Annotated in this window: 422 protein-coding genes, 17 pseudogenes and 1 riboswitch (2 of these 440 running past the window's edge); of the genes and pseudogenes, 220 read left to right on the top strand and 219 right to left on the bottom strand. The window is 63.3% G+C overall.

Annotated features, from left to right (window positions below; genetic code table 11):
• On the bottom strand, window positions 1–776 hold the 5' portion of the coding sequence (locus tag AB688_RS14705; RefSeq protein ID WP_027915658.1) for a LysR family transcriptional regulator. 133 nt of this gene lie to the left of the window's left edge; 776 of the gene's 909 nt are visible here — the first part of the coding sequence; it begins with the start codon at window positions 774–776; its stop codon lies beyond the left edge, outside the window.
• A gap of 140 nt (window positions 777–916) precedes the next feature.
• Between AB688_RS14705 and AB688_RS14700 the strand changes: the two genes are divergently transcribed.
• The gene (locus AB688_RS14700; RefSeq protein ID WP_027915657.1) at window positions 917–2,317 is read left to right on the top strand and encodes an amidohydrolase family protein; all 1,401 of its coding nucleotides are present in this window, start codon (window positions 917–919) and stop codon (window positions 2,315–2,317) included.
• 11 nt (window positions 2,318–2,328) lie between these two features.
• The gene (locus tag AB688_RS14695; RefSeq protein ID WP_027915656.1) at window positions 2,329–2,802 is read left to right on the top strand and encodes a DMT family transporter; all 474 of its coding nucleotides are present in this window, start codon (window positions 2,329–2,331) and stop codon (window positions 2,800–2,802) included.
• 366 nt (window positions 2,803–3,168) lie between these two features.
• On the opposite strand, the pseudogene AB688_RS27200 reads toward AB688_RS14695, so the two are convergent.
• Window positions 3,169–3,508 (bottom strand): annotated as a pseudogene (locus AB688_RS27200) (IS5/IS1182 family transposase); the annotation flags it as partial.
• A gap of 14 nt (window positions 3,509–3,522) precedes the next feature.
• Here AB688_RS27200 and AB688_RS26815 point away from each other — a divergent pair.
• A complete protein-coding gene (locus AB688_RS26815; protein WP_155738207.1) occupies window positions 3,523–3,672 on the top strand; it encodes a hypothetical protein in 150 nt (49 codons plus the stop codon).
• 152 nt (window positions 3,673–3,824) lie between these two features.
• On the opposite strand, the pseudogene AB688_RS27195 reads toward AB688_RS26815, so the two are convergent.
• From AB688_RS27195 to AB688_RS14680, 4 genes and pseudogenes are all read right to left on the bottom strand, one after another.
• Window positions 3,825–4,167: pseudogene (locus tag AB688_RS27195) on the bottom strand (hypothetical protein).
• Window positions 4,168–4,394: 227 nt separating this feature from the next.
• A complete protein-coding gene (locus AB688_RS14690; protein WP_027609205.1) occupies window positions 4,395–4,895 on the bottom strand; it encodes a ferritin-like domain-containing protein in 501 nt (166 codons plus the stop codon).
• Between the two features lie 30 nt (window positions 4,896–4,925).
• Entirely contained in the window at window positions 4,926–5,156 is a 231-nt protein-coding gene (locus tag AB688_RS14685; protein WP_033695117.1) for a hypothetical protein, read from the bottom strand.
• A 16-nt stretch (window positions 5,157–5,172) separates the two neighbouring features.
• Window positions 5,173–5,895: pseudogene (locus tag AB688_RS14680) on the bottom strand (manganese catalase family protein); the annotation flags it as partial.
• Window positions 5,896–6,033: 138 nt separating this feature from the next.
• Between AB688_RS14680 and AB688_RS27545 the strand changes: the two are divergent.
• Entirely contained in the window at window positions 6,034–6,363 is a 330-nt protein-coding gene (locus AB688_RS27545) for a sensor histidine kinase (protein WP_081255333.1), read from the top strand.
• On the opposite strand, the gene AB688_RS14675 is transcribed toward AB688_RS27545, so the two are convergent.
• On the bottom strand, window positions 6,341–6,796 hold the full coding sequence (locus AB688_RS14675) for a DNA methylase (RefSeq protein WP_027915655.1): 456 nt from the start codon (window positions 6,794–6,796) through the stop codon (window positions 6,341–6,343). The two genes, AB688_RS27545 and AB688_RS14675, sit on opposite strands and share 23 nt — an antisense overlap.
• Entirely contained in the window at window positions 6,793–7,017 is a 225-nt protein-coding gene (locus tag AB688_RS14670) for a DUF2188 domain-containing protein (RefSeq protein WP_027915654.1), read from the bottom strand. The genes AB688_RS14675 and AB688_RS14670 overlap by 4 nt, the downstream gene beginning before the upstream one ends.
• 576 nt (window positions 7,018–7,593) lie before the next feature.
• On the opposite strand from AB688_RS14670, the pseudogene AB688_RS26305 reads away from it, so the two are divergent.
• The 5 genes and pseudogenes from AB688_RS26305 (at window position 7,594) to AB688_RS26290 (ending at window position 13,834) form a co-directional block, all read left to right on the top strand.
• Window positions 7,594–8,672: pseudogene (locus tag AB688_RS26305) on the top strand (tyrosine-type recombinase/integrase).
• A gap of 441 nt (window positions 8,673–9,113) precedes the next feature.
• A complete protein-coding gene (locus tag AB688_RS26300; RefSeq protein WP_081255239.1) occupies window positions 9,114–10,916 on the top strand; it encodes a Mu transposase C-terminal domain-containing protein in 1,803 nt (600 codons plus the stop codon).
• Between the two features lie 5 nt (window positions 10,917–10,921).
• On the top strand, window positions 10,922–11,800 hold the full coding sequence (locus tag AB688_RS26295) for a TniB family NTP-binding protein (RefSeq protein WP_081255238.1): 879 nt from the start codon (window positions 10,922–10,924) through the stop codon (window positions 11,798–11,800).
• Window positions 11,793–12,842 (top strand): TniQ family protein, encoded by a 1,050-nt coding sequence (locus tag AB688_RS27540; RefSeq protein ID WP_371259683.1) that lies wholly within the window; start codon window positions 11,793–11,795, stop codon window positions 12,840–12,842. The genes AB688_RS26295 and AB688_RS27540 overlap by 8 nt, the downstream gene beginning before the upstream one ends.
• A 50-nt stretch (window positions 12,843–12,892) precedes the next feature.
• On the top strand, window positions 12,893–13,834 hold the full coding sequence (locus AB688_RS26290) for a tyrosine-type recombinase/integrase (protein WP_081255237.1): 942 nt from the start codon (window positions 12,893–12,895) through the stop codon (window positions 13,832–13,834).
• Window positions 13,835–14,504: 670 nt separating this feature from the next.
• Here AB688_RS26290 and AB688_RS14650 read toward each other — a convergent pair.
• From AB688_RS14650 to AB688_RS14625, 7 genes and pseudogenes are all read right to left on the bottom strand, one after another.
• Window positions 14,505–15,200 (bottom strand): IclR family transcriptional regulator, encoded by a 696-nt coding sequence (locus tag AB688_RS14650; protein WP_081255236.1) that lies wholly within the window; start codon window positions 15,198–15,200, stop codon window positions 14,505–14,507.
• 190 nt (window positions 15,201–15,390) lie between these two features.
• Window positions 15,391–15,537: pseudogene (locus AB688_RS27340) on the bottom strand (hypothetical protein); the annotation flags it as partial.
• 51 nt (window positions 15,538–15,588) lie between these two features.
• Window positions 15,589–16,620 (bottom strand): amidohydrolase family protein, encoded by a 1,032-nt coding sequence (locus AB688_RS14645; RefSeq protein ID WP_063544930.1) that lies wholly within the window; start codon window positions 16,618–16,620, stop codon window positions 15,589–15,591.
• Between the two features lie 20 nt (window positions 16,621–16,640).
• Window positions 16,641–17,957 carry an OprD family porin gene (locus tag AB688_RS14640; protein ID WP_063544929.1) on the bottom strand — a complete coding sequence of 439 codons (1,317 nt, stop codon included), beginning with the start codon at window positions 17,955–17,957 and terminating at the stop codon, window positions 16,641–16,643.
• A 64-nt stretch (window positions 17,958–18,021) separates the two neighbouring features.
• The gene (locus tag AB688_RS14635) at window positions 18,022–18,894 is read right to left on the bottom strand and encodes an ABC transporter permease (RefSeq protein WP_063544928.1); all 873 of its coding nucleotides are present in this window, start codon (window positions 18,892–18,894) and stop codon (window positions 18,022–18,024) included.
• Window positions 18,887–19,702, bottom strand: a complete 816-nt coding sequence (locus AB688_RS14630; protein WP_063544927.1) for an ABC transporter ATP-binding protein — start codon at window positions 19,700–19,702, stop codon at window positions 18,887–18,889. The genes AB688_RS14635 and AB688_RS14630 overlap by 8 nt, the downstream gene beginning before the upstream one ends.
• Window positions 19,702–20,733: an ABC transporter substrate-binding protein gene (locus AB688_RS14625; RefSeq protein WP_063544926.1), complete on the bottom strand. Its 1,032-nt coding sequence runs from the start codon at window positions 20,731–20,733 to the stop codon at window positions 19,702–19,704. The genes AB688_RS14630 and AB688_RS14625 overlap by 1 nt, the downstream gene beginning before the upstream one ends.
• A gap of 203 nt (window positions 20,734–20,936) precedes the next feature.
• On the opposite strand from AB688_RS14625, the gene AB688_RS14620 reads away from it, so the two are divergent.
• Together AB688_RS14620 and AB688_RS14615 are read left to right on the top strand one after the other, a co-directional pair.
• A complete protein-coding gene (locus AB688_RS14620) occupies window positions 20,937–21,857 on the top strand; it encodes an SMP-30/gluconolactonase/LRE family protein (protein WP_063544925.1) in 921 nt (306 codons plus the stop codon).
• A 45-nt stretch (window positions 21,858–21,902) separates the two neighbouring features.
• A complete protein-coding gene (locus AB688_RS14615; RefSeq protein WP_063544924.1) occupies window positions 21,903–23,234 on the top strand; it encodes an MFS transporter in 1,332 nt (443 codons plus the stop codon).
• A 4-nt stretch (window positions 23,235–23,238) separates the two neighbouring features.
• Here AB688_RS14615 and AB688_RS14610 read toward each other — a convergent pair whose 3' ends face one another.
• Together AB688_RS14610 and AB688_RS14605 are read right to left on the bottom strand one after the other, a co-directional pair.
• Window positions 23,239–24,465, bottom strand: coding sequence for an MFS transporter (locus AB688_RS14610; protein WP_063544923.1), 1,227 nt, complete (start codon window positions 24,463–24,465; stop codon window positions 23,239–23,241).
• 82 nt (window positions 24,466–24,547) lie between these two features.
• Entirely contained in the window at window positions 24,548–25,225 is a 678-nt protein-coding gene (locus AB688_RS14605) for an RraA family protein (RefSeq protein WP_063544922.1), read from the bottom strand.
• A gap of 222 nt (window positions 25,226–25,447) precedes the next feature.
• On the opposite strand from AB688_RS14605, the gene AB688_RS14600 reads away from it, so the two are divergent.
• From AB688_RS14600 to AB688_RS14590, 3 genes are all read left to right on the top strand, one after another.
• Complete coding sequence (locus AB688_RS14600; protein ID WP_063544921.1) at window positions 25,448–26,425, top strand: hydroxyacid dehydrogenase; 978 nt, start codon at window positions 25,448–25,450, stop codon at window positions 26,423–26,425.
• A gap of 81 nt (window positions 26,426–26,506) precedes the next feature.
• Complete coding sequence (locus AB688_RS14595; RefSeq protein WP_063544920.1) at window positions 26,507–27,835, top strand: MFS transporter; 1,329 nt, start codon at window positions 26,507–26,509, stop codon at window positions 27,833–27,835.
• 85 nt (window positions 27,836–27,920) lie between these two features.
• Complete coding sequence (locus AB688_RS14590) at window positions 27,921–28,838, top strand: amidohydrolase family protein (protein ID WP_063544919.1); 918 nt, start codon at window positions 27,921–27,923, stop codon at window positions 28,836–28,838.
• Window positions 28,839–29,177: 339 nt separating this feature from the next.
• Here AB688_RS14590 and AB688_RS14585 read toward each other — a convergent pair whose 3' ends face one another.
• The 4 genes from AB688_RS14585 to AB688_RS14570 form a co-directional block, all read right to left on the bottom strand.
• Window positions 29,178–30,197 (bottom strand): transketolase family protein, encoded by a 1,020-nt coding sequence (locus tag AB688_RS14585; protein WP_063544918.1) that lies wholly within the window; start codon window positions 30,195–30,197, stop codon window positions 29,178–29,180.
• Window positions 30,197–31,042 (bottom strand): transketolase, encoded by an 846-nt coding sequence (locus tag AB688_RS14580; protein ID WP_063544917.1) that lies wholly within the window; start codon window positions 31,040–31,042, stop codon window positions 30,197–30,199. The genes AB688_RS14585 and AB688_RS14580 overlap by 1 nt, the downstream gene beginning before the upstream one ends.
• Window positions 31,043–31,059: 17 nt before the next feature.
• Window positions 31,060–32,358 carry an MFS transporter gene (locus AB688_RS14575; protein WP_063544916.1) on the bottom strand — a complete coding sequence of 433 codons (1,299 nt, stop codon included), beginning with the start codon at window positions 32,356–32,358 and terminating at the stop codon, window positions 31,060–31,062.
• A gap of 99 nt (window positions 32,359–32,457) precedes the next feature.
• Window positions 32,458–33,207, bottom strand: a complete 750-nt coding sequence (locus AB688_RS14570) for an SDR family NAD(P)-dependent oxidoreductase (RefSeq protein ID WP_063544915.1) — start codon at window positions 33,205–33,207, stop codon at window positions 32,458–32,460.
• Window positions 33,208–33,380: 173 nt separating this feature from the next.
• Here AB688_RS14570 and AB688_RS14565 point away from each other — a divergent pair, with 173 nt between their 5' ends.
• The 4 genes from AB688_RS14565 (at window position 33,381) to AB688_RS14550 (ending at window position 38,356) form a co-directional block, all read left to right on the top strand.
• Window positions 33,381–34,298, top strand: coding sequence for a LysR substrate-binding domain-containing protein (locus AB688_RS14565; RefSeq protein WP_063544914.1), 918 nt, complete (start codon window positions 33,381–33,383; stop codon window positions 34,296–34,298).
• 337 nt (window positions 34,299–34,635) lie between these two features.
• A complete protein-coding gene (locus tag AB688_RS14560; protein ID WP_063544913.1) occupies window positions 34,636–35,163 on the top strand; it encodes a (2Fe-2S)-binding protein in 528 nt (175 codons plus the stop codon).
• Window positions 35,160–36,161, top strand: a complete 1,002-nt coding sequence (locus tag AB688_RS14555; RefSeq protein ID WP_063544912.1) for an FAD binding domain-containing protein — start codon at window positions 35,160–35,162, stop codon at window positions 36,159–36,161. The genes AB688_RS14560 and AB688_RS14555 overlap by 4 nt, the downstream gene beginning before the upstream one ends.
• On the top strand, window positions 36,158–38,356 hold the full coding sequence (locus AB688_RS14550) for a xanthine dehydrogenase family protein molybdopterin-binding subunit (protein WP_063544911.1): 2,199 nt from the start codon (window positions 36,158–36,160) through the stop codon (window positions 38,354–38,356). Before AB688_RS14555 ends, AB688_RS14550 begins: the two co-directional genes overlap by 4 nt.
• Before the next feature lie 359 nt (window positions 38,357–38,715).
• On the opposite strand, the gene AB688_RS14545 is transcribed toward AB688_RS14550, so the two are convergent.
• Window positions 38,716–39,975, bottom strand: coding sequence for an MFS transporter (locus AB688_RS14545; protein WP_155738206.1), 1,260 nt, complete (start codon window positions 39,973–39,975; stop codon window positions 38,716–38,718).
• Window positions 39,976–40,067: 92 nt separating this feature from the next.
• Between AB688_RS14545 and AB688_RS14540 the strand changes: the two genes are divergently transcribed.
• Window positions 40,068–40,481, top strand: a complete 414-nt coding sequence (locus tag AB688_RS14540) for a helix-turn-helix domain-containing protein (protein ID WP_054893463.1) — start codon at window positions 40,068–40,070, stop codon at window positions 40,479–40,481.
• Between the two features lie 13 nt (window positions 40,482–40,494).
• On the opposite strand, the gene AB688_RS14535 is transcribed toward AB688_RS14540, so the two are convergent.
• Window positions 40,495–41,001, bottom strand: a complete 507-nt coding sequence (locus AB688_RS14535) for a peroxiredoxin (protein WP_063544909.1) — start codon at window positions 40,999–41,001, stop codon at window positions 40,495–40,497.
• Between the two features lie 206 nt (window positions 41,002–41,207).
• On the opposite strand from AB688_RS14535, the gene AB688_RS14530 reads away from it, so the two are divergent.
• Window positions 41,208–42,578, top strand: a complete 1,371-nt coding sequence (locus tag AB688_RS14530) for a gluconate:H+ symporter (RefSeq protein ID WP_063544908.1) — start codon at window positions 41,208–41,210, stop codon at window positions 42,576–42,578.
• A 48-nt stretch (window positions 42,579–42,626) separates the two neighbouring features.
• Here AB688_RS14530 and AB688_RS14525 read toward each other — a convergent pair whose 3' ends face one another.
• The 3 genes from AB688_RS14525 to AB688_RS14515 form a co-directional block, all read right to left on the bottom strand.
• Window positions 42,627–43,130: a hypothetical protein gene (locus AB688_RS14525; protein ID WP_063544907.1), complete on the bottom strand. Its 504-nt coding sequence runs from the start codon at window positions 43,128–43,130 to the stop codon at window positions 42,627–42,629.
• A gap of 106 nt (window positions 43,131–43,236) precedes the next feature.
• A complete protein-coding gene (locus tag AB688_RS14520; RefSeq protein ID WP_196759859.1) occupies window positions 43,237–43,692 on the bottom strand; it encodes an HD domain-containing protein in 456 nt (151 codons plus the stop codon).
• 138 nt (window positions 43,693–43,830) lie between these two features.
• Window positions 43,831–44,430, bottom strand: coding sequence for a TetR/AcrR family transcriptional regulator (locus AB688_RS14515; RefSeq protein ID WP_063546719.1), 600 nt, complete (start codon window positions 44,428–44,430; stop codon window positions 43,831–43,833).
• Between the two features lie 243 nt (window positions 44,431–44,673).
• Here AB688_RS14515 and efeU point away from each other — a divergent pair, with 243 nt between their 5' ends.
• The 5 genes from efeU (at window position 44,674) to cprA (ending at window position 50,495) form a co-directional block, all read left to right on the top strand.
• Window positions 44,674–45,516, top strand: coding sequence for an iron uptake transporter permease EfeU (efeU, locus tag AB688_RS14510; RefSeq protein WP_063544906.1), 843 nt, complete (start codon window positions 44,674–44,676; stop codon window positions 45,514–45,516).
• A gap of 2 nt (window positions 45,517–45,518) precedes the next feature.
• Window positions 45,519–46,727: an iron uptake system protein EfeO gene (gene efeO / locus AB688_RS14505; RefSeq protein ID WP_063544905.1), complete on the top strand. Its 1,209-nt coding sequence runs from the start codon at window positions 45,519–45,521 to the stop codon at window positions 46,725–46,727.
• Window positions 46,728–46,744: 17 nt separating this feature from the next.
• The gene (gene efeB / locus AB688_RS14500; protein WP_063544904.1) at window positions 46,745–48,043 is read left to right on the top strand and encodes an iron uptake transporter deferrochelatase/peroxidase subunit; all 1,299 of its coding nucleotides are present in this window, start codon (window positions 46,745–46,747) and stop codon (window positions 48,041–48,043) included.
• A gap of 30 nt (window positions 48,044–48,073) precedes the next feature.
• Window positions 48,074–48,886, top strand: a complete 813-nt coding sequence (gene efeO, locus AB688_RS14495; RefSeq protein ID WP_063544903.1) for an iron uptake system protein EfeO — start codon at window positions 48,074–48,076, stop codon at window positions 48,884–48,886.
• 460 nt (window positions 48,887–49,346) lie between these two features.
• The gene (gene cprA / locus AB688_RS14490) at window positions 49,347–50,495 is read left to right on the top strand and encodes a cationic peptide resistance protein CprA (RefSeq protein ID WP_063544902.1); all 1,149 of its coding nucleotides are present in this window, start codon (window positions 49,347–49,349) and stop codon (window positions 50,493–50,495) included.
• Window positions 50,496–50,550: 55 nt separating this feature from the next.
• Here cprA and AB688_RS14485 read toward each other — a convergent pair whose 3' ends face one another.
• The 4 genes from AB688_RS14485 to AB688_RS14470 all read right to left on the bottom strand — a co-directional run bounded on the left by AB688_RS14485 (window position 50,551) and on the right by AB688_RS14470 (window position 54,914).
• Window positions 50,551–51,183 carry a response regulator gene (locus AB688_RS14485; protein ID WP_063544901.1) on the bottom strand — a complete coding sequence of 211 codons (633 nt, stop codon included), beginning with the start codon at window positions 51,181–51,183 and terminating at the stop codon, window positions 50,551–50,553.
• Window positions 51,180–52,535, bottom strand: coding sequence for a cache domain-containing protein (locus tag AB688_RS14480; protein WP_063544900.1), 1,356 nt, complete (start codon window positions 52,533–52,535; stop codon window positions 51,180–51,182). The genes AB688_RS14485 and AB688_RS14480 overlap by 4 nt, the downstream gene beginning before the upstream one ends.
• Window positions 52,536–52,641: 106 nt before the next feature.
• The gene (locus AB688_RS14475) at window positions 52,642–52,845 is read right to left on the bottom strand and encodes a YbdD/YjiX family protein (protein WP_063544899.1); all 204 of its coding nucleotides are present in this window, start codon (window positions 52,843–52,845) and stop codon (window positions 52,642–52,644) included.
• Between the two features lie 11 nt (window positions 52,846–52,856).
• On the bottom strand, window positions 52,857–54,914 hold the full coding sequence (locus tag AB688_RS14470; protein ID WP_063544898.1) for a carbon starvation CstA family protein: 2,058 nt from the start codon (window positions 54,912–54,914) through the stop codon (window positions 52,857–52,859).
• Between the two features lie 396 nt (window positions 54,915–55,310).
• On the opposite strand from AB688_RS14470, the pseudogene AB688_RS26280 reads away from it, so the two are divergent.
• The 4 genes and pseudogenes from AB688_RS26280 to AB688_RS14450 form a co-directional block, all read left to right on the top strand.
• Window positions 55,311–56,009, top strand: a pseudogene (locus AB688_RS26280) (ABC transporter substrate-binding protein); the annotation flags it as partial.
• A gap of 142 nt (window positions 56,010–56,151) precedes the next feature.
• Window positions 56,152–57,657 carry an amino acid ABC transporter permease/ATP-binding protein gene (locus tag AB688_RS27335; protein WP_063544896.1) on the top strand — a complete coding sequence of 502 codons (1,506 nt, stop codon included), beginning with the start codon at window positions 56,152–56,154 and terminating at the stop codon, window positions 57,655–57,657.
• Window positions 57,654–58,331: a GntR family transcriptional regulator gene (locus AB688_RS14455; RefSeq protein ID WP_063544895.1), complete on the top strand. Its 678-nt coding sequence runs from the start codon at window positions 57,654–57,656 to the stop codon at window positions 58,329–58,331. Before AB688_RS27335 ends, AB688_RS14455 begins: the two co-directional genes overlap by 4 nt.
• Before the next feature lie 16 nt (window positions 58,332–58,347).
• Window positions 58,348–59,196 (top strand): urea carboxylase-associated family protein, encoded by an 849-nt coding sequence (locus AB688_RS14450; protein ID WP_063544894.1) that lies wholly within the window; start codon window positions 58,348–58,350, stop codon window positions 59,194–59,196.
• Between the two features lie 169 nt (window positions 59,197–59,365).
• Here AB688_RS14450 and AB688_RS14445 read toward each other — a convergent pair whose 3' ends face one another.
• The 5 genes from AB688_RS14445 to AB688_RS14425 form a co-directional block, all read right to left on the bottom strand.
• Window positions 59,366–59,683 (bottom strand): putative quinol monooxygenase, encoded by a 318-nt coding sequence (locus AB688_RS14445; RefSeq protein WP_372822779.1) that lies wholly within the window; start codon window positions 59,681–59,683, stop codon window positions 59,366–59,368.
• Window positions 59,684–59,788: 105 nt separating this feature from the next.
• Window positions 59,789–60,559, bottom strand: a complete 771-nt coding sequence (locus AB688_RS14440; protein WP_063544892.1) for an IclR family transcriptional regulator — start codon at window positions 60,557–60,559, stop codon at window positions 59,789–59,791.
• Between the two features lie 68 nt (window positions 60,560–60,627).
• Window positions 60,628–62,085: an amidase gene (locus tag AB688_RS14435; RefSeq protein ID WP_063544891.1), complete on the bottom strand. Its 1,458-nt coding sequence runs from the start codon at window positions 62,083–62,085 to the stop codon at window positions 60,628–60,630.
• Window positions 62,082–63,392 (bottom strand): citrate-proton symporter, encoded by a 1,311-nt coding sequence (locus AB688_RS14430; RefSeq protein WP_063544890.1) that lies wholly within the window; start codon window positions 63,390–63,392, stop codon window positions 62,082–62,084. Before AB688_RS14430 ends, AB688_RS14435 begins: the two co-directional genes overlap by 4 nt.
• A 76-nt stretch (window positions 63,393–63,468) precedes the next feature.
• Window positions 63,469–64,650, bottom strand: coding sequence for a M20 aminoacylase family protein (locus AB688_RS14425; RefSeq protein WP_063544889.1), 1,182 nt, complete (start codon window positions 64,648–64,650; stop codon window positions 63,469–63,471).
• Window positions 64,651–64,962: 312 nt separating this feature from the next.
• Between AB688_RS14425 and ahr the strand changes: the two genes are divergently transcribed.
• The 9 genes from ahr (at window position 64,963) to AB688_RS14380 (ending at window position 73,924) form a co-directional block, all read left to right on the top strand.
• The gene (gene ahr / locus AB688_RS14420) at window positions 64,963–65,991 is read left to right on the top strand and encodes an NADPH-dependent aldehyde reductase Ahr (RefSeq protein ID WP_063544888.1); all 1,029 of its coding nucleotides are present in this window, start codon (window positions 64,963–64,965) and stop codon (window positions 65,989–65,991) included.
• Window positions 65,992–66,088: 97 nt separating this feature from the next.
• On the top strand, window positions 66,089–66,871 hold the full coding sequence (locus AB688_RS14415; RefSeq protein WP_063544887.1) for a hypothetical protein: 783 nt from the start codon (window positions 66,089–66,091) through the stop codon (window positions 66,869–66,871).
• Window positions 66,872–66,883: 12 nt separating this feature from the next.
• Complete coding sequence (locus tag AB688_RS14410; RefSeq protein WP_054891411.1) at window positions 66,884–67,801, top strand: LysR family transcriptional regulator; 918 nt, start codon at window positions 66,884–66,886, stop codon at window positions 67,799–67,801.
• 118 nt (window positions 67,802–67,919) lie between these two features.
• The gene (locus AB688_RS14405; RefSeq protein WP_063544886.1) at window positions 67,920–69,113 is read left to right on the top strand and encodes a CaiB/BaiF CoA transferase family protein; all 1,194 of its coding nucleotides are present in this window, start codon (window positions 67,920–67,922) and stop codon (window positions 69,111–69,113) included.
• Window positions 69,110–70,048, top strand: a complete 939-nt coding sequence (locus AB688_RS14400; RefSeq protein ID WP_063544885.1) for a hydroxymethylglutaryl-CoA lyase — start codon at window positions 69,110–69,112, stop codon at window positions 70,046–70,048. The genes AB688_RS14405 and AB688_RS14400 overlap by 4 nt, the downstream gene beginning before the upstream one ends.
• Window positions 70,049–70,135: 87 nt before the next feature.
• Window positions 70,136–71,467 carry an MFS transporter gene (locus AB688_RS14395; RefSeq protein WP_063544884.1) on the top strand — a complete coding sequence of 444 codons (1,332 nt, stop codon included), beginning with the start codon at window positions 70,136–70,138 and terminating at the stop codon, window positions 71,465–71,467.
• 187 nt (window positions 71,468–71,654) lie between these two features.
• On the top strand, window positions 71,655–71,882 hold the full coding sequence (locus AB688_RS14390) for a hypothetical protein (protein ID WP_054891407.1): 228 nt from the start codon (window positions 71,655–71,657) through the stop codon (window positions 71,880–71,882).
• A gap of 322 nt (window positions 71,883–72,204) precedes the next feature.
• Window positions 72,205–73,509, top strand: a complete 1,305-nt coding sequence (locus tag AB688_RS14385; RefSeq protein WP_063544883.1) for an MFS transporter — start codon at window positions 72,205–72,207, stop codon at window positions 73,507–73,509.
• Between the two features lie 115 nt (window positions 73,510–73,624).
• Complete coding sequence (locus tag AB688_RS14380; RefSeq protein ID WP_063544882.1) at window positions 73,625–73,924, top strand: hypothetical protein; 300 nt, start codon at window positions 73,625–73,627, stop codon at window positions 73,922–73,924.
• A 3-nt stretch (window positions 73,925–73,927) separates the two neighbouring features.
• Here the strand turns inward: AB688_RS14380 and AB688_RS14375 are convergent, their stop codons facing one another.
• Window positions 73,928–74,860, bottom strand: a complete 933-nt coding sequence (locus tag AB688_RS14375; RefSeq protein ID WP_063544881.1) for a LysR family transcriptional regulator — start codon at window positions 74,858–74,860, stop codon at window positions 73,928–73,930.
• Between the two features lie 116 nt (window positions 74,861–74,976).
• Between AB688_RS14375 and AB688_RS14370 the strand changes: the two genes are divergently transcribed.
• The gene (locus AB688_RS14370; protein ID WP_063544880.1) at window positions 74,977–75,240 is read left to right on the top strand and encodes a DUF2790 domain-containing protein; all 264 of its coding nucleotides are present in this window, start codon (window positions 74,977–74,979) and stop codon (window positions 75,238–75,240) included.
• A gap of 3 nt (window positions 75,241–75,243) precedes the next feature.
• On the opposite strand, the gene AB688_RS14365 is transcribed toward AB688_RS14370, so the two are convergent.
• Window positions 75,244–75,936 carry a tRNA (adenine(22)-N(1))-methyltransferase gene (locus AB688_RS14365; protein ID WP_063544879.1) on the bottom strand — a complete coding sequence of 231 codons (693 nt, stop codon included), beginning with the start codon at window positions 75,934–75,936 and terminating at the stop codon, window positions 75,244–75,246.
• A gap of 128 nt (window positions 75,937–76,064) precedes the next feature.
• On the opposite strand from AB688_RS14365, the gene AB688_RS14360 reads away from it, so the two are divergent.
• A complete protein-coding gene (locus tag AB688_RS14360; protein ID WP_054891401.1) occupies window positions 76,065–76,445 on the top strand; it encodes a RidA family protein in 381 nt (126 codons plus the stop codon).
• Between the two features lie 8 nt (window positions 76,446–76,453).
• Here the strand turns inward: AB688_RS14360 and AB688_RS14355 are convergent, their stop codons facing one another.
• The 3 genes from AB688_RS14355 to AB688_RS14345 are packed head-to-tail and all read right to left on the bottom strand — an operon-like array spanning window position 76,454 to window position 79,406.
• The gene (locus tag AB688_RS14355; RefSeq protein ID WP_054891400.1) at window positions 76,454–76,768 is read right to left on the bottom strand and encodes a hypothetical protein; all 315 of its coding nucleotides are present in this window, start codon (window positions 76,766–76,768) and stop codon (window positions 76,454–76,456) included.
• A complete protein-coding gene (locus tag AB688_RS14350) occupies window positions 76,765–78,111 on the bottom strand; it encodes an acyclic terpene utilization AtuA family protein (RefSeq protein WP_063544878.1) in 1,347 nt (448 codons plus the stop codon). Before AB688_RS14350 ends, AB688_RS14355 begins: the two co-directional genes overlap by 4 nt.
• Before the next feature lie 2 nt (window positions 78,112–78,113).
• Window positions 78,114–79,406 (bottom strand): CitMHS family transporter, encoded by a 1,293-nt coding sequence (locus tag AB688_RS14345; RefSeq protein ID WP_063544877.1) that lies wholly within the window; start codon window positions 79,404–79,406, stop codon window positions 78,114–78,116.
• 100 nt (window positions 79,407–79,506) lie between these two features.
• On the opposite strand from AB688_RS14345, the gene AB688_RS14340 reads away from it, so the two are divergent.
• The 4 genes from AB688_RS14340 (at window position 79,507) to AB688_RS14325 (ending at window position 85,978) form a co-directional block, all read left to right on the top strand.
• Window positions 79,507–80,394 (top strand): LysR family transcriptional regulator, encoded by an 888-nt coding sequence (locus AB688_RS14340; RefSeq protein WP_063546717.1) that lies wholly within the window; start codon window positions 79,507–79,509, stop codon window positions 80,392–80,394.
• A 124-nt stretch (window positions 80,395–80,518) separates the two neighbouring features.
• Window positions 80,519–82,417: a Hint domain-containing protein gene (locus AB688_RS14335; RefSeq protein ID WP_081255235.1), complete on the top strand. Its 1,899-nt coding sequence runs from the start codon at window positions 80,519–80,521 to the stop codon at window positions 82,415–82,417.
• The gene (locus AB688_RS14330; protein ID WP_063544875.1) at window positions 82,404–83,834 is read left to right on the top strand and encodes a hypothetical protein; all 1,431 of its coding nucleotides are present in this window, start codon (window positions 82,404–82,406) and stop codon (window positions 83,832–83,834) included. Before AB688_RS14335 ends, AB688_RS14330 begins: the two co-directional genes overlap by 14 nt.
• 143 nt (window positions 83,835–83,977) lie before the next feature.
• The gene (locus AB688_RS14325) at window positions 83,978–85,978 is read left to right on the top strand and encodes a peptidase U32 family protein (protein ID WP_063544874.1); all 2,001 of its coding nucleotides are present in this window, start codon (window positions 83,978–83,980) and stop codon (window positions 85,976–85,978) included.
• Window positions 85,979–86,159: 181 nt separating this feature from the next.
• Here AB688_RS14325 and AB688_RS14320 read toward each other — a convergent pair whose 3' ends face one another.
• The 4 genes from AB688_RS14320 to AB688_RS14305 form a co-directional block, all read right to left on the bottom strand.
• Window positions 86,160–86,324, bottom strand: a complete 165-nt coding sequence (locus tag AB688_RS14320) for a general stress protein (RefSeq protein WP_054891392.1) — start codon at window positions 86,322–86,324, stop codon at window positions 86,160–86,162.
• 155 nt (window positions 86,325–86,479) lie between these two features.
• A complete protein-coding gene (locus AB688_RS14315) occupies window positions 86,480–87,757 on the bottom strand; it encodes an NTP/NDP exchange transporter (RefSeq protein WP_063544873.1) in 1,278 nt (425 codons plus the stop codon).
• A gap of 4 nt (window positions 87,758–87,761) precedes the next feature.
• Window positions 87,762–88,670 (bottom strand): aldo/keto reductase, encoded by a 909-nt coding sequence (locus AB688_RS14310; RefSeq protein ID WP_063544872.1) that lies wholly within the window; start codon window positions 88,668–88,670, stop codon window positions 87,762–87,764.
• Between the two features lie 82 nt (window positions 88,671–88,752).
• Entirely contained in the window at window positions 88,753–89,631 is an 879-nt protein-coding gene (locus AB688_RS14305) for a Dyp-type peroxidase (protein ID WP_063544871.1), read from the bottom strand.
• 185 nt (window positions 89,632–89,816) lie between these two features.
• On the opposite strand from AB688_RS14305, the gene AB688_RS14300 reads away from it, so the two are divergent.
• The gene (locus tag AB688_RS14300; protein ID WP_063544870.1) at window positions 89,817–90,710 is read left to right on the top strand and encodes a bile acid:sodium symporter family protein; all 894 of its coding nucleotides are present in this window, start codon (window positions 89,817–89,819) and stop codon (window positions 90,708–90,710) included.
• Window positions 90,711–90,722: 12 nt separating this feature from the next.
• Here the strand turns inward: AB688_RS14300 and AB688_RS14295 are convergent, their stop codons facing one another.
• A complete protein-coding gene (locus tag AB688_RS14295; RefSeq protein WP_063544869.1) occupies window positions 90,723–91,187 on the bottom strand; it encodes a sterol desaturase family protein in 465 nt (154 codons plus the stop codon).
• 425 nt (window positions 91,188–91,612) lie between these two features.
• Between AB688_RS14295 and AB688_RS14290 the strand changes: the two genes are divergently transcribed.
• Window positions 91,613–92,326 (top strand): MgtC/SapB family protein, encoded by a 714-nt coding sequence (locus tag AB688_RS14290; RefSeq protein WP_063544868.1) that lies wholly within the window; start codon window positions 91,613–91,615, stop codon window positions 92,324–92,326.
• Here AB688_RS14290 and dksA read toward each other — a convergent pair.
• From dksA to AB688_RS14275, 3 genes are read right to left on the bottom strand one after another with little or no spacing between them, the layout of a single operon-like run.
• Window positions 92,323–92,730, bottom strand: coding sequence for an RNA polymerase-binding protein DksA (dksA, locus tag AB688_RS14285; RefSeq protein WP_054891385.1), 408 nt, complete (start codon window positions 92,728–92,730; stop codon window positions 92,323–92,325). The two genes, AB688_RS14290 and dksA, sit on opposite strands and share 4 nt — an antisense overlap.
• Before the next feature lie 24 nt (window positions 92,731–92,754).
• The gene (locus tag AB688_RS14280) at window positions 92,755–94,092 is read right to left on the bottom strand and encodes a dihydroorotase (protein WP_063544867.1); all 1,338 of its coding nucleotides are present in this window, start codon (window positions 94,090–94,092) and stop codon (window positions 92,755–92,757) included.
• Between the two features lie 2 nt (window positions 94,093–94,094).
• Complete coding sequence (locus AB688_RS14275) at window positions 94,095–94,655, bottom strand: carbonate dehydratase (protein WP_063544866.1); 561 nt, start codon at window positions 94,653–94,655, stop codon at window positions 94,095–94,097.
• A 175-nt stretch (window positions 94,656–94,830) separates the two neighbouring features.
• On the opposite strand from AB688_RS14275, the gene AB688_RS14270 reads away from it, so the two are divergent.
• A complete protein-coding gene (locus AB688_RS14270) occupies window positions 94,831–95,331 on the top strand; it encodes a DUF4142 domain-containing protein (RefSeq protein WP_063544865.1) in 501 nt (166 codons plus the stop codon).
• 26 nt (window positions 95,332–95,357) lie between these two features.
• On the top strand, window positions 95,358–95,609 hold the full coding sequence (locus tag AB688_RS14265) for a hypothetical protein (RefSeq protein WP_054891381.1): 252 nt from the start codon (window positions 95,358–95,360) through the stop codon (window positions 95,607–95,609).
• Window positions 95,610–95,673: 64 nt separating this feature from the next.
• Here the strand turns inward: AB688_RS14265 and AB688_RS27035 are convergent, their stop codons facing one another.
• The 6 genes from AB688_RS27035 to AB688_RS14240 all read right to left on the bottom strand — a co-directional run bounded on the left by AB688_RS27035 (window position 95,674) and on the right by AB688_RS14240 (window position 101,152).
• Complete coding sequence (locus AB688_RS27035; protein ID WP_177339335.1) at window positions 95,674–95,844, bottom strand: DUF6021 family protein; 171 nt, start codon at window positions 95,842–95,844, stop codon at window positions 95,674–95,676.
• A gap of 61 nt (window positions 95,845–95,905) precedes the next feature.
• Window positions 95,906–96,781, bottom strand: coding sequence for a DNA-binding protein (locus tag AB688_RS14260; protein WP_063544864.1), 876 nt, complete (start codon window positions 96,779–96,781; stop codon window positions 95,906–95,908).
• A 139-nt stretch (window positions 96,782–96,920) separates the two neighbouring features.
• The gene (locus AB688_RS14255; RefSeq protein WP_063544863.1) at window positions 96,921–97,799 is read right to left on the bottom strand and encodes a helix-turn-helix domain-containing protein; all 879 of its coding nucleotides are present in this window, start codon (window positions 97,797–97,799) and stop codon (window positions 96,921–96,923) included.
• The gene (locus AB688_RS14250; RefSeq protein WP_063544862.1) at window positions 97,796–99,208 is read right to left on the bottom strand and encodes an aminotransferase; all 1,413 of its coding nucleotides are present in this window, start codon (window positions 99,206–99,208) and stop codon (window positions 97,796–97,798) included. The genes AB688_RS14255 and AB688_RS14250 overlap by 4 nt, the downstream gene beginning before the upstream one ends.
• Before the next feature lie 34 nt (window positions 99,209–99,242).
• Entirely contained in the window at window positions 99,243–100,349 is a 1,107-nt protein-coding gene (locus AB688_RS14245; RefSeq protein ID WP_063544861.1) for a polyamine ABC transporter substrate-binding protein, read from the bottom strand.
• 119 nt (window positions 100,350–100,468) lie between these two features.
• Window positions 100,469–101,152: a metallophosphoesterase gene (locus tag AB688_RS14240; protein ID WP_063544860.1), complete on the bottom strand. Its 684-nt coding sequence runs from the start codon at window positions 101,150–101,152 to the stop codon at window positions 100,469–100,471.
• A 78-nt stretch (window positions 101,153–101,230) separates the two neighbouring features.
• On the opposite strand from AB688_RS14240, the gene AB688_RS14235 reads away from it, so the two are divergent.
• A complete protein-coding gene (locus tag AB688_RS14235) occupies window positions 101,231–101,743 on the top strand; it encodes a DUF3016 domain-containing protein (protein ID WP_063544859.1) in 513 nt (170 codons plus the stop codon).
• Window positions 101,744–101,811: 68 nt separating this feature from the next.
• Window positions 101,812–102,054, top strand: coding sequence for a hypothetical protein (locus AB688_RS14230; protein ID WP_063544858.1), 243 nt, complete (start codon window positions 101,812–101,814; stop codon window positions 102,052–102,054).
• A 4-nt stretch (window positions 102,055–102,058) separates the two neighbouring features.
• Here the strand turns inward: AB688_RS14230 and AB688_RS14225 are convergent, their stop codons facing one another.
• Window positions 102,059–102,556 carry a methylated-DNA--[protein]-cysteine S-methyltransferase gene (locus AB688_RS14225; protein WP_063544857.1) on the bottom strand — a complete coding sequence of 166 codons (498 nt, stop codon included), beginning with the start codon at window positions 102,554–102,556 and terminating at the stop codon, window positions 102,059–102,061.
• Window positions 102,557–102,640: 84 nt separating this feature from the next.
• On the bottom strand, window positions 102,641–103,447 hold the full coding sequence (locus AB688_RS14220; RefSeq protein ID WP_063544856.1) for a hypothetical protein: 807 nt from the start codon (window positions 103,445–103,447) through the stop codon (window positions 102,641–102,643).
• A gap of 314 nt (window positions 103,448–103,761) precedes the next feature.
• On the opposite strand from AB688_RS14220, the gene AB688_RS14215 reads away from it, so the two are divergent.
• From AB688_RS14215 to AB688_RS14190, 6 genes are all read left to right on the top strand, one after another.
• Entirely contained in the window at window positions 103,762–104,985 is a 1,224-nt protein-coding gene (locus AB688_RS14215) for an SfnB family sulfur acquisition oxidoreductase (RefSeq protein ID WP_063544855.1), read from the top strand.
• A gap of 9 nt (window positions 104,986–104,994) precedes the next feature.
• Window positions 104,995–106,368, top strand: coding sequence for an LLM class flavin-dependent oxidoreductase (locus AB688_RS14210; RefSeq protein WP_063544854.1), 1,374 nt, complete (start codon window positions 104,995–104,997; stop codon window positions 106,366–106,368).
• On the top strand, window positions 106,365–107,030 hold the full coding sequence (locus AB688_RS14205; protein WP_054891369.1) for a methionine ABC transporter permease: 666 nt from the start codon (window positions 106,365–106,367) through the stop codon (window positions 107,028–107,030). Before AB688_RS14210 ends, AB688_RS14205 begins: the two co-directional genes overlap by 4 nt.
• Before the next feature lie 26 nt (window positions 107,031–107,056).
• A complete protein-coding gene (locus AB688_RS14200) occupies window positions 107,057–107,827 on the top strand; it encodes a MetQ/NlpA family ABC transporter substrate-binding protein (protein WP_063544853.1) in 771 nt (256 codons plus the stop codon).
• 253 nt (window positions 107,828–108,080) lie between these two features.
• Entirely contained in the window at window positions 108,081–108,914 is an 834-nt protein-coding gene (locus AB688_RS14195; protein ID WP_063544852.1) for an oxidoreductase, read from the top strand.
• Window positions 108,915–108,966: 52 nt separating this feature from the next.
• Window positions 108,967–109,875 (top strand): AraC family transcriptional regulator, encoded by a 909-nt coding sequence (locus AB688_RS14190; RefSeq protein ID WP_196759903.1) that lies wholly within the window; start codon window positions 108,967–108,969, stop codon window positions 109,873–109,875.
• 163 nt (window positions 109,876–110,038) lie between these two features.
• Here the strand turns inward: AB688_RS14190 and AB688_RS14185 are convergent, their stop codons facing one another.
• The 8 genes from AB688_RS14185 to AB688_RS14150 all read right to left on the bottom strand — a co-directional run bounded on the left by AB688_RS14185 (window position 110,039) and on the right by AB688_RS14150 (window position 119,400).
• Window positions 110,039–111,424: an aspartate aminotransferase family protein gene (locus AB688_RS14185; RefSeq protein WP_063544851.1), complete on the bottom strand. Its 1,386-nt coding sequence runs from the start codon at window positions 111,422–111,424 to the stop codon at window positions 110,039–110,041.
• A 22-nt stretch (window positions 111,425–111,446) separates the two neighbouring features.
• Window positions 111,447–112,919: an NAD-dependent succinate-semialdehyde dehydrogenase gene (locus tag AB688_RS14180; RefSeq protein ID WP_063544850.1), complete on the bottom strand. Its 1,473-nt coding sequence runs from the start codon at window positions 112,917–112,919 to the stop codon at window positions 111,447–111,449.
• A gap of 189 nt (window positions 112,920–113,108) precedes the next feature.
• A complete protein-coding gene (locus tag AB688_RS14175; RefSeq protein WP_063544849.1) occupies window positions 113,109–113,588 on the bottom strand; it encodes an Lrp/AsnC family transcriptional regulator in 480 nt (159 codons plus the stop codon).
• A 60-nt stretch (window positions 113,589–113,648) separates the two neighbouring features.
• Window positions 113,649–114,650, bottom strand: a complete 1,002-nt coding sequence (doeB, locus tag AB688_RS14170; protein WP_063544848.1) for a N(2)-acetyl-L-2,4-diaminobutanoate deacetylase DoeB — start codon at window positions 114,648–114,650, stop codon at window positions 113,649–113,651.
• Window positions 114,651–114,654: 4 nt separating this feature from the next.
• Window positions 114,655–115,845 (bottom strand): ectoine hydrolase DoeA, encoded by a 1,191-nt coding sequence (gene doeA / locus AB688_RS14165; protein ID WP_063544847.1) that lies wholly within the window; start codon window positions 115,843–115,845, stop codon window positions 114,655–114,657.
• Window positions 115,846–115,898: 53 nt separating this feature from the next.
• Entirely contained in the window at window positions 115,899–116,891 is a 993-nt protein-coding gene (gene eutC / locus AB688_RS14160) for an ectoine utilization protein EutC (protein WP_063544846.1), read from the bottom strand.
• 36 nt (window positions 116,892–116,927) lie between these two features.
• Window positions 116,928–117,899, bottom strand: a complete 972-nt coding sequence (gene eutB / locus AB688_RS14155) for a hydroxyectoine utilization dehydratase EutB (protein ID WP_063544845.1) — start codon at window positions 117,897–117,899, stop codon at window positions 116,928–116,930.
• A 106-nt stretch (window positions 117,900–118,005) separates the two neighbouring features.
• Window positions 118,006–119,400 (bottom strand): PLP-dependent aminotransferase family protein, encoded by a 1,395-nt coding sequence (locus AB688_RS14150; RefSeq protein WP_063544844.1) that lies wholly within the window; start codon window positions 119,398–119,400, stop codon window positions 118,006–118,008.
• Between the two features lie 280 nt (window positions 119,401–119,680).
• Between AB688_RS14150 and ehuB the strand changes: the two genes are divergently transcribed.
• From ehuB to AB688_RS14125, 5 genes are all read left to right on the top strand, one after another.
• Window positions 119,681–120,538: an ectoine/hydroxyectoine ABC transporter substrate-binding protein EhuB gene (gene ehuB, locus AB688_RS14145; RefSeq protein WP_054891354.1), complete on the top strand. Its 858-nt coding sequence runs from the start codon at window positions 119,681–119,683 to the stop codon at window positions 120,536–120,538.
• Window positions 120,539–120,603: 65 nt separating this feature from the next.
• A complete protein-coding gene (ehuC, locus tag AB688_RS14140) occupies window positions 120,604–121,263 on the top strand; it encodes an ectoine/hydroxyectoine ABC transporter permease subunit EhuC (RefSeq protein WP_063544843.1) in 660 nt (219 codons plus the stop codon).
• Window positions 121,260–121,916 (top strand): ectoine/hydroxyectoine ABC transporter permease subunit EhuD, encoded by a 657-nt coding sequence (gene ehuD / locus AB688_RS14135; protein ID WP_063544842.1) that lies wholly within the window; start codon window positions 121,260–121,262, stop codon window positions 121,914–121,916. Before ehuC ends, ehuD begins: the two co-directional genes overlap by 4 nt.
• Before the next feature lie 80 nt (window positions 121,917–121,996).
• Window positions 121,997–122,791, top strand: a complete 795-nt coding sequence (gene ehuA, locus AB688_RS14130) for an ectoine/hydroxyectoine ABC transporter ATP-binding protein EhuA (RefSeq protein ID WP_063544841.1) — start codon at window positions 121,997–121,999, stop codon at window positions 122,789–122,791.
• A 509-nt stretch (window positions 122,792–123,300) separates the two neighbouring features.
• Entirely contained in the window at window positions 123,301–124,887 is a 1,587-nt protein-coding gene (locus AB688_RS14125; RefSeq protein ID WP_054891347.1) for an ABC-F family ATPase, read from the top strand.
• Between the two features lie 116 nt (window positions 124,888–125,003).
• Here AB688_RS14125 and AB688_RS14120 read toward each other — a convergent pair whose 3' ends face one another.
• Both AB688_RS14120 and AB688_RS14115 read right to left on the bottom strand, forming a co-directional pair.
• Entirely contained in the window at window positions 125,004–126,302 is a 1,299-nt protein-coding gene (locus AB688_RS14120) for an ATP-binding protein (protein WP_063544840.1), read from the bottom strand.
• Window positions 126,303–126,308: 6 nt separating this feature from the next.
• On the bottom strand, window positions 126,309–127,010 hold the full coding sequence (locus tag AB688_RS14115; protein WP_063544839.1) for a response regulator transcription factor: 702 nt from the start codon (window positions 127,008–127,010) through the stop codon (window positions 126,309–126,311).
• A gap of 260 nt (window positions 127,011–127,270) precedes the next feature.
• On the opposite strand from AB688_RS14115, the gene AB688_RS14110 reads away from it, so the two are divergent.
• The 4 genes from AB688_RS14110 to alkB all read left to right on the top strand — a co-directional run bounded on the left by AB688_RS14110 (window position 127,271) and on the right by alkB (window position 133,210).
• On the top strand, window positions 127,271–128,440 hold the full coding sequence (locus AB688_RS14110) for an efflux RND transporter periplasmic adaptor subunit (protein ID WP_063544838.1): 1,170 nt from the start codon (window positions 127,271–127,273) through the stop codon (window positions 128,438–128,440).
• 11 nt (window positions 128,441–128,451) lie between these two features.
• On the top strand, window positions 128,452–131,574 hold the full coding sequence (locus AB688_RS14105) for an efflux RND transporter permease subunit (RefSeq protein WP_063544837.1): 3,123 nt from the start codon (window positions 128,452–128,454) through the stop codon (window positions 131,572–131,574).
• A gap of 61 nt (window positions 131,575–131,635) precedes the next feature.
• Window positions 131,636–132,208, top strand: a complete 573-nt coding sequence (gene mobA / locus AB688_RS14100; RefSeq protein WP_063544836.1) for a molybdenum cofactor guanylyltransferase MobA — start codon at window positions 131,636–131,638, stop codon at window positions 132,206–132,208.
• A 357-nt stretch (window positions 132,209–132,565) separates the two neighbouring features.
• Window positions 132,566–133,210, top strand: a complete 645-nt coding sequence (alkB, locus tag AB688_RS14095; protein ID WP_054891331.1) for a DNA oxidative demethylase AlkB — start codon at window positions 132,566–132,568, stop codon at window positions 133,208–133,210.
• Between the two features lie 216 nt (window positions 133,211–133,426).
• Here alkB and AB688_RS14090 read toward each other — a convergent pair whose 3' ends face one another.
• Both AB688_RS14090 and AB688_RS14085 read right to left on the bottom strand, forming a co-directional pair.
• Complete coding sequence (locus AB688_RS14090) at window positions 133,427–134,362, bottom strand: peptidylprolyl isomerase (RefSeq protein ID WP_063544835.1); 936 nt, start codon at window positions 134,360–134,362, stop codon at window positions 133,427–133,429.
• The gene (locus tag AB688_RS14085) at window positions 134,359–134,829 is read right to left on the bottom strand and encodes a YbjN domain-containing protein (protein WP_063544834.1); all 471 of its coding nucleotides are present in this window, start codon (window positions 134,827–134,829) and stop codon (window positions 134,359–134,361) included. Before AB688_RS14085 ends, AB688_RS14090 begins: the two co-directional genes overlap by 4 nt.
• A gap of 295 nt (window positions 134,830–135,124) precedes the next feature.
• Between AB688_RS14085 and AB688_RS14080 the strand changes: the two genes are divergently transcribed.
• Entirely contained in the window at window positions 135,125–136,132 is a 1,008-nt protein-coding gene (locus AB688_RS14080; RefSeq protein WP_054891328.1) for an aldo/keto reductase, read from the top strand.
• Between the two features lie 237 nt (window positions 136,133–136,369).
• Window positions 136,370–137,476: an alkene reductase gene (locus AB688_RS14075; protein ID WP_063544833.1), complete on the top strand. Its 1,107-nt coding sequence runs from the start codon at window positions 136,370–136,372 to the stop codon at window positions 137,474–137,476.
• Window positions 137,477–137,554: 78 nt separating this feature from the next.
• On the opposite strand, the gene AB688_RS14070 is transcribed toward AB688_RS14075, so the two are convergent.
• From AB688_RS14070 to AB688_RS14060, 3 genes and pseudogenes are all read right to left on the bottom strand, one after another.
• Window positions 137,555–137,833 (bottom strand): DUF6555 family protein, encoded by a 279-nt coding sequence (locus AB688_RS14070; RefSeq protein WP_054891326.1) that lies wholly within the window; start codon window positions 137,831–137,833, stop codon window positions 137,555–137,557.
• 128 nt (window positions 137,834–137,961) lie between these two features.
• Window positions 137,962–138,117 (bottom strand): annotated as a pseudogene (locus AB688_RS14065) (general stress protein); the annotation flags it as partial.
• Between the two features lie 231 nt (window positions 138,118–138,348).
• A complete protein-coding gene (locus AB688_RS14060; protein WP_063544831.1) occupies window positions 138,349–138,900 on the bottom strand; it encodes an ATP-dependent Clp protease proteolytic subunit in 552 nt (183 codons plus the stop codon).
• A gap of 250 nt (window positions 138,901–139,150) precedes the next feature.
• On the opposite strand from AB688_RS14060, the gene AB688_RS14055 reads away from it, so the two are divergent.
• Window positions 139,151–140,062 carry a LysR substrate-binding domain-containing protein gene (locus tag AB688_RS14055; protein WP_054891430.1) on the top strand — a complete coding sequence of 304 codons (912 nt, stop codon included), beginning with the start codon at window positions 139,151–139,153 and terminating at the stop codon, window positions 140,060–140,062.
• 22 nt (window positions 140,063–140,084) lie between these two features.
• Here the strand turns inward: AB688_RS14055 and madM are convergent, their stop codons facing one another.
• From madM to AB688_RS14005, 10 genes are all read right to left on the bottom strand, one after another.
• Window positions 140,085–140,849, bottom strand: a complete 765-nt coding sequence (gene madM, locus AB688_RS14050; protein ID WP_063544830.1) for a malonate transporter subunit MadM — start codon at window positions 140,847–140,849, stop codon at window positions 140,085–140,087.
• Window position 140,850: 1 nt separating this feature from the next.
• Window positions 140,851–141,273, bottom strand: coding sequence for a malonate transporter subunit MadL (madL, locus tag AB688_RS14045; RefSeq protein WP_063544829.1), 423 nt, complete (start codon window positions 141,271–141,273; stop codon window positions 140,851–140,853).
• Window positions 141,274–141,333: 60 nt separating this feature from the next.
• The gene (gene mdcH, locus AB688_RS14040; protein ID WP_063544828.1) at window positions 141,334–142,254 is read right to left on the bottom strand and encodes a malonate decarboxylase subunit epsilon; all 921 of its coding nucleotides are present in this window, start codon (window positions 142,252–142,254) and stop codon (window positions 141,334–141,336) included.
• Window positions 142,251–142,865 (bottom strand): malonate decarboxylase holo-ACP synthase, encoded by a 615-nt coding sequence (locus AB688_RS14035; RefSeq protein WP_063544827.1) that lies wholly within the window; start codon window positions 142,863–142,865, stop codon window positions 142,251–142,253. Before AB688_RS14035 ends, mdcH begins: the two co-directional genes overlap by 4 nt.
• Before the next feature lies 1 nt (window position 142,866).
• Window positions 142,867–143,658, bottom strand: a complete 792-nt coding sequence (gene mdcE / locus AB688_RS14030) for a biotin-independent malonate decarboxylase subunit gamma (RefSeq protein WP_063544826.1) — start codon at window positions 143,656–143,658, stop codon at window positions 142,867–142,869.
• Window positions 143,658–144,503 (bottom strand): biotin-independent malonate decarboxylase subunit beta, encoded by an 846-nt coding sequence (locus tag AB688_RS14025; protein WP_063544825.1) that lies wholly within the window; start codon window positions 144,501–144,503, stop codon window positions 143,658–143,660. The genes mdcE and AB688_RS14025 overlap by 1 nt, the downstream gene beginning before the upstream one ends.
• On the bottom strand, window positions 144,496–144,795 hold the full coding sequence (locus AB688_RS14020; RefSeq protein ID WP_054891317.1) for a malonate decarboxylase subunit delta: 300 nt from the start codon (window positions 144,793–144,795) through the stop codon (window positions 144,496–144,498). Before AB688_RS14020 ends, AB688_RS14025 begins: the two co-directional genes overlap by 8 nt.
• A 1-nt stretch (window position 144,796) precedes the next feature.
• Window positions 144,797–145,642, bottom strand: coding sequence for a triphosphoribosyl-dephospho-CoA synthase (locus AB688_RS14015; protein WP_063544824.1), 846 nt, complete (start codon window positions 145,640–145,642; stop codon window positions 144,797–144,799).
• On the bottom strand, window positions 145,642–147,303 hold the full coding sequence (gene mdcA, locus AB688_RS14010; RefSeq protein WP_063544823.1) for a malonate decarboxylase subunit alpha: 1,662 nt from the start codon (window positions 147,301–147,303) through the stop codon (window positions 145,642–145,644). The genes AB688_RS14015 and mdcA overlap by 1 nt, the downstream gene beginning before the upstream one ends.
• A gap of 124 nt (window positions 147,304–147,427) precedes the next feature.
• Window positions 147,428–150,322, bottom strand: a complete 2,895-nt coding sequence (locus AB688_RS14005) for a P-loop NTPase fold protein (protein ID WP_063544822.1) — start codon at window positions 150,320–150,322, stop codon at window positions 147,428–147,430.
• 286 nt (window positions 150,323–150,608) lie between these two features.
• Here AB688_RS14005 and AB688_RS14000 point away from each other — a divergent pair, with 286 nt between their 5' ends.
• Window positions 150,609–151,364 carry a PIG-L deacetylase family protein gene (locus AB688_RS14000; RefSeq protein WP_054891314.1) on the top strand — a complete coding sequence of 252 codons (756 nt, stop codon included), beginning with the start codon at window positions 150,609–150,611 and terminating at the stop codon, window positions 151,362–151,364.
• 25 nt (window positions 151,365–151,389) lie between these two features.
• Here AB688_RS14000 and AB688_RS13995 read toward each other — a convergent pair whose 3' ends face one another.
• Window positions 151,390–152,289: a helix-turn-helix domain-containing protein gene (locus AB688_RS13995; RefSeq protein WP_063544821.1), complete on the bottom strand. Its 900-nt coding sequence runs from the start codon at window positions 152,287–152,289 to the stop codon at window positions 151,390–151,392.
• 199 nt (window positions 152,290–152,488) lie between these two features.
• Between AB688_RS13995 and AB688_RS13990 the strand changes: the two genes are divergently transcribed.
• The 4 genes from AB688_RS13990 (at window position 152,489) to AB688_RS13975 (ending at window position 157,174) form a co-directional block, all read left to right on the top strand.
• A complete protein-coding gene (locus tag AB688_RS13990) occupies window positions 152,489–153,847 on the top strand; it encodes a glutamine synthetase family protein (protein WP_054891312.1) in 1,359 nt (452 codons plus the stop codon).
• Between the two features lie 105 nt (window positions 153,848–153,952).
• Entirely contained in the window at window positions 153,953–155,041 is a 1,089-nt protein-coding gene (locus AB688_RS13985) for a polyamine ABC transporter substrate-binding protein (protein WP_063544820.1), read from the top strand.
• Between the two features lie 14 nt (window positions 155,042–155,055).
• On the top strand, window positions 155,056–156,351 hold the full coding sequence (locus tag AB688_RS13980; RefSeq protein WP_063544819.1) for an NAD(P)/FAD-dependent oxidoreductase: 1,296 nt from the start codon (window positions 155,056–155,058) through the stop codon (window positions 156,349–156,351).
• 145 nt (window positions 156,352–156,496) lie between these two features.
• On the top strand, window positions 156,497–157,174 hold the full coding sequence (locus AB688_RS13975) for a DUF3313 domain-containing protein (RefSeq protein ID WP_063544818.1): 678 nt from the start codon (window positions 156,497–156,499) through the stop codon (window positions 157,172–157,174).
• A gap of 11 nt (window positions 157,175–157,185) precedes the next feature.
• On the opposite strand, the pseudogene AB688_RS13970 reads toward AB688_RS13975, so the two are convergent.
• The 4 genes and pseudogenes from AB688_RS13970 to AB688_RS13955 all read right to left on the bottom strand — a co-directional run.
• Window positions 157,186–157,461: pseudogene (locus AB688_RS13970) on the bottom strand (C4-dicarboxylate transporter DctA); the annotation flags it as partial.
• A gap of 8 nt (window positions 157,462–157,469) precedes the next feature.
• Entirely contained in the window at window positions 157,470–158,351 is an 882-nt protein-coding gene (locus AB688_RS13965) for an alpha/beta fold hydrolase (protein ID WP_063544816.1), read from the bottom strand.
• A 127-nt stretch (window positions 158,352–158,478) separates the two neighbouring features.
• Window positions 158,479–159,786: a serine/threonine transporter gene (locus AB688_RS13960; RefSeq protein ID WP_063544815.1), complete on the bottom strand. Its 1,308-nt coding sequence runs from the start codon at window positions 159,784–159,786 to the stop codon at window positions 158,479–158,481.
• Window positions 159,787–159,893: 107 nt separating this feature from the next.
• Window positions 159,894–161,270, bottom strand: coding sequence for an L-serine ammonia-lyase (locus tag AB688_RS13955; protein ID WP_063544814.1), 1,377 nt, complete (start codon window positions 161,268–161,270; stop codon window positions 159,894–159,896).
• Between the two features lie 146 nt (window positions 161,271–161,416).
• Between AB688_RS13955 and AB688_RS13950 the strand changes: the two genes are divergently transcribed.
• Window positions 161,417–162,352 (top strand): LysR substrate-binding domain-containing protein, encoded by a 936-nt coding sequence (locus AB688_RS13950; protein WP_054891304.1) that lies wholly within the window; start codon window positions 161,417–161,419, stop codon window positions 162,350–162,352.
• 64 nt (window positions 162,353–162,416) lie between these two features.
• Here the strand turns inward: AB688_RS13950 and AB688_RS13945 are convergent, their stop codons facing one another.
• The 6 genes from AB688_RS13945 to AB688_RS27180 form a co-directional block, all read right to left on the bottom strand.
• Window positions 162,417–163,751: an LLM class flavin-dependent oxidoreductase gene (locus tag AB688_RS13945; RefSeq protein ID WP_063544813.1), complete on the bottom strand. Its 1,335-nt coding sequence runs from the start codon at window positions 163,749–163,751 to the stop codon at window positions 162,417–162,419.
• Between the two features lie 16 nt (window positions 163,752–163,767).
• Complete coding sequence (locus AB688_RS13940; protein WP_063544812.1) at window positions 163,768–165,876, bottom strand: TonB-dependent receptor family protein; 2,109 nt, start codon at window positions 165,874–165,876, stop codon at window positions 163,768–163,770.
• Window positions 165,877–166,273: 397 nt separating this feature from the next.
• Entirely contained in the window at window positions 166,274–167,689 is a 1,416-nt protein-coding gene (locus tag AB688_RS13935) for an aspartate ammonia-lyase (protein WP_063544811.1), read from the bottom strand.
• Window positions 167,676–168,665, bottom strand: coding sequence for a LysR family transcriptional regulator (locus tag AB688_RS13930; protein ID WP_063544810.1), 990 nt, complete (start codon window positions 168,663–168,665; stop codon window positions 167,676–167,678). The genes AB688_RS13935 and AB688_RS13930 overlap by 14 nt, the downstream gene beginning before the upstream one ends.
• A gap of 22 nt (window positions 168,666–168,687) precedes the next feature.
• Window positions 168,688–169,815, bottom strand: coding sequence for an MFS transporter (locus AB688_RS13925; protein WP_231100232.1), 1,128 nt, complete (start codon window positions 169,813–169,815; stop codon window positions 168,688–168,690).
• A 39-nt stretch (window positions 169,816–169,854) separates the two neighbouring features.
• Window positions 169,855–170,040 carry a hypothetical protein gene (locus tag AB688_RS27180; protein ID WP_231100231.1) on the bottom strand — a complete coding sequence of 62 codons (186 nt, stop codon included), beginning with the start codon at window positions 170,038–170,040 and terminating at the stop codon, window positions 169,855–169,857.
• A 268-nt stretch (window positions 170,041–170,308) separates the two neighbouring features.
• Here AB688_RS27180 and AB688_RS13920 point away from each other — a divergent pair, with 268 nt between their 5' ends.
• A complete protein-coding gene (locus AB688_RS13920) occupies window positions 170,309–170,626 on the top strand; it encodes a DUF2388 domain-containing protein (RefSeq protein ID WP_054891299.1) in 318 nt (105 codons plus the stop codon).
• An 81-nt stretch (window positions 170,627–170,707) separates the two neighbouring features.
• On the opposite strand, the gene AB688_RS13915 is transcribed toward AB688_RS13920, so the two are convergent.
• Complete coding sequence (locus tag AB688_RS13915) at window positions 170,708–171,526, bottom strand: AraC family transcriptional regulator (RefSeq protein ID WP_063544809.1); 819 nt, start codon at window positions 171,524–171,526, stop codon at window positions 170,708–170,710.
• Between the two features lie 124 nt (window positions 171,527–171,650).
• Between AB688_RS13915 and AB688_RS13910 the strand changes: the two genes are divergently transcribed.
• The 5 genes from AB688_RS13910 to AB688_RS13890 all read left to right on the top strand — a co-directional run bounded on the left by AB688_RS13910 (window position 171,651) and on the right by AB688_RS13890 (window position 179,386).
• Window positions 171,651–172,169: a carboxymuconolactone decarboxylase family protein gene (locus AB688_RS13910; protein WP_063544808.1), complete on the top strand. Its 519-nt coding sequence runs from the start codon at window positions 171,651–171,653 to the stop codon at window positions 172,167–172,169.
• A 166-nt stretch (window positions 172,170–172,335) separates the two neighbouring features.
• Window positions 172,336–173,349, top strand: a complete 1,014-nt coding sequence (locus AB688_RS13905; RefSeq protein WP_063544807.1) for a zinc-binding alcohol dehydrogenase family protein — start codon at window positions 172,336–172,338, stop codon at window positions 173,347–173,349.
• A gap of 191 nt (window positions 173,350–173,540) precedes the next feature.
• Window positions 173,541–174,782, top strand: coding sequence for a multidrug efflux RND transporter periplasmic adaptor subunit MexE (gene mexE / locus AB688_RS13900; protein WP_063544806.1), 1,242 nt, complete (start codon window positions 173,541–173,543; stop codon window positions 174,780–174,782).
• Window positions 174,783–174,794: 12 nt separating this feature from the next.
• Window positions 174,795–177,974, top strand: a complete 3,180-nt coding sequence (locus tag AB688_RS13895; protein WP_054891294.1) for an efflux RND transporter permease subunit — start codon at window positions 174,795–174,797, stop codon at window positions 177,972–177,974.
• The gene (locus tag AB688_RS13890; RefSeq protein ID WP_054891293.1) at window positions 177,971–179,386 is read left to right on the top strand and encodes an efflux transporter outer membrane subunit; all 1,416 of its coding nucleotides are present in this window, start codon (window positions 177,971–177,973) and stop codon (window positions 179,384–179,386) included. Before AB688_RS13895 ends, AB688_RS13890 begins: the two co-directional genes overlap by 4 nt.
• A gap of 120 nt (window positions 179,387–179,506) precedes the next feature.
• Here the strand turns inward: AB688_RS13890 and AB688_RS13885 are convergent, their stop codons facing one another.
• Window positions 179,507–180,055: a TetR/AcrR family transcriptional regulator gene (locus AB688_RS13885; protein WP_063544805.1), complete on the bottom strand. Its 549-nt coding sequence runs from the start codon at window positions 180,053–180,055 to the stop codon at window positions 179,507–179,509.
• Window positions 180,056–180,240: 185 nt separating this feature from the next.
• Between AB688_RS13885 and leuC the strand changes: the two genes are divergently transcribed.
• The 3 genes from leuC to AB688_RS13870 all read left to right on the top strand — a co-directional run bounded on the left by leuC (window position 180,241) and on the right by AB688_RS13870 (window position 183,688).
• A complete protein-coding gene (gene leuC / locus AB688_RS13880) occupies window positions 180,241–181,665 on the top strand; it encodes a 3-isopropylmalate dehydratase large subunit (protein ID WP_063544804.1) in 1,425 nt (474 codons plus the stop codon).
• Between the two features lie 3 nt (window positions 181,666–181,668).
• Window positions 181,669–182,277: a 3-isopropylmalate dehydratase small subunit gene (gene leuD / locus AB688_RS13875; RefSeq protein ID WP_063544803.1), complete on the top strand. Its 609-nt coding sequence runs from the start codon at window positions 181,669–181,671 to the stop codon at window positions 182,275–182,277.
• 82 nt (window positions 182,278–182,359) lie between these two features.
• Window positions 182,360–183,688 carry a 2-hydroxycarboxylate transporter family protein gene (locus AB688_RS13870; RefSeq protein ID WP_063544802.1) on the top strand — a complete coding sequence of 443 codons (1,329 nt, stop codon included), beginning with the start codon at window positions 182,360–182,362 and terminating at the stop codon, window positions 183,686–183,688.
• 32 nt (window positions 183,689–183,720) lie between these two features.
• On the opposite strand, the gene AB688_RS13865 is transcribed toward AB688_RS13870, so the two are convergent.
• Both AB688_RS13865 and AB688_RS13860 read right to left on the bottom strand, forming a co-directional pair.
• Complete coding sequence (locus tag AB688_RS13865; protein ID WP_063544801.1) at window positions 183,721–184,635, bottom strand: LysR substrate-binding domain-containing protein; 915 nt, start codon at window positions 184,633–184,635, stop codon at window positions 183,721–183,723.
• Window positions 184,636–184,717: 82 nt separating this feature from the next.
• On the bottom strand, window positions 184,718–186,037 hold the full coding sequence (locus tag AB688_RS13860) for a Na+/H+ antiporter family protein (RefSeq protein WP_054891287.1): 1,320 nt from the start codon (window positions 186,035–186,037) through the stop codon (window positions 184,718–184,720).
• 243 nt (window positions 186,038–186,280) lie between these two features.
• Here AB688_RS13860 and AB688_RS27535 point away from each other — a divergent pair.
• The 4 genes and pseudogenes from AB688_RS27535 to AB688_RS13845 form a co-directional block, all read left to right on the top strand.
• Window positions 186,281–187,528, top strand: a pseudogene (locus AB688_RS27535) (chemotaxis protein); the annotation flags it as partial.
• A 150-nt stretch (window positions 187,529–187,678) separates the two neighbouring features.
• Window positions 187,679–188,434 (top strand): methyl-accepting chemotaxis protein, encoded by a 756-nt coding sequence (locus AB688_RS27530; RefSeq protein WP_371105596.1) that lies wholly within the window; start codon window positions 187,679–187,681, stop codon window positions 188,432–188,434.
• A gap of 122 nt (window positions 188,435–188,556) precedes the next feature.
• Window positions 188,557–189,582, top strand: coding sequence for an ABC transporter substrate-binding protein (locus AB688_RS13850; protein WP_063544799.1), 1,026 nt, complete (start codon window positions 188,557–188,559; stop codon window positions 189,580–189,582).
• 150 nt (window positions 189,583–189,732) lie between these two features.
• Window positions 189,733–190,818: a TerC family protein gene (locus AB688_RS13845; protein WP_063544798.1), complete on the top strand. Its 1,086-nt coding sequence runs from the start codon at window positions 189,733–189,735 to the stop codon at window positions 190,816–190,818.
• A 23-nt stretch (window positions 190,819–190,841) separates the two neighbouring features.
• Here AB688_RS13845 and AB688_RS13840 read toward each other — a convergent pair whose 3' ends face one another.
• Window positions 190,842–192,071: an acyl-CoA dehydrogenase gene (locus tag AB688_RS13840; RefSeq protein WP_063544797.1), complete on the bottom strand. Its 1,230-nt coding sequence runs from the start codon at window positions 192,069–192,071 to the stop codon at window positions 190,842–190,844.
• A gap of 142 nt (window positions 192,072–192,213) precedes the next feature.
• Between AB688_RS13840 and AB688_RS13835 the strand changes: the two genes are divergently transcribed.
• From AB688_RS13835 to AB688_RS13820, 4 genes are all read left to right on the top strand, one after another.
• Window positions 192,214–193,152: a LysR family transcriptional regulator gene (locus AB688_RS13835; protein WP_054891282.1), complete on the top strand. Its 939-nt coding sequence runs from the start codon at window positions 192,214–192,216 to the stop codon at window positions 193,150–193,152.
• A 93-nt stretch (window positions 193,153–193,245) separates the two neighbouring features.
• Complete coding sequence (locus AB688_RS13830) at window positions 193,246–194,289, top strand: hypothetical protein (RefSeq protein ID WP_063544796.1); 1,044 nt, start codon at window positions 193,246–193,248, stop codon at window positions 194,287–194,289.
• Window positions 194,290–194,448: 159 nt separating this feature from the next.
• Complete coding sequence (locus tag AB688_RS13825) at window positions 194,449–195,603, top strand: cysteine desulfurase family protein (protein ID WP_063544795.1); 1,155 nt, start codon at window positions 194,449–194,451, stop codon at window positions 195,601–195,603.
• Between the two features lie 105 nt (window positions 195,604–195,708).
• A complete protein-coding gene (locus AB688_RS13820; RefSeq protein ID WP_054891279.1) occupies window positions 195,709–196,341 on the top strand; it encodes a LysE family translocator in 633 nt (210 codons plus the stop codon).
• Window positions 196,342–196,347: 6 nt separating this feature from the next.
• Here AB688_RS13820 and AB688_RS13815 read toward each other — a convergent pair whose 3' ends face one another.
• From AB688_RS13815 to AB688_RS13795, 5 genes are read right to left on the bottom strand one after another with little or no spacing between them, the layout of a single operon-like run.
• A complete protein-coding gene (locus AB688_RS13815) occupies window positions 196,348–196,725 on the bottom strand; it encodes a response regulator (RefSeq protein WP_054891278.1) in 378 nt (125 codons plus the stop codon).
• A 44-nt stretch (window positions 196,726–196,769) separates the two neighbouring features.
• Window positions 196,770–197,996, bottom strand: a complete 1,227-nt coding sequence (locus tag AB688_RS13810; RefSeq protein ID WP_063544794.1) for a hybrid sensor histidine kinase/response regulator — start codon at window positions 197,994–197,996, stop codon at window positions 196,770–196,772.
• Window positions 197,990–198,565 carry a chemotaxis protein CheB gene (locus tag AB688_RS13805; protein WP_063544793.1) on the bottom strand — a complete coding sequence of 192 codons (576 nt, stop codon included), beginning with the start codon at window positions 198,563–198,565 and terminating at the stop codon, window positions 197,990–197,992. The genes AB688_RS13810 and AB688_RS13805 overlap by 7 nt, the downstream gene beginning before the upstream one ends.
• Window positions 198,562–199,383: a CheR family methyltransferase gene (locus AB688_RS13800; protein ID WP_063544792.1), complete on the bottom strand. Its 822-nt coding sequence runs from the start codon at window positions 199,381–199,383 to the stop codon at window positions 198,562–198,564. The genes AB688_RS13805 and AB688_RS13800 overlap by 4 nt, the downstream gene beginning before the upstream one ends.
• Window positions 199,380–202,847, bottom strand: a complete 3,468-nt coding sequence (locus AB688_RS13795) for a response regulator (RefSeq protein WP_063544791.1) — start codon at window positions 202,845–202,847, stop codon at window positions 199,380–199,382. Before AB688_RS13795 ends, AB688_RS13800 begins: the two co-directional genes overlap by 4 nt.
• Window positions 202,848–203,107: 260 nt before the next feature.
• Between AB688_RS13795 and AB688_RS13790 the strand changes: the two genes are divergently transcribed.
• Window positions 203,108–203,458 carry a response regulator gene (locus tag AB688_RS13790; RefSeq protein ID WP_063544790.1) on the top strand — a complete coding sequence of 117 codons (351 nt, stop codon included), beginning with the start codon at window positions 203,108–203,110 and terminating at the stop codon, window positions 203,456–203,458.
• A gap of 8 nt (window positions 203,459–203,466) precedes the next feature.
• Here the strand turns inward: AB688_RS13790 and cobF are convergent, their stop codons facing one another.
• Both cobF and AB688_RS13780 read right to left on the bottom strand, forming a co-directional pair.
• The gene (gene cobF, locus AB688_RS13785) at window positions 203,467–204,216 is read right to left on the bottom strand and encodes a precorrin-6A synthase (deacetylating) (RefSeq protein ID WP_063544789.1); all 750 of its coding nucleotides are present in this window, start codon (window positions 204,214–204,216) and stop codon (window positions 203,467–203,469) included.
• Between the two features lie 65 nt (window positions 204,217–204,281).
• A complete protein-coding gene (locus tag AB688_RS13780; protein WP_063544788.1) occupies window positions 204,282–205,571 on the bottom strand; it encodes an OprD family porin in 1,290 nt (429 codons plus the stop codon).
• Between the two features lie 353 nt (window positions 205,572–205,924).
• Between AB688_RS13780 and AB688_RS13775 the strand changes: the two genes are divergently transcribed.
• The 3 genes from AB688_RS13775 (at window position 205,925) to AB688_RS13765 (ending at window position 207,389) form a co-directional block, all read left to right on the top strand.
• A complete protein-coding gene (locus AB688_RS13775; RefSeq protein WP_054891428.1) occupies window positions 205,925–206,293 on the top strand; it encodes a histone-like nucleoid-structuring protein, MvaT/MvaU family in 369 nt (122 codons plus the stop codon).
• A 227-nt stretch (window positions 206,294–206,520) separates the two neighbouring features.
• The gene (gene gloA, locus AB688_RS13770) at window positions 206,521–207,048 is read left to right on the top strand and encodes a lactoylglutathione lyase (protein WP_054891270.1); all 528 of its coding nucleotides are present in this window, start codon (window positions 206,521–206,523) and stop codon (window positions 207,046–207,048) included.
• A gap of 98 nt (window positions 207,049–207,146) precedes the next feature.
• A complete protein-coding gene (locus AB688_RS13765; protein ID WP_063544787.1) occupies window positions 207,147–207,389 on the top strand; it encodes a hypothetical protein in 243 nt (80 codons plus the stop codon).
• A 42-nt stretch (window positions 207,390–207,431) separates the two neighbouring features.
• On the opposite strand, the gene AB688_RS13760 is transcribed toward AB688_RS13765, so the two are convergent.
• On the bottom strand, window positions 207,432–208,253 hold the full coding sequence (locus AB688_RS13760; protein WP_063544786.1) for a shikimate 5-dehydrogenase: 822 nt from the start codon (window positions 208,251–208,253) through the stop codon (window positions 207,432–207,434).
• A 161-nt stretch (window positions 208,254–208,414) separates the two neighbouring features.
• On the opposite strand from AB688_RS13760, the gene AB688_RS13755 reads away from it, so the two are divergent.
• The 3 genes from AB688_RS13755 to pbpG all read left to right on the top strand — a co-directional run bounded on the left by AB688_RS13755 (window position 208,415) and on the right by pbpG (window position 210,240).
• Window positions 208,415–208,753, top strand: a complete 339-nt coding sequence (locus AB688_RS13755; protein ID WP_054891267.1) for a hypothetical protein — start codon at window positions 208,415–208,417, stop codon at window positions 208,751–208,753.
• Between the two features lie 105 nt (window positions 208,754–208,858).
• Window positions 208,859–209,041, top strand: a complete 183-nt coding sequence (locus AB688_RS13750) for a hypothetical protein (RefSeq protein WP_054891266.1) — start codon at window positions 208,859–208,861, stop codon at window positions 209,039–209,041.
• Between the two features lie 272 nt (window positions 209,042–209,313).
• Window positions 209,314–210,240 carry a D-alanyl-D-alanine endopeptidase gene (gene pbpG / locus AB688_RS13745; RefSeq protein WP_231100230.1) on the top strand — a complete coding sequence of 309 codons (927 nt, stop codon included), beginning with the start codon at window positions 209,314–209,316 and terminating at the stop codon, window positions 210,238–210,240.
• Window positions 210,241–210,288: 48 nt separating this feature from the next.
• Here the strand turns inward: pbpG and AB688_RS13740 are convergent, their stop codons facing one another.
• Window positions 210,289–210,720, bottom strand: coding sequence for a hypothetical protein (locus AB688_RS13740; RefSeq protein WP_063544784.1), 432 nt, complete (start codon window positions 210,718–210,720; stop codon window positions 210,289–210,291).
• A 65-nt stretch (window positions 210,721–210,785) separates the two neighbouring features.
• Window positions 210,786–211,487, bottom strand: a complete 702-nt coding sequence (locus AB688_RS13735; RefSeq protein ID WP_063544783.1) for an NrtR DNA-binding winged helix domain-containing protein — start codon at window positions 211,485–211,487, stop codon at window positions 210,786–210,788.
• Between the two features lie 135 nt (window positions 211,488–211,622).
• Between AB688_RS13735 and AB688_RS13730 the strand changes: the two genes are divergently transcribed.
• The 4 genes from AB688_RS13730 to AB688_RS13715 all read left to right on the top strand — a co-directional run bounded on the left by AB688_RS13730 (window position 211,623) and on the right by AB688_RS13715 (window position 215,838).
• On the top strand, window positions 211,623–212,273 hold the full coding sequence (locus AB688_RS13730) for a nicotinamidase (RefSeq protein ID WP_063544782.1): 651 nt from the start codon (window positions 211,623–211,625) through the stop codon (window positions 212,271–212,273).
• The gene (gene pncB, locus AB688_RS13725; RefSeq protein ID WP_063544781.1) at window positions 212,270–213,472 is read left to right on the top strand and encodes a nicotinate phosphoribosyltransferase; all 1,203 of its coding nucleotides are present in this window, start codon (window positions 212,270–212,272) and stop codon (window positions 213,470–213,472) included. Before AB688_RS13730 ends, pncB begins: the two co-directional genes overlap by 4 nt.
• Window positions 213,473–213,593: 121 nt before the next feature.
• Window positions 213,594–214,967 carry a nucleotide 5'-monophosphate nucleosidase PpnN gene (gene ppnN / locus AB688_RS13720; protein WP_054925383.1) on the top strand — a complete coding sequence of 458 codons (1,374 nt, stop codon included), beginning with the start codon at window positions 213,594–213,596 and terminating at the stop codon, window positions 214,965–214,967.
• A gap of 244 nt (window positions 214,968–215,211) precedes the next feature.
• A complete protein-coding gene (locus AB688_RS13715) occupies window positions 215,212–215,838 on the top strand; it encodes a TIGR04211 family SH3 domain-containing protein (RefSeq protein ID WP_054895397.1) in 627 nt (208 codons plus the stop codon).
• 5 nt (window positions 215,839–215,843) lie between these two features.
• On the opposite strand, the gene AB688_RS13710 is transcribed toward AB688_RS13715, so the two are convergent.
• Window positions 215,844–216,764 (bottom strand): LysR family transcriptional regulator, encoded by a 921-nt coding sequence (locus tag AB688_RS13710; protein WP_063544780.1) that lies wholly within the window; start codon window positions 216,762–216,764, stop codon window positions 215,844–215,846.
• A 124-nt stretch (window positions 216,765–216,888) separates the two neighbouring features.
• Here AB688_RS13710 and AB688_RS13705 point away from each other — a divergent pair, with 124 nt between their 5' ends.
• Entirely contained in the window at window positions 216,889–217,623 is a 735-nt protein-coding gene (locus AB688_RS13705) for an SDR family NAD(P)-dependent oxidoreductase (RefSeq protein ID WP_063544779.1), read from the top strand.
• A gap of 18 nt (window positions 217,624–217,641) precedes the next feature.
• Complete coding sequence (locus AB688_RS13700) at window positions 217,642–217,848, top strand: tautomerase family protein (RefSeq protein WP_063544778.1); 207 nt, start codon at window positions 217,642–217,644, stop codon at window positions 217,846–217,848.
• A gap of 87 nt (window positions 217,849–217,935) precedes the next feature.
• Here AB688_RS13700 and AB688_RS13695 read toward each other — a convergent pair whose 3' ends face one another.
• Window positions 217,936–218,817 (bottom strand): LysR family transcriptional regulator, encoded by an 882-nt coding sequence (locus AB688_RS13695; protein WP_063544776.1) that lies wholly within the window; start codon window positions 218,815–218,817, stop codon window positions 217,936–217,938.
• 130 nt (window positions 218,818–218,947) lie between these two features.
• Here AB688_RS13695 and argC point away from each other — a divergent pair, with 130 nt between their 5' ends.
• Both argC and AB688_RS13685 read left to right on the top strand, forming a co-directional pair.
• On the top strand, window positions 218,948–219,883 hold the full coding sequence (argC, locus tag AB688_RS13690; protein ID WP_063544774.1) for an N-acetyl-gamma-glutamyl-phosphate reductase: 936 nt from the start codon (window positions 218,948–218,950) through the stop codon (window positions 219,881–219,883).
• A gap of 84 nt (window positions 219,884–219,967) precedes the next feature.
• Entirely contained in the window at window positions 219,968–220,654 is a 687-nt protein-coding gene (locus AB688_RS13685; RefSeq protein WP_063544772.1) for a GNAT family N-acetyltransferase, read from the top strand.
• Between the two features lie 60 nt (window positions 220,655–220,714).
• On the opposite strand, the gene AB688_RS13680 is transcribed toward AB688_RS13685, so the two are convergent.
• From AB688_RS13680 to AB688_RS13670, 3 genes are all read right to left on the bottom strand, one after another.
• Entirely contained in the window at window positions 220,715–222,034 is a 1,320-nt protein-coding gene (locus AB688_RS13680) for an LLM class flavin-dependent oxidoreductase (protein ID WP_063544770.1), read from the bottom strand.
• Between the two features lie 9 nt (window positions 222,035–222,043).
• Window positions 222,044–222,997, bottom strand: coding sequence for an ABC transporter substrate-binding protein (locus AB688_RS13675; RefSeq protein ID WP_054895389.1), 954 nt, complete (start codon window positions 222,995–222,997; stop codon window positions 222,044–222,046).
• Between the two features lie 75 nt (window positions 222,998–223,072).
• Window positions 223,073–224,143: an LLM class flavin-dependent oxidoreductase gene (locus tag AB688_RS13670; protein WP_063544768.1), complete on the bottom strand. Its 1,071-nt coding sequence runs from the start codon at window positions 224,141–224,143 to the stop codon at window positions 223,073–223,075.
• A 259-nt stretch (window positions 224,144–224,402) separates the two neighbouring features.
• Between AB688_RS13670 and AB688_RS13665 the strand changes: the two genes are divergently transcribed.
• Together AB688_RS13665 and AB688_RS13660 are read left to right on the top strand one after the other, a co-directional pair.
• The gene (locus AB688_RS13665) at window positions 224,403–225,011 is read left to right on the top strand and encodes a cysteine dioxygenase (RefSeq protein WP_063544766.1); all 609 of its coding nucleotides are present in this window, start codon (window positions 224,403–224,405) and stop codon (window positions 225,009–225,011) included.
• Window positions 225,008–226,591, top strand: a complete 1,584-nt coding sequence (locus AB688_RS13660; protein ID WP_063544764.1) for a rhodanese-related sulfurtransferase — start codon at window positions 225,008–225,010, stop codon at window positions 226,589–226,591. Before AB688_RS13665 ends, AB688_RS13660 begins: the two co-directional genes overlap by 4 nt.
• 31 nt (window positions 226,592–226,622) lie before the next feature.
• On the opposite strand, the gene AB688_RS13655 is transcribed toward AB688_RS13660, so the two are convergent.
• Entirely contained in the window at window positions 226,623–227,531 is a 909-nt protein-coding gene (locus AB688_RS13655; RefSeq protein WP_063544762.1) for a LysR family transcriptional regulator, read from the bottom strand.
• Window positions 227,528–228,493, bottom strand: a complete 966-nt coding sequence (locus AB688_RS13650; RefSeq protein WP_063544760.1) for a GlxA family transcriptional regulator — start codon at window positions 228,491–228,493, stop codon at window positions 227,528–227,530. The genes AB688_RS13655 and AB688_RS13650 overlap by 4 nt, the downstream gene beginning before the upstream one ends.
• Before the next feature lie 102 nt (window positions 228,494–228,595).
• Here AB688_RS13650 and AB688_RS13645 point away from each other — a divergent pair, with 102 nt between their 5' ends.
• Window positions 228,596–229,381: an SDR family NAD(P)-dependent oxidoreductase gene (locus AB688_RS13645; protein WP_063544758.1), complete on the top strand. Its 786-nt coding sequence runs from the start codon at window positions 228,596–228,598 to the stop codon at window positions 229,379–229,381.
• A 345-nt stretch (window positions 229,382–229,726) separates the two neighbouring features.
• A complete protein-coding gene (locus tag AB688_RS13640; protein WP_063544756.1) occupies window positions 229,727–231,160 on the top strand; it encodes a PLP-dependent aminotransferase family protein in 1,434 nt (477 codons plus the stop codon).
• Here AB688_RS13640 and AB688_RS13635 read toward each other — a convergent pair.
• Together AB688_RS13635 and AB688_RS13630 are read right to left on the bottom strand one after the other, a co-directional pair.
• Window positions 231,153–232,349 (bottom strand): cyanate transporter, encoded by a 1,197-nt coding sequence (locus AB688_RS13635; RefSeq protein WP_063544754.1) that lies wholly within the window; start codon window positions 232,347–232,349, stop codon window positions 231,153–231,155. The genes AB688_RS13640 and AB688_RS13635 overlap by 8 nt on opposite strands.
• Window positions 232,346–232,804, bottom strand: a complete 459-nt coding sequence (locus AB688_RS13630; protein WP_063544752.1) for a nucleoside deaminase — start codon at window positions 232,802–232,804, stop codon at window positions 232,346–232,348. The genes AB688_RS13635 and AB688_RS13630 overlap by 4 nt, the downstream gene beginning before the upstream one ends.
• A 207-nt stretch (window positions 232,805–233,011) precedes the next feature.
• Between AB688_RS13630 and AB688_RS13625 the strand changes: the two genes are divergently transcribed.
• Window positions 233,012–233,449: a carboxymuconolactone decarboxylase family protein gene (locus tag AB688_RS13625; protein WP_054895379.1), complete on the top strand. Its 438-nt coding sequence runs from the start codon at window positions 233,012–233,014 to the stop codon at window positions 233,447–233,449.
• Between the two features lie 36 nt (window positions 233,450–233,485).
• On the opposite strand, the gene AB688_RS13620 is transcribed toward AB688_RS13625, so the two are convergent.
• Window positions 233,486–234,499 carry an AraC family transcriptional regulator gene (locus tag AB688_RS13620; protein WP_063544750.1) on the bottom strand — a complete coding sequence of 338 codons (1,014 nt, stop codon included), beginning with the start codon at window positions 234,497–234,499 and terminating at the stop codon, window positions 233,486–233,488.
• 169 nt (window positions 234,500–234,668) lie between these two features.
• On the opposite strand from AB688_RS13620, the gene AB688_RS13615 reads away from it, so the two are divergent.
• The 3 genes from AB688_RS13615 to AB688_RS13605 are packed head-to-tail and all read left to right on the top strand — an operon-like array spanning window position 234,669 to window position 237,312.
• Window positions 234,669–235,853 carry an acetyl-CoA C-acyltransferase family protein gene (locus tag AB688_RS13615; protein ID WP_063544748.1) on the top strand — a complete coding sequence of 395 codons (1,185 nt, stop codon included), beginning with the start codon at window positions 234,669–234,671 and terminating at the stop codon, window positions 235,851–235,853.
• 13 nt (window positions 235,854–235,866) lie between these two features.
• Window positions 235,867–236,715, top strand: coding sequence for a 3-hydroxybutyryl-CoA dehydrogenase (locus tag AB688_RS13610; RefSeq protein ID WP_063544746.1), 849 nt, complete (start codon window positions 235,867–235,869; stop codon window positions 236,713–236,715).
• Window positions 236,716–236,727: 12 nt separating this feature from the next.
• On the top strand, window positions 236,728–237,312 hold the full coding sequence (locus AB688_RS13605) for a TetR/AcrR family transcriptional regulator (RefSeq protein WP_063544744.1): 585 nt from the start codon (window positions 236,728–236,730) through the stop codon (window positions 237,310–237,312).
• Window positions 237,313–237,352: 40 nt separating this feature from the next.
• On the opposite strand, the gene AB688_RS13600 is transcribed toward AB688_RS13605, so the two are convergent.
• Entirely contained in the window at window positions 237,353–238,345 is a 993-nt protein-coding gene (locus tag AB688_RS13600; protein ID WP_063544742.1) for a bile acid:sodium symporter family protein, read from the bottom strand.
• A 127-nt stretch (window positions 238,346–238,472) separates the two neighbouring features.
• Here AB688_RS13600 and ampC point away from each other — a divergent pair, with 127 nt between their 5' ends.
• Together ampC and AB688_RS13590 are read left to right on the top strand one after the other, a co-directional pair.
• The gene (gene ampC, locus AB688_RS13595; protein ID WP_063544740.1) at window positions 238,473–239,612 is read left to right on the top strand and encodes a class C beta-lactamase; all 1,140 of its coding nucleotides are present in this window, start codon (window positions 238,473–238,475) and stop codon (window positions 239,610–239,612) included.
• Between the two features lie 698 nt (window positions 239,613–240,310).
• Complete coding sequence (locus AB688_RS13590; RefSeq protein WP_054893774.1) at window positions 240,311–240,646, top strand: hypothetical protein; 336 nt, start codon at window positions 240,311–240,313, stop codon at window positions 240,644–240,646.
• A gap of 85 nt (window positions 240,647–240,731) precedes the next feature.
• Here AB688_RS13590 and AB688_RS13585 read toward each other — a convergent pair whose 3' ends face one another.
• From AB688_RS13585 to AB688_RS13570, 4 genes are all read right to left on the bottom strand, one after another.
• Entirely contained in the window at window positions 240,732–240,926 is a 195-nt protein-coding gene (locus AB688_RS13585; RefSeq protein ID WP_054893773.1) for a hypothetical protein, read from the bottom strand.
• 140 nt (window positions 240,927–241,066) lie between these two features.
• The gene (locus tag AB688_RS13580) at window positions 241,067–241,387 is read right to left on the bottom strand and encodes a YbjQ family protein (protein WP_063544738.1); all 321 of its coding nucleotides are present in this window, start codon (window positions 241,385–241,387) and stop codon (window positions 241,067–241,069) included.
• A 61-nt stretch (window positions 241,388–241,448) separates the two neighbouring features.
• Window positions 241,449–242,336, bottom strand: coding sequence for an EamA family transporter (locus AB688_RS13575; RefSeq protein WP_054893771.1), 888 nt, complete (start codon window positions 242,334–242,336; stop codon window positions 241,449–241,451).
• A gap of 312 nt (window positions 242,337–242,648) precedes the next feature.
• Complete coding sequence (locus AB688_RS13570; protein ID WP_063544736.1) at window positions 242,649–243,560, bottom strand: LysR substrate-binding domain-containing protein; 912 nt, start codon at window positions 243,558–243,560, stop codon at window positions 242,649–242,651.
• Between the two features lie 96 nt (window positions 243,561–243,656).
• On the opposite strand from AB688_RS13570, the gene AB688_RS13565 reads away from it, so the two are divergent.
• From AB688_RS13565 to yghU, 7 genes are all read left to right on the top strand, one after another.
• Window positions 243,657–244,748 (top strand): tartrate dehydrogenase, encoded by a 1,092-nt coding sequence (locus tag AB688_RS13565; protein WP_063544734.1) that lies wholly within the window; start codon window positions 243,657–243,659, stop codon window positions 244,746–244,748.
• A 286-nt stretch (window positions 244,749–245,034) separates the two neighbouring features.
• Window positions 245,035–246,633, top strand: coding sequence for a BCCT family transporter (locus AB688_RS13560; RefSeq protein WP_063544732.1), 1,599 nt, complete (start codon window positions 245,035–245,037; stop codon window positions 246,631–246,633).
• Window positions 246,634–246,778: 145 nt separating this feature from the next.
• Entirely contained in the window at window positions 246,779–247,900 is a 1,122-nt protein-coding gene (locus tag AB688_RS13555; protein WP_063544730.1) for an aromatic ring-hydroxylating oxygenase subunit alpha, read from the top strand.
• Between the two features lie 60 nt (window positions 247,901–247,960).
• Window positions 247,961–248,935 carry a PDR/VanB family oxidoreductase gene (locus tag AB688_RS13550; protein ID WP_063544728.1) on the top strand — a complete coding sequence of 325 codons (975 nt, stop codon included), beginning with the start codon at window positions 247,961–247,963 and terminating at the stop codon, window positions 248,933–248,935.
• An 82-nt stretch (window positions 248,936–249,017) separates the two neighbouring features.
• On the top strand, window positions 249,018–250,073 hold the full coding sequence (locus tag AB688_RS13545; RefSeq protein WP_063544726.1) for a GlxA family transcriptional regulator: 1,056 nt from the start codon (window positions 249,018–249,020) through the stop codon (window positions 250,071–250,073).
• Between the two features lie 232 nt (window positions 250,074–250,305).
• Window positions 250,306–251,508 (top strand): NAD(P)/FAD-dependent oxidoreductase, encoded by a 1,203-nt coding sequence (locus tag AB688_RS13540; protein ID WP_063544724.1) that lies wholly within the window; start codon window positions 250,306–250,308, stop codon window positions 251,506–251,508.
• A gap of 169 nt (window positions 251,509–251,677) precedes the next feature.
• Window positions 251,678–252,517, top strand: a complete 840-nt coding sequence (gene yghU, locus AB688_RS13535; RefSeq protein ID WP_063544722.1) for a glutathione-dependent disulfide-bond oxidoreductase — start codon at window positions 251,678–251,680, stop codon at window positions 252,515–252,517.
• Between the two features lie 69 nt (window positions 252,518–252,586).
• Here yghU and AB688_RS13530 read toward each other — a convergent pair whose 3' ends face one another.
• Window positions 252,587–254,557 (bottom strand): BCCT family transporter, encoded by a 1,971-nt coding sequence (locus tag AB688_RS13530; RefSeq protein WP_063544720.1) that lies wholly within the window; start codon window positions 254,555–254,557, stop codon window positions 252,587–252,589.
• Between the two features lie 252 nt (window positions 254,558–254,809).
• Between AB688_RS13530 and AB688_RS13525 the strand changes: the two genes are divergently transcribed.
• From AB688_RS13525 to AB688_RS13515, 3 genes are all read left to right on the top strand, one after another.
• Window positions 254,810–256,513 carry an amidase gene (locus AB688_RS13525; protein ID WP_063544718.1) on the top strand — a complete coding sequence of 568 codons (1,704 nt, stop codon included), beginning with the start codon at window positions 254,810–254,812 and terminating at the stop codon, window positions 256,511–256,513.
• Between the two features lie 78 nt (window positions 256,514–256,591).
• On the top strand, window positions 256,592–257,296 hold the full coding sequence (locus tag AB688_RS13520; RefSeq protein ID WP_063544716.1) for a helix-turn-helix transcriptional regulator: 705 nt from the start codon (window positions 256,592–256,594) through the stop codon (window positions 257,294–257,296).
• Window positions 257,297–257,310: 14 nt separating this feature from the next.
• The gene (locus tag AB688_RS13515; protein WP_063544714.1) at window positions 257,311–258,222 is read left to right on the top strand and encodes a pyridoxal-phosphate dependent enzyme; all 912 of its coding nucleotides are present in this window, start codon (window positions 257,311–257,313) and stop codon (window positions 258,220–258,222) included.
• Between the two features lie 58 nt (window positions 258,223–258,280).
• Here the strand turns inward: AB688_RS13515 and AB688_RS13510 are convergent, their stop codons facing one another.
• The 3 genes from AB688_RS13510 to AB688_RS13500 form a co-directional block, all read right to left on the bottom strand.
• Window positions 258,281–259,957 carry an MFS transporter gene (locus AB688_RS13510; protein WP_063544712.1) on the bottom strand — a complete coding sequence of 559 codons (1,677 nt, stop codon included), beginning with the start codon at window positions 259,955–259,957 and terminating at the stop codon, window positions 258,281–258,283.
• 185 nt (window positions 259,958–260,142) lie between these two features.
• Window positions 260,143–260,571 (bottom strand): VOC family protein, encoded by a 429-nt coding sequence (locus tag AB688_RS13505; RefSeq protein WP_054893758.1) that lies wholly within the window; start codon window positions 260,569–260,571, stop codon window positions 260,143–260,145.
• A 264-nt stretch (window positions 260,572–260,835) separates the two neighbouring features.
• Window positions 260,836–263,307 carry a UvrD-helicase domain-containing protein gene (locus tag AB688_RS13500; RefSeq protein WP_063544710.1) on the bottom strand — a complete coding sequence of 824 codons (2,472 nt, stop codon included), beginning with the start codon at window positions 263,305–263,307 and terminating at the stop codon, window positions 260,836–260,838.
• Window positions 263,308–263,527: 220 nt separating this feature from the next.
• Here AB688_RS13500 and AB688_RS13495 point away from each other — a divergent pair, with 220 nt between their 5' ends.
• Complete coding sequence (locus AB688_RS13495) at window positions 263,528–264,226, top strand: pirin family protein (RefSeq protein ID WP_063544708.1); 699 nt, start codon at window positions 263,528–263,530, stop codon at window positions 264,224–264,226.
• Between the two features lie 70 nt (window positions 264,227–264,296).
• Here the strand turns inward: AB688_RS13495 and pgm are convergent, their stop codons facing one another.
• The 6 genes from pgm to AB688_RS13465 all read right to left on the bottom strand — a co-directional run bounded on the left by pgm (window position 264,297) and on the right by AB688_RS13465 (window position 274,211).
• Window positions 264,297–265,934: a phosphoglucomutase (alpha-D-glucose-1,6-bisphosphate-dependent) gene (gene pgm / locus AB688_RS13490; protein ID WP_063544706.1), complete on the bottom strand. Its 1,638-nt coding sequence runs from the start codon at window positions 265,932–265,934 to the stop codon at window positions 264,297–264,299.
• Between the two features lie 80 nt (window positions 265,935–266,014).
• Window positions 266,015–268,276 carry an ATP-dependent DNA helicase gene (locus AB688_RS13485; RefSeq protein ID WP_063544704.1) on the bottom strand — a complete coding sequence of 754 codons (2,262 nt, stop codon included), beginning with the start codon at window positions 268,274–268,276 and terminating at the stop codon, window positions 266,015–266,017.
• Window positions 268,273–269,925, bottom strand: coding sequence for a VRR-NUC domain-containing protein (locus AB688_RS13480; RefSeq protein WP_063544702.1), 1,653 nt, complete (start codon window positions 269,923–269,925; stop codon window positions 268,273–268,275). Before AB688_RS13480 ends, AB688_RS13485 begins: the two co-directional genes overlap by 4 nt.
• 78 nt (window positions 269,926–270,003) lie before the next feature.
• Entirely contained in the window at window positions 270,004–271,374 is a 1,371-nt protein-coding gene (locus tag AB688_RS13475; RefSeq protein WP_063544700.1) for an aminotransferase class I/II-fold pyridoxal phosphate-dependent enzyme, read from the bottom strand.
• The gene (locus AB688_RS13470; RefSeq protein ID WP_063544698.1) at window positions 271,374–272,714 is read right to left on the bottom strand and encodes a hypothetical protein; all 1,341 of its coding nucleotides are present in this window, start codon (window positions 272,712–272,714) and stop codon (window positions 271,374–271,376) included. The genes AB688_RS13475 and AB688_RS13470 overlap by 1 nt, the downstream gene beginning before the upstream one ends.
• A 474-nt stretch (window positions 272,715–273,188) precedes the next feature.
• Window positions 273,189–274,211, bottom strand: coding sequence for a zinc-dependent alcohol dehydrogenase family protein (locus tag AB688_RS13465; protein ID WP_063544696.1), 1,023 nt, complete (start codon window positions 274,209–274,211; stop codon window positions 273,189–273,191).
• 209 nt (window positions 274,212–274,420) lie between these two features.
• On the opposite strand from AB688_RS13465, the gene AB688_RS13460 reads away from it, so the two are divergent.
• A complete protein-coding gene (locus tag AB688_RS13460; protein WP_054893748.1) occupies window positions 274,421–275,335 on the top strand; it encodes a LysR family transcriptional regulator in 915 nt (304 codons plus the stop codon).
• 548 nt (window positions 275,336–275,883) lie between these two features.
• On the opposite strand, the gene AB688_RS13455 is transcribed toward AB688_RS13460, so the two are convergent.
• From AB688_RS13455 to AB688_RS27175, 4 genes and pseudogenes are all read right to left on the bottom strand, one after another.
• A complete protein-coding gene (locus AB688_RS13455; RefSeq protein ID WP_063544694.1) occupies window positions 275,884–276,636 on the bottom strand; it encodes a gamma-glutamyl-gamma-aminobutyrate hydrolase family protein in 753 nt (250 codons plus the stop codon).
• 54 nt (window positions 276,637–276,690) lie between these two features.
• Window positions 276,691–276,933 (bottom strand): hypothetical protein, encoded by a 243-nt coding sequence (locus tag AB688_RS13450; protein WP_063544692.1) that lies wholly within the window; start codon window positions 276,931–276,933, stop codon window positions 276,691–276,693.
• A gap of 21 nt (window positions 276,934–276,954) precedes the next feature.
• The gene (locus tag AB688_RS13445) at window positions 276,955–277,164 is read right to left on the bottom strand and encodes a hypothetical protein (protein ID WP_063544690.1); all 210 of its coding nucleotides are present in this window, start codon (window positions 277,162–277,164) and stop codon (window positions 276,955–276,957) included.
• 160 nt (window positions 277,165–277,324) lie between these two features.
• Window positions 277,325–277,506 (bottom strand): annotated as a pseudogene (locus tag AB688_RS27175) (manganese catalase family protein); the annotation flags it as partial.
• Window positions 277,507–277,696: 190 nt separating this feature from the next.
• On the opposite strand from AB688_RS27175, the gene AB688_RS13440 reads away from it, so the two are divergent.
• From AB688_RS13440 to AB688_RS27390, 4 genes and pseudogenes are all read left to right on the top strand, one after another.
• Window positions 277,697–278,206, top strand: coding sequence for a ferritin-like domain-containing protein (locus AB688_RS13440; protein ID WP_063544688.1), 510 nt, complete (start codon window positions 277,697–277,699; stop codon window positions 278,204–278,206).
• A gap of 559 nt (window positions 278,207–278,765) precedes the next feature.
• Window positions 278,766–280,100, top strand: a complete 1,335-nt coding sequence (locus AB688_RS13435) for an acetamidase/formamidase family protein (RefSeq protein ID WP_063544686.1) — start codon at window positions 278,766–278,768, stop codon at window positions 280,098–280,100.
• A gap of 282 nt (window positions 280,101–280,382) precedes the next feature.
• Entirely contained in the window at window positions 280,383–280,814 is a 432-nt protein-coding gene (locus AB688_RS13430; RefSeq protein ID WP_231100328.1) for a RidA family protein, read from the top strand.
• Window positions 280,815–280,866: 52 nt separating this feature from the next.
• A pseudogene (locus AB688_RS27390) lies at window positions 280,867–280,965 on the top strand (transposase); the annotation flags it as partial.
• 97 nt (window positions 280,966–281,062) lie between these two features.
• Here the strand turns inward: AB688_RS27390 and AB688_RS26275 are convergent.
• Window positions 281,063–281,287: pseudogene (locus AB688_RS26275) on the bottom strand (creatininase family protein); the annotation flags it as partial.
• A gap of 2 nt (window positions 281,288–281,289) precedes the next feature.
• Between AB688_RS26275 and AB688_RS27170 the strand changes: the two are divergent.
• The 3 genes and pseudogenes from AB688_RS27170 to AB688_RS13420 form a co-directional block, all read left to right on the top strand.
• Window positions 281,290–281,379: pseudogene (locus tag AB688_RS27170) on the top strand (DNA-binding response regulator); the annotation flags it as partial.
• 254 nt (window positions 281,380–281,633) lie between these two features.
• Window positions 281,634–281,951 carry a type II toxin-antitoxin system PrlF family antitoxin gene (locus tag AB688_RS13425; protein ID WP_063544684.1) on the top strand — a complete coding sequence of 106 codons (318 nt, stop codon included), beginning with the start codon at window positions 281,634–281,636 and terminating at the stop codon, window positions 281,949–281,951.
• Complete coding sequence (locus AB688_RS13420) at window positions 281,951–282,412, top strand: type II toxin-antitoxin system YhaV family toxin (protein ID WP_063544682.1); 462 nt, start codon at window positions 281,951–281,953, stop codon at window positions 282,410–282,412. The genes AB688_RS13425 and AB688_RS13420 overlap by 1 nt, the downstream gene beginning before the upstream one ends.
• A gap of 195 nt (window positions 282,413–282,607) precedes the next feature.
• On the opposite strand, the gene AB688_RS13415 is transcribed toward AB688_RS13420, so the two are convergent.
• The 3 genes from AB688_RS13415 to AB688_RS13405 form a co-directional block, all read right to left on the bottom strand.
• Window positions 282,608–282,832, bottom strand: coding sequence for a hypothetical protein (locus tag AB688_RS13415; RefSeq protein WP_063544680.1), 225 nt, complete (start codon window positions 282,830–282,832; stop codon window positions 282,608–282,610).
• A gap of 72 nt (window positions 282,833–282,904) precedes the next feature.
• Window positions 282,905–283,612, bottom strand: coding sequence for a DUF72 domain-containing protein (locus AB688_RS13410; protein ID WP_063544678.1), 708 nt, complete (start codon window positions 283,610–283,612; stop codon window positions 282,905–282,907).
• A gap of 149 nt (window positions 283,613–283,761) precedes the next feature.
• Window positions 283,762–283,980, bottom strand: a complete 219-nt coding sequence (locus AB688_RS13405) for a hypothetical protein (RefSeq protein WP_054893733.1) — start codon at window positions 283,978–283,980, stop codon at window positions 283,762–283,764.
• 303 nt (window positions 283,981–284,283) lie between these two features.
• Between AB688_RS13405 and AB688_RS13400 the strand changes: the two genes are divergently transcribed.
• Window positions 284,284–285,612, top strand: coding sequence for an SDR family oxidoreductase (locus tag AB688_RS13400; RefSeq protein WP_063544676.1), 1,329 nt, complete (start codon window positions 284,284–284,286; stop codon window positions 285,610–285,612).
• A 98-nt stretch (window positions 285,613–285,710) separates the two neighbouring features.
• Here AB688_RS13400 and AB688_RS13395 read toward each other — a convergent pair whose 3' ends face one another.
• Window positions 285,711–286,235, bottom strand: coding sequence for a cupin domain-containing protein (locus AB688_RS13395; protein ID WP_063544674.1), 525 nt, complete (start codon window positions 286,233–286,235; stop codon window positions 285,711–285,713).
• Window positions 286,236–286,379: 144 nt separating this feature from the next.
• Between AB688_RS13395 and AB688_RS13390 the strand changes: the two genes are divergently transcribed.
• Window positions 286,380–288,167, top strand: coding sequence for a thiamine pyrophosphate-requiring protein (locus tag AB688_RS13390; RefSeq protein ID WP_063544672.1), 1,788 nt, complete (start codon window positions 286,380–286,382; stop codon window positions 288,165–288,167).
• A 58-nt stretch (window positions 288,168–288,225) separates the two neighbouring features.
• Here AB688_RS13390 and AB688_RS13385 read toward each other — a convergent pair whose 3' ends face one another.
• On the bottom strand, window positions 288,226–289,308 hold the full coding sequence (locus AB688_RS13385; protein ID WP_063544670.1) for a M28 family peptidase: 1,083 nt from the start codon (window positions 289,306–289,308) through the stop codon (window positions 288,226–288,228).
• A 301-nt stretch (window positions 289,309–289,609) separates the two neighbouring features.
• Between AB688_RS13385 and AB688_RS13380 the strand changes: the two genes are divergently transcribed.
• Complete coding sequence (locus AB688_RS13380; protein WP_051096970.1) at window positions 289,610–289,819, top strand: general stress protein; 210 nt, start codon at window positions 289,610–289,612, stop codon at window positions 289,817–289,819.
• A gap of 52 nt (window positions 289,820–289,871) precedes the next feature.
• On the opposite strand, the gene AB688_RS27030 is transcribed toward AB688_RS13380, so the two are convergent.
• The gene (locus AB688_RS27030; RefSeq protein ID WP_172964773.1) at window positions 289,872–290,030 is read right to left on the bottom strand and encodes a hypothetical protein; all 159 of its coding nucleotides are present in this window, start codon (window positions 290,028–290,030) and stop codon (window positions 289,872–289,874) included.
• Between the two features lie 59 nt (window positions 290,031–290,089).
• Window positions 290,090–290,242 carry a hypothetical protein gene (locus tag AB688_RS26805; RefSeq protein ID WP_155738204.1) on the bottom strand — a complete coding sequence of 51 codons (153 nt, stop codon included), beginning with the start codon at window positions 290,240–290,242 and terminating at the stop codon, window positions 290,090–290,092.
• Window positions 290,243–290,261: 19 nt separating this feature from the next.
• Here AB688_RS26805 and AB688_RS13375 point away from each other — a divergent pair, with 19 nt between their 5' ends.
• From AB688_RS13375 to AB688_RS13355, 5 genes are all read left to right on the top strand, one after another.
• Window positions 290,262–290,801, top strand: a complete 540-nt coding sequence (locus tag AB688_RS13375) for a type 1 glutamine amidotransferase domain-containing protein (RefSeq protein ID WP_063544668.1) — start codon at window positions 290,262–290,264, stop codon at window positions 290,799–290,801.
• Window positions 290,802–290,888: 87 nt separating this feature from the next.
• Complete coding sequence (locus tag AB688_RS13370) at window positions 290,889–291,746, top strand: SDR family oxidoreductase (RefSeq protein ID WP_063544666.1); 858 nt, start codon at window positions 290,889–290,891, stop codon at window positions 291,744–291,746.
• 167 nt (window positions 291,747–291,913) lie between these two features.
• Entirely contained in the window at window positions 291,914–292,417 is a 504-nt protein-coding gene (locus AB688_RS13365; RefSeq protein ID WP_054893726.1) for a CinA family protein, read from the top strand.
• A gap of 66 nt (window positions 292,418–292,483) precedes the next feature.
• Window positions 292,484–292,936: a hypothetical protein gene (locus AB688_RS13360; protein ID WP_081255233.1), complete on the top strand. Its 453-nt coding sequence runs from the start codon at window positions 292,484–292,486 to the stop codon at window positions 292,934–292,936.
• A gap of 9 nt (window positions 292,937–292,945) precedes the next feature.
• On the top strand, window positions 292,946–293,389 hold the full coding sequence (locus AB688_RS13355) for a DUF421 domain-containing protein (RefSeq protein ID WP_063544662.1): 444 nt from the start codon (window positions 292,946–292,948) through the stop codon (window positions 293,387–293,389).
• Here AB688_RS13355 and AB688_RS27025 read toward each other — a convergent pair.
• Complete coding sequence (locus AB688_RS27025; protein ID WP_176717975.1) at window positions 293,386–293,526, bottom strand: hypothetical protein; 141 nt, start codon at window positions 293,524–293,526, stop codon at window positions 293,386–293,388. The two genes, AB688_RS13355 and AB688_RS27025, sit on opposite strands and share 4 nt — an antisense overlap.
• A gap of 376 nt (window positions 293,527–293,902) precedes the next feature.
• Here AB688_RS27025 and AB688_RS13350 point away from each other — a divergent pair, with 376 nt between their 5' ends.
• The gene (locus AB688_RS13350) at window positions 293,903–294,367 is read left to right on the top strand and encodes a hemerythrin domain-containing protein (protein ID WP_054893723.1); all 465 of its coding nucleotides are present in this window, start codon (window positions 293,903–293,905) and stop codon (window positions 294,365–294,367) included.
• A 117-nt stretch (window positions 294,368–294,484) separates the two neighbouring features.
• On the opposite strand, the gene AB688_RS13345 is transcribed toward AB688_RS13350, so the two are convergent.
• Window positions 294,485–294,880, bottom strand: coding sequence for a hypothetical protein (locus AB688_RS13345; RefSeq protein WP_063544660.1), 396 nt, complete (start codon window positions 294,878–294,880; stop codon window positions 294,485–294,487).
• Window positions 294,877–295,467, bottom strand: coding sequence for a hypothetical protein (locus AB688_RS13340; RefSeq protein WP_063544658.1), 591 nt, complete (start codon window positions 295,465–295,467; stop codon window positions 294,877–294,879). Before AB688_RS13340 ends, AB688_RS13345 begins: the two co-directional genes overlap by 4 nt.
• A 241-nt stretch (window positions 295,468–295,708) precedes the next feature.
• On the opposite strand from AB688_RS13340, the gene AB688_RS13335 reads away from it, so the two are divergent.
• A complete protein-coding gene (locus AB688_RS13335; protein ID WP_063544656.1) occupies window positions 295,709–296,200 on the top strand; it encodes a DUF1543 domain-containing protein in 492 nt (163 codons plus the stop codon).
• A 29-nt stretch (window positions 296,201–296,229) separates the two neighbouring features.
• Here AB688_RS13335 and xth read toward each other — a convergent pair whose 3' ends face one another.
• Together xth and AB688_RS13325 are read right to left on the bottom strand one after the other, a co-directional pair.
• Entirely contained in the window at window positions 296,230–297,027 is a 798-nt protein-coding gene (gene xth / locus AB688_RS13330) for an exodeoxyribonuclease III (RefSeq protein ID WP_063544654.1), read from the bottom strand.
• Window positions 297,024–297,266: a hypothetical protein gene (locus AB688_RS13325; RefSeq protein WP_063544652.1), complete on the bottom strand. Its 243-nt coding sequence runs from the start codon at window positions 297,264–297,266 to the stop codon at window positions 297,024–297,026. Before AB688_RS13325 ends, xth begins: the two co-directional genes overlap by 4 nt.
• Window positions 297,267–297,513: 247 nt before the next feature.
• Between AB688_RS13325 and AB688_RS13320 the strand changes: the two genes are divergently transcribed.
• Complete coding sequence (locus AB688_RS13320) at window positions 297,514–298,716, top strand: zinc-dependent alcohol dehydrogenase (RefSeq protein ID WP_063544650.1); 1,203 nt, start codon at window positions 297,514–297,516, stop codon at window positions 298,714–298,716.
• A gap of 13 nt (window positions 298,717–298,729) precedes the next feature.
• The gene (locus AB688_RS13315; RefSeq protein WP_054894652.1) at window positions 298,730–298,963 is read left to right on the top strand and encodes a PLDc N-terminal domain-containing protein; all 234 of its coding nucleotides are present in this window, start codon (window positions 298,730–298,732) and stop codon (window positions 298,961–298,963) included.
• Between the two features lie 90 nt (window positions 298,964–299,053).
• On the opposite strand, the gene AB688_RS13310 is transcribed toward AB688_RS13315, so the two are convergent.
• From AB688_RS13310 to AB688_RS13305, 3 genes are all read right to left on the bottom strand, one after another.
• The gene (locus AB688_RS13310) at window positions 299,054–299,578 is read right to left on the bottom strand and encodes a hypothetical protein (RefSeq protein WP_054894651.1); all 525 of its coding nucleotides are present in this window, start codon (window positions 299,576–299,578) and stop codon (window positions 299,054–299,056) included.
• A gap of 171 nt (window positions 299,579–299,749) precedes the next feature.
• Window positions 299,750–299,911 carry a hypothetical protein gene (locus AB688_RS27020; RefSeq protein ID WP_196759858.1) on the bottom strand — a complete coding sequence of 54 codons (162 nt, stop codon included), beginning with the start codon at window positions 299,909–299,911 and terminating at the stop codon, window positions 299,750–299,752.
• Window positions 299,912–299,989: 78 nt separating this feature from the next.
• Window positions 299,990–300,877 (bottom strand): MerR family transcriptional regulator, encoded by an 888-nt coding sequence (locus AB688_RS13305; RefSeq protein WP_063544648.1) that lies wholly within the window; start codon window positions 300,875–300,877, stop codon window positions 299,990–299,992.
• Between the two features lie 153 nt (window positions 300,878–301,030).
• Here AB688_RS13305 and AB688_RS13300 point away from each other — a divergent pair, with 153 nt between their 5' ends.
• From AB688_RS13300 to AB688_RS13270, 7 genes are all read left to right on the top strand, one after another.
• Window positions 301,031–301,477, top strand: coding sequence for a PAS domain S-box protein (locus tag AB688_RS13300; RefSeq protein WP_063544646.1), 447 nt, complete (start codon window positions 301,031–301,033; stop codon window positions 301,475–301,477).
• A gap of 101 nt (window positions 301,478–301,578) precedes the next feature.
• Window positions 301,579–302,001 carry a nuclear transport factor 2 family protein gene (locus AB688_RS13295; RefSeq protein ID WP_054894648.1) on the top strand — a complete coding sequence of 141 codons (423 nt, stop codon included), beginning with the start codon at window positions 301,579–301,581 and terminating at the stop codon, window positions 301,999–302,001.
• Complete coding sequence (locus AB688_RS13290; protein ID WP_063544644.1) at window positions 301,998–302,753, top strand: SDR family NAD(P)-dependent oxidoreductase; 756 nt, start codon at window positions 301,998–302,000, stop codon at window positions 302,751–302,753. The genes AB688_RS13295 and AB688_RS13290 overlap by 4 nt, the downstream gene beginning before the upstream one ends.
• A gap of 3 nt (window positions 302,754–302,756) precedes the next feature.
• Window positions 302,757–304,004, top strand: coding sequence for an NAD(P)/FAD-dependent oxidoreductase (locus AB688_RS13285; RefSeq protein WP_063544642.1), 1,248 nt, complete (start codon window positions 302,757–302,759; stop codon window positions 304,002–304,004).
• Window positions 304,001–304,810 (top strand): DUF1365 domain-containing protein, encoded by an 810-nt coding sequence (locus AB688_RS13280; protein WP_063544640.1) that lies wholly within the window; start codon window positions 304,001–304,003, stop codon window positions 304,808–304,810. Before AB688_RS13285 ends, AB688_RS13280 begins: the two co-directional genes overlap by 4 nt.
• Entirely contained in the window at window positions 304,785–306,047 is a 1,263-nt protein-coding gene (locus tag AB688_RS13275; protein WP_063544638.1) for an SAM-dependent methyltransferase, read from the top strand. The genes AB688_RS13280 and AB688_RS13275 overlap by 26 nt, the downstream gene beginning before the upstream one ends.
• Window positions 306,047–306,535 (top strand): DUF2878 domain-containing protein, encoded by a 489-nt coding sequence (locus AB688_RS13270; protein WP_063544636.1) that lies wholly within the window; start codon window positions 306,047–306,049, stop codon window positions 306,533–306,535. The genes AB688_RS13275 and AB688_RS13270 overlap by 1 nt, the downstream gene beginning before the upstream one ends.
• Here AB688_RS13270 and AB688_RS26270 read toward each other — a convergent pair.
• Genes AB688_RS26270 through AB688_RS13250 form a run of 5 tightly spaced genes read right to left on the bottom strand, consistent with a single transcriptional unit; the run spans window position 306,473 to window position 309,564 of the window.
• Complete coding sequence (locus AB688_RS26270) at window positions 306,473–306,655, bottom strand: DUF2256 domain-containing protein (RefSeq protein WP_081255232.1); 183 nt, start codon at window positions 306,653–306,655, stop codon at window positions 306,473–306,475. The two genes, AB688_RS13270 and AB688_RS26270, sit on opposite strands and share 63 nt — an antisense overlap.
• Window positions 306,652–308,178, bottom strand: coding sequence for a cryptochrome/photolyase family protein (locus AB688_RS13265; RefSeq protein ID WP_063544634.1), 1,527 nt, complete (start codon window positions 308,176–308,178; stop codon window positions 306,652–306,654). The genes AB688_RS26270 and AB688_RS13265 overlap by 4 nt, the downstream gene beginning before the upstream one ends.
• 8 nt (window positions 308,179–308,186) lie before the next feature.
• Window positions 308,187–308,492 carry a DUF6482 family protein gene (locus tag AB688_RS13260; protein ID WP_063544632.1) on the bottom strand — a complete coding sequence of 102 codons (306 nt, stop codon included), beginning with the start codon at window positions 308,490–308,492 and terminating at the stop codon, window positions 308,187–308,189.
• Entirely contained in the window at window positions 308,489–309,025 is a 537-nt protein-coding gene (locus AB688_RS13255) for a DUF3833 domain-containing protein (protein ID WP_063544630.1), read from the bottom strand. The genes AB688_RS13260 and AB688_RS13255 overlap by 4 nt, the downstream gene beginning before the upstream one ends.
• Before the next feature lie 2 nt (window positions 309,026–309,027).
• Window positions 309,028–309,564, bottom strand: a complete 537-nt coding sequence (locus AB688_RS13250) for a chalcone isomerase family protein (protein WP_063544628.1) — start codon at window positions 309,562–309,564, stop codon at window positions 309,028–309,030.
• A 213-nt stretch (window positions 309,565–309,777) separates the two neighbouring features.
• On the opposite strand from AB688_RS13250, the gene AB688_RS13245 reads away from it, so the two are divergent.
• Window positions 309,778–310,005, top strand: coding sequence for a hypothetical protein (locus tag AB688_RS13245; RefSeq protein ID WP_063544626.1), 228 nt, complete (start codon window positions 309,778–309,780; stop codon window positions 310,003–310,005).
• A gap of 76 nt (window positions 310,006–310,081) precedes the next feature.
• Window positions 310,082–314,209: a CheR family methyltransferase gene (locus AB688_RS13240; protein ID WP_063544624.1), complete on the top strand. Its 4,128-nt coding sequence runs from the start codon at window positions 310,082–310,084 to the stop codon at window positions 314,207–314,209.
• A 176-nt stretch (window positions 314,210–314,385) separates the two neighbouring features.
• On the opposite strand, the gene AB688_RS13235 is transcribed toward AB688_RS13240, so the two are convergent.
• A complete protein-coding gene (locus tag AB688_RS13235) occupies window positions 314,386–314,781 on the bottom strand; it encodes a low affinity iron permease family protein (RefSeq protein WP_063544622.1) in 396 nt (131 codons plus the stop codon).
• A 301-nt stretch (window positions 314,782–315,082) separates the two neighbouring features.
• On the opposite strand from AB688_RS13235, the gene AB688_RS26800 reads away from it, so the two are divergent.
• The 8 genes and pseudogenes from AB688_RS26800 to AB688_RS26795 form a co-directional block, all read left to right on the top strand.
• Window positions 315,083–315,226: a hypothetical protein gene (locus AB688_RS26800; protein ID WP_153774704.1), complete on the top strand. Its 144-nt coding sequence runs from the start codon at window positions 315,083–315,085 to the stop codon at window positions 315,224–315,226.
• A gap of 100 nt (window positions 315,227–315,326) precedes the next feature.
• Entirely contained in the window at window positions 315,327–316,244 is a 918-nt protein-coding gene (locus AB688_RS13225; protein ID WP_063544620.1) for a DUF72 domain-containing protein, read from the top strand.
• The gene (locus tag AB688_RS13220; protein ID WP_063544619.1) at window positions 316,241–317,014 is read left to right on the top strand and encodes an endonuclease/exonuclease/phosphatase family protein; all 774 of its coding nucleotides are present in this window, start codon (window positions 316,241–316,243) and stop codon (window positions 317,012–317,014) included. Before AB688_RS13225 ends, AB688_RS13220 begins: the two co-directional genes overlap by 4 nt.
• Entirely contained in the window at window positions 317,011–318,213 is a 1,203-nt protein-coding gene (clsB, locus tag AB688_RS13215) for a cardiolipin synthase ClsB (protein WP_063544617.1), read from the top strand. The genes AB688_RS13220 and clsB overlap by 4 nt, the downstream gene beginning before the upstream one ends.
• Window positions 318,213–319,172, top strand: coding sequence for a lysylphosphatidylglycerol synthase domain-containing protein (locus AB688_RS13210; RefSeq protein ID WP_063544615.1), 960 nt, complete (start codon window positions 318,213–318,215; stop codon window positions 319,170–319,172). Before clsB ends, AB688_RS13210 begins: the two co-directional genes overlap by 1 nt.
• 27 nt (window positions 319,173–319,199) lie before the next feature.
• Window positions 319,200–319,628 carry a hypothetical protein gene (locus AB688_RS13205; protein ID WP_063544613.1) on the top strand — a complete coding sequence of 143 codons (429 nt, stop codon included), beginning with the start codon at window positions 319,200–319,202 and terminating at the stop codon, window positions 319,626–319,628.
• 17 nt (window positions 319,629–319,645) lie between these two features.
• The gene (locus AB688_RS13200) at window positions 319,646–320,023 is read left to right on the top strand and encodes a Rho termination factor N-terminal domain-containing protein (protein WP_063544611.1); all 378 of its coding nucleotides are present in this window, start codon (window positions 319,646–319,648) and stop codon (window positions 320,021–320,023) included.
• A gap of 762 nt (window positions 320,024–320,785) precedes the next feature.
• Window positions 320,786–320,915: pseudogene (locus AB688_RS26795) on the top strand (transposase domain-containing protein); the annotation flags it as partial.
• Here AB688_RS26795 and AB688_RS13195 read toward each other — a convergent pair.
• The 3 genes from AB688_RS13195 to AB688_RS13190 all read right to left on the bottom strand — a co-directional run bounded on the left by AB688_RS13195 (window position 320,905) and on the right by AB688_RS13190 (window position 324,092).
• Window positions 320,905–321,471 carry an isochorismatase family protein gene (locus AB688_RS13195; RefSeq protein WP_063544609.1) on the bottom strand — a complete coding sequence of 189 codons (567 nt, stop codon included), beginning with the start codon at window positions 321,469–321,471 and terminating at the stop codon, window positions 320,905–320,907. The pseudogene AB688_RS26795 and the gene AB688_RS13195 overlap by 11 nt on opposite strands.
• A 1,929-nt stretch (window positions 321,472–323,400) precedes the next feature.
• A complete protein-coding gene (locus AB688_RS26265; RefSeq protein WP_081255230.1) occupies window positions 323,401–323,631 on the bottom strand; it encodes a metallothionein in 231 nt (76 codons plus the stop codon).
• Window positions 323,631–324,092: a hypothetical protein gene (locus tag AB688_RS13190; RefSeq protein ID WP_054894177.1), complete on the bottom strand. Its 462-nt coding sequence runs from the start codon at window positions 324,090–324,092 to the stop codon at window positions 323,631–323,633. The genes AB688_RS26265 and AB688_RS13190 overlap by 1 nt, the downstream gene beginning before the upstream one ends.
• Before the next feature lie 155 nt (window positions 324,093–324,247).
• On the opposite strand from AB688_RS13190, the gene ligD reads away from it, so the two are divergent.
• The 5 genes from ligD to AB688_RS13165 all read left to right on the top strand — a co-directional run bounded on the left by ligD (window position 324,248) and on the right by AB688_RS13165 (window position 329,331).
• Window positions 324,248–326,719, top strand: coding sequence for a DNA ligase D (gene ligD, locus AB688_RS13185; RefSeq protein ID WP_063544607.1), 2,472 nt, complete (start codon window positions 324,248–324,250; stop codon window positions 326,717–326,719).
• On the top strand, window positions 326,719–326,967 hold the full coding sequence (locus AB688_RS13180; protein WP_063544604.1) for a hypothetical protein: 249 nt from the start codon (window positions 326,719–326,721) through the stop codon (window positions 326,965–326,967). The genes ligD and AB688_RS13180 overlap by 1 nt, the downstream gene beginning before the upstream one ends.
• Window positions 326,964–328,004, top strand: coding sequence for an acyl-CoA/acyl-ACP dehydrogenase (locus AB688_RS13175; protein ID WP_063544602.1), 1,041 nt, complete (start codon window positions 326,964–326,966; stop codon window positions 328,002–328,004). Before AB688_RS13180 ends, AB688_RS13175 begins: the two co-directional genes overlap by 4 nt.
• 68 nt (window positions 328,005–328,072) lie before the next feature.
• Entirely contained in the window at window positions 328,073–328,672 is a 600-nt protein-coding gene (locus tag AB688_RS13170; RefSeq protein ID WP_063544600.1) for a class I SAM-dependent methyltransferase, read from the top strand.
• Window positions 328,669–329,331 (top strand): glycosyltransferase, encoded by a 663-nt coding sequence (locus AB688_RS13165; RefSeq protein WP_063544598.1) that lies wholly within the window; start codon window positions 328,669–328,671, stop codon window positions 329,329–329,331. Before AB688_RS13170 ends, AB688_RS13165 begins: the two co-directional genes overlap by 4 nt.
• Window positions 329,332–329,345: 14 nt before the next feature.
• Here AB688_RS13165 and AB688_RS13160 read toward each other — a convergent pair whose 3' ends face one another.
• The 10 genes from AB688_RS13160 to AB688_RS13125 all read right to left on the bottom strand — a co-directional run bounded on the left by AB688_RS13160 (window position 329,346) and on the right by AB688_RS13125 (window position 337,766).
• The gene (locus AB688_RS13160) at window positions 329,346–330,182 is read right to left on the bottom strand and encodes a Ku protein (protein WP_063544596.1); all 837 of its coding nucleotides are present in this window, start codon (window positions 330,180–330,182) and stop codon (window positions 329,346–329,348) included.
• Between the two features lie 9 nt (window positions 330,183–330,191).
• The gene (locus tag AB688_RS27015) at window positions 330,192–330,329 is read right to left on the bottom strand and encodes a PSPA7_2676 family Cys-rich small protein (RefSeq protein ID WP_172964775.1); all 138 of its coding nucleotides are present in this window, start codon (window positions 330,327–330,329) and stop codon (window positions 330,192–330,194) included.
• Between the two features lie 80 nt (window positions 330,330–330,409).
• Window positions 330,410–331,315 (bottom strand): SDR family oxidoreductase, encoded by a 906-nt coding sequence (locus tag AB688_RS13155; protein WP_054894170.1) that lies wholly within the window; start codon window positions 331,313–331,315, stop codon window positions 330,410–330,412.
• A gap of 83 nt (window positions 331,316–331,398) precedes the next feature.
• Entirely contained in the window at window positions 331,399–332,523 is a 1,125-nt protein-coding gene (locus AB688_RS13150; RefSeq protein WP_063544594.1) for a carboxylate-amine ligase, read from the bottom strand.
• A 5-nt stretch (window positions 332,524–332,528) separates the two neighbouring features.
• Entirely contained in the window at window positions 332,529–333,482 is a 954-nt protein-coding gene (locus AB688_RS13145; protein WP_063544592.1) for a methyltransferase, read from the bottom strand.
• On the bottom strand, window positions 333,482–334,807 hold the full coding sequence (locus tag AB688_RS13140; protein WP_063544590.1) for an iron-containing redox enzyme family protein: 1,326 nt from the start codon (window positions 334,805–334,807) through the stop codon (window positions 333,482–333,484). The genes AB688_RS13145 and AB688_RS13140 overlap by 1 nt, the downstream gene beginning before the upstream one ends.
• 14 nt (window positions 334,808–334,821) lie before the next feature.
• Entirely contained in the window at window positions 334,822–335,007 is a 186-nt protein-coding gene (locus tag AB688_RS26260; RefSeq protein ID WP_081255229.1) for a hypothetical protein, read from the bottom strand.
• 126 nt (window positions 335,008–335,133) lie between these two features.
• Complete coding sequence (locus tag AB688_RS13135) at window positions 335,134–335,643, bottom strand: flavin reductase family protein (RefSeq protein ID WP_063544588.1); 510 nt, start codon at window positions 335,641–335,643, stop codon at window positions 335,134–335,136.
• A 78-nt stretch (window positions 335,644–335,721) separates the two neighbouring features.
• A complete protein-coding gene (locus AB688_RS13130) occupies window positions 335,722–336,753 on the bottom strand; it encodes a methionine synthase (RefSeq protein ID WP_063544586.1) in 1,032 nt (343 codons plus the stop codon).
• A gap of 29 nt (window positions 336,754–336,782) precedes the next feature.
• Entirely contained in the window at window positions 336,783–337,766 is a 984-nt protein-coding gene (locus tag AB688_RS13125) for a DUF1852 domain-containing protein (RefSeq protein ID WP_063544584.1), read from the bottom strand.
• 289 nt (window positions 337,767–338,055) lie between these two features.
• Between AB688_RS13125 and AB688_RS13120 the strand changes: the two genes are divergently transcribed.
• Entirely contained in the window at window positions 338,056–339,192 is a 1,137-nt protein-coding gene (locus tag AB688_RS13120) for an MFS transporter (protein ID WP_063544582.1), read from the top strand.
• Window positions 339,193–339,207: 15 nt separating this feature from the next.
• On the opposite strand, the gene AB688_RS13115 is transcribed toward AB688_RS13120, so the two are convergent.
• On the bottom strand, window positions 339,208–340,638 hold the full coding sequence (locus tag AB688_RS13115; protein ID WP_419555268.1) for an aldehyde dehydrogenase: 1,431 nt from the start codon (window positions 340,636–340,638) through the stop codon (window positions 339,208–339,210).
• A 104-nt stretch (window positions 340,639–340,742) separates the two neighbouring features.
• Entirely contained in the window at window positions 340,743–342,125 is a 1,383-nt protein-coding gene (locus AB688_RS13110) for an aspartate aminotransferase family protein (protein WP_063544578.1), read from the bottom strand.
• A gap of 364 nt (window positions 342,126–342,489) precedes the next feature.
• Here AB688_RS13110 and AB688_RS13105 point away from each other — a divergent pair, with 364 nt between their 5' ends.
• Window positions 342,490–343,860: an APC family permease gene (locus AB688_RS13105; protein WP_063544576.1), complete on the top strand. Its 1,371-nt coding sequence runs from the start codon at window positions 342,490–342,492 to the stop codon at window positions 343,858–343,860.
• 58 nt (window positions 343,861–343,918) lie between these two features.
• Here the strand turns inward: AB688_RS13105 and AB688_RS13100 are convergent, their stop codons facing one another.
• A complete protein-coding gene (locus tag AB688_RS13100) occupies window positions 343,919–344,722 on the bottom strand; it encodes a helix-turn-helix domain-containing protein (protein WP_063544574.1) in 804 nt (267 codons plus the stop codon).
• A 187-nt stretch (window positions 344,723–344,909) separates the two neighbouring features.
• Here AB688_RS13100 and AB688_RS13095 point away from each other — a divergent pair, with 187 nt between their 5' ends.
• Window positions 344,910–345,392: a GNAT family N-acetyltransferase gene (locus tag AB688_RS13095; protein WP_063544572.1), complete on the top strand. Its 483-nt coding sequence runs from the start codon at window positions 344,910–344,912 to the stop codon at window positions 345,390–345,392.
• Here the strand turns inward: AB688_RS13095 and AB688_RS13090 are convergent.
• The 10 genes from AB688_RS13090 to AB688_RS13045 all read right to left on the bottom strand — a co-directional run bounded on the left by AB688_RS13090 (window position 345,366) and on the right by AB688_RS13045 (window position 354,594).
• On the bottom strand, window positions 345,366–345,986 hold the full coding sequence (locus AB688_RS13090) for a hypothetical protein (protein ID WP_063544570.1): 621 nt from the start codon (window positions 345,984–345,986) through the stop codon (window positions 345,366–345,368). The two genes, AB688_RS13095 and AB688_RS13090, sit on opposite strands and share 27 nt — an antisense overlap.
• Complete coding sequence (locus AB688_RS13085) at window positions 345,986–346,684, bottom strand: hypothetical protein (RefSeq protein WP_054894156.1); 699 nt, start codon at window positions 346,682–346,684, stop codon at window positions 345,986–345,988. The genes AB688_RS13090 and AB688_RS13085 overlap by 1 nt, the downstream gene beginning before the upstream one ends.
• 97 nt (window positions 346,685–346,781) lie before the next feature.
• Window positions 346,782–347,543, bottom strand: a complete 762-nt coding sequence (gene pstB / locus AB688_RS13080) for a phosphate ABC transporter ATP-binding protein PstB (RefSeq protein WP_054894178.1) — start codon at window positions 347,541–347,543, stop codon at window positions 346,782–346,784.
• 74 nt (window positions 347,544–347,617) lie between these two features.
• Window positions 347,618–348,511 carry a phosphate ABC transporter permease PstA gene (gene pstA, locus AB688_RS13075; RefSeq protein ID WP_054894155.1) on the bottom strand — a complete coding sequence of 298 codons (894 nt, stop codon included), beginning with the start codon at window positions 348,509–348,511 and terminating at the stop codon, window positions 347,618–347,620.
• Window positions 348,511–349,476 (bottom strand): phosphate ABC transporter permease subunit PstC, encoded by a 966-nt coding sequence (pstC, locus tag AB688_RS13070; protein WP_054894154.1) that lies wholly within the window; start codon window positions 349,474–349,476, stop codon window positions 348,511–348,513. Before pstC ends, pstA begins: the two co-directional genes overlap by 1 nt.
• Before the next feature lie 71 nt (window positions 349,477–349,547).
• Complete coding sequence (gene pstS / locus AB688_RS13065; RefSeq protein ID WP_063544568.1) at window positions 349,548–350,576, bottom strand: phosphate ABC transporter substrate-binding protein PstS; 1,029 nt, start codon at window positions 350,574–350,576, stop codon at window positions 349,548–349,550.
• A 179-nt stretch (window positions 350,577–350,755) separates the two neighbouring features.
• Window positions 350,756–351,463: an anti-sigma factor gene (locus AB688_RS13060; protein ID WP_063544566.1), complete on the bottom strand. Its 708-nt coding sequence runs from the start codon at window positions 351,461–351,463 to the stop codon at window positions 350,756–350,758.
• Complete coding sequence (locus tag AB688_RS13055; RefSeq protein ID WP_063544564.1) at window positions 351,460–351,999, bottom strand: sigma-70 family RNA polymerase sigma factor; 540 nt, start codon at window positions 351,997–351,999, stop codon at window positions 351,460–351,462. Before AB688_RS13055 ends, AB688_RS13060 begins: the two co-directional genes overlap by 4 nt.
• 100 nt (window positions 352,000–352,099) lie before the next feature.
• Window positions 352,100–352,621, bottom strand: a complete 522-nt coding sequence (locus AB688_RS13050) for a DUF3455 domain-containing protein (RefSeq protein WP_063544562.1) — start codon at window positions 352,619–352,621, stop codon at window positions 352,100–352,102.
• A gap of 119 nt (window positions 352,622–352,740) precedes the next feature.
• Window positions 352,741–354,594: an ABC transporter ATP-binding protein gene (locus AB688_RS13045; RefSeq protein ID WP_063544560.1), complete on the bottom strand. Its 1,854-nt coding sequence runs from the start codon at window positions 354,592–354,594 to the stop codon at window positions 352,741–352,743.
• Between the two features lie 298 nt (window positions 354,595–354,892).
• Between AB688_RS13045 and mrdA the strand changes: the two genes are divergently transcribed.
• Complete coding sequence (gene mrdA, locus AB688_RS13040; RefSeq protein WP_054894148.1) at window positions 354,893–356,788, top strand: penicillin-binding protein 2; 1,896 nt, start codon at window positions 354,893–354,895, stop codon at window positions 356,786–356,788.
• A gap of 39 nt (window positions 356,789–356,827) precedes the next feature.
• Here the strand turns inward: mrdA and AB688_RS13035 are convergent, their stop codons facing one another.
• Genes AB688_RS13035 through AB688_RS13015 form a run of 5 tightly spaced genes read right to left on the bottom strand, consistent with a single transcriptional unit; the run spans window position 356,828 to window position 362,591 of the window.
• Window positions 356,828–357,529, bottom strand: a complete 702-nt coding sequence (locus tag AB688_RS13035) for an NAD(P)H-dependent oxidoreductase (RefSeq protein ID WP_063544558.1) — start codon at window positions 357,527–357,529, stop codon at window positions 356,828–356,830.
• Window positions 357,526–359,169, bottom strand: coding sequence for an ABC transporter ATP-binding protein (locus tag AB688_RS13030; protein ID WP_063544556.1), 1,644 nt, complete (start codon window positions 359,167–359,169; stop codon window positions 357,526–357,528). Before AB688_RS13030 ends, AB688_RS13035 begins: the two co-directional genes overlap by 4 nt.
• A gap of 2 nt (window positions 359,170–359,171) precedes the next feature.
• Window positions 359,172–359,999, bottom strand: coding sequence for an ABC transporter permease (locus AB688_RS13025; RefSeq protein ID WP_054894145.1), 828 nt, complete (start codon window positions 359,997–359,999; stop codon window positions 359,172–359,174).
• A gap of 3 nt (window positions 360,000–360,002) precedes the next feature.
• Complete coding sequence (locus AB688_RS13020) at window positions 360,003–360,962, bottom strand: ABC transporter permease (RefSeq protein WP_063544554.1); 960 nt, start codon at window positions 360,960–360,962, stop codon at window positions 360,003–360,005.
• 27 nt (window positions 360,963–360,989) lie between these two features.
• Window positions 360,990–362,591, bottom strand: a complete 1,602-nt coding sequence (locus AB688_RS13015; RefSeq protein ID WP_054894143.1) for an ABC transporter substrate-binding protein — start codon at window positions 362,589–362,591, stop codon at window positions 360,990–360,992.
• A 162-nt stretch (window positions 362,592–362,753) separates the two neighbouring features.
• Between AB688_RS13015 and AB688_RS13010 the strand changes: the two genes are divergently transcribed.
• On the top strand, window positions 362,754–363,194 hold the full coding sequence (locus AB688_RS13010; protein ID WP_063544552.1) for an RrF2 family transcriptional regulator: 441 nt from the start codon (window positions 362,754–362,756) through the stop codon (window positions 363,192–363,194).
• Window positions 363,195–363,245: 51 nt separating this feature from the next.
• Here the strand turns inward: AB688_RS13010 and AB688_RS13005 are convergent, their stop codons facing one another.
• The 10 genes from AB688_RS13005 to AB688_RS12960 all read right to left on the bottom strand — a co-directional run bounded on the left by AB688_RS13005 (window position 363,246) and on the right by AB688_RS12960 (window position 376,426).
• Window positions 363,246–364,439 carry a pyridoxal phosphate-dependent aminotransferase gene (locus AB688_RS13005; RefSeq protein ID WP_063544550.1) on the bottom strand — a complete coding sequence of 398 codons (1,194 nt, stop codon included), beginning with the start codon at window positions 364,437–364,439 and terminating at the stop codon, window positions 363,246–363,248.
• 12 nt (window positions 364,440–364,451) lie between these two features.
• Window positions 364,452–366,059, bottom strand: a complete 1,608-nt coding sequence (locus AB688_RS13000) for a 5-guanidino-2-oxopentanoate decarboxylase (protein ID WP_063544548.1) — start codon at window positions 366,057–366,059, stop codon at window positions 364,452–364,454.
• A gap of 10 nt (window positions 366,060–366,069) precedes the next feature.
• A complete protein-coding gene (locus AB688_RS12995; RefSeq protein WP_063544546.1) occupies window positions 366,070–368,169 on the bottom strand; it encodes an acetate--CoA ligase family protein in 2,100 nt (699 codons plus the stop codon).
• 18 nt (window positions 368,170–368,187) lie between these two features.
• A complete protein-coding gene (locus AB688_RS12990) occupies window positions 368,188–369,348 on the bottom strand; it encodes an acyl-CoA dehydrogenase family protein (RefSeq protein WP_054894138.1) in 1,161 nt (386 codons plus the stop codon).
• Window positions 369,349–369,391: 43 nt separating this feature from the next.
• Window positions 369,392–370,174 carry an enoyl-CoA hydratase/isomerase family protein gene (locus tag AB688_RS12985; protein ID WP_063544544.1) on the bottom strand — a complete coding sequence of 261 codons (783 nt, stop codon included), beginning with the start codon at window positions 370,172–370,174 and terminating at the stop codon, window positions 369,392–369,394.
• Between the two features lie 217 nt (window positions 370,175–370,391).
• Complete coding sequence (locus AB688_RS12980; protein ID WP_063544542.1) at window positions 370,392–371,804, bottom strand: amino acid permease; 1,413 nt, start codon at window positions 371,802–371,804, stop codon at window positions 370,392–370,394.
• Between the two features lie 163 nt (window positions 371,805–371,967).
• A complete protein-coding gene (locus tag AB688_RS12975; protein WP_063544540.1) occupies window positions 371,968–374,220 on the bottom strand; it encodes a hybrid sensor histidine kinase/response regulator in 2,253 nt (750 codons plus the stop codon).
• Window positions 374,217–374,990 carry a substrate-binding periplasmic protein gene (locus tag AB688_RS12970; RefSeq protein ID WP_063544538.1) on the bottom strand — a complete coding sequence of 258 codons (774 nt, stop codon included), beginning with the start codon at window positions 374,988–374,990 and terminating at the stop codon, window positions 374,217–374,219. The genes AB688_RS12975 and AB688_RS12970 overlap by 4 nt, the downstream gene beginning before the upstream one ends.
• Window positions 374,991–374,994: 4 nt before the next feature.
• Window positions 374,995–375,711, bottom strand: coding sequence for a response regulator (locus tag AB688_RS12965; protein ID WP_054894133.1), 717 nt, complete (start codon window positions 375,709–375,711; stop codon window positions 374,995–374,997).
• A gap of 70 nt (window positions 375,712–375,781) precedes the next feature.
• The gene (locus AB688_RS12960) at window positions 375,782–376,426 is read right to left on the bottom strand and encodes a TetR family transcriptional regulator C-terminal domain-containing protein (protein ID WP_063544536.1); all 645 of its coding nucleotides are present in this window, start codon (window positions 376,424–376,426) and stop codon (window positions 375,782–375,784) included.
• Window positions 376,427–376,523: 97 nt separating this feature from the next.
• Here AB688_RS12960 and AB688_RS12955 point away from each other — a divergent pair, with 97 nt between their 5' ends.
• The 4 genes from AB688_RS12955 to AB688_RS12940 all read left to right on the top strand — a co-directional run bounded on the left by AB688_RS12955 (window position 376,524) and on the right by AB688_RS12940 (window position 381,379).
• Window positions 376,524–377,270 (top strand): enoyl-CoA hydratase, encoded by a 747-nt coding sequence (locus tag AB688_RS12955; protein WP_063544534.1) that lies wholly within the window; start codon window positions 376,524–376,526, stop codon window positions 377,268–377,270.
• Between the two features lie 306 nt (window positions 377,271–377,576).
• Window positions 377,577–379,904, top strand: a complete 2,328-nt coding sequence (locus AB688_RS12950) for a putative bifunctional diguanylate cyclase/phosphodiesterase (RefSeq protein WP_063544532.1) — start codon at window positions 377,577–377,579, stop codon at window positions 379,902–379,904.
• Window positions 379,892–380,764 carry a phosphate/phosphite/phosphonate ABC transporter substrate-binding protein gene (locus AB688_RS12945; protein ID WP_063544530.1) on the top strand — a complete coding sequence of 291 codons (873 nt, stop codon included), beginning with the start codon at window positions 379,892–379,894 and terminating at the stop codon, window positions 380,762–380,764. Before AB688_RS12950 ends, AB688_RS12945 begins: the two co-directional genes overlap by 13 nt.
• A gap of 66 nt (window positions 380,765–380,830) precedes the next feature.
• Window positions 380,831–381,379, top strand: a complete 549-nt coding sequence (locus AB688_RS12940; RefSeq protein ID WP_054894128.1) for a lipocalin family protein — start codon at window positions 380,831–380,833, stop codon at window positions 381,377–381,379.
• A 10-nt stretch (window positions 381,380–381,389) separates the two neighbouring features.
• Here AB688_RS12940 and AB688_RS27525 read toward each other — a convergent pair.
• The 4 genes and pseudogenes from AB688_RS27525 to AB688_RS12925 form a co-directional block, all read right to left on the bottom strand.
• Window positions 381,390–381,824: pseudogene (locus AB688_RS27525) on the bottom strand (methyl-accepting chemotaxis protein); the annotation flags it as partial.
• Window positions 381,825–381,980: 156 nt separating this feature from the next.
• Window positions 381,981–382,625: pseudogene (locus AB688_RS27520) on the bottom strand (PAS domain-containing protein); the annotation flags it as partial.
• Window positions 382,626–383,004: 379 nt separating this feature from the next.
• Complete coding sequence (locus AB688_RS12930; protein ID WP_063544526.1) at window positions 383,005–384,144, bottom strand: glycerate kinase; 1,140 nt, start codon at window positions 384,142–384,144, stop codon at window positions 383,005–383,007.
• Between the two features lie 119 nt (window positions 384,145–384,263).
• Entirely contained in the window at window positions 384,264–385,361 is a 1,098-nt protein-coding gene (locus AB688_RS12925; RefSeq protein WP_063544524.1) for a sugar diacid recognition domain-containing protein, read from the bottom strand.
• 161 nt (window positions 385,362–385,522) lie between these two features.
• Between AB688_RS12925 and AB688_RS12920 the strand changes: the two genes are divergently transcribed.
• A complete protein-coding gene (locus AB688_RS12920; protein WP_054893963.1) occupies window positions 385,523–386,851 on the top strand; it encodes an MFS transporter in 1,329 nt (442 codons plus the stop codon).
• A 49-nt stretch (window positions 386,852–386,900) separates the two neighbouring features.
• Here AB688_RS12920 and AB688_RS12915 read toward each other — a convergent pair whose 3' ends face one another.
• Entirely contained in the window at window positions 386,901–388,601 is a 1,701-nt protein-coding gene (locus AB688_RS12915) for a sulfatase-like hydrolase/transferase (RefSeq protein WP_063544522.1), read from the bottom strand.
• Window positions 388,602–388,986: 385 nt separating this feature from the next.
• Between AB688_RS12915 and AB688_RS12910 the strand changes: the two genes are divergently transcribed.
• The 20 genes from AB688_RS12910 (at window position 388,987) to AB688_RS12810 (ending at window position 414,756) form a co-directional block, all read left to right on the top strand.
• The gene (locus AB688_RS12910) at window positions 388,987–390,351 is read left to right on the top strand and encodes a UDP-glucose dehydrogenase family protein (RefSeq protein WP_063544520.1); all 1,365 of its coding nucleotides are present in this window, start codon (window positions 388,987–388,989) and stop codon (window positions 390,349–390,351) included.
• Window positions 390,348–391,412 (top strand): NAD-dependent epimerase, encoded by a 1,065-nt coding sequence (locus tag AB688_RS12905; RefSeq protein WP_063544518.1) that lies wholly within the window; start codon window positions 390,348–390,350, stop codon window positions 391,410–391,412. The genes AB688_RS12910 and AB688_RS12905 overlap by 4 nt, the downstream gene beginning before the upstream one ends.
• Window positions 391,409–392,155 (top strand): sugar transferase, encoded by a 747-nt coding sequence (locus tag AB688_RS12900; RefSeq protein WP_054893959.1) that lies wholly within the window; start codon window positions 391,409–391,411, stop codon window positions 392,153–392,155. The genes AB688_RS12905 and AB688_RS12900 overlap by 4 nt, the downstream gene beginning before the upstream one ends.
• A gap of 1 nt (window position 392,156) precedes the next feature.
• Complete coding sequence (locus AB688_RS12895; protein ID WP_063544516.1) at window positions 392,157–392,804, top strand: CpsD/CapB family tyrosine-protein kinase; 648 nt, start codon at window positions 392,157–392,159, stop codon at window positions 392,802–392,804.
• A gap of 22 nt (window positions 392,805–392,826) precedes the next feature.
• Complete coding sequence (locus AB688_RS12890) at window positions 392,827–393,846, top strand: polysaccharide biosynthesis/export family protein (RefSeq protein WP_054893969.1); 1,020 nt, start codon at window positions 392,827–392,829, stop codon at window positions 393,844–393,846.
• Between the two features lie 14 nt (window positions 393,847–393,860).
• Complete coding sequence (locus AB688_RS12885; RefSeq protein WP_063544514.1) at window positions 393,861–395,435, top strand: GumC family protein; 1,575 nt, start codon at window positions 393,861–393,863, stop codon at window positions 395,433–395,435.
• A complete protein-coding gene (locus tag AB688_RS27165) occupies window positions 395,396–396,853 on the top strand; it encodes a glycosyltransferase family 4 protein (protein WP_231100229.1) in 1,458 nt (485 codons plus the stop codon). Before AB688_RS12885 ends, AB688_RS27165 begins: the two co-directional genes overlap by 40 nt.
• Window positions 396,850–398,220, top strand: a complete 1,371-nt coding sequence (locus AB688_RS12870; RefSeq protein WP_063544512.1) for an O-antigen ligase family protein — start codon at window positions 396,850–396,852, stop codon at window positions 398,218–398,220. The genes AB688_RS27165 and AB688_RS12870 overlap by 4 nt, the downstream gene beginning before the upstream one ends.
• The gene (locus AB688_RS12865) at window positions 398,217–399,182 is read left to right on the top strand and encodes a glycosyltransferase (RefSeq protein ID WP_063544510.1); all 966 of its coding nucleotides are present in this window, start codon (window positions 398,217–398,219) and stop codon (window positions 399,180–399,182) included. The genes AB688_RS12870 and AB688_RS12865 overlap by 4 nt, the downstream gene beginning before the upstream one ends.
• Window positions 399,175–400,311, top strand: coding sequence for a glycosyltransferase (locus AB688_RS12860; RefSeq protein WP_063544508.1), 1,137 nt, complete (start codon window positions 399,175–399,177; stop codon window positions 400,309–400,311). The genes AB688_RS12865 and AB688_RS12860 overlap by 8 nt, the downstream gene beginning before the upstream one ends.
• Before the next feature lie 9 nt (window positions 400,312–400,320).
• Complete coding sequence (locus tag AB688_RS12855; protein WP_063546711.1) at window positions 400,321–401,331, top strand: polysaccharide deacetylase family protein; 1,011 nt, start codon at window positions 400,321–400,323, stop codon at window positions 401,329–401,331.
• On the top strand, window positions 401,328–402,632 hold the full coding sequence (locus AB688_RS12850) for an oligosaccharide flippase family protein (RefSeq protein WP_063544506.1): 1,305 nt from the start codon (window positions 401,328–401,330) through the stop codon (window positions 402,630–402,632). The genes AB688_RS12855 and AB688_RS12850 overlap by 4 nt, the downstream gene beginning before the upstream one ends.
• Complete coding sequence (locus AB688_RS12845; RefSeq protein WP_063544504.1) at window positions 402,629–404,539, top strand: hypothetical protein; 1,911 nt, start codon at window positions 402,629–402,631, stop codon at window positions 404,537–404,539. Before AB688_RS12850 ends, AB688_RS12845 begins: the two co-directional genes overlap by 4 nt.
• A gap of 34 nt (window positions 404,540–404,573) precedes the next feature.
• Entirely contained in the window at window positions 404,574–405,263 is a 690-nt protein-coding gene (locus tag AB688_RS12840) for a GNAT family N-acetyltransferase (RefSeq protein ID WP_063544502.1), read from the top strand.
• Window positions 405,264–405,267: 4 nt separating this feature from the next.
• Window positions 405,268–406,428: a GNAT family N-acetyltransferase gene (locus AB688_RS12835; protein ID WP_063544500.1), complete on the top strand. Its 1,161-nt coding sequence runs from the start codon at window positions 405,268–405,270 to the stop codon at window positions 406,426–406,428.
• Window positions 406,400–407,167, top strand: coding sequence for a ChbG/HpnK family deacetylase (locus AB688_RS12830; protein WP_063544498.1), 768 nt, complete (start codon window positions 406,400–406,402; stop codon window positions 407,165–407,167). The genes AB688_RS12835 and AB688_RS12830 overlap by 29 nt, the downstream gene beginning before the upstream one ends.
• 233 nt (window positions 407,168–407,400) lie before the next feature.
• The gene (locus tag AB688_RS12825; protein ID WP_063544496.1) at window positions 407,401–411,138 is read left to right on the top strand and encodes a leucine-rich repeat domain-containing protein; all 3,738 of its coding nucleotides are present in this window, start codon (window positions 407,401–407,403) and stop codon (window positions 411,136–411,138) included.
• 151 nt (window positions 411,139–411,289) lie between these two features.
• Window positions 411,290–412,909, top strand: coding sequence for an NADP-dependent glyceraldehyde-3-phosphate dehydrogenase (locus AB688_RS12820; protein WP_063544494.1), 1,620 nt, complete (start codon window positions 411,290–411,292; stop codon window positions 412,907–412,909).
• A 100-nt stretch (window positions 412,910–413,009) separates the two neighbouring features.
• Entirely contained in the window at window positions 413,010–413,477 is a 468-nt protein-coding gene (locus AB688_RS12815; RefSeq protein ID WP_063544492.1) for a VOC family protein, read from the top strand.
• Between the two features lie 91 nt (window positions 413,478–413,568).
• Entirely contained in the window at window positions 413,569–414,756 is a 1,188-nt protein-coding gene (locus AB688_RS12810) for a hypothetical protein (protein ID WP_063544490.1), read from the top strand.
• Window positions 414,757–414,803: 47 nt separating this feature from the next.
• Here the strand turns inward: AB688_RS12810 and yiaY are convergent, their stop codons facing one another.
• The 3 genes from yiaY to AB688_RS12795 all read right to left on the bottom strand — a co-directional run bounded on the left by yiaY (window position 414,804) and on the right by AB688_RS12795 (window position 418,280).
• Window positions 414,804–415,952: an L-threonine dehydrogenase gene (yiaY, locus tag AB688_RS12805; protein WP_063544488.1), complete on the bottom strand. Its 1,149-nt coding sequence runs from the start codon at window positions 415,950–415,952 to the stop codon at window positions 414,804–414,806.
• Between the two features lie 135 nt (window positions 415,953–416,087).
• Window positions 416,088–417,650 carry a threonine ammonia-lyase, biosynthetic gene (gene ilvA, locus AB688_RS12800; protein ID WP_063544486.1) on the bottom strand — a complete coding sequence of 521 codons (1,563 nt, stop codon included), beginning with the start codon at window positions 417,648–417,650 and terminating at the stop codon, window positions 416,088–416,090.
• Between the two features lie 195 nt (window positions 417,651–417,845).
• Window positions 417,846–418,280, bottom strand: coding sequence for a PACE efflux transporter (locus AB688_RS12795; protein WP_054893942.1), 435 nt, complete (start codon window positions 418,278–418,280; stop codon window positions 417,846–417,848).
• A gap of 150 nt (window positions 418,281–418,430) precedes the next feature.
• Here AB688_RS12795 and AB688_RS12790 point away from each other — a divergent pair, with 150 nt between their 5' ends.
• The gene (locus tag AB688_RS12790; RefSeq protein ID WP_063544484.1) at window positions 418,431–419,621 is read left to right on the top strand and encodes an MFS transporter; all 1,191 of its coding nucleotides are present in this window, start codon (window positions 418,431–418,433) and stop codon (window positions 419,619–419,621) included.
• On the opposite strand, the gene AB688_RS12785 is transcribed toward AB688_RS12790, so the two are convergent.
• On the bottom strand, window positions 419,571–420,626 hold the full coding sequence (locus AB688_RS12785; protein WP_063544482.1) for an alpha/beta hydrolase family protein: 1,056 nt from the start codon (window positions 420,624–420,626) through the stop codon (window positions 419,571–419,573). The two genes, AB688_RS12790 and AB688_RS12785, sit on opposite strands and share 51 nt — an antisense overlap.
• 130 nt (window positions 420,627–420,756) lie before the next feature.
• Window positions 420,757–421,368 (bottom strand): FMN-dependent NADH-azoreductase, encoded by a 612-nt coding sequence (locus tag AB688_RS12780; RefSeq protein WP_054893939.1) that lies wholly within the window; start codon window positions 421,366–421,368, stop codon window positions 420,757–420,759.
• A 133-nt stretch (window positions 421,369–421,501) separates the two neighbouring features.
• Between AB688_RS12780 and AB688_RS12775 the strand changes: the two genes are divergently transcribed.
• Together AB688_RS12775 and AB688_RS12770 are read left to right on the top strand one after the other, a co-directional pair.
• Entirely contained in the window at window positions 421,502–422,404 is a 903-nt protein-coding gene (locus AB688_RS12775; RefSeq protein ID WP_063544480.1) for a LysR substrate-binding domain-containing protein, read from the top strand.
• Window positions 422,397–422,759: an MmcQ/YjbR family DNA-binding protein gene (locus AB688_RS12770; RefSeq protein WP_063544478.1), complete on the top strand. Its 363-nt coding sequence runs from the start codon at window positions 422,397–422,399 to the stop codon at window positions 422,757–422,759. The genes AB688_RS12775 and AB688_RS12770 overlap by 8 nt, the downstream gene beginning before the upstream one ends.
• An 18-nt stretch (window positions 422,760–422,777) precedes the next feature.
• Here the strand turns inward: AB688_RS12770 and AB688_RS12765 are convergent, their stop codons facing one another.
• Together AB688_RS12765 and AB688_RS12760 are read right to left on the bottom strand one after the other, a co-directional pair.
• Window positions 422,778–423,212 (bottom strand): DUF1294 domain-containing protein, encoded by a 435-nt coding sequence (locus AB688_RS12765; protein ID WP_054893936.1) that lies wholly within the window; start codon window positions 423,210–423,212, stop codon window positions 422,778–422,780.
• Window positions 423,212–424,042, bottom strand: coding sequence for an undecaprenyl-diphosphate phosphatase (locus AB688_RS12760; protein ID WP_054893935.1), 831 nt, complete (start codon window positions 424,040–424,042; stop codon window positions 423,212–423,214). The genes AB688_RS12765 and AB688_RS12760 overlap by 1 nt, the downstream gene beginning before the upstream one ends.
• Window positions 424,043–424,243: 201 nt before the next feature.
• On the opposite strand from AB688_RS12760, the pseudogene AB688_RS27515 reads away from it, so the two are divergent.
• The 11 genes and pseudogenes from AB688_RS27515 to AB688_RS12710 form a co-directional block, all read left to right on the top strand.
• Window positions 424,244–425,065, top strand: a pseudogene (locus AB688_RS27515) (cache domain-containing protein); the annotation flags it as partial.
• 186 nt (window positions 425,066–425,251) lie between these two features.
• Window positions 425,252–425,986 carry a methyl-accepting chemotaxis protein gene (locus AB688_RS27510; protein ID WP_370671098.1) on the top strand — a complete coding sequence of 245 codons (735 nt, stop codon included), beginning with the start codon at window positions 425,252–425,254 and terminating at the stop codon, window positions 425,984–425,986.
• Window positions 425,987–426,081: 95 nt separating this feature from the next.
• Window positions 426,082–426,648 (top strand): nicotinamide riboside transporter PnuC, encoded by a 567-nt coding sequence (pnuC, locus tag AB688_RS12750; RefSeq protein ID WP_054893933.1) that lies wholly within the window; start codon window positions 426,082–426,084, stop codon window positions 426,646–426,648.
• Window positions 426,645–427,166: an AAA family ATPase gene (locus tag AB688_RS12745; RefSeq protein ID WP_063544476.1), complete on the top strand. Its 522-nt coding sequence runs from the start codon at window positions 426,645–426,647 to the stop codon at window positions 427,164–427,166. The genes pnuC and AB688_RS12745 overlap by 4 nt, the downstream gene beginning before the upstream one ends.
• Before the next feature lie 331 nt (window positions 427,167–427,497).
• Window positions 427,498–427,950 (top strand): hypothetical protein, encoded by a 453-nt coding sequence (locus tag AB688_RS12740; RefSeq protein WP_063544474.1) that lies wholly within the window; start codon window positions 427,498–427,500, stop codon window positions 427,948–427,950.
• 2 nt (window positions 427,951–427,952) lie between these two features.
• On the top strand, window positions 427,953–428,534 hold the full coding sequence (locus AB688_RS12735; protein WP_063546709.1) for a hypothetical protein: 582 nt from the start codon (window positions 427,953–427,955) through the stop codon (window positions 428,532–428,534).
• Between the two features lie 51 nt (window positions 428,535–428,585).
• Window positions 428,586–429,551, top strand: a complete 966-nt coding sequence (locus tag AB688_RS12730; RefSeq protein WP_054893930.1) for a hypothetical protein — start codon at window positions 428,586–428,588, stop codon at window positions 429,549–429,551.
• A 60-nt stretch (window positions 429,552–429,611) separates the two neighbouring features.
• Window positions 429,612–430,292, top strand: a complete 681-nt coding sequence (locus AB688_RS12725) for a C39 family peptidase (RefSeq protein ID WP_054893929.1) — start codon at window positions 429,612–429,614, stop codon at window positions 430,290–430,292.
• 35 nt (window positions 430,293–430,327) lie between these two features.
• The gene (locus AB688_RS12720; protein WP_054893928.1) at window positions 430,328–431,074 is read left to right on the top strand and encodes a hypothetical protein; all 747 of its coding nucleotides are present in this window, start codon (window positions 430,328–430,330) and stop codon (window positions 431,072–431,074) included.
• Between the two features lie 46 nt (window positions 431,075–431,120).
• Window positions 431,121–432,401: a transporter gene (locus tag AB688_RS12715; RefSeq protein WP_054893927.1), complete on the top strand. Its 1,281-nt coding sequence runs from the start codon at window positions 431,121–431,123 to the stop codon at window positions 432,399–432,401.
• A gap of 145 nt (window positions 432,402–432,546) precedes the next feature.
• Entirely contained in the window at window positions 432,547–434,742 is a 2,196-nt protein-coding gene (locus AB688_RS12710; RefSeq protein ID WP_414155797.1) for an LTA synthase family protein, read from the top strand.
• A gap of 86 nt (window positions 434,743–434,828) precedes the next feature.
• On the opposite strand, the gene AB688_RS12705 is transcribed toward AB688_RS12710, so the two are convergent.
• Window positions 434,829–436,154, bottom strand: a complete 1,326-nt coding sequence (locus tag AB688_RS12705; protein ID WP_054893925.1) for a sigma-54 dependent transcriptional regulator — start codon at window positions 436,152–436,154, stop codon at window positions 434,829–434,831.
• 332 nt (window positions 436,155–436,486) lie between these two features.
• On the opposite strand from AB688_RS12705, the gene AB688_RS12700 reads away from it, so the two are divergent.
• A complete protein-coding gene (locus AB688_RS12700) occupies window positions 436,487–436,756 on the top strand; it encodes a hypothetical protein (protein WP_054893924.1) in 270 nt (89 codons plus the stop codon).
• Window positions 436,757–436,858: 102 nt separating this feature from the next.
• Here the strand turns inward: AB688_RS12700 and AB688_RS12695 are convergent, their stop codons facing one another.
• The 5 genes from AB688_RS12695 to AB688_RS12675 all read right to left on the bottom strand — a co-directional run bounded on the left by AB688_RS12695 (window position 436,859) and on the right by AB688_RS12675 (window position 444,571).
• Window positions 436,859–437,473, bottom strand: coding sequence for a vWA domain-containing protein (locus AB688_RS12695; protein WP_054893923.1), 615 nt, complete (start codon window positions 437,471–437,473; stop codon window positions 436,859–436,861).
• Between the two features lie 53 nt (window positions 437,474–437,526).
• Complete coding sequence (locus tag AB688_RS12690; RefSeq protein ID WP_063544470.1) at window positions 437,527–438,525, bottom strand: ATP-binding protein; 999 nt, start codon at window positions 438,523–438,525, stop codon at window positions 437,527–437,529.
• Window position 438,526: 1 nt separating this feature from the next.
• Complete coding sequence (cobN, locus tag AB688_RS12685) at window positions 438,527–442,276, bottom strand: cobaltochelatase subunit CobN (RefSeq protein ID WP_063544468.1); 3,750 nt, start codon at window positions 442,274–442,276, stop codon at window positions 438,527–438,529.
• Window positions 442,277–442,279: 3 nt separating this feature from the next.
• The gene (gene cobW, locus AB688_RS12680; protein ID WP_054893920.1) at window positions 442,280–443,347 is read right to left on the bottom strand and encodes a cobalamin biosynthesis protein CobW; all 1,068 of its coding nucleotides are present in this window, start codon (window positions 443,345–443,347) and stop codon (window positions 442,280–442,282) included.
• Window positions 443,348–443,445: 98 nt separating this feature from the next.
• A riboswitch (cobalamin riboswitch) is annotated at window positions 443,446–443,644 on the bottom strand.
• 45 nt (window positions 443,645–443,689) lie between these two features.
• A complete protein-coding gene (locus AB688_RS12675; protein ID WP_063544466.1) occupies window positions 443,690–444,571 on the bottom strand; it encodes a LysR substrate-binding domain-containing protein in 882 nt (293 codons plus the stop codon).
• A 163-nt stretch (window positions 444,572–444,734) separates the two neighbouring features.
• On the opposite strand from AB688_RS12675, the gene AB688_RS12670 reads away from it, so the two are divergent.
• Window positions 444,735–445,382 carry an ankyrin repeat domain-containing protein gene (locus AB688_RS12670; protein ID WP_063544464.1) on the top strand — a complete coding sequence of 216 codons (648 nt, stop codon included), beginning with the start codon at window positions 444,735–444,737 and terminating at the stop codon, window positions 445,380–445,382.
• Between the two features lie 114 nt (window positions 445,383–445,496).
• Here the strand turns inward: AB688_RS12670 and pobA are convergent, their stop codons facing one another.
• Window positions 445,497–446,684, bottom strand: coding sequence for a 4-hydroxybenzoate 3-monooxygenase (pobA, locus tag AB688_RS12665; RefSeq protein ID WP_063544462.1), 1,188 nt, complete (start codon window positions 446,682–446,684; stop codon window positions 445,497–445,499).
• 165 nt (window positions 446,685–446,849) lie between these two features.
• On the opposite strand from pobA, the gene AB688_RS12660 reads away from it, so the two are divergent.
• The 5 genes from AB688_RS12660 to AB688_RS12640 all read left to right on the top strand — a co-directional run bounded on the left by AB688_RS12660 (window position 446,850) and on the right by AB688_RS12640 (window position 451,059).
• The gene (locus tag AB688_RS12660) at window positions 446,850–447,734 is read left to right on the top strand and encodes a helix-turn-helix domain-containing protein (RefSeq protein ID WP_063544460.1); all 885 of its coding nucleotides are present in this window, start codon (window positions 446,850–446,852) and stop codon (window positions 447,732–447,734) included.
• Window positions 447,735–447,787: 53 nt separating this feature from the next.
• On the top strand, window positions 447,788–448,180 hold the full coding sequence (locus tag AB688_RS12655; protein ID WP_054893249.1) for a MerR family transcriptional regulator: 393 nt from the start codon (window positions 447,788–447,790) through the stop codon (window positions 448,178–448,180).
• Between the two features lie 20 nt (window positions 448,181–448,200).
• Window positions 448,201–449,100 (top strand): hydroxymethylglutaryl-CoA lyase, encoded by a 900-nt coding sequence (locus AB688_RS12650; RefSeq protein ID WP_063544458.1) that lies wholly within the window; start codon window positions 448,201–448,203, stop codon window positions 449,098–449,100.
• Between the two features lie 120 nt (window positions 449,101–449,220).
• Complete coding sequence (locus AB688_RS12645; RefSeq protein ID WP_063544456.1) at window positions 449,221–450,129, top strand: LysR family transcriptional regulator; 909 nt, start codon at window positions 449,221–449,223, stop codon at window positions 450,127–450,129.
• A 135-nt stretch (window positions 450,130–450,264) separates the two neighbouring features.
• Complete coding sequence (locus AB688_RS12640) at window positions 450,265–451,059, top strand: class II aldolase/adducin family protein (protein WP_063544454.1); 795 nt, start codon at window positions 450,265–450,267, stop codon at window positions 451,057–451,059.
• Between the two features lie 39 nt (window positions 451,060–451,098).
• Here AB688_RS12640 and AB688_RS12635 read toward each other — a convergent pair whose 3' ends face one another.
• Window positions 451,099–452,200: the 3' portion of an aspartate/glutamate racemase family protein gene (locus tag AB688_RS12635; RefSeq protein WP_063544452.1), read on the bottom strand. The gene runs 359 nt beyond the window's last position; the window shows 1,102 of its 1,461 coding nt (coding positions 360–1,461); its start codon lies off the right edge, out of view; the stop codon is at window positions 451,099–451,101.

Below are 452,200 nucleotides of genomic sequence, written 5' to 3'. Positions count from 1 at the left end.
AGCACTTCGACCAGCCGCCCCCATCGTAGATGTTCGGAAACAACATTCTCGGCGAGTTGCACGAGCCCAAAGCCTTCAAGGCACATTTTGATGTAGAGCCCAGTCTCGTTGACGGCTGCTGTGCCCTTGACCGGTACTGAGATTTTCTCGTCGCCCCGGGCGAAGCGCATCTCACCTGCTTGCCTTGCACGGCCCGAGAAGTAATGGATGGCCCGGTGACGAGACAAATCTCGCGGAGTCTGCGGAGTACCGTTCTCTTCGAGATAGGCAGCAGATGCACAGGTCACCCAGCGAAAACGGCCTAGTGGTCGCGCAACGAGCGTTGAGTCATCAAGCTCGCCTGTACGAATGACGCAGTCGACTCCCTCCTGAAGCAGGTCAACCTGCCGATCGTTGACGCCTATCATCAGGTAAATATCCGGGTAGCGCCGGTAAAAGTCTTGCAGGTTTGGAATGACGATGAAGTGGGCAATGCCGCCCGGCATATCGACGCGCAAACGTCCCTGCGGCCGTTTCACGGAATCCGTCAGGCTGGTCTCCGTGCGTTCGATCAGTCCCAATATTTCCCTGCATTGCCCCAGATATTGGGCGCCTTCAGGCGTCAGGCTAACCCGCCGCGTTGTTCTGTTCAGCAGGCGCACCTGCAGGTACTTCTCAAGGTTTTTAACGCTGCTGGTCACCGTTGAGGCCGGTAGAGAGAGCGTCTGCGCCGCCTGGCTAAAGCTTCCTGCCTCAGCCACACGGACGAAAACCTGCATTGCTTGAATACGGTCCATGACGGGTAACAGCCTTGGAGCAATGAAAGGAGGCATTATTATTCGCATAAATTGAATAATAAAAACAGTTCTACCATCTTTTTCCCGCAGTATCGCATTGCGTACATTGCTTCCAACGAAATTCGAAGAGGGGTACTGAAATGGGTGAATACAACCGCAGCATAGTGCAGGCTCCAGCCGCTCCGGCCGGACGCACACTTATCCGCGGCGCAACTGTGCTGAGCATGGACGGCGACATCGGCAATCTGGCGCGTGGCGATATCCTCATAGAAGGCAGCACCATCTCGGCCATCGATGAAAATCTCGAAGCCGGCGACGCTGTTGTGATTGAGGCATCCGGCATGATCGCCATGCCGGGCATGGTCGATACCCACCGTCACTCCTGGGAGGGGCAACTACGGCGAATTAATCCGAACGCCGCAACCCTGGAGGATTACTGCAACGCCACCCACTTTTCGTTCGCCAAATATTACCGTCCGGCGGACATGTATATCGGCAATCTGCTGAGTGCATTGGGCTGTATCGATGCTGGTATCACGACCCTTGTCGACAACTCGCATAACAGCCGCACCGGTGCGCACTCCGATGCCGCAGTAGAGGCGCTGCTCGATGCAGGCATACGCGCCGTACATGCTTCGGGAGCGCCGGTGGCGGGTGAGTGGGACAAAGCCCACTGGCCGGGCAACCTCGAGCGTCTGCAGGACAAATACATCAAGAACGGTGACAACCCGCTGCTCTCACTGGCAGTGATGGCGCAGCTGGAACCTGAGCTGTGGGCTGAGGCCAGGCGCCTGGGATTACCGATCATCACCGAGTTTTTTGGTGGGGACATGGCAGCTGAATTGGAAGGCTTGCATCGCGAGGGGCTGCTGCGCTCTGACAACATCTTCAACCACTGCACCGCGCTGCCGGACGCCGGGTGGAAGATCCTTCGCGAGGCTGGCGTGCGGGTCAACGTATGCCCGCGTTCAGATGCCCACTACGGCATTGAAGATGGAATGTTCGCCATGCAGGCGGCTCAGCGTCATGGCATCAGCCCTGGGCTGAGCGTTGATAACGAAACGTCCTACAGCGGCGACATGTTCATGGAGATGCGGGTAGCGTTTTATCTGCAGCGCGTCCTGGGCATGCATCAGCAGCGCTGCTGCAGCGAAGACCATCATCCGGTGGTGACCCTGCCCGCCCATGTTCTGCTCAAAGCCGCGACTGTCGACGGCGCCACCTGCGCTGGCTTGCATGACAAAATCGGCAGCCTGGTTCCCGGCAAACAGGCTGACATGATCCTTATCAATGCGCAGGACATCAACCTTTATCCGTCAGGTAATGCCTTCGGCACCGTGGTACATGCGGCAGAGCGCAGCAATGTCGACACTGTCATGATCGGCGGGCGTATCGTCAAGCAGGGCGGCAAGGTTCTGGGTGTGAATAGCGAAAAGCTGCGCGCGGCGATCGACGAGTCCCGTGAACATCTGTTTGCTGCTGCTGGCTATCAGCCGGATATGTTTGCCGAGGCATTCTTGCCGCTTGAGTCAGCCAAGTAAGGAGGCGTTAAATGAATGCAGCCTACTACCTACTGGCTATCTGCGCGGGGCTTGGTATCACCCTGCAGACCACGCTGAATGGCCAACTCGCTAAAGGTGTGGGTGGAGATTCCGTAGCGGCGGCACTGTTTTCTTTTACTGCCGGTGCGCTATGCCTGGGCATCTTTTCGTTGATGCGTGGCGGGATAGTGGCTTCAATCGCGGCTATCCCTGCCCAGCCTTTGTGGAGCCTTCTAGGTGGTCTGCTAGGTGCCGGCGCGTTGCTCAGCTACGTCGTACTCGCGCCAAAAATAGGCCTTTCAGCGCTGCTTGGCCTCGCCATCGCCGGGCAGATCATTTCGTCCCTAGTTATCGATCACTTGGGACTGCTCGGGGCAGTCGAGAGGCCGGTATCTGGTTTCAAGTTGGCCGGGGTAATCGTGATGCTCGGAGGCTTGGCAATCGCCCTGTTTGGTGACCGGTGGTCAGGGCTTGTATCCAGCTGACTCCCGTGGTTAACCCCTCTCGCTTGAAAGCCACTGATACCGATGGAGTGCAGCTTGAAGCCGAAGCGGTTGCCGCAGGAGAACTGACAGAAGAGCGATTACGAGGGTTAACTGAGTACGGGAAGCTCGGTAGAGGACTCAGTGTGATCATTTCTGGCTGCTGGCAGCCCTTAACGACTGACCGCTATCGATCCAGGCTGTGGAAAAACGCAGGAATCGCATCGATAATTGAGAACCGAGCAGATTACCTGCGGAATCATCAGGCGAGAGCGTAAATACACTCACCCAGAAAAATAGACATTTTTAGTGCTACACGGGCCGCGTCAGCGGCCCATGTAGCTGTTTACGGGCCAGCAAACGGCGGGGTTACGCCCTGATCGCCTCAAGTAGCTCTGCGATGCCGAAAATGCTCACCATGCGTTTGTGGAGGCGAGCACGTGAAGGCTCATTTCGGTGCTTAACCTCGGCAGGGTTTTGGTCACGAACTGGTTGCTTCCCTTCCAGAATCTGTTCGTTCCAAAGGTGTGCTCCACCAGGCGAACCTTCATCATCTCCGGATCTTGCTCCAATCGGATTTGCCCCTCTCGCCTACTGCTTCATGCTCGCAGCGCTTGAGTCGCCGCTCTTTATCGGTCTTACACTGCTTCTGCATGGAGCAACTCCGGCATCCTGAAAACCAGTATGCAGTAACAGGCGGTCCTCCATCGAGGAACAGGCGCGATGAGTGCCTGTCGTAATGCCGCGTCGTGGCTACTCAGCACTAAAGTCGAAAAGCTGAAACAGCAAATGCAAAAACTCAAGGGCATCGAGGCGCAGCTTCGAGCCAGTCCCGATCAGCAAATCTCGCTTGCCGGCGGAACCACTCAATGACCTCTGGTTGAAGAATCGGAGTTACCCATTCCGGAGGGGAGTCCTGCGTCAATCCACCAATCGCCATGAGCCGTAGGACCTCAGGGTCTAGCCTCAGTTGCTCGGCTGCGGAAAACACTGGCAGCAGCGCTTGCTGAACTTGAATTTCTGACTCACTGGATACGGACATAGTCTTCCACTCTCTCCTTAGACCGATCCGACACGTCAGCCGTTTGAGAAAGTGAAGATGAAGCCTCGCGCGCCCTCTGGAGGGCCATATCTACGCCCCAGGAAAGAGCCGTTGTCATCGACTGGCCCGGTCGTGAATCGAAACATTGTTCATCAAGAACCAGGCCGCTTGGCGCGTACACGCCGATGAACAGTTGAGTTCCTCCAGCTCGAGAGAGCCTGCTTTGCACGTCAATGGTTGTACCATCGGCGAGGGATTCATCATGGATCTGGTGGTGGAGCGTGGGGTCAGCCCATGCCCAAAAAAGCCTTACCGCGAATGCGCATGTCGTTCTCTTACGACGCTAGGTCTATGCTGAAGGATTTATCCACCATGGGCGCATCACCTCCGAATAGCGACCGATTTCCACCGCGCCGATGAGATACCGGACCGGCGGGTCAAAATGCTCCACAAGAATTTTTTTTTGTATAAGAAGACGCGCGTTGCGAGAAAGAAATCGCGGAAATGACAAATTCCTAGAAGGCCCAGCACGTCCTTGGCTGGGCCCGACCCGTTACTTCTCGAGGGTGGCGGCCTGGTTGCCGCCTTCTTCGGCAATCGCTGACAGTTTCTCGTCTGCAGCTTTTTCTTCTGCAAGCGTGTCGGCCAACAGCGAGGCCGCCTCTTCCATACCGAGGTGCTTGGCCATCGCAATTAGGGTGCCGTAGCTGGCGATCTCATAATGCTCAACCTTCTGGCATGCCCCGATGAGCGCCGCATCGAGCACCGCCCCCTTCTCGATTTCATCTATCAGCTCTTTGCTCTCCTCAACCAAACCCTCCATGGCTACGCACTTCATCCGCTTGAGTTTCAATCCAGCGGACTCTACCAACTGGTCAATGCGCTCTATCTGCCCCTGGGTTTCCGCTAGGTGTGAAGTGAACGCATCCGCCAGCAGCGGATTGGTAGATGCCCTAGCCAGACGCGGCAATGCTTTGGTGATCTGCTTCTCAGCGCTGTACACATCCGAAAGCTCATGGATGAACAGGTCTTCAACTGTTTTGCGAGCAACCATCGTCATTCTCCTTGGGTTTGAAAATCGATTTCACTGCAGGGTGTGGCTGACCAAGCTCTCGTGTGAGGACTCAATGGGAAGCTTTGGGGGCAGATCGTTGGGCAGCAGGGAGCCAACGCCGAACATGCTTATGGCCATCTTTACTCGCATCGCTCGGCAAGCCAGGCGCGAGTCGGCCTCGAACTCTGCTACCGCCGCGCTCATCAAATGCTCAAAGCCGATGCCGACCTGAGCCTTATCCCTCCTTTTCAAAGTGCTCATTGCGGCCTCCCGAAATTCAGTCATCTTTACCGTTGACCAAGCCTGAACCAAGATCCGCGCCGGTGACCGGGTTGCTGGCTGGATCGGACCTCGTCCCCAGCTTCATGGCTTCCAATACCGCCAGATCAGGAGCGGCCAGTTCTACCGAAGCGGTGCCATCTCCGCCATCAACGGCAGCCGATGGATTCTCGACGTACTCCCACTCCTCGCCTTCATTCCAAGGGCCGCGCACATTCGGCTCACCCGACATGTTGAAATATTTGTTGGTGAACTCCGGCATGCCAGGGAGCTTGCCCTGAGGGAAGTTAGGCTGGATGGCGTGCAGTGCTTTTTCGAAAGAAAGCTGGTGTGCGATTTCTCGCGTCATCAAGAAACCCAGCGCCTCTTTCACGCCTGGGTCGTCCGTCACGTTCATCAGGCGCTCGTACACGATCTTCGCCCGCGCTTCGGCAGCGATGTTGGAGCGAAAATCAGCTGTCGGTTCACCGATGGTGTCCACATAGGCCGCACTCCAGGGCACCCCTGCCGAGTTGGTAAGCGGAGCGCCGGCGCCGTAGAGGATGCTGGTAATGTGGGAATCGTTACCGGCGCCATTGATTGCTCGGTACAGCTCTCCCTCCTCTTCGACCCCCTCAGCAAGTCGGCCCTTGGCGCCCTTGTTAAGCATCACGACTATCGAGCCTACAATCTCCAGGTGGCTCAGCTCTTCAGTGGCGATGTCCATCAGCAGGTCTTTGCGGGTCCGGTTGTCAAAAGTCCCACCGAGCTGAATTTGATCTGCCGGACGACAATCAAGGAACTGAGTTCTGGGGAGCCAAACGCGACGGTTATATTCAATGATACCGATCCGGTCGTGGGTGGTTTTGATCCAGAGCGAATGGCTCAGGTATTTACCAACCTGATTGGTAATGCAGTCAGGCATGGTGACCTGCAGCAGCCAATCCAGGTCGCCCTCAAAGGCAGCCACAACACAATGACCTTCGGAGTCAGAAACGCCGGAGAGCCCATCTCTCCAGCCGCTATGCCATCCTTGTTTGATCCTGATCGTCGATACTCTGGTTATACCGAGACGGGTAGCAAAGCTTCTCAAGGCCTGGGGTTAGGCCTTTTCATCGCAGCTGAAATCGTCGCCAGTCATGGAGGGAAAATCGACGTGTCATCCTCTAAAGAGAGCGGCACCTGCTTCAGCGTGACGATCCCGCTGTAGAGCGGTGCTCAAGGAGGGCTGCTGCTTCACGCATAAAAATCTCGAGAGTTTTAGGGCCAACCCCTTCGAAGCTCAAAAGCCAGGCCTGGAAGGCAGAGGTGTCCAACTCGTTCTTTTTCAGCGAGATCAACTGAACATCGAGTTCGCTAGCGGCCCGAACACTCAAAGCATGAAGCCGCTTCGCCGTGGACTCGTCGTATCGCGCGTAACCTGCCTGGCCTAGGAGTCCTACGAGATCCCGATGGGAACAGCGGGCCAACTTCTCCGGCGTATCCAGGCCATGCCGATCAACCAAGTTCCGGTACTCCTCCACGGCGAAGGAGGAACGAATCCTCTTCCCGATCAGGTAGCTCGCGAGCAGCCACTTGTACAGCCCATGCCCGGTCGAATCGCTGACATTGATACCCAGGCCTGCAGCGGTAACTGGTATCACCCCTTCGAACGCCTCGGGTCAGCCGAACGTGGGTAGGTACGCTCTTCTTCGATGGTGCCGTCAGCTTTATGAATTTTCACCGAAGCTGTTTTGCCATCAAAGAAGTCAGCCAGCGAACCAACCAACCCCTGCTTCGTAGCGGCGCGCTTGGCGGCTCGTTCCGCACCGGTTTTCTTCAGCTCCCAGCCATCAGCGGTTAGGCTCAGGTGGTAGTTGTCCATTGCCTTTCTCCTCATGCGTAAATGACTTGACCGTCGTCCTGAATGTCTTCGTCGGCGTCCGCTGCGTCCGTTGCATCGGCGCCTCTCACGCCCAACGCTCCCAAGGCAATGTCGGCGCTGTGAACGCGCGGCGATCATCCACAAATCGAATTTAGGGACGTCACGGGCAGAATGATCAGGAACTCCGAAAATGGGTTGATCTTCGGCTACGCGATAGGCGACCGGGTTAACGCGTTGTATCGCCCTGAAGCACCCGCTACGACCGCGATCATCAATGACCGAGGCGCGCTGTGGGGCGCGAGCCTTTGCCGGCCCTTGCCTCTGATAGCGGACTTTGTGGGAGCGAGTTAACCCGCCAACACCGGCAAAGCCGGTGACATCCACCGCGTCGTCTGCTTAGCGGGAAAACCCGCTCCCCACAGAGTGCGCGTCGCACTTGGTAAAGCCGTTAGCGCTCAGCGGTCGCAAAGGGGCGATTGCTGCTCTTCACGATCATGGATATCGTCATGCCTACCTCTTCGCTATATTAGGTCTGATAAGCACAGGTTATCCGAACCTATTGCCGCGTTGAGCAATATGAAATTGACAGAGCCGATACAGATGCCTTCGTCCCTGCCGCTGGTGCTGGCAGAGCTGGCTGGCAACAACCGGGCCGCTGCTGAAGCATCATCACCGCCGGCATCGCAGCCAATACCGTGCACAGCTATCAGGGCGCCCTAGCATACTCGGCGGCGTGGCTGCGTTTGCGCTATTGCCGGTCGCTTGGCGATGGCGCGCTGCCGCCCGAGATTGCGGTGCAGTTCATCGTCAACCACCTAACCAGGCCCGATACTATCGGCGGTTAAACACACCTGCTGCCGCCGGCCGTCGACGCCGCGTTGATGGCGGCCACAGTCACGGGAAAGCTGGGGCCACTGTCGTTCAGCACCGCTTGGCAGTTTGGGCTAAATGGGATAACCCAAGTGAGGCTCCAGCGGTGAAGGCTCTACTGCGTGAGACACGCAAGGCTCAGGCACGCCAAGGTTTATCCGTGCGAAAGAAAACCGCAGTGGTATCGGAGCCGCTGCAGGCGATGCTCGCCACCTGCAATAACGGCGTGCGTGGCACGCGCCCTGCTGTTGCGGGCCTAGAGCGGCGGTGGCCAGCGCCGCTCGGAAATCGTGGGTTTAGAGATCGGAGACCTGCGCCGCCTAGACGTCGAAACCTGGCTTTATACACTCGGGGCAACCAAAACCGATAGTAGCGGCGTACGGCGGGAAAAGCCGCTTGAGGGACTGGCGGCTCCGGCGCTGAATGTATGGCTTCCTGAAGTACCGGCCTGCGAGGGTCCGCTATTTCACCGCTTGTACAAAGATGGCGGGTTCGCGGCTGCTGGTCTGTCCGGTGACCAGGTCGCGCGCATCGTTAAATGTCGCGCAGCACTGGCCGGCGTTGACTGCGACTGGGTAGCGCACAGCCTAGGTTCAGGATTCTTCACTGAGGCTAGAAAACAGGGCGTGCCGCTTGATGAAGTCATGGCGATAACTGAACACCGTAGCATCAGCACGGTGATGGGAAACCTCCAGGTAGGCTCTCTGCTGGGCAGCCGTGCTAGCCAACTGTATCCAGCACCAACTCCAGAGGACGACGATAAACAAATGCCAGTAACCGAGTGAGCTTGCGCTTCGCACCCCGTCCCACTCCCGCGGCTCCAAGGGTTTTCGCGTTTAGGTCTGGCGCCAAGCTGATTAGTCGGGTTGGCGTCACAAACGCTTACAGCCTGAATAGGCTAACCCGACCGTCGAGCGGCCGCTCTCCGGCACCTTCTTCGTAATAATGTACGGCCCAACCCTCAGGAACGTGCGCCTCCCGACGAACGTAATCAGCGGAGCTGCTAAACTCTACCTACCAGCCCACAAGGCGCGTGCTAGAGCTCTCCCATAAAGGGTCTGCAAGTACCGCATGGATGCCAAATGGTTGGCTGATATTTAAGAACAACAACTTTTACAAGGTATAATGATGTTATACCTAGTGCCTGACCTTTTCCGACAATCTGCGCTTGCCAGTCATCGACCGCGATGCCACTTTTTACGTGAGCTGCGCGAGGTAGTTAATCGATGCACAGGCACATATTGACGGAAGGTACGAAAATAATTCATAACGGCGCTTTAGCTGAAGTAGTAGCTTGGGTAGAAGCTGACAAGCTGCAGATAATTGACAGTTATCACAAAATCAAAATAATCAACATTTGCGAGATTCAGTGCGTAATTGATCATGCCACTCTCCAGACATCATTGAAAAACGATAGCCTTGATATTTCGGCTTTCGATGCAGAACAACTGAGCGATGCCCAGAGAAAATATGATGTCATCACCAAGCACCTTGAAGAACCAGCCAGTCGCCCAGTTGCCGAAGCGGTGGCTCAGGACCTGGCCTGTAGTAGTTCATATGCCTACACATTGATCCGTCGCTATGTGCGCGGGAGTTTTAGCTCGCTGATAAAGGAGAAGCGTGGACGGAAAGTTGGTACCCGACGCCTTGCGAGCGAAGTAGAGAACATCATCGACAGTACCATCACCGCGAGCAAAGGTCCTGGAAGCTCTATCAACGCCATATCAGAAGCAGTCAAAACAATGTGCGAGAACGCTGGCTACCCAGCGCCGAGCACTAAGACCATTGCCTTGAGAGTACGCCAGCGCTCCCCCAGTGACAATACGAAACGGTTGCATGGTGGAAAGAAATCTCGACAGGACCATCTGGTGCGCGGAGGAAAACATCTAACTAAGCGTGCGCTTGAGCTAGTTCAAATAGACCACTGCATCATTGACGTTATCGTCGTCGATTCGACCAGCCGAAAACCGATTGGGCGCCCATGGTTAACGATTGCAATCGACGTCCACACCAGATCTGTCATCGGTTTTTATCTAAGCCTTCACCATCCTTCCGCGGTATCCAATGCTGCATGCTTAGTGCACTCGGTCACACCTAAACACGGCTGGTTATCAGAGCTCAATTTGCATGAAATTCAATACCCTATGTATGGGCTCCCCCAGCACATTTATGTCGATAACGGCAAAGATTTTCGCTCTGCCGCGTTCATTTCAGGATGTAAAGAATATGACATTAAATTAACGTGGCGCCCTCCTGGTTCGCCACATTATGGCGGTCACATCGAGCGATACATCGGAACCCTTATGAAATCTATGCGTGGCTTGCCGGGCGCTATCCTCGCGAGTGTCGCAGACAAGGCAAGATACTCCAATCTAAAGGCGCCAGGAATGACATTGAGTGAAGTGCGCGACTGGATCATTGAGCAGGTCGGTATTTATCACATGAAAGAGCACTCCGAACTGGGGTGCTCTCCCCTGCTTAAATGGGAGAGCGCTCACAAAAATAAAGATGGGAAAATAATTCCACCAGCGATAGTAGGAGATTTTAGGAAATTAGCCATAGACTTTCTTCCATTTAAGCGAGGCTCAATCCAGAGAAGCGGTGTCACTATCCACGGAGTGCAGTATTATGCGCCGGCGCTCAAGCGCTTCAGCATTAAAACACCTTGCATTATCAAGTTCAACCCACAGTCAATCTGTAAGATCTGGGTAAAACCAAACGGTGAAGGCAGTTATATTCAGTGTGACTACTCGGACATCAGATTACCAGATTGCTCGCTCGCTGAACTAAAGGCTGCACGCAAGGAACTGAGCGCCGAGAACAAATCTAGAGTGCCTGTTTCAATGATATTCGCGGCAGTTGAAAGAAACCGCGAGAGGGTTGCAGCAGCGACACAAAAGACTGCAAAAATGAGACGCGAGCAAGAAAAACAAAAAAATTTGTTCACCGCAGATTTAAAGAGGATAGTGCCAGAGCTCTCACCTCGCCTGGACTATAGCCGTCAACCAAAGACTTACGACGTGGAGTGAATGTGATGGCTAGCGACTATTCGCACCTCAACACACTGTGCCAGTCCGTAATGGCGCTGCCCACCAAGGAGAGGATAGGTTTCATTCATAAAGATAAGTGGGTGAATCACAGCGCAGGAGTGAATATCCGGAATAGAATCAAATCCTCACTTTTCCTGCCCAATAACGAACAAGCAATGTGCATGATGATCGTAGGTGCCGGAGGAGTTGGAAAATCTAGTCTGCTTGATCGCGTCGTGAAAGATTGTGAATCATGGGCTCATCGACAAGGCGTACCTGCACCATACCTGCAATTGAAGCTGCCGTCAGATCCGACGTTGAGAAATAATATATCCGCGCTGTGTAACCAGTGCGGGCTGTCTACCCACAGCGTAACGAAAGATGCACTGCCTAGGCCGTTGGAACTATTGTTTAAGGCCCGAAAAATCAGAATGTTGCTCGTGGATGAATTCAATCACCTGCTGGCTGTAAATCGAATCGAAGCGAGAAAGAATTTAAATTTCTTCAAGCTTATCTCTGGCCCTCCAATGTCACTCATACTGGTGGTGTTTGGCACGCATGATGCTATGCACGCAATAAGAATGGACATACAGCTCTCCAGTCGCTTTCAGGTTTTTGAACTGGAGCAGTGGAGGCCAGACGAGGAATTTCGATCATTTCTGGCCAGCTACGAAAAATGCATCCCCCTCATGCATCCATCTAATTTGGCGTCCAAAGAGATAGTTGATTATTTTGTTAATCAACTAGAACCAACAACACGCAATATCGTCAATCGACTCAAATGGGCTGCGATGACGGCCATTCTTGAAGGTTCCGAGCGCATTAGTATTGATGTGCTTAAAAGATCTGATTTCCTCCCTGACCTGAGCTCGGTGTATGAGTAGTAACCACTTATTTGTAGGCATGCACCGGCCTTACTCTGATGAGGTCTTCAGTTCGTGGCTTAATCGCGGTATAAAACGAGGCGTTCCAAAGTTTTTTGAGACGGCGGCAATATTGGCACATTTAGGGATTACTGATCCAGACAGCATCAAGCATGCCCAAGTGTGCATCTTGTCCTCTCAGATCCTGGGCTGCACACCTAGCGCGATCCAGAGCCTACTGCCAACCCCCGCTTTGTGGCTTCCGCCCGTCACTCAGAGACGAAAATACTGTATTTCCTGCATAGCTGAAGATCTGGCTCAAGGGCGCCATCCAGCTTACAGAAGATCTTGGCTCCATCGATGGTCCGTTGGCTGCCCTGTGCACTTACATCCGTTGTCGATGATCCATCACTTTACTGAGGACACTAATGAAACTATAAGTCATGCTGTTTTTGTTGCTCTATCAGGCGACTCGCCTTGGTATAAATTTAGCTATCAAGCCATCCTGGCTGCCTCTTTACGGCGCCCTGAACTTGGCTGCTTTCTGACTGCGCTACGCTTCCAGCTTTGGCTAGCAAACGCCCTTAAACATTCGACAGTGCATCTGCCTACCGGAAGGTCAATAAAAGCAAACCACCTCTTACAGATAATTGATGCCACCGCAATAACTCTGGTCAAGGGTTTTTGCGACACGGACCTTGCCCTCGTATCTTTTACGCCACACGACGCCGGCAGTGATGCCGATCGTCACAACGCTGCTAGATTAGCACCTAACGATATTGCGCGGTTTGACCCTTTGCATACCTCAAGATTACTCGCTACTCTTGGGGCATTCCTAGGCATCCCTTCTTGCGTATCAATGTGGCGCATACTTAGCAGGAATTATCGATATAGTCCACCACCCCTTATAAGCTTTTTTCCTGATATAGAAGCACAAATAACTGATGAGATAATCAAAAAATTATGTGCTTATAAAAACCCTTGCATTGATCTCGTGGAGGGTTGGCTTAGTAGCGTAGGGACACACCGACTCCATCCCGCGCCCTTTTGTTTTATTCGATAACGTTCCTAAAGCTTTGCGACTGCTAACCGCCGCGTTTGGAGAATCCTCGCATGGCAAACCCAATCGACCCCAATGACTTGGACCACTCAATTCTTCCTGAAAACATCTTCTTCGCTCAGCAGGCTTTAAAGCAATATTTTTTACACTTTATCGGCGACAGTCGCACGACGATGTTTAACTGTCTTAAGTACCTTGCACGCGACATTGGCTACGACGACTCACGACTTGAAAGCGTACCTTGGCAAAGGCTGGACGCCCCCAGCATTATTTCATTAGTCAGTGAGTGGAAACAAAAATACTCTACAGCCACAATAGAGCTGAGGCTGATTGCAGTACGAAAAATACTTCGGTGCTGTATGGCTCAAGGCCTCATCACTGACAGACAGTACCGAGAAGTAGATGCGCTTCGATTTGAGTTTGAACAATTGAGAGATTATCGTGGCGTCTATGTCAACTCCGACACCATTGTAAATTTAATGCGCAGCTGCCTGAACGATGAACGTTACCTCCTCGCACTTAGGGATTGCGCCATGGTTGCTTTGCTTTTCGGAGCGGGTTTACGTCGAGCAGAGGCTAGCGCAGTTAGGCGTCATGATGTGGATTTGAAAAATACATCGCTGCAAATATTCAACAAAGGAAAACTAACCTCCCGTCGTCTACTCAACTGGGCACACGAACCATTGATCAACTGGCTGGAGGAGTCAGGCAACCATATCGACTGTGGCGATTGTATTCTCCAACGTGTCAGCAAGAGCGGGAGAATACTGGGAAATCTTACGGCGGATGGTTTGTATAGCGCACTAAGGTCAAGGTGCTTAGAAGCGGGCATCTGTCCCTTGGGGCCTCACGACGCAAGGCGAACATTCGCTATGGATTTTTCACACAAATATGGCTTAAGCGCCGCTCAAATTGCACTCGGGCATAAAAGTATTTCTTCGACGTTAAAGTACGACCAATCGGGAGATCAGGGATCTGAATGGGCTGAGTTTTAGCTAAAGCGATTCCTGGATAATCCCATCATCACTTCGGTCAAATCCCCCATACCTGCTGCAAAAAACCGCGGCTGCTCTAGTCTTTGTACGCCATATAGCCCGGTTCGATATGATTGAAAACGATCCAATAAAAGTAGGCACATCATGCCATTTCGCATACTCACTGGTCGACTCAAAACCCTCCATGACTAATTCTGACGACAGGCAGATTTGGGGGGCTTCGACAGGCCTTATCCTTGAGGACATAAAAAGTAATTTCGTGCATTTCTCGCATAAAAAGAAGAAAATCTGACCTATATCCCAGCTTGGTGTTTTGTGTTTTTCAAAAAAGCCATGTAAAGCAATGGCTTAAGATTTATTCTTTTTAAGGTAGGCTGACAGCTAAAAACTGATGGTGCAAAATCAGACGCGCCGGATATTTGGGGATTTAGTTCGTGCCAGCGTGTTGGTTGGGTCTTGCGTATGGGTACTACGTGTGCCGCCATGCTGAGCTGCCAGCGACACTGGGCTATTTATTGTGTGTCGTGAGCATGCTTGCTCCGAGACTTGTTGGCGATGAGCCTCCCCTCGATGGACGTTCAACCAGAACCTGCGCTGGCAAACGTTCCGACTAGATGGGCAACTGGTTTCCAACGCCAAGACGGCCGCCGACACAGGACCAGGTCCGGCGTCAGCCTGCGGCCTTGCAGCCAAGGCTGCGCATGAGGTCGCGCGCTGTTTCGAAGAACATCTGCTTGAGGTTGTGCGCACTTTCTTCGGTCAAGCGACTGGCGGGCCCGGAAATGACCAGCGCCCCCATGGTCTCGCCTTGAGCGCCATAGATCGGCAGAGCCATGGAGGCGGCGTGGGGATCCGTGGCCCCTTGGGAATAGAAAGGATTTTGCAGCGCAATGCCCACCTCATACGGCGCGCGCAGAGCTTGCGCACCCGCAGCCTCGTCCATCGGGCGCATATCGCCAGGCTGCATGATGAGCCGCAGCCGATGAGAAGAATTCACCCGATACTGGCACATGCGGTAGGCGCCGTGGCGCACATAGAAGGAGGCGGTCTCCCCCGACTGTTCGGCCAGGTGATGCAACCGTGGCATGACATGTCGTTCCAGATCGAGCGCTTCCTGATACACAGCGTTCAAGCGCATCACCTCGCTCGCCAACTGATAGCGGCCGTCGGCCATGCGCGTGATGAAGCCATGATTTTCGAGCGAAACCATCAAGCGCATGATCGTGCTCTTGATAAGCCCGGTGCGTTCCACCAACTCGACCAGGCTCAGCGCTGAATCGCCGATCTGAAACGCTGTGAGCACGGTCAGGACTCGGTCTGCCGAAGCCACGCCATTTACCGCTGGACGCGGTCGCGCTTTCACCATTTGCAAAACCTCACATGAAGAGTGCCCTGAAGGTACGCACGGGCAGAAAGCGCCCATTATCAGACAATGGCTTGGCTGTGGCCAACTGCAGATGCGCCTCGCAGACGCTAAAATGCCAGCAGGCCGATGATTGCGCCTGCTGGCAACGGGTAGAACGGCTGTTACGGACCGGAGCTGCGCCGCGCTGCGATTACACCGCCAGGGCGCGGGCGCGTAGCTCGGTGTTGAGAATACGGTCGTTCTCGCTGTAGTCAACCGGGCAGTCGATCACATGCACACCCGGGTTGGAGATGCAGTGATCCAGCAGCGGCAGCAACGCATCGGCGCTCTCGACACGAATGCTACCCGCCGGACGGCCGGCATCGTTTTGCCGCTCCTGAGTGCGCGGTCAGGCCCTCCCCTCTGCAATCTTGTAAGTTGCCCGAGCAGTGCCGCTGAACAGCCAGTCTTTCTCGGCATCGGTAAAGTCCGCGACCACACGCTTGAATGCGTTCCATAGCACGCCGTAGCCGAACATGCCCTTGTCGACGGGAAAGTTGCTTTCGAACAGGCAGCGCTCTACACCGAAGCATTCTATGGCCAGCAGCAGGTATGGCCGCCACAACGCAGCCAGCAGGGCCGACCCCGGCGGCTGTGAGGCGATGTGGTGATCGAAACCTGACACTTTCATTCCCAGTCCTCCCAGCTTCAACCGCACGTTGGCACATTGCGCCAACTGCCGAAGGTCAGCCGACCAGCGCGCGAACACTTGCTCACGCTGGCCTGCATAAGGCCCGGCACCCAGCGGCCCGCCCAGATGGTCAACAACGATGACCAGTTCCGGGAATGACCGGGCCACCTCAAGTACCTCGCCGAGCTGGGTATGGTAGGCCCAGATATCCAGCACCAACTCACGCTGCTGAAGCTGGGCAAGCCCTTGCTGGAAGGCTGGCTCCAGCAGAATGCCTGCAGGCGGTGGTTTGGGATTGGACACCAGCCTTGGGTCTGCATGCCAGGCCGTTGTATTGCGGATACCGCGCAGGCGCGGGCCGGCACGCTGGAGCATTTCGTCGAGCACCGGCGCCACGGCATCGCCCAGCAACAGGTTGGCGCCACCCACGATGGCCTGGCACAGCCGTACCTCACCTAACACTCCGCTGGCACTGTAGGCCGCCACACCGTTGGCGTACTCGACCTCCCCCACCGCCTGGAACGGCTCCGGACGGTCCACGGCCAGCATCGAACGGCACTGGATATACACCGAGGCCACCAGCCGATGTCCGCAGGCCATGTCGGCCAGATAATCCTCCATCATGTAGCGCTGACCGGGCCGATCCCACAGATGGTGGTGGGCGTCAATGATGGCCCTTTCGGGGTCCAAGGCTGCTTCACTTACCTGGGCAAGCCACTCCGGTCGAACCGGGGCATGGGGGGAATGCATGGTCAGCTCCTGCTACTGGCTCAGAACAATGCCACGGTATAGTTGACGATCAGGCGATTCTGGTCACCATTACGGGCCGCTTCGCTGTGGGACTTGCCGTTGCGCCAGGCCACTCCCAGGCCCTTGAAGGTGCCACTCTGGATCACATAGTCGAGGGAAAAATCCCGCTCCCATTCCGACTGCTCGGCGCCACCTGCGGTCTGTATATGCTCCCCTTTGAGGTACATCACCGAAGCCTTGAGCCCAGGCACGCCCAGCGCAGTGAAGTCATAGCCGTATTGCGCGAAGCCGGTACGCTCGCCGGCACGGGTGAAGCTCAGAAGCATCTTGTCGGTCCACAGATACAAGCTGCTGCCACCGGCGCCCTTGTCGATCGACCCTTGGTTGATCTGCACGAAGTTGCTGTTATCGGAAACACTCTGGTAACCCAGCATCAACGAATGGCCACCCAGGCGGTAGGTAAATGCCGCACTCCACAGGTCGCTGTCGATTTCGCCGTCGCCATTGGCGGTATAGCCGCCGACCGTATAGCCTCGCGCCCGTCCCGACGCACTGCCGTTAGCACCGTCCGAGCGGGTGCGGAAGTAGCGCAGGTCGGAGGTCAGCGAGCTATCGTCAGCGAGCGCCAGTATGTGATTGAGGCCGGCGAAATGCTGCTGGTAATAATCCTGCAACTCACCGACGTAGTACTGCAGCATCAGGGCATCGCTAGCACGATAGTCCGCGCCGGCAAAATAAAACCGGTCGCTTTCCTGCGTACCGCCACTCACGGCCATGCCTGTCAGGTCAGTGGACGCCCGGCCTCTGGCGCGGTTGAGTGCACCCCCTACCAGTGTCAGGTTTTCGAACTCCTTTGACTGCAACTGCGCGCCTTGGAAAGTTTGCGGTAGCACCCGGCCATCAGAGGCTACCAGCACGGGGATCTTCGGCATCAATTGCCCCACTCGCAGCTCGCTCTTGCTCGCCTTGAGCTTCAGGGTCGCACCCGCACTGCCCCACTGGTCCGCTGCATGTTCACCAGCAGAAGGGATCATCGTGCTGCCCGCGTGCCGACCACGCCCGCTGTCCAGGGTGATACCCAGCATGGCGGTCGCATCCACGCCAACACCGATTGTCCCCTCGGTGAATCCGGAGCGCACGTCGAGCAGAAAGCCCTGCGCCCACTCTTCGGTCTTCGACGGCTGGGCGGTGCCATCTCGATTATCGCTGTTGAAGTAAAAATTGCGCATCGCCAGGTTGGCATGGCTATCCGTAAGAAAATCCGCTTGCGCAGGCAGCGTCAGGAGGCCACCACCGGCCACAAGTGCAAAACCACAGAAAGAACGTGAGGATTTCAAGACAAAGGCTCCCTGGGCACCCGAGTACGGGTGCCTGTTTCTTGTTATTGGAATTGACGCAGACTTAGCCCTGCATGCCCCACCGGCGTACTGTGAGCAATTCGATGCTGCGGAACACCAGGCCTTCGACGACCAGGCCGATGACGATGACCATCAGCAGGCCGGCAAATACATGTGGCGTTTCCAGCGCATTGCGATGCTGGAACACATACCAACCCAGGCCGCCGGAATTACCGGAAACGCCGAATACCAGTTCGGCGGCAATCAAGGTACGCCAGGCAAACGCCCATCCAATCTTCAGGCCTGCCAGGATCGATGGCACCGCAGCTGGAATAAGGATGCGCGTGACCAGGCGCAAGCCGCGCAAGCCGTAGTTGCGCCCAGCCATGCGCTGGGTCTGGCTGACTGACAGGAAACCCGAATAGGTATTGAGCGATACCGCCCACAACACCGAATGCACGATCACCAGCATCAGGCTCTGGATGCCCAAGCCAAACCACAGCATGGCCAGCGGCAGAATGGCGATGGCTGGCAGTGGGTTGAACATCGCCGTCAAGGTGGCCAGCACATCGGTACCGAGCCGGGTCGAAACCGCCAGTGAGGTGAGTACCGCCGCCAGGGCGATGGCCAGTGCGTAACTCATCAACAGCACTTTGAGCGAGCTGACTACCGCCAGCGGCAGGACACCATTGAACACGTCCTGGGTCATGGCCTGCACCGTCTCGCTGAAAGTCGGGAACATCAGCGGGTTGTCCAGGTAACGGGCGTAGGCCTCCCAGAGCACGGCCAACACCACGAGCACCAGCGCCCGGCGTACCCCGGTATGTGCGAACAGCCGCTCGAACATGCCCAGTCGCCTGGCGACATCACCCACTTGACCGGGTGGAACCGGTGCGTATTCGAAATCGGCACGTGGCAGGATGACAGGCTTATTCATGGGCAGTCTCACTGTGACCAAAGAGCATGTGGCTGATGCGCTGGTGCAGTTGGCCAAAGGCCTTGCTGCCCTGGTCGGCGAAGCCGAAAGCGCTGGCGTCGAGTTCGGCGCGAACCTGCCCCGGGTGCGGGGTCAGCACGAGAACTCGGGTACCCAGCACGATCGCCTCGTCGATCGAGTGGGTGACGAACATCAAAGTGAACGGGGCCTGATTCCACAACTCCAGCAATTCCTCCTGCATACGCCGGCGGGTCAGCGCATCCAGCGCGGCGAACGGCTCGTCCATCAGCAACATGGCCGGCTCCATCGCCAAGGCGCGGGCAATGGCTACCCGTTGCTTCATCCCGCCCGACAACTGGTGCGGGTAGGCGTCCCTGAACTTCTCCAGGCCAACCTTGGCGGCTGCGCGCGCCGCCCGCTCCGCAATTTCATTGCGCGGGAAGCGCCCGGTGACCTGCATGGGGAACATGATGTTGGCAATGACCGTTTTCCAGGGCATCAGTTGGTCGAATTCCTGAAATACCATCATGCGATCAGGGCCAGGTTCGCGGACCACCTGCCCATCAAGGCAGATCTGGCCAGCCACCGGCTCGACAAACCCGGCGACGCTCTTGAGCAGGCTCGACTTGCCGCAGCCTGAAGGGCCCAGCAAGACGAAGCGATCGTTGCGCTGCACGTCAAACGAAACGTGATGGGTCGCGGTGATCAACTGATCACGTGTTTTGTACTGCAAGGTGACATTGTCCACATTCAGCAGCGCGCGTGCGCTGGCTTGCGCGGGCAAGGCGGTCGGGGACACCAGGCTCATCAGCTACCCTCCCCGTCGGCAACAGGGGCGAAGAACACTGCACGCCAATCGTCGGGGGCCTTTTTCAATGCACCGGACCGCACCATGAAATCGGCCAGGGCCATGACCCCGGTCGGCTGCACCGACCACTCACCACTGACCTGTCGCAACATAGCCTCGACCTGATCGAGCGACAGGCTTGACGGCTCGCTGGCCAAAAACAGTTCCGCTGCCTTGCGCGGCTCCCTGCGAATGTAGGCATTGGCCTCATCGATGGCCGCCACCACAGCAGCGCTTAACTGCGGGTTGTTCTCGACGAAGCGCCCGGTACTGGTCAGTACGCCGCTTGTCATGCGCATATCGAGCGCCGAAGAGAAGTCGAACAGCTTGCTGACCCTGGGATCCTGGGCCAGCTGATAGCTGTATGGGTTGGGGCCGATGTAGCCCTTGATGCCGGCTTTGTTCACCAGGCTGGAAGTCGCGTCGGGGTGAGGAAGACTGACCATCAAGCGGTCCAGCTTGTGGATCTGCTCGGGGCCAAACTGACGCTCGGCGGCCATCTGCAGCAGCAGGGCCTGTTGTCCGCTGGGCGAGCTAACGGCGATCTTGTCATCGGCCTTGAAGTCGGCCAGTGACTTGATCGCCGGGTCATTCACGAACAGGCCGTTGTCCCCGGCCACCAGCGCGCAAAGAGCCCTGACATCCAGCGAGCGACGCGTCTTCTCCCAGGCAATCAACGTCCCGGACAAACCATAGGCGCCAATATCGACATTGCCGCTGATGAGCGCGTCATTGATTGCCGGGGCACCACTGATGCGCTTGATCTCGAAGTCCGCGTCCGGGTGCCCATGGGCCTTGGCTTGCTGACGGAACATACCCAGCTTGTCGGCGACCGTGACCGGCAAGTAGGCATAACCGTACTGGATGGCAAGGGTAACGCGGTCTTGCTCGGCTTGCGCCGTCGCGCAGACTGCAGCCAGACCAAGGGCAATCGAGAGGCTTCTCAGGGACAAACGAGGATGGCACAGCCTGCGCCATGTGCTTAGGTACATAGCAAACTCCACTTGTTATTATTTTAGAACGCCATTTCCTTTACAGAAGGTCATAAACATGCACCGTTCGTCAATAGCCAGTTTAAACGGGCAAAATCAATCGCATTTCCTATCGTGATGGTTTATTTTGCAACGGCATTGCAGTAAAAAAGAAAAGAAAAACAATTCGGACGCGCGTGCGTCCCTCCCCGCCAGGAGCGCCCATGAGCTTTTTCGCTGCCCCGCCGACCGTTGAAACCCGTGTTTTCACCCGCTTGCCCGAGCGCTTTCGCGACCCGCGCCCGACAAGCTGGGCCAATGCCAATCGTCAAGGCCGTGCCATCGACTCGTTCCTTGAGGGGCCCTCCTTCGACCGCCAAGGTCGCCTGTACGTGACCGATATCCCCAATGGACGGATCTTCCGCATTTCGCCACAAGGCGAATGGGAGTTGGTGTGTCAATACGATGGCTGGCCCAATGGCCTGAAGATCCACCAGGACGGCCGCATCTTCATCACCGACTACAAGCGCGGCATCATGCTGCTCGACCCGCAGACCGGTGCTATCGAGGCACTGCTCGCCTCGGCAGGCTCCGAAGGCTTCAAGGGCGTCAACGATCTGGTGTTCGCGCCCAACGGCGACATGTATTTCACCGACCAAGGCCAGACCGGCCTGCAGGATGCCACTGGCCGTGTGTACAAGCTCGATGCCAAAGGCAATCTGACTTGCCTGCTGGGCACCATTCCAAGCCCCAACGGCATCGTCTACGACCCTCATCTGAATCATCTGCTAGTAGCTGTGACCCGCGCGCAACAGATCTGGCGCATCCCTCTGGGGAATGGGTCGATCGTCGGCAAGGTCGGGGTGTTCGCCCAATTGCATGGCGGCTTGGGCGGGCCTGATGGCCTGGCGCTGGATGCGCAAAGCAACCTGTACATCGCGCACACCGGCTTCGGCTCGGTGTGGAAGCTGTCGAAAGTCGCCGAGCCACTGCAACGCATCGTTTCCTGCGCAGGGATCAGCAATACCAACCTGGCTTTTGGCGGTGAAGACGGCCAGACCTTGTTCATTACCGAATCCGAGACCGGCAGCATCCTCCAGGTCCGCACCACCACCCCTGGGCTGGCCATGTACTCCCACAGCTGAACCCGCGCCTGTCAGCGCACACAACAACTACAAGAGAGTGACGACATGACCCACGAAACCACTACCCAGGCGCCGCTTAGCGACGCCGAGGGCGAACGTCTCATGCGCCGCGTCCTGTGGCGCCTGGTTCCGTTCATCTTCATCTGCTACGTGATCAGCTATCTGGACCGCACCAACGTTGGTTTTGCCGCCATCAGCATGAACCAGGACCTGGGCCTGACCGCAACGATGTTCGGTTGGGCGGCAGGGCTGTTCTTCTTCGGCTACTTCATATTCGAGATTCCCAGCAATCTGCTGATGCAACGCTTTGGCGCACGTGTCTGGATTGCACGGATCATGATCACCTGGGGGCTGATCTCCATGGCCACGGCGTGCGCCACCGGGCCTGTCAGCTTCAGTATTGCGCGCTTCCTACTGGGCCTGGCCGAGGCGGGCTTCACGCCGGGTGTGTACCTGTATTTCACCTACTGGTTCCCGGGCAAATGGCGGGCAAAAGCTACCGCGGCGTTTCTGCTGGGGATTCCGGTGGCCAATATCGTCGGTTCGCCGTTGTCCGGCTGGCTGATGGAACAGCACGGCGTCTGGGGCCTGAAGAACTGGCAGTTGCTGCTGGTCACCGAGTCGATGCCGGCGGTATTGCTGGGTATCGCCTGCCTGTTCGTGCTGGTCGACAGCCCGGCCAAGGCCAAATGGTTGAAGCCACGTGAAAAAGCCTGGCTGAGCCAGCGTCTGGCCGAGGAACAGCAGGCGATCGGTGCCTCGCATGGCAATACCTTGCGCGCCGCGCTGACCAACCCAAAGGTGTTTACCCTGGCAGCCATCAACTTCTGCTGCATCGTCGGCTCCATCGGTATCGGCCTGTGGCTGCCGCAGATCATCAAAAGCCTGGGGATCGCCAGCGGAGTGGTCGGCTTCGTGGTGGCACTGCCCTACCTGCTCGGCGCCCTGGCCATGACGCTATGGGCACGCCTGGCGAACCGCAGCCAGCATCGCCTGCCCTACGTGGTCGGCGCACTGGCCACAGCCGCTGTAGCCCTGGTAGCTGCCGCGCTGATCGACCAGCCGCTATTGAAGATCGCCAGTCTGTGCATAGCGGTGGCGAGTATCCTGTCCTTCCAGGCCACGTTCTGGGCAATACCGTCCACCTTCCTCACCGGTCGCGCTGCGGCTGGCGGCTTGGCGATGATCGTATCGATCGGCAACCTGGGCGGTTTTACCGGGCCGTTTCTGATCGGCCTGATCAAGGATGCCACGCACAGCTTCACCTTACCGTTCTTCGCCGTGGCCTCGATCCTGATGATTGGTACCTGCCTGATGCTCTGGCTGGGCGACCCTGCCAAGCGTCAGACGTCGCACGGCCACGGCCAAGTCGCCTGAACCCTCATTTGCGGCGATGCAGGCCGAACTGGGCCAGCAGCCCCGCCGTCAATACCGCGCCGGCGATCGCCAAGGTCACCGGCGCGCCCCAGCGGGCGGCGATCAGACCAGCAGCCAAGCCACCGAGCGCCTCGAAACCAAAGCGCATTGCAATGTAGAAAGCGATGACCCGGCCGCGCAAGTGGCTGGGCGCGCCGCTTTGTAGCTGCATGTTGGTGCTGACGTTACTCAGGGTGATGCCAAAGCCCAACACGGCCAGCGCTAGCAGTGCCAGCGGCAGATTCCCTGCCAACCACAAACCGACCAGCGCCACCGCGGATGACAGCGCCCCGGCATCGGTGAACTGGCGCAACCGCGGCAAGGCGCCGCCTATCGCCAGCACCAGTGTCGCTACGAAGGCACCGGCACCCGCCGCGCCCCACAACCAGCCCAGTACGCGTGCATCGCCGGCGTACACCGACCTGGCCAGGATCGGCAAGAGCGCCGCGTAGCAGGATGCCAGCAGGTTGACCATGATGACGTTGATCAGCAATTGGCGCACGCTTTGGGTCTGCCACATATAGAGCATGCCTTCGCAAAACACCTCTGCGGTTGAGCCGCTGGCCTTGGGGCCTGCAGTGCCCCGCACTTTCAGCAAGCCCCCCAACAGCGCCATGAACGCCATCGCTGTGAGCGCAAAACAGGCCGCCTCCCCAGCGAAGGCAATCAGCGCGCCAGCGAGCGGAGGGCCCACGAACCGCGCCGCGTTGATCAACATGGCGTTGAGCACAAGAGCATTGGGCAGATCGGCCGGGTCGTCGACGAAACTGCCGATCAGCGCCTGGCGCAGCGGTGTTTCCAGGGCGTTGAGCAGGCCCAGCAGCAGAGCCATGCTGGCGATGAAAGCCCCGTCGACCCAAGCCTGCCAAGTCGCCACAGCCAGCACCAGCGACTGCAGGATCAGAATCAGCTGTACGATGATCAACAGGCGGCGCTTGTCGTGGCGGTCGATCCACGCACCGGCCAAGGGGCCGATCAATAATTGTGGCGCCAGCGAAAGAAAGGTTATCAGACCCAGCAGCACGGCCGAGCCCGTCAGGTGATAGGCCAGCCAAGCCAATGCTACCTGCTGCACCCACTTGCCGAGCGTGGACACACCCTGGCCGGCGAAATAGATCTGGAAATTACGGTGGGCGAGCGCCCTGACGGCCTTAGGCCAGTTCGATCGATGTGGCGACGATAAATCGGACAAGTCTGCGAATCCTCATAGACCCGCACCCGGTACCGATCCATCGTCACGGTGCCCTCCATCGCAAGGGCACCGTCGGGCAGGATCAGCCTGGCAGCAGGCAGCCTTTTTTCTTCAAGGACTCCAAGACCCAGGTGCGGTCATTGGTGCCTTGGGCAATTTTTTCCATCTGGGCAGTTTCGGCAGCGTGCTTGGCAGTAGCCCCCGCATAAACCTCTGCTACATGGTCGTAAGGCACGCACAGCAAGCCATCGTCATCACCGATTACCAGATCACCCGGCTCGATCACCATACCATCAATGGCGATCGGCACGTTGATCTCGCCCGGGCCGTCCTTGTATGGACCACGGTGCGAAACACCCGCAGCGAACAACGGGAAGTCGCCAGCACCGATATTGGCCGCATCACGGATTGCACCGTTGATGACGATACCCGCCACACCGCGCTTGACCGCGTAGGCCACCATCATTTCGCCGATCAGGGCATTGGTCAGGTCACCCCCTGCGTCGACCACGATCACGTCGCCAGGCTGCGCAATGTCGATCGCGTAATGCAGCATCAGGTTGTCCCCTGGGCGCGCCTTGACTGTCAAGGCCGGGCCACATAGCACGCCTTCTCGGTGCATTGGACGCAGGCGGGCACCACCTGCGGTCATGCGATTCATCGAATCGCTGACGTTGGCAACCGGAACCTCGCGGTATCGCCGAACCCATTCCTCGCCGACTTTGCGTGCGCGCTCAAGCACTTGGAAGCCAATGCTCATGTGACCTACCTCTCTTGGTTTTATTCGATGTCATCGACTGTTGCCGAATCTGTTTTTAGAATTGCATTTCATTCTATCCAGCGCAATTTATTTTTTATCGCCATTCGAGGGACGATACCGGATGCCTTACTAAATTTCTTGCAACACCATTTCATTATGCTAGGGTTTCGTCATCGCCGCCAAGTGGCAGCGCACTGCCCTGATAAGAACAAGGTATCCATGATGTCCCATACCATTCTGCTGACCGGCCCTGCCCTTGCGGCCGAAGCCATGAACCTTGCCGCCCAGCACGGCGTCAAGATCGTCCCCACTACGCCCTACCTGCCCGAAGACGAGCTGGAAGCCATCATTCGCGCGGAGCAACCCGATGCCATCGTGGTGCGTCAGGGCAAACTGACTCGCGCCATGATCGAGGCATCGCCAAAGCTCAAACTGATCGCCAAGCACGGGGTCGGCTACAACACCATCGATATCCAGGCAGCTGCCGAGCACGGCATTCCGGTATCGATCGCAGTGGGCGCCAACGCCCAGTCGGTGGCCGAGCACGCCTTTGCCCTGATGTTCAGCGTCGCCCGGCAGACTGCCCTGCTGGATGCGCGCATGCGCGACGGGCACTGGGACAAGGCGTCGGCCAACGGCATCGAGCTTTCGGGCAAGACCTTGGGTCTGGTTGGCCTGGGTTCCATCGGCAGTATCCTGATGGAGCTGGTCGCACCGCTGCGCATGAAGGTCAAGGTGTTTGACCCTTACCTGAAGGAATTGCCGGCACGCCTGCACGTCGAGCGGGAAGAGGATTTCGATCGCCTGCTGGCTGAAAGCGATATCATCAGCCTGCATTGCCCGCTGACCGAGACCAACCACAACCTGATCGGCGCTGCCCAGCTTGAGCGCATGCGGCCAGGCGCCATCCTGATCAACACCGCCCGCGGCGAGCTGATCGACACCAACGCCCTGGTGAAAGCGCTCAGCGAACGCCGCATCGCCGGTGCCGGCCTGGACACCTTCAATCCCGAGCCGCCACCTGCCGATAGCCCGCTGTGGGGCTTGCCTACCCTGGTCGCTACTCCGCACGTCGGTGCCAACACCTCAGAGGCACGTGACCGTGTAGGCCTGGTCTGTGTGAGGCAGGTACTCGAAGTCCTGGCGGGCAATGCTCTGGATCCGCGTTGCGTGGTCAACCGCCACCTGATCGACAGCTGATTGCAATCCACTCGCGCCGCTTCGCGAGAGGGGGCGCTTTTACCCCGCGTCACTCCAGAAAAAAAACAATTGGAGAGCATCATGATTTCAGCTACATCCACAGTGGATGACCTCGAACGCAGCACCATGCGCCGTGTTGCATGGCGCCTGCTGCCCTTTCTGATCGTCTGCTACCTCATCGCGATCATCGATCGCGGCAACATCGGCATGGCGTCCTTGCAGATGAACCAGGATCTGCAACTCACGGCCAAGGTCTTCGGTTTCGCCAGCAGCCTGTTCTTCTTTGCCTACTTCCTGGTCGAAGTGCCCAGCAACCTGGCCATGCAGCGGTATGGCGCGCGGATCTGGATTGCCCGGATCATGATCACCTGGGGCCTGATTTCCGCAGGTACGGCATTCGTCCAGGGTGCCAACTCGCTGTACGTCATGCGCTTCCTGCTCGGCGCGGCCGAGGCCGGCTTCTTCCCGGGCGTGCTGCTCTACCTCACCTACTGGTTGCCGTCTGCCTACCGCGCACGCATGGTGGCGCTGTTCATGGTGGCGATCCCGGCCGCCAACTTCATTGGCTCGCCGCTGTCCGGCCTGCTGCTGAGCCTGGATGGCTGGATGGGCTTGCGCGGCTGGCACTGGCTGTTCATTCTCGAAGGCATTCCGGCAGTGCTGCTGGGCATCGCCTGCCTGTTCGTGCTGACTGACCGCCCTGAACAGGCCAAGTGGCTGAGCGACGAGCAACGCGGCTGGCTGACCAACCGCTTGGCTGAAGAAGCTTCGAAGAAAACTGCCATTGGCCATATCTCGCTGTGGAAACTGCTGCGCCACAAGGATATCTGGGTGCTTGCGCTCATCTATTCGGGGGCTTCCGCGGCAGGTAGCACGATGAGCGTGTGGGCACCGCAGTTGCTTAAAACCTTTGGCCTCAGCGCCATGCAGATCGGCCTGGTCAATGCCATCCCGTACGGCATTGCCTCGGTGGTGATGATCATCTGGGGACGCAGCTCCGACCGTACCGGCGAGCGCCGCTGGCATACCGCGATGACCATGTTGCTGATCGCTGCCGGCCTGCTGATGACCCTGTTCACCTCATCGCTGGCGGCCACCGTCGTCATGCTGACCATGGTGCTGGTGGGTGCTTATTCGATGAAAGGCCCGTTCTGGGCACTGGTCTCGGGCTGGTTGTCTTCGTCTACCGCCGCTGCCGGATTGGCGGCTGTTGGCGCCATGGCCAACCTCATCGGTGGCGGCCTGATGGTGAATGCCTATGGCGCCATCCACGACGCCACCGGCAGCTATGCGCTTGCGCTGATGCCGCTGGCGGCGCTGTGCACGCTGGCTGGTGTCGCGGTGTTGGTGATCGGCCGCAAGCGCCAACGCGAGCAGGTTGAAGTGGCCACTGCAGTCAGCGCCAAGTAAGCCACCACCGCCGCACCCGATGCCCACCTTCCCTCGCGAACGTGGGCATCGTTCATTGACAAGAACAAAAAACCGAGGAATACCGATGACCTTGTCTCGACGCCAATTCTTGCAGGTGGGGGGCGCGCTGGGCGCCGCCGTTTCAATGGGTGCGCTGGCCAGTGTGCCGTTCAGCCAGGGTCAAGCGAAGCCACGCCTGACGCCACCCCCAGGCAGTGTCGACTGCCACATGCATTTGTACGACAGCCGCATCCCCGCTGCCCCTGGCGCCAGCCTGCTACCGCCAGATGCCTCCCTGGAGGACTACCGCCAACTGCAGCAGCGCTTGGGCATCCGGCGCATGGTGATCGTCACGCCCTCGACCTACGGCACTGACAACCGCGTCATGCTCGACGGTTTGTTGCGCAGTCGAGGGGATGCCCGGGGCGTTGCCGTAGTGGCCACTTCGGTTACTGACAAGGAGCTCACCACACTGCATGCAGCCGGCGTGCGGGGCATCCGCTTCAACCTCAGCGTAGGCAGCCAGGCTCTCGACGGCCTCGAGCAACTGGCTGCACGGGTCAATGAGTTAGGGTGGAACGTACAGATTGCAGCGGGCCCGTTGCTGCCCGAAGTGGCGCCACGGCTACTGGCCCTGTCCACCAAGGTGGTCATCGATCACATGGGGCATGTGCCTCAACCCGAGGGAGTGAAATCCGAGGCCTACGCCTCGCTGGTACGGTTACTGGACACTGACAGAGCCTGGGTCAAGCTCTCGGCACCCTACCTGCGATCGAAAGCCGGTGCCCCCCTTTACGCAGATGTCGGGCGCGTGGCCAGTGCGCTTATCAGCCACCGCCCGGACCGAATGCTGTGGGGCAGCGACTGGCCTCACCCTACGCTGGCCAGCAACAGCAAGCCCGACGATGGCATGATCCTCGACCGTTTGATGGATTGGGCGCCAAAGGTAGAGACCCGAGCTTCCATACTGCGCGACAACCCCATCCAGCTGTACGGCTTCTGAGCGCTTCCTACGCACGCAAACAATCACCCGCAACGTGCAGGTGATTTCGGCGTGTGGCGCGGCCCGGGTGGGTGCCGTCAGTGACTGATCATCCACGGGCGGCCCGCCGCCCTGGATTTCGAGCCGTTTAGGTTTGCGCGGGTGGGTTTGGCCGGTTTGCTCGGGCCACAGCAACCGCATCCACTCGGATGCCGCCGGCTCTCTTTGTACGCATCGACACTCATCGGCGCATGCGCACGGGTCTCGTTGCGCGCCATGGCCACGCGGGTACTGCCCGGCAAGCATCCAGCGCCCTTCCCTCCATCGCTGCCAGGGCTTCCATGCCCTGTCCAGCGATTATCAGAGCCAGGCTTTGATCTGCGCACACACGGCTTCGGTCGAGATACCGTAACGGTCATGAAGCGTCGGCAAGGCACCGGCATCGAGAAACGCATCGGGCAGCGCGATCTGGCGGAACGTCGGCGTAACGCCGTTGCGCATCAACAATCCGGCAACCGCCTCGCCCAAACCGCCGATGATGCTGCTGTTTTCGGCGGTGACCACCAGCCGTCCGGACTGCTTCGCTTCGGCCAGGATGGTGTGTTCATCCAGAGGCTTGATGGTCGGCACGTGCAACACAGCAACGTCGACACCATCGGCCTGGAGCTTGTTGGCCGCTTCGAGCGAGCGCATCGTCATCAGCCCGGTGGAGATGATGAGCACGTCCCTGCCGGTGCGCAGGGTCTTGGCCTTGCCGATTTCGAATTTGTACCCGTATTCGTCAAGCACTACCGGTACGTTGCCGCGCAGCAGGCGCATGTAGACCGGCCCCTGGTGAGCAGCGATTGCCGGCACTGCCTGTTCGATCTCCACGGCGTCGCAGGGATCGACGATCATCAGGTTTGGCATCGCTCGGAAGATGGCGAGATCGTCAGTCGCCTGGTGGCTTGGGCCATAACCGGTAGTGAGCCCGGGCAGCCCACAGACGATCTTCACGTTCAAATTCTCCTCGGCGATTGCCATACAGATAAAATCGTAGGCGCGCCGCGAGGCAAACACGGCATAGGTGGTGGCGAAGGGTACGAACCCCTCCCTTGCCATGCCCGCAGCCGCGCTCATCAACAGTTGCTCGGCCATGCCCATCTGGTAGAAGCGGTCCGGGTGCGCCTTGGCAAAAATATGCAGGTCGGTGTATTTGGACAAGTCTGCGGACAGCCCGACAATTTCAGGGCGCTGCTCAGCCAGCGCAGCCAGGGCATGGCCAAAGGGCGCCGAGCGGGTCGCTTGGCCCTCAGCGGCGATCGACGCGATCATGGCCGAGGTGGTCAGGCGCTTCTTGGTTGGCTCGGCAGTCGAAGTAGAACTATTCGGCTTGCTCATCACTGTTTTCCTTCTTCGAGATTGTTGAGCGCCAACGCCCATTCATGTTCTTCCACGCGTATGAAGTGGGTCTTTTCCCGCGTTTCGAGGAACGGTACCCCCTTGCCCATCTTCGTATCGCAAATGATCACGCGCGGTTGCGCGCCTGTGTGATTGCGCGCCGCATCGAACGCTGCGACCAGGGCTTCGATGTCATTGCCATCGACTCGCTGGGTGAACCAGCCAAACGCCTGCCAACGATCGACGATCGGTTCAAAAGAAAGAATTTCGCTGGAATAACCATCGGCCTGCTGGTTGTTCACATCGACGATGGCGATGAGGTTGTCGAGCTTCCAGTGAGAGGCCGACATGACGGCCTCCCAAGTGGAGCCTTCATTGAGCTCACCATCTGACAAGAGGTTGTAAACGAAAGAAGTCGATTGCTTGCGTTTGAGGCCCAGGCAAGCACCAACCGCAATACCCAACCCCTGCCCCAACGACCCGCCGGTGATTTCCATGCCCGGCGTATAAGCAGCCATGCCGGACATGGGCAGGCGGCTGTCGTCCGAACCATAGGTTTCCAGCTCATCGAGCGGGACGATTCGGGCCTCGATCAAGGCGGCATACAGCGCAATGGCGTAATGACCGATGGACAGATAGAAGCGGTCGCGCGGTTCCCAGTCAGGATCATCGGACCGATAGCTCAGTGCATGGAAGTAAGAGACTGCCAGCAGGTCCGCAGCGCCCAGGGCCTGCCCCACATAACCTTGACCTTGCACCTGCCCCATGCGCAACGCATGGCGACGGATGTTGTGCGCGCGCTCGGCCAGGCTCAAGGCGGGCTTCAGCATAGTGTTCGTATTCATTACGTAGCTCCGTTAACTCAACGATTGACCGCTGCAGCGGGGATGCGCAGGACCAACGAGGCCCCCGCAAGCAGGACGGCTGTAATCAGATACATGCCGATGGCGCTGGACCCGGTCTGGGTAGTGATCCACCCAATCAGGTAGGGCGAGCAGAAGCCGGCCAGGTTGGCAAAGCTGTTGACGGCGGCGATGCCTGCGGCAGCGGACACACCGCCCAGAAGCGTGGTGGGCAGCATCCAGAACAGCGAGGTGGCCGAGAGGATTCCCGACGCAGCCAGGCACAAGCTGAGGATCGACAGTGTCACGTTGCCGCCCATCAAAGCGGCCAGGCTGAGCCCCATGGCGCCGACAATCATCGGTATGATCAGATGCCAGCGGCGCTCGCGGTGCTTGTCGCCGCTGCGACCGACCAACAGCATCGCGGCAATGGCGCACAGGTAAGGCAGGCTGGACAGCATGCCGATGTGCAGCGGGTCAGATACACCGGCATTGCGCACCAAGGTCGGTAGCCAGAAGGTAATGGCGTACTGGCCCATGACCACACAGAAGTAGATGCCAGCCAGCAACCACAACCGACGGTCGCGGATGAATTCCCCCACCGAACCATGGCTGACTTTCTGTTGGTTGTCCTCGGCCAGTTCGCGGGTAACTAGGGCCTTTTCTTCGTCGTTCAGCCACGTGGCCTGGTGCACGCCGTCCTTGAGGTAAGCCAGTACCAGCAGGCCAACCAGCACCGTCGGCACCGCTTCGAGCACAAACATCCACTGCCAACCGGCCCAACCGTGCACGCCGGCAAACTGGTTCATGATCCAACCGGAGAGAGGCCCGCCAACCATGCCTGACAGTGGGATGGCGATGAACCACAACACCGTCATGCGTGCCCGGCGATAGGAAGGGAACCAGTAGGTAAGGTACAGCAGCAGCCCTGGCGCAAGGCCTGCCTCGGCGATACCAAGGAGGAATCGAAGGACGTAGAATTGCCACGCTGTTTCGACGAATGCGAACAGCGCGGAAATGATCCCCCAGGTGATCATGATGCGCGCGATCCATACCCGTGCGCCCACTTTGTGAAGGATGATGTTGCTGGGAACTTCGCAGAGAAAATAGCCTATGAAGAACATGCCCGCACCCAGGCCGTAGACTGTCTCGCTCAAGGCGAGATCGTTCATCATCTGCAGCTTGGCGAAACCGACATTGACCCGATCCAGATAGGCGCAGAGGTAGCACAGCATCAGGAACGGCATCAGGCGCCAGGCGGTCTTGCGGTAGGCGGAGGTACGCACGGTCGAAACCGCTTCGAGCGATAAGGTAGTCATGCTGGTCTGATCTCTTGTTGTTATTGGCAGCCAGGCCTGAAACTTGGCTGTCATTGATCCAGAACCGCGCGGGCCGGGGGCCGGCCCGCCCACGTGTACTCAGTGAATCAGCATCCCGCCGTTGACATCCAGGGTAATGCCGGTCAGGTAGGTAGAGAGGTCGCTGGCGAGGAACAGTGCAGCGTTGGCGACATCCTGGGCCTGGCCAAGGCGGCCCAGGGGGATGCCTTCGATGATCGCGTGGCGGCGTTCATCCTGCATCAGCCCACCGGTGATGTCTGTGTGGATCAAACCCGGTGCGATGGCGTTGACACGCACGTTGTCCGGCCCCAGTTCACGCGCCATCGCCTTGGCAAGGCCCAGCACGCCGGCCTTCGCGGCACTGTAGTGCGGGCCGCCAAAAATGCCCCCGCCGCGCTGTGCAGAAACAGAGGACATGCATACGATGCTGCCGCTGCCTTGCTCACGCATTTGCGGGATCACCGCCTGCGACATCAGCAGCGTGCCCCGCAGGCTGACATCCAGCACCTTGTCATAATCAGCGCCACGGATATCCAAGGTCTTCAGCGGCTGGGTAATGCCGGCGTTATTGATCAACACGTCGATGCGGCCGAAATGTTCGACAACCGTGGCAACAGCGCGCTGAACCTGGGCCTCGTCAGCGACGTTCGCCGCCAGGCCCAGATGGCTTTCGCCCAGTGAGGCGGCAGCATCGCGGGCAGCAGATTCGTCCAGATCGAGGATTACCACGCGGGCACCTTGCTGAGCGAACGTTGCGGCCGTGGCACGGCCAATGCCACGTGCGGACGCTGCGCCGGTGATGATTGCGACTTTACCTTGGAGAAGCATGTGTGAACCCTCTGTTTGTTGTTATGGGCCGATTCAGGAATCGTGGGTTCAGCTTGTGGCCCGCGAGCTACGTGAGCAATAACGTGAAAATCATCCGATGCTGAAAAAAATTCAGCCCTTCTGCGCTATCCTACGGGTTTCCCCGAATAAAAATAACGCTTTGGAGAATCTGTATGCGCTCGGTAAACGACTCGGCATCGCCACTGCCACCGCTCAAGACCATCCAGGCTTTCGAGCAGGCCGCCCGGTTCGGCAACGTTGCCCGAGCTGCCGAGGTGCTGGACTTGACCCCCTCGGCGGTCAGTCATCAGCTTGCCAAACTCGAGGCCATGATCGGCAGACAGCTGTTCGTGCGTGGCGCACGTGGCGTAGCCCTTACCTCAGTTGGCCAGCAGTACTTGAAAGACGTCTCGGGTATCCTGCACAGCCTTGCCATCGCCACCGAACGTGCCAGCAGCGATGTCAGCCTTGACTGCCTGCGCCTGCACTCTTCACCGAGTTTCGGCCTGCTCTGGCTGATGCCGCGTCTCGAGGCGTTTCGCGAGGAGTTCCCGTCCATTCAGATCAATTTGTCATGCTCCTACGAGGCGCTGCATTTCAGCCGTGACAAGATCGACGTGGACATTCGCCATGGCGATCCGAACTGGCCCAGTTACGAAGTCCGCACGGTAAGTAACGAGACCTTCGAGGTGCTGGCGGCACCCAAGCTCCTCTCCCGCCACCCGGTGCATGATGCCAGCGACCTGCTCGATTGCGACCTGATCCTGTCCGAGGCGACTTTGTTGAGGTGGCCGGCGTGGTTTGCCCAGCACGGGCTGGCACGGCCCGAAAAACCCTATGCGCTGAGCTTCGACCGTTCCTACATGAGCCTGGAGGCCGCCAGCCACGGCCTGGGCTTCGCTTTGGAAAGTGGCTTGCTGGCGCAGAAATACCTGGAAGCCGGGACCTTGGTGAAAGTGGCGCCCGAGGCCCTGGGTGCACCGGTCGCTGCGCACCATCTGGTGTTTCCCAAGGCCCACGCAGCCTTTCCCAGGGTGCGGTGTTTTCTGCACTGGGTAGAGAAGGAACTGGGGCACCAGTTCGTTTTCTGACGCTTACCTATCCAAGTTTGAACGACACGCCGTCAGGCCATGGGGCACAGCGCACACTGATGCCCCCTACCCCTACCCCTACCCCTACCCCTGCTCCGCCAGCTGCGCTTGATACTGCTGCGGACTGACCCCGTGATATCGAGGCGTGGCCACCTCTGGCCCAGGCGCCTTGCACCTGCTCACCGGCCTGTACGATGCCCGCATGGACCAGCAGCCGGGGCTACCTGGCAAGAAGTGACCGCCCCCTCGGCGACCCGGCTGAACGTTTAGTCAGCCGGGCCTGTCGCACGACAGAGACGCAGCACACTGCGCGTACCCTGACCGTGAGGACCTCACCATGAGCGCGATTTCTTCCAATGGGGCTGAAACGCACCCCATCTGTCTGACCCTCAATGGTCAGTCCCGAACACTGCAGGTGCATCCTTGGGTCACCTTGCTCGACCTGCTACGTGACCAATTGGACCTGGTCGGTACCAAGAAAGGTTGTGACCATGGCCAGTGCGGCGCCTGCACGGTGCTGCGTGATGGCAAGCGCGTCAATGCCTGCCTGACCTTGGCCATCATGTGCGACGGGGCCGACCTTGTAACCATCGAAGGGCTGGCCAGCGGCGACGTTCTGCACCCCATGCAGCGCGCCTTCATCACCCACGATGCGTTCCAGTGCGGTTACTGCACCCCAGGGCAGATCTGCTCGGCAGTCGGGCTGGCTCACGAGGGCCGTGCCGACAACCGGGAGGCCATTCGCGAGCAGATGAGCGGCAATCTTTGCCGCTGTGGTGCCTATGGCAACATCGTCGCGGCGGTGGAAGAAGCCCTGCCGTTGATGAGGGATGGGAACCAGCCACAACGAGGGCAGAATCCATGACACCCTTCAGCTACCACAAGCCCAACTCGGTCAGCGAAGCGGTAAACCTGGCTGACGCCTGCTCGCACTTCATCGCTGGTGGTACCAACCTCGTCGACCTGATGAAGGAAAACGTGGTTCGCCCCACGCGCCTGATCGACATCTCCGGACTCGGGCTGAACGGTATCCACCCCACTCCCGGCGGCGGCGTGCTGATCGGTGCACGGGTGAGCAATGCCGACCTGGCCTGGCACCCGATGATCGAGCAGCATTATCCGCTGCTGTCCGACGCGATCCTCGCGGGGGCATCGCCGCAGTTGAGGAACATGGCCAGTACCGGTGGCAACTTGCTGCAACGTACCCGCTGCTACTACTTCTACGACACCGGCACCCCCTGCAACAAGCGCGAACCGGGCAGCGGATGCCCTGCGCGTACGGGCATGAACCGCATCCATGCCATTCTCGGCGCCAGCGATGCCTGTGTCGCGACCCATCCCTCGGACATGTGCGTGGCATTGGCAGCGCTCGAAGCCGTGGTGCACGTACAAGGGCCGTCCGGTGAACGGCAGATACCCTTCGCGGATTTCCATCGCCTGCCCGAGGACACCCCCGAGCGCGACAATCAACTGGCATTCGATGAACTGGTGACCGGCATCGAGCTGCCGCCCCCAATGTTCGAACACCATTACCGTTACCTGAAAATACGCGACCGCGCCTCCTACGCGTTCGCGCTGGTATCAGTCGCTGCAGCCCTGAGCTTCGATGGCGAAGTGATCCAACAGGCGCGCCTGGCGTTGGGCGGCGTTGCCCACAAGCCCTGGCGGGACCTGGCTGTCGAGCGCATGTTGGTCGGCCAGGTGCCTTCAGAAGCACTCTTCACCCGCGCCGCGCAAACGTTGCTGCAAGGTGCACAACCCCTGAGCCACAACGGTTTCAAGGTAACGCTCGCTCAGCGAGCAATCGTGCGTGCATTGGATGACGCGGCGCGCGGCGCCGCTAACGGGGGAGCACGACCATGATCAAAAGCACACCAGTAGTCGGCACGCCAATGGACCGGGTGGACGGCGTGGCAAAGGTCACCGGGCAGGCCCGCTATGCGGGCGAATACCCCGAGGCCGGCCTGCTACACGGCAGCGTCGTGTCCAGTACCATCGCCCGCGGTCGGATACTCGACATCGACAGCACCCAGGCCTTGCGCGTACCCGGGGTAATCGCCGTGCTCGATCATGGCCATCGCCCGCATATATCGAGTTATGACGACGACTATAGCGATGCCGACTCTGCCGAGGGCTCGCCGTTTCGGCCCTTGTTCAATGATCGAGTGCTCTACAGCGGGCAACCGGTAGCGCTGGTGGTCGCTCAAACCCTCGAACTGGCCCGGTATGCAGGCTCGCTGCTCAAGATCGACTATGCCGAGGAGTCTCACCAGACAGACCTGGGCGCATGCCAGCAGTCGCATCCGGCACCCGCCGAAACGCCGGCGCCACGTGGCGACTTCCCCGGGCAGTTTGCCGGTGCGCCGGTGCAGGTGGATGCGACCTACCTGACGGCCAACGAGCACCACAACCCGATGGAGCCCCATGCGTCGACCGTGCACTACAAGGCCGACGGCGCTCTGGAAATCCACGACAAGACCCAAGGCACGCAGAACTGCCAGGACTACCTGCACAAGGTGTTCGGCCTGCCCAAGGCCAATATTCGTGTACGCGCGGCGTTCGTCGGCGGAGCCTTCGGCTCGGGCTTGCGCCCGCAGTACCAGTTGCCGCTGGCAGTGATGGCGGCGTTGCACCTGAAGCGCTCGGTGCGCGTGACCCTGACCCGCCAGCAGATGTTCACCTTTGGCTACCGGCCCCGCACCGAGCAACGCTTGCGCCTGGGGGCAGACGCAAACGGGCGCTTGCTGGCAATCGCTCACGATGCGCTTGGCCAGACCTCCCGCTTCGAGGACTTCACCGAGCACCTGGTGGAATGGAGCGGCATGCTTTACCAGTGCGACAACGTCGCGCTCAGCTATCGCCTGGCCTCGCTCGATGTGTACACCCCGCTGGACATGCGGGCACCTGGGGCCGGGTCCGGGATGATTGCGCTGGAATGCGCCATGGATGAGCTCGCTTGTGCAGCGAAGATTGACCCGGTAGAGCTGCGCCGACGCAACTTCGCCGCCAACAATGGCAACGAGGGCAAGCCCTACTCCAGCAAGGAATTGCTGGCCTGCTACCAGCAAGGTGCCGAACGTTTTGGCTGGCATGAGCGCACCCCCCAACCGCGCAGCATGCGTAATGGCAACCAATTGATCGGCTGGGGGATGGCCGGTGGCGTCTGGGAAGCCATGCAGATGAAGGCCAGCGCCAAGGCGCGCATCGATGCCAATGGCCACCTCACCGTCAGCAGTGCCACCACCGATATCGGGACCGGCACCTATACCGTCATGACACAGATCGCGGCCGATGCTGCCGGCACCAGGGTGCAGGACGTCACCTTCGTGCTGGGGGACTCTTCACTGCCCACCGCACCGCTTCAGGGCGGATCGTTCACGGTGTCGTCAGTGGGCTCGGCCGTGCGCCAGGCCTGCCAGGTTCTGCGCACCAAGGTGCTGGAGCATGCGCGGAACATATATCCCCAGGTGGCCAGCACCCCCTCGGAGCAGATCGTTTTCGCCAATGGCTACTTGCACGCTGGCAGCCAGCGTTGGGCCTTGGCGGACATCGTGGCGAGCGCCCCCGACGGTGAGTTCGAAGTGCAGATCGACGCCGAGCCCGGCGCCCGGCGCCAACCGTTCTCCACCGCCACGCATTCGGCGGTATTCGTGGAAGTCCACGTCGACGAAGACCTTGGCACGATCAAGGTGGTACGTGTGGTCAGCGCCGTGGCGGCTGGGCGCGTGGTCAACCCGAAAACTGCGCGCAGTCAGATCCTGGGAGGCGTGGTGTGGGGGGTTGGCATGGCCCTGCATGAAGCAGCGCTGACCGACCATCGGTTGGGCCGCATCGTCAATCACAACCTGGCGGAGTACCACATCCCGGTGAACGCAGACATCGAGGATATCGACGTGATCTTCGTTGAAGAGCACGACGAGATTGTCAATGAGCTCGGGTCCAAGGGGGTGGGCGAAATTGGAGTGGTCGGGGTGGCCGCTGCGGTGGCCAACGCGGTCTACCATGCCACGGGCAAGCGTGTGAGGGAGTTTCCCATCACGCTCGATAAAGTGCTCTGATCGGGTGGGGCCAAGTCCCCATCCGCCTTGCGCTATCGGCAGCGCCTCGATGTGCTCGTGCAAAACCGGTCGACACCGCCATTGCCGCCGAATATGAGAACGGTCCCTATGCCGATGTGCCGGGCAAGGCGCTAGACGGGTTGAAGCATCTGGAGCCTGACGACGCCGACCCTGCCGAAGTGGCGCGCGAAATCGTGCGGGTGGTGGGCCTGCCTTTAGGCAAGCGCCCGTTCCGTGTGCACGTCGAGCCGTCCCAGGATGGCGCAGAAGTGGTCAACGCCGTGGCTGACCGGGCTCGCCGCGAGATGGACTACGCCATCGATCTGCAGGATCTGCTGTCGCCGGCGGTGATTGGCGAGTTACCCGTTGTGATTGCCCGTTTGCGCGACAGAAGGCGCATAGGGGCCGCGCTTGCGCTGATCCAGCAGCGCAAGCGCGACGGCAAACACACACAGGCCCGCTGCCGACAGGAAGGTGATGGAGAAGGCTGTGCCAATGACCTGCGCCGAACTGTTGGCCAGGCCATGAGTTCCGAGCAGGCAGGCAAACAACAGCGGCAGCGCGGCGGCGCCGGTCATCAAGCCCAGGTTGCGCGACAGACCGAGCAGCCCTGACAGCAGGCCCCGGTATTCCTCCGTGGCATTGGCCATCACGGCGGTGTTGTTGGCTGCGAGGAACAGTTGGAATCCCGGTGTGACCAACACCAAAGCCAGTACATAACCTGCGACGCCGATAAGCCTGGGCAGCACGGCGAAACACACCAGGCCTGCGCTGGCGACCAGCAGGCCGCCGAGCAGGGTTCGACGGGTTCCGAACCGGTCAACTACGCGCCCCGCGGGAACACCTGAGACTGCCGCGCCGATCGGCCCGGCAGCCATCACCACCCCCGTCTGCGCATCGCTAAGCCCCAAGCCGAACGAAAGGAAAAACGGGCCCACCACAAGCGTGGACATCATCACCGCGCCTGCCAGGATGCTCATTGCCAGCGACGTGGCGACCCCCGGCCTGCGTAGTACGGCCAGCGGTATCAGCGGACGGGTTGAGGACCGCGTAATGCGTGCACTGGGGGCCTTGGTCCGGGGTATGCCGGTCAATGTCAGCACCAGCATGCTGGCGCCGCACAGCAACAACAGAACGAATGCAGCACGCCAACCGAAGGCGCCAATCAACACGCCGCCCAGGGAGGGCCCCAGCGCTGTGCCGATGGCTGACATCGTTCCGAGCAGGCCCATTGCCGTACCCAGGCGTTCCTTGGCCACCAGGCCCTTGGCGATGGACAGCGGCAGCGCCATCAGCACCGCCGCGCCCAGCCCCTGGACTGCCCGCGCAACAATCAGCCAATCCAGCCCTGGGGCCAGGGCACAGGCACCGGAGGCCAAGGTGAACACCGCCAGGCCGATGAGCAGTACGCGGCGACTGCCAAACAGATCGCCCATCCGCCCCGCCACGACGATGGCTGCCGTCAACGCCAGCAAGTAGGCCAGCACGACCCATTGCACCTGCTGCACGTTGACCGAAAACACCCGCGCCAGGCTCGCGAGCGCTACCGTGGCAATGCTGACCCCGAGCGAGGCCAGCAGGATCGAGCCTGCCAGCGCGGCCAGGGCAGGCTTGTTCATCTTTGTAACTGCTTCATCGTTCATGGTGTGACTTCTTGTTGATCGGAAGGCGATGGCCTACGATGCAACTTCAAGTCAACTTGAAGTCAAGCATGAAAATCGTCGATATCGGTGAGCTGGCGAAAAGCAGCGGTGTGACGACCTCTGCCCTGCGCTACTACGAGGAAGTCGGGCTGATCCAGTCCGTTGGCCGCAGTGGGCTGCGTCGCCAGTACAGCGAAGACACCCTGCTGCAACTTGCCCTGATTTCGCTGGGCAAGGCCGCCGGCTTTTCGCTGGAGGAGATCAAGGGCATGTTCGGCAAGGACCGCAAGCCGGACCTGCCCCGCCCGGCTCTGCACCAGCGCGCCGATGAGCTCGACCGCCAGGTCCGCAGGATGACAGCGCTCAGCAGCTTGCTGCGACACGTCGCCGAATGCCCGGCGCCGTCGCACCTGGTCTGCCCGAAGTTTCGCAAGTTGCTGCGTATGGCCTGCCCTGAGGGCCTGCCATATGAAAAAGGCTGAACGCTACCTGGCCCTATAACTGTTGAACCCACTTCAACATGCTCTGCGCATCGCTGACCTCGAACTTGCCGGGCGCCTCGACCGCGAGGTGCCTGACCACGCCATCTTCGACCAGCATCGCGTAACGCTGGGAACGATGGCCCATGCCGCGAGCCGACAGATCCTGGCTCAAGCCCAGTGCTTTGGCGAATTCGCCATTGCCGTCGCCAATCATCTTCACCGCATCACCCACCTGCAGGCTGCTGCCCCAGGCATTCATGACGAAGGCATCGTTGACGGAAACGCAGAGGATTTCGTCGATACCCGCCGCGGAAAACGCTTCGGCCGCAGCGACATAGCCGGGGACGTGACGTTCGGAACAGGTAGGTGTGAAGGCGCCGGGCAAGGCGAAAATCACCAGTTTGCGCTGCTGGCAGCGCTCGCGGATGGAAAACGCGTTCGGGCCGATCGCGCAGGCGCCCTCCCCGTTGCTGTAGGCGTACAGCGTGATATCAGGCAGTGAATCGCCGGTCTTGATCATGACTCTCTCCTAGGGTGGGTGGGCTGCACGTGGCGCGCGGCGGCCAGTTTTAGCAGGTTTGCGAGGACGATGCAGGGTTACGCGGTTTCTGAAAAAACTTTCATGTCTTGCAACCCTGAAAAACGGGATCAGCTAGTCGTCTATATGAATCCATCCGGTATATTCCTTCAAGAGACGTAACAAGACATTACAAGAAGGGGTTTCCGTTGGATATTTCACATGCCGCGTGGCTTGCCCACGACACCCGCCTGGTGCTCTGTTGCCTGGCGGCCATCACCACCATCATCGTGCTGATCAGCGTCACCAAGTTGCCGCCCTTCCTGTCGATCCTGATCGGTACCTTCGTGGCGGGCCTGGGCGCTGCCCTGCCGCCAGAGGAGGTGGCCAAGGCGTTCGGCAAGGGCGCTGGCAGTCTGCTGGGCGAGGCCGGGATCATCATTGCCCTGGGCGCGATGCTCGGCGCGCTGATGGCCGAGTCCGGGGCCGCTGATCGTATTGCCTCTACCTTGTTACGCCATGCCCGCGGCAAGGCGCTGCCCTGGGTGATGGCGCTGGTGGCGATGGTCATTGGCTTGCCGCTGTTCTTCGAAGTCGGCCTGGTGCTGATGGTGCCGGTGATCTTCGTCATCGCTCGCCAGTCTGGGCAGCCGCTGCTCAAGGTGGCGATCCCGGCGCTCGCCGGGATGACCACCCTGCACGCGTTGATGCCTCCCCACCCGGGGCCGCTGATCGCTGTCAGCGCCCTGCATGCAGACCTGGGAATGACCATGTTGCTGGGTCTGTGCATCGCCGTGCCGGCGGTGATCCTCGCCGGCCCGCTGTATGGCATCTGGCTGTCGAAACGCCTGGACGTGCAGGAACCCGCGGAACTGGGTGCGCTGTTCACCGCCAAGGTCGAGACCCGGCGCAAGCCAAGCTTTGCCGTATCGCTGCTGATCATCCTGCTGCCAGTGCTGCTGATGCTGGGCAGTACGCTGGCCAAAATCGCCATGGCGCCGCAAAGCACCCTGGCGCTGACCCTCAAGTTTCTCGGTGAGCCGCTGATTGCCCTTGGGCTGGCGGTGATCGCTGCGGTGATCTGCCTGGGCTGGTCGATCGGTATGGCCCGTGACCAGGTCGGCAGCGTACTGCGCAAGAGCCTGGCGCCGATCGCCGTGCTGTTGTTGACCATCGGAGCCGGTGGTGGCCTGAAACAGACCCTGCTCGAAGCCGGCATCAGCGACACGATCAGCAAGGTGGCCAGTGGCGCGCACCTGTCGTACGTGCTGTTGGCCTGGCTGATCGCGGTGGCGCTGCGCCAGGCGACAGGCTCGGCCACCGTTGCGACCACCACCACTGCCGGTATTCTCGCGCCATTGATGGCGGGCCTGGCGACCACCCAGAGTTCGCTGGTGGCACTGGCCATCGGTGCCGGCTCGGTGTTCTTCTGCCATGTCAACGATGCCGGGTTCTGGATGGTCCGCGAGTACTTCGGGCTGCAACTCAAGCAGACGATCTGGGTGTGGTCGGTGCTGCAGACCATCGTCTCGGTGGTTGGGCTGGTCGGCACCCTGCTGCTGTGGCAATGGTTCCAGTAAGCGGCTAGTGACAGCGCAGCTACAGTGGCTGCGCTGTCGCCTCGGCGATCAGAGCGCTGGTGCCCTGCGGCGCTGCAACCTGATCCAGCAGGCCTGTACCGCTGCGCCTACCACGAAAATCCCCAACCATCCGGCCAACGCGGCGCGCACCAGCGGCGACTCGGGGCCGTCCGCCAATGGCTGGCCGCTTGGCAGTCGCGTCAGGGTTTCGTTGATCCCCGGTACCAGCAACAGGAAGAAGCTGAATGCGAACGCCAACTGCGCCAGGTAGGGCCGCGCACGCCCCAGAAGGCTGAGCCTGGGGATGACCAGTGCCGCTCCGACCACCAGCAGCGCGAGGATGCCGAGCGCATGCCCGACGTTGAATCCGCCGGTACTGGAAAGGCCGAACGCGGTCAGTACCGACACCAGCATCCCGAGCAGGTAGCCGCGTGCAACTGGCGCCCGGGGCTCGATCTGATGATGGCGCGCATAGCTGTAGAGCCCGGCGACGAAGGTCGCCACGCTGACGGCGGTATGGATGGCGCCGAGGGTGGATACAGGGTGTGGCATGGTTGTGACTCCGTCTTTGTGAATGGACTGCTACCGACTAGTAGGTAGGCACATAGCTGTAAAAAAAACCGCTGCGCCTGCACAGCGGCTTTTCACCGTGAAAACCTTAGGGTTGTCCATCACCCGCGAAATGCCGCGCGATCCAGCGCTCGCAGAGCGCCCAGAGCTCGGGTGCGCCACGCTGGATGACCGGCCCGTAGCGCTCGATGACCTGCTGGCGCGATACACCGCTTTCGGACCAGGTGCCACCGCCGGTGAAGATGTTGATCAGCAGTGGCTGAAAACGGTCGAGCGCCTTGGCGAAACACGCATCTGCAGTCTCGGCCTGCTCGAACTCCTGCCACAGTTCCAGCATCTGCGTGCCCTGTGGTTGCGGCAGCAGGCCAAACAGCCGCTGGGCGGCCTCGGCTTCCTGCTCGGCCTGCAACTGGCTGGACGAGCCTCCATGAATGGGGTAGTCACCGACGTCGATCTCCACGATATCGTGCAACAGCAGCATGCGGATGACCCGGTCGCTGTTCACTGCCCCGCTGGCATGCTCATTGAGGATCAACGCATACATGGCCAGGTGCCAGGAGTGTTCGGCGGAGTTTTACTTGCGGCTCTGGTCCAGCAGCGGTGATTGGCGACGCACGCTTTTCAACTGGTCGATCTGGCGCAGAAATTCCAATTGCTGTTCCAGAGGGCTTGGCAGCATGGCTCAGGCTCCGGGGGGCGGAATCGGTGTGACAAGCCTGTCGATCAGCGGCTGCGTGATAAGCCCGAACACGCCAGGCTCGCCATAGGCGCGGGCAGACAACATCGCGCCATGCACGGCAGCCATGAAACGCTCTGCCTCAGCCTGAGGGGTATCGGAGAGGGTCAGGCTGCCCGCCTGCGCGCCGCGCTCGAGCACTGTGGTAATCCAGGCCGAGAGGCTGCGGAAATGCGCCCTCACCTCAGTGGCGACTTCGGTAGGCAATACCGGTATCTGAGTGGCGAGCAAGGCACACACGCAATAGCCCTTGCTGGCCTCGCCGACGCATTCCAGCCAATAGCCTACATAGGCCTTGAGCTGGTCGACGGGCGCGGGAAAGTAACGCTCCAGGGCAGCCATGCCGGCCTTGGCTTCTTCGCGGTATTGCGCGACCAGAACGCGCACCAGGTCCGCCTTGGTGGGGAAATGGTGATGGATGCTGGCTTTGCGTATCCCGACGCTCTCGGCGATGTCGGCGTAGCTGAAGCTGTTGTACCCGCCCGTGATGATCAGGGTGCGGGCGCACTGGAGAATGTCGGAGTAGGTCGTGGATTGAGTGCTCATGAACGGCACCCTACCTCCTGGTAGGGACATGGTCAACCGCCGTGAGTGTTCTTTCATTCAGCCCGGTAATCGCCGCAGAGCACATTTGTACTCCGCCGTTGCAAAGCCCATTTTCCCGGGGCTGGCCAGGGTGGAAATGGCAGAAGTTAAAATATTATTCACATGCGCTAATGATTCTCATTGAAGTAGATTTCCCGGCGACCTCGACCTGGGGTCGATGCCTTCAGCCATCCCGGGAGAATCATGCTAGTTCCCTTCCTCATCATGCTCCGCGAGGGCATCGAAGCCGCGCTGATTGTCGGCATCATCGCCAGCTACCTGCGCCAGACCGGCCGTGGCCAGTGGATGCCGGCCGTGTGGATCGGCGTGTTTCTCGCCGCAGCCCTTTCCCTCTTCGTCGGCGCCGGCCTTGAGCTGATGAGCAGCGAGTTCCCGCAGAAACAGCAGGAACTCTTCGAAGCGCTGGTCGGGCTGGTCGCGGTGGTGATCCTCAGCTCCATGGTGCTGTGGATGCGCAAAGTGGCGCGTTCGATCAAGCATGAGTTGCACGTTTCGCTCGATGCCGCGCTCGCGGGTTCGAAGCACCAGGCCTGGGCGCTGATCGCCATGGTGTTCTTCGCCGTCGCTCGCGAGGGCCTGGAGACGGTGTTCTTCCTGTTGGCGGTGTTCCAGCAGAGCGAGGGCCCGGCAGCACCGCTGGGCGCCCTGCTTGGGCTGGTGGTGGCGATCCTGGTGGGGTTGGCGCTGTACTCCGGCAGCCTGCGCCTGAACCTGGCGCAGTTCTTCCGCTGGACAGGCCTGTTCATCCTCGTGGTGGCGGCGGGCATCCTCGCCAACTCGGTGCAGGCGCTGCACGAGGCCGGGGTCTGGAATGCGCTGCAGGGGGTGGTCTTCGATATCAGCCACAGCCTGCCGATGGATGGCCCGACCGGATCGGTACTGGCGGGGATGTTCGGTTACCAGGACACCCCGACCGTGAGCACCCTCGGGGCCTACCTGCTCTATCTGGTCGGTGCGCTGGTGCTGTTCTTCTGGCCGGCACCGGCCAAGCCTTCCTCTTCCCACGCTGCACAGAAACAAGGGTAAGCATGACCAGTCACGAGACCGGCGCCGCCGGCAAGCCCCCCTCCCCCCGTGTACTGCGCCTGGCGGTTGCCGGCAGTGCCCTGTTGATGGTCGGTGCGGGCCTGGTGTTCTTCTATGCCTCGCACCAGGCCCAGGCCAGGCGTGCGGCCAACGCCGGACATGAAACGCTGATCACCATCCGCGATCACGCCTGCGAGCCGAACGACCTGAGCGTCCCGGCCGGGCCGAACAGTTTCCGCATCGTCAACCAGTCGCAACGCGCCGTCGAGTGGGAGATTCTCGATGGCGTGCTGGTGATCGAGGAGCGCGAGAACATCGCGCCGGGCTTGTCACAGGTGATCAACGCCACACTGCAGCCGGGACGCTACGCGATCACCTGCGGCTTGCTCAGCAACCCGCGCGGCAGCTTGACCGTCACCCCGACCGCCGCCTCCGAAGCGGCTGCCAAGGCGCGCCCCGCACTGACTGCCTTTATCGGGCCGCTGTCCGAATACCGCGTCTACCTGGCCAGCCAGGGCAGCGCCCTGGTGCGGGCAGGCCAAGCGCTCAAGGACGCGATCCAGGCCGGCGACCTGCAGCAGGCGCAAGCTGCCTATGGCGCAGCGCGGGTGATCTACCAGCGCATCGCCCCGGCCAGCCAGCGTCTGGCTGAACTGGACAACCGGATCAATGCTCGCGCCGATTACTTCGAACAGCGTGAGCAGGACCCGGCGTTCACGGGCTTGCATCGCATCGAGTACGGCCTGTTCCAACAGCGCACCACCGCAGGGTTGGCGCCGGTGGCAGAGACGCTGCTGCTCGACCTGGGCGAACTCAAGACGCAACTGCTTGCCCAGTCCATCGCGCCGCAGCAATTCACCGAGGCGGTCGTGCGCAGCCTGCACAACCTTGCGCAGATCCGCAGCAGTGGCGAAGAGGAACGCTACAGCCACCTCGACCTGCCGGGTTTTGCCGCCAACCTCGAAGGTGTGCGCAAAGTGATCGATCTGTTGCGCCCCTTGCTGGCCAGGAACGGCTCTGAGCCGTTGGCGACAATCGATAGCGCCATGACTCGCTTCGAGCAGCACCTGCAAGCCCTGCACGGCGCCGAGGGCTATCTGTCCTACGACCAGGTGCCGCAGGCGCAGAAACAGCAGATCGCAGCCGATGCCGACGCACTGGCCAACGCGATCGCGGCCATCGATCAGGCCCTGGGCCTGGCCGAACAGTAAAGACAAGCGAGCCTCAGATGACAGACCGCGATACCCGTAACGCCCCGCAATCCCAAGAGCGCCGCCGCCTGCTGGCAGGCCTTGGTGTGGCAGGCGTCGCCATGGCCACCGGCAACGCGCTGGCGGCTCCCTCACCGGCCAAGGTCACCGAAGCCCCGCACAGCGACCGCACGCAAGAGCGCAACGCCTGGATCGGCGAACATCAACCCGGGGTGGTGACACCGCGTCCTACCGCCGGGATGTTCGTCTCCTTCGATGTCCTGGCGCAGGACAAGCAGGATCTCGAGCGCCTGTTCCGCACGCTGGACCAGCGCATTCGCTTCCTGATGGCCGGCGGCCCGGTCCCCCAGGTCGACCCGAAGCTTCCGCCAGCGGACTCGGGCATCCTTGGCCCGGTCGTCACGCCGGACAACCTGACCATCACGGTGTCGGTCGGCGAGTCGCTGTTCGACGAGCGATTCGGCCTCACCGGCGCCAAGCCCAAGCGCCTGAGCCGCATGCTCGGCTTCCCCAACGACGCGCTGGAGGCCGAGCGCTGCCATGGCGACCTGGGGTTGCAGTTCTGCTCCAACGCGCCGGACACCAACATCCACGCTCTGCGCGACATCATCAAGAACCTGCCTGACCTGCTCTACGTACGCTGGAAACAGGAAGGCTCGGTGCCGCCGCAGGCACCGCGCAAGGCGGCGGAGCCCGAGCAGAGTGCGCGCAACTTCCTCGGTTTTCGTGACGGCTCGGCCAACCCCGACTCCAGCGACGCGGCACTGATGAACCAGCTGGTCTGGGTACAGCATGGCGACGAACCTGCCTGGGCGGTCGATGGCACCTACCAGGTGGTGCGGATCATCCGCAATCTGGTCGAGCGCTGGGACCGCACGCCATTGCAGGAGCAGGAGTCGATCTTCGGCCGCAAGAAAGCCAGCGGCGCGCCCATGGACGGCCAGCGCGAAACCGACGTACCTGATTACACCAAGGACCCGGAAGGCAAGCTGACCCGTCTGGACGCCCATATTCGCCTGGCCAATCCACGCACTGCGGCCAGCCAGCCCAACCTGATCCTGCGCCGGCCTTTCAACTACTCCAGCGGCGTGAACAAGAACGGGCAACTGGATATGGGGCTGCTGTTCATCTGCTATCAGGCCGACCTGGAAAAGGGCTTCATCACCGTCCAGAACCGCCTCAACGGCGAGCCGCTGGAGGAATACATCAAGCCGGTCGGGGGCGGGTACTTCTTCGCCCTCCCCGGCGTGAAGAACGATCACGACTTCATCGGTCGTTCGCTGCTCGACGCTGCCACCCCCATAAAAACCGCATGACACGACACAGAAACGGATCAGGACATCGCCATGAACAAGACCCGCCTCGCCCTGTTGCTCACGCTTGCCCCGCTGTTCGCCCATGCTGCGGTTGACCCGCTGACCCTGGTGCAGCCGGTGTCGGACTACAAGATCTATGTCACTGAGAAGGTCGATCAGCTGGTGAGCGACACCGAGCAGTTCACCCATGCAGTGAAGAAGGGAGACCTGGCCAAGGCCAAGGCGCTGTATGCCACGACCCGGGTCAACTATGAAGCCGTCGAGCCGATCGCCGAGCTGTTCAGCGACCTGGACGCGGCCATCGACTCGCGGGTGGACGATCACGAAAAAGGTGTCGAGGCCGATGACTTCACCGGCTTCCATCGCCTGGAGTACGCACTGTTCGACAAGAACACCACCGACGGCCAAGGCCCGATTGCCGACAAGCTGATCGCTGACGTGAAAGACCTGCAGGGCCGTATTGCCACCCTGACCTTCCCGCCAGAAAAAGTCGTCGGCGGTGCGGCAGCGTTGCTCGAAGAAGTGGCCGCGACCAAGGTTTCGGGTGAGGAGGATCGCTACAGTCACACCGACCTGTACGACTTCCAGGGCAACATCGACGGGGCACAGAAGATCTTCGAGCTGTTCCGCACCCACCTGGAATCCCAGGACAAGGCGTTCGTCGCCAAGGTCGACAAGAACTTCGCTACCGTCAACAAGCTGCTGGCCAAGTACAAGACCCAGGACGGCGGGTTCCAGTCCTACGACAAGGTGGCAGAGCGTGATCGCAAGGCCATGGTCGGGCCGGTCAACACCCTGGCTGAAGACTTGTCGACCTTGCGCGGGAAGTTGGGTTTGAACTGATCTTCAATAACAGTGTTGTTCTGTTCGCAGGCACGCCCGCGAACAGAACAACGCCCCACCTCCCCCCTAACTACCGCGCGAATGAAATATATTTAAAGCTCCCCACGGCCAGCCCCTTTTCTAAACTTTGTTTCATCGAAAACCCGGCCAATCTCCCCTTCTATTCATCGTCCCCCAGGCATAAAGCGTGGAGAATGGCGCGCCGCTCGCCAGGCCCGCTACCGGACCTGCGCCGCTACGAGTGGCGGCCGGCGCTGCGCTGCATGGCTGCGCCACTTTCAGCTTTGAACGGATAGGCGCTGCGCTAAACAGAGATTGTCTATCCGGGCAAGTTCTCAAGGCGAATAAGTCAGTCCCAACGAATGTCGCGAACCTACTGATGACTTTAAGTTCATTTCAACGTTTCGATGTCGCCACTTAACATTGAACTGCGGATGACCTACCCGTCTTGAGGAAATGTATGAACACGCACGCACCAATTATCTTTACCGCTACCCCCGAACGCATCCTGATTACCGGCGCCACGGGCTTCCTCGGCGGGTCGGTCGTCGCCCAGCTGATCACCAACGGCCAGGGCCCGCAACTGGTGTTTCTGGTCCGCGCCGAAAACGCCGGGCAAGGGCTGGAGCGCCTGCGCGACAACCTGCAACAGCATGGCGTCAGCCATGCCGAATGCCTGGCGCTGAACGCAGAGCAGATCATTTGCGGCGACTTCCTCGACACCTCCTGGCTGGCGCGCGAAACGCCGCGCCTGCTGGACGTCGATCGGGTCATCAACTGCGCTGCCGTGGCGTCGTTCTCGAAGAACCCGACCATCTGGCCAGTCAACGTCGAGGGCACCTTCGCCTTCGCCGAGGTGATGAGCCGCTCCAAACGCCTCAAGCGTTTCCTCCATGTGGGCACAGCCATGTGCTGCGGCCCTGAGCGTGAATCGCCGATCAGCGAGTCCTGGGAGTTCCCGGACGCCGAACAGCAACTGGTGGACTACACCGCTTCCAAGGCCGAGATCGAACGACGCATGCGCGAGGAACTGCCGGCCCTGCCGCTGGTGGTGGCACGCCCCTCGATCGTGGTCGGTCACCGCAGCCTGGGTTGCCAGGCCTCTGGCAGCATCTTCTGGGTGTTCCGCATGGGCTTCGCCCTGGAAAGCTTCACCTGTGGCCTCGACGAACAGATCGACGTGATTCCAGTGGACTACTGCGCCGAGGCGCTGATCGGCCTGACCCTCAAGCCGCGCCTGAGCCACGACCTCTACCACATCTCCGCCGGGCATGATTCGGCGTGTACCTTCGCCGAGATCGACAAGGCGTTCGCCTTGGCCAATGGTGCCGCGCCGGTGGGCGAGCGCTACCGCAAGATCGATGTCGACAACCTCAAGGAGCTGGCCGCCAGCTTCGAGTCGCGCATCGGCCCGGCCAACCCGCGCCTGGTTCTGCGGGCCCTGCGCCTGTACAGCGGTTTTGCCGACCTGAACTACCTGTTCGACAACCGCCGCCTGCTCGATGAGGGCATTGCCATGCCGCCGCGCTTCACCGACTACCTGGATGTGTGCGTACGCTCTTCCAGCGGCGTGAGCATCGCGACCCAGATGCAGTGGGACTTCAAGTAAGCAGGCGCTTCGCGGGTGAGCCCTTCGCGGGCAAACCCGCTCTCATAGGGCAGTCTCAGAGCGTCACCAACCCGTGCTCCAGCGCGTACTTCACCAGTGCCGCCGGAGTATCGATATTCAGCTTGCGCCGGATGCTCAGCCTGAAGGTCTCCACCGTGCGCACGCTGATGCCCAGCTCCCGGGCCATCTCCTTGTTGTTGCTACCCCTGGCGATCATCGCCAGCACCTGTAGCTCACGCGGGGTCAGGTCGTTCTCGTCGCGCCCGCTGCTGACCAGCTTGCGGGCGATTTCCGGGCTGTAGAAACTGCCACCGGCAGCAATTGCCTCGATCGCGGCTATCAGCTCGGTGGAGGGTGCGTTCTTCAGCACATAACCCCTCGCCCCCGCCGTGATCGAGGTGCGCACATACTCCTGGTTGTCGTACATGCTCAGCATCAGCACCCGGATGCCGGGGTACAAACCACACAGGCGGCGGGTCAGCTCCAGGCCGTTCATATCCTGCAGGCCAACATCCACCAGCAGGATGTCCAACTCCAGCGACGCCACCAGCTCAAGCGCCTGGGCGCCGGATTCGGCCTGGCCGACCACCTGGAAATGGGCAATTGCGCCCAGCAGTGCCTTGACGCCGTCACGTACCAGCACATGGTCGTCGACCAGCGCAATGCGGATCGGTGTGGTCTCGCTCATGCAAGCCTCGGATTGTTCATGGGTATCTGGACCTGCAGCTCGGTGCGCCCGGCAGACGACGCAATGCTGAAACTGCCCCGGTGATGTTCGACCCGCTCGCGCAGGTTGCGCAGGCCAATGCCGTGGCTTTCGTACGCCGCACTCGGGTCGAAGCCCATGCCGTTGTCTTCCACGCGCAGTACCAGCACCCCGTCGTGGGCAGAGATGGAAATGATCGCGACACTGGCCTTGGCGTGGCGGTCAACATTGGCCAGCGCCTCCTGGATGATACGGAACAGCGTCAGCGAAAGCTCGGCATCCACCTCGATGTCCGTCAGCCCGCACTCGTACTGGGTACGAATGCCAGTGCGCTGCTCGAAGTCGCGCACATGCTGGTCGATGGCCGGCGAAAGGCCCAGGGTGTCGAGCAGCGAGGGACGCAGGTCATGGGAGATCCGCCGCACTTCACCGATCGCCGAAGCCAGGCGAGTGGTGCCGTTGCGCAGGTTGTCCAGCCCGCCGGCGCGGCCGTTGTCCAGCTCCATCGCGGCGAGCTCGAACTGGAACTTGATCGACACCAGTTCCTGGCTGATGCCGTCGTGCAGTTCGCGCGCCACCCGCGAACGCTCCTCCTCCTGCAGATCGACAATACGCTGGTTGAGCGCCGACAGCTTGCGGTCGGCCAGGCGGTGCTCGCTGACATTGAGCATCAACCCGCCGGCAAAGATGACCAGTACCGCCAGTAACGAGAAGGACGCGATCGCCAGCACCGTGGTCAGCACGCCGGAGGCCACCTCCTGACGCGACTTGAGCGTGGCCACCTCGACATCGTCGATGTAGATACCGGTGCCGAGCATCCAGCCCCAGCGCTCGAGCATCACCACATAGGCCAGTTTGCCAGTGGACTGCCCGGTGGAAGGTTTCTGCCAGTCGTACAACTGGTAGCCGTCACCGCGTTCGGCGCTCTTGAGCAGCGCCTGGATCACCAGCAGGCCCTTGTTGTCGGTCATGCCGATGAGGTCCTTGCCCACCAGTTCGGCCTGGCGCGGGTGCATCAGGCTCTTGCCGTGGCGATCGTAGACGAAGAAGTAGCCGTCCAGGCCGAAACTGGCCCGCGACAGGATCTGCAAGGCACGCTGGCGGGTGTCGTCATCGTCGGCGCCGCTGTCGTACAACGGCGCGATCAAGCTCATGGCCAGGCCCAGGTAGTTCTTCAGCTCGGCCTTTTTCGCCGCCATGATGCTGCTTTCGACCAGGCGCGCCTGGTCCTCCTCGAGCTTGCGGCTCTGGGCGAACACCAGGATGCAGATGAACAGCACCGACACGATCAGCGGCAAGACACTGAGCGTGACGATCTTGTGCTTGAGTTGCATGGTCACTCCGGTTGCGGGGGCGGCGCGGCGTCAGCTTCGCCTGTGGCCCCGACAAATGACAAGGGCGCCACGACAAGCGTGGCGCCCCTTTTACACGGCAATCAATTCAGCAGCAACGCGTCGGACGTCCGCTGGCACCGTTGTAGCGTGCGTCCTGGCGCTCGCGGAAGAACGCCTTGCGGCTCATCACCGGCTCGCCGGGGTATTGGGCCTGCATATGCTCGAGGTAGGTGTCGTAGTCGGGCATGCCGACCAGCATGCGCGCGGCCTGCCCCATGCATTTGCCCATCTTGCTCAGTTTGTTGAACATCGCAGCTTTCCTCAGGCGTCGGGGATTGGCTGGAACGGCGACTCCTTGTCGCTGCGCTCAGGCTTGACCCAGGCTCGCCGGCCGACCTTCACGGCAAAGCACAGGATGCTCAGCACCACGAACAGGAACAACCCGGTCAGCACGGCGTTGGTGTAGGCGTTGAAGATCACATGCTGCATCTGCGCCAGGTCCTTGGCAGGTGCCAGCACCTGCCCGGCTGCGGCGGCATCGCTGTACTTGCGCGCCAGCGCCAGGAAGCCCATGCCTGGGTTGGGGTCGAACAGCTTGATCAGGCCCGCGGTGGTGGTGCAGATCAGCAGCCATACGGCCGGCAGCAAGGTGACCCAGACATACTGCTGGCGCTTCATGCGGATCAGCACCACCGAGGCGAGCATCAGGGCGATGCCGGCCAGCATCTGGTTGGAGATGCCGAACAGCGGCCACAGGGTGTTGATGCCGCCCAGTGGATCGATCACCCCCTGGTACAGCAACCAGCCCCACATCGCCACGCAGCCAGCGGTGGCCACCACGTTGGCGGTCCAGGAGTCGGTCTTCTTCAAGGCAGGCACGAAGTTGCCCAGCAGGTCCTGCAGCATGAAGCGCCCGGCACGCGTACCGGCATCCACGGCGGTCAGGATGAACAGCGCCTCGAACAGGATCGCGAAGTGGTACCAGAAGGCCATGGTGTTCTCACCCGGCAGCGCCTGGTGCAGGATCTGCGCGATCCCCACCGCCAGCGTCGGCGCACCACCGGCACGGGCCAGGATCGAGTGCTCGCCGATGTCGGTCGCGGTCTGCTGGAGGACTTCCGGAGTGATGGTGAAACCCCAGTTGCTGACCGTCTGCGCCACGGTGACCACATCGCCACCGACCACGGCGGCCGGGCTGTTCATGGCGAAGTACACACCTGGCTCGATCACCGAGGCGGCGACCATGGCCATGATCGCCACGAACGATTCCATCAGCATGGCGCCGTAGCCGATGTAGCGCGCATGGCTTTCGTTGGCCAGCAGTTTGGGCGTGGTGCCGGAGCTGATCAGCGCATGGAAGCCCGACACTGCGCCGCAGGCGATGGTGATGAACAGGAACGGGAACAGCGCCCCCTTCCACACGGGGCCTGTGCCGTCGACGAACTGGGTGATGGCCGGCATCTTCAGCTCAGGCGCGATCACCAGGATGCCGATGGCCAGCGCGACGATGGTGCCGATCTTGAGGAAGGTCGAGAGGTAGTCGCGTGGTGCCAGGATCAGCCAGATCGGCAGCACGGCGGCGACGAAACCATAGCCGATCAGCATCCAGGTGATCTGCACACCGGTGAAGGTGAACGCAGGGCCCCACACCGGATCTGCGGCAACCAGACCGCCGCCCCAGATCGATGCAAGCATCAGCAGCACGCCGATTACCGAGATCTCGCCGATGCGCCCTGGGCGCAGGTAGCGCAGGTACACCCCCATGAACATGGCGATCGGGATGGTCGCCATCACCGTGAACATGCCCCAGGGGCTCTCGGCCAGGGCCTTGACCACGATCAGCGACAGCACCGCAAGGATGATGATCATGATCAGGAAAGTGCCGAACAGCGCGATGGTTCCGGGGATCGAGCCCATTTCCTCGCGTACCAGGTCGCCCAGGGAGCGGCCATTGCGGCGGGTGGAGATGAACAGGACCATGAAGTCCTGCACGGCCCCTGCCAGTACCACACCGGCAATCAGCCAGAGCGTGCCGGGCAAGTAGCCCATCTGCGCGGCGAGCACCGGGCCGACCAGCGGGCCGGCGCCAGCGATAGCGGCGAAGTGGTGTCCGAAGAGGATGTGCTTGTTGGTCGGTACGTAGTCCAGCCCGTCGTTGTGCAGCACGGCCGGGGTGGCGCGAGTGGAGTCCAGTTGCATCACCTTGTTTGCGATGAACAGGCTGTAGTAGCGGTAGGCAACGAGGTAGATGGCGACTGCTGCGGTGACGATCCACAGGGCGCTGATGGCCTCGCCCCTGCGCAACGCCACGGTGCCCAGCGCGAATGCGCCCAGCAAGGCAATGGCGAACCAGGCAATTCGGGTAGCCAGTTTGGTCATCGGGATTTCTCCTGTCGCGACGGGTGTGCCGGCGACGGTTTTTGTTTTTGTGGGTGCCCGGGTAGGGACGACGACACTCTCGGCGTACTGGGTCCACAAGAACATTCGCAGTACTACGCGTAAGTGCTACGTAGAACTACGTAGATGGGCTGTCAGTGAGGGTTGCGGTGCGCTTTTCGCGGGCAAGCCCGCTCCTACAGGGAGCGAGGTGGGGCATTGCCTTGTGGACGATGCGGTACTTTTGTAGGAGCGGCGGTTCGCCGCTGCGACTTGCCCGCGAAGCAGGCGCTGCAGATCTTCGCGGGCAGTCCCCAATCCCCCAAGGTCATCATTGGCACGAGTATTGATAAATGATTCCACACCGATTGTTGAACAATCATAAGTGGAGCGTCCTTCATGTCCCGAGCAACAGCCCTTACCCTCGCCCTGACCCTCAGTGCCGCCGCACAAGCCGCCGACGGCACCTTGCAGTCCGATCGCCTGTCCATCGGCTCGGACCTCACCTACCCGCCCTACACCTACCTCGACCAAGGCAAGCCTGCCGGCTTCGACCCTGAGTTCATGACCCTGCTCGGCCAGCACCTCAAGCTCGCTCCCCAGTTTCAGGACACCCGCTTTGCCAACCTGGTGATGGGCGTCAACGCTCGACGCTTCGATGTGGTCGCCTCGGCCCTTTACGTCACCCCGGAGCGCGCAGCGCAGGTCGATTTCCTGCCCTACCTCAAAAGCGGTGCCTCGCTGATGGTGCGTGCCGATGACAGTTTCCGCCCGCAAATGCCGCAGGACCTGTGCGGCAAGCGCATTGGCTCGATCAAGGGTGGGTCGTGGATTCCCAAGCTGATGGCGCTATCCAAAAGCCACTGCGAGGCCAACGGCCAGGCGCCGATCGACTCGCGTGAATTCCCCACTTCCCCGGAGGCAGCCCAGGCCCTGCTGGCCAAGGCGGTCGATGTGCAGTTCGAAGACGCCGCGGTGGCGGCCATCACCGCCGACAAGCTCAAGGGTCGGGTGGTGATCAGCTCCCACGAGCTGATCTACCCCGTAGTCATCGGCCTGGCCGTGCGCAAGGGCAACGATGCGCTGCTCGCTGAACTGCGCCAAGGCCTCGAGGCCATGAAGCACAGTGGCGAATACCAGACGCTGTTGAGCCGCTACAACCTTGGCGAGCCCAGCCGAAGTGGCCCAGGCCCTGGGCCAGAATCCTCAAGCGCCAGCGCAGTAAGCAGGAGCGTCGAGCATGCAATTCGATTGGGATTATGCCGCCGGCCTGCTGGTCAACGGCGACTTCTGGAAGGCGGTCGGCACCGTGGTGGAGTTGAGCGTCGAGACCTGGCTGCTGGGCATCGTCTTCGGCTTTGTCCTGGCGCTGGCGCGGCAGTCGAGCAACCGCGCCCTGAACCGCGGCGCGGCACTGTACATCTGGTTCTTCCGCAGCCTGCCGCTGCTGGTGCTGCTGATCTTCGTCTACAACCTGCCGCAGGTATTCCCGGGGACCAGCGTGCTGCTCTCCAACCCCTATGCCGCCGGCCTGATCGCCCTGGTGCTGAGCGAATCGGCCTATATCGCCGAGATTCATCGCGGCGGCCTGCTGGCTGTGGCCAAGGGGCAACTCGAGGCCGGCAAGGCGTTGGGTATCCGCTACACCGGTGTGCAGCGCCTGATCGTGATTCCACAAGCGTTGCGGGTGGCATTGCCGACCCTGGCCAACGAGTACATCACCATCGTCAAACTGACCTCGCTGGTGTCGGTGATCTCGCTGTCGGAAATCCTGCTGGTCGGCCAGCAGCTGTACACGCAGAACTTCCTGGTGATGGAGACCATGCTCGCGGTCGCCTTCTACTACGTGCTGATCGTCACGGTGTTCAGTTACCTGTTGCGTCGGCTTGAGCAGCACCTTGACGTCACCCGGCGTCAGCCCAAGGCCATCGCCGATGGCCCGGCGCAACCGGCGCCTGTCCGGCGCGAGGCCGCCCCCAGGCAAGGCGACTTCGCCCTGCGGGTGCTCGGCGCACGCAAGCACTATGGCCAGCTGGAAGTGCTCAAGGGCATCGACCTGGATATCCGCTTCGGCGAAGTGGTGTCGGTCATCGGGCCTTCGGGGTCGGGCAAGACTACGTTGATCCGTACCCTCAACGGCCTGGAGGCCCTGGATCGTGGCCAGGTCGAACTGTGTGGCGCCCCCTTCCTGCGCGGGCGTGACGAAGACGGCGGCAGCCTTGGCAGTCGCGTGCACATGGAGGGCATCGTCCAGGTGGGGATGGTATTCCAGGGCTTCAACCTGTTCCCGCACAAGACCGTGCTGGAGAACGTGATGCTCGCCCCGCGTCACCACGGCCATGCCAGCGACTCCGAGCTACGCGCCTTTGGCTTGGCGCTGCTGAGCAAGGTCGGCCTGCGCGAGCACGCCGGCAAGTACCCGCACCAGCTCTCCGGCGGGCAACAGCAAAGGGTGGCGATTGCCCGGGCACTGGCGATGCGCCCGCAGGTGATGCTGTTCGACGAGCCGACCTCGGCGCTTGATCCGGAACTGGTCGGTGATGTGCTCAAGGTAATCGAGGACCTCGCGCGCGAGGGCATGACCATGGTCATCGTCACCCATGAAATGAAATTCGCCTTCCAGGTCTCCGACCGCGTGGTGTTCATGGAACGCGGGGAGATCATCCAGGCCGGTGCGCCGCGCGAGTTGCTCGACAACCGCAGCGAGCGCATGGGCCGCTTCCTCAAGGACGTGCAACTGGCATGAGCAGCAAATCCCCGGAAAAAGCCGGCGAAAGCCTGCCCCTGGCCGACCAGGTAGCCCTCGAACTGCGCGAGGACATCATCGGCGGCCGCCTGGTCTCAGGCATGCCGCTGGTCGAGGCCGAGCTCACCGGCCGCTACAACGCTTCGCGCAACACCGTACGCGAGGCCCTGCACCAGTTGGGCCATGAAGGCCTGACCACCTATGTGCGCAACAAGGGCGTGATGGTGCGCAGGCTGGGTATCGCCGAGGTGCGCGATATCTTCCTGGTGCGCCGCACACTCGAGGTGCAGGCGATCCATGGCAGCAAGCCGCTACGCGAATACCAGTCCGACCGCATGCTCGACGCCATCGAGGCCGCCGAACTTGCCCGTGATCGCGAAGACTGGCAGGCCTTCGGCACCCACAGTCTGCGCTTTCACCAGCACATCGTCGGCTTGCTGCGCAGCCCGCTGCTGGATGCCTTCTTCACCAATATCGCTGCGCAGATGCGTCTGGTGTTCGCCGTTGCGCCCGATGAAAAGAACTTCCAGAGCCCGTGGCTGGAACGCGACCGGGAGATCCACGACCTGCTCGCCGATGGCTTGCGCCACGACGCCGCCGAAGCCATGACCCGTTACCTGGACGACTCCGAGCACGCCCTGCTCGATCTGTTCAGCCATCCACCCCGTTCCTGAAACCGGAGACCTACCCATGTACAAGGATTACCCCGCCGCCTACCAGGTCAGCAAAGGCGCTGCCCTGCAGGTCGACAAGCCTTTCTATGACCGCGTGCGCGAACGCAAGGACGCCCGCACCCTGATCGAGACATTTGAAGTGCCGATCCGCACAGGCCGCGCCTGGAAGGTGCCGGCCGGCCATGTGTTCCGCGTCACCACCCCGGTCGGCCCGCAGGTCGGCGACTTCAACATCTGGAACGCCAACGACCCGCGTGAGCGCCTGTGGGCGGCGCGCACTCGCCAGTTGCAGGGTGCCCACGTCACCACCTACGACCGACTGTGGTCGAATCTGCCGTTCCTGCGCCCGCTGGTGACCATCACCGACGACAGCCTGGCCGACTATGGCATCGACGAGCACGGCGGGCGCCTGCATGACCTGCTCGGCACCCGTTGCGACCCCTACGTGAACAAGATGCTCACGGGTGAGGACTTCCATCACCACTGCCACTCCAACCTCACCCGCGCCGTGCTGCCCTATGGGCTGACCGAGTTCGACGTGCACGATGTGCTGAACATCTTCCAGTGCACCGGCTTGAACCATGACGACATGTATTTCATGAAGGCTTGCCCGGCCAAGCAGGGTGATTACCTGGAGTTCTTCGCCGAAATCGATGTGCTGTGCGCGCTGTCGACCTGCCCGGGTGGCGACCTGTCACTGCCGATGTGGGGGCCTGAGGCACAGGACCCACTGTCGGTCTGCCGGCCGCTGGGGGTGGAAATCTACACGCTCGACGACAGCCTGCTGGAGGGCTGGACGCAGCCCAAGCGCGCCAGCTACAACGGCATGCACGGGCTGGCGATCGGCAAGGCCGAGTGGGAATGATCGGCTGAAGGCCAGTCCAATCCCTGTAGGAGCGGGCTTGCCCGCGAACACGGGCGCAGCCCGTGCCAGGCAGCGCGGTGTCTGTTTCGCGGGCAAGCCCGCTCCCACAGGACAAAAAAACAACACACCTGTGGGAGCCAACTGTCTTTTACCGCCCCCCTACCACCGATCAGCGATCAGAAACCTGCTCCAGAAAGATCAAGCGCAGCGGTTCACCCAGCAGCGTTTCGCTCTGCGCCGCAAACCGCTGGAAATACGGCGCGGCGAAATGCGCATCGAGCGCAGCCTGATCGACGAACGCCTCGCGCATGTAGAACGTCCCCGGCTCATCCTTGCCCTCGAACAGCACATAGTCCAGGTTACCCGGCTCCGCGCGGGTCGGTTCGATCAGTTCCAGCAACGCCTGCTTCAATGCCAGCGCTCTGCCCTCCCGGGCCTTGAGCACAGCAATCGAGACCAGCGGGTTGTTCGTTACCTGCGCACCCATCGACATATCTCCAACACGTTTGAGTTGCGTACAGTGTTACCGAGGCGATGGCCGGGAAACAGCCGCATAGCCCGATAACACTTTCAGCACGATGCAGAAAATGGCTCAGGCCAGCGCTTGCTGTACCTGGCCAACGGTGGTCGTCAGGCTGCCCAGGTGCAACCCCAGCACCCGCTCCACCGGTGCCTGATCCAACGGCCAGTGCAGGGCAATGCTCCCGACCAGTCGCCCTTGCGTGTGAACCGGCAAGGCGATGGCGCGGATCAGGAACGGCAGGCGCACCGGATATTCCCAATGACCCTCGGTGCGCCGGGCAAAGCCGCGCTGGGTTTCGTCCTCGATGGCCCGCAACATCGCGTCATCACCAACATGCGCATGCTCGGCCAGGCGCTGCACTTCATGGGGGGCCAGTTCGCCCAGGCAGGCGCGGCCCATCGCCGAGTGAAACAGGCTGGCGTGGTGGCCGACGATCTGGCAGTTGTTCGGATAGCGCTTGCGCAGCACCTGGGGAATCGCGCTTTCCATCACTTCCAGGCGCTGGCCGTCGAAGCATGACAAGTCGGCGACCAGCCCGGTGCGCTCGCTGAGCTCCAGCAACAGCGGCGCTGCGCTTTCGACCATCTGCCGCTTGAAGCGCAACTGGCCGTCGCCGAACAGGCGCCGGGCGCACAGGCGGTAGCGCCGATCGCTCAGGCCGCGGTAGGTCCAGCCCTGTTCCTGCAGGGTGGCGAGCATGCGCGATACCGTGGCCTTGGGTAACGCCGTCAGGTAGTGCAGCTCTTCCAGCCCCAGGGCCTGGTGCTCACCCAGCAATTCGATGATCGTCAATGCCCGCTCGACCGACCGCACGCCACCGCCGTCCCCGTTGCCGCTCATGTTCGTTCGCCTCCGTGTCTGCACCAGGTTCGTCACATTGCCCAGCAAGATACGCGCCTGCAAGGGCTTCAGCGCGCCAGCAGGCTCGGTGGCGGACAGCGCTCGACCCAACGTGTCAGTTGCTCGTGGGCGTAGGCCAGGCGCAACACTTCGCGGTCCGCCTGGGCCGGGCCGATGATCTGCAATCCCATCGGCAGGCCCTGGGCATTGAAGCCGACCGGTACGCTGATGCTCGGCAGCCCGGCGAGAGTCGGGCCGATCACCACCTCCATCCAGCGGTGATAGGTATCCATCGTCCGCCCACCAACGACCTGCGGCCAGGGTTGTTGTGCATCGAAAGGAAACACCTGGGCCGAGGGCAGCAGCAGGAAGTCGTAACGCTCGAACAACCCTGCCATCGCCCGGTACCAGTCGCTGCGCGCCAGCGATGCCTCATAGAGCGCAGCGGCGCTCAAACGCAGGCCGCCCTCGACTTCCCATTGCGCCTCGGGCTTGAGTAATGCGCGCCGATGTGGGTCGGCGTAGGCGGCTGCGAGGTTACCGTGCACCAGGAAGTGGCGATGGGTCAGCCAGCATTGCCACAGGCGCTCCAGCGGATAGTCCGGCTGACAGGTCTCGACCTTGCACCCCAGGCTCTCGAATTCGCTCAGTGCGCTTTCGCATAGGCTCAGCACGCCATCGTCCATGGGCAAGTAACCGTTGTAGTCACCCAGCCAGCCGATCCGCACATCGTTGAAGTCCTGCTGCAAATCGGCGGCGAAGTCCTGAGCACCTTCGTTGATCGACAACGGTGCCCGCGCGTCGTAACCCGCCTGTACCGCCAGCAATCGCGCGAGGTCGGCAACGCTGCGCCCCATCGGGCCTTCGGTGGCAAGTTGCTGGACGAACACCTCAGGCGCCGGGCCATGGGGCACGCGGCCCTGGGACGGGCGCAAGCCGAACACATTGTTGAACGCCGCCGGGTTGCGCAACGAGCCCATCATGTCGCTGCCGTCAGCCACTGGCAGCAAGCGCATGGCCAATGCTGCCGCCGCCCCGCCGCTGCTGCCGCCGGCCACCCGGCTGGGGTCGTAGGCGTTGGTGGTGGTGCCGAACAGCGTGTTGTAGGTCTGCGAACCGAGGCCGAACTCCGGCACGTTGCTCTTGCCGAGGATGATCGCGCCGCTGCGCCGAACCCGCTCCACGCTGATGGCGTCCTGCTGCGGCACCTGCTCGGCGAACAGCGGCGAGCCCAAGGTGGTGCGCAGGCCAGCCGTGGCGGCCAGGTCCTTGATCGCCTGGGGCATGCCATGCATCCATCCACGGGACTGGCCACGGTCGAGCTCGCGGTCGCGCGCGTCGGCTTCCTCGAGCAGTTGCTGTGCCGGCCGCAGTGAAACCAGGGCGTTGACCTGCGGATTGAACCGCTCGATGTGCGCAAGGTAGGCCTGCATCACCTCTCGGCAGGAAACCTGGCGAGCATGGATCGCCCGGGACAGCTCGCTGGCATCCAGCGCGACGACAGGGTCGAGATCTAGCGGTTTCACGGTTTTACTCCAAGTTCAATGACGGCCGGTGCGCGTGGCCGCACGGCTTCTTTCAGACAATAGGTGCCCAGCAGTGTCAGCACGCAGGCGAACAGTACGTAGAATGACGGCGCCACAGGCGTGTTCAAGACTTTGGTCAGCCAGGTGACGATCAGCGGCGCGAAGCCGCCGAACAACATCACTGCCACGTTATACGCCACCGACACTCCCGTTGAGCGGACGGCGACGGGGAACTGCTCGGCCAGCGCCGTGGGTGCCGGCCCGTAGAAACCGCCGATCATGCTGCACAGGGCCAGTTGCATCACCAGCAGGCGCTCTACCGAAGGTGCCGCGGCGACCCACAGGTGCAGCGGGTAGACCATCAGGAAAAAGCCCAGGGTGAAGGCCATCAGCACCGGTCGGCGGCCAATACGGTCGGACAGCGCGCCGGAGAACGGAATCACCACCGTCATCAGGCCCACCGCGAGCATCTGCACCAACAGCACCTGGTCCAATGGCAACCCCAGGCTCTTGTGGGCGAAAGTCGGCATGTTCACCAGCACCACATAGAAGGAAACGGTCGCGCCACTGGCCAGGCCCATGGACACCAACAGCGCCCGGCGATGCGTACGTAGCACCTGCCACAGGCTCGGGGCCTGGTCCTTGGCTTGCTTGCGCGCCTCGAGAAACTCCTCGGGCTCCTGCATTTGCTTGCGAATCCACAACCCCACCGGGCCGATCAGCAAGCCGAACACGAAGGGAATTCGCCAGCCCCAGGCGTCCAGCGCCTCGGGTGAACACAAGTGGGTGACCAGCGCGACCATCGACGCCCCGGAGAACACCGCCAGGCATTGCCCGACCAGTTGCCAGGAGCCATAGAGCCCCTTGCGGTGCGCCGGCGCGCTCTCCACCAGAAATGCCGTGGCGCTGGCGTATTCGCCCCCCGTGGCAAAGCCCTGCAGCATACGCGCGACCACGATGAGCATAGGAGCGCCCATGCCGATGGCCAGGTAGTTGGGGGCGAAGGCGATCATCGCAATGGACAGGGTCATCAGGCGAATGATCAGTTGCATGGCGGCCTTGCGCCCTTTGCGGTCGGCATACATGCCCAGTAACACGCCACCCACCGGGCGCATGAAGAAACCGACGCCGAAGGTCGCCAGGGCCATCAGCAGCGAGGCGTAGTCATCGTCGGAGGGAAAGAACTGACGAGCGACGATGCTGGCCAGAAAGCCGTACACGATGAAGTCATACCATTCCAGCGCATTGCCGATGACGGCCGCGACCACTTGCCGGGTGCGCGATGCGCCTGCGTTCGTAGCGTGCATGGGAAGTTCTCCAGAAACCAGATGTGAGGAACGCCCGCAGGGATGCGGGCTCCAGCGGCAGTCAATGAAGAAGCGCTCAGGCCGGGGCGAGCCAGCGCTCGGTGAGCGCGCTCCAGTAGGCGGCCCCGGTCAGCAGGATGTCGTCGTTGAAGTCGTAGGCGGGGTTGTGCACCATCGGCCGATCCACGCCGTTGCCGATGAACAGGTAGGCACCGGGGCAGCGTTGCAGCATCCAGGCAAAGTCTTCGCTGCCCATCAGCTTGCGGGTATTGCCATCGACGGCGGCTTCTCCGAGCAGCTCGATACCGACCTGGCGGGCGAAGGCGTTTTCCGCGGCATGGTTGATCAGCACCGGGTAGGCAGGCCGGTGTTCGATGCTCACGCGGCAGCCGAAGCTCTTGGCCTGGGCGTGGATGATCGCCTGTACGCGCTCCAGGGTCAGGCGCCTGACCTCGCCATCGAGCGCACGCAGGCTCAGGCGCAACAAGGCCTGCTGCGGAATGACGTTGGCCGCCTCGCCAGCCTGCAGCGCACCGACGGTAACCACTGCCGCCTCCTGGGCATCGATGTTGCGCGCCACCACGGTCTGCAGCGCCATCACCACACTGGCGGCCGCAACCAGTGGGTCGACGGTCAGGTGCGGCATCGAACCATGACCACCGACGCCCTCCAGGATGACGGTCAGCAGGTCCTGGGAAGCCATCATCGCTCCTTCGCGAAACCCCAGGTGCCCGGCGGCCAGCCCCGGCATGTTGTGCATGCCGAACAGCGCATCGCAGGGGAAACGCTCGAGCAGGCCATCGGCGAGCATCGCCTCGGCGCCGCCCTGCCCCTCCTCGGCCGGCTGAAAGATCAGTGTCAGGGTGCCGTCGAAACGCCGGGTCGCCGCCAGGTAGCGAGCAGCACCGAGCAGCATCACGGTATGACCGTCGTGTCCGCAGGCATGCATGCAACCCGTGTGTCGGCTGCTGTAGGCCGCGCCCGTGGCCTCGACGATCGGCAACGCATCCATGTCGGCGCGCAGCCCCAGGCGGCGCGTGCTGCTGCCGTTGCGCAGCACACCGACCACGCCGGTGCGGCCAATCCCGGTGTGGACCTCGTAGCCCCAATCGCGCAGGGCCTGGGCGACCAGCGACGAAGTGCGATTCTCCTCGAAGCCCAGTTCAGGGTGGGCATGGATATCCTGGCGCAGTGCCTGAAGCTCGCCGGTAACGTCAGCGAGCCAGGCCAGGATGTGCGGGTGTTTGGATGTGGTCATCGGGCATCTCCTCGCGCGGGTTGCAGTCCCGCTTTTGTTATTCGCTCGGGGATTGCGGCACGAGAGGCAGGCCGCAGGTGCTGCCAGATAAACCTGACGGCGCGGCGGCGACAATCGAATGTGGTTCCGCTGTGTGGAACCCGGCGTGCAGGCCGGGCTTGAAGCGGGGTCGTCCCTCCATCACTACTCGCTCTATATTTTTGTAAATGGCGATAGTGATTTCAGGATTGAAGTGGGCCGCTGTAGCTTCTCTGCCCCTGCACTACACTTTCCAGGCTTCGAAAACACTCGCCAAGCCCCTGGAGGTGTCCCATGAGCAACCCCAACCAAAGCACATTTACCGGCTGGGCCGCGACGGCAGCCGGTGCGCCACTGCAGCGGTACAGCTACGATCCCGGCCCGCTGGCTGACGACGAGGTGCAGGTCGTGGTCGAGTACTGCGGCGTCTGCCACTCCGACCAATCGATGATCGACAACGAATGGGGGCTGACCCAGTACCCGTTCATTCCTGGCCACGAGGTAGTCGGGCGCATCGAACAGGTTGGTGATCGAGTGAAGGGGCTGCAAGTTGGACAGCGGGTCGGGATCGGTTGGTACAAAGGCAGTTGCATGCACTGCGCGCCGTGCATGGAAGGCTCGCACAACCTGTGTGGTTCGGCCCGGCCGACGATCATCGGCAGTAACGGCGGTTTCGCCGACCGCCTGCGAGCGCACTGGGCCTGGGCCATCCCACTGCCGGACGGCCTCGACCCTGCCCTTGTCGGCCCCTTGTTCTGTGCCGGTTCGACGGTGTTCAACCCGCTGCTGTCATTCGGTGTCAAACCCACCGATCGCGTCGGGGTGGTCGGCATCGGCGGGCTGGGGCACCTGGCGCTGAAGTTTCTCAATGCCTGGGGCTGCGAAGTGACCGCGTTCACCTCATCCTTGAACAAGCAGGATGAAGCGAGGCGCCTGGGCGCGCACAAGGTGGTGGCCTCCACCGACAGCCGGGCGCTCAAGGGTATCGCCGGCACCCTCGACTTCCTCCTGGTGACGGCCAATGCCGACCTGGACTGGACCGCCATGATCGGTACCCTCGGTACCCGCGGTCGGGTGAACTTCGTCGGTGTGGTGCCCGGGGCGATCCCGGTGCATGTGTTCAACCTCATGCTCCAGCAGAAAAGCCTGTCCGCCTCGCCGGTCGGCTCCCCGGCGGTGATGGCGAAAATGCTCGAGTTCTGCGCCCGCCACCAGATCGTTCCCCAGGTCGAGCAGTTTGCGATGAGCCAGGTCAACGCGGCGATCGACCACCTGCGCAGCGGCAAGGCGCGCTACCGGGTAGTGCTCGACGCCAGTCGCTGAAACAAAGCGGTGTCATTGGCGCAGAGGATGATCGACAATGTCGCGGCCGCAGGCTCAGCCCTGCGGCCAGACAAGAACAACCGGACCGCCTGCCGTCATGACGCTCTTCTACCTCAAGCTCGTTGTCACTCCCCTTCTGATGTGGGCCGTCTCCCTCGCCTCGCGGCGCTGGGGAGGATTGCTCGGCGGCTTGCTCTCTGGCATGCCGATCACCTCGGCGCTGGTCATGATCTTCCTGTGCCTGGAACAAGGCACCGCCTTCTCTCTGAATGCCATACCGGGCGCACTCGGCGGGCTGGCGGCGGTCCAGGCCAGCTATGCCTGCTACCTCTTCGCCAGCCGCAGGCTTGGCGTGGCCCTCACGGCAGTGGTGTCGCTCGCGCTGTACGGCGTGGCAGCCTATGTACTGACCCATTGGGGCAATCTGCCGATATCGATCGTTGTCGCCTTGTGCCTGGTGGTGGTGCTGGTCTGGGCCACGGCCCGCGAGCCGCGCCCGGCGCAGCTTGCGCAGATCAAGGCGCGCTGGTGGGAAATCCCCATGCGCATGGTCGCCGCCACCGGCCTGCTGATGCTCACCACAGGTGCGGCAAGCTGGCTGGGACCTGCGGTCAGCGGCATGCTCGCGCCGATTCCGGTGATCGCCTGGCCGCTGGTGGTGTTCTCCCATGTCCAGGGCGGGCGCTTCTCCATGGCCGGGATGATCCGGGGCAACGCCATCGGCGCCGTCGGGGTGATTGCCTTCTACCTGAGCCTTGGCGCGCTGCTGCCGCACCTGGGTATCGCCCTGACCTTCCTGCTCGCCGTGGGGCTGGCGGTGGTGCTGACCGTGGGGCTGGCGACGCTGCTGCGCTCGCGCACGGCTTCAACGGGCAAGTAAGGGCGCTTGACCATGCAACTGAACAACCTCATCCGTCGTCTTGACCTGGTGACCTTGCAGTTGTTCGTCGCCATCCACGAGGAAGGTAGCCTGACCCGTGCCGCCGCGCGCGAAGCGATCGCATTGTCGGCGGCAAGCAAGCGCCTCAACGAGCTGGAGGCAGCGCTCGGCTCGCCGCTGTTCGCCCGCCAGGCCCGTGGCATGAGCCTGACCCCGGCCGGGGAAACCCTGCTGCACCACGCCCGGCGCATGCTGTTCAACCTCGAGAAGATCGGCCTGGAACTGGGCGAGCACTTGCAGGGAGTGCGCGGCTACGTGCGGATGCTCGCCAACCTGTCGGCGATCATCCAGTTTCTGCCCGAGGACCTGGCGCTGTTCGCCGCAGAACACGAACGGATCAAGGTGGACCTGGAGGAGCGGCCCAGCAATGGCGTGATCCAGGGGTTGCTCGATGGCGTGGCGGACCTGGGTATCTGCTCCAGCGACAGCGACACCCGCGACCTGCTCAAGGTGCGCTACAGACGCGACCAGTTGGTGCTGGTGGTGCGTGAAGGGCATCCATTGGCAGACCAGGCGCAGGTGGACTTCGCCGAAACTCTGGACAACGACTTTGTCGGCCTGCACTCGGCGAGCTCCATCAACATGCGTACCCACGAGGCCGCTCGCCGCGCCGGGCGGGTTTTGCGCCTGCGTATTCATGTCCCCAGTTTCGATGCAGTGTGCCGCATGGTGCAGGCTGACATGGGCGTGGGAATCCTGCCGCGCAAGGCCTTCGAGTTGTTTGGCGGTGCGCTGGGGTTGCGTGCGGTGGCGCTGAGCGACGACTGGGCCGAGCGTGAGTTGCTGCTGGTGGCGCGGGACCTTGAGTCGCTGTCACCGGTGAGCCGCTTGCTGTTCGAGCATTTGCGCGCGGCTGAGCCTGGCGGCTGAGGGGTGTCGCCCCTACCCTTCGCATTTTGCGAACGGTTATTGCCGACACAGGATTGGTGCGTTCCCGGCGCCAGTCGTAGCCTCTACCTCAAAGTCCAAGAACAAAGAGGTACGCACCATGCCTGCCCCGCTACAAGGCATCAGGGTCCTGGAAATAGGCACGCTGATCGCCGCCCCCTTCGCCGCTCGCCTGCTCGGTGAGTTCGGCGCCGAAGTCATCAAGATCGAGGCCCTGGGCCAGGGCGACCCGCTTCGCAAGTGGCGAAAGCTGCACGACGGCACCTCGCTTTGGTGGTATCTGCAGTCACGCAACAAGAAGTCGCTGGCCCTCGACCTGAAGGCCGCTGAAGGCCTTGCCATCGTCAAGCGCCTGCTGGCCGACACCGACGTGCTGATCGAGAACCTGCGCCCCGGTGCGCTGGAAAAGCTCGGCCTGGGCTGGGACGTACTGCACGCGCTCAATCCACGCCTGACCCTGGTGCGTATCTCCGGCTATGGCCAGAGCGGCCCGTATCGCGACCGGCCTGGCTTCGGTGCGATCGGCGAGGCCATGGGCGGTATTCGCTACACCACCGGCGAACAGGGTTCGGCACCGGCGCGGGCAGGCGTCAGCCTGGGTGACTCGCTGGCCTCGTTGCACGCGGTGATGGGTGCCCTGCTCTCGCTGTTCAATGTGCGTGTCAACGGCGGTGCCGGTCAGGTGGTCGATGTATCGCTGGTGGAAAGCGTGTTCAACCTGATGGAAAGCCTGGTGCCGGAGTACGATCTGCTGGGGCATGTCCGCGAACGCAGCGGTGGTGCCCTGCCCGGCATCGCGCCTTCGAACACCTACCGCACCGCCGACGGCGCGTTCGTGGTGATCGCCGGCAACAGCGACCCGATCTTCCGCCGCCTGATGCAGGCCATCGGCCGAGCAGACCTGGGCGAGGCCGAGGCCTTTGCCCATAACGATGGTCGCGCCGCGCAATCGGCACAGCTCGACGACGCGATCGAGGCCTGGACTCGCCGCCACCCGATCGACCAGGTACTGGCCACGCTGGAAGCCGCCGAGGTCCCGGCCGGGCGCATCTATTCGGTTGCCGACATCGTCAACGACCCGCACTACCAGGCCCGCGACATGCTGCTGGACAGCCAACTGCCCGACGGTACCCCGGTGCGCATGCCGGGTATCGTGCCGAAGCTTTCGGATACGCCCGGTCGCGTCGATTGGCAGGGCCCGGCGCTGGGCGAACACACCGATGCACTGTTGGCTGGGCTGGGCTTGGGCCCCGATGAGATCATCGGCCTGCGGGCCAAGGGGGTGGTGCAATGATCGACAACAACGCAGACCTGCTGGTGGTGCAGGAGGTTGCCCCGCGTGACGGCCTGCAGATCGAACCGACCTGGGTGCCGACCGAAGACAAGGTCCGCCTGATCGATGGCTTGTCGAAGCTGGGTTTCAGCCGCATCGAAGCGGGCTCGTTCGTTTCGCCCAAGGCCATTCCGGCACTGCGCGATGGTGATGAAGTCTTCCGTGGCATCCAGCGTCAGCCGGGTGTGATCTACGTCGCCCTGATCCCCAACCTCAAAGGCGCCGAGCGCGCACTGGCTGCCGGCGCCGACGAGCTGAACCTGGTGCTGTCGGCCAGCCAGTCGCACAACCTGGCCAACATGCGCATGCGCCGCGAACAGTCGCTGGCAGGCTTTGGCGATATCGTCCAGGCCGTGCAAGGTCGGGCGGTGAGTCTCAACGCCAGTGTCGCCACTGCGTTCGGTTGCCCGTTCGAAGGCGCCGTCGAGGAAGACCTGGTGCTGCGCCTGCTCGACGCCTACCTGGAGCTGGGTGTGCAGGGTGTGACCCTGGCCGATACCACCGGCATGGCCAATCCGCGTCAGGTCGCGCGCCTGGTGCGGCGCAGCCTGGAGCGCCTGCCGGCTTCGATGCTCACGTTGCACTTTCACAACACCCGTGGGCTGGGCCTGTGCAATGTGCTGGCCGCCTATGAAGCCGGTGCGCGGCGCTTCGATGCCGCGCTCGGCGGGCTGGGCGGCTGCCCGTTCGCGCCGGGGGCATCGGGCAACATCTGCAGCGAGGACCTGGTCAACCTGTGCATCGAGACGGGCATCCCTACCAGCATCGACCTCGACGGCCTGCTGAAGATGTCGCGCAGCCTGCCTGCGCTGCTCGGCCACGAGGTGCCGGGGCAACTGGTCAAGGCCGGACGCAATTGCGACCTGCACCCACTGCCGGCCGGTTTGCCCGCCTGATTCTTCGCTACACCCAAGGGGCCGTGGCCCCGCCAGACAACAAGAACAACAAGGCCGCCCACAGGGCGGCCCGACTGGAGAACATCAATGACCCTTTCCGCCCTGCCGCTGGGTGCCACCGATGGCGCCGACAGCGAAAAAGCCCTGGTCCGCAAGGTCGCCTGGCGCCTCATGCCGTTGATCATGGTGTGTTATCTGTTCGCCTTCTTCGACCGCATCAACATCAGTTTCGCCAAGTTCCAGTTGCAGACCGACCTCGGTTTCAGCGACACCGCCTACGGCCTGGGAGCGAGCCTGTTCGTGGTGGGCTATGTATTGTTCGAGGTGCCGAGCAACCTGATGCTGTACAAGGTCGGTGCCCGCCGCTGGATCGCGCGGATCATGATTTCGTGGGGCCTGGCCACCGCCGCCATGGTGTTCGTCACCAGCGAATGGCAGTTCTATGCCCTGCGCTTCATCATCGGCGCCATGGAAGCCGGTTTCGCGCCCGGCGTGCTGTACTACCTGACGCTGTGGTTCCCGCAGCATTTCCGTGGCCGCATCACCTCGCTGCTGTTCCTCGCTTCGGCCTTCGCCGGGCTGTTCGGCGCGCCGTTCTCGGGCCTGGTGCTCGGTCATCTTGACGGGGTCATGCAGATGCGCGGCTGGCACTGGCTGTTTCTGCTGGGCGGCCTGCCCTGCGTAGCGCTTGGCTTGCTGGTGCTGACCCAGCTCAAGGACCGCATCGAGGACGCCGGCTGGCTCAGCGACAAGGAAAAACAGTTGCTGCGCTCACGCATCGAGCCGGCGCAGGCCGCTCATGGAAAGGGTTCGTTGCTGCAGGCGATCCGCATCCCCGGTTTCCTGATGCTCGGGTTGATCTACTTCCTGATTCAGATCGCCTCCTACGGCCTGAACTTCTGGGCACCTCAGCTGATCCGCAGCGCAGGGACGGAGAACCCGTCGATGATTGGCCTGCTGACGGCTGTGCCCTATGTCTGCGGGGCAATCACCATGGTGGTGTGTGGCCGGTGGTCGGATGCGACCGGCGAGCGGCGCTGGTTTACCGCCGGGTTGATCAGCCTCGGTGCCCTGGGCTTCCTGTGCGCCGGACTGTTCGATGACCACACGCCGTTGTTGATCGTCTCCCTCGGTCTGCTGGGTGCCGGTGTGGTGGCGGCCATTCCGAGCTTCTGGGCGCTGCCGCCGAAGTTGCTGGCTGGCGCAGGCGCCGGGGCTGCCGGTGGCATCGCGCTGATCAATACACTCGGGCAGTTGGGCGGGATCGTCAGCCCGGTACTGGTGGGGCGTATTCGCGATCTGTCGGGCAGCACCACGCCTGCGCTGTATCTGATCGCTGCCACGAGCCTGGTGACAGCGGTGCTGTTGTTGTTCGCCTTGCCGGAAAAACTGCGCACGCGGGACTTGCCGAAACACTGAGGCCACTCGGTTGCCGGGTCCGCTGCAATCGCTTGCCTGGCAACCGAAGAAACCGCAAAACCAAGGCGACCAACGGTCGAACATCTGATTGTTGTTAATCCTGAGGAAATCCTGGCGCTCCATCCTCTCTCCATCGGCCGCTCTTGCAAGGCCCTTGAAGAATCAAACTACGATGGAGAGTCAAACCATGAAATCCCTGCGCTATGCCCTGGCCCTGCTGGCCGCCACCGCCGTAACCTCCGCCTTCGCCGAAGGCGGCGCCGAGCGCCTGCAGGAACACCATGCCCGCTGGGCCCTGCAACAGCAGCAGAGCAAAGACATGGTGGCCAAGCGCGAAGCCGCCAAGGCCGCCCAGCAAGACGCCCAGGTCAACAGCAACAGCGGCCAGGACACAGCGGCCAAACCTTCGTCCTGATTCAGCAGAGGGTGCGGCCTCCTGTCGCACCTCTAGGGCTTTGGCAAGTGATGGGGCGCGGGCGTAGAATGCCGCGCCTTTTCGCCCAGTCGCCTCGTACGGTGGCTACCGGCAGCAATGACAACGTCCGTGCCTCAGCCACATCGCGCATGTGCAACAGGCTCAACCGACCCCGCCCGATCTCGTGCTCCGAGTCTGCGGTTGAGTCTTGCCCTGGTCGCATCCCCGCCCTGGCACTTACGTGCAGCCCCACTCCTTCGAGGTCCGGTCAGACACGTGTGGTCGAAGAGGTTCATTCGCTGATCGATCACTTGAGGTACGTATGTCTCCGCGTTTGCTGGCGATGGCGCTGGCACCCCTGCTCGGGCTGTTCATCATTGCCCTGGGCAATGGCCTGCTGTATTCCCTGACCACCCTGCGCCTCGGCGAAGCCGGCGAATCGGCAACGATGATCGGTATCGTCTCGTCGGGCTTCTTCATTGGGCTCACCCTCGGCGCCATCTTCAACGACCGACTGATCCTGCGCATTGGCCACATCCGTGCCTACAGCAGTTTCGCTTCGCTGATTGCCGCAACCATTCTGTTGCAGGGTCTGTTCGTCGACACCTGGGGCTGGTTCGCCCTGCGCCTGCTCAACGGCTGGGCGACGGTCGGCGTGTTCCTGGTGATCGAAAGCTGGCTGCTGCTGGCCGGTGACGCGAAGATTCGTGGACGCCTGCTGGCCCTGTACATGATTGCGCTGTACGGCGCGGGCGTGCTGGGCCAGGCGATGCTCGGCGAGCTGGTGAGCCTGGGCGCCAGTGCGCCGTTCACCGTTGCGGGCATGCTGGCGGCACTATCGGTACTGCCGATCGTGATCCTGCCGCGGGTATCGCCGTTGCTGGAGCAGGTCGAGCCGCTCAAGCCGCGACAATTGCTGGGCGTGACGCCGAGCGGCCTGGTCGGCTGCTTTGGTTCGGGTGTGGCGATTGCTGCGGTATATGCGCTGCTGCCGCTGTACCTGCAGCGTATTGGCCTGGATGTCGGTGAAGTCGGGCGCATGATGGCCTGGGTGATCCTGGGCGCGATGCTGCTGCAGTACCCGGTCGGGCGCTGGTCCGACCGCAAGGATCGCCAGGATGTGTTGATCGCCCTGGGTACGCTGTGCGTCGTGCTGTCGTTGGTCATCCTGCTGTTGCCCTCCACCTCGGCCTGGCTGCCAGCGGTATTGTTCCTACTGGGTGGTGGTGTGTTCGCGGTGTATCCGGTGGCGGTCAGCCATGCCGCCGACCGCGCGCCGATGGATGCGCTGGTGCCGATGATCCAGGGCCTGCTGCTGATCAACTCGCTGGGTTCGGCGATGAGCCCGCTGGCGATCTCGCCGGTGATGACCTCCTATGGCGAGGCCGGGCTGTTCTGGGCCTTCGCCGTGATCAACCTGGCAATGGTCAGCTTCTTCGTCTGGCGGCGTGGCAAGCGCCCGGCGCCCGAGCATCCGGCCCCCTTCGCGCCTACCGCGACCTTCTCGCCAACCGGGGCCGAGTTGCGCATGACCGAGGAACTGATCCACGCCGCGCAGGATCATCCGCCGATCGTCGATGCCGTTACGGGTGAAAGCGCCCCGCTCGCGCGCTCCGAGCCTGCCTGATCGAAGTGCGCACGTGGGGCTGCATGGCATCCCCACGACCGCCCGTCGCTCGACGGGCACCCTGCCCTCTGCGCGCAGCCGAACGAAGGACGATCATCCTCGTAGGAGATTCACCATGGCTCACATGCGCCCGCTGTTTTTCTTCCTCGCCTTGGGGCTGGCTTCCAGTGCCAGCTTCGCCGCAACCGACACCAATCACTCCGACCACAAGGCCCCCGCCATACAGGGCGAGACCGCCGGCGACGGCAGCAGCGTCAACAGCCCTGGCGGCAGCAAGGGTAACGATAGCAGTGATACCGGCAGCAACGCCGACGCGGCCGACGGCAGCACCGGTGGCTCGAGCAGCACTGGCGAGGCAACCGGCAGCGGCGCAGGGGCAACCGGTGGCAATGCCGAGGATCAGGACAGCCGGTGAGCCCTAGCGCCAGCAGCGTGGGTCATCGACCAGCCGCTCATGCGCCTGGAACAGCACCGGCAACTGCTCCTTGAGAAAGTCCAGCCAGGTACGCACCTTGGCATCGAGATAGTGCCGCGACGGGTAGATCGCATAGATCTCCCGTTGCCGCAACCGATGCGGGGCTAGCAGTCGGCAAAGGCGCCCGTCCTCCAGTGCCTGGCTGGCCGAGTAATAGGGCAACAGGCCAATGCCCATGCCGAGCTCGGTCGCCTTGACCATCGCATCGGCCACATTGGTGAGAAAGGTGTCCTGGGGGGAAATCACGCAGCTGTCCGGCGCGTCACCGAAGGGCCAGTCCTCCTCGAACAGCGGATCGACCGTGCGCAGGCAGATATGCTCGTGCAGGTCCTCGGGGCGCTTGGGGACGCCGTGGCGAGCCAGGTAGTCGGGGGAAGCACACAGCACGCTGTAGATGCTGCCCAGCGGGATGGCGATCAGTTGCGAGTCAGGCAGGCCCTGGCCGATGGCAATGACCACGTCATGCCCTTCGGCGAGCAGGTCGGGGTTGCGCTGGGACAGGGTGAGCTCCATCACCACTTCACGGCACGAGGCGTTGTAGCGTGCCACCAACGGCATCATCAGCAGACCCAGACCATGACTGCAATGCACGCGCAGGCGTCCGCGGGGCGTGAGGTGGGCGCCGCGTGCTTCGTCGAAGGCCTCTTCGGTCAACAGCATGATCTGGCGCGAGCGTTCAAGAAAGCGCTCCCCCGCCTCGCTCATGCGCAGCCGCCGGGTGGTGCGATGCAGCAGGCGAGTCTGCAACTGGTTTTCCAGTTCGGCGACGATCCGCGACACCTGCGCCGCCGAAATGTCCAGCGCATTGGCGGCTGCGGCGAAGCTGCCGCACTCCACGACTCGGGCGAAAGTGCGCATTGCGTGCAGCATGTCCATGAAGTGACGCTCCAGGGTGATTCATACCTTGAGGGCAGGAATCTATCACGGTCCAGCCCATTTATTGTGAAACACCAATGAATGGATCATGAGGGAAACCTCATCTGGAGTTCATCATGAAACGCTCGATCGCCGCACTTGCGCTGTGTAGCGCCCTCCTGCCCATTGCCGCCTTCGCCGAGCAGCCTCGCACGCCGTCTGCCGAGGGGCAGGCTTACGAATACGGTATGCCGCTGGATGTCGCCAAGGTGGTGTCGATCACCCCGGCCAGTAACGCTGCCGATTGCCAGGTCGGCACGGCGCACATGGTCTACATTGACCACCAGGGCCAGACCCACAAGATCGCCTACCGCGAAATGGGCAACTGCTCGCAGCAATGAGCCTCAAGCCAGCAACTGGTCGATCCAGTCGATGTGCATCGCAAAAGCCTGGGCCTTGTCCTGAGGCACTTCCCTGGCCCGTTCGAAGTTGGCCAATGCCTGTTGACGCTGGCGCCGCATGCGCTGCCACTTGTTGATGAACGCCGCGCTTTTCTCGCGCATGAGCAAGGGGCCGAACAATAGCTCCTGCGGGCTGTAGCGCACCGAGTCGGCCTGTTCGGCGACGATGATCTCGTAGTCGAAGCGGTTCTCCCGCAACACCTCTTCGCTGACAATCCGATAGCCGTTGTCCATCAACCACTGGCGCAGCGGTTGCTCGCCGCCATTGGGTTGCAGCACCAGGCGCTGTCCATCCTGCAACCTCGCCTTGCCTGCCTCGAGGATCTCGACGATGGTTTCCCCGCCCATGCCCGAGAGGCTGATGGTGTCGATGCGATCATCGCTTTCGATGGCGGCCAGACCGTTGGCCAGGCGCACGCTGATGCGCGCGTCCAGCCCGTTGCGGCGCACATTGCGCCGGGCTGACTCGCAAGGCCCTGCCGCCGCCTCGCCCGCCACTGCGGCCTCGATGGCGCCACGCAATACCAGGACCACCGGCAGGAAGCCGTGGTCGGAACCGATATCGGCCAGGCGCGCCCCTGGCGGGATGTGAGCCGCCACGCGTTCCAGCCGCTGCGACAATGTCTGTTCGTTCAACGCCAACCCCTTGCATGAGAATCGGCGCGATTCTGAAGGCCGGGGCGCGTCATTTCAATGCATTTGCGACCGGGGCCGCGGCTCGCGTAGGCTTGCGCTTTCACTTCCAAAGCAAGGCAGAGTCGTTCATGGCCCAGACTGGTATCACCTTCACCCCCGATGCGGACGCCGCGTCCATCTCCTCCGATGTCGCCGAATACAACGGTATCCTGGTCACCACCCAGGTCCCGGTGCGCGCCGATGGCGAGCTTGAGCTGGGCGATATCGTCACCCAGAGCGAATGCACCCTGCAGGCACTCAAGGACGCGCTGGAGCGTGCGGGCAGCTCGATGGACCGCGTGCTGCACCTGACCATCTACCTGACCGACATGGCCGATCGTGCGGCATTCAACGAGGTGTACCAGCGCTTCTTCGCCAAGCCATGGCCAGTGCGTGCGGCGGTGGGCGTAGCCTCGCTGGCGTTCGAAGGGATGAAGGTCGAAGTGACGGCGATGGCGGCCAAGGGCTGATAGCAGAGCTAGACCTCCATCGCCAACAACGCCGCCCCCAGGCACTTGCCATGGGCATCCAGCGCCAACGAGCGGGTCACGCCACCACGCAATAAACCCGGCAGCACGAAGTTCAGGGCCTTGAGTTGCGGCAAGTCATAGCGACGTACAGGCCCCGCGCTTTCATCGCGAAGATGGGCGAACCACGCTGCCACCCGTTCCGCTGTCAGCTCCCGTTCAAGCAGCGGGTAGTCCTCGTCCCGATACGCGATCAGCGAGATGTTCGAGGTGTCGCCCTTGTCCCCGGTACGGGTGTGGGCAAGTTCGTGCAGTCGGCGGGTCATGGACATTGCTCCAGGTGGACTTGAGGTTGCGCGAGTTCACGCGGCACGTAGAGGCTGGCGACGGCCAATACTTCGCGGACCTGGCGAGTGGCCCCGCCACCGCCAGCCGGGCCATTGGTGTAGAGGGTCTCGACCTCGTTGGCGACCGCCTGCGCCGCTTCACGGCTCGGGCAGCGCGCCGCAACCCGCAGGCGTACCTCCCAGGGTTCGCCGCCCATGCCGAAGTGGCTGGCGTGCAGCGAATCAACCCCCATCAGCTCGCAGCGCAATTCTTCGACGGCGACGCCCGTCAACGCCAGGCGTTCCTCGACGATCCGCCCGGCCAAACGCGCCCGCGCCACGGCGTTCGGGCCACCGTAGGACATCTGCCCTTCGCCGATCCAACCATCCCGATAGCCCACGGTAACCTTGAGGTGCTGCGGGCGAGCCGTGCCTTCGCCACCACTGACGCGCACCTGATCCTTGCCGCAGGCCTGCAAGTGCACGCCTGAAAAGTCGGCCGTGACATCCGGCGTCAGATACCGACGTGGATCGTGTACCTCGTAAAGCAGTTGCTCGGTGCACGTCGCGACATCGATGCGACCGCCACTGCCGGCCACCTTGCCGAGCGTGGCCAGGCCTTCGCTGTCGATATCGGCGAAGGGGAAACCCAGCCGTGCAAGGTCGGCCACATCCTTCATGCCGGGGTCGGCAAAGTAGCCGCCACTGACCTGCCCCGCGCATTCGAGCAGGTGCCCGGTCAGCGTCCCTCGGCCACGGCGGCGCCAATCGTCGGCAGGCCAGCCAAAGTGATGCACTTGGGGGGCAAGGAACAGCGACGGATCGGCGACACGACCGGTAATCACCACATCGGCGTCCAGGGCCAGCGCCTGAACGATCCCTTCGACCCCCAGATAGGCATTGGCCGAGACCAGCCGCTCACCCAACCCGGCCACCGTCAGGCCATTGTCGAGCGTCCACTCCGGGTGCTGGCGCAGCACGTCGAGCACATCGTCACCTTCCACGGCCGCGACCTTCAGCCCCTGCACCCCGAGTTCAGCCGCGATGACCGACACTTGTCGCGCGGCGCCACGCGGGTTGGCTGCGCCCATGTTGGTGATGATCCGCAGTCGCTGCTCGCCGCGGCGTACGTAGGGCAGCACCGCCCGCATGCGCTCGGCCAGCAACGGATCGAAGCCGGCACGAGGGTCAGCCAGTCGGGCTTGCTGGGCCAGGGCAATGGTGCGTTCGGCCAGGCACTCGAAGACCAGGTAGTCCAGTTGCCCATCCCGGGCCAGTTCCACCGCAGGCTCCAGGCGATCGCCGGAATAACCGGCACCGGCGCCGATTCGCAAAGTGTTCATGTTCAGAAGACTCCAAGTGCCAGCGCGGTCAGGGTCATCAGCACCGACGCGGCGAACAGAAATGGCAGGGTGAAACGCTGGTGATCGGCAAGGTCAAGCTTGCACAGCCCCACCAGCAGGAAAGTCGCCGGGGTCAGCGGACTGACCGGGAAGCCGGTGGTATGGACCCCGAGCAGCGACGCCTGGGCCACCTGCACCGGGTCCACGCCCAGCGAGCGGCCGACTTCGGCAATCACCGGCATGACACCGAAGTAGAACGAATCCGGGTCGAACAGCAAGCTGAGCGGCATCGACACGAAGCCCACAAGGGCAGGAATCAGTCGCCCGTGCCCCGGTGGAATCTGTTGCACCGCCACCTCGGCCATGGCCTTGAGCATGCCTGTGCCCTGCATGATCCCGGTGAACACCCCCGCGGCAAGCAGGATGCTGGCCATGGTCAGGGCAGTCTTGGCATGCGCGTCGATGCGTTCGCGCTGCTGGTCGACACGCGGGTAGTTCAGGCAAAGCGCCGCGACAGTGCCGAGCATGAACATCACCACGGGGTCGACCCAGCCGGCGATCATCACCGCCATCACCAGCACGGTGAGCAGCAGGTTCGGCCAGAACATGTGGGTCCGGCGCAGGGCCTGTTCATCGGCGCTCAAGATGCGCTGCGGTGCCGCGCCGGCATCGGCGCCGGCCATGAGCCCCAGGCGCTTCTCTTCACGTCGGCCCAGCCAGTAGGCACAGCCGAAGACGAACAACAGCCCCACCACCTGCACCGGAATCAGTGGCTGGAACAGCTCGGCCACCGGCACGTGCAGCGCGGCGGATGAGCGCAGCACCGGGCCGGTCCAGGGCAGGAAGTTCACCCCCGCCGCCATCGCCGCAACGCAGGCCAGGACCCGCCGGTCGATGCCCAGGCGCGTATACAGCGGCAGCATCGCTGGCACCGTGACGAGGAACGTCACCGCACCCGAGCCGTCCAGGTGCACCAGCAACGCCAGCAGCGCGGTGCCGCAGACGATACGGGTCGGGCGGGTGCCGACGGCGCGCAGGATGCGGTCGATGATCGGGTCGAGCATGCCGGCATCGGTCATCACCCCGAAGAACAGGATGGCGAAGATGAACATGCCGACCACCGGGGCGACATTCTTGATACCCGTGAGAATGAAGCCGCTGGTCTGCAGGCCGAAGCCCGCGAGCAAGGCAGCCACGACGGGAAAGGCGATCAGCGCGACCAGGGGCGAGATGCGCTTGCTCATCACCGCGATCAGCAAGGACAGAATGGTAATGACGCCATAGAGGGCGAGCATGGAGTTACTCCGGCTTGTTTTTGTTGTTGCCCCGAGTATCAGGAGAGCGCCGGTAGCGTGTAAATTGCAATTTAAAGCCATGCACATTCGAAAAAACAAAATGAAGAACGCCCTGCAGCATATTCGTGCCTTCATCACCGTTGCCCAGCGTGGCAACTTCGCCCGCGCCGCCGACGACCTGCACCTGTCGCCCTCGGCCCTGACCGTACAGATCCGCCAGCTCGAAACCTGGCTGGGCGTCGCCCTGCTCGAACGCAGCCCTCGGCACGTCACCCTCACGGGCGCAGGGCGCGAGGCGCTGCCGGCAATGGAGAAGCTGCTGCTCGATCTTTCCAACATCGTCAGCGCCAGCCAGGGCTTGGCGGCGGTGCGCCGCGGGGTGGTCACCGTGGCTGCCCTGCCCTCGCTGTGCGCCGGAGCGCTGGCCGAGCGGCTGGCGGTGTTCCGCCAGTGGCATCCAGGTGTCGAAGTGCGTCTGCGCGACCTGGTTGCCGAGCGCATCGTCGAACGCGTGCGCGAAGGCGATGTGGATTTTGGGGTGGGTGTGCGCAGCCAGTTCGGCCATGGGCTGGACTTCACGCCGCTGTTGCGCGATCGACTGTGCCTGTTTGTGCCCGCCGGGCACCCGCTGGCCACCGGCCCTGTCAGTCTGCAAGCCCTGGATGGCCTGCCGATGATTCTCACCGGGCGCGACAGCAGCGTGCGGGCGCAGATCGAACAGGTGTTCCGCGCACACGGGCTGGTGTTGCAAGCGGCCATGGAAGCCAACTACATGTCGACGGTATTGGCGCTGGTGCGCAATGGGTTGGGCGTCACGCTGCTGCCGGAGTCGGCGGACGACGGTACACACAGGTTGCTGCGCAGGCCCTTGGAAGCGCGAGGTCTGGAGCGTGAAATCGGCATCATCACCCGCACAGAGTGCAGCCTTTCGCCAGCAGCTTCGGCCTTGATCGATTGCCTTGGTGATCTGTCTGGCACAGACGAGTGACCTATCATTTTTGCCAGTTGTCGACGAGCGCGGAACCTCAGTAGGTTAGATCTCAACAATGTTGTCCGAAACGGCGATGTCGTGTGTTGCTGTTCAAAGGATCTGACCCGAGGGAGCAAAGACCATGGCGAGTAAAGCACCGACCTCAGTTAGTCTATTGGCCGCATTATTTTTATCGTGTTCTGCACTTTCCTCCGCCTGGGCAGCCGAGGTTACCGCTGATGAAGTAAACGAAGAAAACGCCTTGGCGACAGTTGAAACATTGGGGGAGGAATTGACCAAGGATCTCACCCCTGGCGTCCTGTATCAGTTGGATTGGGGCAATCCCAAGCATTATGCGTTCTACAAGGCTCAACAACTCCAGGCAGGGAATACAAAAGCACATGCGCCCGAACTGTTCAGGCGCATGGAAGCTGCGCATGAGCAGCGGGTGAAAGCGCTAGCGGTTTCCGGCACAAAGGCCAATCCCGTAAAACCGGTTGACTTCCCCGAGACGTCCATTAATGCCGACGCCCCATTGGAAGATCTTCAGTTCATCTCGGAGCTTTCGCGCTCGAGCGCGGCGGTAAATAGTTCAGCGATCACCTACCAGTCTGAAGCCATTTCCTCACTTGTGAACGGCAGTGACGCGAACACGATCACACTCGTTATGTATAACGACTTCACGGGGGATTTTGTTGCCTCGCAGACCGCGACTGACCTGACGAGTCTTCCTGACTTCCGCGTTAGCATGAGTGCCACGGTGGCGTCGGCAATTCCCGTTCGCGCTGTCGCTGTCTTCAGCGTGATCCCCAAAGACCCTGACGCTGAACTTCCACCGCCTGTCATGATAAAGGCGGTCAGTTCAACGGGGCTCGTTGATGCGTGTATGACAGAGCCCAGGCCCTGCGAAAGAGGCGCCAATGGCCAATGTGTCGCTGCTTCTGCTTCGACTGAAGCCTGCAGCAATAAACTCGCTGACAAAGATAAACCCATCTTGATGTGCTGGAACCGCCTCAGCCGCGAAGAGTGCGATTATTGGGCAAGCCAGAACAAGCCTGTCAACTATGTAATTCCCGTCTCTGGCTACGCCGTCACCGAGGAAAAGACCGGATCCACGCTCACTGGCGCTACGACGATCTATTTACAAAGTCTGGCCGGAGGGGGATGCCGGGTGTACTCCAAAACGGGGGAAAATTTGGACGATTGGACATCTGACGGTAACGGAAAGATGAGTTTCCAGTACGCTGCCGAAACGTTCAAACGTAACCCGTCCTGCTTGACCAACAACAAGGACTCAATCGTCAACTTCTGGATGACCAACAACGTCATCCTCCCAGGAACACCAGACGACCCCTCGCCACGAAACGTAACGTTTGTATTTACCAGCGATACTAGATCCGCTGGACAACCCGGCAGGGAGATCATCCCTCAACTCCGCATCATGGAAGGTTGTGTCGCAGGGGGCACATTGATCACCCTGGCGTCGGGCAAGACTAAAAAAATTGAAGAGATCGTCAGGGGGGACCAGGTGAAGACACCTACTGGCGTGCGCACCGTCAGTGAAAGAACCACGGGTACAGAAAATGAATTCATGCTTGAGATACGCACTACCGGCCAGACCCTCCATGTCACGCCCACCCATCCCATCATGCGAGCGATTCAAGTCGGGAGCGCCGTGAGAAACGTAGAGGTACAGGCACGGGAAATCCATCCAGGCGACAAGTTGGCCGTCGAGGGTTCTCCGGTTACGGTGACGGGCGTCGACTATGTCGAGGCTCACGCCACCCCTGTATACAACTTGCAGTTCAAAGGTGGCGTCGAGGGCAGTTATTATGCCAACGGCATTTTGTCGGGTAACCTCGCGACGCAAAATATGCTGGCAGATCTCAAAAACAGAGCGCCACTTCTCAGCCCAGCGCAACAGCGAGCAAAAGTCCATCCGGCGTTCTTGACCGATTACGATAACCAGCAAAAACAAAAGGCGCAGCGTTCCTCTGACAAAAGCGGTGCTTCACAGGAGGTCGACAATGCTGCGCGATAACGATGCACTCAGGCCCACCATCGTCCGGGCGGTTTACGAGGCAGACTGCCTGAGCGTGGCATGGAACCCTCTCGAGTGGGTCAAGCCCGCGGGTTGGGTGATCACCTTGTGCCATCAGGACGCAAGTGGCTGGACGTCATTGAAACATCAGTTCATTCCAGACGGCGCTGCCACCGCCGGCATATTGGCTCTGGCCGAACCCCTGAGCGCGATGCGTGAATATCGCGTCATCCTGATGGCGCTGCTGGAGCAGGGGGAATCAAGGAGCAGTGCCCCACTGCCCCTGGCAACCCTCCAGCCGGGCCTGCACTCGGCGATATACGATGGCGAGGCCCTGCACATTGATTGGCAGCCCTCCAGCCAGGCTCTCCTGGGCTATGAGATCGTCGTGTCATCAACGGTCAGCGGCACGACATTCGTCATTCCAGTCAGCGGAACAGACAGCGCCTGTGCTGTCGTGAGCAATTCGCAACTGGACGGGGGTCTAGGCAATAACCAAGGCTGGACAGTCGGCGTGGAGGCTGTGGCTTGCGAGCGTACCCGCGCCCGATCGGAGCTGATTCATTTCCCGCCATCCATGAACCCGCCGAATCTGGAGCAGAGCCCGCTTTATCGCGGTGGAAACCGCATAGCAGTAGCATGGTTTACGCTGGATCCCACAGAGATCGTGCAATACCAACTGAAGCTGCACAGTACGCTTACCGGCAAGCATTACGAAATGAGCCTGCCCATGGAATACGAGTTCGCCGACTTTCCACTGTCGTCGCCACTGCCGGAATTCGATGAGCTCACCTTCACCCTCACGGCCCTGACCGCAAAAGGTGCAGGCATCAGGACCACGCCTTTGCGCGTTGTGGCAGCCAGGCCCGAAATCACTTCAGTGGTGTTGGACAACGAGGGCGTCGATGTGGCCTGGAACATGTCGAACAGTCTGCAGTTCACTCACTACATCGTGCAGGTGTTTTCGCCAGAGACCGGCACGGTCGCCGCCTCTGCGAGCGTCGATGCCCCTCGGACCCAGGCGCGCTTGTCGTTGAAAGCGCCGCTCAGGACCGACAAGAAGTGGGTGTGTCAGGTCATTGCATATCCTGGGTCCGGGATCGGTACAGAAGGCGATTGGGTGCCGATGATCACGGGGGCTCCACGGCTTGCCCTGCTCCGGCCGAGAGTGGGCGTCGTGGATGTCACTTGGTCGCCTCCGGAGTCGGTGGTGTCGCCTGAAGGCACATGGGTATCGATTATTCGCGCAGGGAATGTCATCAGTCAGGACCGGGTCGCTGGCTGCAGTGCCCGGATGATGATTCCAGTGCTTGATGCGAACCTGGATCAATTGCTGAGCGTACAGCTGACGCCCATCTGTGGGAAAGCCTCCAGCAGGACGCAATGGCAAACCGAGCAAACTGCTCCGGCTCGCTGAAAGGTGTGCGCGCAGACGGGCCTGCTTCGAGGGACGCGGGCCCGTCGCTGCAAGTACGCCCATCTGGAACGTCACGGGTGCCTGCGCGGCAATTCATCGCTACAATGCCGCCCTAAACCGTGACAGCCCGAACCTATAACGACATGTCCCTTCCAAAGAATCACCTGGAACTGCTCAGCCCTGCCCGCGATGTGGCCATCGCCCGCGAGGCCATCCTGCATGGCGCCGACGCCATCTACATCGGCGGCCCAAGCTTCGGCGCGCGGCACAACGCGTGCAACGAGGTCGGCGATATCGCCGAGTTGGTGGAGTTCGCCCGGCGCTATCACGCGCGGGTCTTCACCACGATCAATACCATTCTCCATGACAACGAGCTGGAGCCTGCACGCAAGCTGATCCACCAGCTGTACGACGCCGGTGTCGATGCATTGATCGTCCAGGACCTGGGGGTGATGGAGCTGGACATCCCGCCAATCGAGCTGCATGCCAGCACTCAGACCGACATCCGTACGCTCGAGCGGGCCCGGTTTCTCGACCAGGCCGGATTCTCCCAGCTGGTGCTGGCGCGTGAACTGAACCTGCAGCAGATCCGCGCCATCGCCGCCGAGACCGATGCTGCCATCGAGTTCTTCATCCACGGCGCGTTGTGCGTGGCCTTCTCCGGCCAATGCAACATCTCCCACGCCCAGACCGGCCGCAGCGCCAACCGCGGCGATTGCTCACAGGCCTGTCGCCTGCCCTACACCCTCAAGGACGACCAGGGCCGGGTGGTCGCTTTCGAAAAGCACCTGCTGTCGATGAAGGACAACAACCAGACCGCCAACCTGCGTGACCTGGTCGACGCCGGCGTGCGCTCGTTCAAGATCGAAGGGCGCTACAAGGACATGGGTTATGTGAAGAACATTACCGCCCACTACCGCAAGGAGCTGGATGCGATTCTCGAAGATCGCCCGGACCTGGCCCGCGCGTCGAGCGGTCGTACCCAGCACTTCTTCGTACCCGATCCAGACAAGACCTTCCACCGCGGCAGCACCGACTACTTCGTCAGCGACCGCAAGATCGACATCGGTGCCTTCGATTCGCCCACCTTCACTGGTTTGCCGGTAGGTGTGGTGGAAAAGGTCGGCAAGCGTGACCTGATGGTGGTGACCGAGGTGCCGCTGACCAACGGCGACGGTTTGAACGTGTTGGTCAAGCGCGAAGTGGTGGGCTTCCGGGCCAACATCGCCGAGCCGCGTGGCGAGTTCGAGGAAGACGGCCAGACACGCTACCGTTATCGCGTCGAGCCCAACGAGATGCCCGAAGGCTTGCACAAACTGCGACCGAACCATCCCCTGTCGCGCAACCTCGACCATAACTGGCAGCAGGCGCTGCAACGCACCTCCTCCGAGCGTCGCGTCGCGGTTCAGTGGCAGGCCGTGCTGACCGAGCAACGCCTGGCGCTGAGCGTCACCAGCGAGGAAGGCATCACCGCGCAGGTTGCCCTGGACGGCCCGTTCGGTGCGGCCAACAAGCCACAGCAGGCGCTGGATCAGTTGCACGACCTGCTGGGCCAACTGGGTACCACCCAGTACCACGCCGAGGCCATTGAGCTCGATGCCCCGCAGGCGTATTTCATTCCCAACTCGCAGCTCAAGGCCCTGCGCCGCGAGGCTATCGAGGCGCTCACCGAGGCGCGGGTCAAGGCGCATCCTCGCGGCAGCCGCAAGGCCGAGACCAGTCCGCCACCGGTCTATCCCGAGGCGCACCTGTCGTTCCTGGCCAACGTCTACAACCAGAAAGCCCGTGATTTCTATCATCGCCATGGGGTGAAGCTGATCGATGCTGCGTTCGAGGCCCATGAGGAACACGGCGACGTGCCGGTGATGATCACCAAGCACTGCCTGCGCTTCTCGTTCAACCTGTGCCCCAAGCAGGCCAAGGGCGTTACCGGTGTACGAACCAAGGTCGCGCCAATGCAGCTGATTCATGGCGACGAAGTGCTGACCCTGAAGTTCGACTGCAAGCCGTGCGAAATGCACGTGGTCGGTCGAATGAAAGGCCACATCATCGACCTGCCCTCCCCCGGCAGTGCGGTGGGCCAGGTGGTTGGGCACATCAGCCCGGAAGACCTGCTCAAGACCATCGTGCGCGCGCCGCACTGAGGCCTAGCACGACCGCTGCCCCCGGCTCCCGGTGAAGTATCGAGGCAGGCAAGGATTGCCTGCCTGCGGCGCTCGAGCGCGAATTGATGCGGAAGATGACTACGGGTAGAAACCCGAAATTCGTGCCTTACCCTACTGCACTGTTGCGGTGCCGAGCTGCCCCGGCACCGCGCAGCATCGCTTACGAGCGACCGCCCTTGCGGCCCATGTCGTCGCTCTGCTTGTTGCCACCGGACTGCTGGCCACCTTTGCGACCGGCTTCAGACGCTTTTTCCCGGTCGTTGGCGAAGTTGCCAGGATTTTTGCTACCACCCTGACTGCCAGTCTTGTTCTGGTTATTGGCCATGGTCTTGCACCTCTTGTGGCTGTGGGATATGCACGGGCGTTTGCCGTACATAAGTTCGGAGCTCAGCGGCAACAGGGGATTCGGTTTATTACCGAGCCGCCAGACCGGCGGCGCTAAAGGTGCATGGCGGTGTATTTGGCGCGAGGTGCATTGCGCTACGGAGCATTCTCGAGGCGACGCTGGCGACGGCCCAACCAGGCGCCGGTACCCCCCCAACCGAGCGCGAGGATGGCGCCAATCGACATCGCCAACTGCGGATGCTCGCCCAGCAGGTCCAGGCCACGCTTGACCCAACCGCTCAAGGCATCGCCACCCCGGTAGACCACGGTGTCGATGAAGTTCTTGGCTTTGTATTTCTCTTCGGCGGGCAACACGGTAAAGAGCATCTCCCGCCCCGGGCGAACCAGGGCGTACTCGCCAGCACGACGCATGACCATCACGAAGACGAACACTGCAAATACCGGCGCCAGCGCCAGCCAGACGAAACCGACCGCCATCACCAGGGGCACGCCGACCAGTAGCACGCCGACACCCAGGCGCCGGGCCAGGCGTCCGGTGAGAAAGACCTGGGTGAGTATCGCCAGGGTTTGCACGACCGTATCGATCAGGCCGAAGACCTGTGTCTGACGTGTCCGGTCGCTGAACGTCTCGCTGACGATACGGGCCTGCTCGAAATACAGGAACGTGCTGACGCTGGCCAGCAGTACGACGAACAACGCGATACCCAACAGGTAGCGCGACCGCAGCACGGCGGTGGCGCCGGAAAACGGATTGCCGCCCAGCGGCCGCGAGGCCGGATGCGCGGTGCTGGTCGGCAGCGGATTCAGCTCACGCCAGTGTTGCAGGTACAGCGCAGCGCCTATGCTGCCAAGCAGGCAGACGCCCGCCAGCACCAATAAACCCGCATGCCCGAGGGGAGAAACCAGCAGAGTGCCAAGAATCGGCCCGCTCAGGCCGCCAAAGCTTGCACCCGCCGCGAGCAGGCCGAACAGGCGCTTGCCCTGCTCGCTGGAAAACAGGTCTGCCAGTACGCTCCAGGCCAGGGAGATGGCCAGCAGGTTGAAAACCGACAGCCAGATATAAAAAGCCCGCGCATTCCAGAGGTCGTCCGGGTCGCGGGCAAAGAGCACAGCAAACAACAGCAGGTTGCTGGCGAAGAAGGCGTAGGTCCACGGCAGGATGCGTCGCCTCTTCACCCGTGATGCAAGCCATCCGAATAGCGGCAGGCAGGCCAGGGTGGCAATGAAGGTACCGGTGAACAGCCATTGCAGATTGTCCACCCCACCGGCCACGCCCATGGTTTCACGGACCGGGCGCAGCATGAAATAACCGGTGAACAGCAGGTAGAACAGCGCAAGACCTGCAACCACCGCCGGGCCTTCGCCGGGTTGGATGTTGAGGCTCTGGTCCAGGCGCCGCCGCCAGCCGTTCATGGCGTCAGGCAAATTGCTTGATCAGCGCCTGGCGCTGGGCTTCGCTCAGCAGCGGCCCGCTGCCCGCCTTGAGCTGGTCAAGCTGACGGTCCGGTCGGCCGGTCGCAGGAATTACCGTGGTCACCGCCGGATGACTGATGGCGAACTTCAGGAACATCTGCGCCCAGCTGCCGATGCCCGCCTCGGCCGCCCACCCCGGCAATGCCTGACCTTTGACCCGGGCGAACAGCCGGCCATCGTCGAAAGCACGGTTGACCAGCACCGCGACGCCTTTGTCCTGGCACAGCGGCAGCAGCTCGCGCGCGGCATCCGGGGCGTTCACCGAGTAGTTGATCTGGATGAAATCCAGCGGCTCGTTGCGCACGATGCGCGCCACCTCATCCTGGCCGCTGTTGAGATAGTGAGTGATGCCCACATAGCGCGTCTTGCCTTGCTGCTTCAACTCCCGGGCATAGGGGAGCTGAGTCTGCCAGTCGCGCAGGTTGTGGATCTGCAGCAAGTCGACCTTGTCGGTGCGCAGGCTGGACAGGCTTTGCGCCCATTGCCGTTCGGCGGCGTCGCGGCTGTCGGCGGCGATCTTGGTGGCGATGAAGCACTGACGGTGCCAGCCGCCCTCCTCCAGCAACTGACCGAGAATGGCGTCGGCACCGCCGTAGTTGGGCGAGGTGTCGATGACCTTGCCGCCGCCTTTGAAGAACGCCTCGAGCACAGCCTTGAGCTGTTGGTACTGGGCAGAGCCGGCCTGGACCTCGAAACTGCCGGAAGTGCCGGCACCGATGACCGGCAAGGCCTCCCCGGTGGAGGGGATCTTGCGGGTCAGCAGGCCGCTGGCGGACTCGGCGCGCAGCCAAGGGCTCAGGGCCAGCGCGCCAAGCGCGGCGCTGGCGCGCAGGACATCGCGACGTGCGTACATGAAGGAGGCTCCCGGTTACAGGGGAAACCTTCAAGGCTAGTCGCTCTACCCCGCGATGCGCAGCGATTCTGTATCGGGATATTTAACCGAGCAACAGGCGCAGGTCCAGGCCTTCAGCCCCCATTGGCGGGCACCAGTAGTAGCCGCCGGTCAGTGGTCGGCTGAAGCGGTACAAGGCATCGACCACGCCATCTTCCAGGCCACTCATGCGCCGCAGCTGGATTTCGAAGGCATCGAACGAACGGCCCAGAGCAACGAAAGCCAGCCCTGCGCCACGGTTGTCGGCCCAGGCCACCGAACGGCGCACCATGAAGGCCGCGGGGTCATAGCTTTCCTGCGCGGTACGCTTGACGTGGGCCGACTCCGGCGCGTCTTCCAGTTCCTCGTTGTCGCTCAGGCGACGGCCAATGATGTCGTCCTGCTCTGGCTGAGGCAGCGACTTGAAATAGTTGAGGTCGTGTTTCCACAGCTGGAACGCAGCGAAACTGGAACCTGCCAGGCCCGCTTGCTCGCCCGCCACGATGGCTGCGTCGACAGCATCGTTGTCCCGCGGGTTTTCGGTGCCGTCTTCATAGCCGGTCAGGTCGTGTCCGCCGTGGTGCAGAAAACCATCGACACTGTCGACCAATGTGAAAGCCGGCGCCAGGGCCTGCTCCAGGGCTTGGGCACGCAGGAACAGATCACCACGCGCGTCATCACGCAACCAGAGCCACAGTGCATGCTGGGTGGCCGGGTTTTCGACCGCCGCGTCCAGCTGCGGGAAACTGCGCAAGCCTGGGACATCGCGCCCCAGTGCCTTGGCCAGCGGCGCGCCGACGGCCAGGATCAGGCTGTGGCCGTCGACTTGCTGCAACAAGGCATCCAGAACGGCAGGCAGCGCCTCCCCCGTATGCAGGGCAAAGAACAGGTGACGGGCGTGGGCCGGCACCGGAGTGGCGAGCAGACCTTGCTGGAACGACATGACGAGCTAATCCTTCGGCAAAAGCGCGAATCCTACTGTGCTCGGCAGCCCATCGCAACGCGTCAGGTCGCGGCGAGGTGCGGCTCATCCGGAAATAATCAGTTACTAAAGGCTGGCACTTTGCGATTAGCTGATCGATGGAGCCTGCCTACACTCTCCGGAATCCCTCGCCCACGAGCATGCCGATGACCGCCTCCCCTTTGCTGACTGCCTTCCTGCCCATCGCCCTGGGCATCATCATGCTGGGCCTGGGGTTGTCGCTGACCCTCGCCGACTTCGCCCGAGTGGTGAAGTATCCCAAGCCCGTACTGGTCGGCCTGGCCTGTCAGATCCTGTTGCTGCCGTTCATCTGCTTCCTGATCGCCAACGGGTTTGGCCTGGAGGCCGCGCTGGCAGTGGGCCTGATGCTCCTGGCCGCATCGCCGGGCGGGACTACCGCGAACCTGTTCAGCCACCTGGCACATGGCGACGTGGCACTGAACATCACGCTGACGGCGGTCAACTCGCTGATCGCCATCCTCACCATGCCACTGCTGGTCAACCTGTCGCTGATCTACTTCATGGAGTCGGACCAGGCCATCCCGCTGCAATTCGCCAAGGTCATGCAGGTCTTCGCCATCGTCTTGCTGCCTGTGGGCCTGGGCATGCTGATCCGCCGCTACGCACCGAGCTTTGCCGCGCGGATGGAGAAGCCGATGAAGCTGGTAGCGGCGTTGTTCCTGGCCTTCACCATCGTCCTGGCACTGGCCAAGGACTGGCAGACGGTGGTGGAGTACGCGCCGGTGGTGGGGGTCGCCGCGCTGCTGTTCAACGTGATCAGCCTGGGGTTGGGGTATTGGGTGCCGCGCCTGTTGCGCATCCCGAAACGCCAGGCAATTGCCATCGGCATGGAGATCGGCATTCACAATGGCACCTTGGCCATCGCGCTGGCGCTGAGCCCCAGCCTGCTGAACAACGCCACCATGGCCGTGCCGGCAGCGATCTACAGCCTGATCATGTTCTTCACGGCCGCCGCCTTTGGCTGGTGGGTGAGTCGGGGACACAAAGAAGCCATTGCCGCGCAGGAAACCGCGAATTGAATCCTGCGCGACTCAATCACCTCGCCGCGCGCGCAACTGGCGCTTGAGCTCGCGCAGCGGAGGCGCGTAGAAAAAGCCAAAGGACACGCTACCTTCGCGCCCTTTGACCGCGTGATGAAGCCGGTGCGCCCGGTACAGGCGTTTGAGGTAGCGCTGCATGGGTTTGGGTTTACGCGGCCAATGCCGATGGAAGAAACCGTCGTGGGCCAGCACGTACAGCACACCATAGCCCGCTACACCTGCGCCGACCCACTGCAGGGGCGCGTAGCCGGCCTTGCCCAGCGCCATCAGACCAGCAGCGATAAGGGCCAGCGCCACCAGGTAGAGGTCATTGGTCTCGAGTACACCCAGGTGCGGCTCATGGTGCGAGCGATGCAGCCACCAGCCCCAGCCGTGCATGACGTACTTGTGGGCCAGCGTACCGACACCCTCCATGGCCACCAACGTGGCGAGCAGCACGGCGATGTTGAACAGCATGGGACAGTCCGGCGTGGATGGTGAAAGGCGCCAAGGTTACCACCGCTGACGAACGCATCGGAAACGGTAGGAGGTTTCGGCAATGAAGCAATTGTCATGAATTCGGCCTTGATTCTGCGCAACTGCAGGCGTAAGGTCCGCGTCGCACTTATGCATCCCCTACAGGAGTCCTGCATTGGACAGTAGCCCCAGTCGATTGCGACAGGTCCACACGGCAAGCTAGTCCGGCAGCATTCCTGCCGCTGTCTTGCCGAATACGGTAGACGGCGGTCCATCTCGCCTGCAAAGGCAGATCTCCCCTCTTCTTTCCCGCTCAGCCAGCTCATGCCGGCGAGTGTCGTGGTCCTGCGCGCTCATTCATTTCATCGGCGTCACGCTTGCCAGTGGCGCATGCGCGGGCCATTGCCCGTGGAAAGAGGTTTGCTATGGATTGGAAAGTATTTCTGCTGCGCGTCAGCGTGGCCCTCGTACTCGGCGCCCTGATCGGCGCCGAACGTCAACTGCGCCAGCGCCTGACCGGCCTTCGCACCAATGCGCTGGTCAGCACCGGTGCCTGCCTGTTCGTACTGATGACCCAGGCGGTACCCGGCATGGAACCCAGCGACGCCTCGCGCATCGCCGCGTATGTCGTGTCCGGGATCGGCTTTCTCGGTGGTGGCGTGATCATGCGTGATGGTTTCAACGTGCGCGGCCTGAACACGGCCGCCACGCTCTGGTGCACCGCGGCCATTGGTGTGCTGTGCAGCCTGGGGCTGTTGCTGGAGGCCACTCTGGGCAGCCTGGTGGTGCTGTGTGCCAACATCCTGTTGCGCGACATCGCCCAGCGCCTGGACCGTCAGGACGTGGTGCCCGCCAGTGAAGTCGAGCAACGCTTCGAGGTGCGCATCGTCTGCCGGGCCGAAGACGAGATCCAGGTACGCAGCCTGATGCTGCACAGCCTCAGTGACCCAGGCCTGCGCCTGCAGTCGCTGCACAGCGAAGACCTCCACGACCCGCTGCGCCTGGAAGTACGCGCCGAACTGCTGGGTACCCCACAGGCGCCCGCACAACTCGAGCGTCTGGTCAGCCGAGTGAGCCTGGAGAAAGGCGTCAGCTCGGTGCGCTGGCAACTCCATGCCCAAGCGGTAGAAGTCGATTAAGCATCGTCGCGCAAATGCCGCTCTCTGAGTTCCTGCCGCTCCTTGGCCTCGATGCACAGGGTCGCGGTCGGACGCAGCAGCAGCCGGCGCAGACCGATCGGCTCGCCGGTCTCTTCGCACCAGCCATAATCCCCCTTGGCCAGGCGCTCGAGCGCCTGGTCGATCTTGTCCAGCAGGCGCTTTTCCCGCTCAAGGGTGCGCAACTGCCAATGCCGCTCCTCCTCGGCACTGCCCAGGTCGGCCGGATCGCTGTGCACTTCCTGCTCGCGCAGCGCCTGGAAATCCTGCTCTATACGCTCCTGCAACTCCACCCGCTGCCCCAGCAACAGGTTACGAAAGTACTGGCGCTGGGGTTCGTTCATGTAGGCCTCGGCCGGCTGGCCGAGCAAGTCTTCTTCAGTCATGGGGCACACTCGTGCAATAAAGGGTCATCGATCGAACATCAGCGGCAGGCCCTGGCAGCGTGGCTGCACCTGGCCCTGATGCCAGGCGAGCTGGCCGGATACCACGGTGGTGCGCACCACATGCCGCAGGTGTCGATGCTGAAAGGGTGTCCAGCCACAGCGGGACAGGATCGGGTCGTCGGCGACCGGGCGCGGTTGCGCCAGGCGCTCGACCAGCGCCAGGTCGGCCCAGTAGCCTTCGCGCAGAAAGCCGCGCTCGCGGATGGCGAACAGGCGGGCCACGGCGTGGCTGGTCTTGTCGACTACCTGGGTCAGGCTCAGCACGCCCTCGCCGACCAGCTCCAGCGCGGCTGGCAAAGCATGCTGCACCAGTGGAAGGCCTGAGGGCGCGCGACCATAGACTCGGCGTTTTTCCTCGAGCGTGTGCGGAGCATGATCGGTGCCAATCACGTCGATCACGTCGCCGGCCAGCGCCTGGCGCAGTGCATCGCGGTCGGCACGGGTCTTGATGGCCGGGTTGCATTTGATCAGATGGCCGAGTTGCGCATAGTCGCTGTCATCGAACAGCAGGTGATGCACGCAGATCTCGGCGGTAATGTGCTTGTTGCTCACGGGCCCTGGGGCGAACAGCGCCACTTCACGCGCGGTGGTCAGATGCAGCACATGCAGGCGCGTGCCGAAACGCCTGGCCATGTCCACAGCCAGTGACGAGGAGCGATAGCAGGCATCGGCATCGCGAATCAGCGGGTGAGCGGCCGCAGGAATGAATTCGCCATGGCGCTCCCGCCACAATGCCTCGTTGGCCAGGATGCTCGGGGTGTGTTCGCAGTGGGCCAGCAGGATGGTCGGGCAATAGATGAATAGCCGCTCGAGCACCTGCGGGTCGTCCACCAGCATATTGCCCGTGGACGCACCCATGAACACCTTGACCCCGGCGACTTCACTCGGGTCGAGCGCGGCGATGGTGTCCAGGTTGTCGCGACTGACGCCGAAGTGAAAGCCGTAGTTGGCCTGCGAGCTGGCCGCCGCGCGACGTTTCTTGTCGGCCAGCGCCGCAGTGGTGAGGGTTGGCGGGTCGGTGTTGGGCATGTCCATGAAACTGGTGATGCCGCCGGCCACCGCAGCCCGCGACTCACTGGCAATGTTCCCCTTGTGCTCTGCCCCAGGTTCACGAAAGTGCACCTGGTCATCGATCATTCCCGGCAGCAACCATTGCCCTTGCGCATCGATCTCGACTTTAGCGCGCACGCCTTCGATGCTCGAGGCGATCTTGTCGATGCGCCCGCGGGCGACCAGCAGGTCAGCCTCGAACTCGCGCCCTTCGTTGACCAGCCGTGCGTTGCGTATCAGCAAGTCGGCCATGATCAGAACTCGTTCTGCAGGGCCTTGTAGCCCTGCACCAGGTCGATGTTGGTGCGGGCGACATCCTCGGAGAACTCCGAGGCTGACACGCTGACCGGTGGGTAACGGTCAAGATCGGTGTGCGGGCCGATATGTTCGGTGGGCGGTACGTAAAAGCGCTCCGGCAGGTCGCGACCATCGACCACCGAGTTGTGACGCACGACGCTGCCATCACCCACGCGGCAATTGAACAGCACGCTGTTGAAACCGATGAACACCCGATCGCCGATCACGCAGGGGCCATGCACGATGGAGCGGTGGGCGATGGAGGTGTATTCACCGATACTCACCGCCGCGCCGGATTTGGAGTGGATGACCACGCCATCCTGAATGTTGGAGTTGGCACCAATGACGATCGGCTCCATGTCACCGGTGCCGTCCACCTCGTCGGCGCGAATGACCGCGTAGGGGCCGACGAACACATTGTCCTTGATGATGACCTTGCCGCAGATGATCGCGGTCTTGTCGATGTAGGCCGATTCGGCGATTTGCGGGAGGTGGCCGGAAGGGTTTCTGCGGATCACGGTGCGTTTCCTGAGGCAAGCTGATTCACGCAAATGTTACGTTATAACAATTTACTTGCAACCCCCTTCCCCTCCCGCCGAGCATGACGCCGGTGAGAAATTTCAAACTTTCGCCGCTTACCGACGCTCAACCGTCTGCGACACCGATGTCGCGACCACGGACAAGGAGAGACACATGAATACTCTGTTCCTCAAGCGAGCCGGTCTGTGCATGGCCATGGGCCTTGCCTCGATGCAGGTGATGGCCGCTTCCTCCGACGATTTCGTCGAGGCCGCGACCGAAGCCGGTATCGCTGAAGTCGTAACCGGCAACCTGGCGCTGGAAAAGAGCAAGGACGCCGAGATCAAGACCTTCGCCCAGCAGATGGTCACCGATCACACCCAGGCCAACCAGAAGCTCGGTGATATCGCCCGCAAGCTGGATATCAGCGTGCCTGACGAGGCTGCGCTCACCGACAAAGTCAAGAAGATGATCCTGGAATGGCGCGACGAGTCGTTCGACAAGTCCTATGTCAACAATCAGGTCGATGCCCACGAGAAAGCCGTGGAGCTGTTCAAGAAGGAAGCCGCATCGTCCGACAAGCCGGAGCTCAAGGCCTTCGCCAGCGAAACCCTGCCCACCCTCGAGAAGCACCTGGAGCATGCCAAACAGCTTCAGGCCAAGCACGGCAAGTGATCCACAGGTAATCAGAGAGGCTTGATATGAGTAATGATGCTCTGCGCGCCGAAGTACTGACTCGGCTACTGCATGCCCACCCTGAAGGTCTGGGTAAGGAAGTACTGGACAACTACCGCGGCGAAAAGGCCGTGGCCGGCATGCTCAAGACGCTTCAGGAGGCCGGCTTGATCCATGATGGCAGCGTCAATGTCGATGCCGATCACCAGATCAGCGTGCGTTATCCAATCAAGTTGTCCAGTGCCGGCGTAGACGCGGCGCGTCAGCTCGACAGCTGAACCCTCGGGCTTGCGGGCGCGGCACTTGCTGCCGCGTGCGCACGCCCGAGGGATCATGACTCGGTTACTTACCTTTCTTTTCGTGATCGCGAGGTGGCTTTGCCGGACCTTGCGGGTCGACTTGCGGATCCTCCAGGTCAGGAGAGTCCGGATCAAAACCCAGGTCCTGCTTGCTGGACGCCTTGTCGGAGGAGTGAGGCCCTTGCGCAGGGTGGGGACGTTTCTGTTCGCTCATGGTGCGTTCTCCGTAACGGTGTCTACAGAAGAAAGCGCGGGTCTGGCGAAGTTTGATTTATCTACGCGCCCTTTGCCTGGAAGGTCTCGAGCTGCGCACAGCGCGCCTCGCTAAGTGTCAGACGATCCTGCAGGCGCTCGATCAGGCGCATATGTTCGGCGCAGATGTCACGCTGACCCACCAGCGCCTGACGCTCGCTGTCCAACTGCCGACGTACCTCCTCGCTCGCCCCCTGCGCCTGGGCCAGGATCGAGCGCAGCCCTTGAACCTGGGCATCGCGCTGCTCCAATTGTTCGTCGAGTTGTTTGTGCTGGGCGCTGGCCTGTCGGTTTTCGGTCAGCAGGCGCTCATTCTCACGGTGCAGGTGTGTCAGTTCTTCCTGGCGGGCGATCGCGTCCTGCTGCAACTGACGCAATTCCCCTTGCGTCTGCTGCAACTGCTCGTCCTTGTCGGTCAGCCTGAGCCGCAGTTCGCCCAGGGACTGGTTGAGGCTGGCGCTGCGCAGTTGCTCGGCCTGCAGAGTGCTCAGCGCTGTCTCGAGCTTTTCCGACTCGGCCGCAAGGGCGCTGACCTGAATCTGTTGTTGCTGGTGAGCAGCCGCGAGTGCTTGCTGGGCAAGTTGCAACTGCACCTGCAATTGGCCGCGCTGTTCATCGAACACCGCCTGCGCGTCGCGAATACGGGCCTCTGCTTCCTCGCGCAACTGCTCGGCCAGTTGGCCAACGAAACGCCCCAGCGTGTCGCTGAGGGCCGGTGAACGCTTGTCAGCCAGCGGTTGCAGCGCTTCGAGCTCGCGCATGTAGCGATGAATGGTGGTTTTCGAACCGGTGTTACCCAATTCGATACGTACTGCATCAATACTCGGATGCTCGCCCCGGGCGATCAGCGCCTGCCGTGCCTGCTGTACTGCCGCCTTGTCGATGCCGCCGCGGGCCATGTTCGCTCCTAGATTTCGTACCGTGGTATGTAGCCCGTAATTACATACCATAAATGTAGCTTTTCCCAGCAGATTCTTGGGCTCTGTACGAAATGTGTTGAGGGTAGGAGCTCCCAGGAACCAGGTACTCGGATTGGCCTTAGCCCTGGCGCAGCCAGTCGATGAAGCGCGCGAACAGCTCCGATTGCGAATTGATACCCAGCTTCAGATAGAGATTCTTGCGGTGCATGCGTACGGTCTCCGGCGAAATGCCGAGGTCCTGTGCCGTTGACTTCACCGAATGGCCACGCAGGATCATGTGTGCAACCTCACGCTCGCGATCAGTCAGCACCTGGCAGCCGAAGCTGTCGAACGCAGCCTGCAGACTTGCGTGCTCCAGCGGCGCCGAACCTGGTTCGAGGTTGTACCGTGCATAGCGCCCCAGCAGTTCGCGCACCATGGGTTCGACCGCGCGCAACAGGTCGATCTGTTGCGCGCTCAGCCGTGTGCCGCTGCAGCCCTGGAACAGGCTCAGAGAAAGCTTGCGGCCATCGCTGAGGTCGGTGATGTAATAGCTGTCTTCGCTGCAGCCAGTGCCCAGGTAGTAAGCCTTGTAGTAGTCACTGTCGAAGAAGTTGTCCGGCGCGATGTCCTGCAAGTGATAGAAACCTTCGGCCAGCCCGCTCTGCACCGCCAGGCAGAACGGATCGAGCAGGTAGCCGGCCGCAAAGTAGCGGTTGAGCACGGCGTCGCGATGGGCATCGGGAATACCCTGCTGGTACAACAGCCGCGGCGCCTGCCCCTGGCTTTCGACGCTGATCATCATCGACTCCACCGCCACCAGTTGGCCCAGCGCCTTGGCCAGATGCTGCAGGGCCTGTGGTGATTCGCTATGGGACAACGCACCTTGCAACGCCGCATGCCACTGTTGCAGCGCGCCGAGAGTGAGGGTGAGCGGTGTGTCGGGAGAGGCCTGGGTCATGCCCGGCAGTCTAGCCTGCCGGGCACGCCCACGCACAGCCCGTTGCAGGCTGCTCATCGCCCTTGATACAACCCTTGCGCAGCAAGCTCGCGCGCGGTTTCGAGGATGCACTGGCGCAGGGTTTCGACGATCTCGTCGACCTGGGCGCGGGTGACGATCAGCGGCGGCGACATCACGTTCAGGTGCATGATCGGCCGCACCAGCAAACCCCTGGCCTGGGCCTTGCTGTGGATGCGCTCACCAATATTGATCACATCGTCGAACAGTGCCTTGCTCGCCTTGTCGGCGACGAATTCGACGCAGGCCATCAGCTTCATGCAGCGCACATCGCCTACCAGCGGCAGATCGCGCAGGCTCTGCAGGCGTTGTTCCAGGTAGCTGCCAACATCCTTGACGTGTTCCAGCAAGCTTTCCCGCTCGATGATCTCGATGTTCTTCAGCGCCGCGGTACAGCACACTGGATGGCCGCTGTAGGTGAACCCGTGGGTGAAGCAACGCCCCTTGCCCGGCTCGGCGATCACCTGCCAGATACGCTCGGAGAAGATGCACGCACCCAGTGGCAGGTAGGCGGACGTCAGGCCCTTGGCCGTGGTGATGATATCCGGGGTGACACCGAACAGCTCTTCGCTGGCGAAGAAGGTGCCCAGGCGTCCGAACGAGGTCACTACTTCGTCGGCGACGAACAGGATGTCGTAGGTCTGGCACAGCTGCCACATGCGCGCGAAGTACCCCTCGGGCGGGATGATCACCCCGCCCGAGCCCATGATAGGTTCGGCGAAGAAGGCTGCGACGTTGTCGGCCCCCAGGGAGAGAATCTTGTCCTCGAACTCGGCGACCAGAAAGTCGAGGAATTCGGCTTCGTCCATGTTGTCCGGGGCGCGGTACGGGTTGGGGTTGGAGATGTGGTGGATCAGGTCGTGGGCATAGTCGAACTCAGGTACCCGGTCGGCAGCCTTGTTGCCGATCTGCATGGTCAGGGTGGTCGAGCCGTGGTAGGCGTTATAGCGGGCGATGATGTGTTTCTTGCCCGGCTTGCCGCGGCAGTTCTGGTAGTACTGGATCAGTCGGTAGGCGGTGTCCACGGCAGTCGAGCCGCCTGTGGTGAGGAAGACATGGTCCAGGTCGCCCGGTGCCAGTTGCGCAAGCTTGCGGCAGAGCTCGATGGCCACGTCGTTGGCCATGTCCGAGAACGGGTTCGAATAGGCAAGCTTGCGCACCTGGTCGGCAATGGCCAAGGCCATTTCCTCGCGCCCCAGGCCAATGTTGGTGCACCACATGCCGCCAACGGCATCGAGGAAGCGGTTGCCTTGGGTATCGCGGATATAGGCGCCTTCGCCTTCGGTGATGTTCAGCGCGCCCTGTTCGCGATGCTCGTCGAACATATGGTAACCGTGCATGTAATGGGCCTTGTCGGCTTCCACCAATGGATCGTGGACGATAGCGAATGCGTTGTTTGAGGTGGCCATGGGCAGCTCCTTGGCGAGGATCGTTCGAAAATGTTCAGAATCCGGTCTTGACCGTGCTCCAGACCCGCGTGATCGCACGCATGTCCTTGGGTGTCTGGGTCTTTTGCGCGAACAGCCGTTCGCGGGTCTGGGCGTCCGGGTAGATCGCCGGGTCCTGGCGGATATCGGCCTTTACCAGGGCGGTGGCCGCGGCATTGCTGTTGGCGTAGTGGATGAAGTTGGTCACCTTGGCCATGGTCTGTGGCTGCAGCAGGAACTCGATGAAGCGATGGGCGTTGCTGGCGTGCGGCGCGTCCTTGGGGATGTAGAGGTTGTCGAACCAGATCAGCGAGCCTTCCTTGGGAATGAAGAACGCCAGCTTGATAGCCTTCTTCGCCTCCACCGCACGCGCCTGGGCGGTGGCGTAGTCGCCCGACCAGGTCAAGGCCAGGCACACGTCGCCGTTGGGCAGGCTGGTCAGGTAGTTGACCGAGTCGAACTTGCGGATATAGGGGCGGATGCCCAGCAGTAGCTGCTCGGCGGCCTTGAGATCTGCCGGTGCGGCGCTGCGCGGATCCTTGCCCAGGTACTGCAGGGCCAGTGGAATCACTTCGGTGGGGGCGTCCATCAAAGTCACCCCGCAATCGGCGAAGCGCGAAACAATGGCAGGGTCGAACAACATGGCCAGCGAGCCGATCGGTGCGTCGGGCATGCGCGCCTTGATCTTGTCGACGTTGTAGGTAACGCCGGAGCTGCCCCAGGTGTAGGGCGCCGAGTACTTCAGGCCAGGGTCGTAACCTTGCAGGTTGCTGACCACCTGCTCGTCGAGGTTGTGCCAACTGGGCAGTTGCTGTTTGTCCAGGGCCTGGAACACACCGGCCTGGATCAGCGGTGGCACCAGCGACGCATTGAGCATGACCAGGTCGTAGCCGGAGCGGCCGGTGAGCAGTTTGGTCTGGACCGTTTCATAGCCATCGAAGGTGTCGTAAACCACTTTGATGCCGGTGGCCTTTTCGAAGTCGGCCAAGGTGGTTTCACCGATGTAGTCAGTCCAGTTGTACAGCCTGAGCGTGTTGCTGCTGTCCCCCTCTGCCGCTGCCTGCACCAGTGCCGTCGAGGACACCAGCAGCAGACCGCCAATCACCTTCAGTGCCTTGCGCATAGCAACTCCATCGTGTGACTGCTCCGGATTGAGCCGATGGGGTCACTATGGGAGGTCTGGCTGGCTGCAGACATACCCCGAATGTGTGGGTGGTCGTTTTTGGGAAGGTCGCAGATGTGTCACTGGTTGATCAGCGTCAGCGTGCCGATATCCAGCAGGCTGAAAAAACCGCTGCTCCAGCCACCGGTATCCAGGTGCCATACGTTGCCCAATACCTTGTGCGTGAGCACCGGGGTGTGGCCGACCAGCAGCGCACGCAGCCCCTGGATGGGTTGGCTATCGCCGCTCTTCAGGCGCCGGCGCGACCATTGGCAGACCTCGCGCACGGCAGGGTCGTCCCTCGTCTGCAGGCAGGCGCGCAGCTCAGCCCAGTCGGCGAACGGACTGTCTGCATGCAGCATGCCGACCAAGCCGTGGGCAGTCTCTACTTCGAGCGCGACCGGCAGGCGTTCGAACTGCTCGACGAAGCGCGCCTGCTCAGCCTTGGGCAAGTCGAGAAACCAGCCCCCGCCAGCCGCACGGTACATGTCCAGATCAACACGGCCACCGCGATAGTGGCTGATGGCCAATGCTTCATGATTGCCCTGCACGGCATGAAACCAGGGTTGCGCCAACCAGTTCAGGGCCTCTTCGCTGGCCGGGCCCCGGTCGACCAGGTCACCGACACTGAACAGCCGATCGACCTCGGGATCGAATGCCGCCTGCTCGAGCGCGGCCTGCAGGCGTTGGAAGTGCCCGTGGATATCGCCGATCGCCAAGTCGCGCCCTTTGTCGTTGGCAGCTAGCTGCCGAAAACGCGCCATTACATCATTCCTCTGCTGTGTCGCCGGCACCAGGCGTAGAATGGCGCGACAACGACGATCCTAACGCGGAGATGCATCATGCGCTCTACCCTCGCCTGCGCTGCACTGATGGTGCTGGCATACGACAGCATGGCACAAGGCATCCCGCCCGCGCAGGTCCAGGTCAGCTTCGATCACCCGGAAAAATTCCGCGATGCCAGCCTGAACAGCCCCGGCTATGAGCGCGGCGCCGACCCAGAAGTGATGAAGGCACTCACCCGGCACCTGGAAAAACTTGGCCAGCGCTACCTTCAGCCTGGTCAGCGAGTACACATCGACATCCGCGACATCGATCTGGCCGGCCGCTACGAACCCTGGAATAGTCAGGCCTACAACGTACGTTTCATGCGCGAAATCACCTGGCCGACCATCGACCTGAGCTACACCCTCGTTCAACCCGGCCAGCCCGAGCGCAAGGCCGAGGAACGCGTCAGCGACAAGATGTACCTGAGCCGCCCGGGCCGCGTGGGCAGCAGCGATCGCCTGTATGCCGAGAAGGCCATGCTCGATGACTGGTTCCGCCAGCGTTTCGCTGCACGGCCGGCGTCCTGAGTTTTGCTGGTTAACGGCGAGCGGCTGAGGGTATCCTCTCCCTTTGTATCACCCAAGGAAGGATCCCCGTGAAGTACCTGCTGCTGGCATTCGCCAGCTATGCCTCCTGCTACTACCTGGTTGGCTTGCTGATTCGCGGCAGGCTGGCAGACATCGCCGAAGGGTTGCGCCATCGCCCGGATGCACCGACACCCGGCCAATACCTGCGTGAGGTCGAACGCCATGCCCGACGGGCGCAGCGGCACTACAGCCTGTTCGCAGGCTCGGTACTCGCGCTGGTGCTGTGCGCGTTGGCGTGGTGGTTGAGCTGAGCGCTCAGAACAGCGACAGGCTCTGCCTGCCCTCGAGCGCCAGCAGATACTGCTTTGCCGGCAAGCCGCCAGCAAAGCCTGTCAGGCTGCCCGAGGCACCGATCACCCGATGGCAGGGTGCGATGATCGAGATCGGGTTGCGCCCATTGGCTGCCCCTACCGCACGCACTGCCGTGGGGTTGCCGATCTGTCGGGCGATATCGCTGTAGCTGCGAGTCTGGCCGAAAGGAATGGTCAGCAGCGCCTCCCAGACCTGGCGCTGGAATTCCGTGCCATCGAAGTCCAGCGGCAGCTCGAAGCGCTGGCGCTGGCCGGCGAAATACTCGCCTAACTGACGGGCAGCTTCCCGCAGTACGGGCACCTGGTCATCACGGTGCAGTTCGCCAAGGCGCACCCGATTGGCACGCTCCTCTTCCCATAGCACGGCGGCCAGGCACTCGCCACGGGCGACCAGTGTCAGGGTGCCGACTGGCGATGACATGAGGGTGAAAGCGCTCGACATGGGCAGATCCTGATGCTGGCTGACGACCCCGGCACTCTACCGATCGCGTGCTAGCGCTGCATCCGCTTTCTTGACGTGCAATGCTCACGCCGCGGCCGTCGCACGCGCCGCGAGGGTGCGGGCCTGCTGCAGGTCGATCCTGGGGATCAATGCCGGGGGGATGCGTGAGCGGGTCGAGAGGTTATGAACGCGGAAACGCTCACCCACCACTTGATGCGCCATCAGGGTCAGTGACGGGAGGATACGGCTTTCCCAATGCTGGTCGAGACCGCAGGGCGAGCGCTTGCCGCCGTTGGTCTCATAAAAGCGCCCTGCCGACTGGTTCAGATCCACGCCGACCAGTAGCACGTCATCGAAGCCCAGGTGGTAGGCCAGTTGCAGGGCCACAAAAGCCACGGTCCGGGCATCGAAGAACCCGTACGACAGGTTCCTGCTGAAACCGATCGAACGCGCCCGCTTGCTCCACAGCGTGCGGTTTCGCGCATAGCGTCCATCGCCGCGCCCCAGCCATTCGCTGAACGTCGGGTCCAGGGCCTTGAGCAGCGGGTAGCGCTCGGTGTCCTCAGGCAGGTCGAACAGATCGAACTGCTCCGGCCACAGCGCCAGCCGCGGACTGCTGTGCAATGCCGTGGCAAAAAGCTCGGGTTGCTGGTTGCAGAAATCCTTGTCGGTGCAAATGTAGAAGAACGGACGCACATCCGTGCCCACCAGCATCGAAATGGAGCCATTCATGGCGATGATCGGGACGCTGGCAAAATCTTCGAGCGGAAAATCTTTCGCTGACGCACCTGACGCCAGGATCACCACAGGGCCTTTCTGGGTATTGCGACACGCCTCAAAGCTGGAGAACGCCCCGCGTGCAGCCTCTGACTGCGACGGAAGTTGGTTCATGGGTCTGGCCAATGGTGTAGGTCGTTTCAGAATACAGTTGTTCACAATTCTTAAACGGTTTTTTACATAACCCTTACACAGGCCAGATGGGATGAATGTTGTAGGCAAGCGAAGCTGCAGCGCGGGTCGGCATGCACGGCGATATGTTTCCCTGGCAACTGTCTGACCAGCAACACCTGGCCAACAGTTGATTGCCCAAAGGGCGACACCTTCTGTAAAAAACAAAGTCAAGCCACTGATTTTATTGAAATAAATCCACTGGCACGGTTTCTGCTCCGGTGAGCTGTGTACACGCACAGTTTCCCGAGGAACCCATGTCCACGCCTGCCGTCTCAGCCTCCTACGACATCCGCCAGCCGGATGCCCATGTCATCCGCGACGATGCCGAAGCCATCGCCGTTGCCCACCAGATCGCCGTGCTGCTGCGCGAAGGCGCTGCCGAGCGTGACCGACGCCGAGAAGTCCCTGCCGATGTGGTCGATGCCTATTCCAACAGCGGTCTGTGGGGCATCACCGTGCCACGTGCCTACGGAGGTGCCGAAGTGTCCTTCGCCACCCTGGCGCAGGTGATCGCCATCGTCTCGGCCGCCGACCCTTCGCTTGGCCAGATTCCACAAAACCACTACTGCCTGCTAGAAGACATCCGCCTGCAAGGCACCGAAGAGCAGCGGCGCTTCTTCTTCGACTTGGTGCTCAAAGGCCATCGTTTTGCCAATGCACTGTCGGAAACCGGTGGCAAGACCGTCCAGGACATCCGGACCCGCCTGGTTGCCGAAGCCGACGGCTACCGCATCGACGGCCGCAAGGGCTACTGCACCGGCTCGCTCTATGCCCACTGGATCGGCGTCCTGGCCCTGGACGAACTGGACCGGGCGCAATTGGCCTTTGTGCCACGTGGCACTCCTGGGCTGGTGGTCGTCGACGACTGGAACAGCATGGGCCAGCGCACCACCTCCAGCGGCACCGTGCTGCTGGACGGATTGCGCGTGCCCGCATTCAACCTGTTCCCCAGCTACCGCTCCTACGAGCACCCTACCCTCGCCGGGCCCTTCGCCCAACTGACCACTGCGGCGATTGACGCCGGTATCGGCCGCGCGGCGCTGGACGACACCATTGCCTTCGTACGCGACCATGCCCGTCCGTGGATCGATGCCGGTGTTGAAAAGGCCAGCGAGGATCCGCTCACCATCATTCAGATCGGCTCCCTGGAGATCCGCCAGGAGGCCGCCGAGGCCCTGCTCGAACGCGCCGGCAAGGTGCTGGATGCCGCCAAGCCTGCGCCGAACGAAGACAACGTCGCCGCTGCCTCGGTGGCGGTGGCCAAGGCCAAGGTGCTGACCACGGAGGTGTCGATCGAGGCCAGCAATCGCCTGTTCGAACTGGGCGGGACCCGCTCCTCGTTGCTGCAGCACAACTTTGACCGGCACTGGCGCAATGCCCGGGTGCATACCCTGCACGATCCCGTGCGCTGGAAGTACCACTTGGTCGGCAACTGGGCCCTGAACGGTATCCGTCCCACGCGCCACGACTGGAACTGAGGCCGCACCATGACCAAGCAGATCCGTCTCAATGCCTTCGCCATGAACACGGTCGGGCATCTGTCGCCTGGGCTGTGGCGCCATCCGCGCGACCAGGCGACGCGTTACACCGATATCCACTACTGGATCGAACTGGCCCAGACCCTCGAGCGCGGCTTTATCGACGGCCTGTTCCTCGCCGATGTGCTGGGTGTCTATGACGTCTACGGCGGCAATGCCGACGAAGCGCTGCGCAGCGGCGCCCAGGTACCGTTGAACGACCCGCTGCAATTGGTACCGGCGATGGCCGCAGCAACCCGCCACCTGGGGTTTGGCGTCACCGCCTCGGTGTCGTTCGAGCATCCCTTTCCCTTCGCCCGGCGCATGAGCACCCTCGATCACCTGACCCAGGGCCGTGCCGGCTGGAATATCGTGACCTCCTACCTGTCCAGCGGGGCACGCAACCTTGGCCAGCCCGAACAACTGAGCCATGACCAGCGCTACGCGCTGGCCGAGGAATACCTGCAGGTCTGCTACAAGCTTTGGGAAACCAGCTGGGAAGAGGATGCCGTGCGCGCCGATCGTACCAGCGGTGTCTACACCGACCCGAGCAGAGTCCACGGCATCGAGCATGACGGCACCTACTTCAAGGTCCCGGGTTTCCACCTCAGCGCCCCGTCGCCACAGCGCACGCCGGTGCTCTACCAGGCAGGGGCATCCAGCCGAGGACGGGCCTTTGCCGCAGCCAACGCCGAATGCGTGTTCGTTGCCGCACCGAGCAAGACCGTGCTGAAGAAGCAGGTGAGCGATCTACGTGCCGCCGCGGTCGCCGCCGGGCGCAAGGGCTCCGACATCCTGATCCTCGAACAGCTCACGGTGATCGTCGCTGAAACCGACGAGGCCGCGCAGGCCCGTCTGCGCGAGTACCGCGAGTACGCCAGTGCCAGCGGCTCGCTCTCGCTGATGTCGGGCTGGACCGGCATCGATTTCGCTGCCTACAGCCCCGACCAGATTCTTCGCGAGGTGCCCAGCGAAGCCATCCAGTCGGTGGTCGAGGGCTTCACCCGCGCCGACCCGACGCGGACCTGGACCGTTGCCGAGATCGCCGAATACTGCTGCCTGGGTGGCGACGGCCCGCTGCTGGTCGGATCGCCCTCGACCGTCGCCGATCAGTTGCAGGCCTGGGTCGAAGAGACCGACGTGGACGGCTTCAACCTGTCCAGCGTGGTCGTGCCGGAAACCTTCGTTGCCGTGGTCGATCTGTTGGTTCCGGAACTGCAGGCTCGCGGCCTGTTCAAGCGCGAGTACGCCGAAGGCAGCCTGCGCAACAAGCTGTTCGGCCAAGGTGATCGCCTGCGTGCGCCCCATCCGGTGGCTGCGTTGCGCCAGGAGCGTGGGCGATGAATGCACTGTTGGCCAACCTGGACTGGAGTGAAATCGGCCTCGCCTGCCTCGAGACCCTGAGCATGCTCGGCGCCGCGCTGGGCTTCACCGTAGCGCTGGGGCTGCCGTTGGGGGTGCTGCTGTTTCTCACCGGACAACGCCAGCTGCTGGCCAATGCGCCGGCCTATCGGGCCATGTCGGCCGTGGTCAACGTGCTGCGCTCGTTGCCATTCATCATTCTGCTGATCGTGCTGATACCCCTGACCACCTTGGTTGTCGGCACCTCACTCGGTGTGCGCGGCACCATTCCACCACTGGTGGTGGGCTGTACGCCGTTCTTCGCGCGCCTGGTGGAGACCGCCCTGCGCGAAGTCGACCGTGGCGTGGTCGAGGCCACCCAGGCCATGGGTGGCAGCACCTGGCAGATCATCCGCCACACCTTGCTGCCCGAAGCCCGTACCGGGCTGATCGCTGCCGTCACCGTCACCGCCATCGTGCTGGTCGACTACACGGCAATGGCCGGTGTGATCGGTGGCGGCGGCCTGGGCGACCTGGCCATCCGTTTTGGTTACCAACGCTTCCAGACCGATGTGATGGTCGTCACCGTACTGCTGTTGATCCTGCTGGTGCAGGCGTTGCAGATGAGTGGCGATCGCCTCGTCAGACATTTCACCCGACGCTGATTCCCGACCTTTTTCGGAGCATTCCCATGAAAAAAATCCTCGCCACCCTGGCTGCGGTCATCGCCCTCAACGTGCAGGCCAACGAGCACCTGGTCGTCGGTGCCACCCCCGTTCCCCACGCCGAGATCCTCGAGTTCGTAAAACCGGTACTGGCCAAGGAAGGTGTCGACCTGGACATCAAGGTGTTCAATGACTTCATCCAGCCCAACCTGCAGCTTGCGCAGAAGAACCTGGACGCCAACTACTACCAGTACCGTCCCTTCCTCGCCGACTTCAACAAGACTCGACACACCGACCTGGTCCCGGTGGTCGGTGTGCACATCGAGCCGTTCGGTGCTTATTCGGCCAAGTACAAGAGCCTCGCGGAGCTGCCGGACGGTGCCAGCGTGGCCATTCCCAATGACCCGGTGAACACCGGTCGTGCCCTGGTACTGCTGGCCGAGGCCGGGCTGATTGAACTCAAGGCCCCCAGCAACCCACAGTCGACCCAGCGCGACATCGTCGCCAACCCGCACAAGTTGAAGATCCGTGAGCTGGAAGGGGCAATGCTGGCGCGCTCGGTGAAACAGGTGGACCTGGCATTCGTGTTCGCCAACTACGCGCTGGAGGCAGGTATCGATACCAGCAGCGCGCTGATCGTCGAAAAAGGCAAGGATCTGTACGTGGAATACCTCGTGGCGCGTCCGGACAATCTGCAGGATCCCGGCATCCAGAAACTGGCCAAGGCGCTGAACTCCCCTGAAGTGCGTCAATTCATCCTGACCCGCTACAAAGGGCAGATCGCCCCCGGTTTCTGAGTGTTCATGACCTGAAGCTCTTTTCGACATTATCTTCACGAGATTTTCACCTGGGGCTTGGCAAGGTAAAGCCACATCCGTGAAATACTTCGCCCGCCCTCCCCAGCGGGCTTTTCTTTGCCTGCAGCATCCCTCACGGGATGACCACGCTCGCTTCTGATAGAAATGGGCAAGGTTTCAAGAGCCCCCGGCATAGGGACGATCAGCCAATCCACCTAGCATGCTCGCGTACTCCACACACAGGATCGCGATCATGAGTGACAGCAAGACTCTCTTTATTACCGGCGTCAGCAGTGGTTTTGGCAGTGCCTTGGCCCAGGCGGCGCTCGCTGCCGGCCATCGCGTCATCGGCACTGTGCGCAGCGACAGCGCGCTGACGGCATTTCAGACCCTGGACAGCGAACGCGCCCACGCGGTGATCCTCGATGTCACCGACTTCGCCCGCATAGACGCGGTGGTTGCACAGGTGCAGGCGCTTCACGGCCCCATCGATGTGTTGGTGAACAACGCAGGCTACGACCACGAAGGCATCTTCGAGGAATCGCCACTGGAGGAGATGCGCCGCCAGTTCGAGGTCAACGTGTTTGGCGCCGTGGCCATCACCAAGGCCTTCGTGCCGTATTTTCGCGAGCGCCGGGCCGGGCACATCATCAACATCACCTCCATGGGCGGCACCATCACGATGCCGGGCATCGCCTACTATTGCTCCAGCAAGTTCGCTCTGGAAGGCATTTCCGATACCCTGAGCCAGGAACTTCGCCCGTTTGGCATCGCCGTTACCGCAGTGGCGCCGGGCTCGTTCCGTACCGACTGGGCCGGTCGCTCCATGCAGCGTTCGCCGCGCAGCATCGCCGACTATGACCAGAGCTTCGACCCGATTCGCAAGGCGCGCCAGGACAAGAGCGGCAAGCAGTTGGGCGATCCGCGCAAGGCCGCCCAGGCGATCCTGCAGGTCATCGCCAGCCCCAGCCCGCCCGACCACCTGTTGCTGGGCAGCGACGCACTGGGCCTGGTGCGCGACAAGCTGCAGCGCATGAGCAAGGAGATCGATCAATGGCAAGACCTGACCTGCTCGACCGATGGTTGAGCGCCAGGCAGAGGACCGGGCAGTGACACGGACCGACACCCGCAGCGCGCGCATGGTGCAGTTGCTCACGCAGCTCGCGCCGGTGGAAGGCTATAACCTCAGCGCGCTGCAAGACGTGCGCTTCCTGCGCTCGAACCGGCCGCTGAGCCATGTGCCGGTGCTCTACGAGCCCGGCATCGTCATCCTCTGCCAAGGCTGCAAGCGCGGCTACCTGGGTGACCAGGTATATGTGTACGACGCTCGGCACTACCTGGTGGTGTCTGTTCCCGTGCCCTTCACCATGGAAACCGATGCCAGCGAACGCGAGCCGATGCTGGCCATCTACATACGCCTGGACCTGCAGCTGGCCAGCGAGCTGACCCTGCAAGTGGATGAACTGCTGGGCAGCAGCAGCGAACCGCCGCAGGGCATGTACGCCTCTCCCATGGACGATGCCCTGCAGGCCACGACTCTGCGCTTTCTTGAAGCCATGACCGTCCCCAGCGACGCACAGATCCTCGGCCCGGCGCTGGTGCGTGAAATCTACTACCGCATCCTCTCTGGCGCACAGGGCGGCTCGCTGCGGGCGGCGTTGGGTAGGCACGGCCATTTCGCCAAGGTGACCCGCGCCCTGCGCACCATTCACAGCCGCTACCGGGAGCATCTGGACGTAGAGTCGTTGGCCCGCGAGGCCAGCATGAGCGTGCCCAGTTTCCATCGGCACTTTCGTAGCGTGACCAACACTTCGCCCATGCAGTACCTGAAGTCGGCCCGCCTGCACCAGGCACGTCTGCTGATGTTGCACGATGCCTTGAGCGCATCGGCAGCCGCCTTCAGCGTCGGCTACGAGAGCCCCTCGCAGTTCAGCCGCGAGTTCAAGCGCTTCTTCGGCCGTACGCCCCAGGCCGAGATCGACTGGATGAAGGCAACCTATGCACTGCCCGCCCCCACTGGCTCACCGGTGTATGTTTCGTCCCATTGAGCAAGACGCTACTAAAAGCAGGTCCTTCCAGCAGGAAGCGCACAAAATTGTGAATCTCGTCGAAACCTATAGCACCCACATCATCTCCCCGCCCCCTTATCTCGACGCGCGAAAAAAACCCGCCCATCACTGAATGGGCGGGTTTGTATGTTCACCCTAGGATTCAGCCCAACAGCTCATTGGCCACTTGATCAACGGCACCCTTGGTGATGTTCACAATCAAGTCCGCTTCAGCCTCGGTGAGAATCAATGGCGGGGCGAAGCCGAGGATGTCGCCATGGGGCATAGCCCGGGCGATCATGCCGTGCTCAAGGCAGGCTGCCGAGACTTTCGGGCCGACCTTCAAGGCCGCATCGAAGGGCGTGCGCTGCTCACGGTCGGCCATGAATTCGACGGCCACGAGCATGCCGTCGCCGCGCACTTCACCCACCAACGGATGACCTTCCAGGGTTTCGCGCATCCGCCGGTTGAGATAGGCACCCACCTTGTCGGCGTTGGCCGTGAGGTTTTCCCGCTCCAGGATGTCGAGGTTGGCCAGGGCCGCCGCCGCACAAATCGGATGCCCGGAGTAGGTCCAGCCATGCCCCATCGGGCCGTGGGACTCGGAGGCTTTCTCGATCACATCCCAGACTTTTTCGCCGACGATCACCGCCGAAAGCGGCGCATAGGCGCTGGTCAGGCCTTTGGCCGTGGTGATCAGGTCCGGACGCATGCCATAACGCTGGCTGCCCATCTTCGCCCCCAGGCGACCGAAGGCGCAGACCACTTCGTCGGCGATCAGCAGCACGTCGTATTTGTTCAGCACCGCCTGAATCGCCGCCCAGTAGCCTGCCGGAGGAACGATGATGCCACCGGTGCCCATCAATGGCTCGCCGATGAACGCGGCCACGGTGTCCGGGCCTTCGGCCAGAATCATCTTTTCCAGCTCGTCGGCGCAGTAACGCACAAAGGCCGTTTCATCCATGCCGGTGGGTGCCTTGCGGTACCAGTGTGGGCACACGGTGTGCTTGATGCCCTCGGCCGGCAGGTCGAAATGCTGATGGAAGCTCGGCAGGCCGGTCAGGCTGCCGGTCATGATGCCCGAGCCATGATAACCACGGTCACGAGAGATGATTTTCTTCTTCAGCGGCCGACCTCGCACGTTGTTGTAGTAACGCACCAGTTTGATCTGGGTTTCGTTGGCGTCGGAACCGGAGAGGCCGTAATAGACCTTTTTCATCCCTTCCGGCGCCCAGTCGATGATGCGGCTCGACAGTTCGATGATCGCCTCGGTCGAGTGGCCCACGTAGGTGTGGTAGTACGCCAACTCCTTGGCCTGCTTGTAGATGGCGTCCGCCACTTCGGTGCGGCCGTAGCCGATGTTGACGCAATACAGGCCGGCAAAGGCGTCGATCAATTCGCGCCCTTCGTGGTCGCGGATGCGGATGCCCGAAGCGCCCGTGATGATGCGCCCCTTGAGCGCACCGCTGGCATGGTCGTGGGCGTGGGTGGAGGGGTGCATGAAGTGGGCACGGTCTTGTTCGAACAACGGGTCGAATTCTTGATTCATGGCGATCTCCTGGGAACGGGCCTTAGAACTGGCCTTGATGGTGCAAGCAAAAGTATTTGGTTTCGACAAAGGCTTCGAAGCCCTCGGTGCCGCCTTCACGGCCCAGCCCCGAGGCTTTCATGCCACCGAACGGGATCGGATGGCCGGTGAACTTGACGCCGTTGACCCCGACCATGGCGTGGTCGAGTCGACGGATCAGCGGGTAGATCAGATCCAGGCGATTCGAGCAAACGTAGGCCGCCAGACCGTACTCGGTGTCGTTGGCCATCTCGATGGCCTGGTCGAGGGTGTCGAACGGCATCACCCCGGCAATCGGCGCGAAGTTCTCTTCACGGTAAATGCGCATTTGCGGCGTGACGTCGGCCAGCACCGTGGGCTGGTAGAACAAGCCGCCGAGGGCATGGGCTTCGCCGCCCACCAGCCGTTGCGCACCCTGTTGCAACGCATCGGCCACGCGCTCGGCAGTCACATCGAAGGCGGCCTGGTGCATCAACGGACCCACCTCCACCTGTTGTTCCCGCTCGCCGATCATCGCCGGACCGACCCGTAGCTCACGCACGGCCTCGGCAAAGCGCTCGAGAAACGCCGGATAGACCGAACGCTCGACCATGATCCGGTTGGCGGCGCAGCAATCCTGGCCGGAAGTCTGGAACTTGGCGGCCACCGCGACTTTCACCGCCCGTTGCAGATCGGCATCGGCGCAGACAATGAATGGCGCGTTGCCCCCCAGTTCCAGCGAGACTTTCTTCACGTCATGAGCAGCCGCTTGCAGGACCAACTTGCCGACGCGGGTGGAACCGGTGAAGCTCACCGAGCGCACGCGGGTGTCCTGCACCAGGGTTTGCATGGCCATCTGTGGTTCACCCAGCACCACGTTGAAGACCCCGGCGGGGAACCCGGCCTCTTCCGCGAGTTGCGCCAGGGCGAATGCCGAGTAAGGGGTTTCGTGGGCCGGCTTGACGACCACGGTGCAACCGGCGGCCAATGCGGCAGCGGCTTTGCGGGTGATCATGGCCGAGGGGAAATTCCACGGTGTCAGCAGTGCACAAACGCCGACCGGCTCCTTGACCGTACCCAGATGAGCGCCGGGAATGTGGCTGGGAATGTTCTGTCCATAGAGGCGCCGGGCTTCTTCGGCGAACCACGGAATGAAGCTCGCGGCGTAGGCGATTTCACCCCGGGATTCGGCCAGGGACTTGCCCTGCTCCAGGCTGAGAATCCGCGCCAGGTCTTCCTGATGTTCCAGGATCAACGCCGCCCAGCGCCGAAGAATCGTCCCGCGAGTCTCCAGGCTCTGCTCACGCCAATCGGCAAATGCCCGGTGCGCGGCATCCACGGCGGCGACGATCTGCGGTTGATCGAGCATCGGCACATGGCCGATCAGTTTCTGATCAGCCGGGTTGTGCACGGCGATGCTGTTGCCACTGTCGCTGTGCAACCAATGGCCATCGACGTAGCAGAGGGCTTTGAACAGCAGGGGATGTTTGTAGGTCATGGCATTCACTCCGAACCGTGTGCGTGGAGTTCATGCTAGGGCAGCGAGGCGTCGGGGAATTGCGGTTTGCAGGGGGGTATGCAGGTGGTTTTTTCTGATTGAGCGGGGTCATTCGGAAGTTTTTGCGGCGAGGCTACCCCCCCACCCTGCAGGCTCGCTCGCACAGTTTGATCGGGGGTGTTGCAGGTTTCAGTAGTCCTGAGACAACTCCGCAGGCAAGGCGCCGGCCGTCTTGATGGTCTTGGTGACGATGTAGGTGAAGTACCGCTCGATCCCCAGGTCATCGAGCAGCAACTGATCGATGAATCGCTGGTAGTGATCAATGTCCGGCGCCTGGATCATCGCCATGTAATCCACCCCGCCACCGGTGGCGTAACAGAACACCACTTCCGGCGCGTCGTTCATCCGCTGTTCGAAGCGCCGCATGTCCTGCGCGGTGTGTCGGGCCAGGGTGATTTCCACCAGCACTTGCTGGCTCTTGAACACCGCGCCCCAATCGATCTGCGCGCGGTAGCCCTTGATCAGGCCGAGGGTTTCGAGCTTGCGCACGCGCTCCCAGGCCGGGGTAACCGACAGGTTGATCGCCTCGGCCAGGCTCGACTTGGTGATACGCCCGTCGCCAGCGAGGATCCGCAGGATTTTCAGGTCATAGCGATCGAGTTTGTGCATGTGCCAAGAAGCTCCTGAATGAATGGAAACCCCTGAGGAAATCAACCCAGTGGCAGTGTATTACTCCAGTATGTCCGCGATCACGGCAAGGGTATCGCCACACTGCACCAACCCTGGAAAATGCCGCGCCGCCAGCAGGCCGCTGCGTGCAGCACGATACTCCACCGGGGCCACGCCGCTGCGGGTAGCGTCGTGGACCCGGGCGATGACTTCGCCCTTGTCCACGCTGTCGCCCAGGTCGCGACACATTTCCAGCAGGCCGTCATGTTCGCTGGCGATGAAGCAATCACCGTCCGGCATGTCGAGCATGACCGACGGCCCCCTCTGCACCTCGCCCTGAAGAATCCCCGCATGCACCAGCACGTTACGCACGCCGCGCTCGGCAATCGCCACACTGCGCGCGGTGGAGGAACCGCCACCGCCCAGTTCCGTGGTGACGAAGACCTTGCCCTGAGACTCGGCAGCCGTGTCGTACATCGCCCCGGCATCCAGCTCCAGCATCCGCATGCTGTATGGCGCATTGAACGCGCGCATGCCCGCCTCACATCGCGCCTGCTGGTGTTTGTCCGGCAGCACATGGCAGGCGGCGAATGGCAGGAAATCCAGGGTGCGCCCGCCGGAGTGAATGTCCAGCACGAAGTCCGCCAGAGGCAGCAAAGTGCGGGTGAAATAGTCGGCGATCTTCTCGGTCACCGTGCCGTCCGGCCTGCCGGGAAAACTGCGGTTGAGGTTGCCCCTGTCGATGGGCGACGTGCGTCGCCCGGCACGGAACGCCGGGGTGTTCATGAACGGAATGATGATGACCCGCCCGCTGACCTCGGCGGCCGCCAGGCCCTGAGCCAGCTTGCTCAGGGCCACCGGACCTTCGTATTCGTCACCGTGGTTGCCACCGGTGAGCAGGGCCGTCGGCCCCTCCCCCCGCGCGATCACCGTGATCGGAATCATGACCGCGCCCCAGGCCGAATCATCCCGCGAATACGGCAACTTGAGATACCCGTGCTGCACGCCTTCACGGCACAAATCCACCGTGGCGCTGATCGGGTTGGCAGGCAGATCGCTCATTGGCTCAATCCTTCACGAACAGTTGGCGTGGCACGTTGCACAGGGTTTCGACCCCCGTGTCGGTGATCAGAATACTTTCGGTGATTTCCAGGCCCCAATCGTCCATCCACAGGCCCGGCATGAAGTGGAAGGTCATGCCCGGTTGCAACACGCTGGTGTCGCCAGGACGCAGGCTCATGGTGCGCTCGCCCCAATCCGGCGGATAACTGATACCGATCGGGTAGCCACAACGGCTGTCCTTGTGGATGCCGAATTTCTCCAGCACCTTGAAGAACGCTACGGCGATGTCACCGGTGGTGTTGCCCGGCTTGGCCGCTTCCAGGCCGGCGGCGATGCCTTCGACCACGGCTTTCTCGCCCTCGAGGAAATGCTGCGGCGGCTTGCCCAGGAATACCGTGCGCGACAGCGGGCAGTGGTAACGCTTGTAGCAACCGGCAATCTCGAAGAAGGTCCCCGCGCCCTTTTCGAACGGCGAATCATCCCAGGTCAGGTGCGGCGCACTGGCGTCGGCACCGGTCGGCAACAAGGGCACGATGGCTGGGTAATCACCGCCATGGCCATCGGCACCCTGGATGCCGCTGCTGTAGATTTCGGCCACCAATTCGTTCTTGCGCAGGCCCGGTTCGATCCGTTCAAGGATCCGCCCGTGCATGTTTTCCACGATGCGTGCGGCAATGCGCATGTAGGCGATTTCCTGCGGCGACTTGACTGCCCGCTGCCAGTTCACCAACCCGGCCGCATCGATCAGCCGGGCCTTGGGCAGATGTTTCTGCAACGACAGGAAGGCTGCGGCGCTGAAATAGTAGTTATCCATTTCGACGCCGATGGTCAGCGCGTCCCAACCACGGGCAGCGATCACTTCCCGCGACAGGTAGTCCATGGGATGCCGCTCCCGGGACTGCACGTAGATGTCCGGGTAACCGACGATGTTGTCCTGCTGCATGAACACCGTGCGCCTGGCGCCGTTGGCGTCCTGGCCGCGGCCGAACCAGACCGGCTCGCCATCCATCGCCAGCAGCACGCACTGGTGAACATAAAACGACCAACCGTCGTAGCCGGTCAGCCACGCCATGTTCGACGGATCGGTGACGAGCAACAGCTCGATGCCCTGGGCCTGCATGGCCATTCGCACCTTGGCCAGCCGCTGGGCGTATTCCTCCCGGCTGAACGGGAGATTGACGACTATCTGAGACATGCACCTGCCCTCTTGTAGATGAAGCGGGGTAAATGACGCGCGGACAAAAACCCTTAGCTGCCGAACTGGACGCCCTTGCCCGCCGAGCGCGCTCGCTCGAACGCGAGATTGGCCATGGCGGTATCCTGGGCGCCGGTACCGGTGAGGTCGCACAGGGTGACCTGCGAGGCGTCCGTGCGACCGGGGCGTTGACCGGCCAGCACCTGGCCCAATTCGGCGAAGTTCGATTCGTCGCTGACGACGCCCGCCGCGAGGGCGTGATGCAACTCGCCGAGGATGCGGGTCTGGCTCAGTCGATCGGCCACGTAGCGGTCGACCTGTGCCAGCGCCTGTGGGGAGATTTCGTTCTTGTGCTCGGCATCCGAGCCCATGGCGGTGATGTGCAGACCGGGATGCAGATGGCGCACATCGATCAACGGCTCGCGACTTGGCGTGCAGGTGATGGCGATATCCACCTCGACCATGGCTTCGTCGAGGGTGGCGCAGGGCTTGACCGCCAGACCGGTGTCACGGGTCAATTCCACGCTGAAGGCCTGCGCCTTGGCCAAGTCCCGCGCCCACACCCGCACGTTGTCGATGGGGCGCACCAGGCGCAGGGCCTGCAACTGCAACGCAGCTTGCTCGCCAGCGCCGATCAGCGCCACGCTGCGGCTGTCCGATCGCGACAATGCCCGCGCCGCCACCGCCCCGGCAGCGGCCGTACGTACCGCCGTCAGGTAACCGTTATCCAGCAACAAGGCATCCAGCAGACCGGTGCGCGCCGACAACAACATCATCATGCCGTTGAGGCTGGGCAGACCGAGTTTCGGGTTGTCGAAAAAGCCCGGGCTGACCTTGATCGCAAAGCGCTCCAGCCCCGGCAGGTAGGCGGTCTTCACGTCCACTTCGCCGTTGTGCTCGGGGATGTCCAGACGCAGGATCGGTGGCATCTCCACGGCGGCGGTGGCCAGCAGCACGAAGGCCTGCTCGACGGCTTCGATACTGGGCAGATCAAGCGCCACACAGGCGCGCAGATCGGCTTCGCTCAACAGGGTGATTTCACTCATCAACGGGCGCTCCCATGACGTCGTTATTGTTCGGTTTCATGCCTCGGCTCCGGCAAGTACCCGCAGATGCTGATCGGTGTCGACGTTACGTCCGCTGATCACCACCACCACAGGGCCACGAGGCTCGATCAGGCCTTCGAGCAGCGCGGCGATTCCCACAGCAGCCGCGCCTTCCAGCACCTGGCGCTCTTCGCGATAGGCGTGGCGGATAGCGTTGGCGATGGAGGTTTCGCTGAGCAAATGCAGGTGATCGCAGGTGTCGCGGGTCATGCTGAAGGTGTATTGGTTGTCCAGACCGATACCGCCGCCGAGGGAATCGGCCAGCGTCGGCAGCTCTTCGACTTCCAGCGGATGGCCGGCTGCCAGGCTGGCGTGCATCGCCGCGCCACGCTGCATGCTGATGCCGTGGGTGACGATCTGCGGGTTGGCGGTTTTCAGCGCCAGCGCCACGCCGGCGAACAGACCACCGCCGGACAACGGCACCAGGACCTGGGCGACGTCCGGTCGCTGCTCGAGGATCTCCAGCCCCAACGTGCCCTGGCCGGCGATGATCGCCGGATGATCGAACGGCGGCAGCAGGATCGCACCCTGCTCGGCGGCAAGGCGCTCGGCTTCGCGCTGGGCATCATCCTGGGAGTTGCCGACGATGCATACGTGGGCCCCAAGATCGCGAATCGCCCGCACCTTGTTTGCCGGTACCCGTTGCGACAGGCAGATCGTCGCCTTCACGCCCTGGCGGGAAGCCGCGTAAGCCAATGCGCGACCGTGATTACCGGTCGACGCCGCCACAACACCTCGTTGTTTTTCTTCAGCACTGAGTTGCGCCACGGCATTGCTCGCACCGCGCAACTTGAAGCTGCCGGTGATCTGCTGGGACTCGAGCTTGAGGTAGACCGGCACGCCCACCAGCCGAGACAGGCTGGGCGAATGCTCCATGGGCGTGCGTCGCACCAGCGCTTCGATACGCTGGCGGGCGAGGTAGATATCGTTGAGCTGTGGCGTTGGCATGACCGCGTCCCGATAAGATATTGGGCGCAGTCTAAGAGGCCAGGATTGTCGCGCTGAATGTACTAGGTCAATTCAGGACAACTTTTTTCGGCGTCTGTTTTCCCGCTCAAAAGTCATGGATACGTGGGTACTGACCAAAGATTTCACGCATGTTGATCAAGGCTTCGCGCGCGTCCTCGTCGCTGCATTCGGCGCCAACACACACCCTCACCGCCCGTGCCCTGGGTGTGCCACGCACGGTGAACGGGTCAGGCGGCGTGACGGCAATATGCCGATGGCGCAGGGCCCGCACGAGGCTGTCGACCTCCCAATGCGGCGGGATACCAACCCAGGCATTCAAGGCATGGGGATGTTGGCCCAGCACGAACTCCCCCAGGTATTCGCTGACCATCGCCTGGCGCACCGAGAGCAACTGGCGCTGCAAGCGCAGCAGCGTGTCGGCGCGACCATCGCGAATCCAGCGCGTGGCAATCTCCGAGACCATCGGCGTGCCCATCCAGCTGTTGACCCGCAGGATGCTTTCGGTACGCAGTGCCAGGCGCTTGGGCATCACCAGATAACCCACGCGCAAACCGGTCAGCACCGACTTGGTCATGCTGGTGCAGTAGAAGGACAGCTCCGGCAGGTAATGACTGATCGGCGGAGCGTGGCGCTCTTCGAGCAACGGGCCGTACACATCGTCCTCGATGATGTGCACGCCGAAGCGCCGGGCAATCTCGGCGATCTCCCGGCGGCGACTGTCCGGCATCAGCGTGGTGGTGGGGTTGTTCAGGTTCGGCGTGCACACCAGCGCAGTGATGCGCTCATTGCTGCACATGTCTTCGAAGTGCTCGGGATCGATGCCGTGGCGGTCCATTTCGAGCCCCTTGAGGGTGAACCCCAGCACTTGGGAATTGCCGATGACGCCGTGATCGGTTCTGCCTTCGCACAACACCACATCGTCGGGCCCGGCCAGAGAAGCCAGGGCGAGGAAGATCGCATGGGCCGCCCCGTTGGTGATCAGGATGTCGTCACGTTCAACCCGCAGGCCCAGGCGGCCGATCCATTGCATGGCCGCCTCGCGGTGGGATTCGAACCCGGCGATGGGGCGAAAGGCGTGAATCCACGGCTGATCTTCCTCGGTGCTGAGCTCCCGGCAGGTATCGCGCCAGACCTGGTCGTGCTCGCGGGTATGGAGGATGCGTGCGATGGAAAAATCCACCAGCGCTCGCTCGGGGCTGTCGAGAATGTAAGTCGCGACCCGGTCGCTCATGCGCCGCGAAACGAAGCTGCCGCGCCCTACTTCACAACGCACCAGGCCCTGGCGCTCAAGCTCCTTGTAGGCATTGGTCACGGTCTGCACGCTGATGCCCATGGCATCGGCCACACTGCGCTGCGCAGGCAGGCGTTGATCGTTGGCCAACAAGCCCTGTTCGATGTCGTCGGCAATCGCCTGAACCAGAATCTTGTATTTCGACTCGCCGCTGCGGGCGATTTCCAGTGCTGCTTTCCACTTGTCCATCGGCGTAGAACCCGCGTGTTCCCCAGTGTCGACAGCATCCCGCGAGAATCCGTGCAAAGCAATTGTCCTAGTGCAATGCAATGTCGTGTAGGGCTTTTGTATGCTCGTTCCAAGGTCGATGCCCGGACTTCTCGGCAAGCCCGAAAAATAAAACCAATCGATCTGTACGGCTGCAGTGCCCAAGCCCTGGTATCAGCTTTCGTGCGCTTTGCTCTTGTCACACTGCCTCCTAACACAGAGCCGTCATCGACGGGTCCACAAGAAACAGGAGATTTTATCGATGAGCAATTCCTTTCCCCGCAAGCCCAATGGTTTACGCCACCTGTTCGTGGCGTGCGCAATGTTCGGCCTCGCCGCCGGCGCCCACGCCGCCACGACGCTGGAAACCATCACCAAAAACAGCAAAATCCGGATCGGCTACGCCAACGAAACCCCGTTCGCCTTCACCGAAACAGACGGCCGGGTCACCGGTGAATCGCCGGAAATTGCCAAGGCCATCTTCGCCAAGATGGGCATCAAGCAGGTCGACGGCGTGTTGACCGAATGGGGCTCCCTGATCCCGGGCCTGCGTGCCGGGCGTTTCGATGTGATTGCCGCCGGTATGTACATCACCCCGGAACGCTGCAAACAGGTGATTTTCACCGACCCGCAATACCAGCTGCCCGATGCGCTTCTGACCGCCAAAGGCAACCCGAAGAATCTGCACAGCTATGAAGACATCGTGAAGAATCCGGAGGTGAAACTGGCGATCATGGCCGGTACCGTTAACCTGAAATATGCCCGGGATTCCGGCGTGAAAGAGGCCCAGATCCTCCAGGTACCGGACACCACCGCCCAGTTGCAAGCCGTGCGCGCCGGCCGCGCCGATGCCGCCGTGGGCACTCAGCTGACCATGAAGGGCCTGGCCGCCAAGGGCGGTGAGAAGGTCGAAGCGGTCACCGAGTTCAAGGACGATCCGTCACACACCGGCTACGGCGCCCTCGCCTTCCGCCCGGAAGACAAGGACCTGCGCGATGCGGTCAACGCCGAACTGAAAAAGTGGCTGGGCTCCGAAGAGCACCTCAAGGCGGTCGCGCCGTTCGGTTTCGACAAATCCAACGTGACAAGCAAAACGGCTGCAGAGCTCTGCGCTCAATAGTCGAAACAGGCATGGCGCTGGCATGGCGCGATGCCTATTTCCCTGCTTAATCGGGATGCTGAACCATGGGTGAGTTACTTCCGCTATTGATACAGGGCGCCTGGGTCACTATCCAGGTGACGTTCTTCGGTTCGCTGCTCGCGATCGTCGCGGCCATTCTTGCGGCACTCGGGCGCATGTCGCCGTGGCGGCTGGTGAGCTGGTTTTCGGTCACCTACATCGAAGTGTTTCGCGGTACTTCGTTGCTGGTGCAACTGTTCTGGCTGTTTTTCGTGTTGCCGCTGCCGCCGTTCAACCTGGAGCTGAGCCCCTACGCCGTGGCGATTGTCGGGCTTGGCCTGCACATCGGCGCTTACGGTGCGGAGGTGATGCGCGGTGCGATCAGCTCCGTGGCCAAGGGTCAATACGAAGCGGCGACCGCGTTGAACTTCAGTGCCTACAAGCGCTTTCGCCGGATCATTCTGCCCCAGGCGCTGCTGGCCGCGATTCCCCCCGGCACCAACCTGCTGATCGAGCTGCTGAAAAACACCTCGCTGGTGTCGCTGATTACCCTGTCCGACCTGAGCTTCCGCGCTCGGCAACTGGATCAGGCTACCTTCCAGACCCTGGAAATTTTCAGCCTGGCACTGGTGATGTATTTCATCCTCGCCCAGGCGATCAACCTCGGCATGCGCGCAATTGAGCGTCGCCTGGCACGTGGCCGGATGCGTGGAGGCCTGTCATGAATCTGTTCGACTGGACGTATGCCTGGCAGATCCTGCCCGATCTGCTGCGCGCCTCGCTCAACACCGTGGGCATTACCCTGATCGGCTTCCTCATCGCCATCGTGCTGGGGCTGTTCCTCGCCATCGGCCGGCGCAGCCGCCTGTACTGGCTGTCGTGGCCGATCGCCGGGACGATCGAGTTCATCCGCAGCACGCCGCTGCTGATCCAGGTGTATTTCCTCTACTACGTACTGCCCAACTACGGGGTGAGCATGACCGCCATGCAAGTGGGGATCACCGGCATCGGCGTGCATTACGCCTGCTACATCGCAGAGGTCTACCGCGGTGGGCTGGACGCGGTGCCACGGGCGCAATGGGAAGCCGTCACCGCGCTGAACATCGCGCCGTACAGCGCCTACCGCAACATCATCCTGCCCCAGGCCCTTCGGCCGATTCTGCCGCCACTGGGCAACTATCTGGTGGCGATGCTCAAGGACACACCGGTGCTGTCGGCCATTACCGTGGTGGAAATCATGCAGCAGGCCAAGAACATCGGCTCCGAGAACTTCCGATACCTGGAACCGATCACCATGGTCGGCCTGTTTTTCCTCGCCCTGAGCATCGCCCTGGCTTATCTGGTACGGCGCCTCGAACTGCGCCTGGAGCTACGCTAATGACTTCTCCACTCTCGACTTCCCATGACCTTTCCCGGCGCGGCAATCTGACACCGCTGCATTTGCAGGAGGCCACGGCCATGCATCAACCGAAGGCAGTCCAGCCGATCGTCAGCTTCCAGGATGTCACCAAGAGTTATGGCAGCTTCACGGTGCTCGACCACTTGAACCTGGATGTCACGCCGGGCGAGAAAGTCGCGATCATCGGCCCCAGCGGCTCGGGAAAATCCACGTTGTTGCGGGTGCTGATGACCCTGGAAGGCATCGACGACGGGGTGATCCGCATCGAAGACGACCTGCTGACCCACATGCCCAACCGCAATGGCGTGTTGGTGCCAGCCAATGACCGGCATATCCGTCGCGTGCGCGGCAAGATCGGCATGGTGTTCCAGAGTTTCAACCTGTTCCCGCACATGACCGCGTTGCAGAACGTCATCGAGGCGCCGGTGCAGGTGCTGGGCATGAAGCCTGCCGAAGCCCGTGAGCGAGCAGCGGATCTGCTGGAGCTGGTGGGGCTGGGCAGCAAGCTGGGGCACTACCCTTCGCAGTTGTCCGGTGGACAGCAGCAGCGGGTGGCGATTGCGCGGGCTTTGGCGATGCGGCCGAAGGTCATGCTGTTCGACGAAGTGACTTCAGCGCTCGATCCTGAGCTGTGCGGTGAAGTGCTCAACGTGATCCGCAAGCTCGGCGCCGAGCACAACCTGACGATGCTGATGGTCACTCACCAGATGGGCTTCGCCCGGGAGTTCGCTGATCGCGTGTGCTTCTTCTACAAGGGGCAGATCCACGAACAGGGCACACCAACGCAGGTCTTCGAGCATCCGCAACAGGAGCGTACGCGTGCGTTTCTCAGTGCGGTGAAAGAAGCTAACTAGGGTCTGTCGGGTTCTAGTCCATCTCCTCGGACGGTTAAAAAAGGGCTGAAAACTTCAAATATTGATGGCTACAGCCGATACTCCAGCGAGTGGGCGTCGAACTGCGGCAAGGCGTCCTGGATGGCGTGATCGTCACTGCAGGCGCCCTTTCGCAAGTCTCGGGATGGCGCCCCGCTCTCCCCGCACTGGCAGGCTATTTATCCGCTCCCCCGGCAAAGTGGGCTGTAGATTGATCAACCAGGTGATACAATCCGCGCCCTCGAATCAGCGCACGAAGCGCTGAGCCTCCGTGAACATTGCCAGTACGCCTTGCGCGAGCCTGATACCGGCATCGCTGCCACCGGCCCCGGCACTTGCATGTCGCCCGCGACACCACTCGAATGGACTGCCGCTCCTCCCAGGCCTCGGGTGAGCGGGAAAGCTGCCGCCTAGCGTCAAGCCGCTCTACAAGCGTTCAGGCATGACGAAAGGCCATACATACACCTCTGGAACTCCCGCAGGACAAGTACTTGATTTCTACAGCCAATATCACGATGCAGTTCGGCTCCAAGCCGCTCTTCGAGAACGTCTCGGTCAAATTCAACAACGGCAACCGCTACGGCCTGATCGGGGCCAACGGCTGCGGCAAGTCGACCTTCATGAAGATCCTCGGTGGCGACCTGGAGCCGTCCGCCGGCCAGGTCATGCTCGAGCCCAACACCCGCCTGGGCAAGCTGCGCCAGGACCAGTTCGCCTACGAGCAGTTCAGCGTCATCGACACGGTGATCATGGGCCACGGCCAACTGTGGAAGGTCAAGGCCGAACGCGACCGCATCTACTCGCTGCCGGAAATGACCGAAGAAGACGGCATGGCCGTCGCCGAGCTTGAAACCGAATTCGCCGAGATGGACGGCTACACCGCCGAATCGCGCGCCGGCGAGCTGCTGCTGGGCCTGGGCATTCCGCTGGAGCAACACTTCGGGCCGATGAGCGAAGTGGCGCCAGGCTGGAAACTGCGGGTGCTGCTGGCACAGGCGCTGTTCTCCGATCCGGACGTGCTGTTGCTCGACGAACCGACCAACCACCTGGACATCAACACCATCCGCTGGCTGGAAAACGTACTCACCGCACGCAACAGCACCATGGTGATCATTTCCCACGACCGTCACTTCCTCAACAGCGTCTGCACCCACATGGCCGACCTGGACTACGGCGAGCTGCGCCTGTTCCCGGGCAACTATGACGAGTACATGACCGCCGCCACCCAGGCGCGCGAGCAGTTGCTGTCGGACAATGCCAAGAAGAAAGCCCAGATCGCCGAGCTGCAGACCTTCGTCAGCCGCTTCTCGGCCAACGCCTCCAAGGCCAAGCAGGCCACTTCGCGCGCCAAGCAGATCGACAAGATCCAGCTGGCCGAGGTCAAGCCGTCGAGCCGGGTCAGCCCGTTCATCCGCTTCGAGCAGACCAAGAAGCTGCACCGCCAGGCCGTGGTCGTGGAAAAGATGGCCAAGGCCTTCGACGACAAGGTGCTGTTCAAGAACTTCGACATTACCGTCGAAGCCGGCGAGCGCGTAGCGATCATCGGCCCCAACGGCATCGGCAAGACCACCTTGCTGCGCACCCTGGTCGGCGAGCTGCAGCCCGATGCAGGCTCGGTCAAGTGGACCGACAGCGCCGAGGTCGGTTACTACGCCCAGGACCACGCCCACGACTTCGAAGACGACGTCACCCTGTTCGACTGGATGGGCCAGTGGACCAGCGGCGAGCAGGTGATTCGCGGCACGCTGGGGCGCATGCTGTTCTCCAACGACGAGATCCTCAAGTCGGTGAAGGTGATTTCCGGGGGTGAACAGGGCCGCATGCTGTTCGGCAAGCTGACCCTGCAAAAGCCCAACGTGCTGGTAATGGACGAACCGACCAACCACCTGGACATGGAATCGATCGAAGCGCTGAACCTGGCGCTGGAGAACTATCCGGGCACCCTGCTGTTCGTCAGCCATGACCGTGAGTTCGTGTCGTCGCTGGCCACGCGGATCATCGAGCTGTCGGCCGATGGCGTGGTCGACTTCAGCGGCACCTATGACGACTACCTGCGTAGCCAGGGTGTGGTGATCTAAAGCGGCAAGCCTCATCGAGGCACCGTGCAATGCGGTGCCCGTGAGGCGGCGGTGGAATTGCGGTGAGAGCGGTTCCGCTGGTTACGGCCGGTCGCGAGACGATCCCGTACCTTTGATCATCCCGCCGGCAGGCGAATCCTGAACTGCGCCCCACCCAATGACGACTGCGCCACGGTCAGCGTCCCGCCCTGCCCTTCGATCGCCCTGCGGCTGATCGCAAGCCCCAAGCCAAAACCACCGGTACTGCGGTCCCGACTGCGGTCCAGGCGGTAGAACGGCTGGAAGATCCGCTCGCGCTCCTCAGGCGGGATACCGATCCCGTCATCCTCTACCGTCAGCAGGCAAGCGCCATCCGCCTCGAGCTTGAGTCGCAGCAGCAGGCTTTCATCGCAATAGCGCATGGCATTGCGCACCAGGTTCTGCACCGCCCGCGCGGTCAAGCGAGGATCGAGGACGAAACGTGGCAGCCTGTCGTCAGCGCGCACCTCCCATCTGATCCCGCGACCATCGAGTTCTTCGGCAAAGCTGCCCAGCACGCTGTCGACCAGCTCCAGCAACGACACCTCGACCCGTTCGCGCACCTGGTCGGCGTTTTCCAGGCGGCTGTACGACAGCAGCTCAAGCACCAGCTCGTCCAGCTCCCGCACATGCCCCACCAGTTCCAACAAACGCTTGCGGCTGGCCGGCGGCACTTCATCGAACAGCAGCACCAGGCCGAAGTCCAGGCGCGTCAGGGGGGTACGCAGCTCATGCGAGACCGCATTGAGCAGCTCGCGTTGCTGGTTGACCTGGCGCTCCAGGTCGCCTGCCATGGTGTCGAACACCCCGGCCAGCTCGCCGATGTTCGAGCGCGGCGAGATCTGCGTACGCTCCGCCATCTCCCCGCGCCCCAGGCGCCGCGCGGTTTCCTTGAGCCGTTCCAGGTCGCGCCAGTGCGGCCAGACCCACAGCAGCAGGCAACCCAGCATGGCGGCACCGATCAGTACCGTGACGCCCCACGACAACACGTTGATGTCGAGCGGATCCGGCGGCGAGTGCAGGCGCACCAGCCAGTCCTTGTCCAGCGGCGCCAGCACGGTTTCGTAATAGCCCCAGTCGGCGATGCGCACTGCATACAGCCCGTGCTCCAGCCTCGCCCGCTCCTGCGGCGCAAGGTCGGCGGCGTCCATGCGCAGCAGTTGCACCTGCAGGGGCGCAAAGGCCGAGGCCAGGTCCTGCTCCACCGAAGGCCATTGCTCGCGAGGGGCCTGGTGGAACTGGCGGACGATCAACGACTGCACGCCCTTGGCCTGATCGAGGTTGTACGCCATGAAGCGTTCGTGGAACGCCCCGACGATAGCGTCGGGGATCAGCAGCAAGGCACCGGCATAGGCGACGATGATCACCAGGTACAGGCGCACCAGGATCTTGAGCATGGCGCCTCAGTACTCCCACTCGACCCGGCTGAACAGATAGCCCTTGCCCCACACGGTCTTGATCTTGCGGGCTTCGCCGGCATTGTCGTCGAATTTGCGCCGCAGCTTGGAGATGGCCACGTCTACCGAACGGTCGGTACCGTTGAACTCGATGCCGCGCAGTTGCTGGAGGATGCGGTCGCGGCTGAGCACTTCACCGGCATTGCGTGCCAGCACCACCAGCAGGTTGTATTCGCCACTGGACAGCTCCACCTCGCAGCCGCGCCAGCTCACGCTGCGCTCGGCCAGATTGATGCTCAGGCCACCGACCTGGATCAGCTCGCTATCGAGCCGTGGTTCGTTGACATTGCTGCGGCGCAGCAAGGTGCGGACCCGGGCCAGCAGTACGCGGGGCTCGCATGGCTTGGTGACGTAGTCGTCGGCGCCCATTTCCAGGCCCAGCACCTGGTCATGGCTGTCGTCACGGGCGGTCAGCATCAGGATCGGCAGGCTTTGCGACTCCTGGCGCAGCAGGCGGCACACCTGCAGGCCGTCAAGGCCGGGCAGCATCAGATCGAGCACCACCAGGTCGGGGCGCTGACGACGAAACTCGTCGAGCACATGATCGCCACGGGCGATGACCCGGACGTGGAAGTCGTTGCGCTGCAGGTAGCTGGCAATCAGTTCGGACAGCGCGCTGTCGTCTTCGACCAGAAGGATGTTTGGCATGTGGGTCGTCATGAACAGATAGGCTTGAGACCTTACCGTCGTCATTGCCGGACAAGCCCGCGCCTACAGAGGCTGCGACTACCTGTGGAAGCGGGCTTGTCCGGCGATGGGGCCAGTGCAGTCAGTTGCTCGCAGGATATAGAATCCTACGCTCCACACGGCACGAGCCTTACACTTTTTCACACACGGCGTACACAGCTTAACAGCCCATGCGCGAGCGCCTGCCTTAGCATAGGGGCGATCCTATCCGGAAGATCCGTATGTCCATTCCCTTCTCCAAGCGCCCTTTGGCGATTCTCGCTTTGCTTACACTGGCCCTGACCGGCTGCAACGACGCCCCCGAACAGGACGCGCAGGCACCCGCCCCCCAGGTGCGGGTCGAAACCGTGCAGTTGCAAGCCATGGCGATCAGCACCGAACTCAGCGGGCGGATTCTCGCGCCACGCACCGCCGAAGTCCGCGCCCGGGTTGCCGGCGTGGTGCTCAAGCGGGTGTATCGCGAGGGCAGCGACGTCAAGCAGGGCGATGTGCTGTTCCTCATCGACCCGGCGCCGTTCAAGGCGGACCATGACAGTGCCCGCGCCGCGCTGGCCAAGGCCGAAGCCACCTTGTACCAGGCGCGCCTGCAGGAACAACGCTACCGCGATCTGGTCGACGACAAGGCCGTGAGCCGCCAGGAATATGACAATGCCCGTGCCGCCTTCCTCCAGGCGGACGCCCAGGTTGCCGAAGCCCGGGCCGCACTCGAACGCGCGCGACTCAACCTGGGCTATGCCACGGTCACCGCACCGATCTCCGGACGGGTTGGCCGCGCGCTGGTCACCGAAGGGGCGCTGGTCGGACAGAACGAAACCACCGCGTTGGCCGTCATCCAGCAACTGGACCCGATCCACGCCGACGTCACCCAGTCGACCCGCGACCTCAACGCCCTGCGCCGCGCCATGCGCGCTGGCGAGCTGCAGCAGGTCGGCCAGGACCAGGCCCGCGCCACCCTGATCCAGGACGACGGCAGTGCCTATCCGCTGCCGGGCAAGCTGCTGTTCTCCGATATCAGCGTCGACCCGAGCACCAACCAGATCACCCTGCGCAGCGAATTTCCCAACCCCGACCTCGATCTGTTGCCCGGCAGCTACGTGCGTGTGCGCCTCGAACAGGCCCTGCAGCCCAAGGGCATCAGCGTGCCGCAGCGGGCGATCCTGCGTGACAGCGCAGGCGTGCCCAAGGTCCTGGTGGTCGACGCCCAGCAGCGCATCGAGGAACGCCAGGTGGTACTGGGCAATGCCCAGGGCGACCGCTGGATCGTCAGCGAAGGCCTGGCCCCCGGCGAACGGGTGGTGATCGAGGGGCTGCAGCACGTCAAGGTCGGTGATCAGGTCCGGGTCGATGCCGACAAGGCCGCCAATCCCATCGTCCAGCGCAACGGCCAGTGAGGGCCTGATCCATGCCGCAATTCTTCATCGACCGCCCGATCTTCGCCTGGGTGGTTGCGTTGTTCATCCTGCTCGCCGGTGCCTTGGCCATCCCGCAATTGCCCGTGGCGCAGTACCCCGATGTCGCACCGCCGCAAGTGGAGGTGTACGCCGTCTACCCCGGTGCCTCGGCGCAGACCATGGACGAAAGCGTGGTCAGCGTGATCGAGCAGGAGCTCAATGGTGCGGACAACCTGCTGTACTTCGAGTCCCAGAGCAGCCTGGGCAGCGCGACCATCACCGCCACCTTCGAGCCGGGCACCATCCCTGACCTGGCCCAGGTCGATGTACAGAACCGCCTCAAGGTGGTCGAGTCGCGCCTGCCGCGGCCCGTCACGCAGCAAGGCCTGCAGGTGGAAAAAGTCTCCACCGGCTTCCTGCTGCTGGGCACCCTCACCTCCGAGGACGGCAGCTACGACGAGATTGCCCTCAGCGACCTGTTGGCGCGCAACGTGATGAACGAGATTCGCCGGCTCAAAGGCGTCGGCAAGGCACAGTTGTATGGTTCGGAGCGGGCCATGCGCATCTGGATCGACCCGGCGAAGCTGGTCGGCTTCAAGCTCACACCCCAGGACGTCGCCGACGCCATCGCCGCGCAGAACGCCCAGGTTGCACCCGGCAGCATCGGAGACCTGCCCGCCCGTGCGACCCAGGAAATCACCGCCAACGTGGTGGTCAAGGGCCAACTGAGCACGCCAGAGGAGTTCGCGGCCATCGTGCTGCGGGCCAACCCGGATGGCTCGGTGGTCACCGTGGGTGACGTGGCGCGGGTCGAGATCGGTGCCCAGGAATACCAGTACGGCACACGCCTGAACGGCAAGCCCACCAGTGCCTTCAGCGTCAAGCTGTCGCCGGGGGCCAACGCCATGGAAACCGCGACCCTGGTACGCCAGAAGATGGATGAGCTGGCACGCTACTTCCCGGCCGGCGTGAAGTACGACATCCCCTACGACACCTCGCCGTTCGTCAAGGTCTCGATCCAGCAGGTCATCAGCACGCTGTTCGAAGCCATGCTGCTGGTGTTTGCGGTGATGTTCCTGTTCCTGCAGAACATCCGCTACACGCTGATCCCTACGCTGGTGGTTCCGGTGGCGCTGATGGGCACCTTCGCGGTGATGCTGGCGTTGGGTTTCTCGATCAACGTGCTGACCCTGTTTGGCATGGTGCTGGCCATCGGTATCCTGGTGGACGACGCCATCGTCGTGGTGGAGAACGTCGAACGGATCATGGCCGAGGAAGGCCTGTCGCCGAAGGCCGCGACGCGCAAGGCCATGGGCCAGATCAGCGGGGCTATCGTCGGCATCACGCTGGTGCTGGTCGCGGTGTTCCTGCCGATGGCCTTCATGAAAGGCTCGGTGGGCGTCATCTACCAGCAGTTCTCGTTGTCGATGGCGGTGTCGATCCTGTTCTCGGCCTTCCTCGCCCTGAGCCTCACCCCGGCACTGTGCGCCACGCTGCTCAAGCCAGTGGCCAAGGGTGAGCATCACGTACGCAGAGGCTTCTTCGGCTGGTTCAACCGCCGCTTCGAGGGCATGAGCAATGGCTACCAACGCTGGGTTGCCCACGCCTTGGCACGTAGCGGGCGCTACCTGTTGCTCTACGGGCTGCTGGTGGCGGTGCTGGCCTATGGCTTCAGCCAGTTGCCCAGCGCTTTCCTGCCGACCGAAGACCAAGGCTACACCATCACCGATATCCAGCTTCCGCCAGGCGCCAGTCGCATGCGTACCGAGCAGGTGGCGGCGCAGATCGAGGCGCACAATGCCGCAGAACCCGGGGTGGGTAACACCACGCTGATTCTCGGTTTCAGCTTCTCAGGCAGCGGGCAGAACGCCGCGCTGGCGTTCACCACGCTGAAGGACTGGTCAGAACGCGGCGCCGACGACAGCGCACAATCGATCGCCGACCGTGCCACGATGGCCTTCGCCGCGCTCAAGGATGCCGTGGCCTATGCCGTGCTGCCGCCGCCAGTCGATGGCCTGGGCGAGTCCACAGGTTTCGAGTTCCGCCTGCAGGATCGCGGCGGCCTGGGTCATGCCGGGCTGATGGCCGCCCGTGACGAACTGCTGGCCAACGCACGCACGAGCAAGGTGCTGGCCAACGTGCGCGAGGCATCGTTGGCCGAAAGCCCGCAGGTGCAACTGGAAATCGACCGACGCCAGGCCAACGCCCTCGGGGTTTCCTTTGCCGACATCGGCGCCGTGCTCAACACCGCGGTAGGCTCGAACTATGTCAACGACTTCCCCAACCTGGGCCGCATGCAGCGCGTGGTGGTGCAGGCCGAGGGTGACCAGCGCAGCCAGGTCGAGGACTTGTTGAAGATCCACGTGCGCAACAGCAGCGGCAAGATGGTGCCACTGGGGGCGTTCGTCCAGGCCCGCTGGCTCAGCGGCCCGGTGCAACTGACCCGCTACAACGGCTACCCGGCAGTGTCTATTTCCGGGGAACCGGCAAGCGGCTACAGCTCTGGTGAGGCAATGGCGGAAATCCAGCGCCTGGTCGATCGACTGCCAACCGGCAGCGCACTGGAATGGACCGGCCTGTCGTTGCAGGAGCGTCTTTCGGGTAGCCAGGCGCCCTTGCTACTGGCCCTGTCGCTGCTGGTGGTGTTCCTGTGCCTGGCAGCGCTCTACGAGAGTTGGTCGATCCCTACCGCAGTGTTGCTGGTGGTTCCGCTGGGTGTGCTCGGCGCCGTGCTTGCGGTAACCCTGCGCGGCATGCCCAACGACGTGTTCTTCAAGGTCGGCCTGATCACCCTGATTGGCCTGTCGGCAAAGAACGCGATCCTGATCATCGAATTCGCCAAGAGCCTGGTGGATCAGGGGGTCGACGCTGCGGATGCGGCGATGCAGGCCGCCCGCCTGCGCCTGCGCCCGATCGTCATGACATCGTTGGCGTTCATCCTCGGCGTCGTGCCGCTGGCCATCGCACGCGGCGCAAGCTCAGCCAGCCAGCAGGCGATCGGCACCGGCGTGATCGGCGGGATGCTCAGCGCAACACTGGCGGTGGTGTTCGTACCGGTGTTCTTCGTGGTGGTGATGCGGTTGGCCGGCAAGCGCCGCGCTGAACCGGATCATGCAGTACCCCACGACGCCTGACTGGACAAGCCAGGCGTTGAATGAGAGGGTTCCGGGCATCGACTGCCCGGGACCCTTTTTCATGCCTGCCGCCCTGCCCCCCTGCTCCATCCTCATCCTCGCCGGTGGCCGTGGCCAACGCATGGGCGGGCGTGACAAGGGCCTGGTGCCATGGCGGGGCGAACCACTGATCGCACACATCCACCGGGTGGTGCGGGGGTTGAGCGACGACCTGGTGATTTCCTGCAACCGCAACCAGGACGCCTATGCCGCCTATGCCGACCAATGCGTGGGCGATGCCGAGGCGGATTATCCCGGGCCTCTGGCTGGGGTCATCGCCGGGCTCAAGGTGGCCAGACACCCGTGGGTGGTGGTGCTGGCCTGCGATTCACCGCGGGTCGACCAGGCGCTGATCGATGGGTTGCGCGGATTGGCTGCCCGCCATGACAGCGCTGCGATGGTGCGCCAGGGAGGCTATTGGCAGCCGATGTTCAGCGTATTGCCGACGCGCCTGTTGCCACAGTTTGAACAGGCCTGGCAGGCCGGTGAGCGGAGCCTGCAGCGCGCCTTGTCGCGTGAATCGCTGCAGGGGCTGGAATGTGCCGTCGACGATGAACGGCTCGGCAACTTCAACAGCCCGGAGTGGTTACGCTGAGCGGCTGACACCCCACCCAGTTCTTCCCCGTTCGTCCTCCGGGCCGGCCTGCAACGACAACGGGCTGTTCTCGGTCATGCCATAGACGATCCCTGTGCAGACGCCCCAAACCATGGCCCGTTTGCAGGAGGATCTGCGGCAACGGCAACAGCGCGACCGTGACCCAGCGATAGCCACTCCCCCTTGGACCGTAGCACCCCGCTCCCGGGCGCCGCGGTTCCTTTTTCGATCCGCGGGTGCACAGGGTCGCTTGCTGGGACCGACCAAATCTGCGCTCAGGGCGCCCTCCGACCATTTGCCATGGGCTGGACGAATCAACAGCGATACAATCCAGGCTTACCCACGCCAGTGCCCGCCATGATCCAGTCAGACCTCGACCTCTTCGGTTCTCAGCCGCAATCGCTGGCCAGCCAGGTCATGCTGTTGCCAGGCTTTGCCCTGCCCGAGGTCGAAGCCCTGCTCGATGCCCTGCGCCCAGTGTTGCGCGCGGCACCCTTTCGACACATGCAGACGCCCGGCGGGCTGCACATGGCCGTCGCGCTGAGCAATTGCGGCAGCCTGGGCTGGGTCAGCGACGCGCGTGGCTACCGCTACAGCCCGTTGGATCCGCTGAGCGGCAAGCCCTGGCCGGCGCTGCCCGAGGTGCTGTTGACGCTGGCTGCGCGAGCCGCCTCCCAAGCTGGCTTCGAGGGGTTCGTGCCGGATGCGTGCCTGGTCAACCACTACCTGCCCGGTACACGCCTGAGCCTCCACCAGGATCGCAACGAGCAGGATTTCAGCCAGCCTATCGTGTCGATCTCGCTGGGGCTGCCCGCCGTCTTTCTGCTCGGCGGCATGCAACGCAGCGACCGGCCGCAGCATGTGCCGCTCAGTCATGGCGATGTCATGGTATGGGGTGGCGAGGATCGCCTGCGCTTCCATGGCGTGCTGCCGATCAAGCCGGGCAAGCATGAGCGGATGGGGGAACGACGGATCAACCTGACCCTGCGCAAGGCAGGTTGAGTGACCGTACCGAATGCAGATTCGGCACGATCACCCCTAGGCTCTGTACGAAAAGCCTTGATACTCGGTGATGCTGCGTTGAAAACAGCCTGGTGCGCCAGCCCGGTCGGAATGCTCATTTACAACCCGTAAAGTCGAGCGCGACTCCGACCGTTCCTCGGCTGTTTTCGCCTTGCCTGACCTTCGTCTCAAGACTTTTCATACAGACCTAGAGCATCAGCGACTGGCCTCCAGCACCTGGTTCAATGCCGCCCCGTCGATACTCAAGGTCGCCGAATCGAACATGCCGTTGACGTAATTGCGCACCAGTTGCTCCTGGCGTTGTGCCCTGAGCAGTTGGGTCAGTTGCGGTGTCACCTCCTCCAGGGTTGCCGCCCGCGCCGGTTGCTGTTCGACCAACTTGATGATGTGCAGGCCCGCCGCCGTGCGCACCGGTTCACTCACTCCGTCGACCTTGAGCCGCGTCACCACCTCACGCACTTCAGGTAGCAACTGGTCGAGCGCCTGCAGCCCGCTGTCGCCGCCTTGGGCGGCAGTGCCGGTGTCCTGGGAGTGCTCGCGGGCGAGCGTGGCGAAATTGCCGTCGCGTGCCTGCTTGGCCAGGGCCTGGGCCTGCTTGACCACTGCCTCGTCGTCCTTGGGATTTTCGACCCGCAGGAAAATCTGGCTCAAGCGATAGCGTACCGGCAGGCGCAGTTCGTCCTTGTTGGCTTGGTACGCCTGCTCAAGCTCTGCCTGGTTCGGGTAATCGTCAGGCACTTGCGTGACCGAAGCGAGGTAGTCGCGCAATACGATCTGTTCGCTCACCGCACGGGTCTGCGCCTCGACATCTGGACGCTGTGGCCAGCCCTTGGCTTCGGCCTGGCGATACAGCGCCTTTTCTGCCAGGCGGGCGCGAATCCATGCCTCCAGTGCCGGACGATCGCCACGCAGGTGCTCGCGGGTCGGCTCCGGTAACTGCGCCAGCAGCGTCGTCAGCTCGTCGCTGCCGACCCTCTGTTCGCCCAGGCTGGCCAACACCGGTCCTTTGACCTCGGTCGCCGCCGGGTGCGCTGCGGCGATCGGCTCCTCCCCCGGACGTAGAACAAGGGCGACAGCCACGGCAACGACGGCCAGCGCACCCGCGCCGGCCCAGAAGGTACGGGAAGTCACGAAGCAGTCGCCGCGCCAGCCACCTGTTCGGTCTGGTCGGCGACAGTGCGGCTGTAGTCGCGCAGGTAGACGATGAACTCCTGCAGCAGACGATCCCACAGCACCAGGCTACCCAGCAGATGCTTCTCGCTGACGCCATCGGCCACCACCACGTCCTTTTCCATCACCAGGAACTCGCCCTGCACCGACAGCCGGGCGAAACGACGGCTGGCGTTCCAGCGCTCGGCCAGCCCGACCGGCAGCTCGCCCTGGATGCGCAACGCGCAACTGAAGGTAAAGTCGAGGAACTCGCCCTCCTGGTCCTTGGCTCGATTGCCGAACCGTACTGCGTAACCCACGCCCTGGCTGGCGCTGAGCAGCTGCACGACGGCATTCTGCTCGCTACGATTGACCCGGCAGCCGGCATCCTGCAGCAGCTTGGTCAGGGAATCGGCGCTCACGGTTTCGATCAGGGTGACTTCGGTCATGTGTAGCCTTCCTTGTGGTGATGAAACAGCTCGGATTCATTCACACGCAGCAGGAAGACGGCTATAGCGGGGGCTGGCAAGACATCAGCGCTGGCGAATTCCCTGCCTCTGCGACCGTCCATCTGCAATCGCGCGTGTCGATATCAAGTAGTAGCACAAGGATTGCGCTCGGCCAGAAATTCTCTTTGCCCTGGCATCGGCACATCGCGGCGAACCCTATCCTCCGCCCTTTCAAAGCCCGGGGCTTGTGTGTAAAAACGGTCCAACCATCTTCTTCGACGCAAGGACCTCCAGCATGCGCTACCGCCCTCTCGGCCGCTCCGGCCTGCAAGTCTCAGCCCTGACCCTGGGCAGCATGATGTTCGGCGAACAGACCGATACCGAGGCTTCGCTGCGCATCATCGACCGCGCCTGGGACCAGGGCATCAACTTCATCGACACCGCCGATGTCTACAACGCCGGGCGCTCCGAGGAGATCGTCGGCGAGGCGGTGGCACGCCATCGCCAGGACTGGATCGTTGCCTCCAAGGCCGGCTACGGTCCGGCAGACGGCCTGCCCAACCGCAGCGGGCTGTCACGCAAGCACCTGTTCAATGCGCTGGAGGCAACACTGACGCGCATGGACACCGACTACCTGGACATCTACTACCTGCACCGCGAAGACCACAAGGTACCGCTGGAAGAGACCGTGCGAGCCATCGGTGATCTGCTGCAGCAAGGCAAGATCCGCTATTGGGGCGTGTCCAACTTCCGCGGCTGGCGCATCGCCGAGATCTGCAACCTGGCCGAACGCCTCGGGGTGCCCAAGCCTGTGGTGAGCCAGCCGCTGTACAACATCGTCAACCGCCAGGCCGAGCCCGAGCAACTGACCGCCGCGGCCTACCACGGGCTGGGCGTGGTGCCCTTCAGTCCCCTGGCCCGAGGCGTGCTCAGCGGCAAGTATGCGCCAGGCTCGACCCCTGACGCCGGCAGCCGCGCCGGGCGCCAGGACAAGCGGATCATGGAGGTGGAGTGGCGTCAGGAGTCGCTGGCCATCGCCCAGAAGATCCACGCCTACACCGACGCCAAGGGCGTAGGTATCGTCGAATTCGCCATCGCCTGGGTGCTCAACAACCAACTGGTCAGTTCGGCCATCGTCGGGCCGCGTACCGAGGCGCAGTGGGAAACCTACGCCGGAGCGCTGGAGGTCAACATCACCGCCGAGGACGAAGCCTTCATCGATTCGCTGGTAACACCGGGGCATGCCTCGACGCCGGGGTTCAATGACGTCGCACACTTTGTCAGCGGACGCTTGGCGCGCTGAAGTGCGCCGCCGTTCCTCCCGAACGAAATCGATGATCGCCCGTGACGCCGTCGACACTCGTCGGCGGCTCAGGTACTACAGATAGCCTCCCGGATAGGCGACTTTCTGCTACTGGATACGCCGTAAACGCTCTATTGCAGGCCATTGGGGAGCGATAAGCGGGGATACCGGTCCCCCCTTTCCCCAATGGGACAGGTATGGTGCAGCCCATCGTATTTACTGCACCCAGAGGCTTCAATGACACTCGAGCACCTGTTCCGCCCCGTTCAAGTCGGCCCCCTCACCCTGCCAAACCGCGTCTTCATGGCGCCCCTGACACGCCTGCGCAGCCTGGAACCGGGCGATGTACCCACGCCGCTGATGGCCGAGTACTACAGCCAGCGTGCCAGTGCCGGGTTGATCATCAGCGAAGCGACACAGATTTCCTTCCAGGCCAAAGGCTATTCGGGATCACCCGGTATCCACACCGACGAGCAGATCGCCGGTTGGCGCCTGATCAACGAACGCATCCACGCAGCAGGTGGGCACAGCGCGGTACAGGTCTGGCATACCGGACGTATTTCCCACACCTCGCTACAGCCCGGCCAGGCCGCGCCGGTCGCGCCCTCGGCATTGCCCGCTGATGCCCGCACCTCGCTGCGCGACGCACAGGGCAATGTCATTCGCGTCGAAACCTCCGCGCCGCGGGCGTTGAGCGAAGCCGAAATCGCCGACATCGTCGCTGACTTCGGCCAGGCCGCCCACAATGCGCAGCACGCAGGCTTCGACCTGATCGAACTGCACGCCGCCCATGGTTACCTGCTGCACCAGTTCCTCTCGCCCAGCGCCAACGTGCGTGAAGACCGCTACGGCGGCAGCGTCGAGAATCGCGCACGGATCGTGCTGGAAGCGGTGGACGCCGCCATCGCCGCCTGGAGCGCCGACCGCGTGGCGATCCGCATCTTCCCGCTGGGGCCGTTCAATGGGGTCGACAACGGTGAGGATCAGGAAGCCGCAGCGCTGTACCTGATCGAAGAACTGGCCAAGCGCAACCTGGCTTACCTGCATCTTTCGGAGCCGGATTGGGCCGGTGGCAAGCCGCTGCGTGACGAATTCCGCGAGGCGATTCGCGCCGTGTATCCGGGGGTGATCGTAGCGGCTGGCGGCTACACCCCGGAAAAAGCCGAGGCGCTGATTGCGCGTGGGCTGATCGATGCGGTGGCCTTCGGGCGCAGCTATATCGCCAACCCGGACCTGGTGGAACGCCTGCAGCAGCAAGCGCCTTTGAACGAGCACCGCGCACAGTTCGATTACGCCAATGGCGCCGAAGGCTATACGGACTACCCCGCGTTGCGCCGGGCTTGATACCGGAGCTATGCAGGCGCGGACTTGACCGCGCCTGCAGGCGCTAGCTCTGTGAAAGCAGGTTCAGCTGCGAAGCCGTTATCCCGCTGCGTGATCGGGTTTGCGTTCGCCTTGAGCAGGTGCAGGCTTGCTCCCGGACAACCGCCAACTCACCCCGGTCACCCCATAACGCTCGGCCATGGGTCGACTCACCTTCTTGATCTTCTCTCGTCCGAACTTCGGAATGATCCCGACCCCTGCATCACAACTGGCCCAATGCCAAGCCTCGGCATTGTCCATTCGCTCCGATCGAATGATGAAGCTGCGCGCCTCGTCGTGCAGCGTGTATTCGATGATGTACAACTGTGGGGCTGGCATCACGGGCCTCCTCTTCTCCATGGATGACTACTGATTGATCAGGGTTTTCCGTGAAGATTCAAAAGATTATCGAACCCGCTGAAAAACCCTGCCAAGGCTGCACCGTCTGCAGCTGAGCAGCCGCTTGCTCATTGACTGCGACCACCGCCGTGGCTGTTCTGGCCACCCCGGCGCCCGGCTTCGGAAGCACGAGCTCGATCATTGGCGAAGTTGCCCCCCGAATTCTTGCCGCCCTTCTGGCCTGCACGGGAAGCCCGCTCGCGGTCGTTGGCGAAGTTGCCAGGGTTGGTTTCCTTGGTGCCACCACGTTGGCTTGGGCGATCCTGGTCGTGTGCCATGTCATTTCTCCTTTACGGGTCTGTGGCGTAAGGCACGAATACGCGCCCCACAAGAGTTCCGAGCGGATGTGCGACCATCTGCTCCATCACATTGCAGACGGACTGACCGGCGGCGCTAAAAGGCGGCGATAGCGAACGCTTGCGCACCAACCTCTTGGCCGCCCTCCAGCGCAGGCTTCAGGCATGCACGCTCCACTGCACCACATCGGCCGCGACCGGCAGTTCATCGATCGCATGGATCATTCCGCTGGACAGGGCCTCACGTGGCCCCAGGATGCGTGGATAGGCCATCAGGTAGCGCACCACATCCAGGTCCTCGGCCGAGCCTTGCGTACGTTCGGCGACGATCTCGGCATACAGACGCAGGTCGTAGTCCAGGCTCATGGCGTACTCGGCCATGCGCGAGTGGTCCACCGAGCCGTGCAGGGTCCAGTGGAACGGGTGAAAGAGGAACTTGCTGTACTGGCAAGCCGTACGATGGCTGCCGGCAAGAAACAGGATATTGCCCATCGACTCGACGGTGCCGAGGTTATGGGTGTGCACCGGCACCGGCTGGCCAAGCAGGAAGTTGTACAGCGTGAAGCCATAGCTGCACTCGCCGCCCATGGTGGCGATGTTGATCTGCAACACCTCGGCGCCCTGCTGCACGGCACGTGAGCAGGTACTGATCAGGTTGCCACAGGTCGAGGAATTGATCGGGCCGGTGAAGTGAATGATATGTCGGGCCATGCATACCTCCAGGGTCGTCCATCGAAGACGATGGTTCAGTCGGTCGGGCTGGCGATACCGGAGGCAGCGTGCAGCCGCTGCAGAAGGTCCGGCATTCGGTGGAATCGTCTGGCCCGGCAAAGTTCCCCCGCAACACCCAGCCCTGCGCCTGCCGGTGGACACCGACGGCGACGCGCCCCTGTGCAAGGCTGCCTGGGCCGCGCCGTGCTGTGGCATCATCGACGCTCCGACCGCCCGCGAGCGCCTGTGCATGCTGATCGACGAAGAACTGACCCTGAAGAAGCTCGAGACCTTTCTCGCCTTCATGCGCAGCGGCAACCTGGGCCGTGCCGCCAGCGAACTGTCGACCAGCGCGGTCAGCGTGCACCGGGCGATCCACTCGCTGGAAAACGCCCTTCGCTGCCCGCTGTTCAAGCACGAAGGCCGCCAGCTGATCCCGCTGGAAAGCGCCTATGTGCTGGAGAAAAAGGCCCGACAACTGCTGCAGGACGCCGAGCAGATGGTGCGCCAGACCCGCGAGGCCGCAGGTTTCTATGCCGAACGCTTTCGCCTCGGGGCGCTGTACTCGCTCACGGTCAAGACCGTGCCCAAGCTGGTTATGGGCCTGAAGCTGCGCCGCAGCGAGCTGAACATCGACCTCACGCTCGGCTCGAACGTCGACTTGCTGCACCGTCTCAAGAACCATGAACTGGACGCCATCCTGGTCTCGCTCGACGACAGCATCAACGATCCGGCCTGCGAACACCTGGCGCTGTTTTCCGACGATATCTTCCTGGCCGTGCCGACCGATTCGCCGTTCGCCGAGCAGGCCGAAGTCGACCTGGCGGACCTGGCCGACTCCACCTTCATCACCCTTACCCAGGGTTTCGCCACCCACCGTGACGGCGCGCGGGTGTTCGAGCAGGCCGGCTTCGAACCGAAAGTGGCGATGCAGGTCAACGATATCTTCACCCTGCTGAGCATGGTCAGTTCCGGGGTGGGCTATGCGCTGCTGCCGGGACGTATCGCCGCGGTGTACGAGAACCGCGTGCGCTTGATCGCGCTGCAACCGCGCTACCGGTTGCAGCAGCACATCGGTGCGGTGTTTCTCAAGGCCCGCGAGCGCGAGCCGAACCTGCTGGCGCTACTGGCTGAATGCCGGATGTACAGTCGCGAAGGGTGACAGCCCAGGCCGACTGTCCTCCTCATCCCACCAGGCCGCGTACACAGAAATACAGGATCGACGGCCCCATCAGGCACCCCAGCCCGGTATGGAAAGTGGCGGTCAGCGCACCATAAGGCACCAAGCGCCGATCCGTTGCAGCCAGCCCGGCCGTCACACCGGAAACGGTCCCGGCCAGGCCGCCGAACACCATCGCCGAGCGCGGGTTGTCCAGGGCCAGCATACGTGCCGACACTGGCGTGAACACCATCACCAGGATCGCCTTGATCAGGCCTGTTGCAATCGACAAGGCCATCACATCGGAGCTTGCCCCCAGCGCCGCCCCGGTCACCGGTCCGACGATATAGGTCACCGCGCCCGCGCCGATGGTGGTGATACTGACCGCATCGCGATAACCAAAGGCCCAGGCCACCGCCGCGCCGACGATGAACGGCAGCACAGTTCCCAGCAACAGCGCCACCGCGCCAATCATCCCGGCCTTGCGCGCTTCGGTGGCCTGCACTTCGAAGGCGGTGGCGACGATAGCGAAATCGCGCAGCATCGCTCCCCCCATCAGCCCGATCCCGGAAAACAGCGTCACGTCCGCCAGGCCTTTCTGGCCGCCGGTCAGGTTGCCGCCGATCCAGGCCAGCACCAGGCCGATGACGATGGCGACGGCCGAGCCGTGCACACGGCCGAAGGTGAGGTACTTGGAGAGCATCACCGATACCCACATCACCGCACCGACGACGGCGAAAGCGGTGATCAGGTCATTGTGTTCCAGGGCTTTCTCAATGAGTGGCCACATATCAACGACCTCCCGCAGGTGCAGGCTGCACCGAGGCTGGCGGTGTCGCATCGAGCGCCGGCAGCGGCTCGCCGCGGTGACTGCGGCTGATCAGCGCGATGGTCGCGCCGCACACCAGCACCGCACCGACCGCGGCCACCACGGCCACAGGCCCGCCGTGCAGGGCAGTGACCACATTCTGCTGGGCCGCCATGGCCACCACCACCGGGATGTACATCGCGCCCCAGAAACCGACACCGAACTCGCACTCTTTGCTCATGCCACCCTTGCGGTGCATGTACAGCCGCGCACAGATCAGCAGGATCATGGCGATGCCGACCCCGCCCACATTGGATTTGACGCCCAGCAGCACGCCCAGGAAGTCGCCGACGATAACGCCGGCCAGCGTGCACACCGCCAGCAGAGCCACACCATAGATGATCATTGTTGTTGTCCTCAGGTTGTATCGAAGTTGTTTGTTGTTGTCCTTCGAGCTACAGCGCGGTCATCGGTTGTCGGCCACCTCCTGACGCAACAGTGCATCGATGCTGTCGGCACGGGTGGACTCCACGCTCAGCACCTTTCCAGGCTCGAAGACTCGCCTGGCAAGACCCGTGAGTACGCTGCCCGGCGGCAATTCGAGGTGCAGGCGCACACCGCGCTCCCAGGCGCCGCGCAGGGTCGCGCGCCAGTCGACGATGCGGGCCATGTTGCCGGCCAGGTCGTCGCGCAGGCGTGCCGGATCGAAAATCGGTCGTGCCGTGCTGCCGCTGAGGTAGGTGATGCGTGGGCGACGCAATTCGACCTCGCAGAACGCTGCGGCCAGGGTAGCCGCAGGCGCCGCCAACAGAGGGCAATGCGACGGCACACTGACCGCCAGGCGCCGGGCCACGCCCTGCCCCAGGCTGCGCGCGCGCGCGGCGACCGCTGTCATCGCGGCATCGCTGCCGGCGATGACGATCTGGTTGTCGCTGTTGAGGTTGGCGAGGTACACCTCACCCCCGACCGCTTCCAGCAAACGCTCGACACTGGGCAGGTCCAGGCCGCTCAAGGCCGTCATGCCGTAGCCTGTCGGATAAGCCTGCTGCATCAGCCCGCCGCGCAGCGACACCAGGCGTACGGCGTCCTCCAGTGCCAGCGCATCGGCGGTGACCGCCGCGGCATAGGCACCGATCGACAACCCGGCCACATACTCCGGTGCCGGGCTGCGTCGCATCAGCCAGCGCGCCCATGCCACGCCGGTCAACAGCAGGCACAGCTGCACGGCGCGGGTATGGCGCAACGCCTCGGCGCTGTCGAGCGTGAGCACCTGCTCGCCCAGCGCCTCGCTGGCCGCTTCGAGCAGATCCGAACTGCCCTCCGGCAGGCAATGAAGCATCCCCACCTGCTGGGCGCCCTGCCCCGGGAACGCGAACAGGCTGCTCATGCCGCATCCTCCTGCAGTTGCCACGGATCACTCACCAGACGCACGCCAGCCGCCGACTTGAGCAGCACCCGACGCGCCCCGCTGGCCCATTCGCGCAAGGCAACCGCCCCCTCGGGCGTTTCCAGTTGCGCATCGACGCGACAGGCCGCGCCTTCCAACTGTTTCAGCAGTCGAGCGGCCTGCTCACGAGGTATCGACACAGGGGCACGCAGCAGCAGATCAAGATCGCTGCCAGCGTGCAGCACCTCGATTCCCGTCGCGAGCTGGAAACCCGTGCTGCCGGTAGGTCCCCACAGCCACTCGCGATCGTTCAACCAAGCGCTGACCTGCGATAACGCACGCAAGGCTGGCGACGACAACTCGCCCTCCCAGCGCAGCGCTTCGGGGCTGACCCAGCGCTCGATGTCCAGCAGGCGCATCTGCCAGGCAAAACGCTGCTCGCGCCCTCTCCCGCGTACCCCGACCGCCACCTGGTCCGGTGCCACCAGCGCCCGGCGCACTACCACCGGCTCGCCGGCTGCCAGCACCGAGTGCACCCAGGCAGGCGCATCGGCAGGCAGCATGGCCGGAGTCATGCCCCAGAGCAGGTCATGTGGGCGCGGGGCGTACATCTCAGGCCTCCTGCCATTGGCTGCGCAGGCGCTGACGCACCTCGCGGGAGGCGCTGCGATGCTCGCCGTTCAGGCGACTACGCAGGTCGGTGGTATCGCCAATGTCGCGCACGGCATCGATCAGGCAGGCACGGACCTGTACCAGATCCCGGGCGGTCGGCGCCTGCGCGTTATCCACGGCAAGACGCGTGTGCAGCAGCCCCAGTGAGGCGTAGCTTTTCAGGTCGTAGGCCATCGGTGGCACTTCGGCGGCCAAGGCTTCCAGGTCCTCGACACTGCGCAGGGTGATACGCGCCGCTGCCGCCTTGCCCATCGCATGCACCATGACGCCACTGTCATCCAGCGCGATCAGGCGCTGCGCCTGGTAGCCGTGGGCAAGAAACGCCCCGGACATCGCCTTGCCCACCAGCAGCCCGATCACCGGATGCCCGGCCAGGCGCGCCTGGGCATACGCTTCCACCGCACCGGCCAGGGCCTGGTGGATGCCCAGCGCTTCCTCACGCCGCCCGTAGGCCTGGCTGGGTACATCGATCAGCGCAACCAGCACGCGCTTCTCACTGTCGCGGTCGGCCTCCACCGCCTCGGCGACCGCCTTGGCCAGGCCCCAGCCTTCAAGCAGGCCAACCTCGCCGCTACGGGCGCGTACAAAGGGATTGCGCGCATCGGGCACCACGGCGATAAAGCGCGCCAGGCGATTGTCCAGCTCGCCATCGACCACCTGCACCGAGGCGGGGAAGCCTGGCAGCGACTCGCCGCTGGCAAGGCCCTGCAACCAGTTCTGGGCACGGTTCATCAGGCATCTCCTTGATACAGGGCACGCACGGCGGCGGCATCGAGTTGCGGGCAGTCATCACCCAGTTGCGCCAGGCGCTCAAGAAACCACTGATGGCGGCTGGCACGCTGCGCAGAAGGTGCGTCCAGCAACGCCAGCAACTGGCTGCGAACAGCCTCGACGTCATCGGCGACGTAGCCGTCCGCCAAGCCGCTGGCGTGGCGCTGCTCGCCACCGGTCAGGCTCCAGATGAAAGGCCGGTCACGCGAGTCGTACTCACCGATCCCCGCTTCCTGCTCGATCACCTGTGGGCCATTGAGGCCCAGGCGTGCTTCGCGGGTTACCAGCAGATGGCTGCACAGCCCGGCGGCAATGGACATGCCGCCGAAGCAGCCGACTGAACCCGCGATCACGCCAATGACCGGCCGGTAGGCACGCAGTTCGACGATCGCGGCCTGGATCTCGGCAATCGCCGCCAGGCCCAGGTTGGCCTCCTGCAGGCGCACGCCCCCGGTCTCCAGCAACAGCACGGCGCAGGTGGGGACACCGTTACGGTTGTCTTCGACGGCCAGTTCCAAGGCGCCGGCGATCTTCGCGCCCCCCACCTCGCCCATGCTGCCGCCCTGGAACCCGCCTTCGATGGCTGCGACCACGGCGGGACGGCCGTCGAGCGTGCCCTTGGCGATGACCACGCCGTCATCGGCCTGCGGCACGATGCCTTGGCGTGGCAGCCAGGGCGACATCAGGCGGTCGAAGGGGCCAAGCAGCTCGCGGAAACTGCCCGCATCGAGCAAGGCCCTGGCACGCTGGCGGGCCCCCAGTTCGACGAAACTGCGGCTGTGCAACAGGCGTTCGTTATCAGTCATGGCCGATCTCCTCGAAGCCTTGTTCCAGGCGCAGGCGCACTACGCCGGGCGTGGCGCCGAAATCATGGATGTCGATCTTCAGCGCAGGCAAGCTGCGGCCGTCGAACAGGCGCTGGAACAGCTGGCTCCAGCGTGCCTGGCTGCCGTTGACCGAGGTCACGACCTGGATATCGAGGCTGCCGGCCTGGCCGGGCTCGATCAGCACCTCCAGGTCGCCGGAGCTGACGCAGCCGACCAGGGCACGGCCACGGCCCGGTTGCGCAGCGGGGAATTGAAAGTTCAGGGTTTCCATGTCACAGGCTCCCGGCTTTGTCGAGGAACAGGCAGGCGGCCAGCAGATCGGCAGCACCGCCTGGAGAGGCATTGAGTTGCAGCAGGCGCGCATCCAGGGCGCGCAGTTGACGGCGACCCGCCAAACTCGCGCTGCCGCCTGCATCAAGCACCGCACGGGCCCCTTGCTGCAGGGCATCCAGGCCTTGCTGACCGGCACGCCAGAGCACGCAGGTGTCGCTCAGCGAAGCCATGATCGCCAGCAGCGCATCCAGGCGTGCATGGGTCTCGCTGGCGCCAGCGGCGCGGCTGCGCCAGAGTTGCGGCAGAGCGTGACCGGTGATCGCCGGAAAGCCTTGCTGGGCCTGCTCGCGCGCTCCACCTGCGCCATAGCGGCGGCGCACCTGGGTGCCGTGGCTGTCCTGTGCGGGGGCGGCCGGATCATCGATCAGCGCAAGGCGCCCGGCAAGGGCGGCAAGGGTATGCGGGTCGCTGCTCAGCGGGCTCAGCGCCCGCGCCGCAACCAGCAGTCCCAGCGCCCAGATAGCACCACGATGGGTATTCACTCCGGCTGTGGTGGCGAGCATTGTCGCCTCGCCTTCGCGCCCAAGGCGTCCCAGCTCGGCGCGCAGCGGCGCAGCGATCTCGCCATGGCGTTGCGCCGCTTCGGCCATCTGTCGCAGGCACGGCCACAGCGACAGCGCCGAGGCGTGCATCAAGGCCAGGTTCATGTCGCCATGGGCGCCGCTGCCGCGCCGGTCCACCAGCCCAGGCTTGGGCGAGAGGTCGGCCTCATCGATCAGGGCTTCGACGGCCAGGTCCGCCAATTGGTCGGGCAAGGCCAGGGGCTGTAGGCAAAGTGCTTTCATCACCAGCTCCTGAAGCGTGCGGGCGGGTTATACAGGCCACCGGACCACTCCACGAGGTCGGCGATACTGCGTGCGGCGAGCAACTCACGGGTGGCGTCGGTACGGCGGATGCCCAGGTCTTCGGGCAAGGCCACCAACCCTTCGCGGCGCAGGCGCTCGGTATCCTTGGGCTCATGGCGCAGGCCAATGGCGGTGACCCCGGCCACCGCCGCGATCATCTGCTGGCGTTCCTGCAGGCTGCGCGCCTTGTACAGGTAGGCGATGCCCTCTTCGGTGAGCAGGTGGGTGACGTCATCGCCGTAGATCATCACGGGTGCCAGCGGCATGCCGGCCTTCTTCGCCACCTCGACCGCATCCAGGGTTTCGACGAAGGTCGGTTTACCGCCCTCCTGGTAGGTCTCGACCATCTGCACCACCAGCTTGCGCCCGCGCTCGAGCAGGGTTTCGGGCACGGTCATGTCCAGCCAGGCCGGTGTCGCGTGGCGTCGCCCGCGTGGGTCGTGGCCCATGTTCGGTGCCCCGCCGAAACCGGCCAGGCGGCCACGGGTGACCGTCGAAGAATGCCCGTCGCCATCGACCTGCAAGGTGGCGCCGATGAACAGGTCCACCGCGTACTGCCCCGCCAGCTGGCACATCAGCCGGTTGGAGCGCATCGAACCGTCGCGCCCGGTGAAGAACACGTCCGGACGCTGGGCGATGTAGTCTTCCATGCCCAGCTCGGTGCCGAAGCAGTGCACGCTCTGTACCCAGCCGGTCTCGATGGCCGGAATCAGCGTCGGGTGAGGATTGAGGGTCCAGTTGCGGCAGATCTTGCCCTTGAGCCCCAGCGACTCGCCGTAGGTCGGCAGGATCAGCTCGATGGCGGCGGTATTGAAGCCGATGCCGTGATTGAGCGACTGCACCTGGTGTTTTTCATAGATGCCGCGGATCGCCATCATCGCCATCAGCACATGCACCGGCTTGATATGGCGCGGGTCGCGGGTGAACAACGGTTCGATGTAGAACGGCTGGTCGGCGACTACCACGAAGTCGATCCACGAGGCAGGAATGTCCACCCTGGGCAGATCGTCGACACGGTCAACCAACTGGTTGACCTGGGCGATGACGATGCCATCGCTGAATGCCGTGGGCTCGACCAGCGCCGGAGTGTCCTCGGTGCTCGGGCCGGTGTAGAGGTTGCCATCGCGGTCGGCAGTGAAGCCTGCGACCAGCGTGACGTTGGGGATCAGGTCCACCAGCAGGCGCGAGTAGAGCTCGATGTAGGTGTGGATGGCGCCGACTTCGAGCAGACCGTCTTCGAGCAACTGGCCGATGCGCTGGCTCTGGGGGCCGGCGAAGGAGAAGTCGAGCTTGCGCGCGATGCCGCGTTCGAACAGGTCCAGGTGCTCGGCGCGGCTGACGCTGGGCATGATCAGGTGCAGGTCGTGGAGACGGCCAGGGTCGGCCTTGGCCAGCGAGCGCGAAAGAAAGTCCGCCTGCTTCTGGTTGTTGCCTTCGAGCACCACTCGATCACCCGGGGCGATCAGCAGTTCGAGGGCCTCGACGATCCGCTCGGTGGGCAGTACCACGCCATCGGCGAGGTGACTCACCCGCTCGAGACGGCGCTGCTTTTCGGCGCGCCTTCTCGACCATTGCGGCGGTGGATTCTTCGTTGTGGTCATTGGTGACTCCACGGGTTCGCTGTCGTGGGGTCACCTTAGGCCTGGGGGGTGGGAGGCATCAATCAAGCACGGTGGTCGATCGTTACGGTGAGCGTAATGGTTCTACTATTCCTGATGAGGAAGATTAAATCTTATCTAAATAGTCTGAAACGATGGGCCAATGGCGTTGGCAGTCGATAATCAGATGTCCCTTTCTCATCGCCATTCCGTCATAAGCGGCCACCTCCTTCAGAATGGTGGCTTTATTGGAGTTCCAATAATCGCGGAGCATCGGCTCAGAAATCATGTCTAACAAAGGGCGCCAGGAAAAATCCAACTTAATCTCGTCTTCGTCATACCCACGGCTTTCTTGTAGCATCCACATCAGGAATCGGACGAACCTCATAGTATTGCGGACGTCAAGTTCTGGATTAAAGCATACGTTCAGAATATAAGAACTCATATCATTGTAAATACCGTTTGCGTCAGACGCACCTACGCGGTCGTAGAAACCACAACCAACCCCCGAATCACCAGGACCTGTTCGATTAGCTAACTGGTACAAGATATAAAGCGCGACGGATAACCTAAACTCGTCGAGAGTATTCTGGTCGACGAGATCCTCACCAGAGCTTGAAAATCCCTTCCCCACAACCTGTTCGAAAGTCAAGGACTCGATATCCTCGAAAATATTTTTCTTCTGCTTCACGTATGAAGCATAAAAATCATCAAATATTTTCTGTGAGAGAAATCTCATACCCTCTATCGTAAGTCGGTACACATTCCCTGACGTCTCTGCTGCCCTGTCACTGTGTTTAAGCAGCGCGCGGCTTATGTTGTGTAATTGCCCACCGCGATCGAGCGAGCACTGTTGCCGAAACACCAAAAGATCCTTCCAGCCCAATACTCCTCGTGACGGACGAATCAGGCCTTTGAGTAACGGGCCTTCTGAAAAATTTTCCTCTCCAAAAAACCAATGAGCAATGCCGATTATATTCTCGCTTGTGTTCGCCGCGCCTACTTGCGGCTGGGCCCGCCAGAAGCAGCTATCTATAATCTTGGCGAGTGCGCTTATCATTACATCTCGATCCGAACGCCGAAAGAAGCCCGACACAGAGCTGTAGTCGGGGAGCGTTTCTATTGCTTTTTCTAAGATTTCGCGAATATGCGGCCCCTTAAGACGCGAGGCATTCTCGGCTAGCATCCCCCAAAACTGGATATGTACGCCACGGCCAGAAGAATGAATGAACTCCTGTTTGCCGAGCACCTCGTCGATAGTTTTCCCTGCGATCAACTCTTGCACAGAAGCTTTATAAAATATGTGAGTTTCCGTTAGTGCAGGCACCTTAAGCTCAAGGATCAAGTCAATGTACCGCTCCAGATTTCGCGCCCCCGCCAAATTGACATACGCCCGCGTTTTTTTATTGTCAATCTCATTAAGATCCACTAGCCTGCCAGCGACGCCAAATATCTGCTTCAGAAGAAAAGAGCTTCCCGGTGGGCCAGCTTCGATTAGGTCAAGGTATTCTTGACTCTGCTTGCATTTTGACATGTCATTGTCAAACACCACCCCAAAAATTCCGCTGCGCCCACCGCCTTCCTCAAGATGGATACGTCTGAACATGCCTGGATAGGTTTGCTGCAACAGCACGAGATTCACGAGATCGTCACGATTGAAGTCCGTATTGTCGTAAGACACTTTCTCCAACTGCATTACCAATAGGGCATTGATGATTCTTTTTATCTTGCGGAAATTGCCCATCAACTCAAGATATCGTGACGCGTGCTCACCCTGCAGCATCTCCGCCATTTTCGTAAGTAATGGAGTGAGCTTGCTCATCCGCTCCACAGGGACCAAATCCAATCCTGGAACATCCTTTCTCCAGTCTTGATTCAAGTATCGCGCCAGCGCGGCAGCATCCACGAAAACGTTAACTTTTAATGTGACGAACTTCTCAAGAAACTCTCGTGCCCGCTCACCATCACTAGCCAACGCCACCAACATTTCGGTGTCATAGCACAAAATGTACGTTGCGCGGCGAAGCCTGAAAGCCTTCTTCATTCCGAACAGCACATTATTGATGGCCGACGGTTCCAATCGATCGAGATCATCGATCACGACGATCAACTTTTTGCCCACTCGCTCAAGCGTCGAATCCAGACTCTCCAGCAATTCGTCCAGTGTATCGCTGCCCGGCTCCAGTTCCACTTTCAGACCAAATAACGAAAACTCGGCCTTGCCTTTCAACAACCGAGAATACCGTGAGGCGAAAGGCTGGAGTTCAGGCACATAGCTTTCCCGCTGGATACACGCAATCAACTCTCTTACAAAGCGCTGAGCGAGGTCGGCATCGCCTGCATACTTCAATGGTTCAAAGCGGAACACAAGAATTTCTGGCTGCTGCCAATGTTTGGCAGCAAGGTTGATAAAGCTTGTCTTGCCAACCCCCCAAGGGCCATCCACACCTAGCGCTATCGACTCATGCTGGGTACACGCCAACACCGCATCCGCAAAATCCTTTGCCCTGGGCGCCATGCCGAGCTGGTCGTGTTCGTGCAGCGAAACTTCGTTGTCCTGGAGAAAATGAACCTCCTTGACCGTGTCAGCATGCCTGTTCAGACGCAGATGTGCGGTCAAGACAGACGAGAATATAACAAGCCCACCGATCAGGATCAGAAGCCCCGACGATGCGGGCAGTTTATCGACCTCTTTGTGAAGCACGTCCATCAGCGGCGAAGCGAGTTCGTTCGATACCGCGCCCAGGACAATGAACGCGAGGAGGTCAACGCGCCTGCTTTGCGTGTAACGGCGGGCCAGACAGAGGCCGCCGCGCACATACAGGTAAGCCAGCATCAACGCTGTCATCAATAGTGTGCCCAGCACCCCCCACTTCCAAATAGCAGGATGATGAGCAAGGAGCCCCTTATAGAGGCCGAGACCTAGCCACGTACCAAGTTGATAAATACCGAATATGACAAAGCCCAAGAGATAGGCTTTCAAATACACAAAGAACTCAGGTTCCTGGGCATTGCGTTGCATGTCTACTGCGTCCTTACGTGCACTCCTGGCGCGCAAGTATCCCGCACGACAGAGAAAGCAAGCAAGGTGCCATCATCTGCATCCCTGAAGTCCGGTGGTGGCTGCTCCCACAAACCCGCCTAACATCAGATCGTGTGTCGCCAGCTTTTTTGAACTCTCCCCTCACCCACTCCCTCAATCCTTCAGAGACCCGGGAGTCGTCCCGAAACCCGCCATGACCAAGCCGCCGCAAAAATACAGCGCCAGGGTTGGTTTGAGTTCGACTGACAGCAGGAGCTTGGCAACGATGAACGAGCACATGATCCAGGCTGACGCGGGAACCCCTTGGAGCGAATGGCAGAAATCCGCGCACCTGGCCCGGGCCGCCTGGATTACCCCCGAACAACTGTGCCCGCCGGGTCGGCGCCTGGTGTTGGTAGCGCCGCATCCGGATGACGAGGTGCTCATGGCGGGCGGATTACTGAGTTACTTCCATGGCCGCGAGCAGGACCTCGTGCTCATCTCTGCCACCGACGGCGAAGGCAGCCACCCAGGCTCGGCACAATGGACTGAACGACGCCTGCGCCACCAGCGCCCACTGGAGAGCCGCCATGCCTTGCAGCAGCTCGATCTGCGGGTCGGCGATCTGGATTGGCGACGGCTGAACCTCAAGGACGGCGCCTTGCCCCGGGACGAGGCCTTCCTGGTCAATTACCTGAACCAGTTACTGCAACCCGGCGATCTGTTGATGTGTCCCTGGCGCCACGATGGCCATTGCGACCATGACGCGGTGGGCCGTGCCTGCGCACAGGCCGCCCAGGCGCGCGGGGCAACGCTGGCCGAAGCGCCGATATGGGCGTGGCGCTGGTCGACGCCGGACGATCCTCGGCTACCTTGGCAACGCGCGCGTCGTATCCAGCTCGACGAAGCCAGCCTCGCGCGCAAGCGCCAGGCCATTGCTGCCCATGTCAGTCAGATGGAGGCGGATGCGGACACGCCGCCCGTGGTGCCGCAACAGCTGCTGGAATGTCTGCTGCAGCCTTTTGAACTGGTCTTCATCTGACAGCCAACCCCTCGCGGAGGCCCCTTCAGCGCCCGCGCTTGAGCGTCTCGCTCGGCAATTCGCGGAACAACTGGCGATAGCTCTCGGAAAACCGCCCCAGGTGCCAGAATGACCAACGCATCGCCACTTCCGCTACCGTCACGTCGCTGGCGCGGCGCAGCAGGTCGCGGCGCGCACCGTTGAGTCGGCGCAGACGCAACCAATGCGCCGGGGGCATGCCGGTAAAGGCCTTGAAGGCCTCCTGCAATTGACGCAACGACACCCCGGCCACCTGCGCCAGCTCCATGAGATTGAGCGTCTCGTCCGGGCAGTCCGCCGCCCATTCGCTGACCCGCTGCATGATCGCCCGCTCTTCACCGCGCTTGCCCAGTGCCTGGCCTTGCAGGCGCTGGCAGGCGTTGTCGAGGATGAACAGGCAGTCATCGAGCAGTTGCTCGGCCAAGGCCTGCCCCTCGAGTAGGCAGTCAGCCTGCGCCAGACGTGTCAGGGTCGCGCTCAGCCAGCTGCCGAACAGCGCATTCTGGCCGCTGCCCAGCGGCACCATGAACAGCCCCTGCAAACGCTCCAGATCCAGGCCGTGCCGCTGCAGGAACGGCTGGTCGAACACCACCGCCACTTCCTGGTAGTTTTCCGGGGTTATCCAGATGTTCCGGCTTTGTTCATTGAGCAGGTACAGGCTGTTCTCGACCTGGTCGAAGCAAAAGGTCAGCGAGCCGCTCGGGGCGCGGAAGAACTGCTCGACTCGGGTATTCAGGCGCTCTTCGTACACCTCGACGCCATCGAGCCCCAGGCAGCGCAGCTGGCCGCTGAAATGCCCGGGTGACATCTGCCGGTACTGCTGCTGCCAGCCAGGGGTGGCACGCACCTGCTCGGTGACATCGGTGGTGTTGAAAGCCTGGACCTGCAAGGCGGTTTGCGTGTTCACGCGACGTCCTATATGCACTCTTTTGGTGCATTGATTGACGGAGAAAACGGATAGATCACCCCGAGGGGCAGCGCCCAAGATAGTCCTCAGCGTGACCTGTGGGAAGTGGCGCCGTGAAAAGGTTTGTAATACCTCCTGGAGGTCGACGGCCTTCACGCGCTGCACATGCCCACCACCAAAACCCAACCAAGAGGTCTGTATGAACGCCCCCTTCGATCAGCTGTCCGCCTGGCTGAAAGAACACCGGATCACCGAAGTCGAATGCGTGGTCAGTGACCTGACCGGCATTGCCCGCGGCAAGATCGCCCCGACCAACAAGTTCCTCAACGAGCGTGGCATGCGCCTGCCCGAGAGTGTGCTGCTGCAGACCGTCACCGGCGACTTCGTCGATGACGACATCTACTACGGCCTGCTCGATCCGGCGGACATCGACATGATCTGCCGCCCTGACCCGGCAGCGGTGTACCAGATCCCTTGGGCGATCGAACCGACCGCCATCGTCATCCATGACACCTTCGACAAGCACGGCAACCCCATCGAGCTGTCGCCGCGCAACGTCCTGAAGAAAGTCCTCAAGCTCTACGCCGACAAGGGCTGGCAGCCGATCGTTGCGCCCGAAATGGAGTTCTACCTCACCCAGCGCTGCGAAGACCCGGACCTGCCGCTGCAGGCGCCATTGGGCCGTTCGGGCCGTGCCGAGAGCGGCCGGCAGTCGTTCTCCATCGATGCCGCGAACGAATTCGACCCGCTGTTCGAGGACGTCTACGACTGGTGCGAAATCCAGTGCCTGGACCTGGACACGCTGATCCACGAAGACGGCCCGGCGCAGATGGAGATCAACTTCCGTCACGGCGACGCCCTGGACCTGGCCGACCAGATCACCGTATTCAAGCGCACCATGCGCGAGGCGGCGCTCAAGCACAATGTCACCGCCACCTTCATGGCCAAGCCGATCACCGACGAGCCGGGCAGTGCCATGCACCTGCACCAGAGCGTGGTCGACATCGCCACCGGCAAGCCGGTGTTCGCCAATGAAGACGGCAGCATGAGCGAGCTGTTCCTGCACCACATCGGTGGCCTGCAGAAGTACATCCCCAAGGTACTGCCGATGTTCGCGCCGAACGTCAACTCGTTCCGCCGCTTCCTGCCGGACACCTCGGCGCCGGTGAACGTGGAATGGGGCGAGGAAAACCGCACCGCCGGCCTGCGCGTGCCGACCTCCAGCCCCGAGGCGATGCGCGTCGAGAACCGCCTGCCGGGCGCCGATGCCAACCCTTACCTGGCGATCGCCGCGAGCCTGCTGTGCGGTTACCTGGGCATGATCGAGAAGATCGAGCCGAGCGCGCCTGTACAGGGCCGCGCCTACGAGCGCCGCAACCTGCGTCTGCCGATCACCATCGAGGATGCGCTGCAGCACATGGAAGACTGCAAGGTCCTGGAAGACTACCTGGGGCGCCAGTTCGTCCAGGGCTACGTCGCGGTCAAACGCGCCGAGCATGAAAACTTCAAGCGGGTGATCAGCTCCTGGGAGCGCGAGTTCCTGCTGCTGAGCGTGTGACCCCATGGAGGGTTTCTGTGGGAGCGGGTCGATCCGCTCCCACAGGCAACGCGCTGCCCCTGCTTCCGTTTCGAACCCGAAGAACAAGTCCAACGAGGTGCCGACATGCGTCATTTGCAAACCCTGATTCCCGCAGCCTTCGCCCTGATGTTCGGCGCGGCCGCCCAGGCCGAGCCCACGGTCAGCGTGTACAACTGGACCGACTACATTGGCGAGACCACCCTGGCCGACTTCCAGGCCAGTACCGGGATCAAGGTGGTCTATGACGTCTTCGACTCCAACGAAACCCTTGAGGGCAAGCTGCTCGCCGGCCGCACCGGCTACGATGTGGTGGTGCCCTCGAACCACTTCCTCGCCCGCCAGGCCAAGGCCGGCGCGTTCCTGCCACTGGATCGCAGCAAGTTGCCGAACTGGCAGCACCTGGACCCGAAACTGCTCAAGCAACTGGAGCAGAACGATCCGGGCAACAAGTACGCTGTGCCGTACCTGTGGGGTACCAATGGCATCGGCTACAACGTCGAGAAGGTCAAGGCCGCGCTGGGCATCGACAAGGTCGACTCCTGGGCCGTGCTGTTCGAGCCAGAGAACCTGAAGAAACTCAAGCAATGCGGCGTGGCCTTCATGGACTCGCCAGACGAGCTGTTCCCGGCCATGCTCAACTACCTGGGCATGAACCCACGCAGCGAAGACCCGAAAGACTACGCCAAGGCCGAAGCACGGCTGATGGAGCTGCGCCCGTACATCACCTACTTCCACTCCTCCAAGTACGTCTCGGACCTGGCCAACGGTGACGTGTGCGTGGCCTTCGGCTACTCCGGCGACGTGTTCCAGGCGGCCAACCGCGCCGTGGAAGCCAAGAACGGCGTGAAGATCGCCTACAGCATTCCCAAGGAAGGCAGCAACCTGTGGTTCGACTTGCTGGCCATCCCGAAAGACGCCAGCAATCCAGACCAGGCCCAGGCCTTCATCAACTACCTGCTCGACCCGAAAGTGATCGCCAAGGTCAGCGCCACGGTCGGCTATGCCAATGCCAACCCTGATGCCAAGGCGTTCATGGACAAATCGCTGGTGGAGAATCCCGAGATCTATCCGTCCCAGGAGGTTCTGGACAAGCTCTACGTCTCCAGCACCCCCAGCCCGCAGATCATGCGGGTGATGACCCGCTCCTGGAGCAAGATCAAGTCCAACCGCTGATTCGAGTGTTTCCAATGCCTCATCAAACCGAACACACCGCCTCCTACTACGCCGCCACGGCCCGTGCCACGGCGCCCTACCCCGAACTCGAAGGCGAGTTGAGCGCCGACGTGTGCGTGGTCGGCGGCGGCCTGACTGGCGTCAACACCGCGCTGGAGCTGGCCGAGCGTGGCCTGTCGGTGATTCTCCTGGAGGCCCGCCGCATCGGCTGGGGCGCCAGTGGGCGCAATGGCGGGCAACTGATCCGCGGTATCGGCCATGACGTCTCGGGCTTTGCTCGCTACGTGGGCCAGGACGGCGTGCGTTACCTCAAGCAGGCAGGCCTGGACTCGGTCGAGCTGGTGGCCAGGCGCATCGAGCAATACGGCATCGAGTGCGACCTGCGCTGGGGCTTCTGCGAGCTGGCCAACACCCCGGCGCAGTTCGCGGCGTTCAACGACGAACTGCAGGACCTGGCCGAACTGGGCTATCGCCATGAAACCCGGCTGATCGCCCCAGCGCGCATCCACGACATCGTCGCCAGCGACCAGTACGCCGGCGGCCTGGTGGACATGGGCTCCGGCCACCTGCACCCACTGGACCTGGTACAGGGCGAGGCCCGCGCCGCCAGCAGCCTTGGCGTGCGAATCTTCGAGCAGAGCGCTGTGCAACGCATCGAACATGGGCCCACCGTCACCCTGCACTGCGCACGCGGCAAGGTACGGGCCAAGAGCCTGGTGCTGGGGTGCAATGCGCACCTGGACGAGCTGGAGCCGCGCTTGACCGGCAAGGTGCTGCCCGCCGGCAGCTACGTGGTGGCGACCGAACCGTTGCCCGAGGCTCTGGCGCGCAGCCTGATTCCGCAGAACATGGCGCTGTGCGACCAGAAAGTCGGCCTTGACTACTACCGCCTCACCGCCGACCGCCGCCTGCTGTTCGGTGGCGCCTGCCACTACTCCGGTCGCGACCCGAAGGACATCGCCGCCTACATGCGCCCGAAAGTGCTGAAGGTGTTCCCGCAACTGGCCGATGTGCGCATCGACTTCCAGTGGGGCGGCATGATCGGCATCACCGCCAACCGCTTCCCCCAGGTCGGCCGCCTGAGCCAGCATCCGAACGTGTATTACGCCCAGGGTTACTCCGGGCATGGCCTGAACGTGACCCACTGGACCGCCAAGCTGTTGGCCGAGGCCATCGCCGTCGGCCACAGCCAGGGCCTGGATATCTTCAGTGCCGTACCGCACCTGACCTTCCCCGGCGGCAAGGCCCTGCGCTCGCCGCTGCTGGCCCTGGGGATGTTGTGGTATCGCGTGAGGGAGGTGCTGGGGTGATTGAAGGATGGGTTGCAGGCCCTGATTTCATGTGGGAATTTACATCACAGAACCAAGGGCGCACACCAAACCACCTGCAAACTGGCCAATCGCCAAGCACCTGCTAGCGTTGATCTGGCCTCCCCCTCAATGGACGCTACCGATCATGAAACCGCTGCCTCGCGCCACCCTGCTGTGCGCTGCCGTGCTTGCCCTGGCCGCCTGTTCCAGCAACCGCGTCGATCCGAGCCAGTATTCCGGGTTTCTCAAGGACTACAGCCGGCTCAAGCCGGCGGAAAGTATTTCCGGGGCACCGGTAATGCGCTGGATCGACCCCGGGATCAAGGCCAGCCAGTATCGACAGGTCTATATCGAGCCCAGCCAGTTCTACCCCAGACCACAACCCACAGCGGTGATCTCGGCGCAGACCCTGCAAGCGATCACCCGCTACTTCGACGACGCCATGCGCCGGGAACTGGGCAGCGTGCTGACGGTGGTCAGCGCTCCTGGCCCGGGAACGATCGTGGTACGCCCGGCGATCACCGCGGTGTCAACCAAGACCGAGGGGCTCAAGCCCTATGAAGTGGTGCCCATCGCCCTGGTGGCCGCAGCGGTGAACACTGCGGCCGGTGGTCGTGACCAGGAAGTGGACATCGCCGTGGAGGCGGCCTTCCTCGACGGCGCCAACCAGAAGGTGCTGGCCCAGGTGGTGCGCAAGGGCACCGGCGAGGCGCTGGAGAACGATACCGCGCAGCTCAAGCTGGAGAACGTCAAGCCGGTGCTCGATGGCTGGGCCAGCGACATGCGCCGTAGCGTCGTGGAACTGCGCAAGAAGGGCCAGTAAACGGCGTCGGATCAGTCTTTCGCCGCAGGCATGCCCGAGGTTTCAGTCGTGGTCTGGGCGCTGGCAACCGCGCCCGGGCTGCGGCTGATCACCGCCAGCCGGTCCCTGTCGAGTTCGCCCTCCCAGGCTGCAACAGTCAGGGTCGCGACCGCATTGCCGATGATGTTGGTCAGAGATCGGTATTCGGCCATGAAGCGGTCGCCGCCAAGGATCAGCACCATTGCCGCGACCGGTACGCTCGGCACTACCGCAAGGCTTGCGACCAGCGCAACGAAACCCGCGCCGACAGCCCGTATCAGGCGTGCAGCAGGAACGGCAGGGCGTGCTCGAGCAAGGCTTGCGGGGCTTCTTCAGGAATGTAGTGACCACAGGGCAACTCGCTGCCGCGCACGTCCTCGGCACAGGCGCGCCATTCCTTGAGCGGTTCGAAGCACTTGCCGATGACGCCGTCACGACCCCACATCACCAGCAGCGGGGTCCTGACCGTGTTCCCGGCATCGAGATCGGCCTGGTCATGCTCCAGGTCAATGCCTGCAGCCGCCCGATAGTCTTCGCACACGCCACGCGCTGCGCCCGGTAGCGACAGGCAACGACGGTACTCGGCGAACGCCTCGTCGGTGAACGGCGCAAGGCCGGCACTGCGTCCGCCCATGACGCTGCGCAGGTAGCCTTCCGGGTTGGCTTCGATGAGGGTTTCAGGCAGTGGCGCCGGGCGAATGAGGAAGAACCAGTGCCAGTAGGCACGGGCGAAGGCTTCGTTGGTCTGGCGATACATTGTCAGGGTTGGCGCGATGTCCAGCAGCACCAGGCGGGACAGGCGCTGGGGATGGTCGAGCGCCAGGCGGTGCGCGACCCGCGCGCCGCGGTCGTGGGCCATCAGGGCGAATTGCTCGAACCCCAGGGCCTGCATGAGCCCGACCATATCTGCGGCCATGCGGCGCTTGGAATACGCCTCATGCCGGTCGTCGGCCTCAGGCTTGGCCGAATCGCCGTAACCGCGCAGGTCGGCAGCGACCACAGTGAACTGCTCGGCCAGCTTCTCGGCCACCTTGTGCCAGATCACATGGGTCTGCGGGTGGCCGTGCAACAGCAGCAACGCCGGCCCCTTGCCGCCGATACGGTAGGCGATCTCGATACCTTCGACGTGCTGGAAGGCTTTCTTGAAATCCTGGAACATGCCAATCACTCCGTTCGTGTGCACTCAGGTCGCAAGGCGACCCTTCAGGTGCCGAGCATAGCTGCGGCACCGAAGGCATCAAGAACACAAATGCAGAGCGAAGCAACACGAATCGTGAAGCATGGCCTCAGGCAAAGAAGCCGTAGAAGATCGCAGACAAGGTGATCAACCCCACCAGCACGACGAACACGTTCGACAGCGCGCCCGAGTACTTGCGCAGCGAAGGCACCTTGCGCACGGCATACATCGGCATCAGGAACAGCAGGCACGCCAGCACTGGGCCACCGAGGCTTTCGATCAGTCCGAGGATGCTCGGATTGAGGGTCGCCACGATCCAGCAGCCCAGCACCATGAACAGCGCGGTCACCCGCTCCAGGCGCTTGGCCGACCAGCTTTTACCGCGGCTGCGCAGGCTCTTGACGATCATGCCCTGGAAGCCTTCGCTGGCACCGATGTAATGACCCAGGAACGACTTGGTGATCGCCACCAGAGCAATCAGGGGGGCGACGAAGGCGATGACCGGCGTCTGGAAGTGGTTGGCCAGGTACGACAGGATCGAGATGTTCTGCACCTTGGCCGCTGCCAGGTCGGCAGGGCTCAGGGCCAGTACGCAACTGAAGCAGAAGAACATCACCGTCAGCACCATCATCACGTGGGCGGTGGCCAGGGTACGGCCGCTCTTGCGGTCGGCGTCGGCGCCGTAGCGATGCTTCTGGTCAACGGCGAAGGCCGAGATGATCGGCGAGTGGTTGAACGAGAACACCATCACCGGGATCGCCAGCCACAGGGTCAGCAGCAGCTTGGAGGTGCTCAGGCCTTCGCTGGCCTGGGCGAAGAAGGCACCGTTCCAGTTGGGGATCAGGCTCAGGGCCAGCAGCAGGAGCGAGGCGACGAAGGGATAGACCAGCACGCTCATGACCTTGACGATGATCTGCTGGCCGCAACGCACCACCACCATCAGACCGGCGATCAACAGCAGCGACAACAGCGCACGCGGCGGCGCGGTCACATGCAGTTGGTGCTCGAGGAAGCTGGTCAGGGTATTGGTCAGGGCCACGCTGTAGACCAGCAGGATGGGGAAGATCGCCAGGAAGTAGAGCAAGGTGATGAGCTTGCCGGCACCCACGCCGAAATGCTCCTCGACCACCTCGGTGATGTCTTCGTTGCCGCCACGGCGCCCGGAAAGCACGAAGCGGGTCAGCGCACGGTGCGCATAGAAGGTCATCGGGAAGGCCAGCAGCGCGAGGATCAGCAGCGGCCAGAAGCCCCCTACCCCGGCGTTGATCGGCAGGAACAGGGTACCGGCACCGATGGCAGTGCCGTACAGGCCCAGGGCCCAGGTGGTGTCGTGGCGGTTCCAGCTGCGCGTGGCTGTGGTCGAAGCCGGCGCAGCCGAATCCGCACGAACGGTCGTGGTGTTGTGTACATCAGTCATGGGTTTCGCCTTTGTAGTTGTTTTTGTTGCTCGGTGCAGCGGGTGTTGCAAATGGGTTCAGGCTTGTTGAGTCGAACGCCTACAGGAGCGGGTTTGAACCAGAGAACTCAGCACTCGACAAAGGCAACGGCCAGGCCGCCGCGCGAGGTTTCCTTGTAGTTGGCGTGCATGTCCGCGCCGGTGTCGCGCATGGTGCGGATCACCCGGTCGAGGGAGATGAAATGCTCGCCATCACCCCGCAAGGCCATCTGCACGGCATTGATCGCCTTCACGGCGGCGATGGCGTTGCGCTCGATGCACGGCACCTGGACCAGACCGCCGACCGGATCGCAGGTCAGGCCGAGGTTGTGCTCCAGGGCGATTTCAGCGGCGTTTTCCAGTTGCGGCGGGGTGGCGCCGAGCACTTCGGCAAGGCCTGCAGCGGCCATGGAGCAGGCCGAACCGACCTCACCCTGGCAACCCACTTCGGCGCCGGAGATCGAGGCGTTTTTCTTGCACAGGATGCCGACCGCCGCAGCGGCCAGCAGGAACGCCACCACGTCGTCGTCGCAGGCCGCGGGGTTGAACTTCATGTAGTAGTGCAACACCGCCGGGATGATGCCGGCCGCGCCATTGGTCGGTGCCGTGACCATGCGCCCGCCAGCGGCGTTTTCTTCGTTGACCGCGAGCGCGAACAGGTTGACCCACTCCATCGCGCTCAGGGTCGAGCCGATCACGTTGGGCTTGCCCAACTCCTGCAAGCTGCGGTGTAGGCGCGCAGCGCGGCGCTTGACCTTGAGCCCACCCGGCAGGATGCCTTCATTACGCAGGCCGTTATCGACGCATTCGCGCATGGCGGCCCAGATGCCCAGCAGGCCGCTGCGGATCTCGTGTTCGCTGCGCCAGGCGCGCTCGTTGGCCATCATCAACTGGCCAACGGTCAAGCCATGGGTCTTGCACAGCGCCAGCAGCTCGGCGCCTGAGGAAAACTCGTACGGCAGCTCGACGTGCACGTCGGCACTGGCCGGCGCATCGATTTCGGCCTGCTCGATGATGAAGCCGCCGCCAACGGAGTAGTAGGTCTGGGTCAGCAGGCTGCCCTGCCCGCCCAGTGCTTCCAGGCTCATGGCGTTGGGGTGGTAGTCCAGGCTCTCGTCGAGCAGGCGCATGTCGCGGCTGTACTGGAACGCCACCGGATGCGAGCCATCGAGCATCAAGCACTGCTCCTGCATCAACTGGTCGATGCGCGGCTCGATGCTGTGCGGGTCGATGCGGTCCGGCCACTCGCCCATCAGGCCCAGCAGGCAGGCGCGGTCGGTGGCGTGACCGATGCCGGTGGCCGACAGCGAGCCATACAGGCGCACCTCCACCCGCTGCACCTGGGCCAGCAGGCCATGTTCGCGCAGCCGTTGGGCAAAGGTGGCGGCGGCACGCATGGGCCCCACGGTGTGGGAGCTGGACGGCCCGATGCCGATCTTGAAGAGGTCGAAAACACTGATAGCCATGCTAATGCCTGACCGCTGCGACGTTGTTTGCCGCTGCGCGGCCCTCCGGAAAAATTGATGGGTATTGCGAATTTGCGCGATACTGCCGCGCTCGCCTGGCGATGACCAACGAAAATACCTAAGCAAGCCTTTAGCAGGACTAAACAATGAAAGGGCAACTCAACGGCCAGGTATTCGTCTGGCTGCATGTGTTCTCCTGTGCGGCGCGGCATCTGTCGTTTACCCGATGTGCCGAAGAACTGCACATCACCCCCGGGGCGGTCAGCCAGCAGATGCGCCAGCTTGAAGAGCGCCTGGGCTTCGCCCTGTTCCTGCGCCGCGCCCGTGGTGTGGAGCTGACCGCCGAGGGGCAGCGCCTGGCGCAGACTGTCGCCGAGGCCTATGGCAGCATCGAAGCCGAATTGCTGCGCCTGGACGCGGGTGAAATTCGCGGCACCTTGCGCCTGCGCTCGATCCCTTCGTTCCTCGCCAAATGGCTGACCCCGCGCCTGCCTCGCTTCCAGCAGCGCTACCCGGACATCGAGCTGCGCCTGGTGGCCGAAGACAGCAAGCAGGCCCTGCATGACGGCGACTTCGACCTGGCGATCGACCTCAATGACGGCAGCTACCCCGGAATGCTCTCGACGCCGCTGCTGGACGAGCAGATCTTTCCGGTCTGCTCCCCCGCTCTGCTGCGCGGCCGCCCGCCGCTGCACGGCCCAGCCGACCTGGTCCACTACCCGCTGCTGCACGACATCACGGCCTGGCGCGGCAGTTCGGAATACGCAGAGTGGGAGTTCTACCTGGAGGGCATCGGCGCGGGTGGCCTGAACGTGCGCCGCGGCCACACCTTCAACCGCAATCACCTGACCATCGAGGCGGCGATTGCTGGTATCGGCGTCGCGATTGCGCGCCGTACCTTGCTCAACGACGAACTGGAACGCGGCACCCTGATCGTGCCTTTCGGGGTGTCGATCCCCAATCACAAACGCTATGTGTTGCTCTACCCGCCAGGCGGCCTGACCCAACCCGGCGCCCGCGCGGTGCACGATTGGCTGGTGGAAGAAGCGCAGACCTTCCGGGCCCTGCATCCGCTGATGTAATACCTTGGAAGTTCACAAGCGTCGCAGTGGGGGCGCTTCCCCACTGCGCCCCCTTTATCGGGGATCACCTGCGCAGCGCGTACTGGTTCACCGCCTTGGGCAGGCCAAGGTGCTCGCGCAGCGTGCTGCCCTGGTATTCGCGCCGAAACAACCCGCGCCGCTGCAGCAACGGCACCACTTCCTCGACGAACACCCGCGCGCCTGAAGGAAACATGTCAGGCATGATGTTGAAGCCATCCCCCGCCCCGGCCAGGAACCACTCGGCCAGGGTGTCGGCAACGTGCTCGGGCGTACCGACTGCCAGCCGGTGGCCCACCAGGATGCGGCGCGACAACTGGCGAATGGTCAGGTTTTCGCGCCGGGCCAGGTTCAGTTGCGCCTCGAGAAAGCCATGGGAACCCTGCTCGAACGCAGCCACCGAGCCGATCCTGGCCCAAGGCAAGGGCGCATCCGGGTCCAGCTCGCGGGCATCGACACCGATGCGCCCGGCCACTTGCTGCAACAGGCCATGCTCGCCATGCCAGGCGTTGAGCTCGTCGAAACGCGCATGGGCCTCAGCCTCGGTGCTGCCGATCACCGTCGACAGGCCGGGCATGATCTTCAGGTGCCTCGGGTCTCGCCCCCAGGCCTTGGCGCGGGCTTTCATCTCCCGGTAGAAGGCCTGCCCGTCAGGCAAGGTGGTCTGGGTGGTGAAGATCGCATCGGCATAGCGCGACCCCAGCGCCTTGCCGCCTTCGGAAGAACCGGCCTGGACCAGGACCGGACGCCCCTGGGGCGAGCGCGGCAGGTTCAGCGGACCCTTGATCTGAAAGTGCCGGCCCTTGAAGTCGACGGTATGGACCTTGTCCGGGTCGGCGAAGCGCCCCCCTGCCCGGTCCCCGATCACTGCATCCTCTTCCCAGCTGTCCCACAGCTTGAGCGTCACCTCGAGAAATTCCTCGGCGCGGCCATAGCGATCGACATGCAGCGGCGCACCCGCCAGGCCGAAATTCTGCGCGGCCGCGTCGCCGGCGTTGGTGACCACGTTCCATGCGGCGCGCCCACCACTGATGTGGTCCAGCGAGGCGATGCGCCGGGCCAGGTTGAACGGTTCGTTGTAGGTGCTCGAACAGGTGGCGATCACCCCAATGCGCTCGGTGGCAGCGGCCACGGCGGTCAGCAGCAGGGTCGGCTCCAGCCGCCCGCCCGGCTGGCTGGCGACATCACCGGGCAGTGCCGGGCCATCAGCCAGAAAGATCGCATCCAGGCAGCCCTTTTCCGAAAGCCGGGCGATATCGCGGTAGTAGGCGACATCGACATACGCGTCGATGGCCGCCTCGCCCTGGCGCCAGGCCGCAGCATGGGCGCCGAACCCGAGGACGTTCATGCCCAGGCTCATCTGCGCTTGATCTGTGCTCATGAGGCTCTCCCCGCACTCAGAATCGGAAGGCAACGCCAGTGGTCACGTTGAACGCGTCCCCTGGGTAGAAATTCGCAGAGTCGCGCCCGCCCGCGTCATAGGCGGTGTTGGTGGCGCTGGCATAGCGCTGGTTGGTGAGGTTGCGCAGGTCGGCGAACACCTCCCACTTGCGGCTCGGCGCCTGGTAGCCGAACTTGGCGCCCCACAGCAGGTACGACGGCGTCTGCCAGGTGTTGGCGTAGTCGATGTAGTAGCTGGACGCGGCACGCAGGTTGAGCGAGGCGTAGAACCCGCTGGCCTGGCGATAGGCGAGCTCGGCCTGGTAGACCTGACGCGGCAGGCCGGGCAGTTGGTTGTCGCCGAAGCGTTCGTCGTGGCGGTACTTGAAGTCGTTGAGGGTGTAGGCCTGGCGCAGGTCGAGGGTGTCGCCGTTGGCACCGGTCCAGAGCAAGGCATTGAGCCCCGCCTCGATGCCTTGATGAAGGGTCGGGCTGGCATTGGAGGTGGCCGTGAGCTGGTCCTGGGTGGCGGTTGCCTGTTGCACGACCACGGTCAACAGCTCTTTCTGCACCCAGGAGCGGTACAGGGTCAGGCTGCCATCGAAGATCCCATGGCTGCCGCGTACCCCCACCTCGAAGGTCGTGGCCTTCTGCGGCCGGACATCGTAGAGGAAAGGATTGCTGGTGCTGCCCAATTGCCAGGTCACCGGCGGGTCGATGCTGCGGCTGACGTTGCTGAACAGCTGGAATTCGGGATTGATCTGGTAGCGCAGTCCCAACCGCGGCGCCAGGTCGTTCTCGACGTATTCGACGCGGGTGGGGAAGTTACTGGGGTTGGCCGCGGTCAGGGTACTCGCCTCGATCTCGCCCTTGCGACGGATGTTGACGAACGACAGCCCCGACGACACCCACAGGTCATCGGCCAGTTGCAGCTCGTTGGCCAGAGTCAGCACGGTATCGCGCGAGCCGGTGTAGTTGGTTTCCTGAGTCTTGAGCCCGGTGGCGCGGCTGTGCGCCTTGACATCGGCCAGGTAGGCGCGGGTGTTGCTGAAGATCACGCTGCTGTCACTGGGCAGGCCGAGGAAGGTGTCGCCGGTACGCAGGTAGCGCAGGGTCAGGTTGATATCCTTCGAGCGCCAATCCTGCGGCGCCACGGCATAGCGCCAGCCATTGAGCAGCGGGTAGTTGTTGTACGACGCGCCGACTTCGAGCCTGGCGCCATCATCGAAGGTGTAGGTGGTCTTGTTGCCGATGAAAGTGGTGCCGTCCTTGCGCCGCCCAGTGGGCACCAGGTTACTGCGCGGGTCATGCTTGAGCTGTGCGCGGGTCAGGGTGTTGCCGTTGATCAACTGCTCTTCGCGGTACTTGAAGAACATGCGGGTCTGCAGCTTGGGGCTGAACACGTGGCCGAAGTTGGCGGCTATGCCGCGACCTTCGTTACTGGCGTGATCCTGGTAACCGTCGCGCTCGTTGTGCAGCACGTTGATGTAGTAGTCGCTGTCGCCCACCACACCGCCCGTGCTCAGCTGCTGCTTGCGGTAGCCATAGCTGCCGACCTCGAAGCGTGCATAGTTGCCAGGGTCGGTACGGCCGGTCTTGCTCACCATGTTGATCGCCCCGCCCAGTGCCAACGCGCCGTACTCGTAAGCGTTGGCGCCGTAGAGCACCTCGGTGTGATCCACCGCCTGCATGTCGAGGAAGTCTTCCTGGGTGCCACCGGGGCCAGTGATCGGCAGGCCGTCGAAGAGAAACTTGGTGCCCAGTACATAGCCTTGGTAGAAGGTGTTGAGCCCCGAGCCGCGGATCGAGATCTTGTTCGCAGCCGTGCCGCTGGTGCCCTGGGCGAACACACCGGGCTGCAGCGCCAGTACGTCCTCGGCGTTGGCCGCACGGCCCTGCTCGACTTTGCGGTTGTCGACCACCGCGGTGTTGCCAGCAACCTTCTGCAGGCGCTTCTGGTCCTGCTGGGCGCCGGTTGCCGCGGCGCCGGTGACCGTCACCGTGCCCAAGGTGGATTCCTCGGCGGCCAGCGTTGCCGGGCTGAAGGCAGCCAGTAACAACGGCAGGCTGGCGGCGGTCACCAGACTGAAACGCGGCTGAGTGGAAAATCGAACTTTCGCACGCACTACTGATACTCCCCATTTATATATAAGGCCGTGTTTCGCTGTTGTTCACGAAGTACGGTCGGGCATTCAAATGGGGTTATTGCAGTTGTTGTGCCAAGGCACTGAATACACTATTTCAGCGATTCGCGTGTTGGAGGACGGGCTATTTGTGCAACCCGCTGTTCAATAAACAACAGTTCAAGGCCACACCAGGAACTTCAGCTTTGATTCGGGTATTTCGATATAACGACTGCTGTTCGAAACTCAACAACCGGTCAACAGAAGTTCTCTGGGAACACACAACGTTCAATCCTTCGCGCGCTGTATTGGGCGTTCCGGCGCTTTCGCGGGCAGTCGAGGCGCCAAACCGCCGCCCCTGCAGCAGGTGGTGACCTGTCTGCAGGGGCGGGTTCATCAATCAACGCTGCTCGAACACCGGATACGACGCCTGCTCGATCGCTGCCATGGCCTGCGCCTCGGTCATCACACCGGACTCGGCCAGGATCGCCAGCAGCGAGCGCCCTTCACGCACCGACTGACGCGCCAGCTTGCTGACCTGGGCATAACCCAGGCGCGGCACCAGGGCCGTCGCCACCGCCATCGAATCGGTCAAATGCGCCAGGTTGCGGGCTTCGTCAGCCTGGATGCCGGCCACGCACTTCTCACGAAAACGCTGGATGCCCTGAGTGAGCAAGGTGATGCTGTCGAACACCCGCGAGGCCACCACCGGCTCGAAATGGTTGATCTCGAGCTCGCCGTACTGCACCGCCTGAGCCACTGCGACATCGTTGCCAATGATCGCGAAGCTCAGCTGGATCATCGCCATCGGCAGCACCGGATTGACCTTGCCGGGCATGATCGAGGAGCCGGCCTGGGCTTCGGGCAGCTTGAGCTCGCCCATGCCGCCCACCGGCCCCGACGACAGCTTGGTCAGGTCGGCGGCGATCTTCGCCAGCGAGGCGGCGCAGGTACGCAGCTCGCCAGATACGCGGCCGAACACATCCATGTTCTGCATCGCATCGAAGGGGTTGGCTGGCGCCTGGTAGGCGACACCGGTGATCGTCACCAGATGCCGGTACACTGCCGCGCGGTAAGCCTTCGGCGCGCCGAAACCGGTGCCGATGGCGGTGCCGCCCAAAGGCAGTGTGTGCAGCTTTTCACGCACGGCGACCAGTTCGTCGGCCAGGCGGTGAGTCAGCGCGGCGTACCCCCCGAACAACTGCCCCAGGCGCATGGGCTGAGCGTCCTGCAGGCAGGTGCGGCCCAAGTGAAGGATATCGGCGAACTCCAGCGCCTTGGCATCGAACACCTGGGCCAGCAGGCGTACCTGCTCGATCAGCCCGGCAAGCATGGCGTGGGTGGCGATCTTCAACGCCGCCGGGTACACGTCGTTGGTGGACTGCGAGATGTTGACGTGGTCGTTGGGGTGCACCACCTCGTAGCTGCCTGGCGCATGGCCGAGGAACTGTTGGGCGCGGTTGGCGATGACTTCGTTGAAGTTCATGTTGGTCGAGGTGCCGCCTGAGCCTTCCAGCAGATCGACGATCAGCGAGTCGTCACATGCACCGGCGATCACCGCCTGGCAGGCTTGGGCAATGGCGTCGGCCTGGGCCTGGGCGATCACCCCGCATTCATGGTTGGCCAGCGCTGCGGCCCACTTGCACTGGGCAAAGGCATCGCGAAAGGCCGGGTAATGGGCGATGCTCAGCGGCGACACGCTCAGGTTGTCGAAGCCGCGCAGCGAATTCACGCCATAGAGCTTGTCGGCAGCAATCCGCACTTCGCCCACATAATCCTGCTCGACGCGTGCATCGAGGCGATCAAAAGTACTCACGGGTATTTCCCTCATCGAATTTGACTAATGCCTCGACGCCCTTGCCCAGCGCCGCCAGGCGCGGCAGGAAGGCATCGAGGATGACAGCACGCGCCGACTCGCAGGCATCTGCGAAGAAGGCGCCGTATTCGTTGCGCCGCGCCACCAGGTAGAGCGAGCGCTCCAGGCTCAGCTCAGGGGTCAGGTGCGCGGTGACGTTGTCGACCCAGGGCATGGCCTGCAGAAAGCACATCGGGCTGGTCACCGCCCAGCCGATGCCTTCGGCGACCATCGCGGTCAGGGCGTCGGCGTTGTCCAGTTCCAGGCGGTTGGGCACCCGCACATTGAGGCCGCGCAGGTGCCGCTCGATCTGCAGGCCGACCTGCGACAGGCGATTGAAACGCACCACCGGCAGCACATTGGCCAGCGCCCGCACATCGTCGAGGCTGTGCAGCGCTCGCCCCAGCGCCTTGGGCGTAATCACGAAATAGCGCTCGGTGAACAAGCGATAGCGGATGACGTCGTTGGCATCCATCAGCGGATCGCTGGTGACGATCAGGTCCAGGTCGCGGCGCAGCAACGACTCGCCCTGCTGCGGGCTGAGGCCGGTACGCACCGACAACTGCGTGACCTGGCCAAGCATCTGCCGGGTGAACATCGAGCCACAGGTAGCGGCGAAGGAGTCGACCAGGCCAATGCGCAGGTCGGGTTTGACCCCGCGCCCGGCATCGAGCACCTGCGCCTTGAGGTTGGACAGTTCCTCGCTGAGCAGCGCGCCTCGGTTGCGCAGGGCCAGGCCGAACGTAGTCAGGGTCAGCGGCCGCGTGGTGCGGTCCACCAGCACCACGCCAAGATCGTCCTCCAGCTGGCGTACCAGCTGCGATACCCCGGATTGGGAGATGCCCATGCGACTGGCCGCACCGGACATGCTGCCCTCCTCGGCCACAGCGATGAACACCTGGACCGCGTACATGTCGATGAGTCTGTTGCCAGGCATGGTCAAGCTCCCGTGTGGGTGATCAATGGGCGTTCAACGGCCGCTCTTCAGGTTTGCCGTCGCCCTCCTCCGGCGTGACCGCCGCCAGGCGCTCCTGGCTGGTTTCCGGGGCGAACAGGTGGCAGAACACACCGCCGAACAGCAGCACCCCGACGCACACGCCCAGCGCCGTGTGCACCCCCAGATGCTGCACGGCGATCGGCAACAGGAAGGTGGCGAACGCCGAGCCGAAGCGGCTGGCGGCCACGGCCAGGCCGATGCCCGAAGCACGCAGGTGGGTGGGGAACAGCTCCGGCGGGTAGACGAACTCCAGGTTGACCGCTGCCGCCAGCACGCACGCGAAGAAGCCGAACGCAATGATGGTGCCCAGCGCCCCGAAGTTCGCCCAGGCCAGTACGGCCAGGCCCACGGCGCTCAGGTAGAAGGTGCCGATCAGGAAGCTGCGGCGCGAAATGCGGTCGATGATCAGCAGGCCGAACAGAGCGCCCAGCATCAGCAACACGTTGTAGACCAGCCCGCCGACGAACTTGTCCTGCACGTTCAATGCTTCGAGCACACGCGGCGAGAAGGTGCCCAGGGCGAAGAAGGGAATCACCTGGCAGGTGTAGAACACGCAACCGACCAGCGTGTTCTTGCGCCAGCGGCGGCTGAACAGCTCGCTGAAGCTGCCGCGTTGCTGCGCCGCTGCCGGTGGCGCGACGGGCAAGGTCACGTGCGCACCGAACTTGGCCTGGACGATGGCCAGCGCCTCGGCACTGCGACCGCGCGCCATCAGCCAGATCGGCGATTCCGGCACACCCAGGCGCAACGGCAGGATCAACAAGGCCGGCACACCGCTCAAAGCCAGCATCAGGCGCCAGGCGTCCGGGCCGATATCACGGATGGCGAAGCCCACCAGGTACGCGGCGACGTAACCTGCGGCCCAGGCGGCGGCCAGTACACTCAGTAAACGCCCGCGATAACGGCGTGGGGCGAACTCGGTGACCAGCGACTTGCTCACCACATAGTCGAACCCCAGCACCAGCCCGAGCAGCAGGCGCAGGGCCAGAAGTTGCTCGGGAGAAGTAACGAAGAACTGCGAAGCTGAAATAACCGCGAACAGCAACATGTCCCAGGCAAAGATACGGCGCCTGCCGAACTTATCGGCCAAAGGCCCTGCAAACAAACTGCCGAGAAACAGACCGGCCAGTCACGCCGCGCCGAGCAAACCCATCCATAGCGCATTCAATTGCAACGGCCCCGCCGCCATGCTGACGGCAATGCCGATAATCCCTAGCACGAATCCGTCACTGAATTGACCGCCCGTACCACTGAACACCGTCTTGATATGAAAACGGCTGAGTGGGAGGTCTTCGAACGAAACTTGGCTACTCATTCGTGTCTCCACTTGCTTCTTGTAGTTGTGAGCCGGCTCGGGTGGCCGGTTACGAATAAGTCTACGGTCACAACTTCAGCAAAACAGCAGGTGCGCTGACAGTATCAATAATGCTGATAGTGTAAACCGCAATTGTTGATGAAGTCGGGCGGCCGATATGCGGTCGCTCGTCTGGCAATTGCTCGCACGGGGAACTCTGGCCAATGGCCGCACCTCTTAATTGCATGCACGAGATCCCTTGGGCTGTGATGCTTCTGGAGGACTGATCATGCGTTATTCACTGCTTGTTCCGGCACTGCTGCTGTGCATTCCCGCAGGGTCCGCCCTGGCCCGTGTCGACGCGGGCGATGTGGCCACCTCGGCAGGGGTTTCTGCTTCGCTCTACTCCACATTCAAGGATGACAAACGGATCATTCCGGCGCGCGACGAGCTGTCTGCGTTCGTGGCCAGTGGCGGTGCGATTCGCGGGGCGTATGTGGAGTCGGCGCTGGAGCAGGTACGCCAGAGCCATCCAGGATTGCAGGCCAGTGATGAAGAACTGGCCAAGGCGCTGTTGTCGCAGGATGAGGTTGTCGCGGATCATTGATGACTGTGGTGTTCTTTTCGCGGACAAGTCGCAGCGGCGGTTCACAGCTGCGACGTGCCCGCGAAAAGAATACTCATGATCTCAGGCTTCTCCACGCCACTGCGAAGGGCTCACCCCGGTCTTGCGCCTGAACACTCTGGCCAGCGCCGAAGGGCTCTGGTACCCCACCTCATCCGCCACCAGCGCCAGCGGCCTGCCCTCGCGGATACGCTTCTGCGCAAGCCCGATGCGCCAATCTGCCAGGTAATCCCCCGGGGTACTGCCCACCACCGCGCGAAAGTGCGCGGCAAAGCTCGCCCGCGACATCCCCGCCAACGATGCCAGCGCCTCCACGCTCCAGTTGTGCGCAGGGGCGTCATGCATCGCCACCAGCGCCCGCGACAGGCGCTTGTCGGCCAGCCCGGCCAACATGCCTGAAGCCATCTGGCCATCGCCGAGCAACTGTCGCAACAGCTGGATCACCATCAGCTCGAACAACCGGTTGAGCACCAGTTCGCGTCCGCAATCATCGCCGAAGGCTTCGGTGAACAGCCAGTCGCTGCTGGCCTGCAACCCGGTCAGGGCGCTCAGCGGGCTGACCAGCGCGTCCGGCAATGCACGGGTCAGCGGATTGTCCGGGCCACCGGTGAACGCCAAGGTGGCGCAGACCAGTTCGGCATTGTCCGACTCGCTGGCCAGCAGTTGGTGGGTCTGCGGACGTATCAGCAAAATCAGGCTGGGTTCTTCCAGCACCTGCTCGTGCCCGGCCGGGCCTCTGAAGCGCAGGCGCCCGGCGCGCAGCAGATGCACATGACCACTGCGCTGCTCGCCATCGAAACGCGAGAGGCCGCAGAAGCCGCCCTGATGGAACGTCGAGGCGTTGAAGTCGAAATGGTTGAGCAGCGTGGCGAGGCGGTCCATGGCAGATCCATATTTAGACGATCAGTCGCATAAACTGGACGATATGAACCCGAAAGGCAATTCCTACTGGGTAATCTGTACCCAAGCTTGAACAGCAAGCTCCCACTCAGACAGGAGATTCACCATGACTCGCATTGCCGCCCTGACCATCGAACAAGCCCCTGAAGCCGCCCGCCCAGCCCTGCAAGGCGTGGAAAAAGGCCTGGGCTTCCTGCCCAACGCCTTCGCCACCATGGCCCACTCCCCAGCCGCACTCAACGGCTACATGGCCTTGGCCCAGGCCATGGGCAAGAGCAGCCTGACCCCGGCCGAACGCGAGGTCGTGGCCCTGGCCGCATCCCAGGTCAATGGGTGTGAGTACTGCGTGGCTGCGCACAGCTTCTTCGGCGGTAAGTCGGGGCTAAGCGAGGCTGATATCCAGGCAGCACGCGCCGGCACCCTGAATCCGGTAGCCGTGCTTGCCCGCGCGGTGACGCTGAATCGCGGCCAGGTGCCCGACGGTGTGCTGGCCGAAGTACGCGCCGGTGGGTTGGACAATGCGCGGATCGTCGATGTGATTGCCCAGGTGACGCTGCTGACTTTGACCAACTACCTGAACAATGTGGCGCGGACCGAAGTGGACTTCCCACCACGCGGCGCATGATCGGCCAAGAGCAGCAGCCCTCTCGCGGGACAAGCCGCGAGGGGGCTGCTCTGTCAGCGCACACTTTCAAAGAAAAGCCGAAAGTCTAACTTCCATAACGATGTTTTTCAGCCAAACCGCGTTAGCTAAGGTATCCCCATCGCCCATCGATACCCAAGGAACCCCCATGAAAGCCATCGTCTTCACCGAACACGGTCTGCCCATCGACAGCGCCCAAGCCCTGTTCGACAGCGAACTGCCCCGCCCCACCCCAGGCCCACGCGACCTGCTGGTGGAGGTCCAGGCCATTTCAGTCAACCCGGTCGACACCAAGATCCGCGCCGGCGCCGGCAAGACGGCCCCGCGGGTGCTGGGTTGGGATGCGGTCGGCACCGTCCGTGAAATCGGCACCGAAGTCACCCTGTTCCAGCCCGGTGACCAGGTCTATTACGCCGGAGCCATCGATCGCCCCGGCAGCAACAGCCAATTGCACCTGGTCGACGAACGCATCGTCGGCCACAAGCCACGCAGCCTGGACAACGCCAGCGCCGCAGCATTGCCGCTGACCTCGATCACCGCCTGGGAATTGCTGTTCGACCGATTGGGTGTCGTTGAAAATGAAGGCCACGGCCAGAGCTTGCTGATCATCGGCGCGGCCGGTGGCGTGGGTTCGATCCTGCTTCAATTGGCACGCCAGCTCACCGGTCTCACCGTAATCGGCACCGCCTCTCGCCCCGAAACCCGTCAGTGGGTGAGCGAGCTGGGCGCGCACCATGTGATCGACCACAGCCAGCCGCTGGTCGAGCAACTGAACGCCATTGGCTACCCCGAGGTCGACCTGGTGATCAGCCTGACCCACACCGACAGTCACTTTGCGCAACTGATCGCGGCGCTGCGCCCGCAGGGCAAGCTGGCGCTGATCGACGATCCGGCCAGCCTCGACGTGGTGCCGCTCAAGCGCAAGTCGCTGTCGCTGCACTGGGAACTGATGTTCACCCGTTCGCTCTATCAGACCAGCGACATGATCAAGCAGCACGAGTTGCTGGAGCGGGTGGCGAAGCTGATCGACGATGGTGTGCTCAAGACCACGCTGGGTGAGCATTTCGGCACCATCAATGCCGCCAACCTGCGCCGAGCCCACGCGCTGATCGAAAGTGGCCGGGCCAAGGGCAAGATCGTGCTGGAGGGGTTCGGGGACTGATTTCAGTCATGCGGTGAGGGGGTCGCGAGCACGTCGCAACGCCGCTGCCCCTCACTGCCACATGTGTCGCCATCGATAAACAGGCTCGACATATCATTCCGCGTGATAATGACCTTCGCGCCATTCGATTCGTTCCTTTAACGCAACACACTCATGATCCGCCCACTATCAATACAGTGGCGGAGTTCTCCATGGAATATTCATTCAAGGCCCTGCGCTATCCCCTCGCTGCCCTGGCAGTGGCGGTGATCAGCGCTTGCGGTAAAACCCCCGACGCCATGCAGGCTCCCGCCGCCCCCAAGGTGAGCGTGGCCAAGGTGATCGAGCAGCCGATCAACGAATGGGATGAGTTCACCGGACGCCTGGAAGCCCCGGAAACCGTGGAAGTCCGCCCGCGCGTCTCCGGCCAGATCGACCTGGTGGCCTTCACCGAAGGCGCCCAGGTCAAGAAAGGCGACCTGCTGTTCCAGATCGACCCGCGCCCGTTCCAGGCTGAAGTCCGTCGCCTCGAAGCCCAATTGCAACAGGCCAAGGCCACCGCCATCCGCAGCGCCAACGAAGCCCGCCGTGGCGAGCGCCTGCGCGACAGCAACGCCATCTCCGCCGAGCTTGCCGAATCGCGCACCAGCGCCGCCGCCGAGGCCCGCGCCGGGGTGGATGCGATCCAGGCCCAGCTCGACCTGGCCCGCCTGAACCTGAGCTTCACCCGCGTCACCTCGCCGATCAGTGGCCGCGTCAGCCGTGCCGACTTCACCGCTGGCAACATCGTCACCGCCGACGTCACCCCGCTGACCAGCGTGGTCTCCACCGACAAGGTCTACGCCTACTTCGACGCCGACGAGCGCGTGTACCTCAAGTACACCCAGCTTGCCCGCCAGGGCCAGCGCGGCCAGACCACCCCGGTGTACCTGGGCCTGACCAACGAGACCGGCAACCCGCACCTGGGCCAGATGAACTTCGTCGACAACCAGGTCAACCCGCGCACCGGCACCATCCGTGGTCGCGCCGTGTTCGACAACCGCGATGGCCAATTCACCCCAGGCCTCTACGCCCGCCTGAAACTGGTCGGCAGCGCCAAGTACGACGCCGTGCTGATCAATGACGAAGCGGTCGGCACCGACCTTGGCAAGAAGTTCGTGCTGGTCATGGACAAGGACAACAAGGCCGCCTACCGCGCGGTGGAATTGGGTCCGAAGCTCGAAGGCCTGCGTATCGTGCGCAACGGCCTGAGCAAGGACGACCGCATCGTGGTCAAGGGCCTGCAGCGTGTGCGCCCAGGCTCGCCGGTCACCCCGGAGGAAACCCCAATGGCCAGTGAAGAAACCCTCGCCACCCTCGCCCGTCAGCGTCAGGCGCTGGAAGCCAGCAATCCGGCACCGGCGGTGGCAGGTTCGAATGTGAAAGTCGCCAGTGCCCAGGCACCGCGCGGTTAAGGGACAACATCGATGAACTTCTCGAAATTCTTCATCACCCGCCCGATCTTCGCCGCCGTGCTCTCGCTCGTGCTGCTGATCGCCGGTGGCATCTCGCTGTTCCAGTTGCCGATCAGCGAATACCCTGAAGTCGTGCCACCGACCGTGGTCGTGCGCGCCAACTTCCCGGGCGCCAACCCCAAGGTGATCGGCGAAACCGTCGCCGCACCGCTTGAACAAGCCATTACCGGTGTCGAGAACATGCTCTACATGTCCTCGCAGTCCACCGCCGATGGCAAGCTGACCCTGACCATCACCTTCGCCCTGGGCACCGACCTGGACAACGCGCAGGTGCAGGTACAGAACCGCGTGACCCGGACCCAGCCCAAGCTGCCCGAGGAAGTGACGCGCATCGGTATCACCGTCGACAAGGCCTCGCCCGACCTGACCATGGTCGTGCACCTGACCTCGCCGGACCAGCGCTACGACATGCTCTACCTGTCCAACTACGCCATCCTCAACATCAAGGATGAGCTGGCGCGCCTGGGCGGTGTCGGTGACGTGCAGCTGTTCGGCATGGGCGACTACTCCCTGCGTGTGTGGCTGGACCCGAACAAGACCGCCTCGCGCAACCTGACTGCCAGCGACGTGGTCGCGGCGATCCGCGAACAGAACCGCCAGGTCGCTGCCGGTCAGTTGGGCGCACCGCCCGCCCCCGGCTCGACCAGCTTCCAGTTGTCGATCAACACCCAGGGCCGTCTGGTCAGCGAGGAAGAGTTCGAGAACATCATCATCCGCGCCGGCGCCGACGGCGAGATCACCCGCCTGAAAGACATTGCACGCGTCGAGCTGGGCTCCAGCCAGTACGCCCTCCGCTCGCTGCTGAACAACCAGCCGGCGGTAGCGATCCCGATCTTCCAGCGCCCTGGCTCCAACGCCATCGAGATCTCCGACGAAGTGCGGGCGAAGATGGCCGAGCTGAAGAAGGACTTCCCGGAAGGGATGGACTACAGCATCGTCTATGACCCGACCGTGTTCGTCCGCGGCTCGATCGAAGCGGTAGTGCACACCCTGTTCGAAGCCCTGGTGCTGGTCGTGCTGGTCGTGATCCTGTTCCTGCAGACCTGGCGCGCCTCGATCATCCCGCTGATGGCCGTACCGGTCTCGCTGATCGGTACCTTCGCGGTGATGCATCTGTTCGGCTTCTCGCTCAACGCCTTGTCGCTATTCGGCCTGGTCCTGGCGATCGGGATCGTGGTGGACGACGCGATCGTCGTGGTGGAGAACGTCGAGCGCAACATCGGCCTGGGCCTGCAGCCCATGGAGGCCACGCAAAAAGCCATGAGCGAGGTGACCGGCCCGATCATCGCCACCGCCCTGGTACTGTGCGCGGTATTCGTACCGGCGGCGTTCATTTCCGGCCTTACCGGGCAGTTCTACAAGCAGTTCGCCCTGACCATCGCCATCTCCACCGTGATCTCGGCGTTCAACTCGCTGACCCTGTCGCCGGCCCTGGCCGCGGTACTGCTCAAGGACCACCACGCGCCCAAGGACCGTTTCTCGCGGTTCCTGGAGAAACTGCTGGGCAGCTGGCTGTTCGCGCCGTTCAACCGCTTCTTCGACCGTGCCAGCAACAGCTACGTCGGTGGCGTACGCCGGGTCATTCGTTCCAGCGGCATCGCCCTGTTCGTCTATGCCGGCCTGATGGGCCTGACCTATCTGGGCTTCTCGTCCACCCCGACCGGCTTCGTCCCGGCGCAGGACAAGCAATACCTGGTGGCCTTCGCCCAGTTGCCTGACGCCGCCAGCCTCGACCGCACGGAGGCAGTGATCAAGCGCATGAGCGAAATCGCCCTCAAGCAGCCAGGCGTTGCCGACTCGGTGGCCTTCCCGGGCTTGTCGATCAACGGCTTCACCAACAGCCCCAACAGCGGCATCGTGTTCACCCCGCTCAAGCCGTTCGATGAGCGCAAGGACCCGAGCCAGTCGGCACAAGCCATCGCCGCAGCGCTGAACGCGCAGTTCGCCGATATCCAGGACGCCTACATCGCGATCTTCCCACCGCCGCCGGTACAGGGGCTGGGCACCATTGGCGGCTTCCGCCTGCAGATCGAGGACCGCGGCAACCTGGGCTACGAGGCGCTGTACAAGGAAACCCAGAACGTCATCGCCAAGAGCCGCAGCGTGCCTGAGCTCGCCGGGTTGTTCACCAGCTACCAGGTCAACGTGCCGCAGGTCGATGCTGCCATCGACCGGGAAAAGGCCAAGACCCATGGCGTGGCGATCACCGACATCTTCGACACCCTGCAGGTCTACCTGGGCTCGCTGTACACCAACGACTTCAACCGCTTTGGCCGGACCTACCAAGTCAACGTCCAGGCTGAACAGCAGTTCCGTCTCGACGCCGAGCAGATTGGCCAGTTGAAGGTGCGCAACAACCTGGGCGAGATGATCCCGCTGGCGACCTTCCTCAAGGTCAGCGACACCTCCGGTCCCGACCGCGTGATGCACTACAACGGCTTCATCACCGCCGAAATCAACGGTGCCGCAGCCCCAGGCTACAGCTCTGGCCAGGCCGAGGCGGCGATCGAGAAGCTGCTGAAGGAGGAACTGCCCAACGGCATGACCTACGAGTGGACCGACCTGACCTACCAGCAGATCCTCTCGGGCAACACCGCGCTGTTCGTGTTCCCGCTCTGCGTACTGCTGGCCTTCCTGGTGCTGGCTGCCCAGTACGAAAGCTGGAGCCTGCCACTGGCGGTAATCCTGATCGTACCGATGACTCTGCTGTCGGCCATCACCGGCGTGATCATCTCCGGGGGTGACAACAACATCTTCACCCAGATCGGCCTGATCGTACTGGTGGGCCTGGCGTGCAAGAACGCGATCCTCATCGTCGAGTTCGCCAAGGACAAGCAGGCCGAGGGCCTGGACCCACTGGCCGCCGTGCTGGAAGCCTGCCGCCTGCGTCTGCGTCCGATTCTGATGACCTCGATCGCCTTCATCATGGGTGTAGTGCCGCTGGTGTTCTCCTCCGGTGCCGGTGCCGAGATGCGTCATGCCATGGGCGTGGCGGTGTTCTCGGGGATGATCGGGGTGACCGTGTTCGGCCTGTTCCTGACGCCGGTGTTCTTCAACCTGATCCGCCGTCACGTCGAACGTCGCCAGGCCCGCAAGGCCGAGCGAGTGCAAGCGCTGGAGAATCATGCATGAACCTGCTCAAACCCCTGACTCCTAGCCTTCTGGCGCTGGCCCTGGCGGCCTGCGCGGTAGGCCCGGACTACAAGACCCCAGACACCCAGCCTGCGCGTTTCGATACCGAAACGCCGGCCAAGGCCCTGGACCGCAGCCGCTTCGAGAGCAGCTGGTGGAAGCAGTTCGACGACCCGACCCTGAACCAGCTGGTGCAGGCATCGCTGCAGGGCAACCGTGACCTGCGCGTGGCCTTCGCCCGCCTCAAGGCCGCACGCTCGATCCGCGAGGACGTCTCCAACGACGACCTGCCGGTGGTCACCAGCCGTGCCAGCAGCGACATCGGCAAGGGCCAGGTACCCGGCCAGACCGATCGCCGAGTCAACACCGAGCGCTATGACCTGGGCCTGGACATGGCCTGGGAGGTCGACCTGTTCGGCCGCATCCAGCGTCAGATCGAGGCCAGCAAGGCTCAGGAGGACGCCGCCGAAGCCGACCTGCAACAACTGCAGGTCAGCCTGATCGCCGAGCTGGTCGATGCCTACGGTCAGCTGCGTGGCGCCCAGTTGCGCGAAAAGATCGCCCTGGCCAACCTCAAGACCCAGCAAGACTCGCGCAGCATCACCGTGACCCTGCGCGACACCGGGGTCGGCAACGAGCTGGATGTGGTGCGTGCCGATGCCCGCCTGGCGGCGGTCGAGGCCACCGTGCCGCAACTGCAGGCCGAGCAGGTGCGGGCACGCAACCGTATCGCCACCCTGCTGGGTGAGCGCCCGGACGCACTGAGCGTGGACCTGTCGCCCAAGCAACTGCCTGCAATCGCCAAGGCGCTGCCGGTGGGTGATCCGGGTGAACTGCTGCGCCGCCGCCCCGACATCCGCAGCGCCGAGCGTCAACTCGCCGCCGCCACCGCCAATGTGGGCGTCGCCACCGCCGACCTGTTCCCACGGGTCAGCCTGAGCGGCTTCCTGGGCTTCACCGCTGGGCGTGGCTCGCAGATCGGTTCGTCCGCTGCCAATGCCTGGGCACTGGGCCCGACCATCAGCTGGGCCGCCTTCGACCTGGGCAGCGTGCGTGCCCGCTTGCGCGGCGCCAAGGCCGACGCCGAAGGCGCGCTGGCGACCTATGAGCAACAGGTACTGCTGGCACTGGAAGAGTCCTCCAATGCGTTCAGCGATTACGGCAAGCGCCAGCAGCGCCTGCTGTCGCTGATCCGCCAGAGCGATGCCAGCGGCAAGGCGGCAGAACTGGCCTCGGTGCGCTACCGCGAAGGCACGGTGGATTACCTGGTGTTGCTCGATGCCGAGCGCGAAAAGCTTGCCGCCGAAGATGCCCAGGCCCAGGGCGAAGTCGAGCTGTATCGCGGCATCGTCTCGATCTACAAGGCCTTGGGTGGCGGCTGGCAGCCAGACACCGTGGCCAGCGTGAAGTAACCCTCACGCGACCCGTTGCAACGACTCCTTTGATTGGTCCCTCCCCCAACCCTTTGCCCCGCCGACCTTGGTCCGCGGGGCTTTTTTTTGCAGCCCTGGCCGTGCGCACCGGCGTCAGGCTCATGACACCGCACGGATCAATGCCAGGATGTCGTCCCGGCTTACCACCGTGCGGCTCAGCGCATTGTGAATGGTGAAGCCTTCGATCAGCGCATCCAGCGCCCGCGCGGTCTTCTCGTCGAAATGCACCTGCAACGCCGCCCGCGAGCGGGCCATCCAGTCGTCCATGATGTAGGTGTAGTCGGGGTGGCGCGAGACGAAGGCATAGAGTTCGAAGATCAGCAGCATCTGCCCGGAAGCTTTCCACAGCTCGCCACAGATCAGGTCGGCCAGCAGTTCGCGGGCATGCTCGGCATCACGCGCATCGCCCAGGCGGGTGAAGTACTGATCGGCGATGCGGTTGGTCATCTTGACGAAGGCTGCCGCGACGATCTCTTGGATGGTGCTGAAGTGGTAGGTCATGGTCCCTGGCGAAACCCCGGCCTCGCTGGCGATGCGCCGGTAGGTGGCGCACACCGAACCGTCGCGCTGGATCACCCGCAATGCGGCATCGATGATCTGTGCCTTGACGTCGCTGTCGCTGCTGTCCTGTTTTCGCGGCCTTGCCATGGTGGTCTCTTGAGGTGGGTTCGCTGCAGAGCATACCAGCCAGGACGCTCGCCCGGCATGCTGCACGATTCGTGCAGCACAGCATTACGTTGGCTGCGTTGTTCCACGATTCGAACGGAATAAGCTGGACCCAGGCGCTTACCGTGACGCCTACGCCCATGACCATTCGATCGCGAGTGACAGCCATGCATCGCCCCAGAACCCTCTACGACAAACACCTCGACGCCCACACCGTCTGCACCCTGGACGACCAGGGCCATGTGCTGCTGTACATCGACCGCCAAGTCGCCAACGAATACACCAGCCCCCAGGCCTTCAGCGGCCTGCGCGAAGCCGGGCGGCAGGTCTGGCGCCCGGCCTGTACGCTGGCGGTGGTCGACCACGTCAACCCCACCGCCCCCGAGCGCATCGCCACCATGCCTGACGCTGGCGGCGCACTGCAGGTCTCCTACTTCGAGCAGAACTGCCGCGACTTCGGCATCGAACTGTTCGATGTGCTGGACAAGCGCCAAGGCATCGAGCACGTGGTGGCGCCCGAGCAAGGTTTCATCCTGCCCGGCATGGTGGTCGCGGCCGGCGACAGCCACACCACCACCTACGGCGCGCTGGGCGCCTTCGGTTTCGGCATCGGCACCTCGGAGATCGAGCACCTGCTGGCCACCCAGACCCTGGTCTACAAGCGCCTGAAGACCCTGCGCGTCACGGTGACCGGCGAACTGGGCGCAGGCCTGGTCTCCAAGGACATCATCATGCAACTGATCCGCCGCATCGGTGCCTCCGGTGCGACCGGCTATGCCATCGAGTTCACCGGCCCGACCATCAGCGCCCTCAGCGTCGAGGCGCGCATGACCATCTGCAACATGGCCGTGGAAGCCGGTGCCCGAGGTGCCTTCATGGCGCCCGACCAGAAGGTCTACGACTACCTTGCCGACAAGCCCCGCGCGCCCAAGGGCGAACTCTGGGAGCAGGCAGTGCAGCGCTGGCGCGACACGCTGTTCAGCGACCCGGGCGCGCAGTTCGATCTTGAGGTTGCCCTCGATGTCGGCGAGCTGGCGCCCATGGTGACCTGGGGCACCAGCCCCGACCAGGCCGCCCCTATCGACCAGCAGGTGCCCGACCCGCTGCACGAACCTGACCTGATCCGCCGCCAGGACCTGCAACGCGCCTTGCGCTACATGGACCTGACACCCGGCATGCAGCTTGACCAGATCCCCATCAGCCATGCCTTCATCGGCTCGTGCACCAACGCCCGCATCGAAGATCTGCGCGATGCCGCCCGCGTGGTGCGCGGACGCCAGGTGGCGGCAGGGGTGCGCGCAATGATCGTGCCCGGCTCCACCCAGGTGCGCGAACAGGCCGAGCGTGAGGGCCTGGCGCAGCTGTTCGTCGATGCCGGTTTCGAATGGCGCCAGTCGGGCTGCTCCATGTGCCTGGCAATGAATGACGACGTACTCAGCCCCGGTGACCGCTGCGCGTCGAGCACCAACCGCAACTTCGAGGGCCGCCAGGGCGCCGGTGCACGTACGCACCTGATGAGCCCAGCGATGGTCGCCGCCGCAGCCGTCAGCGGCCACCTGGTCGATGTCCGCACTTTTTCCCTGGAGGCCTGAGCCATGCAACCCTTCCTCACCGAAACGGGCATCGCCGCCCCATTCCTGGCCGCCAACGTCGACACCGACGTGATCATGCCCAAGCAGTTTCTCAAGGGCATCGATCGCAATGGCCTGGACCGTGGGGTGTTCTTCGACCTGCGCTTTGCCGCGGGCGGCGCGCCGAACCCTGAGTTCGTGCTCAACCAGGCACCCTGGCAGGACGCGCGCTTTCTGGTGGTCGGCCCCAACTTCGGCTGCGGCTCGAGCCGCGAACACGCGGTATGGGGCCTCAAGCAACTGGGGATCCGCGCGTTGATCGGCAGCAGCTTTGCCGGAATTTTCTTCGACAACTGCCAGCGCAACGGCGTGCTGCTGATCCAGCTCGAGGAGGCCCAAGTCAAAGAGATCGGACAAGTGGTCAGCGAGCCCGGCAGCGCTGAACTGAGCATCGACCTGGAGCAACAACGGATCGCGCTGCACGACGGTCGCAGCATCGACTTTGAGATCGATCAGTTGCGCAAGCAGGCGTTGCTGCTGGGGCTCGATGCCATCGGCAGCACGCTGCAACGTACCGAACAGATCCGCGCCTTCGAAGCACGGCATCTGCAGGCCCATCCGTGGCTGGCCTGAGCCGCCAGGGACGACACAAGCCCGCCCGGACACGGGCGGCGCTTCACGGCTCCTCGTACAACAACAAATAGAGGACATGCACATGAACAAGACCCTGGCGCCCAGCGCCGAACACACGCCCGTCCAGCGCCGGCTCAACGCGCTGCTCACCTACCCGATCGGTGTGATTCCCCTGCCCTATTTCATCGGCATCGCCCTGATCGTGTTCTGCTCGGCACACTTCGGTTACCTGCCCAAGACCATGATCGGCGGCCTGGCGGTGATCATGACCATGGGCGTGTTCTTCGGCCAGCTCGGCCAGCGCCTGCCACTGCTCAAGGAAATTGGTGGCGGTGCGATCCTCTGCCTGCTGTTGCCCTCGGTGCTGGTGTTCCATGGCTTCTTCGGCAGTGCCACGCTGGATGCGACGAAGATGCTGATGAAGGATGCCAACTTCCTTTATTTCGTCATCGCAAGCCTGGTGGTGGGCAGCATCCTGGGCATGAACCGCTTCATCCTGGTCCAGGGCATGATGCGCATGTTCGTGCCGCTGGTGGCCGGCACCCTGGCGGCGATCGCGGCGGGAATACTGGTGGGCGTGCTGTTCGGCTATTCGGTCCACCACACCTTCTTCTACATCATCGTGCCGATCATCGGCGGCGGCATCGGCGAAGGCATCCTGCCCTTGTCGCTGGCCTATGCACACATTCTCGGCGGCAGCCCCGAGCAGTACGTGGCGCAACTGGTGCCAGCAGCCGTGGTGGGCAACATCGTCGCGATCATCTGCGCCGGCGCCCTCGCGCGCCTGGCCGGCAAGCGCCCGCAGCTCAGCGGTGACGGCATGCTGATCCGCGCTCGCGAAGAAAACGACAAGTTCAAGGAGCAGGCCGACGACGAGGCCATCGACTTCCGCTACATGGGTGCTGGTGTGCTGCTGATCTGTACCTTCTTCGTCCTCGGCGGCCTGCTGGAGAAGCTGGTGCACATCCCGGGGCCGGTGATGATGATCGTGGTCGCGGTCCTGTTCAAATACCTGCGCGTACTGCCCACGCACTTGGAAAAAGGCAGCAAGCAGTTCTACAAGCTAGTGTCGACAGCCTTCATCTGGCCAGTGATGATCGGCCTGGGCATGCTCTATGTACCCCTGGAAAGCGTGATGGGCGTGTTCTCCATCGGCTATGTACTGGTCTGTGCCTCGGTGGTACTGGCCATGACCCTGGCAGGATTCCTGATCGGCAATCTGCTGAAGATGTATCCGGTCGAGTCGGCCATCGTCACCTGCTGCCACAGTGGGTTGGGCGGCACCGGCGATGTGGCGATTCTTTCGGCATGCAACCGCATGGGGCTGATGCCCTTCGCGCAGATCTCCACGCGCCTGGGCGGCGCCGCGACGGTGATCGGCGCAACCCTGCTGCTGGGCCTGTTCAACTGAACGCAACAGGGGCCACCCCGTGGCCCCTGGCTTCACCCCAGCAACACCTTGAAGTGCCGCTCGAGAAACTCCACGCACACGCGCAGTTTCGCCGAGTCCGCCAGGCGCGTCGGGTACACCGCCCAGACGTTGGCACTCTGGGTGTAGTCGTGCAGCACCTGCACCAGCCGACCGCTCTCCAGCAGTGGCCGTACATCCCAGTACGAACGCAGCAGGATGCCCCGCCCGCCCAGCGCCCACTGCAGAACGATCTCACCATTGTTCGACGATAGCGGCCCGCTGACCCGCACCGTTTCTTCGCGACCGGCATGCTGCAACTGCCACACACCGAACGGGTTGTTGCGCTCCTTGAGCACCAGGCAGTCGTGATTGTCGAGATCCTTGAGGCTCAGCGGCGTACCACGCTGGGCAAGGTATTCGGGCGTGGCGCACAGCACCCGCTGGTTGCTCGCAAGCTTGCGCCCGATGTGCTGTGCCGGCAGGTCGTCGCCGATACGGATTTCAAGGTCGAAGCCTTCGGCGACGATATCCACCACGCGGTCGAACACATCCAGGCGAATCTCCAGGGCCGGATACGCCGCCGACAACTGCGCCACCGCAGGTGCGACATGGTTGCGGCCGAAGCCGAAGCTGCTGCACAGGTGCAGCACGCCGCGCGGCTCTTGGCGCACCTGTTTCATCTCGCCGACGAAGTCGTCCATGTCACCGAGAATGCGGATGGCCCAGCGCTGGGCACGCTCTCCGGCGTCGGTGAGGGCAAGGCTGCGGGCGTTGCGGTGCAGCAGCCGCGTGCCCAGCGCCACCTCCAGCAAGCGGATGCGCTTGCTGACATAGGCTGGCGACAAGCCCAGTTCGTCCGCCGCCGCTGCAAAACCTGACTTGCGGATCACCGTGAGGAAGACCCGCAGGTCTTCCGGCAGCGGCGATTCGGCACGAGGTGTGTTCATTGGAGGTGCTCCCGAAGCGATTGATTCACGCTTCGGGCATGATGCCAGCCCTACCGGTTAGCGACAATCGATCCGATCGGGCCTAAAGCACCATCGCCGCTACCCAGCCAAACGCCAGCAGCGGCAGGTTGTAATGAATGAAGGTCGGCACCACCGTGTCCCAGATATGGTGATGCTGGCCATCGACGTTCAGGCCCGAGGTCGGCCCCAAGGTCGAGTCCGAGGCAGGCGAGCCAGCGTCGCCCAACGCACCGGCCGTGCCGACGATGCACACCGTGGCCAGCGGATCGAAGCCCAACTGCACACACAGCGGCACGAAGATCGCGGCAAGAATCGGCACGGTGGAGAAGGACGAGCCGATGCCCATGGTCACCAGCAACCCCACCAGCAGCATCAGCAAGGCACCGATACCCTTGCTGTGGTCGATCCACTGCGCCGAGGTCTCGACCAGGCTCTTCACCTCGCCGGTGGCCTTCATCACTTCGGCAAAGCCCGAGGCCGCGATCATGATGAAGCCGATCATGGCCATCATCTTCATGCCCTCGGTGAACAGATCGTCGGTCTCGCGCCAGCGCACGATGCCCGACAGCGAGAAGATCAGGAAACCGACCATCGCACCGATGATCATCGAATCCAGCCACAACTGGATGATGAACGCCGCAGCGATGGCTGCGCCGGCCACCAGCAACGTCAGTGGGTTGTACTGCACACTGACCTGCTCGACCTCTTCGATGCGCGCCAGGTCGTAGTCACGCTTGCGCCGATAACTGATGAACACCGCCACCAGCAGGCCAACGAGCATGCCCGCCGCCGGGATGGCCATGGCGTGGGTGACGTTGACGCCGCTGATGTCCACGCCCGCGCGGCTGACGTTGGCCAGCAGGATCTGGTTGAGGAAGATGTTGCCAAAACCCACGGGCAGGAAGATGTACGGAGTAATCAGGCCGAAGGTGATCACGCAGGCGATCAGGCGCCGGTCGATGCGCAGGCGTGTCAGCACGTACAAGAGCGGCGGCACCAACAGTGGGATGAAGGCGATGTGAATCGGCAGAACGTTCTGCGACGACACCGCAACCACCAGCATCAGGCCGATCAACAGCCATTTGAGCTTACCGCCCTGTCCTTGCCCCTGGCGGTCGATCATCGCCAGGGCGCGGTCAGCCAGGGCGTGGGCCAGGCCTGACTTGGCGATGGCCACGGCGAAGGCGCCGAGCAACGCGTACGACAACGCCACCGTCGCGCCGCCGCCCAGGCCGCCATTGAAGGCCGCGAGCGTGCCCTCGATCCCCAGGCCACCGACCAGGCCCCCGGTCAGGGCGCCAACGATCAGGGCGATGACCACATGCACGCGGGACAGGCTCAGTACCAGCATGATACCGACCGCGGCGATCACTGCATTCATGGTGTGCAATACCTCATTACGACAGACAAAAAGCGGGCGCTCCGGCGACAAGCTGCGCTGGGCAGCGGCCGGACCAGGGGTGTTGTTATGGAGGGCGCACACTCTGAAGCACTGGGGGGAGGATGTCAAAACTGCCGAGGGATGGCGTTTGTATAGGCGCTTTTATCTTTATTGAACGTTCATATAAAGAAAAACCCGATTCCGCCGAAACAGTCGTCAGCTCCAGCTCTACTATTACAAGGGATGTACACCATGCCGTTGCGTCAACTTTCCATCCAATGGAAGATCACCCTGCTCGCCGGGCTGTGCCTGGCCAGCATCGTCACATTGCTCGTCGGCCTCTCGTTGTATCGCATGGACCACAGCTCGGATCTGGTCAAAGCCAGCAGCTCGCAGATGCTCACTGAATCCGCCCAGGCCCGCATCGAATCTCAAGGCGAGGTCCAGGCCCTGAGCATTCGCCGTCAGTTCATGGACGCGTACCAGTACGGTGCTGGCTTCGCCCGTCAGGTTCTGTTCCTGCGCGAACAGGCCGAAAAGCGCTTCATCGACGCCCACGACCTGCGCCAGGACATGACCGCCCAGGTCCGCGCCGCGCTGCAGGCCAACCCCGACCTGCTCGGCCTTTCGCTGGTATTCGAAGCCAACGCCCTGGACGGCAAGGACAAACTGTTCAGCGGCCTCGCCGAGCTTGGCAGCAACGAAACCGGGCGCTTCGCCCTGTACTGGTCGCAGCCGCGCGCGGGCCAGCTGACCGCCATGGCGTTGCCCGAGCGTGATATGGCCAACACCCAGATCGGCCCCAGCGGCGAGGCGGCCAATACCTGGTGGGCCTGCCCGCGCAGCACCGGCAAGGTCTGCGTGATCGAGCCCTACTTCTATGAGATCGCTGGCCAGCAAGTGCTGATGACCAGCATAGTCTTCCCGCTGATGGTGGACGGCAAGGTGATCGGTACCCTGTCCATCGACACCAACCTGAACAGCTTGCAGGCCCTGAGCGAAGACGCCAGCCGCTGCCTCTACGAAGGTCGCACCAAGGTCGGCATCCTCAGCCCTGCGGGCCTGTTGGCCGGCTACAGCCCGGATGCCGGCAAGCTGGCCGAGCGCTTCGACCAGGTCGATACCCGCCAGGGCGCCGAGCTGGTGCGCAAGCTGACCGCCGGCAAGCTGCAGGTGCTCCACGACCAGCAACGCCTGAAGGTACTGGCCGCGTTCGCACCGATTCCCGGCGGCAAGCCTTGGGGTGTGCTGCTCGACGTACCGGAAAGCGCCCTGACCGGCCCTGCCGACGCGCTCAAGCGCGAACTCGACGTGCTCAACACCAGCGGCACCCTGCTCGAGCTGGGCCTGGGCCTGGCTGCGGCGATCGCTGGCCTGCTGGCGGTGTGGCTGATGGCGCGCGGGGTGACCCGGCCGATCCTCGGTGTGGCAGCGATGCTCAAGGATATCGCCAGCGGCGAAGGTGATCTGACCCGTCGCCTGAACTACGACAAGCGCGACGAACTGGGTGAGCTGGCCGGCTGGTTCAACCGCTTCCTCGACAAACTGCAACCCACCATCGCTGAGGTCAAACGATCGGTGCAGGCAGCACGCGGCACGGCCGACCAGTCTGCTGCCATCGCCAGCGAAACCAGTGCGGGCATGGAGCAGCAGTACCGCCAGGTCGACCAGGTCGCGACCGCCTCCCACGAAATGAGCGCCACCGCCCAGGACGTCGCCCGCAGCGCGGCCCAGGCAGCGCAAGCCGCGCGCGATGCCGACCAGGCCACCCGCGAAGGCCTGGCCGTGATCGATCGGACCACTGACAGCATCGATGCGCTGGCCGCCGACATGAGCAGCGCCATGGCCCAGGTCGAGGGGCTGGCGCAAAACAGCGAGAAGATTGGGTCGGTGCTGGAGGTGATTCGCTCCATCGCCGAGCAGACCAACCTGTTGGCTCTCAATGCGGCCATCGAGGCCGCGCGCGCCGGGGAAGCCGGGCGTGGTTTCGCAGTGGTCGCCGACGAAGTCCGCAACCTCGCGCGGCGTACCCAGGAGTCGGTGGAAGAGACCCGCCAGGTGATCGAGTCGCTGCAGGCCGGCACCCGTGAGGTGGTTGGCGCCATGGACAGCAGTCATCGTCAGGCCCAGGGCGGCGTGGAGCAGGTCGGCCAAGCGGTCACCGCGCTGCAGCGCATCGGCCAGGCGGTCACCGTGATCAGCGACATGAACCTGCAGATCGCCTCGGCCGCCGAGGAACAGAGCGCGGTGGCCGAAGAGATCAACAGTAACGTGGCCACCATCCGCGACGTGACCGAATCGCTGTCAGGTCAGGCCAATGAGTCGGCGCGGGTCAGCCAGTCGCTGAACAGCCTGGCCAACCAGCAGCAGGGGCTGATGGACCAGTTCCGGGTCTGAACACGCCTGCGCGGTGCCAGCCTGGCATCGCGCAGGGATCGGCGCCAGCCGCCGAACCAAGCCACTGCCCTCGTCGTCTACACTTTGCCCGACCCCACGAATTGGCAATCGACGAGGCCATCATGAAGAAAATTCCAACCTTGCTGGCCGGCCTGATGCTTGCGCTGGGCCTGGCCAGTACCGACAGCGCCGCACGCGCCGAGTCAGCCAAACCCATCCAGTTCGGCGCCATTGGCTGGGAAAGCGGCGCCCTGACCACCGAAATCCTGCGCCTGATCGTCGAGAACGGTTACGGCTACCCCACCGATACCCTCCCCGGCAGCACCGTCAGCATGGAAGTCGCGCTGGCGAAAAACGACCTGCAAGTGATCGCCGAGGAATGGGCCGGACGCAGCCCGGCCTGGGTCGAGGCCGAGAAAAAGGGCGAGGTGTTCGCCTTGGGCGACACCGTGAAGAACGCAGTCGAAGGCTGGTATGTGCCGGCATACGTAATCGAAGGCGACCCGGCGCGCAACCTGAAGCCGCTGGCGCCAGAACTCAAGAGCGTCGCCGACCTCAAGCGCTATGCGCAGGTATTCAAAGATCCCGAGGCGCCGACCAAGGGTCGCTTCCTCAACAGCCCAAGCGGCTGGACTTCAGAGATCGTCAACAGCCAGAAGCTCAAGGCCTACGGGCTCGATGGGCTCTACAGCAATTTCCGCACCGGCTCAGGCGCCGCCCTCGACGCTGAGGTCAGCTCGGCTGTTCGCCGTGGTCAACCGGTACTGTTCTATTACTGGAGCCCGACGCCACTGATGGGCCGCTTCGATTTCGTGCGCCTGGAAGAGCCCCCTTATGACGCCCAGGCCTGGGCCACCTTGACCGACCCGGCCAACCCCGCCCCACGTGGCAGCAGTTCGCTGCCCGCCAAACTGTCGATTGGTGTGTCGAAGGCCTTCAAGACCCAATACCCGGACCTGGTGGCCTTGTTCGAAAAGGTCGACTTGCCGATCGACACCCTCAACCAGGCCCTGGCCATCATGAGCGAGAAACGCCAGGACCCGCGGGAGGCGGCCAAGGTATTCCTGCGCGAGCATCCGCAGGTCTGGAAAGCCTGGATGCCGCCCGCAGTGGCGCAGAAAGTCGGCGACGCGCTCGGGAAACCGTGATCAGGCAAAGAAATGTAACACCCCTCCCCCTTGGCTCCGGCACTCCATGGACTAGGCTTACACCCATGTGATGCCGGGCCCCTCTGACGGTTTGCGCCGCCATGTCGGAATCACTGTTGCCATGCAACGTCGACAATCAAGGAGGGGCTCATGACAGCTCTGCAGACATTCCTCACAACACCCCTGCTCGGCACCAGCACCTGGCTGTGGCTGGTATTCGTCACCATCGTCATCGCTCTGCTGGTCCTCGACCTGGGCGTGCTGCACCGCCAGGACCGCGAAATCGAAATGCGCGAAAGCCTGCTGCTGTACTCGGGCTACTTCAGCGTGGGCGTACTGTTCGGGGTATGGGTGTGGTACGAGCTAGGCGCCCAGTCGGCACTGGAGTTCTACACGGGCTTCCTGGTCGAGCAGTCGCTGTCGATGGACAACGTGTTCGTCATGGCGATGATCTTCAGCTTCTTCGCCATCCCTCGCCGTTACCAGCACCGCGTGCTGTTCTGGGGCATCCTCGGCGTGGTAGTCCTGCGTGCGATCATGATTGGCGTGGGCGCCGCGCTGGTACAGAACTTCGCCTGGGTACTCTATCTGTTCGGTGCGTTCCTGCTGTTCACCGGGGTGAAGATGGCGCTTTCCAGGGAAGACAGCCATCCGGACCTGGCCAATAACCCGGTGCTGCGCTTCGTGCGCAGGCACATGCGGGTCACTGACCAGATCCACGGCAAGCACTTCTTCGTCCGTCTCACACCACCCGGCCAGAGCAAGGCGTTACGTTACGCCACCCCACTGTTCCTCGCCCTGGTGCTGATCGAGCTGGCCGACCTGGTATTTGCCGTCGACAGCGTGCCGGCGATCTTCGCCATCACCCAGGACCCGTTCATCGTCTACACCTCGAACATCTTCGCCATCCTCGGCCTGCGCTCGCTGTACTTCGCCCTGTCAGCCTTGATGCACCGCTTCGTCTACCTCAAGTACGCTCTGGCGTTGGTGCTGATCTTCATCGGTTGCAAGATCTTCTACCACGGGTTGGTGGGCAAGGTGCCGGCGCTGCTGTCGCTGGGCGTGACATTCGGGTTGCTGCTGGGCGGCGTGGTGCTGTCGCTGTTCAAGACCCGAGGCAGCGAAGGGCAAGAACCTGCCTTGGCCCAGGGCAGCCCGAGCAAGGCCGAAGCTACCGCTGGCGACGCTGCGCCGAGGTCATCCACGGCCTCTACCACGAATCACACAGGTCCTTGACCGCAAGCACCTGCCCAGCGGGCTTAGTGCCCGCCGCGCAGCATCTCCTTGGGCACATACTTGCCGATCTCGTACTTGCCGATCGCCGCCCGATGCACTTCGTCGGGCCCGTCGGCCAGGCGCAGGGTGCGCTGCATGGCATACATGTAGGCCAGCGGGAAGTCGCCGCTGACACCGGCACCACCATGAATCTGGATAGCGCGGTCGATCACCTTGAGCGCGACGTTCGGCGCCACCACCTTGATCTGGGCAATCTCGCTACGCGCCACCTTGTTGCCGGCGGTGTCCATCATGTACGCCGCCTTGAGGGTCAGCAGGCGCGCCATATCGATTTCCATCCGCGAGTCAGCGATCTTGTCGACGTTGCCGCCCAGCCGCGCCAGCGGCCGACCGAACGCGGTGCGGCTTACCGCACGCTTGCACATCAGTTCCAGGGCACGTTCGGCCATGCCGATCGAACGCATGCAGTGGTGGATACGTCCCGGCCCCAGGCGCCCCTGGGCAATCTCGAAACCACGCCCTTCGCCCAGGATGACGTTCTCGTAAGGCACGCGCACGTTATCGAACAGCACCTCGGCATGACCATGGGGCGCATCGTCGTAACCGAACACCGGCAGCGGGCGAACGATCTTCACCCCGGACGCATCGGTAGGTACCAGCACCATCGAATGCTGCTGGTGGCGCGGGCCATCGGGGTTGGACAGCCCCATGAAGATCATCACCTTGCAACGCGGGTCGCAGGCGCCGGAGGTCCACCACTTGCGTCCGTTGATTACCCACTCGTCACCATCACGCACGGCGGTGGCAGCCATGTTGGTGGCATCGGAGGAAGCCACATCAGGTTCGGTCATGGCAAAGGCCGAGCGGATCTCGCCACGCAGCAGCGGTTCGAGCCACTGCTGCTTCTGCGCCTCGCTGCCATAACGCACCAGCACTTCCATGTTGCCGGTATCCGGCGCCGAGCAGTTGAACGGCTCTGGCCCCAGCAGCGAGCGCCCCATGATCTCGGCCAGCGGTGCGTACTCCAGGTTGGTCAGCCCCGCGCCGTACTCGGACTCAGGCAGAAACAGGTTCCACAGCCCTTCAGTCCGGGCCTTGGCCTTGAGCTCTTCCATGATCGCGGTGGGCTGCCAGCGGTCACCCTCGGCAACCTGGCGCTCGAACACCGCTTCGGCGGGATAGACATAGGCGTCCATGAACGCAGTGACGCGCTCGCGCAGAGCCTGGACCTTGGGCGTATAGGCGAAATCCATCTGGGCTACCTTTGCGGAATGAAGAACATGCAGCAGAGCCTAGAGCAGTGCAGGTCAATCCACCTAGTCTATTTTCGGCGTGTATTAACATTCATAACCGATATATGATCGGCGAATAACATCAACAACACGTGGCGCCCTTATGAACCTCAGCAAGGTCGATCTCAACCTGTTCATCGTCTTCGACGCCATCTACACCGAAGCCAACCTGACCCGTGCCGGGCAGATCGTCGGCATCACTCAGCCTGCCGTATCCAATGCCCTGTCACGCCTGCGCGAAACCTTCAACGACCCGCTGTTCGTGCGCACCGCCCAAGGCATGGTGCCGACACCGATGGCACAGAACATCATCGGCCCGGTGCGTAATGCCCTGGCCCTGCTGCGTACCTCGGTGCAGGAAAGCCGGATCTTCAATCCGCAGCAGGCCAGCAAGACCTTCCGCATCAGCATGACCGACCTCACCGAAGCGGTGGTCCTGCCGCTGCTGTTCCAGCGTTTGCGCCGCCTGGCGCCGGGCGTGGTGATCGAGAGCTTCCTGTGCAAGCGGCGCGAGACCACCAAGGAGCTGGCCGCAGGTCGCCTGGACTTCGCCGTCGATGCCCCGCTGAACACCGATCCACAGGTGCGCCACGTCAAGCTGATGCAGGACCGCTATGTCTGTGCCCTGCGCCAAGGCCACCCCTTGGGCGAGGCCAAGCTGACCCTCGACAGCTACCTGGGCATGACCCATATCCATATTTCCAGCCGTCGCAACGGCCTGGGCTACGTCGATCTGGCACTGGGCAAGATGGGCGTGCAGCGCAAGATCGCGCTGCGCTCCCAGCACTACCTGATGGCCTCGCAGGTGCTGCAGCAGACCGACATGGTGATGACCGTCCCTGAGCGTTTCGCACGCCGCCATCAGTTGCGCTACCTGACGCTGCCGGTAGAAGTCCCGCCACTGGAAACGCACCTGTACTGGCATGAAAGCACTGATCAGGACCCGGCCAACCGCTGGATGCGCGAGCAGATCATCGAACTGTGCCAGCAGGTGGTGGCGCAGGATGAGCGGGAGATTGCCGCGCAGGCCGCTGCCGACTGAGCTAAGGCGGTGCATTCGATGATGGCACACTGGACGAACGGTGCCATCACCTCTAGCATCTGCGCCGCCCTCACCCAACGCTCAAGGACGATCATGCTCGCCACCGCAGCACGCTCCATCACTCTGGTTGCCGCTTGCGCACTGCTCGGCGCCTGCAGCTTCAACGGCACCTACCAGGACAGCAGCCGCACTGACGCGGCAAAACTGCGCTACGTCTCCAACACCTCCAACTCGACGCTGGATGTCTACCGGGGTCCCCGATGCGAGGGCAGCACCACCGGCCTGCTCAACAACTTCCTGGCCAGAGACACTCGCCGTCGCGCCGACATGCGCGTGCCGCCCGCCGCCGACACCCGTGGCTACCTGGAGATCCGCCTGGAGCCCGACCAACCACTCTACCTGTTTGTCAACACCTTGAGCACCGGTGGCGCGCCCTGCTCGATCGGGGTCACCTTCACCCCCGCCGCCGGTTCGGAGTACGAAGTGAGCGTCGACCGCAGCGACGGTTACTGCATGCTTCAACTCACCCGCCTGCAACGCATCGACGGCAAGGATGTACGCATCCCCTACCCGCTGAACGATGAGCCCTTGGCAAGCTGTAGCGGCACCTCGCCGCTGTTCCCGCTACCGCCCACTCCGCTGCCTGCCTCCGTGCAACGCAGCGCGATGATCGAAAGCCTCATCAATGACAGCCTGGCCTCGTCCGGCGCAGTGATCGACATACTGCAAGCCGGCAACCTGCAGCAACCTCCGGCCGATCAGCAGATCGCCGAACGTCGCAAGGCCTTGGGCAATGCCACGCTGCCCGATGCCTACTGGGACCAGTACCGCGCCAATCTGCAGCATTTCGAGCAAGCCCTTGACCAGGTCAAGCCCCTCGCCCAGGCCAGATTCCGCGACAATAACCGCAAGTACCTCAACAGCGTGCAGGACCAGCAGTTGCAGATCTGGGCGGGTCTGGAGTTGGGTAACCGCTACAATAGCCGCGAGGTTCGCATGCGCGACATGAGCCGTTACTACGCGCGGGTTTACCGCCAGATCACCGCTGAAGCGAAGCTCGAACACCTGCGGGCCATGGCGCAGCTTGACCGGCAATACGGCGTTTGTGAACGCTTCGAAGGGTGCTGGAGGCTTTGACGCAACGGCCAGCCAGAATATTTTTCTTCTGGCTGGCCTTACGATGAAAAATATTTCCATGAAACACTGAAAAAAGCGAAAACAAGAAAAACTCCTTCCCTCGCGGCTCCCCTAGCATGCTCACATCATTCTTCAGCCTCTGCCCGCACGGTCCCACCTATGCACAACTCGCCGCTGTACCTCGACTACGCCGCCACCACCCCAGTCGATGACCGGGTCATCGAAAGCATGCTGGCCTGCATGGGCCGCCAGGCGCATTTCGGCAATCCTGCGTCCAGCGGTCACGCCTTCGGCCAGGCCGCCCGCGAGTTGGTGGAACAGGCCCGTCGCCAGGTCGCCGAACAGGTCGGCGCGGCGCCCGAATCGCTGGTATGGACGTCCGGTGCCACCGAGTCGAACAACCTCGCCCTCAAGGGCATCGCCCAGGGCGCCGGCCAGCCCGGTCACTTGATCACCAGCCAGTTGGAACACAAGGCCGTGCTCGACACGGCCGCCGAACTGGAGCGCCAGGGCTGGGCGGTCACAAGGCTGGCGCCGGATGCACAGGGGCTGATACAGCCCGAAGCCGTCCAGGCCGCCCTGCGTAGCGACACCCGCCTGGTATCGCTGATGGCGGTCAACAACGAGCTGGGCACCACCACCGACTTCGGCCGGATCGGCGAATGCGTACGCGCACATGGCGCACTGCTGCATGTGGATGCCGCCCAGGCCGTGGGCAAGGTCAGCATCGATCTGGCGCGCCAAGCCGTCGACCTGATGTCGTTTTCCGCCCACAAGGCTTATGGCCCCAAGGGCATTGGCGCACTGTACGTCGGCAGCCGCGCGCGCCCCTGCCTGCAGGCGCAGATGCATGGTGGCGGCCATGAAGGCGGGCTACGCTCCGGAACGCTGCCGGGGCATCAGATCGTCGGCATGGGAAGTGCCTTCGCGTTGGCCGGCGCCCTGGCCGCAAGCGAGCACGAGCGGATCAAGGCACTGTCGCAACGCCTACGTGACGGCCTGCTGGCCTTGCCGGGTGTGAGCCTCAACGGTTGTGCCGAACAACGTATCCCGCACACCTTGAACCTGTGCATCGAGGCCAAGGGCTTCAGCAGTGCGGCATTGGCGAGCGAACTGGCCATTTCCACGACCTCGGCGTGCAACTCGGCCAGTAACGCTGCATCCCACGTGCTGCTGGCCCTGGGGCTGAGCGAGCAGCAGGCACGCAGCAGCGTACGCATCAGCCTGGGGCGCTACAGCACCGAGGCTGATGTGGACAAAGCGCTCGAGGTGTTCGGGCGGGTCATTGCAGCAGGCGCCGTGGCGCTCTGGTAGCGACGCCTTCTGTCAGGTACGGACAGTGAAGAAAAACCCACTGCCATGGCATCCGGCGCCGATTACTGGCATCTTGGCGCTTTCCCCTGCGAAGGACCGCGTTCCATGGCACTGCATCTCTGGCTGACGTTTTCCCTGGCCTACCTGATCACCTCGCTCACCCCGGGCCCCAACGTCCTGCTGACCGTACGCAACGCCCTGCGTTACGGCCCGTCCGGCATGGGCATGACGCTGCTGGGCAACCTCAGTGCGCAGTTGCTGCTGATCAGCGGTGTGGCGATGGGCGTCGGTGCGTTGTTGATCTCGCTGCCGGCGGCATTTCTGGCGTTGAAGCTGGTGGGTGCGGGGTATCTGATCTATCTGGGCCTGCGTCAGTTGCTGTCACGGGACAAGCCCAAGCTGCCCGCAGGCGAGATCCCCCCGGTAGCGCCGCGCGCGAAATGGCGGATCGGTGTCGAAGCCTTCCTGGTGTCGGCAAGCAACCCCAAGACCTTGGTGTTCTTCTGCGCCTTCCTGCCACAATTCCTTGAACCTGGCCGGCCAATCTTCGGCCAGTTCGCAGCAATGTTCATCAGTATCGCGGCCATCGTCGGGCTGGTGCATTCGTTCTACTGCTTCACCGCCTACCGCTTCGGCCAGCGCCTGAAGGCCTCGCGCCTGGCAGCCTGGTTCAAACGCGCCACCGGTGCGCTGTTCATCGGGCTGGGTGTGCGGTTGCTCAGCACCAAGGCGGTGTAAGGCGCGTTATCTGAGCAATGCCTGGATCTGTTCATGCAGGGTGTCGAGGTCGAACGGTTTGGCCAGGATCGGCGCCTTGCGCGCGATCGGGCTGCCAGACTCGAGGATCTCCGCGGGATAGCCGCTGATGAAGATCACCTTGAGGTCCGGGCGCAGCTTGACCGCAGGCTCGGCGATATCAACCCCGGAAATCCCGCCTGGCAGGCGAAAGTCCGTGACCATCAGGTCCAGGTGCGGCTTGCTCGCCAGAATCGCGAACGCCTGCTCACCATTCTCGGCCACCAGCACGTGATAGCCCTCGCCCGCCAGGTAGTCGCGCAGGATCATCCGGATGACCGGTTCGTCCTCGACCACCAGCACCACATCTTGTGCATCTTCGCTCATGACAACGCCTTGAATTTCAAATAGTTGGCCATCTGACCACCAGGTCACACAGAGGTTGCCTGCGCCTGGTCACTTTGTTGATCGGCCGTCGCCAGCGGCAGCAGGATGCTGAACGTCGCACCCTGCCCCTCTTGGCTCTCGACCTGGATTCGTCCACCGTGGGCCTGCACGATCTGCTCGGAAATATACAAGCCAAGCCCCAATCCACCACTGGCCTGGTGCGCCGCAACCCGCTCGAACTGCTGGAAGATCCGCTGCTGGTTGGCGGCACTGATGCCGATGCCGTGATCCTGGACCTGCACACAGGCCATGCCGGTTTGTTCGAACACCCGCACCTGGACTGGGCGTCGCTCGCCATAGCGCAAGGCATTGGACAGCAAGTTGGCGAGCACCTGCTCGATACGGAACTCGTCCCACTCCCCCTGCAGCGCGTCGCAGCGTTGCAGCTCGATGTGGGTGTCCAACGCCGTTGCCTGGGCCGAGAAGTTCTCCACCAGGCCGCGCACCAACTGCGACAGGTCGAACAGCCGCGGGCGGATCGACAGCTTGCCGGTGCGGATGCGCGACACGTCGAGCATGTCCTCGATCAGCCGAATCAAGCTGTTGATCTGCCGTTCGTCACGCTCGACCATCGCATGCAGGTGGGTTTCGCTGAACGCCGCGAGGTTGCCCCGCGACAAATGCATCTTGCGCAGCTGGGTCTCCAGGATCAGGCCGTTGAGCGGCGTGCGCACTTCGTGGGAAACGATCGACATGAAGTCATCGCGCATGCGCACCGCACGCTCCAGCTCGCTGCGTGCCACCTGCAGCTGGGCAAGCAGTTGCTCCTGCTCCTGCCGGCTGCGCTCGAGCGCTTCCAACTGACGCCCGAGCACCTGGCGCTGGCGATAAAGGTCGACGAACACCGACACCTTGCTCTTGACCGCCTGGGTGTCCAACGGCTTGTGCAGGAAGTCCACCGCGCCGCTCTCGTAGCCCTTGAAGGCGTAGTTCATCTCGCGGCCAGCAGCGCTGACGAAGACGATCGGAATGTTCTTGGTCTTCTCCATGCCGCGCATCAGCTCGGCCAGCTCGAAACCATTCATGCCCGGCATCTGCACATCGAGGATGGCCAGGGCGAACTCGTGCTCGAGCAGCAGCGACAAGGCCTGCTCGGCCGACTGGGCGCGGTGCACCTCACGGTCCTCACCCTGGATCAGGGCATCGAGGGCCAGCAGGTTTTCCGGCAGATCGTCGACGATCAGCAGTTTGGCGATGATGTGGCTTAGCATGCGCTGGGTTCCAGGGTGGCGAGCAACTGCCCGATACCGCTCAGAGAAAGAATATGGTCGGGGCGATGCAGGGCCAGTGCGGCCTCCGGCATCAGCGCAACCTGTGCGTCGCGGGGGTCCTGGACCACGGTCCGGCCTCCGCACTTCTTGATGTAGGCAAGGCCCTCGGCGCCATCTTCGTTGGCACCGGTGAGCAGCACGCCGAGCAGCCCTTCGCCATAGGCATCGGCAGCCGAGGCGAAAAGGAAGTCGATCGCCGGGCGCGAAAAGTGTACCGGTGCCTCCTGGCTCAGCGACAGGCTCAGGTCGCGCTCCACCGACAGGTGATAACCGGGCGCTGCAACATAGATCTGCCCGGCCTCGATCCGTTCCTTGTCACGAGCCTCGCGCACCGGGCGATGCAACCGGCGCTGCAGCACCTCGGCCAGTTGGCTGTGGCGGTCATCCGGCAGGTGCAGCACACACAGCACCGGCTGGGCGAAGCCCTCTGGCAAGCCGCCAAGCACCTCGAACAAGGCCGCGACGCCACCGGCCGAGGCGCCGATGACCACTGCGCGCACGCCGTTCATGTCTTGCGGTAGATCCGCTCGGGCCTGACCAAAGGCTCGAAGCGGTCGCTATAGGCCGAAAAATCCACCGATTCCTTACTGCCCAGGAACAGGAAGCCGCGATGGCACAACGACTCGTGGAACAGCCCCAGGGCACGGTCCTGCAAGTCTTTGTTGAAGTAGATCAGCACATTGCGGCATGACACCAACTGGGTTTCGGAAAACACGCTGTCGGTGGCCAGGCTGTGGTCGGCGAAAGTCACGTTGTCACGCAGGCTGCTGTCCATGATGGCGTTGCCGTAAGCAGCAGTGTAGTACTCGGAGAAGTCGCGCCGCCCTCCGGCCTTGCGGTAGTTCTCCTCGTACTCGCGCAGGCTTTGCATCGAGTAGATGCCCTGCTTGGCCTTCTCCAGCGAGCTGGGGTTGATGTCGGTGGCGTAGATGATGGTGCGCTCCAGCAACCCTTCCTCGCGCAGCAGGATGGCCATAGAGTACACCTCCTCTCCAGTGCTGCAACCGGCGATCCAGATCTTCAGTGAGGGCCAGGTGCGCAGCAGCGGCACCACCTCCTCGCGCAAGGCGAGGAAGTGGTCGGGGTCGCGGAACATCTCGCTGACCGGGATCGTCAGGTATTGCAGCAACTGCATGAACATGCCCGGGTCGTGCAGTACCCGCTCCTGCAGCGCAGTCACGGTACGGCAGTCGAACTGTCGCAGGGCATGGAGGATCCGGCGCTTGATCGACGCGCCTGAGTAGTCACGGAAGTCGTAGCTGTACTTGAGGTAGATCGCCTCGATCAGCAGCCGGATCTCGATATCGGTGTTGCGTTCGCTAGTCAAATTCGCTCCAGTTGCGGCAGCCAGACGCGGATCAGGGAGAACAGGCGATCAAGGTCGATCGGCTTGGCCAGGTAATCGTTGGCACCCGCCTGCAGGCAACGCTGCTGGTCATCCTTCATGGCCTTGGCCGTCACGGCGATGATCGGCAGCTTGCGCCAGCGGGGCTGCTGGCGGATCAGCCGGGTCGCTTCATAGCCGTCCATTTCCGGCATCATCACGTCCATCAGCACCAGGTCGACATCATCGTGCTGCTCAAGGCGCTCCAGCGCTTCACGGCCGTTGCGCCCGATCTCGACGATAGCGCCCTTGTGCTCCAGGGCACTGGTCAGGGCGAAGATGTTACGCACATCGTCGTCCACCAGCAGGATCTTGCGCCCCTCGAACACCTTGTCGCGGCTGCGCGCGGTCTTGAGCATGCGCTGGCGCTCGTGGGACAGTTGCGACTCGACCTTGTGCAGGAACAGCGTCACTTCGTCGAGCAGGCGCTCCGGCGAGCGCGCGCCCTTGATGATGATCGAACGCGAGTACTTAAGCAGGTCGGCTTCTTCTTCGCGGGTGAGGTTCCGCCCGGTGTAGACGATCACTGGCGGGAAGCTGCGGATGTCTTCGGCCGTCATGCGCTTGAGCAGCTCGTTGCCGAGCATGTCGGGCAGCTTGAGATCGATGATCATGCAGTCGTAGATGTTCTCGCGCAGCAGCTCTAGGGCCTCCTGGGCCATGGCCACGGCGGTGATCTCGATGTCGTCGTCGCCGATCAGGCGGGCGATGCTCTCGCGCTGCAGGTCGTCGTCTTCCACCAACAGGATGTGCTTGAGCTTCTGCGTCAGCTTGGCTTCCAGGCGGTTGAACACCTCCTTGAGCTCCTCGCGGCTCGCCGGCTTGACCGCGTAGCCCACCGCGCCCATGTGCATGGCGGCCTCGACGCGGTCCTCCACCGAGATGATGTGCACGGGGATGTGCCGGGTGTTGGCCTGTTCCTTGAGGCGCTGTAGGACAGTGAGCCCGGAATGGTCGGGCAGACGCATGTCCAGCAGCACGGCATCAGGCACGTACTGTGCCGCCAGGGCGAAGCCTTCGTCGGCGCCATGGGCGACCAGGCAGTTGTAGCCCAGTTCATGGGCCAGGTCGTAGAGGATCCGGGCGAAATTCGGCTCGTCCTCGATCACCAGGATGCAGCGATTGGCGAACGGCGCCTGCTCGCGATCGTCGGCAAATGCGGGAATCGGCAGCGGCTGTTGAGGTGCAGCCAGCGCGCGCGGTGGCGGCGGCAACTGATCGAGGGTCGGGCGCAGGGTGTGGGCCTCTTCCTGTCCATCCACCGATTCGTAGCGCTCGGGAATGATCAGGCTGAACACGCTGCCCTGGCCGGGACTGCTGTCGACGCTGATCTGGCCACCGAGCAAGTGCGCCAGGTCGCGTGAGATCGACAGGCCCAGACCGGTGCCACCATAGCGGCGGTTGCTGGTGCCGTCGACCTGATGGAAAGCACCGAAGATTGCCTGTTGCTGGTCGGCGGCGATACCGATGCCGCTGTCACGCACGGCAAAGACGATGCCCATGCCGACCTGATGACTGATGTTCAGGCTCACCTGGCCACGCTCGGTGAACTTGATGGCGTTGGACAGCAGGTTCTTGAGGATCTGCTCCAGACGCTGTCGGTCGGTGAACAGGGTCGCCGGCACCTGCGACTCCAGCTTCACCTCGAAACTCAGGCCCTTGTCATCGGCCAGCGGCTGGAACATGCCGCGCAGTCCTTCGACCAGGCGCACCATCTGGGTGGTCTCAGGACGCACTTCGAGCTTGCCCGCCTCGACCTTGGCGATGTCGAGAATATCGTTGATCAGGTTGAGCAGATCGTTGCCAGCCGAATAGATCGACTCGGCAAACTTGACCTGCTCCTGGCTGAGGTTGCCCTCGCCATTCTCGGCCAGCAGCTTGGCCAGGATCAGCGAACTGTTGAGCGGCGTGCGCAGCTCGTGGGACATATTGGCGAGGAATTCGGACTTGTACTTGCTGGAACGCTGCAAGTCCTCGGCACGCGCCTGCAGTTCCACTTGCGCAGCATTGAGCTCGCTGTTCTTGCGGTCCAGGGCGACGGTGCGCTCGGCCAGTTGCTCGTTGGTCTGCTCGAGCTCGGCCTGCTGGGTCTCCAGGTGGGCCTGGGACTCCTTGAGCACCCGCGACTGCTCTTCAAGCTCCTCGTTCGCCGTCTTGAGCTCCTCTTGCTGGACCTGAAGTTCTTCATTCAATTGTTGAGTTTCGGCAAGCACTTCCTGCAGGCGCTGGCGATAGCGCGCGCTCTCCAGGGAGATGCCGAGGTTTTCGCTGATCCGTTCCAGCAATTCGACATCACGCTCCTGCAGCGGTCGCAGGAAGCCCAGTTCGAGTACGCCATTGACCTGGTTGTTGTCACTGGCCGGCGCCAGCAAGGCACTGCGCGGCAGCCCGCTGCCCAGGCCGGAGCTCAGCCGGTAGTAATCCTGCGGCAGGTCATCCAGACGCAGCACGCGACGCTCGCGCACCACCTGGGCCAGCAGGCCATCGTGCTCGGCCATTACCTGCTCGCGCCCCTGCTGTTCGGCATCGAGCCCATAGCTGGCCACGCGCACCAGGCGCCCATGACTGTCACGGATATACAATGCACCGACCACACTACCCAAGTAGCCGGCGAAGAAGCGCAAGATGTTGTCCCCCAGCATGGTCAGCGTCAGTTGCCCAATGACCTCCTGCCCCAACTGGGTCTGCCCGTTGCGCAACCAGGCCTGGTGTTCCAAACGCTCGGCCGAACGCTGCTGCGCCTGCAGGTTGCTGACATAGCTTTCGGACAGTGCCAACAAGTCACGCCGCCCCAAGTAGGCCAGCAGCGCACTGAGGCCGACGATGAACAGCACGAATGCGCTGATCGCGGTGATGGTGACCGTGCTGACCTTCTCGTTGCGCGCCATGCGCAACTGCTGTTCGGTGGCAACGAAGTCGTCGAATTCCTTGCGGATCTCGTCAGTGATGCGCTTGCCGCGACCATTGCCGATTATGCCGCGAAAATCGCCCTGGTCGCGGCGCACCTTGATCAGTTCGCTACCGAACTCGTTCCAGGCACGCTGAAGGGCCACCAGCCGGTCGATGCGATCGACCTGCGGTGGGTTGTCCAGGACCATGCCACGCAGGCTGTCCAGACTGCTGAAGATTCTCGGCTTGGCCACCTCGTAGGGGTCGAGGAAGCGCTCGTCGCCGGTGATCAGAAAACCGCGCATGCCGGTTTCCATGTCGATCGACAGCTTGACCGTTTCGTTGGCATTGCCAATCACCCGATCAGTGTGCTCGACCCACTGCATGGCCGAGAGCAAATAGTTGATCACCGCAACGAAGGCGACGGCGCCCAGCAGGCCGACACCCAACGGGAGGCCGACGTTACGGCTCAGCAGCTTGCGAAAACTGCGTTGATCCATGGAGGCTGCTTGAATCATCTGATAACGCCCGAGCGAAATAAGTCCATTGAACAGTGTGTGGCCACTACATTCAGTCATTGTTGTATGCCGCTGCCACCCCCGCACCTGGTGCGAGTCTAACCAGCTTTGCCTGATCTGACAGGGCATTTAGCCAGTATTTGAAGCTATCCGCAGCCAATCGTTCCATCCGATTGCAGGGGCCGCTATCCTGACGGAACTTCTGCCTGTGCAACAGGCACAGAGTAAAGACATTTCCCTTACGTGACAGGATTCAAACCATGCACCTTCTGGTAGTCGAAGACGACGACATCGTTCGTATGCTGATGGTCGACGTGCTCGACGAATTGGGCTACACCACCATCGAGGCGCAGGACGCCACCACAGCCTTGAGGATTCTCGAGGATGGCACGCAACCCCTGTCGCTGCTGATGACCGATGTCGGCCTTCCTGACATGCGCGGCGAAGCGCTGGCCGCCAAAGCCCGGGAAATCCGGCCGCTGCTGCCGGTGCTGTTCGCCAGTGGCTACGCCGAGAACGTCAATGTCCCCGAGGGCATGCACCTGATCGGCAAGCCATTCAGCATCGACCAACTGCGCGATAAGGTCGTGGAAATCCTCGGGACGCCCTGACGCGGGCCTCACCCCTCACGGCGCAACAGGTAGGTATCCATGATCCAGCCCTTGCGCCGCCGCGCGTCCTCGCGCACTTGCACGATCTGTGTCTTGACCTCCACCAGCTTGCCCGCCACCAGGATCTCGTCTGCCGTTCCCAGATAAGCCCCCCAGTAGATCGTCAGGCCCGGGTCGTCGAGCGCGGTGAACGCGCACTGTCCATCGAGCATGACCACGACGTTGTCGATCACTGCCTGCTCGGCCAGGCGCCGCGCCGGCAGTACGATCAGGGGTTCGCCAATGCGGTTCAGCGCGATCCGGTGTCGCGCGGCCAAGGCCTGGACACTGCTGATCCCAGGGATGATTTCAAGCTGCAGCGCCACCCCGCGCTCGCGCACCAGGTCAAGAATGCGCAAGGTGCTGTCATACAGCCCCGGCTCGCCCCACAACAGGAAGGCGCCGATATCGTCGGCTGCCAGTTCATCCTCGAGCATGCGGGCGTACAGGGCTGCGCGCGCGCGGTGCCAGTCCTGCACCGCACCGACATAGTCCTGGTGCTGCCCGTCCCGCCGCGGATCCTCCAGTTGCACCAGGCGATACCCACCCTCGGGGACATAGCGCTCGAGCATGAGTTTGCGCAGTTGCAACAGCTCATGCTTGTCGCCACCTTTATCGAGCACGAAGAACACCGTGGCGCGGCGCAACGCGTCGACGGCCTCGAAAGTGACCTGACGGGGGTCGCCCGGGCCTATACCGATCAACAGAAGTTGCTTCATGGCATTGCCTCGCTGCCCGTACCGCCGATCATTGTTCATCGCCCAGGGGTATTTGGCAAAGTGCTTCAGAACACCGAGAAGTTGTAACTGACGATGACCCGTGTCTCGTCCATGTCACGCGCCCATCGTTCGTAGTTGCTGCGATACGTGGAGTTGCGCAGACGCACGCTGAGATCTTTGAAGGTGCCGCTCTGGACCTGGTACTTGAGTTCGCTGTCACGCTCCCATTCCTTGCCTTGGGCGCTGCTGCCCGGCACCTGGATATGATCACCGTTGATATAGCGAGTGAAGAAGCTCAAGCCAGGAATGCCCAACGCCTTGAAATCGTAGTCATACCGCAATTGCCAGGAACGCTCACCAGCGGCTGCGAAGTCGTTGACCTGAGCGTAATTGACCAGATAAGGGTTGCTGCCATCCAGATAAGGCATGGCGCTGTCGCCATACATGCGTTGCCAGCCGGCACTGAACTTGTGCCCGCCCAGGCTGTAGCCGAGCATGCCGCTGAACGCTCGGTGCTCGATCTCACCGGCGCGTGCGTTGCCGATATCGTCGCTCTTGATCAGGCGCAGGTCCGCAGAAAGCGCGCCCACCGCCAAAGGTTGCGTGGCGACCAGCCCGAGGAAGTGCTGGCGGTAGATATTCTCGAGCTTCGACACCTGGTACTGGGCACTGAGGCGATCATTGACGCGGTAATCGACGCCCGCCAGATCGAAGTGGTCGGCCTGGATATCGCAGGCATAACGCTTGTTCTTGCAGTGCACGCGAATATCCTGGCGATCACTGGAGTCTCGCGCGGTGTACTTGTCCAGGCGGGCCACGGTGAACTTCAGGTCGCGCAACTCTTCGGACGTCAGCATTGCACCGTGGAACATGGTGGGCAGCAGGCGACCATCGTTGTACTTGAGCAGCGGCACGTCCGGCATCATCGCGCCATAACGCAGTACCGTCCGGGACACCTTCATCTTTGCCGCCACGCCCAGCTTGGCGTATTGATCGGCAGAATGGCGCGGGTCATGCCCACTTGAGGGCAGCAGACCACTGTTGCTGTCGGCGGGGCTGGAATCGAGCTTGAAACCTAGCATGCCCAGCGCATCGACACCGAACCCGAGCGTGCCGTCGGTGTAGCCGGAACGGGCATCGAGAATGAAACCCTGCGCCCATTCCTCGCGCTTGGATGCACCCTGGGCGGAACTGCTGTGGCCGTCACGAAAGTCTCGGTTGAAATAGACATTGCGCGCCTCGACCTTGGCGTGACTGTCTTCGAAAAAACCATCGGCCTGCGCACCGGCTGCCGCGCACAACAAGGACAGGCCGGCAATACTGCGGCCAGGGGCGAGAGGAAAGGGAGAGCACATGCAGGGGAACATCCAGAAGAGGCGAGAAACATGCCGATGCACTATCGGGCACACATGCCGCGAGGCACTCGACATTAAACGAAGACGACGCGCCATTTTCACGCGGGCGCTCTAGTCGGGCCATTGGACCATGGTATGAAAGCTGTTGCAGAGGCCTGGAAAGCGCACTGAGTTTGCGGTTCGTGACGCCCAGAAAGTTCCTTACTTGCCGCTAAAAGTTTGAGGTTTACCGAACACTGGGCCACGTCTACACTCTTGTTCAGCGAACAGTTTCACCCATCCGCGTGGCCGGCGTTTATTACTGTTGCATGTTCGTCACGCCATGCCACGGCCGACTGACAGGAGTGATGAAAGTGTCCAGACTTGCAGAGTTTCGTGCGGCCGAAAAAGCACTTCAGGAGCAAATCGCGCAACTGGAGACAATGAAAAAGGACGCCAGCCTTAAACGCGAGATCGAGTTCGAGCAGAAACTACTCGGTCTGATGAAAAGCTATGACAAGGGCTTGCGCGACATTGTCGCGATCCTCGACCCCAAGGGCCTGAAAGCCAGCGCGAAAACCTCGACCAGCCCCGTCAAGCAGCAACGCCGTCCGCGCGTGGTCAAGGTCTACGAGAACCCGCACACCGGCGAGCTGATCGAGACCAAGGGTGGCAACCACCGTGGCCTGAAAGCGTGGAAGGAACAGTACGGTGCGGCCACGGTGGAATCCTGGGTACGCTGATGAAACATCCACGCCTGCTTCACAGTTTTTTCACATCGACTGGGCGAGTATCGAACCAGCTAAAGGACTAGCGACCCCATCACGCGCCCGCACATGCGGGCCTCTAATTCCAGCGCCCTGCCTTCGTGCAGGGCGCTTTCATTTGCGCAATCGCTTCACTGCCGTATCATGGCCGTCCTGTTTTCACCGTCGGCGCGGTCTGCGCCGGCCTTGTCTCTGGAGCCCCCATGAGCCTGAACGATCTGCAAACCCTGCCCGGCGTCACCGCCCAGCCCGACACCGCCACCGCAAAATTCGTCTTCAATCACACCATGCTGCGGGTCAAGGATATCGAGAAGTCGCTGGACTTCTACACCCGCGTGCTGGGCTTTCGCCTGGTAGACAAGCGCGATTTCCCCGAAGCGAAGTTCAGCCTGTATTTCCTGGCCCTGGTCGACCCGGCGCAGATTCCTGCCGATGACGCCGCACGCCACCAGTGGATGAAATCCATTCCAGGCGTGCTGGAGCTGACCCACAACCACGGCACCGAGAGCGATGCCGAGTTCGCCTACCACAACGGCAACACCGATCCGCGCGGCTTTGGCCACATCTGCATCTCGGTGCCGGACGTACGTGAGGCCTGTGCACGCTTCGAAGCGCTGGAGGTGCCCTTCCAGAAACGCCTGCAGGATGGCCGCATGAACCACCTGGCGTTCGTCAAGGATCCGGATGGCTACTGGGTCGAAGTCATCCAGCCGACCGAACTCAAGGGCTGACCGACGCAGGTCACGCTCGTCGGGGCCGGGAACTTCCGGCCCCACGCTGTGGTACATAGAGGTGAGCGCTTCCAAACCAGCACAGCGAGGTAAGGACGATGCAAACCCTTCACTGTGAGTACCGTGAGCACACCATCACCGCCAGTGTGATGCCCCACCCCGATTCTCCCCTGCCCTACGCCGCCGGCTGCCTGATCACTGATCCCGAAGGCCATACCAGCAGGCGCCTGTCGATGCCCATGAAGTTCTTCTCCGACCTGGAAAACGCCCAGCACGTTTCTCTGGCGCACGGCCGCGCCCTGGTGGACGAGCGACTGGATAAAGGGCAGAGGGTGTTCTGAGGGCATTCAAGCCATCACGGGGATCCCCGTGATGGCAACCGTTCAGGCTTCACGGGCGTAAGCGACCGCGGCCTCCACTTGCTCCACGGTCGGTCTGATACCGGTGTACAGCACGAACTGCTCCAGCGCCTGCAACGCAATCACGTCGAGCCCAGTGATCACCGGCTTGCCCAGCTCCTGGGCGAGAACGATCAGCGGGGTGATGGCCGGCATGGCCACCACGTCAAATACGAGTTGCGCAGCATCGACCGCCTCACGTGGGAAGGCCAGCGCCTGCGCCTGCGGCCCGCCGGCCATGCCAATGGGGGTCACGTTGACCAGCATCGGCGGACACAGGTCGCCCAGCTCGCGCTGCCAGCGATACCCGCAGGTATCTGCCAGTTGCCGCCCGGCCTGCTCGTTGCGGGCAATGATCAGGCCCTCGCGGAAACCTGCGTCACGCAGCGCACTGGCCACCGCCTTGGCCATGCCGCCGCTGCCGCGCAGGGCAAAGGCGGTGGCCGGATCGACCTGGTGCGACTCCAGCAGTTGGCGCACAGCCAGGTAATCGGTGTTGTAGGCCTTCAAGTGACCGTTGGTGTTGACCAGCGTGTTCACCGACTCGATGGCTGCCGCGGAGGGATCGATCTCGTCCACCAGGGCCATGCACGCCTCTTTGTAGGGCATGGACACACCGCATCCGCGGATACCCAGGGCGCGGATGCCACCCACTGCCGCAGGCAGGTCCTGGGTGGTCATGGCCTTGTAGTAGTAGTCCAGCCCCAACTGTTGATAGAGGTGGTTGTGGAAACGCACGCCGAAAGTGCCCGGACGTCCGGCAAGGGAAATGCACAGTGTCGTGTCCCTGCTGGGTGCAATCGCCATATCTGCTCCTGTCGTTGATGACTGAATCGTTTCCGCGAGCGTACCAGACCTGACCGTCAATCGCCCCTTACACAACCTTTACCTTGCACCTGTGCTCTCTTTACCGATTTCGCGGTCTTATTGATAAGCCCCAAGTGTGGGGTTATCGCGAGGATTCATTCATGAACCGTCTCATCCCCGGAATCGCCCTGCTGGTCGGCGCACTGGCCGTCAGCGGGCAAGCAGCCGCCCATGGCGGCGGTTGGGGCCCAGGCCCTGTACTCGGTGCAGCCGTGGTCGGTGCCGTGGTCGGGGCAGCAGTATCCGGCGGCCATGACCGCACCGTCTATGTGGAGCGCCAACCGGCCTATTATCCGCCGCCTCCGGTCTATGTGCAGGCGCCACCGCCGCCGGTGTATTACCAGCCCTATGTCGTCGAGCGCTATGTACCCGCGCCGCCGCCAGTGTATCGCCGCTACTACGGCCCGCCGCCGGTGTACTACGGCCCGCCGCGCTGGTGACCTGCACTTGTCGTTGAAAAAAGTAATGACCACTATCGAGCAAGTTGATTTCAAACAGCGTCGGCTGCTGCGTAAGGTAGGGCCATGTTTCACAGGAGGTCCAACATGGCCACTATCCACATCATGTCTGTCGTCGGCAGTGCTGTCCCTGCTCCCTTGCGCGCTCAAGGCCTGCTGGCCTGCTGGTACCTGATGCGCAACGGCGAGCCCGTCAGCGGCCCTCTGGATTCTCGCGCCAAGGCCCAGGCCATGGCCGAACAGCTGCAGGCCGGCACCCTTACCGCCTGACCACCGTTTTTGTTGACCGTTTCATGTGTTGTGCGTTGCTCCTTACGCTTCTTTCTGCCCGCCTCTGGCGGGCTTTTTTTCGCCTGTGCGAAAGCGCGGGGACCATTTGTCGCAACAGGCGGGAAAAACCGATACAGCATGAAGGTTTTTTCATTTCGACGCTGGGCCTGGACGAGCAATCGACAGCCGCTGAGCCATACTCCACAATGCAGCGGTTTTCGGGGGAAACCCTTGCACAGCCAACGACATACCAACTATTAGTGAGCCTCAACGTGAAAACTTCCCTGTCCATCCTCAGCCTGCTGCTGGCGCTCACAGGAACCGCGATCCTTCCGTCGACCGCTGCTGCACAATCCCCGGCCCAGGCCCAACGCGATCCTTCCAAACTGCACCTGGCTTCCGGCAGCGCCTTGCTGATCGACCTGAATACCAACAAAGAGCTGTACTCCAGCCACGCCGACCGCGTGGTGCCCATCGCCTCGGTCACCAAGCTGATGACCGCCATGGTAGTGCTCGACGCCAAGCTGCCAATGGACGAGATGCTCACCATGACCATCGCCAACAACCCTGACCTCAAGGGTGTCTTTTCCCGCGTCCGCCCCGGCAGCGAGCTGAACCGCCGCGAGACCCTGCTGATTACCCTGATGTCGTCGGAGAACCGCGCGGCCAACACCCTGGCCAACCACTATCCCGGCGGCTATGGCGCGTTCATCAAGGCGATGAACGCCAAGGCCCGCAGCCTGGGCATGAGCCAGACCCGCTACGTCGAGCCGACTGGCCTGTCGACGCACAACGTCTCCACTGCCCATGACCTGGCCAAGCTGCTGATCGCCTCGCGCAACTACCCGATGCTCAGCGAGCTCTCGACCACCCGCGAGAAGACCGTAGCCTTCCGCAAACCCAATTACACCTTAGGCTTTCGCAACACCGATCATCTGGTGAACAAGAGCAACTGGGATATCAAGCTGACCAAGACCGGCTTCACCAACGAGGCGGGGCACTGCCTGGTACTGCTGACCAGGATGGACAACCGCCCGGTGGCGATGGTGATTCTCGACGCCTACGGCAAGTTCACCCACTTCGCCGATGCCGGGCGCCTGCGTCAATGGCTGGAAACCGGCTCGGCCAAGGCGGCGCCGGCGGTGGCGATGCAGTACAAGTCAGACCGCCAGAACCGCTCGCGCGTGGCGTCCGAGTAAGTCACCACGTTCAGGGCGGCCCGTTGCGGGTCCGCCCTGCCCTCACCCTCAGGCAATGGTGCTGATCAAGTTGCCGGAGCTACTGCTGTTCAGCTTGCTCAAGGCCTGCAGCAACTGCGCGGTCGCCTGCTGGATCTGACCGCTGATGGTCGCGATCTGCGCCTGGACACCCGCCACCGCAGCCAGCTTGGCCTTCTCGTCCATCGGTTGCGCCTGAACCTCGGACAGCCGCTTCTGGGCGTCGGCCAGTTGCTTCTGCATTTGCTTGATCAGCTCACGCAACTGGCGGATGTGTGACGGCTCGCTGCTGTTGTCGCTGCTCTTGGCCTTGTCGGCCTTGTCAGACTGTGCCGGCATGGCGACCTGGGCGCCGCCAGCCGCGCTGCTGCTCTTTTCAGTGTCGCTGGCCTGGGCGGCCGTCTGCAACGCAGACGATTGCCCATTCACGCCGGTGACATTGACACTTGTGATCCCTACCATTTCCCTTCTCCGCAAGGATTTTGACCTGACCGCTGTATCGGCCGCCAAACGCCATGCTTGAGGCTTCATGCTTCCGGCAACAGGCTGCGCTCGAACAGAAAGGGACCCACGCCTTGCGGCAGGTGCTCGTAAAGCTGTTGCGGCCGGCCCAGTCGCGGCTGATTGCGTTCGCCTGTATCACGCACCCAGCCTGCCTCCCTCAGACGCTCCAGGCGCTTGCGCAACGACGTGTTGTTCACCGGCCGCCCCAGGCACGCCTGCGCCGCACTCAACGCATCGAGCACCGTGAAACGCGTCGGCAGCAAGTACAGCGGCAGGCTGCTGTACAGGCTCTTGGCCGCCAGCCGCTCGCAGGTGCGCTGCACCAGCAGCCCATGATCGAACGGCAACAGCACTTTGCGGGTCGACAGACTGTCGAGGTCGAAAAAGGCCAATTGCTCTGCCTCGATGGACTGCGCCGGGTCGAGCAATGCCAGGTAGTAGGTACTCAACGACCACCCGCGCGGATCACGAAAAGCGTTGCCTTCTGTACCGACCTGCTCCATGTGCCGAGGCAGAACCTGTGCCTTCTCTCGCAGCGCCCGCTCGGCCGCCGCATCCAGGCTATTGTCCGGCGTGCTGCCGTTGACGATGACACCCGGCAAGGCCCACTGGCCGCGGTGCGGCTCTCGCTCGCGGCGGTGCAACAACACCTGCAACCCCTGCAAGTCCGGGGCAAGGCGCAATGCAACGATGTCCACGCTGGCCAAGACTTCAACTGCGCTCATGTCGACTCCTTGCTCAATACGCCATATTCCACCAGGTGTTTTTTGTGATGCAAGCCCTAGTCTTGAAAAAAGGCTGCTTGACACACTTATAATACCAGGTGAAATATATAGGCATTCCAGTGGAGGAACCTCCTGATGAAGATCGCCAGTTTCGACGTCGATGCCCAGAACGGCTTTACCGCTAACGCCCCGCAGGAGCTGCCGGTACCCGGCGGCCACCTGATTGCACCGGCGCTCAATGCCATGGCCCGTCGTGCCGACCTGCGCCTGGGCAGCAAGGATGCTCACCCAGCCAATGCTGCCTGGGTGGTGAGCGATGCCGCACAGATGCTTCAGCCACTGGCATTGACCAACGCCGACCTCACCTGGGTCAGCCACTGCGTGCCCGGCACACCCGGTTTCGAACTGCTGCCCGGCCTTCCTGCCCCGATCGATTACGACTATTTCGTCTGGAAAGGCGTGGAGCCTGACCTGCACCCCTACGGCGCCTGCTACCACGACCTGGCCGAGCACCGCTCCACCGGGGTCATCGAGTACCTCAAGGTTCACGCCGTCGAGGTCGTGCTGGTCGGCGGCCTGGCTCTGGATTACTGCGTGCGCACCACCGCGCTGCAACTGAACCGCGCCGGACTCCAGGTGCTGCTCTACCTGCCCGCCTGCCGAGCACTGAGCGACGCCGGCGCCCAAGCTGCCTGCAGCGAGCTGGCTGCCGCCGGGGTAGTACTGTGCGCCAATGAGGAAGAGCTGGACCGCCAGCTCGCACTGTTCAAGGAGCCCCGCCCATGAGCGACGACGTTTTTGCCCCACGGATCATCCAGAACCTGCTGGATACCGACTTCTACAAGATCACCATGATGCAGGCGGTGCTGCACAACTACCCCAACGCCGAGGTGGAGTGGGAGCTGCGCTGCCGTAACGACGAAGACCTGTCGCCCTACCTTGCCGAAATCCGCTACCAGATCGAACAGTTGGCCGAGGTCTCGGTGACCCACGACCAGCTCGCCTACCTGGAAAAAATCCCCTTCATCAAGCCGGACTTCATCCGTTTCCTCAGCCTGTTTCGCTTCAACCTGCGTTATGTCCAGGTCGGACTGGACGATGCCGGGCAACTGGCGATCCGTATTCGCGGCCCCTGGCTGCACGTGATCCTCTATGAAATCCCGTTACTGGCAATCATTTGCGAGGTGCGTAATCGCTACCGCTATCGCGAAGTGACGATGGCACAGGTGGGCGAGCGCCTGTACCAGAAACTCGACTGGCTCAAGGCGCACGCCAGCAGCGATGAGCTGGCGGGCTTCCAGCTCGCTGACTTCGGTACCCGCCGACGCTTCTCCTATCCCGTACAGGATCAGGTGGTGCATATCCTCAAACGCGACTTCCCCGGGCGTTTCGTCGGCACCAGCAATGTCCACCTGGCCCGAGAATACGAACTCAAACCCATCGGTACCATGGCCCACGAATGGTTCATGGCCCACCAGCAGCTCGGCCCGCGCCTGGTCGATAGCCAGGTCGCAGCGCTGGAGTGCTGGGTGCGTGAATACCGAGGGTTGCTCGGCATCGCCCTGACCGACTGCATCGGCATGGACGCCTTCGTGAAGGACTTCGACCTGTATTTCGGCAAGCTCTTCGATGGCCTTCGCCACGACTCCGGCGATCCACTGGCCTGGGCGGAAAAAGCCATCGCCCACTATGAGCGCCTGGGCATCGACCCGCTGAGCAAGACCCTGATCTTCTCCGACGGCCTGGATTTCGCCAAGGCACTGCAGCTCTACCGCGCGCTGCACGGGCGGATCAACGTCAGCTTCGGCATCGGCACCAACCTGACCTGTGACATTCCTGGCGTGAAGCCGATGAACGTGGTGATCAAGATGACCGCCTGCAACGGAGCCCCTGTCGCGAAGATCTCCGACAGCACTGGCAAGACCCAGTGTCGGGACGAAAATTTCGTCGCCTACCTGCGCCATGTGTTCAAGGTGCCCGCCTGAGCCATCGTGCACTGGCAATTGCCCAAGCGCCGAATCTTTGCCTCTCCCCCTCGTTGCCGCGTGCAATTGTCGGTATGGTGTTGTCAAAGAAGGATGTTTTACCCGCACAGGAAAGACTTAGATGCCCCAACGCAATGTCATCAACGCCTCCGTCAGCCCCAAAGGCAGCCTGGAGACGCTGTCGCAACGTGAAGTCCAGCAACTGAGCGAAGTCGGTACCGGCAGTCTCTACACCCTGTTCCGCCAGTGCGCCCTGGCTATCCTCAACACCGGCGCCCATGTCGACAATGCCAAGACCATCCTCGAGGCCTACAAGGACTTCGAGGTCCGCATCCACCAGCAAGATCGCGGCGTGCGCCTGGAATTGCTCAATGCCCCGGCCGATGCCTTCGTCGATGGCGAAATGATCGCCAGCACCCGCGAAATGCTGTTCAGCGCCCTGCGTGACATCGTCTACACCGAAAGCGAGCTGGCCAGCCAACGCATCGACCTGGAAAGCTCCCAGGGCATCACCGACTACGTATTCCACCTGCTGCGCAACGCACGCACCCTGCGTCCGGGCGTGGAGCCGAAGATGGTAGTGTGCTGGGGCGGTCACTCGATCAGCAGCGAGGAATACCAGTACACCAAGAAAGTCGGCCATGAACTGGGCCTGCGCAAGCTGGACGTCTGCACCGGCTGCGGCCCGGGCGTCATGAAGGGCCCGATGAAGGGCGCCACCATCGCTCACGCCAAGCAGCGCATGCACGGCAGCCGCTACCTGGGCCTGACCGAACCGGGCATCATCGCTGCCGAGGCGCCGAACCCCATCGTCAACGAGCTGGTGATCCTGCCGGATATCGAGAAGCGCCTGGAGGCCTTTGTCCGCGTCGGCCACGGCATCATCATCTTCCCCGGAGGCGCAGGCACGGCCGAGGAATTCCTGTACCTGCTCGGCATCCTCATGCACCCGGACAACCATGACCTGCCCTTCCCGGTCATTCTCACCGGCCCGCGCAGCGCCGAGCCGTTCCTGCAGCAACTGCATGCCTTCGTCGGTGCCACCCTCGGCGAAGCGGCGCAGCGCCACTACCAGATCATCATCGACGACCCGGCCGAAGTGGCCCGGCATATGGTCGAGGGGCTCAAGACGGTCAAGCAGTTCCGCCGCGAGCGCAACGACGCCTTCCACTTCAACTGGCTGCTGAAGATCGACGGTGGCTTCCAGCACCCGTTCGACCCGACTCACCAGAACATGGCCGATCTTGCCCTGCGTCGCGACCTGCCGCCCCATGAGCTGGCCGCCAACCTGCGTCGGGCGTTCTCGGGAATCGTCGCCGGCAACGTCAAGGACAAGGGCATTCGCCTGATCGAGGAGCATGGCCCGTACCAGATCCGCGGCGACCAGGCGATCCTCGACCCGTTGGGCAGGCTGTTGCAGGCCTTTGTCGACCAGCACCGGATGAAGCTGCCCGGCGGCGCGGCCTACGTGCCGTGCTACCAGGTCGTGACCTGACTGCGGTCGCGGCTTCCGCGCCAACCTGCGCGGTACAATCGCAGCGGTGAACTGCCACTGCGATTGATCCGCGCACGCGTCACCCCATGAGCAAACCTGTTAGCTGCAATATCTTGCAGACAATTCCCACCCAAAGCAGTGAACCTGCCTACAAAAAAACGGTCTTTCGCTGACGGTCAATCCACCGACCGCTTCACGGCCCAGTCACCGGGCCTCCAACCGTACTGTTTCAGCGAAGACCACCATGCCCGAATTCCGCCGCGCCACCCTCGCCCTCGCCGCCCTGCTCGCCACTGCCCCGTCCATCCACGCCGAAGAATCCTCCAGCGACGCACGCTGGGTCAGCGACAGCCTGAGCACGTATGTGCGCAGCGGCCCGACCGATGGCCATCGCATCGTCGGCACGCTCAAATCCGGGCAGAAGGTGTCGTTGATCGGCACCCAGGGCAACTACAGCCAGGTTCGCGGCCAAAGTGGCGATCTGGTGTGGATTCTTACCAGCGACCTGCAGACGGTCCCCGGCCAGAACGAACGCCTGCCGCAACTCGATGCCCAGGTCGCAGACCTGTCCGGCCAGCTCAAGACCATCGACGACAGCTGGAAGACGCGCGTGCAAGGCATGCAGGAAACCCTGGATTCGCGCAAGGCGCTGATCGATGAGCTGGAGTCGCGCAACAAGGCCCTCAACGAACAGCTCGAGCAGTCGCAGTCGAGCCTGCGCGACACCCAGGCACGCCTGGGCGACGAGAACAAGCAGGTGATGATGCGGTACATGGTCTACGGCGGCAGCATCGCCGGCGCCGGCTTGCTGGCCGGTCTGATCCTGCCGGCGCTGACCCGCGGGCGCAAACGCAACGACCGCTGGTTCTGAAGCCCTCAGCTGGCGGGTAACTGCCCGCCCGCCACCAGAAAGTCGATGAACAGCCGCACCCGCAGCGGCATGTGCCGCGCCTGCGGATAGATCAAGGTGAATGGCCGGGCCGTGCCACCGAAAGCCGGTAGTACTTCGACCAGCTCACCGCTGTCCAGGGCGTCCTGCACGGTGAAGCGGTACGCCTGCATCAGGCCGGCGCCATGTCGCGCGAGGGTAGCGGTGGCGAGAAAGTCGCCCAGGCAGGTGATCGAGCCGCCGACCTCGATCTCCACCAGGCCACCGTCACGGCGAAAGGTCCAGGGCGCACTACGTCCGCTGCTGGGGATCTCGAACAGGATGCACTCATGCCGCGCCAGGTCTTCCGGCACCTGCGGATGGCCTGCTCGCGCCAGGTAGCCCGGGGTGCCCACCACTACCAGCTCGGCGTTTTCCAGGCGCCGTGCCACCAGGCGCGAATCGGCAGGCTCGCGTCCGCGGATGGCCAGGTCGAACTGCTCTTCGGCGAAATCGACATTGCGATTGCTGACATGCACGTCCACCTGCACTAGCGGGTAGCGCTCGCGAAAACGCGGCAGCCACGGCAACAGACGGTGATGGGCGTAAGGCGTCGGCGCACTGACCCGCAGGCGTCCACGCGGCTCGATCTGGCCACCAGATACTTCGCGTTCGGCCTCCACCAGTTGCCCAAGTGCCAGGCGGCACTGTTGGTAGTACACCTGCCCGGCATCGGACAAGCGCATCTGCCGCGTAGTACGCACGAACAACCGTACACCCAGGCGTTCTTCCAGGCGTGCCACCGAGCGGCTGACCGCCGCGGGCGTGACCCCGGCCTCGGTGGCTGCGGCAGTGAAGCTGCCGGTATCGGCAGCCAGGCAGAACAGCTCGAGGCTGCCCAGTTGAAGATCATCGAAATGGCGGGTCATGATGGCTCTATTGATTACGCGAGGTATCGATTGAAATGCCATCCGCCATATTTTTCAACTTCAGATGAGGTCTTAGAGTGGCTCCACCTACGAACCAGCCGGTTCGCTTATCTGGAGACCCACCATGAGCACCGCAAGAACCATCGTTATCACCGGCGCATCCAGCGGCTTGGGCTTTGCCCTGGCCAAGGCCCTTATCGAACGGGGCGACAACGTGGTCGGCAACGCCCGCACCCAGGCCCGCCTCGATCAGGCCGCCATCGAGCTGGGCAACCCGGCAGCCTTCGTCGGCGTCGCTGGCGACATCGCCGACGCCAGTACCGCACAACGCCTGTTCGATACGGCGCTGCAGGTGTTCGGCCGCGTCGATATCCTGGTCAACAATGCCGGGATCTTCATTCCCAAACCGTTCACCGACTACACCGAGCAGGACATCGACGCGCTGTTTGCCACCAACCTCAAGGGCTTCATCTACCCCTCCCAGGCCGCAGCGAAGACCATGAGCGCCCAAGGCCATGGACACATCGTCGCGATCACCGCCTCGGTCGCCATGCAGCCTAACGTGCGGGTACCCGCAGCGCTGCCGATCCTCGTCAAGGGTGGCCTGAACCAGGCGGTCAGGGGCCTGGCGCTGGAACTGGCCGGTAGCGGCGTACAGGTCAACGCCGTGGCTCCGGGGATCATCGAGACGCCCCTGCACAACAACGACGTCGCAGGCCTGGGTATCTTGTCGCCGAGCGGGCGCACCGGCAAGCCGCAGGACATCGTCGATGCCGTGCTATACCTGACCGACGCACGTTTCGTCAGCGGCGTCGTACTTCCAGTAGACGGCGGCAGTACCGCCGGTACCTGGCACTGAAAACCCAAGGAGCCTGCCATGCCATACGTTCATATCCGTGTGACCGAAGAAGGGGTCACTGCCGAGCACAAGCGTCTGTTGATCGAAGGCACCACCGAACTGCTGCAACGGGTGCTGAACAAGCCGCCAGCGAGTACCTTCGTGGTGATCGAGGAAGTGCCTACCGACAATTGGGGAGTGGGTGGTGAGACGATAACGGCGGTGCGCAAGCGCGAGCGGGATTGACCCACATCATCGCCGTGGTCTTTTGGCGGGCAAGCCTGCCCAAGGACCACGGCGGTGCATGCCCGTGTTGGCAGTCGACACAGACGGTCATTGCCGCAACCGTTCCAACGCCTCCAGCACATGCCCCGTGGCCCGCTCCACCTCACCTTCGCGGCAAGCGATTCCCAGCGCACGCCACAACCCCGGTCGCAACGGGCGTCGAGCGATGCGCCGATCCAGCTCAGGCGCCTCCCCCTCCTGGGGCAGCAATGTCGCGCCATACCCCGCAGCCACCAGGCTCTTGATCGCATCGTTGTAGTTCAACTCGATGCGCGCCTCCGGGTACAGCCCGGCCGCCGCGAACCAATCGCTGGTCACCCGCGACAGCTGCGTGCTGCTGTCGTTGAGAATCAGCGCGCGCTGCCCGAGCCAGGCCGGTGTGACCCGCGCCGGAGGCTGCCAGTCGGCAGGCAGGTAGGCCATGATCGGGTCGCGTCGCCACGGGGTGAGTTTCACCCCCTTCACTGCCACCTGCGGCAGCGCCACCAGGCCGATGTCCAGGCTCCCCTCACGCACACGCGCCAGTGATGCTTGCGACGTGAGCACCTGAACCTGCACATCGATCCCCGGATGCTCACTGCGCAGGGCCGCCAATGCACTGGGCAACAGATGAGCGATGGCGCCAGTGGAGGCGCCCAGGCGCACCCGCCCGGTCAGCCCGGCCACCTGGCGTTGCACTTCATCCAGCGCCTGGTCTGCATCGGCCAGCAGCCGACGGGCACGCGCCAGCAGGGTTTCTCCGACCACCGTGGGCCGAACCTGCCCGCGGGTACGGGTAAGCAGCGCAGCCCCCACCCTCGCTTCAAGCTCGGCGACATGCAGGCTGATGGTCGGTGGTGCCAGGTTCAACTGGCGAGCGGCCTCGGCGAAAGAGCCAAGGTCGGCGATCACCACCAGTGTGCGCAGGCGGTCGAGGCTGATTTCTCGCAGGGTGCTGCTCCTTATGCTGTCGAACGTCGTGATTCATTTAATCTGAACATCGTCGTCATGATATTCAAATTTTCTTCAGATCAAACAACAGCGAGGATACACCCACTTCCTTCCTGAACGGATCCCCACCATGCACCAGCCCCTGATATTCATCGACGGCGACCAGGGCACCACCGGCCTGCAGATCCACGCCCGCCTGCACGGTCGCAGCGACCTTCGCCTGCTGACCCTGCCCGAGACCGAGCGCAAGGACCCGCAGCGCCGCCGCGAGGCCATCAACAGCGCCGATATCGCCCTGCTCTGCCTGCCCGACGCGGCCGCACGCGAGGCCGTGGCGACGATTCACAACCCGGCAGTACGGGTGATCGACGCCAGCTCTGCGCACCGCACCACCCCAGGATGGGTCTACGGCTTACCGGAATTGGACGAGCAGCAGGCCGAACGCATCGCCCAGGCCACACGGGTCAGCAATCCCGGTTGCTACCCGACCGGTGCCATCGCCCTGCTGCGGCCGCTGGTGCGCGCCGGCCTGTTGCCTGCGGACTACCCGCTGAGCGTGCATGCCATTTCCGGCTACTCCGGTGGTGGTCGGGCTGCGGTCGAGCGTCATGAGCAGTCGGGTGGCGATCCTGCCCCAGCGCTGCAGCTCTACGGCCTGGAGTTGGCGCACAAGCATGTCCCGGAGATCCAGGCCCATGCTGGCCTGAGCGCACGTCCGGTGTTCCTGCCGGGCTATGGCGACTATCGCCAGGGCATCGTGCTGAGCATCCCGCTGCAGTTGCGGCTACTGTCGCCGGGCGTCACCGCCGAGCACCTGCAGGCCTGTCTCGAACAGCACTACCAGGGCGCGCGCCATGTCCAGGTAATGCCCCTGCACCAGCAAGGCCCAGCGACACCCTTGGACCCGCAGGCGCTGAACGACAGCAACGACCTGCGCCTGGCACTGTATGCCAACCCCGAGCACGGGCAGGTCCTGCTGACGGCCGTGTTCGACAACCTGGGCAAGGGCGCTTCGGGTGCCGCAGTGCAGAACCTCGACCTGATGCTGGCAGCGATGCGCCAGTGAGGCCAAGCCGGTAAAAGCGGTTAGACTGTGCACCCCGCGTCATTCAGGCGCGGGGTGAGTTCAACCGCCGGAGCCTGTCCCCCGATGTTCATCCTGAGCCGCCTCGACGGCGTGCCGCCCGAGTCCTTCCAGAACCAGATCCGCCAGCTGGTGATCGAACATGTCGGCGCGCTGAGCAGCGTCGCCATCACCGCAGACAACCCGCTGTATCCGCTGTACCAGTACGGTGTCGGCCTCGAAGTCCACCAATACCTGCAGGCCCTGGACGGCACCCGGGGCCTGGCCGTGGAGCTGGTCCTGGCGCTGGACGCCGACGCCCCGGACCAACTGCTGGGTTTCGCCCTCGCCTTGCCCGCCCAGGATGACGCACACGCCTGTGTTCTGGCGTTTCTCGCCGTATCTCCTGCCCATCGTCGCCAGGGTATCGCCCGCGGACTGCTGACAGACCTGCGGGCACGCTACCGTTGCGTGGAGATGAGCGCGTTCGCCCACGCCGTGCCCTGGTTCGAGGCCATGGGCCTGCAGGTCGTGAGCGCCACCGGGCCGCAGGTGCTGATGAGCAGCACCGGCAAGGCCAGCGGCGCGCTGGTCGGACGCTTGGACATCGCGCCCATCTACCAGACCCTGGAAGTGCGCCAGATTCACGCCTACCTGCTCAAGCAGCATGGCGAAGAGGCGATGATCGACGCCGAACGCCAGCGCGATGAGCACCTTGACGAACTGGCGTTGCAGGCCCAGGCCTGCGTGGCGATGCGCAAGCGCGTGCATTGAGCCGAAATCGGTCGCCGCTCGCGGCAATGGCCTGTGATGCCATCACCGCAGCGGCGACAGTCAATCAGCGAAGCGCGGTATGGCCAGCCCCAGGCTCTCCCTCAGGGTCGTCCCTTCGTAGGCCGTGCGGTAGACCCCTCGTTCCTGCAGCAACGGCACTACCTCCTGGGTAAAGCGGCGGAACTGCTCCGGATGCCCGATGTAGATATTGAAGCCATCCAGCGCCCGCGCTTCGAACCAGTCGGCCATCTTCGCCGCCACCGTCTGCGCCGAGCCCACGAAGGCACCCGGGCGTAGCTGGCGGCCGAACTCCACCGCCTGGCGCAGGCTGAAGCCCTTGTCCCGGGCCTGGTCGGCGATGCGCTTGGCATTGGTGAAGAAGCTGCTGCGGGCAAACTCAAGGCTCTGCTGCGGGAACGGCGCATCGAGGTCGTACTGGCTGAAATCGTGCCAACCGAAGTTACGCCCGAACTCCTTCAACGCCAGCTCGAAGCTGTGATCGGCCTGATGATAGTGACGCTCGATCTCACGGGCATGCTCGTCGGTGTCACCCACGTAGATCTCGGCGCCCGGCAGCACCAGCACCTGCTCAGGGTCACGCCCCAGGCGTGCGGCGCGAGCCTTCACGTCGCGGTAGAACGCCTGGCCCTGCTCGACGCTTGCGGCATGGGTGAAGATCACGTCCGCCGTGGCCGCCCCCAGGTCACGCCCCTGCTCGGAATCCCCGGCCTGGAAGATCACCGGCTGGCCCTGGGGTGAGCGCTGGATGTTCAACGGGCCGACCACCGAGAAGTGCTCACCCTGGTGGTTGAGGGTGTGCAGCTTGGCGGGGTCGAGGAAGCGCCCGCTCTGGCGATCCCGCGGGAAGGCATCGTCTTCATAGGAATGCCAGAGTTTCTGCACCACCTCGACATGCTCGTGGGCGCGGCTGTAGCGGGTGTCGTAATCGTAATGCTCGTCCAGCCCGTAGTTGCCAGCGGTGCCGGCATCGCCGCTGGTGACCACGTTCCAACCGGCACGCCCCTTGCTGATCAGGTCCAGCGAGGCCAGGCGCCGAGCGACGTTGAACGGCGCGTTGTAGGACGTGGTCAGGGTGCCGACCAGGCCGATATGACGGGTGCTGACGGCCAACGCCGAGAGCAATGTCAGGGGTTCGAGGCGATTGAGGTAATGGGACGGCGAACCGGGCGTGATGAACTGGCTGTCGACGATGAAGATCAGGTCGAACAGCGCAGCTTCTGCCTGGCGGGCAATATCGATGTACCAGTCGATGTTGACGCTGGCGTCGGCAGGCAACGCCGGGTCCAGCCACAGGTTGTGCCGCCCTGGGCCGCCGCAGCCCATGGTCAGGGCACCCAGTTTGATCTGTCGTTTGCTCATGCCGGGGCCTCAGTGCTGGGTGACGGCGCTGTCCTGCAGCGCCGCCGAGAAGGAGGTGTCGAACAGACTTGCGGCCGGATAGCCCTTGATCAGGCCGATTCCGGCAAAGAAGTCCACGGTCTTCTGTGCATCGGTGATCACCTGTGCGTTGAGTGGTGCCAGGTCGGTGCGGGCGCGGGCGAACCAGGCGCGGGCGATGTCGCCGTCGGCACGGGTACGCTTGGCCCAGGCGTCGGCGTACGCTTCGGTGTGCGCCGGATCGCTCAGGGTCCATTGACGCGCCTTTTTCAGGCGCTGGAGGAAGTCGGCGATCTGCGCACGCTTTTCCTGCACGGCCTTGGCATTGGCGACCACGAAACTCTGCGCTGGGATGATGCCTTCGGCGGTGGCCAGCACCCGTGCACCCTGGCGCTCCTGCTGGGTGACATAAGGCTCCCAGGTGGCGATCACGTCGACCGATCCGCCATCCAGCGCGTGGGAGGCGTCCAGGGCGCTGAGGTAGCGCAGCTCGAGTGCATCGCGGGGTACACCGGCCTTGTCGAGGGCGCTGAACAGCAGTTGCTGGCTCCAGGAACCTTTCCAGATCGCCGCGCGCTTGCCCTTGAGGTCGGCCAGGCTGTGGATGTCGGAATCCTTGCGCGCGAGGATCGCCACACCCTCGAGGTTCTGCCGCGACACCGCCACCACCTTGATCGGCGCACCGAGTGCGCCGAGGAACAACGGTGGCGCATCCCCCAACAGACCCAGATCGAGGCTGCCGACATTGAGTGCCTCGGCCACTGGAGAGCCGGCAGTGAACTGCTTCCATTCCAGGGTGTAAGGCAAATCTTCAAGCACACCGGCCGCTTCCATCACGGCACGGGCGTTGTAGCTCTGGTCGCCGACCACCAGGGTCTGCGCAGCCGCCGCAAGGCTGATCGAGGTGGCCAGCACACCGGCGGCCAGTTGTTTGAGATAACGCACGTTCGTCTCCAGATGCCACTTCGGGCAAGTCAGGGCGATCCGCGCGTGCGGTCTCGTCGCGTGTAACAGTGAATATCAGGCGTTGCGCGCTGCCACCTTGGCGCGGGTCAACGGGATCAGTTCGCGGCCATAGTCCTCGGCGTCAGCCAAAGGGTCGAAGCCGCGGATGAGGAAGCTGGTCACGCCCAGGTCGTAATAGGCCAGCAAGGCATCGGCGACCTGCTCGGCGGTCCCCACCAGCGCCGTGGAGTTGTGACCGCCGCCCACCAGCGCAGCGATGCCGGTCCACAGGCGTTCGTCGACCCGCTCCCCCTTGGCCACGGTGTCACGCAGGCGCTGGGCGCCCACGCTCTGCGGCTTGTTGGCGATCACCGGCCCTGCCTGCTCGAGGCGCTGACGAGCCTGACCGAGAATGCCCTCGGCCTTGGCCCAGGCCGCCTCCTCGGTGGCGGCGATGATCGGCCGGAAGGACACACTGAACTGCACCTGGCGACCATGACGCGCAGCCTGCTCGCGCACGGCGGCGATGGTTTCGGCGGTTTGCTCCAGCGATTCGCCCCACAAGGCGTATACATCGGCGTGCTTGCCCGCCACCGCCAGGGCCGCAGGCGAGGAGCCGCCGAAATAGATGGGCAGATGCGGCTGCTGCAGCGGCTTGATCGCCGAAAACGCCCCCGCGGCCTGGTAATGGTTGCCGTCATGGTCGAACGGCGTGTCATGGGTCCAGACCTTGCGCACCACATCGAGGAATTCATCGGTGCGGGCATAGCGCTGGTCATGGGCCAGGTGGTCGCCGTCCTTGCGTTGCTCGATGTCGCTGCCGCCACTGATGATGTGCACCGCCAGGCGCCCGTCGAGCAGGTGCTCAAGGGTTGCCAGCTTGCGTGCGGCCAGGGTCGGTGCGACGAAACCCGGGCGGTGCGCCAGCAGGAAGTGAATACGCGAGGTAGCAAGCCCTGCCAGGGCAGTCACCAGGAATCCGTCAGGCTGGTCCGACCAATAACCGACCAGGATGCGATCGAACCCAGCCTGCTCATGGGCCTGGGCAAAACGGGTGATGTAGTCCTTGTCGAAGACGGGCCCGCTGGGGGCCAGGACCTCCGATGACAGGCGATGGCCGATCATGCCGATGAATTGAACGCTCATTGCAGGTGCCCCAAGGTCAGAAAGGGTTTTTATAGCGTTTGAATCTAAATGCCCACTGACTTATACGCTAACCACTTGATCACACCCTGTGAAATTCGTTTTAGGCATAACCTAATTCATTCAAAATGCAGAACTTGCAGATAATTTCTCATCGCCAGTAAATGCTGAATTTGCATATTAGCTTATGAATAATTTGAATTTTGAGAATATTCAGGCAGTTGCTAGGGTTTGCCCATGACCGTCAGCCCGAGCCTGAACCATGAGCCAGACACCGCGCCTCGAGCGCCTGCGCCACTTCATTGGCGAACTCTCCGACCTGCTGGACCGCCACCCCGAAGAAGCCACCCTGCTCGATCAGGGCCACACCCTGCTGCACAGCCTGGTCGCCCATGACGACTGGTTGCCCGAAGCCCTTGCCCAGCCGGACCCCGCCCGCTACCAGCAATACCTGCTGCATTGCGATTCGCGCCAACGCTTCTCGGTGGTCAGCTTCGTCTGGGGGCCAGGCCAGAGCACGCCGATCCATGACCACCGTGTCTGGGGCTTGATCGGCATGTTGCGCGGTGCCGAGTACGCCCAAGGCTTCACCCGCGACGCCCATGGCGCCTTGGTGGCCCAGGGCGAGCGGCTGCGGATCGACCCTGGCCACGTGGAAGCAGTGTCACCGCACATCGGCGATATCCATCAGGTCAGCAACGCCTTCGACGACCGGGTCTCGATCAGCATCCATGTCTACGGCGCCAACATCGGTGCGGTCAGCCGCGCCGTCTACCTGCCCGACGGTAGCGAGAAGCCGTTCATCTCCGGTTATTCCAACTCCAGCCTGCCCAACATCTGGGACCTGTCCAAAGAGAACCCTGCCCCATGACCCGCCTCAGCACACGCAGTTTCCATGACATTCGCTCCGCCCTGCTGGCCCACGAAGAAGTCGCCCTGATCGACCTGCGCGAGGAAGACCCCTTCGCCCAGGCGCATCCGCTGTTCGCGGCCAACATCCCGCTCTCGAAGCTGGAACTGGAAATCTTCGCCCGCGTGCCACGCCGGGACACTGCCATCACCGTCTATGACGATGGCGAGGGGCTGGCGGCCATCGCTGTCGAGCGTCTGCAGGCACTGGGCTATAGCGATGTGGCGGTGCTCGAGGGTGGGCTTGGCGGCTGGCGCGATGCCGGCGGCGAGCTGTTCCGCGACGTCAACGTACCCAGCAAAGCGTTCGGCGAGCTGGTGGAGAGTGTGCGCCACACCCCCTCGCTGGCCGCCGAAGAGGTCCAGGCCCTGCTCGACAGCCAGGCCAACGTAGTGGTGCTCGACGCCCGACGCTTCGACGAATACCAGACCATGAGCATTCCCGGAGGCATCAGCGTGCCTGGCGCCGAACTGGTGCTGCGCGTCGCCGAACTGGCACCCGATCCGGCGACCCGGGTGATCGTCAACTGCGCAGGGCGCACCCGCAGCATCATCGGCACACAATCGCTGGTCAACGCCGGCATCCCCAACCCGGTGGCGGCGCTGCGCAACGGTACCATCGGCTGGACACTGGCCGGTCAAAAACTGGCCCACGGCCAGGCGCAGCGCTTCGCCGAGGTCGGCGACAGCACCCGCAGCAGCGCTGCCGAGCGCGCCCGCGCCGTTGCCGACCGGGCCGGAGTGCAGCGCCTGGACCGTCAAGGTCTGGCCACCTGGCAGGCAGAGACTGCGCGCACCACCTATCTGTTCGACGTGCGCACACCCGAGGAATACGTTGCCGGTCACCTGCCCAACAGCCGCTCCACGCCCGGTGGCCAGTTGGTGCAGGAAACCGATCACAACGCCAGCGTGCGCGGCGCCCGCATCGTGCTGGTCGATAACGACGGCGTGCGTGCCAACATGAGCGCTTCGTGGCTCGCGCAGATGGGCTGGGAAGTGGCGGTGCTCGACGGCCTGAGCAAGGCCGACTTCAGCGAAACCGGCGAATGGCAGGCACCCCGCCCGGCACTTGCGCGCAATACCGAGATCGACGTCGAGCAATTGCAGGCCTGGCTGGCCGAGGAAGGCACCGTCTTGCTGGACTTCACCGCCAGCGCCAATTACGTCAAGCGCCACATCCCAGGTGCTTATTGGGCGATCCGCGCGCAGTTGCCCGAGGCTCTGGAGCGCCTGCCCAAGGCCGAGCGCTACGTGCTGACCTGCGGCAGCAGCCTGCTGGCAAGCTTTGCCGCCACCGACCTTCAAGCCCTGACGCGCACACCGGTCTATCTGCTGGCAGGCGGCACGGCAAGCTGGATCGCCGCCGGCAAACCCCTGGAATCAGGTGAAACGCGCCTGGCAGCGGAGCGTACCGACCGCTATCGCCGGCCATACGAAGGGACCGACAACCCACGCGAAGCCATGCAAGGCTACCTGGACTGGGAGTTTGGTCTGATCGCGCAACTCGAGCGCGATGGCACCCACGGCTTCAAGGTGCTGTGACCTGAAGCGCAACGGCTGCAGGCGTATCCGCTCACGCGAGATAGGCCTGCAGCCGTTGCGCCAGAAACCCATGCAAGCGCCGCACTGCCGGGCTCAGCGACTGTCGGTGCGCGCATACCAGTTGCAGTGGCGCCGCCTGCCCTGCATGGTCCGCCAGCAACTCCACCAACCTTCCGGCGCGGATGTCCTCGAGCACATCCAGGCGCGACTTGTAGACCACACCAAGCCCCGCCACCGCCCAGCGTCGCACGATATCGGCATCGTCGCTGCAGCGATCGCCGCTGACCAGCACCGTGCTCGTTGCCCCTGCATCCTCAAAACTCCAGCGATCGTGGGTCTGCTCCCCCATCACATAACGCAGGCAGTTGTGCCCGGCCAGCGCCTGCGGAGTCTGCGGCGCGCCATGCCGAGCGATGTAGGACGGTGCCGCGCACAACGTGCGGCGGTTATCGGCGGCCAGCGGCAAGGCCACCAGGCTGGAATCCCCCAGCAGCCCGTAGCGGATGCTGGCATCCAGTTGCTCGCCAAACAGGTCGGCCACCTGGTCGCTGACTCGCAGGCGCATGTCGAGTCGTGGGTATTCGGCCTGAAACTCCGTCAGCCAGGGCAACAGCAGGTTGCGCCCCAGGTCCGACGGCATCGACAGACGCAATGGCCCCGCCAGTTCGGCGCGTGCCTGCTCCAGCGCCATTTCGCCATCGACCAGCGCGTCCAGGGCCTGACGCGCGTGGGGCAGATAGCGCTCGCCATCGTCCGACAGGCGCAGCCGGCGTGTCGAACGCACCAACAGACGAATCCCCAGGCTGTGCTCCAGGCGCTGCAGCGCGGCACTGGCCAGGGCTGGCGAGATGTCCAGTTGTCGCGCTGCAGCTGAAAGCCCACCGGCCTCGACAGTGGTGACAAACACCTGCAGGTCGTCCATGCGAACCCGTTTCTTCATGCCACGACTCCTTCACGCCCCACGCGCCGTGCATCACGACGTATCGCCTGGGGCGGAATGCCGAACCCGCGTACAAAGGCCTCGCGCAAATGCCGACGGTCGCGAAATCCTGTCTCGCGCGCCACCACATCCAGGCTGTGCCGACTTTGTTCGATCATCAGCCGCGCCGCCTCCAGGCGCAGGCCCTCGATGGCCCGCGCCGGCGATTGCCCGGTTTCGGCACTGAACACGCGGCTGAACTGGCGCGGACTCAGGTGCGCAACCTCAGCCAGTTCCTCGACGCTCAGCGGCCGCTGCAGGTGCTGGCGAGCGTAGTCGAGCACACTCTGCATGCGGTCGGTGCGCGGTGCCAGGTCGAGCAGCTGAGAATGTTGCGACTGGCCTCCCGAGCGGCGCTGATGCATCACCAGCCGATGCGCAACGGCTCGTGCGAGCTCATGGCCGTGATCCTGCTCAAGCATGCCCAGGGCCATGTCGATACAGGCGGTCATGCCGGCGGACGTCCAGATGTTGCCATCGGCAATGAAGATGCGGTCGTCCTCTACCTGGATCGCCGGGTGCATCTGCCGCAGTTCCCGGGCGTAGGCCCAATGCGTGGTCGCCCGACGCCCGTCGAGCAGGCCGGCTGCCGCCAAGGTGAAGGCCCCCGTACAGATCCCGGCGGTACGGCGCGCCTGCTCGCCCAGCCGACGCACCAGGTCCACGCTGGCCGTATCGGCAGGTGAAGCGATCGGCGACAAGGTGCCCGCCACCAGCCAGGTGTCGGCATGCCCCGGCGTATCGACCGCCTGGGTCTGCAACTGCATGCCCAGCGACGACACCAGCCCACCGCCGGCCACGCTGTAGTTGCCCAAGGCGTAAAGACGCTTGCCCGTCAGCACATTGGCGAACTCGAATACCGACTGCGACGCCAGCGCCATGACCTGAAACCCTTCACACAACAGATAGCCGACCCGATGCATGGCCCACCTCGCTTGATGTCCTGAAAACGTACTATATGCGTCATTTGCGCCACAATCAAAGGCGCGCATCATCGCTGCAACCCAACCCACGGAGCAGCAACCATGACTCGTACAGCCCTCATCACTGGCGCCTCTACCGGCATTGGCGCACTCTACGCCGAACACCTGGCCCGCCGCGGCCACGACCTGATCCTGGTCGCCCGCAACCGCGAACGCCTCAATCAACTGGCCTCTCGCCTGAGCAGCCAGACCGGACGCAGCGTCGAAGTCCTGCCGGCAGACCTGGCCGACAGCCAGGACCTGGCGCGCATCGAAACCCGTCTGCGCGAAGATGCCAGCATCGGCCTGCTGGTCAACAACGCGGGTATCGGGACCCACACCGCACTGCTGGAAAGCGACGTTGAACAGATGACCCGCATGATCGCGCTGAACATCACCGCCCTCACCCGCCTGACCTATGCCGCGGTGCCTGGCTTCGTCGAGCGCGGCGAGGGCGCGCTGATCAACATCTCCTCAGTGGTCAGCCTGCTGCCGGAACTGCTCAATGGCGTGTATGGCGGCAGCAAGGCATACGTCACCGCCTTCACTCAGAGCCTGCACAAGGAGCTGGCCGACAAGGGTGTGCAGGTCCAGGCCGTACTGCCAGGCGCCACCGCCACCGACTTCTGGAGCATCGGCGGCCTGCCGGTGGAGAATCTGGATCCTGCGATCGTCATGACTGCGCAGGACCTGGTGGAAGCGGCACTGGCCGATTTCGACGCCAAGCGCCTGATCTCGATTCCGTCGCTGCACGAAATCGAACGCTTCGAGGCGTTCGAGGCCAGCCGCCAGGCGTTGAACGGGCACCTGTCGAATCAACAGTTGGCGCCACGTTATCGTCGGGGTTGATCTGGGTGTGCGTGGGTAGGTTTTGTGATAGCAGGTTCTGTGGGGGCAGTCCATTTTGTGGGAGCGGGTTTTGTGGGAGCGAGCTTGCCCGCGAAGCAGGCTCCGCCGATTTTCGAGCATTGAGCAGACTGTAAGCCTTTTCCAGGTTGAGATTCTGGAAATCATCTCAAGGTGTTCGAATGTGATCGCGTGAGGGCTGACAGGTGTTCGCCGACAGCTTTTTAGGGCCTGTGAGATCGAGCGGCGCTCGATCTCACAGGCGCTAAAGAACTCCCGCCAAGCAACAAAACTTGCGAGCCACCCCCCAAAATCGCAAGCTAGGCCGTCCCCCATCCGGATAGCCCCATGGAACTACACATTCGCCTGGAGGGCCGCAAGGGCCTGGCCGAGCAGCTCTACCAGCAGCTGCGCAGCGCCATCGACAGCGGCCACCTGGCCGCCGGCACCCAGTTGCCGCCCACGCGCCTGCTGGCCGAGCAGTTGGGGATATCGCGCAAGACCGTGGCCGAAGCGTACTCGCGGCTGACCTACGACAATCTGCTCAGCGGCGTGGTCGGGCGTGGCACCTTCGTCAGCCCACGGCGGGCCCTGCAGGCCAGCGACGTCGAGCCGATTGCCCTGGCCGCCGCCAGCAGCCTCGAACGCTGGCAGCAACGCGCCACCGTGCTCGGCCGCTCCGCGCTCGAGGCGCCCTCGCGTTACGACTTCGTCGGCGGCGTATCGGCCAAGAGCCAGTTTCCCTTCGACCAATGGCGCGCCTGCATGCAGTACGCCCTGCGCTGCAGCCAGCGCCACAGCGAGCGCCAGTTCCCGGCCCAGGGTCTGCCCGAGCTGCGCGAAGCCATCGCCCATCACATTGCCTTCGCCCGCGGCGTGCACTGCAGCGCCGCCGATGTGCTGGTGTGCAACGGCGCCCAGCAGGCGCTCGACCTGATCGCCCGGGTGCTGGTCGAACCCGGTACACGCGTGGCCATGGAGGATCCCGGCTATCCACCGGCACGCCAGCTGTTTCTGGCGATGGGCGCTGATTTGCAGTCGGTGCCGGTGGACGATGAAGGGCTGTGCGTCGAGCTGATCGCAGACGGCACCCAACTGATCTATGTGACGCCGTCGCACCAGTTCCCGCTCGGCATGCCGATGAGCGAACGCCGCCGACACGCCCTGCTGGCCCGCGCCGCTGAACTCGGAGCGCTGATCATCGAGGACGACTACGACTGCGAATTTCGCTATCAGGGCCCGGCCAGCGATGCGTTGCAACGCCTGGATCGACACGGGTTGGTGGCCTATGTCGGTACCTTTTCCAAGACCTTGCTGTCGGAGCTGCGCCTGGGCTATGCCGTACTGCCTCCCAGCGTCCTGCGCGCCGCCTGCGTGGCCAAGCACCTGAGCGACTGGCACAGCCCGAGCCTGCAGCAATGGGCGCTGGCGCGTTTCATCGGCGAAGGCCATCTGAACCGCCATATTCGTCGTTGCCACGACATCTATGCCGCACGGCGCGAGCGCATCCTCGCACGCCTGGAAAGCGACCTGGCGCCCTGGCTGAGCGCCGTACCGGCCAGCGCCGGCTTTCACCTCAGCGCCCTGGCCGCACCGGGAGTCGATGTGGAGCTGCTGGTCAGGCTGACTCGCCGGGTCGAAGTCGGCGTCTATTCACTGGCGCCGTTCTTCAACGATGTGCCAGTGCGTCCAGGGCTGCTGATGGGCTTCGGTGCCATCGAGCGGCTGGACATCGACCCGGCGCTGGACCGCGTGCGCGATGCCCTGCAGCAGCTCAGTTGAGCGTCGTCGCCTGCATCGAGCGCCCCCGCCGCGCCACGGCAGCGGTGTAGCCTCGGGGGGCAAAGCGTGCGGTCACCAGCAGCATCGCCACCACGGTCAGCGTCAGCAGCGTCCAGGCAGCCTGGAAATCGCCGGTGAACGCACGCAGCCAGCCCGTCACATAAGGCACGGTACCGGTGACGATGAAGCCGACACCCTGCACGAAGGCAGCCAGGCTCCCCGCCTCGCCCGGTGTTTTCAGATGCTCGAGGGTCAGGGTAAGGCTCAGGCTGAAGCACGCACCCAGCCCCAGGCCGATCATCGCCACCCAAAGCCCCATGGCCTGGGTAGGCGCCAGCAGCAAACCGAGAAACCCACCCAACTGGATCGCCAGCGCCAACCACAGACCAGGCCGCCGGTCATGCAGGCGCCTCAGCAGCAATGGCAGCCCCAGCGCGCCACTGACCTGGAAGATGGTCATCAGCCCCACCAGCTCGCCACCGCCCTGAGCTGTACCGCCGTGCTCCAGGTGATAGGCCGGCAGCCAGGCGACCATGCTGGTATAGCCGCCGTTGATCAGGCCGAAATACAGCGCCAACAACCAGGCACGGCGATTACCGAACCAGTGACCGCCGCTGGCCGCGGCCAGGTGCGGCGTGTCGTGGCGCGGGCGTAGCCAGGCCCAGCCGCACAGCGCAAGTAGCGCGGGCACTGCCCAGATGCCAAGCCCCGCCTGCCAGCGCCCTGCCACCTCGCTGACAGTCGGCCCGAGCACCGCAGCCAGGCCGCCGCCGCTCATCAACGCTGCCGAGTACAGCCCCATCGATGCAGCCAGGCGGCTCGGGAACCAGCGATTGACCAACCCCGGCATCATGCCCTGCACCACCGCCACGCCAAGGCCGGCGACCACGGCGCTGGCGATCAGCGCCCAGGCGCTGTCCAGTTGCAGCCGCCACAGGCACGCCAGGGCGATGGCCGAAAGTCCGGCGAGCATCCCGCCATGCTCACTGATCCAACGCCGCAGCCAAGGCTGCAGCAAAGGCACCAACCCCATGCACAGCACCGGTAGCGCCGTGAGCAACGCCGCTTGCTGGTAGCCAAGCCCGGTGCTGCTGCGCATGGGTTCGAGCAAGGGGCCGATGCTGGTCAGGATCGGCCGCAGGTTCAGGGCCAGCAGGATCACCAGCAGCAGGTTCAACGCGCCTCTCATACCGGGTTCGCCTGCCGCCACTGCTGGTAGAGGCCGGCCTCGCCCTCAGGCTTGAGCACGTGCAGTGGCAGGCTCTGCTGCTGCGGTGCACGTGCCATCTGCGCGTAGACCGCTGCCGTAGACAGTCCGTAAGGCTCGCCCTCGTCGTTGTCATAGGCGAACCATGCCCGCTCGATGCCGCACAGGTGCATGGCGGCCAGGCACATCGGGCACGGGTGGCCGCTGGCATAGATTTCGGCACCGTCCAGACGCGACCGGCCCAAGGCCTGGGCGGCTTTGCGGATCGCCTGCAATTCGGCATGGGCAGTCGGGTCCTGAGTGCTGTGGATCTCGTTGACCGCACGGGCGACGATCTGGCCCTGGTGCACCAGCACCGCACCGAACGGGCGACCACCCGCTTCGATATTGGCGCGGGCCAGTGCCAGTGCTTCACGCATGAAGGTTTCGTTGGACATGAATCGATACTCCTCGAACAACAGGCGGCCATTATCCCGGCTGCTGGCGCGCGGCAGAAATGAAGAGATTGGATGCAGGTCAGTGGCCGCACGAATGCCGGCATTGGTCTCCCGGCAAATAGCGGGATTGGCTATCGGGCCCTGCAGGCAACGGCGCTACGCTGGCACCACGAATCACCCCTGACTTGAACTGACTGGAGAATCACCATGCACGATCGAATCGAATGGGCCAGGCACGCCCCTGAAGCCTACAAGGCCATGGTCGGCCTGGAGCAGGTCCTGGCCAAGTGCGGCCTGGAGCATTCACTGCTCGAACTGGTGCGCCTGCGCGCCTCGCAGATCAATGGCTGCGCCTATTGCGTGAACCTGCACGCCAACGATGCGCGCAAGGCGGGCGAAACCGAGGCACGCTTGCAGACCCTGAGCGTGTGGCAGGAAACCCGTTTCTTCACCCCGCGTGAACGCGCCGCACTGGCCTGGCTGGAAAGCCTCACCCGCTTGCCTGAGCGCGGTGCACCGCAGGTCGAGTACGAAGCGCTGCTGGAGCATTTCGAACCGAGCGAGGTCGCCAACCTGACCCTGGCGATCGCCACCATCAATGCCTGGAACCGCTTTGGTGTCGGCTTTGCCATGGTGCCGGCTTGAGGTGAGCCTTTAGGGCCGCTATGCGGCCCCGGCGGTCTACGGGCTCACACCCAGCCGGGTCCGATAACTCCCCGGACTCTGCCCCGTCCACTTCTTGAACGCCCGGTGAAAGGCGCTGGGTTCCTGGAACCCGGTCTGCTCGGCGATCTCGGCAATGCTCAGTTGCCCCTCGCGCAAACGCTCGAACGCCATGGCCCGGCGCACTTCATCCTTGATCTGCTGGTACGAGCGCCCCTCGCGCTCCAGTTGCCGGCGAAAGGTACTGGCGCTCAGGCCCTGGCGCTCGGCCATGGCGGTCAGGGTCGGCCACTGTCCATAGCCACGGCTGCGCAGATGGCGATAAACCTCCGCCACCAGGTCGCCCTGGTTGCGAAAACGGATCACCAAGCCCTGCGGCGCGCTGCGCAGGAAGGTCTTGAGCGCCGCCAGGTCCTGCACCACCGGCAGGCGCAGCCAGGCGCTGTCGAACTCCACTTCGGTACGCCCACTGCCCAGGCGCAGGTCCGGCCCCCACAGCAGCGTGTCGTCGTCCTGCGCCGGGCGCGCCACGGCAAGCTCGGTGCGGTCGATGCTGATGCGCCGTCCGGCCAGCCAACACAGCAGGCCGACCACCAGCACCAGGAAGGTTTCCTCGGCATAGACCCGTGTCAGCGGATCTTCGATATTCGACTGCACGCTGATCACCGCACGCCCGCCGCGCACCGCGAAACTGCCGCGCAAATCGCGCAGGAACAACGCGAAGTTACCCAGGCACTGACGCAGCGCCTTTTCCAGGGTCGGCTCCTGGATCAAGCCACGGCAGATCAGGGCGAAGCTGCCCATCGGCATGCCATGGCTGTCGAGACGGAAGAACTCGTCGTCCAGGTCTTCGATCAGCGCCAGCCACAGCCGGGCGAACGCCTTGGCCGGTACCCGCGCCTGGGGGCGGGCCAGCAGCGCCGGGTCGATGCCGACCGCACGCAGTTGCGCATTGCGCTCATCGGGGCGATCGCGCAGGGCGTGGAGCATGGCATTGAGAAAGTACACCGCGACCGAATCGCTTTCGCGCATGACGGATATCCGCTGTCTATGCTGAGTGGCAAAAAATGCCAGGTTGACTGAGCAGTTTCGGCATAGGCCCGTTCCCGGCCTTTGCCTAGACTCGGACCCCATCCGCAACGGTCGCCATTCTCGCAGAGCCCGGCACCGTCCCGCCACGCCTTCGCAATCGGAGCTATATATGAGCAGCGCAGAAATCTATGTCGTCAGTGCAGTGCGTTCGGCCATCGGTGGTTTTGGTGGCTCACTCAAGGACCTGCCGCTGGCCGACCTCGCCACCGCCGTGACCCGCGCTGCCATCGAGCGCTCGGGCGTGGCCGCCGAGCAGATCGGCCATGTGGTGATGGGCAACGTGATCCCGACCGAACCACGCGACGCCTACCTGGGCCGAGTGGCGGCGATGAACGCCGGCATCCCCAAGGAAACCCCGGCATTCAACGTCAACCGTCTGTGCGGGTCGGGTCTGCAAGCGATCGTATCCGCCGCCCAGGGCCTGCTGCTGGGCGATACCGACATTGCCCTGGCTGCTGGTGCCGAGTCCATGAGCCGCGGCCCTTACCTGCTGCCGCAAGCCCGTTGGGGGGCACGCATGGGTGACCTGCAGGGCATCGACTACATGGTCGGCATCCTCCAGGATCCGTTCGAAGGCTTCCACATGGGTATCACCGCCGAGAACGTCGCCGCCAAGCACGGCATCACCCGTGAAATGCAGGACGAACTGGCGTTGACCAGCCAGCGCCGCGCCGCCCGCGCCATCGCCGAAGGTCGCTTCGACAGCCAGATCGTGCCGATCGAGCTGAAAACCCGCAAAGGCAGTGTGCAGTTCGCCGTCGATGAGCACGTGCGCGGCGATGTCAGTGCCGAGCAGCTGGCGGGCATGCGCACCGCCTTCAAGAAAGACGGCAGCGTCACCGCCGGCAATGCCAGCGGCATCAACGACGGCGCCGCCGGCCTGGTCCTGGCGACCGGCGATGCGGTGCGCCGCCTTGGCCTCAAGCCGCTGGCAAGACTGGTGGCCTACGCCCATGCCGGTGTCGAACCTGAGCTGATGGGCCTGGGCCCGATCCCGGCCACGCGCAAGGTACTTGAAAAGGCCGGCCTGTCGGTCAAGGACCTGGACGTGATCGAATCCAACGAAGCCTTCGCCGCACAGGCCTGCGCTGTGGCCCAGACGTTGGGCTTCGATCCGGAAAAGGTCAACCCCAATGGTTCGGGCATCTCGCTCGGCCACCCGGTCGGCGCCACTGGCGCGATCATCGCCACCAAGGCCATCCACGAATTGCAGCGCATTCAGGGGCGCTATGCGCTGGCGACCATGTGCATCGGTGGCGGCCAAGGCATCGCCGTGGTCTTCGAGCGCGTGTGACGGGAGCATTGACATGACCATCCAGCAGATCGCCGTGATCGGCGCCGGTACCATGGGCAACGGCATCGCCCAGGTGTGCGCGATAGCCGGCTTCCAGGTGTTGCTCATCGATGTCAGTGACGCAGCGCTTGAGCGCGGTGTCGCCACACTGAGCAAGAACCTGGAACGCCAGGTCAGCAAGGGTACCCTCGAGGCGGACAAGGCCGAAGCCGCCAGGACGCGCATCCGCACCAGTACCGACTACGCGCAGCTGTCGAGCGCGCAACTGGTGATCGAGGCCGCGACCGAAAACCTGGCGCTCAAGCAGCGCATCCTCCAGCAGGTGGCCGCCAGTGTCGCTGCACAGTGCCTGATCGCCACCAATACCTCATCGCTGTCGGTCACTCAGCTGGCCGCCAGCATCGAGCACCCTGAGCGGTTCATCGGTGTGCACTTCTTCAACCCAGTGCCGATGATGGCCCTGGTCGAGGTCATCCGTGGCCTTCAGACCAGCGACACGACCTACGCCCAGGCGCTGCTGGTCACAGAGAAGTTGGGCAAGACACCGATCACTGCGGGCAACCGCCCCGGCTTCGTGGTCAACCGCATCCTGGTGCCGATGATCAATGAAGCGATCTTCGTGCGTCAGGAGGGCCTGGCCAGCGCCGAGGATATCGACACGGGCATGCGTCTGGGCTGCAACCAACCGATCGGCCCGCTGGCACTGGCCGACCTGATCGGCCTGGACACCCTGCTGGCGATCATGGAGGCCTTCCACGAGGGCTTCAACGACAGCAAGTACCGCCCTTCACCGCTGCTCAAGGAGATGGTTGCCGCCGGCTACCTCGGGCGCAAGAGCGGCCGTGGTTTCTTCACCTACTGAGGAGCGCGCGTCATGCCGGTCACCGCTGCCCTGCGCTGCGCCAATTTCGAGGAACGCCGCGACAGGGCCATGGCGCTGTTCGCCGAAAAAGGCTTCGGCCAGGTCAGCATGCGCGAACTGGCCGCGCATGTCGGGCTGACGGCGGGCTCGCTGTACCACCATTTCCCGAGCAAGCAGGACCTGTTGTTCGACCTGATCGAGGAGCTGTACGAAGAACTGCTGGCCACGCTCGACCAAGGCCGCCGCGCGCTGGCCAGAGGCAAGCCGGCATTGCCTGGCCTGATTGCCGCGCACTGGCAGTTGCACAGTGAGCGGCCCTTGCAGTTTCGTCTGGCAGAGCGGGATTTCTGCTGCCTGAGCGAGGCTCAGCAGGCACGCCTGGGCGAGCTGCGCCACGACTACGAAACCGGGTTGTTGCAATTGGTCGCGCCCAAGGCGCGCCATGGCGGCGAGGTGCTGGCAGCGGCCGGGCACGTGCTGGGCAGCTTGCTGAACCAGCTGCCGGGCGTGCTGCAAGCGCGTGGCGTGCCCGAGCTGCAAGGCGTCGGGCTGATGGAGAGCCTGGTGGCGGGCGGGATAGAGCGAGCGTTGGTGTGAACGGTACGCGCTTCGCGTCCCGCTCACACCACCCTCTGCGTCAGGACGCCGCCGAAGCTTCCTCGCCCACCACTTCCCGCGCTGCGTAGCGCTGCGCCAGCACCGCACACACCATCAGCTGGATCTGGTGGAACAGCATCAGCGGCAGGATCATCGCGCCGATCCCGCTCCCCACGAACAATACCTGAGCCATCGGCACCCCGGTGGCCAGGCTCTTCTTCGAGCCGGCAAACAGGATGGTGATGCGGTCTTCGACGCTGAAGCCCAGCACGCGCCCCAGCAAGCGGGTACCGAGCAGCACCACCGCCAGCAACACGCCGCAGGCGACGAACAGACCCAGCAAGTGCTGCGGCGAGACGGTATTCCACAATCCCGTCACGACCGCTTCACTGAACGCGGTATAGACCACCAGCAGGATCGAACCCTGGTCGACGATCTTCAGCCAGCGTGCGTTCTTCTTGACCCAGGCGCCGATCCAGCGACGGGCGATCTGTCCCGCCACGAAGGGCACCAGCAGTTGCAGGGTGATCTTCAGTACCGCATCGAGCCCCGAACCGGTATCGCCGTCAGCACCCAGCAACAGCATCACCAGCAGTGGCGTGAGGAAGATGCCCAGCAGGCTGGAGGCCGCCGCACTGCAGATCGCTGCCGGGACGTTGCCGCGTGCCAGCGAGGTGAAGGCGATGGCCGACTGCACGGTCGCAGGCAAGGCGCACAGGTAGAGCAGGCCCAGGTACAGCTCGTTGCCCACCAGCGGCACGAACAGTGGCTTGAACGCCAGGCCCAGCAATGGAAAGAGTACGAAGGTGCAGGAGAACACCAGGATGTGCAGGCGCCAGTGGCCGGCACCGGCGATGATCGCCTCGCGTGACAGCTTGGCCCCGTGCAGGAAGAACAACAGGGCAATCGCCAGGTTGGTCAGCCAGCCGAAGGCCACCGCGCCGTCACCCGAGCAGGGCAGCAAGGTCGCCAGCAGGACCACCGAGAGCAGGGTCAGGGTGAATTTATCGAAAAGCATGCGCAGGTACTTCATGAAGTGTCCGTCTTGTCATGGTGCAAGGCCTGACGATAAGGTCTGCGCTCTCTCGGCGCTAACGCCGGAACCCCCGCCAGTGTCGCTGAACGGACATTGGCCCTCTTCCAGGCAAGGAAACCTACCGATGTACAACCTCCGCCCCGCCCTGCTCACCCTGGCCCTGGCGATGACCGCAACCCCGGCGCTGGCCGACGACCTGCAACGCCAGGTCGACGCCATCGTCCAGCCACTGATGCAGGCACAACGCATTCCCGGCATGGCCGTGGCGGTCTACGCCAATGGCCAGGCGCACTACTTCAGCTACGGCGTGGCCGACAAGGCCGACAATCGCCCCGTGACCCGCGACACGCTGTTCGAAGTCGGCTCGGTGAGCAAGACCTACACCGCGACCCTCGTCGCGCTGGCCAGCGCCCAAGGCAAGCTCGACCTCGATGCCCCGGCCAGCCGCTACCAACCGGCACTGGAAAAGTCCGCCCTGGGCTCGGCGAGCGTCCTGGAACTGGGCGCCTACAGTGCTGACTGCCTGCCCTTGCAGTTTCCCGACCAAGTGAGCAACGACGCGCAGGCGCTGGTGTTCCTCCAGCAGTGGCAACAGAAAACCGAGCGCGGCACCCGCCGTTGCTATTCCAATCCGAGCCTGGGACTGTTCGGTAACCTCGCGGCGCAGGCGCAGAAACGCCCGTTCGCCGAACTGATGCGCCAGGACCTGCTCCCAAGCCTGGGCCTGAAGCACACCTACCTGCAGGTCCCGGCAGCAGAGCGCAGCCACTACGCCCAGGGCTACGACGCCAATGAGCGCCCGATTCGCGTCAGCCCGGGGCCCTTCGCCGACGAAGCCTACGGCATCAAGACCAGCGCCACCGACATGCTCGCCTACCTGCGCGCGCAGCTCGACCCGCAGGGATTGTCGGCGGATATGGCCAAGGCGATCGCCATCACCCACGGCGGCTACTTCCAGGTGGGCGACATGACCCAGGGCCTGGGCTGGGAGCGCTACCCCTATCCGGTCGCACTCGACACTCTGGTCAAGGGCAATGGTGTGCAGATGATCCGTGAGGCACAGGCCACCAAGCGCTTGCACCCCGCGCAACCGGCCGGTCCGGCGTACTGGTACAACAAGACCGGCGCCACCACCGGGTTCGGCGCCTACGTCGCCTTTGTGCCTGCCAAGGGAATCGCGATCGCGCTGCTCGCCAATCGCAATTACCCTAACGATGAACGGGTTCGTGCGGCCCACGCGATCCTGTCTGCCGTGGCGCCTTGAGTGGCATGTCTTTCGAGGTGGTTGCGTAGAGGCTGGGAGGGTTCGCCGAAAGATTTTCAGCGCCTACGAGATCGAGCGCCGCCCGCGCGGCGCTTCGCGGGCAAGCCCGCTCCCACAGTTTGTTTCGGGCCAATGAATCCTGTGGCATTTTCGCTCGCCCCCTTTGGCGCACCGCGCGATATCGAGTCGTACACACCAGGCGGTCGCGCGCCTGTGGCACAGGCATAACTGGTCCGAAACAAATGTAGGGGCGGCGGTTCGGCGCTCCGACTTGCCCGCGAAGCGCCGCGCGGGCGGCGCTCGATCTCGTAGGCGCTGAAAATCTTTCGGCAGGCACCTACCAGCCCTCACACAATCGCGTGCGAACTCCTTGAAACGGATGACCTCAAGTACACGCTATTCCCCTGAAAAAGCAGGATTGTCCGACAAGATGTAGTGAGCAAAAATTTTCACTACAAAACCATTGACGCCCTTCCCCAGCCTTGTGCATGATGAGGCCGTCTCCCTGATCGGGAGCGGTGGCAAGGGTATTCCAGACGGCCTGCGCGGTAACGCAGGCCGTTCGTGGAGAGGGAAACTGTCCAAAAGGCAGCGTGAGAAAGCCCCTGTTGCGATGCTGCTGTAGCAGCCTTGGTAGAGCGCTACACCGCTGTGGCGCCAACTGTGAAAATCACCAACGAATGGGTAATGGGGGCTTTATGATGAACTTGAACAACAATCCTACGATCGACCAATTGGCCCAGCTGTTCGCCGCGCGCAAGGACAGCCTCGACGACCACCTGCTGTGGGTCAGCCAGACCGGCGAGGTCCGCCTCGACCGCCTGCCGGCCAACACCGTCGAAGACGAATCCGACCTGCATATGCCCGACAGCATGTGCGCCCGTTTCAAGGTCTACCGCCGTGGCCAGGGCTACGTCGGCAAGAAGGCCGCCGCTGACACTCAGTTCGTCGAACGCGTGCTCATGACCCTGCAACAAGAATGGCCCGCTGCCCGTGAGCAGCAGGCCGTCAAGGTGATCGACCCACTCAACTGAGTTGTACACCGCTACTTGAGCCCGGCCCGCAAGGCCGGGCTTTTTCATGCCTGGCGCGGTCTCCCGCAATGGGATCAATGAGGCATCAGGATGACTTCTTGGCTGGCACCCGTGGCGTGAAACGCCCTTTCTTGCTGCGCTGCAAATGGGCCGGCTGAAGCTGCTCGGATTCGTCGAGGGTCATGTTGGCAAAACCCAGGTGAAAGGCCGTCTGGCCGCAACGCACCTGGTTATTGATCGGGAATGCGTCGTTCAGGTCTTCGATATAGGACTCGCTCATGCCCTGTCTCCCTCCAAAGGCGTCCGCGTCGGCAAGCAACCTGCTTGCCCAGAGAAACACGGCCCGTAGAAATGAGACTAGTCGGTCATTTGCAGACCACTCGGACGAAAGTCCTTTGCCCGACCAATGGCACCTGGCCGCTATCTGAGGCGCACAGCCGTGCCGGTGGCGAACACCACGACCATTCCGCCCTGCACGGACGGCATGCTGATTTCGAAGTCCACCCCAACCACTGCATCGGCCTGCAAGCGACGTGCCCGCTCCAGCAGTTCCTCGGTGGCCTGCTCGCGCGCCTGGCGCAATGCGCTTTCCAGGGTTTGCGAGCGACCGCCGAAGAAGTCGCGCCAGCGTGCGAAGAAATCGCGCACGAAATTGACGCCCTGCACCGATTCGGCGCTGACCACGCCGAGGTACTCGGCGATCGGGCGACCTTCGAGCTGGCTGGTAGTGGAAATGATCATGGGCGCGGCTCCGTGGTTCTGGGAAACCCCAGATCCTAACAGAGCCTTGCGCTGAACAGCGCTAGTGCGCGCTGGCAGCTCGCAGGCGCTGGCTCAGGCGAGGCCCGAAGACATTGATCAGCAGCCCCAGCATCACCAGCAGCGCCCCCCAACCCTGCGCGGCGCTGAGGCGCTCGTCGAGCAGCCAGGCCGAGGAGCTCAGGCCGATCACCGGCACCAGCAGCGAAAATGGCGCGACCTTGCCGGCCGGGTGACGCGAGAGCAATGTGCTCCACAGGCTGTAGCCGAGCATGGTGGCGACCAACGCCAGGTAGAGCAGCGCCAGCACCGAACTCATGCCGATGTTGGCCAGCGCATGGCCGATGCGCTCCGGCCCCTCCAACCACCACGACAGCGCCAGGAACGGCAGCGGCGGAATCAACCCGCCCCAGATCACCAAGGCCACCAGATCCACCGAGCCAAAGCGACGGGTGATGATATTGCCCATGCCCCACATGGCACCGGCGCACAGGGTCAACAGCAGCGCCACAAATGGCACATGGCTGCTGTCTTCGCTGCCGATCACCGCAAGGCCGCCGGCCGCCACCAGCAACCCGAGCACGCTGGCCGGGCGCAAGCGCTCACCCAGAAACAGCGCCGCGAAACCCAGGGTGAAGAACGCCTGCGACTGCAGCACCAGCGAAGCCAGACCCGGGGGCATGCCGCTGTACATGGCCTGGAACAGGAAGGCGAACTGCCCCAGCGAGATGGTCGCGCCATAGGCAATCAGCCAACGCCAGGGCAGGTTCGGACGCTTGATGAAGAGGATTGCCGGAAACGCCACCAGCATGAAACGCAAGGCACCGAGCAGCATGGGCGGAAGGCCGTCGAGCCCGACCTTGATGACCACGAAGTTGACGCCCCAGGCAATGATCACCACCAGAGCGATCAGCAGGTCCTTGACTGGCATTCGGTGTTCCTTCTCTCAGGCTTTACTAGACATATTTCGTTACAGCATAAGGGTATTCCGTCGACAGCGACCAGCACAGTTGCGGCCCAGGGTTGCGCAACAGTCAGCTGTTTGCGCAAGGGTTGAGCGGTTTTGCAGCGGTCGTCTCGCGGCAAGTCGGAGCGCCTAATCGCTGCTTGTGTCCGGAAAGGTGCCGCGTAGCGGGTCCAGGATCTGTGCAGATACACAGAGTATCGGGCGCTTCTGCGCAGCCCTTTCGCGACATGAGGCCACTCCTGCAGGGCCGATTGCCGTCGAGGGCAAAGACTGAAGTTACCCCGGCAATCGATACCGCTCGGCAAAATACTGCCGGAAGAACTCCACCGCGACCCGCACCTTGGCCGATCCGGCCAGGGGCGCGGTGTACACCGCCCAGATGTCCGCCGCCTGCTGGTAATCCTCCAGTACCTGTACCAACCGGCCATCGATCAGGTTGTCGTGCACATCCCACCACGAGCGCAGCAGGATTCCGCGCCCATCCAGGCACCACTGGTGCGCCACCTCGCCATGGTTGCTCGACAGCGGCCCGGTCACCCGCACGCTTTCTTCGCCACTGGGCCCCTCCAGGTGCCACAGACCGAACGGATGATCGCGTTCCTTGATCACCAGGCAGTCGTGGCTGGCCAGCTCCGCCAAGGTGCGCGGTGTACCGTGCCGGGCCAGGTAGGCCGGCGCCGCGCAGAGCACCCGGCGATTGCGCGCCAGAGGCTTGGCAATCAGGTGCGGTGCGATGACGTTGCCCACGCGAATGTCCAGGTCGACACCTTCGGCGATCAGGTCCACCAGCCGATCGTGCACGTCCAGACGGATGTCCAGGCGCGGATAGCGCGCCGCTAGCTCCGACAGTGCTGGTGCCACGAAACGTCGCCCCAGCCCCAGGCTGCTGGCGATGCGCAGTTGCCCGGCAGGCTCGCGCTGGCCGGCGTTGAGATCGTCGTCCATGCCCTGGAGCGCATTGAAGATCTGTTGTGCCCACTGATAGACCCGTTCGCCCTCCTCGCTCACCGTCACCCGTCGCGTGGTGCGATGCAGCAGGCGTACGCCCAGGCTTTCTTCGAGCAGCCGGATACGCTTGCTGACGAACGCCGGCGACATGCCGCGCTCGTCCGCCACTGCAGCAAAGCTGGCACGACGGGCCACGTGCAGGAAGATATCGAGGTCGTCGAGGTTCGGCAGATTATTCACGATACGTACACTAAGAATAAATGAATGGATGGATTATCTCTGAATCGCCTCCTTATAGCATGAGCCACATCTGTTCCCACACACGAGATGCACGTCATGACCAAGACCTTCAAAATCGCCGCCATCCCGGGTGACGGCATCGGCAACGAAGTCCTCCCCGAAGGCATCCGCGTGGTCGAGGCCGCGGCACGCAAGCACGGCCTGGACCTGCAATTCGAGTTCTTCGAATGGGCCAGCTGCGACTACTACCTGGCCCACGGCAAGATGATGCCCGATGACTGGTTCGAACAGCTCAAGGGCTTCGATGCGCTGTTCTTCGGTGCCGTCGGCTGGCCAGACAAGGTTCCCGACCACATCTCGCTGTGGGGCTCGCTGCTCAAGTTCCGCCGCGACTTCGATCAGTACGTCAACATCCGCCCGGTGCGCCTGTTCCCTGGCGTGCCCTGCCCACTGGCCAACAAGCAGCCGGGTGATATCGACTTCGTGGTGATCCGCGAGAACACCGAGGGTGAGTACTCCTCGCTCGGCGGACGCATGTTCGAAGGCACCGATAACGAATTCGTGCTGCAGGAATCGGTGTTCACCCGCCGCGGCGTCGACCGCATCCTCAAGCACGCGTTCGAAGTCGCCCAGACCCGCGAGCGCAAGCACGTGACCTCGGCGACCAAGTCCAACGGCATGGCCGTGAGCATGCCCTACTGGGACGAGCGCACCACCGCAATGGCCGCGCACTACCCCGAGATCAGCTGGGACAAGCAGCACATCGACATTCTCTGCGCACGCTTCGTGCTGCAGCCAGAGCGTTTCGACGTGGTGGTGGCCTCCAACCTGTTTGGCGACATCCTCTCCGACCTGGGCCCGGCGTGCGCCGGCACCATCGGCATCGCGCCCTCGGCCAACCTCAACCCCGAACGCAAGTTCCCGTCGCTGTTCGAGCCGGTACATGGGTCGGCGCCAGACATCTACGGCAAGAACATCGCCAACCCGATCGCGATGATCTGGTCCGGCGCGCTGATGCTCGAGTTCCTCGGCAAGGACGGCGACGACGCGCGCTATCAGGCCGCTCACGACGACATCCTCAAGGCCATCGAGACCGTGATCGCCAACGGCGACACCACCCGCGACATGGGCGGCAGCCGTTCGACCCAGGAGGTCGGCAAGGCCATCGCCGAGCTGCTCGGCGCCTGACCAGCAGTATGGATATCCGTGAGAGCGGCAGGTCGCCGCTCTCATAGGGATTGAGCGGGCTCCGCGCGCTCACCAAACTGCACCAGCCTCGCTTTGACCACATCGCCACAAAACCCGCCATCAGGATTGTCCGACGATCCTCTTGCGGCCCTCGATAAATCCATGCACACTTTTCGTTAACCAATGGATTTGTGTTAATCAATGGTTAACAGAGTAAAAAGCCTCACCGATACGGACTTCCCCAACGCCTGACTCCTACTACAAGAAAAGCTCCAGGAGACAATTGATGTCCCCCGATAACAAAAAGATCGACGTGTTCCTGATTGCCATGAGCCTGCTTGCTGTACTGCTCACCGTGATCGGCCTCGCAGCCTTCCCTGTTCAGGCAGAAGGCATGGCCAACCAGCTGTTCGAACTGTCCACCCGTACCTTCGGCACCAGCGTTCAGGTGCTGGTGTTCGCCAGCACCCTCGCGGTGCTGTACATCGCCTTCAGCAAGTACGGCAACATCCGCCTGGGCAGTGGCAAACCCGAATATGCCACCACCACCTGGGTGTTCATGTTCATCTGCGCTGGCATGGGGTCCTCGACCCTGTACTGGGGCGTGATGGAATGGGCCTACTACTACCAGACACCCGGCCTGAACATCGCACCGATGTCCGCCCAGGCCCTGGAATACAGCGTCAGCTACTCGTTCTTCCACTGGGGCATCAGCGCCTGGTCGATCTACGCCTTGGCATCGCTGGCCCTGGCCTACCACTTCCACGTACGCAAGAAGACCGGCCTGAACCTGGCCTCGATCATCGAAGCGGTGACCGGCTTCAAGGCCACCGGCCCCGTTGGCCGCGCAGTGGACCTGATCTTCCTGCTGACCATGATGGGCGCGCTGACCGTGTCGCTGGCATTGACCGCCTCGACCCTGACCCGCGGCCTGTCGGACCTGGCCGGCACCCCCAACACTTTCACCGTGCAACTGCTGGTGATCGGCGCGGTGGCGCTGCTGTTCTCGCTCAGCTCCTACATCGGTATCGATGGCGGCCTGCAGCGCCTGTCGAAGATGGTCTGCATCGGCGCCCTGGTGTTCGCCGGCGTGGTGCTGCTGGTCGGCCCGACCCAGTTCACCATCAACAACACGGCCAACGCCGTCGGCCTGATGTTCCAGCACTACGTGCACATGAGCCTGTTCACCGACCCGGCCGGCGACGGCGCCTTCACCCGCAACTGGACAGTGTTCTATTGGCTGTGGTGGGTATCCTATGCCCCAGGCGTTGCCATGTTCGTCGCCCGTGTATCGCGCGGCCGGCAGATCAAGGAAGTGGTGTTCGCCCTGCTGATGGGCGGCAGCTTCGGTTGCTGGTTCTTCTTCGGCGCGCTGGAAAGCTACAGCATGCACCAGTTCATCAACGGTCAGATCGACGTGCCGAAGATGCTCAGTGAACTGGGCGGCGAAGCAGCGGTAACCGACCTGCTGCTGGCGTTGCCGTGGGGCACGCTGTTCCTGGCGGCATACCTGTTCATCATGGCCGTGTTCTGTGCCTCGCACATGGACGCCGCCGCCTATGCCGTGGCCGCGACCAGCACCCGCAACCTTCGTGAAGGCGATGATCCAAGCCCGACCCTGCGCCTGTTCTGGTGTGTAGTGCTGACCCTGGTACCGCTGGCCATGCTGTTCGCCAAGGCCTCGCTGTCGACCATGAAGACCGCAGTGGTCCTGACCGCGATACCGTTCATGGTGATCCTGCTGGTGAAGATCTACGGATTCTTCAAATGGCTTGCCGCGGACTACGGCGACATGCCGGCCTACCGCATCGAGGAAGAAGCGGCACGCCTGGCCGGTGAGCAAGCGCCCGCGAAAGCACCGCGCAGCGCGGCGACGGTTCACTGATCGCCGGTGAGTATGTGGTGAGTGGGCGGGCCCTTCGCGGGCAAGCCCGCTCCTACGAAGATGCTCGACACGGGATCGAAAATTTTTTTGCCCTGATTGTTAACTGACAGATACGCGTTAACCAAAATAAAACCGAGAGACAGCCATGAACGATTTCAAACGCCTGCCCGCCGACTTCTGCACCAACCCTGAAGAGGCCTATACCCTCCCGGCCAACTTCTATACCAAGGCCTCGGTGTTCGAGCACGAAAAGGAAGCGATCTTTGCCCGCAGCTGGATCTGTGTCGGCCACGGTAGCGAGGTTGCCGAGAAGAATGCCTACATCACCCGCGAAGTGATCGGCGAAAGCATCATCGTCGTGCGCGGCCGCGACGATGTACTGCGCGCCTTCTATAACGTCTGCCCGCACCGCGGCCATCAGTTGCTCGAAGGCAGCGGCAAGGCCAAGAACGTCATCACCTGCCCCTACCACGCCTGGACCTTCAAGCTCGACGGCGAACTGGCCCATGCGCGCAACTGCGAGAACGTGGTCAACTTCGACAAGCAGAACTCCACCCTGGTGCAGCTGCGCGTTGAAGAGTACGCAGGCTTCATCTTCATCAACATGGACAACGATGCAGGCTCCGTCGAAGACCAGCTTCCAGGCCTGCAGCAGCGCATGCGCGCGGCCTGCCCGGTGATCGACGACCTGCACCTGGCTGCGCGCTTCGTCAGCGACACCCCGGCCAACTGGAAATCCATCGTCGACAACTACCTGGAGTGCTACCACTGCGCCCCGGCCCATCCTGGTTTCTCCGCGTCGGTCGACGTCGGCCAGTACAGCCATAGCCTGCACGGCAACTGGACCCTGCAGTACGGGGTGGCGACACCTTCGGAGCAGTCGTTCACGTTCGACGAATCGGTCAAGGATCCGTCCTTCGCCGGCTTCTGGGCCTGGCCGTGCACCATGTTCAACGTACCGCCAGGGGCCGACTTCATGACCGTGATCTACGAGTTCCCGGTCGATGCCGAAACCACCCTGCAACACTACGACATCTACTTCCTCAACAAGGACATCAGCGAAGAGCAGCAAAAACTCATCGACTGGTACCGCGAAGTGTTCCGCCCAGAAGACTTGCGCCTGGTGGAAAGCGTGCAGAAGGGCCTGAAGTCCCGCGGCTACCGTGGCCAGGGCCGGATCATGGTCGACCAGCAGCGCAGCGGGGTCAGCGAGCACGGTATTGCCCACTTCCACAACCTGATCGCCGTCGCCCACCTGGACGACTGATTTCCCTGAAGTTCGTCCCGCGCCAGGGCCTGGCGCGGGGCTTTGCTGTCGAGGTACGCCATGGCCAAGCAATACGAGATGTTCAAGGTAAAGGTCACCGGCGTGGAGCAAGCCACCCCGCTGATCAAGCGCTTCACCCTGGCCCGCGCCGACGGCGCCGCCCTGCCGGCCTTCACCGGTGGCAGCCACGTCATCGTGCAGATGCAAGGTGCCGACGGGCGCCAGTTCAGCAATGCCTACTCACTGATGAGCGATCCGCGCGAACTGTCCAGCTACCAGATCGGCGTGCGCCTCGAGGAGCAGTCCAAGGGCGGCTCGGCGTTCATGCATCACCAGGTGGAGGTGGGCAGCGAGCTGACCATCTCCAGCCCCAACAACCTGTTCGCCCTGGAGCCGGAGGCCGGTCGCCATGTGTTGATCGCCGGCGGCATCGGCATTACCCCGTTCCTGGCGCAGCTGCACGAACTCGAAGGCGGCGCGACGCCCTATGAATTGCACTACGCCTTCCGCGCCCCCGAGCACGGCGCCTTCCAGGCCGACCTGGAAAATGGCCCGCATGCGCACAGCACACGGTTCTACATCGACAGCCTCGAGCGCAAGCTTGACCTGGCCGCCCTCTGCGCCAACCTGCCCGATGATGCGCACCTTTATGTCTGCGGCCCCAAGCCGCTGATCGACGCAGTGATCGCCAGTGCCGCAGCGGCCGGGATCGCCGAGTCACGCGTGCACCGGGAGCAGTTCGCCGCTGCCGTCCCTGCCGCCGGCAGCGCTTTCACCGTGGTGCTGGCGCGCTCGGGCACCGAACTTGAAGTCGAGCAAGGCATGACCATCCTCCAGGCCATCGAGAAGTCCAAGGCGGCCAAGGTCGAGTGCCTGTGCCGCGAAGGTGTGTGCGGCACCTGCGAGACGGCCATTCTCGAAGGCGAAGCCGAACATTTCGACCAGTACCTGAGCGATGAGGAAAAAGCCTCGCAGCAGACCATGATGCTGTGCGTGTCGCGCGCGCGCAGCGCACGGCTGGTGCTGGACCTGTAAGGTACGCCACCCGGCAGCTCGGCACCGCGGCCTCGCCCGCGGTGCAGTACCATGTAGACGTCCTTCCAGCGTCGACATGCTCATGACCCATCCCGCCAGCTTCCCGGATACCCCCCACGTCTGCCACGACCTGCCGCGTCGGGTGCTGTTCCTCGCCTACCCGCAAATGGGCCTGCTTGACCTGACGGGCGCACAGACCGTGTTCTGGGCGGCGAGCAAGGCCCGCAACGAACGAGGGCTGCCAGGTTATGAAGTGCGTACGGCAAGTCTTGGCGGCGGGCTGATCACCACAGCCGAGGGCCTGGCGGTGGCCAGCGAATGCCTGCAAGTCCTGCTCGATCAGGCCCTGGATACGCTGGTGGTGCCCGGTGCTCCGCAGATGATCGGGCTGCTGCCTGACCAGGGCGAGTTGATCGAAGCTCTGCGACACGCCAGCCACAAGGCACGACGCACGGCATCGGTGTGCAGCGGCACCTTCCTGCTTGCCGCGGCCGGTTTACTGCAGGGGCGTCGTGCCGCCACCCACTGGGCGATGTGCGACGACCTGCAGCGGCTGTTCCCTGAGGTACAGGTCGATGCCGAGTCGATCTTCGTCAAACAGGAGCATTTGTGGACCTCGGCCGGCGTCAGCGCCGGCATCGACCTGGCACTGGCCTTGGTCGAGGCCGACTGTGGCCGGGAGGTCGCCATGCAGGTGGCACGGGAACTGGTGGTGTTCCTCAAGCGGCCCGGCGGCCAGACCCAGTTCAGCCAACTGCTCAAGGTCCAGGGTGAAGACAGCGCCGCCTTCGAAGCCTTGCACCTATGGATCAACGACAACCTGGGCGACCCGCGCCTGAGCGTGGAGCGCTTGGCGGACCAGGCGAACATGAGCCTGCGCAACTTCACCCGGGTGTACAAGCAAAAGACCGGTCGCACCCCGGCCAAGACCCTCGAGCTGTTTCGCGTGGAAGCCGCGCGCCGCCTGCTGGAGTCCTCCGCGCAGCGTATCGAGCAGATCGCCCGCCTGTGCGGCTTCGGTAACGAAGAACGCCTGCGCCTGGCTTTTCAGCGCCACCTGCAGGTCAGCCCACGCGACTATCGCGCCCGTTTCGCCCGTAGCGTGCCACTGGCCGAAATCCAGGGATCTTTGACCTAGGGCCACCCCGGCAGCGCACGTAGCATCGCCGTGACAGATCGAGCCTTGCGGCTACGCCTGTCGGGCCACGGCCGTGCGACGCCAGCAAGCCTCATCATCGACTTCGGCCAGTCAGGCGAACCGCACTGCGCCGCCAGCCGTTCGAGCGACCCTTCCTGCGTCATCGCATGCCATGCCCGTTTCCGACAACACCCATAATTTGCGGTATCCGGAATTTTCCAGGAGCACAACGATGAAACAGATCCTGATCCTCGGCGCAGGCTTTGCCGGCCTCTGGAGCGCCCTGGGCGCTGCGCGCCAGCTCGACCTGCACGGACGCGACGACGTCCAGATCACGGTGCTCGCACCACAGGCCGAGCTGCACATCCGCCCACGCTTCTACGAGCCTGACGTTCACCAGATGGCTGCACCGTTGCAGGCGCTGTTTGACGCAGTAAACGTGCGCTTCGTACAAGGTACGGCCCACCACATCGACGAAGCAGGCCAGCGCGTCGGCTATCGCAGCGCAGATGGCAGCGAGGCGACCCTGGCCTACGACCGGCTGATCATGGCGTGCGGCAGCATCCTCAATCGTCCGGCGCTTGCGGGTATCGAGCGGGTATTCGATGTCGACAAGATCGACAGCGCCACACGCCTGGAAGAGCATCTCAAGTCGTTGCCTGCCCAACCCGATACACCGGCGCGCAATACCGTGGTGGTTGCCGGCGGCGGCTTTACCGGTATAGAGACGGCCACTGAACTCCCCGCACGGCTGCGCAAGATCCTCGGCGACCCGGTCAAGCATCGTGTGGTGGTGGTCGATCGCGGTGCACGGATCGGTGCTGCGCTGGGCGACGGCATCAGCCCGGCGATCGTCCAGGCATCGCAAGCGTTGGGCGTGGAGTGGATCTGCGGCGCATCAGTAACCGCAGTGGACGCCGCCGGCGTCACGCTGGACAACGGGCAGCGCATCGATGCCAATACCGTGATCTGGACCGTCGGCTTCGTGGCCAACCCACTTACCGCACAGGTCAGCGGCGAGCACGACCGTCAGGGCCGTCTGCACGTGGACGGCACCCTCAAGGTCAAGGGCAATGCGGCGGTCTACGCGGCAGGTGACGTCGCCTATGCCGCCTGCGACGAGGTGGGCAATTTCGCGGTGATGTCGTGCCAGCACGCCATCCCGCTGGGTCGCTACGCCGGCAACAACGCCGCCGCCGAGTTGATCGGCGTGGCGCCGATGACCTACAGCCAGCCCAAGTACGTGACCTGCCTGGACCTCGGTGCGTGGGGCGCGGTGTACACCGAAGGCTGGGACCGCAAGGTCAGCCCGCCGGAAGACAAGCACGAGGCCAAGGCACTCAAGAGCCAGATCAACAGCATCTGGATCTACCCACCAGCGGCCGAACGCGCGGCCGCCCTAGCCGCAGCCGACCCCTTGATCACCGTGGCCTGATGCAGACCGCTGCGCGTCTGCAAGCCCCTGGCAGCCGCGCAGCGGTTATAACCCCTGCGCAATACTTCACTTCCCTTGACCACTTCTCCTGCCCTAGTCTTGACCCAACGCACCCTGATCGCATCAGGCGATCGCAATGGGATCGAAGACCATCAGGAGATTTCATCGGATGAGCAACAGCCCCTACGTCCCACCGAAGGTCTGGAAGAACGACGCCGCAGCCGGCGGCCAGTTCGCCAGCATCAACCGCCCGATCGCCGGCCCCACCCACGACAAGGACCTGCCCGTCGGCAAGCATCCCCTGCAACTCTATTCGCTGGCCACGCCCAACGGCGTCAAGGTTACGATCCTGCTCGAAGAGCTGCTGGCCCTGGGGCACAGCGGCGCTGAATACGACGCCTGGCTGATCCGCATTGGTGAGGGCGACCAGTTCTCCAGCGGCTTCGTCGAGGTCAATCCGAACTCCAAGATACCGGCCCTGCTCGACCGCAGCGTCGAGCCGCCGGTGCGGGTGTTCGAGTCCGGTTCGATCCTGCTGTACCTGGCGGAAAAGTTCGGTGCCTTCCTGCCGAAAGACCCAGCCGCTCGCGTCGAAAGCCTGAACTGGCTGTTCTGGCAGATGGGCTCGGCGCCTTACCTGGGCGGTGGTTTCGGCCACTTCTACGTGTATGCGCCGGAAAAGATCGAGTACGCCATCAACCGCTTCACCATGGAAGCCAAGCGTCAGCTCGACGTGCTTGAGCGACGCCTTGCGGTGAGCCGTTACCTGGGTGGCAACGAGTACAGCATCGCCGACATCGCCGTATGGCCGTGGTATGGGCAGCTGGTGCGTGGCAACCTGTACGGCGCGGCCGAATTCCTGGCGGTGGACGAATATCCGCACGTACAGCGCTGGGCCGAAGAAATCGCCCAGCGCCCGGCCGTGCAGCGCGGCACCCGGGTCAACCGCACCTGGGGTGACGAGCAAAGCCAGGTGCCGGAGCGGCACTCGGCGGCAGACCTGCGGTAACGGCTCTACCCGCGAAACCGGCCATCGTGATGGCCTTTTCGCGGGTAAACCCGCTCCCACAGGTACGCGTCAACGCACCAGGTGCAGGAAGTGCAGGTGCCGTTCGAAGTGATCGAGAATGTCGCCGATCACTTCGTCCTTCGACCAACCCATCACATCGTGGTCCTGCCCGCCCTCACGCAAGTGCACTTCGGCACGGAAGTACTTGCGCTCCTCCCCGGCGGCATCGCTCAGGACGAAGCTGGGCATGGCATAGGCGCGTGGGCGAATCTCGTAGACGAACACCTCATCGCTCGGCCCGACCTTGAGCGTCACTCGGCCAGCCTCGCCTTCCTCGACACTGCATTCATAACCCTGGCGACGCCACTCCTCGGCCACCGATTGGCAGGCCGGCAGCGCTACGTCAGCGATGAAGCGCTGCACATGTGAACGACGCGGGAACATCGCCAGGGTGCGCAGACGTCGCTGCCAGTTGCCCGCAGCACGCGAAGCGGTTGGCGAGATCGCCAGCGCCTGGTAGCGCAGGTCACGCTTGGTGGCGTCGAGCTTGAGCGCCTTGAGCAGCCCGCGCATGCTCAGCAGCAACGCCAGGGTAAACGGCAGCGCACTGGCGATGGTCGCGGTCTGCAGCGCCTTGAGGCCGTCGGCCAGCAGCAGTGCGATGGCGACGATACCCATGCTTGAGGCCCAGAAGATCCTCTGGCGGATCGGTGTGCCTTCCTTGCCGCCGGAGGCCAGCATGTCCACCACCATCGCGCCGGTATCGGCCGAGGTGACGAAGAACACCACCACCATGATCACCGCCAGGGTGCTGATGATGCTGGCGAAGGGGAAATGCTCGAGGAAGGCGAACAGCGCCAGCGACGTATCCTGCTCCACCGCCGCGGCCAGGTCGGTCAACCCCTCGTCAAGGATCATGTGGATCGCTGTGTTGCCGAACACCGTCATCCACAGCAGGGTGAACGCAGTCGGCACCAGCAGCACCCCGGTCACGAATTCACGGATGGTGCGCCCGCGCGAGATGCGCGCGATGAACAGCCCGACAAAAGGCGACCAGGCCAGCCACCAGCCCCAGTAGAACAGGGTCCAGCCGCCGATCCAGTCGGTGGGCTGATAGGCGTAGAGGTTGAGCGTGCGACTGACGATCTCGCTCAGGTAGCCACCCGTGTTCTGTACGAAGGTCTGCAGGATCAGCACGGTCGGCCCTAGCAGCATCACCATCAGCAACAGCAGCACCGCCAGGCCCAGATTTAGCTCGGACAACCGCCGAATGCCCTTGTCCAGCCCGGACATCACCGACAACGTGGCCAGGAACGTAGTACCGATGATCAGCGCGATCTGCACCGGAATGGATACCGGCACACCAAACAGGGCATTGAGCCCGGTGTTGATCTGCGACACGCCAAAGCCCAGCGAAGTGGCGACGCCGAACACCGTGCCGATGATCGCAAAGATGTCGACCGCGTGCCCCAGTGGCCCGTGGATGCGCTCGCCGATCAGCGGGTAGAGTGCCGAACGCAGGGTCAGCGGCAAGCCATGGCGATAGCTGAAATAGGCCAGGATCAACGCGACGATGGCGTAGATCGCCCAGGCATGGAGCCCCCAGTGGAAGAAGGTGATACGCATTGCCTCGCCCGCCGCCAGCACCGTGCCGCCCTCACCCAGCGGTGGCTTGAGGAAGTGCATCACAGGCTCCGCGACACCGAAGAACATCAGGCCGATGCCCATGCCTGCGGAGAACAGCATGGCGAACCAGGTGGCATTGTTGTAGTCGGGGGTGCTGTGGTCGGGGCCGAGCTTGATATCGCCGTAGCGACTGATGCCCAGAAACACCACAGTGCCGAGAATCAGCGCCACACCGAGAATGTAGAACCAGCTGACATTGACGATGATCCAGCCCTGGATATGTGCGAACAACGCCTGTGCATGGGCCTGGAACACGCTGGCGTACAGCACCAGAATCAGCAGCAGGACCGAGGAAATCCAGAAAACCGGTGGGTTGATGGTGGGCTTGCGAGGTTGCTCGGGCGGACTTGCCATGTACGGGTAATCTCCATCAGGGCGCTTCATGCGCACGGTTAGCTACGACAAACGGTAGACGCTGATGGTTTTGCTCGTCGTGACATATCGGATGTTTCTGAATTTTTCAAAGCGCTCCCCTCCTGAACACACGCCCTCCTGCCCGCACATGCCGTGCTGCAAACAGGTTTTTCCCTGGTGCAAACCTGCGCCCGCGCAGGGCTTCTTGTACACTCGCCTGCATAAAATCCACCTGTACATTTTGGTGACAGCATGATCGAGGTAACCGAGGTTTCCATTGCCGAGCTGCGCAACGCGCTCGAGTCCGGCCGCACGACGGCGGTCGAACTGATCAAGGCCTACCTGGCCCGTATCGACGCCTATGATGGAGCCGACACCGCCACCGCGCTGAACGCCGTCGTGGTGCGCAACCCCGAAGCGCTCAGGGAGGCCGAGGCCTCCGACGCCCGCCGCGCCGCCGGCACCACGCTTGGCCCGCTGGACGGCATCCCCTACACCGCCAAGGATAGCTACCTGGTCAAGGGCCTGACCGCCGCCTCCGGCAGCCCGGCGTTCGAGCATCTGGTCGCCCAGCGCGACGCGTTCACCGTCGAGCGCCTGCGCGCTGCAGGCGCGATCTGCCTGGGCAAGACCAACATGCCGCCCATGGCCAACGGCGGCATGCAGCGCGGCGTCTACGGCCGCGCCGAAAGCCCGTACAACGCGGCCTACCTCACCGCCCCCTTCGCCTCTGGCTCCTCCAACGGCGCCGGTACCGCCACGGCGGCCAGCTACAGCGCCTTCGGCCTGGCCGAGGAAACCTGGTCGAGCGGTCGCGGGCCGGCGTCGAACAACGGCCTGTGCGCCTACACCCCATCGCGTGGGGTGATCTCGGTGCGCGGCAACTGGCCGCTCACGCCAACCATGGATGTGGTCGTGCCTTACGCACGGACCATGGCCGATCTGCTGGAAATTCTCGACGTGGTGGTGGCCGACGACGCCGACACCCGTGGCGACCTTTGGCGCATGCAACCCTGGGTGCCAATCCCGGCAGCCTCGAGCGTGCGCCCCGCCAGTTACCTCGACCTGGCCGTCGGCGCCGGCGCGCTCAAAGGCAAGCGCTTTGCCGTACCGCGCATGTACATCAATGCCGACGCCGAGGCCGGCACTTCGGAAAAACCCGGCATTGGTGGCCCGACCGGCCAGCGCATCAACACCCGCGCCAGCGTCATCGACCTCTGGGAGCAGGCCCGCAAAGCGCTGGAGGCGGCAGGCGCCGAAGTGGTCGAAACCGACTTCCCGTTGGTCTCCAACTGCGAGGGTGATCGTCCGGGTGCGCCGACCGTGTACAACCGCGGTATCGTCAGCAAGGAATTCCTGCATGACGAGCTGTGGGAATTGTCCGGCTGGGCGTTCGACGATTTCCTGCGCGCCAACAACGACCCCAAGCTGAACCGCCTGGCTGACGTCGACGGGCCGAAGATCTTCCCGCACGATCCGGGCACCCTGCCCAACCGCGAAGACGACCTGGCGGCCGGCATGGACGAATACGTCAACATGGCCAAGCGTGGCCTCAAGTCCTGGGACCAGATCGCTACCGTCCCGGACGGCCTGCGCGGCCTGGAGCAAACGCGCAAGATGGACCTGGAAGACTGGATGGACGAGCACAAGCTGGACGCGGTGCTGTTCCCCACCGTCGCCGATGTCGGCCCGGCCGATGCCGATATCAACCCAGTCTCGGCAGACATCGCCTGGAGCAACGGGATCTGGGTCGCCAATGGCAACCTGGCAATCCGTCATCTGGGTGTGCCGACAGTGACCGTACCGATGGGCGTGATGGCCGACATCGGCATGCCAGTAGGCCTGACCTTCGCTGGCCGGGCCTATGACGACAATGCTTTGCTGCGCTTTGCTGCAGGTTTTGAAGCCACCGGCTCGCGGCGGGTGATTCCACCGCGCACCCCACCACTGAGCTGAAGTTCAAGCGCAATCCACACTCGCCAGATTCAACTATTTGTGTAAAATTCAACACAATTAAGAATCTGGCGATTTCCCATGCCCGCACTCCCCCTTCAGCAAGAACGCCATCTCACCCTCACCGTCCTCAAGGCTGCGCTCCAGGCCTTGGGCAGCGTTGCGCCGCGCAACCTGGAAATCCTCCTGCACGACCTCGACAATCCCGAGCACTCGGTGATCGCCATCGTCAACGGCCATCTTTCGGGCCGTCGAGTGGGCAGCCCGATCCTGGCCGCACCGGAACAGGACCAAGGCTTCAAGGCACTGATGCACGCCGGCCGTACTCAGGACGGCTGCGAGCCGGTGGTGCTGCCGGACTACCCCACAACCCTCAAGGGGCGCACGCTGCGCAGTGCCACGGCAATCTTTCGCGACAGCGGTGGCCACCCGTTCGCCAGCCTGTGCGTGAACACCGACATCACCGGCCTCGATGCCGCCATGACCTTTCTCCAGCACTTTCAGCCACTCGGTGCCCTCCCGGACACACACCCGCCCCGTGAGGCGGCCGACATGACGCTGCTGATGAGCGAAATCATCCAGGACTCGCTGCAGCGCTCAGGCCGAGGGCGGATGAACAAGCAAGCCAAGGTCGAGGCCGTACGAGTGATGCAGGAGCGCGGCCTGTTCATCGTCAAAGGTGGCGTGGAGAAGGCTGCCGACGCTCTGGGCGTGACCCGCTACACCATCTACAACTACCTGGAGCAGCTGCGCGGCGACGCCACGCCGGCTGCCCGCGAACGCTGAATGCGGAGCCCGCCATGACCTTGCATATCCAGACCCCTTTGATCGAATCCCGCCCGCTGTCAGTGGCCGCCGGCCGTACCCTGTGGCTCAAGCTCGAGGCCCTGCAGCCCTCTGGCTCGTTCAAGCTGCGCGGCGTAGGCCATGCCTGCGAAGTGCACCATGCGCGTGGCGCCCGGCACTTCGTGTCGTCTTCCGGAGGCAACGCCGGCCTCGCCGTGGCCTATGCTGGGCGCAGGCTCGGCGTGCCGGTAACCGTGGTGGTGCCGGAAACCACCAGCACGCGCGCCATCGAACTGCTGAAACTCGAAGACGCCCAGGTCGTGGTCAAAGGCAGCTCGTGGCAAGAAGCCAACCAGCATGCGCAAGGCTTGCTGGGCCCGGGTGATGCATTCATCCACCCGTTCGACGACCCGCTGCTGTGGACCGGACATGCCAGCATGATCGACGAAGTCGCCCAGGCCGGACTCAAACCCGATGCAGTGGTGTTGTCGGTAGGGGGCGGCGGACTGCTCAGCGGCGTGGTCGAGGGGCTCAAGCGCAATGGCTGGCACGACGTGCCTGTGCTGGCGGTGGAAACCGACGGTGCCGCATCACTGCACGCCGCCATCGCTGCGGGCCATCCGGTGGAACTGCCGGCCATCACTTCGGTGGCCACCTCGCTGGGCGCCAAGCGTGTGGCGGACCAGGCGCTGGCCTGCGCACAAAACCACCCACTGCACAGCGAGCGAGTAACCGACCATGCGGCGCTCCAGGCCTGCGAGCGCTTCCTGCACGATCACCGAATACTGGTAGAACCTGCCTGCGGCGCAGCGCTGGCCCTGGCCTACGCACCCGAGCGCCTGGCGCAGTACAGCAACGTGCTGATGATCGTCTGCGGTGGCGCGACTGCCACGCTGGAGCAGATTCGCGACTGGCTTGCAGCCTAGCGGCCAGTGCTCGCGAAACAAGGCCACTCCTGCAAAACCTGCAGGAGTGGCCGTTTCTTCAGGCGTGGTTGATATCCCGGTCCTTGGTCTCAGGCAGGAAGAAGATACCCAGCACCGCGGTCATCACCGCGATGACGATCGGGTACCACAACCCGTAGTAGATATCCCCCGTGGCCGCCACCATGGCAAAGGCCACCGTCGGCAGGAAACCGCCGAACCAGCCGTTACCGATGTGGTAAGGCAGCGACATCGAGGTGTAGCGGATACGCGCCGGGAACAGCTCCACCAACCAGGCAGCGATGGGGCCGTAGACCATGGTCACGTAGATCACCAGAAGGGTCAGCAGCAGCAACACCATCGGGTAATGGATCTTCGCCGGGTCAGCCTTTTCGGGATAGCCGGCCTCCTTCAGCGCGCCGGTCAGGGTCGCGGTGAACGCATCGCCCTGGGCCTTGAGCTCGGCCGCCGCCAACCCTGTGCCTTCGAAGCTTGCAATGACCCGTTCACCGATACGCACCTGCGCCACACTGCCGGGCTGTGCACGTTCGTTGTCATAGGGAATGGCCCGCTTGGCCAGCAGGCTCTTGGCGATATCGCAGGAACTGGTGAATTTGGCCTTGCCCACGGGATCGAACTGGAACGAGCACTGCGCCGGGTCGGCCACCACCACGACGGGATTCTGCTCCTGAGCGACGAACACGTCCGGGTTGCCGTACTCGGTCAGGCCCTTGAAGATCGGGAAATAGGTGAGCGCGGCAATGATGCAGCCCGCCATGATGATCTTCTTACGCCCGATGCGATCGGACAGGCTGCCGAACAGGATGAAGAACGGCGTGCCGATCAACAGCGAACCTGCGATCAGCAAGTTGGCGGTCTGGGGGTCGATCTTCAGGGTCTGCAACAGGAAGAACAGCGCGTAGAACTGCCCGGTGTACCACACCACGGCCTGGCCGGCAGTGCCGCCGAGCAGCGACATGATCACCACCTTGAGGTTATACCAACGCGCGAAGGATTCGGTCAGCGGCGCCTTGGACGCCTTGCCCTCGGCCTTCATCTTCAGGAACACCGGCGACTCGTTGAGCTGCATGCGGATGTACACCGAAATCACCAGCAGCAGGATCGAGATCAGGAACGGAATCCGCCAGCCCCAGGCTTCGAACGCTTCGGTACCCATCACCGTGCGGCAGGTCAGGATCACCAGCAGCGACAGGAACAGGCCCAAGGTGGCGGTGGTCTGGATCCACGACGTGAAAAAGCCACGCTTGCCAGGCGGTGCGTGCTCGGCCACGTAGGTCGCTGCGCCACCGTACTCGCCGCCCAGCGCCAGGCCTTGCAGCAGCCGCAGGGAGATGAGAATGATCGGCGCCGCCACGCCGATGCTGGCATAGCTGGGCAATATCCCGACCACGGCAGTGGACAGGCCCATGATGATGATGGTGATGAGGAAGGTGTGCTTGCGCCCGATCATGTCGCCGAGTCGGCCGAACACGACGGCCCCGAACGGCCGCACGGCAAAGCCTGCGGCAAACGCCAGCAAGGCGAAGATGAACGAGGTGGTTTCGTTGACGCCGGCGAAGAAGTGCTTGGCGATGATCGCCGCCAGCGAGCCGTAAAGGTAGAAGTCGTACCACTCGAACACGGTGCCCAGGGACGAGGCGAAGATGACCTTGCGCTCCTCCCGACTGATGCCGCGTTGGGGCGCACTGCCCGTCGATGTGCTGTCGATTGCCGCCATGGGTTGCCTCCGTCTTGTTCTTGTCAGGCCGGAGTACCTCAGAAAAACAGCATCGCACCCTGGCCCCGGGTCTAAGCAGGACTACGGTTGCGCGAAGCACGACAGGGCGGGCTGCCCAGAATCGCAGCAAGGTACGTTGAAGCATAATCGGGATTACGCGGATATCCACTGCGCCCTTGATGACGCTAGGGACGGGTAGCCTGCTCGCCAACAGGCCCTTTCAGCTCGACCTGGTTGCCATCGGGGTCATAACAGTACAGCGACAGGCCCTCGCCCTCGGCGCCGTATCGCACTTCGGCGGCATCGACCGCAACCCCGGCGGCTTGCAGATAGCGGGTCAACGCCTGCTCGTCGAACGGTTCGATACGCAGGCAGAAGTGATGCAGGTTACGCCCGCTCTCGCCTGCCGCAGCACCGCCCGGGCGTCCCAGCTCACCGTCCAGGCTTACCAGATCGATCATCGCGGTACCGGTGGCCAGATGGATCATGCCCAAGTCCGGCCGCTCCTTGCTCACCCGGCAGCCAAGCACATCACGGTAAAAGGCGACACTGCGCTGAAGATCGCGCACTCGCAGCACCAGATGATCGATATGACGAATGGCAAAGGGACGCATGGGTGCAGCTCCTGCTCGTCGCTCCGAAAGGGTATCGCAGCACCATAACCGATCCCTCGCAGACAGGACAATTCACGATCAGGTGCTAGCCATCTACAGGCGCGCGCGCCCTGCAAGCCAGCCTTTCGGAGCGGAAGGGCATCAGCGGTTTCTGTCGCACACGAGGCGGCATACAACGCGCTGCGCGATGAGCAGGCCAGCGTCGAGCGCGGCCTGTTCGACAGCCTGACCCGTGAGGTCGAAACCCCCTGACGCTGTCCACCCTCACTGGCCGCGCAAGTCCTCGAAGAAGGCTTGCCGTCCCTGTACCTGGCTGGACGCACGATGCAGCGCCGCCGCCTCGCCGCTGACAGCGTCCACATGCCAATAGCAGTGCCTGATCGCCCGCGTCACCCCGACGTAGGCCAGGCGCTGCGCTTCGTCTTTCTGCGCGCTGTCGAACGGCTGTGCATCCCCGGTACGCCCTAACCCGGCCATGCGATACACCTGGTTCTTGTAGGGTGAACTGGTCAGGTACTGACAATCACCAAGCATGAACACGGCATCGGCCTGCAGGCCCTTGGCGCTGTGATAGGTGAGCTGACGCAGACGACGCTGCTCAGGCGGCAGGCTCGAATCAGCCCTGACAATCGCATCTATATGATTTGAAATCAGTGACTTATCGCTACTTTTTCGAAACAGCATCATCACCGTTTCGCCCCGTTGGTAATGCTCGATCAGGGTCTGCCCGAGAGCGGCTTCGTCGCGCTCGAACACCTTGACTGGCGACAGTGGCAGCGCGGCGGCGCCACCGCACGCCCTGGCTTTCTTGCCGTTGATCGCCGTTGTACCGCGCACAAGGTGTTCGGCCGCATCGATGATGTGCTGCTGGCTCCGGTAGTTCTCGACCAGCATCACCCGGGTATTGGCCGGTGATGGGAAGGTCTTGCCAAACTCCATGAAGTACTTCGGTGAACTGCCGCGCCAGCCATAGATCGACTGCCAGTCATCACCCACGCACATCAACGACGAATGCCCGGCGTTGCGCCCGGTATGCATGCCTGGGCCACGCCTGCGGATCTCGCCCAATGTAGCGCGCAACCAGCTGACGATCTGTGGCGAAACATCCTGGAACTCGTCAATCATCAAGTGCGCCAGCGGGCGTAGCAGCGGGTCTGGCAACAGTTGCAGGTTCTCGGGGTTGTTCTCGCCGAACAGGGCGAACATGCGGTTATAGGTCATCACTGGCGGCGACTGCCCAAGCAGGTGAGCTTCCAATGCCTTCCAGTACAGGGCCAGGGCTTCGAAAAACGGCGCATCGCTGTCGCCTGGCGCAAAGCTCATGCGAGCCACGGCGCTCCCCACCTCGAGCCCCAGGTTCTCGATGAAGCTCGCCGCACCGACGAAGGCATCGAGCAACGGCGCAGGGGCCAGTTCGCCCTTGACCTTGAACTCGAACCCAGGCCCCGCCACCGCATCACCCGCCAGCGACGCGGCGAGGCGTTTTGCCGAAGTATAGTTATCAAGCCAAATCAATGACTTATCACAGAAAGCTTGAAACAACGTGCGCTTTACAGCCCACTCGGCACGCACCGACAGCTTGGCGTTGGCACGCTGGTACTGGGCGCTTTCCGACGGATCGAAGCCCAGCACCACCCAGGCATCAAGCCCTTCGAGACGCCCGTGCACATGGAAACGCTGGCCACGGATCTGCACGGTTTCCCGACAGGGCTCGATGCCCTTGATCGGCCAGGCGCCCGCAGCGAACCACAGGTCTTCGATCACGTCGCACAGTTCTTCGTCGCGCTGGGCAGCCAGTTGAGTCACCTGCACGCGCTTCTGCACATCGGGATGATCCGGATCGAGGGGCTTGAGCTGCAGGGCCTCGCGGCGCATCGTCGCGACCAGTTCGACAAAGCGTGGGCTGTCACGCAGCAGGTCGCTATAACACAGATTGAGCTGGTGGCGCTGGGCATCGTTCAGGCGCAGGTCGAAAGGATTACCTTCGCTCTCGGCTTCGCTGCCAGCCGGTAGGTCGTTACCCAGTGTCTCGAATGCGCGCAGTTGGGAGAACCCCGGCAGGCTGCGCACCAGCGGCAGGATGCGCGAATGGAAGGTGCGAACCAGGTCACGAGCACGGGCCGGCGGCAGGTCGATCTGCCAGATGGCGAAGACCTGCACCAGCCGCTTGATGAAGTCCTTGCGCGACTCACGCGTGAAGGTGACCACGGTCATGGCGTCCAGCTCGAAGCCCAGGTAGTGGCGCAGCAGCAGGATACGCAGCACCAGCGAAGTGGACTTGCCGGCACCGGCACCCGCCACCACGCAGGTAGATGGCGTGTCGCTGAAGATCAGCTTCCATTGCGCGGCGCTGGGCTGGGCGTCGGCAGGCAGGCGCTGGACGACATCGGCCTTGAAGCGTTTCTTCAGCTCTGCTGTCAGCGGCAGGCGCCAGTCGTCGAACAGCTTGTCATCCTGGCCTGGCACTGCAGCGCTGTCAGGGCGGCTGTCGCGGATCACCAGGACCTGCCGCCCGGCCTCGTACCCTTCGGCACGGCCACGTTCGTAGCCGTCACGCAGGCCATCGGCGTGCCCGCTGCGTTGGCCGGTGGCGTGGCCGAGGAACCATGAGTCGCGGTGCTGCGCCTGCAAACGGCTCAATCCTCGCCCAAGCAGGCGTGCGGCCAGGCGGCGCAACCAGGGTAATTGCGCGGGCGGGGTCAGGTCCGGTGGCGCCGGGGGCTGCTCGAGAGACACGGTCACTCCATTGCTAATCGAATCAGTAGAGCATGTTCCACCGAACTGCTGAAAAGTGCCAGCTAATGCTTGCAGATCATGGGATTAGGCGATGAAACGCAGAAAGTACCATAACGAAAAACATCTATTTATCAGATAAAAACAAGCCGATATTTACGCTTATTTTCGATACTTGAAAGAGGCATCATGAGCCCATTCCCATCTACCGAGGACCCTGATCATGCTGCAACTGCGCCCCTTCGAAAGCCTCGGCCATGCCAACCACGGCTGGCTGGACGCCCATCATCACTTTTCCTTTGCCGAGTACTACGACACAGAACGTATGCACTGGGGCAACCTGCGCGTGTGGAACGACGACCTGATCGCCGCCGGTAGTGGCTTCCCGCCGCATCCGCACCGGGACATGGAGATCATCACCTACGTGCGCGAAGGTGCAATCAGCCACCAGGACAATCTGGGTAACAAAGGCCGCACCGAAGTCGGTGACGTGCAAGTGATGAGTGCGGGCACGGGTATCGTGCACAGCGAGTACAACCTGGAGAAGGTCGACACCCGCATTTTCCAGATCTGGATCGTGCCGGACAAGGTCGGAGAGGCGCCGTCCTGGGGCACTCGGCCCTTCCCCAAAGGTGACCGCGGCGAAGGCTTCGTGACCCTGGCCAGCGGCCGTGTCGAGGACCAGGACGCCCTGCGCATCCGCGCCGACGCCCGGCTGGTGGCCGCGACCCTGCGCGCCGGCGAGAGCGCCGAGTACCGCTTCGATGCCGGACGACGTGGCTATCTGGTTCCGGCCAAAGGCGTGGTCGAGGCCAATGGCGTGCGCGCCAAAGCCCGGGACGGGGTTGCCGTGGAGGGTGAAGAAGTGCTGCGCGTCACGGCGCTCGAGGACAGCGAGATCGTGCTGGTGGACGTGGCCTAAGGCAGATGACCGAACCGTGCTTTTCGCGGGCTGGCCCGCAAAAAGCACGGTTCGGTATGCGCGTAGGCAATCAGCTGATCGCCGCATCCACCAGTGCCTGGGCCTCTTGCACCAGGCGCTGCAGATGCGCCTCGTCAATGAAGCTTTCGGCGTAGATCTTGTAGATGTCCTCGGTACCCGAAGGACGCGCGGCAAACCAGCCATTGGCGGTCATCACCTTCAGGCCGCCGATGGCCTGGCCGTTGCCCGGTGCGTGGCTGAGGATCTGCTGGATCGGCTCGCCGGCAAGCTCGGTGGACTTCACCTGCTCAGGCGCCAGCTTGCTCAGCAGCGCTTTCTGCCGCGCATCGGCCTTGGCCTCGACGCGGGTGGCGTAGGGCTTGCCCAGGGCTGCGGTGAGATCGGCGTAGGCCTGGCTCGGATTGCGTCCTGTGCGTGCAGTCATCTCGGCCGCCAGCAAGGCGGGAATCAGGCCATCCTTGTCGGTCGCCCAGACGCTCCCGTCCAGACGCAGGAACGAAGCCCCCGCACTCTCCTCCCCACCAAAACCGAGCGAGCCCTCGAACAAGCCCTGGGCGAAGAACTTGAAGCCCACCGGCACCTCATGCAGCTTGCGCCCTAGCCGCTCGGTAACCCGGTCGATCATGCAGCTGCTGACCACGGTCTTGCCGACAGCGGCGTCGTTGCGCCACTGCGGGCGATGGCGGAACAGGTAATCGATGGCCACGGCGAGGTAGTTGTTCGGCTGCAGCAGGCCGTCACTGGTGACGATACCGTGGCGGTCATGGTCCGGATCGCAGGCAAAGGCCACGTCGAAACGCTCGCGCAGGCCGATCAGGCCCTGCATGGCGTGTGGCGACGAAGGGTCCATGCGAATCTGCCCGTCCCAGTCGACGGTCATGAACCGGAAGGTCGGGTCGACCTCGGTGTTGACCACTTCAAGGTTCAACTGGTATCGCTCGGCAATCGCCGACCAATAGCGCACGCCCGCGCCACCCAGCGGATCGACACCCAGGCGCAGGTTGGCATTGCGGATGACCTCGAAATCGATGACGTTTTCCAGGTCTGCCACGTAGCTGTTCACATAGTCGTGACGCTGTGTGGTGGCCGCCTGCAGAGCCTGGGCGTAGTCAATGCGCTTGACACCCTCAAGGCCTGCGGCCAGCAGTTCGTTGGCCTTGGCTTCGACCCACTTGGTCACATCGCTGTCGGCCGGGCCACCATTGGGCGGATTGTATTTGAAACCACCGCTCTGGGGCGGGTTGTGCGAGGGGGTGATGACGATCCCGTCGGCCAGGCCCTGTTGACGCCCGCGGTTGTAGCACAGAATCGCATGGGACACCGCCGGGGTCGGGGTGTACTCGTCGTCCTTGGACAACCGCACCTGCACGCCATTGGCCGCCAGGACCTCCAGCGCGCTGGCCGTGGCCGGCGCCGACAAGGCATGGGTGTCAGCCCCGATGAACAGTGGGCCATCGATGCCCTTCTCCTGGCGGTACAGGCAAATCGCCTGGGTGATCGCCAGCACATGATGCTCGTTGAAGCTCAACTCGAACGAGGTGCCTCGATGTCCGGAAGTGCCGAAGGCCACGCGCTGCGACGCGACCGTAGCGTCCGGGCGACCGGTGTAGTAGGCGGTCAACAGGCGGGGAATATCGACCAGCACGCTGGCCGGAGCCGGCTTGCCTGCCAAAGGACTGAGCGTCATGCAAAACCTCGAGTTCAACGGATGTAGATGTTGGAACGCGCAGTGTACTGGGAGTTGCAACGGCGCGCGATGGGGCTGGCTCAGTTGATAGCGGTCTGCCACCAAATGGGAAACATCTGTTGTACTCGCGGCTCATTGAAACGCTCATCGATCAGGAACAGCACGCCACGGTCCTGGTCGCCGCGAATGACCCGACCGGCCGCCTGGATTACCTTGCGCACGCCAGGGTACAGGTACGCGTAGTCGAACCCGCTGCCAAACTGCCGGGCCAGACGTTGCTTGAACTGTTCGTTGACCGGATTGACCTGAGGCAACCCCAGGGTGGCGACAAAAGCACCAATCAGCCGGGTGCCTGGCAGGTCTACCCCTTCAGCGAAGGCCCCACCCAGCACGGCGAAGCCTATCCCTCGCCCATCCGCCACGAAACGCGCCAGGAATCCCTCGCGTGCGGCCTCGTCCATGCCCGGCGCCTGCCGCCAGTACGGCACTTCGGGATAGCGTTCGGCAAACAGGGCCATCACCTGCTCCAGGTATTCGAAGCTGCTGAAGAACGCCAGGTAGTTGCCCGGCTGACGCTGGTACTGCTCGCCGATCAGCCCGACGATCGGCGCCAGGGACGCTTTGCGCTGCTGAAAACGGGTCGAGACCTCACTGACGATACGCACCTGCAGCTGCTCGGCACGAAATGGCGCGGCCACATCCAGCCAGGCGGTATCCGCCGGCATGCCCAGCAAGTCGGCGTAGAACCGTCGTGGCCCCAGCGTCGCCGAAAACAGCGTGACACTGCGCGCCGCAGCCATGCGTGGGCCGAGCAGGCGCGCGGGCACCACATTACGCAGCGTCAGCGTCGCCAGACGACGGCTGCGCGGGCCGTTGCGCAGGCTGATATCGAACAGGAAATGCTCATCGAACAGCTCGGCCACACGGCTGAACTGCAGAGCCTGAAAGTAGAACTGCAGAACCTGCGGCTCGATGTGCGCAGGCGCCTGCTCCATGCCCTCCTGAATCAGGCCGATGCACTGTTGCAACGCCCGCAGGAACGCCTCGGGCAGTTGCTCACTCGCCTGGTACGGTGCCACCTGAGCCTTGTACAGCGCATTCCACTGGCGATTGAGGCGCTCCAGTGCACCGCTCAAGCCCGCCGGCTTGGTCTTGCGCAAGGCCAGCAGTTGCCCCTGGTCGAGGCTGGCGCTGTACATGGCGCGCCCGCGCTCCACCAGGTTATGCGCCTCGTCCACCAACACGGCAACCCGCCACTGGTTGAGCTGGGTGAGGCCGAACAGCAGCGCATGGGCGTCGAAGTAATAGTTGTAGTCAGCGACCACCAGATCGACCCAGCGTGCCATCTCCTGCCCCAGGTAGTACGGGCAGACCTGGTGTGCCAGCGCGACCTCGCGCAACCCGACACGGTCGAGCAACACCACCTGAGACGCCGCTTCGCGAGCCGCTGGCAGCCGATCGTAGAAACCCTTGGCCAGCGGGCAGGACTCGCCATGACAGGCACTGCCCGGGTATTCGCAGGCCTTGTCCCGGGCGATCAACTCCAGCGCTCGCAGGCTGGGCTGTGCGGTGGTGTCGGTGATCTGACGCAGTGCATCGAGCGCCAATGCCCGGCCTGGTGTCTTGGCGGTAAGGAAGAACAGCTTGTCCAGTTGCTGCGGGGCCATGGCTTTGAGCAGCGGGAACAGGGTGCCGAGCGTTTTGCCAATACCGGTGCTGGCCTGGGCCATCAGGCAGCGACCGGTGGCCACCGCCTTGTACAGGGTCTCTGCCAGTTGGCGCTGGCCCTGGCGAAACTGTGGGTAAGGGAACGCCAGCCCCTGCAGGTCGTTGTCCCGCAGGCGCAGCCGTGCGGCCTGGGCCTGTGCCCAGCCAAGAAAGCGCTGGCACAAGGCCTCGAAGAACTGCTGCAACTGTGCGGCATGATGCGGCTCGCTGAACAAGGTCTGCCGGTCGCTGTCGACATCCAGGTACACCAGCGTGACCTCGATCCGCTCCAGCCCACGCGACTGGCACAATAGCCAGGCGTAGACCCGGGCCTGCGCCCAGTGCAATTGCCGATGGTTGTCCGGCTGACGGTCGAGACTGCCACGGTGAGTCTTGATCTCTTCCACACGATTGCGCAGCGGATCATAGCCATCGGCTCGCCCCCGCACCCGCAATCCCTGGTACTCGCCCTCCAGCGACACCTCCGCCTCGTAGCCAGCCCCGCGCCGGGCAACGACCCGCCGATGGCCATCGATGCCCTGCTGGGCGGTGGGCGACGGCGTAAAGCGCAAGTCCAGGTCGCCGACCTTGGCAGCAAACTCACACAGCGCGCGCACCGCCACACTCAGACTCACGGCGCAACCTCGCACCACCGCACATGACATACCGCGACCGGCATGCCGTGCTCACGGCAGAAGTCCAGCCAGCGCAACTGGTTATCCTGCAGGCGATCACCCGGCCCCTTGACCTCGATCATGCGGTAGCGCCCTTGCGCAGGCCAGAACTGGACGAGGTCGGGCATGCCTGCGCGGTTGTTGCGAATATCCTGCAGCAGGCGCTGGAAACACCGCTTCAGATGCTCGGCAGGAATGCAGGCCAAGGCCTGTTCGAGCAGCACCTCGTTCAGTACCTGCCAGAACACGAACGGTGACTGCAGGCCGTGCTTGGTGGCAAAACATTCGCGTATCGCCTGTCGGTAGTTGCCATCGTCGAGCCGCCCCAGACAGGTTTCGAACAGCGCGGCGCGGCGCGTCAGGAAATCACTGTCGTGCAAATCCTGCGGCGCCGCCTGATAAGGGTGAAAGAAAGCGCCGGGCAGTGGCGCGAAAATCGCCTCCCAGCACAGGAGGCCGAACAGGCTGTTGAACAAGGTATTCTCGACATAGTGGACCTCGCCGTCAGCGTGCGCCAAGTGCAAGCGCACCGCCTCCTCCACACCCCGTTCGGCCATTTCCACGGGCAACTCCAGTTCGATGAGCGTTTGCGCGGCGGGCGACGGGCGGCGTCGGGGCGGCCCTCCGAGCTTGCGTGCAAGGCGCGGCAGCATGCGCGCCAACGCCTGGCTCTCAAGCGGATTGGCCACGGTCTGGGCCATGTGTGACGCCAGTGCCTGCGCCCTCTGCCACTGCTCGCTGCGCTCGAGCACGCGCACCTGACGAATGCGCGCCTCGGGGTGGTCGAGCCCATCGTAGACGCTCAAGGCCAGGTCCCACTGCCCAAGCCGCTCGCAGCGCTGGCCAATTGCAAACAGCAGACGTGCACGACGCCGGGCCAGCCAGGGGTTGGTGCTGTCGACCCGTTCCAGTGCCTGCAGCAACGTACTCGGCGCCTCTCCCTGCTCCAGACGCTCGGCGCAAGCATGCAAGGCCATCGCCAGATCGACCTCATCGCGCTGGCGCAAGGCGCGTGAATCCGCACTGAAGTTCACCTGCTCGTAGCGCAGCACGCCCAGATCGGCCAGTACGAACTCCGACCAATCCTGATAAAGATTGCCAAAGAACAACAGGCGCAGGCGGTCGCACAGGGGTTGCAGACGCCATTGCAGAATCTGCACCGGCGCCTGCGCGAACCAGGCAGAAAGAGGCCTGCCCGGCAGGTCCAATGGCCGCAGCGTGGCCAGCAACTGGGTCTTGGTCGCGCGAGGATGGGCCAGGTGATCGGCAAAACAGGTGAGCAGTTCGTCCCGGCGCAACAAGGCGAACAGCTGTTCCAGACCCAGTACCGGCCTCGGGCAGACCCATCCCAGGGTGAGCAAAGGCTGCAAGGCCGCGTCCGTGTCGCCGATCTCGGCATACTCGAGCCGGTCGCCGCGAAACAGCTCGCCTTTGCGCATGACCATACGCACCAGCAGTGCCTGCGTCGGCTGGGCTAGCCCGCTGAAGACTCGGAGAAAGTCTTGCTCGTGCGAGTCAAGGATATCGGCGTATCGGTGTTCGACCCACCTCAGCACCTGGCGGAAGTTATGCAGGTAATAGAGCGGATCTTCGACGGAATGGGCAATCACGGCATGGCGTCGCAGGCTGGCATGAGCACTGGTTATACATACAGATATAGCCGCCTGGCAAGCGCGCCGGATCGACGGTCAGTCCGACCTGTCCTTTGCGTTGGCACGCAAGCACTGCAACCGCTGCCCGAGTTCCCCGAGTGCATCCTCCAGCTCGCCTGCATCGTCCCCCTGCCAAGCCAGCAGCAGGTGGCGATCGTAACTCTCTTGCAAACTGAACAGATTTCCAGGCGCCGCCAGCAGCGCCGGGGTACTCGAGGCCTCCAACAACTGACGTACATCCACTGCCAAGTCCAGGCGACACCAGAGCACGCGTCCGCCTTCAGGCACACTGAACGCCAACAGGCTGCCCAGATGCTGTTCGACGGCATGGCATAAAATCGCCATGCGCAACTCCAGCCGGTCGCGCATTTGCTGCAGATGGCTGTCCACATCGCCTCGGGTCAGCAGACAGGCCACAGCCTGTTGGCGCCGAGGGGGCAACAAAAAGCTGCGGCGCACGAAAGCCTCACACACTGCTGGATGCCGACTCAGCACATAGGCATAGGGCGCTTCGGCACCGATCATTCCTTCCAGCGAACCCATGACCAGCAGCCAGTGCGGATCGACCCAATCGCGCAGGCGTGTCGCAGGTGGCGCGGCAAAACACTGCTCGCTATCCAGGTCATTTTCCAGCAGCCATGCCGGATATCCCGCGAGCAGACGCGCCACTTCACGCTGTTCCTCCAGCGACATCAGGCGTCCGGGAGGTGTCGCCAGACACGACGGCATGAGCAGCAGGCGCACGGTTTCACGCTTGAACAGCTGCGCCAAGGTACCCAGGTCCAGCCCCCCCTGGTTATCCAACGGCCACTCGATAACCCGCACTCCCAGCTGTTGCAACACCTGCAACTGCTGCCAGCAACAGGGCGTCGCCACCAGCACCGTGCCGCCCTGCAAGTCCAACGCAAGCAGCAATGTCTGCAGTAGCGCCTGGACATCCGTTGCCAGATGCACGTCCTCAGCCCGCCAGAACTGCCTGGAAGAACGGGTATGGCGGGCCGCCAGCGCACTGCGCAACAGCGCGTTGCCGGTCTGCGTCGTCGCGGATTGACGCGCCAGACGCCGCTCATGCGCCAGCAACAGCGGCTCGAGCGCCCCACATGGCAATGGCGGGAGAATGAACGGTGCACACTGGCCAGATCTGGCAATTGCCCTCGGCGCACCGGCGCGCCCATCGACCGGCACCAGCGCAAAATATCCGGACTTGGGCACCGAATGTACCCGTCCCTCGCGCTCCAAGAGGCTGTAGGCGTACTGCACCGTGGCCAGGGAAACCCGCAGGCGCCGGGCCAGGTCACGCAGCGATGGCAAGCGCGGGTCCCCTCCCTCGCACGCATGGCTGATCAGCGTTTCGAGGTAGCGATAGACCGTTTGATAGGCGAACTCGCGCCGCACGGAACGCCCCATCAACTGGCGGCCTGCGCCATCTCGGCCCGGGGCGAGGGGCGCCCCAGCAATCGCAACCGCACATCGCGCCGTGTCAGCTTTGCCATCAGGCGAGATGCCGTCTGCGGCAGCTCACCCGAATAAATGACCCGCAGCTGTGCCAGGCTCAGCCCGCTGGTGCCAATCAGCCAATGGGCCACGGCTTCCGGGCAGGGCTGCCCCTGAAGCGCGCGGTGCAGATAAGGCAGTGCGACACGCATGGCCGGGTGACAACGCTGCAGGAATGCCGGCAATCCACGACCCTGCTCGGCGAACGGGGCGTACAACAGACAGGTCAATTGGTTGTCGTCGATCGCAAAGGCCTCCTGAAACAGATGCCTGCCCTCCCCCGAGCGGACGGCGTCGCACTTGTCCAACTGCCATTGATCACGCAGCCGCTGCAGGTGTGTCAGGTACATCGGGTCGAAAAACGCGGCCAGCGGCTCTTCACAAGCCGACACAGGCAACTCGATACCCAGCATGTGAAACAACGTGTCGTCCGCTCGACTGTCGTTGATCAGATCATCGACCGCGATCACTCGCAAGGTTGCCTCGCTCTGGCATGACGGGACTCTTGCCTCGACATGCTCCGTCGGCTTGGCAGCCAGCGTTCGCAGGCGCCCCAGCGTTTCGCACAACACCGCTGCGCACTGGTGTATGGCATGGCTTCCGCGCTCGCCGGTCAGGCGCATGAGCGTGCGACTCCACGCCAGGTACCGACGCCGCTGCCGCACCGGGATCGCCGTGACCAGCGCGCTGGGGAGCGTCCCTTGGGACAGGACGCAGCGCAGCGTCTCGGCCAGTTCAAGGTACAAACGGCTGCCTAGCAAGGATTCCGGGCGCCCGGCAGCAAGATGACCGAACGTCAGCAGCGCCTCGCGCCCCAGCGGTGTGCCGGCAACTGTCGCGGCGTGGCGGCTGAAAGGCTGCAGTTGTTGGCCGCCAGCCAGCAGTAACTCCACACGGGGGTCATCCTGCAGGAACAGTGCATTGAAGGTGCTCTCCAGGCCGCGAAGCACTGCTGCCCCCGGTGCGGGCTGGCACGCGACCACTACTTGCAGGCGAAAGGTATCGGGCGCTCGCAGCGCGATGCTCAGTTGCGCAGCACGTAAAAATGCCAGCAGGCGTGTGTTACATCGGTCATGCCCGTGTATGACCAGCACGCGAAAGTCCCCGATGTACTCCACGCCACCTGCCGCCACCAGCAGACGCTGGATCAGCAATTGCACGCAGGCCCGTTGCGCCTGGGACATATGCTCCAGCAGACGATCGAGTACCTGCTGATATATGTAGTGCATGGCCTGCTCATGGATATTACTCATATAGCCCACTCCATTCCTTGAGCACAAAGAAAGCCGGCATTAACCGACATAAGAAACAAGTAGCGATTCACTTCAAAGAACTTTCCCACAAACCATTAGGAAATTTCTAAGCAACAACAGGCCGGCATTCATTGGAAGCAAAGGCATTTACCATGCCCCTGCATGCGCCCTGTGCCTCAACAGCAGTGGCCACGTACTTGATTCCGCCGAGCCGCGCCAAGTATCACAGCGCCATTATCGAGGGTTGTCGACTGAATAAAAGATACAGATCCTGGTAAAAAAACCATTCAGTAGAGCAGCATTGATCTACAGACAATAAAGAAAAACCCAAGCGTGGAATCATGGCCGCAGTGGCAATTAACCGTCGTTGCCGCGGCAGTGTTATTACGTCGGATAGTTATTAATTTTTTGTAGGAAATATCAGAAAAAAACCGGGCCTAAGCCCGGTTTTTCATGCAACTCGACGCGCTGGAATCACGCAGATCCCATGTCCAGCACAATCCGCCCACCACATGGGCATTCATCCATCAGGCGATGGGCCTCGACAACCTGCTCGAACGGGTAGACCTTGATGATCTGTGGCGTCAGCAGCTTGTCGGCGGTGAACTGATTGATGTCTCGCAACGCCCGCTGCAGCGCGACCTGGTCCTGGGCAATACCCAGCTCCGGCTTGCCGGTGAAGTTGCCAATGCAGTGCACGTAGAACTGGATGTTCTTCTGGAATGCCGCACAAGCCGGGAATGGCGTCTGGTTACCACCCTGCAGGCCGTACAGCACCAGGCTGCCACGCGGCGCAAGCACATCGCCGAGCAGCGACATCTGCGGCCCACCCATGCCGTCCAGGACCATGTCCACGCCGCGGCCATCGGTGTATTTGCCGATCTGCATCAGCAGGTCCTGCTCCTCGGTGACGATCACCTTGTCAGCCCCCAGACCCAGCAGGTATTCACGCTGCTCCGGCTCCTTGGTGGCGGCGAACACCTTCAGGCCCAAGGCCTTGCCCAACTGCACGAAGGCGGGCCCTGCGCAATGGCTGGCATCGGTAACCAGCGCCGTCTGCCCAGCCTTGGCCCGCGCCAGGTCGACGTAGGCGAAGTAGGCGATCAGCAGCGGTGTGTAATGCACACTGGCCTCGACCGGGGTGAGGTGCTCGGGATAGCGGGTAATGGCCGTGCGGGGGAGCACGATCACATCCCCATAGACCGGATGCTCATTGGGGCTGGTCGCCGGGAAACTGGCAACACGGTCGCCCACGACGATATCGTCGACACCCTCCCCGACCTGCGTGACCACCCCGGCCATTTCGTGACCGATCCCTGCCGGCAGGCGCGCCTGCGACGGTGCCAGGTTCTGGCGCCAGAGCACGTCATACCAGCTCAGGCCGATGGCCTCGACGCGCACTTGCACCTCGCCCGCTGCGGGAGACGGCTCGGCCTGCTCCTCGCAACGGAGCACATCGGCCGGGCCGAACTTGTGGAAACGGATCATGCGGGACATCGCATACCTCGCCTTTGTGAACCTCGTATTACCACGGACTTTATCCGGGCTTTGCACGTTAGACCATCAGTGGCCGTTAATAGTCGACATGCCTGTCATTGATTGGGCTACGGGCAAATCGCTGCATTGGCACCCGTAAACCCGTGCAGGGTAACAGCCTTTGGCCTTAATATTCACCCCGACCCACCTGAGCAAGGCGAAACGCACCGATGAATCGTAACGACCTGCGCCGCGTAGACCTCAACCTGCTGATCGTGTTCGAGACGCTCATGCATGAGCGCAGCGTAACCCGTGCAGCCGAAAAATTATTTCTCGGCCAACCGGCGATCAGTGCGGCACTGTCACGTCTGCGCAACCTGTTCGACGATCCACTGTTCGTCCGTACCGGGCGCAGCATGGAGCCCTCGGCTCGCGCCCACGAGATCTTCGCCCTGCTCTCACCGGCCCTGGATTCGATCTCCACCGCCGTCAGCCGCGCCGCTGACTTCGACCCAGCCACCAGCACCTCGGTCTTTCGCATCGGTCTATCAGACGACGCCGAGTTCGCCTTGCTGCCGCAGTTGCTCAAGCGCATCCGCGCCGAAGCGCCAGGCATCGTCCTGGTGGTACGGCGAGTCAACTATTTGCTGATGCCGACGCTGCTCGCCTCTGGGGAGATCTCGGTGGGTGTGAGCTATACCGCCGACCTCCCGGCCAACGCCAAGCGCAAGGTGCTGCGGCGCAGCAAGCCGAAACTGCTGCGCGCCGACAGCGTACCGGGCAACATCACCCTCGACGACTTCTGCGCCCGTCCGCATGCACTGGTCTCGTTCGCCGGCGACCTCTCCGGCTTCATCGACGAAACCCTCGAGGAAATCGGTCGCAAGCGTCATGTGGTGCTGGCCGTGCCGCAGTTCAACGGCCTCGGTACCCTGCTCGCCGGCACCGACATCATCGCCACGGTACCGGACTATGCAGCAGAAACCCTCACCGCCGCCGGCGGCCTGCGCGCCGAAGACCTGCCATTGGATGTGCGTACCTTCGAACTGCACATGGCTTGGCGTGGGGCGCAGGACAACGACCCGGCGGAGCGGTGGTTGCGGTCGCGGATACAGATGTTCTTCGGGGATCCTGACAGCCTCTAGAGGACAATGTCACCGCGCATGCGCTTCGTGCTCTTCTGGGCCGTTTCCAAGAACATCTGGTGATGTACTCGTGCAGAGAGGTGACAGAACCGCTCACCAACCAAGCCATTGAGGCCATGCGTAAGTATCACTAGCGGGGCCAGGAGTTCTACCCAAGCCAGGGCGGGCATTGATCGGCTTCGATGCCGCCCGTTGGTTGACGTGCCGCGAGCCGCCAGGCTATGGCCTTCTGAAGCCGAAAAAAAGGCCCGCAGCGAGGCGGGCCGAAGACCTGATGTGGAGAGTCGAACCAACTCTACAACTGTTCTGACGAACGCACTCATCAATGGTTTTGCATATCCGCGTCCCCCTCCGACGGGCGGATAACGCTTGATTGCCGCGGCATGGGTTGCACTGGCGCGCTAACCGTCCCCTAGTCGGCCAAGTGCTGCAGTCTGATGAAAGTGGGGGGCAGAGGCAGATGCTGAAGCCCCCCAGTAGAGGATCTCCTCCCAGCGTTGCTGGCATTGCAAAATGCCCGTCCAGATTAAAGACCGATCAGATGGAGACTACCTGAGCCGTTGCGCGGCTCGAGCTCGGCAAGCGGCTCCAAACGCCTCGAAAATCGCGCGATATTGCGGATAGAACATCACCTGCCACTCCGGATGCCACTGCACCCCAAGGGCGAATGAGCGACTGTCTTCCACCGACAACGCTTCGACGAGGCCATCCATTGCCACAGCCTCAATACGCAAACCTTCACCGACCCGTTCTATACCTTGCCCATGTACCGAGTTGACTTCGATCACCTCGGGAAACCCCAACCCGTGTAACACCCCACCTGATCGTACCGTGAGCCTGTGAGCAGGCGCGTACTGGTCTTCAATAGGGTCATTGCTTGGGGGCTCATGCTCTACCCCAGGTTGATGGAGCTGCTGAACGAGCGTGCCGCCGAACGCCACATTCATCTCCTGAAAACCCCGACACACGCCTAGCACTGGCAGTCCTTCTTTTATTGCCGCACGCCAAAGCGGTAGCGTGAGGTGATCACGAGCAGCATCTTTTTTACTACCAGGCGGGCTCGGGGGGCCATCGTAATGGTGAGGCTCGATATTGGACGGTGAGCCGGTGAAGAACAGCCCATCCAGTCCATCGATTATGTCTGCGATGTTCAGCAACTCTGGAAACATCGGCAGAATCAACGGTAATCCATTGGCAGCAGTGGCTACTGCCCGGGCATTCTTGTCGTCATTCAATTGCACTGCATGTGGGCCGACCTTATAACTACAGGCCGTCACCCCGATTATTGGCAGCCGTGACATCTTCTCCCCCTAGTCATGTCTCCTGTCGGTGCAGCCGGTGCGCATGGCTGCACTCTAGTAATCAGCACCGGCAATTGCTTTGAGAAAGGCCCTGTCTGCGAGCTTGCGCAGGTCTCGCCATTCGTGCCACTCCACCAATCCAAGGCGGTCCATTTCGTCGGCTTGACGCAACAGTTCTTCATGATGGGTACTGGGGCAATCACGTCTTTGCTCCACGTCGTCGTAACGCAGAAACCACCTATTGATCGCAACGAGTCGGCGCTCTTCCTGGTCTATCTGTCCGCTGATCGCGTTCATGCTGATAACCCGTCAGGGTTGCTAGTAGTGTCCTGGCGATGTGCCGGGCTTGTGGTCATGCACGACACGCTGAACTTGCACATCGGTGAACGATGACGCTTCGTTACGATGCAAACCCTGCAAATACTCGCGCGCAGCCTCGCGAGTAAGGCCCTCCTGCTGACTGCGAAACTCGCAGGTGTCGGGTTGGCTGTCGAAGATGTAGCTGATCAAGTACAGGTATTTGGCCATTTTGAGGATCCCACGGCAGAGATAGAGTGAGACGCGATCTACTGGGTTGAGCCTGACGCAGTGGCATCCGTTCACCCCGATTGACGATTGGCGTATCCACAACGGTTGCATGGGCCGCACGTGCGTGGCATTAGAGCTATGGCTTTCAGCCCCCCAACGGCGACTCGGTCCGCAGCTTCATGGCTTCAAGTACCAAATGATCAGGGGCTGACAGCTCTACCGAAGCAGGGCCGTCACCACCATCAACGGCAGAGAAAGGATTTTCGACGTACTCCCACGCCTCCCCTTAATTCCAAGGGGCCCGCCGTCTGGTCCACCCGACATATTGAAATACTTATTGGTGGATAGGCGTGTTGAAGAAAGAATTGGGTGCAAAGCGCAATCAAAAACGAACGGAACAAGCGACAAAGTTCAGATCGGCTACGCAAATAAGCCGACCCAAATAGTTTGCGCGCCAAACCATTCGTCAGGCCACTTGAACACGTGCTGGTGACAGAAATTCTCAATTACTCTGGCATAACGGAGAACTATCATGACTCAGCCTACCGAGAACCTTCTTGATTGGTTGCGCGACGCCCACGCAATGGAACAGCAAGCGGAAAAAATGCTTAAAGCACAAGCGGAACGGCTGGAGCATTACCCAAAATTGCGCGAGCGTATTGTTCAGCACATCACCGAAACCGAGGGGCAACAGCGATTGCTAGTTGAGTGCATTGAACGGTTGGGAGGAAGCACCTCAACCCTGAAAGATCTGGCAGGAAAGCTCATGGCGTTTGGACAGGCTGTGGGCGGCATGACGATGAGCGATGAAGTGGTCAAGGGCGCGATGTCCGGTTACGTATTTGAAAATCTAGAGATCGCTTCTTACACCGTGCTTATTGAAGCGGCTAACTTCTCCGGTGATGAGCTGACCGCAGAAGCCTGCCGGTCGATTTTGAAAGAAGAGATCGCCATGGCTGACTGGTTAAGGGAGCACCTACCCGAAATAACTCGAGCGTTCCTTAGCCGCTCGGCTACACCCGGGGAGGAAGCGAAACGGTGAGCAGCGCTCACGGCCGCATGCTCATGCGTGCGGCCCAACACACCAATTAAAGGGCCGAAGATGAGAAGCTCAAAGAGGATATGGCGCCGGCTTGAGCATAGTTAAAAAGGCATGCGAAATTGCACACTGGTAATGCAACATAAATAATTAAGCTCCCAATTAGATGCCTGCATTACCGACCGCTTGATTATTACCGGTGCGAGGCCAAGGGCAGAAAAGCTCCGAGCATGTTCAGCACTCCTTGAATATACAAAGACTGGCACTGCCAAGCCGCAGTCCTGTAGCGAGCATGCTCGCTCCTACAGCCGTGTGTGTTCCCGTTGCAGGGTCGTGCATTAAGTTTTATTCGGCAGAGAAGCACCGCGGCCCGACGCGACGAGATCTTCTGTTGAGTGTATCGCAATGTATCCACGCAGCCCTCCGATACAGTCCCCGTAATTTCCCAGCTTCCCCGAACACAAAGTAGATACAAAGCTGCGCTGAACTATGCAGGCTGTTTGACCCTTCTCGGGCTGCCTCAGCCGGCAGCCGTTCGCGCCTGATTCCCAAGGGGACCACAATGACAACGCCTGTTCCTGATTCCACCCTCAATGTCACGCCGGTCGACCGCCTGCGGGTCGATCAATACACCCATGGAATCATCGGGCCGAGCCTGGCTATGCTCGGCCCGCTGGCTGATGGCGGCACCCTGATCACCGGCACGCCGCCGGGCTGCTGGGGACCGATGATCACCCCAGCCTTCGAGGGCGGCCATGAGGTGACGCAACCGGTGGCCATTGAAGGCGCTGAAATCGGCGATGCCGTGGCGATCAAGATCAAGACCATGCGCGTCACCTCCCTGGCCACGTCGTCCGGGGTCATGTCGTTCGTCGAGGGTCGCTACAATGGTGATCCGTTCGTTTCCAAGTTCTGCGCCAATTGCGGCACCGAACACCCAGCCAGCCATGTCGAAGGCATCGGCGAAGACTCGATTCGCTGTAACCACTGTGGCGCCGAAGTCAGTGCGTTCCGCTTCAGCCATGGTTACGTTATCGTGTTCGATGCGCAGAATCAGGTCAGCCTGACGGTCAATCAGGACATCGCCAATCGTCTGGCAGGCAAGGCGTCTGAAATGTCAGCACTGCCGGAATTCGCCGCCCAGCATTCGATCCTGTCCCTAGCCCGCGCCGATATCCCTGGTGTCGCCGCGCACATGCGGCCGTTTCTCGGCAATATTGGCACCCTGCCGTCGCGAGACTTGCCCGATTCCCATAACTGCGCGGATTTCGGCCAGTACCTGATCAGCGCCCCGCACCGTTTCGGTATGACAAGAGAAGAGCTGCACGCGGCCAAGACCGATGGCCACATGGACACCAACTCGGTCCGCGAGGGTTGTGTGCTGATCTGCCCGGTGAAAGTGCCAGGCGCCGGGGTGTACATGGGCGACATGCACGCCCAGCAGGGCAACGGTGAAATTGCTGGGCATGCCACCGATTGCTCCGGGGAAACCGAAGTGGTGGTGGAGGTGGTGAAGAACCTGACGCTGGAAGGTCCGATCCTCCTGCAAAACATCGATGATCTGCCGCCGATGGCGCGGCCGATGAATGCCCGTCAGCGCGCTGATGTCCGTGCGCTGAGCGAGCACTGGGGCCAGCAGGAAATCGAGCAGAGCGGTCCGATCACCTTCATAGGCAGCGGCGAAAATCTCAACCTGGCTGTGGAAAACGGCCTGCAGCGCGCCGCTAATGTCACTGGCCTGCCGTATGACGAAATACTTAATCGCGCGACCATCACCGGCTCCATCGACATCAGCCGCCTGCCCGGTACGGTGCGCGTGACTTTTCTGTGCCCCATGAGCGTGTTGGAACGCATGGCCATCGCTCATCTGGTGCGTGAGAAATACGATTTGGCGTAGTGGCCTAGTCCGAGGCCGAGCCGTTAGCGCCCGGTGATACCGATTCATTGCTGGAGCGTCCGTTGACGGTATCGCCCCAAGGCCTGCCCCTTGGCATCAAGCGTGTCTGATCGGCCCGGTGACACACAGACTTACCAGGCAGATCAAAATCGAAACCAACTGGATACGCTAGTGAAATTGGCTGGCGCCCTACCCTAACATTCAGAAGTTGCTGCCATGATCATTCGCTCGAAACTCAAGACCGCACGCATCCCCACCGGCTGGATATCAGCTCTCGCCTTGATCGCACTCCATTCCCAGTTTTCAGCGGCTGCGACTTCACCTGGCGGCGATGCGGTCGTGACAACCACAAACGCGCCAGCCGCCATAGGGCCCTATTCACAAGCGATTCGCGCTGGAGATACGCTGTATCTTTCAGGGCAACTGCCAATTGACCCGGCTACCGGAAGCCTGCCTATAGATGACACTATCGAATCACAGACTCGGCAATCACTGGAAAACATCAAATCCATTCTTGCAGTCGACGGGCTGAAGATGAGCGATATCGTGTCCACCACCGTCTACCTCACGGACCTGGAAGATTTTGGCAAAATGAACGAGGTGTATGGCACCTATTTTTCAACTGCCTATCCCGCCAGGGTCACTGTTGGAATCACACGCCTGCCGAAAGGGGCGAAGGTCGAGATCGCATCGGTTGCAAACCGACATAAATAATCCAAGGCCGAGCCAAGGAGCTCGACCTTCGTCTCTTTAGCTGTCTAACTGTCAAGGCTACAGCCATGCCGAAGCGGCCCGTTCGCAAGGCTTGTTCGAGTCGGCACTGCGCCGATGGGTTAATCAGCTTCAGCAGGAGCGCGGCGGCGTTCTTTGCCGAGTTGGGCACAATGTCGATAGCCTGGTAAGGACGGTCATCACACTGGGTCTGGCCCCCTGGTTCAGCCAGCCCAGTACCGAAGACCTCAGTTGCACAGCTTCAAAGCAAACCCTGCCGGTCGGAGGGCAAAGCTGGCATCGGTGTAGATTTCCGAAAACGCCGCCTCGATCGAGGCCACGTTGCCACCATGGCCATTGAGAAAGAGGATTTTCTCGAAGCCATGCACCGCCAGCGAGCGGATCCAGTCGGTGATAGCGGCAATGAAGGTCGATGGTCTGAGCGAGATCGTGCCGGGGAAACCGAGATGGTGCTGCCAATCTGATCGTCAGCGAGGCCAACCGGTTGCTGGCGTTTGGCGCCTGGCGGCTGGACACTACAGCGCGTCACCTGCTCAATGCATTGGGGATCAAAATTCCTTGAGTTGCGTGGGGGTGAAGCTAGCACACGTTCAACGACGCACGAATTATCCCGTGCTGCACAACCCTCAAGTCGACACCACTCGCTAGAGGTTGCTCAACCAACTGCGAAATAGTGCTACCGGAAGGTAGGGCAATCCTGTTGAGCGACTGCCCCGCTTACGCTTGATGAGCAGGAGACCAAGATTTGACATGGTAAGGATTATTCCTTACCCTCCGTTCAATAGCCCCGGGAGATCACTCATGCCTGCCATCCACGAAATCGCGACGTTGACCTCAAAGGGTCAGGTCACTGTGCCCAAGTCAGTTCGCCAGCTTCTAGGCCTCGGCACTGGAGACAAGATTGCATTCGACGTACGAGGCGGTGAGGTCGTGGTCAACCGCGTAGAAACCACCCACGAAGATCCTGCCATCAATGCGTTCCTGGGTTTGCTGGAGGCTGATATCCGAGGCGGCCGCAACCTCACCACTCTGCCGGAAGACTTGGCGCAAACCATGCTCGCCAACGCAAAGCACTCCGTAAACCTGGACGAAGATATCGATGGTGAGGTCGCGCTCTGATGCTGCGACATGGCTGGACACTGTTGTTCCATGAAGGTGTGATTTTACAGCTACGCAAATTGCAAGAAGCCGCCGCCCGGGCCGAGCAGAACGACCCGCAAGGTTTTGAAAGCAACGCTAACGTGAAGCTGTTTCGGGCATTGAGCCATCTGATCCTGGAGGCTGTGCCTGCTGACCCAGGCCGCGATGAGTTCCGCCAAGGCAACACGCTCGGCACCGCTTACCGACATTGGCGGCGGGCAAAAATCGGTAGGCGCTTTCGGCTGTTCTTTCGCTACGACTCAAGATCCAAGGTGATCGTCTATGCATGGGTCAACGACGAAAATACCCTACGGTCCGCAGGCAGCAAAACCGATCCCTACGCCGTATTCGAAAAGATGCTGGGCCGCGGCAACCCTCCTGATGACTGGGATGCGCTGACGGCTGCGACGCGTAGCGACTGGGACAAACCCAAAGCGTAAGCGGCACGCTTTGGCATCGTCCACTCGTAACCACTGCCAAAAGATGTGCTTCCGGGAGGCGAATGAATATCTTACTCAGTCTGTAAACAAGCGAATAAGGGCGGCGGCTATGCGCGTAAGAACGATCAACCGTTCATCTTCAGCGCTGCCGAAAGGACGCGACCGGGCGTAGCGCCCGGCCACCTGCACGGATATTCAGCGACGGGCTTTCCTGTCGACCTCGGCCAGACGCTTTTCGATCTGGCGCGTCTTTTCCTCCTGTTCCTTGATAGACGTGGGCGTAATGACCTTGTCCACCGCCTCGGTATCCTGGTCCGGGCGCTCAAGCAACGGGCCTGGCACCCGCTCGCCTTGCTGTGCTTCTTCAGAAGAGAGCGGCCGTGGGACTTTGTCGCCGTTCTTGCCATCGTCAGCTTTCATGGGCTGTTCCTCGCGGTCTAATGTGTTCTCAGAAGAGCCCTGATGCAGCCAAAAAGTTTGATCCGGTTTGCATCAGCGCAGATACCGCTCAAGCGTCAGCGCGTTACCCAGTGCTGCACCGGAGGCGGTGTTGTCGAAGATGCACCAGGTATCTACACCTGCAGCGTGGCTGCGCTGCAGCCGCTCAGCCAGCTGTTGCAGGTATTGTTGGGAATACTCGCTGTGGTAGATCCGCGGCTCGCCGTGCAAGCGCCAGTAGACCAATCCAGGCCAGCCAGCGGGTTGTGCGTCGGCAGCGAAGCGTGAAGGGCTCGCCGCCACCTGGGCAATACGCAAGTCGATCAACATTGCCGCTTGCCAACTGGCGTGCCTGGGCTCGACCGCGATCGGCCCGGCATAGTGTTCGCGCAGGACTTCAAAGAAACGCCGGTCGCGCCCGGCATCATGGGCGAGCGACGGCGGCAACTGAACGAGCAGGCAACCCAGACGGTCCCCCAATTGCCGGCACTGGCCAAGAAACGCATCAAGCGCAACCTCGCAACCTTCCAGGCGTAGCTCGTGGGTGATGAGCCTGGGCAGCTTGACGGCGAAGCGAAAATGTTCCGGAACCGAGCAAGCCCAACGGGCATAGGTCGCAGGTAGATGCGCACGGTAGAACGAACTGTTGATCTCCACGGCATCAAGCCGCGCGGCATAGCGCTGCAGGTGGCTGCCCGGCAGCGGAAACTCGTCGGCGTACTGGCGGGACAAGCTCCAGCCCGCGCACCCCAGATGAATCATCATGGCATTCCAAAGCACTGTGTTGCTGCAATGGAGTCGTCAAGGCAGGTCGTCGTTCAATAAGCGCAAAGCGCCGAACAAGAGGCGCCAGAGACGAGTCGGCGCTCTGCCTGGCTTATTTCGATTATCGCGTTCATCCCGGCAACCCCTCAGGGTTGCTGGTAGTGTCCTGGCGATGTGCCGGGCTCGTGGTCATGCTCAAGACGCTGCACTTGCACGTCGGTGAATGAAGACGCTTCGTTGCGATGCAGGCCCTGCAAGTATTCGCGCGCAGCTTCGCGGCTCAGGTCTTCCTGGTCACTGCGGAACTCGCAAGTACCGGGCTGGTTGTCGAGGATATAGCTGATCAAGTACAGGTAACTGGGCATTTTGAAGGTCCTAGGGCGGTTGGAGTGAGAAGCGAATCTTCCAGGTTGAGCCTGACTCCGTTGCCTCCGTTCACCCCGATTGACGACTGGCGTTGCCATAACGGCTTAATGCGCCATACCGCAGGGGTCCAACTGCTGCGCCTGCCCCTTCACCATGCTCTCAGGTTGTCGAGGGAACCAGCTTCGAAGTGCTTGTCACGTCATCCATGCCTGCATCACACCACCACTGAACCAGTTGCTCTGAACTTTGCCCGCCTAACAGCCTTCCCCTGCATACCCCCCACGTTTTAGGGAGCTTGCACCATGATTGATCAAGCAACAGGCATGAAGCCAGGTGAACGGTACAGCGTTGAAAACCTTGAACGCGCCCATCAGTTCCCAGGCTTTTTCCAAGACGGCAAGTATTACCTCAGCCCAGAGCTTCTGACGGCTATCGGATGGCTGGAAGGCGACCGATTCATCTACGACAGTCTCGATGCTGAAGGCGAGCCCATTTTCCCTGGGCGGGTGGCCGGCACCATCAGCGACTTGACCTTGAATCTTGTGGACGGTACTTCCCTCCAGCTCTCGCGCATCGAAACCAGTGAGACCTTCACGGCGCCGATAAGCGAGCCCATTTCACCCGCCGATGAGCCGCCCCCGTTGACTCGCTCGCCGATCAGAGGCCCGCTGCGCGGCAAGGTGGTGGTGATCACCGGAGCGTCCAGTGGCATAGGCCGCGCCGCAGCCCATGCCTTTGCCTGCAAAGGCGCGCGTCTGGTTCTGGCCGCACGAGATGAGCAGGCGTTGTTCGAAACGCTGGATGAATGCACCGATTGCGGCACCGATGCTGTCGCCGTAACGACCGACATGACCCAGAGCGATCAGGTACTCGCCTTGGCGGAACGTGCTGCAGAGTTTGGTCATGGCCGAATAGACATCTGGATAAACAACGCGGGCGTGGGTGCGGTGGGCAGTTTCGAGGAGACGCCGCTCGAAGCCCATGAGCAGGTCATCCAGACCGACTTGGTGGGTTACCTTCGAGGGGCCTACGTAGCGCTCCCCTACTTCAAGAAACAGGGCAGCGGTACGCTGATAAACACCTTGTCGCTAGGGAGCTGGGTTGCACAACCCTATGCCGCAGCCTACTCAGCCAGCAAATTCGGCTTGCGCGGGCTCACTCAGGCACTCAGGGGCGAGCTCACTGAATTCCCCGACATCCACGTCTGTGACATCTACCCAGCCGTAATGGATACCCCTGGCTTCCGCGATGGCGGCAACTACACAGGCCATGCGCTCAAACCGCCAGGGCCCATCTACGATCCAGAGCTCGTGGCAAAGGCGATGGTGGCCTGCGCTATTTCACCTCACGCCAACACCACTGTCGGTGCAAGCGCCCGCCTCGCGCATTTGGCCAGCTATCTGATGCCCGGGTTACCGGCGCTGTCGGGATGGCTCACGCGCTGGGGATTGAACCGTAGCCCTGGCGCAGCGAAGTCTTCAGGCAACCTCTTTGAACCGCCGATTGGTCGGCGAAGTATCGAAGGCGGATGGAGAACCCCGAAGGCCAAAACCCCTTTGTTGCTGAGTGCCGCAGTGATCGGGTTCCTCGCCGGGTTCGTCATTACCCATGCCCAACGTCGGCGCCGGTGAACGATCTTGATGACGCAAAGGTTCGGCTGGCCAGCTGATCTCGCCTGGGTTTCTCTCAAGCGGAAATCCAGGCGTTCATTTGACGCGTTTGCTGCTGATCACTGCCAGAGCCTCATCAGCGCACCATGTACGCCCGTCACCGGGTCTTGCTCCGGGTGCGGCACTCGGGCAATACGCGCCAGCGCCTGCTGGTGAGCGCCGGTTTCGGGTCGCTGGGTATCGTAATCTTCCTGCCCCTGGGGATAGGCGCCCACGACCAGGAATTCGTCGCTGGACGAGATGCAACGATGGCCTGTCCCTGCCGGCAAAACCAGAACATCGCCCGCCTTGACCGTCAGCGCCTGACCCGCTGCGCCGCCCAGCATGAGCCGAGCCTGGCCGCGGGCAACGCCGAGCACCTCGTGTGCATTGGGGTGGAAATGGTGGTAGTCGAAAATCCCGGCCCGCCACAGCGGGGTCCACTGATGAGCGGCGAACAAGGACTCGAACGCGCTGGCGTTGTCATGCGCAGGCGCAAGTTTCAGCTGGTAGAGCAACACGGGGAAACGGCTATTGGGTGTCGCGCCGTCGTCCTCGAATCGCAAGGCCTGGATGGGCTGGGCGCTACTGTCGATGGCAATCATGAGGGCATCCTGATCAGGCTGGTAATGTCCTTGAGAAGCCATACCCGTGCCGAGGTTCCTATGGGCTGACCACCTACAACCTGTTGAAACTTTACCCTTCGCGGCCCAGTCCAGACCCTATTGATCACAGATAGGGAGAAGACGATGACAACGACGGTAGGCGACTTCCTGGTCGAGCGCTTGTACCAGTGGGGCGTTCGACGCATCTTCGGCTACCCGGGGGACGGCATCAATGGCGTATTTGGTGCATTGAGCCGAGCCAACGGGAAGATTGAATTCATCCAGGCCCGCCATGAAGAGATGGCCGCATTCATGGCCAGCGCTCACGCCAAGTTCACCGGTGAGCTCGGTGTGTGCATCGCCACTTCCGGACCCGGCGCCTCGCACCTGCTGACCGGCCTCTACGATGCACGAATGGATCACCAGCCGGTACTGGCCATCGTCGGCCAGCAAGCGCGTGCGGCGCTAGGCGGGCATTACCAGCAAGAGCTCGACCTGTTGTCGATGTTCAAGGATGTGGCCGGAGCCTTCGTACAGCAGGCCTCGACCCCGGAGCAAGTGCGGCACCTGCTCGATCGTGCAGTGCGTACTGCCGTCGGCGAACGTCGGGTCACCGCCATCATCCTGCCCAATGACTTACAGGACCTGCCCTATCAGGAGCCGGCAAGGGCACACGGCACGGTGCATTCGGGCATCGGCTACAGCAAGCCCAAGGTCGTGCCGTTCGACGCTGACCTGCAGCGGGCGGCCGAGGTGCTCAATGCCGGGAAAAAGGTGGCGATCCTGGTCGGTGCCGGCGCCTTGCAGGCCACTGAGCAGGTCATCGCTGTCGCCGAAAAGCTCGGCGCCGGCGTGGCCAAGGCACTGCTGGGCAAGGCCGTGCTGCCTGACGATCTGCCCTGGGTCACCGGTGCCATAGGCTTGCTCGGTACGGAACCGAGCTACCAGTTGATGAACGAGTGCGACACCTTGCTGATGATCGGCTCAGGCTTTCCCTATGCCGAGTTCCTGCCCAAGGAAGGTCAGGCCCGTGGCGTGCAGATCGACCTGCAACCGGACATGCTCAGCCTGCGCTATCCAATGGAAGTCAACCTGGTCGGCGATGCCAGCGAAACCCTGCAAGCATTGCTGCCCTTGCTGCAGCACAAGAGCGAGCGGCGCTGGCGCGGCAAGGTCGAACGCTGGCGCACACAGTGGGACAAGACCCTGGAAAAGCGCGCGCTGGCCAAGGCCGACCCGATCAACCCGCAACGCGTGGTATGTGAACTCTCCCCGCGCCTTCCGGACCACGCCATCGTCACCAGCGACTCTGGGTCGTGCGCCAACTGGTTCGCCCGCGACCTGAAGATCCGCCAAGGGATGCAGTGCTCATTATCCGGCGGCCTTGCCAGCATGGGCGCGGCGGTACCTTACGCCATCGCGGCGAAGTTCGCCCACCCTCAGCGCGCGGTGGTGGCGTTGGTGGGTGACGGTGCGATGCAGATGAACAACCTGGCCGAGCTCATCACCGTGGCCAAGTACTGGCGCCAGTGGGACAACCCGCAGTGGATCTGCGCGGTGTTCAACAACGAAGACCTCAACCAGGTGACCTGGGAACAACGGGTCATGGAAGGTGACCCCAAATTCGAGGCCTCGCAATCGATCCCGGACGTGCCCTATCACCTGTTCGCCATTTCCATTGGCCTGCAAGGCATCTATGTGGAGCGTGAAGAAGACATTGCCAGCGCCTGGGAGCGCGCCCTGGCAGCCGACCGACCGGTGCTGATCGAGTTCAAGACCGACCCGGACGTCCCGCCGTTGCCACCCCACATCAAGCTTGAGCAAGCGAAGAAGTTCGCCAGCGCGTTGCTTCATGGCGATCCGAATCAGGGTGGTGTCATCGTCCAGACTGCCAAGCAAGTGTTCAGTTCAGTACTGCCGAGTAAAAAATAGACCCTGCCCGAGACCCGCGCTCAGGCGCGGGTTGCGGTTCAGCTATCCGGGGCGGCGCTCATCTTGTGGATGAGGCGTCGGACCGCTTGTCAGGATGCGGATCTATCAGATATTCGACGAGCGTGACGGCACAGGCCGAGATTCCTTCCAGCAGGACCATCTCGAAACCATGGGTATTTTCGGTCGGGATCGCGATGCAGCCAGCCTTGGCATCAATACCTGTACTCAACACCGCGCTGGCATCGGATGCAAAATCTACCAGCAATGCGGTTTGGGGAACGTACCCTGCCCGCCGAGCGGCGGTCATCAGCGCCTGCACCACGGTGCGGCTGTAGTATCCCTTCTGATCGCCGGTATTGATGATCGGGTTGGCCGTCAGCTCCGTTCCATATTCTTCAAGCACCGGCCCGACCTCGACCGCAATGGTGGTCTCTCCCGGCAACCTGGCTGCCGCGTAGAGCGCACCCGCATTGGATTCCTCTTCCAGCGTGGTCAAGACGAACCACACATCCTGTTGCAACTCCTCACGCCTTGCTCGCAGCAAACGGGCGCACTCGATCACCGCAGTGAGCGGTGCACGGTCATCAAGAAAATGGGCAGCCACACAGTCATGGACAGTGAACGGTTTGCGCCAATGCTGACTGAGCACCACGCGCGTGCCGGGGCGCACGCCAGCGCCTTGCAGCTCGCGCTTCGACATGCGCGTGACTACGTATACATCCTTCCACTGAACATTGCCTGCGAGCACATCTCGCCCGTTGGAAGTCCGACCGCTGTTGTGCATCGAGCCATAGGACAGAACACCGGGCAGGTTTTTTTCATCGCCAAGGATATCGACAGGGCAGACACCGAAGCTGATCGGCTGAGCACCACCCAAGGCCAAAACTTCCAGCGTTCCGTTCTCGCGGACGTTCTTGACGATCATTGCGATCTCATCAAGGTGTGCCATGACCCTGATGGCGTCTTCTGGATTACGGGAATGCCCCGCTCGAACGACGCCCACGACATTGCCAGCCCCGTCAATACGCGCATCGTCGCAGAAAGAAGCCAATTCGCGCTGACAGATGGCCCGTACCTCATCTTCCTGGCCGCCAGGGCCGCGAGCATTCAGCAGCTCGGTCAATAATGCATTGATTTCCACCCCTCACCCTCCTCACTCCATCGCCAGTTGTTGACCCTGCCCCAGCAGCCCGCGTTCAGCCTATTGGCTGGTATTGCGGGAATTTCTTTGAGCAACCACCTTTGGTGGAAACAATGCCAGAGGACTGATGAGTAGCGATGCAGGCTACTTGCGGCACAGGCTCTAGGACACATGAAATAAAGCGCCTAATACTTCACGCGTTTCGTCCGGTGAATGCGAATTTGTGGGAGTGATTGCCACCAGGCTAGCGGTCGAAGTTGAACACAGACTTTCCTGTGTGACTGACATGAGGTGAAAGATCATGGCTAACAACCAAACCAATCGCGGGCATCAAGGCGGCACTGCACAGAACAACCCCGGCAATTTTGCCAACGACCGAGAGAAAGCGTCCGAGGCGGGGCGCAAGGGTGGCCAATCCTCGGGCGGCAACTTTGCCAACGACCGTGAACGCGCCTCGGAGGCGGGCCGCAAGGGCGGACAAAACAGCCACGGAGGCGGTCGCAACAGCTAAGGCCGTTGGCCAATGTTGAAGGTGCCAGGGCGAGAACTCGCCCTGGCGCTCTTCAGAGAGATTGGCCATCGTCTTCGATGTCTTCCTCAGCCTCTGCAGCACCAGTGGCGTCAGCATCATTCAAAGGCGGTGAAGTCGGTTTTTCCGGATCGTTGATGAACGGCACACCACTTGGGCCGTGCTCTTCAAGACCTTCGGTTTTTGGTTGCATAGCAAAGCCTCCCGGCAATATTACTCATGTGCCTGTGAGGGACGAAGGACGAGAAAAATTCAAAGGAAACGCCAGGCGGCAAAATACGACGCCACGCCAGCAATCACGCCTGCAATTTTTTTCAATTGCTGCCCATTGGTCAGCTTGACGCGATTCGAAGCATCGTCTTTGAACTTCGCGGGTGATGGAATGGCCTTCCCTTTCAGGTCCATCGTAAACGGAGAATTCACAATGAATGCGCAACTGAGCGGCAAACGCGTGGCTTTCCTGGTCACTGACGGGTTTGAACAGATAGAGCTCACCGGCCCGCGTGAAGCCCTGGAAAAAACTGGCGCCGTGGTCGACATCCTGAGTGACAAGGAGGGAACTGTACGCGGCTGGAACCATGACAAGCCGGCAGACGAGTTTGCCGTGGATGCAACGTTCGACAGTGCCCACCTGGATCTCTATGACGCCATTGTGCTGCCGGGCGGCGTGCAGAATTCCGACACCATCCGACTGATACCCGGCGCCCAGAAGCTGGTGAAAAGCCACGACTCTGCAAACAAGCCATTGGCGGTCATCTGTCATGGCGCCTGGCTGCTGGTGTCGACCGGCCTGGTCCAAGGCAAGCGGATGACCAGCTACAAGACGCTGCAGGACGATATTCGCAATGCAGGCGGTGACTGGGTTGATGAAGAGGTAGTGGTGGATGGCAACCTGATCACCAGCCGCCAGCCGGACGATATCCCGGCATTCAACGAGCAACTGATCAAGATGCTGGTCGGTTGAGCCCTCTCTCAGCACACCGAAAAAGGCAAGGCGCGCTGACACGATCAGCCTTAAAAAATCCGTAGCACAACCGCAGGAGCTTTTACCATGCGAGACTTCCCTACGCCGCCCTTTCCTTCGCAACCGCAAAGCGTCCCCGGCTCACAACGCAAGATGGAGCCCTATCCAGATTGTGGTGAGCACTCCTATACCGGCCACAACCGCCTGGAAGGCAAGATTGCGCTCATCACCGGTGCTGACAGTGGCATCGGGCGGGCAGTCGCCATCGCCTATGCACGCGAGGGTGCTGACGTCGCCATCGCTTACCTCAACGAACATGAAGATGCGCAGGACACTGCGCGCTGGGTCGAAGCAGCAGGGCGAAAATGTCTTCTGCTCCCTGGAGACTTGGCGCAGAAACAGCACTGCCATGACATCGTCGAGAAGACCGTCAAACAGTTCGGGCGCATAGACATCCTGGTCAACAACGCTGCCTTCCAGATGGCCCATGAGACCCTGGAGGAGATCAGCGATGACGAATGGGTGAAAACCTTCGATACCAACATCACCGCTATCTTCAGGATCTGCAAAGCAGCATTACCCTCCATGCCCAAGGGCAGCTCGATCATCAACACGAGTTCGGTCAACTCCGACGACCCATCCCCCAGTTTGCTGGCCTACGCCACGACCAAGGGCGCCATTGCCAACTTCACGGCTGGGTTGGCTCAGCTACTAGGGAAGAAAGGGATTCGAGTCAACAGCGTTGCGCCCGGCCCCATCTGGACGCCTCTGATCCCGGCTACCATGCCCGACGAGGCCGTAAGAAACTTCGGCTCCAGCTACCCCATGGGGCGGCCAGGACAGCCGGTGGAGGTCGCGCCAATCTACGTGCTGCTCGGCTCCGACGAGGCGAGCTACATCAGTGGTTCACGGTACGCTGTTACCGGCGGGAAACCGATCCTCTGACGAAAAAGAGGCTCGCCGAAGGCGAGCCTACTTCCTGATTTTCGGGATGGAATCAGCGTTGTGCTACCCCTCCTCACGTGCTGGTTTTTGCGCCGTGGACACCGATTGCGCTGAACCAATCACCGCTTGATTGCGTCCACCGCACAACAACAAGCGAGTCATGTCTTATGGCAAGCGAACCCGTATTGACTGCCCTCAGCTATCTCAAAGACAACAAGTTGATCCTGACGACCGCAGAGTCGTGCACGGCAGGCTGCATGGTGGCGCTTCTGGCGGCGGTGCCAGGCACCGGGGAGGTGCTGGAAAGTGGCTATGTGGTCTACTCCCCCAGCGCCAAGAAACGCTTGCTTGGCGTCAGCGCCGAAACCATCGAACGCTACGGCCTGACCAGCGAACCAGTAGCCTGGGAAATGGCGCTGGGGGCGTTGAGAGACAGCGACGCCAATGTTGCGATCGCAACCACCGGCGTCGCGGGGCCCGCGCCTGAGTCTGGTGTGCCACCGGGCACCCTGTGCTTTGCCTGGGCTTTTGCCGGGGAGCCCACAGCCGTATTTACCCGTACCCAACGTTTCTTCGGTGAGCGGTCTGAGGTCATGCGCCAGGGAGCGTTGTTCGGGCTGACGCGGCTTGCTCACTATCACCAACGCTGGCTTCGCGGCGAGCGCGCCTGAGGGCAAGGGATCATGCCGGAAGACGAATGGGCGTCCAGACGCAATCCTGTTCAAGAAGACATGTCGATGCAGCAACGCGTCTGGCGCTTCGAGCGCGTTGGCTGGTATGTACTCGTCATCATCGTCCTGCTGGCCTTGGCGGGGCTGTTCGGCAACGGCCCGCTCAGCGATGCCGAGGTGGTCAGCCCGGATGGTCGTGTCAAAGTCGAGTATCAGCGCCTCAGTCGCAGTGGTACGACCGACAACCTCTACATCACTGTTCGAGGCGAGCCTGGGCAGCCGGTGGAGGTAGAGCTCGAGGGCTCTTTACTTCGCGCAGCCAGTATCGAGACCATGCAGCCGGAACCGCAACGTTCGATGTCGCACGGCCCTGCCCTGTTACTGCAACTGGGTACCCGCAACGACGGCGTGGCCACCTTGTACCTGACGCTTCGAAGTGATCACGTGGGTACCCTGGAGGGCGTCGTCAGGGCAGGCCCCCGAAGCGCTGTCCACTTCTCCACATTCCTTTACCCATAGGAGTGCGTCATGGATTCGATCCTCCGCGCAGCTGGGATGTACCTGGCCCTTATGCTGGTATTCCGCGTAGCCGGACGACGCTCTCTGGCCGACCTGACCACCTTCGACTTCGTCTTGCTGCTGATTATTGGGGAGGCGACTCAACAGGCGCTGCTGGGTGAGGATTTTTCGTTCACCAACGCCATGCTGGTGATTGCTACGCTGATCGTCCTCGACGTAGGGCTGTCATTGGCGAAGCTCAACTCCAAGCCCTTGGCGCGGCTTCTGGATGGGCACGCTACCCTGGTCGTCGAAAACGGGCGCTTTCTGCATCACCGAATGCGCCGCGCGCGCCTCACGGAAGACGACATTCTTGAGTCGGCGCGGGATAGCCAGGGTATCGAGAACATCGAGCAGGTGAAATTTGCCATCGTGGAGCGCAATGGCAAGATCTCGATCATTCCAGCCGACTAAAGCACCCATATCGCCTGGGCATGATCGATGCTGGGAACGGGCATCCTGTCGCGATGGGACATCAACCACTCGCGCATACGCTCGGCATCGAAAATCTGCCCCTCTTCCATCATCATCAGAATGAGTGAATGGGACATCCGGTAACAACCACATCGGGAGCATCGCCGCTCCTCCCAACCGCTGATGCATTCGACGGACTCAGCCTGACCAGCGCAGATTAGACAACTCATGTAAGCCCCCTTTTGTTCTTGTTCAGTTGAGGGTGGGTGAAAGGATCTGGCGCATTCAATGTCTCTCGCATGACATATGATTTCCACGCCACGCCTAAATTCCTTCTACTTGGCAACCCATCACAAGACCTTATCCACCTGGCTGTTAATCGGGCAGCGCTGGTCATCGCTGATCTGTGCCTGGATCGCTGATGCCACCCATCGTGAACGTTGAACCCCGCCGCTTCGCCGTGACTCAACCCCAGGCAAGTTTTGTATTCTCAACCCGTGATGAGGTAACGCCATGAACGCTATCGATTTGCTGATTCAGGATCACAAGCTGGTGAAGAAGCTTCTTGAAGAACTGTCCGCCACCACAGAGCGAGCCGTGAAAAAACGTGCCGAGCTACTGCAGAGAATCGAGCAGGAATTGCAGATTCACACGGCGCTCGAGGAGGAAATCCTCTACCCGGCCATCAAGGAAGCCGGGGGCAAGGAAGAAGCGAAGATGTACTACGAGGCCAAGGAGGAGCACCGCACTGTCGACTCCCTCGTCATCCCTGACCTTCTCGGCACTGACACCGGCACCGTTGAGTTTGCCGGTCGGGTCAAGGTCATGAAAGAGCTGCTGGAGCATCACATCGAGGAAGAAGAAGGCGAGCTCTTCCCGACCGCCAAAAAACTCCTTGGCAAAGACATGCTGGAACAGCTCGGGCAAACCATGGAAACCCAGAAAAAGTTGCTCAAGGGCGAGCAGCGGGCCGCCTGATGGGGCCACTCCCTGCCAGCCTGATGAAGCTGGCAGGGAATTTCTCATCGAGCTTGTGTCCCGGGAAGCAGTTGCAACGGCTCAGGCAGCAGGTCTGAGAGCCCCGAGCTGGCTTGCTCAGGCGCTGGGGGTGAGCTTGATGCCACCACAGCGACCCCGAGTCAGCAGGTAGTCCACCTGCCTGGCCCGATTGACCGCCACGCGGATTTCACAGCTGGCCGAGTTGACCACATCGCCCCAATACTCGGTATGCACCAGTTGGCCGTTCTGCGGACCGGTGTAGGTACCCAGCGCTTCACGCGACACATAAGAGGTGTCGCGGCGATAGATCAGCACCACCCAGTCCTTCTCCGGTGCCAGCGCGATCTCGCTGGGTGTACCGAAGTGATCGACCGCCTGGGCCACCGGGCGGTTCTTCCAGTAACTGCGGGCCTGGGCTTCGGGCAGGGTCGGAATGGCAGAGCAGCCGACGAGCAGCAGTGCGGTGATCATCAGCGAGAGCAGTGTTTTCATCGCACCACCTCCTTGGCAGGTGCATTCCGGGCGGGCATCTGGTCGAAGGCCTGATCGACCATCTTCAGGATGAGGTCCCTGCCATGCTCTCGGTTACGCAACTGGAACAGGCCTGGAGCGGTCGCCACCATCTGGGTGGGCAGCATCTTGCCCATCGGAATCATGAACTTGGCCTGGCGCTGGCTTGGCTGGCAAAGAAAGTCACGGCTCTGCGCCAACCACGTCTCGGGCTTCTTCTGCCACTGAGTGGAGACCTTCACCGGCCGGATATCGTTGTAGAACTTGTCGACGTTCTGCGCACCCTTGAGGCGCACACGATTCTTGGCGCAATCGACCTCGACGTCATAGGCGGTCATGGTCGGCTTGGCGCCCTCTTCGTAAAGCCTGAATACCCCAAGCGAACGGATACCGCCCGGGCGCTGGAAGATATTGGCAGGCTCGCCATCGACGACGAAGGCTTCGTTCTTGTACATGCCGCCTTGCTGGTGGATGAGCCAGTAGTCGCCGACCGAGGAAGGTTCGGCTTGTGCGGTAACTGCACCGCAGCAGAGAAATGCCGCAAGCCCGTGCTTGAGGGAAATGGTCATGACGCAACAGTCCTTGTCTGTGTTATCGCCCGGATGCAGAGCATCGGAGGAAGTAGGCATGGAAAGCTAGTTGCCTGACAGGGTTACGTCAAATCAAGTGTCGACGACTGTGAGCGGGAGCACACATGGTTGCGGCGTCAGCATGCTGCGAGCATCACTTGACGAAGCCCGCATACCGCCGAGCAATCAACGAAGCGCTATGCCAACATATGCCCCCCTGACCCGTACCACAGGCTCACCCATGCTCTACGTTGTCATGCTCGGAGGAAGACATCCTCGAGCCAGCATCGAAGTCCACGACGTGGTCTTCGCCCACGCCGACACGCTCGACCAGACCTACCCGCAGCTGCGCAGCGCCTGGTTCGGTAGCCCTAAAGGCTTGCACATCGATTCCTGGCTGGAAGTCCACGGTGTGGATGGCTATCGCGTCGAGCTCGGCCACGCCGCACCACCGCCCGGCGCCATGCGCTTGTTCTTGCTGAACCTGGGAGGCTACGCACCTGGCGTGTTTGGCGAGGATCACCGCTACTTGCTGGTAACGGCTACCGACAAGGCCGCCGCCAAGCAGATTGGCAAGCGACGCATGGCAGCCGGTTGGCTGAAGCCGCATACCGACACAGTGGTGGATGTCGACGACTGCCTGCCGGTGGACCTGGTCGACGGTCGCTACGTGCACCTGGTCGAGGGCGAACATCGAGGCACGCTGCAGCGCAGCGACTACATCGTCATCTGAGCGACGGTGGTCGACCGAAACGCTGACCGCTAACGTTGCTGGCGGCGGCTGCCCAGTTCGATCCAGACCGGCGCATGATCGCTGGCCTTGGCCTCGTTGCGTACCCAGGCATCCACACCCGCTCGCTTCAGAAAGGGGGCGAGGTCGGGATTGAGCAGCAAGTGGTCGATCCGCAGTCCGGCATTGCGTGCCCAGTGATTGCGAAAATAATCCCAGAACGTGTAGATGCGCTGCTCTGGGTACAGGTGGCGAACAGCATCGACCCAGCCCTGCGCCAGCAACTGTTCGAAACACGCCCGTGACTCAGGTTGCAGCAGAGCGTCCTTGAGCCACGAACGTGGGTTGTAGATGTCCAGGTCAGTCGGCACGACATTGAAATCGCCCGCCAGCACCGTGGGATGGCTGCTGCCATGCAGTGCCTGGGCATGCTTGATCAGGCACTCGAACCAGCGCAATTTGTACTCGAACTTCGGGCCGGGTTGCGGGTTGCCATTGGGCAGATACAGACAGCCCACCAGCACGCCCTGCACCGCAGCTTCGAGATAGCGGCTCTGCTCATCGTCCTCCATGCCGGGCAGCCCACGACGGACCTCCAGTGGTTCGCTATCGCGCGCCAGGATTGCAACACCGTTCCAGGAGGGTTGCCCTTGGTAAAGGCAGCCATAACCCGCCGCTTCAAGCGCCTCGCGAGGAAACTGTTGATCGGCCGCCTTCAATTCCTGCAGGCAGACGATGTCCGGTTGCTCCCGCGCCAGCCAGGCCAACAACGCGGGCAGGCGGCTGCGGATGCCATTGATATTGAAGGTGGCAATCTTCAGCGCTTTCATGCGTCAGGGTCATTCACGTGGGCCTGGACGGCGTCTTCCAGTGCCCGGACATGGGCCTGATCGGCCAACGCCTTCAGCGCCAGCCAGTCATCCCAGTCGATGGCACCATCGTCACGCAGCGCCTCGGCGGTGCGAACCAGTTCATGGTGGTAGGCATCCGGCGACTCGCGCCGGTAACTGACGTCGTCGTACTGTGCGTACCAGGCTTCAAGTTCAGGAAAGCTGCGTTCGATGCTCATGATGACGCCTCGTTGTACCCCTCTTTGTGAGAGCCCGCCCTGCGCGCAACGTTCCAATGAGCATTGGATCAGGGCCGATGGTGCTTGCCGGATGCAGCCTGTTCCCGCTTACCCCGATCGAACAGAAGACGCTATTTAGCGAGTCAGTATTTAGTACCACCGGACTTACTCACCTGAACTTTGCTGACTGTCATGGCTTCCCCTGCATACCTACCACGCAAACATGCACTTGCAGGAGCAGACACTCATGAGAGCATTGACCTACCACGGAGCACACGACGTCAGGGTCGATAACGTCCCTGATCCCATCATCCAGGAACAAGACGACATCATCCTCAAGGTGACCGCCACCGCCATCTGCGGCTCCGATTTGCACCTCTATCGAGGCAAAATCCCGCAAACCGAAGCGGGCGATATTTTCGGGCACGAGTTCATGGGTATCGTCGAGGACACCGGCAGTGCCGTTACCAATCTGAAGATCGGCGATCGCGTCGTGATCCCCTTCGTGATCGCCTGCGGCAGTTGCTTCTTCTGTCAGCACGATCTGTTCGCGGCTTGCGAGACTACCAACACCGGGCGCGGCGCGATCATCAACAAAAAAAGCATTCCCCCAGGAGCTGCCTTGTTCGGATACAGCCATCTGTATGGCGGTATCCCTGGCGGCCAAGCCGACTATGTCAGGGTGCCCAAAGGTAATGTCGGCCCGTTCAAAGTGCCCACGAACCTTGCCGATGACAAGGTGCTGTTTCTTTCCGACATTCTGCCGACCGCCTGGCAGGCGGTGATCAATGCCGACATCGGCCAGGGTTCGTCAGTGGCTATCTACGGGGCCGGGCCAGTGGGCTTGTTGAGTGCTGCCTGCGCGCGGATGCTCGGCGCCCAGACCATCTTCATGGTCGACGACAACGATTACCGCCTGGCGTATGCCCAGGAGGCCTACGGAGTCATACCCATCAACTTCGAGCAGGACGACGACCCTGCAGACAGCATCATCCGTCAGACACCTGGCATGCGCGGCGTGGATGCCGTGATCGACGCGGTCGGCTTCGAGGCCAAGGGCAGCACTGCAGAAACGGTGATGACAGCGCTGAAAATCGAAGGCAGCAGTGGCAAGGCGCTACGCCAGAGCATTGCTGCGGTTCGCCGTGGCGGGGTTGTCAGCGTCCCCGGTGTGTACGCCGGCTTCATCCACGCCTTCATGTTCGGCGACGCCTTCGACAAGGGCCTCACCTTCAAGATGGGTCAGACCCATGTCCAGAAATACCTGCCAGAACTGCTGCAGCACATCGAAGCAGGACGCCTGCAACCGGAACTGATCGTCACCCACCGCCTGGCGCTCGAGGAGGCGGCGATGGGATACAAGATCTTCGATCAGAAGCAGGACAACTGCCGCAAGGTCATCCTCGTGCCAGGCGCTGCGGCGGGCACCCTGGGCCCTGACTACGTGTAGAGGAGGCAAGGTCATGAACGGTTTAGCCAGTTACTTCTGGATTGCCGTGGCGGCAATTCTTCTACTCATCGACCTGTGGGCCATCGTCAGCGTGTTCAGGAGCGACAAGACGGATGCCGTCAAAGCGGCCTGGGCCCTGCTGATCCTGGCGCTACCGCTCGTGGGTCTGGGGATCTGGGGCGTTGCTGGCCCACGAGGCATCAAGCGAGGCACCGGGCCCACTTCTGACGAGCACAGCAAAGGCTGACGTTACTGAGGTTGGCGCTACGGCACACCTCGCCCGCTGAGCCCGCGTCGAGCCCTGGATGCTCGAACCGAACGTCCAGGATCGACGCGCTCAGGCCAGTTGGATGTAGACCGAGTAGCTACCCAGCAGCACCCAGAAGACCAGAAAGATCCACGGCGTGCGTAACGAAAACAGCAGTGATTTTCGATGCCCTGCACGAGAGGTCTCTGCCTCGGAGAACAGCGGCGACTCGTCGTAGGCCAACCCCATCAACGGCTCGCTGCGCAGCAGGTGGCTTTGCTTGAGCTGCCAGTGATCGATGATGTTGTACGCAGCCCGGATGCCAGGCCAGGCGTTGAGCGAGCTCAATACCCCGAGCAAGGCAAGGAACGCCGGCACGATCAGGGTGAACATTTCGCCCCACCCTTGATTGAGGTTGCCCATGGAAGAAACGAACGCGATGACCAGGAATGATTGCGCCGCCAGGTAGGCATCCGTGCGATTGGCCAGGATGCTGGTTTCGTACTGGATCTCGCGGCGGTAGAAGTCCAGGCGCTCCTTGGGAGAGCCAAACATCCTCGCATTGTGCTCGTTGATCTCGTGTTCAGGGGTGGTTGGGGTAATGATTCGAGGCATTCGCTGCTCCGGAAAGTGGGGTCCGAGCTACGAGATGAGCCAGGAGCTGAGTCCGGTAGAACAGGCGATGGGACCGAGAATTCCATTGAATTGACGTCTCACCTGCGATTTCCCTGCTCCGCCCCAGAGGCTCGCCAGCGTGGCGAGCCTCAACCCTGTCGGGTGGCAGTTTCAGCGTTTGTGCTGACCATGATCACGGGCCGTTTTTTGCGCCGTCGAGTCATGTGATGTACCGGTAGATCCGTCCGGACGATGGGCGTCGTTGTCTCGCTCCTCCTCCCCCTGGGTCCCGGTCTGCGTCCCCGGCTTTTGAGTCTGGGTCTCTTTTTTCATGCTGCTCTCCTCAGCTTGGCCTTTGAACAAGGGAAGCCAATCCGTGGGGCAAAGTTCCATGTTTGGAGCCCAGACCCGTTAAAGGTCAAGCGCGCCACGGTGCAACGCACTCAGCCTGCGCGCAGCGTCAACGCCTCCCTCGTCCAGCAGGCATAACGGGATTCCGCTCAACGCATGCAGCGAATCAGCCAACCCCTCGCCAACCAAGGCCAGCGGGCAGGCAATGTCCATCTGCAAGGTACGCAAGCGCCTGGCCAAGGCGGGGCTCACCGGCGCCTGGACTTTTATCACCAGCGCCGCAGGCTGCATGGCGGTGCAGAGCAACGGCAACTCTTCCAACGACTGTCCGCAGCCCAATACGTCGATGCGCTGTTGCTCGCTGCTCAACATCAGCCCAGCGCACAGCACCTCGAATTCAGCCAGCCCCTCGGTGCTTGCCAGCAGCACCCGCGGCGCGGGGATCTGATTCAAGTGCAGGCGCGCCAGCAAGCGGGCACGCAGGAACGTATCGAGAAACAGCCATTGGCTACGCCGGCCTGGAGCAGCCCCTGAAGCCAACTCGTACCAAACCGGCATCAGCACTTCGCGCAGCACGGAGGTCTTGGGGAACAGGGTGAACAACTGGCCATGAATCCCCTCCAACGCCTGTGCATCGAATGCCTCGGATGCACGCACCACAGCGTCTCGCCATTCGTCGAAGGCCGAGGCCTGCTGCACTGGCGCCTCAGGCCGGCCGGTGAGCCTGTCGCCGACCTTGCTGATAGGCAGGCCGTTGGCAGTCCAGCGCAGGATGTCGCGTATGCGTTGCACATCCCGGGCGGTGTACAAACGATGGCCGCCCTCGGTGCGCTGCGGGCGTATCAACCCATGGCGCCGCTCCCAGGCGCGCAACGTGACCGGGTTGATGCCGGTCAAGCTGACCACATCGCGCATGGGTAGCAAATCGGGTGGGGTGGTGTCAGTCATAATCAGAGAATATCCGGGAGATCGAGCATTCTAAACTCATATGGACTTTCTGCGGCGAGCCTCCATGGTCCATCATGCAACCAACGGCGCCGAGGTCTTCCACACAGAAGCAATCTGCGCATCTCGCATATAAAACGCCTGTAGGTGGGCCCTATGATCACCGCGAAACTCCTTCAACTGATGGTCGAGCATTCGAACGATGGCATCGTCGTTGCCGAGCAAGAGGGCAACGACAGCATCCTCATCTACGTCAACCCCGCTTTCGAGCGACTGACCGGCTATTACGCCGACGACATCCTCTATCAGGATTGCCGTTTTCTGCAGGGCGAGAATCATGACCAGGAAGGCCTCGCAAGCATCCGCGATGCGATCCGTGAAGGCCGCCCCTGCCGCGAGGTGCTACGCAACTATCGCAAGGATGGAAGCCTGTTCTGGAACGAATTGTCCATCTCGCCCGTGTACAACGAGGCAGACCAGCTAACCTACTACATCGGCATCCAGCGCGATGTGACAGCGCAGGTTTGCGCCGAAGAAAAGGTGCGCGAGCTCGAGGCCGAAGTGGCCCGCTTGCGCCGCCAGCTCGGCCAGGACAAGCGCTAAAAAAAAGCTATACACAGCCCTCAATCTGTATAGATTAATCTCGGCGCTTCAGCTATACCTGTACAACAAATATATTTTGTACAGGATTTCCTGGAGCCCACATGTCAGCATACCTACAGCAATTCGCCGAGCGCTTCGCCAGCCTCGATGGGGCTAACCTCGGCACGCTGGAAAACCTGTACAGCGAAGACATCACTTTTCGCGACCCTCTGCACCACATACAGGGCCTGCCAGCGCTGCGAGCCTATTTCGAGCAGCTGTACGCCAACGCCACCGATATCCGCTATGCCTTTCTCAGCGCCGACGAGGTGAGTCCCGGACAGGGTTACCTGCGCTGGACCCTGCAGTTCCGCCACCCACGCCTGGCCAGCGGGCGGCAGATCTCGTTGCAAGGTTGCAGTTGCCTGCACTGGCGCGACCGTGTGCATTTTCACCAGGACTATTTCGACGCCGGCGCCCTCATTTATGAACACCTTCCCATCATGGGCGGCGCCATTCGCTGGCTCAAAGGCAGGCTGGCATGAGCCGCTGCTGGTTGACCGGCGCCAGCAGCGGTATCGGTGCCGAGCTCGCTCGCATCCTGCTGGAGCAAGGCCATCAAGTGGCCCTGGGCGCACGCCAGGCCGATCGCCTTGCACCCCTGGCCGAACAGTTTCCTGGGCAGGTACTGCTGGCCATCGGCGATCTTGGCAACCCTGAGGATATCGCCGCGATCGCCGCGCGGATCGAGCAGGCCTGGGGCGGGCTGGACATGGCCATTTTCAATGCCGGCACCTGCGAATACCTGGAGCCGGGGCAGTTCGATCCGGCGCTGGTCGAGCGCGTGATGCGCACCAACCTGCTCAGTGTCGCCTACTGCCTGGCATCGGCACTGCCCCTGCTTCGCAAGGGCGAGCGCCCTCACCTGGTGGTGATGGGCAGTTCGGTGACCTGGCTGGCGTTGCCCCGCGCCGGTGCCTACGGCGCCTCCAAGGCCGCGGTGCGCTACTTGATGGAGTCACAGCGGATCGACCTGGCTCGCGAGGGTATTGCGGTCACCTTGGTCAGCCCCGGCTTTGTCGACACCCCCCTGACACGCCGCAACGATTTCCCCATGCCGCAGCTGTGGAGTGCGCAGCGCGCCGCCCGACACATCGCCAGGCGCTTGCCCCACCGCCCCGTGGAAATCAACTTCCCCGGTCTTTTCACCTGTGTATTGCGCCTGCTCGGTGCGCTACCGGCGCGCCTGCGTCTGGCCCTGGGGCAACGCCTCGCCCGTCATGAACAGGAAGGTTGATTCATGCGTATAGCAATCATCGGCAGCGGCATCGCCGGGCTGACCTGCGCCCATCTGCTGTCACGCAACCACCAGGTCACGGTTTTCGAAGCCGAGCGCTGGATCGGTGGCCACACCCACACCCTCGATGTGGTCTGGAAGGGCCAGCGCCATGCAATAGACACCGGCTTCATCGTGTTCAACGACTGGACCTACCCCAACTTCATTCGGCTGCTCGACCAGCTCAAGGTCACCTCACAGCCCACCGAAATGAGTTTTTCCGTGCATGACCCGGCCACAGGCCTCGAGTACAACGGCCACGACCTGAACACACTGTTCGCACAACGCCGCAACCTGATCTCCCCAGGGTTCTGGGGAATGCTGCGGGATATTCTGCGCTTCAACCGCCAGGCACTGTCCGACCTGGACAACCAGCGTATCGATGCCAGCACCAAGCTGGGTAGCTACCTTCAGGCACAGGGCTATGGGCAGCGCTTCATCGACCACTATATCGTGCCGATGGGATCGGCCATCTGGTCGATGTCCCGCGCCGACATGCTCCACTTCCCCCTCGAGTTCTTCGTCCGCTTCTGTCGCAACCACGGCCTGCTGTCGGTCAACCACCGTCCACAGTGGCGGGTCATCAACGGTGGTTCGAGCAGCTACATCGCGCCACTGTGCCGCCCCTTCGCTGAGCACATCCGCCTTGACTGCAAGGTTCACCGGGTCAGCCGCGACGAAGGTGGGGTAACCGTGGTGAGCGCGGCCGGCACCGAACGCTTCGACAATGTGGTGTTTGCCTGCCATAGCGACCAGGCCCTGGCAATGCTGGAAAGCCCCAGCGCACGGGAGCGTGCCGTGCTCGGGGCCATCGGCTACGCCAGTAACGACGTCGTACTGCACACCGACACCCGCCTGCTGCCGCGCCGCAAGCACGCCTGGGCGAGCTGGAACTACCGCCTGGGAGGCCCACAGGAGGCTCCCGCCGCGCTGACCTACAACATGAATATCCTGCAAGGTATTCAGGCACCGACCACCTTCTGCGTGAGCCTCAACCAGACCGCATTGATAGACCCTGCGCAGGTGATTGCCCGCTTTCAGTACGCCCATCCTCAATACAGCCTCGCGGCATCCGCGGCGCAGGCTCGGCAGTCAGAGCTGCAAGGTCAGCAGCACAGCTACTTCTGTGGTGCCTACTGGGGAAATGGCTTTCACGAGGACGGTGTGGTCAGTGCGCTGAAGGTGGCCGCGCATTTCGGGGTGCAACTGTGAACAGCAGCCTTTGCCTGGGCTGGATCAGCCACCATCGCCTGACGCCGCGCGCCCACGCGTTCCGCTATCGAACAGGCATGTTCTACCTGGATCTGGACGAGCAAACCTGGCTGATGAGCCTGTCACGCTGGCTAGGGCGCTGGCGCCTGGCACCGCTCAGCTTTCGCCAGACCGACTACCTGCCAGCGCTGACCCAGCAGGGACACACGTTGGCACAGGCCGCGCGCTTGATCGTCCACCAAGCCACGGGGCATATGCCCGAAGGCCCGGTCCACCTGCTCACGCAATTGCGCTGCTGGGGGCTGTCGTTCAACCCGGTGAGTTTCTATTTCTGCCATGACCGCGACGCGAACCTGGCGGCGATCCTGCTGGAAGTACGAAACACCCCCTGGCGTGAACGCTTCCACTACGTGCTGCCGGTCCACGACAACCTGGGCACACCCTTCACGGTATCCAAGGCCTTCCATGTGTCGCCGTTCATGCCACTGGACATGGACTATCGCTTTCGCTTCTCCCTGAATGCGCAACATATACGTATCCACATGGAGAACCACCAACACGAGCGCACGGTGTTCAAGGCAGACCTCGCCTTGCAGCGCCAGCCTTTGGACCGCACCAGTCTGCATCGATACATCCTGGCCTTCCCGTGGATGAGCCTGCGCACCCTCTCGGCTATCTACTGGCAAGCACTGCGCCTGCTGTTCAAACGCACCCCCATCCATGACCACACTGCCCGCCAGAATCACTTGGCGCTCGGCCACTCCTGCGAGGACACGAATGATGTCGAATCACACCCTGAGCGTTAGCAAGTTCGCCGGCCTTGCGCCGTTGCTCGGCGGTCTGGCACGAAGCGCCGTACTCGCCCGGATGGGCAAGCTGCGCCACGGTCACTTGCGCCTGCTGTGCCACGGCCAGCAGTGGAGTTTTGGCGATGCCGAGAGCCCGTTGCAGGCCGAAGTGGAGGTGCTCGATGACGCCACCTGGAGCCTGATCGCCGGCAATGGCTCGATCGGTGCCGGCGAAGCCTATATTCACGGCTACTGGCGCAGCCCGGACCTTGCACGGGTGACGCGCCTGTTCGTCGCCAACCTTGAAGTGCTCGACGCGCTCGAGGGCGGCCTGGCACGCCTCGGCCGCCCTGCCCTGCGGCTGTTGCACCAGCTCAACCGCAATAGCAAACGCGGTTCCCGGCGTAACATTCTGGCGCACTACGACCTCGGCAACGCCCTGTTCGAGCGACTACTGGACCCCACCATGATGTATTCGGCAGCCCAGTTCGAGCATCCCGGGCAGACACTGGAACACGCACAGGTGCACAAGCTGGAGCGTATCTGCCAGAAACTTGAGCTATGCCCTGACGATCACCTGCTGGAAATTGGCTGCGGTTGGGGCTCCCTGGCGATTCACGCCGCCACCCGATACGGCTGCAAGGTCACCACCACCACGCTCTCCGAAGCGCAGTACAGCCATACCCTGGACCGCGTTCGGGCGCTGGGCCTGGAGCAGCGCATAACGGTACTTCGCGAGGACTACCGCGACCTGGAAGGCCGTTTCGACAAATTGGTTTCGATCGAGATGATCGAGGCGGTAGGCCATCGTTATCTGCCGGTGTACTTCCGCCAGTGCGCCGCGCTGCTCAAGCCCGATGGCCTGATGCTGCTGCAAGCCATCACCATTCGCGACCAACGTTACGACCAGGCACGGCGCTCGGTGGACTTCATCCAGCGCTACATTTTCCCCGGAGGCGCCCTGCCTTCGCTGAGCGTGATGCTCGATACCGCCAGCCGGCACACCGCGCTGAACCTTGTACATATGGAAGATTTCGGCCAGGACTACGCCCTCACCCTGCAGCATTGGCGGGAAAACCTGCGTCAGGCACGCACGGCGCTGGCCGACCTGGGCTACGACGACACGTTCCAGCGCCTGTGGGAATTCTACTTGTGCTACTGCCAAGGCGGCTTCGAGGAGCGCGCCATCGGCGTTGCCCACCTGCTGTTGGCCGCGCCCCAGGCACGTCGTGCGCCCTTGCCAGGCCTTGCCTGATGCACGGCGGCAGGCTGGTCGCCAATGCCCTTTGGTTGCAGGTTGGCTGGTGGGCCTGCGTACTGGGTGCCGAACGGCCCTGGCTCTTGCTGCTGGTGATCCTCGGCCTGGGCGTGCACCTGCGCCTGAGCCAGGACGTCAGCGGCGAGTTCAAGGCCCTGTGGCGCGTTACCTTGGCCGGCTGCCTGCTCGATACGGTGCTGGGAGCGCTGGGGGTATTCGCGTTCGATGCCAGGCCGCTGCCACTGTGGCTGGCGCTGCTGTGGCTGGTGCTGGCCAGCGGCATGCGCCACAGCCTGGCATGGATCGCCAGGGACTGGCGGCTCGGTGCACTGCTAGGCGCAATCGGCGGCCCCCTGGCTTACCTGGCGGGCGCCAGGCTGGCCGGGGTGGGATTGCCTTCGGGCACGCTGGAAACCGGCCTGCTACTGGCGCCCATCTGGGCCTTCACCTTGCCCCTGCTCTTGCGCCTGGCGGCGTGGCGCTGACCTGCGGCATCGCTCAGAGCAATAGCGCACCTCTTCCCAGCAGCGCGCCCAGCGCTTGCGCCAGTTGAACGGCCGGCCGCACACCACACAGACTTTGCTGGGCAACAGGCTCTTCTTCATATTGCCTGCCCGGCATCCAGTCGCGCCAACAGCGACTGGCCGCGTTGCCATACGGCATCGCGACGGCTGGCCGACATGCCATCGAGCCCACGATAGGCCAGAGCCAGCCGCGGGTTAGCCGACAGCAAGGTGCGATGGCGAATCAGAAAATGCCAGTACAGAGCATTGAACGGGCAAGCATCCTCCTCGGTTACCTGACCAACCCTGTAACTGCAGGACGCGCAGTGGTCGGACATGCGCTGGATGTACCGACCACTCGCACAATAGGGCTTGGAGCCCAGGTAGCCACCGTCGGCATGCATCACCATGCCAAGCGTGTTGGGCAGCTCGACCCAGTCGAAGGCGTCCATGTAGACCGCCAGGTACCACTCACAAATCGCCGTTGGCACGATACCGGCCAGCAAGGCGAAGTTGCCGGTGATCATCAGCCGTTGGATATGGTGTGCGTAGCCCAGCCGCAAGGTCTGCCCGATGGCTTGCGCCATGCAGCGCATACGGGTTTGCCCGGTCCAGTAGAATTCCGGCAGCGCGCGCTCGTTGCCCAGGTGATTGAGCCCGGCATATTCCGGCATGCGCAGCCAGTAGATCCCGCGCACATACTCGCGCCAGCCTATCAACTGGCGGATGAACCCCTCGGCTGCATTGAGCGGCACTCGCCGCTCGCGCCACGCCCTGTCGACGTCGTCACACAGGCAACGCACATCCAGTAGCCCGATGTTGAGCGCCGCACTGATGCGTGCATGAAACAGGTAAGGCTCGCCCTCGGCCATCGCATCCTGGTAGTCCCCGAAAGCCGCCAGGCCAAACTCCAGAAAGTGTTTCCAGAGCTGCTGGGCCTGGGCATGGGTTACTGGATAGTCGAAGCCGTCGGAGGCCCCGTAGTGATCGCTGAAGCGCTGCCCTACCAGCGCCTGTACCGCTGCTGTGATCTCGTCTTGCGCAAAATGCGCAGCGAATGGGCCACGTAGCTGACGCGGCAACGGCTTGCGATTGTCGGCATCGAAATTCCAGGCCCCACCTGCCGGGCTGCCATCGAGCTCCATCAGCAGGCCGGTGCGCTTGCGCATGCCGCGGTAGAAGTGCTCCATGCGCAGTTGGCGCCGCTCGCCGGCCCAGCGCGCAAAGGCTTCGCGCGAGCACAGAAAACGCCGGTCACGGTGCCACACCAGCGGCAACCCGGCATCACGCAATGCCTGCTCCAGACGCCACTCGCCGCACTCGGTCAGGTGGATCTGCGTAGCGCCCAAGGCCTGCTGCCAGCGACATAACTCGCCAACGATGCTGCCGCTGTTGCCTGCCGCATCGAGCTCGACATAGTGCACTTGCCAACCCCGCTCGCGCAGGCAGCGAGCGAAGTGCCGCATGGCGCTGAAGATCAGAACGATCTTCAATGGATGGTGCGGCACGTACCGGGCCTCACCCTCCACCTCCGCCATCAAGATAGCGTCCCGGGCAGGATCGAGAGCGCTCAGGCTCGCCAGGTCGAACGACAGCTGGTCACCCAGCACCAGGCCCAGGCGCATCGCTTCGCCTACCACTGGCTGGCGAGCGTTATCGGGACGCGCAGTGGTTCGATGGGGCCGTCACGTTGCCCGCACATCTCATCATGTACCACGTGCTGCACCAGCGTGCAGGGCACGGCTGGCAGGCCCGTCAGCAACTGGCGTAGCTCGGTGGTGGAGCGCACGCGCAGGGGCTGCCCATGGGCATCGTTCAGAGTCACGGGGCCAGCGTCGGTCAAGGCACGCAGGAGGTAGAAGCCGCCCTCCAGCGACAGCAGTTCCAGCGCCTTCGCTTCGCCGGTCGAGACCCATTGAAACAGCGTGACCAGGTTCACGGCGTACCCTCCGGGAGGCGGCGGAAGAACAGGGTGATCTGGCCGATTTCCACGCCCAGCTTGCTCATACTCGAGCGATTGATCAGGGTGTCGTCATCCATCAGGTACATCCAGTCGTCCAGGTCCACTTGCCAGTTACGCCCGTCGACAGGCAGGTCAAGCTGATAACGCCAGCGCAACGCGTTACCCGCCACTTCCCCCCTCGCCTCGCCAATGACGTCCCCCGCCGTTCCGCGCCAGCGGCCAGGGCCGTCGGGCACCAACCGCCAGGTGCGTTCCTGACGGGTGCCATCGCTATAGAGAAAATGTTCTTCGAGGATCAGATGCTCACCTTCACGACGGCTATCGATGCGCACATGAAAGCGCTTGACCACCTCACCGGAGCGCTTCTGGAACATCCCCCAGGCCTGTACCGGCCGCGAGAAGAACGCCATCAGGTCGAGCTTCGGCTGCTCCTGCGCATAGCGTTCGACCCCGACATTGCCACAGCTGCCCAGAAGCAGACACAACGCCAGCAACAGTGCTTTGTACATATTCAGCGTCCTCGTTCACTGCCAGTCAGCCCGAGCAGGCGCTGACGCAGTTGTGGGTCCCTGGCACGCGGATCGAGCCAGATGGCAAAGAATGCCCGGGCAAAGGCCGGGTCGTTGATTTCGCGGCTCAATTCACCCTCGACGTAAAAGCGGCACCCCTGCCCCGGCAGGTACAAGCCTGTAATTCGCATCCCGGGGCGCACGTCCACGAATGCCGCTTCGAGCGCCTGGGTCCAAGCCGGGCGTTGCTGGGGCGCAATGCCGCTAGCGTTGAGACGATGCATTTCCTCGAGGCTGGCCTGTACCAGCGTGTCCTTGGACAACGACCGGTGATAGAGAAGCTCGAGGGCGAACGGCTGGTTCCAGTCCAGCGCCGGCCCCAGCGTCCATAGCTGGGCGGTGTAAAGACGCAGGCCGAACCAAGTGAACTCACCGGCACCCAACCGCTGCGCTCCGGGCAACTGCGAGCGCCAGTCCGCCGTCGCCGAAAACGCAACGATCAGCAGGCAAAGGCACGTCCAACGAGCACGGTGAACCATATTGACCTCAAGCGCGGCCTAATACTGTACAAAGATAGCATGATGTACAGATATTCTATCTTCATGTACAGATTTTGCCATTTGTCCCCAGGCCACGGGCACAGTCGTTGGTCGCCGCCGAAATAGAAAAGAGCCATCCGGTCAAAACGTTCGCACTTATTTGCCTGCGCGGTAGTCATAGGTCTGAATACCACCTCGCCTACCGGAGCTCCCATGCCCATGACCCGCGCCTGCCAACAGCTCGCTCTGGAGCAGAATCGCCGGCTGTTCGCCAGCGCCTATGAACTCGACCGCGCAGCCTTTGCCCTACTCGAAGGCGTCGGGCTCGACGCCTTTGACTTCGACCATTACCAGGGGCTGCGGCGCAAGGCAGCCGAGCGTTATCAGGAGGCCATCGAGCATTTGGCCCTCCTCGAGGGCAGCCGCTCATCGCCAAAGTGAGCGCCAGCCTATAATCTGCGCCCAGTGCCCGGCGATTCGCCCCAGGCCATTTCCCGGTCCGTACAAGGCTGATGCCATGAAGTCGTCCAGCAAAACGTCCCTCGCCTCGCCGCACAACTCGGCGCTCAGTCCCAGCCACCTGGATTTCCCCGTGGTCGGCATCGGCGCCTCAGCCGGCGGGCTGGAGGCGATCCGTCGTTTCTTCCAGCACGCCCCGGACGACTCCGGCATGGCCTTCGTCGTCGTTCTACACCTCTCCCCGGACCACCAGAGCCAGGCCGACCGGATCATCCAGGCTGTCACCCGCATGCCGGTACGCCAGGTCAGCGAGCCGGTGCCGATCGAACGCAACCATGTCTACGTGATCTCGCCGGCCAATCGCCTGTCCACCAACGACGGCTACCTGCGGGTAACCCCGGCCAAGCGCAGCCGCGGCGATCACGTGGCCATCGACCTGTTCTTTCGCGATCTGGCCGACGTGCACAAGGACCATGCGTTCTGCGTCGTGCTCTCGGGAACCGGTAGCGACGGCGCCGTAGGCCTGACGCGCATCAAGGAGCAAGGTGGCGTGACCCTGGTGCAGGCACCCGATGATGCCGAGTACCCCGACATGCCCCGTGCAGCGCTGGCCACCGGTATGGTCGACATGCTGCTGCCAGTGGCTGAAATGCCTGGGCGCCTGGTCGAGTTGTGGCGCACGGCGCGCCAGGTGAAACTGCCGGAAATCGAGGACGACAGCCTGCCGCCGCCTCTGGGAGAGCGTGAAGGCGACCCGGCGGCAAGTGACCCGTTGCTGGATGAGATCCTGCTGACGCTGCAAGGCGATACCGGGCACGATTTCAGCCATTACAAGCGCGCCACCGTACTGCGCCGTCTGGAACGCCGCCTGCATGTCACCGGCCAGACAGAGCTGGCCGGCTACCTCGACTTCCTGCAACGCCATCCGGAGGAGTCGCGGGCACTGCTGGCCGACATGCTGATCGGAGTGACCAATTTCTTCCGCGACCGCGAAGCGTTCGAAGCGTTGCAGCGCCATGTCATGCCCGGCCTGGTCAACAAGGATGCCAGCGAAGAGTCCGCGCACGAGGTACGCCTCTGGTCAGCGGGCTGCTCCACCGGCGAGGAGGCCTACAGCCTGGCGATGTTGGTGACCGAACAGTTGGCGGTGGAACAGCGCAGTGCCCAGGTGCAGGTCTTCGCCACCGACCTCGACGAACGCGCCATCGCTATCGGTCGCGCCGGCCGGTATCCGGATGCCATCGCCACCGACGTGTCACCGGCGCGCCTGCGCCAGTTCTTCATCAAGGAAGAACAGCACTTGCGGGTACGCAAGGAAATCAGGGAAAAGGTCCTGTTCGCCCGTCACAACCTGCTATCCGACCCGCCGTTCTCCCAGCTTGACCTGATCGTCTGCCGCAACCTGCTGATCTACCTGGACCGCGAGGTGCAGCGCGATATCCTGCGTCTGTTCCATTTCGCCCTGCGTCCAGGCGGCCATCTGTTCCTCGGTAGCTCCGAGTCGACTGACCTTGCGGCCGAGCTGTTCGTCGCCGTGGACAAACGCAACCGTATCTTCCGCGCCCGAGAAGTGCCGACCACCAGCCATCCGCCGCGCCTGCAGGCCCCGGAGCCTGCGCTCGCGCCACCGGCCCGCGCGCGTAGCACTCGCCGATTGTCCTACGCCGAGATCCACCACCGCGCACTCGCCCGCTGCACGCCGCCCAGCCTGGTGGTCGATAGCGAGGGCAATATCCTGCACATGAGTGAAGGTGTCGGGCGCTTCCTGCGCCATGCGGGTGGCGAGCTCAGCCACAACCTGCTCAGCCTGATCATCGCGCCTTTGCGGCCGGCCCTGCGCAGTACCATGCTGCAAGCGCAAGGCAGCGGCCAGGCGGTGACCTCGCGCAGTGTCGCGGTCAACCTCGACGAACAGCCCACTACCGTGCAAATCCTGATCCAGCCGCACCAGGACGACCCCAGTGGTACCGATTGCCTGCTGGTGGTGTTCCAGACGGTCGAAGTCGATAGCAGCGCCAGCACCAACGCTGCCGTCGAGCAGACCGAAGGCATGGTGTTGAGCAACCTGGAGCGCGAACTGCACCGCACGCGGCTGCAACTGCAGGAAACCATCGAGCAATCGGAGTTTTCCAGCCAGGAGTTGACCGCCTCCAACGAGGAAATGCAGGCGATCAACGAGGAACTGCGCTCGGCCAGCGAGGAACTGGAAACCAGCAAGGAAGAGCTGCAGTCGATCAACGAAGAGCTGCTGACGGTCAACTACGAGCTCAAGACCAAGGTCGAGGAGACCGACAAGGTCAACGACTACCTGAGCAACCTGATCGCCTCGACCGACATCGCCACGGTCTTCGTCGACCGTAACCTGTGCATCCGCTGGTTCACCCCACGGGCCACCGACATTTTCAGCATGCTGCCGGTGGACACCGGGCGCTCGCTACTCGATATCACCCATCGTCTCGACTACCCCGGCCTGGCCGACGACGCCCGTGCCGTGGTCGAGCGCGAGACCACCATCGAACGCGAGGTGGTCGGCCACAACCAGCACTGGTACCTGGCCCGCTTGCTGCCCTACCGGGCCAGCGAGCGCAATGTCGATGGCACCGTACTGACCTTCATCGACATCAGCCAGAGCCGCGCCGCGGAAGAACGCTTGCGCCAGGGCGAGGAACGCATGCGCCTGGTGGCCGAAAGCACCCATGACTTCGCCATCATCCTGCTTGACGAGCAAGGTCTGATCACCGACTGGAACACCGGCGCCGCACTGATTTTCGGTTATGGCAAGGACGAGGTCCTCGGCCAGCACTATCAGCTGATCTTCACCGAACAGGATCAGGCCAGCGGTGTGCCTGAACACGAGCTGCGCAGCGCACGCCTCCATGGCCGCGGCCAGGACGAGCGCTGGCACGTGCGCAAGGATGGCAGTCGCTTCTACTGCAGCGGTGAAGTGTCCCGCCTCAAGGGCAGCAGCCTGCGCGGCTACGTGAAGATCGCCCGCGACCTCACCGGCCACAAGCGCCTGCACGACGAGCAGAGCAAGCAACTGGCCGAGTCGCAGAGCAGCAGCCACATGAAGGACGAGTTCTTCGCCGTCATGTCCCACGAGCTCAAGCATCCGCTGAACCTGATCCAACTCAACGCCGAGATCCTGCGCCGCTCGCCGGCGGTGAAGTCTGCCAGCGCCGCCAGCAAGGCTGTCGGGATCATCTGTGACGCAGTATCCAGTCAGGCGAGGATCATCGACGACCTGCTCGACGTCGCCCGCATCCGCACCGGCAAGCTCAAGCTCAAGACCCAGTTGATCGACCTGTGCGCAGTGCTACAGGGCATCCATGCGGTGGTGCTCAACGAGCAGCATCCTTGCACCGTGCGCCTGGCGTTGCCGGCCGATGGCGCGCCGGTCTACGTCGATGCCGATGGCACGCGGCTCGAACAGATCATCTGGAATCTGCTGAACAACGCCTTGAAATTCAGTCCCGCAGGCAGCGAGATTCGCGTGGCGCTCGCCAGGCGAGACACACAAGCCCTTCTGGAAGTGATCGACCAGGGCGTGGGCCTGACCGCGGATAGCCTCGAGAGCGTTTTCGACCTGTTCACCCAGGCTGCCACGCAGTCGTCCGGCAACCACCGCGACGGGCTGGGCATCGGCCTGTCGCTGGTGCGCCAGTTGGTCGAGGCCCATGGCGGGACGGTGGCGGCTTATTCTCCGGGGCTTGGTTGCGGTAGTACCTTTACAGTCTCCCTGCCATTGTCCGCACCCGAGCACCAGGCCCCGCCAGATGCGCCCGCGCAGGACAGCGACGGCCGCCTGGACGGTATCAAGGTGCTGCTGGTAGACGACTCGAAGGAAATCCTCGAGGTCATGCAGCAGTTGCTGGAGATGGAGGGTGCGAACGTCGAGGCCTACAGCGACCCGCAAGCAGCGCTCGAGGCCGCTGCCGACGGACGCTACGAGATCATCCTGTCCGATATCGGCATGCCGATAATGGACGGCCATGCCTTGATCAAGGCGCTACGGGGCCTGGAACACCTGCGCTACACACCGGCCATTGCCCTGACCGGCTACGGCGCCAGCGCCGACCAGTACCGCTCACGCCAGTCAGGCTTCGATCGCCATCTGAACAAGCCGGTGGGCTATGACGAACTGGTCGAGGCCATAGAGACACTGTGCGGTTCGGTGCCCTATTGACCTGGCGCTGCGCCGTCAAAGCGCGGGCCACGGGGACCTGGCTGGATTCGCCGCCCTGTGTGGCGATGTTCATTCGCCCCTACTGCAGTGCCGTGGAACAGCGCTTTTAGAGGAGATCACGGAGTCGATCGGGTCAGTTGGGTGAATCATTTGACTGGCCCTGTCTTCTTCCAGGCTCAGTCAGACGTGTCCTTTTCCTGAGCATCACGGCTCGCTTTTGCCGAGTCGTGCTCACCCATTCGCTGGTAATGCTTGCGCAGCGCATGCAGTTCCGCCGGCCCCATGTCCTCAAGGTCCAGCAGCGCCTTGTGCGCCCGCTTCGTGGTGCGCAGCAGCTCGTCGATCTTGATGTGCAACTCGTCGTTGTCGCGGTTCTGGGTGTTCTGGATCAGGAACACCATCAGGAAGGTGATGATCGTGGTCGAGGTGTTGATCACCAGTTGCCAGGTATCGTTGAAGTCAAATAACGGCCCGCTCACCCCCCAGGCAATGATGAGCACCAGTGCGATGGCGAAGGTCATCGGACGTCCACTGCGGTTGGCCAACCATTGGGCAAATCGATCGAATTTCATGGTTTACCTCGATGTGTGCTCCTGCATGCGGTGGAGCCCCGCAGCACGGGCAAAGTTCCGGTTTTCTTCCCCCACCGGCGAGCGTGCTCGCAATGCAGGCCACGCGCAGTACTGCTGTTGTTCACCCGCTAAATGTTTGTCCCGCGGTCCTTCAGGCAATTGGTCTGGAAATCCGAGAATCTTTGCAGTGCGATGACTCGCGCCCTGGTCACAGCTGAACACAGGCGTTCCTGTGTTCGACCAGAGGTGCCCCCTCATGGCTGACAAAAAGCGACTGACCTACCTGCCCAGGAGACCGACCATGAGCGACCCCAATCATCCAGATCCTTATGTCGATGAAGTCCCACACGATCCCGGCGAGAAGATACCCGCGCCCGACCCGCAACAAGAGGCACCCGACTGGCCGGAAGGCCAGGTACCTCCAGAAGAACAATCCGATGGCTGAAGGCCCCGCGCTTTCCAGGTAACGCCACTCGTCAATCCTGCTGAACCCTCTCGATCCGCCACGGGTCGCTACTGATGATTACTCAATCCAGGGGGCTGTGGTGAGCGAGATCCGCATTGGCATTTCCGGTTGGCGCTATGGCCCATGGCGCAAGGATTTCTACCCCAAGGGGCTGCGTCAGGACGACGAACTGGCGTTCGCCTCGCGGGCAGTCAACAGCATCGAGATCAATGGCTCGTTCTACGCGCTGCAGACCCCTGAACGCTACGAGCGCTGGCGTGACGAGACGCCCGACGATTTCGTGTTTTCGGTCAAGGCGCCGCGCTATATCACCCATGTGCGCAGGCTTCGCGAGATCGACGAAGCGCTGGCCAACTTCTTCGCCTCGGGCCCCTTGCTGCTGGGTGACAAGCTTGGTCCTTTTCTCTGGCAGTTTCCCCCAAACCTGAAATTCGACGTGCAGCGGTTCAGCGATTTTCTCGCCAAGCTCCCACATGACCGCTCGGCCGCCCGCCGCATTGCCCGCGACGCCGCCGAGCGCCTGCAAGGCAGCGGTGGGACTGCCATCAAGGGCAACGCACGCCTGCGCCACGCCGTGGAAATCCGCCACCCCAGCTTCCTTTGCGACACCTTCATCGACCTGTTGCGCAAACACAAGGTCGCCTTGGTGGTCGCCGACAGCGCGGGCAAATGGCCTTATGTCGAGGAGGTCACGGCCGACTTCATGTACCTGCGCCTGCATGGCGATGTCGAGCTCTACAGCAGCGGCTATACCGCCAGCGCGCTGCGCCGCTGGCGCATGCGTATCCAGGCCTGGGCGGCAGGCGGTCAGCCGGAGGATGCCCAGCGCGTCGTGCGTCGCGCGCCGGCAAAACGTGCCTCCCGTGACGTGTACTGCTACTTCGACAATGACCAGAAGGTGCATGCCCCTTACGATGCCCGCCGCCTGCTGGGCAAGCTCGGCCTTGACGGCGAGCTGGTGACCGAGCCCGGCGTCGAACCGCAGGAGTCGCTATGAACGGAACCTTGCCCGCCCCACGCTGCATCATCGACAAGGTGACCGCCGTGCACTGCCTGACGGTGCTGACCCTCAACGTGCACAAGGGCTTCACCCTGTTCAATCGCCGTTTCATCCTGCCGGAACTGCGCGAGGCGGTGCGCGCGACCGGGGCCGACCTGGTGTTCCTGCAGGAAGTACACGGCAGCCATCAGCAGCATGCCGAGCGCCACCCGACCTGGCCGACGGCACCTCAGTACGAATTCCTCGCCGACAGCATGTGGCCCCAGTTCGCCTACGGACGCAACGCGGTCTATCCCCATGGCGACCATGGCAATGCCCTCCTGTCCAAATTCCCGATCCGCGCCCACGATAACCTTGACGTCACGATCCGCGGCAACGAGGAGCGCGGCCTGCTGCATTGCCAGCTCGAAGTGCCGGGCCACGAGCAGGTGCACGCGATCTGCGTGCACCTCGGGCTGCGCGAGGAGCACCGGCAGCAGCAGGTCGACCTGCTGCTGGCGTTGCTTGACAGCCTGCCCTCGGACGAGCCGGTTATCGTCGCAGGTGACTTCAACGACTGGCGCCTGAAAGCGGATGTGCGGCTCTCGGGGCATCTGGTCGAAGCCTTCGGCAAGCCGGCGCGCAGCTTTCCCGCGCGCCTGCCGCTGCTGCGCCTGGACCGCATCTACCTGCGCAACGCACAAGCCAGCGACGCCCGGGTACTGTCCAGATACCCGTGGTCACACCTCTCCGACCATGCCCCGCTGGTCGCGCAGGTGACGCTATGAAGCTGCCCTGGAGCGAAGGCAATCACGTCCAGTTGCTGGTCAACGGCGAGCAGTACTATCCGCGCGTGCTCGAGGCCATGGCTCAGGCTCGTGAGGAAATACTGCTCGAGACCTTCATCATCTACGACGACAAGGTCGGCCAGGCCTTGCGCCAGGCCCTGATCGACGCCGCTCGGCGCGGGGTAAGGGTCGAAGTCGCCGTGGACGGTTACGGCACCGCCGACCTGCCCGACGAATTCATCGCCTCGATGACCGAGGCCGGGGTCCGTTTCCATTCGTTCGATCCGCAACCACGATTGGCCGGCATGCGCACCAACCTGTTCCGTCGCCTGCACCGCAAGATCCTGGTGATCGACGGACAACGCGCGTTTATCGGCGGTATCAACTACAGCGCCGACCACCTCGGCGACTTCGGCCCACAAGCCAAGCAGGACTACGCCGTGGAGGTCGTCGGCCCGGTAGTGGGCCAGGTGCACGCGTCCTCCTGCCGAATGCTCGCCCCCGTGCTGGATGCCGCCAGCCGAGTCCAGCCGAACAACATCGCCGCAGGCCCGGCCAGCGCCGTGCTGGTGGAGCGCGACAACCGGCGCCACCGCACCGATATCGAGGCCTGTTATCTGCAAGCCCTGCGCGAAGCCAGGCAACGTATCGTCGTGGCCAACGCCTACTTCTTCCCCGGCTACCGCCTGCTGCGCGAACTGCGCAACGCCGCTCGGCGCGGGGTCGAGGTGACCCTGATCCTTCAGGGGCAACCGGACATGCGCTGGGTCCGCGCACTCTCCCGGCTGCTCTACAACTACCTGCTGCGTGACGAGGTGCGCATCTACGAATACTGCCAGCGCCCGCTGCACGGCAAGGTAGCGTTGGTGGACGACGAGTGGACCACGGTGGGCTCGAGCAACCTCGACCCACTGAGCCTGTCGTTCAACCTCGAAGCCAACCTGCTGATCCGCGACCGGGCGTTCAACGCTGTGCTCTACCAACACTTGAGCGAACTGACCCGCGAGCACTGCAAGGCCGTGACGCTGGAGCGCATGGTGCGCGGTTACTGGTGGCGTGCCCCCTTGATCTTCCTGGGCTTCCATATCACCCGCTATTTCCCGCGTATCGCCGGCTGGTTCCCGGCACACCGGCAACGCCTGCAGTCGCTGCAAAGCGAAAGCGAGGCTCCGGCCGACTACCAAGAGGGCAAGACCTGATGGCCACGCCACGCTGGAAGACCTGGGGCAAACGCCTGCTGACCGTGCTGTTCCTGGTATTGATCCCGGTGCTGCTGTTCACCCTGGCGCGCAACCTGGACTGGAACGAAGTCAGCCAGTCGCTGCGGGCCTACCGGCCCTCGACCTTGGTCCTGGGATTGCTGCTGGCCCTGTGCAGCTATCTGGTGTTCGCCAGCTACGACCTGCTCGCCCGCGCTTATACCGGCCACCGCCTGCCAGCTCGGCAGGTGCTGCCGGTGGCATTCGTCTGCTATGCGTTCAACCTCAACTTCACCACCTGGGTCGGTGGCGTGGCCCTGCGCTATCGGCTGTATGGCAGGCTGGGCCTGGATACCCCGACCATCACCCGCATCCTCACCCTGGGCCTGTTGACCAACTGGATGGGCTACCTGCTGTTGGCCGGCACCGTATTCGCCTTGGGCCTGGTCAAGCTGCCGGAGAACTGGACGGTAGGCGCTGGCGGCCTGCGGCTGATCGGCGTGTTGATGGTCGTGGTCGCGTTGGCCTACCTCTTCGCCTGCGCCTTCGCCAAGCGGCGCACGTGGGACCTGCGCGGGCATCAAGTCACCCTGCCGAGTCTGCGCCTGGCGTTGTGCCAGGTGGCCCTGGGTGCAAGCAACTGGGCGTTGATGGCGGCGTTGATCCATCTGCTGCTGCCACCGGAGCTGTTCTATCCCTCGGTGCTGGGTGTGTTGCTGATCAGTTGCGTGGCGGGCGTGGTCGCCCATATTCCCGCCGGGCTTGGGGTGCTGGAGGCCGTTTTCCTGGCCCTGCTCCATGGCCAGCTCGGCCAGGGCACGCTGGTGGCCGCGTTGCTGGGTTATCGAACCTTGTACTACCTGATCCCGCTGCTGTTGGCGGTGGTCACCTACCTGATCCTCGAGAAACGCGCCAAGGCCTTGCGCCGACAGGTCGAGCCAGCCCTCGACAAGCGCTGATGGGCCGTGGGGCCCGGGAGGTACATCATGCGGATCGTTCCATGTATTGCACTGCTGGCCACCCTGGCCAGCGGCCAGGCAATGGCCGAAGGCTGCGACGTGGTCACGCGCTCATCCAGCGATGCGGTCAACCCGGTGCAGCAGCATACCTGCTACAGCTACGCCAACATGCCGGCCGAAGCGATTGCCTGGTCGTGCAGCAATGAAAGCAAGGAGATGCTCAACAGCCAGAAACGCCGAGTCGAGCGTTGCGCCGACGGCAGCGTCGGCAGCTGCATCGCACCGCTGACCCAGGAAACCCTGGCCAACCCCGATGCCGCGGGGCGCAGCGAGCCTTCCACCCGCCCCACCGTGCCCAAGGACGCGCGGATCATCACCTACTACTACGACACCCCCAGCCTGGGCCAGGCGCGTAGCGATTGCGAACGCAGCAACGGTGTCTGGCAGACCCACTGACGTAGAGGAGAACGACCATGCCACGTGGAGAAAAAGACAAGTACACCGATAAACAGAAACGCAAGGCCGAGCATATCGAACAGAGCTACGAGGCCAAGGGCGTGTCCAAGGACGAAGCCGAAGCCCGCGCCTGGGCCACGGTCAACAAGCAGTCCGGAGGGGGTGAGCGCAAAGGCGGTTCGGGGCAACGGAAAAGCCCGACGGCCAAGGCCAAGGCACGGGAGTCCTCGGCCCGGCGTGCTGTCGCGACGAAGCATGGCGTGCCCCGTTCCGGACAACAGCTGGAGGACATGACCAAGGCCGAGTTGATGGACCGTGCGCGTAAACAGCACATTGCCGGTCGCTCGACCATGCGCAAGGGAGAGTTGATCGAGGCCTTACGCAAAGTGGCTTGAGCCGCACCGGCGTCCTTACAAGACAATCTCAATGCCGTTCCCGTTGCCGTTACCAATCAAGAATCCAGCCTCATACCTCACGAGCGACAGCTACGCCAGCCCAGGCACCACCCGTACCTCCGCGACTTCAGGAGGCCGAACGCAGGACTTGCGGAGGGAGGTGACGGGCATGGATGCCCGTCAAGCGCTGGGGCCCAGGATGGGCCCTGCAGCGCGGTCCTCCCGGGAGCAAGGCCGGAATGAGGGAACCCGGAGCGAAGCGCAGGGCCGGATGAATGGAGCGCAGCGTTTTTTGGTTACTTTTTGTCGCGTCTGACAAAAAGTGACTCGCCGTAAGGGCGAAAAGGTGACTAAGCGTCATCCTCACAAACGGATATGCCCACAACTGTAAAAACTCACCCCTCTAGCATTCAACTTTCAGAGTGTGTGTTTTGAAAGTTATAAGCACATTCATTTACGAGTGAGACGCATAGTCACCTTTTCGCCTTTACGGCGACCTTCTTTTGCACGCGGGCAAAAGAAGGCAAAAACCGCTAGCTCCATTCATCCGGCCCCTACGCTTCGCTCCGGGGTCCCCTCGTTCCGTTCTTGCTCCCGGGAGGACCGCGCTGAACGCCCCCTCCTGGGGCGCAGCGCTTGACGGGCATCCCTGCCCGTCACCTCCCTCCGCAAGAACTCCACTCGGCCTCCTGACGTCGCGATTGGCGGCGCCTGATCCATCGCGCGCTTAGAAGCAAGATCAAGAGCATCCAGCCTCATACCTCAGCGCGCATGAATGGGCACGATCCGTACGCCCATCTCAAGGATGTTCTAATGCGGCTGCCGACCCCGCGGGGCCAGTAAAATCGGGCACTTGCTACCGCATCAGTGGGGGCCTGCCGCTATTTCATAGGCAGAGCTGTGATCACATCATCTGATGACATGACCTGGGCATATTCGGTGCCCAGTATGGCCAAGGTCAGCTCATAAACGGTTGAGGCGTCCCAACACGTTCCTTGCGGCCCGATTACGGGTACAGCAGTCGTGGCATCCGCTGGAAGAATAATTTCGTACCCAAGCGCTTTCCCGGCTCGAATAGTGGCATCCATGCTGTTATGAACCACAACACCGGTCAACACAATGCGTTTTACTTGCATGCTTTTGAGAATGGCATCCAATTGAGTTCCTATGAATGCGCAGTTCTCATGCTTGATGATGACAATCTCGCCCTCTATCGGAGCCACTTCTTTCTTGATCCCATTCCAAGGGCCATGAACGTGATAGCTGGAGGTGGGATTCTCTTCATCATGCTTCACATGAAGGACAGGCCAGCCATTTGATCGCCAGTGCCGCAGAAGGCGTTGGATTACGGACAAATAGCCAGGGTGGCTTTTACCATTCCAAACAGGCTGATCGATAGCATCCTGAACATCGAGGATAATCAGGGGGATGCTAGGCGTATCCTTCATGTGGGGTCGTCTCCTTACGTTGGACACTTAGTGTGCTGCAACGTCTTCCAGTCAACAAGCAGCGCAGTCTCGCTAGGGTGCCGGAGCTGACAAAGAGGCCACTAAGGACGGGTTGCTACTCCGTCAGTGGATTCCGGCCCAGCTCACGCAAGGTGAGTTGGGCGGACGCTTACATACCTCACGAGCGACAGCTACGTCAGCTCAGACACCGCCCGTACCTCAGCGACTTAAGGAGGCCGGATGATTGGAACGCAGCGTTTTTTGGTGACTTTTTGTCGCGTCTGACAAAAAGTGACTCGCCGTAAGGGCGAAAAGGTGACTAAGCGTCATCCCCGCAAACGGATATGCTTACATCTATAAAAACCCACCCCGCTCGCCTTTGACTTTGACTTTTAGAGTGTGTTTTGAAAGTTATAAGCACATTCATTTACGAGGGTGACGCATAATCACCTTTTCGCCTTTACGGCGACCTTCTTTTGCACGCGGGCAAAAGAAGGCAAAAACCGCTAGCTCCATTCATCCGGCCCCTACGCTTCGCTCCGGGGTCCCCTCGTTCCGTTCTTGCTCCCGGGAGGACCGCGCTGAACGCCCCCTCCTGGGGCGCAGCGCTTGACGGGCATCCCTGCCCGTCACCTCCCTCCGCAAGAACTCCACTCGGCCTCCTGAAGTCGCGATTGGCGGCGCCTGATCCATCGCGCACTTAGAAGCAAGATCAAGAGCATCCAGCCTCATACCCCACGAGCGACAGCTACGCCAGCCCAGGCACCACCCGTACCTCCGCGACTTCAGGAGGCCGAACGCAGGACTTGCGGAGGGAGGTGACGGGCATGGATGCCCGTCAAGCGCTGGGGCCCAGGATGGGCCCTGCAGCGCGGTCCTCCCGGGAGCAAGGCCGGAGTGAGGGAACCCGGAGCGAAGCGCAGGGCCGGATGAACGGAGCGCAGCGTTTTTTGGTTACTTTTTGTCGCGTCTGACAAAAAGTGACTCGCCGTAAGGGCGAAAAGGTGACTAAGCGTCACCCTCGCAAACGGATATGCTCACAACTGTAAAAACCCACCCCTCTAGCATTCAACTTTCAGAGTGTGTGTTTTGAAAGTTGTAAGCACCTTCATTTACGAGGGAGACGCATATTCACCTTTTCGCCTTTACGGCGACCTTCTTTTGCACGCGGGCAAAAGAAGGCAAAAACCGCTAGCTCCATTCATCCGGCCCCTACGCTTCGCTCCGGCTCCCCTCGTTCCGCTCTTGCTCCCGGGAGGACCGCGCTGAACGCCCCCTCCTGGGGCGCAGCGCTTGACGGGCATCCCTGCCCGTCACCTCCCTCCGCAAGAACTCCACTCGGCCTCCTGAAGTCGCGATTGGCGGCGCCTGATCAATCGTGCGCTTAGAAGCCTTACGCAACGCCTGCGTCCTTACAAGGCAATCTCAATGCCGTTGCCGTTGCCATTGCCGATCAAGAATTCAGCCTCATACCTCACGAGCGACAGCTACGCCAGCCCAGGCACCACCCGTACCTCCGCGACTTCAGGAGGCCGAACGCAGGACTTGCGGAGGGAGGTGACGGGCATGGATGCCCGTCAAGCGCTGGGGCCCAGGATGGGCCCTGCAGCGCGGTCCTCCCGGGAACAAGGCCGGAATGAGGGAACCCGGAGCGAAGCGCAGGGCCGGATGAATGGAGCGCAGCGTTTTTTGGTTACTTTTTGTCGCGTCTGACAAAAAGTGACTCGCCGTAAGGGCGAAAAGGTGACTAAGCGTCATCCTCACAAACGGATATGCTCACAACTGTAAAAACCCACCTCTCTAGCATTCAACTTTCAGAGTGTGTGTTTTAAAAGTCATAAGCACTTTCATTTACGAGGGAGACGCATAGTCACCCTCGCAAACGAATAAGCTTACATCTGTAAAAACCACCCCGCTCGCAAAGCAATTCTACGGCGAAATAGGATCACTCGCCGGGAACGTTTCATCCAGCGCATTATCGACCGAGCTATCCTTCGGCTGAGTCAGCTCACCACAATTACAGTCCGCCATACGACAAGGCTCCCCATTGCGATGCCCCGTAGCACAGGCCTCGCAGCAATAAGCCTTGCCATCCTGGACCACGGTATTGGCATCCACGGTGCAAGAACAGTGGTTGCAGGAACATCGTTGCTCGTTCATCAGGGTTCTCTCCTGTCATCTTCAGAGCTCACCTCGTCGGTCCACGGCTCACCGTCCAAAGGCGCCGAGCGAGCCAGCTCCGCCTCGTCCAGCCCGATGCCGCCTCCGATCTCATGAGCGTCCACATGCCGCAGGGTCTGGTCAGCAGGTCTGCTACCGCTACCAGGCTCATCAGGGTCGCGAGCACCGGTTTCATCGAACAACGTGTCCGGGCTCAGGTCGTCCAGGGTGACGTTGTCCTCGTGCAGGCTGTCGCTCAAGGCCTCGCCACCGGTCATGCCGCTTTCGGCAACACGTCGGGGTGGATAGTCCTCGGCGATCTCGCGCGCCGGACGCTCGTCACCGACACGCCCCTGGCGTTCATCACGACGCTCACTGAAATCCAGCTCGTGGACGCTTCCCATGCGGTCCTCGGTGTCGTCGATCTCGACCTGCGGTCTTGGGTCATCAGGTAGGGTCATGAGCGTTCTCCTTTTGTGGGCTTCACTCGGTCGACTCCGCGCACACACAAATGATTCAGAGTTTCTTGCCGCGCCCTACCCCGCGCTTTTTTTGAACTCCGCGCCGCCTCGCCGCCTCCCAATCTTGAGACCCGCGAACCCTCCCGGAGCCCGCCATGGCCAAGCCCCTGCAGGAGTACCATCGCAAGCGCGACTTCAACGCCACATCCGAACCGGTGGGCAAACACGCCAGAACACGGTCGGGCCACGCGCTGCAGTACTGCATTCAGAAACACGACGCCAGCCACTTGCACTACGACTTCCGCCTGGAACTCGACGGCACCTTGAAAAGCTGGGCGATCCCCAAGGGGCCCTCCCTCGATCCGAAGGTCCGGCGCCTGGCGGTGCATGTCGAGGACCACCCGCTGGACTATGCCAACTTCGAAGGGCACATCCCGGAGGGTCACTACGGCGCTGGCGATGTGATCGTCTGGGACCGGGGTATCTGGGAGCCCGAAGGCGATCCGCATCAAGCCTATGCCAAAGGCAAGCTGCGCTTTCGCCTGCAGGGCGAGAAGCTGTCGGGGGTCTGGAACCTGTTCCGCACCCAACTGGCCGGCAAGAAGGAACAATGGATGCTGGTCAAGTCAAATGACGGGCAGGCGCGCAGCGAGGTCGACTACAGCATCGTCGAAGCCCTGCCGGACAGCGTCCTCAGCGAGCGCAGCCTGCCGCCAAGGCGTCCGGCCAAGACAACCTCCGCTACCCCGCGCAAGCACAAGGCCCGCGCCAAAGCCCTGCCCGACAAGCTCCAGCCGCAACTGGCCACCTTGGTCGACTCCCCGCCCAGCGGCGACTGGCGCTATGAAGTCAAGTTCGATGGCTACCGCATCCTGGCGCGCATCGACGGTGACGACGTACGCCTGTTCACCCGCAATGGCCACGACTGGAGTGCGAAGATGCCCCGTCAGGTCGAGGCGCTCAAGGCGCTCGGGCTCGACGCTGCGTGGCTGGATGGCGAAATGGTGGTGGTCGATGACAACGGCGTCGCCGATTTCCAGGCGTTGCAGAATGCCTTCGACACCGAGCACGACGAACGCATCACCTATTACCTGTTCGACCTGCCCTGGCTGGGGCGCGAAGACCTGCGCGAACTACCGCTGAAGGCGCGTCGGGACACCTTGGCCCGGCTGCTGGAAGACAACGCATCGCCGGTGCTCAGGTACTCCGCAGACTTCGAGGAACCGGTCGACTCGCTGCTCGACAGCGCCTGCCGGCTGGAGCTGGAGGGCCTGATCGGCAAGCGCGCCGACAGCCCCTACGTGGGGCGACGCAGCAGCGACTGGATCAAGCTCAAGTGCAAGCAGCGCCAGGAATTCGTGATCGTCGGCTACACCGACCCCAAAGGCAGCCGCCAGGGTTTCGGCGCCCTGCTGCTGGCCCTGCATGACCACGATAGCGGTCAGCTGCGCTACGCCGGCAAAGTCGGCACCGGCTTCAGCGCCGCCACCCTGGACAGCATCCTCGCCCGCCTGAAGCCGCTGCGGGTCGCCAAAGCGCCGTTGCCCAGCCCCCCCACCGGCGCCGAAGCCCGCGGGGTGCACTGGCTCAAGCCGCACCTGCTGGCAGAAGTGGCCTATGCCCAGATGACCCGCGAAGGCATCGTGCGCCACGCGGTGTTCCACGGCCTGCGCGACGACAAGCCCGCCACCGCCATCGATCTGGAGAAAGCGATGCCCGCCAAGCGCGCAGCACAGCCACAACCCGAGGGCCTGGACACCCTGCGCCTGACCCACCCGGACCGCGTGGTCGACGCAACCATCGGTGCAACCAAGCGCCAGGTCGCCGAGTACTACGCGCAGGTCGCCGACTGGCTGCTGCCACAGCTCAAGGATCGGCCCGTCGCCCTGGTCCGGGCACCGGATGGCCTGGCTGGCGAGCTGTTCTTCCAGAAGAATGCCGGCCAGCTGCATATTCCCAAGGTGCTCAGCTACAGCAAGGCCCAGGCCGGCCAGGCGGCCATGGTACTCAACCGCGCCGACAGCCTGTTAGGCGCGGTACAGATGAATACCCTCGAACTGCACACCTGGAACGCCACCAACAAGGACTTCGACAAGCCCGACCGCTTCGTGCTCGACCTGGACCCTGATCCCGCGCTGCCCTGGAAAGCCATGCTCGAGGCCACCCAACTGACCCTGACCCTGCTCGATGAACTGGGCCTGAAGGTCTTTCTCAAGACCAGCGGCGGCAAGGGGATGCACCTGGTCGTGCCGCTGACCCGGCGTGCTGGCTGGGACGAGGTGAAGGACTTCAGCCATGCCTTGGTCGAGCACATGGCCGGGCTGTTCCCTGATCGCCTCAGCGCGGTTTCCGGCCCGAAGAACCGCGTCGGGCGGATCTTCATCGACTACCTGCGCAACGGCAAGGGCGCGACCACCGTGGCGGCCTATTCGCTGCGTGCTCGTGAAGGCCTGCCGGTTTCGGTGCCGATCTGGCGCGAAGAGCTGAGCCAGCTCAAAGGCGCCGATCAATGGAACATCGGCAATCTGCACGAGCGACTTGCGCAGGTCGAGGACCCTTGGTCCGAGATGGCCAGCACCCGCCAATCGATCACCGCGCGTATGCGCAAGCAACTGGGGATCGATTGATGGAGCGAATGCTGGATCTGCTGCAATGGCCCGCCATGCTGCTGACCATCGCGGCGGCATGGTGCATCGGCTCGCGCCGCCCGCGACGCAGACGCATCGGTTTCTGCTGCTTCATCGCCAGCAATGTACTGTGGGTGGTCTGGGGCTGGCAGGTACAAGCCTGGGCACTGATCGTCCTGCAGTTCTGCCTGTGCATCATGAACCTGCGTGGCTGGAAGAAGAACACCCAAGGAGCGCCAAGCCCATGAGCATCGCCCATGACTTCGACCTGGAGCGCCTCGATCACCTGTTGCGCCCTTTCAGCGCGCGAGCGCAGGCCATCGACCTCGACACCCAGTTGCCAGAGCTGCTGCACCTGCTGCAGGCCGATCATCTCGACCGACTGCCACGGCCTGGCCAGGGCCGCACCCTGGAGCGCTGGAGGACCCTGGCGCGGGTCGCCGGTTGCGACCTGACCCTGGCCAAGCTCTACGAGGGCCACACGGACGCCCTGGCAATCCTCAGCGAATGCGCCGCCGAGCACCACGCCGGCGACGGGATCTGGGGCGTGTGGGCCGCCGAGCCACCGGATGCACGCACCCGCATCGTCGCCCGCGACGGCGATCAAGTCCGGCTGCAAGGCTGCAAAGCCTGGTGTTCGGGGGCGTTGCAGATCGATCGCGCGCTGGTCACCGCCTGGGAAGGCGAGCATCCGCAATTGGTGGCCATCGAGCTGTCCCATCCCAGCCAGCGCATTCAGGCCGAGCACTGGCAGGCCGTGGGCATGGCCACCACCGCCAGTGTCACCCTCGCATTCGATGATTCGCCGGGCCTGGCGATCGGCGCTCCCGGCCAATACCTGTCCCGCCCGGGATTCTGGCAAGGCGGCGCTGGCATCGCCGCCTGCTGGTATGGCGCGGCCGAAGCCCTCGCGGCCTACCTGCGCGAACACTGCGCCAAACCCCGGCCCGACCCGCACGCCGACGCCCACCTGGGCGCGGTCGATGCCGCCTTGTTCGGGGCCCGCGCCGCCCTGCGCGAATGCGCCGCCTGGATCGACCGGCACCCTCAGGACGATGCCAGTTTCCAGGTGCGCCGCACCCGCGCCCAGGTGGAGCAGGCGGTCGAGCAAGTCATTCGGCATGTCGGCCGAGCGCTGGGCGCCACACCGTTCTGCCGCAGCAGCCATTTCGCCCGGCTCAGCGCCGACCTGCCGGTGTACCTGCGTCAAAGTCACGCGGAGCGCGACCTCGCCGAATTGGGCCAGCAACTGACCGGCATGCCGGCAGGGGCATGGCAACTTTGACCAGCATCTGCCTCAGCCGACCACCGGCTGCAACCTTTGGAACCGGTCTCGCCCTCAATGGAGTCACCATGAGCCTCGATGCGCAGTATTTCGCCGACCTGTATGCCAGCAACGATGATCCATGGGCCTTTCGTACCCGCTGGTACGAACGGCGCAAACGCGACCTCACCCTGGCCAGCCTGCCTCGCCAGTGCTACGAGCGCGTGTTCGAGCCGGCGTGTGCCAACGGCGAGCTCAGTGTGCTGCTGGCCGAGCGCTGCGCCGACCTGCTGTGCCAGGACATCGACGCCACCGCCGTGGCCCTGGCCCGCCAGCGACTGGCGGGCGTAAGCCACGCCCGCGTCGAGCAGGGGCACCTGCCGGGCGACTGGCCCGGCGGACAGTTCGACTTGATCGTGCTCAGCGAAATCGGCTACTACCTCGATCCCACCGACTGGCTGCAGGTGATCGAACAATCGGTGGCCAGCCTGACCTACGACGGCGGCCTGCTGGTATGCCACTGGCGCCATCCCATCGCCGGTTGCCCCCAGGATGGCCGTGAGGTCCACGCCCTGCTTGCCCGACATCTGCCGCTGTACCCGCTGTTACGCCACGAGGAGGCGGATTTCCTGCTCGAATACTGGTCGTGCCAACCCAGCGTCGTGGACCTGGACGAGACCTGCCTATGATCGCCGTCATCATTCCCGCTCACAACGAAGCCCGCCGCCTCGGACACTGCCTGCGCGCCGTCAAGCGGGCGGTGGCACGGGCCGAGGCGGCGGGCCTGGTGGTCGAGGTGCTGGTGGTGCTCGATCGCTGCATCGACGCCAGCGCACGCATCGCCCGCCGTCATGGCGTGCACACCCTGGAACTGCAGGCCGGCAACGTCGGCATTGCCCGGCGCGTGGGCGCCGAGTGGATGATCGAGCGCGGTGCGCAGTGGCTGGCCTTTACCGACGCCGACAGTCGCGTGCCCGAGCACTGGCTGGTGTCGCAGTTGCAATGGCACGCCGACGCAGTCTGCGGCACCGTGCACATCGAGCGCTGGCAGCCTTGGCAGAACGCCGCGCTGCGCCAGCTATACCGCAGCCGTTACCAGGCTCGGGACGGGCACCGGCACATCCATGGAGCGAACCTGGGCGTGTGTGCCAAGGCCTATGAACGCGCCGGCGGATTCCAACCATTGCCAGCCGATGAAGATGTGCAACTGGTGCTGGCCTTGGAGGCCAACGGCGCGCAGATCGTCTGGACCGCAGCGCACAGCGTGGCCACCAGCAGTCGGCGGGACAGCCGGGCTCGCCAAGGCTTCGGCGATTACCTGAGCGCTCTGGAGGGACTGGTGCGGTAGGGTGCGCTCCCGCCCTAGGACGCCTTGCGCGGTCGCTTGCTCGCCGGCTTCTTCGCCTTGGTCTTGCCGCCAAGGCTGCGCTTGAGCAGCTCGGTGAGGTCGATGATGTCGGCGCCCTTCTCCGCCGTTGTCCCCTCACCTTTGTCCACCGTCGCGATCTTGCCTTTGCTGGCCTTCTCTTCAACCAGGTCGAGGATGGTCTGGCGGAACGCGTCGTGGTACTCGTCTGGCTTCCATGGCCCACTCATGTCCTCCACCAGTTTCTTGGCCATGTCCAGTTCGCGCTTGTCGATCTTGGTGTCGGTCACGCTCTTGTCCAGCTCCAGCGACTCCAGGCCACGGACTTCCTCGGGCCAGCGCAGGGTAATCAGCACCAGCGCATCCTCCAGCGGGCGCAACAACGCCAGGTGCTGGCGGGTGTGCAGCACCACGGTGGCCAAGGCCACCTTGCCGGTGCTGTGCAAGGTCTCGCGCAACAAGGCATAGACCTTGCCGCCACGACGGTCGGGGCTCAGGTAGTAAGGCGTGTCGAACTGTTGCAGCGGGATCTCACCGGCGTCGACGAAGGAAAAAATATCGATGGTCTGGGTCGCCTCGGGCCGCGCCTTGCGAATCTCCTCTTCGCTGATCACCACATAGCGGCCCTTCTCGTACTCCACACCTTTGACGATGTGTTCCTTGTCGATCTCCTTGCCAGTCACCTTGTTTACCCGCTTGTAGCCCACCGGCTCCATGCTGCGCTTGTCGAGCCAGTCGAAATCCACGCGCTCGGTGCGCACGGCGGTATTGAGAGAGACAGGGATATGCACGAGGCCGAAGCTGATCGCGCCTTTCCAGATTGCCCGGGCCATGGTCGGTTCCTACGCATCGAATGGTTGGCCGGGCTGGCTGTAGCGCAGCGCGCCGCAGCGTTCGCAGCACTGGCAGTCAAGCCCGGCGATTTCACGGATCAACAGGCTGCGCCACTGGCAGCCACGCAGCAGGCAGACGAGTTTCATCAGCCACCTCCCTGGCCCGCATGAAGGGCCTCTTACAATGACTGACTGCGCGGCGCGGCCAAGGTTTACTCGACGTTGCCCTATGGCAGTGGATCGCCGCCGGTGACGCCGAACACCTCACCGGTGATATAGCTCGACTCCTGGCTGGCAAGCAGTACGTACAACGGGGCGCACTCGGCGGGCTGGCCCGGGCGTTTCATCGGGGTATGCCCACCGAAGTCGGGGATCTTTTCCGGTGGTTGGCCGCCACTGGGCTGCAGCACGGTCCAGATCGGGCCTGGGGCCACCGCGTTGACGCGGATGCCGCGCTCGATCACCTGCTTGGCCAGCGCCTTGGTGAAGGCCACGATGGCCGCCTTGGTGGTGGCGTAGTCCAGCAGCGTCGCCGAGGGCTGGTACGACTGGATCGAGGCGGTGTTGATGATGGTCGCTCCGGCCGGCATCAGCGGCACTGCTGCCTGGCACAGCCAGAACAAGGCGTAGACGTTGGTCTTGAGGGTGTGATCGAACTGCTCATGGGTGATCTGGCCGATGTCCTTGCGCGCCTCCTGCTTGCCGGCCACGTTGACCAGGATATCCAGGCCGCCGAGCTGTTCGTGGGCCTGGTCCACCAACTGGCTACAGAAGCGCGGGTCCTTGAGATCACCGGGAAGCGCCACGGCCTTGCGGCCTTCGCGCTCGATCAGCTGGACCACTTCACGGGCATCTCGCTCCTCCGTGGGCAGGTAGTTGAGCGCAATGTCGGCACCCTCGCGGGCGAAGGCGATGGCCACGGCGCGTCCGATACCCGAGTCGGCGCCAGTGATCAGCGCGCGACGTCCGGCCAGGCGCCCGAAACCCTTGTAAGTGGTTTCACCGTGGTCGGGCTTGGGCTGCATGTGCGCATCCAGGCCTGGGGCGGCTTGGCCCTGGGCCGGAAAAGGCGGATGTGGGTATTGGGTCAGGGGATTTTGCAGGGTGAATTGATCCTGGGGCTTGCTGGGCATGGGTTGGACTCCTTCTGGTTTGGCTGGGTTGCCTGATCGCGAATCACACTGCGTTCGAGGCAAACGATCTGCGGATGGTTTACTCAACCCATCCCGGGCACCGACAACTGGTGCTCCATCACCTGTTTCACCACATTGCGCATCGCCTGTCGGTCATTCAGGCCCTGCTCGCGGGCCAGCGCATAGGTGTCACGCTGGTGGTCGGCACTGGTCCCGTCGCGCAGGATGCGCCGGGCGTGCATGAAGGCGCGGTCAGCGTCGGCGGTGTCGGGCGGACATTGCATCTGCAGTTGTGTCAGCCAGCCTTCGGCGTTCACCGCCTGTTGGTCGTGAACGCCGATGAACGTGCCCCGACGGCCCTCACGCAGGGCGCGCCAATAGTTTTCGTGGGTGATCCAGCGCATTTCACGACTGGCGATAGCGTCGTTGCGCTGCACTGCATGCTCGACGAGATGGCGAAACAGCGCGGCGATGGCCAAGGCATCGTCCAGCCGGGGGCAGCCATCGCAGATGCGCAGTTCGACTGTCGGAAACCGCCGCGAGGGCCTGATCGCCCACCAGAAGTCACCATCCTCGGCCAGGCTGCCAGTGCGTTGCAGCAGCGCCCGGTAACGCTCGTAGGCGCGCCAGTCCGGTAGCGGTTCGGGCAGCCCCATGTGCGGCCACTCCCCGCACAACACGCGTCGGTAGCTCATGTAGCCGGTGTCCTGTCCGCCCCAGTACGCGGAGGAGGTGCTGAGTGTCAGCAGCAGGGGTAACCAGTACAGCACCCGGTTGATCACCTGCATGCGATCGACGCCCTGCGGCACGCCGACGTGCACGTGCAGGCCGTTCAACAGGCTGCGCCGGGCCACCAGCCGATAATCGTCGAACAGCTGGCGGTAGTGGGGGGTTTCCCGCGGGAGCTGGCGCAGCCATTGGGCACTGGGGTGGCTCCCCGCGCCGTAGAAGCCGACGCCCTCGCCCGCCAATGCCTGACTCAGGCGCTGGCGCTGCTCGGTGAAAAAATCACGGGCCTGGTGCAGCGTATCGAACACCGGCGAGGCGATCTCCACCTGGCTGCGAAACATCTCCTCGGCGAACCATGGCCCCAGCGCATCGCGGCAACAGCGGGCCACGGCCGTGGGCGGCGCGGCCATGACCCGCCCCGTGGCCAGATCCACCAACAGGTATTCCTCCTCGATGCCGAACGTGCAAGGCCGCGCCATGGGCATCAGCCTCGGCGGGTGACGGTCAGGGCCACGGCAGCGATGCGTTCGACCTGCTCGTATCCTGGCTCGAGCAACTGCTCGCCGAATACGTCGGGGTCCAGTTCCCGGTAGGACCAGCCGAACGCAGGCCCGGCCAGGCGCAGGCGAACGGCTTCGAGCAGCGCGTCGCGCCCCTCGACGATGGCGACACCGGTGTACAGCAGCAACGTGCCGCCGACCGACAGCCGCTCACGGGCCTGCTCGACAATCCGTAGCGACAGTTCGGCGCCCAGCGCGCCACCCCCGTGGCGGTAGGCGCGCTCGCCGACGTCGAGCATGTAGGGTGGATTGGCGACGATCAGATCGAACGTCCCGGCGATGCCGCCGAGCAAATCGCTGAGCTCTACCGAGACATTGGCCACCCCGGCCAGCGCGGCATTGACAGCGGTATGACGCAAGGCCACAGGGTTGATGTCCACCGCAGTGACCTGCGCATGCTGCGCGGCTCGGGCGATCAGCAACGCGCCGACGCCACTGCCGCAACCGATGTCGACGGCATGCTGCACACGCTGGGGGCTGTGCTGCAGATGATCCTGGATCACCTGGGCGAACCGGTAGCTGTCCGGGCCGAAGAACACCGCGTCGCGGCTGTCGGTCGGCCAGGCGGAGTGCACCAGCAGCAGGTCGTCCAGGGTCGACCAGCGCACCCTGCTGCGCCACAGCGCACCCTGTGGCTCCAGCACGCCAGCGATACGCAGTTGTTCCAGTTCGTCGGCGCTGAGCAGAGATGCCTCGAACGGTCGACTCCAGCCAAACACATCGCGCAGGGTTCGGGCCTGGTGCGCTTCGCTGCGAGCATTGACCCTGGCCTGGGTCGCCGGGGTCACGCAGGTGAAACGATAGCCGTCGGCGCGCAGCCGACGTCCCAGCTGGAGCAATGCCTCGTCGGCACGCCTCTGGTCTTGGTCGAGCAGCATCAGTTCGGCCCTCCGCTCATCAACCCGGTAGCCTGGATGAATGCGCGGGTGGCGCGCAGGCCCTGGGGCGTGGAATGTCGATTGCCGGCCATCGCTTCGATCAGCACAGCCATGTCCGCCGCCTGCGCTTCGCCGGGCGCCTCTTCCTCCAGTTGCAACGCCTGCTCCCACTGCCCCGGCGGCACCCGACGCATCGCAGCACCCTGCCAGGTGCCGGCGATCCAGTCGTGCCAGAGCTGCTTTTCATAGGCATCGAACACACCGAACATGGCTGCCACCGGACCGTCGATCAGCGCCCAGAAGCGGCTTTCCCTGGGATCGCTGTCGCGCTTGATCCAACCCTGGGCTTGCAGTGCATCCAGAAAACCGGGCATCGCACCGGGTTCGGCGAGCCACTGGTTGATGGTGCGCCCTTGCAGGCGGCATCTGTCCGAATGCATGCACTGCCCGTACACACGCTTGCGTTCCAACGCGCCGAGCAACTCGGCCTGCAGGTCGAACGAAGCGATCAGCGACGGTGTGTCGATACCCAGGTCATTGAGCCGATAGCCATGCCGGACACGCTCGTAGAACGCCGGCCCCTGGTCCTGACCGAGTTCGGTGAAGCACTCCAGGGCGCGCCGCGCATGACCGCTCGCAGCATTGTCGATGGTCACATGCAACTGGAAGTAATGAGCGTCGATGCCCAGCTCGGCCAACTCATGGGTGGTGATCAGCAGGTGTAGCGGGGGCTGCTCATACCCCAGGTTGTAACCGATCACTTCCGGCAGGAAGCGCTCGCAGTGCTGCCCCAGGGCCAGTTGCAGCGTGCCCTGCAGGTAACGTTCAGCGGCCAGCGGTGCGCTCTGCAGGCAGCCAAGACGGCTGAGCAGGCGCTGGTAGATCAGCACGTGGTTGCGGCGCAGATCGCCATCACCCAGCTCTTCGAGGAAGGTGCGAATCAATCCATGAAACCGTGGGTCGCGCCAGTGCCACAGGGTGCCGTGCAGCCATGCGCCATCGACCGCCTTGGTCGGGGCGACCTGCTGCAGAAACCACAAGGCCTGCGCCCGGTTCTGGAAGTACCGGCGTGGGGCCCCTTGACGCCGTTGTTCAAGATAGGCCGCGTGTTCACTGGCGACCCGCTGCGAATGGGCAGCGGCCCAGTCCGGCAGTTGCCGAGGATCATCCGGCAAGTCGTCCGCCAAGGTGCGGACATGGCTCAGTTGCTCGCTAAGCCAGGCCTCGGTCGTCGGGTCACTGCCCTCGAGCAGTGCCCGATAGCGATGTTCAAGCCCATCGGTCGCCTTGCTGGTTGCCGCCCTACCCTTTGTCAGCTCCACCATGCCCGCTACCTCGCTCATTGATTTTGCGGTTTGGTCTCGGGGGACGGATTGGTCGTGGATGTATCGGGCTGCTGCATCTGCAGCGAAGGTTTGCTTGGATCGGCGTCCTTGGCCGGGTGGTCGTTATCACGGTCGAAACAGCCACCGAGCAAGGTAAAGCAGGCAGTTAGCAGCGCTGTGGCCAGTAGATTGGTTTTCATGGGGGTTCTCGCTTTTTTATGAGGGCCTACATAAGCGAGTTCGACACACCCAGAAGGATTCGTTTTAATTGCGGCGCAACGGATGAGCGGTGCTACGGATGCCAGCCACCCTTTCGCCGCGCGGGCTCAAAACGCGCCCTGTGCGGCGAGATTGCAATACTGCCCCTTGAAATACAGCAAAGGCGTTGCTGCGGCTGCTTCCTGGAGGTTCACCGCTTTCACTTCACCGATCACGATCAGGTGATCGCCCGCAGGATGCTCGGCGTGAATTTCGCAGTCCAGCCAGTGCAGGCTGTCGCGGATGATCGGGTTCCCCAAGGGTGAAACCTGCCATTGCACGCCGTGCCACTTGTCCGTGCCCCGTCGAGCGAACTGGTTGGAGAGGTCATGCTGCCCACACGCCAGGATATTCACCGCAAAGCGGCCAGCCTGGCGGATCTTGGGGTAGCTGGCCGAATTGGACATGACGCTGAATGACACCAGCGGCGGGCTCATCGACACGCTATAGAACGATTGGCAAGTGAACCCAACCGGCTCGTCATCGAGCCGAGAGGTGATCACCGTGATGCCGGAGGCGTAGTGCCCGAGCGCGTGGCGAAAGCGCGATGGCTCGACAGCCGTACAGGGGAGTGACATGCGTAGATCCTGGATAAGGGGCCGTTCGCAACGGTCAGGGGAGGCCTGAAAGCGCCCGCCTTCGGCCTCCCGAGTTCATCACGCGTTCAACAGTTCTCGCCGAACGATGTCTGCACCCGCCGTCAGTGCCCTCAACTTCCCACTGGCAACGTGACGTGGCAAAGGCGCCATGCCGCAGTTGGTGCAGGGGTAGAGTTTGTCGGCATCTACAAACTGCAGGGCTTTGCGCAGGGTGTCGGCGACTTCCTCAGGCGTTTCGATGGTCGAGGTGGCCACATCGATGGCCCCGACCATTACCTTTTTGCCGCGAATCAGCTCGATCAGGTCCATGGGCACACGCGAGTTGTGGCATTCCAGCGAAACGATATCGATGCTGGATTTCTGCAACTTGGGGAACGCTTCCTCGTATTGCCGCCACTGCGAACCCAAGGTCTTTTTCCAATCGGTGTTGGCCTTGATGCCGTAGCCGTAGCAAATGTGCACCGCGGTTTCACATTTCAGCCCTTCGATGGCCCTCTCCAGGGTGGCCACGCCCCAGTCATTCACCTCATCGAAGAACACATTGAATGCCGGCTCGTCGAACTGAATGATATCGACGCCTGCAGCTTCCAGCTCCCGGGCTTCCTGGTTGAGAATCCTGGCAAATTCCCATGCCAGTTTTTCGCGGCTTTTGTAGTGGCTGTCATACAGCGTGTCGATCATCGTCATGGGTCCCGGTAGCGCCCACTTGATCGGCTGCTGGGTTTGCTGGCGCAGGAACTTGGCGTCCTCGACAAACACGGGCTTCTGCCGAGCCACGGCACCCACGACCGTCGGCACGCTCGCGTCGTAGCGATCACGAATCCTGACCGTCTCCCGCTTCTCGAAATCCACACCGCTCAGGTGCTCGATAAAGGTCGTGACAAAGTGCTGACGGGTTTGCTCGCCATCGCTGACGATATCGATACCGGCCTGCTGCTGCTCTTGCAGCGACAAACGCAAGGCATCTTGCTTGCCCTCGATCAACTCCGCGTCCTGCAACTTCCAGGGGGACCAAAGGGTTTCAGGCTGGGCCAGCCACGAAGGCTTGGGCAAGCTGCCTGCGGTTGAAGTGGGTAACAGCTTTTTCATGACAGATAAACCTTATGCATTTTGTTCAATCAGAGCGCGCACTGGGACGACCACTGTTCAAGCACCGCCTGGTACGGCTTGATGAAGTGTTCCTCGGCGAACTTGCCCTGCTCGATCGCCAGCCGACTGCGCTCTTCACGGTCGTAGACGATGCGCGTCAGTGAGTAATCCTGATGCTCGAGGCTTGGCCGGTAGGCTTTGCCAGCCGACGAGTTCGCGTTGTAGATCTCTGGCCGATAGATCTTCTGGAAGGTGTCCATCGTGCTGATGGTGCTGATCAGCTCAAGCGGGCTGTAGTCCTCCAGCAGGTCGCCGGCAAAGTAGAAAGCCAAGGGCGCGACGCTGTCAGGCGGCATGAAGTAGCGGACCGTCAGGCCCATTTTCTTGAAGTATTCATCGGTCAAGGAATAGGCGTCCTGCTGGTACTCGACGCCCAATACCGGGTGCTGGTTGTCCGTGCGGCGATAGGTCCTGCTGCTCGACACGCTCAGGCAGATCACCGGTGCCTTGGCAAAATGCGCTTTATAAGTACTGGAGTTCACGAACGCCTTGAACAACTTGCCGTGCAAATCGCCGAAGTGCTCGGGAATACTGAAGTCGGGCTGGCCTTTGTTATGCCCCAGCAACAGCACGCTGAAATCATAATCGCGCACGTAGGACGAGAAGTTGTTGCCAACAATGCCCTCGATACGCGCCTTGGTTTTCTGGTCGACGATCGTCGTTTTCAGCAACTCGATCAGCGGAAGGCTGTGATCGGCCTGCGGGCCCTCCATGGTCATCTCGACTGAAATGATTTCAAGTTCAAGCCTGTAGCGGTCGCCCTCGGGATTGTCCCAGTGCGCCAAGGCATTGAACCGGTTGTCGATCATGCTCAAGGTGTTGCGCAGGTTCTCCTGGCGATTGCGCCCACGGGCCAGGTTGGCAAAGTTTGTCGTGGTACGCGTGTTTTCCGCGGGGCAATAGTCTTCATCGAAACGCGTGCGTTTGATGGCAAAGGTAAATTCGTTGTTCATCGGTCTCTGACATCCTGTTGGGCGGTGATGGCCTGCATCACCTCACCGGGGCAGCGAACGGCTGCCTACCCTGGGAGAAAATTCGATGGGGGGATTGTCAGGATCATCGTACCTTGAGACAAACTCATTTTTTTCGAGATGATCTGCAATTTTATTCATGATCGTTCTGAGCGCTTGCTAAATGCGAGGTCTGGACGGCGGCCAACCTCCCCGACGCCATGACACGGGTGTTACCGGCATGACCCTTGAGGTTATGCTGCGTACCCCCGCCCTTTGCCACGAGACTGTCATGTCGTCCGCTGCCGTACCGGCGCAAACCCTGCGCGCCGACCGAGATTCGCGCAACGCCGCCCAGGTACTCGGCCTGTGCCTGCCCAGTGACGTACTGCTCTATCTGCTACTGCCCATGTACGCTTCGGACTTCGGCGTGACCCTGGTCGAGGCGGGTGTATTGCTGGCGGCCAATCGCCTGGTACGGATCATCGGCTATGGCTGGGTGGTGCGGTTCTATGCACGCCATGGCGATCGTGCGGCGTGCAGCCTGGCGGCCTTTGCCGCAGCGGTGTGTGCACTGGGTAACGCCACCCTTGGCGGATTCGCCGCACTGCTGGTGCTGCGCCTGGTCTGGGGGCTGTGCTTTGCGACCTTCAACCTCAGTACCCAGACGCTCGCCACTGCCGAAGCACAAGGTGCAGCCCGCCGCGCCGGGCGCTCGCGGGCAACCCTGGCCATCGGCCCCATGCTGGCCTTGCCGCTGGGGGCGCTGATGGCCCAGGTCTACGGCCCGCGCGCTGTGTTCTACGTACTGTGCATCAGTGCCCTGTGCGGCCTGTGGCGTGCCCGCGCCTTGCCTTGCGGCGGCCATGACATTGCCGCGCGCAGCGGTCGGCGTCTGCGCCTGCCGGACAGCATCGCCACCTGGTCCTTCATTGAAGGGGTGACGCTGGACGGCCTGTTCATATTCGGCCTCTCGCTGTATGCGCAAGGCCATATGGGCGAGTCGGGGGTACTGGTGGCCGGTGTCTTGATGGCGGTGCGCTATCTGAGCGAGATGCTCTTCAGCCCCTTTGGCGGACGCCTGGCAGACCGCTTCGGCGCACTGCGCATGTTGGTGGTGCTGTCGCTGGCCACGTCACTGGCGCTGCTGGTATTCGCCAGCCATTGGCTGTTCATCGGCGCCTTCTTCGTGTTGGTGCTGCGCGCCTTGCAGTTGCCGCTGGTGATGACCCTCGTCGCGCTGCGCAATCCACACGCGCGCATTCAGGCGCTGGCCAGCAATGCCGTGTGGCGCGACATCGGCGCCGGGCTCGGGCCGATGCTGGCCGGTGTGCTGCTACCGCAGGTGCCAGCGATCTGGGCTTACGCCGGGGCGGCGCTGGCGGTCGCCGTGGCGGCACTGAACTGTGCCAGGCCGCCACGGCATTGAACGCTGCGCCCGAGATCAGCGCAGCTGGATCCAGGTGGTCTTCAACTGGGTGTACTTGTCGAACGCATGCAGTGACAGGTCACGCCCAAAGCCCGACTGCTTGTAGCCGCCGAACGGGGCGACCACATCGAGCGCATCGACGGTGTTGACCGAAACGCTGCCGGCCCTGAGCTGCCTGGCAACCCGATGCACGCGGTTCAGGTCGTCGCTCCAGACCGACGCGGCCAACCCATAGAGGCTGTCGTTAGCCAGGCGGATAGCCTCCTCTTCAGTGTCGAAGGCCGTCACTGCGAGTACCGGGCCGAAGACCTCGTCACGCGAAAGCGACGACTGCGGGTCGACATGGGTGAAAATCGTCGGTTCGATGAAGTTGCTGGAGCCGTTGAAGCTGAGTTGACGCCCACCGGCCACCAGAGACGCCCCCTCCTCGTGTGCACGGCCGATTGCGGCCATGATCTGCGAAGTCTGCTGCGCATCGACGATAGCGCCGGCGCGGCTGGCCGGATCGAGCGGATCACCGGGTTGCCACTCGCGCGCCTTGGCGATCAGACGCTCGATGAACGCGTCATGGATCGAGCGCTGCACGTAAAGTCGCGAGTTGGCCGAGCAGACCTCACCCTGGTTGAAGAAGATGCCGAATGCGGCTTTCTCTGCGGCCAGGTCCAGGTCCTTGCAGTCATCGAACACCAGGTTCGGGCTTTTTCCACCGCACTCCAACCACACCTGCTTCAGGTTCGACTGCGCCGAGTACTGCATGAAGTACTTGCCCACCTGGGTGGAGCCGGTGAATACCAGGCAATCGACATCGGGGTGCAGGCCCAATGCCTTGCCGGCGATCTCGCCCAGCCCCGGCACGACGTTCAACACCCCTTCGGGAATGCCCGCCTCCAGTGCAAGCTCGGCCAGGCGCAGCGCCGAAAGCGGCGACTGTTCGGCAGGCTTGAGCACGACGCTGTTGCCCGCTGCCAAGGCCGGGGCCAGTTTCCAGGCCGCCATGTCCAGCGGGAAGTTCCACGGCACCACGGCTGCGACCACACCGATCGGTTCACGGGTGATGGTGACCACGGCATCGGACGCAGTGGGCGCAACCTGGTCGTAGAGTTTGTCGAGCGACTCGCCATACCAGGCGAAGACATGGGCGGCGCCCGGCACATCGATGTTGTAGGCGTCGAGCACCGGCTTGCCCATGTTCAGCGACTCGAGCAGCGCCAGTTCCTCGCGGTGGACCAGCATCAACTCGGCCAGGCGCAGCATCACACGCTTGCGCTGGGTCGGCGCCATCCGGGCCCACGGGCCTTGCTCGAACGCCTGCCGAGCACTGGCCACGGCACGGTCTACGTCCTCATCGGAACAGGCGGCGACCCGCGCCAGCAGCTGGTTGTTGGCAGGGTTGATCGCATCGAACGTTGCGCCACCTGTGGCGGCCACGAAGCGGCCGCCGATCATGGCTTGATCGCGAAAAGTCAGGTTGGCGGCTTGATGCCGCCAGTAGGTTGAATCGTGCACGTTGTGCTCCAGGTACCGTGGGTAGGAAAGGTAGCGCAGCCGCTTCAGAGCTTGCCCAGGGCCTGCGCGGTGCGGTCGACCGCTTTGCGGGTCTTCTCCACCAGCTCGTCCAGCTCGCTGTGGTTGGCCACCAGCGCAGGCGCCATGATCATCCGCCCCAAGGTCGAACGAATGATCACCCCCTCTTCGAAGCCGAAAGTCCGGCACTGCCAGGCCAGCTCGTTCTCGTTGGCGTAGCGCTTGCGGCTGGCCTTGTCCTCGGCGAACTGCAGTGCCGCCACCAGCCCGGCGCCCTGTACCTGGCCAATCAGGGGATGGTTGGCGAACACCTCGCGCAGGATGCGCTGCAGGTAGGGCCCGGTGTCATCTTTCACCTGGCGGACGATGCCTTCGTCACGCAGGGCCTTGAGGTTGGCAATCGCCACCGCAGCGGCCACCGGGTGCCCGGAATAGGTCAGGCCGTGAGCGAATACCCCGCCGCGCTCGACCAGTGCTTCGGCGATGCGCTTGCTCAGCACCAGCCCGCCCATCGGCACGTAGCCCGAGGTGAGGCCCTTGGCGATCGACAGGGTGTCGGGCTCGAAACCGAAGTACTCATGGGCGAACCATTCGCCGGTACGACCGAACCCGCCGATCACCTCGTCGGCGCACAGCAGCACGTCGTACTGGCGGCAGATGCGCTGGATTTCCGGCCAGTAGCTTTCTGGCGGAAAGATCATGCCGCCGGCGCCCTGGAACGGCTCGGCGATGAAGCCGGCGACATTCTCGGCCCCAAGCTCAAGGATTTTTTCTTCCAGCTGCAAGGCGCAGCGGCGACCGAACTCGGCCGGACTCAGCTCGCCACCGGCGGCATACCAGTACGGCTCATCGATGTGCGCCACATCCGGAATCAGCCCGCCCATCTCGTGCATGAACTTCATTCCGCCCAGCGCCGTGGCCGCCAGGGTCGAGCCGTGGTAGCCGTTCCAACGGCCGATCATGACCTTCTTGTTCGGCCGGCCAAGCACCTGCCAGTAGCGGCGCACGGTACGGATCAGCACCTCGTTGGCCTCGGAGCCGGAGTTGGTGTAGATCGCGTGGCTGTAGTGCCCCGGCAGCAAGCTGAACAGCAGCTCGGACAACTCGATCACCGCCGGGTGAGTGGTGTGGAAGAACATGTTGTAGTAGGCCAGCTGGTCCATCTGCGCCGCCGCGGCCGCGGTCAGGTCCTTGCGCCCGTAGCCGAGCTGGGTGCACCACAGGCCCGACATACCGTCCAGGTAGCGCTTGCCGTCGCTGTCCCACAGATGCAGCCGCTCACCGCCGACGATTACCCGGGGGCCTTCGGCGTTGAGCGCCTTCTGGTCGAGGAAGGCATGGATATGGTGTGCAGCATCGGCGGCCTGGTAGTCACGGGTCTGGCGTTGGGGTACGAAAGGCGCGTTCATGGGCGGTTTTCCTTGTTGGTATGGAGACGCCACCGAAGCTTGCAGCAGCCAGCAACCGTGTGAAATCACCCGTTGGGGTGAGGTCTCCAGCCCCGTCACCGGCTCACCCCAACGGGTGATTTCGAAGGCGAATCGGCTATGGGAGCATGCGCCAAGGCCCCCAGATGCGGCCTTACCTTTCGTGCCAGGTCAATAAAGAGAACAACGCCATGAACGCACGCTTCATCACCTCACGTCGCACCCGCTCCCGCCCTCGAGATAGCCACAGCGCCTGAACGAAGGTCCGCCTTCAGCCCAATCGCCCTCTCCCTCGACAGTATCGAGCTCGCTCGCATACTGCGGCGTCCTGCACCCGGAGTCAGCCATGCATACAACAACCACAACCGCTGCGCATTCCACGGCACATTCGAGCGCTGCCAGTACCCGCTTTCGCAAATCCATGGGCATGACCGCCCTGGTGCTCTTCGGCCTCGCCTACATGGTGCCGCTGGCAGTGTTCTCCGCCTACGGACTGGTTGCCCAGATCACCAAGGGCCACCTGCCAACCGCCTACCTGCTGACCCTGGGCGCCATGCTCTTCACCGCCTACAGCTACGGCCGCATGGTCCAGGCGCATCCCTACTCGGGCTCGGTCTATACCTACACGCGCAAAGCCTTCGGCGCCCACGCAGGGTTCATGGCGGGGTGGACGCTGCTGCTCGACTACATTTTTCTGCCACTGCTCAGCTACCTGCTGATCGGCATCTACATGTCGGAATACTTCCCGACGGTCCACGCCTGGGTGTGGGTACTGGGCGCCATCGGCGCGGTGACCTTCCTCAACCTGATCGGCATCGAGTCGGTGACCCGGGTCAACGGCATTCTGGTGGTCGCGCAACTGGTATTCATCGTGGTGTTCGTGGCCTTGTCCATCAACAGCCTGTCTACCCAAGTGCAGCCGATATCGCTGACCGCGCCCTTCTACCATGAAGGTTTCAGCGCCTCGGCGATCATGGCCGGCGCTGCCGTGCTGTGCCTGTCGTTTGTGGGCTTCGACGCAGTCTCGACCATGGCCGAGGAAACCAGCGACCCGACCCGGCGCATCCCGCGGGCAATCATGGCGGTGTCGCTGATCGGCGGCCTGCTGTTTCTGGTGGTGTCCTACTTCGCGCAACTGGTGCACCCGGACTGGAGCAGCTTCGCCAACCCGGACTCCGCCCCGGTAGAGGTGATGAACAGCGCAGGCGGGCGCCTGCTGGCCAGCGCCTTTACCGCCACCTATGTGGCAGGCTGCTTCGCCTCGGCAATGGCCTCCCAGGCCAGTGTGTCGCGGGTGCTGTTCGCCATGGGCCGTGACGGCGCCCTGCCCCGTGCCTTCGGCCAACTGGTGACGAAAAAACGCGTCCCGGCCTTCGCAATCCTGGTGGTTGGCCTGGTCTCGCTGAGTGCGCTGTTCATCAGCCTGGACACCGTCGCCAACATGATCAGCTTCGGCGCGCTGTTCGCCTTCTCGGCGGTCAACCTGGCGGTGGTCAAGCACTACCTGGCCGACCAGAAACTGCGCGGTACGGCAAACTGCATGCGTTACGGCCTGATCCCGGGGTTGGGTTTTCTCAGCACGCTGTGGCTGTGGACCAGCCTGTCGAGCATGTCCTTCACCATCGGCCTGTGCTGGATGGCGCTGGGCCTGGTGTTGCTGATCGGCCTTACTCGCGCGTTCCGGGTGAAGCTGCCTGAGTTGCAAATGGCCGATTGACCAGCGTCAGGCTGACCTTGAATGACAACGCCGACGATGACTCGTCGGCGTTTTCGCGTCAGCGCGGCTTGCTCATGTAGCTTTCCAGCGGATCACGCTCCAGCACCCCATGGGCATTGGCCAGCGCATCGATGAACAGGGAAAACAGCTCGGACTGCGTGCCAATGTCGAGCTTGGCGTAGACATGCTTGCGGTGGGACTTGATGGTGTCTTCGGAAACCTTGAGACGCTCGGCCAGCGACTTCGTCGAATGCCCGCGCAGGATGAGCTGGGCAATCCGGCACTCGCGCTCGGTCAGCAAGGACGACCCGAAATTGCTCAAGGCTGCATGTACACGCTGCTCCCAGACCTTCTCCTCACGCCCGCCACGGCCTTGATACCCCTCGAAATGCTTGGTCAGCACCGCCAGTACCCACGGGCTGATGCACTTGAAACGCGCCTTTGCCGCCTCGTCGAGTTCGTCGGTGAAGGCCAACGACACCGCCAGGCTCAAGCTTTCGTCCAGTTGCAGGAGGTAGTTGATCTCGTCCTCCAGATGCGAGTGCCGGTAGAACGCCAGGTAGTATTCGCTGAGCTTGAAGTGATCGGGTGCAACATCTGCCAGCGCATAGCAGCCTGAATCGGACCTTTCCATGCACAGGTCGTAGAACGGATCGAGCAGGTAGAAACCCGACAGGTATCGCCGTACGTTGCCTTCCGGCCGCCATGGGCCGGGCCCATCGCATTCCGACCAGGCCGATGGCAAGCCCTCGCGCGGGTAGAGGTAGACCGTGCTGGCCTTGACCGGGCCGACCAAGGCCAGCGCGTCGAACAGCGCCGTGGCGAAACCCTGGGCGCCGATGGCGGCGGTGACTTTCGCCATCGCCTCGAACCACTGGACTGATGAGAGCTGATCGATTTGCACGTTTGTGACCCCTGGAATTCCGCTGATCGGATGGTGCCATGGACTCGTGCGCCGGGGAATCACCCGTTGGGGTGAGCGGTTCGGGATTGTCGGCCCCGCTGCGCTATGCTGCCAGGCTCACAAGCATCGACAAGGACGTTCCATCATGACCCTGACCCTGCGCCAGGCCCTGCCCGAGGATGTCGAACTGCTGTTCGACATCCGCACCAGCGTGAAGCAGAACCACCTTTCGCGCGAGCAGATGCACGACCTGGGCATTACCGCGACCAGCCTCACCGAAGCCATTGGCGAGGCACCCTGCACCTGGATTGCCGAATACGAACAGGAGGCGGTCGGGTTTGCCATGGTCGATCCAGGCGAAGGCGAGCTGTTCGCGCTGTTCGTGCGCCCGCAGCATGAAGGCAAGGGCGTAGGCCGATTGCTGCTGGAGCGGGCAGAACACGCGCTGTTCCAGCGTCATGAGCTGATTCACCTGATCACCGATGGTGACCAGGCTATCCGCGCCAATGGCTTCTATCAGCGCTCGGGCTGGATACTCGCAGGGGCTGTCGATGAGCGGGATGTGCGCTACGAGAAGCGTCGGCCAGACGCTGGCGCACTGTCAGGACAACAGTGCCTCGGAGGATGACTGGACTGGCACCTGGTGCCTGAGCGGCTGCTGCCAGGCCAGCTTTGCCTGGACATCGACGGCAGCGTCCATGACCTTCTGCGCCCAGTGCTTATCCTTGGGGCAGACTACGACAACGCGAAAACCATGGTCGTCGCCTTCGATGCGCACGCCTTCGGAATCATCGACATGCAGGTCGATATCGAATGCCGGCGGGAATTTCGAGGGAGGGTTTTCAAGACCGTTGACGTTCAGCACATGCTGGTGCCGGTCGCTGTTGACAACGCCATCGACGCGGATGCCGTAGAGCAACAGCCAACGACGGATGTAGGAAGGTGTGCGGCCGGACGAGGTATAGATCCAGACGCTATAGCCCTGGCGGCGCAGATCGCGAATCAGCGCGCGGGTGCCGATGCGCAGCGGCTCGCCAAGCCAACGATGAACGAAGCCCGGTAGCTTGCTGTGTTCTTCAGGGCTGTGGTGCGGCAGGCAAGCCAGCGTGTCGTCGATGTCGAACGAGATACGTACCCGAGGGCGTCTGAAGGCCCGGGTAACGCCCTGCCAGGCCTGGCGGCTGCCGGCGCGCCATTGCTTGAGCATCGGATAGCGACCCATCAGCGAACCTCCCGGTAGGCAGGCGTTGCAGCTTCGCCCAGGAAGAATTTTTCCGGATCGGGCGACTGCGCTTCCAGGAACGCCGCATACTTTTTCTTGATTTTGGGCAATTCGTACAAGGCCTTTACACCATGCTTGGCAGAGTTGCGTATGACCGAGGACGGGTTGAAATAGCCCTCGGCGTTGTCCAGCGTCAGCACGAACGGCGGTAGCCCTGCGCGCATCAGCAGATAACTGACGATGAGCGACCCCGTGCGGTTGTTGCCTTCAATGAACAGCTGCGGCTTGCTCAGGATGCGAACATACACGCCTGCTGCGCGTTTCCACACCGAATCGCTGCCATACGAGCAATACCAGTTGTACAGATCCTTGATGCCGCCTTCGACGTTGTTGAAGAAGTGTTCTTCGGTGGCGATCAGGTGCTGGGCGAACTCCACTCGACGTTCAGGATCGCTACCACACAGCACCGTGGCGTTGATCTCCAGCATCAGGTTCAACTGCTGCAGGTCGAACAGGTCGATACCCCGCGCGACATAGTCGTCAATCAGGGCATAGCCTTCAAGCACATTTTGCAGCACCTCATCGGTGAACGGGTCACGCGGTTCGGTAAAGTGCTTGCTGAGCTCGGTGAAACGCCGCTGCACATCCCGCAGTGCACGTTCTACCGCTGACAGGTCAAGACGACGCGTCGCACGCATAAGTAATCTCTGGAAACACTAAAACAGTAAAAACGGTCGGACTGTCGCAGCGGCCATCCTGGCCTGCGACATCCAACCGCTTCGGTCGAGTGAACGATCAGCTGAACTTGCCGCTGATGTAGTCACTGGTCAGTTGTTCGCGCGGGTTCTGGAAGATCTGGGTGGTTGGACCCATCTCGACCAGGTAGCCGGTGCGCGAGCCTTGCGAGATGTCCACCGAGAAGAACGCGGTGGTGTCGGCAACACGGATCGCCTGCTGCATGTTGTGGGTCACCAGGGCGATGGTGTAGTCCTTCTTGAGCTCCACCATCAGCTCTTCGACGCGCCGGGTCGCGATCGGGTCGAGTGCCGAACAGGGTTCGTCGAGCAGCAGCACTTCCGGCTCTGTGGCAATGGCACGGGCGATGCACAGGCGCTGCTGCTGCCCGCCGGACAGCGACAGGCCGCTGACCTTGAGCTTGTCCTTCACTTCGTCCCACAGCGCTGCACCTTGCAGGGCATGCTTGACGCGGTCGCCCAGGTCGCCCTTGTAGCGGTTCAGGCGCAGGCCGAACGCGACGTTGTCGAAGATGCTCATCGAGAACGGGTTCGGTTGCTGGAACACCATGCCGATGTAGCGGCGCACGACCACAGGGTCCACACCCTTGCCATAGACATCCTGGCCGAGGAAGTGCACGTGGCCTTCGAAACGGAACCCCTTCACCAGGTCGTTCATGCGGTTGAGGCTACGCAGCACGGTACTCTTGCCGCAGCCGGACGGGCCGATGAAACCGGTGATCTTGTTCTTTTCGATCGGTACATGGCTGTCGCGGACCGCCATGAAGTTGCCGTAGAAAATCTTGTCCAGTTTGCAGTCCATGACCACTGGTGCCTGGTTGACCAACGGAGCGGCTCTTTGCGCAGTCGATACGTTCAAGTTGGATGCTCCCGTTCTCAATACTTAGGCTTGCCGAAAACACGGCTGAGAATATTCACGACCAGCACGATCATCACCAGTACCAGCGAGGCCGCCCAGGCGAGCTCCAGCTGGTTGTCGAAAGGCATGCCGGAGAAGTTGTAGATCAGTACCGCCAGCGAGGCCGTGGGGTTCATCACCGCCAGGCTGCCATCGTGGTAGATCCAGTAGTTGCTGAACAATGCGGTGAACAGCAGCGGCGCGGTTTCGCCTGCGGCGCGGGCCACGGCCAGCATGACGCCCGTAAGGATGGCCGGCATGCCGGTCGGCAGGATGATCTTCCAGATCACCTGGGCGCGGGTACAGCCCATGCCGTAGGCGGCGTCCTTCATGATCTTGGGCACCATCTTCATCGCCTCTTCGGCGGTCAGCACGACGATCGGCAGCATCAGTACCGCCAGCGCCACACCACCGGCCGGTGCGGAATACGTGCCGGTGGTCATGACCACCAGGGCATAGGCGAACACGCCAGCCAGGATCGACGGCAGGCCGGTCAGCATCTTGGCGGCAAAGCGCGACGCATTGGCAAGCTTGCTGTCCGGACCGAGCTCGGCGAGGAAGATCGCCGCCAGGATGCCGACCGGCACCGCGATGGCAGCGGCGATACCGACCATGACGAAGGTACCGGCCATGGCGTTGCCGAAACCACCGCCCATCTCGAAGCCGGTGGGCGGCAGCTCGGTGAACACCTCCAGGCTCAGGCGTGCACCGCCGCGGGTGATCAGCATGTAGAGCACGGAAATCAGCGGCACGCTGGCCAGCAGGGCCACGCACCAGACCATCGTGGTCAGGGTCAGGCTGCGCAGGGCGCGGCCCTCGAACCGGCGCTGCAGGCTGGGCAATGCAGTTGCAGGGGTCGTGAGGTCGGTCATTATTTATTACCCCGCTGGGCGTAGAGCATGATCAGCGATCCGATGACGTTCACCAGCAGGGTGATGAACATCAGTACCAGCGCCGCGTACATCAGCACCTCGACCTCGTTCGGCCCGGCTTCAGGGAAGTTCAGGGCCAGCAAGGCCGCCAGCGTGTTGGCCGGGGCGAACAGGGAAAGCGTGATGGTGTTGGCGTTGCCCACCAGCATGGCCAGCGCCATGGTCTCGCCAAGGGCACGGCCCAGGCCGAGCACCAGGGAGCCGAAGATGCCAGTGGCGGCAGACGGCACCATCACCTTGAGGATGGCTTCCCAGTGGGTGGTGCCCATGCCGTAGGCTGCCTGCTTGGTCTTCATCGGCACGCTGGTCAGCGCATCCTGGGACACGGCGGCCACGGTGGGCAGAATCATGATGGCGAGCACCAGTGCTGCTGGCAGCAGCCCGGGCCCACTCAAGGAGGAACCGAAGAACGGAATCCAGCCCAGTTCGCTGTTCAACCATGCGGTCAGCGGACGGATCGCCGGGATCACCACATAGATGCCCCACAGGCCGTAGACGACGCTGGGGATGGCGGCGAGCAGCTCGACGATGGTGCGAAACACCGCAGCGAGTTTTGCGGGCAGGAAATCCTGGGTGAGGAAAATCGCCATGCTGACACCGAAGAAACCGGCGATCAGCAATGCAATCAGGGCGCTGTAGAGCGTGCCCCAGATCGCCGGCAGAATGCCGTATTTGCCTTGGTTAACGTCCCACACGCTGCCGAAGAGCACATCGAACCCGTGCTTCTCCATACCCGGCAGCGCCTTGCGCCCTACTTCGTAGACCAGCGCAAAGACCAGTGCCAGCACCAGCACCACGCCGATACGTGCAAGTGCACGGAACGTACGGTCGACCAGGAAATCCTTGGTTGACGGCGGCTGGCATGCAGAGTCGGGGTTATCCGGAATGGCAAAAGGTGTGTTCATGGATTATTTCCGGGACAGGGGCAGAGGCGCCCGGCCTGCCTGCAAGGCAGGCCGGACGCAACCTGGCAGTCTTACTGGATGTTCTGGGCCGCTTTGCGCACCTGGTCGACAACCGACTGCGGCAGCGGGATGTAGCCCATCGAGTCGGCGATCTTCTGACCTTCGGTCAGGCTGTACTCGATCATGTCGCGCATGGCCTTGGCCTTGGCGGGGTTGCCGTTGTCCTTGCGGAAGATCATCCAGGTGTAGGAGGTGATCGGGTAGGACTTGGCACCGTCCGGATCAGGCAGCCAGGCCACCAGGTTTTCCGGCATCTTCACTGCTGCCAGTGCTTCGGCACCGCTTTCGGCGTTCGGTACGACATACTGGCCGGCCTTGTTCTGCAGGGCAGCGAAGTCGACCTTGGCCAGCTTGGCGAAGCCGTATTCGATGTAGCCGATGGCGCCCGGGGTCTGGCGTACGGTGGCGGTCACGCCGTCGTTCTTCGGCGACTTGATGAACTTGTCGGTCGCCGGCCAGTTCACGGTGTTGCCCTCGCCCAGCGCTTCCTTGAAGCCAGGGTTGATGGCCGACAGGTGCTTGGTGAAGACGGCGGTGGTACCGCTGGAGTCTGCACGCACGACCACGGTGATCGGGGTGGCAGTCAGCTTCAGCTCAGGGTTGGCAGCGGCGATCTTCGGATCGTTCCACTGGGTGATCTTGCCCAGGAAGATGTCGGAGTAGACGTCGCGCGGCAGCTTCAGGCCCTTGGGGTTGCCCGGCAGGTTGTAGGCCAGGACGATCTCGCCCGCAGTCATCGGCAGCAACTGAACGCCCTCGCCGACCTTGGCAATTTCTTCGTCTTTCATGGCCGAGTCGCTGGCGGCGAAATCGACGGTCTTGTTCAGGAAGTCCTGGACACCGGCGCCACTGCCCTTGGACTGGTAATCGACGGTGACCCCATCGGTCTTCTTGCTGAAATCCTTGAACCAGGTCAGGTAGATCGGTGCAGGGAAGCTCGCACCGGAACCGGTCAGGCGGACGTTTTCTGCGGCGAAGGCCGAAGTGGCGCTAAGCGAAACGGCAACGGCGAGTGCAGCAGACTTCATCAGGCGTATCATGGAAAAGCGCTCCGTGTGATGGCCGGAACACTTTGCAGCAGCTGTATTACAACTTTGTGACCATTGGGTGGCAAACCACCTGCTCAGCCCCCATGAATCGGGCCGACAAGGCAATTTGATGCCATTTCGTAGTAACTAAATGTGACTAGTCCCCAGCGGCAGTCACCAGCAACTGAAAATCAAATGACCTTCACCGAACGCCCGATGAACTTCACAGGGCCAGTCGGCCGGCCCGTGGGTGAGCCGCCCGCCTTCTCCAGCGTCAGTTCGAACAACTGATTGGGTTCAAGAGGCGGCAGGTCGCGCAGCGGAACGCGATACTGCTCGCCAGGCTTGACCAAGCCCAGGGAGACTGGCGCCTGCCATTGCTCACCCTTGGTCCAGAATTGCAGGGTCATCCCTTCGGGCACCTGATCCCGACCCAGCGGGACCAACGCGATGGTCTGCGCATCGCTGGCCTGCACGACCCAGCCGGGCACCTGATCGGTCGGCGCTACCAGCACCACCAGGTAATGGGTCGTCGCAGGACGGGTGGTCAGCAGGGCCAGGCTCAGCAGCACCGTCGCCGCCAGACCGGCGACGCTCACGCCTTGCCATAGGGCCAGACGACTCCACCATCGGTTTGTCGGACGCACCTGGCGGGCCTGCTCCGAAATACTGCGGTCGATCCGTCGCCACAGACGCGTGCTTGGCTTTTGCGGCTCGGCCAGCGTGGTCAACTCGAGCAGGCGCGCTTCCCAACGGTCGACAGCCGCCCGCAAGTCCGGCTCGCGGTCCAGTCGCGCAAGCACCGCAGCGCGCTGTTCGGCAGACAACGTCCCCAACACATACTCCCCCGCCAGCACGTCGAGCAGTTGCTTAGGGTCATCGGTTGAACCCGGCGTCATGTCATGCACTCCCGCAGCGCCTCGAGGCTTCGCTTGATCCACGCCTTGACCGTCCCCAGCGGCGCCCCCATCAGGCTGGCGATTTCCGCGTGGCTGCAGCCGTCTACATAGGCATGCAGGACACACCGCTGCGGTGCAGGCTGCAGTTGCTCAAGGCAGCGATAGATCTTCGCGGAGCCTGACCAGATGGCGCCCTCGTCGAATTCCCCAACCAAGGTCGCGATGTCCGCGTCGTCCAACGCCGTCTCCGGTCGGCTGTCGCGCACGGCATTCAAGGCCAGGTGGCGGTTGATGCTGTAGATCCAGCCCCGGGCCGAACCTCGCGTCGCATCGAAGCTGGTCGCCCGCGTCCAGATGCGAATGAACGCGTCGTGGACGATATCCTCGGCCATGGCATCATCGCGCACGATGCGCCGCACCACCCCGAGCAAACGCGAACCTTCATGGTCGTAGAGCGCCTGCAAGGCGCTGCGGTCACCCCGCGCGCAAGCGGCAAGGCAACCCTGGAAATCGAAAGGCGTAACGGATGAATTCACTCTCGGCACGGTCCTGTGTCGGCGCTGACACCCGGCCTTGCGGCCGGGGCTCGTAGAGCAGCGTAGATGATCCATTGCCAAGCGTGGGTTCAACCACGCGTCATTTTGCAGACCAGAAGATGTAGTCGGCCTGGTACTTGACGATCTGCTGCGCCCCCTTGTTCTGCGCTGTACAGGCCATTGCCGGCGCCACACCGCCCTGGGTGGCGAGGCGCTGGATGTAGCTGACCCCGTGCATTGCCCCTTTACCCTCGGCCGGATTCGCCTTGACCAGTTGATACGGCAGATCGCCTTTGCCCGCAGGGGCTACGGCAAGCTGGGTGCCGGTGACTTTCGAGCCGTCCTTGGCCTGCCAGGTGGCGGGCGGGCCAAAGTAGTCGCCGACAGCCTTGCCACTGCGGTCGCTGAGGGTGGCCTTGGGACCGACGAAGAACCACTCGGTCTCGCCCGGCGCATTGCTTTTGTCCCGGCACTCGTAGGTGATTTCACCGACGCCGACGGTTTCGAGCATGACCGTGTGCCCTGCGGGCACCTTGATGGCATCGGGCACCGCAGCATGGGCAGCCTGTTGCGCGAGCATGAAGCTCGATACGAGCAGGATCGAGGCAAACGGGATTTTCATGGGATGGACTCCTGATGGGTACGCGGTTGGGCAGTCGATGACTGCTACCTTCCTGTACCCGCCAGCAGCCGTTGTGGATGCAGACTAGGCAATCCTGGCGACGAACGGTCGCAGGACGCCTATTCGGTGGACTCCACCACGCCCTGATCCTCGCCCAGGAAACCACCGCTCTGATGCTGCCACAACCGCGCGTAGGTGCCGTTTCTGGCCAGCAGTTCAGCGTGGGTGCCCTGTTCGATGATGCGCCCTTCGTCCATGACGATGAGCCTGTCCATGGCCGCGATGGTGGACAACCGGTGAGCGATGGCGATGACCGTCTTGCCCTGCATCATGTCATCGAGGCTTTCCTGGATGGCGACCTCGACCTCCGAGTCCAACGCACTGGTGGCCTCGTCGAGCAGCAGGATCGGGGCATTCTTGAGCATCACCCGCGCAATCGCGATGCGCTGGCGCTGGCCACCGGACAGCTTGATGCCACGCTCGCCGACCAAGGTGTCGTAGCCGGTGTTCCCTTGGCGGTCGCTCAACTGGCTGATGAAGCCATCGGCCTGGGCACTGGCGGCAGCACGACGGATCTGCGCCTCGCTCGCCTCGGGGCGACCGTAGGCGATGTTGTCGCGAATCGAACGGTGCAACAGCGAGGTGTCCTGGGTGACCATGCCGATGGCGCTGCGCAGGCTGTCCTGGGTGACCTGGGCGATGTTCTGCCCATCGATGCGGATCTCGCCACTGTGTACGTCATAGAAACGCAGCAGCAAGTTGATCAGCGTCGACTTGCCCGCACCGGAGCGGCCGACCAGGCCGATCTTCTCGCCGGGGCGAATCTCAAGGCTCAGGCCATCGAGCACCTGGCGCTCGCCGTTATAGTTGAACCGCACATTATCGAAGCTCACCGCCCCGCCGTGGGTCACCAGCTCTCCCGCGTTCGGCACATCCTGGACCTTGGGGCCGGTGGTCAGGGTCACCATCCCGTCCTGCACGGTGCCGATGTTCTCGAACAGCGAGGTCATCTGCCACATGATCCAGTGCGACATGCCATTGACGCGCAGTGCCATGGCAGTGATCGCCGCCACTGCGCCGGCGCCCACTTCGCCCTGGTGCCACAGCCACAAGGCGTAACCTCCCGCGCCCATGATCAGGCCGACCACCAGCGCCTGGTTGGCGATCTCGAACAGGCTGACCAGGCGCATCTGGCGAAAGCCGGTCTGCTTGAAATCTTCCATCGCCGCACGGGCGAAGTGTGCCTCGCGCCGGGAGTGGGAAAACAGTTTCACCGTGGTGATGTTGGTGTAGGCATCCGAAACCCGCCCTGTCATCGACGAGCGGGCATGGGCCTGTTCCTGGCCGACCTTTCCCAGGCGCGGGACGAAATACACCATGGTCAGGCCGAACAGCACCACCCAGGCAATGAACGGCAACATCAGCTTGAGCGCGAAACCGCCGGCCAGGGCAATGATCGCCACGAAGTACACGCCGATACCCGGCAGGATCTCGATCAGGGTGAACAGCACCTCACGCACCGCCAGCGCCGTCTGCATCACCTTGGTGGTGACCCGGCCAGAGAACTCGTCGGAGAAGAACGACAAGCTCTGGCGCAGCATCAGGCGATGGAAATCCCAACGCAGGCGCAGCGGCAGGTTGATCGCCAGCACCTGATGCTGCACCAGCGTGCGCCCCGCCACCAGGGCGATACTGACCAGCAGCACGGCCCCCGCGCCCCACAGCACCCTCGCTTCCTCGGCGGTCACCGCATCGCCCACTTTCCAGGTCGAAAGCAGGTCCACCACCTGGCCGAGGAAGGCGAACAGCCAGGCCTCGTAGATCGACACTGCCGCGCTGAGCAGCGCCAGCGCCACGATATAGCCCCGGGCGCCGCGCGTGCAGGCCCACATGAACCGTGCCAGGCCCATGGGCGGTGGTGGGGCTTCGTCGGGTGGGAAGGGGTCTAGCCAACGCTCGAATATGCGCAGCATGGAAGTCTCCGAATAAGCCAAACAAGGGATTGTGCCAGTTCATGACGACAGGTGGCAGAAATTGACATCGACAGCGGTGCGCAGCCGGCGACCGGGCGCCAGCGGTCAGATGAAGGAATTTTCATCTTCCACGCCAGCGCGCTGCTACCGGGGTGGGCGGCACGTCACGCTGTTCGCTGGCCGTGACCGACCTTGAGCCGACCGCCGAGCTTGCGTAGCATCCCCGGCCCTTGGGGCCGCAGACGGCCCACTGCGGGCCAGCCCTCGCCTTCACTCGTCATCACTTCAGCGAGCCCCCATGCCACAGCCGATTCCCCTCAAGGACCACGAAAAGGAAAAGCACCTGGTCAACCGCCGGCTGCTGGTCTGCGCCGCGCTGACCCTGGGCCTGGTTGCCGTGCTGATCGGCAGGCTGTACGTCTTGCAGGTGCTGCAGCACGACCAGCAATCGGCGGTCTCGGAGAACAACCGCGTGCACGTGCTGCCCATCGCCCCCGAACGCGGGTTGATCTACGACCGTAACGGCGTGGTGCTGGCCGACAACAAGCCCAGCTTCAACCTCACCATGACCCGCGAGCGCACCAACGGCCAGACCCCCGCCGTGCTCGATGCCCTGGCCAAGATCCTGAACCTCTCCGACGACGACCGCGCCCAGTTCGACAAAGACCTGCGCCGTGGCCGCAAGCCGTTCGAACCGGTCACCCTGATGTTCGGCCTGAGCGAAGAGCAGATCGCACTGATCGCGGTCAATCAGTTCCGCCTGCCCGGCCTGGACGTCGAGCCGCAGTTCATTCGCGAATACCCGCTGGCCGAGCACTTTGCCCATTCGGTCGGCTATGTCGGACGGATCAACGAAAAGGAAGCCAAGACCCTCGACAGCACCGAGTACCGCGGCACCCAGTCGATCGGCAAGACCGGCGTCGAGCGCTTCTACGAAAACGAACTGCACGGCCATGTGGGGTATGAGGAAGTCGAGACCAATGCCCAGGGGCGGGTCATGCGCGTGCTGCGCCATCACGATCCGGTGCCGGGCAAGGATATCGTCCTGAGCCTGGACGCCAAACTGCAGCAGGCCGCCGAAAAGGCCCTGGGCGATCGCCGCGGCGCGGTGGTGGCGCTGGATCCAGCCACGGGCGACGTACTGGCGATGGTCAGCAACCCCAGCTTCGACCCCAACCTGTTCGTCAAGGGCATCAGCTTCAAGCAATACGCCGCACTGCGCGACTCGATCGACCGTCCGCTGTTCAACCGCGTGCTGCGCGGGCTGTATGCGCCAGGCTCGACGGTCAAGCCGGAAGTGGCCATCGCCGGCCTGGACAGCGGCGTGATCAATCCGGGTAGCCGCGTGTTCGACCCCGGCTACTACGAGCTGCCCAACTACGACCACAAGTACCGCAACTGGAACCGCAGCGGCGATGGCTGGGTGGACATGTACACCGCCATCATGCGTTCCAACGACACCTACTTCTACGACCTGGCGCACAAGCTGGGCATCGACCGCCTGCACGACTACATGGCCGAGTTCGGCCTGGGCCAGAAGGTCTCGCTGGACATGTTCGAGGAAGCGCCCGGCCTGATGCCGTCTGCACAATGGAAACGCGCCACCCGTCGCCAGGCCTGGTTCCCCGGCGAAACCTTGATCCTCGGCATCGGCCAGGGCTACATGCAGGTCACCCCGCTGCAACTGGCGCAGGCCACCAGCCTGCTGGCCAGCAAGGGGGTGTGGCACCGTCCGCACCTGGCCATGACCGTGGGTGGCGAGCACCCGGTCGACCCGAACCCCATGCCCGACATCGTGCTGCATGACAAACGCGCCTGGGACCAGGTCAGCCAGGGCATGCAGATGGTCATGCACGACCCGCGTGGCATTGCCCGTGCGGCCGCCGCCGGCGCGCAGTACCGGATTGCCGGCAAGAGCGGCACCGCGCAAGTCGTGGCGATCCGCCAGGGCGAGCGCTACAACCGCGACAAGACCCTCGAGCGGCACCGCGACAACGCCCTGTTCGTGGGTTTCGCCCCCGCCGAGCATCCCTCGATCGTGGTGGCGGTGATGATCGAGAACGGCGAGGCTGGCGGCCGGGTGGCCGGGCCCGTGGTGCGCGAGATCATGGATGCCTGGTTGCTGGATGACCAGGGGCACCTGAAGGAGCAGTACGCCGGGAGCGCGGGCAAGGGCGCGGTACCGCACGGCTGATGCCAGGCTGCCCGCCTCCTGTGGACGCGGGTTCCCCCATCACCGCAACGGATACAGCGCCTCGTCGAACTGCTCCAGACGCGGGAACACCAGTGGCTGGTCATCCGAAAGCTGTTCCAGACGCTGACGATACTGCACCAGGAACTCACCCCGCGCCTCGTCGCTGATATAGGGCACGTGCCAGGCCACGAACGGCGCCAGCACCTCGAAACCGACATAGGCCAAGGTGCCGCGCAGGATCGGCCGCAGCATGTCTTCCAGCGGCCCGTGGATCGCCCCCTCGCCGAACATGTGCTCACGCCCGCCCAGGGTCACGGTCACTAGCGCCTTCTTGCCCGCCAGGCCACCCTGGTCGTAGAAGCGCTTGCCGCCATAGCACACCCCCGACACCAGCACCCGGTCGATCCAGCCCTTGAGCATGGCCGGGGCGGAGAACCAGAAGATCGGGAAGTTCAATACCAGCAGATCGGCCCACAGCAGCTTGTCCAGTTCCTGCTGGATATCCGCGGCGATGGAGCCGCTCTTGACGCCCAGGCGTTGTTCCAGCGCATAGACCAGATACTCCGGGTTTTCACGGGTGCTGAAATCCTCGGCGCTGGCCACCGGGTTCCAGCCCATGGCGTACAGGTCGCTGACCTGCACCTGGTGTCCCTGGGCCTTGAAAGTCTCCACCGCCTGGTCGCGCAGGGCGGCGGTGAAGGAATGCGGTTCAGGGTGGGCGTGGACGATCAGTACGTTCATGGAAGCTGTCCTTCGGCAATTGGCTGGGTAGTGGCAGCGGCGCGACCGGCCAGCAGGCGGTCGAGCCAGTCCGGGTCCATCTGCGGTTCGCAAGAGAACAGCAGCCCGGTGTAATCCTGATACGGCGGGGTAAAGATCGACTCGCGCCGCCCCTGGTCCACCACCCTGCCCCGCTGCATCACCATCACCTCGTCGGCGATGGCGCGCACGGTGGCCACATCGTGGGTGATGAACAGGTAGGCCACGCCCAGCTGGCGCTGGATGCGGTCGAGCAGCTTGAGCACGCCTTCGGCCACCAGCTGATCAAGGGCCGAGGTCACCTCGTCGCAGATGATCAGTTGCGGTTCGGCGGCCAGGGCGCGGGCGATGCATATCCGCTGTTTCTGCCCGCCGGACAGTTCGCGGGGCTGGCGCTCCATGAACCTGGCAGGGTCCAGCTCGATCATCTCCAGCAGCTCGGCGACCCGCTCGCGCAGCGCCCTGCCCTTGAGCCCCAGGTAGAACGCCAGTGGGCGACCGATGATGTCGACGATGCGCTGGCGTGGATTGAGCGCGGTGTCGGGGATCTGGTAGATCATCTGGATGCGTCGCAACTGTTCCTTGCTGCGCCGCCGGTAGTCAGCCGGCAAGGCTTCACCGTCGTACAGCACCTGGCCGCTGCTCGGTTGCAGGAGCCCGGTAATCAGCCGCGCAGTGGTGCTCTTGCCGCTGCCGGACTCGCCGATCACCGCCAGCGTCTGGCCGCGCTGCAGCTTGAGCGACACATCGTGCAGCACCGGCTGGGCGCCGTAGCTGGCCGAGGCGTTGCGAACCTCGAGCAGTGGCCGGGCCTGCGCCTGGCTGGGCTTGGGTTCGGTATGGAAGCTGCGCACCGCCCACAGCGAACGGGTGTAGTCCTGGCTCGGGGCGCCAAGCATGGTGCGGGTGGCAGCCTCCTCGACCAGGCTGCCATGGCGCAGCACCATGATACGGTCGGCGATCTGCGCCACCAGGGCCAGGTCGTGGCTGATGTACAACGCTGCGCTGCCGAAGCGCTTGACCGCATCGCGAATGGCGGCGATCACCTCGATCTGGGTGGTCACGTCGAGCGCAGTGGTCGGCTCGTCGAACACGATCAAGTCCGGGTGGCAGGCCATGGCCATGGCGGTCATCACCCGCTGCAGTTGGCCACCAGACACCTGGTGCGGGTAGCGCCGGCCGATGTTCTCCGGGTCCGGCAGGCGCAGCACGCGGTACAGTTCGACCGCCTCGGCCTCGGCGGTGGCACGGTCGATTCCGCCGTTGATCACGGCGGTTTCCACATGCTGGTCGATCAACCGATGCGCCGGGTTGAACGACGCCGCAGCGCTCTGCGCCACGTAGGCCACCCGTAGGCCACGCAGCTTGCGCAGTACTTCGGGGGCCGCGCCGACCAGTTCCTGGCCGTCGAAGCACACCGAGCCACGAGCGATGCGGCAGCCGTCGCGCACGTACCCCATCGCAGCGAGGCCAAGGGTCGACTTGCCCGCCCCCGACTCACCGATCAAGCCCAGTACCTCGCCGCGCTGCAGGGTCAGGTCGATGCCCTTGACCAGCGGGTGCCAGGCGTCGTCGGAGTGACCTTCGATATGCAGGTCGCGGATTTGCAGTAGCGGTTTCATGCTCAGCACTCCTTCAGGCCGCTGGACTTGTGCAGCACCCAGTCGACGACGAAATTCACGCTGACGGTAATCAGCGCCACCGCCAGCGCCGGCAGCAGCGGGCTGACATCGCCGAAGGTGATCAGCACGGCGTTGTCGCGCACCATGCTGCCCCAATCGGCGGTGGGCGGCTGGATGCCCAGGCCGAGGAACGACAGTGCACTGATGAACAGGAAGACAAAGCAGAAGCGCAGGCCGAACTCGGCGATCAGCGGCGCTGCGGCATTGGGCAGCACCTCGCGGGTGACCAGCCACCACAACCCTTCCCCGCGCAGCCGCGCCGCCTCGACGAAGTCCTGCACCACCACGCTCATCGCCACCGCCCGCGACAGGCGGAACACCCGGGTGGCATCGAGCAGCGCGATCACCAGCACCAGCGAGGTGGTGGTGGTGCCGACCACGCTGAGAATCAGCAAGGCGAAGATCAGTTGCGGGATGGCCATGAGGATGTCCACCACCCGCGACATGCCCTGGTCGATCCAGCCACCGCGAATCGCCGCCACCAGCCCGCAGAAGCCGCCCAGGGCGAAGGCCAGCACGGTGGTCAGGAAGGCGATGCCAAGAGTATTGCGTGCGCCATAGACCAGGCGGCTGAACATGTCGCGGCCCAGGTTGTCGGTGCCGAGCAGGAACTGCCCGCCCCAGGGTGCGAAGCCCTCGCCGACCACTTCGGTCTCGCCGAACGGCGCCACCAGCGGCGCGAACAGCGCCACCAGCACATACAGCAGGATCACCAGCAGGCCGAACTTGGCGCTCAGCGGCGCACGGCGCAATTGCGTGTACAGGCTCATGGGCTACCCCTTCGGATGCATCAGGCGCGGGTTGCTGGCGATCGACAGCACATCGGCACTGGTGTTGAGCAGGATGTAGGTGGCGGCGAAGATCAGGCTACAGGCCTGCACCACCGGGATGTCGCGCTTGGCCACCGAGTCGACCAGCAACTGGCCCAGGCCCGGATAGACGAACACCACCTCGACCACCACCACGCCAACCACCAGGTACGCCAGGTTCAGCGCCACCACGTTGACGATCGGCGCCAGGGCGTTGGGCAAGGCATGGCGGAAGATGATCCGCGCCTGGCCGATACCCTTGAGCCGGGCCATCTCGATGTAGGGACTGGCGAGCAGGTTGATCAGCGAGGCGCGGGTCATGCGCATCATCTGCGCCACCACCACCAGGCTCAGGGTCAGCACCGGCAGCAGCGAGCGCTCCAGCACCTCGCCCAAGGCGGCATCCGGGGAGAGGTTGGAGATGCTTGGCAGCCAGGCCAGCTTCACCGCGAACACCAGGATCAGGATGTAGGCGACGAAGAATTCCGGGAACGACACCGCACTCAGGGCGCTGGTGTTGAGCAGCCGGTCGAACCAGCTGTTGCGGTACAGCGCCGCCAGCATGCCCAGCAGCAGCGCCAGTGGCACCGACACCAGGGCCGCCAGCAGCGCCAGGCTGAAGGTGTTGCCCAGGCGTGCGCCGATCAGCTCGGCGATCGGCCGCTGGTTGGCCAGCGACACGCCGAGATCGCCTTGCAGCAGTTGCCAGCCCCAGTGGAAGAAGCGCGTCAGCGCTGGTTGGTCCAGGCCCAGTTGGCTGCGCAGTGCAGCCACGGTTTCCGGGGTGGCGGCCTGGCCGAGCATGGCCTGGGCCACGTCGCCCGGGAGCATGCCCACCGCCAGGAAGATGATCACCGACACCGCCAGCAGCGACAGCAGGCCCAGGGCCAGGCGCTGGGCGAGCAGTTTGCAGAGACTATTCACCGTACGGTCCTCGCGACGAAATGGGATTCAGGCCTGCCACCAGCGCTCGATCAGGCGCAGGCCGTCCAGCTCGCCGTAAGGAGCGGTGACACCGCCGTGCATCACCCGCCGGGAGCGCGCCGCGACGGAGCTTGCGAACAGCGGCACGATGGCGCCGCCATCGTCGCGGCACAGCGCCTGCATTTCGTTGTACATCTCCTGGCGCAGCGGAGCGTTCATCTCGCCACGGGCAGCGTTGAGCAACTGGTTGAAGCGCGGGTTGTCCCAGTGCGTCTCGTTCCACGCCGCGCCCTTGGCGTAGCCGATGCTGAACATGCGGTCGGCGGTCAGGCTCGAGTACCAGAACGAGGTGGTGAACGGCTGCTTCATCCACACGTTGGTGAAGAAGCCGTCGGCCGGCTCACGCACCACGTCGATGTCGATACCGGCCTTGCGCGCCTGCTCCTTGAACAGCACCGAGGCGTCGACCGCGCCGGTGTAGGCGGCGTCGGAGGCCTGCAGGCGCACCTTGAGGCTGTCCATGCCGGCCTGCTTGAGGTAGAAGCGCGCCTTGTCGGCGTCATATACCCGCTGCTCCAGGGCCGTGTTGATGAAGCGGCTGCCAGGCTGGATCGGGTGGTCGTTGCCGATCTGGCCGTATCCGTACAGCACCGAGGTCAGCAGGGCCTGGCGGTCGATGGCGTGCTTGAGCGCCAGGCGCACGTTGTTGTCCTGGAACTGCGCGGTGTCGCAGAGCATGGGGAAGGTGTAGTGCTGGGCGCCTTTGGTTTCCTCGATCACCAGTTGCGGGTTGCGCTTGAGCAGCGCCACGGTCTTGAGGTCGACCTTGTTGATCACATCCACCTGGCCTGTGACCAGGGCATTGACCCGCGCCGCGCCGTCGGCGATCGACAGCAACTCGGCCGTGGCGAAATGCGCCCTGCCCGGCTTCCAGTAGTCGGGGCTGCGCACCAGGTCCATGCGCACACCCGGTTCGAAGTGCTTGAGACGATAGCCGCCGGTGCCGATGCCGGCCTGCCAGTCGGCGGCGCCGTCCTTGGCGGGCATGATCACCAGGTGGTAGTCGGCGACCACATAGGGGAAGTCGGCGTTGCCCGAGTGCAGCTCGAACACCACGGTGGCGGCGTCCTGGGCACGCACCACGGCAACATCGCCGAGGACGGTCTTGGCCGCCGAGGTGGATTTCTCGCCCAGGTGATGCTGGATCGAGGCGACCACATCGCCAGCATCGAGGCTCTTGCCATCGTGGAAGGTCACGCCCTGGCGCAGGAAGAAGGTCCAGACCTTGGCATCCGGGCTGGACTCCCAGCGCTCGGCCAGCTCCGGAATGGCGGTGCCGTCGACGCTGATTTCGCTGAGGGTGTTGTAGACCGCCGAGAAGCCGACGAAGGTGAAGGTGTCGGCCCAGGTGCCGGGGTCACGCGAGTCAGTGGTGCTGCCCCCGGCCAGCCCCATGCGCAGGGTGCCGCCAGCCTTGGGGGTGACCTCCTCGGCCCAGCCCGGCAGGGGCAGGCCCAGGGAGAAGGCGCCGGCGAAGGTCGCCGCTGCCGCGCTGTACTTGAGGAACTCCCGACGTGGCAGGCCGCCGCCGGGCATCGCTTGAGTGATCTTGTTGTTCTTATCGCTCATGGCATTGCCCCTGTTGAACCGCTGAAAGAAGGATCGCAGGCATCGATGACCGAATATTTGTAATTGTCATCGTGACAAATACATTAGACTCATTGGCATGCCCCTGCCAAGATGGATTTTCACAGGGACACCGACTTTGCGATTCACCAGGGATTTTTACCGATGAGCCAATCGACCCGCCTGATCACCGCCTCGTACATCCTCTCGTTCGTGGCCGCCAACGCGCCGCAGAAACTGCGCACCGAGACCATCGCCAAGTGGGTCAAGGTGCACCCCACACGGGTGCGCAGCCTGGCTTCGCAGATGGTCAAGGCCAACATTCTCAAGTCCTGGCGCGGCGCCCAGGGCGGCCTCACCCTCGCCCGTCCGGCCAGCGAGATCACCCTGCGCGAGGTGTACGACGCAGTGCAGGAGAGCTCGCTGATCGCCGAGAAGATCGACAACCCGTTCTCGGGGATGGAGGATCATTGCAAGGTGTTCGAGGTGTTCACCCGGCTGTTCGCGATGCTGGAGGCGAACATGCGCCTGGACCTGGGGGCGATCACGGCGGACCAGTTGTTCGTTGCGTTCGATCGGCCGGTTGAGGGGGCTGTGGAAGGTTGATTGGCAGGGCCGGCCCTTTCGCGGGCAAGCCCGCGAAAAAGGCGATCCGCCTCAACCTGTAACTACCCTGCCCTCCAGCACCTGCGAAGCACACTGGGCAATCCGCCGGCAAGCCTCGCTCAACGCCTCGGCACCCAGCACCAGCCCCAGGCGAATATGCCCCGCCGCACTCGGCCCGAACGCCTCCCCCGCCAGTACCGATACGCCATGTTCCTCCAACAGCAGGCTGGAAAACGCCTGGGCGCTGAGGCCGGTCTGGCGGATATCGACCATCACGAACATCCCGCCATCAGGCTTGAGTGCCTTCACCCCCGGGCAATCGGCCAAGCGTTCGCAGACCAGGTCGCGCCGCTGTCGATAGGCCTCGCGCATCGCTTCGAGCTCCGGCAGGCGCTGCTCCAGCGCCACCACGGCGGCATCCTGGATGAAGTCCGGCGAGCCATACAGCATGCACAGCGCCAGGTTCTCCAGATGGCTGGCCAGCGCTGGCGAGCCGACCACCCAGCCAACCCGCCAGCCGGTCATGGCGTGGGACTTGGACAGGCTGTTCAGGGTCGCGGTCCGGTCGGCCATGCCTGGCAGGCTGCCAGGGCTGATGTGCTCGCCTTCGTACAACAGCTCGCTGTACACCTCGTCGCTGATCAGCCACAGGTCATGGGCCACGCACAGTTCGGCCAGCGCCTCCCAGGTGCTGCGCGGCAGGCTGGCACCGGAGGGGTTGTGCGGGCTGTTCAGCGCCAGCGCGCGGGTACGCGGGGTGATGCGCGCGGCAACATCCTCGGCCTGCACGCGAAAGCCATGCTCGGGCTTGACCGGCACCGGCACCACCGTGGCGCCACAGGCGCCGAACACTGCCTCGTAGGTGACGTACATCGGTTCTGCGACAATCACCTCGTCACCCGGGTCGAGCACGCACTGGGCCACGCAGAACAACGCGCACTGGGCACCGGCCAGCACCGTCACCTGGTCGGCATCGACGGCTTGGCCGCTGCGCTGCTGGTGGCGCCGGGCGATGGCCTGGCGCAGGGCGAGCTTGCCGCGTACATCGGAGTAATGGGTGTGGCCGTCCTGCAGGCTGTCGATGGCGGCCTGGACGATCGGCGCCGGGGTATCGAAATCCGGATCGCCCACCGACAGCAGCAGGATGTCGCGGCCCTGAGCCTGCAGCTCAAGGGCGCGGTAATGAATCTCCCAGGCCGCAGCGCCGTCACCGGCGATGCGCTGGGTCAGCTTGGAAAAACGCATGAAAAGCCTCCATCAATGGGCGCAGGCATGCCTGAGTTCGATCAGGGTGACGCCGTTGCGCGCGAATCCGTTCCTGAGTTCCTGCTCCAGTTCATCGAGGCTGCCGGGCTGCGCCACGGCGCAACCGAAGGCGCGGCCCAGGCCGATGAAGTCGGGGTTGCGCGGCAGCACGCCGATGGGCTCGATATCCAGGCCCAGCATATCGTCGCGGATCTGCCCGAGCGCATCGTTGTTCCACAGCAATACCACCAGCGGCCGGTCCAGCTCCTCGACCGCCGTGGCCAGTTCCTGCGCGGTGTACAGGAAGCCGCCGTCACCCACCAGCACCAGGCCCGGACGCTCGCCACCGGCGAACATGCCGCCGATGCCCGCCGGTAGACCATAGCCCAGGGTTCCGTACCCCGTGGGATGCAGCCAACTGCGCGGCGCCTTGCTGGGGAAGGCGTAGTTGCCGGTATAGGCCAACTGCGTCATGTCGGTACTGATGAAGGCATTGTCCGGCAATGCCCGGCCCACACGATCGAGAATGCCTTGGTGCAGCCGCTGCAACGGACCATGCCCTGCCCTCACCGCCTCGCGCAGGCCGGCAACCGCCTGGATGACCGCCGTGGCGTCGCGACGAACCTGGGGAAGATGCTCCAGCACCCCGGCCAGGGTGAGGCGCGCATCACCCTGCAGCGCCAGCGCGCAAGGGTAGAAATCGTTGAACTTGCGCGGGTCGATGTCGATGCGGATCAGTTCGCCGTTGATCGGCAGGCGCTCGCGCCAGAAATCGGTGTCGGCCATCTCGGTCCCCACCGCCAGCACCACGTCAGCCTCGGCGATCATCTGCCAGCCAGGCTCCACACACAGGCTCGCGCCGGCACTGAGCGGCGCTTCAGGCGGCAGCAGCCCCTTGCCTGCCACGCTGGTGAACACCGGTGCCGCCAGACGCTCGCTCAGCGCGGCCAGTTCAGCCCCCGCCTGCAATGCCCCACCGCCAGCGATGATCATCGGGCGCTTGGCCGCCGCCAGCCTGGCCGCTGCCTGATCCAGCACCGTGCGATCCGGCACGCTGCGACCAGGACGGCGTACCACCTCGGCGCTCCAGTCACGCGCCACCGCTGCCGACAGCACATCCAGCGGCACCGAAATATGCACCGGCCGCGGTCGCTCGCTGTCGAACACCGCCCAGGCGCGGGCGATCAGCTCAGGCAGGTCTTCCGGGCTCAGGGCCAGCGCCGAGAAGGCGGTGATCGGCGCGGTCATCGCGCGTTGGTCCTGGGTCTCGTGCAGGCAACCCCAGCCCTTGCCCAGGCTGGCGCTGTGGTTGACGCTGGAAATCACCAGCAACGGAATCGAGTCGGCATGGGCCTGGCCGATGGCGGTGGCGGCATTGGTCACACCGGGGCCGGTGATGACGAAGCACACACCCGGCTTGCCACTGATGCGCGCATAGCCGTCGGCCATGAAGCCAGCGCCCTGTTCATGGCGGGTCAGCACATGGCGGATGCCACTGCCAGGCAGGCCGCGATACAGCTCCAGCGTGTGCACGCCGGGGATGCCGAACACGGTGTCGACGCCATAGTTGGCCAGCAATCGGACCAGGGCCTGGCCGCCGGTCAAGGGTTTGTCATGCATGTTCATCTCCTCAGGCCTGGCCCAGGCGGATCAGCGCATCGACCGCCGTGGTGGCGTTGGCGCCGACCATCAATGGGTTGACGTCCAGTTCCAGCAACTGGCTGGCGTTTTCGCAGGCGTAGTCGGCCACCGCGCGTATCGCGGCCACCAAGGCATCCAGATCGGCCGCCGGACGCCCGCGGAAGCCCAGCAGCAATCCGGCGCTGCGCAGCCCGAGCAAGGCGGCGCGGATGGCGCCATCGGTGGTGGGCAGCAGCAGGCTGGTGCTGTCCTTGAGCAGCTCGACCAGCACCCCGCCAGCACCAATGACCAATGCCAGGGCAAAGCCGTTCTCGCGTTTGATGCCGACGATCAGCTCGGCCAACGCGGGCTCTGCCATCGGTTCGAGCAGTACTCGATCGAACGGCACCTGCGGCGCATGGGCGTGGATACGTTCGCGCATCTGGTGCAGCGCGGCCTCGAGCGCGCGGCCATCACGCAGGTTCAGCGCCACCGCGCCGGCTTCGGTCTTGTGCGGCAACTGCGCGCTGACGGCCTTGAGCACCAGCGGAAAACCGACAGTGGCCGAATCGGCCAGCGCTGAACCAGGGGTGCTCAGCCGACCGTCCGGGACCGGCAAACCAAAGGGCCGCAGGGCCTGCTTGGACTGCCACTCGTCCAGCAAGCGCGCCTTGCCAGTCAGCGCCTGCGGGCACAACGGCACCAGTGCGGACTCGCCCAATGCCAGCAGGCGCTGTCGATTGGCCTGGTACGCCACGATCCGCCCCCAGGCCGCCAGGCCATCTTCCACGCCCTGCAACGCCGCAATGCCGTGGGCATGCAGATGCTCGCGGGCGCTGGCCGGCAGCAGCTCGGGGAAGGCCGAGGTGACGAAGCCGATCTTGCCGTGACGCGCCAGGGCCTGGCAGTACAGCGCCAAAAGCAGGTCGCACTCCTTGCGCTCGCCGGTGAACTCGGCCGGATAGTCGAGCACCAGCATCGCCGCATCGGCATCGCTACGCAGGGCGCTGTCGAGCATACGCTGCAGCGCCTCGCCGTCGCCCCAGATGGCCGTGGTGAAGTCCAGCGGGTTGACCAGGTTGGCGTAGCTGGGCAGCACCTGGGCCAGTTCCTCGACCTGGCACTGCTCAAGTTTGGGCAGGCTCAGCTGATTGCGCTCGGCATAGTCGGCGATCAGCCCGGCATCACCGCCCGAGCAGGCCAGGGCAATCAGCCGCCCGCCTTGGGGCAACTGCCCGCAGGCGGCGGCCTTGAGGGTCTCGACGAAGCTTACCGGGCCGCTTACGCGGATCACGCCCAGGCGCTTGAACAAGGCGTCGTACAGCGCATCGGAGCCGGACAGCGAGCTGGTGTGGCTGAGCGCAAGTTCGGCACCGATCTGCGACACGCCAGTCTTCAGCGCGATGATCGGCGTGCCGCGCTCCAGCGCCTTGTGCGCGGCGCGGGCAAAGCCAGGCACATTCTTCAAGCCTTCCAGGTGCAGGCCGATGGCGGTGACGCGCGGGTCGTCCAGCAGCACGTCCATCAACTCGGCCACGCCCAGTTGCGCCTGGTTGCCGACCGACGCCATGTAGGCCACCGGCAGCGAGCGGTCGCTCATCGACAGGTTGTAGGCGAAGTTGCCGCTCTGGGTGAGGATCGCCACGCCCTTCTCGACCGTCTTGCCGCCATGGGCGACCGGCCACAGCGCGGCGCTGTGCAGGTAGTCGAGCAGGCCATAGCAGTTGGGCCCGAGCAGCGCCATGTTGCCGGCCGCCTGCAGCAGGCGCTGCTGCAAGGCCTCGCCCTCGGCGCCGCTTTCGGCAAAGCCCGAGGCGTAGCAGATAGCCCCACCGGCACCGAGCGCGGCGAGTTGTTCGACGCAGCTCAGGGTCAGCTCGCGGTTGGTGGCGATGAACACGGCATCCGGGCCGCACGGCAGCTCGGCGACGGTGGCCACGCACGGGATGCCATCAATGCTGAGGTGCTGCGGGTTGACCAGCCACATCGGGCCCTGGAACCCGCCTTCGGCGCAGCGCTTGAGGGCGCGGGCCATGCTGCGGCCACCAACGAAGGCCAGGTGCTGCGGCGCCAGCAGACGCTTGAGGTTGTCACGAATCGACTGCGACATGAGTATTCTCCAGCCCGATCAGCGCAGCAGAGGGCGCAGCAGTTCGCGGGAAATGATATGCCGCTGGATCTCTGACGTGCCCTCCCAGATCCGCTCGATCCGCGCGTTGCGCCAGATCCGCTCCACCGGTCCCTCGTCCATCAGGCCCATGCCGCCAAAGATCTGTACCGCTTCATCGGCGACCTTGCCCAGCACCTCGCTGGCGAACAGCTTGGCCATGCCGGCCTCGCCATCGGTCATGCTGCCCTGGTCCATCTTCCAGGCGGTGTGCAGGGTCAGCAGCTCGGCCGCGCGAATCTGCGTGGCCATGTCGGCAAGCTTGAACGACACGCCCTGATAACTGCCGATCGGTTGGCCGAACTGCTTGCGATCCGCCGACCACTGCAGCGACAGGTCCAGTGCACGCTGGGCCTGGCCGACGCAGTTGGCGGCGACCATCACCCGCCCGGCGGTCAGCCAGGCGTTGGCCACTTCCCAGCCCTTGCCGACCTCGCCCAGCACCTTGCTGGCGGGCACCTTGCAGTCGTCGAAGAACAGCTCATAGGTGTGGTAGCCGCGATTGCTCACGCACTTGGGCCCACGGCGGATGGTCATGCCGGGGGTGCCGCGATCGACCAGAAAAGCGGTCACGGCATTGCGCTTGCGGCCGTTGTGTTCGTAGGTGTCGGTAACGGCGAAGACGATGGCGAAGTCGGCGTGCCCGGCATGGCTGATGAAATGCTTGCTGCCATTGATCACGAAGTCGTCGCCCTGACGCACGGCGCGGGTCTTGATGGCATTGGCATCGGAACCGGCGCCAGGCTCGGTGAGGGCGAAGCAATCGATCTTCTCGCCCTGCACGCTGGGCAGCAGGTAGTCGTTGATCTGCTCGTGCTTGCAGGCCATGAGAATTTTCGAAGGGCGTGCGACGAACACGTGCACGGCCCAGGACACCTTCGACAACTCACGTTCGATCAGCGCCTGGGACAGGTAATCAAGCCCGCCACCGCCGACCTCCTCGGGCATGTTGAAGGCATAGAAGCCTGCGGCGATGGCCTTGCCGCGGATCTGCGCCGCCAGCTCGGGCGACACCGCGTCGGCGCGGTCGACCTCTTCCTCGTGGGGCAGCAGCTCCTTGGCAACGAAACTGCGTACCGCTTCCACCAACATTTCTTGTTCTTGGGTCAGTTGGAAATTCATCTGGCATGGTCCTGGAGAAGGTACTGAGGGAGGTGCTGGAAGGTCATTTGCCGACGAAGCGCGCGGGCCTGCGCTCGACGGAGGCGCGCAGTGCCTCGGCACCGTCCTCGCTGCGCCCGCACAGCAGCCCGGCGGCCAGTTCTGCAGACAATTGCTCGGCCAGGGTGCGCTGGGCACCGTCGCGGATCAGGCGCTTGGTCTGGGCGAAGGCGAAGGTCGGGCCCTGGGCCAGGCGGGAGGCGAGTTCGGCGGTCACGCTCAGCAGTTGATCGTCGGCACAGACTTCGCCCACCAGGCCTGCGGCGAGTGCCCGTTCGGCGCCCCACAGCTCGTCGAGAAACAGCAGGCGCTTGGCCTGCTCGCTGCCGATCAACCGCGGCAGGTGCCAACTGGCGCCCGCGTCAGGGCTGTAGGCCATGCTGGTGTAGCCAGCCTTGAAGCGCGCCGAAGCGGCGGCGATGCGCAGGTCGCAGCACAGGGTCAGGTCCATGCCGGCGCCGACGGCGGTGCCGTTGATCGCGGCGAGGGTGGGTTTGTCGAGGGTGTGCAGGCGCTGCATCAAGGCATGGGCGGTTTCGGTCCAGCCGTAGCTTTCCAAGGCGCCGCGAGCCTCGGCCTCGGCCCATTCGGCAAGGTCGGCGCCAGCGCAGAAGCTGCGCCCACTGCCAGTCAGTACCACCACGCGCACGGCGGGGTCGGCGTTGAAGTCTCCGAGCAGGCTGTGCAGGTGCTTGAGGGTGGGGATGTCCAGGGCATTGCGCTGGTCGGGGCGGTTGAGCGTGATCCAGGCGACACCGGCTTCGAGGGTGGTCAACAGGCTGGTCATGGGAAGCCTCGAGTTGTTGTGGTTGGGGTGGGCTTGGAGAAGATACTAAACGAGTGTTCAACAAGGCGGCAATTGGCGCATATGGGGCTGTTACAACTTCGAACAATCGGGGTTTGGGGGTGTTGCGGAGGGCCTCATCGCGGGACAAGCCCGCTCCTACAGAGATCGCATCTGTAGGAGCGGGCCGCGCGATAGGGCCAGTGGTTTCAGCGAAGATTCAAACCCCAGGCGCCGTCGGCACGAAGGTCTGCGAGCGCTTGCGGTTCATCACGAAGTACGCCAGGTAGCACAGGGCAATGAAGCCAAAGCCCCAGTACAGCGACGGCCTCTGCGTTTCATCCAGCGCCAGGAACACGAACAGCGAGCTGCACAGGGTGATGCACAGCAGCGGGATCAGCGGGTACAACGGCGCGCGGTACTTGATGTCCTCGAGCTTGCCGCCCTCGCGCAGGAACGCACGGCGGAAGCGGTACTGCGCCAGGGCGATGACGATCCAGGTCACGGTCCCGGACATTCCGCTCACCGCCATCAGCACCATGAACAAGGTGTCGGCGGCAATGAAGCTGGTCATCAGCGACACCAGGGCAAAGCACAGGGTGATGCTCAGCGCTCGCAGCGGCACACCGCGCGAACTCAACGGCGACAGGCTTTTCGGGGCCATGCCGCTCTTGGACATGGCCCAGAGGATGCGCGTGGAGGCGTACAACCCCGAGTTGCCCACCGAGAGAATGGCGGTGAGGATGACGAAGTTCATCAGGTCGGCCGCGTACGGGATACCGACCATGTCGAACACCTGCACGAACGGGCTCTCCATCAGCCCCGCCTGCTGCCACGGCACGATGGCCGACAGCACCGCGATGGCCAGCACGTAGAAGATCAGTACGCGGAACACCACGTTGCGCACCGCCCGCGGAATGCTCTTTTCCGGCTGGTCGGTCTCGCCCGCCGCCACGCCCATGATCTCGCAGCCCTGGAAGGCGTAGACCACGGTCATCATCACTGCGAACACCGCAGGCAGCCCGTTGGGGAACAGCGAGTCGCCAACCAGATTGTCGAGCATCGATGCCGGTGCGCCGCTGGTCAGCGGGATGGCGCCGAAGATGACCAGGATACCGACGATGATGAAGCCCAGGATCGCCGCGACCTTGATCCCCGAGAACCAGTACTCGGCCTCGCCGAAAGCCCGGGTCGCCAAGGCGTTGAGGCCGAACAGCACGGCAACGAACAGCGCCGACCAGTACCAGATCGGCACCTCGGGGAACCAGCGGGTCATCAGCATGCCGGCGGCGGTGAACTCCAGGCCCACGGTGGTGGCCCAGCTCATCCAGTACACCCAGCCAATCATGAAGCCCGTGGCCGGGCCGATGTATTTTGTCGCGTGGGCCTGGAACGAGCCCGATACCGGCATCTGCACCGACAGCTCACCCAGGCAGACCATCACCAGGTACATCAGGAAGCCTGCCACCAGGTAGGCCAGGATCGCCCCCATCGGGCCACCCTGGTTGATGGTCACCCCCGAGCCCATGAACAGGCCGGTGCCGATCACACCGCCCAGCGACAGCATGAAAATGTGCCGGCTCTTGAGCGCGCGAGTGAGGTGGATGCCTTTGCGTTCGGAGGGCTCAGACATGAAGCACCTCCAGCATGGTGTTGGGCTGAGCTTTGGGACCTTTCATTATTCTTATCTCCAATAAGCCTGACGGACCGCGAACCACACGGTTGTCAGGGATTATTGGAAAGCGATGTAAGCGGACGTTGAAGCTTGGGATCGAAGATGTAAAAAGTCGTAAGAATTATGTACGAGCGCTCTGGATCAACTGCTCCAGCAGGATGAGCGCGGCATCCAGGGCGGTTCGCGTACTGTCTGCCAGCGCTTGCAGCGCCTGGCTGTCCAGAGCCACTGCTGCTTGCTCGACCTGCCTCAACGCCGTCGCCAACCCGCTCAGCCCCAACGAATCGCTGCTGCCCGCCAGGCGATGGGCCAAGTCTGCGGCCTGGGTGCAGTCCCCCAGGTGCTGGGCGTCGAGCAAAGCCCCGCGCTGCGCCTCGAGGCTCTGGCGCAGGGTCGCCAGCAGCCCCTGCACCTTCTGCTCGCCGAGCAACTGGCGATGGGTTTGCAGCAGGGCCAGATCCAGGGCGGTGTGTGCATCGGGCTCGAGCACCAGCGGCTCGGCCTGGGCCAGTGCACGGCGCAGTCGATCCAGGCGCAACGGTTTGGCCAGCACCCCTTGCATCCCGGCTTCCAGGTAGCCGCGTACCACGGCCGGTTGCACGCCCGCCGTCAGGGCCAGGATTCGCGTCTGCCGATTCGGCCCGGCGCCCGCGCGCAGTTGCCGGCACAACTCGACACCGCTCATGCCTGGCAGGTGCACATCCAGCAGCAGCAGGTCGAAGCGTCGTTGTGCGCAGACCGCCAGCGCCTGCGCCGCATCCTCGGCGAAGCTGACCCGGTGACCGTCACGCTCGAGCAAGCCGCCCGCCACCTCGCGGTTGAGCGCCACATCCTCGACCACCAGGATCTCGAGGGCAGGCGGAAGCCCCTGGCTGGCTGACAGGGCGGCGACGTCACGCCCCGCGGGCAGCTCCACCTCGAACCAGAAGCAACTGCCCTGCCCTTCGCGGCTATCCACGCCGATCCGACCGCCCAGGCGTTCGATCAGGTGCTTGCAGATTGCAAGCCCCAAGCCCGTACCGCCGTAACGCCGAGCCACGGTTTCACTGGCCTGGGTGAAGCGCTCGAAGATCCGCGCCTGCATTGCCGGGGCGATGCCGATGCCGTCATCGCTGACCTGCACCCGCAACCACTGCCCCTGCAGCACGCGCACCTCGAGGCTGACCCGGCCGCCTTCGGTGAACTTGATCGCATTGGCCAGCAGGTTGCTCAGCACCTGGCGCAGGTACTGCTCGGCGCCGAACTGATGGGGCGCCAACCGGGCATCGATATGGCAGTCCAGCTCGGTGCCATTGGCGGTGGCGCGCGGCTCGAGCAGGGTCAGCACCTCGCTGCACAGCTGGCGCAGGGCAAAATTAACGGGCTCCGGGTGGCTTTCACCTTCTTCCAGACGGGCGAAGAACAGCACCTCGTTGAGGATGCTCGACAACCCTTCGCCGGCCTTGTACAGCGCCTCCAGACGCTTGCGGCCCAACGTGTCGAAGCTGCTTGTACGCAGCAGTTCGGCCATGCCGAGAATGCCGTTGAGCGGCGTGCGCAACTCGTGGCTCATGGTCGCCAGGAAGCGCGACTTGGCCAGGTTCGCCGCCTCGGCTTCGTCCTTGGCCCGGGCCAGGCTTTCGGTGCGCCGCTCGACCATGGCCTGCAGTTCGTCACGCTTGTCCTGCAGGGCCAGGCGATCCTGCTCGCGGCGCTCGATATCGCTGAGGATCGCCTGGCGCATGTCGTCCAGGGCGTGGGCCACGGTGTCGATCTCATCGGCGCGTGGCGAACGCCGCTTGTCCAGGCGTAGCGGCTCCTGCCACTGGCCCGCCGCCACGCGCCGGGCAAACTCGGCCATCACCTGCAAGTGGCGGGTGACCAGGCGGTAGAACAGCCCGGACAGCGCCACCGCCAGCCCGCAGAGAAACACGCTCATCCATAGCAGGCTGGTCAGCCCGGTGGCGAACAGGCGCTGGTGCACCGCGCCCAAGTCGATGCTCACCTCGAGTTCCCCCAAGTGCCTCGGCGGCCCGGAGGGCGGCTGGAAGTCCAGGGCGAACCGCTCGACGCGCAGTGGCCCGGCAGGTTCGGCCTGGCCTTGCAGCAGCTGGAAGTCGCTGCTGTCCAGCCGCACCCGAGCCACATCGGAGAAGTCCACCAGCCCGCGCAACTGAACGTTGAGCTGCTCCTGGTCCAGGTCCCACAGGCTGCGCTCCAGGCTCGCCAGGTAACCGGCGCGGATCAGCTCCATGCGCGCGTCGATATCGCGCATTTCGCGGCGGTACTCGAAATACAGCTGCACCGCGCTGGCCAGCACGGTGAAGCACAGGCTGAACAGCAGGATGAACAGCAGCAGGCGGCGCAGCAGGCCGTCGGCGCGCAGACGAATCATCGCGCACCTGCCGGTTGCCCGATCATGTCGCGGTAGGTCACTTCGCTCTGATGCAGCCAGTTGTCGATTTCGCCGCGCTCGCTCATCTGCTGCAACTGCGCGTCGATCTCATCCATGCGCTGGCTCAAGGGGCTATGGCGTGAAACGGCGACTCGCAGATAGTCGACACTCAGCGCCGCGGGCAGCGCCTGGATATCGCCTGCGCCGGGCAGGTGCTCGACGAACAACTCGCCAGTGCGCCGTTCCTGGATCACGAAGTCGATGCGCCCGCGAATCAGCTTGCCGAAATTCTGCTGGCTGGACGACACCCATTCGATGTTCTGGTGACGGGCAACGAAACGGTCGAAGGCCGGGCCGTAGCTTTCGCCGAACAGCAGTCCGCCGCGATAGCTGGCAAGATCGTCGAGCTGTTCGAAATGCACCGGTCGCTTGCGGTTGACGAATACCGCGACCTCCTCGCGCAGTACCGGCACTCGGGAGAAGCGCATGCCTTGATCACGTTGGTCGCTGCTGTAGGCCAGCACCACATCCACCCGTCCTTCGGCTGCATCCAGCAGGCAGCGCTTCCAGTTGCCCAGCACCACGATCTCGACCTCCAGCCCGAGCCGAGCGAACAACTCGCGCACCACGGTCGGCGCCAGGCCACGCACCTGCTTGCCATCGCTCCACGACACCGGCGGGTACACCGGGTAGTCGCAGTAACGCACCGGCGCTGCGGCCAGCGCCTGCACGCTCAGCAGCAACAGCCAGGCGAGGCCCAGGCCGCGCATGGCCTCAGGCCGCCACGCTGGCGGTGAACAGGTAGCCGGTGCCGTGGATGGTGATGATCAGTTGCGGCTCGGCCGGGTCGTCGTGCAACTTGCGCCGCAGACGGCCAACCAGCACGTCGATGGAACGGTCGTTGGGCACCCACTCGCGGTTGCGGATCTGGTCCATCAACTGGTCGCGGCTGAGGGTGTGGCCACTGTTGCGCAGGAACACGCTGAGCAGCTGGAACTCGCCATGGGTCAGCAAGGTTTCACCGCCCTGCGGGTCGATCAACCGGCGTCGATCGCTGTCCAGCGCCCAGTCGGCGAACTGCTTGAGGCAAGGGCTGGCGATGGCGCCAGGGCGGGTTGTCTGGGCGTGGCGCACGCGACGGATCAGGTTCTTGGCCCGCGACACGAGTTCACGCGGGTTGAGGGGCTTGATCACATAGTCGTCGGCGCCGCATTCAAGGCCGACAATGCGGTCGATATCATCGTTGCGGCCAGTGATCAGGATGATGCCGACCTCCGAGCGCACCCGCAGCTCGCGGGTCAGGGTCAGGCCGTCCTTGCCTGGCAGGCGGATGTCGAGCATGACCAGGTCCACCGGCTGGCTGGCCAGGTAGCGCTCGGCCTCTTCGGCGGTGTCGGCGCAGCGTACGTCGTAGCCTTCTCGCGCGAGATAGGCCTGCAACAGGTCACGAATGAGCGGATCGTCGTCGACGACCAGTACCCGAGGTGTCATTGCGTGTGGTCTCTTCTTTGATGTTGTTCTGAAACCCGCGCCAGCAGCCTACCCGGTACTGAACGACCGATCAACAGCCTCCCGGCAGGCTGAAGCGCCGACGCCCGCCGGCCTGCAGGCCATCGACCCAGGCCTCGCAGATCTGCACGCCCTGTTCCGGGGTGAAGGTGTTGGGATTGAGCCCCGATTCGAGCCACAGGCCATCGAGCAAGGCGCTCAGGCTGATCGCGGCGAGGTCCGCGTCGAAGGCCTGCCAGCCCTCCTCGCCGGCCAGCGCCGCCAGCAGTGCGGCCAGTTCGTTGCGGTATTCGGAGTAGGAGTGGTCGTGCGCCTGATTGATCGCCTCGGCGGTTTTCACCGCCCCCCAGAAGGCCAGCCAGGCGTCGAGCAACTGCGGGTCGAGCAACTCGGCGCAGAACGATCCGCGAAAGAACGCCGACAGGCGCTCGCGGGCATTGGGTGCGGCCTGCGCCATGGCCTCGCGCAGCAGGCCCATGACCCGCCCAGTCACAGCGCGGTAGGCCTCGGCGACCAGTTCGTCCTTACCCGAATAATGGTGACTGATCAGCCCTACCGACACCCCTGCCTCGGCGGAGATCTTGCGGATCGACGCGCCCTGGAAGCCATCGCGCTTGAGACAGGCCAGGGTCGCCTGGACCAGGATGGCCTTGCGCTCTTCGGGTGCCATGCGGTTGTAGCGGGCTTCCTGGGTCATGCGGATTCTCGTCGCGGCGGGTTGGACTGAACGACTGTACAACAAGGCGCAGCGCGTGATAAACCCTGTGCTCCGGCCAATAACAAGAATCCCAGCCATGTCCGACCTGATCACCTGCAGCCTCGACCAGGGTTTACTGACCCTGACCTTCAACCGCCCCGACAAGCTCAACGCGCTAAGCAGCGCGATGTACAGCGAGCTGGACCGCCATCTGCAGGCGGCCAGCGAAGACCCGGCCGTCGAGGTGATGCTGCTGACCGGCGGCACGGCGTGCTTCAGCGCCGGCAATGACCTGCGCGACTTTCTCGACACCCCCCCACGTGATCTGGACAGCCCGGTGTTTCGCATGATGCGCACCGTGCTGGCACTGGACAAGCCGCTGCTCGCCGCCGTCAACGGCCCCGCCATCGGCATCGGCTGCACCCTGTTGCTGCACTGCGACCAGGTGCTGGTCAGTCGATCGGCGAAACTGCGCATGCCCTTCACGCCCTTGGGCGTGTGCCCGGAATTCGGCTCGAGCCTGCTGCTGCCACGCCTGCTCGGGCATCAGCGGGCGGCGCGATTGCTGCTGGCCAACGAGTTGCTCAGCGGCGAACAGGCACTGGCCTGGGGCCTGGCCAATGAGCTGCATGACGACGGCGAACAGTGCCTGGCGGCCGCGGTAGCGCTTGCCCGACGCTTGCAGGCCATGCCGCAGCAGGCCTTGCGCATCAGCAAACGCCTGCTCAAGGATGGGCAGCGACGGGAGCTGGAAGAGACCGTGCGGCGCGAGGGCGAACTGTTTATCCAGTGCCTGGCCAGCGATGAAGCCCGGGCGGCGTTGCAGGCGTTGGTCAACCAGTAGCAGAGCACACCGATCTCGGTGTAGGAGCGGCCTTGTGCCGCGATCGGGCGCGAAGCGGCCGCAAACTCGGCAACCGAGGTTTTCCTGATAGATCTCGGCGCCTGGTTTTACGGCCGCTTCGCGCCCGATCGCGGCACAAGGCCGCTCCCACAGGGGTTGGACTGGCCTCTAGATTTTGAACAAGACGCTTGCTCCTGCACACAAAGGAGCAGGCTGCGGTGGATAGAAGCATTTCGCCACCAGTCATTCCTCTGTCATCTTGCTGTCTTATTTTTGCTGCACCACAGGGCCCGGGAACAACACAACGTGAACCGCCGCTCCCCCTCGCCTGCAGGCTTGTTGCCCCTGCTGCTGCTGATGCTGTGCACCGTCACCCTGGCCTTTCTCTGGGGGCTGCATTTCACGCAAAAGGCCGCCGCCCGTCATGATGCCCTGGCGGCCAAGGCCGCCGAGCACCTGAACCTGGCCAGCATCGTCGGCGAAAGCCTGCGCCAACTGGTCGATCGGGCCCAGGCCGTAGGGCGTGTCACTCAGGATGACCTGCTCAACATGCGCCAGGGCAACCTCAGCCTGGCGCGGCTGCTGGCCGAAGACCCCGTGTTCAAGCGCATGGGCCTGTACGACCAGCAGGGTCGTCTGGTCTCTGCCAGCCCTATCGACGAGGCCCAGCAACTGCCGGAAGACTGGCTCAAGCAGCTCAAGCAGCATGTCGCGCGCCATGGTTTCAAGCCCTTCATGCCCCAGATCGCCCCCGACAACGCCCCCAACGCCTTGCCAAAATGGCGCCTGCCCTTCCTGCTGCCGCTGACCGACCTGAGCGGCCGCGAGATCGACAACATCCTCGTGGTACAGCTGGACATCGGCTACCTGGCGGTGCTCTTCCAGCACATCGACCTGGGTCACAGCGGCCTGTTGCGCCTGCTCCAGGCGGACGGCCAGGAGCGCGTACGCATCGACAGTAGCGGCGTGGTGGTGGCCGCCGAGTCGCTGGAACCGGAACTGCCCAGCGGCAACAGCGATGCGGGACAGTTCACCCAGTACACCTACGCCAGCACCTACCAGAGCCTGTACCGCCGGGTCGCCGACCGCGGCTTCAGCGTGGTGGTCAGCCAGCGTCATGACGAGATTCTAGCGCTCACCACCCTCGCCTACGACCGCCAGTTCTGGCTGAACCTGTGCATGACCTTGCTCATCCTCGGCGGCCTGTTCTGGAGCCTGCGCCTGCTGCGCAAGCGTCAGGAAGCCTTCAGCGAGCTGGAGCAGACGCAACAGGTCAACCAGCAGTTGATCGGGCGCCTGGAGGATGAACACCGACGCAGCAGCCACGCCGCCGCCACCGACCACCTCAGCGGCCTGCACAACCGCCGCCAGTTCGTCGAAGTCGCCGCCCAGGCCCTCGCGCGCCAGCGCGCCCGGCGTCGCCTGACGGCGATCCTGTTCATCGACATGGACCGTTTCAAGTCGATCAACGATTCACTCGGCCACAAGATCGGCGACCTGTTGCTGCAAGCCGTCGCCGGGCGCATCCAGCGCATGCTCGAACCCGAAGACGAAGCCTCGCGCTTCGGCGGCGATGAATTCGTGGTGCTGTTGGCCGGCAACCGCAGCGAGGAACAGATCGACGCCTGGGTCCGCGCGCTGGTGGTCAAGCTGTCCGCGACCTACGCCCTGGACGGCAAGGAAGTCAACACCAGCCCCAGTGTCGGGGTGAGCATCGCCCCGCGCGATGACCAGGAAATCGACAGCCTGATCCGCTGTGCGGACGCGGCGATGTACTCGGCCAAGCAGGCAGGGCGTGCGCAGTACCGCTTCTTCGACCCTTCGCTGAACCTGCCCGACATCCAGGCCTTCGCCCTCGAACAAGCCTTCGGCAGCGCCCTGGCCGAGCACCAGTTCGTGCTTCACTTCCAGCCGCAGATTCGTCTCGACACCCTGCAGGTACTGGGCTACGAGGCACTGGTGCGCTGGGAGCATCCCGAGTTCGGCCTGCTCTACCCGGACCGTTTCATCGGCATGGCCGAGCGCAGCGGCTTCATCGTCGAGCTGGGCTGGGAGGTGCTGCGTCTGGCCTGCGAGGCGTTGGCGAGTTGGCAGGCCCAGGGCCGTGATACGCGCCTGGCGGTGAATGTCTCGGCGCTGCAACTGCGCCAGGCCGACTTCAGCGAGCGCTTGCTTGAAAGCCTGGCGCAGCATGCCATCGACGCACGGCACCTGGAGCTGGAGATCACCGAAACCACCGTGCTCGACCCCGAAGGCACAGCCCTTGAGCACCTGCACCGGCTGCGCGCGGCCGGTATCGGCATCAGCCTCGACGACTTCGGTCGTGGCTACGCGGGCTTCGCCCACCTGCAGGCGCTGCCGCTGTCGAAGCTGAAGATCGACCGCGCCCTGATCGCGCCGCTGTGCAACAGCCATGACGACAGCCCGATCGTCTCCTCGACCATCATCCTGGCCAAGCGCCTGGGCCTGGAGGTGGTGGCCGAGGGCGTGGAGACCCGCGAGCAGTTGGTGTGCCTGAAGCTCGCCGGTTGCGACATTGCCCAGGGCTATCACTTCAGCCGTCCGCTGTCGCCGGCACAACTGCGCGACTACCCGCCCTTCAATGCCCTTGAGGAGAAATCATGCGTGCATTGAAAGCACTGACACTGCTGGCCCTGATGCTGCCAGCGGTCGCCGCGCGGGCCGACTGTGCGCCCCGCAGCCTGCGCCTGGCGGTGATCCCGCTCAAGGGCGCCGAGGCGATGCTGCGCGAGAACCAGCCACTGTTGCAGCGCCTGAGCGAGGCCACGGGCGTGCCGGTGGAGCTGGTGGTCGCGCCCTCCTACGAGGGCGTGGTCGATGCCATCGTCTCCGGCGGCGCCGACATCGCCCGGCTGGGGCCGGCCTCCTATGTACTGGCGCACCGTCGCGACCCGCAGGTCGAGGCCTTCGCCACCTTCACCCTGAGCGCCGGGCCCTATACCCCGGCCGGCAACCACTACCAGGCATTACTGCTCACCCGCAGCCCGGGGCCTGCGGACCTGACGGCACTACGCGGCAAGCGCGTGGCACTGAGCGACCCGGCCAGCACCTCCGGCGGCCTGGTACCGAGCGTCGAGTTCGCAGCGCAGGTGACCACGCCCTTGCAGCGCTACTTCGGTGCGCTGGTGTACGCCGGCACCCATGACAAGGCGCTGCAGGCCCTGCTGGAAGGGCGCGTCGATGCCGCCTTCGTCGCCAGCGAGCGCGCCGACGCCTACCTTGCCAGCCACGCCATCGACCCCGCAGGGCTCCAGGTGCTGTGGCGTTCGGCGCCGATCTACTACGACCCCTACGTGTTCCGCGCCAACCTGTGCCCGGCGCTCAAGGCGCGCATTCGCCAGGCCATGCTCGACGACCCCGAAGCCCTCGCCGCCTTCGCCCACTCCCAGGACGCCAGCGGCCTGGTTGCGGTCAGCCATGCCGAGTATGCCGCGCTTGAGCGGATGATGGACGCCGCGCTGGAGCCACGCTGAAAGATTCAACTTTCGCCAGTGTCCGGCGTCCAAGCAATGACACCACAGTCATTGCGGAGGTTGTTCATGGCGATTCGCGCCACCTTGCTGGTTTCCTGCCTGGCCCTGGCGCTGGGCGGTTGCGTCGGCTCCTCGGCGGACAAGCCGCCACCCAAGACCATGCCGGTCAATCTCGAGCAGTACCAGGGCAAATGGTACGAACTGGCACGCCTGCCGATGTTCTTCCAACGTGACTGCGTGCAGTCCGAGGCCAATTACCAGCTGCGCGAAGATGGCCAGGTCGATGTCACCAACCGCTGCCGAGACGAAGACGGCGAGTGGCAGGAGGCGACCGGTATCGCTCAACTGCAGCAACCCGGCCAGACCGACAAGCTGTGGGTGAGGTTCGACAACTGGTTCAGCAAACTGGCGCCGGACACCGCCAAGGGCGAATACTGGGTGCTGTACCACGATCCGGACTACCGCGTGGCCGTGGTCGGCCATCCGAACCGCGAGTACCTGTGGCTGCTGTCGCGCACGCCTACGGTGAGCGAACGCACGCGCAACCAGCTGCTCGAAGTGGCCCGCCAGCGCGGCTACGATACTCGCGAGCTGATCTGGCGCCAGCCCGACTGATATCTGCGGCTCAACGCAGGTCCTGGGTCACCTGCCCGACCGCCTGCACCACGCGGCGTGCGCCTTCCTGAATATCGGTGATGGCGCTGCCCGCCTGGCCTGCCAGGGTCAGCCCGACCCCCGCCTGCTCCCGGCTGTGTTCGATCTCCACCACCGCTTGATCGGCCAATTGCTGGTTACGCGCCACCACCGCGACGATCTCTTCGGTCGCCGCGCTGGTGCGCGCTGCAAGCTGGCGCACCTCGTCGGCGACCACGGCAAACCCGCGCCCCTGCTCGCCCGCACGGGCCGCTTCGATGGCAGCGTTGAGCGCCAGCAAGTTGGTCTGCGAGGCGATGCTGCCGATGGTCTGCACGATCGAGCTGATGACCAGCGACTGCTTGCCCAGGGCCTCGATGGTGGTCGATGCGCTGTGCATCTGATCGGCCACCGCCTGCATCGTCTGCACCGCTTCCTGCACCACGCTCGCCCCCTCGCGGGCACTGATGTCGGTGTTGCGCGACACCTCCAGGGCCATTTGCGCAGCGCGGCGGATATCGTCCTCCTTGCGCACCTGGTCGGTGATCACCGAGGCGAACTTGATCACCCGGCTGATCTTGCCCTCGGCGTCGTAGACCGGGTTGTAGCTGGCCTCCAGCCAGACTTCCTGCCCCCGGCTGTCCAATCGGCGGAAGCGCCCGGCGACATAGCGCCCGCTGTTGAGGGTCTTCCAGAACTCCTGGTAGGCGGGAGCTGCAGCCTCTTCCTTCGGACAAAACAGGCGATGGTGCTGGCCGACCAGTTGCGTGAGCGAATAGCCCATGGTGCCGAGGAACTTTTCGTTGGCCGTGAGGATATTGCCTGCCAGGTCGAACTGGATCACCGCAGTGGAACGCAAGAGCGCATCGACGAATGCACCGTTCTCACGGCTCTTGTCGATCTGTGCCGTGACCTCGCTGCCGTAGCCCTGTACGTAATCCAGACGGCCATCGTCGCCGCGCACCGGTAGCCAGGTCAGGTGCAGCCAGATCAATCGGCCTTCGCGGGTGAGGAAGCGGTAATCGTCACGAATCGGCTCGAAGCGTGACAGCGCCTCGTTGAAGCGCCGATAGCACGGCAGAGCGGTCACGTACCCCGGCACCACATCAGCCAGGGCCTGGCCGATCAAGGCGCCATGCGGATGCCCCAGCGCAGCCGAACAGGCTTCGTTACAGGCGCTGATCCGGCGCTCGGCGTCCAGGCGCAGCGCCAGGTTGCCTCGTTCCATTGGGTCGAGCAGCGCGCGCAGGCGTTTGACCTCGGCTTCGCTTGCCGCGAGCCGAGCTTTGATTTTGCGATCGAACATGGGACACCTTGCAAACAGTTGTGTGGTAGAGCACGCACGCATCCTGCAAGCCAGCTTCCCTGGTGGCCGTCAGGCCCCGACTTCCGGGGGCCCGTCACTTTCAAAGGAGAATGTGATGCAGCATCTCAGGAAAGACCGAGCGCCGCTATCAAAGTGCTATTAGCCGTTACAAAATAACGTTTTGATCCGATGAACGGTCGTGTGCTATTGGGGGGATGGGGGGCTAGAGGAGGTTGGCTGGAAGGGGGGTTGGAGCTGGAAGGTGCTCGCCCCCACACAAAACCCTCGAAAGAGATGACTCCTACACCCCGCGCGCCAACCGCCACAACCGTGCGATATCCCCCGCCCGCCCCTCGAGCAGCGCCCCGGCCTCGGCACAAGCGCGCTCAAGTGTCATCGGCCCGCTGGTCACGGCGAACGCAGCATCGATGCCATGGGCATACAACGCCTCGTAGCCCTCCCCCAAGGTCCCGGCAATCACCACCACCGGCACACCGTGACGCTTGGCCACGCGGGCCACGCCCATCGGGGTCTTGCCGCGCAGGGTCTGGGCATCGAAACGGCCTTCGCCGGTGATCACCAGGTCCGCGCCCTGCACCAGCCCGTCCAACCCGGCGAGCTCCGCCACCACTTCAACCCCAGGACGAAAACACGCGCCCATGAAGGCCTTGGCCGCAAAGCCCATGCCGCCCGCCGCACCGCAACCGGGCGATTCACGCAGGTCTTCACCCAGCAACTGCGCGCAATGATCAGCGAAATGCCCCAGTGCCTGGTCCAGCTGCAATACCTGCTCGGGCGTTGCGCCCTTCTGCGGACCGAAGATCGCCGAGGCACCATTGACCCCACACAAGGGGTTGTCGACATCCGCCGCCACCTCGAACTGCACCTCGGCCAGGCGCGGATCGAGGTCGCTGGCGTCGATGCGTGCCAGTTGCGCCAGGGCCAGGCCGCCCTCGGCCAGTGCCTGGCCTTCGCGGTCCAGCAAGCGCAGACCCAAGGCCCGCAGCATGCCGCTGCCAGCGTCGTTGGTGGCGCTGCCGCCGATGGCGAGCACGATGCGCTGCGCACCTGCCGCCAGGGCTGCGGCAATCAGCTCGCCGGTGCCCCAGGTACTGCTGCGACAGGCATCGCGCTGTGCGCTGGGCAGCAACTGGATGCCACTGGCCTGGGCCATCTCTATCACCGCGGTGCGGCTCTGCGCCAACCAGCCCCAGCTAGCCTCCACTGGCGCCCCCAGCGGCCCGCGCACCACCTGGCGGCGCTGCTCGCCCTCGGTGGCCGCGACGATCGCCTCCATGGTGCCCTCACCGCCATCGGCCATCGGGCACTCGATTCGCTCCGCCTCGGGCCAGACCTTGGCCAGCCCGGCACTGATCGCCCGGGCGACACCGGCGGCATCGAGGCTGTCCTTGAACGAATCGGGGGCGATGACGACTTTCATGGGGAATCTCCTGGTCCTGTTAGCCCGCATGCTGACAGCTGCGTGCCAGAGCGGCCTCGGTCGGATGCACAAAACACCCGGCCGGTTGTTTGGGCAAATGCCACTGCCCGGATCAAGACTCACTCGGCGGGTAGCAGTTGCAAGCCCAGGTACAGGCTCAGCATCCCTTCCAGACGCAGCGGATCCACCTCGCCCAGTTCAGCGATTCGCTCCAGTCGATAACGCAGGCTGTTGCGATGGATCCCCAAGGCATCGGCGCATGCCTGGCTCTGTCCGTCATGGGCGCACCAGGCACGCAAGGTGGCGAGCAATTGGCCGCTGGCATCCTTGGCGCGGATGCGTTGCAGCGGTTCGAGCAACTCGTCCAGGGCATCATCGTTGCGGTGGCGCCAGAGCAACGCCGGCAAGCGATAGCGCGACAAACTCAACACGCGCTCGCCGGGCACTACCTCGCGGCCATACGCCAACAGGTCGCGGACCCGACGGTAACCTCGTCGCAGTTGTTCCAGGCTCTGCGCCACACTGCCCAGGGCCAGGCGCTGGACCTGCCAGCCATGGCGCTGCAAGCGTTCGATCAGACGCACCTCATCCAGTGCCACGCTTGCCGGACGGCACCAGAGCAACGATTGACGCGCCGGGCTTACGCACCAGCTGTCGGGGTAGCGGCTGGTCAGCCAGGCCGACAGCGCTTCGCCCGGTGGCCCAGCCTCCAGTTCGAACAGGCAAGGCACCCTAGGCAGTTGCGGCTTGAGCCCCAGTTGCCGGGCTTCGTCCACCAGCCGGGGGGACTCGCCACTGCCACCGAGCAGCAGCGCCAGCAGATCGTCGCAGCGCTGCCGGCGCCACTGTTGCTCGATCTGCAGGTGACGCTGGGCCAGGAGCATCTCGGCGGTCATGCGCACCAGCTCGGCGTAGGTGCGCAGTTGCTGCGGATCGCCGGTCAGGCCGAGCACGCCGATCAATCGGTCGTCGAGCATCAACGGCAGGTTCACCCCTGGCTGCACGCCCTTGAGACATTTGGCCGCCTCGCTGTCGAGTTCGACGATGCGCCCATTGGCCAGGACCAGTTGCGCCCCCTCATGGCGGGTATTGATGCGCTCTGGCTCGCCGCTGCCCAGGATCAGGCCCTGGCTGTCCATGACGTTGACGTTGCACGGCAGGATCGCCATCGCCCGGTCGACGATATCCTGGGCCAGGTCGTGGTCAAGCTCGAACATGTGGGTTCCTTGCAGTGGCAGACTTTGTTCCGCAGCACAGCCGTGCGTGCCCTACGCTGTGCAAAAGCACAAAGACAGCGGCGCCCTGCTCGCCGAGACTCGTTTCAGGCGAGCGCCGGAACAGGCGCCGCGTGACAACCATAACAACAGAGAATTTCATCATGGCACACAGCCCTGCCCCTGACCAAGGCCAAGACCCCAGCCGCAATGCGCTGTACCGGCGCATCACCCTGCGGTTGATCCCCTTCATTTTCATCTGCTACCTGTTCAACTACCTGGACCGCGTCAACGTCGGCTTCGCCAAGTTGCAGATGCTCGACGCGCTGAAGTTCAGCGAGACCATCTACGGCCTGGGCGCCGGGATCTTCTTCATCGGCTACGTGCTCTGCGGCCTGCCCAGCAACCTGGCGCTCAACCGCTTCGGCCCACGGCGCTGGATCGCGGTGATGATGATCGCCTGGGGCACGCTCTCGACCTGCCTGCTGTTCGTCACCACGCCGATGGAGTTCTACGTGCTGCGCCTGTTCACCGGCGCCGCCGAAGCCGGCTTCTTCCCCGGTGTGGTCCTGTATCTCTCGCGCTGGTTCCCGGCTGACCGCCGCGGCCGCATCATGGCCCTGTTCATGTCGGCGATACCGGTCTCGGGCCTGCTCGGCGGGCCGTTCTCCGGCTGGATTCTCGACCACTTCGCCGCCGGCCAGCACGGTCTGGCGGGCTGGCAGTGGATGTTCCTGATCCAGGGCTTGCCGACCGTGGTGCTGGGCATCCTCGCGGTGTTCCTGCTCAGCGATGGCTACCAGAAGGCCGCCTGGTTGTCGGACAGCGAGCGCCAACTGATCGCCAGGGACCTCGCCGCCGATGCCGCGAGCAAGCCGAGCACCACCGGCGACAGCGTGTGGGCCGTGCTGACCAACCCGCTGATCTGGACCTTCGGCTTCGTCTATTTCTGCATCCAGAGCGGCGTCTATGCGATCAACTTCTGGCTGCCATCGATCATCAAGAACCTGGGCTTCGACAGCCCGCTGCTGATCGGCTGGCTGAGTGCGATCCCCTACCTGCTGGCCGGTGTGTTCATGATCATCGTCGGTCGCTCGGCGGACCTGCGCAACGAACGCCGCTGGCACTTGGTAGTGCCGATGCTGATGGGCGCCATCGGCCTGCTGATCGCGGTCAACTTCGCCAGCAACCCAACCGTGGCCATCCTGGGCCTGTCCATCGCCACCATGGGCGCCCTGACCGGCCTGCCGATGTTCTGGCCGATGCCGACCGCGCTGCTCAGCGCCAGTGCGGCCGTCGCGGGCCTGGCGATCATCAACTCGGTGGGCCAGATGGCTGGCTTCCTGAGCCCGTACCTGGTTGGTTTCATCAAGGACCAGACCGGCTCGACCGACGCTGCGCTGTACTCGTTGGCCGGAGTGATCGTGCTGGGCAGCCTGGTGGCCCTGCGCGTGTCGCGCGCCGGGGCACTGAACGCCGCACGAGCCAACTGACGCCTGGAGGCGCGGGCTTGCCCCGCGCCTGCCGCAACGGCATGTGCGCTCAGGGCGCCGCAGTCACCGCAACACCCTTGGCCTGTTCAGGGGTCACCACCTGGCTGAGGTCGATGTGACGAAAGTCCGGCTTGGCGCCCAGCCGCGCGTTGAAGCGCACGTTAAAGGTGAACGGGTCGTCGGTCGGCACATCCAGCGCCTGGCCGTAGATACGGGTGACGGCTGCGGCGTCATAGCCCAGCAGCTTGAGCAGCGTCGGATAGATGTTGTAGTGGCTGGAGGCGTTGCGGTTCTGTGGCAGGTGAGCCTGCCAGTCCAGGGCCTTGACGCCCGCGCCCTGGATCACCACCAGCGGTACCAGCCCCTCCTCCATCACCGGGTCGCTGTCGCAGTGGGTGTTCAGGCCCGGATTGCCGCGCTCATGCAGGTCCTGGCCATGGTCGGAGGTGTAGATCAGCACCGCCTGGCTCAGATCGGCCTCGGCGAACAGACGGCGGAAGAACTCGCCCACGTTCCAGCCCAGCGTATTGCGGTACGCGTTGCGATACAGCACCCAGTCTTCGGGGCGGCCATCGAAGCCGTCGCGGGTGCCGGTGTCGGCCACATCGGCGAAATGCCCACGCGGCAATGCCGGCTGGTAGGTCAGGAAGGCGTCGGGGTACTTGTCATGCACCGGGAAATGCGCGCCAACCTTGTTGATCACGATCAGTTGCGCCTGGTCATCCTTGAGCAGGCTGACCAGTTGCTCCAGCGCCGCCATGTCGCGCTGCACCACGGGGGTGTCGTCGAACTGGACGAAGCGGTCGATGTTTTGCTTCTCGGTTTCGTCCATCAGGTTCTGCAGATTGCCGCCGGTGCGCTGGGCATCGATGTACACCGTGCCCAGCCCTGCTCGCTTGGCGTATTGCCAGATCGACGGCTGGGTCGAATTGATGCGCAGGTAATCGCTGCGGGTGCCGCCGTAACGCAAGGTGACGTTGGTGTCGGCGCTGCAGTTGGCCACCGAGGCCGCGTAGCCGTAGTTGACGATACTCACCCCTGGGTGCGGCTGCAGCAGGTGAGTCGCCACGCCGGCAGGGGTGTTGAGGTCCAGGTAGTTGCCCGAAATGCTCTCGTCGATGATCAGCACGATATCGCGCGCCATCGGCTTGCCGGACTGCGCCAGGCTCACCGGCTCGCGTGGGCCGACACGGTCATGCAGCGCCTCGTAGCCGAACAGGCTCACATAAGCCAAGGGTGTGTACATCACCGGAAGGCCGCGGGCACCCTCGCCAGCGCGGATGAACAGCACGCCGATCAGCAACGCCAGCGCCAGAAATGGCGCGACAACGGGCACCAGGCGCGGCAGGCGCAGCACAGCGCCCGGGCGCAAGCCCACACCCAACAGCACCAGCAGCGCGTTGAACGCCGCCAAGGTGATCGCATAGTGGTACTGCTGTAGCGCTTCCTGGATGAAGCCACCGGCATACACCATGGACACGAACGCACTGTAGGTGAGGTAGGAATGGGTGATTCGCATATAAGCATCGAAGAACAGCGCACTCACCGCAAAAGCCAACGCCAGCACCCAGCGCAGCCAACCTGGGCGAATCCACGCCGCCAGCAGCAACCCCACCACCAGCACCCCCGCCACGCCCAGGTAAAGCAGCAAAGGCAGGCCAAGACCCAGCGCTTCTATCCGCTCCCGGTAATAGCCATGAAAGCTCGCCAGGTAGAGGAACAACAGGGCCAGCTTGATCCATCCGCGCATGATTCGACCACTCCGGTCATGGGTTTTCATTCAAACCGTAGCAGTCTTGAAACAAATCACAAGCCGGAAAAGTCAATTTTCCGACGGTATCTCAACGCCATATTCTGGCGCAAAAAACGTATCGCGGTTGAGACGCTCTATCGTCACGACCCCGCATTATTCGTGGCCTGCAACCGTTCATCGGCTCATCGAACGGCCAAATGCCAGTAGCTTTCAACGCTAAACCCCGGATTGGCAAAGGGTTGGTGGCCAATGGCCGTTTTGTTTAGCGTCTGTAAATGCGACGAAACATGCCATTGGTTTGACGCACTTCCCGCGAGCTGAGCTATACAGAAATCACACCACTGTTTCATACCCCTTACTCATCCATACGAGGCACGCCGACATGGACGTGAGCGTTTTTGGCACTGGCTACGTAGGACTGGTACAAGCGGCGGCACTTGCCGACGTCGGCCACCGGGTCCTGTGCGTGGACGTGGATGCCCACAAGATCAACCAACTGCGTCAGGGCGTCCCACCGATCAGCGAGCCGGGCCTGTCGGGCCTGCTGGAAGACAACATCAAGGAAGGTCGCCTGCTGTTCAGCACCCAGGCCAGCGATGCGGTCAGCCATGCCGAGCTGATCTTCATCGCCGTCGGCACCCCACCTGACGAGGACGGCTCGGCCGACCTGAGCCATGTGCTCAACGTCACCCGGCAGATTGCCGAGCTGATGGAGGCCGACCGCACCCTGATCGTCAAATCCACGGTACCGGTCGGCACCGCCGACCAGGTCGTGACCCTGGCCCGCGATGAACTGCAGCGCCTGGGCAAGGGCCATTTGCAGGTGCGTGTGGTGTCCAACCCCGAATTTCTCAAGGAAGGCAGCGCCCTGGCCGACTGCATGCGCCCCGACCGGATCATCGTCGGCACCCATGACGAGGTCGCCCATGACCAGCTTGCCGAGCTTTACGCGCCCTTCTGCCGCAACCACGAAAAGCTGATGTTCATGGACAACCGCAGTGCCGAGCTGACCAAGTACGCCGCCAACGCCATGCTCGCCACGCGCATCAGTTTCATGAACGAACTGGCCAACCTCAGCGAACACCTGGGGGCCGACATCGAAGCGGTGCGCCGCGGCATCGGGTCGGACCCACGCATCGGCTACCACTTCATCTACCCCGGCTGCGGTTTCGGTGGTTCGTGCTTCCCCAAGGACATCAAGGCGCTGCTGCACACCGCCGAGCACAGCGGCATGCCCCTGCGCCTGTTGCAGAGCGTCAACGAAGTCAACGACCAGCAGCGGCGCATCCTGTTCGCCAAGCTCAAGCAGCGCCTGGGCGGACTGCGCGGCAAGTCCATCGCCCTGTGGGGCCTGGCCTTCAAGCCCAATACCGACGACATGCGCGAAGCACCGAGCCGCTACCTGATGGAAGCGCTGTGGGACGAAGGCGCCACGGTGCGAGCCTATGATCCCGAAGCGATGGACGAATGCCGACGCCTGTACGGCTACCGAGACGACCTGCAACTGTGCGCCACCCGCGACGACACCTTGCAGGACGCCGACGCCCTGGTGATCTGCACCGAATGGAAGAACTTTCGCGTGGTGGATTTCTCGCTGCTGGCCAGCAAGCTGCGCGCACGGGTGATCATCGATGGCCGCAACCTGTACAACCCCGAGCAGGTCGCCGCCCACGGCCTGCACTACAGCGGCATCGGCCTGCGCCAGGTCGCGCCCGACCAGAGCGCCCCGCAGGTCGGCGCGCCATGAAAGTGCTGGTCACCGGCGCGGCCGGTTTCATCGGTGCCCACACCTGCCTGCGCCTGCTGCGCGACGGTCATGAGGTGCTGGGCCTGGACAACTTCAACGACTATTACGATCCGTCGCTCAAACATGCTCGCGTGCACTGGGTGCGTCAGAACGTCGGTGACTTCCCCCTGCACTGCCTGGACCTTGCCGACCGCGACGCCATGGCCCGGCTGTTCGCCGAGGAGCGCCCCGAGGGGGTGGTGCACCTGGCTGCGCAAGCCGGTGTGCGCTACTCGCTGCAGAATCCCCAGGCTTACCTGGACAGCAACCTGGCGGGCTTCCTGAACATTCTCGAAGGCTGCCGGCGCCACCCGGTGCAGCACCTGCTGTACGCCTCGTCCAGCTCAGTGTATGGCGCCAACCAGCGCACGCCATACCGGGTGCAGGATGCAGTCGATCATCCGCTGTCGCTGTACGCCGCCACCAAGAAAGCCAACGAGGCCATGGCGCACAGCTACAGCCATCTGTTCGGCATCCCTTGCAGCGGCCTGCGCTTCTTTACCGTCTATGGCCCCTGGGGCCGCCCGGACATGTCGCCGATGCAGTTCGCCCGTGCCATCAGCGAAGGCCGGCCGATCCAGCTGTTCAACCATGGTCGGCACCAGCGCGACTTCACCTACATCGACGACATCGTCGAAAGCCTGGCGCGGCTGCTGCCCTACCCGCCCCGCGCCGATGCGCAGTGGGATGCCTTCAGCCCCGACGCGGCCAGCAGCGCAGCGCCCTGGCGCCTGTTCAACATCGGCGGCCAACGCCCGGTGGAACTGCTCGACTACCTGGCCCTGCTGGAAAAACACCTGGGGCGCGATGCGGTGATCGAGTTGCTGCCGCTGCAACCAGGCGATGTGCTGGCCACCTGTGCCGATGCCAGCGCCTTGGCCCGGGTCACCGGCTTTACCCCAACGATTTCCCTTGATGAAGGGCTCGGGCGATTCGTCGCCTGGTTCAAGCACTACTACTCGCACGGCGCCACAGATGGCGAACCTGCAGGCGAGCAGCCGAAACAACGGAGGGTGATATGACAGGACAACCGAAAAGCGCCCAGCTGCAGGCGCTGTACCAGGATAAACGCATGGATCCGGCGCACCGCCAGCGCATCGATGCCGCCATCCACATGCAAGGCCGTGGCTGGATGACCGGGCGGGTCGGCGGGCGCCCTTGGACGCTGTCGCGGACCAACCGCGTGCTGTCATGCCTGGCGGCGCTGAACCTGCTGCTGTTGCTGTCGCCGGTATTCCTGGCATTGGCGGTGATGATCAAGAAGTCCAGCCCGGGCCCGGTGTTCTTCGTTCAGAAACGCACCGGCTACCGCGGCCGCCTGTTCGGCATGTTCAAGTTCCGCACCATGGTCGCCAACGCCGAGGCGCTGAAAGATTCGGTACGCCACCTGAACAAGCACGGCGCCGACTCCATCGATTTCAAGATCGACAAGGACCCGCGCATCACCTCGGTGGGCAGTTGGCTGCGGCGCAGCAGCCTGGACGAGCTGCCCAACCTGATCAACGTGGTCACCGGCGACATGCGCCTGGTCGGCCCGCGCCCTACCTCGTTCAACGCCTACCGCTACAAGGATAACCACCTGGCACGGTTGTCGATCTACCCCGGCATGACCGGCCTCTGGCAGATCTCCGGACGCAGCAACATCGATTTCGACCAACGCGTAGAGCTTGACCTCAGCTACATCAACGAACAGAGCCTGCTGCTGGATCTGAAAATCCTGCTCAAGACCCCGTTCAAGGTTTTCACTGGCCACGGAGCAAGTTGAGATGGACGGTTCCACTTCTAGAAGCCTGAGTAGCGCCAACCCGAGCGAGACCAACCTGACCGCCACTGTCCTCGACCTCGACCAGCGCACCCTGCTGCTGACCGCGGCCAACACCGGAACCGGCACCAGCACCAGCGCCCTGGCCTTCGCCAGCCAGCTGGCGCTGATGAGCGCGGGTGCGGTGCTGCTGATCGACGGCAGTTCCAGCAGCAATGGCCTGAGCCAGCAACTGGGGCTGAACAAGCTGCGCGGCTACACCGACCTGTTGTTCGACGAGGACACTCCACCCTTGGCGCAGGACTGCGTGGTGCACCTGTCCGACCAACCATTCGACGTGCTCCCGGCGGGCACCTGGAAGCGCGGACGCGACCGCCTCGACCCCGAACGCCTGCGCATCCTGTTGCGCCAGTTCGCCGCCCACTACCGCTTCGTGGTGATCGACGGCGAGGCCATCTATGCCAGCGCCGACAGCCTGGTGATCGGCACCCTGGTCGATGGCGTGATCCTGGTGGTGTGCGCCGAGGAAACCCGCTGGGAAGTGGCCCAGGCTGCCGCCCAACGGCTGACGCAAGCTGGCGCGCGGCTGATCGGCAGCGTGTTCAACAAGCGCAAGTACTACATGCCCAAGTGGCTGTACGACAACCTGTGAGAGGACGCACGCCATGATCGCCATGAGATACCCCTCGATTGCCCTGTGCGTGCTCGCCCTGGCCGGTTGCGCCAGCCAGGAAAGCCGCGAAATGCCGGTACAGATCCTGACCGCACCAGCGGCCGAGAGCCAGGCCACCGAAGTCGCCCGCCGCGAACAGGTGCTGCGGCCACAGGACGTGCTGGAAGTGATCTTCCACGTCAGCAACCGTTCTGCCGGGGTGTACCGCATCCAGTCCGGTGACACCCTGGACCTCAACTTCATGGCCGCCAGCGGCCTGAACGGCCAGCAGCTGGTGCAGCCCGACGGCAGCATCACCCTGCCATCCACCAACGCGTCGGTGCGCGTCGAGGGCCTGACCCCGAGCGAAGCGGAGAGCGCCATTCGTCAGGCCTACAACGACAAGCGCGTGTTCAAGCCCAACCGCGACCAGGTAACGGTGCGCGTGCTCAGCCCCATGACCGACGAGGTCAACCTGAAGAACGCCCTGAGCCACCCCGGCACCGGCATGAGCCGCGACATCACCGTGGGCAACGACGGTCGCGCGACCTTCCCGGAAATCGGCTCGGTGCCGCTGCAGGGCATGACCGTCAACCAGTTGCGTGACTACCTCAACGAGCGTTACGCCAGCCTGCCCGGGCGCATGAGCGTGGATGTACTGCTCAAGTCCACTGCCGCCAACGAGATCTACGTGCTCGGCGAAGTCGGCCAGCCGGGCGCCTTCCAGATCCGTCGTCCGGTGTCGGTGCTCGAGGCCCTGACCCTGGCCCGCGGCCCGACCCTGAAGGCCAAGCTCGGCTCGGTGGTGATCATGCGCCGCGAAGGCAACACCGTGCATGCAGTCAACTACGACGTCGACCAGGCCCTCTCCGGCGGTAGCCAGAAGCTCGCCTACCTGCAGCCCGAAGACATGCTCTATGTACCCAAGACCAAGCTTGCCAGCGCTGCCGAGCTGTCCCGGCAACTGGCTGACGTGGTGCTGTTCCAGGGCTTTGGCTTCAGCTTCAGCTACCGCGTCGACAACAAAGAAAGCAACGACTGACCAGGGGACGGACCATGACCACGCAACCGAAAGAAAACTATGTGCATGAGTTCTTCCGCATCTTCTTCGCCAACCGTCAATTGGTGAAACGGGTGTTCCTGATCTTCGCGGTGATCGCGGTGATTCTGCCGCTGGTGCTCAAGCAGAGCTTCGACATCACCGCCGAAGTCATCGTGCAATCGAAGAAGCTCTCGCAAAGTGATACCAGCTCCTCGCTGGCTCAGCAGGCGGACCAGTTCATCCCGCCGTCGCTGGCCGACATGGAGACCGAGAGCAACATCCTGCGCTCGCCCACGCTGATCCGCCAGACCATCAGCCAACTGCGCCAGGAAGGCCAGTACCAGGCCGAACCCGGTCTGCTGCGACGCACCGTGATCGACCCGCTGCGCCATGGCATCGTCGATCCGCTGCATCGCCTGCTGGGCAAGTCGGTGGCCGACGAGCGCGATACCCAACTCGACGAGCTCACCGATCAGGCGGTCAAGGACCTCAAGATCGAGACCCTGCCCGGCTCCAACGTCATCTCGGTCACCTACAGCGCCGATGACGCCCGCCTCGGCACCCTGTTCGTCGCCCGCCTGCTGGACAACTTCCTGAAGAACCGCCAGGACCTGCAGTCCAACGAGCTGCCCGAGACCTTCTACGAGCAGAAGAAACTGCACTACCAGGCTCGCCTGGGCGACCTCGAGGGCCAACGCCTGGCCCTGCTGACGGCGATCGGCTCGTCCGATCCGAAAGAAGAGATCACCTTCCGCCTCAATGCGATCAACACCGAGGAACAGGCACTCAACCTGCAGCGCGACCGCAAGCTGGAAAACCAGCAGTGGCTCGACTACCTGCAGAGCAGCCTGGCCGCGGCGAGCAAGGCGAAGATGGCCGACTATGCCTTCCCCTACACCTTCACCACCACGGTCGACAACGTCGCCTTCGAAGACCGCGAGATCAAGCAACTGGGCGAGCAGCTGACCACCCTGTTGGCCCGCTACAACGGCGATGCCACGGTGTTCCAGCCCGGGGCCGAGCAGATGGTCCTGGCACGCCAGCAGATCGCCCAGCTGCGCGGCCAGTTCCTCAAGATCGTCGAGAACCGTATCCGCGAACGCCAGCAGGACCTGGCCGTGACCCAGCAGGTGATCGACCAGAAGACCCAACGCATCGATGAATACAAGAACCGCATCACCGAGCTGCGCGAGACCCAGAGCAAGACCCGCCAGCTCGACACCGAGATCGATGCCCTGCACAAGGCTTTCTCCACCTACGCCCAGCGCTATGAGGAAAGCCGCGGCCAGGGCCTGCTCGATGGCAGCCAGTCCAACGCGCGGATCCTCAGCGCACCCTATGAGCCGGCCACCGCGTCGTTCCCAAAACCTGGCCTGATCATCCCGTTCGGCCTGGTCACCGGCCTGCTGCTGGCCATCGCGCTGGTCTACGTCAAGGAGTTCTTCGACCACCGCTTCAAGCACCCTGCACAAATCAGCCACGAGCTGGGCCTGCCGGTGCTGCTGGTGATCAACGACCAGACCCCGGCGCTGCCCAACCCGCACAAGTCGTGGTCGCTGCCTCGCCTGATGCACTGGGTGCGCAATTGAACGCTGCCGTGCCCGCTACCGGCCAGTTGATCCTGCATCTGCTCAGCAGCGGCGGATTCTACGGCGCCGAGCGCATGCTCCTGGACCACTGCCAGGCAACCCCTGGCAGGCACCGGGTGCTGTTCCTCGACGCGCCGCAGGATCTGGTGATGCGCTTTCGCGAAGCCGGCATCGACTGCCAGAGCTGCCATGGCCTGGGCGCACTGCTCAGGCAAGTGGCGGCCATGCGTGGCGAGCGGCCGTTGATCAACACCCACAACTTCAAGGGTATGGTCTTCGGCTGGCTGGCCGCGACCCTGTGGCGCCTGCCACTGGTGACCACCCAGCACGGCTTCACGCCGCGCAGCACCAAGCAGCGCTTCTACACCTGGCTGAGCCTGCAACTGTGCCGCACACCCACGGTGGCGACCGTGGTGTGCGTGGCCGAGAGCATTGCCCGCATCCACCGCCAGGCGGGTGTTCCAGCCAGCAAGTTGCAGGTGATCCCCAACGGTCTGCCGGAGCCTGTGGCATCTGTGCAATCTGCCCCTGTGGGAGCGGGCTTGTCCCGCGATGGCAGCACCGCAGTGCAGGGCACCGGCTGCGCCGGTAATCGCGGCACAAGGCCGCTCCCACAGGGTTCGCTGCAGGCCTCGACACCTGTGCATTGCGCAACCCCCACAGCCCCTGTGGGAGCGAGCTCGTCCCGCGATGCGAGCACCGCAGTGCAGGGCACCGGCTGCGCCGGTGATCGCGGTACAAGGCCGCTCCCACAGGGTTCGCTGCAGGCCTCGACACCTGTGCATTGCGCAACCCCCACGGCCCCTGTGGGAGCGGGCTCGTCCCGCGATGGCAACACCGCGGTACAGAGCCAGGGATCGCGCCAAGCCCCTTGGCTGGCAGGCTATGTCGGGCGGCTGTCCAGCGAAAAAGGCCCTGACCTGTTCCTCGACACCCTGATCCCGCTGTGCCAACGCCACCCGCACCTGCACGCGGTGATGCTCGGCGACGGCCCCGAACGCGCCACGCTGCAGGCGCGCATCGATGCCGCTGGATTGGCCGAGCGCATCACGCTGCCGGGGTTCCAGCGCGACATGCAAGCCTGGATGACCCGGCTGGATGCCCTGGTGATCAGCTCGCGCACCGAAGGCACGCCAATGATCCTGCTCGAAGCCATGCAGGACGGCGTACCGGTGGTGGCCTTCGGTGTCGGCGGCATTCCCGATGTGATCGAACACGGCCGCAGCGGATTGCTTGCCGCACCGCTGGCGGTCGATGAACTCGCTGCCCACCTGCAGGCGCTGCTGGGCGATCCGCAACAGGCTGAAGAACTGGTGGCCCGCGCCCGCCAGACCCAGCGCGAACGCTACCACCTGCCGACCCTGGCACAACGCTGGGCCCTGGTGTACCAGGGCACGGCCATGGAGGTTGTCGCATGATCATCCCCCTGTCGCTGGTGGGCCTGGTGGCCCTGCTGTCGCTGGGGCTGCTGGCCAGCCCCTACCCTTACCTGGCCCCTGGCGCCGTGGTCGGCCTGGCCGGTGCCTTGGTGCTGTACCGCAAGCCAGCCTGGGGCCTGCTGGCGATCGCCGCGCTGGTGCCGCTCGAAGGGCTGCTCAAGGACAGCATGGTCTCCGGCGCCAAGCTGATCGGCCTGGGCCTGGTGCTGATCCTCACCCTGCAACTGGCCGTGCGTCAGTTGCCGGCCGAGCGCCTGCGCAGCAACCAGTGGCGGTTGCTGATCCCGTTCATGGCCCTGTACCTGCTGAGCCTGTGGACCAGCGACAGCGTCGAGCTGTCGGTGCTGCACCTGCGTGAACTGCTGGTGGGGCTGGTGGTGTTCGTCATCACCCTGCTGGTGGGGCGCGACCTCAATCTGCCGATGCTGGCGCGGCTGATCACCGTCAGTGTCTGCGTGACCTGCCTGTTCGCCATCTTCTCCACCAAGTACCAGGAACAGGGCCGCGCCTCGGCCATGCTCGACCCCAACGCTTTCGCCCTGCTGATCACCATCGCCATGCCGCTGGGGTTGTGGCTGGCGATCAAGACCCGGCAGATTCCACTCAAGCTGTTCTGGGCCGGCTGCTGCCTGTTGCTGCTGGTGGGCATGACCAAGACCGAGTCGCGCTCAGGCCTGGTGGTGCTGCTGATCAGCCTGGGCATCGTGCTGTACAACTACCGCGAGCAACTGACACGGATCCGCCCGCGTCACCTGGGCTTCGCCATGCTCGGCCTGGCCATTGTCCTGCCGCTGGGCGCGGCCCTGATGCCGGCCGGCTACGCCGATCGCATCCAGTCGCTGATGCTGCTCAAGTCCGGGGTCAATGCGCACCAGGACGAATCCCTGGGCCGACGTGCCTCGTACCTGGTGGTGGGCAAGGAGATGATCAGCCACAGCCCGATGCTCGGCACCGGCCCCGGCACGTTCCCGCTGCACTATGCCGACACCGGTTTCTCCAAGGCCTTCGCCCCGGTCAACAGCAAGACCACCGACCTCTATCGTCGCGCCCACAACACCTACCTCGAGCTGTTCAGCGAGACCGGAGTGCCGGCGGGGCTGGCCTTCGTCGGCATGATCGCCCTGGCCCTGCGCAACTTCTGGCAGGCTCGCGCCGCCTGGCGTGCCACCGGCGAGCACGACAACGCCGACCTGATGACCCACCTGACCATGAGCATGCTGGCCATCGGGCTGTTCCTGATGTTCCTCAGTGCCCCCAGCCACAAGTACCTGTGGCTGATGCTGGCGCTGTCCAGCGTGCTGCTGCGCCAGGCCACCGCGTCGCGAGACGTGGAGGCGCGGCGATGAACCAGGTAAGCATCGTTATCCCGATGTTCAACGAAGCCCGGCATATCGGCCGCACCCTCGATGCCGCGCGCAAAGCCGCCCACTGCGCGGGTCTCGGCTGTGAGCTGATCGTGGTCGACAACGGCTCCAGCGACAACGGCCCTGCCATTGCCCGACAGCATGGTGCCCAGGTGCTGAGCCTGCCTGGCGTGGCCATCGGCGCCCTGCGCAACCAGGGCGCGCAGGTCAGCCACGGTGAGTGGCTGGCATTTCTGGATGCCGACATTGAAGTACCGGACAACTGGCTCGACCTGCTGCTGGGCCTGCAGCGCCGCGGTGAAGGCGACGTCTTCGCCCTCGACTGCGACACCCCGCGCCAGGCGCCATGGTTCGCCCACGCCTGGCAACGCCGCACCCTGCGCGCCGGGCAGACGGTACAGGACTGCACCTGGCTGCCCACCCCCAACCTGCTGATGCGCCGCACCTGGTTCGACCAGGTTGGCGGCTTCGATGAGCGCCTGCGCACCGGCGAAGACAAGGACTTCACCCTGCGCTTGCACGAAGCCGGCGCCCGTTTGCGCGTGCTGCGCCAGCCGGTGGTCCTGCACTGGGGCTTCGAGGGCAGTTGGGGTGAGTGGCTGGGCAAGGAGATGTGGCGCCAGGGCAGCCACTTGCAACTGCTGCGCAGCCATGGCGTGAGCCTGCGCCTGCTGCGTTTCCCACTGCTGTCCGTGGGCGCCTGGGTACTCGACGTCATGGCGCTGTCGACGCTGCTCGAAGGTTTCCCCCATGTGGCCCTGGTGCTGCTGCTGATCAGCGCCCTGCCTGCCCTGGCGCTGAGCCTGCGCCAGAGCCTCAGGCACCACGACACGTTGCTGACCCTGCAGCTCTGGGGCCTGCACTGGCTGCGCCTGCACCTGGCCGGCGCTGCGTTCATCCTCAGCCTGTTCAACCGCACCGCAAGGAGGCCCGCCCGTGGCTGAGATCATCTTCTGGTTGTGCCTGCTGTTGCCGCTGTACGCCTGGGTCGGCTATCCCGTGCTGCTGACCCTGGCTGCACCGTTCTTCCCTGCGCGCACACCCGGTCCGCTAGCGCCGCAGCGGGTCAGCGTGGTGATCGCCGCGCACAACGAGGAGCGGCATATCGAAGCCAAGCTCGCCAGCGTGCTGGCCCAGGACTACCAGGCCGCCGAACTGCAGGTGGTGGTGGCCAGCGACGGCTCCAGCGACCGCACCGTGGCGCTGGCCCGCGCCGTGAACGATCCACGGGTACAGGTGCTGGACCTGCCGCGCCTGGGCAAGACCGGCGCGCTGAACACTGCGGTGAGCGTCTGCCGCGGCGATATCCTGGTGTTCACCGACGCTGACAACCAGTGGGCCGGCAACACCCTGGGCCTGCTGCTGGCGCCCTTCGCCGACGCAGATGTCGGCGGGACTGCCGGGCACATGATCATCCCCGACCCAGGCAAGGGCCTGAGCCTGGGCGACAGCCTGTATCGCCATTACGAAGCCTGGGTGCGCAAGGTCGAGAACCGCACCGGCTGCATGGTCTCGGCCGACGGCGCCCTGCTCGCCCTGCGCCGCCCGCTGTACCAGGCGATTCCCAAACAGGTCAACGACGACTTCTACATCAGCACCTGCGCCCCGGCCGCCGGCCAGCGCATCGTCTACGTGCCCGAGGCGGTCGTCCTCGACCAGGGCGTGGACGAGGCCGACAAGCAGTTCCGCCGTCGCCAACGCGTCACCGTCGGTGGCCTGCAGAGCCTGGCCGCGCGCAGCGAACTGCTCAACCCGATGCGTCACGGCCTGTACGCCATCGCCCTGATCAGCCACAAGCTGATCCGCCGCCTGGCGCCGGTGCTGTTGCTGCCGCTGCTGTTGGCCAACCTGTGGCTGGTGGGTGAATCGCCCTTCTACCACCTGACCCTGACCGCGCAACTGCTCGGCTATGCGGCCGCGATCGCCGGCCTGCTCGATGCTGGCCACCGCCTGCCCAGGCCATTCCGCCTGGCCGCCTTCGTGCTGGTGACGCTGGCGGGCATGAGTGTCGGCCTGTGGCAATTCCTGCGCGGGCACAGCTACAGCCAATGGAATCCCGACCAGAATCGATGAGCGATGGACATGCCGATCAAGACGACGATAAAACAGGCCAGTGGCTGGCTGTATTTCAAGTCGCCCAAGGGCCGCGCCGAATTGCGCGGCGCCGGGGTGATCCTCATGCTGCATCGAGTACTGGCCGATGATGCCAGCGCCACCTTGCCGCACCGCAACGAGCTGTGCGTCGGGCCGCGCGCCTTCGAAGGGCTGCTGCGCTGGCTACCGCGGCACTTCGACTGCGTCAGCCTCATGGACCTGCTCAAGGACCATGAGACACCCCGCAGCAACCAGCGCCCCAAGGTTGCCCTGACCTTCGACGACGGCTGGCGCGACAATGCCAGCAACGCCTTCCCGCTGCTGCGCAAGCACCAGGTGCCGGCGAGCATTTTCCTGTCCACCGACTACATCGGCAGCCGCCAGCGCTTCTGGTGGGAAAGCGTCGGCGAAACCCTGTGGGGCAGCCACGGCGAACCTGCGCGGCACAACCTCATCGAGTACCTGCGCAAGCTCGGCCGACCGCTGCCGGCCGCCTACTTCATGAACGACCGCTCGCAAGCGCGCAGCCAGGTGCTGGCGCACTACCTGCAAAGCCTCAAGAGCCTCAGTCCGCAGGCCCTGCAGCAACTGACCGATGCCTGCCCGGCCGAATCGCTGCCCCAGGCCATGGACTGGCAGCAAGTGCGCGAGCTCGAGGATTCGGGCCTGGTGCGCTTCGGCCCGCACGGCGCCAGCCACGCCTTGTTGCCCTATCTCGACGACCGGCGCCTGGACGAGGAACTGCAACGCAGCCACGCCGCCCTGGAGCACGGTTGCCAACAACCACTGCCGGTGTACTGCTACCCCAATGGCGATCATGACGATCGCGTGCGCGCACGCGTGGCGGCGCACCGCTACCCCTTCGCCCTAAGCACGCGCGCCGGCATCTGCCAGGGGCATGACGATCCGCTGGCCCTGCCACGCATCGGCGTCAGCCAGCGCAATGCCAGCCGCCCATCGCTGCTGGCCTGGCGCATCAGCCGCGGGGGCCGCTCATGAGCCGCAACCATTACCTGCGCCATCTGGCGCTGAGCATGGGCACCAAGCTGGCGATGATCGGCCTGCGCCTGCTGCGCAACGTGCTGCTGGCGCGCATCCTCGGCCCCAGCGAGCGGGGCTTGTTCGCCCTGCTCAGCACCCTGCCCGACCTGATCAGCGCTGCCACCAGCGGTGGACTGAACGGCGCCGTTGGCTACCAGGCGGCCAAGCAGCGTGACATGGGCCTGCTGCTGACCCAGGTGCTGGTCTACGGTTGCCTGCTGGCGGGGCTGTTGACGCTGGTCTGCGTGCTGCTGGTGCGCGAGTTCGGTGCCGACCTGGACATCACCCTGCAGTTGGGCCTGCTGGCCTGGCTGTTGCTGCTGGCGGTGCCGATGACCGTGCTCAAGAGCGGCCTGCTGACACTGCACAACGCCAGCGGTGGCGTCGGCGCGTTCAACGTGCTGCGCCTGACCGAATCGGCGGCACCGCTGCTGCTGTTTCTCGCGCTGTTCTGGATGTGGCGTGAAGAGGCGCTGGAGGCGGCGCTGATCAGCTGGCTGGTGGGCATCGCCCTGGTGCTGGTGCTGGGCCTGTGGTGGCTGCGCCGCCAGCATCCGCTGGCCCTGCGCTGGGACCGCGGCGGCCAGCGCGAGCTGCTCAGCTACAGCGCCAAGAGCCACCCCGACCTGTTGTTCCAGCAAGTCATCCTGCGCTCGGACTACCTGTTCATCGGCGCCATGCTCGGCAGTACTGCACTGGGCCACTACGCCATGGCCAGTGCCGCCGCCGAACTGCTGCTGATCGTCCCGGAAGCGGTGACCACACCGCTGATGAAGCGCCTGCTGCAGCAGGACGCCGGCATGGAAAAACTCACCCCCCTGGCACTGCGCCTGACCGCCACGGTGATGCTCGGCGCCTGCCTGTGCATGGCGGTGATCGGCGACTGGCTGATCGTCACCCTGTTCGGCATGGCCTACCAACCGGCCTACCCGGCCCTGCTGGCCTTGCTCCCAGGGCTGCTGGGGCTGTGCTACGCCAGCATCCTGCGCCTGGACCTGCTGGGCAAGAATCGCCCCGGCACGGTATCGCTGATGATGGGTGCAGGCGCCGCGCTGAACCTGATGCTCAATGTGCTGCTGATTCCGACCTGGGGCATCGTCGGCGCCGCCGCGGCGTCATCGATCGCCTACCTGGCGGTGACCGTGGCCATGCTGGTGCTGTACTGCCGCCTGAGTGGCGTGCCGGTACTGCACACCCTGATCATCCTGCCCAGCGACTTCGCGCCGCTGCGCCAGATGTTGCAGCGCAGGCCAGCATGAAACGCTGGCTGCTGCTCTGTGCCCTGTGGGTGCCGCTGGCACCTGCGGCCCCCCTGCAATGGGGCGATATCCGCGATGGCAGCCTGTACCTGCAACCAGGACGCAACGATGAACTGCGCCTGCGCTGGCACCCGGCCTGGCAGGCCGACGCCAATGCCGAGCGCATCTTCCTGCTCGACGGCCGTGGCCAACTGCGCGGCGAGCGGGCGATCAAGGCCGAGGAACTGCGCGGCGAGCAGCGCTGGCCACTGAGCGTCGACGCCGGTCCCTATCGCCTGGAGGTCCCTGGCTACAGCTTCCGTGGCTACCAGATCGAGCACAGCGACACCACGCGCGCCCTGTTCGCCCCCGCCAGGGTGCACTTCAGCGCCGAGGTCGGACCACGGGTCGAGCTGTATTTCCGGGTCAAGGCCGGTGAGCAGGCGACGCTGGCCGGCAAGTTCCACGGCGGCGTGCGCGGGCTTTCGGCGCAACGCCTGAGCGACGGCCAGCAGGTCGAGGTGGCGCTCAAGCCCTACCCGGCCTACTGGCGCTTCGACCAGCAGGCGCTGCCAGTCAGCCCCCGCGACGAAACCTGGCGCCTGCGCCTGCAAGGGCGCGGCAAGGCGGCATTCTGGCTCGACGGCAGCGCCAACCTGTTCGCCCAGCGCGCCGATCATCTGGGCGATGTCGCCAACCTTGCCGGGCAGGTGCGGCTCAAGCTCCAGGCCAAGGTGCTCGGCCCCACGCCGCTGCTGGGGGTCAACCTGCCCTACGTACTACCGCCACCGTCGAGCTTCGCGGCCCTGGACGCCCTGCGTCCGCAGGCGGCCGGCTACTACAGCTTCATGGACGTGCTCGCCCGCCAACCCGGCTATGAAGACGCCTGGCGACGCCTGTACCAGCAGCGCTTCGGCATCACCCAGGACATCACCCTGCTCGCCGGCACCGGTAGGCGCGCCGACCTGGCCGCCGATCGCACCAGCCACGACGGCCTCGATGCCTGGCTGGCCGGCACCGCGCGCCTGGGCGGCAAGGGCCTGCACTACCTGGCCTTCGCCGACGAGCCGAACCTCAATTACCGCAACTATGAAAGCTACCGCGACTTCTTCACCGGCATGGCCCAGCGCGTAAGCGCCTGGCCGGGCGCTCGGGAGGCAGGCGTGCGGATCGCCATGCCCGCCTCATCACGCCTGCTCGGCGGCCCCTTCACCCAGGGCAGCAAGGACCTGCGCGGCATCGACTGGGCCCGGCGCCTGCTCCAGGAGCACGGTGCGCAGATCGATGCCCTGGCCTGGCACGAATGGATGGTCCGCGACCTGCTCGCCACTCGCAGCTACCGCGACAGCGTGCGCCAGGCCGCGGCCTTGGTCGGCCTCGACAACCAGGGCCGCCCGCGCAAGGCGCTGCTGCTCGACCAGACCAACCTGTCCAGCGGCTCCAGCCTCAGCCCCTATGACCAGAACACCCACTACGCTGGCCTGTGGTGGGCGTCGGTGGTGATCAACGCCTCCGCCGACGGCCTGTTGGACATGCTCAACTGGTTCCATGTCGCCGACGAGCCCGAATGGCCGAAGGGCATGATCCGCGTGCTGGGCGATGAGCGTTTCGAGCTCAAGCCGGTGGGCCTTGCCCAGCAGTTCATCCAGCGCCACTGGCTGCGCCAGGTGCTGGCCCTGGACAACGACGCCTTCGAGGTCGACGTCCTGGCCATGGCCGACGGCCGTCAGCGCAGCCTGCTGGGGGTCAACAAGGCCGAGCGCGTGCAGCAGGTCGAGCTGGCACTCGGCGACTGCCCGGCCGCCCGGCTCGAGCTGTTCGGCCCCGATAATCAGCCGCGCCCTGCCCGCGTCAGCTGCCAGCAGGGACAGATCCGTTTTCAACTGCCAGGGCAGACCTTGTTTGCCCTGACCTGGAGTGCGTCATGAAACGCACCTCGATCTGCCATGAACAGGAGGCACCATGCGTGCATTGAGCAAGATCCAGGATCGCATCAAGCGCAAGGGACTGCGCAACACCTTGAGCAGCGCCTGGCGACACTACGTCTTCTATCAAAGGGAGCTGGTGTGGATGGAACGCGACCTGGAAACCCCGGTGCCCCCGCACCGCCTCAAACCCTATGCGCGACTGCGCCTCGAGAACATCACCGTGAACAACGTCAAGGCCTTCACCCGGCATTTCGGCGACCGCGTCGAGACCATGCGCGAGCTGGCCGCAGAGGGCTACACAGGCTTGATGTTCGTAGATGACGAAGGTGACACCGTGGCTTTCATCTGGGGCAGCGCGCGCAACTACCACGACCGCCACTACTACGGGTGCTGGTTCCCGGTCGGTCCGGGCGAGTTCTTCGAATTCGGCGGCGAGTTGATCCGCAAGTACTGGGGCAGCGAGCTGTCGGTGGACTTGCAAGTGGCGTTGTGGAAGGCCATGGCCGCGCAGGGTTGCACCAAGGTGGTGGACGTCTGCGAACAACACAACATCCCGGCGCTCAAGCTGCACCTGCGCATGGGCTACCAGGAGCAAGGGCGCATCATGAATGTCTACTGCCTGTTCGGGCGCTGGAAGTTCTTCCGCGAGAGCCGCTACAGCGAGTCGCGCCTGGAAACCTTGCGTAAACCGGCGTCCGAAAGCGCCACGGCCACGGCGTCCTGACCCCATGGCCCTGCAACTGAGCTGGTGCGCCTCGCTGCGCACCCCCAGCTTCCCTGCCGCCGGCTATGAGGCGCTGCGCCAGCGCGTGGCCGGCAGCACCCCGTTCAATCACCTGGGCTGGCTGTGCGCCGCCGAGGCCGCACTGCAACCAGGCCAGCAACTGCAGATCCTGCTCGGCCACCTCGATGGCCGCCTGTGCCTGTGCCTGCCGCTGGTGCGCGAGCGCCAGGCGGTCGGCCCACTGAATGTCCCGGTGGTGCGTCACCTGGGCCACCCGCTGAGCGACCGCATCGCGTTGTTGCTCGACCTGCCAGCACACCACGCCACACAAGTGCTCCAAGCCATCCGCAAGCACCTGCCCCATGCGCTGCTGCAATTGAGTGAAGTGGTGCAAGGTGGCGATGAGGACTGGCTGCGCCAATGGGGTGCGGCCTGTTCGACCTTCGAGTGCCGCCTGACCTGCCGTGTACCGGTGCACCGCATCAGTGAAGCCGACCGCCAGGAGGTCAGTGGCGACCCACGCTACAAGCTGCGCCGTGCACGCAAGCGCATTGCAGCCTGCGGCGCGCAGGTGCGCCGGGTGGTCGCCGACCGCCACAACATCACCGCCCTGCTCGATGCGATCAGCGCCGTGGAAGCGGCGAGCTGGAAAGGCGACGACGACGTCGGCATCTTCTCGGGCAGCCAGCGCCGCGAGTGGATGTACCAGGCCTTCACTGAGCTGGCTGGCGAAGGGTTGGTGTGCCTGGTGTTGCTGGAGCTGGACGGGCGCTGCATCAGCTACCGCCTGGGCCTCCTCGAACACGGTCGCATCTACGACTACAACCTGGCGTTCGTGCCCGAACAGCGCGAGCTGGGCAGTGGCCGGGTGCTGCTCGAAGAGTGGATCCACTGGGGTCTCGACGAGGGCTGGAGCTGGGTCGACGCCTCGCGGGTAAGCCTTGAAAACTCCAGCCACCAATTGCATGAACGCCAGACCGGCCAGGTCGAGCAATGGCGCCTGAGCGGCTACAGCTGGCGCCCCGACGGCATCGCCCTGGGCCTGGCCCTGCGTTGCTGGCGCTGGCTCAAGCCGCGCCTGCGCAAGGCCGACAGTGCAGCCACCGTCACCCCGAACCCCACACAGGAGCGAACGGATGCCATCCCAGGTCATAGTCAACGCTGACGATTTCGGCCTCAGTGCCCCCATCAACGCGGTGATCCTGCACGCGTTCCAGGCCGGGCTGATCAGCTCGGCAACACTGATGGCCAACATGCCGGCGTTCCAGGCCGCGTGCGTACTGGCCCAGCAGCGGGCGCTGAAGGGCCGCATCGGCCTGCATTTCAACCTGACCTACGGCCGCCCGCTGAGCCAGGCGATCCTCGCCGAACCGCGCTTCTGCACCGCCCAGGGCGAGTTCGACCTCGGGCTGCGCCAGCGCACCCTGCGCCTGTCACGCAGTGAGCGCGAGGCGGTACGCGAGGAGCTCGAGACCCAATGGCAACGGTGTGTGGCCCATGGCGTCATTCCCAGCCACCTGGACTCGCACCAGCACGTGCACAACATCTGGCCGGTCGGTGAGGTGGTCGCACGGTTTGCCCGCGAACACGCCATACCGGTGCGTCTGGCGCGCAATGTCGGGGCCAACATCGGGCCACTGAAGCGGGTCTTCAAGACCCTGCTCAACCGGCGCCTGAAACAGCTCTGCGGCGTGACCGCCGACTACGTCTGCACCCCGCTGGATCTCAAGGCCGGACTGGCGCCGGCGCATGGCGTACTGGAGGTGGTGGCCCATCCCAGCGCCCTGGGCGGCCACGACTTCGGTGATGCCTACCTGGCAACCGGGGAATCCCTCAAGAGCTTGGTCGACCGCCAGTTGCAGGGGGTTGAACGGGTGGGTTATACCGAGTTGAACATGTCCTGACGCCTGCGCACTGGCATGCCCGGTGCGCGTGTGCGTGGTGTTCTTTCGCGGGCAGTCCAAAGAAAAGAGCACCACGGTCTGCATCTATCTACCACCCGAATCAGCCATCGATGGCGCCTGCTGTTGCGTTCCACAACAGGAGCGACAGCCATGCCTTCAACTCTCCCCTCCACCCACCAGCACCTCATCACCCAGCGCTTGCCTTCATGGGCGTCGAGACTCAGTGAAGAACAATGGCAAACCCTGCGCGCCAGCGCGCTGCCTCTGCAGGGCCTGCCAGGGCAACACGCCGACGACTTCGAAAACGCCTTGCCCGGACGCTCAAGGGCCTCCAGCAGATCGACGAATTCGCCGAGCCACTGCTCGCCGCGCAATTGAAAGCCGAGCACGGGTTCCAGGCCCCGCTGCGCACAGCGGAGCTGATCCATGTGCATGACCGTTACACCCATGAGGTCTACGTGAGCACCTACGAGCGTCGCACCTTGCTTGAGGCTGCCCTGCACAACTTCGCCGATGGCATCAGTTTCAACATCAAGAGCGCACTGGCCCTGAAGGGTGATACCGAGATCACCGACATCACGGTGACCGGCACCACCACCCTCGGTGACAGCGAAACCCGAGTGCCCTACCCCCTGGCCTCCAAAGCCTTCAGCATCAAAGCATTGCCGCTTTCACCCGAAGCCTTCGCCAGCACCTGCCGCAATCTCGACCTGGGCCAGCGCTACCAGGAACACCTGCAAGCCAGGTTCAGCCAGACCGGTGTCCGCCCTGCCGCGATCAGGCTCTACCAGAGCAACCTGCAACTGGCGGTAGACCTGGCGCGGCTGCAGCATCGGATCGGCGGCGACGCACGGGATTGCATCCAGCAGCTGCTCGATGACGGATCGGCCCTGCCTTGCCAACGGTTGCAACTGTTCGGCGTGACGCTGCACGAGGCCCTGCTGATCGACGCCGGTGACGTCGGTCGACTGCTGTATCTCCCAGGTCAGGAAGCCGCCGTCCGTGTCTTCAGCAGTGATCAGGCGCTGGTGGTGCAATTGCAGACCGACCTTTGCGACCCCGCCTTTCGCAAACACTGCCTGGCGCTGATCGCCAGCGAAGAACGCCTGCAGTTCCTCGATCGTGCCCGGCAGAACCTCAGCAGCGATGCGCACGCAGGCTATGAGCAGACCTGGACACCGCCTGATGGCGCCGATCTGCACCTGGAGCGGCACGATATCGAAGGGCCGCTGTTCGACTTCCTGTACACCGACCATCTCGCCTGGCTCAAGGCCGAGGCAATGCTGTTCGCCGTGCCCACGGCCCAAGCCGACGAACAGGCGCGCAAGAAGCGCCTGCAGATGTGGGAGAGCCTGGGCTTGAATGCCCTGATGACCATCGGCATGTTCATCCCCGCAGTGGGTGTACTGATGGTCGCGGTAACGGCCTGCCAATTGCTGCATGAAGTCTACGAAGGCTACGAGGCCTGGGAGGTCGGTGATCGCGACGAGGCGTTCCAGCACCTGAAAGTGGTAGGCCTCAACCTGGCAGTGATCGCCGGGCTGTATGTCGGCGGACAGGTAGTACGCACGCTTACCCGCACACCGTTGCTCGAGAGCCTCGATCCGATCACCCGCACCGATGGCAGCCAACGCCTCTGGCGCGGCGACCTGACGCCCTACCGTGTCCAGGCCTCCGAGGCCACGCCGGAGTCCTTGCACATGGACGGCCACCGATATCTGCGGCGCTTCGACGCACAGCTGCAGCGCTGGCGACTCGTTCATCCTGATGATCCTGAGGCCTACCAACCGCTGCTGGAGCACAATGACGAAGGCGCCTGGCGCGCCGAGCACGAACAACCACGCGACTGGTCACTGGCGACACTGGTGAGGCGCCTGGACAGCCGCCTTGAAACCTTCACCCCGGCGCAACTGGAGCAGGCAGCACGCATCAGCGGCATGGACGAAGCACAACTGCGCCAGGTACACCTGACCCACGCCAAGACCCCACCGCTGCTGGCCGACACCTTGGCACGCCTGCGCGTGCAACGTCAGATCGCGCAAAACTATCCGACAGCGAGCGCCGCCGAGCGTGACAGGCTGTTCGCCGAAAGCTACGAGGCCAGTGTGCCGGCCCATGTCGACGAAGCGCGGATGCTGCAGGACTACCCCAGACTCGGTGCGCCATTGTGCAGGCGCCTGCTCGGCTCGATGACCACGACCGAACAAGCGGCCTGGAGCACAGGTCAGGTCCTCCCCGCACGCCTGGCCAGACTTGCGCAGGGCCTTGAGGCGCAGTTGCCAGTTGTCCGCGGCCTCGAAGGCCTGTACCTGCCCGAGCTGGCCAGCGCGCACAGCGAACGCCTTGCGCTCAAAGCCATGACCGCGCTGAAAGGCTGGCCACAGGATGTGCGCATCGAGCTGCGCGCAGACAGCCCCCATGGGCCTACCCTTGCCGTAGCTGGCAGCCGCTACGCTACGCGCATGCGGGTCATCACCAAGTCTGCTCAGGGGTACGAGCCCTATCTGGGCGAGCGGCCCGCCCCCACACCCGCCACTGCCGATCTGTGCCAGGCTGCGGTGAAAATACTGTCAGCCAATGAGCGTGCGGCGCTGGCGCTTGAGGCCAGCACCGGTGACAGCCTGCGAGCGCGCCTGACAGCCCTGGTCGACGCCGACCGCCAGGCCTGGGCCCGGCAACTGCGCCCATTCGGCGACTTCGCCTGGTTAAGGCAACAGGGGCTTCGTGGAGGAACGCCGATGGATCCGAACCCTGCACCCGGGATCGAGCCTGAGCCGGCAGTCGTCCCTGCGCCACCTCCCGAACCGATCGACCGGGCGCTTTACCGCCAGGTGCAGCAGATCTACCCCGCCATGAACGACGAAGGCGTCGAAGCCTTCTTTGCCGCGAGTCGCGAGCAAGGAGTGAGCCCGGATCAGGCCGTGGCGTCCCTGAACGCGCAGTATCAAGTAGTGACGGCCAACTTCGCTGCCTGGGCCGAGGGCTCACCTGCCCGAACCCAGGCCATGACGCGACTGCTGAACAGCTGGCGCGGCATGAGTCGACAAGCGCTGGGCGAACAGTGGCTGTTTTCACTGGAGCTGGCCGACCTCGATCTCACCGACGCCGACCTCGCCAGCCTGGAACTACCCCACCACTTCCCGCATGTCCAGCTTCTTGACCTGGCCCGCAACCCGCAAATCAGCACCCTTCCCGCTTCGTTGCTCGAACGCCTGCCCAATCTGCACACGCTGAGCCTGGAAGCGTGCTCGCTGCAACACTTTCCGCAACTGCGCAACCCGCAAACGCTACGCCTGCTGGATCTGGAGGAAAACAACCTGATCTGGAACGAACAGGCACAACAAAGGCTGAACCAGATGGTCAACCTCAGGACCCTGGACCTCACCAACAATCCGCTGCAGACAAGCCCTGCTCTGGAAGCCCTGCCCAACCTGGAATCGCTGCTGCTCGGCAATTGCGAATTGAGCGAAATGCCCGCTGGCCTGGCGAACATGCGCAACCCGCACATCGTCAATCTGGGCGAAAACCGTTTCACCGAACTGCCACAGCCGCAACCTCTGCCGCGTCCGCTCGCTATGGTCATGCGGCTGGAAAGCCAACACATGGACGACGGCATGATTGCGCAGATCAATGCCTACTACGTGCGTTTCGGCGTAGACCTGATGGTCGCCGAGCATGAATACGAAGCCCTGCTGTCCACGGCCAGCGACGAAGACTTCAGCGTCTGGAATCGCCTGCCCCTCCAGTACCGCAGGGACCTGAGGACGCTGATCGAGGATGATCAGTTCAATGCGGCCCCCGAGGCGAACCTCACGGAAATCTGGCGACGCCTTCACCTGATGGATCAAGACGCGGTATTGGGCGAGCAAGCGATTGCCGCGGGGGCCGAGCATTTGCTGGAACTGCCTTTCCCACCGGCGCCCGAAGCCGAGCTCGCCGAGTCGCCTGAGCCGCCGTCACCGGAAGAGTAAACACCGTGGCCACCCGTCGGCGCCTGTCGGGCGCCAACGGCTTGGCGATGGCGAATCATCGCACTTCAACCAGACTGGAATATTTCCGACTGCAGGTGCATGCTCGGCTGAAGCGTTTCACCTGATCAGCTAAAAGTGAGGTGCAGTACCCATGGACCGTCTGCTCGATTCGCTGTTTCCCACCCCAGAAGACATCCCCGAGGCCTGGCGCCTGGGAGAGCCACTGGAGCAACGCGACTATCTGGTGGCAGGGCAGCTCAGGCGCTGGGACGGGCCGCTGACCACGGTGCGCAGCCCCGTGTGGCTCAAGGAGGGCGATCAGGAACGCCAGGTCATCCTCGGCAGCGCGCCGCTGCTCGACGCCGACACCGCCCTCACCGCCCTCGATGCCGCGGTGCAAGCCTACGACAAGGGCCGCGGCGTGTGGCCGAACATGCGTGTGGCCGAACGTATCCAGCATGTCGAAGCCTTCCTGGCGCGCATGCGCGAACAACGCAGCGCCGTGGTCAAGCTGCTGATGTGGGAGATCGGCAAGAACCTCAAGGACTCGGAAAAGGAGTTCGACCGCACCTGCGACTACATCGTCGATACCATCAACGCCCTCAAGGACCTGGACCGCCGCTCCAGCCGCTTCGAGCTGGAACAGGGCACACTCGGCCAGATCCGCCGCGCACCACTGGGCGTGGCGCTGTGCATGGGACCGTACAACTATCCGCTCAACGAGACCTTCACCACGTTGATCCCGGCGCTGATCATGGGCAACACCGTGGTGTTCAAGCCGGCCAAGTTCGGTGTGCTGCTGATCCGTCCGCTGCTCGAAGCCTTCCGCGACAGCTTCCCGCCAGGGGTGATCAACGTCATCTATGGTCGCGGCCGCGAGACGGTCAGCGCGCTGATGGCCAGCGGCAAGGTCGATGTGTTCGCCTTCATCGGCACGCACAAGGCCGCCAGCGACCTGAAAAAGCTCCATCCGCGCCCCCATCGACTGCGGGCGGCGCTGGGCCTGGATGCCAAGAATCCGGGGATCGTGCTGCCCGAGGTGGACCTGGACAACGCCGTCGATGAAGCCTTGACCGGCGCCCTGTCGTTCAACGGCCAGCGTTGCACGGCACTGAAGATCCTGTTCGTGCACGAGGATGTGGTCGAGCCGTTCCTCGAAAAATTCCAGCGCAAGCTTGCGGCACTCAAGCCAGGCATGCCCTGGGAGCCCGGCGTTGCACTGACGCCGCTGCCGGAGCCGGGCAAGGTCGACTACCTCGATGGCCTGGTCGCCGACGCGCAGGCGCACGGCGCGAAGATCCTCAACCCGGGGGGCGGCCAGAGCCGGGGGTCGTTCTTCTACCCCGCCCTGCTGTACCCGGTGGCGCCGTCGATGCGCGTCTATCACGAAGAGCAGTTCGGCCCGCTGGTGCCGGTGGTGCCCTACCGCGACCTGCAGACGGTGATCGACTATGTGCTCGACTCCGACTACGGCCAGCAACTGAGCCTGTTCGGCAACGACCCGCAGACCGTCGGTGCGTTGGTCGACACCTTCGCCAACCAGGTCGGGCGCATCAACCTCAACGCCCAGTGCCAGCGCGGCCCGGACACCTATCCGTTCAACGGCCGCAAGAACAGCGCCGAAGGGACCTTGTCGGTGCATGACGCGCTGCGGGTATTCTCGATCCGTACCCTGGTGGCCACCAAGTTCCAAGAGTCCAACAAGACGCTGATCAGCGAGATCATCCGCAATCGCCAGTCCAGCTTCCTGACCACCGACTACATCTTCTAGCCAGCGGCCGCCTAATCGGAAAACGGCATTTGCGCATTCGTCGAAACTGTACAAATATACAGTTTCGACGAATGACCACCCTCCACAGGAGGTATGCGCAATGCCAGCCAAACCCATCCCCGAAGGCCAGCACAGCATCACGCCCTACCTGGGTATCAAGGATGCCGCCAAGGCCATCGCCTTCTACAAGCAAGCCTTCGGCGCCGTCGAGATGTTTCGCCTCGACGGCCCCGACGGTCGCGTCGGTCATGCCGAGCTGAAAATCGGCGACTCCTCGCTGATGCTCGCCGACCCCTGCGACATGGACGGTGGCCTCACCGCCAGCCAGTCGCTGCCAGGGGCTGCCATCGGCTTGCACCTGTATGTCGAGGACTGCGACAAGGTCTATGCCCAGGCCGTCGCTGCCGGCGCCACGCCACTGCGAGAGGTGCAGGACCAGTTCTACGGTGATCGCAGCGGTACCTTGAAAGACCCCTTCGGCAACCTCTGGTTCGTGTCCACCCACAAGGAAGACCTGAGCCCCGAAGAGATCCACGCCCGCGCAGCCAAGCTGTTCGGCGGCAACTGAACGGGCGACGAGTCGCAAGCCGCACGCTTGAAGTTGAAACCGCCGCGGCTTTGCTTGAAGCTTGAGGCTTGTAGCTCGGAGCTGCTATTGAATGCGAATCATCGAAAAGAACGGCGCGCAGGTGCGCACCCTCACCCCGGCCGAAGAAGAACTGCTGGCCGGGTTTGCCAGTGCCACGCTGGTTGGCCCGCGCCTGCTGCAAGCCAACCAGTGGCTGATGAAGGTGCGCAGCGCCAACCAATGGCTGGCCTGCGATTGCCGCAAGGATGCCCTGCCGGTGCTCAATGTCAGCCTCAACGGCAACACTGGCACCTTGTTCCTGCGCAATAACCCTGACACCCCGGAGCATGCTCCCGGCTGCCCTTTCACCAAGGACGAGCGCGAAGCCATGGAGCGCAGCGAGGACGTACCGCCGCCCGCCGCCTGGCTGCCACCAGACACGCCGCTGCGTCTGCTCGGCGACTTCCACCGCGCCACCACGGGTAACGGAATCGGCGGTGAGGCCGGGGAGCGCCGCGAGCAACAGCGCCTGCTGTCGCTGCTGCTGACCTGGATCGAGGCCAGCGGCCTGAACGTCTACGCCACGCACCTGAAAAAAGACCTGACCGCGCAGTTCGCCGAACTGCGCGGGGTCGCTGGCCGCTATCCGCTGCTCGAGCGGGTCCCGGCGAGCAACTACCTGGAAACGCGCCTGGACATGAAGCACATGATGATGCTCAAGGCGCGCCTGCGTGAATCCAGCGTATTCGGCAACCACCGCCGCCACGGTCTGTTGCTGGACTGCGTCGAGCAGATCAAGGGGCGCAAGCTGCTCAATGCCCGTAGCGAAGACGGTTTCGACTTCCAGGGCCATCACTTGCTCTGGGGTGGCAGCAAGACCGGCGGCCCGCTGCTGGCCTTGGCGCTGTACTCGCCCGCCACTGCCGGCAGCCACTACTACGAACTGATCCATGTCGCCAGCGTACCGGTGCTCTCACGTGCGCACTTGTTCCCGGTATACCGTGACGAGGAGCGCGAACCGCTGAAAGCCTTGGTCTCGCTGATCGACTGGATGGCGGGCAAGGGGGTCAAAGTGCTGATGCGCCGCCCGGTGATCGGCGGCGAGGTGATGGACGAGCTGGTACTGACTTCCGACCAGGACCGCGTGCTGTCGGTGTCGCTGCTGGAAAAGCCGCTCGGCCCGGAGCCCGACACGGAAAACTTCAAGCGCTACGCAGACTTCAAGAGCCCGGAAACCTTCCGCAAGTACGTGGCGGGGTTCTTCATGCGTGAGCGCTGAAGCGCGGCCTTGTGCTGCTTGCCAAGGCCGTCTATTCCTTGAGTCAACTAGAACGCCGCCTCGAAAATCGCTTCGATCTCCCCCTGGCTGGCAGTGCGCGGATTGGTCAGCCCACAGGCATCCTTCAACGCATTGGCCGCCAACACCGGCACATCTTCGCGCTTGGCCCCCAGCTCTGCCAGGCCGGAAGGGATCCCTACCGCCACGGCCAGATGCTCGATCGCCGAAATCGCCGCCCCCGCGCCCTGCTCTGCCGTCAGCCCACACACCTTCACGCCCATGGCCTTGGCCACATCGCGCAGACGCGCAGCGCTGACCTGGGCATTGAAGCGTTGCACATGCGGCAGCAACACCGCGTTGCAGACCCCGTGCGGCAGGTCGTAATAGCCACCGAGCTGATGCGCCATGGCATGTACATAACCCAGCGAAGCATTGTTGAAGGCCATGCCGGCGAGGAACTGGGCGTACGCCATGTTCTCACGGGCTTGCAAGTCCTGGCCGTCGGCGACCGCCTGGCGCAGGTTGTCGTTGATCAGGGTGATGGCCTTGAGTGCACAGGCGTCGGTGATCGGGTTGGCGGCCGTGGAGACATACGCCTCGATAGCGTGGGTCAGCGCATCCATGCCGGTGGCGGCGGTCAGGCCCTTGGGCATGCCGACCATCAGTGCCGGGTCGTTGACCGACAGGATTGGCGTGACATTGCGGTCGACGATGGCCATTTTCACGTGGCGCGATTCGTCGGTGATGATGCAGAAACGGGTCATCTCGCTGGCCGTACCGGCCGTGGTGTTGATGGCGATCAGTGGCAATTGCGGCTTGGCCGAACGGTCCACGCCTTCGTAGTCGCGAATATGCCCGCCGTTGGTTGCGCACAGGGCGATGCCCTTGGCGCAGTCATGGGGCGAGCCGCCACCGAGCGAGATCACACAATCGCAGCGTTCGCGCTGCAACAGTGCCAGGCCCGCCTCGACGTTGGCGATGCTCGGGTTGGGCTTGGCGCCGTCGAAGATCGCCGAGTCGATGTCGCGCTCGGCCAGTAGCCCGGCGATACGCTTGGCGACCCCGGCCCTGGACAGGCCTTCGTCAGTCACGATCAACGCCTTGCGCAAGCCGTAGCCGGCAATCGCCGCCATGGCTTCGTCCAGGCAATCGAGGCCCATGATGTTGACGGGTGGAATGAAGAAGGTGCTGCTCATGGCCGAGATCCTCTCAGGTTGTTGTCTGTCTACCCTCGAGGATCTGCCCTAACTGCTGGACGAATGTTGATCCAGGGCAAGCCGCCGTGACTGAACGGTCGACATCGCAGGCAATCCGCGATGAGCGGCACTCGTTTACCCCAGAAACAACCGATACGCCGGATTGTCCGTCTCATCCCAATAGCGATAACCCATGGCCTGCAGCGCCTGGGGCATGAGGGCCTGCTCGTCGGCTGGCACCTCCAGCGCAGCGAATACCCGTGCCTCGGCAGCGCCATGGTTACGGTAGTGGAACAGGCTGATGTTCCAGTTCTGGCCCAGGCGCTCGAGAAAGCCCAGCAACGCACCTGGGCGTTCGGGGAACTCGAAGCGCAGCACCCGCTCGTCGGCGCTCGGCGCAGCATGGCCGCCGACAGTGTGGCGCACATGCAGCTTGGCCAGTTCGTTGTCGGTCAGGTCGAGTACCTCATAGCCCTGCACCCGCAAGCTGTCCAGCAGGCCCTCGCGCGGGTCGTGCTGCGGATGGGTTTGCACGCCAACGAACAGCCGGGCTTCCTTGCCAGGGTGGTAGCGGTAGTTGAACTCGGTCACCTGGCGCTTGCCCAGGGCCTGGCAGAAAGCGCGAAAGCTCCCCGGCCGCTCAGGGATGGTGACCGCGATCACCGCCTCACGCTGCTCACCGAGTTCGGCACGTTCGGCCACATGGCGCAGGCGGTCGAAATTGATGTTGGCCCCGGAGTCGATGGCGACCAGGGTCTGCCCACGGACGGCATCTCGCGCCACGTACTTCTTGATCCCGGCCACGGCCAGCGCGCCGGATGGTTCGGTGATCGAGCGGGTATCGTCGTAGATGTCCTTGATCGCCGCGCACAGCTCATCGCTGCTGACGGTGATCACTTCATCGACGAAATGCCGGCACAACTCGAAGCAATGGGCACCGACCTGGGCCACCGCCACGCCGTCGGCAAAGGTGCCGACCTGCGCCAGTACCACCCGCTCGCCAGCGGCCAGGGCGGCCTGCAGGCAGTTGGAGTCCTCGGGCTCGACACCGATCACCTTGACCTGCGGACGCAAGTACTTCACGTAGGCGGCGATCCCCGCGATCAAGCCTCCGCCACCGACCGGGACGAAGATCGCATCCAGGGCGCCCGGGTGCTGGCGCAGGATCTCCATGGCCACGGTGCCCTGCCCGGCGATCACGTCGGGATCGTCGAACGGCGGCACGAACGTCGCTCCCTGGCGGTCGGCCAGTTGCAGCGCATGGGCCAAGGCATGGGGGAAGCTTTCGCCATGCAGCACCACGTTGCCGCCGCGCGAGCGCACACCGGCGATCTTCAGTTCAGGGGTGGTGGTGGGCATGACGATGGTCGCCGTCATGCCCAGGTGCGCTGCGGCCAGCGCCACGCCCTGGGCATGGTTGCCGGCGGAAGCGGTGATCACGCCACGCTCGCGCTGGACCTGGGACAGGCGCGACAGCCGGGTATAGGCACCGCGGATCTTGAACGAGAAGGTCGGTTGCAGGTCTTCGCGCTTGAGCAACACCTGGTTGCCGAGGCTGGTGGACAGCGCCGGGGCCGCCTGCAGCGGGGTTTCGATGGCCAGGTCGTACACGGGCGCTGCAAGAATGCGCCGCACCTGCTCCGACAGCAGCTGCTGGGGCGTGACGGGGGAACGGGGGCTGACGCTCAGATTGCTCATCGATGACTCCTGGGGTTTGCAGATGCCCAGGAGTCGAGAAGAAAAAACCCGCCTCCAGGGCGGGTTTCGGTGCCAGTGCGCGCTAGCCCGCCAATCCGATAATGGCGGTAATAATAATCAGGCCGAAGGTGCGCACAGGCGAGTAGGTATTCATGGTGTAGGAACTTATCCCGCCAAACCGTAGGAAGTCAACATTCAGCAGCGCGCCTGTTGCTGTGCCGACAGCGGCACGTCGAAGACCTTGTCAAAGCCCCACTGGAAGACGAAGGCATAGACGAAGAAGAACACGAACAGGGCCAGGTTGGTGAGCAACGCGCTCCACAGGCTGATATCCAGCCAGAACGCCACCAGCGGCAGCAGGATCAGCACCAGCCCACCCTCGAAGCCCAGCGCATGCAGCAAGCGGCGGAACCAGGTACGGGTACGCTGCGCCTGGCGTGCTTCCCAGCGCTCGAAGGCCCAGTTGTAGCCCATGTTCCAGCTCATGGCGATGCCCGACATCAGGATCGAGAGTATCGTCGAATGAGCCATGCCGGCGTCGAACATCAGCGACAGCGCAGGCGCCACGCACGCCACGGCGATGACTTCGTAGAGAATGGCCTGGACGACCTTGCGGGCCTTGCCTTGCATGGAGCACTCCTTGGCGGAAACGGAAGGAGACGGTACGCCGGTTCAGGCACCGGTTCAAGCACAGGAATCGTGTGGGAAAATCGTTAGGCTGCTTTCTTTTATCCCTCCAGCCAGCCATGATTGCTGCACCGCCCGCCCGCGAACACCGCCATGACCGCCCCAGCCCCAACGCCTGTCAGCACCACCGCCCTGACCCTGCAGATCCTTTCGATCGTCTTCTACACCTTCGTCGCCTTCCTGTGCATCGGCCTGCCCATCGCGGTGCTGCCCGGCCATGTACACGACCAATTGGGCATGGGTGCGGTAATCGCTGGCCTGACCATCGGCTTGCAGTACCTCGCCACCTTGCTCAGCAGGCCCTTCGCCGGTCGCGTGGCCGATAGCCTGGGCGGCAAGCAGGCGATTCGCTACGGGCTGTATGGCATTGCCGGTTGCGGCGTGCTGACCCTGCTGTCGGCCTGGTCCCTCGCCCTGCCCTCGCTGAGCCTGGCGTTGCTGCTGGCCGGGCGTGTGCTGCTGGGGGTCGCCCAAGGCCTGATCGGCGTCGCCACGCTGAGCTGGGGCATCGGCCAGGTCGGTGCCGAACACACCGCGCGGGTGATCTCCTGGAATGGCATCGCCTCCTACGGCGCCATCGCCATCGGCGCGCCCGCCGGGGTGGTGATGGTCGGCCAACTGAGCTTCGTTGCCCTCGGCCCGGCCTTGCTGGTGATGGCGCTGCTGGCCCTGTGGGTGCTGCGCGGCCGCCCGGACGTAGTAGTGGTGCGCGGTGAGCGCCTGCCCTTCTGGTCCGCCTTTGGCCGCGTTGCACCCTGCGGCATGGGGCTGACACTGGCGTCGATCGGCTACGGCACCCTGACCACCTTCGTCACCCTCTACTACCTGGAGCAAGGCTGGGTCGGCGCGGCCTGGTGCCTGAGCGCCTTCGGCCTGTGCTTCATCGTCTCGCGGCTGTTGTTCGTCAACGCGGTCAACCGCTTCGGCGGCTATAACGTGGCGATCGCGTGCATGGCCACCGAAGTGCTGGGGCTGACCCTGCTGTGGCTGGCGCCTGCACCGGGATGGGCTTTGGTTGGGGCGGGGCTCACCGGCTTTGGCTTGTCGCTGGTATATCCGGCGCTGGGCGTAGAGGCGATCAGGCAGGTGCCCAGCGCCAGCCGGGGCGCGGGGCTCGGGGCCTACGCGGTGTTCTTCGACCTGGCATTGGGCCTGGCCGGCCCGGTAATGGGCGCGGTAGCCGTGCACCTGGGGTACGCGTCGATCTTCTGCGTGGCAGCGCTGCTGGCGCTGTCAGGGGTGGGCCTGGTCCTGCTGCTGGCCCGCCGCGCCGACCGCCGCTGAGCGCTCGGCGGGCTCCGGGGCTCCCAGCGCCTGGCTGAAAAACGCCGCAGCCTCGCTCTGCAGGCCCCGGTGCACCTGGCGACGGTCGATGCCGTCGGCATCCTTGCACAACACCGCCATGCGCTGGCGCTGTTCGTCGTCGCAGGGTGCCATGAACACGAAATGCCCAGCGCCAGACAACAGACGGTAGTCGGGCGTGACCGGCAACTTGCGCGCCAGGGCGCTGGCGTTGCGGTCGACTGCAAGCAGCTGGTCCTGGTCGCCGCTGTAGATCAGTGCGGGCACATGCACGCCGGCCAGGGCATGGCGGCCAAACATCAGGCTCAATGGCGCCATCAGCATCACCGCACCGACACGCGGGTCGGACTGCGGGGTCAACTCGCTGCGGTCGGCGATCAACACGCCGTGGGTCTTGCAGGCATCGGCATCCATCGGCCGTTCCAGGCAATAGTTGCGCAGTCGCTCAAGGTCTGGCTGGGCGCCCGACAGGATCAATGCGGTCTCCCCGCCTGCTGAGTAGCCGATCACGCCAACCTTGCCCTGGCTGAGGTAGGGGCTGAGCAGGTGATCCGCACGCGCCGCGGTGATCGCGGCGCTGATCTGCAAGGGGCGGCCGTAGAGGTTGCTGAGCTTGCCCAGCCGACTGTGGTCACGAAGGTTGTCGCCCGGGTGGGTGACGGCCACCACCACGAAGCCCTGGCGGGCCAGCGAGGTCGCCAGGTCGTGCAACGCCACCGGGGTGCCGGTATTGCCATGGGAGACCACCAGCAGCGGGAACTGGCCCATGGCGACCGGCGCCTCTTCGGCCACCCGCAGGGTGTAGCCTTCGATGCGCGTAGGCCGCGCCGGGCTGCTGCTGGGATAGAACACCAGGGCCTGCATGGGCTGGGCGTCCACCGGGTCGGCAAGCGTGAGGCGATGCAGGCCGGCCGCCCAGGGTGAAGCCTCGGCACGGGCCAGCAGGCCGCCGAGCAAGAGCAACGTCAACAGGGCACGGGTTTTCATCGCGAGCGTCTCTCCCCTCGAGGCGGACGAGTAGCATAAGCATAGAAGCTACGCGATGGACGACAGATGAAACATCCATGAAAAAGCCGGCTGTCGCACAAGGCGACAGCCGGCTTTTTCGGGGTTCGGATCAGGCTGCGGCGAACAGCTCGTTGGCAATCTGCGCCTGGGCAGCGTCGATGGCCTTGCTGCGATGCTCAGGGCCATACGCCAGGCCGTGGGCGCGGACGATTTCCAGGTCGGTGATGCCGATGAAGCCCAGGAACACCTTGAGGAAGTCTTCATGGCCGACACCGCTTGGCTGGCCCTGGTGCAGGCCACCGGCAGTGGACACCAGCACGACTTTCTTGTCGCCGCACAGGCCTTCCGGGCCCGCTTCGGTGTAGCGGAAGGTCTGACCGGCGACGGCGACGCGATCGATCCAGGCCTTAAGCTGGGTGGGCACGGTGAAGTTGTACATCGGAGCACCGATCACCACGGCGTCGGCGGCGAGGAATTCGGCCAGGGTTTCGGCACTCAGGCGGGCTTCGTGGGCCAGGGCGGCGTCACGGGCTTCTTCGGGGGTGCCGGCGGCAACCAGGGTCGCGGCCGAGAAGTGGCTGATGGCATCGGCAGCGAGGTCGCGGTAGATGACTTCGACGCTAGGATCGGCGGCCTTCCAGGCATCGACCACTTCGCGGCTCAACTGGCGGGAGGCGGAATTGTCGCCCAGGATGCTCGAATCGATGTGCAACAGTTTCATGGGACTCTCCTGTGAATGAAGACCGCGGCGGTGGGCGATCACGATGGAGAGAATCCTACACAGGCGACGAATAGCTGATTAGTCGGCAAAAATGCGTTAGTTTGTTCCACTGATGGAACGGTGAGATATCCATATGCAAGACCTCAACGACCTCTTCTACTTCGCCCGAGTGGTCGAGGCCGGTGGCTTCGCCGCCGCCGGGCGCCAGTTGGGCATCCCCAAGTCGCGCCTGTCGCGGCGTATCGCGGAACTCGAGGAGCGCCTGGGCACGCGCCTGCTGCAGCGCACGACCCGGCAACTGAAGCTGACCGCCGTCGGTGAACGTTACCTGCACCACTGCCAGGCCATGCTGCTGGAGGCCGAGATGGCCGACGAAGCCGTCGCCAGCATGACCAGCGAGCCGCGTGGACGCCTGCGGGTATCTAGCCCGGTAGCCCTGGCACATGCCTTTTTACCCGACATCATCAGCCGCTTTCTCGCCCAGTACCCGCTGGTCCAACTGGAGATGGTGCTGCTCAATCGCCGTGTCGACCTGATCGCCGAAGGTATCGATGTGGCGCTGCGGGTGCGCGACCTGGGGGACGAGGACCCGGCCCTGGCCACCCGCCGCCTGCGCCAGGCGCAGATGTACCTGGTGGCAGCACCTGGATTCGCCGACGGGCTCGAGCACCCGTCGCAATTGGTGGGGCTGCCGGTGCTGGGAGCGGCGGATGCCGATCGCCTGGTGCACTTTCGCCTCATCGGGCCTGGCGGTGAGGAGCAGGAGGTCGCCCTGGAACCGCGCCTGACCATCGATGACTTCGTTGTGCGCAAGGCCTCGGCCCGCGCAGGCCTGGGCTTTACCGCCCTGCCAAGCAACTATTGCGAAGAAGAACTGGAACGCGGCGAACTGGTGCACCTGCTGCCGGAATGGTCACTGCCAGGGGGTTACCTGCAGGCAGTGTATCCGCACCGACGTGGTGTGTTGCCTGCAGTGCGGGTATGGATCGACCACCTGGCGGCCTCGTTCGAGGCCTGTGGAGAGCGTTATGTCTGAACGACGCATGAGCCCCGAGCAGGTGGCAGCGTTCTGCCTGAGCCTGCCCGGTGCGCGGGAGGATTACAAATGGGGCGGAATCCGGGTGTTCTCGGTGGCCGGTAACAAGATGTTCGCCGTGCTTGACCTGCCGGGAGCAGGCTTGATGTTCAAGGTCGCCGACGAGCTGTTTCTCGGTTATTGCGACCGTCCCCGCGTACGGCCGGCGCCTTATCTGGCGAGGGCGCGCTGGATCAGCATGCTGCCTCCCTACCCCATGGGTCGGGAGGAACTGACCGATCTGCTGCAGCGCTCGCACCAACTGGTGGTGCGACGCTTACCCAAGCGCTTGCAGGTGGGCTTGTTGGCGGATTGAGGATTGCGCGGCGCTCGCTCAGCCCATCAACCCCAGCCAGCGCCCACCCAGCACCAGCCGATCCAGCCAGAACACCTGGTGCAACGCGACGATTGCCCAGAACACCATCTGGTACGACAGCTTGCGGGTCTTGTGCCGGAACAGTTGCTGCGCCAGCAAGGCACCCGGCCAACCACCGAGCAACTCGCTGGCGTGGAGGATTTTCTCGGGCGTACGCCAGGCCTGGGTGCGGGCCTGCCGCTTGTCCTGCCAGTACAACAACAGGCAGATCAGGCTGGCCGCCGGATACAGCGCCAGGGGCAGCCAGGACTGGCCGCTCCAGGCCATCTGCGCCACCCCCACGCCCGGTAGCAGGCACAAGACCAGCAGCACCAGCAACTTCAGGCGCAGGTTGCGCACGCCCTCGCCTGCCTGGCCAGCGTCGCGCCGCCCGGCACTTTGCCCGCGCGCCATCAGCCGTGCGCCGTGGCCCAGTCAACCCAGCCGAACTGCCAGGTCGCCAGGATCAGCAGGCCGAAGGCAATGCGGTACCAGGCAAAGACCGCGTAGCTGTGGTTGGCGATGAACTTGAGCAACGCACGCACCGCGATCATGGCGAAGATGAACGACACCACGAAGCCGATGGCGAACACCGGCAGGTCGGCCGGCTGGAACAGGTCGCGGTACTTGTAGCCCGAATACACCGCGGCACCGACCATGGTCGGCATCGCCAAGAAGAACGAGAACTCGGTCGCGGCCTTGCGCGACAGGCCGAACAGCAGGCCGCCGATGATGGTCGAGCCCGAACGCGAGGTCCCCGGGATCATCGCCAGGCACTGCACCAGGCCAACCTTCAGGGCATGGGACCAGCGCATGTCGTCGACATGGTCGACCTCGATACGGTGATCGCGGCGCTCGGCCCAGAGCATGATGAAGCCACCCACCACCAACGCCACCGCCACGGTGATCGGGTTGAACAGGTACTCGTGGATCAGGTCGGCGAACAGTACGCCAAGCACTACCGCCGGCAGGAAGGCGATCAGCAGGTTGGCCGTGAAGCGCCGCGCCCTGGGCTGGCTCGACAGGCCGAATACCACTTCGAAAATCTTGCTGCGAAACTCCCACACCACCGCCAGGATCGCGCCCAGCTGAATGATGATGTTGAACGCCATCGCGCGCTCACCGCCAAAATCGATCAGGTCGGCCACGATGATCTGGTGGCCGGTACTGGAAATCGGCAGGAACTCGGTCAAGCCCTCGACGATACCCAGGATGATTGCCTGGAAGGCACTCCAAAAATCCATCAACTCCCCCAATGGACACTGCTCCTGGCAGCACCCTAGTTCTTTTCGATTACAAATATTCACCGCACGCGCGGCGACGCGTGTTTTACAGCCTTCGTTAGTCACAACACCAGCGAAAAAGTGCGCCGCGGCTAAAGGTTTCATCTTGCGCGGCCGAAATCCTATCAGAGGCCCCGCACGAAGGCTTGCGCGGGATGCAACATGGATTGTCGAGCCCGGCACTTAGCCGTTGGTCGACTGGGTTGCCGGCATCCGGTCATGGTTGGATGCTGCTCATATAAAAAGAACAAGACATGGAGTGACCTTTTGATGAAGACCTTGAGATCGATGTCGATCAGCCGTCGTCTGTGGCTGATCCTGCTCGTGGCCGTCGCCATGCTGTTGGTCCTGGGGCTGCTGATGCTGCGCCAGATCCATGGCGACCTGTACCAGGCCAAGGCGCAGAAGACCCAGCACGTGGTCGAGACTGCCGTGGGCGTGCTCGCCTACTACCAGGGGCTGGAGGCCGCCGGCAGCCTTGATCGGCAAAGCGCCCAGCAGCAGGCGCTACAGGTGGTGCGCAGCCTGCGCTACGACAAGGATGACTATTTCTGGATCAACGACCTGCAACCGAAGATGGTCATGCATCCGGTCAACGCCAAGCTCGATGGTCAGGACCTGTCGGCGATCCGCGACCCTGACGGCTTTGCCGTGTTCAACGAGATGGTGACCCTGGCCAAGGCCCAGGGCGCAGGTCCGGTCAACTACCGCTGGCCCAAGCCCGGCGCCAGCGAGCCGGTGGCCAAGACCTCCTATATAGAACTGTTCAAACCCTGGGGCTGGATCATCGGCTCGGGGGTCTACGTCGACGACGTCCAGGACGAATTCGCCCGCCAGGTCCGCGAGGCCTCGCTGGTCGGGCTGGTCATTGCCCTGGTGATGGGGCTGGTGGTGTGGCTGATCGCCCGCAGCATCGCCCGTCCGCTGCACGAGGCGGTGCAGGCCATGGGCAACATCGCCAGTGGCGAGAGCGACCTGACCCGCCGCCTGGACACCCACGGACGCGACGAAATCACCCACCTGGGCGAGTACTTCAACCGCTTCAACGGCAAGCTGCAGGGCGTGGTCGGCCAGTTGCAGGGCACAGCCCATGCCCTGGCCCAGTCTGCCGGGCACGTCGGCGACAACGCCGGCAGCGCCCAGCAGCGCAGTGCCCAGCAATCCTTGCAGATGGACCAGGTGGCCACGGCGGTCAACGAGGTCACCTACGCGGTGCAGGATGTGGCGAAGAACGCCGAGCAGGCGGCCGTGGAAATGCGCGCCGCGCAGCAGCAGGTCGGTCAGGGCCAGCAGGCGATCCATGGCAGCCTGCAGCAGATCGACCGGTTGTCGGCGACCATCGATCAGGCCCAGGGGGTGATCCGCGACCTGGCCGGGCACAGCACCAAGATTGGTGGCGTACTGGAAGTGATCCGCTCGATCGCCGAGCAGACCAACCTGCTGGCCCTCAACGCCGCCATCGAGGCCGCCCGCGCTGGCGAGCAGGGCCGCGGCTTTGCCGTAGTCGCCGACGAGGTACGCCTGCTGGCCCAGCGCACGGCGCAGTCCACTGCCGAGATCCAGACCATGATCGAGCATCTGCAGGGCCAGTCGGATGCCGCCGTCCGGGCCATCGACACCAGTAGCGAAGCATCGCGCCAGACCGTCGAACAGGCCCGCGAAGCCGGCACCAGCCTTGCAGCCATCGAACAGGCACTGCATACCCTGGCAGCGCTGAACACCTCGATCGCCAGCGCCACCCTGCAGCAGTCCCATGTGGTCGAGGAAATCAACCGCAACGTGCTCGACACCGCGGGCCTTTCGCAACAGACCGCCGAGGCGGCGCGCCAATCCAGCGATGCCGGTGTTGCCCTGGCCCGCCTGAGCGAGGAGCTCGAGCAGTTGTTGCGACAATTCAGAGTCTGACCTCCAGGGGGCGCTACGGCGCCCCTTGTTGCAGAGATTCACCTTCCCCTGCCCTCAAGCTACAATCGCGCCCTTTCCCCTCCGAAGGATCGCCGATGTCCGGCCTCGAACTCTTCGCCGCCGCGCTCGGCGTCATCGCCGTCTGGCTCACGGTCAGGCAGAACATCTGGTGCTGGCCGATCGGCCTGGTGATGGTGCTGCTCTACAGCTGGATCTTCTACGACGTGAAGCTGTATTCGGACATGCTCCTGCAAGTGGTCTATGCCGTGCTCAACCTCTATGGCTGGTGGCAATGGACGCGGCCGGACCGCGTCGAGGACGCGCGCCGGGTATCACGCCTGGACACCGCCACGGTGCTGCGCGGACTGGGCTTGGGCCTGCTGGCGAGCGCCGCCCTGGGGGCCGCGATGGCCCACTGGACCGACGCCGCCCAACCCTGGCTGGATGCAGCGCTGACCGGGTTCAGTCTGGTCGCGCAGGTGTGGATGGCACAAAAACGCCTGCAATGCTGGGCGTTGTGGTTCGTGGTCGATGTGATCTTCGTCGGACTGTTCCTGTACAAGGGCTTGTACCTGACCGCCGCGTTGTACGCCCTGTTCACCCTGATCGCCGTGCGCGGTTGGCTGGAGTGGCGGCGCGATCCGGCGCTGGCCGGCGCATGAAGGTCCTGGTCCTGTGCGGCCCTGAATCCAGTGGCAAGAGCTGGCTCAGTGGCGAGATCCAGCACCGTTTCGGTGGCATCACCGTCGGCGAATACGTACGCCATTTCATCGACACCGAGCAGCGCGATACCTGCTACGCCGATATTCCGGTCATCGCCCGCGGGCAACTGGCCTGGGAAGACCATGCGCGGGCAGCCTCGCCTTCGCTGCTGATCCTCGATACCCACCTGCTTAGCAACATGTTGTGGAGTCGCGTGTTGTTCGGCGACTGCCCTGCGTGGATGGAACAAGCGCTGCTGGCCAGGCACTACGACCTGCACCTGCTGCTCAGTCCCGAGGGTGTGGAATGGATTGGCGATGGCCAGCGCTGCCAGCCGCGGCTTGAGGAGCGCCAGGCGTTCTTCGGTGACAGCCTGCACTGGCTACAACAGCATCGCCAGCCACTGCGGGTGATTGACGGGGACTGGCAGCAGCGCCGGGATGACGCGCTGGCGGCGGTGGCCGAGCTCATGGGGTGAGCCCAGCCCGGCCCCTCAGCACGACCGGACTGTTAACTCACTGATACACCCACTCGCCATCAAACCCCTATTGCCGGGGCCTTCCCCACACTTTCGGGGGAACTGTCACAGCGCTGATACACCCCCTCCGCACCCCGCCAGATCGCCCGTGCTTCGGCCCTTGACGGGCGACGACCCGGCACCTTGTATCAACGCTGATACAGCAGAAAACCGGCACTGCCACCCCACTCGCACAACCCACTGATAAATCGGCAAAAAGCAAAACCGGCACGGCTTTCGCTCCCTGTTCTGGCAACGCTCAAGGGCCAGCGCACAGAAAGGGAGCACCGCCGTGGGGAACCAGCACAACACACTGCCTGCACTGCTCGTTCTGGCTTGCCTTGCCGCCACATCGATTGCGCCGCCGGTCTTCGCTGGCGGCAACGGGGTGATCGTCCTCAATCGCGATGTCCAGCCGCGTCAGGCTGATCGCCGAACCGGCACGCCAGACCCCTACCCGACCACCGCCAACACCAACGAGTCGGCACGCATCCAGGCCCAGACCAACAACGAACTGACCGATGGCGACTTCGCCAGCGTCGCCAGCGGCTCGACCGTCAGCCGCATCTTCCAGCCCGACAACTCCGGCAACCTGCGCGGCATGGGCACCGCCCAGTCGCAATTGCCCGGCATGCCCGGCGGTTCCGGTGCCGGGGCGTCCGGCGCCAACAGCATCTCCAACACGGTCAACCAGAACGTTCAGCGCGGCATGGCGCCGCTGCAGATCCTGACCCGGGGCCAATGATCATGCAGACCCTCAATCTCTCTCTGCTGTGCCTGGCCCTGGGCTGCAGCGCCAGCGTCTTCGCCGGCTCCCCTGTGGTCGACAACGCCACCCTCGACGCCAGTGGCCGCGCCTACCAGGGCAACCTCAACATCAACCAGGCCGCGGGTGACGCCCTGCAACAGGCCAACGTGAAAGCCATCGCCATCGGCACCGAAGGCCAGGCCAGCACGCAGATCCGCCAACGCAGCGACTTTCGCGCCAACAGTGCGCTCGACGCCCACGCCAGCATCACTGGCAATGCCTTCAGCAACGGCAACGGCATGCTGGGCATCAACCAATCGGCGGGCGCCGCCACGCAGCAGGCCAACGCGGTGCGCATCAGCATCAGCGCAATTGCACAGAGCATCGACGACAGCATTCTCAGCCAGCAGAACGTCTCGCTGGCCAACAGCTCCGACGCAACTGATCACACACCCGGCAGTCGCCAGGTCACGACCAGTGACCAGGCCTTCACCGGCAGCCGTGGCGTGATCCAGTTGAATCAGAGCGCCGGGGTGGGCAACCGAATGGCCAACACCCTGAGCGTCCGGGTCGCGGATTGACCCGATCAGCAACACAACACTTAACAACGAAAATATAAGCGGAGAAACACCATGAAACCAAAAATGGCACTCAAGCCTCTGGTATTCGCCCTCGCTGCGGTCATGGCAGTTGCTGCACAAGCCGGCGGCCGTGGCAACGACAACCACGGCGGCCACAACAACGGCCATAACAACAACGAAAGCCTGCTGCTGTCCCTGCTGGTGAACGCCGGTTCTGCCGCCACCGTTCTGGACACCCAGAACAACTCCGGCAACCGTGTGCTGAACCAAGGCACCCGCAACGATGCCCGCATGGACAACTCGGCCAACGGTTCCCAAGGCAACCTGGGCGCCAACGTCGCAGCCGGCGACGGCAACCAGCAGGACAACGTTGCCGCGATCGCCACCGCCGATGAGAACTTCATCTTCGGCAGTGCCGTGGCCATGGCTCAAGCCACTCAGACCAACAGTGGCAACACCGTCAAGAACTACTCCACCTCCAACAACGCCAACCTCACCGGTTCGGCCAACGGCAGCTCCGGCAACATCGGTATCAACGTGACCGCCGGGGACTTCAACCAACAGAAAAACAACATGGCCATCGCCGTGTCCGGCGGCCGTGTCGCTGCCGCCACCGGTGCAGCCAACCAGAACGTCGGCGGCCTGAACGTCACCAACAAGGCCGACCGTACCTACAGCAAGGAAACCCTCACCTCCACCTTCGCTGCCTACGGCCACTACCAAGGCAATGGTTATGGCTACGTCGAAGACGAAAGCAGCCGCGATCGCCATGGCAACACCCATGTCGACAAGGACCCGCTGAAGTTCCACGAAGAAGGCACCTTCGGCCTGGCCGGTGTTGCCTCCTATCAGGTCCTGACCCCCACCGGCTGGCGCAACCCTGTGACCAACAACGCCAACCTGAGCAACTCGCTCAATGGCGTGTCGGGCAACGTCGGCGCCAACGTCTCGGCCGGCAGCGGCAACCAGCAGACCAACTCGCTGTCCATCGCCGCAGGTTGCAAAGCCTGCATGTAACAGCAGCCGATCGGGGCCCTTCGGGGCCCCTTTCCCTGTCTCTACCCGGTGGAGAAGGTCATGCGCATTGTCCTGCTTGCCACACTCATGTTCCTGGCCGGTCTCGTAGAAGCGGCACAGATGCCGATTGCCGCCTTGCCAGGCGGCACCCTCGTCTACAAGCCGGTGCAGAGCCTGCGTGAGCGGCGCTTCGCCGACCTTGTGCAACAGAAGACCGATTTCAGCTGCGGCGCCGCCGCCCTGGCCACCGTCCTCAAGCAGGCCTACTGGCTCGACGTGGACGAACACCAGGTCATCGAAGGCATGCTCGCCCATTCCGACCAGGACACCGTCAAGGTGCAAGGTTTCTCCATGCTCGACATGAAGCGCTACGTCGAAAGCATCGGCATGCGCGCCCGGGGCTATCGGGTCGAACCCGACACGCTGGAAAAGGTGAGCATTCCGGTGATCGTGCTGATGGACATCCGTGGCTACAAGCACTTCGTGGTGCTGCAGCGCATCGACAAGGGCTGGGCCTATATCGGCGACCCTGTCCTGGGCCACAAACGCTACAAATTCGACGATTTCCTCAAAGGCTGGAACGGCATCATCTTCGCCGTCATCGGCCCCGGCTACGACAAGGCCAACGCCCTGCTCGACCCGCCGGCACCTCTGACCGCGAAGAACCGCGTCAACGGTTTCTATCCGGTAGAAGACGCGCAACTGATGGAGTTCGGTTTCATCCAGAGCGATTTCTTCTGACGATTACAAGGGGCACGAAGTCCCGGGGAGCAGCGATGAAGACTACCACCTGGCTGGTCGCAGCATGCCTGGCTGCCAGCCTCCCCGCCCACGCCCAGGTGTTCAAGCCCATCGAGGTCAAGGACCAGGAGCTTGCCCAACTGCGTGGGAAGTACGTGATGCCGGGACGGATCATCAGTTTCGGTGTCGTCATGAGCAGCACCTGGCAGAACGCCGCCGGTGATCGCATCGGCGCCACGACGACCCTGCAGGTCCAGCAGAACGTGATCAAACCGCAGTTCTACGTGTCGATGACCGGCGAGAACGGCTCGGGCAACGCCCCTGGCCGCGGCAATGGCCTGGTCAACGGCGGCGCAGGCCTTGTCAACACTACCCAGGGCGTGACCCAGTCGGTGCGCGCGGCCGGCGACAACAACAGCGCCTATAACGATGTCGCCATCAATGTTCGCGAGGCCAGCCAGGTCGCTGATGCCGGCGTACCGCAAGGCCAGGTCCTGGCCGCAGGCACCACCCTCAGCACCAGCAACAACGCCGGCACGCTCAGCGTCTCGAACAGTGGCAGCGGGATCCAGATGGCCATCCAGGCCAACAACAATCAAGGGCAAAGCCTGCAACGCCTGGCCGATGGTGGGCTGCTCCAGGCCACCACCTTGCTGGGCGGCAGCAACGCGGTCAGCAACCTGACACAGCTCAATGTGGTGCTGCGCGACAACCTGCCTTCGGCAGGAGCGCTGAATTGCAATCTTGATCAACTCAAGGGCCTTCGTGTTTCAGGATATTGATCTACGCTTCGTCTCAATCATCGTAGTTGGAAGGGACGGCTAACTTATGCATCGATCGTTGTCATTGGGGGCAGTTGTCTGCCTGGGGACCTTGGTACCATCGTCACTGCTCTACGCAGCCAGTGACCCTCAGGTAGACGCGCTGAAAGCCGAACTGGCTGCGCTCAAGCAGCGCTACGAAGCGCAGCAACAGGCGCTGATGGTGCTCGAACAGCGCGTTCGCCAGGTCGAAGAGCAGCCCGCCGCCCCACCCCCCAAACGCCTGACCCGCTCGCCGGCCTCCGAGCCGCGAAACAACCAGGCGATCGCCGCATCCGGCGGCAGCGGTTCATCCTATGGCGAGTCGCTCAAGGATGATTCGGAGCCGGCACAGAGTGTGTCCAACCTCTACGACGAAGCCAGTGGCTTCTTCGGTGGCGGCAAGTTCAGCGTCGAGACCGGCATTACCTATGCCCGCTACGACACCCGCCAACTGATCCTCAACGGCTTCCTGGCGCTGGACTCGATCTTCCTGGGCAATATCAACCTGGACCGGATCAAGGCCGACAACTGGACGCTCGACCTCACCGCGCGCTACAACCTCGACAACCGCTGGCAGTTCGACGTCAACGTGCCGATCGTCTACCGCGAGTCGACCTACCAGTCCGGGGGTGTCGGCGGTAACGCCCAGGGCATTTCCGAACGCACCATCACCCGCGACCCAACCCTTGGCGACGTCAACTTCGGCGTCGCCTACAAGTTCCTCGACGAGTCGGAGAACACCCCGGATGCGGTGTTCAGCGTGCGGGTCAAGGCACCGACCGGCAAGGATCCGTTCGGTATCAAGCTGCTGCGCGACACCGAGAACGACAGCCTCAGCTACCCAGAAGACCTGCCCACCGGCAACGGTGTCTGGTCGATCACCCCAGGTATCTCGCTGGTCAAGACCTTCGACCCGGCAGTGCTGTTCGGCAGCCTGTCGTACACCCACACCTTCGAGGATTCGTTCAGCGACGTCAGCTCGACGATCAACCAGAAAGTACCGGGCAAGGTGAAGATCGGCGACAGCTTCCAGATCGGTGCAGGCGTGGCCTTCGCCCTCAACGAAAAGATGTCGATGTCGTTCTCGGTCTCGGACCTGATCGCCCGGCGCTCGCGGATCAAGTCCGCAGAAACCGGCGACAGCTGGGCCGACGTCAAGAGCAGCGATGCCAACGCCGCCTACTTCAACGTCGGCATGACCCTCGCGGCCACCGACAACCTGACCATCGTGCCGAACCTGTCGATCGGCCTGACCGACGATGCACCGGACTTCACCTTCAGCCTGAAATTCCCCTACTACTTCTGATCCATCCAGCCCGGGGGCGCCTCGCGCCCCTGCACTTCAATTGGTAACCAACCTTGTCGCGTCCGGCCTTCCCGTGAGGGGGCTGTTATGATGCATCACATTTTTGTGACTGTTTCATGGCAAGGAAGGACGTTTCGTGAAAAACATGCTTGGCCATCCCCGCGCTCGGCTCGCCACCCTGGCAGTGCTGGTCGTGGTGATCCCCCTGGCTGCCCGCGCACTGCTGGGTTGGTCCGATCCGCTGGGGTACCTGTCGGACCTGGCGATCGGCATCCTGCTGGTACTGCTGTTGCAGCGCAGCCCCTGGTGGCTGGCGCTGCCGGTGCTGCTGGCCTGGGGTGGGCTGCTGGTGGCTTCGGCCGAGCTGGTCAGTGCGGTCGGGCGCCTGCCGAACAGCAGCGATCTGGGCTATCTGTTCGACCCACAGTTCATGGAAAACTCCACCGGCGGAGCCCTTGCTCACCCCTGGCTGCCCTGGACCCTCGGTGCCGGCCTTTTCGTCTGGCTGCTGACCCGCTGGCTGCAGCGCGGCCAATCCGCCCCGGCGTTGCCACGTGCGGCCTGGGCCGCCCCTGCAGTACTGCTCGCCGCGCACTGGGGCAGCGAGCACCTGATACCTTCCGACGCCGACCAGTGGCGTCAGTACAATCTCTCCCATCAACTGCTCTCGGCAGGCACCAGCGACCTGCAACTCAAGGCACAGGCCTGGCTGGGCCACGACCTGACGGTCACACCGCTGCCCAGCGCCGGCCTGACCCAGGCCGACCTCGACGGCCGCAGGCTATTCGAAGCCCCCGGCAGCGCACGCAACCTGCTGGTCATTACCCTCGAAGGGATCCCCGGCGCCTATGTGCGCGCCAACCGGCAAGCCCTGCACAGCCGTTTCGATGACGACCTGATGCCCAACCTCAGCCGCTGGGCCGAACGCGGCATGAACACCCCCGATTATGTCCTGCACACCCATCAGACCATTCGTGGCCTGTACGCCATGCTCTGCGGCGATTACGACAAGCTCGCCAACGGCACGCCCAAGGGTGTCGAGCTGCTGACCCAGGACCTGCGCAACCAGGCCTGCCTGCCCGCACAACTGCGCCAGGCCGGCTTCAGCACCCACTACCTGCAGGGCGCCGGCCTGCGCTTCATGGCCAAGGACCGAATCATGCCGCACATCGGCTTCGACTCGGTGCACGGCCTTGAGTGGTTCCGCAACGACAACTACCTCGAGTTCCCCTGGGGCAAGGACGACAAGGCCTTCTTCGAGGGCGCGCTGGGCTATGTCGGTGAGCTGCGCAAACAGCGCCAGCCGTGGATGCTGACCCTGCTCACGGTCGGCACCCACCAGCCCTACTCCGCACCAGACGATTACCTGCAACGCTACGACAGCGCCAAACAGGCGGCGGTCGCCTACCTGGACGACGCCCTGGGCGCGTTCCTCGATGCCCTGGAGCGCCAGGGCGTGCTCAAGGACACCTTGGTGGTCATCACTTCGGACGAGTCCCACGGCATCGACGGTGTGCGCCTGGCCTCGTCCTGGGGCTTCAACCTCACCCTCGCGCCCGAACAGGCACAGTTGCCGAAGATCAAGCCCGGCACCTACGGCCATGTCGACCTTGCCACTTCGCTGCTCGACTACTTCGCGCTGCCGATTCCCGCCGCCCTGGCCGGTCGCTCGCTGTACCGCGACTACGACAGCGGCCGGGAAATGATCTCTTTCACCAACGGCATGCTGCGCTACCACGATGGCCGCGGCACCTTCAGCGAATGCGACTTCCAGCAACGCTGCCGACGCTACGCAAGCGAGGGATTCATCGCCGACCAGGCGCAGTTCCTCGGCCGCGGCGAAGCCCCACTGGGGCGCCAGATCACAGCGCTGGCCGGCGTGCTGGACGGGTCGTTGCTGCAAACCCCGTTGAACCTGCGCTACCAGTTCGGCGGGCCGTCGGCCATTCCTCTGCACAAGCGCATTCGTGACGACTGGGCCGACAATCTGATCGGCGCGCAGTACCTGGAAATGCCCCAAGGCTCGCACACCCGCGTGCGGGTCAAGGTGCGCTCGCTCGACCCTGCCCACCGGGCGCACATCCAGCTCAAGGCCAAGCAGCAGGAACAGGACGTACCGCTGGGGTTGCCCGAGGAGATCCTGGTCACGGCCGACCAGCCGATGGAGCTGGAGTTCGGCTTCGACAACCCCATCGAGCGCAAGGCGTTCTCCTTCCACCTGCTCGGCTATGGCGGGGGTGAAGTGGAAGTCAGCGATTTCAGCGTGATCACCGCCCTGCCGGGAGAAGAGGACGTGATCGAGGAAATACAGGACGACGGCCACATCGCGCAGTCGAGTTGAATCAAAAGTGGGCGTGATCCGTGCCAGGCATCGCGGTGTCTTTTTCGCGGGCAAGTCGGAGCGCCGAACCGCCGCTCCTGAAGGATTCAGCGGATCTGATGCTTGTGCAGCAAGCGGTAGAAGGTCGGTCGGGAAACCCCCAGCACCTTCGCCGCGATGCTCATGTTGTCACTGTGGCGGTTGAGCACATCGCACAGCGCCTGGCGTTCAGCCCGGTGCTTGTAGTCCTCCAGCGTCCCTAGCGGCGCCTCGGCTTCCTCCAGCACCTGCAACCCCAGGTCCTGCGCCTCGATCTGCCGTCCCTCGGCCAGCACCAGTCCGCGACGTACACGGTTGGCCAGTTCGCGTACGTTGCCCGGCCACTCGTGGCGCCCCATGGCCGCCAGGGCATTGTCGCTGAACGAACGCGGCCGTCGCCCGGTTTCCAGGCTGTAGAAATGCGAGAAATGGCTGGCCAGCATCGACAGGTCACCGTGGCGGTCGCGCAGAGGCGCAGTCACCACTTGCAGAACATTGAGCCGGTAGTACAGGTCTTCACGAAACCTGCCACGCTCGATCGCCTGCTCCAGGTCCACGTGGGTCGCCGCCAGCACCCGCGCATCCACCGGAATCGGCTGGCTACCGCCGACGCGCTCGATGTGCTTTTCCTGCAGAAAACGCAGCAGATTGGCCTGCAACTCCAGAGGCAGGTCGCCAATCTCGTCGAGGAACAGCGTACCGCCGTGCGCCGCCTCGATACGCCCGACCTTGCGTTGATGCGCGCCGGTAAAAGCGCCTTTCTCGTGGCCAAACAGCTCGGACTGGATCAGATGTTCGGGGATGGCCCCGCAATTGATCGCAATGAAGGGCTTGTCATGCCGCTGCGACTGACGATGCAGCGTACGCGCCACCAGCTCCTTGCCGGTGCCGCTCTCGCCACGGATCAGTACGGGCGACTCGGTCGGCGCCAGCTTGCCGAGCAGCTTGCGTAACTCGCGGATGGGTCGGCTCTCGCCGAGCAGTTCGTGCTCGGGCTCATCGACCCGCACTGCCCCCTTGCCACGCAGGCGCGCCATGCCGAACGCCCGCCCGAGGGTGACCTGCACCCGGGAAACATCGAATGGCAGGGTATGGAAGTCAAAAAACCACTCACAGACGAAATCGCCGACGTTCTGCATGCGCAACTCTTCGGCGCTGAGCACGGCGATCCATTCGGTATTGCTGCGCTTGATCAGATCCTTGACGGCATCCTGGTGACGCAGGTGCGAGGCCTGCAATCGCAACAGGCCGACGTCACAAGGATGTTCGAGCGCAGCACCCAGGGTGCAACTGCGCACATCCCAACCGGCGCCCCGCAGGCCCGGCAGTAGACGGTGGCAATCGTCGCAGGGGTCGACAATCAGCAGACGGCGTTGGGATGCAGGTTCAAGCATGACCTATCCTTGGCGCCAATTTTCAGTTTTTTAATTAGAAACAGTAAGTTGCGGCGCCCGAATTAACAGTAGCAACGAACCTGACGGTGCCCACTACCGTTTGTCTGCCAAATGCCGTCACACAAAGCGAACCTGGAATTTTTGCCAATAACCGGCGTCACAGGCGGCACATACAACGGATAACTTTTACCGTTATAAAAAAATTTTCGACTGCCATGTGACTTCACCCACGACCCGGAGCATCAGTACCAATAACCCCGCGCTGCAATCGTTCATTTCTTTACCCGCGCGGACACACATTTGCTGTTTGGGACTACAAGAGAGACCGAACCATGAATGCCCCGCTCCGTGTCAACGAAGCACTGCTGATCGCCGACCACGCCTTCGAACCCTTCCAGTGCGTTGCCTGGGATGCACCCAACGGTACTGGTGAACTGAGCCTGGCAGTGATCGACCGGACCAGCACCCGCATCGGCAGCAAGCAGGTATCCTCGCGCATCTATTCGGACCCTGCACAATGGGCCAGCCTGATCGAGGAAGTCCGCGCCGAGCTGTTCGAAAAAGGCTACGACCTGCAACCCTGGTCCATGCCCAAGGCATAACTTGCCGACGCACAGGTGCGCGTCTTGTCGCGCACTTGTGCAACTTTCCCCCTGCCGCTTCGGCAACTTTCAGTTTGTGCGACTTATTGTCGCGCGCCCACTTTATTCAACAACGTTGAACTGCTCGACATGCTGGTAATCCGCCTGCAGTTGCGCAGCGAGTTGCCGTGCCCGCCCCAGGCGCACCGGCGCCGTCTCGATATCGACCAGCACGCAGGCACAGGGCATCGGCTGCACAGGCTTCCAGCGTTGCAGGCGCCCGTCGGTCAGCACCAGGCAGCGCTGGACCTCCCCGGGGTGCGCTTTGCCACGGCGCAGCAACCACTGGCGCGCCTCTTCCAGGGCCGCGAGCAACGGCGTGCCGCCTCCTGCCCCGAGCGCACGCAGCCAGGGCTGAAGCGCAGCCGACGCCTTCAGGCCATGACGCTGCCACTGTGGTGTGCTGCCGCTGGCGGTCAGCAACGCCAGGCGCGCACGCTGGCGGTAGGCCTGGTCGAAGAAGGTCTCCAGCAGCCCCTTGGCTTGCGCAAGGGATTGGTGGCGGCGGGTTGACGCCGACGCATCGACGATCACCAACCACAGTTCCGGCGCTTGCCCACGGCGTTGCTGCCAGCACAGGTCCTCGACACGGCGAGGCCGCCCCTTGAGCAGGGTCGGCAGCCAGGCGACCCGACCATCAGCGGCTGCACGGGCGCGTCCACGGCTGGCACCTGTCAGTTTTCCGGCACGGGGCCTGGCATCCGCCGCTGAACCACTTCGTGCGCGGATGCTCAGGGCTTTTTTGCCCAGTTCGGCACCTCACGCCGGGCACCTGCGCTCACCGGTTGTGCCTCCATTGCCCCCCAGTCACCTTGTCCACTCGGGTCTTGCGACTGCTGGCCGCCCTGAGGTGGCGTGTTCGAGCCAGTGGGCGGCTCTGCGCTACGGCGGCGATGGCGCAAGGCAAATTCGGCCACAGCCTCTACATCTTCCTCGCCGATGGCCGCAGCACCGCGCCACGCGGCATGGGCGCGAGCCGCCCGCAACCAGACCAGGTCGGCACGCAGGCCATCGACACCCGCAGCGAAACAACGCTCGGTGATCCAGGCCAGCGCCTGGTCGTCCAGGGCAATGGCCGGCAGGCGCTCACGTGCGTGCTGGCAGCGGTCGCGCAACTGCGCCTGGGCCGTTGCCCACTGCGCGCAGAAGGCCTCGGGGTCGCTGTCGAATGCCAGGCGGCGGCGGATGATCTGCTGACGGTCGTTCGGCTCAGGCGTGCCTTCAAGGGCGATGTTCAAGCCGAAACGGTCGAGCAACTGCGGACGCAGCTCGCCCTCTTCCGGATTCATGGTGCCGATCAGCACGAAACGCGCGGCGTGACGGTGCGAGATACCGTCGCGCTCGACACGGTTGGTGCCGCTGGCCGCCACATCCAGCAGCAGGTCCACCAGCGGGTCGGGCAGCAGGTTGACCTCATCCACATAGAGCACCCCACCGTCCGCCTGGGCCAGCACGCCCGCCGAGAAGCGTGCCTTGCCCTGCCCCAGCGCAGCATCAAGATCCAGAGTACCGACCAGCCGTTCTTCGGTCGCGCCCAGCGGCAGGGTCACGAAGGGGCCTGCGCCGAGCAGATCGGCCAGGCCCCGGGCCAAGGTGCTCTTGGCCATGCCACGCGGACCTTCGATCAGCACACCGCCGATCTTCGGGTCGATGGCGGTCAGGCACAGCGCCAGCTTGAGGTCTTCGGCACCGACCACGGCGGCCAGGGGGAACTGCAGGGGTTCGGTCATTTCAGGCCTCTTCCTCGCCGTCGAGCAACTGCTGCTCGAGGGCCTCGCGGTAATCGCCCGGGGCCTGCCACAGACCGCGCTGCTGGGCTTCCAACAACCGTTCGGTCAGATCGTGCAAGGCGTGCGGGTTATGCTCGCGCATGAATGCTCGGGTCGCCGGATCGAGCACGTAGGCATCGGCCAGCGACTGGTAATGGTGATCGTCGATCAGGTGAGTGGTGGCATCGAAGGCGAACAGGTTGTCGACCGTCGCCGCCAGTTCGAAGGCACCTTTATAGCCGTGACGCTTGACCCCGTCGATCCATTTCGGGTTCAGCGCACGCGCGCGGATCACCCGGTTCAGCTCCTCCTTGAGGGTGCGGATACGCGGGCGATCGACCTGGCTGTGGTCGCCGTGGTAGCTGGCGACCGTGGCGCCGGCCAGGGTTTCGGCAGCTGCGAGCATGCCGCCCTGGAACTGGTAGTAGTCGTTGGAGTCGAGCAGGTCGTGCTCGTGGTTGTCCTGGTTCTGCAACACCGCCTGGACCTGCCCCAGGCGCTGGGCGAACTGGGCCCGTGCCGGCGTGCCTTCATCGGCAGCACCATAGGCATAGCCGCCATGGTTGAGGTAGACCTCGGCCAAGTCGGCGCGCCCCTGCCAGAGGCGTCCGTCGATGGCGTTCTGCACACCCGCGCCATAGGCACCCGGCTTGGCGCCGAACACCCGCCAACCCGCCTGGCGCGAGGCCTGCTCGGCATCGACACCCTGCGCCAGCAGCGCCGCGCGCTCGGCACGCACACGGGCAGCCAGCGGATTGAGGTCGTCCGGCTCATCCAGCGCCGCCACGGCCTGTACCGCCGCGTCGAACAGGCGGATCAGGTTGCCGAAGGCATCGCGGAAGAACCCCGACACGCGCAAGGTTACATCGACCCGCGGGCGATCAAGCAGGCTCAGGGGCAGGATTTCGAAGTCATCGACCCGCTGGCTGCCGGTGGCCCATACCGGCCTCACCCCCATCAGCGCCATGGCCTGGGCGATGTCGTCACCGCCGGTGCGCATGGTCGCCGTACCCCAGACCGACAGCCCGAGCTGACGCAGGTGATCACCATGCTCCTGCAGGTGACGCTCGAGGATCAGGCTGGCCGAGGCAAAGCCCAGGCGCCAGGCGGTGGTGGTGGGCAGGTTGCGCACGTCCACGGTATAGAAGTTGCGTCCGGTGGGCAGCACGTCCAGACGCCCGCGACTGGGTGCGCCGCTGGGGCCTGCCGGCACAAAACGCCCGGCCAGGGCCGCGAGCAGGCCGTCGATCTCGGCGGCGCCACAGGCATCCAGGTTCGGCGCGACTTCGTCGGCGAGTGCCTGCAGCACGGCATGCACCGCCTGCCATTGCGCGGTATCGGGTGCTGCCAGGCGCCCTTCGATCAGGGCCAGGGCGAGCATCTCCAGACGTTCACGGGTATCACCCTGGGTGCGCCACAGCGCAGCATCCAGCGCCTGCAGCAGCTCGGGACGCGGCCCTTGCCAAGCCTGGCCAAGGTCGCAGTCCAGCGGGTCGAACGCCAGTTCCAGAGCACGTGCCAGTGCGCGCAGCAGGCTGGCATTGCCACCGCGGCCGTCACCACGATCGACCCGCAGCAGCGCCAGCAGCGTATCGCTGCGCAGGCGCCCCTGCGGCGACTGACCAAAGACATGCAAGCCATCGCGAATCTGCGACTCTTTCAAGTCGCATAAATAAGTGTCCAGGCGCGGCAGCCAGACAGCCGCGTCGTCCAGTTGCCCTTCGAGCTGCAGGTCACGGTCGATATGGTTGGCCTTGACCAGCTCGAGAATGTCGCGCTGCAGCTCGCGGGCGCGGCGCGGGTCGAGCAGTTGCGCCTCGTAGTATTCGTCGGCCAGCTGCTCCAGATGCCGCAGCGGCCCGTAGGTTTCGGCGCGGGTCAGCGGCGGCATCAGGTGATCGATGATCACCGCCTGGGTGCGGCGCTTGGCCTGGGCACCTTCACCGGGATCGTTGACGATGAACGGGTAGATGTTCGGCAGTGGGCCGAGCAGCGCATCCGGCCAGCACTCGGCGGACAGTCCGACACCCTTGCCGGGCAGCCACTCCAGGTTGCCGTGCTTGCCGACATGGATCAGCGCATCGGCGGCAAAGCCGTTGCGCAACCAGAAATGGAACGCCAGGTAGCCGTGCGGCGGCACCAGGTCCGGGTCGTGATACACCGCGCTCGGGTCTACCTGGTAGCCCCGGGCCGGCTGGATGCCGACGAAGGTCAGGCCGTAGCGCAGCCCGGCGATCATCATCCGGCCGTTGCGGAACATCGGGTCTTGCTCGGGCGAGCCCCAGCGTTCGCGCACCGCCTGCTGGTTGGCCTCGGGCAGGCAGGCGAAGGCCGCCAGGTAGTCGTCCAGGGACAGGCTCTGGGCACAGGGACGCTGGTCGAGGTGGTCCAGGTCGTTGGTCACGCCGCCGAGCAGTTCGTGGATCAGCGCCGTGCCCGTCTGCGGCAGGCCCGCAACCGGGTAGCCCTCGGCCTGCAGGGCATGCAGGATGTTCAGCGCGGCGCCCGGTGTGTCGAGCCCTACGCCATTGCCGATACGCCCGTCGCGGGTCGGATAGTTGGCCAGCACCAGCGCCACACGCTTCTGGGCATTGGGCAGTCGCGCCAGCTCGACCCAGCGCCGCGCCAGTTCGGCGACGAAATCCATGCGTTCGGAATGGGCCTTGTAGCAGACCACATCGGACTGGCTGCGCTCGCTGCGCCAGGCCAGGTCCTTGAAACTGACCGGCCGGGTGATGATGCGCCCGTCCAGCTCCGGCAAGGCGATGTGCATCGCCAGGTCACGCGCGCCCAGGCCCTGCTCGCTGGCTTCCCAGCCGGGCTGGTTGTCCTGGGCGCAGATCGCCTGCAACACCGGCACGTCGCGGCGCAGCGGGCGCAGGTTGGGCCGCTCCGGGCTGGACAAGGCAAAGCCTGTGGTGTTGATCACCACCTCGGCGCCGACCTCGTCGAGCCACGCCTCGACCTGTTCCAGACAGGCCGACTCCTTGAGGCTGGCGACTGCGATCGGCAATGGGTTCAGCCCGGCCGCCTGCAAGCGCTGGCAGAACACATCGATGAACGCGGTGTTGGCGGCCTGCAGGTGCGAGCGGTAGAACAGGATCGGCGCCACCGGATGCTCCGGGTGCCACTCGGGGAACCAGTCTTCAAGCCGCGCACTGGGCTTGCCGGGGTGGTAGACCGTGGTGCGCGGCAGCGGCTGGGGTTCGTCCCAGGCATAGTCGCGCCCCAGCCACTGGCTGGCCAGGCAATTGAACAGGTTGACCGCATTGGCCTTGCCGCCCTGGCGCAGGTAGTGCCAGAGCCGCTCGGCCTGCTCGGTCGGCACCGTGCCCAACTGCGTCAGCTCAGGGTCGGGGCGGTCATCGCCGGGCACCAGGATCAACTGCACGCCACGCGCCGCGAGTTCGACCAACTGTTCTACGCCATAGCGCCAGTAGCCGACACCGCCGTGCAGCGACACCAGGATCACCTTGGCGTGACGCAACACCTCGTCGATGTACAAGTCGACGGAGGCGTGGTTCTGCACTTGCATGGGGTTGGCCAGGCGCAGGCTGGGGAAATCGTCCGGCAACTGCTCGGCGGTTTCGGCGAGCAGTGCCAGGTGAGAGTCGCCGCTGCAGAGAATCACCAGCTCGGCGGGCGTCTGGCCAAGGTCGGCAATGCTGTCGTCCGGCACGAAGCCGCCGGGCTGGGTCCGCAGCAGGTGCATGGATCAGGCGCCCAGGGCCTGGCGCAGGCGCGCTTCCAACTGTGCCGCGTCGAGGTCCTGACCGATCAGCACCAGACGGGTGATGCGCGGCTCGTCGCTGCGCCAGGCGCGGTCGAAGTGCTTGTCGAAGCGCGTGCCCACACCTTGGATCAACAGGCGCATCGGCTTGCCGGGGATCGCGGCAAAACCTTTGGCACGCAGGATGCCGAACTCGGTGACCAGTTGCGTCAGGGCATCGAGCAGCAGGCTTTCGTCCGCTTCAGGCAGGTCGATGGAGATGGAGTCGAAGGCGTCATGATCATGATCGTCATGATCGTCGCCGTCGTGGTGCGAATCGTGGTGGGTGCGACGGCCATCGATATGCACTTCGGACTCGGCCCCTACGCCCAGCAACACATCCAGCGGCAGGCGACCGCTGCTGGCCTCGATCACCTTGACGGCCGGCGGCAGTTCTTCGGCGACTTCGGCGCGGACCTTGGCCAGGCCCTCGGCGTCGATCAGGTCAGCCTTGTTCAGCACCACCAGATCGGCACTGGCCAGCTGGTCGGCGAACAGCTCGTGCAGCGGGGATTCGTGGTCCAGGTTGGGGTCCAGCTTGCGCTGGGCGTCGACCTGGTCCGGGTAGGCGGCGAACGTGCCGGCGGCCACGGCCGGACTGTCGACCACGGTGATCACCGCATCGACGGTGCAGGCATTGCGGATTTCCGGCCACTGGAAGGCTTGCACCAGCGGTTTGGGTAGGGCCAGGCCACTGGTCTCGATGAGAATGTGGTCCAGGTCGCCGCGACGGGCGACCAGCTCACGCATCACCGGGAAGAACTCTTCCTGCACGGTGCAGCACAGGCAGCCGTTGGCCAGCTCATAGACGCGGCCGTTGGCCTCTTCCTCGGTGCAGCCGATGCTGCACTGCTTGAGGATCTCGCCGTCGATACCCAACTCGCCAAACTCGTTGACGATGACCGCGATGCGTCGCCCCTGGGCGTTGTCGAGCATGTGGCGAAGCAAGGTGGTCTTGCCCGAGCCGAGGAAGCCGGTGACGATGGTGACGGGAAGTTTGGCCAGTGTTTTCATGTGGCGATGCCCTTGGCAGCAATGGTGCGGGCATGCGGGACGAAAGCCACGGCCGACCGGCCGGACTCGCTCGCCACCGGATCACCCCGCCCGGTTGAAAGTCGAAAACGTTGCGAGGCAGGTCTCCTGGCTTGCACTGCACGACGTCCAGCCGTCAGGGCGACGCCTTCCCGCGCGTGGGCGCAGTGGCTGTGTCGAACCTGTTCAGTGCTTACAGTTGCGGGGGCAGCCGCGGCTTGTACCGCGTTCCCGTCTTAGCTCCGGCAGCGCCGGAGAACCTCGAAGCGGCAAGGCTACGCAGTGGTGCGCAGGTGGTCAACCGTCTGACGCTGATCGGAGCCTTCAGATGCCATCCCCGGCCAGCAGCTCGGTCAGCACCTGCGCCAGGGCCTTGACCATCACGTCGGCCGTTGGCCGGTGGACGATGACGATCTCGTAGCTGTCCACCTCCGGCAAACCTTGCGCCGCCCCCAGCACCCGGTGCTCGGCGGTGGCCGCGCGCGGCGGCAGCAGGCTCACGCCCATGCCGTCGGCCACCGCGGCCTGGATCCCGGACAAGCTGGAGCTGGTGAAGCTGATTCGCCAACGGCGGCCCATGCCTTCGATGGCATGGATCATGTCTTCGCGGTACAGCCCGCGCGGCGGAAAGGTGACCAAGGGTACCGGGTCAAGCTCGAAGGCCGGCATGCGTACGCTGTCGATCCATTGCAGGCGCTCGGGCCAGCAGGACACGCCCTCGCGGCTGTTGCGCCGCTGCTTGAGCAGCACCAGGTCAAGTTCGCCATTGTCGTAGGCCTGGCTCAGGTCGCGGCACAGACCGCTGGTGACTTCCAGCTTGACCTGCGGGTGCAGGCGGCTGAACGCCGACAGCGCATTGGTGGTTCGCCCGCCGACGAAGTCTTCGGGCACGCCAAGGCGCACGGTCACACCAACCATGGCCCCGGCCAGGGCCTCGAGCATCTGGTCGTTCAGCGCCAGCATGTGCCTGGCATAGCCAAGCAGCGTCTGCCCGGCGTCGGTGGGCAGCACGTCGCGATTGCCACGCACCAGCAGGCGATGGCCGACCATCCCCTCGAGGCGTCGCACCTTCTGGCTGATGGTCGACTGGGTCGAATGCAGGCGCGCTGCAGCCGTGGTGAAGCTGCCGCAATCGGCGACCACGACGATGGCGCGCAACAGGTCGAGGTCGAACAGAGCCCTATTCGGTTTTACGCTGATGGACATGAGGGTATTCGGTTTTCAAATGACGAGCCTGACTTCTAGCATGGCCCTTCACGGCGGGCAACGTTGATGCATTCGGAAATCCACTACCGGTCATCCAGATAATTCGTTTCAGTCGCCGGCAACTTTTTCCCTAGGATGAGGTTTTGCCTCAGGAGCCCCACGCATGCGCCACACCCTCGCCGCCTGCCTGCTGGCCTTCACCTGCCTTGCCGCCCACGCCGAGACCACCTCCATGGATACCCGCCTGCTTTATGCCGCCCAGCGCGGCGATGCACCTGCCATCCGTCGCTTGCTCAAGGAACCGCTGGCGCTCGACAGCCGCGATGGCCAAGGGCGCACGCCCCTGCTGGCGGCGACCCACGGCAACCATATCGACGCGGCCAAAGTGCTGATCGAAGCCGGCGCCGATGTCAACGCCAAGGACAACATCCACGACAGCCCCTACCTGTATGCCGGTGCCCGCGGCCTGAACGAGATCCTGCGCATGACCCTGGCCCACGGCGCCGACCTCGCCAGCACCAACCGCTACGGCGGCACCGCGCTGATCCCCGCGGCCGAGCGTGGTCATGTGGAAACGGTGCAGATACTGATCGACGCGGGCGTGGACGTGAACCACCTCAACCGGTTGCACTGGACCGCCTTGCTGGAGGCAGTGATCCTTGGCGACGGCGGCCCGCGCCATGTGGACATCGTGCGTCGGCTGCTGGCGGCAGGCGCGGACCCGGCGATTGCCGACAAGGACGGCGTGACGGCGCTGGAGCATGCGCGGGCACGCGGGTATGCCGAGATGGTGGCGTTGCTGGAGCGTTGATGAAGCGCTGGCCCGTGCCAAGTGCACCGCGCTGCCTGGCACGGGCTACGCCCGTGTTCGCGGGACAAGCCCGCTCCCACAGGGATTGGGCTGAATAAGGTGTTCGCAAGCCCGCTACTCCACCTCCTCGTACGGCAAGCCCACATAATTCTCGGCAATGTTTACCAGGCCGGCCTCGGACGACAGGAAGTACTCCCGGTCGGCCTCCTGCATCTTCTGGTCCCAGGCATCCTTGTGCTCGCCAAAATCATGCAGCAGCTGGGTCATGAACCAACTGAAACGCTCGCCCTTCCAGACCCGCCGCAGCGCCAGCGGCGAGTAGCGCTCCAGCAGGTCGGTGCGGCCTTCGCGGTAGACCTTGACCAGGATGCGATACAGGTAGTTGACATCCGAGGCTGCCAGGTTCAGGCCCTTGGCCCCGGTCGGTGGCACGATATGCGCCGCATCCCCCACCAGGAACAGGTGCCCGTACTGCATCGGCTCGACCACCAGGCTGCGCAGCGGCGCGATGCTCTTTTCCAGCGCGGGGCCGGTGACCAGGCGCGCGGCGACGTCCTCGGGCAGACGCGCCCTGAGTTCGTCCCAGAAACGCGCATCGGGCCAGTTCTCCACCCGCTCGTCCAGCGGCACCTGCAGGTAGTATCGGCTGCGGGTGGTGGAGCGCTGGCTGCACAACACGAAACCACGATCATGATGCGCATAGATCAGCTCGTGGTTGACCGGCGGGGTATCGGCCAGCAACCCCAGCCAACCAAACGGATAGACCCGCTCGTACTGCTTGAGCACGCCCTGTGGAATGCTCTGGCGCGAAACGCCATGAAAACCGTCGCAACCCGCGATGTAATCGCACTCGACGCGGTGCAACTGGCCGTCCTTCTCGTAGGTCACGTAGGGCCGCTCGTCTTTGAGCCCGTGCGGCTGCACGTTGCTCGCGCCATACACGATCGGCGCCCCGCTCTGCTCGCGGGCCTGCATGAGGTCGCGGGTGACTTCGGTCTGGCCGTACACCATCACCGTCTTGCCGCCGGTCAGGGCCTTGAGGTCCAGGCGCTGGCGGCGCCCTGCCACCAACAGTTCGACACCCTCGTGCACCAGCCCCTCACGGTCCATGCGCGCCGATACCCCGGCCTCGCGCAGCAGGTCAACGGTGCCCTGCTCCAGCACACCGGCGCGGATACGGCCAAGCACGTACTCAGGGGTCTGGCGTTCGAGAATGAGCGTGTCGATGCCCGCCTTGTGCAGCAGTTGACCAAGCAGCAGGCCAGAAGGGCCGGCGCCAATGATTGCAACCTGGGTTTTCATTGTTGTTGTCTCGCCTTGTCGATGCCGTACTGGCGGCAGCCGGCATACGTTATTCGGGTTAGCCCCTGCATTTTTACTGGCGCAAAAAGCTGAAAAGGTGTCATATCCGATGGAAAATCTGCACTTTTCAAAATTCCGTGCGATCAGCGCACAGGTGTCCCGACCATGAAATCCTCCCTTCCCGGCGTACCGCTGTTTCAGCTCTATGGCGAGAACCACGCCTGGCCCGGCACCGATCTGCTGCACTGCGAATCGATCCCCGCACGCAGCCGCCTGCACCACTGGGAGATCAAGCCGCACCAGCATGCCGAACTGTTCCAGTTGCTCTACGTGCAGCGCGGGCACGCGCTGGTGGAAATAGAGGGTCGACGCAGCGAGATCCACGAGGCGGCGATCCAGGTAGTGCCACCGCTGACGGTGCATGGCTTTCGCTTCAGCGCCGACATCCAGGGCCATGTACTGACCTTCGGTACGGCGCTGGTGGCCGACCTCGAGCAACGCCTGGGAGCACCACTGGCGGTGCTGGCATCGGCGGCCTGCTACCCGCTGGGCCGCGACCGCACGCGCCTGCGCGGGCTGATCGACACCTTGCAGCAGGAATACCAGGGCAGCGCACCCGCTCGCGCCGCCATGCTGCAGGCGCTGGTGACCGCCCTGATGGTGTGGATCAGCCGCCGCCAGCAACTGGGCCAGGCACCGCGTAATCGCGACGAGCGCGACCGCCACCTGCTCGGGCACTACCTGCGCCTGGTCGAAGCGCATTACCGCCAGCACCTGTCGGTCGATGAGTTCGCTGCACGCCTGGGCATCACCAGCCTGCAGCTCAACCAGCTGTGCCGCGCGCTGAGCGGGCAGACCGCGCTGCAGGTGATCCACCAGCGCCTGCTGCTTGAAGCGCGGCGCAACCTGACCTACACACGCATGAGCATCGGCCAGTTGTCCGACAGCCTGGGTTTCAGCGATCCCACCTACTTCGCACGCTTCTTCAAGCGCCTCAGCGGCCAGACGCCCAATGCCTACCGACGCAGCGGCACTGCGCAATCACCTTGACGTATACGTCAACCTGCCTTTAGCTTACTCACATTCCACCCCCGAGCCCGAGCATGAGCAGCCAGACCTACAGCATCTCCGACCTGTCCCGCGAGCTGGACATCACCACCCGCGCCATCCGCTTCTACGAGGAGCAGGGTCTGCTGAGCCCCGAGCGTCGCGGCCTGGAGCGCATCTATTCGGCGCGTGACAAGGTGACCCTCAAGCTGATCCTGCGCGGCAAGCGCATCGGCTTCTCGCTGGCCGAATGCCGCGAGCTGATCGAGCTGTACGACCCCAGCGGCGGCAACCTCAAGCAGCTCACCAGCATGCTGGCCAAGATCGCCGAACGCCGCGCGCAACTGGAGCAGCAGATGCTCGATATCCAGCAGATGCACCTGGAGCTGGACACCGCCCAGGAGCGCTGCGAGCAGGCGCTGGCCGCCACCCTGAACAATAACCGCTGATTCGCCACAGGAACCCCGCCATGTCATTGCCCGCACACGTGCGCCTGGTCGAAGTCGGCCCGCGCGACGGCTTGCAGAACGAAGCCCAACCCATCAGCGTCGCCGACAAGGTGCGGCTGGTGGACGACCTCACCGACGCCGGGCTCTCCTACATCGAGGTGGGCAGTTTCGTCTCGCCCAAGTGGGTGCCGCAAATGGCTGGATCGGCCGAGGTGTTTGCCGGTATCCGCCAGCGTGCCGGGGTGACCTACGCAGCCCTGGCGCCGAACTTGCGCGGTTTCGACGATGCACTGGCAGCCGGGGTCAAGGAGGTGGCGGTGTTCGCCGCGGCGTCAGAGGCGTTCTCCCAGCGCAACATCAACTGCTCGATCAGCGAGAGCCTGCAACGCTTCGAACCGATCATGGACGCCGCGCACGAGCACGGTATCCGGGTCCGCGGCTATGTATCCTGCGTGCTCGGCTGCCCTTATGAAGGCAAGGTCAGCGCCGAGCAGGTCGCCCCGGTCGCCCGAGCCCTGCACGACATGGGCTGCTACGAAGTGTCGCTGGGCGACACCATCGGCACCGGCACCGCCGGCGATACCCGACGCCTGTTCGAGGTGGTCTCGGCGCAGGTGCCGCGCGAGCAGCTTGCCGGCCACTTCCACGACACCTACGGCCAGGCCCTGGCCAATGTCTATGCTAGCCTGCTCGAAGGGATCAGCGTGTTCGACAGCTCGGTGGCCGGGCTCGGCGGCTGCCCCTACGCCAAGGGCGCCACAGGCAACATCGCCACCGAAGACGTGCTGTACCTGCTGCAAGGGCTCGGCATCGAGACCGGTATCGACCTGGACAAACTGGTCGCCGCCGGCCAGCGCATCAGCGACGTGCTGGGGCGTGCCAACGGCTCGCGGGTGGCACGGGCCCGCAACGCCCGCTGACGCTCGCCACGGGCGGCGAAGGCCGCCCTGCTTGCCTCGCTCATCGAACTGTGACAATCCCGACCATCAGGATTATGCTCTGCGGGTATGTCCTCCAGTCTCAATATGTGAGCGCCGAATATGAAAATCGATGACATGGACGCCTTCGTGGCCGTCATCCGTTGCCAGTCGACCAACCTTGCCGCCGAAGCGCTGCAACTGACCCAGCCGGCCATCACCCGGCGCGTGCAGAACTTCGAGGAAGACCTCGGCGCCACCTTGCTCGACCGCAACACCAAGCCACTCAAGCCCACGCCCATGGGCCTGCGCGTGTACGAGCAGTGCAAGGCCATCCTGCGTGAAATCGACGCCCTGCGCGAACTGGTGGCCAACGATGGCGCGCCGTCCGGCACCCTGCGCCTGGGCGTGCCGCAGACACTGGGCGACGTGGTGCTGCTCGAGGCCCTGGCGCAGATCCGCCAGGCCTACCCTGAGCTGCGCACCCAGGTCACCAGCGGCTGGGGCAGCAGCCTGATCGCGCGCATGGAAAACGGCGAGCTGGATGCCGCTGCGGCCCTCTTCCCACCGGGCAAGATCTTCCCCGAGGGCATCGCCAGCCATTCCATCACGCGTATGCCGTTGCGGGTGGTCGCGGCCAAGGGCAGCGCCGGCAAGCGCAGCTACAAGTTGCGCGACTGCTATACCCGCGGCTGGGTGCTCAACCCCGATGGTTGCGGCTTTCGCGCCGGGCTGCAGCGCGCATTGAGCGAACAGGGGTTGTCACTGTCGATCAACCTCGAAACCTTCGGCACTGAGTTGCAACTGGGGCTGGTCGCCAACGGCCAGGGCCTGGGCCTGGTGCCCGAACCGCTGTTGCTTGCCAGTCGCCATCGAGACCTGCTGGACATCGTCAACGTCAGCGATTTCAAGCCGCAAGTCGACCTGTGGCTATTCCATCCACGCTACCTGGGCAACCTCCAGGAGCCGGTGGAGCTGTTCGGCGCCGTGGCAGGCACCCGCCTGAACAGCGCAGCGAGCCGACCCGGCTAAATGATCACCTTGCATAAAAACAAAAAAGATAATTCTTAAAACGAATAATTAGCATAGAACCAAAAAGACTTTTACAGCGTTGCGCCAGACGCCTACGGTCCTGTTCACACCGTACTGCTTGCACTGGAGCACCGCATGAGTTCACTGTCCGTCGTACCTCCCAGCCAGGAGGCCGTGCGCCTACGGGTCAGCGCCGAGGAATGGGAGGTGCGGGTCAAGCTCGCCGCCGCCTATCGCCTGGCGGCCCTGTTCCGCTGGACCGATCACATCTACACGCACTTCTCGGCACGGGTTCCCGGCCCGGACGAGCACTTCCTGATCAACGCCTTCGGCCTGCTGTTCGACGAAATCACCGCGTCGAACCTGGTCAAGGTGGATGTCGACGGCACGATCATCGACGACCCGCTGGGCCTGGGCATCAACCAGGCCGGCTACGTCATCCACAGCGCGATCCATCGCGCCCGCCCCGACCTCAAGGCCGTATTGCACACCCACACCCGCGATGGCGCGGCGGTGTCTGCCCAGCGTGACGGCCTGCTGCCGGTCTCCCAGCATGCGTTGGCCTATTACAGCCGCGTGGTGTATCACGACTACGAGGGCGTCGCGCTGGACCTGGATGAACAGCAGCGCCTGGTGGCCAACCTGGGGCAAAGCAATATCCTGATCCTGCGCAATCACGGCTTGCTCACCGGCGGCATCAGCGTCGAGCATGCCTTCCGTGAGCTGCACGGCCTGGAGCGCGCCTGCAACATCCAGATCGCCGCCCAGGCCGGTGGCAACGACCAGCTGCAGTACGCCTCCCCGGCGGCGATTGCCAAGGTGCATGAGCAGTCGAAGCGCTTTTCCGACGGGCTTGGCGAAGGGATCCAGCGGCACTGGGATGCGTTGATCCGGCAACTGGATCGCGAGGGGCGCGATTACCAAAACTGACCACAGCACCTCCTGCGGCAGCGGGCATGCCCGCTGCGCTTACCTCAGCCCTCGCGCCAACGCCACGCAGCGGCGCGCCAGCACATCGGTCGGGTCCACCAGTGCCACCTGTACCCCGTCGATGGGGAAGCCATCGGCCTGGGCCAGAATCAACGGCAATTCGGTACAACCCAGGATCAACACCCGCGCGCCCTGCCCGACCAGTTGCCCGGCGCCTGCCAGCAGGTCATCCCGACACTGCCCTTCGGTAAACCCCGCCTTGACGCCTTCCTCACCATAGATCGCACGCATCACCCGCGCCTGCGCCGCATCGTCCGGCACCAGCAGCGACAGGCCGACGCGTTCGGCCGCCGCGTGATAGACCCCACTCTGCAACGTGCCCGAGGTCGCCAGCAGCCCCACCCGCACCTCACGACCATAGCGGTGCAGAATGAAATCGATGGTCTCGCTCAGCATGTTGACGATCGGCACCGCCAGATGCTCCTGGATCCGCTCGACATAGGCATGCGCGGTGTTGCACGGGATCGCGATGGCATCGGCGCCCTCCTCTTCCAGGCGGCGACAGGTCGCGTACATCGCCACGGTCGGGTCGGCCTCCTGGCGCAGCAGGTTGGCGGTGCGATCGGGAATCTGCGGGTTCTGTTCGACCACCATCCTGATATGGTCCTGGTCACGCCCGGCCGGGGTGTTCTTCACTACCTTGCCCATGAAGTCCACGGTCGCCGCCGGCCCCACGCCACCGACGATCCCCAGCTTGAACGGCGCAAGGCTGGGCAGCGAGTCGGTGGCGCTGGCGAAATCGGCATACACCTGGTTGGCATCGACGCAGTGAATGCCACGGCGCATCAGCTCCGGCACCAGCAACGACAGCTCGGTCATGCCCGGCAGCAACAGCGTCGCGCCCTGGCCCTCGAGCTCCAGGCAAACCTGATGCAGCAGCTCCAGCGCCACCCCATCCAGATGTCCGGCCTTGATGCCTGCAGGCCCGTACACCGCCTCCATCAACGCCGCCTGCTGCACCGGCGAGGGATGGATCAGTTCGTAGTCGTCGGCAAGATGCCGCTCGAACAACCCCGAAGCGCGCACATAGTCCGAAGCCAGCACGCCCAGGCGCGCACCGGGCGGGGCGATGTGCGCCACA

The organism is Pseudomonas putida (assembly GCF_001636055.1).
Taxonomy (GTDB): Bacteria; Pseudomonadota; Gammaproteobacteria; order Pseudomonadales; family Pseudomonadaceae; genus Aquipseudomonas; species Aquipseudomonas machongensis.
Note: the sequence above shows the minus strand (reverse complement) of the source record. Positions and strands in the feature narration are given on the sequence as shown.

Coding starts and splice junctions, on each gene's coding strand:
- AB688_RS14700 (WP_027915657.1), top strand. CDS start 917: ATGGGTGAATACAACCGCAGCATAGTGCAGGCTCCAGCCGCTCCGGCC.
- AB688_RS14695 (WP_027915656.1), top strand. CDS start 2,329: ATGAATGCAGCCTACTACCTACTGGCTATCTGCGCGGGGCTTGGTATC.
- AB688_RS26815 (WP_155738207.1), top strand. CDS start 3,523: ATGAGTGCCTGTCGTAATGCCGCGTCGTGGCTACTCAGCACTAAAGTC.
- AB688_RS14690 (WP_027609205.1), bottom strand. CDS start 4,895: ATGGTTGCTCGCAAAACAGTTGAAGACCTGTTCATCCATGAGCTTTCG.
- AB688_RS14685 (WP_033695117.1), bottom strand. CDS start 5,156: ATGAGCACTTTGAAAAGGAGGGATAAGGCTCAGGTCGGCATCGGCTTT.
- AB688_RS27545 (WP_081255333.1), top strand. CDS start 6,034: ATGGCTCAGGTATTTACCAACCTGATTGGTAATGCAGTCAGGCATGGT.
- AB688_RS14670 (WP_027915654.1), bottom strand. CDS start 7,017: ATGGACAACTACCACCTGAGCCTAACCGCTGATGGCTGGGAGCTGAAG.
- AB688_RS26300 (WP_081255239.1), top strand. CDS start 9,114: ATGCACAGGCACATATTGACGGAAGGTACGAAAATAATTCATAACGGC.
- AB688_RS26295 (WP_081255238.1), top strand. CDS start 10,922: ATGGCTAGCGACTATTCGCACCTCAACACACTGTGCCAGTCCGTAATG.
- AB688_RS27540 (WP_371259683.1), top strand. CDS start 11,793: ATGAGTAGTAACCACTTATTTGTAGGCATGCACCGGCCTTACTCTGAT.
- AB688_RS26290 (WP_081255237.1), top strand. CDS start 12,893: ATGGCAAACCCAATCGACCCCAATGACTTGGACCACTCAATTCTTCCT.
- AB688_RS14650 (WP_081255236.1), bottom strand. CDS start 15,200: ATGGTGAAAGCGCGACCGCGTCCAGCGGTAAATGGCGTGGCTTCGGCA.
- AB688_RS14645 (WP_063544930.1), bottom strand. CDS start 16,620: ATGCATTCCCCCCATGCCCCGGTTCGACCGGAGTGGCTTGCCCAGGTA.
- AB688_RS14635 (WP_063544928.1), bottom strand. CDS start 18,894: ATGAATAAGCCTGTCATCCTGCCACGTGCCGATTTCGAATACGCACCG.
- AB688_RS14630 (WP_063544927.1), bottom strand. CDS start 19,702: ATGAGCCTGGTGTCCCCGACCGCCTTGCCCGCGCAAGCCAGCGCACGC.
- AB688_RS14625 (WP_063544926.1), bottom strand. CDS start 20,733: ATGTACCTAAGCACATGGCGCAGGCTGTGCCATCCTCGTTTGTCCCTG.
- AB688_RS14620 (WP_063544925.1), top strand. CDS start 20,937: ATGAGCTTTTTCGCTGCCCCGCCGACCGTTGAAACCCGTGTTTTCACC.
- AB688_RS14615 (WP_063544924.1), top strand. CDS start 21,903: ATGACCCACGAAACCACTACCCAGGCGCCGCTTAGCGACGCCGAGGGC.
- AB688_RS14605 (WP_063544922.1), bottom strand. CDS start 25,225: ATGAGCATTGGCTTCCAAGTGCTTGAGCGCGCACGCAAAGTCGGCGAG.
- AB688_RS14600 (WP_063544921.1), top strand. CDS start 25,448: ATGTCCCATACCATTCTGCTGACCGGCCCTGCCCTTGCGGCCGAAGCC.
- AB688_RS14595 (WP_063544920.1), top strand. CDS start 26,507: ATGATTTCAGCTACATCCACAGTGGATGACCTCGAACGCAGCACCATG.
- AB688_RS14590 (WP_063544919.1), top strand. CDS start 27,921: ATGACCTTGTCTCGACGCCAATTCTTGCAGGTGGGGGGCGCGCTGGGC.
- AB688_RS14585 (WP_063544918.1), bottom strand. CDS start 30,197: ATGAGCAAGCCGAATAGTTCTACTTCGACTGCCGAGCCAACCAAGAAG.
- AB688_RS14580 (WP_063544917.1), bottom strand. CDS start 31,042: ATGAATACGAACACTATGCTGAAGCCCGCCTTGAGCCTGGCCGAGCGC.
- AB688_RS14575 (WP_063544916.1), bottom strand. CDS start 32,358: ATGACTACCTTATCGCTCGAAGCGGTTTCGACCGTGCGTACCTCCGCC.
- AB688_RS14570 (WP_063544915.1), bottom strand. CDS start 33,207: ATGCTTCTCCAAGGTAAAGTCGCAATCATCACCGGCGCAGCGTCCGCA.
- AB688_RS14565 (WP_063544914.1), top strand. CDS start 33,381: ATGCGCTCGGTAAACGACTCGGCATCGCCACTGCCACCGCTCAAGACC.
- AB688_RS14560 (WP_063544913.1), top strand. CDS start 34,636: ATGAGCGCGATTTCTTCCAATGGGGCTGAAACGCACCCCATCTGTCTG.
- AB688_RS14555 (WP_063544912.1), top strand. CDS start 35,160: ATGACACCCTTCAGCTACCACAAGCCCAACTCGGTCAGCGAAGCGGTA.
- AB688_RS14550 (WP_063544911.1), top strand. CDS start 36,158: ATGATCAAAAGCACACCAGTAGTCGGCACGCCAATGGACCGGGTGGAC.
- AB688_RS14545 (WP_155738206.1), bottom strand. CDS start 39,975: ATGAACAAGCCTGCCCTGGCCGCGCTGGCAGGCTCGATCCTGCTGGCC.
- AB688_RS14540 (WP_054893463.1), top strand. CDS start 40,068: ATGAAAATCGTCGATATCGGTGAGCTGGCGAAAAGCAGCGGTGTGACG.
- AB688_RS14535 (WP_063544909.1), bottom strand. CDS start 41,001: ATGATCAAGACCGGCGATTCACTGCCTGATATCACGCTGTACGCCTAC.
- AB688_RS14525 (WP_063544907.1), bottom strand. CDS start 43,130: ATGCCACACCCTGTATCCACCCTCGGCGCCATCCATACCGCCGTCAGC.
- AB688_RS14520 (WP_196759859.1), bottom strand. CDS start 43,692: ATGTATGCGTTGATCCTCAATGAGCATGCCAGCGGGGCAGTGAACAGC.
- AB688_RS14515 (WP_063546719.1), bottom strand. CDS start 44,430: ATGAGCACTCAATCCACGACCTACTCCGACATTCTCCAGTGCGCCCGC.
- efeU (WP_063544906.1), top strand. CDS start 44,674: ATGCTAGTTCCCTTCCTCATCATGCTCCGCGAGGGCATCGAAGCCGCG.
- efeO (WP_063544905.1), top strand. CDS start 45,519: ATGACCAGTCACGAGACCGGCGCCGCCGGCAAGCCCCCCTCCCCCCGT.
- efeB (WP_063544904.1), top strand. CDS start 46,745: ATGACAGACCGCGATACCCGTAACGCCCCGCAATCCCAAGAGCGCCGC.
- efeO (WP_063544903.1), top strand. CDS start 48,074: ATGAACAAGACCCGCCTCGCCCTGTTGCTCACGCTTGCCCCGCTGTTC.
- cprA (WP_063544902.1), top strand. CDS start 49,347: ATGAACACGCACGCACCAATTATCTTTACCGCTACCCCCGAACGCATC.
- AB688_RS14485 (WP_063544901.1), bottom strand. CDS start 51,183: ATGAGCGAGACCACACCGATCCGCATTGCGCTGGTCGACGACCATGTG.
- AB688_RS14480 (WP_063544900.1), bottom strand. CDS start 52,535: ATGCAACTCAAGCACAAGATCGTCACGCTCAGTGTCTTGCCGCTGATC.
- AB688_RS14475 (WP_063544899.1), bottom strand. CDS start 52,845: ATGTTCAACAAACTGAGCAAGATGGGCAAATGCATGGGGCAGGCCGCG.
- AB688_RS14470 (WP_063544898.1), bottom strand. CDS start 54,914: ATGACCAAACTGGCTACCCGAATTGCCTGGTTCGCCATTGCCTTGCTG.
- AB688_RS27335 (WP_063544896.1), top strand. CDS start 56,152: ATGCAATTCGATTGGGATTATGCCGCCGGCCTGCTGGTCAACGGCGAC.
- AB688_RS14455 (WP_063544895.1), top strand. CDS start 57,654: ATGAGCAGCAAATCCCCGGAAAAAGCCGGCGAAAGCCTGCCCCTGGCC.
- AB688_RS14450 (WP_063544894.1), top strand. CDS start 58,348: ATGTACAAGGATTACCCCGCCGCCTACCAGGTCAGCAAAGGCGCTGCC.
- AB688_RS14445 (WP_372822779.1), bottom strand. CDS start 59,683: ATGGGTGCGCAGGTAACGAACAACCCGCTGGTCTCGATTGCTGTGCTC.
- AB688_RS14440 (WP_063544892.1), bottom strand. CDS start 60,559: ATGAGCGGCAACGGGGACGGCGGTGGCGTGCGGTCGGTCGAGCGGGCA.
- AB688_RS14430 (WP_063544890.1), bottom strand. CDS start 63,392: ATGCACGCTACGAACGCAGGCGCATCGCGCACCCGGCAAGTGGTCGCG.
- AB688_RS14425 (WP_063544889.1), bottom strand. CDS start 64,650: ATGACCACATCCAAACACCCGCACATCCTGGCCTGGCTCGCTGACGTT.
- ahr (WP_063544888.1), top strand. CDS start 64,963: ATGAGCAACCCCAACCAAAGCACATTTACCGGCTGGGCCGCGACGGCA.
- AB688_RS14415 (WP_063544887.1), top strand. CDS start 66,089: ATGACGCTCTTCTACCTCAAGCTCGTTGTCACTCCCCTTCTGATGTGG.
- AB688_RS14410 (WP_054891411.1), top strand. CDS start 66,884: ATGCAACTGAACAACCTCATCCGTCGTCTTGACCTGGTGACCTTGCAG.
- AB688_RS14405 (WP_063544886.1), top strand. CDS start 67,920: ATGCCTGCCCCGCTACAAGGCATCAGGGTCCTGGAAATAGGCACGCTG.
- AB688_RS14400 (WP_063544885.1), top strand. CDS start 69,110: ATGATCGACAACAACGCAGACCTGCTGGTGGTGCAGGAGGTTGCCCCG.
- AB688_RS14395 (WP_063544884.1), top strand. CDS start 70,136: ATGACCCTTTCCGCCCTGCCGCTGGGTGCCACCGATGGCGCCGACAGC.
- AB688_RS14390 (WP_054891407.1), top strand. CDS start 71,655: ATGAAATCCCTGCGCTATGCCCTGGCCCTGCTGGCCGCCACCGCCGTA.
- AB688_RS14385 (WP_063544883.1), top strand. CDS start 72,205: ATGTCTCCGCGTTTGCTGGCGATGGCGCTGGCACCCCTGCTCGGGCTG.
- AB688_RS14380 (WP_063544882.1), top strand. CDS start 73,625: ATGGCTCACATGCGCCCGCTGTTTTTCTTCCTCGCCTTGGGGCTGGCT.
- AB688_RS14375 (WP_063544881.1), bottom strand. CDS start 74,860: ATGGACATGCTGCACGCAATGCGCACTTTCGCCCGAGTCGTGGAGTGC.
- AB688_RS14370 (WP_063544880.1), top strand. CDS start 74,977: ATGAAACGCTCGATCGCCGCACTTGCGCTGTGTAGCGCCCTCCTGCCC.
- AB688_RS14360 (WP_054891401.1), top strand. CDS start 76,065: ATGGCCCAGACTGGTATCACCTTCACCCCCGATGCGGACGCCGCGTCC.
- AB688_RS14355 (WP_054891400.1), bottom strand. CDS start 76,768: ATGACCCGCCGACTGCACGAACTTGCCCACACCCGTACCGGGGACAAG.
- AB688_RS14350 (WP_063544878.1), bottom strand. CDS start 78,111: ATGAACACTTTGCGAATCGGCGCCGGTGCCGGTTATTCCGGCGATCGC.
- AB688_RS14345 (WP_063544877.1), bottom strand. CDS start 79,406: ATGCTCGCCCTCTATGGCGTCATTACCATTCTGTCCTTGCTGATCGCG.
- AB688_RS14340 (WP_063546717.1), top strand. CDS start 79,507: ATGAAGAACGCCCTGCAGCATATTCGTGCCTTCATCACCGTTGCCCAG.
- AB688_RS14335 (WP_081255235.1), top strand. CDS start 80,519: ATGGCGAGTAAAGCACCGACCTCAGTTAGTCTATTGGCCGCATTATTT.
- AB688_RS14330 (WP_063544875.1), top strand. CDS start 82,404: ATGCTGCGCGATAACGATGCACTCAGGCCCACCATCGTCCGGGCGGTT.
- AB688_RS14325 (WP_063544874.1), top strand. CDS start 83,978: ATGTCCCTTCCAAAGAATCACCTGGAACTGCTCAGCCCTGCCCGCGAT.
- AB688_RS14320 (WP_054891392.1), bottom strand. CDS start 86,324: ATGGCCAATAACCAGAACAAGACTGGCAGTCAGGGTGGTAGCAAAAAT.
- AB688_RS14315 (WP_063544873.1), bottom strand. CDS start 87,757: ATGAACGGCTGGCGGCGGCGCCTGGACCAGAGCCTCAACATCCAACCC.
- AB688_RS14310 (WP_063544872.1), bottom strand. CDS start 88,670: ATGTACGCACGTCGCGATGTCCTGCGCGCCAGCGCCGCGCTTGGCGCG.
- AB688_RS14305 (WP_063544871.1), bottom strand. CDS start 89,631: ATGTCGTTCCAGCAAGGTCTGCTCGCCACTCCGGTGCCGGCCCACGCC.
- AB688_RS14300 (WP_063544870.1), top strand. CDS start 89,817: ATGACCGCCTCCCCTTTGCTGACTGCCTTCCTGCCCATCGCCCTGGGC.
- AB688_RS14295 (WP_063544869.1), bottom strand. CDS start 91,187: ATGCTGTTCAACATCGCCGTGCTGCTCGCCACGTTGGTGGCCATGGAG.
- AB688_RS14290 (WP_063544868.1), top strand. CDS start 91,613: ATGGATTGGAAAGTATTTCTGCTGCGCGTCAGCGTGGCCCTCGTACTC.
- dksA (WP_054891385.1), bottom strand. CDS start 92,730: ATGACTGAAGAAGACTTGCTCGGCCAGCCGGCCGAGGCCTACATGAAC.
- AB688_RS14280 (WP_063544867.1), bottom strand. CDS start 94,092: ATGGCCGACTTGCTGATACGCAACGCACGGCTGGTCAACGAAGGGCGC.
- AB688_RS14270 (WP_063544865.1), top strand. CDS start 94,831: ATGAATACTCTGTTCCTCAAGCGAGCCGGTCTGTGCATGGCCATGGGC.
- AB688_RS14265 (WP_054891381.1), top strand. CDS start 95,358: ATGAGTAATGATGCTCTGCGCGCCGAAGTACTGACTCGGCTACTGCAT.
- AB688_RS27035 (WP_177339335.1), bottom strand. CDS start 95,844: ATGAGCGAACAGAAACGTCCCCACCCTGCGCAAGGGCCTCACTCCTCC.
- AB688_RS14260 (WP_063544864.1), bottom strand. CDS start 96,781: ATGGCCCGCGGCGGCATCGACAAGGCGGCAGTACAGCAGGCACGGCAG.
- AB688_RS14255 (WP_063544863.1), bottom strand. CDS start 97,799: ATGAGCAGCCTGCAACGGGCTGTGCGTGGGCGTGCCCGGCAGGCTAGA.
- AB688_RS14250 (WP_063544862.1), bottom strand. CDS start 99,208: ATGGCCACCTCAAACAACGCATTCGCTATCGTCCACGATCCATTGGTG.
- AB688_RS14245 (WP_063544861.1), bottom strand. CDS start 100,349: ATGCGCAAGGCACTGAAGGTGATTGGCGGTCTGCTGCTGGTGTCCTCG.
- AB688_RS14240 (WP_063544860.1), bottom strand. CDS start 101,152: ATGGCGCGTTTTCGGCAGCTAGCTGCCAACGACAAAGGGCGCGACTTG.
- AB688_RS14235 (WP_063544859.1), top strand. CDS start 101,231: ATGCGCTCTACCCTCGCCTGCGCTGCACTGATGGTGCTGGCATACGAC.
- AB688_RS14225 (WP_063544857.1), bottom strand. CDS start 102,556: ATGTCGAGCGCTTTCACCCTCATGTCATCGCCAGTCGGCACCCTGACA.
- AB688_RS14220 (WP_063544856.1), bottom strand. CDS start 103,447: ATGAACCAACTTCCGTCGCAGTCAGAGGCTGCACGCGGGGCGTTCTCC.
- AB688_RS14215 (WP_063544855.1), top strand. CDS start 103,762: ATGTCCACGCCTGCCGTCTCAGCCTCCTACGACATCCGCCAGCCGGAT.
- AB688_RS14210 (WP_063544854.1), top strand. CDS start 104,995: ATGACCAAGCAGATCCGTCTCAATGCCTTCGCCATGAACACGGTCGGG.
- AB688_RS14205 (WP_054891369.1), top strand. CDS start 106,365: ATGAATGCACTGTTGGCCAACCTGGACTGGAGTGAAATCGGCCTCGCC.
- AB688_RS14200 (WP_063544853.1), top strand. CDS start 107,057: ATGAAAAAAATCCTCGCCACCCTGGCTGCGGTCATCGCCCTCAACGTG.
- AB688_RS14195 (WP_063544852.1), top strand. CDS start 108,081: ATGAGTGACAGCAAGACTCTCTTTATTACCGGCGTCAGCAGTGGTTTT.
- AB688_RS14190 (WP_196759903.1), top strand. CDS start 108,967: ATGGTGCAGTTGCTCACGCAGCTCGCGCCGGTGGAAGGCTATAACCTC.
- AB688_RS14185 (WP_063544851.1), bottom strand. CDS start 111,424: ATGAATCAAGAATTCGACCCGTTGTTCGAACAAGACCGTGCCCACTTC.
- AB688_RS14180 (WP_063544850.1), bottom strand. CDS start 112,919: ATGACCTACAAACATCCCCTGCTGTTCAAAGCCCTCTGCTACGTCGAT.
- AB688_RS14175 (WP_063544849.1), bottom strand. CDS start 113,588: ATGCACAAACTCGATCGCTATGACCTGAAAATCCTGCGGATCCTCGCT.
- doeB (WP_063544848.1), bottom strand. CDS start 114,650: ATGAGCGATCTGCCTGCCAACCCGATCAGCGCCACGGTGGATTTGTGC.
- doeA (WP_063544847.1), bottom strand. CDS start 115,845: ATGTCTCAGATAGTCGTCAATCTCCCGTTCAGCCGGGAGGAATACGCC.
- eutC (WP_063544846.1), bottom strand. CDS start 116,891: ATGAGTGAAATCACCCTGTTGAGCGAAGCCGATCTGCGCGCCTGTGTG.
- eutB (WP_063544845.1), bottom strand. CDS start 117,899: ATGCCAACGCCACAGCTCAACGATATCTACCTCGCCCGCCAGCGTATC.
- AB688_RS14150 (WP_063544844.1), bottom strand. CDS start 119,400: ATGGACAAGTGGAAAGCAGCACTGGAAATCGCCCGCAGCGGCGAGTCG.
- ehuB (WP_054891354.1), top strand. CDS start 119,681: ATGAGCAATTCCTTTCCCCGCAAGCCCAATGGTTTACGCCACCTGTTC.
- ehuC (WP_063544843.1), top strand. CDS start 120,604: ATGGGTGAGTTACTTCCGCTATTGATACAGGGCGCCTGGGTCACTATC.
- ehuD (WP_063544842.1), top strand. CDS start 121,260: ATGAATCTGTTCGACTGGACGTATGCCTGGCAGATCCTGCCCGATCTG.
- ehuA (WP_063544841.1), top strand. CDS start 121,997: ATGCATCAACCGAAGGCAGTCCAGCCGATCGTCAGCTTCCAGGATGTC.
- AB688_RS14120 (WP_063544840.1), bottom strand. CDS start 126,302: ATGCTCAAGATCCTGGTGCGCCTGTACCTGGTGATCATCGTCGCCTAT.
- AB688_RS14115 (WP_063544839.1), bottom strand. CDS start 127,010: ATGCCAAACATCCTTCTGGTCGAAGACGACAGCGCGCTGTCCGAACTG.
- AB688_RS14110 (WP_063544838.1), top strand. CDS start 127,271: ATGTCCATTCCCTTCTCCAAGCGCCCTTTGGCGATTCTCGCTTTGCTT.
- AB688_RS14105 (WP_063544837.1), top strand. CDS start 128,452: ATGCCGCAATTCTTCATCGACCGCCCGATCTTCGCCTGGGTGGTTGCG.
- mobA (WP_063544836.1), top strand. CDS start 131,636: ATGCCTGCCGCCCTGCCCCCCTGCTCCATCCTCATCCTCGCCGGTGGC.
- alkB (WP_054891331.1), top strand. CDS start 132,566: ATGATCCAGTCAGACCTCGACCTCTTCGGTTCTCAGCCGCAATCGCTG.
- AB688_RS14085 (WP_063544834.1), bottom strand. CDS start 134,829: ATGACCGAAGTCACCCTGATCGAAACCGTGAGCGCCGATTCCCTGACC.
- AB688_RS14080 (WP_054891328.1), top strand. CDS start 135,125: ATGCGCTACCGCCCTCTCGGCCGCTCCGGCCTGCAAGTCTCAGCCCTG.
- AB688_RS14075 (WP_063544833.1), top strand. CDS start 136,370: ATGACACTCGAGCACCTGTTCCGCCCCGTTCAAGTCGGCCCCCTCACC.
- AB688_RS14070 (WP_054891326.1), bottom strand. CDS start 137,833: ATGCCAGCCCCACAGTTGTACATCATCGAATACACGCTGCACGACGAG.
- AB688_RS14060 (WP_063544831.1), bottom strand. CDS start 138,900: ATGGCCCGACATATCATTCACTTCACCGGCCCGATCAATTCCTCGACC.
- AB688_RS14055 (WP_054891430.1), top strand. CDS start 139,151: ATGCTGATCGACGAAGAACTGACCCTGAAGAAGCTCGAGACCTTTCTC.
- madM (WP_063544830.1), bottom strand. CDS start 140,849: ATGTGGCCACTCATTGAGAAAGCCCTGGAACACAATGACCTGATCACC.
- madL (WP_063544829.1), bottom strand. CDS start 141,273: ATGATCATCTATGGTGTGGCTCTGCTGGCGGTGTGCACGCTGGCCGGC.
- mdcH (WP_063544828.1), bottom strand. CDS start 142,254: ATGAGCAGCCTGTTCGCGTTCCCGGGGCAGGGCGCCCAGCAGGTGGGG.
- AB688_RS14035 (WP_063544827.1), bottom strand. CDS start 142,865: ATGTACGCCCCGCGCCCACATGACCTGCTCTGGGGCATGACTCCGGCC.
- mdcE (WP_063544826.1), bottom strand. CDS start 143,658: ATGAACCGTGCCCAGAACTGGTTGCAGGGCCTTGCCAGCGGCGAGTCG.
- AB688_RS14025 (WP_063544825.1), bottom strand. CDS start 144,503: ATGACTGATAACGAACGCCTGTTGCACAGCCGCAGTTTCGTCGAACTG.
- AB688_RS14020 (WP_054891317.1), bottom strand. CDS start 144,795: ATGGAAACCCTGAACTTTCAATTCCCCGCTGCGCAACCGGGCCGTGGC.
- AB688_RS14015 (WP_063544824.1), bottom strand. CDS start 145,642: ATGAAAGCACTTTGCCTACAGCCCCTGGCCTTGCCCGACCAATTGGCG.
- mdcA (WP_063544823.1), bottom strand. CDS start 147,303: ATGACCACAACGAAGAATCCACCGCCGCAATGGTCGAGAAGGCGCGCC.
- AB688_RS14005 (WP_063544822.1), bottom strand. CDS start 150,322: ATGCAACGCAATGCCCAGGAACCTGAGTTCTTTGTGTATTTGAAAGCC.
- AB688_RS14000 (WP_054891314.1), top strand. CDS start 150,609: ATGAACGAGCACATGATCCAGGCTGACGCGGGAACCCCTTGGAGCGAA.
- AB688_RS13990 (WP_054891312.1), top strand. CDS start 152,489: ATGAACGCCCCCTTCGATCAGCTGTCCGCCTGGCTGAAAGAACACCGG.
- AB688_RS13985 (WP_063544820.1), top strand. CDS start 153,953: ATGCGTCATTTGCAAACCCTGATTCCCGCAGCCTTCGCCCTGATGTTC.
- AB688_RS13980 (WP_063544819.1), top strand. CDS start 155,056: ATGCCTCATCAAACCGAACACACCGCCTCCTACTACGCCGCCACGGCC.
- AB688_RS13975 (WP_063544818.1), top strand. CDS start 156,497: ATGAAACCGCTGCCTCGCGCCACCCTGCTGTGCGCTGCCGTGCTTGCC.
- AB688_RS13965 (WP_063544816.1), bottom strand. CDS start 158,351: ATGTTCCAGGATTTCAAGAAAGCCTTCCAGCACGTCGAAGGTATCGAG.
- AB688_RS13960 (WP_063544815.1), bottom strand. CDS start 159,786: ATGACTGATGTACACAACACCACGACCGTTCGTGCGGATTCGGCTGCG.
- AB688_RS13955 (WP_063544814.1), bottom strand. CDS start 161,270: ATGGCTATCAGTGTTTTCGACCTCTTCAAGATCGGCATCGGGCCGTCC.
- AB688_RS13950 (WP_054891304.1), top strand. CDS start 161,417: ATGAAAGGGCAACTCAACGGCCAGGTATTCGTCTGGCTGCATGTGTTC.
- AB688_RS13945 (WP_063544813.1), bottom strand. CDS start 163,751: ATGAGCACAGATCAAGCGCAGATGAGCCTGGGCATGAACGTCCTCGGG.
- AB688_RS13930 (WP_063544810.1), bottom strand. CDS start 168,665: ATGCCTGGCAACAGACTCATCGACATGTACGCGGTCCAGGTGTTCATC.
- AB688_RS27180 (WP_231100231.1), bottom strand. CDS start 170,040: ATGAGTAGCCAAGTTTCGTTCGAAGACCTCCCACTCAGCCGTTTTCAT.
- AB688_RS13920 (WP_054891299.1), top strand. CDS start 170,309: ATGCGTTATTCACTGCTTGTTCCGGCACTGCTGCTGTGCATTCCCGCA.
- AB688_RS13915 (WP_063544809.1), bottom strand. CDS start 171,526: ATGGACCGCCTCGCCACGCTGCTCAACCATTTCGACTTCAACGCCTCG.
- AB688_RS13910 (WP_063544808.1), top strand. CDS start 171,651: ATGACTCGCATTGCCGCCCTGACCATCGAACAAGCCCCTGAAGCCGCC.
- AB688_RS13905 (WP_063544807.1), top strand. CDS start 172,336: ATGAAAGCCATCGTCTTCACCGAACACGGTCTGCCCATCGACAGCGCC.
- mexE (WP_063544806.1), top strand. CDS start 173,541: ATGGAATATTCATTCAAGGCCCTGCGCTATCCCCTCGCTGCCCTGGCA.
- AB688_RS13895 (WP_054891294.1), top strand. CDS start 174,795: ATGAACTTCTCGAAATTCTTCATCACCCGCCCGATCTTCGCCGCCGTG.
- AB688_RS13890 (WP_054891293.1), top strand. CDS start 177,971: ATGAACCTGCTCAAACCCCTGACTCCTAGCCTTCTGGCGCTGGCCCTG.
- AB688_RS13885 (WP_063544805.1), bottom strand. CDS start 180,055: ATGGCAAGGCCGCGAAAACAGGACAGCAGCGACAGCGACGTCAAGGCA.
- leuC (WP_063544804.1), top strand. CDS start 180,241: ATGCATCGCCCCAGAACCCTCTACGACAAACACCTCGACGCCCACACC.
- leuD (WP_063544803.1), top strand. CDS start 181,669: ATGCAACCCTTCCTCACCGAAACGGGCATCGCCGCCCCATTCCTGGCC.
- AB688_RS13870 (WP_063544802.1), top strand. CDS start 182,360: ATGAACAAGACCCTGGCGCCCAGCGCCGAACACACGCCCGTCCAGCGC.
- AB688_RS13865 (WP_063544801.1), bottom strand. CDS start 184,635: ATGAACACACCTCGTGCCGAATCGCCGCTGCCGGAAGACCTGCGGGTC.
- AB688_RS13860 (WP_054891287.1), bottom strand. CDS start 186,037: ATGAATGCAGTGATCGCCGCGGTCGGTATCATGCTGGTACTGAGCCTG.
- AB688_RS27530 (WP_371105596.1), top strand. CDS start 187,679: ATGGAGCAGCAGTACCGCCAGGTCGACCAGGTCGCGACCGCCTCCCAC.
- AB688_RS13850 (WP_063544799.1), top strand. CDS start 188,557: ATGAAGAAAATTCCAACCTTGCTGGCCGGCCTGATGCTTGCGCTGGGC.
- AB688_RS13845 (WP_063544798.1), top strand. CDS start 189,733: ATGACAGCTCTGCAGACATTCCTCACAACACCCCTGCTCGGCACCAGC.
- AB688_RS13840 (WP_063544797.1), bottom strand. CDS start 192,071: ATGGATTTCGCCTATACGCCCAAGGTCCAGGCTCTGCGCGAGCGCGTC.
- AB688_RS13835 (WP_054891282.1), top strand. CDS start 192,214: ATGAACCTCAGCAAGGTCGATCTCAACCTGTTCATCGTCTTCGACGCC.
- AB688_RS13830 (WP_063544796.1), top strand. CDS start 193,246: ATGCTCGCCACCGCAGCACGCTCCATCACTCTGGTTGCCGCTTGCGCA.
- AB688_RS13825 (WP_063544795.1), top strand. CDS start 194,449: ATGCACAACTCGCCGCTGTACCTCGACTACGCCGCCACCACCCCAGTC.
- AB688_RS13820 (WP_054891279.1), top strand. CDS start 195,709: ATGGCACTGCATCTCTGGCTGACGTTTTCCCTGGCCTACCTGATCACC.
- AB688_RS13815 (WP_054891278.1), bottom strand. CDS start 196,725: ATGAGCGAAGATGCACAAGATGTGGTGCTGGTGGTCGAGGACGAACCG.
- AB688_RS13810 (WP_063544794.1), bottom strand. CDS start 197,996: ATGCTAAGCCACATCATCGCCAAACTGCTGATCGTCGACGATCTGCCG.
- AB688_RS13805 (WP_063544793.1), bottom strand. CDS start 198,565: ATGAACGGCGTGCGCGCAGTGGTCATCGGCGCCTCGGCCGGTGGCGTC.
- AB688_RS13795 (WP_063544791.1), bottom strand. CDS start 202,847: ATGATTCAAGCAGCCTCCATGGATCAACGCAGTTTTCGCAAGCTGCTG.
- AB688_RS13790 (WP_063544790.1), top strand. CDS start 203,108: ATGCACCTTCTGGTAGTCGAAGACGACGACATCGTTCGTATGCTGATG.
- cobF (WP_063544789.1), bottom strand. CDS start 204,216: ATGAAGCAACTTCTGTTGATCGGTATAGGCCCGGGCGACCCCCGTCAG.
- AB688_RS13780 (WP_063544788.1), bottom strand. CDS start 205,571: ATGTGCTCTCCCTTTCCTCTCGCCCCTGGCCGCAGTATTGCCGGCCTG.
- gloA (WP_054891270.1), top strand. CDS start 206,521: ATGAGCCTGAACGATCTGCAAACCCTGCCCGGCGTCACCGCCCAGCCC.
- AB688_RS13765 (WP_063544787.1), top strand. CDS start 207,147: ATGCAAACCCTTCACTGTGAGTACCGTGAGCACACCATCACCGCCAGT.
- AB688_RS13760 (WP_063544786.1), bottom strand. CDS start 208,253: ATGGCGATTGCACCCAGCAGGGACACGACACTGTGCATTTCCCTTGCC.
- AB688_RS13755 (WP_054891267.1), top strand. CDS start 208,415: ATGAACCGTCTCATCCCCGGAATCGCCCTGCTGGTCGGCGCACTGGCC.
- AB688_RS13750 (WP_054891266.1), top strand. CDS start 208,859: ATGGCCACTATCCACATCATGTCTGTCGTCGGCAGTGCTGTCCCTGCT.
- AB688_RS13740 (WP_063544784.1), bottom strand. CDS start 210,720: ATGGTAGGGATCACAAGTGTCAATGTCACCGGCGTGAATGGGCAATCG.
- AB688_RS13735 (WP_063544783.1), bottom strand. CDS start 211,487: ATGAGCGCAGTTGAAGTCTTGGCCAGCGTGGACATCGTTGCATTGCGC.
- AB688_RS13730 (WP_063544782.1), top strand. CDS start 211,623: ATGAAGATCGCCAGTTTCGACGTCGATGCCCAGAACGGCTTTACCGCT.
- pncB (WP_063544781.1), top strand. CDS start 212,270: ATGAGCGACGACGTTTTTGCCCCACGGATCATCCAGAACCTGCTGGAT.
- ppnN (WP_054925383.1), top strand. CDS start 213,594: ATGCCCCAACGCAATGTCATCAACGCCTCCGTCAGCCCCAAAGGCAGC.
- AB688_RS13715 (WP_054895397.1), top strand. CDS start 215,212: ATGCCCGAATTCCGCCGCGCCACCCTCGCCCTCGCCGCCCTGCTCGCC.
- AB688_RS13710 (WP_063544780.1), bottom strand. CDS start 216,764: ATGACCCGCCATTTCGATGATCTTCAACTGGGCAGCCTCGAGCTGTTC.
- AB688_RS13705 (WP_063544779.1), top strand. CDS start 216,889: ATGAGCACCGCAAGAACCATCGTTATCACCGGCGCATCCAGCGGCTTG.
- AB688_RS13700 (WP_063544778.1), top strand. CDS start 217,642: ATGCCATACGTTCATATCCGTGTGACCGAAGAAGGGGTCACTGCCGAG.
- argC (WP_063544774.1), top strand. CDS start 218,948: ATGCACCAGCCCCTGATATTCATCGACGGCGACCAGGGCACCACCGGC.
- AB688_RS13685 (WP_063544772.1), top strand. CDS start 219,968: ATGTTCATCCTGAGCCGCCTCGACGGCGTGCCGCCCGAGTCCTTCCAG.
- AB688_RS13680 (WP_063544770.1), bottom strand. CDS start 222,034: ATGAGCAAACGACAGATCAAACTGGGTGCCCTGACCATGGGCTGCGGC.
- AB688_RS13670 (WP_063544768.1), bottom strand. CDS start 224,143: ATGAGCGTTCAATTCATCGGCATGATCGGCCATCGCCTGTCATCGGAG.
- AB688_RS13665 (WP_063544766.1), top strand. CDS start 224,403: ATGAGCCAGACACCGCGCCTCGAGCGCCTGCGCCACTTCATTGGCGAA.
- AB688_RS13660 (WP_063544764.1), top strand. CDS start 225,008: ATGACCCGCCTCAGCACACGCAGTTTCCATGACATTCGCTCCGCCCTG.
- AB688_RS13655 (WP_063544762.1), bottom strand. CDS start 227,531: ATGAAGAAACGGGTTCGCATGGACGACCTGCAGGTGTTTGTCACCACT.
- AB688_RS13650 (WP_063544760.1), bottom strand. CDS start 228,493: ATGCATCGGGTCGGCTATCTGTTGTGTGAAGGGTTTCAGGTCATGGCG.
- AB688_RS13645 (WP_063544758.1), top strand. CDS start 228,596: ATGACTCGTACAGCCCTCATCACTGGCGCCTCTACCGGCATTGGCGCA.
- AB688_RS13640 (WP_063544756.1), top strand. CDS start 229,727: ATGGAACTACACATTCGCCTGGAGGGCCGCAAGGGCCTGGCCGAGCAG.
- AB688_RS13635 (WP_063544754.1), bottom strand. CDS start 232,349: ATGAGAGGCGCGTTGAACCTGCTGCTGGTGATCCTGCTGGCCCTGAAC.
- AB688_RS13630 (WP_063544752.1), bottom strand. CDS start 232,804: ATGTCCAACGAAACCTTCATGCGTGAAGCACTGGCACTGGCCCGCGCC.
- AB688_RS13625 (WP_054895379.1), top strand. CDS start 233,012: ATGCACGATCGAATCGAATGGGCCAGGCACGCCCCTGAAGCCTACAAG.
- AB688_RS13620 (WP_063544750.1), bottom strand. CDS start 234,499: ATGCGCGAAAGCGATTCGGTCGCGGTGTACTTTCTCAATGCCATGCTC.
- AB688_RS13615 (WP_063544748.1), top strand. CDS start 234,669: ATGAGCAGCGCAGAAATCTATGTCGTCAGTGCAGTGCGTTCGGCCATC.
- AB688_RS13610 (WP_063544746.1), top strand. CDS start 235,867: ATGACCATCCAGCAGATCGCCGTGATCGGCGCCGGTACCATGGGCAAC.
- AB688_RS13605 (WP_063544744.1), top strand. CDS start 236,728: ATGCCGGTCACCGCTGCCCTGCGCTGCGCCAATTTCGAGGAACGCCGC.
- AB688_RS13600 (WP_063544742.1), bottom strand. CDS start 238,345: ATGAAGTACCTGCGCATGCTTTTCGATAAATTCACCCTGACCCTGCTC.
- ampC (WP_063544740.1), top strand. CDS start 238,473: ATGTACAACCTCCGCCCCGCCCTGCTCACCCTGGCCCTGGCGATGACC.
- AB688_RS13590 (WP_054893774.1), top strand. CDS start 240,311: ATGATGAACTTGAACAACAATCCTACGATCGACCAATTGGCCCAGCTG.
- AB688_RS13585 (WP_054893773.1), bottom strand. CDS start 240,926: ATGAGCGAGTCCTATATCGAAGACCTGAACGACGCATTCCCGATCAAT.
- AB688_RS13580 (WP_063544738.1), bottom strand. CDS start 241,387: ATGATCATTTCCACTACCAGCCAGCTCGAAGGTCGCCCGATCGCCGAG.
- AB688_RS13575 (WP_054893771.1), bottom strand. CDS start 242,336: ATGCCAGTCAAGGACCTGCTGATCGCTCTGGTGGTGATCATTGCCTGG.
- AB688_RS13565 (WP_063544734.1), top strand. CDS start 243,657: ATGACCAAGACCTTCAAAATCGCCGCCATCCCGGGTGACGGCATCGGC.
- AB688_RS13560 (WP_063544732.1), top strand. CDS start 245,035: ATGTCCCCCGATAACAAAAAGATCGACGTGTTCCTGATTGCCATGAGC.
- AB688_RS13555 (WP_063544730.1), top strand. CDS start 246,779: ATGAACGATTTCAAACGCCTGCCCGCCGACTTCTGCACCAACCCTGAA.
- AB688_RS13550 (WP_063544728.1), top strand. CDS start 247,961: ATGGCCAAGCAATACGAGATGTTCAAGGTAAAGGTCACCGGCGTGGAG.
- AB688_RS13545 (WP_063544726.1), top strand. CDS start 249,018: ATGACCCATCCCGCCAGCTTCCCGGATACCCCCCACGTCTGCCACGAC.
- AB688_RS13540 (WP_063544724.1), top strand. CDS start 250,306: ATGAAACAGATCCTGATCCTCGGCGCAGGCTTTGCCGGCCTCTGGAGC.
- yghU (WP_063544722.1), top strand. CDS start 251,678: ATGAGCAACAGCCCCTACGTCCCACCGAAGGTCTGGAAGAACGACGCC.
- AB688_RS13530 (WP_063544720.1), bottom strand. CDS start 254,557: ATGGCAAGTCCGCCCGAGCAACCTCGCAAGCCCACCATCAACCCACCG.
- AB688_RS13525 (WP_063544718.1), top strand. CDS start 254,810: ATGATCGAGGTAACCGAGGTTTCCATTGCCGAGCTGCGCAACGCGCTC.
- AB688_RS13520 (WP_063544716.1), top strand. CDS start 256,592: ATGCCCGCACTCCCCCTTCAGCAAGAACGCCATCTCACCCTCACCGTC.
- AB688_RS13515 (WP_063544714.1), top strand. CDS start 257,311: ATGACCTTGCATATCCAGACCCCTTTGATCGAATCCCGCCCGCTGTCA.
- AB688_RS13510 (WP_063544712.1), bottom strand. CDS start 259,957: ATGGCGGCAATCGACAGCACATCGACGGGCAGTGCGCCCCAACGCGGC.
- AB688_RS13505 (WP_054893758.1), bottom strand. CDS start 260,571: ATGCGTCCCTTTGCCATTCGTCATATCGATCATCTGGTGCTGCGAGTG.
- AB688_RS13495 (WP_063544708.1), top strand. CDS start 263,528: ATGCTGCAACTGCGCCCCTTCGAAAGCCTCGGCCATGCCAACCACGGC.
- pgm (WP_063544706.1), bottom strand. CDS start 265,934: ATGACGCTCAGTCCTTTGGCAGGCAAGCCGGCTCCGGCCAGCGTGCTG.
- AB688_RS13475 (WP_063544700.1), bottom strand. CDS start 271,374: ATGGGGCGTTCCGTGCGGCGCGAGTTCGCCTATCAAACGGTCTATCGC.
- AB688_RS13470 (WP_063544698.1), bottom strand. CDS start 272,714: ATGAGTAATATCCATGAGCAGGCCATGCACTACATATATCAGCAGGTA.
- AB688_RS13465 (WP_063544696.1), bottom strand. CDS start 274,211: ATGTCCCGCATGATCCGTTTCCACAAGTTCGGCCCGGCCGATGTGCTC.
- AB688_RS13460 (WP_054893748.1), top strand. CDS start 274,421: ATGAATCGTAACGACCTGCGCCGCGTAGACCTCAACCTGCTGATCGTG.
- AB688_RS13455 (WP_063544694.1), bottom strand. CDS start 276,636: ATGTCACGGCTGCCAATAATCGGGGTGACGGCCTGTAGTTATAAGGTC.
- AB688_RS13450 (WP_063544692.1), bottom strand. CDS start 276,933: ATGAACGCGATCAGCGGACAGATAGACCAGGAAGAGCGCCGACTCGTT.
- AB688_RS13445 (WP_063544690.1), bottom strand. CDS start 277,164: ATGGCCAAATACCTGTACTTGATCAGCTACATCTTCGACAGCCAACCC.
- AB688_RS13440 (WP_063544688.1), top strand. CDS start 277,697: ATGACTCAGCCTACCGAGAACCTTCTTGATTGGTTGCGCGACGCCCAC.
- AB688_RS13435 (WP_063544686.1), top strand. CDS start 278,766: ATGACAACGCCTGTTCCTGATTCCACCCTCAATGTCACGCCGGTCGAC.
- AB688_RS13425 (WP_063544684.1), top strand. CDS start 281,634: ATGCCTGCCATCCACGAAATCGCGACGTTGACCTCAAAGGGTCAGGTC.
- AB688_RS13420 (WP_063544682.1), top strand. CDS start 281,951: ATGCTGCGACATGGCTGGACACTGTTGTTCCATGAAGGTGTGATTTTA.
- AB688_RS13415 (WP_063544680.1), bottom strand. CDS start 282,832: ATGAAAGCTGACGATGGCAAGAACGGCGACAAAGTCCCACGGCCGCTC.
- AB688_RS13410 (WP_063544678.1), bottom strand. CDS start 283,612: ATGATTCATCTGGGGTGCGCGGGCTGGAGCTTGTCCCGCCAGTACGCC.
- AB688_RS13405 (WP_054893733.1), bottom strand. CDS start 283,980: ATGCCCAGTTACCTGTACTTGATCAGCTATATCCTCGACAACCAGCCC.
- AB688_RS13400 (WP_063544676.1), top strand. CDS start 284,284: ATGATTGATCAAGCAACAGGCATGAAGCCAGGTGAACGGTACAGCGTT.
- AB688_RS13395 (WP_063544674.1), bottom strand. CDS start 286,235: ATGATTGCCATCGACAGTAGCGCCCAGCCCATCCAGGCCTTGCGATTC.
- AB688_RS13390 (WP_063544672.1), top strand. CDS start 286,380: ATGACAACGACGGTAGGCGACTTCCTGGTCGAGCGCTTGTACCAGTGG.
- AB688_RS13380 (WP_051096970.1), top strand. CDS start 289,610: ATGGCTAACAACCAAACCAATCGCGGGCATCAAGGCGGCACTGCACAG.
- AB688_RS27030 (WP_172964773.1), bottom strand. CDS start 290,030: ATGCAACCAAAAACCGAAGGTCTTGAAGAGCACGGCCCAAGTGGTGTG.
- AB688_RS26805 (WP_155738204.1), bottom strand. CDS start 290,242: ATGGACCTGAAAGGGAAGGCCATTCCATCACCCGCGAAGTTCAAAGAC.
- AB688_RS13375 (WP_063544668.1), top strand. CDS start 290,262: ATGAATGCGCAACTGAGCGGCAAACGCGTGGCTTTCCTGGTCACTGAC.
- AB688_RS13370 (WP_063544666.1), top strand. CDS start 290,889: ATGCGAGACTTCCCTACGCCGCCCTTTCCTTCGCAACCGCAAAGCGTC.
- AB688_RS13365 (WP_054893726.1), top strand. CDS start 291,914: ATGGCAAGCGAACCCGTATTGACTGCCCTCAGCTATCTCAAAGACAAC.
- AB688_RS13360 (WP_081255233.1), top strand. CDS start 292,484: ATGCAGCAACGCGTCTGGCGCTTCGAGCGCGTTGGCTGGTATGTACTC.
- AB688_RS13355 (WP_063544662.1), top strand. CDS start 292,946: ATGGATTCGATCCTCCGCGCAGCTGGGATGTACCTGGCCCTTATGCTG.
- AB688_RS27025 (WP_176717975.1), bottom strand. CDS start 293,526: ATGTCCCATTCACTCATTCTGATGATGATGGAAGAGGGGCAGATTTTC.
- AB688_RS13350 (WP_054893723.1), top strand. CDS start 293,903: ATGAACGCTATCGATTTGCTGATTCAGGATCACAAGCTGGTGAAGAAG.
- AB688_RS13345 (WP_063544660.1), bottom strand. CDS start 294,880: ATGAAAACACTGCTCTCGCTGATGATCACCGCACTGCTGCTCGTCGGC.
- AB688_RS13340 (WP_063544658.1), bottom strand. CDS start 295,467: ATGACCATTTCCCTCAAGCACGGGCTTGCGGCATTTCTCTGCTGCGGT.
- AB688_RS13335 (WP_063544656.1), top strand. CDS start 295,709: ATGCTCTACGTTGTCATGCTCGGAGGAAGACATCCTCGAGCCAGCATC.
- xth (WP_063544654.1), bottom strand. CDS start 297,027: ATGAAAGCGCTGAAGATTGCCACCTTCAATATCAATGGCATCCGCAGC.
- AB688_RS13325 (WP_063544652.1), bottom strand. CDS start 297,266: ATGAGCATCGAACGCAGCTTTCCTGAACTTGAAGCCTGGTACGCACAG.
- AB688_RS13320 (WP_063544650.1), top strand. CDS start 297,514: ATGAGAGCATTGACCTACCACGGAGCACACGACGTCAGGGTCGATAAC.
- AB688_RS13315 (WP_054894652.1), top strand. CDS start 298,730: ATGAACGGTTTAGCCAGTTACTTCTGGATTGCCGTGGCGGCAATTCTT.
- AB688_RS13310 (WP_054894651.1), bottom strand. CDS start 299,578: ATGCCTCGAATCATTACCCCAACCACCCCTGAACACGAGATCAACGAG.
- AB688_RS27020 (WP_196759858.1), bottom strand. CDS start 299,911: ATGAAAAAAGAGACCCAGACTCAAAAGCCGGGGACGCAGACCGGGACC.
- AB688_RS13305 (WP_063544648.1), bottom strand. CDS start 300,877: ATGACTGACACCACCCCACCCGATTTGCTACCCATGCGCGATGTGGTC.
- AB688_RS13300 (WP_063544646.1), top strand. CDS start 301,031: ATGATCACCGCGAAACTCCTTCAACTGATGGTCGAGCATTCGAACGAT.
- AB688_RS13295 (WP_054894648.1), top strand. CDS start 301,579: ATGTCAGCATACCTACAGCAATTCGCCGAGCGCTTCGCCAGCCTCGAT.
- AB688_RS13290 (WP_063544644.1), top strand. CDS start 301,998: ATGAGCCGCTGCTGGTTGACCGGCGCCAGCAGCGGTATCGGTGCCGAG.
- AB688_RS13285 (WP_063544642.1), top strand. CDS start 302,757: ATGCGTATAGCAATCATCGGCAGCGGCATCGCCGGGCTGACCTGCGCC.
- AB688_RS13275 (WP_063544638.1), top strand. CDS start 304,785: ATGTCGAATCACACCCTGAGCGTTAGCAAGTTCGCCGGCCTTGCGCCG.
- AB688_RS13270 (WP_063544636.1), top strand. CDS start 306,047: ATGCACGGCGGCAGGCTGGTCGCCAATGCCCTTTGGTTGCAGGTTGGC.
- AB688_RS26270 (WP_081255232.1), bottom strand. CDS start 306,655: ATGAAGAAGAGCCTGTTGCCCAGCAAAGTCTGTGTGGTGTGCGGCCGG.
- AB688_RS13265 (WP_063544634.1), bottom strand. CDS start 308,178: ATGCGCCTGGGCCTGGTGCTGGGTGACCAGCTGTCGTTCGACCTGGCG.
- AB688_RS13255 (WP_063544630.1), bottom strand. CDS start 309,025: ATGTACAAAGCACTGTTGCTGGCGTTGTGTCTGCTTCTGGGCAGCTGT.
- AB688_RS13250 (WP_063544628.1), bottom strand. CDS start 309,564: ATGGTTCACCGTGCTCGTTGGACGTGCCTTTGCCTGCTGATCGTTGCG.
- AB688_RS13245 (WP_063544626.1), top strand. CDS start 309,778: ATGCCCATGACCCGCGCCTGCCAACAGCTCGCTCTGGAGCAGAATCGC.
- AB688_RS13240 (WP_063544624.1), top strand. CDS start 310,082: ATGAAGTCGTCCAGCAAAACGTCCCTCGCCTCGCCGCACAACTCGGCG.
- AB688_RS13235 (WP_063544622.1), bottom strand. CDS start 314,781: ATGAAATTCGATCGATTTGCCCAATGGTTGGCCAACCGCAGTGGACGT.
- AB688_RS26800 (WP_153774704.1), top strand. CDS start 315,083: ATGAGCGACCCCAATCATCCAGATCCTTATGTCGATGAAGTCCCACAC.
- AB688_RS13220 (WP_063544619.1), top strand. CDS start 316,241: ATGAACGGAACCTTGCCCGCCCCACGCTGCATCATCGACAAGGTGACC.
- clsB (WP_063544617.1), top strand. CDS start 317,011: ATGAAGCTGCCCTGGAGCGAAGGCAATCACGTCCAGTTGCTGGTCAAC.
- AB688_RS13210 (WP_063544615.1), top strand. CDS start 318,213: ATGGCCACGCCACGCTGGAAGACCTGGGGCAAACGCCTGCTGACCGTG.
- AB688_RS13205 (WP_063544613.1), top strand. CDS start 319,200: ATGCGGATCGTTCCATGTATTGCACTGCTGGCCACCCTGGCCAGCGGC.
- AB688_RS13200 (WP_063544611.1), top strand. CDS start 319,646: ATGCCACGTGGAGAAAAAGACAAGTACACCGATAAACAGAAACGCAAG.
- AB688_RS13195 (WP_063544609.1), bottom strand. CDS start 321,471: ATGAAGGATACGCCTAGCATCCCCCTGATTATCCTCGATGTTCAGGAT.
- AB688_RS26265 (WP_081255230.1), bottom strand. CDS start 323,631: ATGAACGAGCAACGATGTTCCTGCAACCACTGTTCTTGCACCGTGGAT.
- AB688_RS13190 (WP_054894177.1), bottom strand. CDS start 324,092: ATGACCCTACCTGATGACCCAAGACCGCAGGTCGAGATCGACGACACC.
- ligD (WP_063544607.1), top strand. CDS start 324,248: ATGGCCAAGCCCCTGCAGGAGTACCATCGCAAGCGCGACTTCAACGCC.
- AB688_RS13180 (WP_063544604.1), top strand. CDS start 326,719: ATGGAGCGAATGCTGGATCTGCTGCAATGGCCCGCCATGCTGCTGACC.
- AB688_RS13175 (WP_063544602.1), top strand. CDS start 326,964: ATGAGCATCGCCCATGACTTCGACCTGGAGCGCCTCGATCACCTGTTG.
- AB688_RS13170 (WP_063544600.1), top strand. CDS start 328,073: ATGAGCCTCGATGCGCAGTATTTCGCCGACCTGTATGCCAGCAACGAT.
- AB688_RS13165 (WP_063544598.1), top strand. CDS start 328,669: ATGATCGCCGTCATCATTCCCGCTCACAACGAAGCCCGCCGCCTCGGA.
- AB688_RS13160 (WP_063544596.1), bottom strand. CDS start 330,182: ATGGCCCGGGCAATCTGGAAAGGCGCGATCAGCTTCGGCCTCGTGCAT.
- AB688_RS27015 (WP_172964775.1), bottom strand. CDS start 330,329: ATGAAACTCGTCTGCCTGCTGCGTGGCTGCCAGTGGCGCAGCCTGTTG.
- AB688_RS13155 (WP_054894170.1), bottom strand. CDS start 331,315: ATGCCCAGCAAGCCCCAGGATCAATTCACCCTGCAAAATCCCCTGACC.
- AB688_RS13150 (WP_063544594.1), bottom strand. CDS start 332,523: ATGGCGCGGCCTTGCACGTTCGGCATCGAGGAGGAATACCTGTTGGTG.
- AB688_RS13145 (WP_063544592.1), bottom strand. CDS start 333,482: ATGCTGCTCGACCAAGACCAGAGGCGTGCCGACGAGGCATTGCTCCAG.
- AB688_RS13140 (WP_063544590.1), bottom strand. CDS start 334,807: ATGGTGGAGCTGACAAAGGGTAGGGCGGCAACCAGCAAGGCGACCGAT.
- AB688_RS26260 (WP_081255229.1), bottom strand. CDS start 335,007: ATGAAAACCAATCTACTGGCCACAGCGCTGCTAACTGCCTGCTTTACC.
- AB688_RS13135 (WP_063544588.1), bottom strand. CDS start 335,643: ATGTCACTCCCCTGTACGGCTGTCGAGCCATCGCGCTTTCGCCACGCG.
- AB688_RS13130 (WP_063544586.1), bottom strand. CDS start 336,753: ATGAAAAAGCTGTTACCCACTTCAACCGCAGGCAGCTTGCCCAAGCCT.
- AB688_RS13125 (WP_063544584.1), bottom strand. CDS start 337,766: ATGAACAACGAATTTACCTTTGCCATCAAACGCACGCGTTTCGATGAA.
- AB688_RS13120 (WP_063544582.1), top strand. CDS start 338,056: ATGTCGTCCGCTGCCGTACCGGCGCAAACCCTGCGCGCCGACCGAGAT.
- AB688_RS13115 (WP_419555268.1), bottom strand. CDS start 340,638: ATGATCGGCGGCCGCTTCGTGGCCGCCACAGGTGGCGCAACGTTCGAT.
- AB688_RS13110 (WP_063544578.1), bottom strand. CDS start 342,125: ATGAACGCGCCTTTCGTACCCCAACGCCAGACCCGTGACTACCAGGCC.
- AB688_RS13105 (WP_063544576.1), top strand. CDS start 342,490: ATGCATACAACAACCACAACCGCTGCGCATTCCACGGCACATTCGAGC.
- AB688_RS13100 (WP_063544574.1), bottom strand. CDS start 344,722: ATGGCGAAAGTCACCGCCGCCATCGGCGCCCAGGGTTTCGCCACGGCG.
- AB688_RS13095 (WP_063544572.1), top strand. CDS start 344,910: ATGACCCTGACCCTGCGCCAGGCCCTGCCCGAGGATGTCGAACTGCTG.
- AB688_RS13090 (WP_063544570.1), bottom strand. CDS start 345,986: ATGGGTCGCTATCCGATGCTCAAGCAATGGCGCGCCGGCAGCCGCCAG.
- AB688_RS13085 (WP_054894156.1), bottom strand. CDS start 346,684: ATGCGTGCGACGCGTCGTCTTGACCTGTCAGCGGTAGAACGTGCACTG.
- pstB (WP_054894178.1), bottom strand. CDS start 347,543: ATGGACTGCAAACTGGACAAGATTTTCTACGGCAACTTCATGGCGGTC.
- pstA (WP_054894155.1), bottom strand. CDS start 348,511: ATGACCGACCTCACGACCCCTGCAACTGCATTGCCCAGCCTGCAGCGC.
- pstC (WP_054894154.1), bottom strand. CDS start 349,476: ATGAACACACCTTTTGCCATTCCGGATAACCCCGACTCTGCATGCCAG.
- pstS (WP_063544568.1), bottom strand. CDS start 350,576: ATGATACGCCTGATGAAGTCTGCTGCACTCGCCGTTGCCGTTTCGCTT.
- AB688_RS13060 (WP_063544566.1), bottom strand. CDS start 351,463: ATGACGCCGGGTTCAACCGATGACCCTAAGCAACTGCTCGACGTGCTG.
- AB688_RS13050 (WP_063544562.1), bottom strand. CDS start 352,621: ATGAAAATCCCGTTTGCCTCGATCCTGCTCGTATCGAGCTTCATGCTC.
- AB688_RS13045 (WP_063544560.1), bottom strand. CDS start 354,594: ATGCTGCGCATATTCGAGCGTTGGCTAGACCCCTTCCCACCCGACGAA.
- mrdA (WP_054894148.1), top strand. CDS start 354,893: ATGCCACAGCCGATTCCCCTCAAGGACCACGAAAAGGAAAAGCACCTG.
- AB688_RS13035 (WP_063544558.1), bottom strand. CDS start 357,529: ATGAACGTACTGATCGTCCACGCCCACCCTGAACCGCATTCCTTCACC.
- AB688_RS13030 (WP_063544556.1), bottom strand. CDS start 359,169: ATGAAACCGCTACTGCAAATCCGCGACCTGCATATCGAAGGTCACTCC.
- AB688_RS13025 (WP_054894145.1), bottom strand. CDS start 359,999: ATGAGCCTGTACACGCAATTGCGCCGTGCGCCGCTGAGCGCCAAGTTC.
- AB688_RS13015 (WP_054894143.1), bottom strand. CDS start 362,591: ATGAGCGATAAGAACAACAAGATCACTCAAGCGATGCCCGGCGGCGGC.
- AB688_RS13010 (WP_063544552.1), top strand. CDS start 362,754: ATGAGCCAATCGACCCGCCTGATCACCGCCTCGTACATCCTCTCGTTC.
- AB688_RS13005 (WP_063544550.1), bottom strand. CDS start 364,439: ATGCGTTTTTCCAAGCTGACCCAGCGCATCGCCGGTGACGGCGCTGCG.
- AB688_RS13000 (WP_063544548.1), bottom strand. CDS start 366,059: ATGCATGACAAACCCTTGACCGGCGGCCAGGCCCTGGTCCGATTGCTG.
- AB688_RS12995 (WP_063544546.1), bottom strand. CDS start 368,169: ATGTCGCAGTCGATTCGTGACAACCTCAAGCGTCTGCTGGCGCCGCAG.
- AB688_RS12990 (WP_054894138.1), bottom strand. CDS start 369,348: ATGAATTTCCAACTGACCCAAGAACAAGAAATGTTGGTGGAAGCGGTA.
- AB688_RS12985 (WP_063544544.1), bottom strand. CDS start 370,174: ATGACCAGCCTGTTGACCACCCTCGAAGCCGGTGTCGCCTGGATCACG.
- AB688_RS12980 (WP_063544542.1), bottom strand. CDS start 371,804: ATGTCTGAGCCCTCCGAACGCAAAGGCATCCACCTCACTCGCGCGCTC.
- AB688_RS12975 (WP_063544540.1), bottom strand. CDS start 374,220: ATGATTCGTCTGCGCGCCGACGGCCTGCTGCGCCGCCTGCTGCTGTTC.
- AB688_RS12970 (WP_063544538.1), bottom strand. CDS start 374,990: ATGCGCGGCCTGGGCCTCGCCTGGCTGTTGCTGCTGAGCGTGCAGGCG.
- AB688_RS12965 (WP_054894133.1), bottom strand. CDS start 375,711: ATGACACCTCGGGTACTGGTCGTCGACGACGATCCGCTCATTCGTGAC.
- AB688_RS12960 (WP_063544536.1), bottom strand. CDS start 376,426: ATGACCCAGGAAGCCCGCTACAACCGCATGGCACCCGAAGAGCGCAAG.
- AB688_RS12955 (WP_063544534.1), top strand. CDS start 376,524: ATGTCCGACCTGATCACCTGCAGCCTCGACCAGGGTTTACTGACCCTG.
- AB688_RS12945 (WP_063544530.1), top strand. CDS start 379,892: ATGCGTGCATTGAAAGCACTGACACTGCTGGCCCTGATGCTGCCAGCG.
- AB688_RS12940 (WP_054894128.1), top strand. CDS start 380,831: ATGGCGATTCGCGCCACCTTGCTGGTTTCCTGCCTGGCCCTGGCGCTG.
- AB688_RS12930 (WP_063544526.1), bottom strand. CDS start 384,144: ATGAAAGTCGTCATCGCCCCCGATTCGTTCAAGGACAGCCTCGATGCC.
- AB688_RS12925 (WP_063544524.1), bottom strand. CDS start 385,361: ATGTTCGAGCTTGACCACGACCTGGCCCAGGATATCGTCGACCGGGCG.
- AB688_RS12920 (WP_054893963.1), top strand. CDS start 385,523: ATGGCACACAGCCCTGCCCCTGACCAAGGCCAAGACCCCAGCCGCAAT.
- AB688_RS12915 (WP_063544522.1), bottom strand. CDS start 388,601: ATGCGCGGATGGATCAAGCTGGCCCTGTTGTTCCTCTACCTGGCGAGC.
- AB688_RS12910 (WP_063544520.1), top strand. CDS start 388,987: ATGGACGTGAGCGTTTTTGGCACTGGCTACGTAGGACTGGTACAAGCG.
- AB688_RS12905 (WP_063544518.1), top strand. CDS start 390,348: ATGAAAGTGCTGGTCACCGGCGCGGCCGGTTTCATCGGTGCCCACACC.
- AB688_RS12900 (WP_054893959.1), top strand. CDS start 391,409: ATGACAGGACAACCGAAAAGCGCCCAGCTGCAGGCGCTGTACCAGGAT.
- AB688_RS12895 (WP_063544516.1), top strand. CDS start 392,157: ATGGACGGTTCCACTTCTAGAAGCCTGAGTAGCGCCAACCCGAGCGAG.
- AB688_RS12890 (WP_054893969.1), top strand. CDS start 392,827: ATGAGATACCCCTCGATTGCCCTGTGCGTGCTCGCCCTGGCCGGTTGC.
- AB688_RS12885 (WP_063544514.1), top strand. CDS start 393,861: ATGACCACGCAACCGAAAGAAAACTATGTGCATGAGTTCTTCCGCATC.
- AB688_RS12870 (WP_063544512.1), top strand. CDS start 396,850: ATGATCATCCCCCTGTCGCTGGTGGGCCTGGTGGCCCTGCTGTCGCTG.
- AB688_RS12865 (WP_063544510.1), top strand. CDS start 398,217: ATGAACCAGGTAAGCATCGTTATCCCGATGTTCAACGAAGCCCGGCAT.
- AB688_RS12855 (WP_063546711.1), top strand. CDS start 400,321: ATGCCGATCAAGACGACGATAAAACAGGCCAGTGGCTGGCTGTATTTC.
- AB688_RS12850 (WP_063544506.1), top strand. CDS start 401,328: ATGAGCCGCAACCATTACCTGCGCCATCTGGCGCTGAGCATGGGCACC.
- AB688_RS12845 (WP_063544504.1), top strand. CDS start 402,629: ATGAAACGCTGGCTGCTGCTCTGTGCCCTGTGGGTGCCGCTGGCACCT.
- AB688_RS12840 (WP_063544502.1), top strand. CDS start 404,574: ATGCGTGCATTGAGCAAGATCCAGGATCGCATCAAGCGCAAGGGACTG.
- AB688_RS12835 (WP_063544500.1), top strand. CDS start 405,268: ATGGCCCTGCAACTGAGCTGGTGCGCCTCGCTGCGCACCCCCAGCTTC.
- AB688_RS12830 (WP_063544498.1), top strand. CDS start 406,400: ATGCCATCCCAGGTCATAGTCAACGCTGACGATTTCGGCCTCAGTGCC.
- AB688_RS12825 (WP_063544496.1), top strand. CDS start 407,401: ATGGCAAACCCTGCGCGCCAGCGCGCTGCCTCTGCAGGGCCTGCCAGG.
- AB688_RS12820 (WP_063544494.1), top strand. CDS start 411,290: ATGGACCGTCTGCTCGATTCGCTGTTTCCCACCCCAGAAGACATCCCC.
- AB688_RS12815 (WP_063544492.1), top strand. CDS start 413,010: ATGCCAGCCAAACCCATCCCCGAAGGCCAGCACAGCATCACGCCCTAC.
- AB688_RS12810 (WP_063544490.1), top strand. CDS start 413,569: ATGCGAATCATCGAAAAGAACGGCGCGCAGGTGCGCACCCTCACCCCG.
- yiaY (WP_063544488.1), bottom strand. CDS start 415,952: ATGAGCAGCACCTTCTTCATTCCACCCGTCAACATCATGGGCCTCGAT.
- ilvA (WP_063544486.1), bottom strand. CDS start 417,650: ATGAGCAATCTGAGCGTCAGCCCCCGTTCCCCCGTCACGCCCCAGCAG.
- AB688_RS12795 (WP_054893942.1), bottom strand. CDS start 418,280: ATGCAAGGCAAGGCCCGCAAGGTCGTCCAGGCCATTCTCTACGAAGTC.
- AB688_RS12790 (WP_063544484.1), top strand. CDS start 418,431: ATGACCGCCCCAGCCCCAACGCCTGTCAGCACCACCGCCCTGACCCTG.
- AB688_RS12785 (WP_063544482.1), bottom strand. CDS start 420,626: ATGAAAACCCGTGCCCTGTTGACGTTGCTCTTGCTCGGCGGCCTGCTG.
- AB688_RS12780 (WP_054893939.1), bottom strand. CDS start 421,368: ATGAAACTGTTGCACATCGATTCGAGCATCCTGGGCGACAATTCCGCC.
- AB688_RS12775 (WP_063544480.1), top strand. CDS start 421,502: ATGCAAGACCTCAACGACCTCTTCTACTTCGCCCGAGTGGTCGAGGCC.
- AB688_RS12770 (WP_063544478.1), top strand. CDS start 422,397: ATGTCTGAACGACGCATGAGCCCCGAGCAGGTGGCAGCGTTCTGCCTG.
- AB688_RS12765 (WP_054893936.1), bottom strand. CDS start 423,212: ATGGCGCGCGGGCAAAGTGCCGGGCGGCGCGACGCTGGCCAGGCAGGC.
- AB688_RS12760 (WP_054893935.1), bottom strand. CDS start 424,042: ATGGATTTTTGGAGTGCCTTCCAGGCAATCATCCTGGGTATCGTCGAG.
- AB688_RS27510 (WP_370671098.1), top strand. CDS start 425,252: ATGGACCAGGTGGCCACGGCGGTCAACGAGGTCACCTACGCGGTGCAG.
- pnuC (WP_054893933.1), top strand. CDS start 426,082: ATGTCCGGCCTCGAACTCTTCGCCGCCGCGCTCGGCGTCATCGCCGTC.
- AB688_RS12745 (WP_063544476.1), top strand. CDS start 426,645: ATGAAGGTCCTGGTCCTGTGCGGCCCTGAATCCAGTGGCAAGAGCTGG.
- AB688_RS12735 (WP_063546709.1), top strand. CDS start 427,953: ATGCAGACCCTCAATCTCTCTCTGCTGTGCCTGGCCCTGGGCTGCAGC.
- AB688_RS12730 (WP_054893930.1), top strand. CDS start 428,586: ATGAAACCAAAAATGGCACTCAAGCCTCTGGTATTCGCCCTCGCTGCG.
- AB688_RS12725 (WP_054893929.1), top strand. CDS start 429,612: ATGCGCATTGTCCTGCTTGCCACACTCATGTTCCTGGCCGGTCTCGTA.
- AB688_RS12720 (WP_054893928.1), top strand. CDS start 430,328: ATGAAGACTACCACCTGGCTGGTCGCAGCATGCCTGGCTGCCAGCCTC.
- AB688_RS12715 (WP_054893927.1), top strand. CDS start 431,121: ATGCATCGATCGTTGTCATTGGGGGCAGTTGTCTGCCTGGGGACCTTG.
- AB688_RS12710 (WP_414155797.1), top strand. CDS start 432,547: ATGCTTGGCCATCCCCGCGCTCGGCTCGCCACCCTGGCAGTGCTGGTC.
- AB688_RS12705 (WP_054893925.1), bottom strand. CDS start 436,154: ATGCTTGAACCTGCATCCCAACGCCGTCTGCTGATTGTCGACCCCTGC.
- AB688_RS12700 (WP_054893924.1), top strand. CDS start 436,487: ATGAATGCCCCGCTCCGTGTCAACGAAGCACTGCTGATCGCCGACCAC.
- AB688_RS12690 (WP_063544470.1), bottom strand. CDS start 438,525: ATGACCGAACCCCTGCAGTTCCCCCTGGCCGCCGTGGTCGGTGCCGAA.
- cobN (WP_063544468.1), bottom strand. CDS start 442,276: ATGCACCTGCTGCGGACCCAGCCCGGCGGCTTCGTGCCGGACGACAGC.
- cobW (WP_054893920.1), bottom strand. CDS start 443,347: ATGAAAACACTGGCCAAACTTCCCGTCACCATCGTCACCGGCTTCCTC.
- AB688_RS12675 (WP_063544466.1), bottom strand. CDS start 444,571: ATGTCCATCAGCGTAAAACCGAATAGGGCTCTGTTCGACCTCGACCTG.
- AB688_RS12670 (WP_063544464.1), top strand. CDS start 444,735: ATGCGCCACACCCTCGCCGCCTGCCTGCTGGCCTTCACCTGCCTTGCC.
- pobA (WP_063544462.1), bottom strand. CDS start 446,684: ATGAAAACCCAGGTTGCAATCATTGGCGCCGGCCCTTCTGGCCTGCTG.
- AB688_RS12660 (WP_063544460.1), top strand. CDS start 446,850: ATGAAATCCTCCCTTCCCGGCGTACCGCTGTTTCAGCTCTATGGCGAG.
- AB688_RS12655 (WP_054893249.1), top strand. CDS start 447,788: ATGAGCAGCCAGACCTACAGCATCTCCGACCTGTCCCGCGAGCTGGAC.
- AB688_RS12650 (WP_063544458.1), top strand. CDS start 448,201: ATGTCATTGCCCGCACACGTGCGCCTGGTCGAAGTCGGCCCGCGCGAC.
- AB688_RS12645 (WP_063544456.1), top strand. CDS start 449,221: ATGAAAATCGATGACATGGACGCCTTCGTGGCCGTCATCCGTTGCCAG.
- AB688_RS12640 (WP_063544454.1), top strand. CDS start 450,265: ATGAGTTCACTGTCCGTCGTACCTCCCAGCCAGGAGGCCGTGCGCCTA.